Genomic DNA, 348780 nt, shown 5'->3' on the forward strand with positions numbered 1-348780 from the left:
GACAACCTGAGCTATACCCTGACGTTAAAACCCAACCTGAAATGGCAGGATGGCCAGCCGCTGACGGCGGACGACGTGGTCTTCACCTTCAACAAGCTGCTGGATGCCAAACAGCACAGCTTCTTCCGCAGCATGTTCACCTACGGCGACAAGCCGGTACAGGTGAGCAAGGTGGATGAGCGCACCGTTAAGTTCACATTGCCGCAGGTCAGCGCGGCCTTTACCGGAACGCTGGTACAGATCTACCCGATTCCGCAGCACGTGTTCGCCGGTGAAGGCGACCTGGAAAAGAGCACCAAAAACGATGCGCCGGTCGGTTCCGGGCCGTTCAAATTTAAAGAGTACCGCGCCGGGCAGTATTACGCCCTGACCCGTTTTGACGATTACTGGAACGGCAAAGCGAAGCTTGATTCGGTCACCTACCGTTTCGCTAAAGACAGCAACGCCGCTAACCTTGCGCTGCAAAACGGTGAAATCAACCTTAAAATGGTTGACCCGCAGGATGTGAACCGCCTGAAAAATACCGGTAAGTTTGACTTCGTGGTCTATCCGGAAGGCCGTCTGGCCTATATGACGTTCAACCAAAACGTGCCGGTGATGAAGAGCAAAGCGCTGCGCCAGGCCATCGCGTATGCCATCAACAAAGACGAGCTCACCCAGACCGCGTTTACCTCGCTGGACTACGCTAAACCGGCAACGTCGTTCCTGACGCCAGATACGCTTTACAAGACGGATGACGTTGAACAGTACAAATTCGATCTGCAAAAAGCCAAAGACCTGCTGAAGACGTCCGGCGCGCCGGACAACCTCAAGCTGCGCCTGGCGTATGTGAACACCAACAAAACCCAGGAGAGCATGGCGCTCTACATTCAGCAGGCGCTGAAGGGCATTGGGGTGAACGTGGAGCTGATGCCGCTGGACTCCAACGCCATGTCTCAGCGCAGCCTCGATATGAACAATACCGCGTGGGAGCTGAACCTGGGCGGCTACATCATGGGCTCCGAGCCGGACGGTTACAAATCGCTGTTCATGAGCAACGAAGCCTATAACTACGCGCACTACAAAAATCCGCAGTTTGATGCCCTGTGGGATAAAGGCGCAGTGGAAACCGACGCCGCGAAACGTGCCGATATCTACAAGCAAATTCAGCAGACCGTGGCGAACGATATGACCTACTACCCGATCGCCTACACAAATGCGACCGTCGCGGTGGACAAGCGCTTCGGCGGCACCCAGGAAGCGGAGCCGAAACCGGTCTATCTGTTCCAGGATCTGTCAAAAATCTATCAGAAATAAGTAATTGCCCCGGCCGTCAGGTCGGGGCCTTGGTAAGGGCACGTCGTGAACACACTCCTCACGCGTCGGCTGCTGCAGCTGCTGCCGATGCTGTTCTTTATTTCACTGGTGGCGTTTCTGCTGGTCAAGCTCGCGCCTGGGGATCCGGTGGCGGCGTACATTACGCCGCGCATGGCCCCGGAAGACATCGAGCGTATTCGCCAGAGCCTGGGGCTGGATAAGCCGCTGGTCACACAGTACGTCCTGTGGCTGAAAAACGTCCTGCGGGGCGATCTCGGCTATTCGCTGATCTACCACCGTCCGGTGCTGGAGATGATCGGCGAACGCATTCCGGCCACGCTGGGGCTGATGGGCGCGTCGCTGCTGATGGCGATCGTGCTGGCGATCCCGCTGGGGCTGCTGGCGGGCGCATTTAAGCACCGCTGGCTGGATCATCTGCTCAATTTATTCGCCTATATCGGCATTTCTGTTCCGATTTTCTGGTTCGGCATCCTGCTCATCACCGTTTTTGCCGTGCAGCTTAACTGGTTCCCCAGCATGGGAATGCGCACCATCGGCATGGAGGACAACGGGCTGGATCTGCTGCGTCACGGCGTGCTGCCGTGTATTGCCCTCACGTTCTACAACCTCTCCAGCTACGTGCGCTACATCCGCTCCAACACCATCTCGCAGCTCTCGGCCGACTACGTGCAGACCCAGCTTGCCTACGGCGCCACGCGTTCCAGTATTCTGTTCCGCCACGTGCTGAAAAACGTCTTGCTGCCGGTGATTACCCTGTTCGGCCTGTCGTTCGGAGAGCTGATTGTGGGGGCCTATGTGACGGAAAGCGTCTTCTCCTGGCCGGGGATGGGGCTGCTCGGGATCCAGTCGATCGCCTCGCTGGACTACCCGCTGATTATGGCGATCATCATGCTCTCGTCGATGATGCTGATCGTCGGTAACCTGATCGCCGACGTGCTTTATCGCTTCGCCGATCCCCGCATTCGTACGCTGAGGTAACCCGGATGAGCAGACGCTGGCAGCAGGTTCGTCACCAGCTGCGCCGCAACCGTCCGGCGCAGTTCTCTCTGTTTGTGCTTTTTATTTTCGTTGTCGCCGCGCTCTGTGCGGGCTTAAGCCCGTACGATCCGGATCGGATGGCGCTCGGCGCGCGCACGTTGCCGCCGGATGCCGCGCACTGGTTTGGCACCGACGAATACGGCCGCGACTACTTCACCCGCGCGCTGTATGGCGGCCAGATCTCCCTGATGGTCGGTTTTCTCGCCATGCTTTTTTCCACGCTTATCGGCACGGTGGTGGGAACGGTGAGCGGCTATTTTGGCGGCTGGCTGGATAACCTGATGATGCGCGCCGTGGATATCCTGATGGCCATTCCGGCCTTCTTCCTGCTGCTGGTAGTGAATGCTTACCTCAAGCCGGGCATGGATAACATCATTCTGATTATCAGCCTGCTGACGTGGATGAACATGTCGCGTCTGGTGCGTGCTGAAACCCTGTCGGTGAAAGAGCGCGAGTACGTGCTTTATGCCCGCGCGTCGGGAGAGCATCCGCTGCGCATTATCGCGCGCCACATCATTCCCGGCGTGCTGCCGACCATTATCGTGGCGGCCACGCTCAATATCGCCTCGGCCATTCTGATGGAGTCAACCCTGAGCTTTTTAGGGCTGGGCGTGCAGGCGCCCGCGGCGTCGTGGGGAAGCATGCTTAACAACGCCCAGTCTTATATTGGCGAAGCGTCGTGGCTGGCGATGTTCCCCGGCATTCTGATCCTGCTGACGGTGTTCAGCTTTAACGTGCTGGGCGATGTGTTCCGTACCGCCTTTGAGCCAGGAGCGAATCGCGATGAGTAATTTATTAGCCCTTGAGAACCTGCAAACCACGTTCCGCACCCGCGAGGGCGAGGTTCACGCGGTGCGCGGCGTGAGCTTTCAGGTTCAGCCGGGGGAACTTGTCGGCATCGTCGGCGAGTCGGGCTGCGGGAAAAGCGTCACCTGCAAGTCGATTATCCAGCTTCTGGGGAGCAACGGACGGATAACCGGCGGCAGCATTCGCTTCCAGAATGAGGATCTGGCGCAGAAAACGCCCGCACAGATGCGCGCCATTCGCGGCAACGAGATCGCGATGATTTTTCAGGATCCGATGACCGCCCTGAACCCGGTGCTGACCATCGGCAAGCAGATGGCTGAGATCCTGATGCGCAACAAAGGACTCAGCAAAAAAGCGGCCAAAGCGGCGGCCATCGCCATGCTGGAACAGGTGGGCATTGCCGAGGCGGAACGCCGATACGACCAGTATCCCCACGAGTTCAGCGGCGGGATGCGCCAGCGGGTGATGATCGCGATTGCGCTCTCCTGCAACCCGAAGCTGCTGATTGCCGATGAGCCGACCACCGCGCTGGACGTGACCATTCAGGCGCAGATCCTGCGCCTGCTGAAAAGTCTGCAACAGCAAACCCGGACCGCGATTTTGCTGATCACTCACGATCTCGGCGTGGTGGCGCAGGTCTGCAGCCGCGTGGTGGTGATGTATGGCGGGCTGGTGATGGAGGAGGGGAGCGTGGAGGACATTTTTTATCGCCCTGCGCATCCTTACACCCAGGGGCTGCTCGCCTCGCTGCCGCGTCCGGATGAGGTGAATCAGCGTTTATCGCCCATTGAAGGTTCGCCGCCCGGCCTGCTTAACCCGCCGCCGGGCTGTCCGTTCGCGGAACGCTGCCCGAAGCGCATGCCCCAGTGTGAACGGCAGCCCGCATTTTACGCCGCCGGAGAGGGCCATCGCGCCGCCTGCTGGCTATGGGCCGACAAGGAGATTCAGGCATGAGTGAACAACAGGCGCCATTAGTGAGCGTGCGCGATCTGCGCAAGCACTATCCGCTCAACGGCGGTTTGCTGCGTAAAGGCGTGGCCGTGAAGGCGGTTGACGGCGTGAGCTTTGATATCCAGCCCGGCGAAACGTTTGGCCTGGTGGGGGAGTCCGGCTGCGGAAAATCCACCCTCGGGCGCGCCATCCTGCGCCTTTTCGATATTACCTCTGGCGAGATCCACTTTGCCGGGCAGGCGATCGCCCACGCCCGTGAAAAAGAGCTCAAGCCGCTGCGTAAGCGGATGCAGGCGATTTTTCAGGATCCTTACTCCTCGCTCAACCCCGGAATGACGGTGCGACAGCTGGTGGCCGAGCCGATGCAGATCCACGGCTACAGCCGCGAAGAACAGCGGGAACGTACGGAAACGCTGCTCTACAAAGTAGGGCTCAAGCACGAACACCTTGAACGGTTCCCGCATGAGTTCAGCGGCGGGCAGCGTCAGCGCATCAGTATTGCCCGTGCGTTGTCCGTGCATCCTGAATTTGTGCTGTGCGATGAGCCGCTCTCGGCGCTGGACGTCTCGGTGCAGGCGCAGGTGGTGAATATTCTGCAGGATCTGCAGCAGGAGCTGGGGCTAACCTATCTGTTCATCGCCCACGATCTCTCCATGGTGCGGCATATCTCCAGCCGCATTGGGGTGATGTATCTCGGTAAACTGGTGGAGGTAGCCCCGGCGAATGAACTGTATCAGCGTCCGGCGCATCCTTACACCCGCGCGCTGCTGGCGGCGGTTCCCCATCCCGATCCGCGCATCCGCAATCTCGAAGACGCCACCCTGCGCGGCGACATTCCTGGCCCCACGTCCGCGCTGCCGGGCTGTAAGTTTTGCAGCCGCTGCCCGCACGCGATGCCGGTTTGCCAGACGCAGGAGCCAGCCATGCAGGAGATTGCGCCAGGGCATTTCGCGGCGTGCTGGTTGTTTAACATGTAGTTAATGCGCTGCGCAGGTGTATGATAAATGTCCCTCTGTCAGGTTAATTACAACGTGCAGACGACGACAACCCTTAAAAAAATTGCCGCCTGCCTGTTTTAGGTTGGATACATGCGTAAAGGAAAGTTAAGCAGTGATGCGCCATTCGGGACATTGTTAGGCTATGCGCCCGGTGGCGTGGCGATTTACTCTTCAAATTACGGCAGTCTGGACCCGCGCAGCTACCCGGAAGACGCGGATTTCCGCAGCTATATCGGCAACGAATACATGGGCCACAAGTGGCAGTGCGTTGAGTTTGCCCGCCGTTTCCTGTTTCTCAACTATGGCTTTGTGTTTACCGACGTCGGCATGGCGTGGGAAATCTTCTCCCTGCGCTTTTTGCGTCAGGTGGTGAACGATAACATTCTGCCCCTTCAGGCCTTTGCCAACGGTTCAAAACGCGCGCCGCGCGCCGGAGCGCTGCTGATCTGGCAAAAGGGCGGCGAGTTTCACGAGACCGGCCACGTGGCGGTGATCACCCAGCTTCTGGACGATAAGGTGCGTATTGCGGAGCAGAACGTGATTCACTCCCCGCTGCCGCTCGGGCAGCAGTGGACGCGCGAGCTGCGTCTGAGCGTGGAGAACGGGTGTTATACGATCCATGACACCTTCAACGACACGGAGATCCTCGGCTGGATGATCCAGACCGACGACGCGGAACACAGCATTCCCCAGCCGGAAATCGACGGCGAACTGCTGAAAATCAGCGGCGCGCGGCTGAAAAACAAGCGTCAGTTCGACGGAAAATGGCTTAACGAAAATGACGCGCTGCAGCAGGCGTATATCCGCGCCAACGGCCATGTGATCAACAAAGATCCCTGCCAGTACTTCACCATTACCGAAAGCGCCGAGCAGGAGCTGATCAAGGCCACCAACGAACTGCATCTGATGTACCTGCACGCGACGGACAAGGTGCTGAAAGACGACAGCCTGCTGGCGCTTTTCGACATCCCGAAAATCCTCTGGCCGCGCCTGCGCCTCTCCTGGCAGTGGCGTCGCCACCATATGATCACCGGTCGTATGGATTTCTGCATGGATGAGCGCGGCATTAAGGTCTACGAGTACAACGCCGACTCCGCGTCCTGTCATACCGAGGGCGGGCTGATTCTCGAAGAGTGGGTGAAAAACGGCTATCGTGGCAACGGGCATAACCCGGCGGAAGGGCTGCTGGAAGAGCTGACCGGCGCCTGGAAGCACAGCCACGCGCGGCCGTTCGTCCACATCATGCAGGACAACGATGTCGAAGAGGACTATCATGCGCTCTTTATTCAGCGTTCGCTGATGCAGGCCGGGTTCGAGACCAAAATCCTGCACGGGCTGGAGGCGCTCAGCTGGGATGCCGCCGGGCAGCTGATTGACGACGAAGGTCGCCACGTCAACTGCGTGTGGAAAACCTGGGCGTGGGAAACGGCGATAGAGCAGATCCGCGAGGTCAGCGAAACCGAATACGCCGCCGTGCCGATCCGCACCGGACATCCCGAGGGCGAGGTGCGACTGATTGACGTCCTGCTGCGCCCGGAGGTGCTGGTCTTCGAACCGCTGTGGACCGTGATTCCCGGCAACAAGGCGATTCTTCCGGTCCTGTGGCAGCTGTTCCCGAACCACCGCTACCTGCTCGACACCGATTTTGAGGTTAACGAACTGCTGAAGCAGACCGGCTATGCCGTCAAGCCGATTGCCGGACGCTGCGGCAGCAATATCGATCTCATCAGCGCCCAGGACGAACTGCTGGATAAATCCAGCGGCAAGTTTGTCGACCGTAAGAATATCTACCAGCAGCTGTGGTGCCTGCCGAAGGTCGACGGCAAGTACATACAGGTCTGCACCTTCACCGTGGGCGGAAACTACGGCGGAACCTGTCTGCGCGGCGATGACTCGCTGGTGGTGAAAAAAGAGAGCGATATCGAGCCGCTGATTGTGGTTAAAGATAAGTAGTTCACACCCGCCATAAAAAAGCCCCCGCAGGGTATTCTGCGGGGGCTTTTCGTTACTGATCTTCCTCTTCCTGCTGCTCGTTGATCTTCAGATCGATGATGCGGCCAATCTGATCGTGGTACACCGTCAGCAGGTTGTACTGGCTCATCTCGGAGATGATCTGCGGTGAAACATTAAAGCTGCGGGCCAGCTCCTCCTGGTGAAAATAGCCCGGCTGGCGCCGCCTCACGTGGGCGCGGCGGCGGTTGTACTGATACCATAAAATCAGCAGCCAGCCGTTGAGCGCGGCAAACAGCAAGTAGATCAACACCGTATTAAAGGACGCGATAATCACGCTCCAGCTGTGGTCGCTCTCATCGGTTAGCTGCATCCACAGCCGGGCGTACAGGAAAAACAGAAATCCTCCCCACGCCGCCAGCGTTAACGCGGCATCGAAAAGACGCGGCAAGAGCCGATGCTCGGTCAAAATTAAGGTATTTTCGTTCATTAAATGCTCCCTTTTCCTCGATCCGGACTGATCCAGCGCGCGCGGGCGCGCTGACGTTTAAGCATGACTTTTGGAAATGCGACGAGGGTGGTGAACAGGCCAATCATCCAGTACACCATCGGGAACCAGATCACCCAGAAAAGCGAGCTGGCCACTTTTCGTTCATAGCGCCGCTCGATGTACAAGCTGACCAGGAACTGCAGCAGGCACATCACGCCCAGCAGCAGCCCGGTAAACTCCGGTGGAAAAAGGCTCTCCACGGTCAGCCTGGCGGGAACAGGCGCGACATGGCTGAGGAGGAACAGCAGCACCGTCATCGCGTACGCGAAGGCCCACAGCGTTGACAGCGCGTACTCCAGAAACAGCGGCCACATGCGGTGATGCTCCCAGCGCACAATCCTGCGGAGGTTGACCAGAAACACCTCCGCGCCCCCCTGTGCCCAGCGCAGACGCTGTTTCCACAGGCCCCTTAGCGTCTCTGGCATCAGGATCCAGCACAGCGCCCGCGGCTCAAAAAAGATATCCCAGTGGCGCAGCTGAAGCTTCCAGCTGATGTCGATGTCTTCGGTGATCATGTCCGGGCTCCAGTACCCGACGTCCGCCAGCGCCTGTCGGCGAAACGCGGCGATGACGCCGGAGACGGTAAAGACCCGGCCATAGATCCGCTGCGTCCGCTTGATGAGCCCAATAATGGAAGAGAACTCGCCCACCTGAATGCGGCCAATCAGCGTGGAGCGCGTGCGAATGCGCGGGTTCCCGGTAACCGCCCCGACGTGGGGGTACTGAATCAGCGGGGCCACCAGATAAGCGGCGGTATCGCGATCGAGCAGGGCGTCGCCGTCAATGCAGACCAGCAGATCGCCCCGCGCCGCCGCGGCTCCGGCTTTGAGCGCCAGCGCTTTCCCCTGGTTTTCCGCGAGGTTAATCACCCGCAGGCGCGGCTGTTCCTGCGCCAGCTCCTGCAGCACCTGCGCGGTGTTGTCAGAAGATCCGTCGTTGATGGCAATAACTTCTATATTTTCATACCGCTGATCCAGCGCGGCGCTGATGGTCTCCCGGGCATTCCTTCCCTCGTTGAAGCAGGGGATAAGAATGGATATGAGCGGCTCACCGGCGAGCGTCGGGGCGGGCGTGTCTTTATCCCAAGACCAGTGGCGTTCAAGCTGAAACCAGAAATAGAGGCCGCCGGTTATCCAAAGCACCGACATGAACAGCGGCCAGAAGAACACAAAATCCAGAATCAGTTCGCCGGTAAAGAGGGCGGCCACGCCTAACGGCAACCCGAATACCAGACATAAAATAGAGAAGGCGATAATGCGATCAGTCATTGTCAGGGTACCAGTACGAAGAAAATTCAGGCCTGATGCGTGAGATATCAGGTTGATTGTTGAGAAAGTCGTCGGGGTAGTAACCGTAGTTTTTAATGCCGTTCAGCTGGAGCACGCGCATCCACTGCGCAAGCTGGCTATCGGACACGGCGCGCTGCGGTTTCCGATCCCAGTCCCTGGCCTGCAGCTCGAAAATAGTTTTATCAAGCGCGCCGGGGCGCGCGGCGACCACTTTAACCAGACGCGTGAGCCAGGCATCGCTCTCGTCTGCCGGAACGGACTCCATCAGCGGCATGGCCATCGGCACCGTCCAGTCATACTCCGCCAGAAAATCATCAAGATTCTGCGCAAACCACGCTTCGCTTTCGGGCTGCAGAATGGGTAAGGCGAACATATTGCGCGCGGTTTTTATCTGCGGGCCACGGATATGCTTCACCGCCAGGCTCAGGGCGTGGGTAAACCCGATAAGCGTCTGGCTTTTCTGGCGCGTGGTGTTCTGACCGGCATCGTCCACGTCCGTCAGCGCCGCATCGTCATGGAACAAAATCCCGTTGAAGCTGGCATAGCGGGCCAGGTCTTCATAGATGTCCGTCACCTGCTGGCGCACCTGCGGGTCCCACGGGGAAAGCCGAATATAGGGCTCGGTGGCTTCTTGCAGCTGGCCTGTTTGACGATCCCGGCGCTGCACGCGCGGCAGGGAAGGATCGAGATCGAACGAGAGCACCGGCATCCACGCGAAGACTTTAACCCCCGCGCGGGTTTGCAGCTGCCAGGCGACAAAATTAAAGAGATCGGCCCGGACCGGCAGCCGACGGTTGGGGAAATAGAGCGCCTTGATCCTGCCGTCGCCCTGCGGGTCGGCAAACGCCTGCAGGAAAACATGGCTGATCTTCATGTCGTAGACCCGCTGGATCAGCCTGTTGATGTTTTGGGTCTGCTGGGCAGGATCGGGATCGTAAACGTAGTCGAGATCGACGTGCATGACGCGCACGGGATCGCGCTCCTGAACCTGGCTGACCGTACTGGCAAACGCCTTGAGAGAGGGATTCCCGGCGATCAGCAGGCGGGGGATGTTGCCCAGTTCCTGCACGTTCCCCAGCCCGTCCTCAAGGGTAAAGGCCAGCTGATAACCCTGCTGTCTGGCGATAGCGAGCGACGTACCGCTGGCGGCGCCGTAGGGCCAGACCCAGGCGCGCGGCGCTTTGCCCGTCACCTGCGTGATTTTTTCAGTCACTTTACGGACGTCATCGCCGATCCGCTGGCTGAACAGCTGGTCGGTTTCATAGCGGCCCGTGGCTTTGTCATAAAAGCGGTTGGCGATCGCCGGTTCCCGGCTGCCCTGCGGGTTGGCCGGAATGCCGTAATGCGAGGCCCAGGTATGCGATCCGATCTCAATCAGCGGGGACTGGCTAAGCTCGCGCACCATGTCCCACGTTGCGAAGCGATCCCGTGGCGTCATCAGGCCGCCGAAGTTAACTTTTTGATTCGCCGGCGTATCGACCCAACTGCCCACCGGCGCCCACAGCGCAGGAACGTTCCATGCCTGAAGCAGCGGCCAGACGCGGGTGTAAAAGCTGCTGTAGCCGTCGTCAAAGCTGAGCAGAACGGCTTTTGGCGGCAGCGTTTTTTTCCCGTCATGCGCGTCAAGAATGTCCTGTACGCTGATGGCGTGGTAGCCGTTGTGCAGAAGCCAGCTTATCTGCTCGTTTAACGCGCTGGTGCGAACGGAGAGATAGCGTTGATCGGCGGCATCGTCTTCGACGTCGTGGTAGGCCAGGACCAGAAACTGGTTCTCCGGCCAGGGTTTACTCGCCTCCAGCTGCGGCCGATCTTTGGGCGCAATGAACGAGATCGCCTGCGCGCAGACGCTCGCGCTGAGGCAGAGCCAGCCGAGGAGTATCAGGCTCACGGAAAAACGTGTGTTCAGCATATTCATCCTTAAAAGCGTAAAGTCGCGTCAAACGTGACGGAGAGGTTGCTCTCGCGTTTGCCGTCGTAAGGGCGTTTATCCCAGTTCAGCATCACGCCGGTATCAATAACGTTGTTCCACTGAACGCGCTGTCCGTAACCCAGCAGGGCGATGGCGCCAGCGGACTGATTTTTCTGCCAGTAGCTGCCGCCTCCCGCCACGAACTGCTGGCTCCAGAGGGTGTCGTAATGGCGGTACATCTCATGGTCAACGGCCAGGGCCGCCGTCACGGACAGATCCCGCGCCGGGTTGTAATAGAGCGTGTCCCGCAGGCTGTTTTTACTGGCGGCGATCCCCGGCTCGAGATCCAGCGTCAGGGAGGGGGTCTGCCAGAGACGCTCCTTGCCCGTGAGGGTGTATTCCTGGCGGCGGTTACGATCGGAGAAGCGGCTGAGGGCGGCGCTGAACTGATACTCACGCCGCTCGTTTTGATACCAGCGCATCCCGCCTTCACCCCGATTGGCGCTAATTCCGTTGCGTAACGCCCGAAGGGGCGTGCTGCGCGACAGGCGTTCCAGGCTGCCGCTGACCTGCCAGCTATCGGTCACAAAGTACGTTGTTGCGAGGCGAGCGCCCGGCTTGTTTTCACCGTGATAGCGGTTGCTGGAAAGCTCGGCTTCGAGCTGGAGGTCGCGTGGCCGCCACTCGACGCCGCCCAAAAGGTGGCGGCTGGTGCCTTTGCCCTCATCGAAATTACTCTGCGCGTAGCGGGTGCCTGCAAACAGCCGCCAGCTATCCGCTACGGGTGGGCCATAGAGCGTGGCGTCCCAGCTCAGGTCGTGCGTCCCGCTGACGGGGCTATCGGAGTGCAAGCCCTTGCTTGCGTTGAGGCGCAGCTCGGACATGTGGTGGACCGTTCTGAGCCTGTCGAGACGCCTGGCGCTGCGATCGGCAGGCGCGCGAGCCAGCACGTCGTCGGCCAGTAAATCCATCTGTCGCCACTCCTGCAGATCCATCGCGACGTAGGCCTGCTGTTGCTCTAGCTCTGTGTTGGACGGCTCCAGCGCCTCCGCCTTTTTCAGCTTTTGCTCGGCCGCGCGCGGCAGGCCCCGCGCCTGAAGCAGGGTGGCGTAGTCAATCTGTAATCCCTGATTGCCCGGCGCCGTCGTCGCCAGACGGTGCGCCAGCGTTTCGGCTTCCGGCAGGGCATTCGTCGCCAGCAAATAGTTAAAGCGGAGCGACTGTCCGGTAAGCCATCGATCGTTCGGCTGAGGGGTAGGGGAGCCGAAATCGTAGCGGGTCCACGGGACGTTGCGGGTCTGGCGCTCAACGTACTGGCGGGCGGATTGATAATCTCCCGTATCCAGCCAGGCGTAGAAAAGCGCGTGCTCCTCGTCCTGCGGGTCGGAAGCGTATTGCGGATAGCGCTGCAGAAGCGAGAAGGCGGCGGCAGCGTTTTGCTCCTGCAGATACGCGGAGATGACCCAGCCGATTGCCCAGCCCGGCACCGGATGCTGGGCTGCCGTAAGATCCTGATATTCGCTAATCACCCGTGGGTAATCAGCACGGGCGTACAGCGCGCCAAGCCTGTCGATACGCGCAAGGACGACGTCTTCCGCCGCCTGCGGCTCGTTTTGCCAGCGAGCAAGCAGGACGTCGTAACGATTCAGCGCGGATTGCGCAAGCTGCAGGCGCTCCTTTTCTGTTCTGCCAGGCACATCGGCAAGGCGAACCCGTTCGGCGGCGGCATTGCGCTCAAGACGACGACGCTCCGCGGGAGACAGCGTCACGCTTTGTGAAAGCTGGAGCGCGGGGGTATTCACCCGGTTATCCGTAAGCGCGTCGATCAGCTCGCTGAGGAGCGCTTTATTATCGGGTGCGATATTCAGCGCGCGGGTGTCTGCCAGCAGCCGATCCCAGCTTTTTCCCTGGCGTAACCAGACATACGAGAGCGTCTGAAGATGCGCCTGAGAGGGATTTTCCGCCACCAGCCGTCGGGCTTCCTGTAGGGCAAGCGTGTCCATGCGGGCATCAGCCAGGGTTTTGATGTAGCCGATACGATAATCGTCGTTATCCGGCGCAAGGCTACGCGCCTCTTTCCAGCGCGCCAGGGCCGGCTGCCACGCTTTTTTATTCCGCCAGGACTGCGCGACGGCAGCAACGCCGCGGGCAGGCAGCGGCATATAAATACCGTAACGCTGCCAGACCTGAATAACCTCGTCATCATGACCCGCCCAGGCTGCAACCTGTAACCAGTCCGCAACGTTTTCTGGCGTCAGGGCATGCTGCTGCTGATAACGCTGAAGATAATCGAGAAACGGTGTGTAATTACCGTTACGCGCCTGTTGAATCTGTTGCTCATAAACGGATTCAGTCGCCTGAGCCAGAACAGGAAAGAGGAATAACAGAAACAATAATGTTGGGGTGCGATAAAAGAATAACGTATTGAAGCGAAGTGAACTTTCCATATCTATTTGCCATTTGTTTATCATGAATCCATTGCATAACACGGCCGCCTTTAAACTCAGGGGTTAAAGGCCATAAATGAGAACATTAAATCTGAATGCAGTGATGTTACGGGGTACTTACCTAAAGGTAATTATGGATCCTTATCTCAGTGGACTGGGTGAAAGCTAATGTACACCTGATATGTTGCCGGATAAATATGTTGAAAAGCCGGTGTGTCGTTTTGAGATAATTCTGGATAGAGCGCTTTGTGACGTTTTTATTGAATTAGGTGTTTATTTTTAACTTATTGAAATTTATAGGTTTTATTTTTGTTGTGACAGCTTTGTATATATTTTAAATGGGGTTTGTCTGCTTCAATTAAAGTACTTTCTGGTGCATGTTTGGGAAGTTTCATGACAAAAACTCTTAATGTTTAGAGAAGTGACTTTTCTGCGATTGTTTTTTATTTATAATTAATGGCAGCCATTGAATGATAGTCTACAGGAAGTCTTGCTCATCAATGTCTGTATTGAGGGATATCCAAAGCCGGAATACATTTATCGTTAATATAACAGCGCTATAAAACGAAGGCGGCCTTCTTTGCGAGGGATCGTGCTTGCTTTAATCTAAAAGGGATGGTTAGTGGCAACTTCAATTGTTTTAGTGACTCAGGATCGCTACCTTGTCAGGGGAATGCGGATATTTTTTCCGGATATTATCCTGCTCGACTCGATTGACAGAAACATATTTGATAACGGTGCAGATGAATATTCTGTATTGATTGATAGCCGTTCTCCGCTCCGTTTATATGATTACCTGATACGCCATCCGGCCAGAACGAAAAAAACAATCTGCTGCGTTATGCTTGATATGCGACACCGCGAGGAGAATCTGCTCAGTATGAAGTTATTTATGAACACGTCGCTCACCGCGCCGGATATGGCCTCGCTGTTTAATCTGGTGCTCAATATGAAGGGCAGGCGCCTGACCACGAAGTGGCTGCTTAATTTACGGCTTAGCACGCACGAAGCGATCATGCTGCGGTTGCTGCGGGCAGGGATGCCGATGGAAGCCATCGCCGATGAGCTGAATACGTCGGTGAAAAGCCTCTATCGCAAACGAACGGCACTCTCGGAACGCCTGGGGGCGGAGAACTTCAACGAGGCGTGTTTGTTTATCTTTAAAAACAAACTGCTGGACGCAGGTGGGAACGATCCCTAGGTTGGGGAGAAACCAAAAGCATAGAACTGACTTGCGGGCGGTATTCTGAGTTTTAAGAAAACTGGACGGTGACGACATCCTTGTTTTACCTATGGATTTACTCTGGCTCAAAACGAGAGAAAGGACGATGTAATGGACATGGTTGAAGAGACTGGTTGGAAATTTTTCTGATGCTACATGATGAGCAAGAATCGTTAGATTACCTCACTGAGAATTACAGTGACCGTAAATCTCCGGCAAAGAAAGAATGGACCTTCCAGGAGCATTTTAATCTCATACCTGAAGATCTTGAGGACATGCTGCTTGACCTTTTCATCCGGTACGGAATTGAGTACAGCAACTTTGTGATGGACCATTATTTTGAACCGGAGCTGTTTTGGTTTCAGTTTCGGCTCAGAAAAAAATTCCGCGATCGGCAGTACAAACCGCTATCTACCGGCGGATATAAGGTGGCAGAAAATGAGCGGGTGGCGGTTGGATTTTGGGGGAGAGGAAACGCGTATTATAATGAAAAACGAATAGTATCTTCTGCTCTTCAACCCCGTTTATGAACTGCCAGAGGCTAAGCCATGTGTTTTATCCTGAGCGGGTGATACCAGAAGGAGGCTCCTGGAAGTGATTGAAAAATTTAAAAGGACGTTAGCAATGAATAAATATCTGTCTGGTCTGTGTGTTGTTTCTTTTTTTTATTTTTCTTCAATAGGTTACGCGCACTCTGCGGGGCAAAATAAAGTTCAGGTTAGTATCAAACCCAGCAGCGGTAATAGAGGATATATCCCGGTAATTTCTGATGCAGATGAAATCGAGCCTTCTGATTTCAGGGAGTCGGATCTACAGGAGATGCAGAATAGCCTGAGTAAGATGAAGTCCGACAACCGCAAAGTCGATGAGCTAACTCAGAAGGTTTTACAGCTTGAGAGAAAGAATTCTGAGCAGGAGAGTAAGATCGAGCGATTGCAAAGAAGCCTTGATGACATGAAGCGGAGCAACGACAACCTTTCAAATCAGGTCAGCAATTTATCCGGCAAAATTAAGTGATAAAAAAGAGCCACCGCTTGTATTAACTTACCGGGCTATTAGCGTAAGCGTGCCTGCATTAAAGCCACGCTTATCAGCGCCCAGAAATCGGCCGTAGCCATATAGCAAAAACCCAGCCATAGGCTGGGTTTTCTAAATAGTGGTGCCCGGACTCGGAATCGAACCAAGGACACGGGGATTTTCAATCCCCTGCTCTACCGACTGAGCTATCCGGGCAACGGGGCGCATTAAACCCGATCTGCCCCCTGCCGTCAACGAAAAATGTTGTTTTCGTTACAGACTGCGCAATCTCTCACCATTTTGCCGCATCCTTAAGCGAAAAAGTGCGTCCAGAGCGCGGAGAGCGGCATGGCGAGCAGCAGTGCGGGCAGCATGTTCACCACGGCAAACATCTTAATCCCACAGATGCGCAGCCCGGTAGCCAGCAGCAGCAGGCCGCCGACGGCGGTAAAGTCTGCCATCATCGCCGGCGTGGTGAGCGGGAGAATCAACGTGGCGCAGGTGGCGAGTGCCAGCTGAATTAGCAGCATCGGCACGCAAATCGCGGCAACGGCAATGCCGAGCGTGGTGGCAAAAATAGTGGCCGTAAAGAAATCAAGAAACGCCTTCGCAATCAAAATGCTTGGGTCGCCCGTCATTCCCTCCTGCATTGAACCGAAAATCCCGGTGCCGCTGGCGCAAAACAGAATGATGATGGCGACGTAGTTCTGAATAAACGACTCGTGCGTGCCGTGTTTCGCCTTGCCGCCCGGTCGGGCAATCAGGTTTTTGGCTTTACTCACCGCGCTGTTAATGCCTTTTTCCAGATAGCAGAACTCGCCAATCAGCGCGCCGAGCAGGGTGGCCAGCACCATCACCGGCAGGTTGGCGCATTTGATGACTAAAAGAATACCGATCCCTAACGATGCCAGGCCGAATATCGAGGGCATGGAGGTGCGAATACGCTCCGGCAACCGCTGGCTCAGCACGGCGCCGAGTACGCCGCCCAGCAATACGGCGCCTGCGTTAATAAATGGCCCGATAACCAAAGTTAACTCCTGTTATTTAATCATTGATATTGCATTATTATGGCACGCCAGGGCTGCGCGGGCCTTAGCTTTGGTTGATTTCGTGCATACTGATTCCTTCTTGCACCTCAAAATAAAAGGTGACATTATTGCGCGAATTTTCTCCTCCCTGTCTCACCGCCCGGTGAGGGTAACTGCGCCTATGAAAACCATGAAAATTGCCGTCAGCCGCGAGCTGCTTTCCACCGTGTCTACGCACCGCGAAAAGGTGACGCTGGACAGCACTGATTTTACCGATGTGGCGGCCGTGGTCATCACAACAGCTGAAAGTCGCAGCGGCATTCTTGCACTGCTGAAACGCACGGGCTTTCAGCTACCGGTGTTTATTTTCTCGCAGGAGCCAACGGACGTACCTGACGGCGCCAGCGCGGTTATATCGGGTAAAGATCAGGAGTTTCTGGAACTGGAGAGCGCTGCCAGCCGCTACGAAGAGAACCTGCTGCCGCCCTTTTTCGACACCCTGAGCCAGTATGTGGAGATGGGCAACAGCACTTTCGCCTGTCCGGGCCACCAGCACGGGGCCTTTTTCAAAAAACACCCGGCAGGGCGACAGTTCTATGATTTCTTCGGTGAAAACGTGTTTCGCGCCGATATGTGCAATGCCGACGTGAAGCTGGGCGATCTGCTGATCCACGAAGGGTCAGCCAAACACGCGCAAAAGTTCGCGGCAAAAGTGTTCAATGCGGACAAAACCTACTTCGTGCTGAACGGCACGTCGGCGGCCAACAAGGTGGTGACCAACGCGCTGCTGACCCGCGGCGACCTGGTGCTGTTCGACCGCAATAACCACAAATCTAACCACCACGGGGCGCTGATCCAGGCGGGCGCCACGCCGGTTTATCTTGAGGCCGCGCGTAATCCGTTTGGCTTTATTGGCGGAATTGACGACCACTGCTTTGACGATGGATATCTGCGGGAGCTGATCCGCGAGGCGGCGCCGGAAAAGGCCGACGAGGCGCGTCCGTTCCGCCTGGCGATCATTCAGCTTGGCACTTACGACGGGACGATCTACAACGCCCGCCAGGTGATCGACAAGATCGGTCATCTGTGCGACTACATCCTCTTTGACTCCGCATGGGTGGGCTACGAGCAGTTTATCCCGATGATGGCGGAAACGTCCCCGCTCTTGCTGGAATTGAACGAGAACGATCCGGGGATTTTCGTAACCCAGTCGGTGCACAAACAGCAGGCCGGGTTCTCGCAAACGTCGCAGATCCATAAAAAGGATAACCACATTCGCGGTCAGGCGCGTTTCTGCCCGCACAAGCGGCTGAACAACGCGTTTATGCTGCATGCCTCCACCAGCCCGTTTTATCCGCTGTTCGCAGCGCTGGATGTGAATGCCAAGATCCACGAAGGTGAAAGCGGACGCAGGCTGTGGGCGGAGTGCGTCGAGCTGGGGATTGAGGCGCGCAAGGCAATCATTGCCAATTGTCATATGATCAAACCGTTTATCCCGCCGGTGGTGGCGGGGCGGCCGTGGCAGGATCATCCGACTCACGCCATCGCCAGCGAGCTGCGCTTCTTCAGCTTTGAGCCCGGGGCTAAATGGCACGGGTTTGAGGGCTATGCCCGCGAGCAGTACTTTGTCGACCCGTGCAAGCTCCTGCTGACCACGCCGGGTATCGATGCTGAAACCGGGGAGTACACGGATTTCGGGATCCCGGCGACGATTCTGGCGCACTACCTGCGCGAAAACGGCATCGTGCCGGAGAAATGTGACCTCAACTCGATCCTGTTCCTGCTGACGCCTGCCGAAAGCAGCGAGAAGCTGGCGCAGCTGGTGGCGATGCTGGGCCAGTTCGAACAGCATATTGAAGACGACACGCCGCTGGCGGACGTATTGCCGACGATCTTCCAGAAATACCCGGTGCGCTACCGGGATTATACCCTCCGCCAGCTGTGTCAGGAGATGCACGATCTCTACGTCAGCTTTGACGTAAAGGATCTGCAGAAGGCGATGTTCCGCAAGGAGAGCCTGCCTGAGGTGGTGATGAACCCGCAGGATGCAAACCGGGCCTATATTCGCGGTGACGTGGAGCTGGTTCGCATTCGGGATGCCGCAGGGCGCATTGCTGCTGAAGGGGCGCTGCCCTATCCGCCAGGCGTGCTGTGCGTGGTGCCGGGTGAGGTCTGGGGCGGGGCGGTACAGCGTTACTTCCTGGCGCTGGAGGAGGGCGTCAACCTGCTGCCGGGCTTCTCGCCGGAGCTGCAGGGGGTTTACAGCGAGAAGGATGCCGACGGGATTAAGCGGCTGTATGGGTATGTATTAAGATAGTGCGGGCTGTTGCCCTCACCCTAACCCTCTCCCACAGGGAGAGGGAACGTTTCATCAAACCGCACTACGCTTGTACATCCTCCTCGGATGCCCAATCTTGCCGTACAGCATCTCCACCGTCAGAAAACCCGCCTCTACGCAGTGTTCCAGATAGCGCCGGGTGGTGGTTTTGCTTAACCCCGTTTCGCTCACCACCTCATCCACGGTAAAGCAGTGCGTTGCCTTGTCGTTGAACAGCGTCTGCACCCGCGCCAGCGTATTTTCCTCAATGCCTTTACTGCCGTTGTCCAGGCGGTAGTTTTTCGCCTGGAGCTGATACAGCGAATCCACGTTCTGCTGGTCGACAATCTTCCAGACGCGCTGCTGTTCCGCAAATTGCACGAACCGCTCCAGCGACTGGCTGAGCCGCTTCCAGGAGACGGGTTTGAGGATGTAGTCGAACGCGCCGTTGCGAATCGCCTGGCTGCAGGTGTCCATATCGCTGGCGGCAGTAATAAAAATCACCGAGCAGTTGGCGCGGGCCAGCATGGGGTTATTGATAAGCGAGATACCTTTGCCGTCCGGCAGGTAGTTATCCAGCAGCATCAGCTGCGGCTGTTTGCTTTCAAGCTCTGCCTGGGCCGCAGCCAGCGACGAGGCAATGCCTACCAGCCTCAGACGCGGATGTTTGCCTATCAGCTCCGCGTGCAGTTGCGCCAGTTCGTTCTCGTCTTCAACAATCAGTACGTCGATAAGTTCATGTTGCATAGTCGGTGTCTTCCAGTTGCCGGGCGGTTCCCGTGGCCGGGATAAACAAGGAGAAAATGGCGCCGCGCGGGGTATTATCGGCAACTTCTATCGCGCCGCCAGCCTGTGTGACGTAGCTTTCGATCAGATACAGGCCAATCCCATGATCGCCGCGCGTTTTGGTGGTGATGCCGCGTTCAAAGATCCGGTCACGGATCGCCGGTGTAATGCCAACGCCCTGGTCGGCGACTTCAATAATCAGCTCCTGTTCGCTGAGTTTTATCAGCACTTCTACCGGCGCGTGGGGAAGCGGCGACCGCTGCGTCGCTTCGATGGCGTTATCCAGCAGGTTGCCAATAATTGAAATCAGCTCTTGCTCCCCAAGGGGCAGGAAGGGCCTGTCCAGCCGACAGCCCGGGTCGAAACACAGCTCGACGCCTTTCTCCCGCGCGCGGGCGGCTTTCCCCAGCAGCAGGCCGCACAGGGTCGGGGAACTGAAGCGCGAAGAGATAAAGTCCAGCAGCTCCTGGGCATGCTCCGACTGCGCCTGAATGTAGCCAATGGCTTCCTCGTAGCGGCCCATGTGCAGCAGGCCGGAGAGGGTGGTCATCCTGTTTAACTGCTCGTGGCGCATGATGCGAAGGTTATCGACATAGCGTTTTACCTGGCTGAGCTGGGCGCTCAGCGAGTCGATCTCGTTGCGATCGCGGAAGGTGATCACCCAGCCCTGCAGCGACCCCTCAAGCATGATGTGCACCCGGCTGGCAATCACCGTGAGATCGTTAAAACGGCAAATCTCGTCATGGGTATCTTTCGCCAGCATCGTCTGCGTGTCGAAGAACGGGACCGGATCGATCACCTGGCTTATCAGCTGTCCGCGCAGCTCGCGGGCCGGCTGGCTCAGACCCAGCAGCTTGCGCGCCGCCTGGTTGATGACTTCAATCCGCCGCCGATCGTCAATGGCAATCACCCCTTCATAAATAGACTCCATCATCGCCTTCTGCTGGCGCACCAGCAGGCCGATCTCGCGCGGCTCAAGGGAGAAGATCTGCTTCTTGATGCTGCGGGTAAAGAACCAGGAGAAGATAAAGAGAGCGATCAGCAGCAGCACGGCGGCAATCAGGATATTGACCACCTTACTGACGGTAATGGTATCAAGGTAGCTGGTGAGATAGCCTACCGAAACGATGCCGACCACCTGTCCGGCAGCGTTAAAGATGGGGGCTTTACTGCGTAGCGAAATGCCCAGCCCGCCTTTGCGGATGGTGGTGGTGCTTTTCCCCTGCAATACGGCTTCATTGTCTCCGCCAACCAGGGTTGTGCCCACTCTGTCGGCAAAGACGGAGTGAAAAAGATGCTGCCCCTTATTATCACCAATCACAATAAAGCTGGCGTCACTGTGCGCAGAAATCTTCTGCATAAAATCATGGATGGCGTTGATATTCTTTTGTTCAACTTCATTACGCAATGTCGGAATAAGCGCAATCTCTTCAGCCTGTATTTTGGCACGCGTGCTCATTTCCTGATAAAGCTGTTTCCCGACGTCGGCATAATAATATCCGCCCAGCAGCGCGAAAAGCACTGAGAAAAAGGCAACCAGCGAAATAAACAGCTTAATCTGGAAAGAGACTTTCATAACTATCACGCGAGGTAGCAGCAAAGATCGCCAATATATCATCTTTTTTCGCGCTGACGCCCGCTTTGCCGAAAACTTGTGATCCCTTGCACAGCGGGCGCTGTAAAAGAGTTATCCTGAAGGCTACCGTACTTCGGGCTGCACGAACAAATGTTATTTGTTTGTTCAATTCGGAAAAGAAACCATAAAAACCACGACAATAAATAAGGTATAAATCACATTAAATAAAAGAAACCATTAAAACCATAGCTGCCATTAAAACTTCGCTTTTAATATGCCATTCCTCACATAAAGTAAGCCTTTGTGACTCTAAGCTGAATGCACAAAATAACCAAGGGGCTTATTATGAGCACAACTGACGATTCTTTCTCTGTTACCCACGACCCGATTGAAATTCAGCGGCCTTCGCTCAAAGAGCGCTGGTGGCATATTATGGATACCTGGAAAGTTGGGATTATTCCTCTGCCGCTGTTCGTTCTGGCGGGCGCGCTGATTGCTATTGATTGCCTGGGCGGAAAACTGCCGAGCGATATCGTGGTCATGGTGGCAACGCTGGCCTTCTTCGGCTTTGCCTGCGGCGAGTTTGGCAAACGCCTGCCGATTGTCGGCAAGCTCGGCGCGGCGGCGATTTGCGCCACCTTTATCCCTTCCGCGCTGGTCTATTATGGCCTGCTGCCGGACGTGGTGGTTGAGTCCACCACCAAGTTCTACAAATCCACCAACATTCTCTATCTCTACATCTGCTGCATTATCGTCGGCAGCATCATGAGCATGAACCGCACGGTGCTGATTCAGGGCTTCCTGCGCATCTTCTTCCCGATGCTGTGCGGCGAAATCGTCGGCATGCTGGTGGGGATGGGCGTTGGCCTGGCGCTGGGTCTTGAGCCGTTCCAGATCTTCTTCTTTATCATTCTGCCGATTATGGCGGGCGGCGTCGGGGAAGGGGCGATCCCACTTTCCATCGGCTATGCCACCCTGCTGCACATGGACCAGGGCGTGGCGCTCGGCCGCGTGCTGCCGATGGTAATGCTCGGCGGTCTGACGGCAATCATCATCTCCGGCTGCCTGAACCAGCTCGGTAAACGCTTCCCGCACCTGACCGGTGAAGGTCAGCTGATGCCTAACCGCGCGAATGCCGATGCTACGGTCTCTCAGCCTGCGTTTTCCGGCAAAGCGGACGTCACCACTATCGCCTCCGGCGCGCTGCTGGCGGTGCTGCTCTACATGCTGGGCATGCTTGGCCACAAGCTGATTGGCCTGCCCGCACCGGTCGGCATGCTGTTTATGGCGGTACTGGTGAAGCTCTGCAACGGCGCCTCTCCGCGCCTGCTGGAAGGCTCTCAGGTGGTGTACAAATTCTTCCAGACCTCCGTGACCTACCCAATCCTCTTCGCCGTCGGCGTGGCTATCACCCCGTGGCATGAACTGGTGGCGGCGTTCACCGTCAGCAACCTGCTGGTGATTGTCAGCACCGTTTCCGCACTGGTGGCAACCGGCTTCTTCGTCGGCAAAAAGATTGGTATGCACCCGATTGATGTCGCCATCGTCTCCTGCTGCCAGAGCGGCCAGGGCGGTACCGGCGACGTGGCGATCCTGACCGCAGGCAACCGCATGAGCCTGATGCCGTTCGCCCAGATTGCTACCCGTATCGGCGGGGCGATTAACGTCTCTGTCTCACTGCTGATTCTGGGCAACTTCCTCGTTTAAGTTTTCAGGAAAGAACAATGAAACTCGCAAGCTTTTTATACCAGGGAAAACGCAGCTACGGCATCGTCCAGGCCGACGGCGTGATTGATTTAGGCCGCCGTCTCGGCGACCGCTACAGCGACCTTAAGGCGCTGCTGCAGGGCAACGGGCTGGCGCAGGCCACCCGCTACCTGAACGACGCCGTGGACGTGCCGATGAGCGCCATCACCTTCTTACCGGTGATCGAGCAGCCGGAAAAGATCCTCTGCGTGGGCATGAACTACGCCGACAAGCGCAAGGAGTTTGACCAGCATAACCCGGCGCCGACGCTGTTTGTCCGCTTCCCCGATTCACAGACCGGCCACAACGAGCCGGTGCTGAAGCCGCGCCACTCCAGCGAATTCGACTACGAAGGCGAGCTGGCGGTGATTATCGGTAAAGGCGGGGAGAACATCAGCCGCGATGACGCCCTGCGCCACGTGGCGGGCTACAGCTGCTATATGGACGGCTCCGCCCGCGACTGGCAGCACACCTGGTTTACCGCCGGTAAAAACTGGCGCAAAACCGGCGCGTTTGGGCCGTGGATGGCGACGGCGGATGAGATCCCGGATCCGCACCAGCTTGCGATCCGCACCTGGCTGAACGGCCGCATGGTGCAGGAAGACAACACCAGCAGCATGATCCACAAGGTTGCGGAGCTGATCGAGTACATCAGCACTTTCACCCGCCTCAGCCCGGGCGACGTGATCATCACCGGATCTCCGGGCGGGGTGGGTAAAAAGCGCAATCCGCCGCTGTTTATGAAGGAAGGGGATCGCATTGAGGTGGAGATCGAGCATATCGGTCATCTGAGCAACGTGATCGTGGAAGCGCCAGCCGTCGGGCTTGCGGCAGCACATTAAGTAAGGCGGCAGCATGCACTCGCAACCCATCGATTTTCGCCACACCGTCGTGGCGAAACACCCGGAACGCTTAAGCCAGATCCGCTACCTGCTGGCAGACAGCGGCCTTGGCCTGGACAACGACATCACGCTGTTTGTCGAAGCCTGGTCCGGCTCGCAGCTGGTAGGTTGCGCAGGGCTTGCTGCCAACGTCATCAAATGCGTGGCGGTTAACGAGCAGCTTCGCGGCGAGAACCTCAGCGCGCGGCTGCTTGCAGAGGTGGAAAATGCGGCGCTGGAGTGCGGCCATTTTCATCTCTTCCTCTGCACCCGTCCGTGCAACCGGGAGCGCTTTGCCCGCAGCGGCTTCTGGCCGATTGCCCAGAGCGGGAACAACGCGGTGCTGATGGAGAACACCCCGCAGGGGATCGAACGCTACTGCCGTTCCCTGCGCGCGAAGCGCAAGTGCGGGGAGAACATTGGCGCGATAGTGATGAACGCCAATCCGTTCACCCTCGGCCACCGCCATCTGGTTGAGCAGGCGGCGCAGCGGTGCGACGCCCTGCACCTGTTCGTGGTGCGTGAAGACGCCTCGTTCTTCCCGTTCAGCGCGCGCCTCGAGATGGTGCGCGCGGGCGTGGCGCATCTGCCGAACGTGGTAGTGCATGAAGGCTCGCAGTACATCATCTCCCGCGCCACCTTCCCGGCCTACTTTCTGAAGGAGACCGGCAAAGTGCAGCAGGCGTGGAGCGAGATCGATGTGCTGATCTTCCGGGACTTCATCGCCCCGGCGCTCGGCATCACGCACCGCTTCATCGGCTCGGAGCCGTTCTGCGATATCACCCGCCAGTACAACCAGACGCTGCACGACCTGCTGGCCTCGCATATCGAGGTGGTGGAAATGCCGCGCATCAAGGCCACCGGCAACGCTATTTCAGCGTCCGAAGTGCGCCGCTTACTGAAGACACAGCAGTTTTCCCGGATCCGGGAGATTGTCCCGGACTCCACCTTCGCGCATCTCGAAACGCATTACCGTGCGAGTGCGGAAGTCGCTTAACTACCAGGAATTTATCATGAAAATTGTAAGGGAGGCGCTGGCCGGAACGCAGGAGTCCAGCGACCTGATGGTGAAAATCGCTCCCGCTCACGGCGAGCTGGAGATAGTCATCCACAGTGAAGTGATTAAGCAGTTTGGCGAGCAGATTCGCCAGGTGGTCAACGACACGTTGCGCGCCATGAACGTGCACCAGGGATTAATCATTATTGAAGACAAAGGGGCGCTGGACTGTGTGATCCGCGCCCGCCTGCAAAGCGCGCTGATGCGTGCCTCCGATGAACAGGCCATCAACTGGGGGGCGCTGAAATGAGCAAACTCCGCCGCAGCATGCTGTTCCTGCCGGGCGCCAACGCCGCCATGCTCTCCACCGCCTTTATCTACCGTCCCGACTCCATCATGTTTGATCTTGAGGACGCCGTCGCCCTGCGCGAGAAGGATACCGCGCGCATGCTGGTGTTCCACGCCCTGCAGCACCCGATGTATCAGGATATCGAAACCGTGGTGCGCATTAACCCGCTCAGCACGCCGTTTGGCCTGCTGGATCTGGAAGCCGCTGTGCGGGCCGGCGTGGACGTGATCCGCCTGCCGAAAACCGACACGCCGGACGATATCTACGAGCTGGAAGGCCACCTTGAGCGTATCGAGCGCGAGTGCGGCCGCGAGGTCGGCTCCACCCGCGTAATGGCGGCGATTGAGTCGGCCATTGGCGTCATCAACGCCGTGGCGATTGCCCGCAGCTCTCCGCGCCTCATCGGGATTGCGCTGGCCGCCTTTGACTACGTGATGGACATGCAGACCGAGCGCGGTGACGGCACCGAGCTGTTCTACGCCCGCTGCGCCGTGCTGCACGCCGCCCGCGCGGCGGGCATCGACGCCTTCGACGTGGTGTGGTCAGACGTTAACGACGAGGCCGGGTTCCTGCGCGAGGTCGATCTGATCCGCAAGATGGGCTTTAACGGCAAATCGCTGATTAACCCGCGCCAGATTGACCTGCTGCACAACGCCTACGCCCCGACGCAGGATGAGGTGGATCACGCTAAAAGGGTGATTGAGGCGGCAGAAGAGGGCGAGCGTAACGGCCTGGGCGTGGTGTCGCTCAACGGCAAAATGGTGGATGCACCGATTATTAACCACGCGCAGGTGGTGCTGGAGCGCGCGGCGGCCTCCGGCGTGCGTCGGTAAGGATAAAATAATGAATCAGACAGAACTTCTTCACGTGAATTTTCCCCATCTGCGGGACTTAAAACCCTTTGATACCGCCCACAGCGCCACGCCGTGGCTGGCGGACAGCGACGCGAAGCACAGCCGCAAGCTCTGCGCCTCTGTTGAAGAGGCGGTTAAGCGTTGCGGCCTGCAGGACGGGATGACCATCTCCTTCCACCACGCGTTTCGCGAAGGCGACCGGGTGATCAACACCGTCGTGGCGCTGCTGGCGCGAATGGGCTTCAAAAACCTGACGCTGGCCTCCAGCTCGCTGATGACCTGCAACGACGCGCTGATCGAGCATATCGAAAGCGGCGTCATCACCCGGATATACACCTCGGGCATGCGCGGCAGGCTGGCGGATGCCATCTCCCACGGGCTGATGGACGAGCCGGTGCAAATCCACTCCCACGGCGGGCGCGTGAAGCTGCTCCAGGACGGCGAGCTGAACATCGACGTGGCGTTTCTCGGCGTGCCGTGCAGCGATGAGTTTGGCAACGCCAACGGCACGCACGGTAAATCATGCTGCGGCTCGCTCGGCTACGCCATGGTGGACGCGCACTTTGCCCGCAAGGTGGTGCTGCTGACCGAGGAACTGGTGCCGTTTCCGAATATGCCCGCCAGCCTGGTGCAAGACCAGGTGGACTACATCGTGCAGGTTGAAAGCGTGGGCGACCCGGCGAAAATCAGCGTCGGCGCGGCGCGCGTCACCAGCAACCCGCGCGAGCTGATGATCGCCCGCTATGCGGCGGACGTCATTGAACACTCCGGCTACTTCAAACCTGGCTTCTCGATGCAGACCGGCTCCGGCGCGGCGGCGACCGCCTGCACGCGCTTTATGGAAGAGAAGATGGAGCGCAGCGGCGTGAAGGCGCGCTTTGCGCTTGGCGGCATCACCGGCAGCCTGGTGGATCTGCACGAGAAGGGGCTCATCGAAAAGCTGCTCGATACCCAGTGCTTTGACGGCCAGGCGGCGGCCTCGCTGGCGCGCAACCCGAACCACGTGGAGATCTCCACCAACGTCTACGCCAACCCCGGCAGCAAGGCGGCAAGCTGCGACCAGCTCGACGTGGTGATCCTCAGCGCCCTCGAAATTGACGTTGATTTCAACGTCAACGTGATCACCGGCTCCGACGGCGTGATGCGCGGGGCGTCCGGCGGACACTGCGACGTGGCCGCCGCGGCAAACCTGACCATCGTCGTCGCGCCGCTGCTGCGCAGCCGCATTCCAACGGTAGTGAAGCGCGTCACCACGCGCCTCACGCCGGGCGAAAGCATCGACGTGCTGGTCACCGACCACGGCATTGCGGTCAACCCGGCGCGCCCGGAGATCCGCGAGCGGCTGCTGGAAGCCGGGCTCAAAGTTGTGGATATCAGCGCGCTTTACGAGCGGGCGATTTCCCTGACGGGCGTACCTAAACCGATTGAATTTACCGACAAAATCGTCGGGGTGATCCGCTACCGCGACGGCAGCGTGATCGACACCGTACGACAGGTGAAGGAGGAAGTGTGACTTTAGCGACACCCGTACGGGCGGGTGTCAGCCTGGATGAACTGCTGGCGGCGAAAGAGCGCCGCGCAGCGCGCCAGGCTGACATGCTTGCGCACTATCAACAGCCGGTGATTTCCCTCACACTGGTCACGCCAGGGGAAATCAAAGACAGCCTGCGCTATCGCAATACCATGGGCGTGGCGCTGCAAATGTGCGACCAGCTGCTGTGGGAAAACCGCTGGCCGGTGCTGGACCGCCAGGTGCTGTGGCTCCCGACCGGGCCAGAAGCCCTGTGGTGCGTGGCCCATCCGGCGGCGGAAATCAAAGCGCACTGTGCGGATCTGGAGCAGACGCACCCGCTCGGCAGGCTGTGGGATCTGGATGTGATCTGCCCTCAGCACGGCCACGTCGGGCGTCAGTCGCTGGGGGCAAACCTCAGACGCTGCCTGATCTGCGACGAGCCCGCTCACGCCTGCTCCCGTTCGCGAAAGCATCCTGTTGAGGCGGTAGTTTCCCGCGTGGAGAAGACGATCGATGACTGGTTTGCTCGCGACTAAACCGCGCCCGGCTGACGTGCCCGCGCTTGCCGAAGCGGCGCTGTGGCAGGAGCTGGAGCTGACGCCCAAGCCGGGGCTGGTGGACAAGCTCAATAACGGTTCCCATCGCGATATGGACCACGCGCTGTTCGTCCGCAGCATTGCGGCGATTACGCCGTGGTTTTCGCGTTTTGCCGAGCTGGGTAGTGAGCATGCGGATAAACCCGCTGACGCACAGCTGCGGATTATCCGCCCGATGGGGATGGCCTGCGAGCAGGCGATGTACGCCGCGACGAACGGAGTGAACACCCACAAGGGCGGGATTTTTGCCCTGGGTTTACTGTGCTTCGCTGCCGGACGTGTGAAAAATATCTCCGCTGACAGCCTCTGCTGTGAGGTGAGTAACATCTGCAGCGGGCTGGTATCGCGGGAGCTGGCCGCGCGCAGCGGACAGGCGACGGCGGGCGAGCGGCAGTTTCAGCAGTACGGCTTAACCGGCGCGCGCGGAGAGGCGGAAAGCGGCTTTGCGACGGCGCGTAGGGCGCTGGCGCAGTGGAGCGGACAGTCGCTTCACGGCCTGCTGCTGCGCCTGATGGCGGTCAATCAGGACAGCAATCTTGTGTCGCGCGGCGGCATTGAAGGGCTGCGCTACGTTCAGGGCTACGCGCGGGAATTACTGGCTAACGGCTGGGATCGCGAGGCGCTGCTTAAGATGGATAAGGCATTGATTGAACGGAACCTGAGCCCGGGCGGCAGCGCGGATTTGCTGTCGGTGGGGTGGGTGCTCTCTGCAATAAAATAGCCGGGTGGCGCTAACGCTTACCCGGCCTGTGAACGGTGTTTTTGTAGGCCCGGTAAGGCGAAGCCGCCACCGGGCACAATACCGCAAAGATTAATGCGCGATCGGCTGCGCACCGTGCGGTTCACGCACGTGCTTGTACTTGAACAGTGCGATGAACGCGAAGAACAGCACCAGCGAGTATGCCGCGAAGATCAGCCACACAGGCTGCCAGTTGGTGATGCCGTTGGTGGTGTACATCTCAACGACTTTACCGCTTACCACGCCGCCCAGAATACAGCCGAAGCCGTTGGTCATCATCAGGAACATACCCTGTGCGCTGGCGCGGATTTCAGGCTTCACCTCTTTTTCCACAAACACCGAACCGGAGATGTTGAAGAAGTCGAAGGCGCAGCCGTAAACGATCATCGACAGCACCAGCAGCACGGTGCCGAACGCGCTCGGGTCACCGTAGGCGAACAGGCCGAAGCGCAACATCCATGCCGCGATACTGATCAGCATGACGTTTTTGATGCCGTAGCGGCTCAGGAAGAACGGGATGGTCAGAATGAACAGCGTCTCAGAGATCTGAGAGATGGACATCATCACCGACGCATGTTCAACGATAAAGCTGCCGGAGAACAGCGGGTTGTTATCGAAGCTGTGCAGGAAGGTGTTGCCGAACATGTTGGTGATCTGCAGCTCTGCGCCCAGCAGCATGGAGAAGATAAAGAAGATCGCCATGCGTTTGTTTTTAAACAGCGCGAACGCGTCCAGGCCGAGCATGGTGCTCCAGCTCTGGTTTTTCTGCTGGTTAGAAACCGGAATGGTTGGCAGCGTCAGGGTGAAGATCGCCAGCACCACGGAGAGCGCCGCACCGATATAGAGCTGCATATGGCTCAGTTCGAAGCCAGCGAAGCTCACGCCCCACATTGCCATGATAAAGCCGATGGTGCCCCAGATACGGATTGGCGGGAAATCGGTCACGATATCCAAATCCGCGGACTTCAGGCGGTAGTAGGAGATGGTGTTGATCAGGCCAAGCGTTGGCATATAGGCCAGCGAGTTAAGCAGGATCACCATGAACATCGCCCCCGGCGTGGTCACCTGGGCTGCCATAAACAGCGTCCCCGCACCCACCAGATGGCAAAGCATGTACAGCCACTTCGCACTTAACCATTTATCCGCCACGATACCGAGCAGCGTTGGCATGAAGACAGCTGCAATACCGAGCGAGCTGTATACGGCACCGATTGACGCACCGTCGAACTTGAGCGTCACAAACATATAGGAGCCGAGTGTAGTCAGCCAGCTACCCCACAGGCAGAACTGCAGAAACGACAAAATTTTAAGCTGCAGCTTAAGGTTCATGTTACTTTCCTCACAAGTGAGCGGGAGATATGTTGTTTTGGGAACATTCAGGGTTGTTATTTGATGCAATTCTATCAGTTGGCAACGATATGTTTTGTTACCTCCCGCAAAAAAATGCAATCCACATTAATTTGCAGTTTGGATTGTGATGCAAATAACATTTTCGTATGGGTGTTCAAGTTCCCTCTCCCTTTTGGGGAGAGGGTTAGGGTAAGGGGTAGTTTTCTAGCGACGACGGTAGTTCTTCTGCGCCGTATTCACCTTATACAGATAGCGACGGGATTCCGCAGACGGGTGGCGGGTGGTGAGGGTGGAGTAGACATCCCCCGGCGCCATGCTGTTGATGATGTTCGCGGCCTGCACCTTGTCGTTTGAGAAGACGCGCAGCACGCTGCCCGCACCGCCGTTATAGGCGGTGATCACCGCATAGCGGCGCGACGTTGGGTTATCAATGCCGCCCAGGTACACATTGTTCAGCATCGCCAGGTAGGCCGTGCCGGTATCAATGTTGCTCTGCGGATCGAACAGATAGCTGCGGCTCGGCGTGCCGGATTTCCCCTGCGCGCGGAAGACGTCTTTCCCGGCGCTGTGCTGCACTACCTGCATCAGTCCCAGGGCGTCGGAACGGCTTACCGCGTACGGGTTGAACGAGGATTCGGTCTGCATAATCGCCAGGATCAACGACTCATCCACGCCGTACTTGCGCGAGGCCTGACGCACCATCCCAATGTACTTATGCGCACGCTTGTCGAGGTGGTTCGGGACGAGGTTGATGGTGACGCTGTAGATAATCTTCAGGCCGTTAGAGCGGCTTTTCAGGCGCGTCTGCAGCAGGTAGTCGGCAAATTTCGTGGCGCGACCTTCCCAGCGGATCGGCTGGCCGGTCTGATCGACAACCTGGCCGTACAGGAACGGCTCTTTCGAGATCGTGATATCGTCGGCATCGGAGTAGAGATCGATAGAGCCCGGATCGTCACCCATCAGCAGGGTTTTGATAATCGCCTGACGGAGTCGTGCCGCAGGGTCGGTTCCTGCGATGGTCTCAACCGTGATCGTACCCTCATCAAAGTTAATGTGGCTACGGGTCTGATAGGCATCGGTGTACTTAACGTAGTCCTTAGGTCCGGCAATAAGAACTTCGTTAAATCCCCATATATTCTCGATGTTGTGGGCAAACTGCCCCATCAAAATGTCAAAACCGTTGGTGTCCTTGATCCAGGCTTCGTTGTAATCTTCGCCTTTTTTTGACGAACACGAGACAAGCAACGGCGCAACAAGGGCTAGCGCTAAAAGTTTTTTCATCATTCCGGGAGTGCGTGTTGTGTTTGCTTTAACGGCGGGGTTTCCCCCGCACGCTGTTATTTTTCCGGTGGCGTATAGCCTTCGATGTGCACGTCTTTACCTTCGAACAGGAAGCTCACCATCTCCTGCTCCAGCAGCTTGCGGTGCTCCGGGTTCATCATGCTGAGTTTTTTCTCGTTGATCAGCATGGTCTGCTTTTTCTGCCACTGTCCCCAGGCTTCTTTGGAGATTTCATTGTAGATGCGTTTACCCAGGTCGCCCGGATAAAGCTGGAAATCCTGGCCTTCAGCGTCACGCTGCAGGAAAGTACAAAAAATCGTTCTGGCCATACTCATTCCTCTTTTTCTTGTCGATGCTAAACCATTGCACCGGCACGTAATTGCTGTAACAGGCGCTCCACGGGAGCCGCCAGTCCGACTGATGGCGGTTGCGCTAAGTTATACCAGAGAGCGGTGCCTTCATCCATGCACGAGACAAATGACGACACGGGAAGCCACATGGGGACAATATCCAGGTGGAAATGGCTGAAGGTATGGCGAAACGCGGTCAGCTGCGTCAGGTTATCGGCAGCAATTCCGCGCTGTTTAAGCCATTCACGCAGCAGGTCTTCATTTTCAAACTGTGGGAAGCAGTATAGACCACCCCACAGGCCGCTCGGTGGACGCTGGGCGAGGAATACCTCGTCGCCGTGCTGCATCAGCAGCATATAGCCGGTGCGCTCCGGCAGCGTCTGTTTGGGTTTCTTACCCGGATATTGCGCCCACGAATGGTTGGCATACGCCACGCAGAGATTATTCACCGGGCAGAGTTCGCATTTTGGTTTTGAGCGCGTGCAGACCATCGCGCCGAGATCCATCATCGCCTGGTTGAAACGCTCGACGCCGTTGGCCGGGGTGACCGCTTCACTTATTTCCCACAGACGTTTTTCAACGTCCTTCTTCCCCGGCCAGCCGTCGACGGCGTAGCAGCGTGCCAGCACGCGCTTCACGTTGCCGTCGAGGATCGGGAAATGCTTGCCTAAAGACAGGGAGAGAATGGCGCCTGCGGTTGAACGTCCTACGCCGGGAAGATCGGCCACCTCATCGAAGGTTTCCGGGAATTTCCCGTTGTGGCGCGTCGCGACCTGCTGTGCGGCCTTGTGAAGGTTACGCGCGCGGGCGTAATAGCCAAGACCGGTCCACAGATGAAGGACCTCGTCCAGCGGGGCGTTGGCCAGATCGGTCACCGTCGGGAAGCGCGCCATAAAACGCTCGAAGTAAGGAATGACCGTGGCGACCTGCGTTTGTTGCAACATCACCTCGGAGAGCCATACTTTGTAAGGCGTTTTTTCAATTTGCCAGGGCAGGGTTTTACGCCCGTATTTGTCGTACCAGTCCAGCACCTGGGCTGAAAATTGAGAGGCTTGCATGGTCATCGAATCGCATAATCAGGGACGCAGATTGCAGCACAGCGTCAATCTGCTGTAAACCGGATCTTTCCCATGCTTGCATAGAAGCCTTAACTTTGGATAATGCCCGTTTCCCGAACATTCTCACAAGCAGACAACTCTTTTATGAAAAACGACGTCATTTCACCGGAATTTGATGAAAACGGTCGCCCGCTGCGCCGTATTCGCAGCTTTGTCCGCCGTCAGGGCCGCCTGACAAAAGGGCAGCAACATGCGCTGGACAACTACTGGCCGGTGATGGGCGTTGAGTTCAGCGAGCAGCCTCTGGACTTTACCGAGCTGTTTGGCCGCGAAGCACCCGTCACGCTGGAGATCGGTTTTGGTATGGGCACCTCGCTGGTGACCATGGCGAAAGCGCGCCCGGAGCAGAACTTCCTCGGTATCGAAGTTCACTCTCCGGGCGTGGGGGCATGCCTGGCAACGGCCCATGAAGAGGGCGTTGAGAACCTGCGCGTGATGTGTCACGACGCGGTGGAAGTGCTGCATAAAATGATTCCTGACAATTCTTTAACCATGGTTCAGCTCTTTTTCCCTGACCCGTGGCACAAAGCACGTCATAATAAACGCCGTATCGTTCAGGCACCGTTTGCCGAGCTGGTGAAAAGTAAGCTGAAGCTGGGCGGTGTCTTCCATATGGCGACCGACTGGGAACCGTATGCGGAACATATGCTGGAAGTGATGTCGTCGCTGGACGGGTATAAAAACCTGTCTGAGAGCAACGACTATGTACCGCGTCCGGAATCGCGTCCGGTAACGAAATTTGAACAGCGTGGCCATCGTCTTGGTCACGGTGTATGGGACTTAATGTTCGAGAGGGTGAAATAATGGCAAAGAATCGTAGCCGTCGTCTGCGTAAAAAGATGCACATCGAAGAATTCCAGGAAGTGGGCTTCTCCGTTGCGTGGCGTTTCCCGGAAGGCACCAGTGTAGAACAGATCGATCGGGACGTGGATGCGTTCATCAATGACGTGATTGAGCCAAACAAGCTGGCCTTCGACGGTAGCGGTTACCTGGCCTGGGAAGGTCTGATCTGCACCCAGGAAGTGGGTAAATGCACCGAAGAACATCAGGCGCTGGTACGTAAATGGCTTGAAGACCACAAGCTCGAAGATGTCCGCGTCAGCGAACTTTTCGACGTTTGGTGGGACTAATAAAGCAGTAAGGGGCCAGCATTAGCTGGCCCATTTTGTCTGAGGGAGTGTTTAAGATGCGCAAAACGTTACTGGCTGTTGCTTTGATGGCAACCGGATTCACCGCCCATGCGGATTATCAATGTAGCGTCACCCCGCGTGATGACGTGGTGTTAAGCCCGCAAACCGTGCAGGTCAAAGGCGAGAACGGCAATCTGGTGATTACGCCGGATGGTAACGTGACGTTTAACGGCAAGCCGCAAAACCTGACTGCCGCGCAGCGCGAGCAGGCGAAGGATTACCAGGCTGAGCTGCGTACCGCACTGCCGTGGATTAACGACGGCGCGCTGACCCGCGTTGAGAAAAGCCGCGTCGCGCTGGATAAGATCATTACTAAAGAAGTGGGTGAGAGCAGCAACATGCGCACCCGCCTGACGAAGCTCGATAAGCAGCTTAAAGAGCAGATGAACCGCATTATCGAGACGCGCACCGACGGCCTGACGTTCCACTACAAGGCGATCGATCAGGTCCGCGCTGACGGGCAGCAGCTGGTGAATCAGGCGATGGGCGGCATCCTGCAGGACAGCATCAACGAAATGGGGGCGAAAGCCGTGCTGAAAGGCGGCGGTAACCCACTGCAGGGCGTGCTGGGCAGTCTGGGCGGCTTGCAGACCTCCATTCAGAACGAGTGGAAGAACCAGGAAGATGATTTCCAGCAGTTCGGCAAAGACGTGTGTAAACGCGTGGTGTCGCTGGAAGATAGTCGGAAGGCGCTGGTGGGGACGCTTAAGTAAGATCTCTGCGCGCTGGGCCCCTCACCCCGGCCCTCTCCCCATGGGAGAGGGTGTAATCGTTCCCTCTCCCTGTGGGAGAGGGTTAGGGTGAGGGCATCAGGCATTGCAGTCGCTGCAGAATAGCCATCAATACCACCTCCTCATTAGCCCTGAATTCATTATTCCAGAACCTTACGACTTCCCATCCGTTCGTATTCAAAAACGCGGTACGACGTGAATCATAGTCCTCTTCACCCTGATGTTGTCCCCCATCCAGCTCAACGATCAGTTTCGCCTTAAAGCAGGCAAAATCGACGATATAGGCCCCAATCGGCATCTGACGGCGAAACTTATACCCAAAGAAACGACGACCTCTGAGCAAATACCAGAGGCGTAATTCTTCGGGCGTCATTTCTTTGCGGAGTTGTTTTGATTTTTCCATCCCCACACTCTGCCAGCCTTTTCCTCAGCCGGCAGAACGGGATGCAAAATCCTGAATAAGCCTTCAGGATTCTTCGGCGAGGAACAGCTCAAGAAGGGAATTTAAGAACAGCTTGCCGTGCTCGGTGATTTGCCAGTATTCCTCACTCTCGGTGAGATACCCCTGCGCCAGCGCCTCGTCGATCTGCGAGCGAATCACCGACTCCGACAGTCCGGTATAACGCGCAAATTCCGCGCGCGGCGCGGCTTCCAGCAGACGGAAGCGGTTCATAAAGAACTCAAACGGCTTATCCGCCGCCTCAACGTCGTGCTGACGCTCCAGGTAGCGGCCTTCCATGTATCCACGCGGGTGGCGGGTTTTGGCGGTGCGCAGAATGCGCCCGTCCGGGAAGGTCACCTTGCCGTGCGCGCCGCAGCCAATCCCCAGATAGTCGCCGAAGCGCCAGTAGTTCAGGTTGTGCTGGCACTGATAGCCCGGCTTCGCGTACGCGGACGTTTCATACTGCTGATAGCCCGCAGCGGTTAGAAGCCTGTGACCCTGCTCGAAGATATCCCACAGCGCGTCGTCGTCCGGCAGCACCGGCGGGCGGGAACCGAACAGCGTGTTTGGCTCGATGGTGAGCTGATACCACGACAGGTGCGGCGGGTTCAGTTCGATCGCCTGGCGCAGGTCGTCCAGCGCCTCTTCCAGCGACTGATCCGGCAGGCCGTGCATCAAATCCAGGTTAAAGCTGCGAAGGCCCAGCCCGGTCGCCAGGTTTGCCGCGCGCTTCGCCTCTTCCGGGCCGTGAATGCGTCCCAGACGTTTTAGCTTCGGTTCGCTAAAGCTCTGCACGCCGATGGAGATGCGGTTCACGCCCGCGCGCTGATACTCGACGAAACGGTCGGCCTCAACGGTGCCGGGGTTGGCTTCCATCGTAATTTCCGCATCCGCCGCCAGGTTCAGGCGCGCGCGCACGCCGTCCAGCAGCGTCTGCATCGCCGGGCCGGACAGCAGGCTCGGCGTACCGCCACCAATGAAAATGGTCTTAACTTCACGTCCCTGTGCGTAAGCGACATCGGCGTCCAGGTCGGCCAGCAGATGCGCAACGTAGTCATCGTGCGGCACTTCGCCCTTCAGCGCGTGCGAGTTGAAATCGCAGTACGGGCATTTCTGCACGCACCACGGGATGTGAATATAAAGACTCAGAGGCGGCAAATTAGCCATTACGCAGTGCTTCCAGTAACAGTTTCAGTGCGCGTCCACGATGGGAAATCGCGCTTTTCTCTTCGCGGGTCAGTTCCGCAGCGGTTTTGCCCTCGGTCGGGACAAAGAAAATCGGGTCGTAGCCAAAGCCGCCATTGCCAGCCGCTTCACGGGTAATCACGCCAGGCCAGCTGCCGTGGCAGACGATCGGCGTCGGGTCTTCCGCGTGGCGCATATAGACCAGCACGCAGTGGAACTGCGCGGTGCGCTGCTCGTCCGGGACGTCTTTCAGGGCGACAAGCAGCTTTTCCAGATTCTGCTGGTCGGTGGCGTCCACGCCGGAATAGCGCGCAGAGTAAATCCCCGGCGCGCCGCCGAGAAAATCCACGGCGAGGCCGGAGTCGTCGGCAATCGCTGGCAGGCCGGTTACCTGGGCGGCGTGGCGTGCTTTCAGGATCGCGTTTTCGATAAACGTCAGCCCCGTCTCTTCGGCGGACTCCACGCCAAGATCGGTCTGGGCGACCACGTCCAGCCCAAAATCATTTAATAGCGAGGCCAGCTCGCGCACTTTACCGGCGTTGCCGGTCGCGAGAACAACTTTCTGCATGGTTTAGTCCTGTTCTTTCAGAGCCGCGACTTCCGTCGGGATAGATTGCGGATTAAGGATTTTTACCTGTTTATGTCGCCCAAGTTCACCTTTTTCAATGATGACCTGGCTTTTGGCGACGCGAAACTGTTTTGCCAGATATTTGGTCAGATGCGCGTTCGCCTGGCCGTCAACCGGCGGGGCGGTGATGGCGACTTTTAACTCGTCGCCATGCAGCCCAACAATACTGTCACGGCTGGCTTTTGGCTGAATATACAGCCGCAAAACCAGCCCGTCAGCGCAGGTGCTTACGGCACTCATAGCGCCATCCACAGCCCCGGCAGCAGCATATTGCCCGTGGACTGTAACAGCTCAGCGATCCCCATGTTGACCACATAGAGCAGCAGAACCAGGATCATCGGGGAAAAATCAATACCGCCCATCGAAGGCAGCAGGTTGCGAATCGGGCGCAGCAGCGGCTCGGCCAGTTGGATCAGCGCATATTCTACCGGACTACGGCCCTGGCTTACCCAGCTCATGATGGCCATGACCAGCAGCACCCAGAAAATCAGCAGGCCGACGGTTTTGACCAGAATCAGGACCGCGGCAATCCAGATAATCGGCTGGAAGGTGATGACCATAAACAGCACGATCGCTTTGATAACGCTCAGAATAAACGCCACCAGCAGCGACGAACTGTCGATGGGACCCATCGCCGGGATAATGCGGCGCAGCGGTCCAACAACAGGTTGCGTGATTTTCACGACAAACTGCGAGAAAGGATTGTAAAAATCACAGCGGGCCCACTGCATCCAGACGCGCAGCAAAAGCGCCATCGTATACAGCTCAAGCACTGTTGAGAGCAGGAAAGTCAACGTCTTCATGGCGTTCCTCAGGTTTCCTTATTATTTTGAGTAGTCGCGCGCACCGAAAATTGCCGTACCGATGCGCACCATAGTGCTGCCTGCCGCGATGGCGGCTTCCATATCATCCGACATGCCCAAAGAAAGCGTGTCTACCGTGTTATAGCGCGCTTTAAGCGCCTCAAATGCTACAGCCATTTGCTGTGCCACGGCAAATTGCCTTTCATAACTTGACTCAGGCGCCGGAATTGCCATCAGCCCGCGCAGGGTTAAGCGCGGCAGTTCGGCCACCTCTGCGGCCAGCGCGTCCAGTTCGCTCAGTGCAATGCCGGACTTGCTGTTTTCGTCGCTGATGTTGACCTGAATAAGCACGTTGAGTGCCGGCATGTCTGCCGGACGCTGGTCATTCAGACGGGTAGCAATACGCAGACGGTCAACGGTATGGCACCAATCGAAGTGCTCTGCCACCAGACGGCTTTTGTTCGACTGCAGCGGGCCAATAAAGTGCCATTGCAGGCTCGTCTTCCCCTGTTCCTGGAAGTAGCGAATTTTATCCACGCCTTCCTGCACGTAGTTTTCACCAAACGCCCGCTGGCCTGCATCAATAGCTTCTGCGATGGCGCTCGCAGGCTTGGTTTTGCTGACTGCAAGCAGCGTAATTTCTTCTGAAGCACGGCCGCAGCGCGCTGCGGCGGCTGAGATTTTGTCCCGGACCTGTGCCAGGTTATGCGCAATGTCGTTCATTTTCCGAGGAGTAGTCTATGGATGTGGAAGAAATTGTGGCCCTTAGTGTAAAGCATAACGTCTCCGATCTACACCTGTGCAGTGATTCGCCACCGCGCTGGCGCAGATTAGGCCGGCTTGAACCCGCTCCCTTTCCGCCTCCCGACGTTGGGGAGTTATTAAAAGCATGGCTTAACGATGAGCAGCAGGGAACATGGTGGGCAAAGGGGCAGGTGGATTTTGCCGCGACGGTGACGGGAGACCAGCGGCTGCGCGGCAGTGCCTTTAAGCAGATGAGAGGTGTCTCTTTGACGCTGCGGCTGTTGCCGCGTACCTGTCCGCAACTCTCTTCGCTGGGCGCGCCGCGGGCGATCCCGGAACTGTTGTCCAATGACGCCGGGCTGATTCTGGTCACGGGGGCGACCGGCAGCGGCAAATCCACTACGCTGGCGGCGATGGTCGATTTTCTCAACCACCATGCTGACGGTCATATCCTCACGCTTGAAGATCCGGTGGAGTTTATCTACCAGAGCGAACGTTGCCTGATCCAGCAGCGGGAGATAGGCCAGCACAGCCCGTCATTTGCTGAAGCGCTGCGCGGCGCCTTACGCCAGGATCCGGACGTTATTCTGCTGGGGGAGCTGCGCGACAGCGAAACGATCCGTCTGGCGCTGACGGCGGCGGAAACCGGACATCTGGTGCTGGCGACGCTGCATACGCGCGGGGCATCACAGGCGATTGAAAGGCTGGTCGATACGTTCCCGGCGCAGGAGAAAGATCCGGTGCGTAACCAGCTGGCCGGCAGCCTGCGGGCGGTGCTGGCGCAGAGGCTGCTTCCCGATCTACAGGGCGGGCGCGTCGCGTTGTATGAACTGCTGGTGAACACTGCGGCGGCGGCGAATTTGATTCGCGAAGGGAAAACGTGGCAACTGCCCGGGATCATTCAAACCGGTCAGCAGGCAGGAATGCAGAACTTTGACCAGAGCCTGGCGGAGAGACGGGCGCAGGGGCGGCTGTAGGCCCCTGTGGTTAAAAGCCCTGGTCGAAATAGCTTTCGAGGATAATCACGGCAGAAGCGGAGTCCACGCTGCCTTTGTTGAGCGCACGGAAGCCGCCGTGCTCAAACAGGCCCGCACGCGCTTCGACGGTGCTAAGACGCTCGTCGTGAAGCTTCACGGAGACGCCAAAGCGGCCATGGATTTTATTGGCGAACTTACGCGCCCGGGCGGTAAGCGGCTGTTCTGTACCATCCATGTTCAGCGGCAGCCCAACAATCACGTCATCCGGCTGCCACTCTTTGAGCAGACGTTCGATAAGATTCCAGTCGGGCGTGCCGTCATTAGCCTTCAGGGCCGTGAGCGGACGCGCGGTACCGGTGATGCGCTGACCCACGGCAACGCCAATGCTTTTGGTACCAAAATCGAAGGCCAGAAGCGTTCCGCTCATCAGGCGTGCCCCGCAACGCCTGGCATGGTCAGGATATCAATGCCAATCAGTTTCGCCGCGTCACGCCAGCGATCGGCGATAGGGGTTTTAAACAGGATATTCATGTCCGCAGGCGCCGTAAGCCAGGCGTTATCGAGGATCTCTTGCTCAAGCTGGCCTTTCTCCCACGACGAATAGCCCAGTGCCACCAGCACTTCAGAAGGCTGCTCTGCGGTGCCCAGCGTTTCAAGCACGTCGCGCGAGGTTGTAATGACGGTGTTATCCGAAATTCGAATGCTGGAAGAGAATACCGGCGGCGTATGCAGGATAAAGCCGCGATCTTCTGCAAGAGGTCCACCCAGCATCACCGGTTTATCAAGCCGGATTTCCGGCAGTCGCGCTTCAGCCGGTATTTTCAGCTTGTCCAGAATTCCTTCAACCTGAAGATTTTCCAGTGGTTTATTGATGATAATACCCATCGCGCCGTCTTCATTGTATTCACAAATATAAACCACGGCACGGCGAAAAATCGGGTCCTGGAGAGCAGGCATGGCAATAAGAAAGTGATGCTGTAAATTCATTGTCAGAGGTACTGTTTCCTGGTTTAAAAAGCGACAGCGCCCAGTATGGGGACAAACACAGGCGCTGTCACTAATAGTATTGTTAGGTTATTTCTGTAAACGTTTTTCGATAGCGTCCATCAGCATTCCGGTGATCGAAATCGGGAATTCCGCTTCAATTTCACGAATGCAGGTCGGGCTGGTGACGTTCACTTCGGTCAGGCGATCGCCGATGATATCCAGGCCAACGAAGATCAGGCCTTTGGCTTTCAGCGTTGGGCCAACGCGGCGGGCAATTTCCCAGTCGCTTTCGGTCAGCGGGCGCGGCTCACCGCGGCCACCGGCCGCCAGGTTCCCGCGGGTTTCGCCACCCTGCGGGATACGCGCCAGGCAGTAAGGAACCGGTTCGCCATCTACCACCAGAACGCGTTTGTCGCCGTCTTTGATCGCCGGAATATAGTTCTGCGCCATGCAGTAACGCGTGCCGAGTTCGGTCAGCGTTTCGGCAATCACGCCAATGTTCGGATCGCTCTCTTTCACGCGGAAAATCGACGCGCCGCCCATGCCGTCCAGCGGCTTCATGATGATATCGCCGTGCTTCTGCCAGAATTCCTTCAGCTGCGCTTTGCTGCGGGTCACCAGGGTTTCCGGCGTCAGGTCAGAGAACCAGGCGGTGTAGAGCTTCTCGTTGCAGTCGCGCAGGCTCTGCGGCTTGTTGACGATCAGCGTGCCTTTCTCTTCTGCACGCTCAAGGATGTAGGTGCTGTAGATGTATTCGGTGTCGAACGGCGGATCTTTACGCATCAGGATGACGTTGAGATCGGCCAGGGCAATGTCCTGCTCGGTGCCGAACTCGTACCATTTGTCGTAGTTCTGCTCGACGTTAACGATGCGGGTGCGCGCGCGGGCTTCACCGTTGATCAGGTAAAGATCGTTCATCTCCATATAGTGGAGTTCATAGCCGCGACGCTGCGCTTCCAGCAGCATGGCGAAGCTGGAATCTTTCTTGATGTTAATGTTTGCGATGGGGTCCATCACGATGCCGAGCTTGATCATGTTCTTCTCCGTTAATGCTTCAACCCAGATCGCCAAACCGTACCTGTAGCGCGGTAATGGCCGTGAGTGCCGTTGTCTCAGTGCGCAGAACGCGAGGTCCCAACAGAATATCAGTAAACTGGTAACGTGCCGTCATCGCAATTTCGTCCGCCGACAGGCCGCCTTCGGGGCCAATCAGCAGGCGTACGCGCTCGACGGGCAGGGGCAGCGTATTGATGCTGGCGCTGGCGCGCGGATGAAGATTGAGCTTCAGCCCGCTCTCCTCTTCTGCACACCAGTCCTCCAGATCCATCGCCGGGCGGATCTCCGGAATACGGTTGCGGCCGCTCTGTTCGCAAGCCGCAATGGCAATTTTCTGCCACTGCTGGATCTTTTTGTTCAGACGTTCCGCATCCAGTTTAACGCCACAGCGCTCAGAAAAAAGTGGCGTAATGAGGCTTACACCCAGTTCAATGGATTTCTGAATGGTGAACTCCATTTTCTCACCGCGCGACATCACCTGGCCCAGATGGATATGCAGCGGTGATTCCCGGTCATCCACTTCGCCACGCAGCACGTTAACGTGTACGCTTTTTTTATCCGACCGCGTGATTTCCGCGTCGAAAACCTGGTTCGAGCCGTCGAACAGCTGTATTCCCTGACCTGCGCCCATGCGCAGCACGCGGCCAACGTGGTTGGCGGCGTCATCAGACAGGGCGATTTCACGGCCTGCGGTAATCAGTTCAGGATGGTAAATGCGGGGAATGCGCATAGTCAGAAATTCCATGTGTCATGCGATATAAGCGAATGGCCGTAGTGTAGGTTAGCTCTTTTGCGCCTGGCAAGCCCGCTGGACGTAAGGGTTGTGATTCCCCTGGACTCTGGCGATGCGCTCGTCGCGCTGGCATTCCCACTCCGTCACCGGGTACTGCTTGTCCCAGGCGTTGAACAGCTGCGTCTGCTGGCGTGAAAGGTTGAGGTCATAACGGTCACGCATATAGAAGTAGGTACGGGCAATGCTGCCGCGCGCGCGGGCAGGGGGCTCGGCGACTTTCTCTTTAAAATCAACCTTCATACCGCACTGGCCGTACTGGCCTTCGCCACCGTTCCACTGGCTGTACATGAAATTACCCCGGTCGCCGTTCACTTCTCCTACGGCAGGCTGCAGGTTATGCATATCGCTTTCCATCTGGCGATAAACCGGATCTTTGGCGCAGTTTTTACGTCCGCCATCCTGCCAGCACTGGCGCTGGTGGCCAAACTGCCAGGCCGGAACGACATGCTCCCATTCAATACGGCTGGCGCGGTTTTCGTTTTTACGCACCTTATAGCCGCAGGACTCAAGGTCAACGACCCCTTTTTTACCCTGCCAGTTAATTTTACAGCCGCAGTAGAAATCGCCCGGCACATCGGCGTTCACCTTCACGCCTGCTGCCTTAGCCTGGGAAAAACTGTTGATACCGTCGGCCAGAGCATGGCCTGAGAGCGCCGTCGTCAGAAAGGCGACCGCGAGAGAAAAATTACGGGACATCTTACACTCCGTGTCAAAACGAGCCCGCAACGTAACGAATGTTGTTCCCGTATGCAATCAGTCAGATCAGGAAAGTTCCTGAAAGTTCAGATGATTATTCCGCAACCAGCGGCTCGCCGCATTTGACGCAGCGGTAGGTCGCCTCGCCGCGCACCACGCGATTATGGCGGCGGACGGTAAGCTGGTGCTGCTGACACTGGCAGCGGTAGGGGAAGGTATTGCGGCGCACCGATTCCAGCTCGAACAGATGGGTGCGGCGTGCCGGAACGCCGAGCACTGCTTCCATCATCCACTTCCACTCTTTCCCGTGCGGCGCGACGCGTCCGAAGTGTTTCCACACCAGCAAATGCGCCAGCTCGTGCGGTACCACTTCCTCGATAAACGCCTGCTGGTTTTCCATCATCAGCACCGGGTTAAGGCGGATCTCATAGGGCTCGAGCCAGGCAGTACCCGCCGCGGTGCCGCGCTGCTGATAAACGATCTTAGGTTCAGGGTAATTGCGGCCGAGCTTCAGGTTCGCCTGGGCGAGTTTTTCCCGCAGGCTGCGCATAACGGCTTGCTGAAGGGCGATGGGAAGACGGGGTGCTTTCATAGGGGCAGAGCATAAAGCGCGAAGCGGGGAGGCGCAAGAGGCGCCTCTCGCATGAGGATCAGTCGTGGGCGCCGATTTCGCGCAGAGGACGACCTTTCATCAGGTTACGTTCAATATGTTCCAGAGAAACGTGTTTGGTTTCTGGAACCAGCCAGATTGTCAGCACAATAAAGAAGATGTTCAGACCGGCGTAGACCCAGAAGGTGTTCGCGTTGCCAAGGGTATTGAGCATGGTCAGGAACGTTGCGCCGACGATCATGTTGGCAATCCAGTTGGTTGCGGTAGAGCAGGTGATACCAAAATCACGCCCTTTCAGCGGCTGGATCTCAGAGCACAGCACCCAAATCAGCGGGCCGGCGCTCATCGCAAACCCGACGATAAACATCAGCAGCATACCTACCGCAAAGTACTGGGCGGTTGGTGAGTGAATGCCCACATGCATCATGGTACCGAGGACGCCCATACCGGCCGCCATCACCAGGAAGCCCAGCGTCAGCGTTGGCTTACGTCCCCAGCGGTCCACCAGACCGATGGCGATAAAGGTCGCCAGCACGTTGGTCAGACCCACGATGACGGTCCCCCACATCTGCTCGGTGGTGTTGGTATAGCCCGCCAGCTCAAAGATTTTTGGCGCGTAATACATGATGACGTTCATCCCGGTGAACTGCTGCATCACCTGAAGCAGCACGCCGAGGAACACCGCGCGGCGGAAGTTGCTGTTCTCTTTAAACAGCGCCCAGCCGGACTGTTTGACCTTCAGGCTTTCGCGGATCTCTTCCAGCTCGTTTTTCGCTTCGGCGCTGGTGTCGCGCAGGCGCATCAGTACGCGTTCGGCATCGTGGAATCGACGTTTCGCGGCGAACCAGCGCGGGCTATCCGGCAGGAAGAAGACGCCAATCAGCAGCAGAATGGCCGGAATGATGATCACGCCGAGCATCCAGCGCCATGCGCCGCTGTAGCTAAACGCGGTATCGGAAAGATACGCGCCCAAAATACCGATGGTGATCATGAGCTGATACATCGAAATCATACTGCCGCGGATTTTCTCCGGCGCGATTTCAGACAGGTAAAGCGGGGCGGTATAGGACGCCACGCCCACGGCCAGACCGAGCAGCACGCGGGAAACCAGCAGGACCTCAACGTTAGGCGCAGCGGCAGAGAAGAGTGAACCGGCAACGAACAGGATCGCGCCGATCATCAGGCTCTTTTTACGCCCAAGCTTGAAGGAGAGCCAGCCGCTGCCGACGGCACCCACTGCGGCGCCGAACATCATGGAGCTGACCACCCACTCCTGGGTGTGAGCGCTGATCTGGAACTCGTCAGTGATGAAAGGTAATGCACCGGCAATGACGCCGATATCCAGGCCAAAAAGTAATCCTGCCAGGGCGGCGAGGAAACAGACGAAGAATGTCATCGCCTTGTTGGACGTACGCCCCTGTTTTTTATTGTCAGGCATTATGCCCTCCAGTTGGGTTATCAGTTTTATTGATGTAAAGGGTAGGTGAGTGACCCGTAAAAATATGTGAGATTAATCACATAGGTGTAATCGGTTACACTAACGTACAACCGTAAAAATAATTAAAGCTTTGAAAATATAGAGGTAAACGAGGTGATATGCATCGCGAAAGAACACATTTCAGACTTAACTGAAAGGAGATGTAACAGCAGAAGAAAGGCGATCATGCAAAGAGAATATTCTGAAAGCGAGACGCATCCGGTGCGGTGTAATCGGTACCATATGTGCACCTTTGCGGCGCCACCAACAAAAAAAGGCCAGCCCGAAGGCTGGCCTTTTATCACGCAGATGTCAGTCGATTACTTCAGACCGGCAGCTTCACGCAGCATGGCGGCTTTGTCGGTTTTTTCCCATGGGAAATGTTCACGACCAAAGTGACCGTATGCAGCGGTTTCTTTGTAGATTGGGTGCAGCAGATCCAGCATCTGAATCAGGCCGTATGGACGCAGATCGAAGAACTCGCGCACCAGCAGCGTCAGCTGTTCTGAAGGCACTTTTTCAGTACCGAAGGTTTCAACCATGATGGAGGTTGGCTCAGCTACGCCGATCGCGTAGGAAACCTGGATCTCACAGCGGTCAGCCAGGCCGGCTGCAACGATGTTTTTCGCCACATAACGCGCCGCGTACGCCGCAGAACGGTCAACTTTAGACGGATCTTTACCGGAGAACGCACCGCCACCGTGGCGCGCCATGCCGCCGTAGGTATCAACGATGATTTTACGACCGGTCAGACCGCAGTCACCCATTGGGCCGCCGATAACGAAGCGTCCGGTTGGGTTGATGAAGAATTTGGTCGCAGAGCTCAGCCATTCGGTCGGCAGAACCGGCTTGATGATCTCTTCCATCACTGCTTCCTGCAGGGATTTCTGATCGATATCTTCGGAGTGCTGGGTAGACAGCACTACCGCGTCAATCCCAACGATTTTGCCGTCGTCATACTGGAAGGTGACCTGGCTTTTCGCATCCGGGCGCAGCCATGGCAGGGTGCCATTTTTACGAACTTCAGCCTGACGCTGCACCAGACGGTGTGCGTAGGTGACCGGTGCTGGCATCAGCACGTCGGTTTCGTTGGTTGCATAGCCGAACATCAGGCCCTGGTCGCCCGCGCCCTGTTCCAGCGGATCGGCACGGTCAACGCCCTGGTTGATGTCTGGAGACTGTTTGCCAATCGCGCTCAGAACCGCGCAGGAGTTGGCATCAAAGCCCATATCAGAATGCACATAGCCGATCTCACGCACCGTGTTACGGGTGATCTCTTCGATATCAACCCATGCGCTGGTGGTGATCTCACCGCCGACCAGAACCATGCCGGTTTTGACATAGGTTTCGCACGCTACGCGCGCTTTAGGATCCTGCGCCAGGATCGCATCCAGCACTGCATCGGAGATTTGGTCAGCAATTTTATCAGGATGTCCTTCTGATACGGACTCGGACGTAAACAGGTGTTTTGCCATGTTTTATTTCACCTAAGAGGAATTTGGTTAGCTCAAGCTGCTGTGTGGAATAGCCAAAGGAGATAATTCTACCAAGGCCTGCAGGTTTTTGACACTGGCAGTATGAGTGTTAATCAGTATAGATGGATTAACATCTGGATGGCTATTTTAGGTCACTTCTTCGCCCGATTTCCAGTTTTTTTTGACTAACCTCTCACTCGGTTGAAATTGCTGCTGGCAATAATTCCTGACGGCCCCGGCAACACGCACATTTATCTTTTGCTTTTTACCCCTGTTCTCGGTATAAAACGCGGCGCGCGGCTCATATAAAATAAGCGCTCGATGAACTCATCGTGTCGCCACTTCCAGCCGGGTTAAGCAGTGAACTTTTAGCTTTGGCTTGTGGTCCGTTTCAATAGAGGCGGCCGTGGAGGTGATACGAGATAATGAACCATCGTTTTCCGCACATTCAGCGCAGCCGTTCTGGCGCGTATTTGATTCCCGCAACCCGCATTTCTAGTCTGCAAACCTGCCGATGTTATACCCATCTCGGCGCTTCTCAGGATTCCAGGGCCGGTCACGCTTTGTGAAAACTGAACAAGGGCGCTCTTGTTAATACAAGAGTTTTCTCGTGGTTTCGCCGAACCTTGTCATACAGAGTTCGGATACGTGTTTTACAATGATATGAATAAGAAACCGGTCGCACGGTCTGGTTTTCAGCATACTCTGCTGGGAAACGGAGCCGTTTATGGGTTGTTATCGCCGTATAACGCTGCGATAGTAGTCAACTGTTTTACACTTATTACAAAGAGTTGAGGTTCGCTATGTCTGACGACATGTCTTCTTTTTCGCCTTCGTCAGCGGGCGAACAGGGTGTACTACGTTCTATGCAGGAGGTTGCGATGAGCTCCGAGGAAGCCAGCAAGATGCTGCGCACTTACAATATTGCCTGGTGGGGCAATAACTACTACGACGTTAACGAACTGGGCCACATCAGCGTCTGCCCGGATCCGGACGTCCCTGAAGCGCGCGTGGATCTCGCGAAACTGGTGAAAGCCCGTGAGGCTCAGGGCCAGCGTTTGCCTGCACTGTTCTGCTTCCCGCAGATCCTGCAACATCGCCTGCGTTCTATTAACGCCGCGTTCAAACGCGCGCGTGAATCCTACGGCTATAAAGGCGACTACTTCCTGGTTTACCCGATCAAGGTGAACCAGCACCGCCGCGTGATTGAATCCCTGATCCACTCCGGCGAGCCGCTGGGCCTGGAAGCAGGTTCCAAAGCGGAGCTGATGGCGGTTCTGGCGCATGCGGGCATGACCCGTTCAGTGATCGTCTGTAACGGCTATAAAGACCGTGAATACATTCGTCTGGCGCTGATTGGCGAGAAGATGGGCCACAAGGTCTATCTGGTTATCGAAAAGATGACCGAAATCGCCATCGTGCTGGAAGAAGCCGAACGTCTGAACGTGGTGCCGCGCCTTGGCGTGCGTGCGCGTCTGGCGTCACAAGGTTCCGGGAAATGGCAGTCCTCCGGCGGTGAAAAATCCAAGTTTGGCCTGGCGGCAAACCAGGTGCTGCAGCTGGTGGAAATCCTGCGCGAGCGCGGTCGTCTGGACAGCATTCAACTGCTGCACTTCCACCTCGGCTCGCAGATGGCCAATATTCGCGACATCGCCACCGGCGTGCGTGAATCCGCGCGGTTCTACGTGGAGCTGCACAAGCTTGGCGTGAATATTCAGTGCTTCGACGTGGGCGGTGGCCTCGGCGTGGACTACGAAGGGACCCGCTCGCAGTCTGACTGCTCGGTGAACTACGGCCTGAACGAATACGCGAACAATATCATCTGGGCGATCGGCGATGCCTGTGAAGAGAACGGCCTGCCGCACCCGACGGTGATCACCGAATCCGGTCGCGCGGTGACCGCGCACCATACGGTGCTGGTCTCTAACATCATCGGCGTTGAGCGTAGCGAAATCTCAGAAGCGACGCCTCCGGCAGACGATGCCCCGCGTTCCCTGCAAAGCATGTGGGAAACCTGGCAGGAGATGCACGAGCCGGGCACGCGTCGTTCCCTGCGCGAATGGCTGCACGACAGCCAGATGGACCTGCACGACATTCACGTGGGTTATTCTTCAGGCACCTTCAGCCTGCAGGAGCGCGCGTGGGCGGAGCAGCTCTACCTGAACATGTGCCATGAAGTGCAGAAACAGCTCGACCCGAGCAACCGCGCGCACCGTCCGATTATCGACGAGCTGCAGGAGCGTATGGCGGATAAGATTTACGTCAACTTCTCGCTGTTCCAGTCGATGCCGGATGCCTGGGGTATCGACCAGCTGTTCCCGGTTCTGCCGCTGGAAGGGCTGAACCACGCGCCGGAACGCCGTGCGGTGCTGCTGGACATCACCTGTGACTCCGACGGTGCCATCGACCACTACGTCGACGGCGACGGTATCGCAACGACGATGCCAATGCCGGAATACGACCCGGAGAACCCGCCGATGCTGGGCTTCTTTATGGTCGGCGCGTATCAGGAGATCCTCGGTAACATGCACAACCTGTTCGGTGATACCGAAGCGGTGGACGTGTTCGTGTTCCCTGACGGCAACGTGGAAATCGAGCTGTCCGATGAAGGGGACACCGTGGCGGACATGCTGGAATACGTTCAGCTGGATCCGAAAAAACTGCTCACCCAGTTCCGCGACCAGGTGAAAAACACCGGGCTGGACGATGCGCTCCAGCAGCAGTTCCTGGAAGAGTTTGAAGCGGGTCTGTACGGGTACACTTACCTGGAAGACGAGTAGCCGCTGATGCCCGGTGGCGCTGCGCTTACCGGGCCTACGAATGTAGGCCAGGTAAGGCGAAGCCGTCATCCGGCAGAATGCTATACTCACTTGAACCCGTATGCATTACCGGCGATAATTCGCCCCAATAAGCGATTTACGAATCAATCCCTTCCTCGTCGGGTTTAACGACGCGGAGGGGATTTTTTTTCAGCTGTTTTTAATGTATCGACTTTAAAAGAGGTCAGGACATGAGCACTTTAGGTCATCAGTACGATAACTCTCTGGTATCTAACGCGTTTGGTTTTTTACGCCTTCCGATGAACTTCCAGCCGTACGACAGCGACGCTGACTGGGTGATCACCGGTGTGCCGTTCGACATGGCAACATCTGGCCGCGCGGGTGGTCGTCACGGCCCGGCTGCGATTCGTCAGGTTTCCACGAACCTGGCCTGGGAGCATAACCGCTTCCCGTGGAACTTCGACATGCGCGAGCGCCTGAACGTGGTGGACTGCGGTGACCTAGTGTACGCCTTCGGCGACGCGCGTGAGATGAGCGAGAAGCTGCAGGCGCACGCCGAGAAGCTGCTGGCTGCCGGTAAGCGCATGCTCTCCTTCGGCGGTGACCACTTCGTGACCCTGCCGCTGCTGCGCGCCCATGCAAAGCACTTCGGTAAAATGGCGCTGGTGCACTTCGATGCACATACCGACACCTACGCGAACGGCTGTGAGTTTGACCACGGCACCATGTTCTTCACCGCGCCGAACGAAGGTCTGATCGACCCGAACCACTCCGTGCAGATCGGCATCCGCACCGAGTTCGACAAAGACAACGGCTTCACAGTGCTGGACGCGGGCCAGGTTAACGATCGCGGCGTCGACGACATCATCGCTCAGGTGAAGCAGATCGTGGGTGATATGCCTGTGTATCTGACCTTCGACATCGACTGTCTGGATCCGGCATTTGCACCGGGCACCGGTACGCCGGTCATCGGCGGTTTGACCTCAGATCGTGCCATTAAGCTGGTGCGCGGCCTGAAGGATCTGAACATTGTCGGGATGGACGTGGTGGAAGTGGCACCTGCGTACGACCAGTCCGAGATCACCGCGCTGGCCGCAGCGACTCTGGCGCTGGAAATGCTCTACATTCAGGCAGCCAAAAAAGGCGAATAAGCCTCGCCTTGCGTGAAAAAAACCTCTCTCTCGAGAGGTTTTTTATTGCCTTTAGAACACGTTAAACGGGTATTCCACGTAAGCGCGGATCTCATCCCCGCCCACGTTGTACTCGCTGGCGTTGCTGGAGACGCGCAGTACGGAGTAACGCAATTTCAGCTTCAGATCCTTCGCCGGACCATCCTGCACCTGGTACTGGATCTGGTTAAACCACTCGTGCTCTTTGCCGTTGCTGGTTTCAGAGGTTTTGATGTTATCGCCGCGCACGTATGCGGTGGTCCAGCTCAGGCCCGGTAAGCCAAGGCCGGCGAAGTCCAGACCGTAGGATGCCTGCCAGGAACGTTCATCTTCGCCGTTAAAATCAGACCAGTAGGAGTTCGCCAGCCAGATGGTGTTACCGCCGTCACCCACGCCGCCCTTGTCGCGATAGCCGCCGTAGTTGTAGCCGGTGCTGCCGCTGCTCTGCTGGTACGCCACTTTGAACGTGTGAATGTTCCAGATGTAGCTCGCCGCCAGGCTCCAGATGGTGTTGCTGCGGCCCGTATCGAGGCTGTCCGCGTAGCCCTGGTCCAGACGGGAGTTATAACCGTTGAAGTCGAGTACCAGCTGCTGCCCGGTGCTGAACGGCTGTTTGAAGTTCATGCCCAGGTACTGCTTGTTCATTACCTCTTCATTATGAGAGGCGTACAGCGCGCCGCTGAACTGATCGTTAAACTGATAGCTCGCACCGCCGAAGGAGAGGCTCTTCAGCCCGCTGTCGTGGCGGTCATCGCTTTTACGCTGCTCGTCGGTGAAGTAACCAGCGTTGACTTCCAGACCGTCGATCTCTTTCGAGGTCAGCATGGTGCCGGTGTAGCTTTCAAACAGCAGGCGGGAGCTGTCGGCATTGATGATAGGCAGCTCAGGACGCTGATTTCCGTAGCTCAGCACGGTGTTTGATATGCGCATTTTGGCGGTGGCGCCAAACTTTGCCAGATCGGATTTTGCCCGGCCATCATCTTCCTGTTTAAAGAAGTCGATGCCGCCTGCGCCGCTTTTGCCACGACCGCCGTCCAGGCGCACACCGTATTGAGCAATACCGTCCACACCAAAGCCCACCAGCCCTTCGGTATAGCCGGATGCAAACGTGGCGATGATCCCCTGACCCCATTCGGCTTTGTCCTGCTGGCCCTGATGGTAGTCGCGGCTGATATACGCATTGCGTAAAAACAGATCCAGATGGCTGTCGTCAATAAAACCCTGACTGTCGGATTGCTGGCTAGCAGCGGCAGGTAATGCAGCAAATAAACTTAAAGCAATTAATGATAATTCTTTTTTCACGGAGGGAACGTCTCTGTCTGGATATATTAATTTGAATAACTGCGAGGTGATAATTACCGGAAAAAGTGACCTTTGCAATAATTATGTGACCAGACATTTCAATGCGATAGGGCAGATTTGGCAGGGCTTTCAGAGGTGTTATCGATACGTGCTGTTAAGTTAACAATTCATGCGAAATAAAAAGGAGGCAAAACTGCCTCCTTCTAAAATTATTTAATTCCGTCTGCGGCCATACGGTCGCGAATATGCTGTGCACGTTCTTCCGAAGCCGGATGATCGTCAAACATGGAGCTTTGGCGTCCCGCTTCCAGCTTGGCCAGTTTTTCAAAGCTGGTGGCTAAACCTGATGGATTAATGCCGCGTTTGCGCAACAGATCGTAGGAGTAGTCATCCGCCTCGGACTCCTGACGCTGTGAGAACTGAGAGTTAACCAGTTTTTCTCCCACATCGCCAAGCTGTGACTGCGACAGGCTGCCAACGATACCGCCCGCTGAGGCCGCTGCTGCGCGGATGGCATTGGTGCCTAACGCAACCTGCATCCCTTTCTTCACGTGTCCCAGGGCAACGTGGCCCATTTCGTGGCCGATCACCGCTTCCACTTCGTTGTCGGTCATCATGTCCATCAGCCCGCTATAGACGCGGATACAGCCGTTCGCCATCGCGAAGGCGTTCACGTCTTTCGCCATGTACACCTTGTAGTTCACCGGCTGGCCGTTGATGTTGTCGCCCAGCGCGGACGCAATCTTATTCAGACGCTGCGTGTAGGTACTGTTAGCCGGCGCAAGCGTGGCTTTTCCGTCCATATCTTTACAGGCCTGGTCGCTCAGCGCTTTCACCTGCGCATCGCTCAGGGAATAGGCCTGAAAGGCCTCTGCGCCTGACGTCATCAGACCGTTAGAATCCATATTCTGACAGCCGCTCAGCAGGAGCGTTGTACCCAGGGCCAGCACTATTGCACGCATTTTCATGAGGTTGCTTCCGTACTCGTTAATCTGAATAAAATCCGAAAAGTGCACCGTCAGCGAAGCCGGTGTCGGGCTAAGTATAAGGAATATCGACAGAGCCGGGCGAGTAGATTGCGCAACATGCGAGCATGATCCAGAGATTTCTTAACAAGCAAAAGAATGCTCCATGTACATGACTTGCGGCTTGGGTTACATTGTTGGCACTTTTTTCCGGCGTAGCCCAAAACGCGCTGTCGTCAAGGGCATGGCCTTTAACAGTCCGATCTGGAGTTAAAATGTCCTCACGTAAAGAGCTTGCTAATGCTATTCGTGCGCTGAGCATGGACGCAGTACAGAAAGCCAAATCCGGCCACCCAGGGGCTCCTATGGGTATGGCTGATATCGCCGAAGTCCTGTGGCGTGATTTCCTGAACCACAACCCGCAGAACCCGTCATGGGCTGACCGCGACCGCTTCGTGCTGTCCAACGGCCACGGCTCAATGCTGATCTATAGCCTGCTGCACCTCACCGGCTACGATCTGCCAATTGAAGAGCTGAAAAACTTCCGTCAGCTGCACTCTAAAACTCCAGGTCACCCGGAAGTGGGTTACACCGCTGGCGTAGAAACCACCACCGGCCCGCTGGGTCAGGGTATTGCTAACGCTGTGGGTATGGCGATTGCTGAGAAGACGCTGGCGGCGCAGTTCAACCGTCCTGGTCACGACATCGTAGATCACTTCACCTACGCGTTCATGGGCGACGGCTGCATGATGGAAGGCATTTCTCACGAAGTGTGCTCCCTGGCAGGTACCCTGAAGCTGGGCAAACTGGTTGCGTTCTATGACGACAACGGTATCTCCATCGACGGTCACGTTGAAGGCTGGTTCACCGACGACACCGCAGCACGTTTCGAAGCCTACGGCTGGCACGTTGTGCGTGGCGTTGATGGGCACGATGCTGACTCGATTAAACGTGCAGTGGAAGAAGCGCGCGCGGTGACGGACAAACCGTCCCTGCTGATGTGCAAAACCATCATCGGCTTCGGCTCCCCGAACAAAGCGGGTACTCACGACTCCCACGGCGCACCGCTGGGCGACGCGGAAATCGCACTGACCCGTGAAGCACTGGGCTGGAAACACCCTGCATTCGAAATCCCATCTAAGATCTACGCTCAGTGGGATGCAAAAGAAGTAGGCCAGGCGAAAGAAGCGGCCTGGAACGAGAAGTTCGCTGCCTATGCGAAAGCGTTCCCGCAGGAAGCGGCTGAATTCACCCGTCGTATGAAAGGCGACATGCCGTCCGACTTCGACGCGAAAGCGAACGAGTTCATCGCTAAGCTGCAGGCGAACCCGTCTAAAATCGCGAGCCGTAAAGCGTCTCAGAATGCGATTGAAGCGTTCGGTCCTCTGCTGCCTGAATTCCTCGGTGGCTCCGCTGACCTGGCGCCATCTAACCTGACCCTGTGGTCTGGTTCTAAGCCAATCAACGAAGATACTGCCGGTAACTACATCCATTACGGTGTACGTGAATTCGGTATGACCGCGATTGCCAACGGTATCTCCCTGCACGGCGGTTTCCTGCCGTACACCTCTACCTTCCTGATGTTTGTCGAATATGCACGTAACGCCGTGCGTATGGCCGCGCTGATGAAACAGCGTCAGGTGATGGTCTACACCCACGACTCCATCGGTCTGGGCGAAGATGGCCCAACTCACCAGCCGGTAGAGCAGGTAGCTTCCCTGCGCGTGACCCCGAACATGAGCACATGGCGTCCATGTGACCAGGTGGAATCCGCGGTGGCGTGGAAATACGGCGTTGAGCGTCAGGACGGTCCAACCGCGCTGATCCTCTCCCGTCAGAACCTGGCACAGCAGGAGCGTACGCCTGAGCAGCTGGCGAACATCGCTCGCGGTGGTTACGTGCTGAAAGATTGCGCGGGCCAGCCAGAGCTGATCTTCATCGCCACCGGTTCTGAAGTTGAACTGGCGGTTGCAGCGTGGGAAAAACTGACTGCCGAAGGCGTGAAAGCGCGCGTGGTCTCCATGCCGTCTACCGACGCGTTCGACAAGCAGGATGCCGCTTACCGCGAATCCGTTCTGCCTAAAGCGGTTTCCGCGCGTGTGGCAGTGGAAGCGGGTATCGCTGACTACTGGTTCAAATACGTGGGCCTGAACGGTGCCATCGTCGGTATGACCACCTTCGGTGAGTCTGCTCCGGCAGAGCTGCTGTTCGAAGAGTTCGGCTTCACCGTTGAGAACGTTGTCGCGAAAGCGAAAGAACTGCTGTAATCGTTTGTACGGTGGGGGCTGATGCCCTCACCCCAACCCTCTCCCACGGGGGGAGGGTGCATACACTAAAAAACGGTAACCTCTCGGTTACCGTTTTGCTTTTACCTTGCCGCCATTATTCCACCTAAAATGTGACGCAAGTCATATAGCTCGCTTATTCATCTGGACAGACATTCCTTTTATTCCCCGATTCGCTTATTCTTGCTGAAGCGTTTCAGTCGATTAAATGTTCGACAATTGACCAATCAATCGCAGTTTGTGACAGCAAGGATTCCCCTTCGGGCGTAGCTGGATTACTCTTTCAGCCACCTCAAACTCAGGGATTGCTTTGCAGGAGATCTATGACCGTACGCGTAGCGATTAATGGCTTCGGTCGCATCGGACGTAATGTGGTTCGTGCTTTATATGAATCCGGACGTCGGGCGGAAATAACCGTGGTGGCAATCAATGAACTGGCGGATGCTACGGGCATGGCGCATTTGTTGAAATATGACACCAGCCACGGACGCTTTGCCTGGGATGTTCGCCAGGAAAGAGATCAGCTGTTTGTTGGCGACGATGCCATCCGCGTACTGCATGAGAGCAGCATCGCCGGGCTACCCTGGCGTGAGCTGGGTGTGGATGTGGTGCTTGACTGTACCGGTGTCTACGGCAACCGCGAACATGGCGAAGCACATCTGGCTGCCGGCGCGAAAAAAGTCCTGTTTTCTCATCCCGGCAGTAACGACCTCGACGCGACCGTCGTGTTTGGCGTCAACCAGCATGAGCTGCAGGCCGAACACCGCATTGTTTCCAACGCCTCCTGTACCACCAACTGCATTATTCCGGTCATCAAACTGTTAGACGATGCGTATGGTATTGAATCCGGCACCGTGACCACGATTCACTCCGCCATGCACGATCAGCAGGTTATCGACGCCTACCATCCGGATTTACGACGCACTCGCGCGGCGAGCCAGTCAATCATTCCGGTGGACACGAAACTGGCGGCAGGGATCACCCGAATTTTTCCGCAGTTTAATGACCGATTTGAAGCGATTGCCGTGCGTGTCCCGACGATTAACGTCACCGCAATCGATCTTAGCGTGACGGTGAAAAAACCGGTAAAAGCCTGTGAAGTCAACCTGTTGCTGCAAAAAGCGGCACAGGGGGCATTTCATGGTATAGTTGACTATACGGAATTACCGTTGGTCTCAGTAGATTTTAACCACGACCCGCACAGCGCCATCGTCGATGGCACGCAAACGAGAGTCAGTGGCGCACACCTTATCAAGACGCTGGTCTGGTGTGATAACGAATGGGGCTTTGCTAACCGAATGCTCGACACCACGTTAGCAATGGCCACTCAAGGTTTCAGGTAAGACGCATTGTGCGTCTGCAAAACTTTAAGAATCAACGAGAGGATTCACCATGTCTGTAATTAAGATGACCGATCTGGATCTGGCTGGTAAACGCGTTTTCATCCGTGCCGATCTGAACGTACCGGTTAAAGATGGCAAAGTGACCAGCGACGCGCGTATCCGTGCATCTCTGCCAACCATCGAACTGGCTCTGAAGCAGGGCGCGAAAGTGATGGTCACCTCCCACCTGGGTCGTCCAACTGAAGGCGAGTACAACGAAGAGTTCTCTCTGCTGCCAGTGGTTAATTACCTGAAAGACAAGCTGTCCAACCCGGTTCGCCTGGTGAAAGATTACCTGGACGGCGTTGAAGTTGCAGCCGGTGAACTGGTTGTTCTGGAAAACGTTCGCTTCAACAAAGGCGAAAAGAAAGACGACGAAACCCTGTCCAAAAAATACGCTGCACTGTGCGACGTATTCGTGATGGATGCATTCGGTACGGCTCACCGTGCGCAGGCGTCAACCCACGGTATCGGTAAATTCGCAGACGTAGCGTGTGCCGGTCCTCTGCTGGCTGACGAACTGGAAGCGCTGGGTAAAGCATTGAAAGAACCTGCTCGTCCAATGGTGGCTATCGTTGGTGGTTCTAAAGTTTCTACCAAACTGACCGTTCTGGATTCCCTGTCTAAAATCGCTGACCAGCTGATCGTTGGCGGTGGTATCGCGAACACCTTCGTTGCCGCTCAGGGCCACAACGTGGGTAAATCCCTGTACGAAGCAGACCTGGTTGACGAAGCCAAACGCCTGCTGAGCACCTGCGATATCCCGGTTCCAACTGACGTCCGCGTTGCGACCGAGTTCTCCGAAACCGCAACCGCGACCCTGAAATCTGTTAACGACATCAAAGATGAAGAGCAGATTCTGGACCTGGGCGACGTTTCTGCACAGAAACTGGCTGAAATCCTCAAAAACGCAAAAACTATCCTGTGGAACGGTCCTGTTGGCGTGTTCGAATTCCCGAACTTCCGCAAAGGTACTGAAATCGTTGCTAACGCTATCGCAGACAGCGAAGCGTTCTCTATCGCAGGCGGTGGTGACACCCTGGCAGCAATCGACCTGTTCGGTATCGCTGACAAGATCTCCTACATCTCCACTGGTGGCGGCGCATTCCTCGAATTCGTGGAAGGCAAAGTACTGCCAGCAGTAGCAATGCTCGAAGAGCGCGCTAAGAAGTAAGCCATTCAAGGGCAGGGAAACCTGCCCAATTTTCAGCGCGCTTTTAAGAGCTCGCACCTTTTCTAACGGCCGAAGATACAGGACTAAGCAACATGTCTAAAATTTTTGATTTCGTAAAACCTGGCGTTATCACTGGTGATGACGTACAGAAAGTGTTCCAGGTAGCTAAAGAAAACAACTTCGCTCTGCCAGCAGTTAACTGCGTGGGTACCGACTCCATCAACGCCGTACTGGAAACTGCTGCTAAAGTTAAAGCTCCAGTTATTGTTCAGTTCTCTAACGGCGGTGCTGCGTTCATCGCAGGTAAAGGCGTGAAGACTGACATTCCTCAGGGTGCTGCAATCCTGGGCGCTATCTCTGGTGCGCACCACGTACACCAGATGGCTGAACACTACGGTGTTCCAGTTATCCTGCACACTGACCACTGCGCGAAGAAACTGCTGCCGTGGATCGACGGTCTGCTGGACGCGGGTGAAAAACACTTCGCAGCTACCGGTAAGCCACTGTTCTCTTCTCACATGATCGACCTGTCTGAAGAGTCACTGCACGAAAACATCGAAATCTGCTCCAAATACCTGGCGCGCATGGCCAAAATGGGCATGACTCTGGAAATCGAACTGGGTTGCACCGGTGGTGAAGAAGACGGCGTGGACAACAGCCACATGGACGCTTCTGCACTGTACACCCAGCCAGAAGACGTTGATTACGCTTACACCGAGCTGAGCAAAATCAGCCCACGCTTCACCATCGCAGCGTCCTTCGGTAACGTACACGGCGTTTACAAACCAGGTAACGTGGTTCTGACCCCGACTATCCTGCGTGATTCTCAGGAATACGTTTCTAAGAAACACAACCTGCCGCACAACAGCCTGAACTTCGTCTTCCACGGCGGTTCCGGTTCTTCTGCTCAGGAAATCAAAGACTCCGTAAGCTACGGCGTAGTGAAAATGAACATCGATACCGACACCCAGTGGGCAACATGGGACGGTATCCTGCAGTACTACAAAACCAACGAAGCTTACCTGCAGGGTCAGCTGGGCAACCCGAAAGGCGAAGACCAGCCGAACAAGAAATACTACGATCCACGCGTATGGCTGCGCGCTGCCCAGACTTCTATGATTACTCGTCTGGAGCAGGCATTCAAAGAGCTGAACGCGGTAGACGTTCTGTAATTTGAGCTGCTAACAGCATCAGAAGGCCCGCAAATGCGGGCCTTTTTTTATGCTTTTTCAATACCCTGCCAGGCCGGTTTTTGTGATCTGTTTGGCAATACTTGCGCTTTTTGTTTACCCTTTACGAACCTGCCTGTCTCCATGGGGGATGGATTTTGTGTTTTGATTTAACAAAAGGAAGAATAAATGGAACAACTCGATGTTGTAGACAGCATCAATAACGCCGGTAACTGGCTGGTGCGCAACCAGGCGCTGCTGCTGAGCTATGCCGTGAACATCGTCGCGGCGATTGCCATCATCATCGTCGGGATGATCGTGGCGCGTATCGTATCGAACGCGGTTAACCGCGTAATGCTGGCCCGTCACATTGACGCCACGGTGGCTGACTTCCTCTCCGCACTGGTGCGCTACGGCATTATCGCCTTTACGCTGATTGCGGCGCTGGGCCGTGTGGGCGTACAGACCGCCTCCGTCATTGCCGTTCTCGGTGCCGCCGGTCTGGCCATTGGTCTGGCGCTGCAGGGCTCGCTTTCAAACCTGGCGGCAGGCGTTCTGCTGGTCACCTTCCGTCCGTTCCGCTCCGGCGAATACGTTGACCTTGGCGGCATTGCCGGGACCGTGCTGCAGGTGCAGATTTTCTCAACGACCATGCGTACCGTCGATGGCCGCATCGTGGTTGTGCCGAACGGGAAAATCATCGCGGGCAACATCATTAACTTCTCCCGTGAACCGGTGCGTCGTAACGAACTGATTATCAGCGTGGCGTACGACTCTGACATCGATCAGGTGAAGTCGCTGATTAGCAACATCATTGCTTCAGACGATCGCATTCTGAAAGACAAAGAGCAGACGGTTCGCCTGAACGAACTGGGCGCTTCCTCCATTAACTTCGTGGTTCGTATCTGGAGCAAAAGCAGCGATCTGCAAAACGTATACTGGGACGTGCTGGAGCGCATTAAGCGCGACTTCGATGCCAACGGCATCAGCTTCCCGTACCCGCAGATGGACGTAAACGTCAAAAAAGTTAAAGAAGCAGAATAACTTCACTCACAGGCCCGGTAAGCGCTAGCGACACCGGGCTTTATTTTTATAAGCACTGCTAATCCCCAATTAATATTATCCATTTCCTCTAATGTGATTCGCGCAGTATAGTCTCCTTCCAGAACAACACTGTGAGAATTTCGTCATGTTATCTTATTACTTTCAAGGGCTTGCCTTAGGTGCGGCCATGATCCTCCCCCTTGGCCCACAAAATGCGTTCGTGATGAACCAGGGCATCCGCCGCCAGTATCATCTGATGATTGCCCTGCTGTGCGCGGTTAGCGATTTACTGCTGATCTGTGCCGGGATTTTTGGCGGCAGCGCATTGCTGATGCAGTCTCCCTGGCTGCTGGCGCTGGTCACCTGGGGCGGCGTGGCGTTTCTGCTCTGGTACGGTTTTGGTGCCCTGAAAACCGCGATGAGCACCAACCTCGAACTGGCGAGCGCGGAAGTCATGAAGCAGGGCCGCTGGAAGATTATCGTCACCATGCTGGCGGTCACCTGGCTTAATCCGCATGTTTATCTGGACACCTTCGTGGTGCTGGGCAGCCTGGGCGGGCAGCTGGACGTTGAGCCGAAGCGCTGGTTTGCGCTTGGCACGGTTAGCGCCTCTTTCCTCTGGTTCTTCGGCCTCGCCATTCTGGCTGCATGGCTGGCACCTCGTCTGCGTACGGCCAAAGCCCAGCGCATCATTAATACGCTGGTGGGGCTGGTGATGTGGTTTATTGCCTTTCAGCTGGCAAAAGAGGGGATCCACCACGTTCAGGAATTGTTCAACTAATCCTTGTCTTATGGACAACTGAACAAGACCCGCTAAGCTTGCTGGCATGCGCCCTGTTAATGGGCACTCTTCGCAACATGGAGGAATAACAGTGAAGTTTAAGGTGATGGCCCTGGCGGCATTAGTAAGTTTTGGTGCGGTGTCGGTGCAGGCAAGTGAACTGCCGGATGGCCCGCACATCGTCACTTCAGGCACCGCAAGCGTGGACGCGGTACCCGATGTTGCAACACTGGCAATTGAAGTCAATGTCGCTGCGAAAGATGCGGCAACTGCCAAGAAGCAGGCTGACGATCGTGTTGCGCAATATCTCTCTTTCCTCGAGCAGAACGGTGTCGGTAAAAAAGATATCAACTCCGCGAACCTGCGTACTCAACCCGATTACGACTACCAGAATGGTAAAAGCATCCTGAAAGGCTACCGCGCCGTGCGTACCGTCGAAGTGACCGTACGTCAGCTGGATAAGCTTAACTCGCTGCTGGATGGCGCGCTGAAGGCGGGTCTGAACGAAATTCGTTCCGTGTCGCTGGGCGTTGCGCAACCGGAAAAATACAAAGACGAAGCGCGTAAAGCGGCGATTGATGATGCCATTCACCAGGCGGAACAGCTGGCTTCTGGCTTTAAGAGCAAGCTCGGCCCGGTTTACAGCGTGCGTTACCACGTCTCTAACTACCAGCCAAGCCCGATGGTACGGATGATGAAGGCTGATGCAGCCCCGGTGTCCGCTCAGGAAACCTATGAGCAGCCAACCATTCAGTTCGACGATCAGGTGGATGTGGTCTTCCAGCTGGAGCCAACTCAAACTCAACAAACTGAGGCGGCTAAGGCGCAGTAATTTGCCCTCACCCTAACCCTCTCCCGCAGGGAGAGGGAATTCAATCGATTAATCCTGTCTCAACACCTTGTGCCCGTACGCCAGCAGCGCGTCGGTGACGTTGCGCATCATGCGGCTTTCCGGCGCAAAACGGTGCCAGTAGAGCATCCGGCGCTGATACAGCCCCGGCGTCAGGTCAATCAGCTCACCGCTTTTCAACTCTTTCTCAATCTGCAGATGCGGGATCATGCAGCAGGTGGTGCCCTGACGTGCAAGCTGCACAAAGGCTTCAGACGAGTTAACGATATGGCACGGCACGCTGCCCGGCGGCAGATCGAAGTTTTGCTGCAGGAATGCCTGGTGCATATCGTCCAGATGGTCGAACGCGACGGCGGGGGCTTTCAGCAGCGCGGCGCGGGTGACGCCGTTCGGGAAGTAGCGCTCGGCAAAGGCTTTTGAACCCACAAACAGGTAGTCCAGCGCGCCCAGCTGATCGACAAGACAGCTTGGCAGCGCCTGAGGCTGGATACTGACCGCCCCAACCACTTCACCGCGACGCAGGCGTTCCTGGGTACGGGTTTCATCCTCAACCTGTAAATTCAGGCGGATAGGGGAGTCCGCTAATACCGGCGCAAGGGCCGGCAACAGCCAGGTTGCGAGACTGTCGGCGTTGACCGCCAGAGAGAGCAGCAGCGGCGTAGAACCCGTTTGTTCATCACCCAGCCACTCGTCTTCCAGCAGTTCCACCTGGCGCAGCAGGGCGAGAAGCTTTTGCCCTTGCTCGGTTGGACGTGGCGGCACGGTGCGCACCAGCAGCGGCTGGCCGAACATGTTTTCAAGCTGTTTGATACGCTGTGATACGGCGGACTGGGTGATGCAAAGCTTTTGCGCCGCGCGCTCAAAACCTCGTTCACGAATAACTGCATCAAGTGCCTGTAGTGTTCTGTAGTCCGGACGTTTCATTGCTCTGGCTGGCTCCTTAATTTTGCTTATTCTGCACTATGACACAATTTTCCCTTCGTGGCAGACGAATTCCATTCGACGTGTTCTATAATGCGCCCTGAGTTTTCACACCACAGGCAAAACGATCATGACGCAGGATGAACTGAAAAAAGCAGTAGGATGGGCCGCTCTCCAGTACGTGCAGCCGGGTACCATTGTCGGTGTCGGTACGGGATCAACCGCGGCACACTTTATCGATGCGCTGGGCACGATGAAGGGGCAAATCGAGGGCGCGGTTTCCAGCTCTGATGCTTCCACGGAAAAGCTGAAAAGCCTCGGCATTACCGTTTTCGATCTCAACGAAGTGGATCGTCTGGGGATTTACGTTGATGGTGCGGATGAAATCAACGGCCACATGCAGATGATCAAAGGCGGCGGCGCGGCGCTGACGCGCGAGAAGATCATCGCCTCTGTTGCGGACAAGTTTATCTGCATCGCGGACGCCTCCAAGCAGGTCGACATTCTGGGTAATTTCCCGCTGCCGGTCGAAGTGATCCCAATGGCCCGTAGCGCGGTTGCCCGTCAGCTGGTGAAGCTGGGCGGTCGTCCGGAATATCGTCAGGGCGTAGTCACCGATAACGGTAACGTGATCCTCGACGTTCACGGTCTGGAAATTCTCGACGCGATTGCGCTGGAAAATGCCATCAACGCTATCCCAGGCGTAGTGACCGTAGGGCTATTCGCCAACCGTGGCGCGGATGTGGCGCTGATCGGCACCGCTGACGGCGTGAAAACCATCGTAAAATGATCTGACGGGGGGAGTCCTCCCCCCGCTAAAAAATTTTTTAAAAGCTAAATTCGGTGACTTGTGTCACGTTTTCCAACCTCTTTTGCCGATCCTGCCGCGTTTGTAAATTTCCATAGCATTTTCCTCTGACATTTTGCCCTGGATGACTTTTCTTCAGAGTGCCGACGCAAACGTTCATATTGCTGCAATAGTTTTTTTTGATATGTTGGCTACAGCGGATTCATATCCAGCACAACATCAGTTCAGACAATAACAGGGTCGGGTAAATGGCAAAGGTATCACTGGAGAAAGACAAGATTAAATTCCTGCTGGTCGAGGGCGTGCATCAAAAAGCAATCGATAGCCTTCGTGCGGCAGGTTACACCAACATCGAATTTCACAAAGGCGCGCTCGATACCGAAGAGCTGAAAGCGTCCATCCGTGATGCCCACTTCATTGGCCTGCGATCCCGTACTCATCTGACTGAAGAGGTTATTGCCGCGGCGGAAAAGCTGGTGGCTATCGGCTGCTTCTGCATCGGTACCAACCAGGTTGACCTGAATGCTGCCGCCAAACGCGGTATTCCCGTCTTCAACGCCCCGTTCTCCAACACCCGTTCCGTGGCGGAGCTGGTGATCGGCGAACTGCTGCTGCTGCTGCGCGGCATTCCAGAAGCGAACGCCAAGGCGCACCGCGGCGTGTGGAACAAGCTGGCGTCCGGCTCTTTCGAAGCGCGTGGTAAAAAGCTGGGGATTATCGGTTACGGCCACATCGGTACGCAGCTCGGTATTCTGGCGGAATCCCTGGGCATGCACGTGTTTTTCTACGATATCGAAAGCAAGCTGCCGCTGGGCAATGCGACCCAGGTTCAACACCTTTCTGACCTGCTGAACATGAGCGACGTGGTGAGCCTGCACGTTCCGGAAAATGCCTCCACCAAAAACATGATGGGCGCGGAAGAGCTGGCGCTGATGAAGCCTGGCTCGCTGCTGATTAACGCCGCGCGCGGCACGGTTGTCGATATCCCGGCACTGGCGGATGCGCTGAAGAGTAAGCATCTGGCGGGCGCGGCCATCGACGTCTTCCCGACGGAGCCAGCCACCAACAGCGATCCGTTTACCTCTCCGCTGTGCGAATTCGACAACGTGATCCTGACGCCACACATCGGCGGCTCTACCCAGGAAGCACAGGAGAATATCGGCCTTGAAGTAGCGGGTAAGCTGAGCAAATACTCCGACAACGGCTCTACGCTTTCTGCCGTGAACTTCCCGGAAGTGTCTCTGCCGCTGCACGGTGGTCGTCGTCTGCTGCACATCCACGAAAACCGTCCAGGCGTGCTGACCGCGATCAACCAGATCTTTGCTGAACAGGGCGTCAACATTGCCGCGCAGTATCTGCAAACGAACTCGCAGATGGGCTACGTGGTTATTGATATCGAAGCGGATGACGATGTTGCCGAAAAAGCGCTGCAGAGCATGAAGGCGATTCAGGGGACAATTCGCGCACGTCTGCTGTACTGATAGTGGCGAGGTAAATGCAAAACGGTAACTGTTGTTACCGTTTTTTTATATTGTCTCCCTCTCCCTGTGGGAGAGGGTTGGGGTGAGGGCATCAGGCCGCACGTTTAATTCACCATTCCCACAACTTCGACGGCGTCACCACCGCCGGCAACGGCACGTCCCACTTCTCCACCGGCAACGCCTCCACGCCCTGACAATCATGCGCATAGCCCACCGGCTGCAATCCGTACTGCTGCCAGTTTTGCAGCGTCCGGTCGTAAAAGCCGCCGCCCATCCCCAAACGCTGGCCCTGTTCATCAAACGCCACCAGCGGTGTAATCAGCACATCCAGCTGTGACAGCGGGAGCACGTCGCGCACGTCGAGTTTCGGTTCGGTGATTTTCAGGCGATTAACCACCAGCTCGCTGTGCGGGTGGTAGTGCAGAAACAGCAAATTTCCCTCGCTGAACGGGTGCAGCACCGGCAGATAGACCTTCTTCCCCGCGCGCCAGAGCTGCTCTATCAGCGGCTGGGTATCCAGCTCTCCATCAAACGACAGAAACAGCGCAACGGTATGCGCCATCACGACAGGGGGATACGCCATCATACGGGCGGCGGCCCGCTGGGCAAAATGCGCTTGCTCATCGGCGGTTAACGCACGGCGGCGCTGACGAATTAACTGACGGATGTCCTGGCGTGAAGCAGAAACTTCAGGGAATTGGGTCATGGTAGTCGGTAGAAGAAAAGAGAGGGAATCTCCGAGATGCCGCCGCAGGCTGTAACCCTTGAACCCTTGGTTCAAGGTGAATGTGTCGTCATAGTTTTAAGGCTTCTCGGACGGACCGAGCATGCTCACCAACCATGGAGCGCCACATTCTTGTGGTATGAAATATCGGCTCAGGGGACTGGCCCGCTTGCGAACATCTCAGAGAAATTTTGTCTTCACAGTTACTCTACCATAGTCAACTGAGAAGTGTTATTCAAACTTTGGTCCCGGTCTTTCGGGATTGCGACCTTGATCAAGCAATGCCTGTTCTATGGTCTGCTGGAGCATTTTAATGCGCTGCTCCATGCTTGCCGCGTAGTCGCGGGTCTTCGCTTTTTCCTGAGTCAGTTCATAGCTGATGTTCAACGCGGCGATGAAAACCAGCTGCTCAGTATTTGTGACTCTAGTGCGTTCTTTTAGATCTTGCAACCGCTGATTCAAATCGTCCGCTGCCTGATTCAAAGCATCCCTTTGTTCAGGCGGACAATTCACTCGCAGTGAACGGCCAAAAATCTGGAGATCGACGGGTTGTGCAGACATGCCACCTTCCTGCTGATTGACTGCGCTGCCTTCGCTTACTGCCCCGGGGGCTGCGAAGGGGCGACACTATAGCTACCCTGATGTGAAGATACAAGCCCTTTTCTGGTATCACCAGGGTCCAAAGTGGTAGCATATCATGAAACTTCCCCCCTTTGATGACGAATGCTCATGTCTATACAGAACGAAATGCCTGGTTACAAGGATTTAAACCAGTTACTGAACCAGCAGGGAGTCGGTTTAACCCCTGCCGAAATGCACGGTCTGATCAGTGGCATGCTGTGCGGCGGAAACAGCGACAGCTCATGGCAGCCGCTGATCCACGACCTCACGAATGAAGGGCTGGCGTTTGGTCACGAGCTGGCGGAAGCGCTGCGTAAAATGCACGCCGCAACCAGCGATTCGCTGGAAGACGATGGCTTCCTTTTTCAGCTTTATCTGCCTGAAGGCGACGACGTCAGCGTGTTCGATCGCGCCGATGCGCTGGCCGGCTGGGTAAACCACTATCTGCTGGGGCTCGGCGTGACGCAGCCTAAACTGGATAAAGTGACCGGCGAAGCGGGTGAGGCGATCGACGACCTGCGTAACATTGCCCAGCTCGGCTACGATGAAGACGAAGACCAGGAAGAGCTGGAAATGTCTCTTGAAGAGATTATTGAGTACGTGCGCGTGGCGGCACTGCTGTGCCACGACAACTTCACGCGCTCACAGCCGACCGCGCCGGAAGTCCGCAAGCCAACCTTACATTAAGAAAAATAACGCACAGGAGGGTGTCATGGTTATCTCGAGTCAAGAGTATTCGCGCCGCCGTCAGGCGCTGCTGGCAACAATGCAGCCGGGCAGCGCCGCGCTGATTTTTGCTGCGCCCGAAGTCACGCGCAGCGCCGACAGCGAATATCCCTATCGCCAGAGCAGCGATTTCTGGTACTTCACCGGCTTTAACGAGCCGGAAGCGGTGCTGGTGCTGATTAAGAGCAATGACACCCACAATCACAGCGTAATTTTCAACCGCGTGCGCGACCTGACGGCCGAAATCTGGTTTGGCCGCCGCCTGGGTCAGGAGGCCGCACCGGCGAAGCTGGGCGTTGACCGCGCGCTGGCGTTTAGCGAAATCAACCAGCAGCTCTATCAGCTGCTTAACGGCCTCGACGTGCTCTATCACGCGCAGGGCGAATATGCGTACGCCGATGAGATTGTTTTCACCGCGCTGGATAAGCTGCGCAAAGGCTCGCGTCAGAATCTGTCCGCGCCCGCCACGCTGACGGACTGGCGTCCGGTGGTGCATGAGATGCGCCTGTTCAAGTCTGAAGAAGAGCTGAATTTGATGCGTCGTGCGGGCGAAATCAGCGCCCTGGCGCACACCCGCGCCATGGAAAAGTGCCGTCCCGGGATGTTCGAATACCAGCTGGAAGGCGAAATTCACCACGAATTTAACCGCCACGGCGCGCGTTATCCCTCCTACAACACCATCGTTGGCGGCGGAGAAAACGGCTGCATTCTGCACTACACCGAAAACGAAAGCGCGCTGCGCGACGGCGATCTGGTGCTGATTGACGCCGGTTGCGAATACCAGGGCTACGCGGGGGACATCACCCGTACTTTCCCGGTGAACGGTAAATTCTCACCGGCGCAGCGCGCGATTTACGACATCGTTCTTGAGTCGCTTGAGACGGCGCTCAGGCTGTATCGTCCCGGTACCTCCATGCAGGAAGTGACCGGCGAAGTGGTGCGCATCATGATTACCGGCCTGGTCAGGCTCGGGATCCTGAAAGGAGAGGTCGACACCCTGATCGCTGAAAATGCGCATCGACCGTATTTCATGCACGGCCTGAGCCACTGGCTGGGGCTGGATGTACATGACGTTGGCGCGTACGGCACGGACCGTTCGCGAGTGCTGGAGCCGGGCATGGTGTTAACCGTGGAGCCGGGGCTGTATATCGCGCCGGATGCCGACGTGCCTGAAGAGTACCGCGGCATTGGCATTCGTATTGAAGACGACATCGTTATTACCGAAACCGGTAACGAAAACCTGACCGCGAGCGTCGTGAAAAACGCTGACGATATCGAGGCGCTGATGGCAGCGGCACGCGCATGAGCGTGATTATCGTTGGCGGCGGCATGACCGGGGCCACGCTGGCGCTGGCCATTTCGCATTTGACGAAAGGCCAGCTTCCGGTGCACCTGGTGGAAGCCGTCGCGCCGCAGACAAAGAATCATCCCGGTTTTGATTCCCGCGCCATTGCCCTGGCACAGGGTACCTGCCAGCAGCTGTCCCGCATTGGCATCTGGCAGGCCATCGCCGATTGCGCGACGGCAATTAAAACCGTTCACGTAAGCGATCGTGGCCATGCTGGCTTTGTGACGCTGGATGCCCATGATTACCGTATCGACGCGCTGGGTCAGGTTGTTGAACTCCACGACGTTGGCCTGCGTCTGTTCCGTCTGTTACAGGATGCGCCGGGCGTCACGCTTCACTGTCCGGCGCGCGTGGCCAGTTTTAGCCGCAGCGAAGATGCGGTCAGCGTAGCCCTCGATAATGGCACCGTTCTCGACGGTCAGCTTCTGGTGGCGGCGGACGGCTCGCGTTCGGCGCTCGGCACGCAGTGCGGCGTCGAGTGGCGTCAGCAGCCTTACGGGCAGGTTGCGGTCATTGCGAACGTCTCTACCGCAGCAGACCACCACGGCAGGGCGTTTGAACGCTTTACGCAACATGGCCCGCTGGCGATGCTGCCGATGTCAGACGGGCGCTGTTCGCTTGTCTGGTGTCATCCGCAGGATAAGGCTGAAGAGGTTAAAGCCTGGTCAGACGAACGTTTTTGTACCGAGCTGCAGAAAGCTTTTGGCTGGCGGCTGGGACGTATTACCCATGCGGGGAAACGTGCGGTCTATCCGCTGTCGTTAACCACCGCATCGCAGTCTGTTTCTCACCGCGTGGCGCTGGTCGGCAACGCCGCGCAGACATTACATCCTATTGCCGGACAAGGATTTAACCTTGGGCTGCGTGATGTCATGAGCCTGGCGGAATCGCTGGCGCTGGCATGGGGTGAGCAAAAAGATTGCGGCGCTTATTCGGTGCTAAGCCATTACCAGAAGCGACGTCAGGCCGATAAAGAGGCGACAATCGGCGTTACCGACGGCTTAGTCCATCTCTTTGCCAATCGCTGGGCGCCGCTGGTTGCAGGCCGCAACCTCGGGCTGATGGCGATGGAATTATTCATTCCGGCACGTGACGTGCTGGCGCAGCGGACTCTTGGTTGGGTCGCGCGTTAAGGAGTTATCACCGTGCAAAATGTTGATGTTGCCATCGTTGGCGGCGGTATGGTCGGGCTGGCGCTTGCCTGTGGTTTACAGGGCAGCGGCCTGCGCGTGGCGGTGCTGGAGCAAAAGCAGCCTCAGCCCGTTGCGCCAGATGCCCCGCCGGAACTCCGCGTCTCGGCGATCAATGCCGCCAGCGAGAAACTGCTGACGCACCTTGGCGTCTGGGCAGATATTGTGGCGCAGCGCGCCAGCTGCTATCACGGCATGGAGGTGTGGGATAAAGACAGCTTTGGTCATATTGCTTTTGATGATGAAAGTATGGGCTATAGCCATCTGGGTCATATCATCGAAAACGCGGTGATCCACCACGCGCTGTGGCAGAAAGCGCAGCAGTGCAGCGATGTGACCCTGATTGCGCCTGCGCAGATCCAGCAGGTGGCATGGGGTGAAAACGAGGCGTTTATCACCCTGCAAAGCGGCGACATGCTGACCGCGCGTCTGGTGGTCGGTGCTGACGGTGCCAACTCCTGGCTGCGGAATAAAGCCGATATCCCGCTGACCTTCTGGGATTACCGCCATCATGCGATGGTGGCAACGATCCGAACAGAGGAGCCGCACGGCGGCGTGGCGCGGCAGATTTTCCACAACGACGGCATTCTGGCGTTCCTGCCGCTTGCCGATCCGCACCTGTGCTCGATTGTCTGGTCCCTGGTGCCGGAGAAAGCCCAGCAGATGCAGGAGGCGGCGCCGGACGCCTTTAACCAGGCGCTGTGCGTGGCGTTTGATAACCGCCTTGGCCTGTGTACGCTTGAAAGCGAGCGTCAGGTCTTCCCGTTAACCGGCCGCTACGCGCGTCAGTTTGCCGCGCACCGTCTGGCGCTGGTCGGTGATGCGGCGCATACCATTCATCCGCTGGCCGGGCAGGGCGTCAACCTTGGCTTTATGGACGCGGCGGAGCTGGTTGAGGAGCTGCGTCGCCTGCATCGCGAAGGCAAAGATATCGGCCAGCATCTCTACCTGCGTCGCTACGAGCGCAGCCGCAAGCACAGTGCGGCGATGATGCTGGCGGGCATGCAGGGCTTCCGCGAGCTGTTTGCCGGCGCGAATCCGGCAAAAAAACTGCTGCGCGACATTGGCCTCAAGCTTGCTGACACCCTTCCGGGTGTTAAACCTCAACTCCTCCGTCAGGCGATGGGTCTTAACGACCTGCCGGACTGGCTACGTTAATTTAGACCCCCGTCACACTTTATTTTCCCGGCCTCTGCGCCGGGGAAATTCCCTCGTTTGAAATATTCTAATTTCACGTCATTTTTCGCATTAGAAAATCTAATCTACGAGATTTTATGTTACGGAAATTCGGCCCATTTTTCCGCACGAAATATCACCATGTGCTAAATCCTGTTAGATCATTGTTAATTTTGTGCGGGGTTAATCGCATTTTTCCAGTGAATAACTCTGTAGGCTTTTTAGCGTTTTTTGGTCATAAGCTAATGTGATGACCCGTTTTACCTTATGGTTAACCGCCGGTTTCGGTGGTAAGTTCGGGTAAAAGAGAACGTTTGCGTCGGCGCCAGGTAACGGGGCCGATACCGGGTTTCACGGTGAATTTTTCAACGAGGACAAGATGGCTCAACAGACTCCTTTGTACGAACAACACGTGTTATGCGGCGCCCGCATGGTGGACTTCCACGGCTGGATGATGCCGCTGCACTACGGCTCGCAGATTGATGAGCACCACGCGGTGCGCACCGATGCCGGTATGTTCGACGTGTCCCACATGACGATTGTCGATCTGCACGGTAGCCGCACCCGGGAGTTTTTGCGTTATCTGCTGGCAAATGACGTCGCCAAACTGAAGACGCCGGGTAAGGCGCTCTATACCGGCATGCTGAATGCCTCGGGCGGCGTGATTGATGACCTTATCGTCTATTACTTCACTGAAGATTTCTTCCGCCTCGTTGTCAACTCCGCCACCCGCGAAAAAGACCTCTCCTGGATCACCCAACACGCCGAACCTTATGCCATCGACATCACCGTCCGTGACGATCTGTCGCTGATCGCCGTGCAGGGGCCGAACGCGCAGGCGAAAGCCGCGTCTCTGTTTAACGACGAGCAGCGTAAAGCAACCGAAGGCATGAAGCCGTTCTTCGGCGTGCAGGCGGGCGATCTGTTTATCGCCACCACCGGCTACACCGGTGAAGCGGGCTATGAAATTGCGATGCCGAACGAGAAGGCTGCTGATTTCTGGCGTGCGCTGGTGGAAGCGGGCGTGAAGCCTGCGGGTCTGGGCGCGCGCGATACGCTGCGTCTGGAAGCGGGGATGAACCTCTACGGTCAGGAGATGGATGAAGGCGTCTCTCCGCTGGCCGCCAACATGGGCTGGACCATCGCATGGGAACCGGCCGATCGTGACTTTATTGGCCGTGAAGCGCTGGAGATGCAGCGCGAGAAGGGCACTGAACAGCTTGTGGGTCTGGTGATGACCGAGAAGGGCGTGCTGCGCGGTGAACTGCCGGTGCGCTTTACCGATGCTGACGGCAATCCTCGCGAAGGCGTGATCACCAGCGGTACCTTCTCCCCGACGCTGGGCTACAGTATTGCACTGGCACGCGTGCCGGCGGGCATTGGCGAAACGGCGGTGGTGCAAATCCGCAACCGCGAAATGCCGGTCAACGTGACCAAACCGATTTTTGTTCGCGCCGGTAAGCCGGTCGCCTAATCATTTTTATCAGGAGAACTTCAATGAGCAATGTGCCAGCAGAACTGAAATACAGCAAAGAACACGAGTGGCTGCGCAAAGAGGCGGACGGCACTTACACCGTAGGGATCACCGAGCACGCGCAAGAGCTGCTGGGCGACATGGTGTTTGTTGACCTGCCTGACGTGGGCACGACCGTTAGCGCGGGCGACGACTGCGCCGTGGCGGAGTCCGTAAAAGCGGCATCCGACATCTATGCTCCTGTGAGCGGCGAAATCGTTGCCGTCAACGACGCGCTGAGCGATTCGCCAGAGTTGGTGAACAGCGAGCCTTATGAAGGCGGCTGGATCTTCAAGATCAAAGCCAGCGACGAATCTCAGGTTGCCGCGCTGCTGGATGCGACCGCGTACGAAGCACTGTTAGAAGACGAGTAATTGTTTATCCCCCTCTCCCTCTGGGAGAGGGCAGGGGTGAGGGTGCCAGTCTTCCCCTCACCCTAACCCTCTCCCAGAGGGAGAGGGAACTTAAATTCACTGCACGTTTCAGGAACCATCGCTCATGACACAGACTTTAAGCCAGCTTGAAAACCGTGGCGCCTTCATTGAACGTCACATTGGGCCGGATGCTCAGCAACAGCAGGAGATGCTGAAGACAGTTGGCGCGGATTCATTAAACGCACTGATCGGCCAGATTGTGCCAAAAGACATCCAGCTTGCCACGCCGCCTCAGGTGGGGGAAGCCACTACGGAATTCGCCGCGCTGGCGGAGCTGAAGGCTATCGCAGGCCTGAACAAGCGCTATAAGTCTTACATTGGCATGGGCTACACCAACGTGCAGTTGCCGCCGGTTATCCTGCGCAACATGCTGGAAAACCCGGGCTGGTACACCGCATACACTCCGTATCAGCCAGAAGTCTCCCAGGGCCGTCTGGAAGCGCTGCTGAACTTCCAGCAGGTGACGCTGGATCTGACCGGTATGGATATCGCTTCCGCCTCGCTGCTGGATGAAGCGACCGCTGCCGCCGAAGCAATGGCGATGGCCAAACGCGTGAGCAAGCTGAAAAATGCCAACCGCTTCTTCGTGGCGGCGGACGTGCATCCGCAGACGCTGGACGTGGTGCGCACCCGTGCGGAAACCTTCGGCTTTGACGTGATCGTCGACGACGCTGACAAAGTGTTGGATCACCAGGACGTCTTCGGCGTACTGCTTCAGCAGGTAGGCACCACCGGTGAAGTTCACGACTACGGCACGCTGATTGCCGAGCTGAAATCCCGCAAAGTGGTTGTCAGCGTTGCCGCCGATTTTATGGCGCTGGTGCTGCTGACGGCGCCGGGTAAACAGGGCGCGGATATCGTTTTCGGTTCTGCGCAACGCTTCGGCGTGCCGATGGGCTACGGCGGCCCGCACGCGGCGTTCTTCGGTGCGAAAGATGAATTCAAACGCTCTATGCCAGGCCGTATTATCGGCGTCTCAAAAGACGCTGCCGGTAACACCGCGCTGCGCATGGCGATGCAGACCCGCGAGCAGCACATCCGCCGCGAGAAAGCGAACTCCAATATCTGTACCTCTCAGGTGCTGCTGGCAAACATCGCCAGCCTGTACGCCGTATTCCACGGCCCGGCAGGCCTGAAGCGTATTGCCAGCCGCATTCACCGCCTGGCCGATATTCTGGCCTGCGGTCTGCAGCAAAAAGGCCTTAAGCTGCGCCACGCTCACTACTTCGACACCCTGTGTGTGGACGTGGCGGACAAAGCGGCCGTGCTGGTGCGCGCGAATGCGGCAGAGATCAACCTGCGCAGCGACATCCACAACGCCGTCGGCATTACGCTGGATGAAAGCACCACCCGCGACGATATCCTGAACCTGTTCAGCGTGTTGCTGGGTGACGCGCACGGTCTGGACGTTGACGCGCTCGACAAAGAGGTCGCGCTCGACAGCCGCTCCATTCAGGAAAGCATGCTGCGTAACGATGCGATCCTGACGCATCCGGTCTTTAATCGCTATCACAGCGAAACCGAGATGATGCGCTATATGCACTCTCTGGAGCGCAAGGATCTGGCGCTGAACCAGGCGATGATCCCGCTGGGCTCGTGCACCATGAAGCTGAACGCCGCGGCAGAGATGATCCCGATCACCTGGCCTGAATTCTCCGAGCTGCACCCGTTCTGCCCGCCAGAGCAGGCGGAAGGTTATCACATGATGATCAACCAGCTTTCCGACTGGCTGGTGAAATTGACCGGTTATGACGCGCTCTGCATGCAGCCGAACTCTGGCGCGCAGGGCGAGTACGCGGGCCTGCTGGCGATCCGCCACTATCACGAAAGCCGCAACGAAGGTCACCGCGATATCTGCCTGATCCCAAGCTCTGCCCACGGTACCAACCCGGCCTCTGCCCAGATGGCGGGCATGGAAGTGGTGGTGGTTGCTTGCGATAAAAACGGCAACATCGATCTGGCCGACCTGCGTGCGAAAGCCGAGCAGGCGGGCGACAAGCTCTCCTGCATCATGGTGACCTACCCGTCTACCCACGGCGTGTACGAAGAGACTATCCGTGAAGTGTGCGAAGTGGTGCATCAGTTCGGCGGTCAGGTTTACCTCGACGGCGCGAACATGAACGCCCAGGTGGGCATTACCTCTCCGGGCTTTATCGGCGCGGACGTGTCGCACCTGAACCTGCACAAAACCTTCTGCATCCCTCACGGCGGTGGCGGCCCGGGCATGGGCCCAATCGGCGTTAAAGCGCACCTGGCACCGTTTGTGCCTGGCCACAGCGTGGTGCAGATTGAAGGCATGCTGACCCGTCAGGGCGCGGTCTCTGCGGCACCGTTCGGTAGCGCTTCTATCCTGCCAATCAGCTGGATGTACATCCGCATGATGGGCGCGGAAGGGCTGAAGCAGGCGAGCCAGGTGGCGATCCTGAATGCCAACTATATTGCGACTCGCCTGAAGTCTGCCTTCCCGGTGCTCTATACCGGCCGCGACGGTCGCGTGGCGCACGAGTGCATCCTCGATATTCGTCCGCTAAAAGAGCAGACCGGCATTAGCGAGCTGGATATCGCCAAGCGTCTGATCGACTACGGCTTCCACGCGCCAACCATGTCGTTCCCGGTTGCGGGTACGCTGATGGTGGAGCCAACGGAATCTGAAAGCAAAGCCGAGCTGGACCGCTTTATCGACGCGATGCTGGCCATCCGCATGGAGATCGACCGCGTGCAGGACGGCGAGTGGACGCTGGAAGATAACCCGCTGGTCAACGCCCCGCACACCCAGCACGAGATGGTGGCAGAGTGGAACCACGGCTATTCCCGCGAGCTGGCGGTCTTCCCGGCAGGCGTGGCAAACAAATACTGGCCGACCGTGAAGCGTCTTGATGACGTCTACGGCGACCGTAACCTGTTCTGCTCCTGCGTGCCGATGAGCGAATACCAGTAATATTATTGGTGTAGTCATAAAGGCCGGGTAAGGCGAAGCCGCCACCCGGCTTTTTTATTGGGAGAAGCGAATGGCAATTGCACTGGTCACCGGCGCCAGCCGGGGAATTGGGAAAGCCACCGCTCTGCAGCTGGCGCGCGAAGGCTACACCGTGGCGGTGAACTATCACCACAACATTAAAGCCGCGACGGACGTCATCAAGCAGATTGTGGATGCGGGAGGTAAATCGTTTGCCGTCCGCGCGGATATCAGTGATGAAGCCCAGGTGCTGGCGATGTTTGACAGCCTCGATCGTGAAGGCGAGCCGCTTCGTGCGCTGGTCAATAATGCGGGCATTCTGTTTGAGCAATCCACTATCGAGAATTTGTCCGCAGAGCGCATTAACCGCGTTCTGGCGACCAACGTCACGGGCTACTTTCTCTGCTGCCGGGAAGCGGTAAAACGCATGTCCTTCAGGCATGGCGGCAAGGGTGGTGCGATAGTGAACGTCTCTTCCGCCGCGTCGCGCCTGGGCGCGCCGGGTGAATATGTGGATTATGCCGCGTCGAAGGGGGCGGTGGATTCGCTGACCACCGGGCTATCGCTGGAGGTGGCGGCGCAGGGCATTCGCGTCAACTGCGTACGTCCGGGTCTGATTTATACCGATATTCATGCGTCCGGCGGAGAGCCGGGGCGGGTAGATCGCGTGAAATCGTTGCTGCCGATGCAGCGCGGCGGCCAGCCGGAAGAGGTGGCGCAGGCGATTGTCTGGCTGCTGAGCGAGAAGGCGTCGTACGTAACGGGCAGTTTTATTGAGTTGGCTGGCGGGAAATAAGCCCCTCACCCTAACCCTCTCCCAAAGGGAGAGGGGATCAATCGTAGGCCGGTGCAAGCGTAGCGCCGCCCGGCGTTAAAGTTTCTCGCCGTTGCTGGCAATCACTTCCTTATACCAGTTAAAGCTCTTCTTGCGGGAACGCGACATGTCGCCCGTGCCGTCGTCGTGCTTGTTCACGTAGATAAAGCCGTAGCGCTTGCTGTACTGGCCGGTGGTGAACGACACGCAGTCGATGCAGCCCCACGGCGTGTAGCCCATCAGATCCACGCCGTCGTGCGTCACGGCTTTGATCATCTCTTCCACGTGGGCACGCAGGTAGTCGATGCGATAGTCGTCGTTGATGCTGCCGTCTTCTTCCACCTTATCGTAGGCGCCAAACCCGTTTTCCACGATAAACAGCGGTTTTTGATAGCGTTCGTACAGTTCGCACAGGGCATAGCGCAGGCCCACCGGATCAATCTGCCAGCCCCAGTCGGACGCCTTCACGTGCGGGTTCGGCACGCTGCCTTCGAAGCCGGAAATCGCATCGCCGGTACCGCCTTCCGCTTTCACCGCGTTGGTCATGTAGTAGCTGAAACCTAAGTAGTCGCAGGTACCTTCACGCAGGATCTGCTCATCGCCTGCCTCCATTTTGATGGAGAAGCCGCGGCGCTCCCACTCGTTCAGCACGTAGGACGGGTAGTAACCACGCAGCTGGACGTCGGTAAAGACATAGCGCTCGCGCATGGATTCCTGGGCGAACATCACGTCTTCCGGTTTGCAGGAGAACGGATAGAGCGCCACCATCGCCAGCATGCAGCCGACCTTCATCTCCGGGTTGATGCGGCGCGCGGCTTTCACCGCCAGGGCGCTGGCCACAAACTGGTGGTGCAGGACCTGGTACATGGTCTCTTCCGGATTGTCATGTTCGGTATAGACCACGCCCGAGCAGCAGTAACCGAACAGCGGCGCGCGCCAGTTACGCTGGTTATTGATTTCGTTGAAGGTCATCCAGTATTTGACCTTGTTTTTGTAGCGCTCAAAAACCACTTCCGCGAAGCGCACGAAGAAATCGACCACTTTACGGTTGGTCCAGCTACCGTACTCCTGCACCAGGTGCAGCGGCATTTCGAAGTGGGAGAGGGTGATCACCGGTTCGATGTTGTATTTCAGCAGCTCGTCGAACATGTCGTCGTAGAACTTCAGCCCCTCTTCGTTTGGCTGCGTTTCGTCACCTTTCGGGAAGATGCGCGTCCAGGCGATAGAGGTGCGGAAGCACTTGAAACCCATCTCGGCAAACAGCTTGATGTCTTCTTTATAGTGGCCGTGGAAGTCGATGGCCTCGTGGTTTGGGTAGTATTTACCCGGTACTACTTCCTGCGTGATTTCGCGCGGGACGCCGTGCGCGCCGCCGGTCAATACGTCACAAATGCTTGGCCCTTTGCCGCCTTTGTTCCAGCCGCCTTCAACCTGGTGAGCGGCAACCGCGCCGCCCCATAAAAAATCTTTTGGTAAGGTTAATTTTTTCATCGCTGCTCTTCTCAATAAATGGCTTATTGGCATCGAGTCTAGCAAAGCGAAATTGAATGTCACGATATAACAATTCACAGTAAATGTGATTTGTTACATCAAAAAAACAGGGTGTTTTATTCTGTGAGTTTCTTCGCCAGTTTACGTCCGAGAGACTCCAGAATATAAATGACGGGAATTTGCGTGGTGATGTCGTAGACGCCTGCAATACGCGTCTGAGGAACGTGCCAGGAGAGATTAAAGTCCGCCAGCTTTGCCAGACGCGAGTGCTCGTGGCTGGTAATGGAGAGCACCTTGCAGTGATGCAGGCTGAACTGGCTGGCGAAGCGTAGGATCTCTTCGGTCTCGCCCGAGACGGAAAGCACAATCGCCAGCGCATTTTTCGCCATATCGTTGGTGACCGGGAAATAAGGGTCATCAATATGGTTACTGAATTTTCCGATATTAGAAAAGAAGCGTGCGCCATATTTTGCCAGCGAACCCGATGTTCCGGCACCGACAAATATAATTCGCTCGGACGATAGAATAATATCTACCGCATTATCTAATAGCGCGTCGAACTCTTCATTATTCACGCTTTTAAAAAAGCTGATAATTTCGCTGGCACCGAAATTCGCCTGCTGGGGCTCGTTCTGTTCAAGATAAAGCTTAAAGCGCACCCGAAATTCAGAATACCCTTCGCAGTTAAGCTTGCGGCAAAAGCGCAGGATAGTGGTGGTTGAGACGTCTGCCGCATCCGCCAGCTCGCGGATGGTCATGTACATCACTTTGTCACGATTTTTTATGACATAGTTGTAGACCATCATCTCCAGGTTATTGAGACTGGCAATGGCGGAATGGGAGAACATGCTCACAATGACTACACTCACTCATCAGACTTTTCTTCAGGGAATAATAACATGCAGCCAAACGACATCACTTTTTTTCAGCGCTTTCAGGACGACATTCTGGCCGGGCGTAAAACCATCACTATCCGGGATAAAAGTGAATCCCATTTCAAAACCGGCGATATCCTGCGGGTGGGGCGTTATGAGGATGATGGTTATTTTTGCACCATCGAAGTAACGGGAACGTCAACCGTTACGTTCGCAACATTGACGCAAAAACATGCTGAACAGGAAAACATGACCCTGGATGCATTGAAAAGCGTGATCGCAGAGATCTACCCCAGGCAGAACCAGTTTTATGTGATTGATTTTAAATGTTTATAATTAAAATCGAAACGCACGTTCGCTGAAATTAAAGTGTAACTGTCTGATTGTAATTTAGAAACGTTATGTTTAACTTTATTTTAGCTAACAGGTGTTCACTGGAATCATTCTCAGTTAGCATAGTTATGCGATGAATAATCATCTTTTGTTTTCCCGGAGTTTTGTATGGTGAGTAGACCATTAATCGCACAGGGATATTCGCTGGCTGAGGAAGTAGCCAACAGCATCAGCCACGGCATTGGCCTGGTGTTTGGGATTGTCGGTTTAGTGTTATTGCTGGTGCAGGCGGTGGACGCCAATGCCAGCGCGATGGCCATTACCAGCTACAGCCTGTATGGCGGGAGTATGATCCTGCTGTTCCTGGCCTCGACGCTGTATCACGCGATCCCGCATCAGCGCGCCAAGATGTGGCTCAAGAAATTTGACCACTGTGCTATCTATCTTCTGATTGCAGGCACTTACACACCGTTTTTGCTGGTGGGGCTTAACTCACCGCTGTCGCGTGGCCTGATGATTGTTATCTGGAGCCTGGCACTGCTGGGGATCCTGTTTAAGCTGACCATCGCGCACCGGTTTAAGGTGCTGTCACTGGTCACCTATCTGACAATGGGCTGGCTGTCGCTGATTGTGGTGTATCAACTGGCGGTCAAACTGTCGGTAGGAGGCGTAACGCTTCTGGCCTTAGGCGGTGTGGTGTACTCGCTCGGCGTGATTTTCTACGTCTGCAAACGCATCCCGTACAACCATGCCATCTGGCACGGCTTTGTGCTCGGCGGCAGCGTATGCCACTTTTTGGCGATCTATTTGTACGTGGGGCAGGTGTAGTTTTTTCCACCGTGCGGGCGGTTGCCCTCACCCCGGCCCTCTCCCACAGGGAGAGGGAGGACACCTGGATACGATTACTCTTCTAACGAATATGGCAACGGCTCGATGCTCAACGTATTCGCATCGTCACGCACGCGGAACACGCTGTCGGCTTCCATGTCGTTGTTCATGACGGCCTGTACCAAAAGGCGTCCATCATCCAGCTGTACGGCGGCTAACACGGTGCCGGTGCGGCGCCAGTTATCACCCATCTTCAGCTCTAAGTCTTCACCCGCTTCAGGTACACGGCTGGCATGGCCCGCCAGCGTCCACAGCGCTCGTTTGTTTGCGCCGCGGAATTTTGCACGCGCCACCATCTCCTGGCCGGTGTAACAGCCCTTTTTAAAGCTGATACCCCCCAGCGCCTGCAGGTTCGTTGCCTGAGGAATAAACTGCGCGCTGTTTGCTGCGTCAATCACCGGCAGACCCGCTTCGATGTTCAGTGCCAGCCACTGCTGACTGTTGTTGAGCTGCGCTTCGCCGCGCAGCGCTTCGGTCACGCGTTCGGCCGTTGCCGCATCCGTGACTAACAGGAAACGCTCCGCCGGGTGTTCAAACCACAGGATGGAGGTCGCGCCTTCGCTGACCACCTGCTTTTCTGCATCCGGCAGTTCGCTGAAGAGATTTTTCAGGGCCGCACGGGCCTGGAAACCGGCCACACCCAGCAGGACATGTTCGTCGTCCGGGGCGATAGTGACTTTGGAGAAGACTGCGTACTTCTTCAGCTCTTTGAGCTGGGCCTCTTGCAGGCTGCGGCGCTCAATAAAAGCAAAGCCGTCCTGACGGCGGAAGAGGCGCAGGTTGCTCCACATTTTGCCTTTTGGGTCGCAATGCGCGGCCAGCAGGTGCTGGTGTTCGGTCATCTGGCTGACGTCGGCGGTCACCTGGCCCTGCAAATATTTTTCGGCGTCGGCACCGGTGAGCGTTGCCAGTGCCCAGTCATCAAGAGAAATAAGCGTCAGCGGCAGACGCGCAGAGGCGGCGGGCTGGCGAGGAGAAAATGGTGTAAATGCCATAACGATATCCTGAATTGCTTAACGCTTTGATAATGCCTAATGGTAAAAGAGCCTGCAGGCAATGCAAGCGCTTTCAACAGACCATTTGTGCCCTAAACCGGTTATGCGTAGCGCTACGCAAAATAATGTAATCCGCTGTCTTTGTAGGGATTATTCTGGAAGCCTGCTCGGCGATCGCAATATTCCAGTAATGAAACGGTCAAAAACACGTTACACTAGCTGGTGTCCCCGTAGAGAAATAAAGAACACTGAACGGGGTACCGACTGTGCCAAACGTAATGCAGGAAACTGAACATGGATATTAACAACAAGGCCCGTATTCACTGGGCGTGCCGTCGCGGCATGCGTGAACTTGATATTTCCATCATGCCTTTCTTCGAATATGAGTATGACAGCTTAAGCGATGACGATAAGCGTCTGTTTGTTCGCCTGCTTGAGTCTGACGATCCGGATTTATTCAACTGGCTGATGAACCACGGCAAACCCGCCGACACCGAGTTGCAACGGATGGTGCAATTAATTCAAACACGGAATCGGGAACGTGGTCCTGTGGCAATCTGATCTTCGCGTCTCGTGGCGCTCGCAGTGGATGTCTTTATTGCTCCACGGCCTGGTTGCGGCCTTTGTGTTACTGATGCCGTGGCCGCTGAGCTATACGCCTCTGTGGCTGCTGTTACTGTCGTTTGTCGTTTTTGACAGCGTACGCAGCCAGCGTCGCATTAATGCCCGTCAGGGAGAGATTAAATTACTGATGGATTCCCGCCTGCGCTGGCAGGGTAAAGAGTGGGATATTCTCGGTATGCCCTGGATGCTCAACTGCGGCATGATGTTACGGTTACGCAAGGTGGACGGCGGGCGTTGCCAGCATCTGTGGCTGGCGGCAGACAGTATGGATGCTGCCGAGTGGCGAGACCTGCGCCGGATGCTGTTGCAACAGACGACGCAGGGATAATGCGCGTTAGCTAAACTTTTCAGCCATTTCGCCCAGGATCTGCTCGCACCAGCTTTGCAGGCGCTCATCGCTGAGATCGTACTGGTTGGTTTCATCCAGCGCGAGTCCAACAAACAGCTCGCCGTCGGCAATAATCGGTTTTTTACTGGTGAACTCGTAACCTTCGGTTGGCCAGTAGCCGATAAACGACACCCCTTTCGGCGCCAGCTTGTCATGCAGCATGCCGAGCGCGTCCAGGAACCATTCCCCGTAACCCAGCTGATCCCCCATGCCGTACATGGCAATGATTTTGCCGTCGAGATTGACTGAACCGAGTTGATCCCAGATAGCTTCCCAGTCTTCCTGTATCTCGCCGAAATCCCATGTCGGGATACCGAGGATCAGCACGTCATACTGCTCCATCAGCGCGACCGCATCATCTTTCAGGTTATGCAACGTCACCAGTTCCGGGCCAATGATGTCGCGAATTTTCTCTGCCGCCATTTCGGTGTAGCAGGTGCTGGAACCATAGAACAGACCAATATTCATCGCGTAACTATCTCAATTCTTGCTTTGACTATGCGCGTAGTGTACCAGAAACCGGTCGCAATCAGGCATAATGGCCTGACTGCAGAATCAAAGGGGCTGATGTGGAAAAGGATCTCGCACTGATCGAACAGTTTCTCGACGCGCTGTGGCTGGAGAAAAATCTGGCCGAGAATACCCTCAGCGCCTACCGTCGCGATCTCACCATGCTGGTGGAGTGGCTTGCGCACCGGGGATTATCCCTTGCGAGCGCACAGCGTGACGACCTGCAGGCGCTGCTGGGGGAACGTATCGCGGGGGGCTACAAAGCCACCAGCTCCGCACGTTTGCTTAGCGCCATGCGCCGGATGTTCCAGCATCTCTACCGTGAGAAGATTCGCGAAGACGATCCCAGCGCGCTGCTGGCATCCCCTAAGCTCCCGCAGCGGCTGCCGAAAGATCTCAGCGAAGCACAAGTTGAGAGATTATTACAGTCACCGGCTGTTGACCTGCCGCTGGAGTTACGCGATAAAGCCATGCTTGAGCTATTGTATGCTACCGGCTTGCGCGTTTCGGAACTGGTTGGTCTGACGATGAGCGACATCAGCCTGCGTCAGGGCGTGGTGCGCGTCATTGGTAAAGGCAACAAGGAAAGGCTGGTTCCGCTGGGGGAAGAGGCGGTTTACTGGCTGGAAACGTACCTGGAGCACGGTCGTCCGTGGCTGCTCAATGGTACGTCTATCGACGTCCTGTTTCCGAGCCAGCGCGCTCAGCAGATGACGCGGCAAACGTTCTGGCATCGCATCAAGCATTACGCCACACTGGCGGGTATCGACAGTGAAAAGCTTTCGCCGCACGTATTGCGTCACGCCTTCGCGACGCATCTGTTAAACCACGGCGCTGATTTACGCGTGGTGCAGATGCTGCTGGGGCACAGCGATCTTTCCACGACGCAAATTTACACCCATGTCGCGACGGAACGCCTGCGGCAGCTACACCAACAGCACCACCCTCGTGCGTGAGTGCCGACGAATTGTAACAGGATCACATATGAAAAAGTCTTTCGCGCTGTTCACCCTGCTGGCAGCCTCATTTACCGGTTTCGCCCATGCGGACGACGCCGCCATCAAACAGTCGCTGGCTAAGCTTGGCGTCACCGGTAGCGATATTCAGCCTGCACCGGTTGCCGGCATGAAAACGGTACTGACCAACAGCGGCGTGCTGTACGTCACCGAAGACGGCAAGCACATTATTCAGGGGCCAATGTACGACGTGAGCGGCGCGCAGCCGGTAAACGTCACCAACCAGCTGCTGATGAAAAACCTGAACGCGCTCGAAAAAGAGATGATCGTCTATAAAGCGGCGCAGGAAAAACACGTCATTACTGTCTTCACCGACATCACCTGCGGCTACTGCCACAAGCTGCATGAAGAGATGAAAGACTACAACGCGCTGGGCATTACCGTGCGTTACCTGGCCTTCCCGCGCGCGGGCGTGCAGAGCCAGCCAGAGCAGGACATGAAGGCTATCTGGTGTGCGAAAGACCGCAACAAAGCGTTTGACGACGCGATGAATGGCAAAGGCGTTAAGCCGGCCTCCTGCGACATTGATATTGCTAACCACTACGCGCTCGGCGTGCAGTTTGGCGTGAGCGGTACGCCAGCGATTGTCCTGAGCAACGGCTATGTCGTTCCGGGCTATCAGGGACCGAAAGAGATGAAAGAGTTCCTCGACGCGCACCAGAAACAGTTTGGTGGTAAATAATCCGCGTGAAAGCCCCGATAAAATTGCGCCGCCGCGAGGCGGTTGAACCGGTTGATTTGCCAGACGATCTCCCGGCGCTGCTTAAGCGCCTCTACGCCAGCCGCGGCGTGCGTCGCGCTGAGGATCTTGAACGCAGCGTGAAAGGGATGCTGCCGTGGCAGCAGCTGAGTGGTATCGAAAAAGCCACCGAAATGCTCTACAACGCGCTTCGTGAGGGAACGCGGATTGTGGTGGTGGGCGATTTCGACGCCGACGGCGCAACCAGCACCGCGCTGAGCGTGCTCAGCCTGCGCGCGCTGGGCTGCGATAACGTCACCTATCTGGTGCCGAACCGTTTTGAAGACGGCTATGGCCTCAGTCCGGAAGTGGTCGATCAGGCCCACGCCCGTGGTGCACAGATGATCATGACCGTCGATAACGGGATCTCTTCCCATGCGGGCGTCGATCATGCTCACGCGTTGGGGATCCCGGTGCTGGTCACCGATCACCACCTGCCGGGCGAAACGCTGCCGGATGCGGAAGCGATTATTAACCCCAACCTGCGCGACTGCGGTTTCCCATCGAAATCCCTCGCGGGCGTGGGCGTGGCGTTTTATCTGATGCTGGCGTTACGGACCCTGCTGCGCGATAAGGGCTGGTTCGACTCTCGCGGTATTGCCGTACCTAACCTGGCAGAATATCTCGATCTGGTGGCGCTGGGCACCGTCGCGGACGTGGTACCGCTCGATACTAATAACCGTATTTTGACATGGCAGGGCCTAAGCCGCATTCGCGCGGGCAAGTGCCGTCCGGGGATCAAGGCGCTTCTGGAGATTGCCAACCGCGATCCGCTCAAGCTGGCGGCAAGCGACCTGGGCTTTGCTCTCGGGCCGCGTCTTAACGCAGCCGGAAGGCTGGACGATATGTCCGTCGGCGTGGCGCTGCTGCTGTGCGATAACATCGGTGAAGCGCGCGTGCTGGCCAACGAGCTGGACGCGCTGAACCAGACACGCAAAGAGATTGAGCAGGGGATGCAGGCCGAAGCGCTGACCCTGTGCGAAAAGCTTGAGCGCAGCGGCAATACGCTGCCGGGCGGCCTGGCGATGTACCATCCTGAGTGGCATCAGGGCGTGGTCGGTATTCTGGCGTCGCGCATTAAAGAGCGTTTCCACCGTCCGGTGATCGCGTTCGCCCCCGCGGGCGACGGCACGCTGAAAGGCTCTGGCCGTTCGATTCAGGGTCTGCACATGCGCGATGCGCTGGAGCGTCTCGATACGCTGTATCCGGGTCTGATGATCAAGTTTGGCGGCCATGCGATGGCGGCGGGTCTGTCTCTGGAAGAGGCGAAGTTCGACGAGTTTCAGCGTCTGTTTGGTGAACTGGTCACCGACTGGATCGACCCGGCCCTGCTGCAGGGGGAAGTGGTATCCGATGGCGAGCTTTCACCGCTTGAGATGACGATGGACGTGGCGCAAATGCTCCGCGATGCCGGTCCGTGGGGGCAGATGTTCCCGGAACCGCTGTTTGACGGTCGTTTCCGTCTGCTGCAGCAGCGTATCGTTGGCGAACGTCATCTGAAAGTGATGGTCGAGCCCGTGGGCGGAGGTCCGCTGCTGGACGGCATCGCCTTCAACGTTGACACGGCGGTATGGCCGGACAACGGCGTGCGCGAGGTTGAGCTGGCGTACAAACTGGACATCAACGAGTTTCGCGGTAACCGCACCCTTCAGATCATCATCGACAATATCTGGCCAATTTAGCGGCAGTAATCTCTATAAAAAAGGGCGTGGATTCGGTACAATCCCGCTCTTATCACCGCATTTTGACAAGTCCATAAAAGAAAACAGACCATGTTTGAAATTAATCCGGTAAAAAACCGTATTCAGGACCTCACGGAGCGCTCTGACGTTCTTAGGGGGTATCTTTGACTACGATGCCAAGAAAGAGCGTCTTGAAGAAGTAAACGCCGAGCTGGAACAGCCGGACGTCTGGAACGAACCTGAACGCGCACAGGCGCTGGGTAAAGAGCGTTCCTCTCTCGAAGCTATCGTAGATACGCTGGATCAAATGACCCAGGGGCTGGAAGATGTTTCCGGTTTGCTGGAGCTGGCCGTCGAAGCCGACGACGAAGAAACCTTTAACGAAGCCGTAGCAGAACTCGACGTGCTGGAAGAGAAGCTGGCGCAGCTGGAATTCCGCCGTATGTTCTCCGGCGAATACGACAGCGCTGACTGCTATCTCGATATTCAGGCTGGTTCTGGCGGCACCGAAGCGCAGGACTGGGCCAGCATGCTGACGCGTATGTACCTGCGTTGGGCAGAAGCGCGCGGCTTCAAAACCGAAATTATCGAAGAGTCTGAAGGTGAAGTTGCGGGTCTGAAATCCGTCACCATCAAGATCATTGGCGATTACGCCTACGGCTGGCTGCGTACCGAAACCGGCGTTCACCGCCTGGTGCGTAAGAGCCCGTTCGACTCCGGTGGTCGTCGTCATACCTCCTTCAGCTCCGCGTTTGTTTATCCGGAAGTTGATGAAGATATTGATATCGAAATTAACCCGGCGGACCTGCGTATCGACGTTTACCGCGCATCCGGCGCGGGTGGTCAGCACGTTAACCGTACGGAATCGGCGGTGCGTATTACCCACATTCCAACCGGGCTGGTAACACAGTGCCAGAACGACCGTTCCCAGCATAAGAACAAAGACCAGGCCATGAAGCAGATGAAAGCGAAGCTTTATGAGCTGGAGATGCAGAAGAAAAATGCTGAGAAACAGGCGATGGAAGACAACAAGTCCGACATCGGTTGGGGCAGCCAGATCCGTTCTTACGTCCTTGATGACTCCCGCATCAAAGACCTGCGTACCGGGGTTGAAACCCGCAACACGCAGGCGGTGCTGGACGGCAGCCTGGACCAATTTATCGAAGCAAGTTTGAAAGCAGGGTTATGAGGAACCAACATGTCTGAACAACAAGCACAGGGCGCTGACGCGGTAGTCGATCTTAACAACGAACTGAAAACCCGCCGCGAGAAGCTGGCAGCGCTGCGCGAGCAGGGCGTGCCGTTCCCGAACGATTTTCGTCGTGACCATACCTCAGACCAACTGCACGCTGACTTCGACGCTAAAGAGAACGAAGAGCTGGAAGCGCTGAACGTTGAAGTGGCCGTTGCAGGCCGCATGATGACCCGTCGTATCATGGGTAAAGCTTCCTTCGTGACTTTGCAGGACGTTGGCGGCCGTATTCAGCTGTACGTTTCCCGTGACGACCTGCCGGAAGGCATCTACAACGAGCAGTTCAAAAAGTGGGACCTGGGCGATATCCTGGGCGCGAAAGGTAAACTGTTCAAAACCAAAACCGGTGAACTGTCTATCCACTGCACCGAGCTGCGTCTGCTGACCAAAGCCCTGCGCCCGCTGCCGGACAAGTTCCACGGCCTGCAGGATCAGGAAGCGCGCTATCGTCAGCGCTACCTGGATCTCATCTCTAACGATGACTCCCGTAAGACCTTCAAAATTCGCTCCCAGATCATGGCCGGTATCCGCCAGTTCATGGTCAACCGCGACTTTATGGAAGTGGAAACCCCAATGATGCAGGTGATCCCTGGCGGCGCGTCTGCGCGTCCGTTCATCACCCATCACAACGCCCTAGACCTGGACATGTACCTGCGTATCGCGCCGGAACTGTACCTGAAGCGTCTCGTGGTCGGCGGCTTCGACCGCGTGTTCGAAATCAACCGTAACTTCCGTAACGAAGGTATCTCCGTTCGTCATAACCCAGAGTTCACCATGATGGAACTCTATATGGCGTACGCGGATTACAAAGATCTGATCGAGCTGACCGAATCCCTGTTCCGCACCCTGGCGCAGGACATTCTGGGCACCACGCAGGTTCCTTATGGTGAAGAAGTCTTCGACTTCGGCAAGCCGTTCGAAAAACTGACCATGCGCGAAGCGATCAAGAAATACCGTCCGGAAACCAACATGGCGGATCTGGATAACTTCGATTCTGCGAAAGCCATCGCCGAAAGCATCGGTATCAAGGTTGAGAAGAGCTGGGGTCTGGGCCGTATCGTGACCGAGATCTTCGAAGAAGTGGCCGAAGCGCATCTGATTCAGCCGACCTTCATCACCGAATACCCGGCTGAAGTCTCTCCGCTGGCGCGTCGTAATGACGAGAACCCGGAAATCACCGATCGCTTCGAATTCTTCATCGGCGGCCGTGAAATCGGCAACGGCTTTAGCGAGCTGAACGATGCGGAAGACCAGGCTCAGCGTTTCCAGGACCAAGTAGACGCGAAAGCCGCAGGCGACGACGAAGCGATGTTCTTCGACGAAGACTACGTGACCGCGCTGGAGCACGGTCTGCCGCCAACGGCGGGCCTGGGGATTGGTATCGACCGTATGGTGATGCTGTTCACCAACAGCCACACCATCCGCGACGTGATCCTGTTCCCGGCGATGCGCCCGGTGAAATAAGGCGTTAAGATGTAAAAAAAGCCCCGAAAGGGGCTTTTTTATTGCGCCGCGAAGGCTTTGAGTTTTTCGCGGGCGGTTGTCGCTTCCATGACCATCCACGGGCTAAAGGCCCAGGGCGTCGCGTCCAGCGCGCGGAATAACGCGTCCAGCTCAACCCACTGATAGTCCATCACTTCATCTTCGTTTATCGTCACATCATTGGTGATGCGGGCAGCGAATACCGGGCAAATTTCGTTTTCCACAATCCCGGACGGGTCGGTTTCCCGATAGCGAAATTCAGGGGCGACGGCGGTGATATCGGACAGCTCAGCGCCCACTTCAAAGCGGCAGCGGCGGATAATCGCCTGTATCGTCTCTTCGCCGGACTGCGGGTGGCCGCAGACGGAGTTGGTCCAGACGCCGGGCCAGGCTTTTTTGGTTAAGGCGCGCCGGGTGATCAGACATTCGCCGTTTGCGTTAAAAAGCCAGGAGGAGAAAGCCAGATGCAGCGGGGTATGTAAGGTGTGCGCGGCATATTTTTCCTGAGTGCCAATCACCATTCCCTGGTCGTTTACCAAAATAACGTGTTCTTGAATACTCATTGATGCTCCAGTGCCAAAATGCCGAGTGGTTCAGCACCATCAGCCGGATCATTATACTGCATTCTTATACGAACGGTTTGGCGCGTAGAGCGGAAAAGGGCATGACCCATATTCGTTTTGGCTGTTATCATAGTGCGCCATTCACGCTGACCGAGGATCTGTTTTGTTTGCAGGAAGCCTGACGAGAAACCCCATCACCGCCATTTTTTGCCTGACGCTGACGCTATTGCTGGCGGGCTGTTCAGGGAGCAAATCTTCGGATATGGGCAGCTATTCCGGTTCGGTCTATACCGTTAAGCGCGGGGATACGCTGTACCGGATTTCGCGCGCAACGGGAACCAGCGTGAAGGATCTGGCGCGGCTGAATAACCTCTCTCCGCCCTACACTATCGAGGTGGGGCAGCAGCTGAAGGTTAGCGGCGGATCGTCCTCGGGCAAAAAATCCTCTTCGAAGGGCAAAACTGCCAAAGTGACGCCGTCCTATCAGGTGCCGCAATCGTCATGGCCGCCGGTTGGACAGCGCTGCTGGATTTGGCCTGCCAGCGGTAAAGTGGTCGCCCCTTACTCACTCTCTGAAGGCGGCAACAAGGGTATTGATATCGCCGCTGCGCGCGGTACGCCGGTTTATGCCTCCGGGGCAGGGAAGGTGGTTTACGTGGGTAACCAGCTGCGCGGCTACGGTAACCTGATCATGATTAAGCATGGCGAAGACTACATCACGGCCTATGCTCATAACGACACGATGCTGGTCAACAACGGGCAGAACGTCAAAGCCGGGCAGAAGATTGCCACCATGGGCAGCACCGGTACGGACGCGGTGAAGCTGCATTTCCAGATTCGCTATAAGGCGACGGCCATCGATCCGCAGCGTTATCTTCCTGCGGCAGGCAGCAAACCGAAGTGCTAAGTGATTATTTTATCGCCGGTTAGTTGTGAAGAGGCTTGTATGAAGGTGTGTAAGGACTATAATGCCTTACGCACCTCAAAGCGGGCGTAGTTCAATGGTAGAACGAGAGCTTCCCAAGCTCTATACGAGGGTTCGATTCCCTTCGCCCGCTCCAGAATTCCCCTAACGTATTCATTCCTCAGCCTTTTCCTGATTCATATGTGACGGCACTCGTGATCCTCCTACAAAGGGGTCATACAGCCGATGGCGCAGCGTGATAATCTCTATCGACGTCCAAGCGGTATCTATGTTCTGCGGATCACCGTTCCGGTTCGTTATCGTGCCCTGATAGGGCAGCGTGAAATTCATGCATCTACCCGCACAACCAACCTTGCAAATGCCAGAGCTATTGCCGCGCGTTTGCTGGAGAAGTGGTATGCGTCTCTGGAAGAGTTCAGGCAAGTGGATAAAGAGAAGATCAGGGGCAATGCCTCATTGTTGACTGGCGCTGGCAAAATCAGCCTGGCATTGTTTTGCGATTCATTTGGGGTTGGGGTTGAGACTGTCGTCCAGCATATTCTGGCAGACAATGTGCCGCTGTATGCCCTTGTGTCGAACCAGCGTGGCTTTCTGATTGATGATTCCAGCAGTCTTGAGCGTGATCCTGATACGCATGGGTTCGTTTTGAATAACATTGCGTATGACGGTGCTGAGGCTGCGGTGAACGGCTATATGCAGCTTTACCAGCCTCAGTTTGCCCTTGTTGAATTGCTGAACGGACGAGAGGTTGAGGTTACGGCATTCAGGGCTAACAACGGCAATCCTCTTTCCCTCTGGTTGTTGGATTTACCCGGGGTGGCGCTGAATGCAAGTTCTTTGTTCATCAACAACGTGCAGGCTGAAAAACTGCGTAGCGCTTGGGATAAGGCGCTTACGAAATCGGAGCCAACATTAAGTGCTCTGCCATGCGCTCCGGTAGGTGTAACACCAGCGATTTCTGCTGCCGCTACTATCAACCCGTATTGTAATCCGATGCATGCAAGCATGACGGTTTCAGCAGTGCTGGAAGAGTTTCTGGCCTATAAAAATACAGGTGATATCAAGTTAGCCAGTGAGGGGAAAATTCGTTCCAAAATCGAGCACTTTACGGAGATTATGGGTGACATGTCCTTAGGTGAGCTGGATCGTGAGGTCGTGAAGGATTACGTCAGTAGAATGCAGAAAATGCCCGGCAATCTGTATTTGATGCGGCGGAAATACAAGATTTCCGACACGCGAATGTTGATCGAAAAGGCTCTGGCTGATGGTCAGCCGGTAATGAGCCGAGATGCGATTGGCAGACATATTGAGTCACTGGGTTCGATGTTCAAATGGGCCAAGAAGGTGCGTTACCTGCTTGATAATCCAGCCGAGAATGTGCTCGCTCAGCGCCGCGTGATGGTGCGCGAGCAGGATCGCCGAGACCTCTTCACGGAGGATGAACTATTGCGTATTTTCTCTGCTGACTGGTTCAAAACTGGTGCAGGAAAACCTAACCAATACGGACGTTACACGAGCTTTCGCCCGTTTCACTACTGGTTGCCCCTACTGGCATTATATGTGGGCGGGCGCATCAATGAGCTTTGCCAGCTTTATCTGGCGGACATTCGTGTGGACAAAAACGGTGTTGCCTATATTGATTTTAATCTTGATGCACCGGATAAGATGATGGATGAAGAGGCGCTGGCTGGTGGCGATAAATCCTTGAAAACGGTGAATGCTATCCGTCAGGTTCCCCTACATCCACGACTGCTCGAACTAGGGCTACTTGAGTATGTGGATGCGTTGAAAGCTGCCGGGTATGATCGTCTTTTCCCTGAGTTGAAGCATAACAAAATCAAAGGGTATCGTGCCGCTGCCTCAAAATGGTTTAACGAAAACTACTTTGGCAAAGTCCTCGGTTTTACCCGTGACGGTAAGAAAACGTTCCATTCGCTGCGGCATACTTTCATCAACGCCGTCGACAAGTATGAGACCAACGAACGCACGATTGCGCAGCTTGTTGGACATGTCCGGGGCAGCACTACTGCGATGACAACCTATCGTAAGGATGCTTATGTGGGAGAGCAATTGGGCGTGATTTCGCAGCTTCGCTACAACTTGCCTGATATTGCACAATTCGACTCGCAAGCAGGTATCAAAGCGGTCAGTGACGCACGGCGCAGACATAAGTCGTGAGATGTGCCAAACGCGCCAGGAAGCTCTGTGACGCGTTTTTTATCAAGGGTAGTAGAAATCACGGTGCGGAATTCGCGGCGCTTTCGTAGCTCGACTGGCGCAACTAGATGAATCAGATGTAACCTTCAACAAGCAGCTTCTTTCGCAATATTTAAACAACTAGCGGAGTATGGATGTTAATGGCGACCTACAGGCAAATTGCCGATGATGTTAAATCCCGAACGGGGAGAACAGTCAAAACATGTTGGATAGCGCATGTTAAGTCATTGCATGGGCTAACCCGCCGCGTATCTCCAAACCGCATTAGCACCGAAAGCCGTGTTTATCCTTGCCCTGATAAATGGGTTGCGGAGATCGAGCAATCAATGAGAAATCTGGGCGAGCTTTAGCTTTACTGCGCAGCTTAACTTTTGAGTCAGTTTGGCTCTATAAGGACTGTCTCGCCGCCACGGAAATTTTCGGACGCAATGCCTGAAAGTGGGGCTGGCAAACCTAGGACACTTATCCGGCTGCTTTTCACCGCGAACACGCTAAAAGCTAATAACGTTCGGTTCAGGTTTGTGTTTTGCGAAGGTGAGAGAAACGGCAGGATTACTGAAAGGAAGAGTTTGATACAACGAGCAAGAGAAAAGCATAATTGTTAAAAATGTTAAAACATAAAGTGTTCTTTAAGATGTAAACCCTTCCTCGGGGGGGAAGCCGGACATATCAACCCTAAGGCCATCTGAGAAGATAGCCTGTAGGTTTGCTCGGTTCCCCTTGCCAGATGAAGATTAAGTCTTCCTCGTGGTGTGACGACCTTTCTTGAAAGATGCATTATGCGCAAAAGAAGCTACTCAAGAATCCGCCGATAGCTACTCTCACCCTCTGCTTGGCTGCATCAAACGCTTGCGCGCCCTACCTACCACGATCAACGTTACGCAGAGTTCCCATCCTGACGTTTTCCGCAAAAGAGCGGTAATGCTCCACCTATCCGGACCGGTTTACCGCATGAGATAGATGTCACGACCAAAATAGCATAGGCTTAACTTCAATAAAAGTGTTATATATCAGTGAAGTGCGTTCATATTTTGAAAGCACTTCAATGATGTAGAACAACACATAGCATCAGTATCGGTATAATTGATTGTCGACACCGTAGTCGGTTTGGCTTGCCATTATAATTAATTAACATTAATACAACAGGTTAACAGGTGGCTCAATGTTATTAGCTCATATGTCGGCAGTGGAAGAACAACTTCTTGCCACTTCTAAAATCCCTGCAAACTCTGGTCACTCTTTGCACAAAGGAACGCCGAGAGAAGCTTTCATCAGAGAATTTTTAGAGGCCCACTTACCTTCAACACTTGCCATTGGCACAGGTGAAATAATCGACAGTGAGTCCTCGCCAAATTCGGCACGACGGCAGTTTGATATTGTGATTTATAAACGTAACCTTCCTAAGCTTGATTTTGGTGGTGGTGTGAGTGGCTTTCTTGTGGAGTCAGTGATCGCAACGATAGAAGTTAAGTCCACCCTTGATAAAGCGGGAATGGAGCAAGCTATTACTGCTGCCTACCAGGCGAAGAAGCTTAAAAAAAATGAACAGTGGTCTTTCAGTAGTGGTTATATCCCTCCAGCCATTCTCAACTTTGTTGTAGCTTATGATGGGCCTCAGCAGATGGATACGGTTCTTGGTTGGATTATCGAAATAGAGAATAAATTAGGTTTTGCTGGAAACGATTTACCTCTAGGAGAGCAGAGAATACGCGTCCCAAGTGAATCGATTGATGGAGTATTTTTACTAGATAGAGGCTTCGTTACATTCGATAATTTTCCAATCGGATTTTTGAATGATGAAGCTCGAGGAAAGATGCCGAAAGCTAAGTGGGTCGCTGCAACTGTGCAGAGAGGAAGCTTGCTATGGCTTTTCCAAATGTTGACTCAAGCTTCTATGAACATCAGCGGAACTTTTTTGAATTTAGTTCCGTATATGGAAAAGCTGAAAGTTGATATCCGCATTGGTGGGTAAGTTAGTGCCAACAAACGACCGTTTTCTGGCACCTTTCAATCATGCGCTTTAACACTGTTGGAAAATTAGCCTTGGCTTTTTTGGCAGGCCATCCTATTTTCATCACCGTTTTCCGGCAGGGGCCGGATGAGGAGATGACTATGGCGATTTTTGGCTACGGGCGTGTTTCGACATCGCAGCAGGATACTGAGAACCAGCGTCTGGAACTTGAGCAAGCTGGATGGACTTTCGACTTTTGGTTTACTGATGTTGTTAGCGGGAAGGTTCCTGCGGTGCAACGCAAAGCGTTTTCTGAAATGCTCAGCAAAATCCGCGATGGTGAAACATTGGTAGTTGCAAAACTAGACCGTCTGGGACGTGATGCGATTGATGTTCTGCAAACGGTCAGAAAGTTGGCAGATCGAAACATCAAGGTTATTGTCCACCAGCTTGGCACGACTGATCTCACCTCCGCTGCGGGTAAGCTTCTGCTGTCAATGCTGGCAGCGGTTGCAGAGATGGAACGTGACCTGCTGATTGAGCGGACCCAGGCTGGTTTGTTGCGGGCAAAAGCCGAAGGTAAGAAACTGGGAAGACCGCCGAGAATCGCCCCAGAAGACCGTAGAGCGATTACCGAGAAAAAGAATAATGGAACCAGTGTCAGTGCTTTAGCGCGCGAATACGGCGTTTCCAGAGCAACTATTACCGCAATCTTTGATTAATCTTGAATTTTTCACATACCTGATTGGCAGGTTTGATAAACCAATGCTTCAACTTCTTGCGGTTTTTTTGCGGCCATGTCTTTGTAAACCATGCCAGCAAGGGCATGGGCAAAAACAATATTACTCTCAGTGATGCCGGGTTTGCCTCTGAGATCTTCAATTTGTTGTTGGTAGACAGAAATTGGGTTGTGCTCGTCTCGCCCGATGGCAATATTTTTTGCCATCGTTGACCATGCAGTGCATACAGTATCGTTAGCATCTCTCTTCAACGAGCTTTCCAGCGCCTTATCACCTGTAATGGCATGCTGCGCCCACGCTGAATTGTTGGCGATAAACTTTTTGGATCCGGTCGCAATACCATATTCGATGCGAATGCCATTATCGTGATAGCTACCGTCAGCATCTTTAGTCGCTAGCTTTAGAGATATGCGGCAACCGGGGAGCGTTTTGTGTTCTTGCACCGAGACAATAACGGTGTCCGTATCGCAATCAGCAAAGCTGTATTCGGGGTTAACGTAAGTGTTAGTTTTGATGAGCAGCCCGGTAAGTCCGTTTTTATAGCCTTTTGCCGGCAGCGTTTTGAAGGCGCTGCGATCACCCTTTTTGATCGCTTCCCGGAAGTGATCCATACCGATGCGCGTCGCCAGTTGATCGATGCTTTCTGCTGCATAAGATGCAGATGACGCAGCGATTAACATAATGGTCAGCACAGACTTGGCTGAAAAACCGGGCTTATTAAGCCGTGTTTTTGACATATTGTTATCCCTCAGAATCCACCCCAGCGGTGTCAGTTATCGCATCATAGACGATTGATTCGAAATGTCACTATTGGAGCGTGGCTCTTTAGTGGACATCTGCGCAAATTCAGGTCATGAAAATGACCCTGAGAAAACTGTTTGGACAACGAGTAAAAGAGTTGCGCATTGCCACCGGAATGAGCCAGGAAGCCTTTGCTGATCGGTGTGGGTTTGCACGTAGCTATATGAGCAGAATTGAACGTGGTGGCTCTAATGCGTCTCTGGACGCGATTGAGGTGCTGGCTAACGCTTTGAGCGTTGAGCCGTGGCAGTTATTAGCGTCTGGCTCATCTGAAGATAACGACCCGGAACTGTTGGTTCCATACGCGGCCGATGGTTCCTGTTTTCACCCCGGTTTGGCGAGCACCCGTGATGGTTCGTTTGGCGTAGGTGATAAAGCGGCTCAGAAGCGTTTTGGCACGTTTTCTGAAGCTCTTGAGTATCTCCGTAGCATGGAGACAGCAAAATGGCGTAGGCCCAATGCCAGTGGCAACTGGGGTATTGTTTCGGCAGTGCGGTGGGGCAAACTGAGAAAGTGAAGTAAGTGTAAGTTTATAAATTCTGGATGCTGTATTAATGAACAGTCTTCTTTGGCAAAAGATGAGACACCTATGAATCAGTCTTACTCTTCTATAAGAGTCGACAAAACATCAAAATCCAGGTGCGTTACGTAGGCGTTACAGTGGCATTTCACTTCGGCAATGGAGAGTGTTTTTGAAAAATAATCATTTAACATCATATGATTGGCTAAATGCGCTGAATAATCTTGAATTGCTTTCACTTCATTCCGAAATTTTAACGCAGTTGCGTTCTAGAGGTGTCATTCGCACCAAGAATAATCCTGTTGGTGACTATGCTGAATGGCTGGTTTCTAATGCACTGGGTATGACTCTTCTCAGTAATTCGTCGGCGGGTGCTGATGCCATTGATGCTGATGGCCTGAAAGTGCAGATCAAAGCTAGGAGAGTTACGCCGGATAATCCTTCCCGGCAGCTTAGTGCCTTGCGTAACTATGAGGCAGCCGATTTTGATTATTTAATCGCGGTTATTTTCGATGAGACTTACAACATTCTTGATGCTTACAAAATCCCACATGAAGTAATACGAGATTATGCACGGCATAGTGACCACGTTAACGCACATATCGTTAACCTCAAGGGCGCGATTCTTACTGATCCCCGAGTTAGTTCCATCAAAGAAGACTTGATTGTCAGGAGTTCGGCTTCAGTCAATGAAGCGGCTATGCAAACCCTTCCACCCGAACCTTTGGAAGAGGTTTTGAATCAACCAGAGAAGATAACGAGTAGTGTTACCCTGGTCAGCCTCCTTAAGGCTATTGGGATGGAGTGCTTCGTAAACTACTACCATCATTTTGCCGATTCAAATTTACCAAGCGCTTATATCATTGAGCAAATGCACTCACGTGAGGGTTATACAGAGAAAAGTTGCCGGGGCCGTCTCAGTAAAGCGCGAAAAGTGATCAGGGATGGTTTAAGTATTGAGGCTTTGGCGTTGATCGCTGACTCTGAGCGAATGCAAGATTCTGTCAGAAATGACGCGCTAAAACTTATCAGCGTTCTGGAGTGAAGCGGTTTGCAAAACGTTGTAGTTCCTCCTACAAAACCCTCCTACAATGCATCACGTTTTTGTTAATAAATCCATGGGATTACGAGAACTTTGGAGCGGGGGTGATTTCCCTTCGCCCGCTCCAGTATCCTGATAAATCAATAAGTTATGATTTATGAGTTAGTTACGTTGCCCCGCTTTAGCAAGTACAACTTAAACTTCCGATTGTTCTTTGCCCGCACCTGTCGCGTTATTGATCTGTGGTTCAAGGGAGCACATCATCACGCTTGCGGTGGTTCCAGGTTCTTACCGCGACAGCACAACAACGAACAAAAAGTCGCATACCAGGCGTAACTCCCAACACTTTTAACCGTTCCACACTTAGCGCGGTGTCCCGTTACAGCCTGTCGTGATGACACGCCACGGATAAACGAGCAAATGTTGGGAAGCCTAACCAATCCGTGAAAGGGGCTGGCTCTGCCGTGGTCTTCACCGAGCCATAAATGATCGGTACTCGATAAGAGAGCTGTTAATTGACAAAATGAGGATACGCCTTCGGCGCTGAATGTTGGTATGCCCAACACGGCGCTAAATGGCTATCATTGCGTGAAAGATGATGTTATCAGACAAAAGCGACTATGGAATGAGTGTATGAAAATTAAGCGAAAGCCCTTTGAGCAATTCTTAATGCACGACATAGAAGCGTTAAATGGAGATTTGGAGGAGGCATATCTAAAAGCCGCTTTCCCTTTGATTGGCCAGATTGTGATGTATTTCAATACATTGGAAAAGGACTTGGATAGTATAATCTACGAAAGTTTCAGTGACCGCTCTGATCAATTAGGTATTATTGTTATAGGCAGTATGAACTACTCAGCGAAGATAGACCTTTTCAAAAGGTACTCTGACCTCTTGCACCTCGCTTTACAAGAATCTTACAGTGAGTATGACTCGCTGATAAAGGATCTTAAGGAATGTGGTCGGTTACGGAATCTCACTGTACATGCAGATTGGAATAATACGGACCTTGAAGGATATACTTATCTGGGGGTTAAAATTACCAAGGAAGGAATTAACCAAGAATATATTCAGTTTAGCATTGATTCCCTGAACGATATCCTTACTTTGATACATCACACACGCTTCAAATTAAGTGATTATTGGGAGGCTAGAAACATAATGCACTCCAAAAAATCACAGAAATAAACCAATAATGATGTTAACAAGAGTTTGAGGGAACAGTAATGTCTGGAATGTTAGCTAGCACAGCCGCCGCTGTTGGGATCATTGATAAAGCTGTAGGAATTGCAAAGAAACTAGCTGATGATGGCGGGGAGCTTGATAGGGCAACTCTCAAACTTGAGCTTGCAAACCTAATGAGTGAGCTTGCAAGTGTCAAGATGGAAGTCATCACTACTCAAGCGCTGTTGTTTGAATCGGAACAGAAGTACAAGCAACTTGAAGACCAGTTAAAGGACAATAAGAACTTCCACTTCCGTGATGGCGTTTACTGGAAAGAAGGTGACGAGATAGCATTTTGCCCGAAATGTTATGAGGGAGCAGGCAAAAAACTACACATGAGGTCTCAATATACTGAAGCAGAACCTGATTGGGGGATTCGAGCACGCAGTTATTGGTGCTGCTATCATTGTCATTTCGAACAAAATAAGAGCGGCTAGATAGGGACATTGGTATCGAATATTTTTATGCTGGCACAGGGTTTACTGTTCGTTTTATAAACAAAATCATAGATTGAGTTGGAATAGCGGCACAGGGTCCCGTCGGCGGTTTCGGTCTGTTCCGTCAATTGCATGGTTATACGTCCAGCCTGTGCAGTTAGCGGCATAAGAGCCAGTACACCACAAAGTAGAACCGCCTTCATTTTCACATCAGCCCCGTGGGTGTCATGACTCTTTCTTGAGCCATTTTACGTCCTCCTGCCTAAATATCCTCGGCTCTATTATAGATCCGCTGAGTGGAACGATTAGCCGCCTAATAATTTCACTGAATCTGCATCAAATATCCTAGTGTTGCCACTGCGTCACACAGCTTTGCATGTGTTGCAATTTGCCTCGCTTTATTACAACAGGAGAAACGCTGTCTTTCTGTAGTAAAAAGCCTTGGTATATTGCTTAATAAGTCCCTCTGCTTGTTATGGAAATAATTATAAAGGTTATTTAACAATCAATAACAACATGCGCAACAAGTATTAGACCTAAGTGAAACTGCGTTTCGTAACAGAAAGTTATGCGGTAAAGTGGTGAGCGTTAATCTTCAATAAATCTCAGGCAGGGAATGTTATGGCTGGTGTATTGGCAAACACAGCAGCAGTGGTAGGGATTTTTGATAAGGCGGTTAGGATCACTCTGAAGCTGGCGAATAACAGTGATAAACTGGGGCACGCTTAACTTGAGTTAGATAACCTGTTTTTTGAACTTGCTAATGCCAGGATCGAAGCCGTAACAATGCAAACTCTTGGGGCTGACTCCGCCTCAGATCTTCGTTTTTTCTCGCCAAACGAATTCTCCTGATTAAAAAAATGACTTATTCCGCCAGCCTCGGCTTCTCTGCATTCCTCTATTCCGTAGACCCGGTAAGCGAATCGCCACCGGGCCATGACAGATTAATTATTGACTCATCACCCTTTCGGGAACACCCAAACATGCTTCTCAGGCAGCGAAAGATGGCAGTGCTGCGGATCCCGAACCTCATGCCCATACGCACGAATGACAAAATCATCCCCCACCGTGCGGAACAGGTACTCCCAGCGGTCGCCGAGATACATGCTGGTGAGCAGCGGCAGCTCAAGCTGATTTTCCCCTGGTCCCTCGACCACCGCCACGCGCTCGACGCGGATCACCGCCGTGCCTTCATCACCGCTCTGTACCCCTTCACCGGCCTGACCCCACAGTACCCAGCCTTTCCCCTCGATGCGCGCTTTGCCGTCGCGCACTTCGGTGACCTTGCCGTGCAGACGGTTGTTGCTGCCCATAAACTCGGCGGTAAACAGCGTTTTCGGCGAGCCGTACATCTCCTGCGGCGTGCCCTGTTGCTCAATTTTGCCGTTGTTAAGCAGCAGGATGCGGTCGGAAATCGACATCGCTTCGTTCTGGTCGTGCGTCACCATCAGCGCCGATAGCCCGAGCTTGATAATCAGCTCGCGCAGGAACACGCGGGCCTCTTCACGCAGCTTGGCGTCGAGATTAGAGAGCGGTTCGTCCAGCAAAATCACCGGCGGGTTGTACACCAGCGCACGGCCAATCGCCACGCGCTGCTGCTGCCCACCGGAGAGCTGGTGCGGGTGACGTTTGCCAAGATGGCCCAGACCCAGCTGGTCCAGCACGTCCTGCACGCGCTGCTGAATCTCTTTGGCCGGGACTTTACGCAGCTTGAGCGGATAGGCCACGTTCTCAAACACGGTCTTGTGCGGCCACAGGGCATAGGACTGGAATACCAGCCCCAGGTTACGCTCTTCCGCCGGGACCTCGCTGCGCGGCGTGCCGTCGTAAACTTTATTGTTGCCAATGACAATCGACCCCTGCGTCGGTTTTTCCAGACCCGCAACGGCGCGCAGCAGGGTGGTTTTACCGCTGCCGGAGGGGCCTAACAGGGAGACCACTTCGCCGCGCTTCAGGTTCATGGAGACACCTTTTAAAACAGGATTGTCGCCGTAGGTTAAGTGCAGATCGTCAACCGCTAATTCAATCATGTATTTTCACTCCGAAACGAAGGGCAATGCCCAGACCTACCACGACCAGCAGGATGTTAATGAAAGAGAGCGCCGCCACGATATCGATGGCACCCGCGGCCCAGAGGGAAACCAACATCGAGCCGATGGTCTCCGTGCCGGGTGAAAGCAGGTACACACCGGTTGAATATTCGCGCTCAAAGATCAGGAACATCAGCAGCCACGAACCGATAAGACCGTAGCGGGAGAGCGGAATGGTGACGTGGCGGGTGATCTGCCCGCGCGTCGCACCGGTGCTGCGCGCCGCCTCTTCAAGCTCCGGCCCCACCTGCAGCAGCGTGGAAGAGATAAGCCTCAGCCCGTAAGCCATCCACACCACGGTATAGGCCAGCCAGACGCTGAAAATGGTGCTGCGCAGCGAACGCAGCCAGACGATGACGTTTTCACGCATCCAGTCGGTCCAGGCGAATCCGGAAAGCCAGCCGGATTTCAGCGAGTTATCCAGCCACATCGGCAGGAACAGGAACACCCACAGGAACGCCAGACCCGCCAGCAGGCCAGGCACGGCGCGCGGCACCAGCACGCTGTAGTCCAGGAAACGCGTGGTGTTATCCGGCTTGCGGTGCATGGCAATGCCGACAAACAGGTAGCACACCACGGCCAGCGCGCCGCCAATCACGCCAATCGCCATGGAGTTGACGATGGCGCGCAGCAGATTGGGCTGCGCCCAGATGGTGCGGAAGGTGTTCAGTGAAAGCTCGTCCCACAGCGAAACGCCCACGCCCCAGTTGGAGATAAACGCGCGCAATACCACGCCGAGCAGCGGAACGCCGATGGTGACGGTGAGCCAGAAGGCAATCACTCCGCCAGCCACCCAGCGCCATTTACCCAGCGGCAGCGCGCGGGCCTGCGAGGCCTTGCCCTTCATGGTGACGAAGCGGTTGGCGGTACGCATCAGGCGACGCTGGAGCATCACCAGCGGGATGGTGATGCAGATCAGCACCACGGCAACCGCTGCCATCAGGTTATAGGATGGGGTGCCCATCTTGTTCGTCAGCTTATAGAGATAGGTCGCCAGCACCATGTTGCCTTCCGGATCGCCGAGCACCAGCATCAGGCCGAACACTTCCAGCCCGAGGAAGAACAGCAGCACGGTGGCGTACAGAATGGATGGGCGCACCATCGGCAGGCTGACGGAGGTCATCACCTGCCAGGGCGACGCCCCCGCGGTGCGCGCGGCTTCTTCCACATCGGAGCCCACGCTGCGCAGCGCAGACGAGATATACAGATAGGCGTGCGGGACGTGCGTCAGGCCGGCAATGACCACAATGCTCGACATGTCGTAGATATTCCACGGCACAAAGCCAATCAGCGCCTGAGCCCACTGGGAGAGAAAGCCCACCGGACCGGCGGCCACCACGTAGCCGAAGCCCAGCACCATCGGTGAAACGAAAATCGGGACCAGGATCAGCGGCTCAATCAACCGGCGGCCGGGCAGGTCGGTACGCACCATCAGAAACGCCAGCACGCCGCCCAGCGGAATGGAGATAAAGACCAGCCCGAAAGCAAGGATAAAGCCGCTTTTCAGGGCCTTATAAAAATCAGGGTCGGTGAAAATAAATTCAAATGATTCAAAGCTCCACTCTTTTGACGGCGAAAAGAACGGGGCGGACAGGAAGCTCTGTATCACGATAAACGACAGCGGGGTGTAGATAACCAGGGCGGTTATCAGCACGACGATGCCTCGCGGCAGGCTTTGCCACTTTCTGCGTAATGTATTCATGGGGTATCCCTGGTGTTGCAGCCCAGAAAAACGAACTCAGTCGATAAGGGAGCGCGGCGTCCTGCGCCGCGCTCAGACGCTTATTTACCGGCGGCGGTACGCCACTCTTTGATGTACTCCAGGCGTTTTTTCGGCTGCAGGTATTCCAGCAGCGTTTCATCAACCGGAATTGGCTTCAGCGCGTTGCCGAGGATTTTGGTCAGGCCGTCGATATCGTTTTTCCCTTCGATATCGTTACGAATGGAGGGAATATCCGCCTGATTGGCCAGAATGTTTTGCCCTTGTTCAGACAGCACATAGTCCAGCCACAGCTTCGCGGCGTTGCTGTTTTGCGATTGCTGGCTGATGAACGACACGCGCGACAGCACCAGGGTGTAATCTTTCGGATAGGAAATGCCGAGCGACGGATCGTTCTTCGCACGCGCTTCCGCGTAGGAACCGAGGATGTTGAAGCCGATCAGGTTTTCACCGGAGGAGACGCGCTCCATCATGGTGCCGGTAGACGACTGCACCGATAAGCCACCTTTGGCGACGTCGGCCAGGGTTTTAAAGTAATTAGGATCGGCGTTGTGATCCTGAACCGAGAGCATAAAGCCCAGACCCGATTTTTCGATGTCGTAGGTGGTGACTTTGCCCTTGAATTTGTCCGTCTGGCTGGCAATCAGCTTCGCCAGCGCGGCATGAGAGTCCGGCACGTCGCCGGCCGGGATCAGGCGCTTGTTGTAGATAAAGACCACCGGCTCATAGGTGGTGCCGTAAGCCTTATCTTTCCAGACCGCCCATTTCGGCAGCTGGCTTTGCTCCGGCGATTTATACTCCATGGCGTAGTCGGTGGCGAGCTTCAGCCCGGTGTCCATAGAGGAGCTCCAGACCACGTCGCCGCTCACGCCACCGGAGGCCTGTTCGCTGATGAAGCGGTTGTACAGCTCGGTGCTGTTCATGTCGTTGTATTCGACTTTAATGCCCGGGTAGGTTTTTTCGAAGCCCTGGATCAGCGGTCCGGCGGCCTTGATGTCGGTGGTGGAGTAAATAACAACCTTGCCCTCTTTCGTTGCGGCATCAACCACTTTTTGATACTCAGCAGGATACCCCTGCGGCAGGGCAGAAAGTGCAGAAGCAGAGAACAGTACAGTAGCGGTAAGCAGAGAAATTCGGAACGTGTTCGACATTATAGTTAACCTTTTAGTTACATTTGAGGAACTAATTGTCAACATAGCGTATCGGGCTTCACCCACAAGAGGGAGAAGCGGGCAATGATTCCGAAGTGTGATTGTCGCCGTCGTTTCAGCAATTAACACCATAAAATCCGCGAACGTTAGCCTGTAAACGGTTCTGGATTACGGTTTATCGGGCGCTTTGCGGTATAACCTTCGCGGATGACCAATATTGCCATACAGCATTTCGACGCTGATTAACCCGCTCTCCACGCAGTATTCAAGGTAGCGACGCCCCGTGGTTTTGCTGATCCCCACGTTTTCCACCACCTCTTCAACCGACATCGCATCGTCGGGATGCTCGGCGAACAGGCGTTTAATCCGTTCCAGCGTCTGGGGTTCAATGCCCTTCGTCGACGGCGTAATGGAGGCTTCCGCGGCGGGAAGATTAAACAGGCGATCCAGCGCATGCTGATCGACCACCTTCACCTGCTGCACGGTGTGGATAAAACGCATAAACCGCTCCAGAGAGGCGTGCAGGCGCTGGAAAAAGACGGGCTTAATCAGGTAGTCAAACGCGCCGCTGCGCATGGCGTGGCTGCAGGTCTGCATATCGCTGGCGGCGGTGATGAAGATCACCGAACACTCATAGCTTTTCAGCAGCGGATTATCGATGAGCTCAACGCCTTTACCGTCCGGGAGATAGTTGTCCAGTAGGATCAGCCGCGGCTTATGCTGACGAATCAGGCTGCACGCCTGCTCAATCGACGCGGCGATGCCTACCACGCGCAAATGGAAATTCTGCTCGATATACTCGCGATGCAGCTCCGCCAGGTGCGGCTCATCTTCAACTATCACAACGTCAAGTGGTCGGGTCATGCTGTTGCCCATTCGGAATAAACACAGAAAAAATCGTGCCCTGCGGCGTGTTGTCGGCAATCTCAATACTGCCGCCGGCCTTGTCGATATATCCTGCCACCAGAAACAGGCCAATACCGTGCTCGGTACCCACAATGTCGTTTTCGCTGTCCGGCTTGCTGCTGAACCCCTGGCGGAAAATGTGCGGCTTCAACGCATCGTCCACCCCGCAGCCCCGGTCGGCCACCTCGATCAGCAGCTCCTGGTTACGGTCAGAAATGTAGAGTTCTACCGGCGCGTGAACCGGGGCGTTGAGGGTCGCCTCCACGGCGTTGTCCAGCAGGTTACCAATAATGGACATCAGCTCCGTTTCACTCAGCACGGCAGGCATGCGGGTGAGCTGGCAGGCGGGATCAAACAGCAGCTCGATGCCTTTTTCGCGCGCGCTGACGTATTTTCCGAGCAGAAGCCCGCACAGCGCCGGGGAGGCAAAATGGGCTGAGACAAAGTCCAGCACGCGCTGCGCGCCTTCTGACTGCACCTGAATGTAACGGATCGCCTCGTCATAGTGTTTCATCTGCAGTAACCCGACCAGCGTGGCGGTCCAGTTCAGCTGTTCGTGGCGCATAATGCGCAGGTTATCCGCATAGCGTTTGATCTGACTGAGCTGGCTGCTGAGCGTGTTGATGTCATTTTTGTCGCGAAAGCTGTACACCCAGCCGCTTTCAACGCCCGGTTCGACCTCAATCGCAACCCGGTTGACGATCACCTCGCGCTGGTTCAGCACCGCAATCTGGTCGTGGCTCCCGCTGCTCACCGAGGTGTAGCGCTGGGATAAAAATCCCGGCGACGTCTGCAAAATGTCTTCCAGCGGTTTACCGATGAGTTCTTTCTCACTTTGCCTTATATCCAGCATTTCTCGTGCCGCGCGGTTAATTAAAATCAGCTGCTTCTCACCGTTGACGGCAAATACCCCTTCGTACATGGCTTCCAATAGCGCGCGCTGCTGTAAAACCAGCTGAGCGATATCTTTTGGCTCCAGTCTGAACATCTGTTTTTTGAGGTTGCGGGTAAACAGCCAGGAGAAAATAAACAGCAGCAGCAGAAGCGCAGCGCCGTACAGCCCGGACTGCCAGAGAATGCGGGCGTTAATATTGGCAATATACGAGGTCAGATAGCCGACCGAGACAATGCCAATCACCTGATGCTGCGCGTTGAAGATGGGGGCTTTGCTGCGAAGCGACACGCCAATCCCGCCCTGACGCACGGAAATAATGGTTTTACCCTTTAACACCTCCGCATTATCCCCGCCGATCATCGGTAAATTAATACGCTCCGGGGATTCCGAATGATAAAGGTGCTGTTCCTCGGTATCGCCAATCACAATGTAGCTGGCATCGCTTTCGGCGCGCAGGGGCTGAATTAAACGGGCGATGCCGGGGATATCTCTGGCCGCAACCATTGCCGCCAGACCCGGCATCAGCGCGATCTGGCTGGCCTGAACCCGGGCGCGCTGGCCGAGATCGTGATGGAGCTGTCGGTCAATAAAATGAAACAGGATTGTTCCCAGCAGAACTAACAGCAGGCAGGAGAAGCACACCAGCGCTAAAAACAGCTTTACCTGAAAAGAGAGTCTGCGTTTCATTCAACCTGCGGAAGTTATGCAAAAGTGACATTTGCCGAGCCTGACATGTGCCAATAGCGGACGCAATCTGGCGAGAAAAGAGTTGTGACCTGGCTTTTCGTTTTCGGCGTTATAGCCATCAGGATCCCGTAAGGCTATGCTTCATTCAGCACCATAATAATTACAGAGGCAATGTCATGGATAAAGAACTACTGGATGCGGGTTACCGGGCCTATACCGGCGAGAAAATTGACGTTTACTTCAATACCGGGATCTGCAAACACTCAGGTAATTGCGTGCGTGGGAGCGCAAAGCTGTTTAATCTGAAACGTAAGCCGTGGATCATTCCCGATGAAGTGGACGTAGAAACGGTTGTACGCGTGATTGATACCTGCCCGAGTGGTGCGCTGAAGTATCGCCAAAAATAAGCGAGGAACCATGGATATTCTGGAAGGCCATAACAAGTTTTACGTGAATGATGCGAACGGCAATCAGGTCGCGGAGATTGTATTCGTACCGACCGGCGAGCACCTGAGCATTATCGAGCACACCGACGTGGATGAGAGCCTGAAAGGGCAGGGCGTCGGTAAACAGCTGGTGGCGAAAGTGGTGGAGAAGATGCGCGGTGAGAACCGTAAAATTATCCCGCTGTGCCCGTTCGCGAAACATGAGTTTGATAAAACGCGGGAATATGACGATATTCGGGCGTAAATAACACCGGCGATGGCCGGTGTTTTTTCATCTCGCCTGCTCAAATAGCAATATCAACGCGATCAGCACCATTATCCCTCCCGATGCCATGCTTATCAGACGCGCCGCCTGTGGCCGGGTCGCCAGTACCGCTTTCGAACCATACCCCACCAGCAGATAGACCAGCGTACAGGTGATAAGGTGCATCACGCCAAGCGCGGACATTTGCACCGCTATCGACCAGCTTCCGGTCGGGTCTGTAAACTGCGGAAGCAGCGCCAGGAAAAGTAAAAAAACTTTCGGGTTAAGGCCGCTAATGCAGAGCCCTTTCACCGCCCACTGCCTCCAGTTTCCCGCATGGTGGGTGGCCTTTTCCGGTGCGGCAGGGTGACGCAACAGCCCGATTCCAAGCCACAGGAGATACACCGCCCCCGCGACGGTCAGCCCGGTTAACGCCAGCGGATGTTGAGCAATCACTACGCCCACGCCAGCCACCACAACCAGCGTGGCTAACAGATGCCCGGACATTAACCCCATCACTGCCGGCACCACGCGTCGCCCGTTAATCCCGGCGCTAATGGCGTAGGCCCAGTCGGCGCCCGGCGTCATGATAAGCAGAAAAGAAACCACCCAAAAGCCAGCCACAATACTCATTTCCATCGTCCTGAAGACTCCCGCAGTGCGTCAAAGGTTGAGAAAAAGAATATCGCTAACCCTGCGAAATAGGCTTTCAATGTTATGCTCATAACACCGTGTAATTGAGAAAATATTCCACATGGATAGCATCGATCGAAAAATTCTTGCTGAGCTACAGTCTGATGGCCGTTTATCCCTTACCGAGCTGGCGGAAAGAGTGAATCTGAGCCTCTCGCCGTGCCATCGTCGCGTGCGGGCGCTGGAGCAAAGCGGGGCGATAACGGGATACCGTGCCAGCCTCGACCCCGCCAAAATGGGGTTCAACTTCCTGGCGATAGTGTTTGCGACGCTGAAGGAGGGTGACCGCAAGGCGGTTAGCGCGTTTGAAGCGGCGGTGGAGGACATTCCGCAGATCGTGCTGGCACAGCGCCTGTTTGGCGATCCCGATTATCTGATGCACGTCGTGACCCGTGACCTGTCGGCTTTCCAGAAACTCTACGACGAGAAGCTCTCCGCCATGCCCGGCGTGCAGCACCTTCGATCTACGCTTGTCATGAAAACGGTGGTGCAGGACAGACCTTTTCCGCTGGAATCAGCTGGGCGAGACTGAGAGGCATGCCCGGCAGAACGCCGGGCATGCAGGGCGTTTAGCCGACAAACATCACCGACACGCACAGCACGCCGACGATCAGCGTCAGCAGGTTGCCAATGGAGCGGTACTGTTTTAGTGAGGGGATCAGATACGTCGACAGCGTCGGCATGATGAACAGGATCATGGCGATAAGCGGGCCGCTGATGGCGTAAATCATCGAAATGGCGTTCGGGTTAATGCAGCAGACGGCAAAGGTGATTAACGACACCCCCATAATGGAAATCGCGCGGTTAAAGGCGCGGCTCTTTTTCACGCCCACCTGATTGAGCGACGACTTCACGATCTCCGTCGCCCCTTCAATCACCCCAAAATAGGTGCCGAGGAACGATTTCGACATCGCAATAATCGCCACGATAATCCCGGAAATGCCCAGCCACGCCGGTGAAGAAGGCATCATCGACAGCGCGGACAGGATCGTTACCCCTTGCTCTTTGGCGGCCACAATGTACGACGGCGGAATTGAGAGCAGGCAGCTGAAGACAAAGAACAGCACGCTCAGGCAGATGATCAGGTACGCCACCTTCATGATTTTCTTGCATTTATCCATAGCACCGTCGGCAAACTTCTCGCGGCGATCAACGGCAAACGTTGAGATAATCGGGGTATGGCTGAAAGCAAATACCATCACCGGAATCGAAATCCACACCTGATGCAGGGTATGGCGATCGACAGCCATCTGGCTGGTCAGCAGCGAGGGTTGCCAGCTTCCGGTCAGATAGAGCGAGACAAACAGAAAATAGGCAATCAGCGGAAACACCAGGAAGCCCATCACTTTTATCGTGATATGGCGTCCCATCAGGAAGATCAGATTCAGAACCAGCACCACCCCCAGGCTGACCAGCACGCGAACGGCGGTATCCACCGTCAGGTGTTTTGCCAGCTGCTCCGTGAGCGAGTTGGTGATGGCCACCGCATAAATCTGCACCACCACAAAGAAGGCGATGAAATAGAGCGTGGTGATCAGATTGCCAATCTTCCTGCCGTAGTAGTGCGAGACGGCGCCGGTGATCCCTTCATTGCCTTTTGTTTTTGACGACAGGATAAATTGCGCCAGCGCTCTGTGCGGCCAGTAGGTTAAGGGATAGGCCACGAGGGCGGTAATAAACAGGACGATAGCGCCTGCGGAGCCCAGCTGAATGGGCAAGAACAGCGTTCCTGCGCCCACGGCCGTGCCATAGAGAGCGAAACTCCAGAGAGTCTCATCTTTTGACCAAATTTTCGACATTAGAGCAACGTATCAACTATCAAACCATCGGAATGGCGTGCAATTTACCATAGTTATGCCTGAAGAGCGCAGTTGCTTCGACGGAGTTTGGCCGGAACGGGCGTCCGGCCAAAGGCGGTTTAGCCTGCCAGGGCGCGCCGTTGCTGGCGACGCTTAAGAAATTTCTCGCGCAGGCAATCGTATGCCCAGTTATAGAACATGGTGTACGGCAGGAAGAACAGGAAGAAACCTATTTCCAGCGTTAATGCCTGAAGCAGGGTGACGCCCAGCACCGCGGCGACAATCGACACGCCAATCACGATAAACCCGCATTCGAACCCCAGCGCATGCAGCGCGCGCACTTTTGCCGTACGTTTGACGCGCTGAACCGGCCAGAAACGGTCGAAGCCGAAGTTATAAATAATGTTCCACAGCATGGCGGTGGTGGCCAGAATAATGGTCAACCCACCCATCTCCACCACGGAACGCTGCATGAGCCACGCCGCCGTAGGGGCGAGGATCGCCGTCGCAATCCCTTCAAAACAGACAGCATGAAAGATCCGCTCCGGCAGTTTACGTTGGAGTGCATCCTGATGTTGCATAGTCATAGACCTCATTAATTCGCCGGTATGGGCGTTGATGCAGCCTATTTTTATCGCTAAAGCTGATATATTAAAGATAGTATCCATCGCTAAAGTAGATAGGTTATGCGCTATTCACCTGAAGCCCTTAAGGCGTTTGTCGAGACCGTTGCGGCGGGCTCTTTCTCTGCTGCCGCACGCCGGCTGCGTAAAAGCCAGTCGACGATCAGCACGTCGATTGCCAATCTTGAAGCCGATCTCGGTTTCGAGCTGTTTGACCGGTCGGCGCGTCAGCCGGTGTTAACGCTCCAGGGAGAACAGGTGCTGGGCTACGTGCAGGCTATCCTGGCCGCCAGCACGCGGCTGGACGAGCTGGCGGTGTCGCTAACGGCGCAAACGGAGGCGCGTCTGACGTTTGTCCTTTCCGATACCCTCAACCCGGACGTGCTGGAAGAGATGATGAAACAGTTTGACGCGCGTTTTCCCCATACGGAATTCGAATGTCTGATTGGCGAGGAAGAGGACGTGATCGATCTGCTGCAAAAGGAGCGAGCGCAGATTGGCCTGACGGAAGCGCGCGACAGTTACCCTACGGATATTGGCGTCACCCGGTTGCCGATGCAGACCCGCATGGCGATCTACGTCGCGATCGCGCATCCGCTGGCCGGACAACATGACGTTCAGCATGACGAGCTGCACGGCTGGCGGGAGCTGCGGCTCAGCACCTATCTTGAGCGTGAGGCTGAGATCGCGCGCGGGCCCGTCTGGTCAGCCCCGAATTACCTGTTACTCTTGAGTATGGCGGTACAGGGATTTGGCTGGTGCGTGCTGCCGTGTGCGCTGGTGGATGAATTTGCCGCCGCGAAATCCCTGGTACAGCTCAATGTTCCCGGCTGGCCACGGGCGATCGGCATCGATCTGCTGTGGAATAAACGATCCCCTCCCGGCGTTGCCGGAAGCTGGCTGCGGCAGTATCTGCAGGATGCGCGCTGATCCTTGTGATTAAACTCACTATTTTTAAACAATTAAGATAATTGCCAGTAACAATCCTCTACTATCGTCATGTCATTTAACACAGAGGTCGTGATGAAAGATGTCGTAATAGTGGGTGCGTTGCGTACAGCTATCGGCTGTTTTCAGGGAGCGCTCGCGCGTCACTCGGCGGTTGACCTGGGCAGCGTGGTGGTAAAAGCGCTGGTGGAACGCAGCGGGATCGCAGCACATGAAGTTGATGAAGTGATCCTGGGACAGGTCCTCACGGCCGGTGCCGGGCAAAACCCTGCGCGTCAGGCGGCGCTGAAGGGTGGGCTGCCCAATACCGTTTCCGCCATCACCATCAACGACGTCTGTGGTTCAGGATTAAAAGCGCTGCATCTCGCTACGCAGGCCATTCAGTGTGGCGAAGCGGACGTGATCATCGCGGGCGGGCAGGAAAATATGAGCCGCGCGCCGCACGTGTTAACCGACAGCCGGACCGGCGCACAGCTGGGCAACAGTCAGCTGCTCGACAGCCTGGTGCATGACGGGCTGTGGGATGCGTTCAATGACTATCATATGGGCGTGACGGCGGAAAACCTGGCGCGCGAGTACGGCATCAGCCGTGAGGTGCAGGATGCCTACGCGCTAAGCTCGCAGCAAAAAGCGCGTGCTGCGATTGATTCCGGTCGTTTTCGCGACGAGATTGTCCCGGTCAGCACGCAGCGTCAGAGCGGCGAGCGTATCCTCGTGGATACCGATGAACAGCCGCGCACCGACGCCAGCGCTGAAGGCCTGGCGAGGCTGAACCCCGCGTTTGAAATGCAGGGCTCGGTGACGGCGGGAAATGCCTCTTCCATTAACGACGGCGCTGCCGCCGTCATGATGATGAGCGAAAGCAAAGCCCTTGAACTCGATCTTCCCGTCCTAGCCCGCATTAAAGCATTCGCCAGCGTGGGGGTTGATCCTGCGTTAATGGGGATCGCACCGGTCTACGCTACCCGCCGCTGCCTGGAGCGCGCGGGGTGGCAGCTTTCGGATGTGGATCTGATCGAAGTGAACGAAGCCTATGCCGCGCAGGCGATCTCCGTCGGAAAAATGCTGGAGTGGGATCCCCTGCGGGTCAACGTTAACGGCGGCGCGATCGCGCTGGGGCATCCTATCGGTGCGTCCGGCTGCCGCATCCTGGTTTCGCTGGTCCACGAAATGAAAAAGCGCAATGCCCGCAAAGGGATTGCCACACTCTGTATAGGCGGCGGGCAAGGGGTGGCGCTGGCCATCGAGCGCTAACCTCTTCTCAATCAAAATGACCTCCTCCGGGAGGTTTTTTTTCGCGTCCTTATTCTCCCGGCGGATGAATTGTGATCCGAACATCATTTCCGCTATAAACAAAAATAAAAATGAAACGTTGTTTTAAATATAATTGAAAAGCCCACTTTATGCCGATAGTATGTGCTCATCATGAAAAACGGAACGCTGTTTCGTTTATTTCCGCCTTCGGGCATGACCACATCTGGAGGTTACCGTGGACGTCAGAGAAAGCATCCACAATGCGCACGCCAAAACGCTGGATACTCAGGGGCTGCGCAATGCATTTTTAGTCGAGAAGGTATTCGAGGCCGACAGGTACACCATGGTTTACAGCCATATCGACCGCATTATTGTGGGTGGGATTATGCCCGTCACGAAAAGCGTCTCCGTGGGCGGTGAGGTCGGTAAACAGCTGGGCGTGAGCTACTTCCTCGAGCGTCGCGAGCTGGGGGTGATTAACATCGGTGGGCCGGGCACCATCACCGTAGACGGACAGTGCTATGAGATTGGCCACCGCGAGGCGCTGTACGTGGGTAAAGGGGCGAAAGACGTGGTCTTTGCCAGCATCGACGGAAGCAGGCCTGCGAAGTTTTACTACAACTGCGCGCCGGCTCACTCCACCTACCCAACCAAAAAAGTGACCCCGGCAGACGTCGCACCCGTGACGCTGGGCGACAACCTCACCAGCAACCGCCGCACCATCAATAAATACTTCGTGCCGGACGTGCTGGAGACCTGCCAGCTCAGTATGGGATTGACCGAGCTCGCGCCAGGCAACCTGTGGAACACCATGCCGTGCCATACCCACGAGCGCCGCATGGAAGTCTACTTCTACTTCAATATGGATGAGGACGCCTGCGTGTTCCACATGATGGGGCAACCGCAGGAAACGCGCCATATCGTGATGCACAACGAACAGGCGGTGATTTCACCGAGCTGGTCCATTCACTCCGGCGTAGGGACGAAAGCCTACACCTTTATCTGGGGAATGGTGGGTGAAAACCAGGTCTTTGATGATATGGACCACGTTGCTGTCAGCGATCTGCGCTAGTCGCGGACGGTGAAGCATAAACCTGCCTGTGAGTGACAGGCTCTGAAAGAGTAAGGAATAAACATGATTCTGGATGCATTCTCTCTGCAGGGGAAAGTGGCTGTGGTTTCCGGGTGCGACACCGGGCTGGGTCAGGGGATGGCGTTAGGCCTGGCGGAAGCGGGCTGCGATATCGTCGGAATTAATATCGTTGAACCGACTGAAACCATCGAACGCGTGACGGCCCTGGGCCGCCGTTTCCTGAGCCTGACCGCTGACCTGCGTAAAATCGATGCCATTCCTGAACTGCTGGACCGCGCGGTGGCTGAATTCGGTCATATCGACATTCTGGTGAACAACGCCGGGCTGATCCGCCGCGAAGACGCTATCAGCTTCAGCGAACGCGACTGGGACGACGTGATGAATTTGAACATTAAGAGCGTATTTTTCATGTCCCAGGCGGCGGCGAAGTATTTTATTGCGCAGGGGAAAGGCGGCAAAATCATCAATATTGCCTCTATGCTCTCGTTCCAGGGCGGCATCCGCGTGCCGTCTTACACCGCGTCCAAAAGCGCCGTCATGGGCGTGACCCGCCTGCTGGCAAACGAATGGGCGAAGCATAACATCAACGTGAATGCGATTGCGCCGGGCTACATGGCGACGAACAACACGCAGCAGCTGCGCGCAGACGAAGAGCGCAGCGCGGCGATCCTGGATCGTATCCCTGCGGGACGCTGGGGTCTGCCGGGCGATCTGATGGGGCCGGTTGTCTTTCTGGCCTCCTCCGCATCGGATTACATCAACGGCTACACCGTGGCTGTAGACGGCGGCTGGCTGGCGCGTTAATTCCACCCGTATTAAGAACCTCTGCCCGTGGGCGGAGGTTTTTTTTGCGCAATAATTGGCTTAGTCCATATCGATAAAGATGAAAAATCCATACTGAAAAATCACAAATGACGGCAATCACACTTTTATTGCTTAAATATTAACTGATTAGTAAAAATACGTGATTATTCGCCACGAGTTGAAATTGTAATGTCCATCACAGAACCGTATGCCGTAGCGGAATAATCCATAACTTCGCGATTTCCTGCCTGACACTTTTCCTCGCTTTCTCGTAATTTCAGTTAACGAATTTTGCTGTTGAGGCAGGAAAAATATGACATCTATAAATGACTCTACCCTAATGCCCGCTGCGCTGCGCGATACTCGCCGCATGAACCAGTTTGTCTCCATTGCCGCCGCCGTGGCGGGCCTGTTGTTTGGACTGGATATCGGCGTCATTGCCGGCGCGCTGCCGTTTATTACCGATCACTTTACCCTCAGCAACCGTCTGCAGGAGTGGGTGGTGAGCAGCATGATGCTCGGCGCGGCCATTGGCGCGCTGTTCAACGGCTGGCTGTCGTTCCGTCTGGGGCGCAAATATAGCCTGATGGTCGGGGCAATTCTGTTCGTTGCCGGCTCCATTGGCTCGGCGTTTGCCGCTAACGTTGAAATCCTCCTGCTCTCCCGCGTGCTGCTGGGCGTGGCGGTGGGGATTGCGTCCTACACCGCGCCGCTTTATCTCTCCGAAATGGCGAGTGAAAACGTGCGCGGCAAGATGATCAGCATGTATCAGCTGATGGTCACGCTGGGTATTGTGCTGGCGTTCCTGTCCGACACCTACTTCAGCTACAGCGGCAACTGGCGCGCGATGCTGGGCGTGCTGGCCTTACCGGCGCTGGTGCTGATCGTCCTGGTGATTTTCCTGCCAAACAGTCCGCGCTGGCTGGCGCAAAAAGGGCGTCACGTGGAGGCGGAAGAGGTCCTGCGCATGCTGCGCGATACCTCGGAAAAAGCGCGCGAAGAGCTGAACGAAATCCGCGAAAGCCTGAAGTTAAAGCAGGGCGGCTGGGCGCTGTTTAAGATCAACCGCAACGTGCGCCGCGCCGTCTTCCTCGGCATGTTGCTGCAGGCGATGCAGCAGTTCACCGGCATGAATATCATCATGTACTACGCGCCGCGCATTTTCAAAATGGCCGGATTCACCACTACGGAACAGCAGATGATCGCAACCCTGGTGGTCGGGCTGACCTTCATGTTCGCCACCTTTATTGCGGTATTCACCGTGGACAAAGCCGGCCGTAAACCGGCGCTGAAAATCGGTTTTAGCGTAATGGCGATCGGCACGCTGATCCTCGGCTACTGCCTGATGCAGTTTGATAACGGTACGGCCTCAAGCGGGCTTTCCTGGCTTTCTGTCGGTATGACCATGATGTGTATCGCAGGTTACGCGATGAGCGCCGCGCCCGTGGTGTGGATCCTGTGCTCCGAAATTCAGCCGCTGAAATGCCGTGACTTTGGCATCACCTGTTCCACGACCACCAACTGGGTGTCGAACATGATCATCGGCGCGACGTTCCTGACGCTGCTGGACGCGATTGGCGCAGCGGGAACGTTCTGGCTCTATACGGTGCTGAACGTAGCGTTTATTGGCGTCACGTTCTGGCTGATCCCGGAAACCAAAGGCGTGACGCTGGAACATATCGAGCGCAAGCTGATGGCTGGAGAAAAACTGCGGAATATCGGCGTGCGATCGTAATGCCTGTTTAAGCGTTCAATACAAGTCAGAGTTGGTAAAATGGTTAGTAATTACAATAATAACGTAATGAAATTCACTACCAACTCTGGCAGGGTAGGATGAATAGAGGGATTTGAACTTAGGATAATTCTTAGGATAATGTATCATCGGAACACCGCTGTTATTTGCGCAACATGAAACGCATCCTAAAAAGAAGAATGTCTATGTCTGAGATGGATATCAAAAAAAGCACCGATCTTGATTTTCCCCGTTATACCTCCCCGGCAATACACGCTAAAGAAATTGATCTTTTCGGTTTATTAGCGGTCCTTTTGGCGGCCAAAAAACGCATTGTCACCATTACCCTTGCTTTTGCACTGGCGGGGCTGGCCATTTCATTTTTACTGCCGCAGAAGTGGACCAGTAAAGCAGTGATTACTCAGGCAGAATCGTCGCAGTGGAACCCGCTGCGCCAGATGATGGTAGCGTTGCAGGTACTTGACGTGGACGCGAAAATTTCCCGTCCGGAAGTCTTTGACATGTTTATTAAAAAGTTTCAGTCGCAGTCATTGCTCGAAGAGTACCTGAAATCCTCTCCTTACGTGATGTCACAACTTAAAGATGCCGAGGTGGATCCGCTTGAGCTGCATCGGGCGATAGTTAACATTTCAGACAGAATGAAAGCGGTGAATGACGCTCAGGGAAAAGACGCGGATAAAGCGCCTTTTGTCTCCTGGACATTGAGCTTCACTGCGCCGACAGCTGACGATGCGCAAGCCGTCCTGGATGGATACATTGACTATATCGCGGCTATTGTTGAAAAAGAGACGGTGCAGAATATCCGCAACCAGATCGCCCTGAAAAAGAACGTCGTTGAGCAGCAGCTGGAACTGGATCGTGTCCGTCTGACTAATATTCACAATACCAACCTGCAGCGACTGAATTATTCGCTGGAAGTGGCAAATGCCGCAGGCATTAAGAAACCGGTTTACAGCAACGGGCAGGCCGTAAAAGATGACCCGGATTACTCCGTTGCGCTCGGCGCTGACGGTATCGCGCAAAAGCTGCAGATCGAAAAAAATCTGAAGGACGTGACCGAGCTGAATGCAGAGTTCCAGAACCGGGAATACTACCTCGCACAGCTGAAAAAGCTCTCCTTTGCCGATGTTAAACTTGAGCCATTCAGGTACCAGCTTTCTCCCTCCATGCCGGTGAAAAAGGATGGCCCGGGCAAGGCTCTGATTGTCGTTCTGGCGGCGCTCCTGGGGGGCCTGTTTGCCTGCGGTAGCGTTTTACTGCGCGAGGCGATGCTCGCCCGTACTTCACCGCCGGAGCCGGTAGCGGAATAAGCTCTGCAGTTTAAAAAGGCGCTGAATACAGCGCCTTTTTTTATGTGCATCGGTTGTGTTAAAAAAGAAACACAGATAAGGAGGGATGATGAAAACGATCGGCCTGTTAGGTGGAATGAGCTGGGAATCGACAATCCCTTATTACCGCCTGATTAATGAAGGGGTAAAACAGCGTCTGGGCGGTCTGCACTCCGCCAGCCTGCTGTTGCACAGCGTTGATTTCCATGAAATCGAAGCCTGCCAGTCGAGCGGTGAGTGGGATAAAGCCGGGGAGATCCTGGCCCAGGCGGCGCTGGGGCTGGAGCGCGCCGGCGCCGAGGGAATCGTGCTTTGTACCAATACCATGCACAAAGTGGCGTCGCATATTGAGAACCGCTGCGCGCTGCCGTTTCTGCATATCGCGGACGCAACCGGGCGTGCGGTTGCGGCATCCGGAATGCGCCGCGTAGCGCTTTTGGGTACACGCTACACCATGGAACAGGATTTTTATCGTGGACGTTTGCACAGTGAATTTGGGATCGAAAGCCTGATCCCTGATGAAGCAGATCGGGCGCGCATCAATCAGATTATCTTTGACGAGCTCTGCCTCGGTACTTTCACCGAATCTTCCCGCGCGTATTACGTCAGCGTCATCGATAAACTCGCGCAGCAGGGGGCTGAAGGGGTGATCTTCGGCTGCACCGAGATCGGCCTGCTGGTGCCAGCCGAGCGAAGCCCCGTCCCGGTATTCGATACCACCGCCATCCATGCCGAGGATGCCGTGGCGTTTATGCTGTCATAACGGGTTTTGCAGGTCAGGTAAGCGAAGCGCCACCTGACGCGCGTGCTCCTTTAAGTGTTCGGTGAAAGCGTCCACCAGCGCGGAAGCCGGACGGTGCAGCGGGCGGATCAGGCTCACGGTGAACGGGACGGAGACGCTAAAGCGGCGGATGACGATCCCGCTTCCGGCATAGTCCAGCGCCGTGAGCGGATTCACCACCGCGATGCCGACGCCTGCACGTACCATCGCGCAAATCGAAGCCGCGCTGTGCGTTTCCACTACCATTCGCCGTTTGACCTGATGCTCGGCAAATAGCGTATCCAGCAGCTGTCTGTAGCTATCGGTCTGCGACAGGCTAATGTAGTTTTCCCCGTGGAAATCCTCCGGTGTGAGCACCGCCTTACCGGCAAGCCGATGCCCGGCGGGCAGAACGCACACTTCATCTAACGAGATCAACTCCGTGCGCGCCGTTCCCGCTGGCGTGGAGAGGGTTTCGGTCAGGCCTAAATCATGGCGCTGGGCCGAAAGCCACTCTTCAAGCAGGGGTGATTCCTGAGGCACGATGGTGAGGCTGACCTCCGGGTATCGGGCCAGAAAGGGCTGCAGCAGCATCGGCAAAAAAGATTGCGAAAAGACGGGCAGGCAGACGATCGACAGCTCCCCCTGGCGAAACTCGCGCAGGCTTTCCGCAGCACTCACTATTCTGTCCAGTCCGTACCAGGAGCGCTGAACTTCCTCGAACAGGCGTAACCCCTGCACCGTAGGGTGAAGCCTGCCCCGGGTACGTTCGAACAGCTTCAGCCCCAGCACTTTCTCGAAGCGGGCCAGCTCGCGGCTGACCGTCGGCTGCGAGGTATGCAGCATCTGTGCGGCTTCGGTGAGATTGCCGGTGGTCATCACGGCGTGAAAAATCTCGATGTGGCGTAAATTGACGGCGGGCATAGGGCACCTGAAAGCAGATTACTGTCCATATCATTTTTGCATAGACTCGCGATAAAACGATATTTTTTATTCTCTTCGCGCTGTGGCGTAATCTTCAAAACGCATTTACCCGGAGAAGACCATGCCACGCCCGCTGAACCAGACTGATACCGATTTGAACGCCGACAACCTGCTGCGCCTGCCCGCCGAGTTTGGCTGCCCGGTGTGGGTCTACGACGCGCAGATCGTTCGCGAGAAGATCGCCGCCCTGCATCAGTTTGACGTGGTGCGCTTTGCCCAGAAGGCGTGCTCCAATATTCATATTCTGCGCCTGATGCGTGAGCAGGGCGTGAAGGTGGACTCCGTCTCGCTTGGCGAAATCGAGCGCGCGCTGGTGGCCGGATTCGATCCGAAAGCCGACGGCGACGCGATCGTCTTTACCGCAGACGTGATCGACGATGCGACGCTTGCGCGCGTCCACGAACTGCAGATCCCGGTGAATGCCGGTTCTGTAGATATGCTGGAGCAGCTGGGTCAGGTTTCTCCCGGCCATCGAGTCTGGCTGCGCGTGAATCCGGGCTTTGGTCATGGGCATAGTCAAAAAACCAATACCGGCGGCGAAAACAGCAAGCACGGGATCTGGTATGCCGATATGCCTGCCGCGCTGGAGGTATTACAGCGCTACGGCCTGAAGCTGGTGGGTATTCATATGCACATTGGCTCTGGCGTCGATTACGGCCACCTGGAGCAGGTGTGCGGCGCGATGGTGCGCCAGGTTATCGACTTCGGTCAGGATCTGGAGGCGATCTCTGCCGGTGGCGGTCTCTCCATTCCCTATCGCGAAGGCGAAGAGGCGATCGATACCGATCACTATTACGGTCTGTGGAGCGCCGCGCGTGACCAAATCGCCGCGCATCTTGGCCACGCGGTGAAGCTGGAAATTGAGCCGGGTCGTTTCCTGGTGGCGGAAGCCGGCGTGCTGGTTTCGCAGGTGCGCAGCGTCAAAGAGATGGGGTCTCGCCACTTCGTATTGATTGACGCAGGTTTTAACGATCTGATGCGTCCGTCCATGTACGGCAGCTATCACCACATTACAGTTCTGGCTGCCGACGGCCGCGATTTAACGCAGGCGCCGCGGGTTGAGACGGTCGTTGCGGGACCGCTGTGCGAATCGGGTGACGTGTTCACCCAGCAGGAAGGCGGCAAAGTGGAGACCCGCGCGCTGCCAGAGGTCAAACCGGGTGATTATCTTGTGCTGCATGATACCGGTGCCTACGGGGCGTCGATGTCATCTAACTACAACAGCCGCCCGCTGCTGCCGGAAGTGCTGTTTGATAACGGCAAGGCACGCCTGATCCGTCGTCGTCAGACCATTCAGGAACTGCTGGCTTTAGAACTCATCTGATGAAAGTACGGCCCCGTTGTAACCGAATCGCGTAACACCAGCGTGCCGGTAAACGGCGGGATGGCATCGACCGGCTGGTTTTTTGCCAGCCGGATCGCCTGATCGATGGCCGTGACAATCATATTGTCGATGGGCAGATAAACCGATGAGAGCGCAGGCTCCAGCCATTTCGCGCTTGGGGCATCGTCAAAGCCGAACAGTGAAATATCCTGCGGAATTTTAAGCCCCGCCTGATGTAACGCTTTGGACGCCCCCAGGGCCATATCGTCGTTACAGGCAAACAGGGCGCTAAAGGGCACACCGTCGGCAATCAACTCCTTGCACAGCTCGTATCCCCGCGTCATTCCCGCATCGCCGTACTTTATCCGACGCTCGTCCAGGCGGATGCCGTGCTTTTCCAGCGCCTTACGGTAGCCCATCAGCCGCGCTTTACCCGTGGGGGTGTGGATCGGAACGGTGATACAGGCGATCTCACGATGGCCCTGGGCGATCAGGTAATCCACGGCCTTAAACGCGGCATCCTGCTGTTCGAAAAACACGCAGCGATCCGGCACCTGGCTCACTTCACGGTTAATGACCACCAGCGGCGTTTTCACGGTGTTCATCAGTTTGACGATCGCTTTTTCGCTCATGTAGCGCGTGTAAAGCACGATGGCATCGCACTGGCGATCGGCCAGCATCTGCACCGCCTGTTCTTCCTGTTCCGGCGCGTCGTGACCGTCGGTGACGATCAGCTGTTTTCCGTGAGTTTCCGTCTGCCGCGACGCCTGCTGGAGAAGACGACCAAAGTAAAAGCCGTCGAAGGTCGAGACGACCAGGCCAATGCTGTTGCTGGTCTGGTTAGCCAGCGAACGCGCGAGAAAGTTCGGGCGATATCCCAGCTCTTCCATCGCAGCAAAGACCTGCTGACGCGTACTCTCTTTAACCTGACCCGTGCCGTTCAGCACGCGCGAGACGGTAGCCTTCGACACGCCCGCACGCAGTGAGACATCCAGCATTGTTGCCATTCTACATTCCTGCTTCCACGTAATGGTTTGCAGTTTAACACAGACCTCACGGCGTATAGGCGATGCGGGAAGCGTAAACTTCTGCCACGATCACGCTTTTTGGTCACGATTCGTCATGCATGCCTGAAGTAAAACTAAATAGTCTGACTCTGGTAAAATAATCGCCGAACCGAGCTGGGGCGACAGGCCAGCAAATACATGATAAAACGCAGGTGAAACGTGAAAAAGATAGCCATCCTCCCGCTTTACCAGGCACCGAAGTATGCGGAGCAGGTGACCGACTGGCTCTGGCAGGCCTTTGGCGAAGGGCTTTCTCGGGAATTTTTCCACAGCATTATTGAGCACAGCCAGACGCCGGGAGCATTACCGCTGACCTTTATCGCCGTTGAAGACGAGCAGCTTGTTGGTACGGTAGGGCTCTGGCGCTGCGATTTGATCACCCGTCAGGATCTCTTTCCGTGGCTGGCGGCGCTCTACGTTGACGACGCGGCGCGTGGCAAGGGGCTGGCAGGAAAGCTACAGCAGCACGTTATTACCTGGGCCGCACAGGCGGGATATGAAGAATTGCACCTCTGGTCTGCCTGCCGCGACTTCTACGAACGTTACGGCTGGCAGTATATCGGTGATGGGCTGGAATACCCCAACACCCTGGTCCACCTCTACCGTTATTCGCTCTGCGCTTCCGCAGGTGATGCAACGGAGTGACGGCGAACCAGCGTCGGGCTAAACAGATGCGTAATATCCGGCGGCTGGCGCTGTTCAGCCAGAGCTAGCGCGAGCTCGGCGGCCTGCGTTGCCATGGTGATAATCGGGTAGCGCACGGTGGTCAGACGCGGGCGCACGTAGCGAGAGACCAGCACGTCATCGAAGCCAATCAGCGAAATTTCTGCCGGTACCTCAATCCCGTTGTCATTCAGCACCCCCATTGCCCCTGCGGCCATCGAGTCGTTATAGCTGGCAACCGCCGTGAAATTCCGCCCGCGACCGAGCAGCTCGGTCATGGCCTGTTCACCGCCGCTCTCATCCGGTTCACCGTAGGCCACCAGACGATCATTACACGGCAGGCCATTTTCGCGCAGGGCATCGTAGTAGCCCTGCAGGCGGTCTTCCGCATCAGAAATCGGATGATTGGAACAGAGATAGCCAATCCGGGTATGGCCCTGTTGAATCAGATGACGGGTCGCAAGCCAGGCGCCGTAGCGGTCATCGAGGGCCACACAGCGTTTTTCAAACCCGGGAATAATGCGGTTGATGATCACCATTCCGGGCATCTGCTTCATCAGGTGAATCAACTCGGCATCCGGGATCATTTTGGCGTGAACCACCAGCGCGGCGCAGCGGTGGCGGATCAGCTGCTCGATGGCCTGGCGTTCTTTTTGCTCATTATGATAGCCATTGCCGATCAGCAAAAAATTGCCCGTCTGATAAGAGACCTGTTCAACCGCTTTCACCATGGCGCCGAAAAAGGGGTCAGAAACATCACCCACCACCAGCCCAATGGTTTCGGTGGACTGCTGGGCGAGCGCGCGGGCATTGGCATTGGGATGATAATTCAGGGATTCCATGGCGGTTTGTACCGCCTGGCGCGATGCGTCACTGGCTTTTGGGGAGTCGTTAATCACTCGAGAGACGGTTGCCACCGACACACCTGCCAGACGAGCCACATCCTTTATTGTCGCCATTCATTACCTTCTTATTGGGGGTAAGCGTTTACACACCAAATAGTGTTGCGGAAAAGCGCCGCGCATTCAAGGGGAGCGGATTTCCGCTCTCCACAAACGTGACGCAGGACAACACTGGTAGTGTAATCGTTACACGCGCAGTCATGTCTGAAGAATGTCAATCTGAACCTTTGGTTACACTTTGCGTCAGGCTGTTGCGATTGTCCGATGGCAAGGATATTAGAGAGGTTGATACAGTCGAAATCCCAGAGGTATTGATAGGTGGAGTCAACTCCGGTTGATTAACACGCTTACACCAGCCTGCGTTTTTACGCAGGTTTTTTTTTGCCTGAAAGTTCAACCTGTAACAGCAATAGAAAATATTCACACCTGGTTGCACTTCGGCTCATTCCCTTGCGTTTTCCTGCTGGCGAAGCGCAGGTCGAACGACCACAATCAAGATCCCAGAGGTATTGATTGGTGAGAATTCTTAGTACGGTTTCGTACTCATCTCTTGCACCAACCTGCGCGGATGCGCAGGTTTTTTTTCGCCTCCACTTTTGCTGTCGCTCCCGTATCACTTCTCGTGTAATCTGCCACCATTTACTATCAACCCTCCACACTGGCTGGCAAAGGGAGTTGAGATGCTATTTGGGTTCTTCCGTACACTGTTCCGTATTCTTTTTCGCATCCGCGTCACTGGCGATGCCCAGGCGCTTCGCGGCGAACGCGTTCTCATCACGCCAAATCATGTTTCCTTTATAGACGGCATTCTGCTGGCGCTATTTTTACCCGTGCGCCCGGTGTTTGCGGTCTATACCTCTATCAGCCAGCAGTGGTACATGCGCTGGCTCACGCCGCTAATTGATTTTGTACCGCTTGACCCGACAAAGCCGATGATGATTAAGCATCTGGTACGTCTGGTTGAGCAGGGGCGTCCGGTGGTTATTTTCCCGGAAGGGCGTATTTCAGTGACCGGTTCGCTGATGAAAATCTACGACGGCGCGGGGTTTGTTGCAGCGAAATCAAAAGCGACCGTGGTGCCGCTGCGCATTGAAGGTGCCGAGCTAACGCATTTCAGTCGCCTGAAAGGGCTGGTGAAGCAGCGTCTGTTCCCAAAAATCACGCTGCATATTCTGCCGCCCACGTCGTTACCAATGCCGGACGCGCCGCGTGCCCGCGATCGCCGTAAAATCGCCGGGGAAATGCTGCATCAGATTATGATGGAAGCGCGCATGGCCGTGCGCCCGCGCGAAACGCTGTACGAATCCCTGCTTTCCGCGCAGCACCGCTATGGCGCGAAGAAAAACTGCATCGAAGACATCAACTTTACCCCGGATACCTATCGCAAGCTGCTGACTAAGACCCTGTTTGTGGGCCGCATTCTTGAGAAGTACAGCAAAAAGGGCGAAAAAATTGGCCTGATGCTGCCTAACGCGGGCATCAGCGCGGCGGTGATTTTTGGTGCGGTTTCCCGGGGGCGCATCCCGGCAATGATGAACTACACGGCGGGCGTGAAAGGGCTGACCAGCGCCATCACCGCGGCCCAGATTAATACCGTCTTTACCTCTCGTCAGTTCCTGGACAAAGGCAAGCTCTGGCATCTTCCCGAGCAGCTCACTCAGGTGCGCTGGGTCTTCCTGGAGGATCTGAAAGCGGACGTAACCACCGGCGACAAGCTGTGGATTTTTGCTCACCTGCTGATGCCGCGTCTGGCGCAGGTCAAACAGCAGCCGGAAGATGACGCGATTATCCTCTTCACGTCGGGATCGGAGGGCAACCCGAAAGGCGTCGTCCACAGCCACAAGAGCATTCTGGCGAACGTTGAGCAGATCAAAAGCATTGCCGACTTTACCGCGGATGACCGTTTTATGTCGGCGCTGCCGCTGTTCCACTCCTTTGGCCTGACGGTGGGGCTGTTTACGCCGCTGCTGACCGGCGCAGAAGTATTCCTCTATCCAAGCCCGCTGCATTACCGCATTGTGCCGGAGCTGGTGTATGACCGTAACTGTACCGTGCTTTTCGGCACCTCAACGTTCCTCGGCAACTACGCGCGTTTTGCTAATCCCTACGATTTCTATCGCGTGCGGTATGTGGTGGCCGGTGCGGAAAAACTGCAGGAGAGCACGCGTCAGATCTGGCAGGACAAGTTTGGCCTGCGTATTCTCGAAGGTTATGGCGTTACCGAGTGTGCTCCCGTGGTCTCGATTAACGTACCGATGGCGGCAAAACCGGGTACGGTGGGCCGAATTCTGCCGGGGATGGACGCGCGTCTGCTGGCCGTGCCGGGCATTGAGGACGGTGGCCGTCTGCAGCTGAAAGGGCCAAACGTGATGAACGGTTATCTGCGCGTGGAAAACCCAGGCGTGCTGGAGGTGCCAACGGCGGAAAACATCAACGGCGAGATTGAAACCGGCTGGTACGACACCGGTGATATTGTCCGTTTTGATGAACAAGGCTTTGTACAGATTCAGGGACGCGCGAAGCGCTTCGCCAAAATCGCCGGTGAAATGGTCTCTCTGGAAATGGTTGAGCAGCTGGCGACGGCCGTGTCCGCGGATAAGATGCATGCGACGGTAGTGAAGAGTGATGCCAGCAAAGGCGAGGCGCTGGTGCTGTTTACGACCGACGCTGAGCTTAAACGCGACAGGTTACTGAGCTATGCGCGTGAACACGGTATCCCTGAACTGGCGGTGCCGCGCGATATTCGCCTCCTGAAGCAGCTCCCGGTGCTGGGTAGCGGGAAACCCGATTTCGTGACCCTCAAAGGCATGGTTGAAGAGGCGGAACAGCAAAATGCGTGAGTCAGTACACACTAACACATCGCTCAGATCGAAAGGCATGATGGCCGTTATCGCCGCGCAGTTTCTCTCTGCGTTTGGTGATAACGCGCTGCTGTTTGCCACGCTGGCGCTGCTGAAGGCCGAGTTTTACCCCGACTGGAGCCAGCCGATCCTACAGATGGTGTTTGTGGGCGCTTACATTATCTTTGCTCCGTTTGTAGGGCAGGTGGCAGACAGTTTCCCAAAAGGCCGGGTGATGATGTTTGCCAACGGCCTCAAGCTGCTGGGTGCCGCCAGCATTTGCTTTGGCTTCAACCCGTTTATTGGCTACACGCTGGTGGGCATTGGCGCCGCCGCCTACTCCCCGGCGAAGTATGGCATTCTCGGGGAGCTGACCACGGGCGATAAGCTGGTGAAAGCCAACGGCCTGATGGAGTCGTCAACCATCGCCGCAATCCTGCTCGGATCCGTCGCGGGCGGCGTCCTGGCCGACTGGCATGTCCTGGCTGCACTGGGCATCTGCGCGGTGGTGTATGGCGGGGCGGTTGTGGCGAACCTGTTTATTCCTAAGTTACCAGTGGCTCGCCCGGGGCAATCCTGGCGCTTTAAACCGATGACCGGCAGTTTCTTTACCGCCTGTCGCGTGCTGTGGCGTAACGGAGAAACGCGTTTCTCCCTGATGGGAACCAGTATGTTCTGGGGCGCGGGCGTCACGCTGCGTTTCCTGCTGGTGCTGTGGGTGCCGGTGGCGCTGGGAATTACCGACAACGCGACGCCGACCTATCTGAATGCGATGGTGGCCATCGGCATTGTGGTGGGAGCAGGCGCGGCGGCGAAGCTGGTGACGCTCGAGACGGTAGCACGCTGCATGCCCGCAGGGATCCTGATTGGCGTCGTGGTGCTGATTTTCTCGCTGCAACATGCATTATTGCCTGCGTATGCCCTCCTCATCCTGATTGGTATTCTGGGCGGTTTCTTCGTGGTACCGCTGAACGCGTTGCTGCAGGAACGTGGTAAGCAGACCGTCGGGGCGGGGAACGCTATCGCGGTACAAAACCTGGGTGAAAACCTGGCGATGCTGCTAATGCTGGGGCTCTACTCGCTGGCGGTAAAAGTCGGTGTGCCAGTGGTGGGGATTGGCGTCGGGTTTGGCGGGCTGTTTGCGCTGGCGATTGCGGGATTGTGGGTCTGGCAGCGTCGGCGCTGATAAGTGCGGCCTGATGCCCTCACCCCGGCTCTCTCCCACAGGGAGAGGGAGCAAACCCTAAAAACGGCAACGTGCGTTGCCGTTTTGCTTTTATTACGGCGCAGGATACGTATAAACCTGATGCACCGCTTCAATCTCCGCTAACACCTCTTCACTCAGGTTCAGATGGAAACTCTCAATATTGGTTTTCAACTGTTCCATCGTGGTCGCACCCAGCAGGGTACTGGCAACAAACGGCTGACGACGCACGAAGGCCAGCGCCATCTGGGCAGGGTCCAGACCGTGACGCTTTGCGATATCCACATAGGCGGCAACGGCTTTCTGCGTCTGCTCGCCGCTGTAGCGGGTAAAGCGGCTAAAGAGGGTATTTCGCGCCCCGGCCGGTTTCGCGCCGTTCAGGTATTTCCCCGTCAGCGTACCAAAGCCGAGACAGGAATAGGCGAGCAGTTCCACTTCTTCATATTGCGTCACTTCGGCCAGACCAACCTCATAGCTACGGTTAAGCAGGCTGTACGGGTTCTGAATGGTGACGATACGCGGCAGATCGTGTTTATCCGCCAGGTGCAGATAGCGCATTACGCCAAAGGCCGTTTCGTTAGAGACGCCAATGTAGCGGATTTTTCCCGCGCGCTGGCACTCGGTCAGCGCTTCCAGCGTTTCCAGCAGCGTTACGGCGGGGGCACTCTCATTCCAGCTGTAGCCGAGCTTACCAAAGCAGTTGGTTGGGCGCTGCGGCCAGTGCACCTGATACAGGTCGAGGTAGTCGGTTTGCAGGCGCTTCAGGCTGGCGTCCAGTGCGGCGCGGATATTCTTGCGATCGAGGATCTGATTCGGGCGGATCCCGATATCGTTGTTGCGCGCGGGACCACTGACTTTTGAGGCAATCACCAGCTTTTCACGGTTGCCATGTTTTGCCAGCCAGTTACCGACGTAGGTTTCGGTAAGTCCCTGCGTTTCCGGACGTGGAGGAACAGGGTACATCTCCGCGACATCAATCAGGTTAATCCCCTGGCTGACGGCGTAATCGAGTTGTGCATGGGCATCGGCTTCGCTGTTTTGTTCACCAAATGTCATCGTGCCCAACCCCAGTTGGCTTATTTCAAGAGCGCTGTGGGGGATACGGTGATAATGCATAGCCGGCTTCCTCAGTAGACTTATAGACCGCGTCAGGGCGTGCCCGACAAAGGAATATAAACATGGCAGAGGGGAAGCAAAAGGGGAAGAAAAAAATCAAAAAGGCCAGCAAGCGACTGACCTCTCTCTGTTTATCGCTCGATAATTTGCGATACTTCGTCGCGATTGATCTGCATTTTATTGCCTTCCTGGTCGCGGTAGCTGACCAGACCGGTATCATCGTCGACTTCGGGTTTGCCGTCGGTCAGGATCATTCGACCGTCTTTTGTCGCCATAACGTAATCGCTGCTACAGCCCGATACGGCAAACGCTAAACCGACTGCTGAAACTAACACTGCCCATTTTTTCATCGTTATCGTCCTCATCTGGCGCGTATCAAATCATAGTTTAGTTTTAACCCGATATTGCAACAGGAGGAAGCGGTAAAATCTTAAAAAGCAGTCGATTATGTTTGGGAGCTCGCAAAAAAAGTAAAAAACTATGTTTTTAGCAGGAAATGACGGGCAAGGAGCGCGCCGGTGAAATTCTTTTTGAGATAAAAACCGCGCGGCAACGTCAGTATCGGCTCACCCTTCGCGCCGATTGCCTCGGTAAGCGCTTTGCTGTTGGCCGCTTTCGGGCGCAGCTGTAATACTTCTCCGTGTCGGGCGGTGATGCGCTCTACCTGCCCAAGCACAATCATGTCCATCAGCTCCTCCCAGTCCAGACGCAGCTGTTGCTCCTCATCGTCGTTCGGGCTCCAGAGCAGCGGCGCGCCAACGCGACGCTCAGCCAGGGGGATCTGACGCTCACCTTCAACCGGTACCCACAACACGCGCTTAAGCTTATGGCGAACGTGGCTGGTTTCCCACGTCACGCCGGTGTTGCCGGTTAATGGCGCTACGCAGACGAAGGTGGTCTCAAGGGGCTTGCCCTGGCTGTCTATGGGGATGGTTTTTAACTCCACGCCAAGCGCTGCAAAATCCTGCTCGGGTTTGCTCCCTGCGCTGGCACCCAGCCACAGCTCAAGCAGCATGCCGATCCAGCCTTTATCCCGTTTCAGATCCTTCGGGATCTGAAGCCCTGCCATTGCCGCCAGCTCGCCAAGCGAAAAGCCTGCCAGACGCTGTGCCTGCTGTAGCAACTGGCCCTCGCTGGACGGCGGTGAGAGCAAGGGTGTAAGCGGATGCATGAAGGTAACCTTTTGATTAAAAAATAAACTAAGAAATTGTCCCCTGTGGATAGAGTTTAACTATTTCTGTACCAATATTCCATGTCTATGATTTATAGGTTTTTTTATTCTTTTGAAATCGTTTCACCAGACTCAGAAAACCGGTTGTTCAAATCTGGTCACTGACAATGAACAGGATCTTACACCATGTTATCCACAGAAAAATGGGATAACTGGGCATAACCCTGACTACTGTTTCAATTTACAGCCTTGACGTGCGATGAAAATCGAATTTTCAAACAAATTGTGACTAACTTATTGGCACAATCTGTGGATAAAACCGACGCTGTTCGATCTTTCATCAGCACGACGATCCCTGATGTGACGATCGTCACGCCATTCTGTTTTTTGTGCATAAAAATACATTTAACTTTATGAAAAATATTGGATTATTTAAATGATACGAAAGCGTTGGTAAGGCAGGGTTTGAGGTTGTTCATCGGTAATCAGACACTTCTTCACAACTATATCCACAGAAAAGGTGAATAAAATTCCCTTCGCCGCCTCTCATCTGTTTATAACTCAGCACTTATTTGTGAGTTATTCAAATGTTATTAGGTTGCAGCCCTGTAAGAGAGTGGTTTACCGCCTCCCTGTAGTGTGAAACAATCATTCATATATAAGGTTTAGTTTGGGGTAGTCCGGTGATTGATGACGATGGCTACCGCCCGAACGTAGGAATAGTAATTTGTAATCGTCAGGGCCAGGTAATGTGGGCCCGGCGATATGGTCAGCACTCCTGGCAGTTCCCGCAAGGCGGGATCAATCCGGGAGAGTCCCCAGAACAAGCGATGTACCGGGAGCTTTTTGAAGAGGTCGGTTTAAGCCGAAAAGATGTTCGCATCCTGGCTTCGACCCGCAACTGGTTGCGTTACAAGTTACCGAAACGTTTGGTGCGTTGGGACACAAAGCCGGTTTGTATCGGCCAGAAACAGAAGTGGTTTCTGTTGCAGTTGGTGGGCAACGATTCAGACATCAATATGCAAACCAGCAGTACGCCGGAGTTCGATGGCTGGCGCTGGGTGAGCTATTGGTATCCTGTTCGTCAGGTCGTGTCATTTAAACGCGATGTTTACCGTAGGGTGATGAAAGAGTTTGCAAGTGTGGTAATGCAGCTTCAGGAGATCCCGCCTAAGCCGCAGAGCGCACCTGCATGGCGACGTAAAAGAGGTTAAGCTACGCAAATCATGCTCACCCGCTTGCGAGAAATAGTCGAGAAGGTGGCTAGTGCTCCGCGTCTGAACGAGGCGCTGAATATTCTGGTCACTGACATCTGTCTTGCGATGGAGACCGAGGTCTGTTCGGTGTATCTGGCCGACCACGATCGGCGCTGCTATTACCTGATGGCGACCCGTGGTTTAAAAAAACCACGTGGACGCACCGTCACGCTCGCATTTGATGAAGGTATCGTGGGTCTGGTTGGGCGGCTGGCTGAACCCATCAACCTTGCTGATGCGCAAAAACACCCCAGCTTTAAATACATCCCTTCCGTAAAAGAAGAGCGCTTCCGCGCTTTCCTTGGCGTGCCGATTATCCAGCGTCGCCAGCTGCTCGGCGTGCTGGTTGTCCAGCAGCGCGAGCTTCGTCAGTACGATGAAAGCGAAGAGTCTTTCCTCGTCACGCTGGCCACGCAGATGGCGGCGATCCTCTCCCAGTCCCAGCTTGCCGCGCTCTTTGGTCAATATCGCCATACGCGCATTCGTGCCCTTCCTGCATCGCCAGGCGTAGCGATCGCGGAAGGCTGGATGGACGCCACGCTGCCGCTTATGGAGCAGGTTTACGAAGCCTCAACGCTTGATGAAGCGCTTGAGCGCGAGCGTCTTACCGCCGCGCTGGAAGAGGCGGCGAACGAATTTCGTCGTTACAGCAAGCGCTTTGCCGCAGGCGCACAGAAAGAGACGGCGGCCATCTTCGACCTCTATTCGCACCTGCTCTCCGACGCGCGTCTGCGTCGTGAGCTGTTTGCGGAAGTGGATAAAGGCTCGGTCGCAGAGTGGGCGGTTAAGAAGGTCATCGAAAAATTTGCCGACCAATTTGCGGCACTGACTGACGGTTACCTGAAGGAGCGGGCTGGCGATCTCCGCGCCCTGGGACAGCGTCTGCTGTTTCATCTCGATGACACCATTCAGGGGCCGAATGCCTGGCCAAAACGGTTTGTTCTGGTCGCCGATGAGCTCTCGGCAACGACGCTGGCTGAACTGCCTCAGGACAGGCTGGCCGGTGTGGTGGTGCGCGATGGTGCCGCCAACTCACACGCCGCCATTATGGTGCGCGCGCTGGGTATCCCAACTGTTATGGGAGCGGATATCCAGCCGTCGGTACTGCACCGCCGTACGCTAGTAGTTGACGGCTATCGCGGTGAGCTGCTGGTCGATCCTGAGCCGGTTCTGCTCCAGGAATACCAGCGCCTTATCAGCGAAGAGAATGAATTAAGCAAGCTGGCGGAGGATGACGTTAACCTGCCCGCACAGCTTAAGAGCGGAGAGCGGATCAAAGTCATGCTCAACGCCGGTTTAAGCCCTGAGCATGAAGAAAAGCTTGGCAGCCGCATCGACGGTATTGGCCTGTACCGTACTGAAATCCCGTTCATGCTGCAGAGCGGTTTCCCCTCCGAAGAGGAGCAGGTGGCGCAGTATCAGGGGATGCTGCAGATGTTTAACGACAAACCTGTCACCCTGAGAACCCTCGATGTCGGCGCGGATAAACAGCTGCCCTATATGCCGATCAGCGAAGAAAACCCGTGCCTGGGCTGGCGTGGGATCCGCATTACGCTCGATCAGCCGGAGATCTTCCTGATCCAGGTGCGTGCAATGCTGCGCGCCAACGCGGCGACGGGCAATCTCAGCATCTTACTCCCGATGGTCACCAGCATCGATGAGATCGACGAGTCCCGGCGACTGATCGAACGTGCAGGCCGTGAAGTGGAAGAGATGATCGGCTATGCGATCCCGAAACCGCGGATCGGGGTGATGCTTGAAGTGCCGTCTATGGTCTTTATGCTGCCGCAGCTGGCAAACCGTGTTGATTTTATCTCTGTCGGCACAAACGACCTGACGCAATATATTCTGGCCGTCGACCGTAACAATACGCGTGTCGCCAGTATCTACGACAGCCTGCATCCGGCGATCATTCGCGCGTTAGCGATGATTGCCCGTGAAGCGGAACAGTACGGCATTGATTTACGCCTGTGCGGTGAAATGGCCGGGGATTCAATGTGCGTTGCGATCCTGATTGGTCTGGGATACCGCCATCTGTCGATGAACGGTCGCGCTGTTGCTCGCGTGAAGTACCTGCTGCGACATATCGACATCAATGATGCCCGCGAGCTGGCTGAACGCAGCCTTGACGCGCAGCTGGCAGCAGAGGTTCGTCATCAGGTCGCAGCGTTTATGGAACGACGCGGTATGGGCGGCCTGATCCGCGGCGGCCGCTAATCATCTTTCGCCCTCTCCCTGTGGGGGAGGGCTCCAGCGCGCATAAAACCCTATACACATCTTTTACATCTCTGGCGCATCCTCCGCGCCCGCCTTGTGCTATGATTCGCAACTTTGGAGCCTCTGCTTACGGCAGAATCGCATTTCTACCGCTGTCCACTTTCAGCGGAATAACAACATCTTGTGGTGACAGATGAACAGTGGTTATCTGCATTTTCCGGAATTTGATCCGGTCATTTTCTCAGTAGGACCTGTTTCGCTTCACTGGTACGGTCTGATGTACCTGGTGGGCTTCATTTTTGCCATGTGGCTCGCTGGCCGTCGCGCCAGTCGTCCGGGCAGCGGCTGGACGAAAAACGAAGTTGAAAACCTGCTCTATGCGGGCTTCCTCGGCGTGTTCCTCGGTGGCCGTATTGGGTACGTGCTGTTCTATAACTTCCCGGTATTCCTGAATGACCCTCTCTATCTGTTCCGCGTGTGGGACGGCGGCATGTCCTTCCACGGCGGCCTGATTGGGGTGATCCTGGTGATGGTGATTTTTGCCAAACGCACCAAACGCAACTTCTTCCAGGTTTCAGATTTTATCGCACCGCTGATCCCGTTTGGTCTCGGCGCTGGCCGTCTGGGTAACTTTATCAACGGTGAGCTGTGGGGCCGCGTCGACCCGAGCGTGCCGTACACGATGCTCTTCCCGGGCTCCCGCGCAGAAGATATCGCGCTGCTGCCATCACACCCGGAGTGGCAGTCCATTTTCGATACCTACGGCGTTCTGCCGCGCCATATGTCTCAGCTGTACGAGCTGGCGCTGGAAGGCGTGGTGCTGTTTATCATCCTCAACCTGTTTATCCGCAAACCGCGTCCGATGGGCGCTGTCTCCGGCCTGTTCCTGATTGGCTACGGCGCATTCCGTATTATCGTCGAGTTCTTCCGTCAGCCAGACGCACAGTTTACCGGCGAATGGGTACAGTACATCAGCATGGGGCAGATCCTCTCCATTCCGATGATTGTCGCGGGTGCCATTATGATGATTTGGGCGTATCGTCGTCGTCCACAGCAACAAATTTCCTGAGGAACCATGAAACAGTATCTTGAATTGATGAAAAAAGTGCTCGACGAGGGCACGCCGAAAAACGACCGCACCGGCACCGGTACGCTCTCCATTTTTGGCCACCAGATGCGCTTCAATCTGCAAGAAGGCTTCCCACTGGTGACGACAAAGCGCTGCCACCTGCGCTCGATCATTCATGAACTGCTCTGGTTCCTGCAAGGCGATACCAACGTTGCGTATCTGCACGAAAATAACGTCTCAATCTGGGACGAATGGGCAGATGAAAATGGCAACCTGGGCCCGGTTTACGGCAAGCAGTGGCGCGCCTGGCCAACGCCTGATGGTCGCCATATTGACCAGATCACCACCGTGATGAACCAGCTGAAAAACGATCCGGACTCGCGCCGAATCATCGTTTCCGCCTGGAACGTCGGCGAGCTGGATAAAATGGCGCTGGCACCGTGCCATGCGTTCTTCCAGTTCTATGTAGCGGATGGAAAGCTTTCCTGTCAGCTCTACCAGCGCTCCTGTGACGTGTTCCTCGGCCTGCCGTTTAACATTGCCAGCTATGCGCTGTTGGTCCACATGATGGCGCAGCAGTGCGATCTGGAAGTGGGTGATTTTGTCTGGACCGGTGGGGACACCCATCTTTACAGCAACCATATGGAACAGACGCATCTCCAGCTGACTCGCGAACCGCGTGCGCTGCCGAAGCTGATTATCAAGCGCAAACCGGCATCAATCTTCGACTACCGCTTTGATGATTTCGAGATAGAGGGCTATGACCCGCATCCGGGCATCAAAGCGCCCGTCGCTATCTGATGCGATAAAGCGTGACACAACCGGTGCTCTTTAGCGCCGGTTTTTTTTCGCCTTTATCCCATTTCCCGAAGCGCTATCCAGAAAGCGTGCAACGCGCTGCAACACTCTCAATTCTCCGGATAACGCCTCGTAAAACGAAGAACCGTCGCTCGTCATGTTCACGGCGCTTCGCCACACTCCCGGTATGAAAAAAGAGAACGGTTTTACGCTTATCGAAACGCTGATCGCGATTTCGCTTGTCGTTATCCTCAGCGCCTCAGGGCTGTACGGTTGGGACAGCTGGCAGCGGCAGCAGCGGCTGTGGCAAACCGCCAGTCAGGTGCGAGATTACCTGCTGTTTCTGCGCAATCATGCCAACCGCTACAACCGCGACCATCAAATTACCCGTCTGCGGGTGGGAGGCATGGATTGTCTGGTGAGCTCTGCCGCGCAAGGCTGTGAGAAGGGCAGTCCCTTTGTGCTGATACCACTCTGGCCTGAGGTCGCGATCGGCGAGGTAACGCCGTCGCTCGCGTTCTATGGATTAAAGGATACGGCATGGGCAGGGCGAATACGCGTTCAAAGCCGCGCAGGAGAATGGGTGATTATTGTCTCAAATGGAGGACGAATCAGGATGTGTAAGGTCTCTGCGGGAGGTTCATGTCGATGAAGCAGCGAGGTTTCTCACTGACTGAAGTTCTGATTGCAACAGTGATTAGCAGCCTTTTGCTGATAAGCGCATCGCGTTTTTTACCCGGCTTGCAGCGGGCGGTCTTAGTGCAATCTGGCCAGAGACAACTGGAGGAAGAGGTCTGGCACCACCTGTTTGCCATGGGCAAACAGCTTCAGCGTGCGGGGTACTGCGCGGGAAACTGTCAGGGACAGGCGCTGATGACAGCCAGGCAAGGAAGTTGCGTCATTGTGCGGTGGGATGCCAACAGTAACGGCAGCTGGGATAACAGCGCATCAGAAAATGACAGTACCGGTTTTCGACTGGAGTCTGGTGCGCTTGAAACCCAGCGTGGAGCGACCTCATGTGAAGGAAAAGGATGGGAAAAGCTCACGGACCCGGACATGCTTACGATCGCGCATTTTGTGGTGAGAAAAGTGGAGCATGCCGGTTTTGCGCCAGAGGTGAATATCGAACTGGCGGCGATTTATAAAGGCGAGCAGGGGGAGCCCTGGCAGGCGTTGTATACGGTCACGGGGTACAACCTGTGAATCGTCAACGCGGAATGTCTTCGCTGGCGCTGGTTCTGCTTTTACTGGTGCTCGGTACCCTGATCCTCACGGGTCTCAATCAGCAGCTCACAACCTTTAGCGCGCTCGTCGGCGGTGAGAGCCGTTCGCTTCAGCAGCAGGCGACGGTGCAGTCCGCGCTTGAGTGGGGACGAGTTCAGAACTGGTCGTCAGAGATACAGGTTCAGTGCAAAAAGACACCGGCGTGGCGAGTGTGTTTGCGCCAGCTGAGTGGGGCGCGTGTGCTGCTGATTGCCGGAGACAGCGACCTGCTGCTCTGGCGCGCAGGAGAAATTGTCGACGGGAAAGTTCGCTTTTCGCCTCACGGCTGGAGTGATTTTTGTCCCCTTAAGGAGAGCGCGTTATGCCAGCTGCCGTGAACAGAGAAAAAGGGTTTAGCATGGTTGAGGTACTGCTGGCGATGATTCTGCTGGTTATCGTCGTGACGGCTCTGTCGGGTTATCACCGGGCTCTGGCGGCGCGGTTTACCCTATTTAATCAGTATCGCCAGCTCTGGCACCATGTCTGGAATCAGTCTCAGCTCTCAACAAATGTTCTCCCGGCAGGCTGGCAGGCCAGTCGGGGGCAGACAACGCACGCAGGATGTGTCAGCATCACGGTCACACTTATTTCTCCTCTGGGGCGGCGCGGTGAGATAACGCGCCTGCATTGCCCGGTTAGCCAGTAGTCGGGAGCGTCTATGTTAAGGGTCTACCACTCAAATCGTCTGGATGTGCTGGAAGCGCTGATGGAATTTATCGTTGAGCGCGAGCGGCTTGACGATCCTTTTGAGCCTGAAATGGTGCTTGTGCAGAGCACCGGTATGGCACAGTGGCTGCAAATGTCGCTTTCCCGTAAATTTGGCATAGCCGCAAATATTGATTTCCCGCTCCCCGCGAGCTTTATCTGGGAGATGTTTGTGCGCGTGTTGCCGGACATCCCGGAGCAGAGCGCCTTCAATAAACAAGGCATGAGCTGGAAGCTCATGGCTCTGCTGCCGGAAATGCTGCAGCACGATGAATTCGCCATGCTGCGCCACTACCTCAATGACGATACCGATAAGCGCAAGCTGTTCCAGCTGGCGTCGCGCACCGCCGATCTCTACGACCAATACCTTGTTTACCGTTCTGACTGGTTAATTCGTTGGGAAGCGGGCGAGCTGGTTGAAGGGCTACCGGAGGCGCAAATATGGCAGGCACCGCTGTGGAAAGCACTGGTAGAGCATACGGAGAAACTTGGGCAGCCTAAGTGGCACCGTGCCAACCTGTACGAGCGGTTTATCTCCATACTCGAGAATGCTCCGGAGCGCCCGGCCCGACTGCCGTCACGCGTTTTTATCTGCGGGATATCCGCATTACCGCCTGTTTATCTGAAGGCGTTGAACGCGCTGGGTAAACATATTGATATCCATATTTTGTTCACCAACCCTTGCCGACAGTATTGGGGAGATATCCTCGACGAACGTTGGTTTGCGCGGCTGGTAACTCGCCAACGAAAGCGCCTTTTTGAAGAACGTTCCGTCCCGCTGTTTAAAGACGGCTCGACTGCCGGGCAGCTTTTTGATGAAGACGGTATCCAGAACCTGCCCAATCCACTGCTTGCCTCATGGGGGAAGCTGGGGCGTGACTACATTCACATGCTTTCAGATATCACTTCATCAGGCGAAGGTGACGTGGATGCCTTTGTCGACATTCCCCCGGATAGCCTGCTGCATCATATTCAGCTGGATATCCTCGATCTGGAAAACCGTGCCGTGATGGGCGTGACGGCGAACGAATTCGAACGCAGCGACAGCAAGCGCAAGCTGGATGCTGACGATCGCAGCATCACGATCCATGTTTGCCATAGCCCTCAGCGTGAGGTCGAAGTGCTTCACGACCAGCTGCTGGCGATGCTGCAGGACGATCCCGAACTGACGCCACGCGATATTGTGGTGATGGTGGCGGATATCGACAGCTACAGTCCCTTCATTCAGGCTGTCTTTGGTAGTGCGACGGGCGAGCGATATCTGCCTTACGCTATCTCTGACCGTCGTGCTCGCCAGTCGCATCCGGCATTGCAGGCCTTTATCACTCTGCTTTCACTGCCGGATAGCCGCTTTATCTCCGAAGATGTCCTGGCGTTACTGGATGTTCCCGTGCTGGCTGCACGCTTCAGCATCACTGAAGAGGGGCTGCGCTACCTTCGTCAGTGGGTGAACGAATCTGGCGTTCGTTGGGGGATCGATGACGATAACGTTCAGGAGTTCGAACTTCCTCCTACCGGGCAGCATACGTGGCGTTTTGGCCTGACGCGTATGCTGCTGGGCTACGCCATGGAGAGCAGCCAGGGCGAGTGGAATGAGGTGCTGCCTTACGATGAGTCCAGCGGGTTAATAGCTGAACTGGTGGGGCATTTAGCGTCACTCCTGATGCAGCTTAACCGCTGGCGACACGAGCTGATGCAGCCGCGTCCGCTTGAAGCGTGGCTCCCGGTTTGCAGGGCATTGCTTAATGATTTCTTCCTGCCAGACAGTGACACCGAAGCGGCAATGGCACTGATTGAAACGCAGTGGCAGGCGATCATCGATGAAGGCGTGAATTCCCACTATCAGGAGGCCATCCCGCTGTCGCTGTTGAGGGATGAGCTGACGCAGCGGCTCGATCAGGAGCGAATCAGCCAGCGTTTCCTGGCTGGCCCCATCAATATCTGCACCCTGATGCCAATGCGTTCTATCCCGTTTAAAGTGGTCTGTCTGCTTGGCATGAACGACGGCGTTTATCCGCGAGCGCTGGCACCGCTGGGGTTCGATTTGATGAGTGCAGATCCAAAACGGGGTGACCGTAGCCGCCGCGATGATGACCGCTACCTCTTCCTTGAGGCGCTCATTTCCGCCCAGAGTAAGCTCTATATCAGCTATATCGGCCGTTCTATTCAGGACAACAGCGAGCGTTTTCCCTCCGTTCTGGTGCAGGAGCTGGTGGACTATATCGGCCAGAGCCACTATCTGCCGGGGGATGAAGAGCGCAACTGCGATGAAAGCGAGCAGAGGGTGAAAGCTCATATCACCTGTTTCCACAGCCGCATGCCGTTTGATCCGGTGAACTACACGGCCAGCGAGCGCCAGAGCTATGCGCAGGAGTGGTTACCGGCAGCGAAAAAGGAGGGGAGTGCGCATACCGACTTCATACAGGAGCTTGACCCGCGCCCTGTCGATACCCTTACCTTCGAACAGCTTCAGCGGTTTTGGGCGCATCCGGTGCGCGCCTTCTTCCAGCAGCGATTGCAGGTCAATTTCCGTTCTGAAGAGAGTGAAATTCCTGATGCAGAGCCCTTTACTCTGGAAGGGCTGGAGCGCTACCAGTTAAACCTGCAGCTGTTGAATGCGCTGGTTGAAGAGGAAGATGCGGACAAACTTTACCGCCGCTACCGTGCTGCAGGACAGCTGCCCTATGGGGCGTTCGGAGAAATTGTGTGGGAGGCGCAGTGTCAGGAGATGGCCGCCCTGGCAGAGCGCGTAAGAGAGTGCCGACAGCCAGGAAAAAGCATTGAAATCGATCTCAACTGCAATGGTGTACAGCTCACGGGCTGGTTAACCCAGGTTCAGCCGGACGGGCTGCTGCGCTGGCGACCCTCTATGCTTAGCGTTTCACAGGGTTTGCAACTCTGGCTGGAACATCTTGTCTACAGTGCGGATGGTCATAAAGGTGAAAGTCGGATTTTCGTGCGCAAAGAGGGCGAATGGCGCTTCCCGCCGATGGAGTCTGAGCAGGCGTTACGGTATCTGTCTTTGTACATTGAGGGCTACCGTCAGGGAATGAACAAACCGCTCCTGCTACTGCCGGAAAGTGGCGGGGACTGGATAAAAGCCTGTTATGACGCACAGAATGATGCGATGTTAACGGATGAGGCGTCACTGCAGAAAGCGCGCAGTAAATTTATGCAGGCCTACGAAGGTAACATGATGGTGCGGGGCGAAGGTGAAGATGTCTGGTATCAGCGTTTATGGCGAACGCTTGAACCAGAGTACTTTGAGGCCATCACGGAAGAGGCGCAGCGCTACCTGCTGCCGTTGTTTAAATTTAATCAGTCCTGAGCGCTGTATAAAAATTGCGCAGTATGGGGTGTTCATTTATGATGCACTTCTTATCACGGACTGATGTACCCAATAAAGAGATGTTGGCGTGTCCAGCACGCAATGTGTTAATGATGTAGCCGTGATAAAGAGGTAGCACCTTGTTTAAAGCGTTTGTTTTGTTTTTCGCCCTCTGGGTACCTGTCACTCAGGCAGACTCCGGTTGGCAACCCGTTCAGGAAACTATTCGTAAAAGCGAAAAAGATACCCGTCAATATCAGGCTATTCGTCTTGATAACGGCATGACTGTGCTGCTGGTTTCCGATCCGCAGGCGGTGAAGTCCCTCTCGGCATTAGTGGTGCCGGTTGGATCGCTGGAAGATCCTGACGCGCATCCTGGGCTTGCACACTATCTGGAACATATGACGCTGATGGGGTCAAAAAAATACCCGCAGCCTGATAGCCTGTCCGAATTTTTGAAAATGCATGGCGGCAGCCACAATGCCAGCACGGCGCCGTACCGCACGGCCTTTTATCTTGAAGTCGAAAATGATGCGCTGGAAGGCGCGGTCGATCGCCTTGCTGATTCCATCGCCGCCCCCCTGCTGGATAAAAAATATGCCGACCGTGAACGCAATGCCGTCAATGCTGAGTTGACCCTTGCCCGCACGCGAGACGGTATGCGCATGGCCCAGGTCAGCGCCGAAACCATCAACCCTGCGCACCCGGGTTCGCGCTTCTCCGGCGGTAACCTGGAGACGTTAAGCGACAAACCGAACAGCCCGGTGCTTGATGCCCTGCACGCGTTTCGCGATAAATACTACTCCGCCAACCTGATGAAAGCGGTCATCTACAGCAATAAACCGTTGCCGGAACTGGCAGGCATGGCGGCTAAAACGTTTGGCCGGGTGCCGAATAAAAATATCGACCTGCCGCAGATAGACGTACCGGTTGTCACGGATGCGCAAAAAGGGATCGTTATCCACTACGTGCCGGCGCTGCCGCGCAAAGTGCTGCGCGTGGAATTCCGTATCGATAACAACACCGCACAGTTTCGCAGTAAAACCGATGAGCTGGTGACCTACCTGATCGGTAACCGTAGTCCGGGCACGCTTTCTGACTGGCTGCAAAAACAGGGGCTCGTGGAAGGTATTCGCGCCGACTCCGATCCGGTTGTGAACGGCAATAGCGGCGTGCTGGCGATCTCCGCCACCCTGACCGACAAGGGCCTGGCAAACCGTGATGAAGTGGTGGCGGCGATCTTCAGCTACCTCTCTTTACTGCGTGAGAAAGGCGTCGATAAGCACTACTTTGATGAGCTCGCGCACGTGCTGGATCTCGATTTCCGTTACCCGTCCATTACCCGCGATATGGATTACGTTGAGTGGCTGGCGGATACCATGATCCGCGTGCCGGTGGAACACACCCTCGATGCGGTGAATATTGCCGACCGCTATGACGCCGAGGCGGTAAAAGCCCGCCTGGCGATGATGACGCCGGAGAATGCCCGCATCTGGTACATCAGCCCGAACGAACCGCATAACAAGACGGCGTATTTTGTCGATGCTCCTTATCAGGTGGACAAAATCAGCGCGCAGACCTTCGCCGACTGGCAGAAGAAGGCCGGGGAGATTGCGTTGAAGCTGCCGGAGCTGAACCCCTATATTCCGGATGACTTCTCGCTGATCAAAACGACTAAAGATTACCCGCACCCGGCGCTGATCGTTGATGAGCCGACGCTGCGCGTGGTGTACACCCCCAGCCGCTACTTCGCAAGCGAGCCAAAGGCCGATGTCAGCGTGGTGCTGCGTAACCCGAAAGCGATGAACAGCGCTAAAAATCAGGTGATGTTCGCGCTCAATGACTATCTCGCCGGGATTGCGCTCGATCAGCTCAGCAACCAGGCGGCCGTGGGCGGGATCAGCTTCTCCACCAACGCCAACAACGGTTTGATGCTCAATGCAAACGGCTATACCCAGCGTTTGCCTCAGCTGTTCCAGGCGCTGCTGGAAGGGTATTTCAGCTACACGCCGACGGAAGAGCAGCTTGAGCAGGCCAAATCATGGTATGCGCAGATGATGGATTCTGCGGAGAAGGGCAAAGCTTACGATCTGGCGCTTATGCCGGCGCAAATGCTGTCACAAGTTCCTTATTTCCAGCGAGAGGACCGCCGCGCGCTGTTGCCTTCGATCACCTTAAAAGATGTGCTGGCTTACCGTGACGCGCTGAAAACCAACACGCGTCCGGAGTTCCTGATCGTCGGCAACATGAGTGAGGATCAGGCCAAAACCCTGGCGGAGAATGTGCGCACTCAGCTCGGTTCGAAAGGCGACGAGTGGTGCCGCAACCAGGACGTGCTGGTTGAGAAAAAACAGAATGTGATTTTTGAAAAGTCGGGTAACAGCACGGATTCCGCGCTGGCCGCGATATTTGTGCCAACGGGCTATGATGAATTCGCCAGCTCGGCGCAGAGTGCCGTGCTGGGGCAAATTATTCAGCCGTGGTTCTATAACCAGTTACGCACAGAGGAGCAGCTTGGCTACGCGGTGTTTGCCTTCTCCATGAACGTAGGTCGACAGTGGGGGCTGGGTTTCCTGCTGCAAAGCAGCGATAAACAGCCGGCGTATCTCTGGAAGCGTTACCAGGCCTTCTTCCCGCAGGTGGAAGCAAAACTCCGCGCCATGAAGCCGGAAGAGTTTGCGCAGATCCAGCAGGCCGTCATCGCACAGGTGATGCAGCCGCCGCAGACGCTGGGTGAAGAAGCCTCGCAGCTGAGCAAAGATTTCGATCGCGGTAATCTGAAATTTGATTCGCGTGATAAAGTAGTGGCCGAGATAAAACAGCTGACGCCGCAGAAGGTTGCCGACTTCTTCCATCAGGCGGTCATTAAGCCGCAGGGAATCACCATCCTGTCTCAGGTTTCCGGTAGCCAGAACGGGAAAACGGAGTACGTGAACCCGAAAGGCTGGAAAGTCTGGAAGAGCGTCAGCGCGCTGCAGCAATCTATGCCCTGGAGTAAGAAAGAATGACCGATACCGCTGAGTCCCTTGATCCCTTACGTTTACCTCTGCAGGGTGAACGATTGATTGAAGCCTCAGCGGGAACGGGAAAAACCTTCACCATTGCCGCCCTGTACCTGCGTCTGCTGCTGGGGCTTGGCGGCAACGCCGCTTTTCCACGCCCTTTGAGCGTGGAGGAGCTGCTGGTGGTGACCTTCACCGAGGCTGCCACCGCTGAGCTGCGGGGCCGTATTCGCAGCAATATCCACGAGCTGCGCATCGCCTGTCTGCGTCAGAGCACGGATAACCCCCTCTACGCGAGCCTTCTGGAAGAGATTGCCGATAAGCAACAGGCAGCCCAGTGGCTGCTCCTCGCTGAACGGCAGATGGATGAAGCGTCCGTCTTCACCATTCACGGTTTTTGCCAGCGTATGCTGAGCCTGAATGCATTTGAATCCGGAATGCTGTTTGAACAGCAGCTCATTGAAGATGAATCCGTGCTTCGCTATCAGGCCTGCGCGGATTTCTGGCGTCGCCACTGCTACCCGTTACAGCGCGATATCGCCGAAGCGGTACATGCGCTGTGGAAGGGGCCGGAGGCGCTGCTGCGCGCTATCGATCGTTATCTGCAGGGTGAAGCGCCGGTCATAAAATCCCCGCCGCCAGCGGATGAAACCCTGGCCTCACGGCATGAAAAAATCATCGCGAGAATTGCCGACATCAAGCAAAAATGGATTGAGTCCGTTGGCGAGATTGACGCAATCATCGAAAATTCCGGGATTGACCGACGCAAGTTTAACCGTGGCAATCAGGGTAAATGGATCGACAAGATCAGCACCTGGGCGCAGGAAGAGACGCGAGGCTACCAGCTCCCGGACGCGCTGGAGAAATTCTCCCGGCGTTTCCTGGTTGAGCGGACCAAAGCCGACGGCATTGGGCCTGAGCATCCTCTGTTTGTGGCGATTGAAACCCTGCTGGCTGAGCCTTTAACGCTCAACGATCTGATGATTACCCGCGCCATGACGGAAATTCGCGACGCCGTCGCGCGTGAGAAACGCCGCCGGGGTGAACTGGGGTTTGACGATATGTTGAGCCGACTCGATGCGGCGCTGTGCAGTGAAAATGGCGAAGCGCTTGCCGCCGCGATTCGCACCCGCTTCCCGGTGGCGATGATTGACGAATTTCAGGATACCGACCCTCAACAATACCGCATTTTCCGTCGTATCTGGCGCCAGCAGCCCGGTACCGCGCTGTTGTTAATCGGCGATCCGAAACAGGCCATTTATGCCTTCCGCGGTGCGGATATTTTCACCTACATGAAAGCCCGCAGCGAGGTTGACGCGCACTATACGCTCGACACCAACTGGCGCTCCTCTCCCGGCATGGTGGAAAGCGTCAACGCGCTCTTCAGCCGCATGGATACGGCGTTTATGTTCCGGGAGATCCCGTTTCAGCCGGTAAAATTTGCCGAGAAAAATGCCTCGTTGCGCTTCGAGTTCAACGGCGAGACGCAGCCTGCCATGAACTTCTGGCTGCTGGATGGGGAAGGCTATGGCGTTGCCGACTATCAAAATGCGATGGCCCAGCACTGTGCCGCGCAAATCCGCGACTGGCTCAGTGCGGGCGCGCACGGAAAAGCGCTGCTGTGGAAGGGGGATAAACCTGCGCCGGTAAAGGCATCCGATATCACGGTGCTGGTTCGCAGCCGTCAGGAAGCCGCGCTCATCCGCGATGCCCTGACGTTACTGAATATCCCCTCCGTCTATCTCTCAAACCGAGACAGCGTCTTTGAAACGCTGGAAGCGCAGGAGATGCTATGGCTGCTGCAGGCCGTGCTGGCTCCGGAGCGGGAAAGCACGCTGCGTAGCGCATTAGCGAGCGCGATGCTCGGGCTGAACGCGCGGGATATTGATGCGCTCAACAATGACGAAGCCGCGTGGGATGCCGTGGTAGAAGAGTTTGTTCGCTACCGCGAAAAATGGCAGAAGCGCGGCGTGATGGCGATGGTGCGTGAGCTCATGGCGCAGCGCCACATTGCGGAGAACATGCTGGCGACAGCAGGCGGCGAGCGCCGTTTGACCGATATTTTACATATCAGCGAACTGCTGCAGGAAGCCGGTACACAGCTGGAGAGCGAACACGCTCTGGTACGCTGGCTGGCGCAGCAGATTGCCGATCCGAACAGCAATTCGTCCAGCCAGCAGATGCGCCTTGAGAGCGATAAACATCTGGTGCAGATCGTCACCATTCACAAGTCGAAAGGCCTGGAATATCCGCTGGTCTGGCTGCCGTTTATTGCCAATTATCGCGTGCAGGATCAGGCCTTTTACCACGATCGCGAGTCTTTTGAGGCGGTGCTCGATCTCAGCAACGCGGAGTCCAGCGTTGAGCTGGCCGAAGCCGAGCGTCTGGCGGAAGACCTGCGCCTGCTTTACGTGGCGCTGACCCGTTCGGTCTGGCACTGCAGCCTGGGCGTTGCGCCTCTGTTCCGTCGCCGTGGCGAAAAGACCGGGGAGAGCGATTTTCATCTGAGCGCGCTGGGGCGGCTTATTCAGCACGGTGAACCCAAAGACGCGGCAGGCCTGCGCCAGTGCATCGAATCACTTTGCACAGAGCATGTTGCCCTGCATATTCCGTCGCAGCCCGACAACAGCCGCTGGCAGATGCCGGAGCTGCGTGAGTCAGCGCTCCATGCCCGCCAGGTTGTACGTACCATTGCCGACGACTGGCGCGTCACCAGCTACTCCGGTTTACAGCAGCACGGGCAGAGTATTGCGCAAGATCTGATGCCAAAACTGGACGTGGATGCCGCAGGAGCCGGTAGCGTACCCGCTGAGCCGGTGCTCACGCCGCACCAGTTTCCGCGCGGCGCCTCGCCGGGCACGTTTTTGCACAGCCTGTTTGAAGAGCTGGATTTTACCCAGCCGGTATCCGAAGAGTGGGTACTGAAGATGTTACAGAGCGGCGGCTACGACGCACAGTGGCAGCCGGTTCTCACCGACTGGATCCGCGCTATACTGCACGCGCCGCTCACGACACAGGGGATCTCCCTGAACCAGTTGACTGCCAAAGATAAGCAGGTGGAGATGGAGTTTTATCTTCCCATCGCCAGCCCGCTCAGGGCCGAGGCGCTTGATGCGCTGATCCGCGAGTACGATCCGTTATCCGCCGGGTGCCCGCCGCTGAACTTCCGCCAGGTGCAGGGGATGCTCAAAGGCTTTATCGACCTGGTTTTCCGCCACGAAGGGCGCTACTACCTGCTGGACTACAAATCGAACTGGCTGGGTGAAAGCAGCGAGGCCTACACCCAGGACGCGATGGCCTCGGCAATGCAAATGCATCGCTACGATCTGCAGTACCAGCTTTACACCCTGGCGCTGCACCGTTACCTGCGCCATCGCATGGCCGATTATCGCTACGAAACGCATTTTGGCGGCGTCATTTACCTTTTCCTGCGCGGAGTGGATGCAAATGACCCGCGTTCCGGCGTCTTTAGCACGCGTCCGGCAGCGGAACTGATTGAAAAAATGGATAACCTGTTTGCTGCAAGCACGGAGGAGGTGGCATGACGATGCAGGCGCTTCTGCTGGACGCGGTTGAACAACGATTACTGCGCCACCTGGATGTGCAGTTCGCCATGATGGTGGCTGGCGAGGAGCCTGCCGTCATGCTTGCCGCCGCCATTCTGAGCAAAGACGCGGGGGAAGGGCACGTATGTCTGCCGCTGTCGCGTCTGGCGGTGGATGAGAAAATGCCTCCGGCTTTACAGGCGTGTTTCGCGCTGCTGGGTGATACGGTGGACTGGAAGGGGATATTACTCGGCTCGCCTGCCGTTAGCGGAGCCGATACCGGGACGCCAATGATTCTGGTCGGCGAGCGTTTGTATCTTAACCGGCTGTGGCGTAACGAACTGACGGTAGCGCGCTTCTTCAGCGAGACCAACGCCCCGCTTCCCTGCGATGAAGCGCAGCTCCGGCAAACGCTGGATACGCTGTTTACCTCTGACGACGCGACAGACTGGCAGAAAGTGGCGGCAGCCGTGGCCTTAACGCGACGGATCTCGGTGATTTCTGGCGGCCCGGGCACCGGGAAAACGACCACAGTGGCAAAACTGCTTGCTGCCCTGATTCAGCTATCGGGTGAGCAAAAGTGCCGTATTCGCCTGGCGGCCCCCACCGGTAAAGCGGCGGCACGTCTGACGGAATCGTTAGGCGGCGCGCTGCAAAAACTGCCGCTAACCGGGGATCAGCTTGCGCTTTTCCCCAATGAAGCCAGCACGCTGCACCGTTTGCTAGGCGCACAGCCGGGCAGCCAGCGTCTGCGCTATCATGCCGGTAACCCATTGCACCTTGACGTGCTGGTCGTGGATGAAGCATCGATGATTGACCTGACGATGATGTCGCGTTTGATCGATGCGCTACCGCCGCACGCGCGCGTCATTTTCCTCGGCGATCGCGACCAGCTTGCCTCCGTGGAGGCGGGGGCCGTGCTGGGGGATATCTGCACCTATGCCAGCCTGGGATATACCGCGGAACGCGCTCAGGAGTTAGCCCGTCTCACCGGATGTTCGCTCACCTCTGAAAACCATTCGCTTGCAGGGGCGCTGCGCGACAGCCTGTGTCTGCTGCAAAAAAGCTACCGTTTCGGCAGCGACTCCGGCATCGGCCAGCTTGCGGCGGCAGTGAACCGGGGCGACCGGCGCACAACCACTGCGGTATTCGACGGTACCTTTACGGATATTGAGAAAAAATCGCTGCAAAGTGGGGAAGAGTATCAGGCAATGCTGGACGACGCCCTGCAGGGGTACCAGCACTTTCTGACGGGCGTACAACAGCAAAGTACGCCGGAGCAGGTCATTGCCGCGTTTGGCGAGTATCAGTTGCTCTGTGCGCTGAGGGAAGGCCCCTTTGGCGTCCGGGGTCTGAACGACAGGCTGGAACAGCTGCTGGCGCAAAAACGCAAAATTAACCGTACCCCGCACTCGCGCTGGTATGAAGGGCGACCGGTGATGATCTCCCGTAACGACAGCACGCTGGGGTTGTTTAATGGGGATATCGGGATTGCGCTCGACTGCGGTCAGGGCCTGCGCGTCTGGTTCCAGATGCCGGACGGGAGCGTGAAGTCCTTCCAGCCCAACCGTTTACCCGAGCATGAAACCGCCTGGGCGATGACGGTGCATAAATCCCAGGGCTCCGAGTTTAACCATGCGGCGCTGATCCTGCCCACGCAGCTTTCACCCATCATTACCCGCGAGCTGATCTATACCGCCATTACGCGCGCGCGTCAGCGCCTGTCTCTTTATGCCGATGAACGGGTGCTGGTGCAGGCGATCGCCACCCGAACGGAACGCCGAAGCGGGCTGGGCGCGATATTTGAGTCCCTCTGAATGAAAGCCCCCGCCGGACGGTGAGGGCGTCATATCATCCCAGGTCAGCCATCAGCACTTTTGAACGGCGCTGATAGTTGTACATCTCTTTCTTCGTTTCGGGCAGAGAATCGATATCCACCGGCGTGAATCCGCGCTCCTGGAACCAGTGAATGCTGCGCGTCGTCAGGACGAACAGCTTGCTCAGTCCCATCTGGCGCGCCTGTGACGCCACGCGTTCAAGCAGCATTTCGCCGCGTGAAGAGCTACGGTAATCAGGATGCACCGCCACGCAGGCCATTTCACCGATCTTCTCTTCCGGGAACGGATAGAGCGCGGCGCAGGCAATGGTCAGGTTATCGCGCTGAATAATGGTGAATTTGTCGATCTCCATTTCCAGCTGTTCGCGTGAGCGGCGCACCAGAATACCCTGCTGTTCCAGCGGGCGGATCAGCTCCAGAATGCCGCCGATGTCATTGATGGTGGCGCGGCGGATCTGCTCCGCACTCTCCATCACAATCTGTGTACCAATACCGTCGCGGGAGAACAGCTCCTGGAGCAGGGCCCCGTCTTCCTGATAGCTGATCAGGTGGCTGCGGCGCACGCCGCTGCGGCAGGCCTTCACGGCGCCACGCAGGAAGCGGACGGTGCCGGAGTGGTAATCGCCTTCGGCTTCCAGCGCTTCCACGCGTGCCTGGGCTTCGTTCGGGAAGAGTTCCGGTACGATTGTTCCTTCAGCGTCCACGACGCCCTGCGAGGAGCAGAACCCAATCATTTTTTCCGCCTTCAGCTTGATCGCCAGCTGCGTGGCGATCTCTTCGGACGTCAGGTTAAAGCTTTCGCCGGTCACGGAAACGGCGACCGGGCCCATCAGCACGATGGCACCGCTGTCCAGCTGGCGATGAATAGCTTCTTCATCAATACGACGAATGCGGCCGCTGTGGCAGTAATCCACGCCATCGTCCACGCCGAGCGGCTGGGCAATGATAAAGTTGCCGCTCACGACGTTGATATGCGCGCCCTGCAGCGGCGTATTGTTCAGGCTCATGGAGAGACGCGCGGTAATATCCAGCTGCAGCAGACCCGCCGCCTGTTTCACCAGCTCCAGGGTTTTGGCATCGGTGACGCGGGTGTGTTTGTGGTAAATCGGCTCGTGGTGGTGAGCGGCCAGGTTGGCGTCGATCTGCGGACGCGCGCCATACACCACCACCAGGCGGATCCCGAGGCTGTGCAGCAGGCCAATGTCATTGACGATGCTGGAAAAATTTTCATGCTCAATGGCTTCGCCACCAAGCATGATGACAAACGTTTTTCCCCGATGGGCGTTGATATAGGGAACAGAATGGCGGAATCCCTGGACCAGTTCGGTTCTACGTTCCTTCACCATGGCACAACCCTTAATGAATGTTTATTCGTAATTTCTGTATTTTTATTCGATTGTGGTCGCGTGTGCAAGTGCAAATTTTCCGCGACCCACAGAAATTGGTAAGTAATCCGTGCGTTAGCGTATGATTGTTTACCCTTTTATAGATGACAGTTTATGCGTCATTCGTTAAAGTTTTCGGTCAATTTGGACATTTTGTATATCAGTCAGTGTTCTTGCTCGGGAGAAGCATGTCGGGATCCAATTCAGCAATAAGCCGCCGCCGTTTGTTAAAAGGGGCCGGGGCAATGTGGTTGCTTAGCGTCAGTCAGGTCGGTCTTGCCGCCACCAGTCAGGTGGTGGCGGTGCGCGTCTGGCCGTCGTCGACCTATACGCGCGTGACGGTCGAATCCAATCGCGTGCTGAAATATAAGCAATTTGCCCTCAGCAACCCGGAACGCGTGGTGGTGGATCTCGAAGGCGTTAACCTCAACTCCGTGCTGAAAGGGATGGCGGCGCAGATCCGCGGCGACGATCCGTTTATTAAATCGGCGCGCGTCGGGCAGTTTGATCCACAAACCGTGCGCATGGTGTTTGAGCTTAAACAGAACGTTAAGCCGCAGCTGTTCGCCCTGGCGCCCGTCGCGACGTTTAAAGAGCGCCTGGTGATGGATCTCTACCCGTCCAACGCAACGGATATCCAGGATCCGCTTCTTGCTCTGCTGGAGGACTACAATAAGGGCGATCTTCAGCGTCAGGTGCCGCCTGCGCAAAGTGGCCCGCAGCCCGGAAAAGCAGGGCGGGATCGTCCGATTGTGATCATGCTCGATCCAGGCCACGGCGGCGAAGACTCCGGTGCGGTGGGGAAATACCGCACGCGTGAAAAAGACGTGGTGCTGCAAATTGCCCGTCGTCTGAAGGCGTTGATTGATAAAGAAGGCAATATGCGCGCCTATATGACGCGCAATGAAGATATCTTTATTCCGCTGAAGGTCCGGGTGGCGAAAGCGCAGAAGCAGCGCGCCGATTTGTTCGTGTCGATCCATGCGGATGCCTTCACCAGCCGCCAGCCAAGCGGCTCGTCGGTATTCGCGCTCTCAACTAAAGGCGCGACCAGTACCGCAGCAAGATTCCTGGCAGACAGCCAGAACGCCTCTGACCTGATTGGTGGCGTGAGCAAAAGCGGCGACCGCTACGTCGACCACACTATGTTCGATATGGTGCAGTCGCTGACCATTAACGACAGCCTGAAGTTTGGTAAAGCGGTGCTGGGCAAGCTGGGCAATATCAATAAGCTGCATAAAAACAGCGTTGAACAGGCCGGGTTTGCGGTACTCAAGGCACCGGATATCCCGTCGATTCTGGTCGAAACCGCGTTTATCAGTAACGTCGAAGAGGAGCGCAAGCTCAAGACGGCAAAATTCCAGCAGGAAGTGGCGGAGTCGATTCTGGCGGGGATACGGGCGTATTTCTCTGACGGGGCGACGCTGGCGCGGCGCGGGTAAATCTTTCAGCCGGGTAAATGCCCGGCAAATTCACAAACGACAGATACAAAAAAACACCCTTGAGGGTGTTTATTGTTTTCAGAAGTGTTGGTTGCGGGGGCCGGATTTGAACCGACGACCTTCGGGTTATGAGCCCGACGAGCTACCAGGCTGCTCCACCCCGCGTCCGTCTTTCTACTCGTGTAGAAACTTACTTCTTCAAATTTGATTGGTTGCGGGGGCCGGATTTGAACCGACGACCTTCGGGTTATGAGCCCGACGAGCTACCAGGCTGCTCCACCCCGCGTCCGTCTTTCTACAGTCGTAGAAGATACTTCATCAAATTTTAATTGGTTGCGGGGGCCGGATTTGAACCGACGACCTTCGGGTTATGAGCCCGACGAGCTACCAGGCTGCTCCACCCCGCGTCCGTGGATGCGCACTATACTCGGATAGGTTTGTGATGCAACCCCTTTTTCACATAAATCATGATTTTGTATGCAAATTGAACGACATGGCTCTGTTTGGACTATTTTTTGCGCAAAATTTGCCAAAGGGCATGCGATCGCATTTCATTAGCCCTGGCGGTTTGTTATCTTCATCACGCGGAAATGGGCAACTTAAAGACGAGATATAATGAAAGGACGTTGGGCGAAGTATCTGATGGCGGGCGCAATGGTAGCGATTCTTGCGGCCTGTTCTTCCAAACCGACCGATCGCGGTCAACAGTATAAAGACGGGAAGTTATCCCAGCCTTTCTCTTTAGTTAATCAGCCTGATGCCGTCGGCGCACCGATTAATGCCGGTGATTTCTCCGAGCAGGTCTACCAGATCCGCAACGCGTCGCCGCGTCTGTATGGCACCCAGAGTAGCGTGTATAACGCGGTCCAGGATTGGCTGAAAGCAGGCGGCGATACGCGCAATATGCGCCAGTTTGGTATCGACGCCTGGCAAATGGAAGGGGCCGATAATTACGGCAACGTCCAGTTTACCGGCTACTACACCCCGGTTATCCAGGCACGACACTCCCGTCAGGGCGAGTTCCAGTATCCTATCTACCGTATGCCGCCAAAACGCGGTCGTCTGCCGTCTCGCGCTGAGATCTACGCCGGTGCGCTGAGCGAAAACTACGTTCTGGCCTACAGCAACTCCCTGATGGATAATTTCATCATGGACGTTCAGGGCAGCGGCTACATTGATTTTGGCGACGGGTCGCCGCTTAACTTCTTCAGCTATTCCGGTAAAAACGGCCACGCCTATCGCAGTATCGGCAAGGTGCTGATCGACCGCGGCGAAGTGAAGAAAGAAGATATGTCGATGCAGGCGATCCGCGAGTGGGGCGAGAAACACAGCGAAGCCGAGGTGCGCGAGCTGCTGGAGCAGAACCCGTCGTTCGTCTTCTTCAAACCGCAAAACTTCGCGCCGGTGAAAGGGGCCAGCGCGGTTCCGCTGATTGGCCGCGCGTCGGTAGCATCGGATCGTTCGATTATTCCTGCAGGCACCACGCTGCTTGCTGAGGTCCCTCTACTGGACAATAACGGCAAGTTCAACGGTCAGTATGAGCTGCGTCTGATGGTGGCGCTGGACGTCGGCGGGGCAATTAAAGGCCAGCACTTCGACATCTATCAGGGTATTGGCCCTGACGCAGGCCATCGCGCGGGCTGGTATAACCACTACGGACGCGTGTGGGTACTGAAGGCGGCGCCGGGTGCTGGAAACGTATTCAGCGGCTGATTGTGGTATTCTGAGCAAAATACGGATTACTGTTCAGGGTGAGGAAAACCTCACCCTTTTTACATCTGAGGTTTTATGTCTGTGGTAATCAGCGACGCCTGGCGCCAGCGTTTTGGCGGAACGGCACGTTTATATGGTGAAAAAGCCCTGCAGCTGTTTGCGGATGCGCACGTCTGCGTCGTGGGCATTGGTGGTGTGGGGTCGTGGGCGGCAGAAGCGCTGGCGAGAACCGGTATTGGCGCAATTACCCTGATTGACATGGATGACGTTTGCGTCACCAACACTAACCGTCAAATCCACGCCCTGCGCGATAGCGTCGGCCTGGCAAAATCCGAGGTGATGGCGGAGCGTATTCGTCTCATCAACCCGGAGTGCCGCGTGACGGTGATCGACGACTTTGTGACGGCAGATAACGTCGCGGAGTACATGAGCAAAGGCTACAGCTATGTGATTGACGCCATCGACAGCGTGCGGCCAAAAGCGGCGTTGATCGCATACTGCCGTCGCTACAAGGTGCCGCTGGTCACGACGGGCGGCGCGGGCGGGCAAATCGATCCGACGCAGATCCAGGTGGCCGATCTGGCGAAAACGATCCAGGATCCGCTGGCGGCCAAGCTGCGTGAGCGCCTGAAGAGCGATTTTAACGTGGTGAAGAACAGCAAAGGCAAGCTGGGCGTCGACTGCGTGTTCTCGACCGAAGCGCTGGTCTACCCGCAGGCGGATGGCTCAGTCTGCGCAATGAAGAGCACGGCGGAAGGGCCAAAACGAATGGATTGCGCCTCAGGTTTTGGTGCGGCCACCATGGTGACCGCCTCCTTCGGCTTTGTGGCGGTGTCTCACGCCCTCAAGAAAATGATGGCGAAGGCGGAACGTCAGGCCTGAGCCTGACGTGCGGCATCCAGTACCGCGTCGCTGAGCGCGATCAACCCCTGACCGCGCGAGGCGCTGAGCTGCGCGCGCAGCCCAAGCTCATCAAATAACGCCAGCGGCGAATGCGTCAGCAATTCCGCCGCGCTTTTCCCTTCCACAGCGGTCAGCAATACGGCCAGCAGGCCCCTGACGATGCGGCCTTCGCTGTCGCCGAAGAAGTGCAGCTTCTCGCCGGAGACGCTCACGCCCAGCCAGACGCGGTTTTCACAGCCAGCTATTTCTTTCGCCTGCGCTTTAAGATCGTCTGAAAGGGCAGGGAGCTGTTTACCCAGCAGGATCAGCTGTCGATATTTATCTTCCCACTGCTGGAGCGGGGCGAAGGTCTGTTTTAAGGTCTCTTCTGTGATGACCGTGCCAAACGGATGTCCGGCTAAAGCAGCGCTAGTCATTAATCCACCAGTATTTCAAGGGCGCGGTCAACGGCGGCAACCAGCGCGTCGACATCGCTTTGGGTATTATACGGCGCAAACGAGGCGCGCAGCGTACCGTTAACGCCGAGCGCCGCCAGCAGCGGCTGGGCGCAGTGCTGTCCGGCACGCAGGGCAATGCCGTACCCAGCGAGCAGCGTCACCATGTCGCTATGGTGAACGCCCGCAAAATCAAAGGCGAGCAGGCTTGAGTCCTGAACGCGGAACGAGCGGAAGCCCGGGCGCTTTTTGAGCTCTTCCTCTGCCAGCGTCGCCAGCCCCCGGCTCCAGCTTTCAGCCTGGACAATGTCGGTTTCTGCCAGCCACTCCAGCGCCGCGCTTAAGCCAATCACCCCCGCCACGTTCGGCGTACCGGCCTCCAGACGATAGGGAACATCCTGAGTTTTGAAGCCATCGAACGACACTTCGGTAATCATTTTGCCGCCACCGAGCCACGGCGTCATTTTTGCCAGCAGTTCTGGCTTGCCGTACAGCGCCCCAATACCGGTTGGCCCGTAGAGCTTATGTCCCGAGAAGGCATAGAAGTCGATATCAAGCGCCTGCACATCAGCGGGGAAGTGCACCACGCCCTGAGCGCCGTCGACCATCACCACCATCCCGCTGGCATGGGCAATGCGAATAGCCTGAGCCAGGTCCGGGCAACCTCCCGTGACGTTCGACATCTGTCCGAGCGCCATAATGCGGCTGCGAGGGGTAATCAGTTCGGGGAGACGGGCCACGTTGGGAAGAAGGTCTGCACCCAGTGGAAGCTTCACCACGCGTGCGCCCGTTTGCTCCGCCACCATCAGCCATGGCACCAGGTTGGCGTGATGTTCCGCCTCGCTGACGACGATCTCATCGCCCGGCTGAAGCAGCGGGCGCGCGTAGCACTGGGCCACCATATTGATGGCCTCGGTCGTGCCGCGCGTCCAGACGATGTTTTTCCCGCTTTCGGCATTGATCAGACGCGCGACCTGATCGCGTGCGGCTTCGTAGCGCGCGGTTAATCGCTGCGCTTCGGCAAACTGGCTGCGATGCACGTTCCCGGCGCTCAGGCTGTAGAACTGCTGCGTGGCCTCAATCACCGCCTGTGGCTTAAGGGCGGTGGCGGCGCTATCCAGGTAAATACCGGCATCGGCCAGGGCCGGAAACTGTGCGCGGAACTGCGCAGGACTGAAAGCGTTCATGGGATTCCTCATTTCAATATAGCGATCGTCGCGCAATTTCAGCGGCAGGGCAAGGAGGTTGATATCTATCAGAATTGTCTGCTTATCCTTACGACCTCAAAAAAGCAGGTTATGCTAAATAGTGTTAGGCGGATGTTTTAGCCTGTTATAAATCGAGGTTTGAATAGCATTAATTGCTAAAGGAGAATAATCATGAATAAGACAGCTGCAATCATTTCTGCCTGTGCGTTTACTTTTGCCCTGAGCGCCTGTTCTGGTAATAACTACGTGATGCACACCAACGATGGTCGTTCTATCGTTTCGGAAGGGAAACCGACTACCGATAATGATACCGGGATGATTTCGTACAAAGATGCTAACGGGAACAAGCAGCAGATCAACCGCACGGACGTTAAAGAGATGAAAGAGATCGAGCATTAACAGATCGCAGGCGAAAAAAAAGCACCGCAAATTGGCGGTGCTACATTAATCACTATGGACAGACAGGGTAAATGTACAGGAAGTGAAAAATTGGTAGCGTTGCTACCGTGGTCTGAATCGCAGACCAATTGCAAACACAACAACACAACATCACAACCGTAAGCCAAAAGCCCTTCAGAACACGCATTCCGAAAAAAGCTCTTCGTTCCGGCTCAGGAAGTGCCGCCACTATAGGTATTTGCTGGTAGTTCCTCAACGGACAAATTATAATGGCTCAGATAAAAAAAACTAATAGGTTAAACGTTGTTTCCTGTTTGTTAAAATCCGTTAACATCTAAGCCAGATAACCATGTCAAAGCGATTGCCACCCCTTAATGCATTACGTGTTTTTGATGCAGCAGCACGTCACCTGAGCTTTACCCGCGCAGCAGATGAGCTTTTTGTGACACAGGCCGCAGTAAGTCACCAAATCAAGTCTCTGGAGGATTTTCTGGGCCTTAAGCTGTTTCGTCGACGCAACCGTTCGTTGCTGTTGACCGAAGAGGGGCAGAGCTATTTTCAGGATATTAAAGAGATTTTTTCCCAGCTTACGGAAGCCACGCGTAAGCTGCAGGCTCGCAGTGCAAAAGGTGCTCTGACCGTCAGTTTATTGCCCAGTTTTGCCATTCATTGGCTGGTGCCAAGACTCTCAAGCTTTAACTCAGCTTATCCGGGGATCGACGTTCGAATCCAGGCGGTAGATCGTCAGGAGGACAAGCTGGCCGATGACGTGGATGTCGCCATTTTTTATGGTCGCGGTAACTGGCCGGGCTTGCGCGTTGAAAAATTATACGCAGAATATCTCCTGCCGGTCTGTTCTCCTCTGCTGTTAACAGGCGAGAAGGCGCTGAAGTCACCCGCTGATCTGGCTCAGCATACGCTTTTGCATGATGCCTCTCGCCGCGACTGGCAAACTTATACCCGTCAATTAGGTCTTACACATATTAACGTGCAGCAGGGACCCATTTTTAGCCACAGTGCGATGGTGTTACAGGCTGCCATTCACGGGCAGGGCGTGGCGTTGGCGAACAACGTCATGGCGCAGTCCGAAATTGAGGCAGGCCGCCTGGTTTGCCCTTTTAATGATGTACTGGTCAGCAAGAATGCGTTTTATCTGGTTTGTCATGACAGTCAGGCAGAACTGGGTAAAATAGCCGCCTTCCGGCAGTGGATACTGGCGAAAGCGGCAACCGAGCAAGAAAAATTCCGCTTCAGGTATGAGCAATAACGTTTGTGTGCCGGGCACGCATCAATTCAGGACTTAAACATGACCAGCCGATTCATGCTGATTTTTGCCGCGGTGAGTGGCTTTATTTTTGTTGCACTGGGCGCCTTTGGCGCACATGTATTAAGCAAGTCTTTGGGCGCAGTAGAGATGGGCTGGATCCAGACCGGCCTTGAATATCAGGCATTCCACACGTTGGCGATTTTTGGGCTGGCGGTGGCGATGCAGCGTCGTATCAGTATCTGGTTTTACTGGAGCAGCGTGTTTATGGCGCTGGGTACCGTGTTGTTCAGCGGTAGCCTGTACTGCCTTGCGCTCTCACATCTGCGCCTGTGGGCGTTTGTTACACCTGTCGGCGGCTTCAGCTTCCTGGCGGGTTGGGTATTAATGTTTATCGGAGCTATCCGTCTGAAACGCAAGGGCGTTGTTCATGAATAAGGTTGTTTTATATTGTCGCCCGGGGTTTGAGAAAGAGTGCGCCGCGGAAATTACCGATAAAGCGGCGAAGCGCGAAGTCTTCGGCTTTGCCCGCGTAAAAGAAAACGCGGGCTATGTGGTATTCGAGTGCTATCAGCCTGAAGACGCAGACAAGCTGGCGCGCGAGCTGCCGTTCAGCTCGCTGATCTTTGCTCGCCAGATGTTTGTCGCGGGTGAGCTGCTGAAGGATCTTCCGCCGGAAGACCGCATCACGCCTATTGTCGGCATGCTGCAGGGCGTGGTGGAGAAGGGCGGCGATCTGCGCGTTGAAGTGGCGGATACCAACGAAAGTAAAGAGCTGATGAAGTTCTGCCGTAAGTTCACCGTGCCGCTGCGTGCGGCGCTGCGTGATGCGGGCGTGCTGACGAACTACGAAACGCCGAAGCGTCCGGTGGTGCATATCTTCTTTATCGCACCGGGCTGCTGCTACACAGGCTATTCGTACACCACCAACAACTCTCCCTTCTTTATGGGTATTCCGCGTTTGCGTTTCCCGTCCGATGCGCCAAGCCGTTCCACGCTCAAGCTGGAAGAGGCGTTCCACGTCTTTATCCCGGCAGATGAGTGGGATGAGCGTCTGGCAAACGGCATGTACGCCGTCGACCTTGGCGCGTGCCCGGGCGGCTGGACCTATCAGCTGGTGAAACGCAATATGTGGGTATCGTCCGTTGATAACGGTCCAATGGCGCAAAGCCTGATGGACACCGGGCAGGTCACCTGGCTGCGTGAAGACGGTTTCCGCTATCGCCCGAACCGTAACAACATCTCGTGGATGGTGTGCGATATGGTTGAGAAGCCGGCAAAAGTCGCCGCGCTGATGGCTTCCTGGCTGGTCAACGGCTGGTGTCGTGAGACCATTTTCAACCTCAAGCTGCCGATGAAAAAGCGCTATGAGGAAGTGTCGCAGAACCTGGCCTACATTCAGGAGCAGATGGATGAACACGGTATTAACGTGGAGATCCAGGCGCGTCAGCTGTATCACGACCGTGAAGAGGTGACGGTGCATATTCGTCGCTGGTGGGCTGCGGTTGGCGGACGTCGCGACGAGCGATAGTCCGCTGATTGCCCCTCACCCCGGCCCTCTCCCCAAAGGGGCGAGGGGGGAAAAGACCGCACCGGGCAGTTCCCTCTCCCCCATGGGGAGAGGGTTAGGGTGAGGGGATATTAACGTTCTAATCGCAACTGCTGTAAATTCCCGTCCAGCTGTAAATCCGTCTGTAGCGTTGCGATTTCCCGGCAGATAAACGCCATCTCTTTATGCGCCTCCAGCTTCTTGCGCCACTTTTCCGGTACCTCATCCAGACGGGCGTAAATCCCTTCCAGACTTTGAAAATCGGTCAGCAGCTGCGCGGCGCTCTTCGGCCCAATACCGGCGACACCCGGAACTTTAGAACTGCTGATGCCTGCCAGCCCCCAGTAATCCGGCAGTTGCTCGGGCGATACGCCGAACTCGCTGGCAATAAACGGCGCGTCCAGCCAGCGTTTTTGAAAATAGTCACGAATGCGAATAGTCGGAGAGAGCAGCTGGCAATAGCCTTTGTCAGTTGAAACGATAGTGGCCTGATATCCGGCACTTGCCACCTTTACGGCCAGGGTGGCTGCGAGATCGTCGGCTTCGTTTCCCTGTGCGCCCCAGCAGGGAACGCCCCGCTGTTCAAATGCAGCGCGCAGCATGGGCAACTCGGCGTGAAGATCGTCCGGCATCGGGGCGCGTCCGGCTTTGTAGTCGGGCAGACGCTGGTGTCGCCAGCCCGTGTTGCGGGCTTCGTCATCAAATACCGCGACCGCATGGGTGGGCTCACTGTGGCGGATAAGCTGTTCCAGCGCGTGCAGGCAGGTGTCTTTACAAGGCGTCCCCTGTACCGCATGGATACGGCGAATCAGGTTAAGAGCATCGACGATAAGTAAATGAACGGCCACAGATAATCTCCCTTCTATCTCATGCGTGAAGGGTAACACTGTCAGCAGCGTGAAACTATGAATGGTGGGGAAAACAGGAAGAAGCCTCGCAAAACGAGGCTTCCTGAGGGGCTTAATCGCAGGTTACGATCTTCATCGCCAGGCCGCCGCGAGAGGTTTCGCGGTATTTGGCGTTCATATCTTTACCGGTTTCGTACATGGTTTCGATAACCTTATCGAGACAGACGCGCGGTTCGCTGGTACGGCGCAGCGCCATACGTGCCGCGTTCACCGCCTTCACGGAGGCAATCGCGTTACGTTCGATGCACGGTACCTGTACCTGTCCGGCAACCGGGTCACAGGTCAGTCCCAGGTTATGCTCCATGCCGATTTCCGCAGCAATGCACACCTGTGTCGGGCTTGCACCCAGCAGTTCGGCCAGACCCGCCGCCGCCATGGAGCACGCCACGCCGACTTCACCCTGACAGCCCACTTCCGCACCGGAGATAGACGCGTTCATCTTATACAGCGAACCAATCGCACTGGCGACCAGCAGGTAGCGCGCCAGCGAGTTCGCGTTTACTTCACGGATAAACTTGTCGTAGTACGCCAGCACCGCCGGAACGATACCGCAGGCGCCGTTAGTCGGCGCGGTGACCACTCGGCCCCCTGCGGCGTTCTCTTCGTTTACCGCCAGGGCGAACATGTTGATCCAGTCTACAACGGCCATCGGGTCCGTCGTCGTTTTGTCGGTGCTCACCAGCATACGGCGCAGTGCAGCAGCGCGACGCGGCACGCGAAGCTTGCCCGGCAGAACGCCTTCGGTAGTGATCCCGCGCTCTATACCGCCGCGCATCACTTCCCAGACGTTAGTGAAGTGCTGTTCGAGCTCCTCTTTGCTGTGAAGTGCCAGCTCGTTTTTCATCATCAGGCCGGAAAGGGACAGGCCCGTCTCCTGACAGTGACGCTGGAGATCCGCCGCCGTTTTGTACGGATACGGCACCTCGACAGAAGCGTTATCGATTTGACCAAAGTGGTCTTCGTCGACGATAAAACCGCCGCCGATAGAGTAATACGTCTGGCTGTATACCGCTTTGTCGCCGGCCAGTGCGGTAATGCGCATGCCGTTTTCGTGCAGCGACAGGTTGTCCGCATGGAAATTCATGCAGTGGTCAACCGGGAATTCAACCTCATGCTCACCGTTCGCCAGCAGCAGGCGACCGTGGGTGTTCACATCCTGGATGAAGCCAGGGATCGCATCAATATCAACGGTATCCGGCAGGTTTCCCGCCAGGCCCATGATAATGGCGATATCGGTATGGTGGCCTTTCCCGGTCAGGGAAAGCGAGCCGTATACATCGACAACCACGCGGGTAATGTCATGCAAGATGCCGCGTGCAATCAAGTCATCCGTGAACTGCTTACCGGCTTTCATTGGTCCGACGGTGTGAGAGCTGGAAGGACCAATACCGATTTTGAAGATATCGAATACGCTAATCATGATGCGTCCATTGCTTTCAGTCAGAGAGGGAGGAGTGCGCCGTCCGAAGACGGCGCGGGTGATAATCAGAACATGGTGTACAGGGAGTAGAAGATCGCAGAGATTGCGATAAGACCCATGATAACTACAAACACGTTGCTCACATGACCGCTGTACTTGCGCATAGCAGGGACTTTCTGAATCGCGTACATCGGCATCAGGAACAGAATCATCGCGATGACCGGGCCGCCCAGGGTTTCAATCATGCCCAGGATGCTTGGGTTCAGGGTCGCTACCGCCCAGGTGGTGAGCAGCATGAACAGCGCAGTGATTTTGTTCAGCTTGTTGATTTCAATGCTCTTGCCTTTACCGCGCAGAGATTTAATCACCATACCGTTGAAGCCTTCACGCGCGCCGAGGTAGTGGCCCAGGAAGGATTTGGTGATGGCGATAATCGCGATGATAGGTGCCATCCACGCAATGACCGGTGCGTTAAAGTGGTTCGCCAGGTAAGACAGAATAGAGATGTTCTGCTCTTTCGCTGCCGCCAGATCCACCGGGGAGAGGCTCAGTACGCAGCTGAAGACGAAGAACATCACGGTCAGTACCATCATGATGTGAGCGCGCGCCAGGATGCTGGAGCACTTCTTCTCTGCGCCATTACCGTACTCTTCACGTTTCGCCACAGCGAAAGAAGAGATGATTGGGGAGTGGTTGAAAGAGAACACCATCACCGGAATCGCCAGCCAGAGGGTCATCAGCAGGCCGTTACCGGTTGCCGATGCGCTGCTCAGGGACAGGGTTTCCAGCGCTGCACCGTTCCACTGTGGGATCAGGTAGCAAGCCAGCACCATCAGAGCAATAACGAACGGGAAGACCAGTACGCTCATTGCTTTCACAATCATCTGCTCACCGAAGCGAACGATAGTCATCATGCCCACGATCAGGATCAGAGACAGAATCGCACGCGGCGGCGGCGTCATGTGCAGCTGGTGCATCATGAAGCTTTCAACGGTGTTGGTGATCGCCACGCTGTAGACCAGCAGAATAGGGTAAATCGCGAAGAAGTAGAGCAGGGTAATCAGTTTACCTGCGCCAACGCCGAAATGCTCTTCAACAACTTCAGTGATGTCTTCGCCCGGGTTTTTACCGGACAGCACGAAGCGGGTCAGACCGCGGTGTGCAAAGAAGGTCATCGGGAAAGCAATGATAGCCATAATGATCAGCGGGATCAGACCGCCGACGCCTGCGTTGATAGGAAGGAACAGTACACCAGCGCCGATTGCCGTGCCGTAAAGGCCAAGCATCCACATGGTATCCGTTTTGCGCCAACCACTTCGGGATTCAATCGAAGCAACGGTGCTGGTTTGAGTGGTTTCCATCTGTATCTCCTGGAGGAAGCGAATTGTCAGGTTTTTTAGTCAAATCCGATGAAAAAGTGCCTGACGGTAATATGAAATTCGTTCAGTGACGGTTTTTTAATAATTTTCGCCCGTAACTATTGGCGGGCGGAAAGATACATTCTAGTTATGAATCTATCAGTGATCCTGATCCCAAATGCAATAATCCACTTATGATGTGGGCATCTTTAGACCATTTATCTGTTAAAAAAACATCAAAGAGAATTTACGGGCGCGAAGGCTACCACCAACGACATGTGAGCTGAAAGACTGACCCGTGATATAGGTGTCTTTAGCTGTAAAGAAATGGGTTTTTAGTATTTTCTGGCAGGTAATTTGGATTAAGGCTGATAATTTACGGTTGGAAAAACAAGGTAATCGTTTGCGTTTGCGCATAGTTTGTAAAAGACATAAGTGATGCGTATGAATTACCTCGGTAATAAAAAAGCCGGGACGCACAACAGGGCGACCCGGCTTTGATCAGATGCTGCTGAGCGTTAGGTGCAGATTTCGTAGCAAGGAATGTAGGCGGATCCTGGCAGCTTCATGCGGTGCTGAGCGACAAAGCCCTGCAGCATGTCGTCCATGCGGCGCATCATCTCCGGGTCGCCGTGGATCTTGTACGGACCGTACTGTTCAATGGCGCGGATGCCCATCTCTTTGACGTTGCCCGCCACAATCCCGGAGAAGGCACGACGCAGATCGGCCGCCAGGACTTCCACCGGCTGGTCCGGGTAGAGTTTCAGGTTCGCCATATTTTCATGCGTTGGCTCGAACGGGATCTGCAGGTCCGGCGCGATGCGGATTGACCAGTTAAAGCTGTACGCATCGCCGGTATCGCGACGGTTTTCTTTTACCAACGGCATCGCTTTTTTCATCTGGCGCGCCACTTCCGCGGCATCGTCAATGATGATGCGATAGTGACGACGCGCGGCTTCACCCAGCGTGTGCACGATAAACTCGTCCAGCACGCGGAAGTAGTCGGCGCTCTCTTTTGGCCCGGTCAGGATCAGCGGCAGAACCTGATCTTTGTTGGCCGGGTTCATCAGAATACCCAGCAGGTAGAGCAGCTCTTCCGCTGTCCCCACTCCGCCCGGGAAGATGATAATGCCGTGGGCGATACGGACAAACGCTTCAAGACGTTTCTCGATATCCGGCATGATAATCAGCTCGTTAACCAGCGGGTTAGGCGGCTCAGCGGCTATGATTGACGGCTCGGTCATGCCGATAAACCGCCCCTCTTTATAACGCTGCTGCGCGTGTCCCACTGCGGCACCTTTCATTGGTGCTTCCATCGCACCCGGACCGCAGCCGGTACAGATGTTCAGCTCGCGCAGGCCGAGCTGCGTTCCTACCCGACGGGCATAAAGGTATTCGGTTTCGTTAATGGAGTGGCCGCCCCAGCAGACGACCATGTTCGGCGCTTCGCCAACGTGCAGGGCACGGGCGTTACGCAAAATGGAGAACACCAGGTTGGTGATATGGACTGAGCTTTCCAGGTCGAGATGCTGGAAACGGCCTGCGTTGTGGATCTGCCCGTTAACAAACAGGATGTCACGCAGCACGGCAAACAGGTTAGCCTGAAGTGAACGAATGATGCGCCCGTCGACAAAGGCCTCTTCCGGCGGGTTGATGACTTCAAGCTTCACGCCACGCTCGCGGCGCAGCACGTTGATATCAAAGCTTTCGAAGCGGGACAGCAGTTCTTTACTGTTATCTGTCAGGCTTCCGGAGTTCAGTACGGCAAGTGAACAGTTACGAAACAGTTGATAAAGATCGCTGCTGGCCGTGCGCTTAAGCATGTCCACTTCCAGCTGCGACAACATATCCATTGAGCCAAGCGGGCTAATATGTGTAATCAAGTGAGCTCCTTACGGGACGATTATCGTCTTTCCCTGTTGATTACAATAGCCCTGGCGCGTGACGTTTCACAACCTAAAGCGCGGAAGATACCGCGCATATTGTGAAAATATTTATATTATTGACGCACCAGCCGTCCCGTTGCCGGCACAAAATCGGTGTTGGTGCGCCACGGGTTGATGTCCAGACCGCCACGGCGGGTGTAGCGCGCGTAAACGCTCAGTTTTTCTGGCTGGCAGAAACGCTGAATATCGCTAAAAATACGCTCCACGCACTGCTCGTGGAATTCGTTGTGATGGCGGAACGACACCAGGTAGCGCAGCAATTTTTCCCGGTCGATTTTCGGGCCGCGGTACTGGATCTGCACCGAGCCCCAGTCCGGCTGGTGGGTGATCAGGCAGTTGGATTTCAGCAGGTGGCTGACCAGCGTCTCTTCGACCACTTTTCCGCTCGCGGCATTTTCGAGGTAATCGGCGCTGAATTCATAATTCTCCACCTCAATATCCTGATCGTCGATGCAGGTCCCGTTGAAGTGGGCGACTGGCTGCCCTTCCAGCTCGTGCAGGCGATACAGTGAAACGCTCACCTTTCCCTGCGCGCAGGCGCTTAAATCACGTTCCAGGGTGTGCTGAACGTCGTCCCAGCTGTTGAATTTTGTCTGGTTAAAACTGTTGAGATAGAGCTTAAAGCTTTTGGACTCGACGAGATTAACGCTGGCGTAATCCAGCTCAACGTGGCCCACCGCCACCTGCGGCAGACCGCGCGCGTTAAGCCAGGAGAGTTCGTACAGCGTCCAGATGTCACCGCCGACAAACGGCAATGCGTCTGCATGCAGGCCCAGAGGATCGCGGTTCAGGCTGCGCGGCACGCCCTGAAGCAGGCTTGCATCGTAGGTATCGCGGTAATCGGTCGATTTACCCAGCGTTAAGCCGGTTAACGCCTGATGATTTTCGTAAGACATGTTTCATAGCCACTTTACAGGTACACTTATGGCCTGAGTTTATCCTGTCTGACAAGAAGAGAGAAATCGGTGGACATCGAAACTGCAAATGCCCTCACTACCTTCACGGCCCGCTATTGCGACGCATGGCATGAAAAGGACCAGACTTGGCCGCAAAGTGCTGATTTGTATGGTGTACCTTCGCCGTGCATTATCTCTTCAGTCGACGATTACGTTATCTGGCAGCCAAAACCTTTCGACGGCGAGCAAAATGTAAATGCGGTTGAACGGGCAATGGACATTGTGGTACAACCAGCGGTTCATGCGTTTTATACCACGCAGTTCGCAGGGGATATGCCCGCGCGCTTTGCTGATGTTACGCTGACGCTGTTGCAGACCTGGAACGAAGACGATCTGCAGCGTGTTCAGGAAAACCTGATTGGTCATTTGGTCACGCAAAAACGCCTTAAGCTTTCTCCGACGCTCTTTATTGCCACGCTGGACAGTGAACTGGATGTGTTATCCGTCTGTAACCTGTCAGGTGAAGTGGTTAAAGAGACTATCGGCACCCGCAATCGCGAGACTCTCGCCCCCTCTCTTGCGGATTTCCTTACCCGACTTGAGCCACTTCTGTAATCCATGATGCTATAGCGCGTGTGAGAGATCTCTTACAACGTTTGTGAGAGATCGCTGAAGATTCAGTATTACCTCATTTAATTCAGATTAATATCACTCTGTTTTTCAATGGATTACCTGTTCATCGTATTGTTTTTAGGGATTTATTACGGCTTACAACCCAGAAAGGGTGGGTTGTAAGACGAAGCGGAATAGCGGATTCTATCTCCGTCGACAGGACGCCGACACGAGAAACGAACATCAGGATGACGGCGTTTCTCACACAGGACTCGTCAGGATGGCGCTGCAGGAAGGCTTCATGATGAAGCGAAGTGGATAACGCAGGATGCGTAAGGGACACCTCCAGGAAGGAGAACGAGAGCCGGTCAGGATGGTCGGCGGGTCAGGAAGGCCAGGACGTTTCGGGATGAAACAAACACGTCAGGAAGATGTGTGCAGGATGCATTGGCTTACGGATGACCAGGCCTTCGGGCTTCAGGAAAAGTTGTCACGGATGAGCAGGGAGCACGAATTGTAGCTGGAATGCTGCGAAACGAACCGGGAGCACTGTTTTTACAGTGCTCCCTTTTTTTATTTCTGCCTTCCGCAATGCTATGCTGCGCGCCGTTCACTTTTTCAGTTGAGGTTACTATGACGCAACACGATAGCGTTCGTGCTCAGTTGCACGCCATCGAAGCCCTTTTGCGCCAACATCAGCTGTGGCAGGAGACCGCGCCGCAGCCAGAAGCGTTCGCGAGCACCCAGCCCTTCTGCCTGGATACGCTGGCCCCGTTTGAGTGGCTGCAGTGGGTGTTAATTCCCCGCATGCACGCCCTGCTTGAGGGTAGCCACCCGCTGCCGCAGGCGTTTGCTGTCTCTCCCTACTATGAAATGGCGCTAGAGGCGACGCACCCTGCGCGCGACGTGATGCTGGTCGAACTGGAAAAACTGGATGCCCTGTTTGCCGGTGAAGATGCATGACGCTTGAGATCCTCTATCAGGACGAGTGGCTGGTGGCGGTGAATAAACCGTCAGGCTGGCTGGTACACCGCAGCTGGCTCGATCGCGATGAGAAAGTGGTGGTGATGCAGACCGTTCGCGACCAGATTGGTCAGCATGTTTTTACCGCCCATCGTCTCGACAGGCCGACCTCCGGCGTGCTGCTGATGGGGCTTTCCAGCGAGGCGGGACGCCTGCTGTCACAGCAGTTTGAACAGCATCAGATGCAAAAGCGCTACCACGCGATCGTGCGCGGCTGGCTGACGGAAGCCGCCACGCTGGACTATCCGCTGGTAGAGGAGCTGGACAAAATCGCCGATAAATTTGCCCGCGATGACAAAGGTCCGCAGCCCGCAGTAACGGATTATCGCGGCATGGCGACGACCGAAATGCCGGTTGCAACCAGCAAATTTCCGACCACACGCTACAGCCTGGTTGAGCTTCTGCCTAAAACCGGGCGTAAGCACCAGCTGCGACGCCATCTTGCGCACCTGCGCCATCCGATTATTGGTGACAGCAAACACGGTGATTTGCGCCAGAACCGCAGTGCGGCCGAACACTTTGGCTGCCATCGTCTGATGCTGCACGCCAGCGAGCTGAGCCTGACGCACCCGTTTACCGGCGAGCCGCTGACTATTCGTGCGGGGCTGGACGACGTCTGGATGCAGGCGCTGTCACAGTTTGGCTGGCTGGGACAACTCCCCGAAAATGAAAGGGTTGAGTTTGTATCGGGCAACGTTCAGGATGAACGATAAACGCATTCATTATGGGAAAATATCATGGCTGAAGTAGGCATTTTTGTCGGCACAATGTACGGCAACTCGCTGCTGGTAGCGGAAGAGGCTGAGGCAATACTCGCCAGCCAGGGCCATAAAGCCACGGTCTATGAAGATCCGGAACTGGCAGACTGGGAAAAGTATAAAGATAAATACATTCTGGTGGTGACCTCCACCACCGGGCAGGGCGATCTGCCGGACAGCATCGTGCCGCTTTTCCAGGGCATTAAAGACCAGCTTGGCTATCAGCCGGACGTGCACTACGGCATCATTGCTCTGGGCGACAGTTCTTACGCCAACTTCTGCGGCGGCGGCAAGCAGTTCGATGCGCTCCTGCAGGAACAGAGCGCTCAGCGCGTTGGCGAGATGCTGCTGATTGATGCTGGAGAGCATCCGGAGCCAGAAAGCGAATCAAACCCATGGGTCGAGCACTGGGCAACTCTCCTTAAATAGTTGTGTAGGCCGGGTAAGGCGTAGCCGCCACCCGGCGATACACCCCGCACCAAACGCCAATTCCGTGAACCACCTTCCACTCCCCTGGGCTTATGCCATAAACAACCTCTCATACACCCTTTAATACTGTGTTTCTGCACGGTGAGGTGATGAGGCACTCCTTCATATACTTTTCCGGTCACTATAAAACGGCGTCAGGCCGTACCAAAACGACAAAACACCAATCTCATTCTGATTACCCTACCGGTGCTGTACAGAATGAACCAGGCGAAAGCTATGTTTCAGGAGTGCAACAATGAGTACATTAAGCCACGCAGCGAGCAGCGCTGAAAAGCGCACCAATGCCCGCTACTGGATAGTGGTGATGCTGTTTATCGTCACATCCTTTAACTATGGTGACCGCGCCACGCTGTCGATTGCCGGTTCGGAAATGGCAAAAGATATCGGCCTTGATCCGGTGGGCATGGGTTACGTTTTCTCCGCATTCTCATGGGCCTACGTCATCGGTCAAATTCCTGGCGGCTGGCTGCTGGACCGTTTTGGATCTAAACGCGTCTATTTCTGGTCCATCTTTATCTGGTCGATGTTTACCCTGTTGCAGGGTTTCGTCGATATCTTCAGCGGCTTCGGCATTATCGTGGCGCTCTTCACGCTGCGCTTCCTGGTAGGCTTAGCGGAAGCACCTTCCTTCCCGGGGAACAGCCGCATTGTCGCTGCCTGGTTCCCGGCGCAGGAGAGGGGAACGGCGGTGGCGATTTTCAACTCCGCACAGTACTTCGCAACGGTGATCTTCGCGCCAATAATGGGCTGGCTGACGCATGAGGTGGGCTGGTCGCACGTCTTCTTCTTCATGGGCGGGCTTGGGATCGTCATCAGCTTCGTCTGGCTGAAAGTGATCCACGAACCTAATCAGCATCCAGGCGTGAACAAAAAAGAGCTGGAGTACATCGCGGAAGGCGGCGCGCTGATCAATATGGATCAGAAATCCGCAAAAGCAAAAGTCCCGTTCAGCCAGAAATGGGCGCAGATCAAGCAGCTCGTCGGCTCACGCATGATGATCGGTATCTATCTGGGCCAGTACTGTATTAACGCCCTAACCTACTTCTTCATCACCTGGTTCCCGGTATACCTGGTGCAGGCACGCGGCATGTCGATTCTGAAAGCGGGATTTGTCGCGTCGGTCCCGGCAATCTGCGGCTTCGTCGGCGGCGTGCTCGGCGGAGTGATTTCCGACTGGCTGATGCGCCGCACCGGCTCGCTGAACATCGCGCGTAAAACCCCGATTGTGCTCGGCATGCTGCTCTCCATGACCATGGTGTTCTGTAACTACGTCAACGCCGAATGGATGATTATCGGCTTTATGGCGATGGCCTTCTTCGGCAAAGGCATTGGCGCGCTGGGCTGGGCGGTGATGGCGGATACGGCGCCGAAGGAGATCAGCGGCCTGAGCGGCGGCCTGTTCAACATGTTCGGCAACATCTCCGGGATTGTTACGCCTATAGCTATCGGCTACATCGTCGGCACCACCGGCTCTTTCAACGGTGCGCTAATCTACGTGGGTGTGCATGCGCTGGTGGCGGTACTGAGTTACCTGGTGCTGGTGGGGGATATCAAACGCGTCGAACTTAAACCTGTAGCGGAGCGTGGATGATGACAACGCAATCGAGTCCAACCGTTACGGAGATGAAGGTCATCCCGGTGGCCGGACAGGACAGCATGCTGCTCAATATTGGCGGTGCGCATAACGCCTGGTTTACCCGTAATATCGTTGTGCTGAAAGACAGCGCAGGGAATACCGGCGTGGGCGAGGCCCCGGGCGGAGAGGTGATTTACCAGACGCTGGTTGATGCCATTCCGCAGGTGGTGGGGCAGGAGGTCGCCCGTCTGAACAAGGTGGTTCAGCGGGTGCATAAGGGCAATCAGTCGGCAGACTTTGATACGTTCGGTAAAGGTGCCTGGACGTTCGAACTGCGCGTCAACGCGGTTGCCGCGCTGGAGGCCGCCCTGCTCGACTTGCTGGGTAAGGCGCTCAATGTTCCGGTTTGCGAGCTGCTGGGGCCAGGCAAACAGCGCGATGCGGTAACGGTGCTGGGCTATCTGTTCTACGTTGGCGATCGCAATAAGACCGATCTCCCGTATCTGGCCCGATCCACGGGCGATCACGACTGGTATCGCCTGCGCCACCAGGAAGCGCTCTCCAGCGACGCGGTAGTGCGTCTGGCCGAGGCGGCGCAGGATCGCTACGGCTTTAAGGATTTCAAGCTGAAGGGCGGCGTGCTGCCCGGCGAGCAGGAGATTGAAACGGCCCGGGCGCTGAAAAAACGCTTTGCGGATGCACGGATCACCGTCGATCCCAACGGCGCATGGCTGCTGGACGAAGCGATTAGCCTGTGCAAAGGGCTGGGGGATGTCCTGACCTATGCGGAAGACCCCTGTGGCGCGGAGCAGGGCTTCTCGGGCCGTGAAGTCATGGCCGAGTTTCGCCGCGCCACCGGGCTGCCTGTCGCGACCAATATGATCGCCACCAACTGGCGTGAAATGGGTCATGCGGTGATGCTGAACGCCGTCGACATTCCGCTGGCGGACCCTCACTTCTGGACGCTTTCAGGTGCAGTGCGCGTGGCGCAGCTGTGCGATGACTGGGGGCTGACCTGGGGCTGTCACTCGAACAACCACTTTGATATTTCGCTGGCGATGTTTACCCACGTTGGCGCGGCGGCGCCGGGTAACCCGACCGCCATCGACACCCACTGGATTTGGCAGGAAGGGGAAGCCCGCCTGACGAAAAATCCGCTGGAAATCATCAATGGCAAGATTGCCGTACCGGATGCGCCGGGGCTGGGCGTGGAGATTGACTGGGATCAGATCCATAAAGCCCATGAGGCGTATAAAAAGCTACCGGGTGGCTCGCGTAACGACGCGGGCCCGATGCAATACCTGATACCCGGCTGGACATTTGACCGTAAGCGCCCTGTTTTTGGACGTCACTGATAAAAGGATTACACGATGAGTACTTTTACGACCCCTGTCGTCACTTCCATGCAAATCATTCCGGTTGCGGGCCATGACAGCATGCTGATGAACCTGAGCGGCGCGCATGCGCCATTCTTCACCCGCAATATTGTCATTATCAAAGACAATTCCGGCCATACGGGCGTGGGCGAAATTCCGGGCGGGGAGAAGATCCGCCGGACGCTGGAAGATGCCATTCCGCTGGTCGTGGGCAAAACGCTGGGTGAGTACAAAAATATCCTCAACACCGTGCGCAACACCTTTGCCGATCGCGATGCCGGAGGGCGTGGCCTGCAGACCTTCGATCTGCGCACCACCATTCACGTGGTGACCGGGATTGAATCCGCGATGCTGGATCTGCTGGGTCAGCATCTGGGCGTTAACGTTGCGTCGCTGTTGGGCGAGGGGCAGCAGCGCAGCGAAGTGGAAATGCTGGGCTATCTGTTCTTTGTCGGCGACCGCAGGCTGACGCCATTGCCTTATCAGAGCCAGGCGGATGAACAATGCGACTGGTATCGACTCCGCCACGACGAGGCGATGACCCCGGATGCGGTGGTGCGCCTGGCGGAAGCCGCGTACGAAAAATATGGCTTTAATGATTTCAAACTGAAGGGCGGCGTTCTGGCCGGTGAGGAAGAGGCGGAAGCCGTCACCGCGCTGGCAAAACGCTTCCCGCAGGCGCGCGTGACGCTGGATCCGAACGGCGCGTGGTCGCTTGATGAAGCGATCAAAATTGGTAAGCAGCTGAAAGGCGTGCTGGCGTATGCGGAAGATCCGTGTGGGGCCGAGCAAGGCTTCTCGGGCCGTGAAGTCATGGCGGAATTCCGTCGCGCCACGGGGCTGCCGACCGCGACCAATATGATTGCCACCGACTGGCGTCAGATGGGACACACCCTGTCATTGCAGTCCGTCGATATTCCGCTGGCTGACCCGCACTTCTGGACGATGCAGGGGTCGGTGCGCGTGGCGCAAATGTGCCACGAGTTTGGCCTGACCTGGGGCTCGCACTCTAATAACCACTTCGACGTGTCGCTGGCGATGTTCACGCACGTTGCCGCCGCCGCTCCGGGCACGATTACCGCTATCGACACGCACTGGATCTGGCAGGAAGGTAATCAGCGTCTGACTAAACAGCCGTTTGAGATCAAAGGTGGCATGGTGCAGGTGCCTTCCACGCCGGGGCTGGGAGTTGAGCTGGATATGGACCAGGTCATGAAGGCTCATGAGCTGTATCAGAAACACGGTCTGGGCGCGCGCGACGACGCGATGGCGATGCAGTATCTGATCCCGGACTGGACATTCGACAATAAACGCCCGTGCATGGTACGATAAACGCATTGGGACCGCTCCCATGAGCGGTCTTTTACGTGGTGTATGCTTAACGTAACGACTATGCGTAAGGATGGCTTATGAAAATTGTTATCGCACCGGACTCGTATAAGGAAAGTTTGAGTGCGCTTGAGGTTGCGACAGCGATAGAACGTGGTTTTCGCGAGATCTTCCCCGAGGCGGTTTACGTCAAACTGCCGGTCGCGGACGGTGGCGAAGGGACGGTTGAGGCGATGATCGCGGCAACGCAGGGACGCATTGTGCATGTTCCGGTGACCGGTCCGCTGGGTGAGCGCGTGGAAGGGTTTTATGGCTTATCCGGTGACGAGCAGAGTGCCTTTATTGAAATGGCGGCGGCAAGCGGCCTGGAGCTGGTCGTCCCTTCGCAGCGTAATCCCCTGAAAACCACCTCCTGGGGCACGGGCGAACTTATTCGTCACGCGCTGGATGCGGGCGTTAAGCATATCATCATCGGTATTGGCGGCAGCGCTACCAATGACGGCGGAGCAGGGATGGTGCAGGCGTTGGGGGCAAAGCTGCTGGACGCCAGCGGCCAGCCCCTTGGTCAGGGCGGGGGCGAGCTGGGAAAACTCGCGCGTATCGACCTGAGCGGGCTGGACAGACGTCTGGCGGAGTGCCGGATAGAGGTCGCCTGTGATGTGACGAATCCGCTCACCGGTAAGGATGGCGCGTCAGCCGTATTTGGCCCGCAAAAGGGGGCCACACCCGAGATGATCGTCACCCTGGACAACGCGCTGGCGCAGTATGCGAGAGTCATTGCCCGGGATCTGGATATCGACGTGCTAAACCTTGCTGGCGGCGGCGCGGCGGGTGGCATGGGGGCCGCGCTGTACGCCTTTTGCGGCGCGGAGCTGCGCCAGGGCATTGAGATCGTGACCGATGCGCTACACCTGCCCGACCAGGTGGCCGATGCGGATCTGGTGATCACGGGAGAAGGCCGCATCGACAGCCAGACGATCCACGGCAAAGTCCCGGTGGGCGTGGCGAAAGTGGCGAAACGCTTTAACAAACCCGTCATCGGCATTGCAGGCAGCCTGACGGCGGACGTTGGCGTGGTACACGATCACGGCATTGATGCGGTGTTTAGCGTGATCTACACCATCTGCTCGCTGGAGGATGCGCTGGAAAATGCCAGCGAGAACGTCAGGATGGCCGCCAGGAATATCGCGGCGGTGCTGAAAGTGGGGCAGGGAATGTAGTTCTCCCTCTCCCTGCGGGAGAGGGGCGGGGTGCGGGCATCAGGCCGCACCCGCAATTGTAGGCCCGGTAAGCTTAGCGCCACCGGGCTTTTACCTCAGCTCCCCAGCAACTTCGTCGCTTCCCGCGTTACGTTATCCATTTCATCCAGCAGCTCCAGGAACTCCGGTTCAAGCTCCGATTCCGGCGTGCCGGCACGCAGCTGCTGCTCCAGCAGCTGGCAGAGGTTTTTCAGCCGCGGCACGCCGCTGTACCCGCAGCTGCCGTGCAGCTTGTGGATTGCTTCCAGCAGATCTTCCGGGTCTTCACCCACCAGCTGCTCTTCCACCTTATTACGAATTTCCGGCAGAAACGCGACCAGCATTTGCAGCATTTCGCGGGCCAGGTCGGGTTTACCTGCCGCCTGGCGCAGCGCAAGCTGCCAGTCAAAGGTGGCGTTCTGGTTAACGCTGATTTCAACCGGCTCGCTGGAAACCGTGTACGTCCCGCCAATATGACCCGGCTTATAGCGTAACAGCAGGTTGTGAAGTTTCTCTTCATCGATGGGCTTCGCCAGATAATCATTCATTCCGGCGCTCAGCAGCTTCTCTTTCTGACCGGCCATCGCGTGCGCGGTGACCGCAATGACCGGCGTTTGCTGCTGATGCGGCAGCTGGTGGATCAGCTCGCAGGCCCGAATGCCATCCATGCCCGGCATCTGAATATCCATCAGTATTAAATCAAACTGCATCTGCTTCGCCTGTTCAACCGCCTGCGCGCCGCTGGTGCACAGCTCCACATGCTGAACCTGGTCTTCAAGCAACGCGCCAATAAGCTTCAGGTTGGCCGGATTATCATCCACCGCCATCACGCTCATCGGCAATTTTTGCTCGTCGTCAATCAGCGGGAGAGCATGCTGGCTAAGACGACAATACTCCGTAAGCGCGGGCAGGAGGCGGGTCGAGGTGAGCGGTTTCAGCAGACACGCGGCGGCTCCGTCGTTTTTCAACTCCTCTGCATTAATCTGGGCGTGGCAGGGTAGCGCCAGCAGCAGATAGTCGGTCATTGACGCGGCTTTCGCCAGCCGCTCCTGCTGCATGGTCAGTTCGCCGGTGAAGGTGACCGGGATCCCCATCAGCAGAATGTCGTAGTGCTCAACGGAAAGGGCCGAGAAGGTTGGGCTGTAGACCACCTCCAGCGGCGTGGTGCTTAAAATATCGAGCGCGCACTGCGCTGCCGCCGCGTTAGGTTCGACGTAGGCCAGACGCTTGCCTTTCAGGCAGTCCGTCACCGGGCCATCGGTTAGCACGTTCGGATTGAGGTCCAGATTAATGTGGAACCAGAAGGTTGAACCGCGATTCGGCTGGCTGTGGAAAGAGATATCGCCGCCCATCTCGTTCACCAGGCGCTGCGTGATCACCAGCCCCAGGCCGGTACCGCCATGACGGCGGGAGATACTGGCGTCCGCCTGGCGGAACGCCTGGAACAGACGCGACTGATCCCGCTCAGGAATACCGATGCCGGTATCGCGGATCTGGACTTCAATCTGCACCTTATTGCTGCTGATGGAGCGTTTTTCTACCAGAATGTCGATGTTACCGCTTTCGGTGAATTTAATCGCATTCCCGACAAGGTTGGTAATGACCTGCTGCAGGCGCAGCGGATCGCCAATGACGTTATCCGGCACGTCGTTTTTAATGTTGAGCGTCAGCTCAAGACCTTTGTCGTGCGACGAGTGCGCGAGCAGCGTCACCACCTCATCGAGCGTACTGCGCAGCGGGAACGGAATACTCTCCAGGATCAGCTTGCCCGCTTCCAGCTTGGAGAAATCGAGCACGTCGTTGATGATCGCCAGCAGGTTGTTGGCCGAGCGTTCAATGGTGTGCAGGTGATCGCGCTGAGTCGGGTTGAGTTCGCTTTTCAGCGTCAGGCGGGTAAAGCCGATCACGCCATTGAGCGGCGTACGCAGCTCGTGCGACATATTGGCAAGGAATTCCGACTTGATACGTGCCGCTTCCTGGGCGCGCTTTTTCGCCAGATCCAACTCAACGTTCTGGATCTCCATCTGCTCCAGCGTTTCGCGCAGGTCGGACGTGGCCTGGTCAACGTTGTGCTGCATCTCTTCGTGATACGCCGCCAGCGACATGGCCATCGAGTTGATGCCGTTCTTCAGCATGTCCAGCTCGCCCAGCATAAACCCTTCCACCCGGCTGTCGAGCTGTCCCCGGCGGATGCGGTCAACCGTATTAACCATGTTGCGGATGGGACCCGTCACGTCGCGCATCAGGCGCCAGCCGAAGATCAGCGCAATGCCAATGCAGAACAGCATCATCACGCCAGAGATGAAAATTTCTTTGTACTGCTGTAGCCGGACCGACTTGAGATCCAGCTCCAGCGCCACGTATCCCAGCATATTGTTGCTGGATTTGGCGTCTGATTGCGCAGACTCATCGGGTGAATAACTTTCCGACACGATCGGCGTGCGCAGGATCATGATATCACCGCGCCGCAGTACGGTGAGGTGGCGCGGGAACGGCGTACCGTCCGGGATCTTCAGGGCCGCCGGATCGAGATGAAAATTCGAGGTGACAAACAGGCGGTTATGTTCGTCGTAAACGGAAATGGCGCGTACGATGTCCGAGTGACGGCGGTGGAGCACGCTGATTAACTGACCAATGGATTCGCGGTTTTGCAGGTTCATGCCGTACTCGCTGGAAACGGCAAGCGGTTCGATAATGCTGGCGCCTGCATCCTCCAGCTGCCGCTGCAAATCGTTATAGCGGTGCACCACAAAGAAGATACTCAGCAGCAAACCGATGAGAACGGTGGGGGCGAGGATCAAAATCATCATGCGCGCGCGCAGGCTGTAGTTGGTCATGGCGTTCCGTTATGGGACAATTAAGATAATTATGTTTATGTGAGAAAAATCTCGGCGATGGCGCAATTCTACTCTGCAAAGCGACGCGTGACGACGCGTCAAATCATCACTGTTGAAGCCACGGACCTCGATCCGTTTGGTCAGGGAGTGGCACGTCACAATGGTAAGGCTCTGTTTATAACAGGTTTACTGCCAACAGAACGAGCAGAAATTACGCTGACGGAAGATAAACGCCAGTTCGCGCGCGGACAGGTTAAGCGTCGCCTCAACGATAGCCCGGAGCGCGTGAAGCCCCGCTGCCCACATTTTGGCGTTTGCGGGGGCTGCCAGCAACAGCATGCGAGCACAGAATTACAGCAAAAAAGCAAAAGCCGCGCGCTGGCGCGTCAGCTTAAACACGACGTTAACGAAATTCTCGCCGATGTGCCCTGGGGCTATCGTCGACGCGCGCGCCTGAGCCTCAGCTATCAGCCAAAAACGGCTCGTCTGGAGATGGGGTTTCGCAAGGCCGGTTCCAGTGACATTGTCGATGTGCAGCAGTGCCCCATTTTGGTGCCCCATCTTGAGGCATTGCTTCCGGAAGTGCGCACCTGTCTTTCCGGGCTGGACGGCGTTCGCCACCTCGGGCATGTCGAACTGGTCATGGCAAACAATGGACCGCTGATGGTCCTGCGCCATACCGCGCCGTTGTCGAAAAAAGATCGCGAAAAACTGGAACGCTTTTCGCATTCCCACGACCTGGCGCTTTTCCTTGCACCACAAAGCGAGATACTTGAGCAGGTTACCGGTGAGGCGCCCTGGTATGCGTCAAACGGGCTACGCTTAACGTTCAGCCCGCGGGATTTCATTCAGGTGAATGATGGCGTTAACCAACTGATGGTTGAGAAAGCGTTGACGTGGCTGGACGTTCAGAAAAGCGATCGGGTGCTCGACCTGTTCTGCGGAATGGGCAACTTCACGCTGCCGCTGGCGCGAGAAGCGGCCAGCGTCGTCGGCGTGGAAGGCGTTGAGGCGCTGGTGGCTAAAGGGCAGGAGAACGCGCAGCAGAACGGCTTGCAAAATGTGACATTCTTTCATCAAAATCTTGAGGAAGATGTCACCCAACAGCCATGGGCAAAACAGGGCTTTGATAAAATTTTGCTCGACCCGGCGCGTGCCGGTGCCCCGGGTGTGATGGCACATATTATTAAACTCGCGCCGAAGCGTGTGGTCTATGTTTCCTGTAACCCGGCAACGCTTGCCCGGGACAGCGAGGCATTAATCAGCGCGGGTTACCAGATTCAGCGTCTGGCAATGCTGGACATGTTCCCGCACACTGGACATCTGGAATCGATGGTGTTGTTCGAGCACATCTAATTTGTTTGGCTTGTCGACTTCGACAGGCCCAGGTCCCTAAAGGAGAGGACAATGGTTGCGGTAAGAAGTGCACATCTTAATAAAGCTGGGGAATTTGACCCACAAAAATGGATCGCAAGTCTGGGAATTTCCAGCCAGCAGTCGTGTGAACGCTTAACCGAAACCTGGGCCTATTGTCTGCGCACTACGCAGGGGCATCCGGATGCCGATCTTCTCCTGTGGCGCGGCGTGGAGATGGTGGAAATCTTATCCATGCTGAACATGGATATTGAAACGCTGCAGGCCGCGCTTCTCTTCCCCCTCGCGGATGCGGACGTGGTCAGCGAAGACGTGCTGCGCGACAGCGTCGGGAAATCCGTCGTCGAGCTGATCCACGGCGTGCGGGATATGGCGGCCATCCGCCAGCTCAAAGCCGCGCACACCGATTCCGTCTCTTCAGAACAGGTCGATAACGTTCGCCGGATGCTGCTGGCCATGGTGGATGACTTCCGCTGCGTGGTCATCAAGCTTGCCGAGCGGATTGCCCACCTGCGTGAGGTGAAGGATGCGCCGGAAGACGAGCGCGTGCTGGCGGCCAAAGAGTGTACAAATATCTACGCGCCGCTGGCGAACCGCTTAGGGATTGGTCAGCTGAAGTGGGAGCTGGAAGATTACTGCTTCCGCTATCTGCACCCGGCGGAATATAAACGTATTGCCAAACTCCTGCATGAGCGCCGTATCGACCGCGAGCACTATATCGAGGAATTTGTCGGCGGGCTGCGCCAGGCGATGAAAGAAGAGAACGTGCGCGCCGAAGTCTACGGCCGGCCCAAGCATATCTACAGCATCTGGCGCAAAATGCAGAAGAAACACCTCGCCTTTGACGAGCTGTTTGACGTGCGCGCCGTGCGTATCGTGGCGGAGCGTCTGCAGGACTGCTACGCCGCGCTGGGGATAGTACACACTCACTTCCGTCATCTTCCCGATGAGTTCGATGATTATGTCGCCAACCCCAAACCGAACGGCTATCAGTCTATCCATACCGTTGTGCTTGGCCCAGGCGGCAAAACGGTCGAGATTCAGATCCGCACCAAACAGATGCACGAAGACGCCGAGCTGGGCGTAGCCGCGCACTGGAAATACAAAGAAGGCACGTCCGGCGGAGCGCGTTCTGGCCACGAAGACCGCATTGCCTGGCTGCGCAAGCTGATTGCGTGGCAGGAAGAGATGGCCGACTCCGGCGAGATGCTCGACGAAGTGCGCAGCCAGGTCTTTGACGATCGCGTCTACGTCTTTACCCCAAAAGGGGACGTTGTCGACCTGCCGGCGGGCTCTACGCCGCTCGATTTTGCCTACCACATCCACAGCGATGTGGGACACCGCTGCATCGGCGCGAAAATCGGTGGACGAATCGTACCGTTCACCTATCAACTGCAGATGGGTGACCAGATTGAAATCATTACCCAGAAGCAGCCCAACCCGAGCCGTGACTGGCTTAACCCGAACCTGGGCTACGTCACCACCAGCCGCGGGCGCTCGAAAATTCACGCCTGGTTCCGTAAACAGGATCGTGACAAGAACATCCTTGCCGGTCGCCAGATCCTCGACGACGAGCTGGAGCATATCGGGATAAGCCTGAAAGAGGCGGAGAAATTCCTGCTGCCGCGCTACAACTTCAACGAGCTTGACGAGCTGCTAGCGGCCATTGGCGGCGGCGATATCCGTCTGAATCAGATGGTGAACTTCCTGCAGGCGCAGTTCAATAAGCCAAGCGCGGCAGAGCAGGACGCGGCGGCGCTGAAGCAGCTGCAGCAGAAAACCTACGCGCCGCAGCAGCGCAGCAAAGACAACGGCCGCGTGGTGGTCGAGGGCGTAGGTAACCTGATGCACCACATTGCCCGCTGTTGCCAGCCGATCCCGGGCGACGATATCGTCGGCTTTATCACCCAGGGACGCGGGATTTCGATTCACCGTTCCGACTGTGACCAGCTTGCCGAGCTGCAGTCGCATGCGCCGGAGCGTATCGTAGAAGCGGTCTGGGGTGAGAGCTATTCCGCCGGCTACTCGCTGGTGGTGCGCGTCACTGCCAATGACCGCAGCGGCCTGCTGCGCGACATCACGACCATTCTCGCCAACGAGAAGGTTAACGTGCTGGGCGTCGCCAGCCGCAGCGATACCCGCGAGCAGCTTGCCACCATCGATATGACTATCGAAATCTACAACCTGCAGGTGCTGGGCCGCGTGCTCGGCAAACTGAACCAGGTGCCGGATGTGATTGACGCGCGTCGTCTGCACGGCGGCTAAACACACTCTTCTGAAGGCCGGGTAAGGCTTTGCCGCCACCCGGCTTGTTTTTTTAATGGAAAACACTATGACTCAAATCGACCGCCTGCTCGGCATCATGAAACGCCTGCGCGACCCGGAAAACGGCTGCCCGTGGGACAAAGAGCAGACTTTCGCCACCATCGCCCCGTATACCCTTGAAGAGACCTACGAGGTGCTGGACGCCATTTCCCGCGAAGATTTTGACGACCTGCGCGGCGAGCTGGGCGATCTGCTGTTCCAGGTGGTGTTCTATGCGCAAATGGCGCAGGAAGAAGGGCGCTTTAACTTTGACGATATCTGCGCTGCTATAAGCGACAAGCTGGAGCGCCGTCATCCCCATATCTTTGGCGATGCCACCGCAGGGAACAGCGAGGAGGTGCTGGCCCGCTGGGAGCAGATCAAAAGCGCCGAGCGAGCGGAAAAATCCCAGCACTCGGCGCTGGATGATATTCCGCTGAGCCTGCCCGCGCTGATGCGCGCGCATAAAATCCAGAAGCGCTGTTCCGCCGTCGGTTTTGACTGGACCTCCCTCGGCCCGGTGCTGGATAAAGTGCACGAAGAGATTGACGAATTCATGCACGAAGCGCAGCAGGCGGTAGTGGATGAAGCAAAGCTTGAGGAAGAGATGGGCGACCTGCTGTTTGCGACCGTCAACCTTTCTCGCCACCTGGGTGTAAAAGCGGAAACCGCCCTGCAAAAAGCCAACCTCAAATTCGAACGACGCTTTCGCGAAGTTGAGCGGATTGTCGCCTCGCGAGGCCTGGAAATGAGCGGAATTGACCTCGAGGCAATGGAAGAAGTCTGGCAGGAAGTAAAGCGCCAGGAATCTGATCTCTAACGAGATTTTGCGATCAAGCGCAATTTGTGTGATTTTTTAAATGACAAGCGCTTGATTTGCGTCAAAAACATTTACCCAAAAGGGGCTATTTTCTCACTCCTTATGTTTGTCATGGCCTGGAATGGAGACGGAGAATGAAAGTTTGTGGCGCTCGCCGTGTTCGGGTATACTACTTTCCCGTCCTGGTTATTCCATCGTTTCACCCTAACTTCTCAGGTTCAGCATGACAACGAACTATATTTTTGTGACCGGCGGGGTCGTATCCTCTCTGGGTAAAGGCATTGCCGCAGCCTCCCTCGCAGCCATTCTTGAAGCCCGTGGCCTCAATGTGACCATGATGAAACTGGATCCGTACATCAACGTCGATCCGGGCACCATGAGCCCAATCCAACACGGGGAAGTGTTCGTTACTGAAGACGGCGCTGAAACCGATCTGGATCTTGGCCACTACGAGCGTTTCATCCGCACCAAAATGACCCGTCGTAACAACTTCACGACTGGCCGCATCTACTCCGACGTTCTGCGTAAAGAGCGCCGTGGTGACTACCTGGGTGCAACCGTTCAGGTTATCCCGCACATCACTAACGCAATCAAAGAACGCATTGTTGCGGGTGGCGAAGGCCACGACGTGGTGCTGGTTGAAATCGGCGGTACCGTGGGTGATATCGAATCCCTGCCATTCCTGGAAGCGATTCGTCAGCTGGCGGTAGATATTGGCCGTGAGCACGCGCTGTTCATGCACCTGACTCTGGTGCCGTACATGGCCGCCGCAGGTGAAGTGAAAACCAAGCCGACTCAGCACTCTGTGAAAGAACTGCTCTCCATTGGTATTCAGCCAGATATCCTGGTTTGCCGCTCCGATCGCGCGGTTCCGGCGAACGAACGTGCGAAAATTGCATTGTTCTGTAACGTGCCTGAAAAAGCCGTTATTTCAATGAAAGATGTCGATTCCATTTATAAAATCCCGGGCCTGTTGAAATCTCAGGGCCTGGACGATTATATTTGTAAACGATTCAGCTTGAACTGTCCGGAAGCGAACCTGTCTGAATGGGAACAGGTTATTTATGAAGAAGCCAACCCGGCAGGCGAAGTGACTATCGGTATGGTCGGCAAATACATTGAACTGCCGGATGCCTATAAGTCAGTGATCGAAGCGCTGAAACACGGTGGTCTGAAGAACCGTGTTTCCGTGAACATCAAGCTGATTGATTCGCAGGATGTTGAAACGCGTGGCGTTGAAATCCTGAAAGATCTGGATGCTATCCTCATCCCTGGCGGCTTCGGCTACCGTGGTGTTGAAGGCAAGATCGCCACCGCGCGCTATGCGCGTGAAAACAATATTCCATACCTCGGCATCTGCCTGGGTATGCAGGTTGCGCTGATCGAATTTGCGCGCAACGTAGCGGGAATGGAAAACGCGAACTCTACGGAATTTGTGCCAGACTGTAAGTACCCTGTTGTGGCGCTTATCACTGAATGGCGTGACGAAGAAGGTAACGTCGAAGTCCGTACCGAGAAGAGCGATCTGGGTGGCACCATGCGTCTTGGCGCACAGGCCTGCCAGTTGTCTGACGATAGCGTGGTTCGCAAGCTGTATGGCGAGCCGGTCATCACCGAGCGCCATCGTCACCGCTATGAAGTCAACAACATGTTGTTGAAACCTATTGAAGCCGCGGGCCTGCGTGTTGCGGGCCGCTCCGGGGATGATCAGTTAGTCGAGATCATTGAAGTGCCAAACCATCCGTGGTTTGTCGCCTGCCAGTTCCACCCGGAATTTACTTCAACGCCACGTGACGGGCATCCGCTGTTTGCAGGCTTCGTGAAGGCCGCCAGCGACTACCAGAAGCGTCAGGCGAAGTAAATAAAGTTAGAACGGCAACGCGTACCTTTGGTACGCGTTGTTTGTCTGGAGTTTTAGTTTAACTTGTACTGAGGAAAATCTAATGTCCAAAATCGTTAAAGTCATCGGTCGTGAAATCATCGACTCCCGTGGTAACCCGACCGTTGAAGCCGAAGTTCACCTGGAAGGTGGTTTCGTTGGTATGGCTGCTGCTCCATCAGGCGCTTCTACTGGTTCTCGCGAAGCGCTGGAACTGCGCGATGGCGACAAATCCCGCTTCCTGGGCAAAGGCGTACTGAAAGCGGTTGGCGCTGTAAACGGTCCTATTGCTCAGGCAATCCTTGGCAAAGACGCCAAAGACCAGGCTGGCATCGACAAGATCATGATCGATCTGGACGGTACTGAAAACAAATCTAACTTCGGTGCGAACGCAATCCTGGCAGTTTCCCTGGCGAACGCCAAAGCGGCTGCTGCTGCGAAAGGTATGCCACTGTTCGAGCACATCGCTGAACTGAACGGCACCCCAGGCAAATACTCCATGCCTGTACCAATGATGAACATCATCAACGGTGGTGAGCACGCAGACAACAACGTTGATATTCAGGAATTCATGATTCAGCCAGTTGGCGCGAAATCCCTGAAAGAAGCGGTACGTATGGGTTCTGAAGTGTTCCACAACCTGGCTAAAGTTCTGAAAGCTAAAGGTATGAACACTGCTGTTGGTGACGAAGGTGGCTATGCGCCAAACCTGGGTTCTAACGCAGAAGCACTGGCTGTTATCGCAGAAGCAGTAAAAGCTGCTGGCTACGAGCTGGGCAAAGACATCACCCTGGCGATGGACTGTGCAGCATCTGAATTCTACAAAGACGGTAAATACGTTCTGGCTGGCGAAGGCAACAAAGCGTTCACCTCCGAAGAGTTCACTCACTTCCTGGAAGACCTGACCAAACAGTACCCAATCGTGTCTATCGAAGACGGTCTGGACGAGTCTGACTGGGCTGGCTTCGCATACCAGACTAAAGTACTGGGCGACAAAATCCAGCTGGTTGGTGACGACCTGTTCGTAACCAACACCAAGATCCTGAAAGAAGGCATCGAGAAAGGCATCGTTAACTCCATCCTGATCAAATTCAACCAGATCGGTTCTCTGACCGAAACTCTGGCTGCGATCAAAATGGCGAAAGACGCTGGCTACACCGCTGTTATCTCTCACCGTTCTGGCGAAACTGAAGACGCAACCATTGCCGACCTGGCTGTGGGTACCGCTGCAGGCCAGATCAAAACCGGTTCTATGAGCCGTTCTGACCGTGTTGCTAAATACAACCAGCTGATTCGTATCGAAGAAGCGCTGGGCGAAAAAGCACCATACAACGGTCTGAAAGAGATCAAAGGCCAGGCATAATTGCTTAAGCCTTAAAATGAAAATGCCAGTCGAATGACTGGCATTTTTTTTGGCTATTTAAAATCGACCGCCATTTGCTCCGGAATGGTCAGCCCCTGGGTGGTCTGCACGCAACGGGCGATGTAGTCCGTAAACCGGGGTGGCTTCGGCATCCCCATGCTCAGCAGCTTATCGTTGCTGAAGCGCACGTTAAGCGTGGCAAACGCACCGTATAAACGCATGGCTTTCAGCATCAGACGTTCGTTGCACGGGCCAAAAATATGTTTCAGCTCGCGGCGCATTCTTACCAGCGTTTCGTAGCTGACCTGCGCATATTTATCCCCGACGGGGGCTTTCTCCAGCGCCTGTGCCATTGCCTGATCGATATCCGCAAAGCGAACGCTGTTCTCTTCTCCCGCAGAAATGTGTACCACTTCTCCCGGACGAGCGTTGCTGTTGAGCAGCATTAACATCGCGTCGGCGCAATAATCCACCGGAACAACGTCGATCCGGTCTTCCATTGAGCACATAAACTTCTGCAGCATCAGGCCCATGCTAAAGACCCAGAAAATGCTGCTCGACGGCGTGCAGCCATGACGGGTATGGCCGACGACGATGGAGGGACGGGCGATGAGCAGCGGCAGGTTCGGACACTCCTGGCGCATCAGCTGTTCGATGGTTGACTTCGAAAACGTGTATTCCACCAGGTGTTCTGCATTCTCTCTGAATTCAGCGCTTTCGGCGACCAGTGAATCCTGCTCCGGCGTGCATGACATCGCGGTGCCAACGTGGAGGAAACGCTGCAGTCCTGCGACCTGCTCCATACGGCGCGCCAGCGCGAGCGTACCTTCAACGTTGACCTTCCAGATCAGCGGGTTATTCCCAAATGAGGCGACGGCCGCACAGTTAACCACGTGCGTGACCCGATCCAGACGGGGATCGTTGAGAAAGGCTTCAGGCTGGCTAAGGTCGCCAATCAGGATATTATCCACCTTCAGGGAGGCCAGTTTGTCCTCGGGAACGTTGAACTTGCGCATGTTCTCGAGCACGCGCTCCAGCCCGCTCTGCGGATCGCTGGCACGCGCAAGCAAAAGGAGTTTTGCGGGTTGATCGCTGGTCAGGATTTTTTCAAGAACTGCACCGCCCAGAAATCCGGTCACGCCTGTAATCAATAACATCTTCATTAATACCGTCTCATTATGATTGATGAGGCGGATTGTAGGCGTGCAAAAGTAAACGGCATTTAAATAATAAAACGCCTAAATCAATGGCGTCTTAAGCTTATTTTAAGGAAAGGAAATTCGGTGGAGATATTGGACATTATCGCAAGGGTAAAAATTCACTCTATTAAAATTTAAATTTTAACTATCTGAATTTAAATATTTTTATGAGGTCTGCGCCGAATGGTGAACGTAATTCAAAATGTAATAAATATAATAATTTGTTACACCAAACATTTATCGAATAAATGTTTTAAATACCACTTAACTCAAATCAGACAACATAAGTCGCAGGCCGATTTATTTAGCCTGCGAATTATTTTCAGAGCAAAAGGGGAAGCGTGGCGCTGGCGGTTTGTTGACTAACGTCGCCGTAATGACCATCCAGCGCAATCATGGACGTGGTCAACAGCTCGACCAGCAGCATGACTCCAACCTTAGCATTGAGCGCGCCTGCACTTAGAGGGCCTTCTGGTTTGGCGGCAACCAGCTGCATGTCGCTCAGAGAGGCCAGCGGGCTGCGGGGCGTATTGCTGAGCGCAAGAACCTTAACGCCGCGCTTGCGGGCAAGCTTCACCACGTGGAGTAAATCCCGCGTTGAACCTGAACTGGAGATGGCCACAACCAGCGTCTCTTTCGAAAGCGTTGTCGCATTCATGGCCGCGCGGTGCATATCGCTAAACAGCTGTGCGGGTTTGCCAAGCCGCAGCAACTTGTAATGCAGATATTCGCCGAGGATCGCGCTGGCCGCGACGCCATAAATCTGCACGGATTGCGCCTGATGCAGCGCCAGCGCCGCTTTTTCAAGCAGCGTGCGGTCGAGGAGTCTGGCGGTATCCTGCAAAGCCTGAACCGACTCATCCACGACGTTATCAATCTCATCCCCCGCCTGACGCGCGGGCTGGCCCTGCTGAATATCCAGAGCAAGCGCCATTTTAAATTCGTTATAGCCCTTGCAGCCCAGCGTCCGGCAAAGGCGCGTGACGCTTGCCTCGCTGGTGTGGCTCTCGCGCGCCAGTTCAGTGATCGTCAGGTATAGCACCCGGGCAGGATCGCTGAGGACAAACTCGCCGAGTTTTTGTTGTGTTGGGCTGTACCCGGAAGCCTCCTGGCGGAGCTTCAGCAGCAGATTTTCATGGTCCGACATGCCACGTCCTTAATGTGTTTCGCTGCGACTAGTGTGGCGGAAAGGAGGGGAAAGATGCCAGTCATTTTGAAAAAGTATGATCGGCTTCCTGGTTTTTGATGATGATTTTCACTGTGTGTAATTTATGTGGTAAAAATTTTCATCGTTTAATGGGGAGATGAAAAAATGATGCAAATGTTCAGTGGCGCTTCTTCGGGGGGATGGTTTGAAAAAGCGCAGCGCTTTGGTAAATCCTTTATGTTGCCTATCGCCGTGCTGCCCGCGGCGGGTCTGCTGCTGGGGATAGGCGGCGCGTTATCGAATCCCAATACGCTGGCGGCTTATCCGTTTTTAGACGTGGGCTGGCTTCAGGCCATTTTCACCATCATGAGCAGCGCAGGTTCAATCGTGTTTGCAAACCTCTCGGTGCTGTTTGCGGTTGGGGTCGCCGTCGGGCTGGCAAAAAGCGATAAGGGCACGGCTGGGCTGGCGGCGCTGCTCGCGTTTCTGGTGATGAATGCCACCATCAACGCGCTGCTGATCCTCACCGGCAAACTGGCGCATGAGAATCCGGGTGCAGTTGGGCAGGGCATGACGCTGGGGATCCAGACGCTGGAAACCGGCGTGTTTGGCGGCGTGGTGATTGGGCTGGTGACCTGCGCGCTCCATCACCGGTTTAATAAAATTGCGCTTCCGCAGTTCCTCGGATTCTTTGGCGGCTCGCGCTTTGTTCCCATCATCAGCTCGCTGGCGGCGATACTCGTCGGCGCGCTCATGACCGTGGTCTGGCCGCATTTCCAGAAACTGATTTTTGGTCTCGGCGGGCTGGTGGATGCCACCGGCTATCTGGGCACACTGCTGTACGGCTTTATTTTACGCATGCTGGGCCCGTTTGGTTTGCACCACATCTTCTATCTGCCGTTCTGGACTACCGCGCTCGGCGGCAGTGAGATTGTTAACGGTCACCTGGTTGAGGGCACACAGCGGATCTTCTTCGCCCAGCTGGCCGACCCGAACACGCAGCATTTCTATGAGGGAACGTCGCGCTTCATGTCCGGGCGCTTTATTACGATGATGTTTGGCCTGCTCGGCGCGTGTCTGGCGATGTACCACACGGCAAAACCGGAGAACAAAAAGCGCGTTGCCGGACTGCTGCTCTCTGCGGCGCTAACCTCGTTCCTGACTGGGATTACCGAGCCTATCGAGTTTTCCTTCCTGTTTATTGCACCGGTGCTTTACGTGATTCATGCGCTGTTTGACGGGCTGGCGTTCATGCTCGCGCACATGCTGCATATCACCATCGGGCAAACCTTCTCCGGCGGTTTTATCGACTTCGTGCTGTTCGGAATTTTGCAGGGAGAGGCCAAAACCAACTGGATGTTCGTTCCGCTGGTGGGCGTGCCGTGGTTCTTCCTTTACTACTTCACCTTCCGCTACCTGATTAACCGCTTTGATTTTGCCACGCCGGGTCGGGAAAAGGAGGCGATGGCCAGCGAAGTGACCTTCTCGCAGAGCGAGCGCGCCGTTGCGGTGATCGCGGGATTAGGCGGAAAAGAGAATCTGGAAGAGGTGGACTGCTGCGCCACGCGGCTTCGCGTCACGGTGAAAGATGGCAGCAAAGTGAATGACGCGGCGCTGAAAGCCACCGGCGCGCGCGGCGTTATCGTGCGCGGTAACGGTGTTCAGGTCATTTATGGCCCGCACGTCACGATTATCAAAAACGAAGTGGAAGAGATCTTATCGTAATGAAAACTGTACTGGATAACCTGAAGGGAAAACTGGTCGTCTCCTGTCAGGCGCTGGAAAATGAACCACTGCACAGCCCGTTTATTATGTCGCGGATGGCGCTGGCGGCGGCACAGGGCGGGGCCGCCGCCATTCGTGCCAACAGCGTGGTGGATATTGAGGCCATTAAGCAGCAGGTCTCTTTGCCTGTTATCGGCATCATCAAACGGGATTACCCGGAAAGCGAGGTGTTTATCACCGCCACGATGAAAGAGGTGGATGAGCTGATGGCCGCCTCTCCGGAAATCATTGCGCTTGATGCGACGGCGCGGGAGCGTCCCGGTGGTGAATCCCTGGAAACGCTGGTCACGCGCATTCGCTCGCGCTATCCCTCGGTACTGCTGATGGCGGATATTTCCACCGTGGGCGAAGCCGTGACGGCGCAGGCGCTTGGCTTTGACTGCGTCGGCACCACGCTTTACGGCTATACGGCGGAAACGGCGGGCCATTCGCTTCCGGAAAATGACTGCGCGTTCCTGAAGGCCGTGCTGGCCGCCGTGACGGTTCCCGTGATTGCCGAAGGCAACGTGGATACGCCTGAACGCGCGGCCAGATGCCTGGCGCTGGGCGCGCATACGGTCGTCGTCGGCGGCGCGATCACCCGTCCACAGCAAATTACCGAGCGTTTTATGGCGGCGATTGGCGCGCAAAGCACCGATGGAGCATGACCATCCGGCGGGGATCTGCGATACTTATCGTTTATCCCCTTTACTGAGATGACTATGCAGTACCCGATTAACGAGATGTTCCAGACCCTGCAAGGCGAGGGTTACTTTACCGGCGTTCCCGCTATTTTCATTCGTTTACAGGGATGCCCGGTTGGCTGTGCCTGGTGTGATACCAAACATACGTGGGATAAGCTCGCAGATCGGGAAGTGTCGCTGTTTAGCATTCTGGCGAAAACCAAAGAGAGCGATAAGTGGGGCGCGGGCAGTTCTGAAGATCTGCTGGCCATTATTGGTCGTCAGGGCTGGACGGCGCGCCACGTGGTGATCACCGGCGGTGAACCCTGCATCCACGATTTGACGCCGCTGACCGAGCTGCTCGAAAAGAACGGCTACAGCTGCCAGATTGAGACCAGCGGCACCCATGAAGTGCGCTGTTCACACACGACCTGGGTAACGGTATCGCCAAAAGTGAATATGCGCGGCGGGTATGACGTGCTGTCTCAGGCGCTGGAACGCGCGGATGAGATTAAGCACCCGGTAGGGCGCGTGCGTGATATCGAAGCGCTGGATGAACTGCTGGCCACGCTGACGGATGAAAAGCAGCGCGTCATTGCGCTACAGCCGATCAGCCAGAAAGACGACGCGACGCGCCTGTGCATTGAAACCTGTATTGCGCGTAACTGGCGCCTGTCGATGCAGACGCACAAATACCTGAATATTGCATAAAAAAGCCCGGTGGCGCTAGCGCTTACCGGGCCTACGGTTCGAGGCTCTTGTAGGCCGGGTAAGCGTCAGCGCCACCCGGCAAGCATCACTCCCCGCGATAGATACAGCCGGCGGTACAGGTCTCTTTGATCATCACTGCGCTCAGCAGCGGCACCAGCGGCTTCATCTGATCCCAAATCCATTTCGCCAGCACTTCGCTGGTCGGGTTTTCAAGGCCCGGGATATCATTCAGGTAGTAATGATCCAGACGATCGTAGGTCGGCTTAAACGCCGCCTTCAGCTCGGCAAAATCCATGATCCAACCGGTATGCGGATCAACTTCACCGGTGATCTCAAGACGCACCATGAACGAATGCCCGTGCAGACGGCCGCATTTATGCCCTTCAGGGACATGCGGAAGGTGGTGGGCGGCTTCGAAGGTGAAATCTTTAAACAGTGTGGTGGACATGATCGCTCTCAGTAATGCGGAAAAAACCGCCGCATAGTACCGGAAAGCACAATTTTTAGCATTAACTAAAACGGCTCTGAAGCCAGGCGTCTCGTTAACGGGCATTTTTTGTGGGTTTTATCGATAATTTTCAGTGGGTTAATTAATCGGTTTTATCGTTAAGTATGACAACTAAAACAGGTTAGTCCATTTGGTTATTTATTATTTCCATCCCTTCTTTAATTGTTATTATCCTCGCCGTTAACCTTATCTTCAGTTTGGATTTATTCGCTTAAAGTCCGCTTGGCTACTGGAACATAACGACGCATGACAACACAGGCCCCACCTTCAAATTTGCTTCCCCTGAACCCGGAGCAACTGGCGCGCCTTCAGGCTGCCACCTCTGATTTTTCTCCCACTCAGCTTGCCTGGGTCTCCGGTTATTTCTGGGGAATGCTCAATCAGCAGCCTGGCGCTGTGGCGGGTGCACCGGCAACGGCCGTTGAAATTCCGGCCATTACCCTGATTTCCGCCTCGCAGACGGGTAATGCGCGCCGCGTGGCCGAAGCGCTGCGTGACGACCTGCTGGCCGCCAAACTGAACGTGAACCTGGTCAACGCCGGGGATTATAAATTTAAGCAAATCGCGTCAGAAAAACTGCTGGTGGTGGTCGCCTCTACCCAGGGCGAAGGTGAACCCGCTGAAGAAGCGGTGGCGCTGCATAAGTTCCTGTTCTCGAAAAAAGCGCCGAAGCTGGATGGCACGGCGTTTGCCGTATTTGGCCTTGGCGATACCTCGTATGAATTCTTCTGCCAGTCCGGTAAAGACTTCGACAGCAGGCTGGCGGAGCTGGGCGCGGAGCGCCTGCTGGACCGAGTTGACGCGGATGTCGAATACCAGACCGCCGCCGCCGAATGGCGTGCGCGCATCGTTGAGGTGTTGAAAGCGCGCGTGCCGAAAGAGACGTCGGCGCAGGCCGCGCTCACCGCGACGGGTGTCGTCAACGACATTCACACCAGCCCGTACACCAAAGAGGCGCCGCTGACGGCGAGCCTGTCGGTGAACCAGAAAATTACCGGACGCGACTCGGAAAAAGACGTGCGCCATATCGAAATCGATCTCGGCGACTCTGGCCTGCGCTATCAGCCGGGCGACGCGCTGGGTATCTGGTACCAGAACGATCCGGCGCTGGTGAAAGAGCTGGTTGAGCTGCTGTGGCTGAAGGGTGACGAGCCCGTCACCGTTGACGGCAAAACCCAGCCGATTTCAGAGGCGCTGCAGTGGCATTTCGAACTGACGGTGAACACCCCGAATATCGTCGAAAATTATGCCACCTTAACGCGCAGCGAATCCCTGCTGCCGCTGGTGGGTGACAAAGCGAAGCTGCAGCATTACGCCGCGACGACGCCAATTGTTGATATGGTGCGTTTCTCTCCGGCTCAGCTGGATGCCGATGCGCTGATCGGCTTACTGCGTCCGCTGACCCCGCGTCTGTACTCCATCGCCTCTTCGCAGGCCGAAGTGGAGAGTGAAGTGCATATTACCGTCGGCGTGGTGCGCTACGACATCGAAGGCCGCGCCCGCGCGGGTGGGGCATCTAGTTTCCTGGCGGATCGCGTGGAAGAAGAGGGCGAAGTGCGCGTCTTTATCGAGCACAACGACAACTTCCGCCTGCCGGCGAACCCGGAAACGCCGGTCATCATGATTGGCCCAGGCACCGGCATTGCGCCGTTCCGCGCCTTCATGCAGCAGCGCGCGGCAGATGAAGCGCCGGGTAAAAACTGGCTGTTCTTCGGCAACCCGCACTTTACAGAAGATTTCCTCTACCAGGTTGAGTGGCAGCGCTATGTTAAAGAAGGCGTACTGACCCGCATCGATCTGGCCTGGTCCCGCGACCAGAAAGAAAAAGTATACGTACAAGACAAACTGCGCGAACAGGGCGCAGAGCTGTGGCGCTGGATCAATGACGGCGCCCACATTTATGTCTGCGGCGACGCCAATCGCATGGCGAAAGACGTTGAGCAGGCACTGCTGGAAGTGATTGCCGAATTCGGCGGTATGGATGCCGAAACGGCGGATGAATTTTTAAGTGAGCTGCGCGTTGAGCGCCGTTATCAGCGAGATGTCTACTAATGAGCGAAAAACATCCAGGGCCACTGGTGGTCGAAGGTAAACTGACAGACGCCGAGCGCATGAAGCTGGAAAGCAACTATCTGCGCGGCACCATTGCTGAAGATCTGAATGACGGTCTCACCGGCGGCTTCAAAGGCGACAACTTCCTGCTGATCCGCTTCCACGGTATGTACCAGCAGGACGATCGCGACATCCGCGCCGAGCGTGCCGAACAGAAGCTGGAGCCGCGCCATGCGATGCTGCTGCGCTGCCGCCTGCCGGGCGGGGTGATCACCACCAGGCAGTGGCAGGCGATCGACAAGTTTGCCGGTGAAAACACGATTTATGGCAGCATCCGCCTGACCAACCGTCAGACCTTCCAGTTCCACGGCATTCTGAAGAAGAACGTGAAGCCGGTGCATCAGATGCTGCACTCGGTCGGGCTGGACGCGCTGGCGACCGCCAACGACATGAACCGTAACGTGCTTTGCACCTCGAACCCGTATGAGTCCGAGCTGCACGCCGAAGCCTATGAGTGGGCGAAGAAGATCTCTGAGCATCTGCTGCCGCGCACCCGCGCCTATGCGGAGATTTGGCTCGATCAGGAAAAAGTCGCCACCACGGACGAAGAACCGATCCTTGGCCAGACCTATCTGCCGCGTAAGTTTAAAACCACGGTCGTGATCCCACCGCAGAACGATATCGATCTGCACGCCAACGACATGAACTTCGTGGCGATTGCCGAAAACGGCAAGCTGATTGGCTTTAACCTGCTGGTGGGCGGCGGCCTGTCCATTGAGCACGGTAATAAGAAAACCTACGCCCGTACCGCGAGCGAGTTCGGCTTCCTGCCGCTGGAGCACACGCTGGCCGTGGCGGAAGCGGTAGTAACCACCCAACGCGACTGGGGCAACCGTACCGACCGTAAAAACGCGAAAACCAAATACACCCTGGAGCGCGTGGGCGTTGAGACGTTCAAAGAGGAAGTGGAGCGTCGCGCAGGCATCAAGTTTGAGCCGATCCGCCCTTACGAATTCACCGGTCGCGGCGATCGTATTGGCTGGGTGAAGGGTATCGATAATAAATGGCACCTGACGCTGTTTATTGAAAACGGCCGTATTCTGGATTATCCGGGCCGTCCGCTGAAAACCGGTCTGCTGGAAATTGCTAAGATCCATAAAGGCGAATTCCGCATTACCGCTAACCAGAATCTCATTATTGCCGGCGTGCCGGAGAGCCAGAAGGCGAAGATCGAGAAGCTGGCGCGCGACCACGGGTTAATGGATGCGGTTAAGCCGCAGCGTGAAAACTCGATGGCCTGCGTGTCGTTCCCGACCTGCCCGCTGGCGATGGCCGAAGCGGAACGTTTCCTGCCGTCATTCACTGACAAGGTAGAAGCGATTCTGGAAAAACACGGTATTCCGGACGAGCATATTGTTATGCGCGTCACCGGCTGCCCGAACGGCTGCGGTCGCGCGATGCTGGCCGAGCTGGGTCTGGTGGGGAAAGCGCCGGGGCGCTATAACCTGCACCTGGGCGGTAACCGTATCGGCACGCGCATTCCGCGTATGTTCCGCGAGAACATTACCGAGCCGGAAATCCTTGATTCCATCGACGAGCTTGTCGGGCGCTGGGCGAAAGAGCGCGAAGTGGGTGAAGGCTTCGGCGACTTTACGGTGCGTGCGGGCATCATTCGCCCGGTGCTCGATCCCGCAAGGGATTTCTGGGAGTAACCCATCCTTTGCCCGGTGGCGCTTCGCTTACCGGGCCTACGGGTTTTGTAGGCCGGGCAAACGCAGTGCCGCCCGGCAAAACAGGTAAACGAGGTTCTTATGTCCGTACTCGATCTAAACGCCATTAACGATCTGCCCAAAGTCGAACGCATTCTGGCGCTGGCAGAAACCAATGCCCACCTTGAAAAGCTGGACGCCGAAGGGCGCGTGGCGTGGGCGCTGGAAAACCTGCCGGGAGACTATGTGCTCTCGTCGAGCTTTGGTATTCAGGCGGCGGTCAGCCTGCATCTGGTGAATCAGATCCGTCCGGACATTCCGGTGATCCTCACCGATACCGGCTACCTGTTCCCGGAAACCTACCAGTTTATTGACGAGCTGACGGACAAGCTCAAGCTGAACCTCAAAGTGTACCGCGCGACGGAAAGCGCGGCCTGGCAGGAGGCGCGCTACGGTAAGCTGTGGGAGCAGGGCGTTGAGGGCATTGAAAAATACAATGAGATCAACAAAGTCGAGCCGATGAACCGGGCGCTGAAAGAGCTTAATGCGCAGACGTGGTTTGCGGGCCTGCGTCGCGAGCAGTCCGGCAGCCGTGCAACCTTGCCGGTGCTGGCGGTCCAGCGCGGGGTGTTTAAAGTGCTGCCGATTATCGACTGGGATAACCGGACGGTGTATCAGTATCTGCAAAAACACGGGCTGAAGTACCATCCGCTGTGGGACCAGGGCTATCTGTCTGTGGGCGACACCCACACCACGCGCAAATGGGAACCGGGAATGGCGGAAGAAGAGACGCGATTCTTTGGGCTGAAGCGCGAGTGCGGGCTGCATGAAGGGTGATAACCTTTTTGCCCGGTGGCGCTGCGCTTACCGGGCCTACAAAGGCTTATCCTCCCTCTCCCTGTGGGAGAGGGTTGGGGTGAGGGCATCAGGCCTTAAAAACCTCAGGCTTTACCCGCCTTCGCCAGCTCCTTAACCAGCGGCAGCATAACCTTCACCACATCACGACTGCGGTGCTCAATGCGCTGAGGCAGCGCGCTGTCAATGTGCTGCTGATTATCCAGCATCACATTGTGCCAGCTTGTCCCGTCCGGGAAGGCTTTCGATTTAGCCCGCTGCTGATAGCCATCTTTCTTGCCCAATGCCCAGTTTGTCGCTTCCACGTACAGCACCGGGATGCCCGCCTTATCGAACACTTCCCCGTCGTTGCAGCAGCCCGTTCCTCGCGGATAATCCGGGTTACCGCCAGGGTTGCTGGTGGCATAAACGCCATGGCTGCGGGCAATCGCCAGCGCCCGGTCGCGCGTCAGTTTCCGCACGGGTCCCGGCGTACTCTGCCCGCTGTTGAAATAAAGTTTATCGCCGACGATCAGGTTATCGAGGTTGATCACCAGCAGCGTATTTTTCTTCTCCTCAGCGCTCATGCGCTTAAGGAGATTCTCAGCCCCGAGTTTGCCCTCTTCTTCACCGCTGGTAGCCACGAAACGAATGCCATACTGGGTTGGAATATCTTTCATCCGCTCGGCCAGTTCGAGCATCACGCCCAGGCCCGCCGCGTTGTCGTCCATGCCCTGCAGCGTCAGCCCGCCGAGGTTGTTATCCGTATCGGCATCGCTCATCGGGGCGTAGGTATCGAGGTGCGCCATAATAATAATCTGTTCAGCCGCGCTACCTTCATGCGCCGCGATAACCGTACTGCCGGTCACGTTATGCCAGTTTTTCGTTTTATTTCGTGAGGTATAGACGTAGCGGCTGTTAAACGACCGGATATCGCTCTGATAGCCCATCCCGGCAAACTGCTGGCGAAGATAGTCCGCGGAGAGCATCTCCGCAGGCGAACCGGTCATGCGGCCTGGAAAGACGGTGGCAATATGCCGCGCCTGCATAGTGGCGATTTCACCATAAGGTTGGTTTTTTGCCTGGGCAGGAAGAATAAAGCAAACGCCGAGCGCCAGGGCAGCAATACGGTGGCGCGTTGCGGAAAACATAGTGAGTCCTTAAAAACAGAGCAAAATATTAACCCGCCTAGTATGAAACTGTGATCGCCCATACACAATTTGAATTGCTCTTAAATGCCCGAAATTTCGCGTGTTAAGCACTTTTTGGTATTAGCTTTTTCACGGCGTTATTCCATTGAGTAACTACTCATTCCAATTCGTAATTTCATTCGGTCTAAGCCGCCCCCTATAGTCCCTTTATTCCTCGTTGTTAGTGAGTTGTTGCTTGTGGACTATCTGCCCTTATTTGCCGCGATAAAAGAGAAGCCGGTGCTGGTTGTAGGCACGGGTGAAATTGCCGATCGCAAAATCGCGTTTTTGCAGCGCGCAGGGGCGCAGGTGCGGGTAGTGGCAGAAGCGGATTTTGACGAATCACAAATCGATACCGTAGTGCTGGTGATTGCGGCGACCGAAGATCGCGACCTGAACCGGCGGATTTCCGACGCCGCTCAGGCCCGTTACCGCCTGGTGAACGTGGTGGACGACCAGCCGTTATGCTCGTTTATCTTCCCGTCGATCGTTGACCGTTCTCCGCTGCTGGTGGCGATCTCCTCCGGCGGTACCGCACCGGTGCTGGCGCGCGTGCTGCGTGAAAAAATCGAGGCGCTGCTGCCGACCAGCCTCGGGCGCATGGCGGAAAAAGCCAGCTTCTGGCGCAACCACCTTAAAACGCGCCTGACCAGCGTAACGGAACGCCGTCGCTTCTGGGAGCGCGTGTTTCGCGGCCGCTTTGCCAGCCTGATGCATGCCGGTAATGAGACGGCGGCGCAGAAAATCCTCGAGGACGAACTGGATAACCCCGGCAGCACGGGCGGGGAGATCATTCTGGTGGGGGCAGGGCCGGGCGATGCCGGGCTCCTGACGCTGCGCGGCCTGCAGGTGCTGCAGGACGCGGACGTGGTGTTCTACGACCATCTGGTCACCGACGGCGTGCGCGAGCTGATCCGTCGCGACGCGGAGCAAATCTGCGTCGGCAAACGGGCTGGCGAGCACTCGGTGCCGCAGCACGACACCAACCAGATGCTGGTTGACGCCGCCAAAGCGGGTAAAACCGTGGTGCGCCTGAAAGGGGGCGATCCGTTTATCTTCGGCCGCGGCGGCGAAGAGCTGCAGGCGGCAGCCGAAGCGGGCATACCGTTCCAGGTGGTGCCCGGCATCACGGCGGCTTCTGCGGTGACGGCCTACGCCGGTATCCCGCTGACCCACCGCGATTACGCCCAGAGCGTGACCTTCGTGACCGGCCACTACAAGGCCGACAGCACGCCGTTTGACTGGTCGCATCTCGCTCAGAGCCGCCAGACGCTGGCGATATACATGGGCACGATGAAGGCGGCGGATATCAGCGAACAGCTTATTCAGCACGGTCGCGAGGCGACGACGCCCGTTGCTGTCATTTCTCGCGGCACGCGCGTCGATCAGCACGTTGCGACGGGCACGCTGGAACATCTTGCAACCCTGGCGAAAGACGCCCCGATGCCTGCCCTGATCGTGGTGGGAGAAGTGGTGCAGCTGCACAGCACGCTCGCCTGGTTCCAACACACAACCGATACAGAAGGCTTTGGTTCTTCTGTCGTAAATTTGGCTTAAGGAACGGTTATGGACCAAAAACGTCTTACACACCTGCGGCAGCTCGAAGCGGAGAGTATCCATATCATCCGCGAAGTGGCCGCCGAATTTTCTAACCCGGTGATGATGTACTCCATCGGTAAAGATTCCAGCGTCATGCTGCATCTGGCGCGTAAAGCGTTTTATCCGGGCACGCTGCCGTTCCCGCTGCTGCACGTGGATACCGGCTGGAAATTCCGCGAAATGTACGAGTTCCGCGACCGTACCGCGAAAGCCTACGGCTGCGAGCTGCTGGTGCATAAAAACCCGGAAGGGGTGGCGATGGGCATTAACCCATTCGTGCACGGTAGCGCCAAGCACACCGATATCATGAAAACCGAAGGGCTGAAGCAGGCGCTGAATAAATACGGTTTTGACGCGGCCTTCGGCGGCGCGCGCCGCGACGAAGAGAAATCCCGCGCCAAAGAGCGTATCTACTCCTTCCGCGACCGCTTCCACCGCTGGGACCCCAAAAACCAGCGTCCGGAGCTGTGGCACAACTACAACGGTCAGATAAATAAAGGCGAAAGCATTCGCGTCTTCCCGCTCTCCAACTGGACCGAGCTGGATATCTGGCAGTACATCTATCTGGAAAACATCGAAATCGTTCCGCTGTATCTGGCCGCCGAGCGCCCGGTGCTGGAGCGTGACGGCATGCTGATGATGATCGACGATGATCGCATCGACCTGCAGCCGGGCGAAGTGATCAAAAAACAGATGGTCCGTTTCCGCACCCTCGGCTGCTGGCCGCTGACCGGCGCGGTGGAGTCCAGCGCGCAGACGCTGCCGGAGATCATCGAAGAGATGCTGGTGTCGACCACCAGCGAGCGACAGGGGCGCGTGATTGACCGCGACCAGGCAGGCTCCATGGAGCTGAAGAAACGTCAGGGTTATTTCTAAGGAGCCGCCATGAACACCACTATTGCTCAACAAATTGCCAACGAAGGCGGCGTGGAAGCGTATCTGCACGCGCAACAACACAAAAGCCTGCTGCGTTTTCTGACCTGCGGCAGCGTGGATGACGGGAAAAGTACCCTGATTGGCCGCCTGCTGCACGATACGCGCCAGATTTACGAAGATCAGCTCTCTTCCCTGCACAACGACAGCAAGCGTCACGGCACCCAGGGTGAAAAACTCGACCTGGCCCTGCTGGTGGATGGCCTGCAGGCGGAGCGCGAGCAGGGCATCACCATCGACGTGGCCTACCGCTACTTCTCTACCGAGAAGCGCAAATTTATTATTGCCGACACGCCAGGGCACGAGCAGTACACCCGTAACATGGCGACCGGCGCCTCCACCTGCGACCTGGCGATCCTGCTGATGGACGCGCGTAAAGGCGTGCTGGATCAGACTCGTCGTCACAGCTTTATCTCGACGCTGCTGGGGATCAAACACCTGGTGGTGGCGGTCAACAAGATGGACCTGGTGGGCTTTAGCGAAGAGAAGTTCGAGGCGATCCGCCAGAGCTATTTAACCTTTGCCGAACAGCTGCCGGGTAACCTGGATATCCGCTTTGTACCGCTCTCGGCGCTGGAAGGGGATAACGTCGCCTCCCAGAGCGCGAACATGCCGTGGTACAGCGGTCCTACGCTGCTGGAGGTGCTGGAAACCGTTGAAATCCAGCGCGTGGTCGACACCCAGCCGATGCGCTTCCCGGTGCAGTACGTGAACCGTCCAAACCTCGATTTCCGCGGCTTCTCAGGCACCCTCGCGTCAGGCTCCGTGAAGGTAGGTCAGCGCGTCAAGGTGCTGCCATCCGGCGTTGAATCGACCATCGCCCGCATCGTCACCTTCGACGGTGACCTGCAGGAAGCGGGCGCCGGTGAAGCCGTAACGCTGGTGCTGAAAGACGAAATTGATATCAGCCGGGGCGACCTGCTGGTCGACGCGCAGGAAACGCTGGTGGCAGTGCAGGGGGCTTCCGTGGACGTGGTCTGGATGGCAGAACAGCCGCTGACCGCTGGCCAGAGCTATGACATCAAAATTGCCGGCAAGAAAACCCGCGCCCGCGTGGACGGTATTCAGTTCCAGGTGGATATCAACAACCTGACCCAGCGTGACGTCACCGAGCTGCCGCTGAACGGCATCGGTCTGGTCGATCTGACCTTCGACGAACCGCTGGTGCTGGATCCGTATCAGCAGAACCCGGTCACGGGAGGGCTGATCTTTATCGACAGGCTGACCAACGTTACCGTCGGGGCCGGTATGGTTCGCGAACCGATTAAACAGGCTGCCGCGACGTCTGAATTCAGCGCCTTCGAGCTGGAACTGAACGCGCTGGTGCGTAAACACTTCCCGCACTGGGGCGCACGCGATCTGCTGGGAGGCAAGTAATGGCCGCCCATGATGAGAACGTCGTCTGGCATCCTCATCCGGTCACCGTCGCCCAGCGCGAACAGCTCCACGGTCACCGTGGGGTTGTGCTGTGGTTTACCGGGCTGTCCGGCTCGGGTAAATCGACGGTGGCAGGCGCGCTGGAAGAGGCGTTGCATCAGCAGGGCGTAAGCACGTACCTGCTGGACGGCGATAACGTGCGTCACGGCCTGTGCAGCGATTTAGGGTTTAGCGACGATGACCGCAAAGAGAACATCCGCCGGGTGGGCGAAGTCGCCAGCCTGATGGCTGACGCCGGGCTGGTGGTGCTGACCGCGTTTATCTCTCCGCACCGCGCCGAGCGCCAGATGGTGCGCGAACGCGTGGGCCAGGATCGCTTTATCGAGGTGTTTGTCGATACGCCGCTGGAGATTTGCGAAGCGCGCGACCCGAAAGGGCTGTACAAGAAAGCGCGTGCCGGAGAGCTGCGCAACTTCACCGGAATTGACGCGGTATACGAAGCGCCTGAATCGCCTGAAATTCACCTGGAAGGTCAACAATTGGTAACAAATTTAGTAAGCCAATTATTAGACCTGCTCAGACGGGACGATATTATCAGATCCTGAGGCGGTATCGTTCGGGAGCTGTCTTCCCGAACGATGAGTCACGGTCACAGGATTAGCTATGCGCAACAGTGAACATTACATCACCACCACCGGGTCGGAGCCGCTAGCGACCGACGACGAAACGACCTGGTCATTTCCTGGGGCCATCATTGGCTTCGTCTCATGGCTGCTGGCGCTTGGCATTCCGTTTCTTATCTACGGCGGCAACACGCTGTTCTTCTTTCTCTACACCTGGCCTTTCTTTCTGGCGTTGATGCCCGTGGCGGTTGTTGTCGGCATTGCGCTGCACTCTCTGCTCAACGGCAAGCTCCTCTACAGCACCGTGGTCACGATTGTGACGGTGGTTCTGATGTTTGGTCTGTTATTTTTGTGGCTCATGGGCTAACTTCAGCCATAATTCAAACCGTAACCAACTGTGTAACGATATTGTGCAGGACGATTCTGCGGAAAAAATGTGGTACATTTGCCCGCGATGTTGCGGCATCTCTGTTACCCCGGCGTAGTGCTCTGGGGAAGTCTTGGGATGATGATGCCGTTTTTCAGGGGGCAGGATGGGTAAACTAACGCTGCTGTTGCTGGCTTTGCTAATCTGGCTGCAATATTCGCTGTGGTTCGGTAAGAACGGACTGCACGACTATAGCCGGGTGAGCGATGACGTCGCGGCTCAGCAGGCAACAAACGCCAAACTTAAGGCGCGAAACGATCAACTCTTTGCTGAAATTGATGACCTCAATGGCGGGCAAGAGGCGATTGAGGAACGCGCACGCAATGAACTCAGTATGACTAAGCCGGGCGAAACCTTTTATCGTCTGGTTCCGGATGCGTCTAAACGCAATCAGGGCTCAGCACAAAACAATCGATAATCAGGCCCAGGATTACGACATGGCAGTAACTTTTTCGGACGTATGCGCCGTGGTGCCGGCCGCAGGTTTTGGCCGGCGCATGCAGACAGAATGTCCCAAGCAGTACCTCTCTATTGGCGATAAAACGATCCTCGAGCACGCCGTGGCGGCGCTGCTGGCGCACCCGCGTGTGACGCGTGTGATCATCGCTATCAGCCCTGGTGATGCGCGCTTCGCGCAGCTGCCGCTGGCAAATCATCCACACATTACCGTCGTTGACGGTGGCGTCGAGCGCGCCGATTCCGTGCTGGCGGGCATTCAGGCCGCCGGAAACGCGTCGTGGGTGCTGGTGCATGACGCGGCGCGTCCTTGCCTGCATCAGGACGACCTTGCGCGCCTGCTGGCCCTGAGCGAAACAAGCAAGGTTGGTGGGATTCTGGCCGCACCGGTGCGCGACACCATGAAGCGCGCCGAGCCGGGCAAACAGGCTATCGCCCACACCGTCGATCGCGTCGATTTATGGCACGCGCTGACGCCACAATTTTTCCCCCGCGAATTACTCCACGACTGCCTAACGCGTGCGCTTAAAGAAGGCGCGACCATCACGGACGAAGCCTCCGCGCTGGAGTATTGCGGTTTCCACCCTGAGCTTGTTGAAGGACGCGCTGATAATATAAAAGTGACGCGTCCGGAAGATTTACAGCTCGCGGAATTTTATCTTACCCGTTCGACCCATCAGGAGAAGGCATAATGCGAATTGGACACGGTTTTGATGTACACGCCTTTGGCGGAGAAGGCCCAATTATCATTGGCGGCGTGCGCATTCCCTATGAAAAAGGACTGCTGGCGCATTCTGATGGCGACGTGGCACTGCATGCGCTGACCGACGCGCTGTTGGGCGCTGCCGCGCTGGGTGACATCGGCAAGCTGTTCCCGGACACCGACCCGGCATTCAAAGGAGCGGACAGCCGCGAGCTGCTGCGCGAAGCGTGGCGCCGCATTCAGGCGAAAGGTTACACCCTCGGCAACGTCGACGTGACGATTATTGCCCAGGCCCCGAAAATGCTGCCGCACATTCCGCAGATGCGCGTGTTTATTGCAGAAGATCTGGGCTGTCATATGGACGACGTGAACGTCAAAGCGACGACGACCGAGAAGCTGGGCTTTACCGGGCGTGGTGAAGGGATTGCCTGTGAGGCCGTGGCGCTGCTGGTGAAGGCGAGCAAATGACGGACTTCGACAACCTGACGTACCTGCACGGTAAACCGCAGGGGACCGGGGTGCTGAAAGCCAGCCCGGAAGATTTTCTCGTGGTGGAGGATCTGGGCTTTGAGCCGGATGGCGAAGGCGAACATATCCTGGTGCGTATTCTGAAAAATGGCTGCAATACCCGCTTTGTGGCCGACGCGCTGGCAAAATTCCTCAAAATTCATGCCCGCGAAGTGAGCTTTGCCGGACAGAAAGATAAACACGCCGTCACGGAACAGTGGCTCTGCGCGCGCGTTCCCGGCAATACGATGCCTGATTTAAGCAAATTTGAGCTTGAAGGCTGTAAGGTACTGGAGTTCGCCCGCCACAAGCGCAAACTGCGTCTGGGGGCGTTGAAGGGGAACGACTTTACGCTGGTGCTGCGTGAAGTGTCCCACCGCGAAGATGTTGAAAAACGTCTGAACGCTATCAGTGAACGCGGCGTACCGAACTACTTTGGCGCGCAGCGCTTTGGCATTGGCGGCAGCAACCTGCAGGGCGCGCTGCGCTGGGCGCAAAGCGATGCCCCGGTGCGCGACAGGAATAAACGCAGTTTTTGGTTGTCGGCGGCCCGCAGCGCGTTGTTTAATCAGATTGTGAGCGAAAGGCTGAAAAAACCGGACGCGAATCAAGTTGTTGTTGGCGATGCGCTACAATTAGCGGGACGCGGAAGCTGGTTTGTGGCAACGGCCGAAGAAATGGCCGATGTGCAGTCGCGCGTGGACGCAAAAGCGCTGATGATTACCGCCGCGTTGCCGGGTACGGGCGACTGGGGAACACAGGGCGACGCGCTGGCCGCCGAGCAGTCAGCCGTAGCGGATGCGCCAGAATTGCAGTCCTTGCTGGTGCGGGAAAAAGTCGAAGCGGCACGCCGCGCGATGCTGCTCTATCCGCAGCAGTTAAGCTGGAACTGGTGGGATGACGTAACCGTCGAGTTACGCTTCTGGCTACCGGCAGGTAGCTTTGCCACCAGTGTTGTCAGGGAACTTATCAACACCTCGGGTGATTATGCGAATATTGCTGAGTAACGATGACGGGATCCACGCGCCAGGCATTCAGACCCTGGCGAAACACCTCCGCGAATTTGCGGACGTGCAGGTCGTGGCGCCCGATCGTAACCGCAGTGGAGCGTCTAACTCTCTGACGCTGGAGTCGTCGCTTCGCACCTTTACCTTTGAAAATGGCGATATTGCCGTGCAGATGGGTACGCCAACCGACTGCGTTTTTCTGGGCGTGAACACGCTGATGCGGCCGCGTCCGGATATTGTTGTTTCCGGCATTAACGCCGGTCCTAACCTTGGCGATGACGTGATTTACTCTGGCACCGTGGCGGCCGCAATGGAAGGGCGCCATCTGGGGTTCCCGGCGCTGGCGGTCTCGTTAAACGGCCACACGCACTACGACACCGCCGCCGCGGTGACCTGTTCGATCCTGCGGGCGCTCGGCCGCGAGCCGTTGCGTACCGGACGCATCCTCAACATCAACGTGCCGGATCTTCCCCTCGACGAAATTAAAGGCATTCGCGTCACCCGTTGCGGGAGTCGACACCCTGCCGATCAGGTGATCCCGCAGCAGGATCCTCGCGGCAACACGCTTTACTGGATTGGCCCTCCCGGCGATAAGTGCGATGCGGGTCCGGATACCGACTTTGCCGCCGTAGATGAAGGCTATGTTTCGGTTACCCCGTTGCACGTAGATTTAACCGCGTATAGCGCGCATGATGTGGTGTCGGGCTGGCTGGATCGCGCAGGAGTGAACGCGCAATGGTAAACAAACGTGTACAAACTCTTCTGGAACAACTCCGCGCGCAGGGGATCCGCGACGAGCACGTGCTTGAAGCGCTTGCTCAGGTTCCGCGTGAGAAATTTGTAGACGAGGCGTTTGAACACAAAGCGTGGGAAAACGTAGCGCTGCCCATCGGACAGGGCCAGACGATTTCGCAGCCTTACATGGTGGCGCGCATGACGGAGCTGCTGGAGCTGACGCCCGACTCCCGCGTGCTGGAGATTGGCACCGGGTCGGGGTATCAAACCGCGATCCTGGCGCATCTGGTTCATCATGTATGCTCCGTTGAGCGGATTAAAGGTTTACAGTGGCAGGCGCGTCGTCGCCTGAAACAACTTGATTTACATAATGTTTCGACACGACACGGTGATGGATGGCAGGGTTGGAAGGCGCGCGCGCCGTTTGACGCGATCATCGTGACGGCGGCCCCGCCTGAAATTCCTGCGGCCCTGTTGTCGCAGCTGGATGAGGGGGGCATTCTTGTTCTGCCCGTCGGGGACGAGCAGCAGCTTTTGAAGCGCGTTCGTCGGCGCGGCGGCGAGTTTATTATCGACACCGTGGAAGCCGTGCGCTTTGTGCCTCTGGTAAAGGGGGAGTTGGCCTGAGACTCGGAATTATCCAGGGTTATTAAGGCAAATTCAGCGTATGGTGTGGCGCGAAAGATTCGTGTCATCACGGTAAATTTTAAGTCACTGGTAGTTAACACATTCCTGGGGGATAAATGAGCGCGGGAAGCCCTAAATTCACCATCAGCCGTGTTGCGGCATTATCACTGGTTTCGCTCTGGCTGGCAGGCTGTACAAGTTCTAACAACGCGCCTGCACCCGTCAGTTCTGTCGGCGGAAACAGCGGCTCGGGTAACACGTCCAGCGGAATGTTGATCACTCCTCCGCCTAAAATGGGTACCTCTACGGCGCAACAAAATCCGCCAATCCAGCCGGTTCAGCGTCCAATGACGCAGCCGACACAGATTCAGCCAGTGGAACAGCCTGTTCAGACCCAAAATGGCCGCATAGTCTATAACCGTCAGTATGGGAACATTCCGAAAGGCAGCTATACCGGTGGCAGCACCTATACCGTGAAACGCGGCGATACGCTGTTCTATATTGCGTGGATCACCGGGAACGATTTCCGTGACCTCGCGCAGCGCAATAACGTCCAGGCCCCGTACGGTCTGGAAGTCGGGCAAACGCTCCAGGTGGGCAACGCAACGGGCACGCCGCTTACGCCTGGCAACACCGTTTCAGCGGCCGATGTGACGGCTCAAAATAACAGCGTTAAGCCTGCACAAAAATCCACCACGGTGGTTGCTTCACAACCTGTAATTACGTATTCTGAGGATTCAGGTGATCAGACTGCTAACAAAATGTTGCCGAATAATAAAGGGACTGCGACTGTTGTCACAGCACCGGTTACGGCACCTGTGGTTAGCTCTACTGAACCGACTGCCAGCAGTATGACCTCCAGTTCGCCAATCTCTGCATGGCGCTGGCCAACTGACGGCAAGGTTATCGAGAACTTCTCTTCCTCCGAGGGGGGAAATAAAGGGATCGATATCGCAGGGAGTAAAGGACAGGCTATCATCGCGACCGCAGACGGGCGCGTTGTGTATGCCGGTAACGCTCTGCGCGGTTACGGTAATCTTATTATCATCAAACATAACGATGATTACCTGAGTGCCTACGCCCATAACGACACAATGCTGGTCCGGGAACAACAAGAAGTTAAGGCGGGGCAAAAAATCGCTACCATGGGTAGCACCGGAACCAGTTCTACACGCTTGCATTTTGAAATTCGTTACAAGGGGAAATCCGTAAACCCGCTGCAGTATTTGCCGCAGCGATAATTTGACGGGGCATGCCAGCCAGGGTGTCTCGTTCAGGGATCACGGGTAGGAGCCACCTTATGAGTCAGAATACGCTGAAAGTTCATGATTTAAATGAAGACGCGGAATTTGATGAGAACGGAGTAGAGGCTTTTGACGAAAAAGCCTTAGTAGAAGAGGAACCCAGTGATAACGATTTGGCTGAAGAAGAGCTGTTATCGCAGGGCGCCACACAGCGTGTACTGGACGCGACTCAGCTTTACCTTGGGGAGATTGGTTACTCCCCACTGCTAACGGCCGAAGAAGAAGTCTATTTCGCACGTCGTGCTTTGCGTGGTGATGTAGCCTCGCGTCGTCGCATGATTGAAAGTAACCTGCGACTGGTCGTGAAAATTGCCCGCCGTTACGGCAATCGTGGTCTGGCTCTGCTGGATCTGATTGAAGAGGGCAACTTAGGTCTCATCCGCGCAGTTGAGAAGTTTGACCCGGAACGCGGGTTCCGTTTCTCAACCTACGCGACCTGGTGGATTCGTCAGACCATCGAACGGGCTATTATGAACCAGACCCGTACGATCCGCCTGCCGATTCACATCGTCAAAGAGTTGAACGTTTATCTGCGCACCGCGCGCGAGTTGTCCCATAAACTGGACCACGAGCCAAGCGCAGAAGAGATTGCCGAGCAACTCGATAAACCGGTTGATGACGTTAGCCGTATGCTGCGTCTCAACGAGCGCATTACCTCCGTTGACACCCCGCTGGGTGGCGACTCCGAAAAAGCGCTGCTGGACATCCTGGCCGATGAAAAAGACAACGGTCCGGAAGACACCACGCAGGACGATGACATGAAACAGAGCATCGTCAAATGGCTGTTCGAGCTGAACGCCAAACAGCGTGAAGTGCTGGCACGTCGTTTCGGTTTACTGGGGTATGAAGCTGCGACACTGGAAGACGTCGGCCGCGAAATTGGCCTGACCCGTGAACGTGTTCGTCAGATTCAGGTTGAAGGTCTGCGCCGCCTGCGTGAAATCCTGCAGGGGCAAGGTCTGAATATCGAAGCGCTGTTCCGCGAATAAGCAACCTTTCGTCAAAAAAGGCCCGTCGTGAGACGGGCCTTTTTCTTTTGCGCTACGGCTTAGCCGTTTCGTGCAGCAGACGCCACACTATCCGATCGCCTTCCTGATTGAGCACCGCGGTTGACCAGCGCACGTTGACGGGCAGGTCCGGCCGGTTTTGCGTCTCCCGGTAGTGGAGCACCGCGCCACGATCCCATTGCTGGATCGTGGATAATTCGTCAATGACGATCTTTAGTCCGGGACGGCTTCCGCGCTGTTTTTCCAGAAAACTGACCAGACCGGCATAGTCGATATGAGCGCCACCCGGCGGGATCATCAGAAAATCCGGGCTGAAGCGGGCGAGGAGGGCGTCGGAATCACCTTCACCTTTGCCTAACCAGTCTTCGAGCGCAATGTGGAGGTCGATTATGTCGTGTTCGAAAGGCGTCATGAATTCTCCTGTCGCAGCTGGGTGAGCACCTGCGTATTGTTAAGACGAAAAACGTACAGTACAGGCAGCAAGGTCATGCCTGCGGCAAAAATAAACATCCCGTGCCAGGCGGCGAGCGGTGTCAGCCAGGCCTGCGCCAGGTTCAGCGCCTGCGCCAGCAGCAGGGCTCCGGCAAAAAAGCTCAGCTGACGATTAAGATTCCACAGCGCGCTGGCATCCGGCATCTCTTCCCGGCGCGTCGTCAGAAAAGCGCTGCTCTGAGCCGTACTGCTGCACAGGCTTCCCCCCGCGCCCATCAGGGTAAACGCAGCGGCAGGCAGCAGCGTAGCCGAACTGACGTTAATCAAAAGCAGGATACCCGTCGCCTGCAGCAGGCAGCCGATGACGATCAGCGGTCGGGGGCCGATGCGGTTAAAATAGCGTCCCGTTGCCGTGATGGCGATAAACGATGCCATGGACCACGGCAGCATGAGCATCCCCGTTGCGGCGGGGCTCATGTTCGCCACATGCTGAAGATAAAACATGCCCGTGACGTTCACCCCAATAAATACGCCGGGAACGCATAAATAAACAAGCATCGAAAAACGCAAAAGCGGGTCCGCGAGCAACGACAGGTTTAGCGGTCTGGCCGCTTTCATCGCGGGCATCTCGTGTTTAAGCCACAGGCAGGCCAAAACAAAGGTCACGATAGCGACCGGTAGCGTGGCGAAAAATATCCATCGCCAGCTTAGCGTCTGCACTAGCAGGCCTCCGATAGCAGGGGAGCAGGCCGGGGCAAGCAACGCCACCAGCATCACCGCCGAGGAGAGTCGGGCACGCTCGTGAGGCTTAAACTGTTGCCAGGTCAGCGCCTGTCCGACGGGGATCAGTAAACCTCCACCCACGCCCTGGATCGCTCGCCAGGCGATCAGGCTTTCAAGCGTTGCAGACAGGCCCGCCGCAGCGGAGGCTGCGCTGAACAGAAAAAGCGAGAGCAGGATGACGCCCTTAGGCCCGATTCGTCGCGTAAGCACGCTGCTGAACGGGATCACCAGCGTCAGGCCGGCTATGTAGCCGTTGCTGACCCAGGCGAGGGCTGAAGGCGTGGTGTTAAACGCGTGGGCCATTGCCGGGAAGGCGACGCTGGCAATAAACATATTTATTAAATCAAGAAAAAAGCCCAGCAGATAAACAACGGCGACTTTGCTGCGATACGTCATGGTGGATCCTCCGGTGAGGTGGCGTATCGTATCGATCCGGGAAGCACGGATAAACCTGACAAAGCGCGATATACTGTCAAAAATATTTTGACAGTAAAAGGCGTGATGATGATTAACCTGCAGCGGGCTCAGATGTTTGTCGCGGTGGCCGACACCGGCAGTTTCACTGCCGCAGCCGAGGCAATGGGGCTGACAAAAGCCGTGGTCAGCTTCAATATTCGCCAGCTAGAAGATGAGCTGGGCGTTACGCTGCTGCTGCGCTCCACCCGCCGTCTGACGTTAACCGAGGCGGGCGCGCTATTTCATCAGCGCAGCGTGGCGCTTCTGAAGGATGCGGAACGGCTGCAGGATGATGTCCGCGCGAATCATGCGGGGCTTACTGGCGAACTGCGGATCACGACTACGCCCGAGTATGGCTCACAGGTGGTGGTGCCGCTGCTGGCCAGGTTTAGCCAGCAGCACCCTGATCTTCGCGTGCGGCACGTTTCGTCGTCCCTGCACGCCGATCTTATCTCGGAGCGCTTTGACGTAGCCATCCGGCTGGGAACGCTTGCCGATTCGCGCAACCACGCCGCGCTGATTGCGCACTTCTCCATTCTCCCCGTCGCGACGCCCGGGTGGCTGGTTAACCATCCGATCGAAACGCTTGCACAGCTGGCCCACGCGGACTGGATTATTCACGAGCGTCTGGCCTCGCCGCTGCGCTGGCAGGTGAAGGATGCCAGCGGTGCGCCTGAAACGCTGGAGATAAAAAAAGCGCCGCGCCTGTTTGCCGACAGCGCTCAGGCCCTTATGGCCTTTGCACTTGCTGGCGGAGGCGTGGCGTTACTGCCGGAATGGCTGGCGCGCGATGCGCTTGATGCGGGAAAACTGGTCCCGGTTTTACCGGGATATAACTTTGCGCGGCAGGGCATCTATGCGGTTTATCCTGATGCCCGGCATGTGTCAGCGAAAGTGCGCACCTTTATTGATTTTATGCGCGCCAGCGTGAATTAATCGTGCATCATCTTTTTGATGAGCGCGGAGAACTGCTCCCGCTCGGCCTTGTTAAGACGTCCTAAAAACGCCTCATCCACCTCGTTGCCAACCGGTTTACAGCCAGCAAGCAGGGCTTCACCTTCTGGCGTCAGGAAGACAAACCGGCGGCGCTTATCGGCCGGATCGTGCTCGCGTTTGACCAGACCGCGCGCCTCCATGCGGCTGAGCATCTCCGCCAGGGTCGCTTTCGTGCTGACCGCCACTTCGGTCAACGCCACCTGTTCAATACCCGGATGCTCGGCAATAGAGCGCATCACCGCATACTGTGGCTTGGTCAGTTCCGGTAAGGCATGTTGCCACTGCGCGGTATGCTGTTGAAAAAGCTGACGTAACAGGTGGAACGCCTCTTGTCTTAGTTCCATGAACACTCCGACGGAAAAAATCTCTCCCCTATGATAGCCGCTATTGCTCTCAATTTTAACGCGGCATCTTTTAGCCATTCGTGTGATCGTATGCGAACGATCTTGCCAGGAAAACGATCCTGGAGTAGCTTATTTATAATGTTCGTGTACGAACAAATAATTGAGGTGATGAATGAGATTGATAGTAGGAATGACGGGGGCAACGGGCGCACCGCTGGGCGTGGCGCTGCTGCAGGCGCTTCGGGAAATGCCGGAGGTGGAGACGCATCTGGTGATGTCTAAGTGGGCAAAAACCACCATTGAGCTGGAAACGCCTTACACCGCGCAGGACGTTGCTGCTTTGGCTGACGTTGTCCACAGTCCGGCTGACCAGGCCGCCACCATCTCCTCCGGCTCGTTTCGCACCGACGGCATGATCGTCATTCCCTGCAGCATGAAAACGCTGGCGGGTATCCGCGCGGGCTACGCCGAAGGGCTGGTGGGACGCGCGGCGGACGTGGTGCTGAAAGAGGGGCGCAAGCTGGTATTGGTTCCCCGTGAAACGCCGCTCAGCACCATTCATCTTGAGAACATGCTTGCCCTTTCCCGCATGGGCGTGGCGATGGTGCCGCCCATGCCAGCCTATTACAACCACCCGCAAACCGCCGATGACATTACCCAGCACATCGTGACCCGCGTGCTCGACCAGTTCGGTCTGGAGCATAAAAAGGCGCGCCGCTGGAACGGGCTGCGGGAGGCGAAACATTTTGCACAGGAGAATAAAGATGGCATTTGATGATTTGAGAAGCTTCCTGCAGGCGCTCGATGAGCAAGGGCAACTGCTGAAAATTGAGGAAGAGGTTAACGCCGAGCCCGATCTGGCGGCGGCAGCCAACGCGACCGGCCGCATTGGCGACGGCGCGCCCGCGCTGTGGTTCGACAACATTCGTGGCTTTACCGATGCCCGCGTGGTGATGAACACCATCGGCTCCTGGCAGAACCACGCCATTTCGATGGGGCTGCCTGCGAACACCCCGGTTAAAAAACAGATCGACGAGTTTATCCGCCGCTGGGATAAATTCCCCGTCACGCCGGAGCGCCGCGCTAACCCGGCCTGGGCGCAGAATACGGTCGACGGGGAGGACATTAACCTGTTCGATATCCTGCCGCTGTTTCGCCTGAACGACGGTGACGGCGGTTTTTATCTCGATAAAGCGTGCGTTGTCTCGCGCGACCCGCTCGACCCGGACCACTTCGGCAAGCAGAACGTCGGGATCTACCGTATGGAAGTGAAGGGCAAGCGCAAGCTCGGCCTCCAGCCGGTTCCGATGCACGATATCGCCCTGCATCTGCACAAAGCGGAAGAGCGTGGTGAAGACCTGCCGATTGCGATTACGCTGGGCAACGACCCGATCATCACCCTGATGGGCGCCACGCCGCTGAAATACGATCAGTCCGAGTATGAAATGGCCGGCGCGCTGCGTGAAAGCCCGTACCCGATTGCCACCGCGCCGCTGACCGGCTTCGATGTGCCGTGGGGTTCTGAAGTGATTCTGGAAGGGGTGATTGAAGGCCGCAAGCGGGAAATCGAGGGGCCGTTTGGCGAGTTTACCGGACACTATTCCGGTGGCCGTAACATGACGGTTGTCCGTATCGACAAAGTTTCTTACCGCACCAAACCGATTTTTGAGTCGCTCTACCTCGGCATGCCGTGGACCGAGATTGACTATCTGATGGGACCGGCTACCTGCGTGCCGCTCTACCAGCAGCTTAAAGCGGAGTTTCCGGAAGTGCAGGCGGTGAATGCGATGTACACCCACGGTCTGCTGGCGATTATCTCCACCAAAAAACGCTACGGCGGTTTTGCCCGCGCGGTCGGTTTACGCGCCATGACCACGCCGCACGGTCTGGGCTACGTGAAGATGGTAATCATGGTGGATGAGGATGTCGATCCGTTCAACCTCCCGCAGGTAATGTGGGCGCTGTCGTCAAAAGTGAACCCGGCAGGGGATCTGGTGCAGCTGCCGAACATGTCGGTCCTTGAACTCGATCCCGGTTCCAGCCCGGCAGGCATTACCGACAAGCTGATTATCGATGCCACCACGCCTGTCGCGCCGGACACCCGGGGCCACTACAGTCAGCCGGTACAGGATCTGCCTGAAACCAAAGCCTGGGCTGAAAAACTGACCGCGATGCTGGCAGCACGTCAATAAGGAGGAAAAGATGATTTGTCCACGTTGTGCCGATGAGCATATTGAAGTGATGGCGACGTCGCCGGTAAAAGGGGTCTGGACCGTTTATCAGTGCCAGCATTGTTTGTATACCTGGCGCGATACCGAACCGCTGCGCCGCACCAGCCGCGAGCACTATCCGGAAGCGTTCCGTATGACGCAGAAGGATATTGATGAGGCACCGCAGGTGCCGACGATCCCGCCGCTGCTATAAAAAAAGCCCGATGGCGCTACGCTTACCGGGCTATAAAATTGTGCGCTTTGTTTTGCCGGGTGGCGGCTTCGCCTTACCCGGCCTACAAACGCGGTAGGCCCGGTAAGCGCAGCGCCACCGGGCAAAAGACCGCAGAAAACTAAACCAGACTCTTCAACCGATAAATCCACTCCAGCGCCTGACGCGGCGTCAGTGAATCCGGGTCGAGATTCTCCAGCGCTTCCACCGCAGGCGACGTCTCTTCCGCAGGAATCAGCAGCGACATCTGCGTACCATCAATCTGCGTCGCCGCCGCATTCGGTGAAAGGCTTTCCAGTTCACGCAGTTTCTGACGCGCGCGCTTGATCACCTCTTTCGGTACGCCTGCCAGCGCCGCGACGGCCAGGCCATAGCTCTTGCTCGCCGCGCCATCCTGCACCGTGTGCATGAAGGCAATGGTATCGCCGTGCTCCAGCGCATCCAGATGAACGTTCGCAACCCCTTCCATTTTCTCCGGCAGCTGCGTCAGTTCGAAATAATGGGTGGCAAACAGCGTCATGGCCTTGATTTTATTCGCAAGGCTTTCCGCACAGGCCCATGCCAGGGACAGACCATCATAGGTTGACGTTCCGCGTCCGACTTCGTCCATCAGCACCAGGCTGTGCTCCGTCGCGTTATGCAGAATGTTTGCCGTTTCGGTCATCTCGACCATGAAGGTTGAGCGTCCGCTCGCCAGATCGTCCGCTGCCCCAACGCGGGTAAAGATGCGGTCGATGGGGCCAATCTCCACGTTTTGCGCCGGAACGTAGCTGCCGATATACGCGAGCAGGGCAATCAGCGCCGTCTGACGCATATAGGTACTCTTACCGCCCATGTTCGGACCGGTAATGATCAGCATTCTTCTCTGCGGTGACAGGCTCAGAGGGTTGGCGATGAACGGTTCGTTGAGCACCTGCTCTACCACCGGGTGACGGCCTTCAGTGATGCGAATGCCAGGCTTATCGGTAAAGGTCGGGCAGGTATAGTTCAGCGTTTCAGCGCGTTCTGCCAGATTGACCAGCACGTCCAGCTCCGCCAGCGCGCTGGCGCTCTGCTGCAGGTCGCCCAGGTGCGGCATCAGCATGTCAAACAGCTCGTCATACAGCTGTTTTTCCAGGGCCAGCGCCTTTCCTTTCGAGGTGAGGACTTTGTCTTCGTACTCTTTCAGTTCAGGAATGATGTAGCGTTCGGCGTTTTTCAACGTCTGGCGACGCACGTAGTGAATCGGCGCCAGGTGGCTCTGCCCGCGGCTGATCTGAATGTAGTAACCGTGTACCGCGTTATATCCCACTTTCAGGGTGTCGAGTCCAAGACGCTCGCGCTCGCGGATTTCCAGCTTATCGAGGTAGTCCGTCGCACCGTCGGCCAGCGCGCGCCATTCGTCCAGCTCTTCGTTGTAGCCTGGGGCAATCACGCCGCCATCACGCACCAGAACCGGAGGCGCATCGATAATGGCGCGCTCCAGCAGTTCGCGAAGCTCGGTAAATTCGCCCATGGTTTCGCGGAGTTTCTGTACCGGCGCGCTGTCAACGTCACTCAACTGCGCGCGCAGTTCCGGCAGCTGCTGGAATGCATGACGCATCCGCGCGAGGTCGCGTGGTCGTGCTGTTCGCAGTGCCAGACGAGCAAGGATACGCTCAAGATCGCCCACCTGGCGCAGAACCGGCTGCAGTTCGGTATAGCGATCCTGCAGCGCGGCAATCGTCTGCTGACGGCAAACCAGCGTCTCGGTATTGCGGATCGGCATATGCAGCCAGCGTTTCAGCATGCGGCTGCCCATTGGCGTAACCGTACTGTCGAGGACCGACGCGAGCGTATTTTCTACGCCACCCGCCAGGTTCTGCGTGATCTCCAGGTTACGGCGCGTGGCAGCATCCATGATGATGCTGTCCTGCTGGCGCTCCATGGTGATAGAGCGGATATGCGGCAGGGCGGTGCGCTGGGTATCTTTCACGTACTGCAGGAGACAACCGGCCGCACATAGCCCGCGCGGTGCGTTTTCAACGCCAAAGCCAATCAGATCGCGGGTGCCAAACTGCAGATTCAGCTGCTGGCGCGCGGTATCAATTTCGAATTCCCACAGCGGACGACGGCGTAACCCGCGACGACCTTCAATCAGCGCCATTTCGGCGAAATCTTCGGCATAGAGCAATTCTGCCGGGTTGGTGCGCTGCAGTTCGGCAGCCATCGTTTCACGGTCAGCCGGTTCACTCAGACGAAAACGTCCGGAGCTAATATCCAGCGTCGCGTAGCCAAACCCTTTACCGTCCTGCCACAGCGCTGCCAGCAGGTTATCCTGGCGCTCCTGTAACAGGGCTTCATCACTGATGGTGCCAGGCGTGACGATGCGCACGACTTTGCGTTCCACCGGGCCTTTTGAGGTCGCCGGATCGCCGATCTGTTCGCAGATGGCAACGGATTCGCCCTGATTCACCAGCTTCGCCAGGTAGTTTTCTACCGCGTGGTGCGGGATACCTGCCATAGGAATGGGTTCGCCTGCCGATGCGCCACGTTTGGTCAGCGAGATGTCGAGCAGCTGCGATGCACGCTTAGCATCGTCATAAAATAGCTCGTAAAAATCGCCCATACGGTAAAACAGCAGGATTTCCGGATGCTGTGCTTTCAGCTTCAGATACTGCTGCATCATCGGCGTATGTGCGTCGAAATTGTCGATTGTGCTCATGGAGTTATGATGTCCATTCCTTTGAAAATAAACCGTTTTGATGGGCTCAATGGCCGTTTGTTCCTTCTATTGTCGCATGAAAAAAAGGTCCGGCGCAGAAAAATGTCGTGGCTTTACGAGGCATCTTCCGACATTAATTCGATGACAATTTTTCCATGCTCGACGCCCACCCTGACTCGAGAATGGGTCGTAAATCCCGCTTTTTCAAGCCAGTCACCTTTTAAGCTCAGCGCCGCATGCACGCTGTAGCGCTTCGGTATCTTGGTATTGCGGTCTTCATGGCGCTTTCTAAAATATCCCACTTTTAAATGGCGATAGGGTTTGCCGATCGCGAGCTCTTGCATAGGGTCTCCAGATAACACGGACAAAGGTCATTTCTGATGCCTGTATAAAATACCAGTGATTGTTGGCCGGAGCAGGGCTAAAACTGGAATCAGGCTTCAGGAAACGAAATGCAACCGCTGAAATTCAGCGTTGAAAGGTGTATTATTAATACACTTTATTATTCGGTAATCCGCTATGTCCGGTAAACGCATCTCACGAGAAAAAGAGACCATCGCGAAAATGATCGCGATGTATGAAAAGCAGTGTCCGCAGGCATCTCAGGAGGAAGGGCACTATCAGGCGCTCAACGCTTATGCCGATAAGCGCCTGGATAAATGCGTTTTCGGTGAGGAAAAGCCTGCCTGCAAGCAGTGCCCAGTACACTGCTACCAGCCTGCCAGACGTGAAGAGATGAAGCAGGTTATGCGCTGGGCAGGCCCGCGTATGTTATGGCGTCATCCCATTCTGACCGTTCGCCATCTGATGGATGACCGTCGTCCCGTACCGGAACTGCCGGAGAAGTACCGTCCGAAAAAGTGATCGGTTCAGCGTCTCAGCGGGCGGCAAATCACGTTCAGGGCCAGCGCGCTGCAGAGCGGGAAAAGGGCCAGCAGCAGCCAGGGATACATTGCCTGCGTCGAGGGCACCAGCGCGCGATCCAGCAGGCTGCCAAATAACAGGTTTCCAGCGAGTACCGCAATGCCTCCGGCGGTGGCGAGTGCCCCGTAGTGCGCGCCAAGCGTGGATTCCTCCGCAAACCGGGGGATCAGATCTTTAGCCGATGGCACCAGCAGCATTTGCCCCAGCGTCAACAGCGTCACAAAACAGACAGAAGGCAGTAAGCGCAGCCAGCCTTCCGGCGGCGTCATCGGGGCGAACGTCGCCACGCTCGCAAAGGCGGCTGACAGCAGCAAAAATCCCACCGGCAGAATTCTCACCGCGCCCACGCGACGGGCGAAGCGCGCCAGCGGCAGCTGTAAGATGATGATCAGAACGGAGGCCAGCATAAAAAGCGGGCCGAGATCTTTCTCGTTACCGCCAGAACGCTGGATCTCCACCGGCAGCGCCAGATAAAGCTGGTTATAGCTTAACAGCCATGAACTGTAGGCAATGATAAAGGCGACAAAGCGCGGCTGACGGAACGTTGTCCACCAGGGCTGTATTTTCAGCGTTTGTGAACGGTGACCAGCAGTGGGCAGGCAAAAGTAGAGCACCACTAGCGCAATGACAAAGACGCCTGCCCCCGCCAGCGCCACCTGACGAAAACCCAGCCCGGTGAGCAGGGCGCCAGCAACCGGGCCCAGTACCGCGCCGAGTTCTCCACAGACGGCAAAGAGCGCAAACCACTCCGCCCGGCTTCGTTTGCCTTTTGCCTCGCTATGAGTGCCCGCTTTTGCCAGCAGTGCCTCAATCGAGGGAGAGAACAATGCGCCGCCAACGCCCGTCAGACACGCGCCCAAAATAATCGGCCACAGTGATTCCCCGAAGGCCAGCAGCAGATAGCCTGAAACACGAACAATACAGCCGCTCAGGATAATCACTTTCGCGCCAAACCGGTCCGAGAGCGCACCACCGACGATAAACATACCCTGCTGAGAGAACGTGCGCAGGCCCAGGATCAGCCCGATCAGCCCGCCGGAGAGCAGCATGTCGTCGCGCAGGAATATCGCCAGGAAGGGTACGACGGCGTAAAAGCCAATGTTGAAAACAAACTGGCTACCCAGTAAGACGGGCGGCCAGAGCGTAGTGGCAGGGCGAAGGGGCATCGTTGTTCACTCGCCCCTAAACGATAAAGTGGATATGCTTTTTGCCATGGAACGGCGAGATCTCAATTTTGGTTTTGACCCGGAAGACATCCCACAACAGCGACTCGGATAAGATGTCCTGCGGTGTCCCCGTCGCCACAATTTGCCCTTTCTGCATCACAATCAGCGAGTCGCAGAACATCGAGGCGTGGTTGAGATCGTGGATAGCGACAATGCTGGTGACCGGTAATTCGCTGATCAACTGCATCAGCTGCATCTGATGATGAATGTCGAGGTGGTTGGTCGGTTCGTCCAGCAGGATTTCCGTTGGGGTCTGAGCCAGCGCGCGGGCAATATGTACGCGCTGGCGCTCGCCGCCGGAGAGGCTCAGCCAGCCCTGGTCGCTTTTATCCAGCATATCCACGCGCTGCAGGGCGGCGGTGACGGTTTCGTCATCGTGGTTGCTCCAGTTGGAAAAAGCGGAGTGGTGCGGAATACGCCCAAGTTTCACCACGTCGCGCACGCGCATGTTGGCGTCCGTCATCCCGTGCTGTTCCACAAAGGCGACCCGGCGGGCAAGCTGCTTTTTGGCGATGCGAGAGATGTCCTGCCCGTCCACGGTAACGCAGCCAGCATCCGGGCGACGAAGCCCCGCGAGGATCCGTAAAAGAGACGATTTACCGCAGCCGTTAGGGCCAAGCAGTCCTACCGTTTCCCCCCGGGAAACCTTCAGCGAGACGTCATTAACGATGACTTTTTTGCCTACCTTCCAGGTAATATTTTCAGCGCAGATACTCATCACTTATTCCTTGAACGGTAGATAATCACTGCAAAGAAGGGGACGCCAACCAGCGCGGTGACTACGCCGACGGGCAGGCTTTGCGGCGCAATCAGCATGCGCGAGGCAATGTCTGCCAGCACCATCAGGATCGCCCCTGCCAGCGCGCTGGCAATCAGCAGCGTGCGGTGCAGCGGCCCGAACAGGAAACGCATCACGTGCGGCACCACCAGCCCGACAAAGCCGATTGAGCCCGCCATGCTGACAATCGTCGCGGTAATCAGCGCGGTAGTGGTAAAGAGCGTCAGGCGAACCCACGGGACGGCAATGCCTAAAGAGGCGGCGGCATCATCACCGAACGTGAAGGCATCCAGCGCCCGGGAATAGTAAAGACAGACGGCAAGGCCCGCCAGCACGACCACCAGCGCCAGCTGGAATTCCGGCCAGCGAACGCCGCTGAAGCTGCCCAGCAGCCAGAACATCACGTCGCGCGCCTGCTGGGCGCTGGCGGAGGTGCTGATGGTGTAGGCAGTAATGGCGTTGAACAGCTGAGAGGCGGCGACCCCTGCCAGAATGGTACGTTCATTCCCCCCGCGCGCGCCGTTCGTCAGAAACGCGACAAACGCAAAGGCGGCAAACGCCCCGGCAAACGCGCCCGCAGAGAGCGACACCGCACCGGTGCCAATCCCCAATACGACGACCGACACCGCCCCGGTTGAGGCACCAGCCGACACGCCGAGCACGTAAGGTTCCGCCAGCGCGTTCTTCAGCAGGCTCTGCAATACGGCACCGCAGATCGCCAGCCCCGCGCCGCAGCAGGCCGCCACCAGCGCGCGGCTCAGGCGAAAGTCCCAGATCACGCTCTCATAGATGCGGGTGAGCGGAACCTCGGTCAGCCCCAGCTTATTGCCAATAGCGTAAAAGACGTTGGACAGCGGAATCGACAGCTCGCCGACGCTGACGCCGAGGGCGATCACTAGCAACAGCAGGACGACGGCAAGCAGAGCAGAGGTGGTCAGAACCAGGCTCTGCCGGACCTGAAGAACGGCGGTTGTCATCAGTTCAGCCCCAGCTTTCTGAGCTGTTCGCCAACCTGCTCAGCTCCGTAAATCGTGCGAATCGTCGGGTTCATCGCCTGGCCGTCCATCACCACGATATGGCCTTTCTTCACCGCGTCCAGCTGGCTGACTGCGGGATCGCTTTTCAGGAATTTGATTTTTTCTTCCGCGTTATCCAGCGCCCAGCGGTTGCGGTCCAGGCTGGACACCACAATGACATCCGGATTGGCGGCAATAATGCTTTCCCAACCCACGGTTGGCCATTCGGTCTCGGACGTAATGGCGTTATGACCGCCCATCAGGCTGGCGATAAACCCGGAGGGGCTATTTTTACCGCCGACGTAGGCGTCCGCAGAAGGGGATGAACTGGAGAACCAGAAGACAAACGAAAGGTCTTTTTTATTCTTGCCGAATTCCTTACGCAGGTCGGCCTCGCGTTTTTTGAAATCGGCAATAACGGCCTGACCGCGGTCTTCAACGTTAAAGATTTTGGCGAAATCCTCAATCTCTTTATAGAGATAGGTCATATCCCACAGTTTCTGGCGGCTGCCGTACATATCGCCGGTGGCTTTTTTGGTCGCGCACATGCCCGGGGACACGTAGCTGTTCACGCCCAGGGTCTTCAAATCGTCACGTTTTGCGACCTTACTTTCCGGCCCCAGCAGCAGGGGGGACTGTGCGGGGACAAAGTCAGGATTTTGCGCAAGAACGGATTCAAGGGTCGGGATTTCGACCGTCAGGGTTTTGATTTTTGCGTTCTGTTCCGCCAGCTGCGGCAGCACTTTGGTCGGCCAGAAGGCGCTGGCCTTCACCTTATCTTCCAGGCCCAGCAGGAGCAAAATTTCGACGGTATTCTGGCCCAGGGCCACGACGCGTTCTGGCGCTTTGGTGAACGTCTCTTTGTAGCCACAGTTTTCAATCGTCAGGGGATAGGTGGTTGCCAGAGCAGAACCGACCGACGCAATCGCCAGGCCTAACGCGCAGATGACCTTTTTCATGAAACGCTACCCTTCATTAAAATTATTATTGATGCAAATGAAACTCATTATTAAGGCGGAATTTTATACAGAGGAAACGATTTTGTGTCAATGAGGGACAATTACGCAGGGGAACAAAAGGCGGTGTCAGAAAAACACCGCCGGAATAAGGCCTTAAATGAGGCTTTCTTTATCAATCCCGAGACGCTTCATGCGTGACAGCAGCGTGGTGCGTTTTACCCCCAGTCTCTGGGCGGCACCTTTTGGCCCGGCGACCACGCCGTTGGTCTCTTTCAGCACGCGCATAATGAGCTGATATTCATCTTCTCCCTCTTTTGCTGTTTCCGCGGCGGGCGCGGTCACGTCAGGAAGCGTAACCTCAGGCAGGGAGAGTTGCAGCACGTTACCGCGCGTCAGCAGCACCGCGCGTTCGATGACGTTTTCCAGCTCGCGCACGTTGCCGGGCCATTCCATCGATGAAAGGGTGCGCAACGTCTCGGCAGGAATACTGTCGATGTTTCGCCCCATCCGACGCGCGATCTTCGCGGTAAAGGCTTTGACCAGCAGGGGGATATCCTCCGGGCGTTCGCGCAGCGGCGGCAGGCAGATTGGGAAGACGTTCAGGCGATAGTAAAGGTCGCTGCGAAACTCGCGGTCGGCGACCATTTTTTTCAGGTCGCGGTTGGTGGCGGCAATCAGCCGCACGTCGGTCTGGATAAGCTTGTTGCTGCCAAGGCGCTCAAACTCCTGCTCCTGCAGGACGCGCAGCAGTTTCGGCTGTAGCTCCAGGGGCATATCGCCCACTTCGTCGAGGAACAGCGAGCTTTTGTCCGCCAGCTCAAAGCGGCCCAGCCGCTGGCTGCTGGCCCCGGTGAATGCGCCGCGCTCGTGGCCGAACAGATCGCTTTCCAGCAGACCCGCGGGCATCGCCGCGCAGTTCATCTTCACCATCCGTCGGCTGTTGCGGTTGCTCAGGTTGTGGATAGCGCGGGCAATCAGCTCTTTACCCGTACCGGTTTCGCCGAGGATCAGCACCGTGCTGTCGCTCTGCGCCACCATCTCAACTTGCTTGAGCACGCTGTACATGGCGTCGCTGCGCCCGATGATTTCACCAAACTCGCTGTCCACGTTGTTGAGCTGTTCGGTCAGGGCCAGGTTCTCATCCACCAGCCGCTCTTTCAGGCGATGGATCTCCTGGTAGGCGAGGGCGTTATCCAGGGCAATAGAGATACGCTCGGCGATCTGGCGCAGCAGCTTCAGGTTGGCGGTGGTGAACACGCCTTCCTCACACTGCGCCAGCTTCAGCACGCCCAGCATGGTGTTGCCGGACATCAGCGGCAGCAGGCACAAGGTCTGGATTTTGTTGCCCCAGGTGTTGAACAGCATTCGCTCGTAAGGGGCCACAGGATCCTGTTCGTTCAGGTTAAGCAGCAGGATCTCTTTGCTTTTGAAGACCCGTTCAGAAAGGGTGCCCGCTTCGTCTACCTCGCTCTGCTCGTGCGCCGGATTGGCTTCATCGAGATAATGCGTGGAGTAGATGTTCAGCTTGCCCTTGCGATGGCCGCGAAGCGCAATGCTGATGGCGTCGATTTTGAAATAGTGGTGGATCTCTTTCGAAACTTCGCTGACCAGCTCATCCATGTCGAGCCGTGACAGCACGGCGTTGGTGATGGCGACCAGAATGCGGAAGTTGTCGCGCTCGCGGCTCAACAGGTCGTAATCGACGTTATTGGTGACGCGGCTTTGGATCTGCTCCGCGACGACGGCCACAATCTGGGTAAAGGTATGCAGGCGCTCGTATTCCGCCTCGCTCCAGGGCTGGTCGGTCGTGCGGATAAACTCGCATCCGCCAAAAATCTGGCCCTCTGCCGCCAGCGGCAACATGCAGTAATGCCCGAAAGGCTGATAGAGGTTGCTCTGTGCCAGCCTCGGCCACGCCTGGCGGAATTCCGCAAAGCTGCAGTGCAGCACTTCAGGACGGGAGAGGATGCGGCGCACCGGGCCATGCGCCAGATACGTTTCGTCTTCGTATTCAAACGTTTTGCCATTATCACGCGTTGAGTAGTAGCTCGCGCGGTGCGTTCCGCTATGCCAGAGCACAATCGCGGCGCTGTCCGCCAGCGCCGATTGCCTGACCAGCCGGGTCAGGGCATCGCTCAGCGCGCCGAGGTCGGGCTGCTGTAAAAGTGTGCGCGTGATGTCAAACAGGCCCTGCTGTCCAAGATCGCTCATCGGTGTATACGGCATATTGCTTTCCAATAGAAACTGGCAAAAAAAGAGACATTCAGTGCTGACCGCTTTTGGCGCGGTTCTAGCAAATACGGGGTAAGGGTTCCGCGTGCGGCAGATCAAGCGTCCGCTTCACGCCATAAAGCCCGGTCAGGCGCACCCCTTTGCGCTCAACCACTTCACCAATCATCGCAGCCTCTTTCCCTGACGGATGAGCCCGCAGCTGTTCAAGAACGGCTTCCGCGGCCGCGCGTTCAACGCCAATCACCAGTTTGCCTTCGTTGGCGAAGTTGAGCGGGTCAAGGCCCAGCAGTTCGCACAGTCCGCGAACTGCAGGCTTAACGGGCAGGCTGCGCTCGGTGAGTTCAATCCCGTACCCGCAGCTTGCCGCAAACTCATGAACTACGGCATTCACGCCGCCTCGCGTGGCGTCCCGCAGGGCTTTCACGCCGGGCGCGGCACGCAGGGTCTGAATCAGCGGGGTGAGCACCGCGCAGTCGCTGCGCAGTTCCCCGTCCAGCCCCAGGCCTTCGCGCAGGTTAAGGATGGTCGCCCCGTGGCAGCCCAGCGTTCCGGTCACGATCAGCACGTCGCCCACGCTAAGCCGATGCGCGCCCCAGTGAATATCGGCGGGGATCGCCCCCATGCCAGCGGTGTTGATAAACAGCTTGTCGGCCGCGCCGCGCTGTACCACTTTGGTATCGCCGGTGACGATCGCTATCCCCGCCTCGCGCGCGGTCTGCGCCATGCTGTTGACCACTGCCGTGAGCGTCTCCATCGGTAACCCCTCTTCGAGGATAAACCCGCAGGAGAGGTAGCGCGGAACGGCACCGCTGACCGCCACGTCGTTGGCCGTGCCGCAGACGGCGAGCTTGCCGATATCACCACCGGGGAAGAACAGCGGATCGATCACGTAGCTGTCGGTGGAGAAGGCCAGCCTGTCGCCCTGGGCGGTGAGGGTAGCGAGGTCAATGCGCGCCTGGTCTTCCTGTTCGGCGAGCCAGGGGTTGTTAAAGGCCGCCATAAACAGCCGGTTAATCAGCTGCTGCATCGCCAGCCCGCCGCTGCCGTGCGCCATTTCAACCGTATTCATGCTTCACTCTCCTGGTTGCGATACTGATACCACGCGGCACACGCCCCTTCGGAGGAGACCATCAGCGCGCCAAACGCCGTTTGCGGGTTACAGGTATTGCCAAATAACGGGCATTGATGAGGTTTGCATTTACCGGTGAGCACGTCGCCGCAGCGGGCCCGGGGATCGTCGCAAACCTGCTGCGGCTGCGGGCGGAAATGCGCTTCGGCGTCGAACGCGCGATAGGCTGACGTCAGGTGCACGCCGGATTCGGCAATCAGCCCCAGACCACGCCATTCGCTGTCGCCCTCAACGCTGAACACGTCGGCTATCGCCTGCTGCGCCCGTTCATTTCCCGCATCCGGCACCACGCGGCGGTACTGGTTTTCCACTGCACTCAGGGCCGCTATTTTCTGCTCAACCAGCATGGTCACACCTTGCAGTAGATCAAGTGGTTCGAAACCAGCGACCACTAACGGACGATTGTACTGTTCAGCGATAAAACCGTAGGCGTCTGTGCCAATCACCATGCTGACGTGCCCCGGCGCCAGAAAGGCGTCTATCCCGTTTTCCGGCTCTTCCAGCAGGCTGCGCAGCGTGGGAATGAGCGTAATGTGCTGGCAGAAGAAGAAAAAATTCTCGACGCCGCGCGCTTTCGCCTGCTGCAGCGTGATGGCGGTAGCGGGCATGGTGGTTTCAAATCCCAGGCCAAAAAACACCACCTTGCGCGTGGGGTTATTCTCTGCCAGCGTCAGGGCATCCATCGGCGAATAGACGATCCGGATGTCGGCTCCGCGCGCTTTTGCCTGCAGCAGCGAGCCGTTTTTCCCCGGCACGCGCATCGCGTCGCCAAAGGTGCAGAAAATGACGTCGGGCTGGCTGGCAATTTCAATGCAGCTGTCGATGCGCCCCATCGGCAGCACGCACACCGGGCAGCCGGGGCCGTGGATAAACTCGATGTTCTCCGGCAGCAGCTGGTCGAGGCCAAATTTGAAGATGGCGTGCGTGTGTCCGCCGCACACCTCCATGATCCGCAGCGGTCTCTCTTTCGTGTAGTCCAGCAGCGACGCGCGCGTTTTCAGGTGCCCGATAAGCTGCAGCACCTGCTCCGGCGCGCGGTATTCATCAACGTAACGCATGATTAACGCTCCTCGCCGTACAGCAGCGCGCCCACGTCAGGCTCCACGTCGAACATGTTTTGCAGGGCATCCAGCGTGTCGCGGGCTTCCGCTTCGTTAATTACGCTCATGGCAAACCCCACGTGGACCAGCACCCACTGGCCGAGACGCGATGCGCCCGTTTCATCACTGCTGCCCACCAGCGTCAGGTCCACGTCGCGCAGGATGCCGCAGACCTCCACTTTGGCCTGGTTCCCGTCAATGGAATGGATTTGTCCCGGTACGCCTATGCACATCGTTCACTCTCCAGCCAGTTCAGCCAGGCGTCCATGCCGTCGCCGCGCGTGGCGGAGACCAGCAGGATTTCAATCTCCGGATTCACTTCACGGGCATACGCCAGGCACTTATCCACGTCGAAGTTCAGGTACGGCAGCAGGTCGACTTTGTTCAGCAGCATGAGGGAGGCGGCGGCAAACATATGCGGGTACTTCAGCGGCTTGTCTTCGCCTTCGGTCACCGAAAGCACCGCCACCTTGTGTCGTTCGCCAAGATCGAAGCTCGCCGGGCAGACCAGATTGCCGACGTTTTCAATAAACAGAATGCCGTTATCCGCCAGGGGCAGGCGCGGGGCGGCGTCGGCAATCATCTGCGCATCCAGGTGGCAGCCTTTGCCGGTATTGACCTGAATCGCCGGCGTGCCGGTTTCGCGAATGCGCGCCGCGTCGTTAACGGTTTGCTGGTCGCCCTCGATCACCGCGCAGGAGACGCGCCCGTTCAGGCGTTTGAGCGTTTCCGTTAACAGCGTGGTTTTGCCGGAGCCGGGGCTGGAGACCAGGTTCAGCACCAGCTGTTTGCGGGCGGCAAAGCGCGCGCGGTTGCGGGCGGCGATCTGGTTATTCTTGTCCAGCACGTTGATTTCCACCTCCAGCATCTGGCGCTGGCTGATGCCCGGCGCGTGGGTACCCGCTTCGCCGTGGCCGTAGTGCAGATCGCCCGCAGCGGAGCGCTGCGGAGCGAAAGTGATACCGGTCAGTGCCGCAGAAGGGCGTGGGGCAGGCGAAAAGGGCGCGGAGCGAAACGCGGAATGGGGACGGTGTTCATCCCCTTCTATATACAGGTTGCCTTCGGCGCAACCGCAGGTGCTACACATACTTTACTCCTTCTCGATTTCGAGGCGTTGGATCTGCATGCCGTCGTCCGCCACGATGCGAAGACCGGTGCTCTGGCACTGTGGACAGCGCTGAACCTTCGATGACAGCAGGGTGACGTACTGCTGGCACTGCTCGCACCAGCACTCCGCCTGCTGCTCTTCAATATGGAGTTCGCAGCCTTCCGCCAGCGTGCCGCGACACACCAGCTCAAAGCAGAAATTCAGGGCGCTGGTCTCGACGCAGGAAAATGCCCCGACCTTCAGCCAGACGCCGGTGACGCGCTTCGCGTGGTTTTGCACTGCCTGCTGTTCGATAAGCTCCAGGGCCCGCTGGCAGAGGGTGATTTCGTGCATGACGCCTCCTCAATGAATTGCGCCATTGAATGCAATAACGGTGCCAGCTTGATTTTTGTTAAGGCGTGACGATGTCAACGCTGTCGAAATGACACGTCGACACCGCGGCGCTGACAGCGGTTTTGCAATTAAACCCATTTAAAATCATGAGGATAAAAACTGGCATGGAATCTGCTTAACAGCCGCTATCTCCACTAAACGGATACCTTCTATGACTATTTGGGAAATCAGCGAAAAAGCGGATTATATCGCGCAGCGTCATCAGCAGCTGCAGGACCAGTGGCACCTCTACTGCAACTCTCTGGTTCAGGGCATAACCCTCTCGAAAGCGCGCCTTCACCACGCGATGAGCTGCGCGGCGCAGGGCGACATGCGCTTCGTCCTGTTCGGCCATTTCACCATCAACGTTACCCTGGCGGATAACTTCAACAGCCACACCATTGAGTACCACCTCGAGACAAAAGACGGCGAAAAACAGTGTATTGCGAAGGCGCAGCTGATGGCCGACGGCATGGTGGACGGCCACGTCAGCAACCGCGATCGCCAGCAGGTGCTGGAGCACTATCTGGAAAAAATCGCGCCGGTCTATAACGGCCTGTACGCCGCCGTTGAGCACGATCTCCCGGTCAACCTGAAGCAGCTGATGGATGGAAATGCCTCAGCGAACGTGGTCTGACTCCTGCGTGTCGAGAAGTGTCGACAAGACAGTTTTTCGTCAAAAATGACTATCACCCGAGGATAACCCGGTGAACCGTTTTGTAATTGCCGACTCGACGGTCTGTATTGGCTGTCGAACCTGTGAGGCGGCGTGTTCGGAAACGCATCGCCTGCATGGGCTGCAGTCCATGCCGCGCCTGCACGTCATGCGTAATGAAAAAGAGTCTGCCCCGCAGCTCTGCCATCATTGTGAAGACGCCCCCTGCGCGGGCGTCTGCCCTGTGAATGCCATCACCCGAATTGATGGCGCTGTCCAGCTGAACGAAAGCCTGTGCGTAAGCTGCAAGCTGTGCGGCATTGCCTGCCCGTTCGGCGCGATTGAATTTTCCGGCAGCCGTCCGCTGCATATTCCGGCGAACGCCAACTCGCCAAAAGCCCCGCCCGCGCCACCGGCGCCTGCACGCGTAAGCACGCTGCTGGACTGGGTGCCCGGCATCCGTGCCGTTGCGGTGAAATGCGACCTGTGCAGCTTCGATGAACAGGGCCCGGCCTGCGTGCGCACCTGCCCGACTAAGGCGTTGATTCTGGTTAACATTCGCGACATCGCCCGTACCAGCAAGCGTAAACGCGAGCTGACCATCAACAGTGATTTTGGCGACCTTTCTCTGCTACAGGCGCTTAACGAGGGGGCGAAATGAACGCGGCGATGATGATTACCAGCGCGGTAGCCTGTTTTGCTGGCGCCGCTGTTCTGGCGCTGATCTTCTCATTCCATAAAACCCTGAGCGGCGCGATCGCCGGGCTCTGCGGGGCGGTCGCTAGCCTGATGACGCTGGCAGCAGGCGGCGTTGTCCTGCTCGGTGGCCAGTCCGCAGAAACCGTAATGCCGCTGATTCGCCACACGGTTGAGATCACGCCGCTGAACGCCATCTGGCTGGTGACGTTTGGCCTGTGCGGGCTGTTTATCAGCCTGTTCAATATCGACTGGCACCGCCATCCGCACGCTAAAGCCAACGGCCTGCTGGTTAACCTGCTGATGGCGACGGCGGTCTGCACCGTTATCGCCAGCAACCTCGGCGCGCTGGTGGTGATGGCGGAAATCATGGCGCTGTGCGGCGTGTTCCTGACGGGGTGCAGCGCCTCCGGCAAGCTGTGGTTTGCGCTGGGACGCCTCGGAACGCTGCTGCTGGCGCTGGCCTGCTGGCTGGTGTGGCAACGCTTTGGCACGCTGGACTTCGCTGCGCTCAACGGCCATCCGCTGGGGAACGACGTCTGGCTGCTGGGCGCGATCGGCTTTGGCCTGCTCGCTGGCATCATCCCGCTGCACGGCTGGGTGCCGCAGGCGCATGCGAATGCCTCCGCGCCCGCCGCTGCGCTGTTTTCTGTGGTGGTGATGAAAGTGGGGCTGTTCGGGATTCTGGCGATTACGCTGACCGGCGGACAGCCGCCGCTGTGGTGGGGCGTCGTGCTGCTGATTGCGGGCATGATCACCGCGTTCGTCGGCGGCCTGTACGCGCTGATGGAGCACAACATCCAGCGCCTGCTGGCGTACCATACGCTGGAAAACATCGGCATCATCCTGCTCGGCATTGGCGCGGGCGTGACCGGGCTGGCGCTCAATCATCCGGCGCTGATTGCCGCCGGTTTTATCGGCGGTCTGTATCACCTCGTCAACCACAGCCTGTTTAAAAGCACCCTGTTCCTCGGCGCGGGCAGCGTCTGGTTCCGCACCGGTCATCGGGATATCGAAAAGCTGGGCGGGATTGGCAAAAAGATGCCGGTAATTTCACTGGCGATGCTGGTCGGGCTGATGGCTATGGCCGCGCTGCCGCCGCTGAACGGCTTTGCCGGGGAGTGGGTGATCTATCAGTCCTTCTTCGCGCTCGGTCAGAGCGATCTCTTTATCGCGCGACTGCTCGGCCCGCTGCTGGCGGTCGGGCTGGCGATTACCGGGGCGCTGGCGGTGATGTGCATGGCGAAAGTCTATGGCGTCACCTTCCTCGGCGCGCCGCGCACCCGCGAAGCGGAAAATGCCTGCTGCGCGCCGTTGTTGATGGGGGTGAGCGTGGTCGCGCTGGCGCTGTGCTGCATCGCGGGCGGCGTCGCCGCGCCGTGGCTGCTGCCGCTGCTGGGCAACGCCATTCCGCTGCCGCTGACCGTGGCGAATACCACCGTCTCTCAGCCGATGATCGCGCTGCTGCTGATTGGCGCACCGCTGCTGCCGCTCGTCCTGATGCTGTTCTTCAAACGCGACCGGCTCGCCTCCCGCGCGCGCGGTGCGGCGTGGGCCTGCGGCTACGAACACGAACAGTCGATGGTCATCACCGCCCACGGTTTCGCCATGCCGGTGAAGGAGAACTTCGCCGCCGTGCTGAAGCTGCGCCACTGGCTGAACCCGGTGGGCTGGGTACCCGGCTGGCAGAGTGCCGCCGCGCCCGTGCTGTTCCGCCGTCTGGCGGTCATCGAGCTGGCGGTGCTGGTGGTCATTGTGATTTCACGAGGAGCCTGACATGAGTCTGTTACTGGCAATTCTTCAGGCGCTGGTGCTGTTCGCCGCTGCGCCGCTGCTGTCGGGCATTACGCGCGTGGCGCGCGCCCGGATGCATAACCGTCGCGGGCCCGGGGTGCTCCAGGAGTACCGCGATCTCTTTAAACTGCTCTCCCGTCAGAGCGTCGCGCCGGATGCCGCAGGCTGGGTTTTCCGCCTGACGCCGTTTGTGATGGTGGGCGTCATGCTGACCATCGCCACCGCGCTGCCGGTGGTGACGGTGGCGTCGCCGCTACCCGTGCTTGGCGATCTGATCACGCTTATCTACCTCTTCGCCATCGCCCGCTTCTTCTTTGCGATTGCGGGCCTGGACACCGGGAGCCCGTTTACCGGCATCGGCGCCAGCCGCGAGGCGATGCTCGGCGTGCTGGTCGAGCCGATCCTGCTGCTGGGGCTGTGGGTCGCCGCGCAGGTGGCGGGTTCAACCCACATCAGCTTTATCACCCACACCGTTTACCACTGGCCGGTGGCGCGCTCGATCCCGCTGGTACTGGCGCTCTGCGCCTGCGCGTTCGCCACGTTTATTGAGATGGGCAAACTGCCGTTCGATCTGGCGGAAGCCGAGCAGGAGCTGCAGGAAGGGCCGCTTACCGAATACAGCGGCTACGGCTTCGCGGTGCTGAAGTGGGGCATCAGCCTCAAACAGCTGGTGGTGCTGCAGATGTTTGTCGGCGTCTTCTTCCCGTGGGGGCAGATGACGCACTTCTCCGCGGCCGGTCTGGTGCTGGCGGTTGTTGTTGCCGCCCTCAAGCTGCTGGTCGGCGTGCTGGTGATTGCCCTGTTTGAAAACAGCATGGCGCGCCTGCGTTTTGTGGAAACGTCGCGCATCACCTGGGCCGGTTTTGGTTTTGCATTTTTAGCGTTCGTCTCCTTGCTGGTGGCGTGATTAAAGAGAGTATTTATGTCTGAAGAAAAGAAAGGTCAGCAGTATCTCGCCGCGTTACATCAGGCTTTCCCCGGCGTGGTGCTGGAGGAGTCCTGGCAAACCAAAGACCAGATAACCGTCACCATTAAGGTGAACTATCTGCCGGAAGTGGTGGAGTTTCTCTATTACCAGCAGGGCGGCTGGCTGTCGGTGCTGTTCGGCAACGACGAGCGCCAGCTGTGCGGCAACTATGCGGTGTACTACGTAATGTCGATGGAGCAGGGCGAAAAGTGCTGGCTCACCGTGCGCGTCGAAGTCGACCCGAATAAGCCGGAATACCCGTCCGTCACGCCGCGCGTGCCTGCCGCGGTCTGGGGCGAGCGCGAAGTGCGCGACATGTACGGCCTGGTGCCGGTCGGCCTGCCGGACGAGCGCCGCCTGGTGCTGCCGGACGACTGGCCGGACGAACTCTTTCCGCTGCGTAAAGACAGCATGGACTACCGCCAGCGTCCGGCGCCGACCACCGATAGCGAAACCTACGAATTCATCAACGAGCTGGGCAGCAAAAAGAACAACGTGGTGCCGATCGGCCCGCTGCACGTCACCTCTGACGAACCGGGCCACTTCCGCCTGTTCGTCGACGGCGAGAACATCATCGACGCCGACTACCGCCTGTTCTACGTCCACCGCGGCATGGAAAAGCTGGCGGAAACCCGCATGGGCTACAACGAGGTGACGTTCCTCTCTGACCGCGTGTGCGGCATCTGCGGCTTCGCCCACAGCACCGCCTACACCACCTCGGTGGAGAACGGCATGGGGATCGTGGTGCCGGAGCGCGCGCAGATGATCCGCGCCATTCTGCTGGAGGTGGAGCGCCTGCACTCGCACCTGCTGAACCTCGGCCTGGCCTGCCACTTCGTCGGCTTTGACTCCGGGTTTATGCAGTTCTTCCGCGTGCGCGAGGCGTCAATGAAGATGGCGGAGATCCTCACCGGGGCGCGTAAAACCTACGGCCTGAACCTGATCGGCGGGATCCGCCGCGACCTGCTGAAGGACGACATGATCCAGACCCGCCAGCTGGCGCAGCAGATGCGCCGCGACGTGCAGGAGCTGGTGGACATGCTGCTCAGCACGCCAAACATCGAGCAGCGCACCGTCGGCATCGGCCGCCTTGACCCGGAGATCGCCCGCGACTTCAGCAACGTCGGCCCGATGGTGCGCGCCAGCGGCCACGCCCGCGACACCCGCGCCGATCACCCGTTCGTCGGCTACGGCCTGCTGCCGATGACCGTGCACAGCGAGCAGGGCTGCGACGTCATCTCGCGCCTCAAGGTGCGCATCAACGAGGTGTTCACCGCCCTGAACATGATCGACTACGGCCTCGATAACCTGCCGGGCGGCCCGCTGATGGTGGAGGGCTTCACCTACATTCCGAACCGCTTTGCCCTCGGCTTTGCCGAAGCGCCGCGCGGGGACGACATCCACTGGAGCATGACCGGCGATAACCAGAAGCTCTACCGCTGGCGCTGCCGTGCGGCCACCTACGCCAACTGGCCAACCCTGCGCTATATGCTGCGCGGCAACACGGTTTCCGATGCGCCGCTGATCATCGGCAGCCTCGACCCGTGCTACTCCTGCACCGACCGCATGACCGTGGTGGACGTGCGCAAGAAGAAAAGCCAGGTGGTGCCGTACAAAGAGCTTGAGCGCTACAGCATCGAGCGTAAAAACTCGCCGCTGAAATAAGGACTCGCCATGTTTACCTTTATCAAAAAAGCGATCAAAACCGGCACGCAGACCAGCCGTTATCCGCAGGAGCCGATGCCGGTGGATAAAAACTTTCGCGGCAAGCCGGAGCACAACCCGCAGCAGTGCATCGGCTGCGCGGCCTGCGTCAACGCCTGTCCGTCGAACGCCTTAACGGTCGAAACGGATCTCAAAACCGGCGAGCTGGCCTGGCAGTTTAACCTCGGGCGCTGCATCTTTTGCGGCCGCTGCGAGGAGGTCTGCCCGACGGTCGCCATTCGCCTGTCGCAGGAGTACGAGCTGGCGGTGTGGAAGAAAGAGGATTTTCTGCAGCAGTCGCGCTTTGACCTCTGCAACTGCCGCGTCTGCAGGCGCCCGTTCGCCGTGCAAAAAGAGATCGACTACGCCATCGCGCTGCTGCAGCACAACGGTGACGCCCGCGCGGAGCATCACCGCGAAAGCTTTGAAACCTGCCCGGAGTGCAAGCGTCAGAAGTGCCTGCTGCCGTCCGACCGCATTGATATCACCCGCCATATGAGAGAGGCCAGCTGATGGAAAATTTACTCGGCCCGCGCGACGCTAACGGCATTCCGGTGCCGATGACGGTGGAGGAGTCCATCGCCAGCATGAAGGCGTCGCTGCTGAAAAAAATCAAACGCTCGGCCTACGTCTACCGCGTGGACTGCGGCGGCTGCAACGGCTGCGAGATTGAGATCTTCGCTACGCTGTCACCGCTGTTTGACGCCGAGCGCTTCGGCATCAAAGTGGTGCCGTCCCCGCGTCATGCGGACATTCTGCTGTTTACCGGAGCCGTCACCCGCGCCATGCGCTCGCCCGCGCTGCGCGCCTGGCAGTCCGCGCCGGACCCGAAAATCTGCATCTCGTACGGGGCCTGCGGCAACAGCGGCGGCATCTTCCACGATCTTTACTGCGTCTGGGGCGGTACCGACAAAATCGTGCCGGTGGACGTCTACATTCCGGGCTGCCCGCCAACGCCTGCCGCGACGCTGTACGGCTTCGCGATGGCGCTTGGCCTGCTGGAGCAGAAAATCCACGCGCGCGAGCCGGGCGAACAGGACAACCGGCCTGCGGCCATCCTGCACCCGGACATGGTGCAGCCGCTGCGGGTGAAGATCGACCGCACGGCGCGCAGGCTGGCGGGCTATCGCTACGGGCGTCAGATTGCCGATGATTATCTGCGCCTGCTGAGCCAGGGCGACCATCAGGTGGCGCGCTGGCTGGAGGCGGAAAACGATCCGCGTCTCAATGAGATCGTGGCGAACCTGAACAGTATCGTGGATGAGGCGCGTATCCGATGAGTGAAACGGTGGTGTTCAGCCAGCTGAGCCGTAAGTTTATTGATGAGAACGATGCCACGCCCGACGCGGCGCAGCAGGTGGTCTATTACAGCCTGGCGATTGGGCATCACCTCGGGGTGATTGACTGCCTGGAGGCGGCGCTGAGCTGCCCGTGGCCCGAGTACCTGGCGTGGATCGCCACGCTGGAGGAGGGCAGTACGGCGCGGCGCAAGATGGAGGGCGTGCCGAAGTACGGCGAGATCGTCATCGACGCCAACCACATTGCGATGCTCGCCAACGCCTTTGACGCGGCGCTCGGCAGGCAAACCCCCGGGCAGCAGGCGTGGAGCAAAACGCTGCTTAGCATGCTGCACGATATTCATCAGGAGAGCGCCATCTACCTGATGGTGAGGAGATTACGTGACTGACGTTTTACTGTGTGTCGGCAACAGCATGATGGGCGACGACGGCGCGGGCCCGCTGCTGGCTGAGATGTGCGCCGCGAACCCGCAGGGCAGCTGGGTGGTGATTGACGGCGGCAGCGCGCCGGAAAACGACGTGGTCGCCATACGCGAGCTGCGCCCGGACAGGCTGTTAATCGTCGATGCCACCGATATGGGGCTCAACCCCGGTGAGATCCGACTGATTGACCCGGACGACATCGCCGAGATGTTTATGATGACCACCCACAATATGCCGCTGAACTACCTGGTCGATCAGATTAAAGACGACGTGGGCGAGGTGCTGTTTTTGGGAATTCAGCCGGACATCGTTGGGTTTTATTACCCGATGACGCCGCCGGTGAAAGAGGCAGTGGAAGTAGTCTATTCACGGCTTGCAGAGTGGGTTGGGGATGGAGGTTTTTCTCAGCTCTGAGCAGTGCCCGGTGGCGCTAAGCTTACCGGGCCTACCAAACCCCTCTCCCTCTCCCTGTGGGAGAGGGCCGGGGTGAGGGCAACAGGCTACTCGAGATCCGCCCCGTTACTCGCGATCACCTTCTTATACCACCAGAACGATTTCTTGCGTTTTCTGTCCATCGTGCCGTTTCCGGCGTCGTCGCGGTCAACGTACACAAACCCGTAGCGCTTGCTCATCTCGCCGGTTGAGGCGGCCACCAGGTCGATACAGCCCCAGGTGGTGTAGCCCATCAGCGGCACGCCGTCCTCAATCGCGTCGCCCATCGCGCGGACGTGCTCGCGCAGGTAGCTGATGCGGTAGTCGTCGTTGATCTCGCCGTTTTCATCAATGACGTCCTTCGCCCCGAGGCCGTTTTCCACCAGGAACAGCGGCTTCTGGTAGCGGTCGTACATCATGTTCATGGTGATGCGCAGGCCGAGCGGGTCGATGCCCCAGCCCCATTCGCTCACCTGAATATGCGGATTACGCAGGGACTTCACGATGTTCGCCGCGCTGGTGTTGCCCGCGTTCATGTCCGCCGACGCGCAGCGCGAGGCGTAATAGCTGAACGAGACAAAGTCGACGGTGTTTTTCAGCAGCTCGTCGTCGCCGGGATCTTTCACAATCACCACGCCTTTCTCGCGGAACACGCGGGCGGAGTAGGCCGGATAGCGGCCGCGCGCCTGCACGTCGATAAAGAACAGGTTCTCGCGGTCTTTCTCCAGCGCCATCCAAACGTCTTCCGGCTTGCAGGAGTAGGGGTAGAAATTGCCGCCCGCCAGCATGCAGCCCACCTGGTTTTCCGGGTTCACCTCGTGGGCGATTTTGGTCGCCAGCGCGCTTGCCACCAGTTCGTGGTGCGCGGCCTGGTATTTCACCTGGTCTTCGTTTTCACCTTCTTCAAACACCAGCCCCGCGCCGGAGAACGGGCTGTGCAGCATGATGTTGATTTCGTTGAAGGTCAGCCAGTATTTTACCAGCCCGTTAAATTCTTCAAAGCAGGTGCGGGCGTAGCGGGCAAAGAAATCGACCATCTTACGGTTGCGCCACGAGCCGTATTCCGTCACCAGGTGCATAGGCACGTCGAAGTGGCAAAGGGTGACCAGCGGCTCGATGTTGTACTTTTTGCACTCCTCGAACACCGCGCGGTAGAAGGCAATGCCCTCTTTGTTCGGCAGCGGTTCGTCGCCGTTCGGGTAGAGGCGGCTCCAGGCAATTGAGGTGCGGAACACCGTAAAGCCCATCTCCGCCATCAGGGCGATGTCTTCTTTATAGCGATGGTAAAAATCAATCGCTTCGTGGCTCGGGTAGAACTCGTCGTCACGCAGCGAAAAACGCTTTTCCTTACCGATCTTCACCGCCAGGCGATTCGCCCCGTGGGGGATCATATCGACAGTCGTCAGTCCTTTGCCGCCTTCACGGTAAGCACCTTCACTCTGGTTGGCGGCAAGCGCGCCGCCCCATAAAAATCCTTGTGGAAAAACAGACATTCTTACCTCGCTTTCAATTTATGCTTTTGCTGCTTTGCTCTGTACCGGTGCGGTCTGCAGGGCGCGCGCTTTTTCGGCCTCGTCTTCAACCGGGATATCTTCAAACCCTAAAAGCAGGGTCAGAACAAACGACAGCACCACTGCCAGCCCCATCACGCCGAACACCCAGACGATGGTCATCGGGTTGGCCGGGTCGAAGAACTGCACGCTGGTGAACAGCCCGGGTGCCGCCATCGAATGGCTGGCAAGACCGGCCATGCCGGCGACCGCCCCGCAGATAAAGCCGCTGATCAGGCTCGCAATCAGCGGACGTTTCAGACGCACCGCCACGCCGTACAGGGCCGGTTCAGAGATCCCCGCCATAATGGCGGAGGCTGCCGCCGCCAGCGCCGTCTGGCGCAGCTCCGGGTTTTTGGTTTTCCACGCCACTGCCAGCGACGAGCCGCCGAGCGACAGGTTGGCACCGATTTCCGACGGCATCACCATCCCTTCTTTGCCCGTTTCGGCAATGGTCTGAATGATGGTCGGCGTAAACACGCGATGCATCCCGGTCATCACCAGCAGCGGCCAGAGCGCGCCCATGATGGCGACGGAGAGCCAGCCAAGGTAGCCGTGAATGGTGTAGACCAGCGCGGAGATGGCACTACCGATCCAGATCCCCAGCGGGCCAATCAGCACAATGGCGAGCGGGGCGGCAATCAGCACGATCAGCATCGGCTTGAGGAAGTTTTTCGTCACCGCCGGGGTAATGCGATCCACCCAGCGTTCGATGTATGACAGGCACCAGGTCATTACCAGCGCCGGGATCACCGTGTAGGTGTATTTCACCGCCGTAACCGGAATAAAGGCGAACTCAACGTGCTCTCCCTGCGCGGCTTTCGCCATCAGCTCGATAAAGCTCGGGTGCACCAGCACGCCCGCGATGGCGATGGCCAGCGACATGTTGGTTTTGAATTTCACCGCCGCCGAGGCCGCCACCATCAGCGGCAGGAAGAAGAACGCGCCGTCGCCGATGACGGTCAAGATGGTGAGCGTCGGTGCGCCTTTTGGCAGTACGCCGGTCATCTCGAGGATCATCGCCAGCAGCTTGACCATCGAGCCACCGATGATCGCCGGGATCAGCGGGGACATGGTGCCGATCAGCGCGTCGAGGATCCCGGCGCCAATTCGGCGTAAGGTCATCTTCTGCGGACCTTCCGGTACTGCGGGCTGCAGGTCCGTGGGCAGCAGGCTCACCACTTCGCGGTACGCCTGTGAAACCGTATTGCCAATAATGACCTGGCACTGGTTGTCGTTGCGCACTACGCCGAGGACGCCGCTGATGCTTTTCAGGCGCGCTGCGTCGGTCAGGCTTTCGTCTTTCAGTACGAAACGCAGACGCGTCATGCAGTGGGTGACGGCGACGATGTTCTCTTTGCCGCCCAGCGCGCTGATAACGTCGTTCGCCAGCGCAGCGTAATTTTTGGCCATCGGATGTGATCCTGTTATTGTTGTGAGACATGTAGGAAACCGGTTCCACATAATCATCATGAGTTTCTGTGAATGAAACAAGATCGCTTTTTGACCATTTTTTCGTTTCGTGATGCAGATCGCAATGGAGTATCGAAAGCGTGATTTCACCGCTGCGACAATTTTTTTGCAGTGCAGTACACTGCGCTCCATCAGATTCAGACGGAATAATAATATGACCACGATGCTTGAAGTGGCGAAGCGGGCAGGCGTTTCGAAAGCCACGGTGTCCCGGGTGCTGTCGGGAAATGGCTACGTCAGCCAGGAGACCAAAGACCGGGTGTTTCAGGCCATTGAAGAGAGCGGCTATCGCCCGAATTTGCTGGCGCGAAACCTGGCAACCAAACGTACCCAGACGCTGGGACTGGTGGTGACTAACACCCTCTATCACGGCGTCTACTTTAGCGAACTGCTATTTCACGCCGCGCGCATGACGGAAGAAAAGGGGCGGCAGCTGATCCTCGCGGACGGCAAGCACAGCGCGGATGAAGAGCGCGAGGCGATCCAGTACCTGCTCGATATGCGCTGCGACGCGGTGATCATCTATCCGCGATTCCTGAGCGTCGAGGAGATGGACGAGATCGTTGAAAAGTGCGAGCAGCCCATAATGGTGCTCAACCGCCGCCTGCGGAAAAACAGCAGCCACTGCGTGTGGTCAGATCATAAAGCCTCCAGCCAGGAGGCGGTGTCGCAGCTGATTGCGAAAGGGCACCGGGAGATAGCGTTTATCACCGGCTCGCTGGATTCTCCCACCGGGGTTGAGCGTCTCTCCGGCTACAAGGACGCGCTGGCGCAGCACGGTATTCCGCTGCGCGAGGGCCTTATTGCGCAGGGGAAGTGGAACCCCGCCAGCGGCGCGGCGGCGGTTTCCGAACTGCTTGCACGCGGCGAGCGCTTTACGGCGCTGGTGGCGAGTAATGACGATATGGCAATCGGCGCCATGAAGCAGCTGCACGACAGCGGCGTGGCCGCGCCGGACGCTGTGTCGGTGATCGGTTTTGACGACGTGGCCATCGCGCCCTACATCGTGCCGTCGCTTTCCAGCGTGCGTATTCCGGTGACGGAGATGATCAAAGAGACCATCAGCCGCCTGATCTTCATGCTCGACGGCGGTGAGTTTAAGTATCAGCTAACCTTCTCCGGCGAACTTATCCTGCGCGACTCCGTTATTGACGGCCCGCACCGCTGATGTCGACAGCTGTCATCGTCATAAGTGACGATGACAGCGCCGCCGCAATTTTTAAATTCATATAAAATCAATAAGTTAATCATTGGCACGGTTTATGAATATCTCCGCGCATAACTGTAATGCTGGAGAAGCAGATGAACCGTTTTATTATGGCCGATGCCAGTAAGTGTATTGGTTGCCGTACCTGTGAAGTGGCGTGCGTGGTTTCCCATCAGGCGGAGCAGGACTGCGCGTCGCTCACCCCTGACACGTTCCTGCCGCGCATCCACGTCATCAAAGGCGTGAATATTTCTACCGCCGCCATCTGTCGCCAGTGCGAAGATGCACCGTGCGCGAACGTCTGCCCGAACGGGGCGATTAAACGTGAGAAAGGCTTTGTGCACGTAATGCAGGAGCGCTGCATTGGCTGCAAAACCTGCGTGGTTGCCTGCCCGTACGGCGCGATGGAGGTGGTTGTTCGTCCGGTAGTACGCAACAGCGGCATGGGGCTGAGCGTACGTGCAGACAAAGCCGAAGCCAACAAATGTGACCTGTGCTACCACCGCGATGCTGGCCCGGCCTGCATGGAAGCCTGCCCGACGCACGCGCTGGTCTGCGTGGATCGCGACAAGCTTGAGCAGATGAGTGCCGAAAAGCGCCGTCGCGCGGCATTCGACACGTCGTCATCGCTGCTGTTCTGATCCGCCATGAGCAGTAACGGTGTCCAGCTGCGCGTGCGCGGTAAGGTGCAGGGCGTGGGGTTTCGCCCCTTCGTCTGGCAGCTGGCGCAGGCGCTTCAGTTGACCGGTGACGTCTGCAATGATGGAGAGGGCGTGCTGGTGCGCCTCGCGGGTAATGGGGGGGCCTTTACCGCGAGGCTGCATCAGGACTGCCCACCGCTGGCACGCATTGACCACGTTGAAACGCAGCCGTTTACGTGGGCGCAGGTGCCGGAGGACTTTACCATCCGCCACAGCGCGGGCGGGACGATGGACACCCAGATTGTCCCCGATGCCGCGACCTGTCCGGCGTGCCTGGCTGAAATGCGCGACCCTGCCGAGCGCCGCCATCGCTATCCGTTCATCAACTGCACGCACTGCGGGCCGCGGTTTACCATTATCCGCGCGATGCCCTATGACCGTCCGGCCACGTCAATGGCCGCATTTCCCCTCTGCGTGACGTGCGAAGCGGAGTACCGTAACCCTGCTGACCGCCGCTTTCACGCCCAGCCCGTAGCCTGCCCGGACTGCGGGCCAGCGCTGGAATGGCGCGCGGGCGACGCTCTTGCCACCCGTGAAGCGGCACTGCGTGCGGCGGTGGCGATGCTGAAAAGCGGCGGCATAGTCGCGGTCAAAGGGCTGGGCGGTTTTCATCTCGTCTGCGACGCCCGTAATCCGCAGTCGGTCGCGGCGCTTCGGGCACGCAAGCAGCGTCCGGCGAAGCCGCTGGCGGTGATGATCCCAAATGCGGACGGCGTGCCGGAGGCGATCCAGACGCTGTTGCGCTCCTGCGCAGCGCCAATTGTGCTGGCCCCAAAAGCCTCGCTTCCCGCGTTTCCCGAAGGGATTGCACCCGGGCTCGATTGTATTGGCATCATGCTTCCCGCCAATCCGCTGCAACACCTGCTGATGATGGACTGCCAGCGCCCGCTGGTGATGACTTCCGGCAACCTCAGCGGCAGACCGCCTGCCATGACCAACCAGCAGGCTCTGGATGAACTCGGCGACATCGCGGACGGCTTCCTGCTGCACAACCGCGATATCCTGCAACGAATGGATGATTCAGTGATGGATCGGGACGGCGCGATGCTGCGCCGGGCGCGCGGTTTTGTGCCGGATGCCGTCGCGTTGCCTGCGGGTTTTGAGAATATCCCCGCCATGCTATGCACCGGCGCGGAGATGAAAAACACCTTCTGCCTGGTGCGTGGCAGCCAGGCGGTGCTGAGTCAGCATTTTGGCGATCTCGGCGACGAGGGTGTCGAAGCGCAGTGGCGCGCCGCGCTCTCGACGATGCAGGACATCTACGCCTTCCAGCCTGAGCGCGTGGTGTGCGATGCCCATCCGGGGTACCACACACAACAATGGGCGCAGGCGCAGGGGCTGCCGGTCGAAACCGTGCTCCATCATCACGCCCACGCGGCGGCGTGCCTGGCGGAGAACGGCTGGCCGCGTGAGGGCGGCGACGTTATCGCCCTGACGCTGGACGGGATCGGCATGGGCGAGAACGGCGCGCTGTGGGGCGGGGAGTGCCTGCGGGTGAGCTATCTCGCGTGCGAGCGTCTGGGCGGGCTGCCTGCCGTTGCGCTGCCGGGGGGCGATCTGGCGGCGCGGCAGCCGTGGCGCAACCTGCTTGCCCACTGCCTGGCGTTTGTCCCTGACTGGCAGCAGTACCCGGAAACGCGCGCGATTCAGCGTCAAAACTGGCCGCTGCTGGCAACGGCGATCCGGCGCGGCATCAACGCGCCGCAGGCCTCGTCCTGTGGTCGCCTGTTTGATGCGGTCGCCTGCGCGCTGGGTATTGAAACCCAATCCTGGGAAGGTGAAGCGGCCTGCCGGCTGGAAGCGCTGGCCTCGCAGTGCGCGGGCCTCGACCATCCGGTGACGTTGTCTGTCGATAACCTTGCGCTTTTCTGGCAGCAGTGGCTGGCCTGGCAGGCGGATCCCTGCGAGCGCGCGTGGGCGTTTCACGACGCGCTGGCAAAAGGGCTGGCGGAACTCGCCGCGCTCCATGCCCGACGCCTGTCGCTGTCGACAATCTGTCTCAGCGGCGGCGTGCTGCACAACCGTCTGCTGCGCGCGCGCCTGCGTCATTATCTTTCTGACTTTACGCTTCTTTTTCCATCGCGCCTGCCCGCAGGTGACGGAGCGATCTCCTTCGGGCAGGCGGCGATCGCCGCCGCCCGGTCATGTTCACAAAGGACTTAAAATGTTACGACTCTTACGCAATGAACCTCGCGCCGCGCTTCTGCTGCTGGCTCTGGTAATGGCAAACCTGCTGGCCTGGGGATGGGCATGGCACGCCTTTAGCGGCAGCACGGCGCTGATGGCCGCCAGCCTGCTGGCGTGGTGCTACGGGCTGCGTCACGCGGTGGACGCTGACCACATCGCGGCCATTGATACCGTGACGCGTAAGATGATGCAGCAGGGCAAACGTCCGTCCGGCGTGGGGGCGTGGTTCTCGCTGGGGCACTCCACCATCGTGGTGTTGGCCTCCATTGCTATCGCCGCGACCGCGACGGCGTTTCAGAAAAACATGGAATGGTTCCACGAAACCGGCAGCCTGATCGGCACCGCGGTTTCCGCCACCTTCCTGCTGGCGATGGCGCTGGTGAACATGGTGATCCTGCGCGGCGTCTGGCGCAGTTTTCAGGCGCTGAAACAGGGGAGGCCCGTGCAGGGCGACATCATGCTCCCTGCCCAGGGCGGCGTCATGAACTGGCTGTTTGGCAAAACCTTCCGCCTGGTGAATAAAAGCTGGCAGATGTACCTGGTCGGTTTCCTGTTTGGCCTCGGCTTTGACACGGCCACCGAGATTGGCGTGCTGGGGATCTCTGCCGCCAGCGCGTCAAGCGGGATGTCGGTGTGGTCAATCATGGTCTTCCCGGCGCTCTTCGCAAGCGGCATGGCGCTGGTGGATACCCTCGATAACCTGCTGATGGTCGGTGCCTACGGCTGGGCGTTCAACAAGCCGCAGCGCAAGCTCTACTACAACATGACCATCACCTGCACCTCCGTGGTGGTGGCGCTGTTTATCGGCGGGCTGGAAGCGCTGGGTCTGCTGATGGACAAATTTGCCCTCAGCGGCGGCGTGTGGGATCTGATTGGCGCGGTAAACGACAACCTGGGCAACGCCGGGTTTGTGGTGGTCGGGCTGTTTGTCGCCTGCTGGCTGATCTCCATGGTCAACTACCGCTGGCGCGGCTACGACGCGCTGGTGGTACGTTCCTGAACCGGCTACTGCACGGCGCAACCTCCGCGACTTCCTCAATGGCTGGCGCATAGCGGCATACCGATAAAAAAGATGCTGAAAATGTAGGACTTTTGCGGAATAAATATATTCCGCATTCTTCTCTTGTGTGAAATAACGAGAAAGATAATTGAGTTATTTATAAAAATTCGCCATGATTTGCCTCCTGCTGATGATGTCTTTTCAGACTGAGTCGGCTGCCAATAATAAAACAGGATGATGTTTTTAAGCTGTTTCATATTAAAGCATTTACGAAAATAATAAATAAGGGATTGATGGCGATGATATATCTGCTTTGCATTTATTTGATGAATAGAATGCGTAAGAAAAAGCCCCTGAATATCGGGGCGGTGAATAATAAAATTCAAAGGTTAAGTCGGCGTAGACTCATTGTTGGCCGGGTAAACGAAGCGCCGCCCGGCAACGCGAGGGTTAAGCAGGTAACAGTTTCAGCAGAGCGAAAGCCTCCTTCATCCGGTCTTCACTAACCACAAAAGCGCGAATCTGACCCTCGTTATCCGCGCCGCGCGCGACCATTCCCTGCGGTTCGAGGGTAATTTGCCAGTTCAGATCCTGACGCTGCGTTTCACCGGCAAGATGCAGCGGTAATTCCGGCGTTTTGACTTTAATCAGCATGGCGGGTAATTTCAGCGGCGCGCTGCCGCCGAGCAGGTTTTTCGCCAGATACATCGCGCTTAATTGAATTGGCTGTAAAAATGGCAGTACCTGACCGTTAATTTCAGCGCAGTCACCTAACGCGTAAATATCAGGTTGCGTGGTTTGCAGGTAGCTATTTACCTTCACGCCACGCTGTATTTCGGCACCTGCGCGATGCGCCAGCGCGGTTTCCGGGCGCAGGCCCGTTGCCGCGATTACCACATCTACCTCAACGCAGCGGCTGCGGTCGAGCGTGGCACGAATGCCGCCTTCGGTTTTGCTCAGGCTTTGCAGCTGCGATTTCAACAGCAGATGCACCCCCATGTCGGTCAGGCGATGCTGTAAGCGACTGCTTACTTCTGCTGGCATCAGCGACGACAGAATGCTCGCCGCATGGTCGACCAGAGTCACGGATTTACCCGCCCGACAGAAATCCATCGCCAGCTCGGTGCCTATCAGCCCGCCGCCGACAATCATCACGCGCTGTGCGTCGCGAAGCGCCGTTTCGCTGGCCTGATACTCCTGCTGGCTGTTGAGGGTGATCGTCAGCTCGCGGCCTTCAACCGGCGGCACAAACGTAGAGGCACCCGTGGCCAGCACCAGTCTGTCGTACTGCCAGGTTTTCTCTTTTGCTTTCACCACGTGGGCGGCAGCGTCGATGTCGGTGACCCAGGTGTACGGGAACAGGCGCAGGTTAAACTGTTCCGCGAACTCCCCCGCCGTCTGGCGGGTGAGGTCTTCGGCGCGCTGATTCTGGCTAATGACGTGGCTTAGATCGGGCTTGTTGTACTCGTCCATGCTGTCGGCGGCTATCACCGTCAGCGGCACGCTGGCGTCCTGCTTGCGGATGTTTTTCACCAGCTGGCGGGCGGCAAAGCCCGAGCCGATGATGACGATACCGTTGTTCATTTTGCCTCCGTACCCAGTTCGTCAAAGACGTCTTTACCGAGTGAACACTCTGGGCAGAGGAAGTTGTCCGGCACGTCGCGCCACGGCGTGCCCGGCGCAACGTCCTGCAGCGGCTCGCCCAGCGCCGGGTCGTAAATCCACTGGCAGACGCTGCACTGCATGCGCGGGCCGAGATCGGCGCCTGCCGCGGCGACACAGGCGCAGGCTTCCTGCTGTTCGGTGGGTTTGGCTGCCGCTTCCGGCAGCGGAGCGAGCGCCCACTGACGTGCAATGTCGCGGCCGTGCTGGCGGCAGATTTCGAGCGCGTCGATATCCGGCCGCCATTTCGCCTTCAGGCTGAGGGACATCTCAAAACCGGCATCCTGCAGGCGAGTAGACAGACGGTCTACCGCGCCGCCGCTCCAGCCGTGGGAGCCAAAGGCGCTGGCGCGCTTGTTGCGAAAACGCAGGCCGGTCATCTCTTCTACCAGACCGGCAATTTTCGGCATCATCACGTTGTTCATGGTGGAGGTGCCCACCAGCACGCCCTTAGAGCGGAACACGTTGGTCAAAACCTCATTCTTATCGCTGCGCGCCACGTTGAAGATTTTCACCGCCACGTTTGGGTCCACTTCGTTGATGCCCTGGGCAATGGCGTCCGCCATCATGCGGGTATTGTTGGACATGGTGTCGTAGAAAATAGTGATGCGGTCTTCCTGATAGTCCGCCGCCCACTTCAGGTACAGCTCCACAATCTGGGTTGGGTTCTCACGCCACACTACGCCGTGGGAGGTGGCAATCATGTCCACCGGCAGGTTAAAGCCGAGGATCTCGGTGATTTTTGGCGTCACCAGACGGCTGAACGGGGTCAGGATGTTGGCGTAGTAGCGCTGGCACTGCTCGAAGAGTTCGGTCTGGTCCACTTCGTCGTTGAACAGGCGCTCGTCGCAGTAGTGCTGGCCGAAGGCGTCGTTGCTGAACAGCACCGCGTCGCCGGTCATGTAGGTCATCATGCTGTCCGGCCAGTGCAGCATCGGCGTTTCCACGAAGATCAGCTGCTTGTCGTTGCCGATATCCAGCGCGTCGCCGGTTTTCACGGTGTGGAAGTTCCACTCCGGATGGTGGTGATGGCCGTTGATCGAGTCGATGGCGTTGGTGGTGCAGTAGATAGGCGTGTTCGGAATGTAAGACATCAGCTCGGTTAGCGCACCGGCGTGATCTTCTTCCGCGTGGTTGATGATGATGTAGTCGATGGCGTCCAGGTCGATTTCACTGCGCAGGTTCTGCACGAACTCGCGGCTGAACTTGTGATCGACGGTATCGATCAGCACGTTTTTACCTTCGCGGATGAGATAGCTGTTGTAGCTGCTGCCGCGCAGCGTTTTGTATTCCGTCCCGTGGAAATCGCGCACTTCCCAGTCACGTTGACCCACCCAATGAATGTTATTTTTAACCAGAATAGACATAGCAACCTCTACGTAATACAGCATTTTCAAATAAGATGGTTTGCCTATATCAAGTTGCGTGCCAGTTTTTAATTTATTGATTTTACTTAGTTAATATTTTTACGAGCCGTAATGGGTAGTCATTATGACTATCAAAATTAGTGTCAATATGACAATATACATTGTCAAAATGACAGCGAGGTCACTATGAGCTTTTCCGTAGATGTGCTGGCGAAGATCGCCATTGAGCTGCAGACCGGTATCGGCCATCAGGACCGCTTTCAGCGGCTGATCTCCACGCTGCGCCACGTGCTTGAGTGCGATGCGTCCGCGCTGCTGCGCTACGAGGGGCGGCAGTTTATTCCGCTGGCTATCGACGGGCTGGCGAAGGACGTGCTCGGACGGCGTTTTACCCTTGAGGGCCATCCGCGTCTGGAAACCATCGCCCGCGCGGGTGACGTGGTGCGCTTCCCGGCGGACAGCGACTTGCCCGACCCGTACGACGGGTTGATTCCCGGACAGGAGAGCCTGAAGGTGCACGCCTGTATCGGCCTGCCGCTGTTTGCCGGACAAAACCTGATTGGCGCACTGACCCTCGACGGCCTGTCGCCGGACCAGTTCGACACCTTTAGCGACGAAGAGCTGCGCCTGATTGCCGCCCTGGCCGCCGGGGCGCTAAACAATGCCCTGCTGATTGAACAGCTGGAGAGCCAGAACATTCTTCCCGGCAGCCCGGCGGCGTTTGAGCAGGTGACGCACACGGAGATGATCGGCCTTTCTCCGGGCATGGCGCAGCTCAAAAAAGAGATTGAGATTGTCGCCGCCTCAGATTTAAACGTGCTGATCTTCGGGGAAACCGGCACCGGTAAGGAGCTGGTCGCGAAGTCCATTCACGAAGCGTCGCCGCGCGCGGTGAACCCACTGGTGTACCTCAACTGCGCCGCGCTGCCGGAAAGCGTGGCGGAAAGCGAGCTATTTGGTCACGTTAAAGGGGCGTTTACCGGGGCCATCAGCAATCGCAGCGGCAAGTTCGAAATGGCCGATAACGGCACGCTGTTTCTGGATGAAATCGGCGAGCTCTCTCTGTCGCTGCAGGCCAAGCTGCTGCGCGTGCTGCAGTACGGCGACATCCAGCGCGTGGGGGATGACCGCAGTCACAGAGTGGACGTTCGCGTGCTGGCGGCCACTAACCGCGACCTGCGTGAAGCGGTGCTGGCAGGGCAGTTTCGCGCCGACCTGTTTCATCGCCTGAGCGTGTTCCCGCTTACCGTGCCGCCGCTGCGCGATCGCGGGGACGACGTGCTGCTGCTGGCGGGCTTTTTCTGCGAGCAGTGCCGTCTCAGGATGGGGCTTTCCCGCGTGGTGCTGAGCCCGGGTGCGAGGTCGCATCTGTTGAGCTACGGCTGGCCGGGCAACGTGCGCGAGCTGGAGCACGCGATCCACCGCGCGGTAGTGCTGGCGCGGGCGACGCGTTCGGGTGACGAGGTGGTGATCCACGCGCGGCATTTTGCGCTCCAGGATGAAACCGCACCGGCTGTTGCGCAGGCTGCGCCAGAGATAGCGAATGAAAATCTGCGTGAAGCTACGGAGGCGTTTCAGCGTCAGATGATTACCCGCGCGCTGGAGCAGAATAACCGCAGCTGGGCGGCGTGCGCGCGGGCGCTGGAGATGGACGTCGCCAACCTGCACAGGCTGGCGAAACGTCTGGGACTGAAGGGTTAGATAATCCCGGCCTGATAGAAGTCCTGCAGATTGATGGCACCGCACAGCCTGCCGGCATCATCCACCACCGGCGCGGCGGTGATTTTGCGCTTCATCAGTACCTCTTTGGCCTCAATGGCGCGGCTCTCGGCGTTCAGCGTCAGCCCGCCTTTGGTCATGGCGTCCGACACGTTAGTTTCCAGCCTGCCGCCGCCCACCAGCCAGCGGCGCAGGTCGCCGTCGGTGAACACGCCCTTGACGCTCCCGTTGTCATCGCACACCGCAACCAGCCCCAGACCGGTGCGGCTCAGCTCCAGCATCGCGTCCATGACGCTGGTATCGAGTTTGACCTGCGGAATGGCATCGTCGGTGCGCATCAGGTGGTGAACCTTGTTGAGCAGGCGTGCGCCGAGCGCGCCCGCCGGATGCGAACGGGCGAAATCTTCTTCGTTAAAGCCTCGCGCCTGCATCACCGCCATTGCCAGCGCGTCGCCCATCATCAGGGTGTTAACGGTGCTGGAGGTTGGGGCGAGGTGCATCGGACAGGCTTCGCGCTCAACGGAAATATCCAGCGTCGCTTTGGCGGCCAGCGCCAGCGGCGAGCGTGATTTCCCGGTCATCGCCAGCAGGGCGACCGATTTTTCCTGCAGGCGCGGAATAATCAGGTCCAGCTCTTTGGCCGAACCGGAGTAGGAGATAAACAGCATCACGTCGCGGCTTTCAATCATCCCCAGATCGCCGTGCAGCGCCTCTGCCGGATGCACGAAGAACGCCGGGGTGCCGGTGCTGGCGAGCGTCGCGGCAATCTTTTTGCCGATATGGCCGGATTTACCAATGCCCGCCACGATCACTTTGCCTTCGCAGTGGATAATGGTGTTGGCGGCGCGGACAAAATCCTCGCCCAGACGTTCCGGCAGGCGGCTGGCTTCCTGCAGTTCCAGCATCAGCGTCTGGCGGCCCGTTTCTAACAGAAAATCACTCATCTCTTTCTCCGGTTACGATCACGTCGATTCCTTTCTCTTCCAGCGCTTTCCTGAACGCCGGGTCGATACCCGCGTCGGTAATCAGCTTATCAACGCTTTCAAGGCTACAGACAATGTTGGGGCTTTTGCGGCCAAACTTCGACGAGTCTGCCATCAAAATCACTTCCCGCGCGGCGTTACACATCGCTTTACTGACGCTGAACACCTCGTTGAACGTCGTCACGCCCGCGTTCAGGTCGATGCCGTCGGTGCCCATAAACAGTTTATCAAAGCTGAAGTGCTCGAAGGCATTCTCCGCCAGCTGGCCGTGAAACGACGCCGATTTTTTGCGGAAGGTGCCGCCGGGCATCAGGATGGTCTGCTCGCTGTCGAACTCCGACAGGGCGTTGACGATGTGCAGGCTGTTGGTCATCACCGTGATGTTGTTAAAGCGGCTGAGCAACGGGATCATCTGCAGGACGGTGCTGCCTGCATCCAGAATGATGGAATCGCCATCGTGGATAAATTTGACGGCGGCTTCGGCAATCAGCGCTTTCTGGTGGGTATTGATCAGCGTTTTGTGATCGATAGGCGGGTCCGCTTCGTCCTTGTTGAGCACCACGCCGCCGTAGGTTCGAATGACGGCACCAGAGTTTTCGAGCAATACCAGGTCCTTGCGTATTGTCGTGCCGGTGGTGTCAAAGTAGTGGGCCAGATCCTCTACCGAGCATTTTCCCTGCTTTTGCAGATGCTCGAGAATGGCCGCCTGCCGCTGACGAGGTTTCATAGGCGCTTCGTTCCTTAGGTTGCGAAATGATAATTTCGCAAGTCTATAGCTTTCACAACGAAATTATCCATGTTTCAGATTAAGCGCTAATGATAGTGCATTCTGACAGAGTGGATCATGGGGAAAGATCACATCAGGCCGTAATTCCTGCAGCGAAATGCCGTCGATTGCCTGGATTTTCGCCGGGCGGGCGAAGACGGTTATACCGCGCATGACGAGCGAATCGCAGACGCGGTTATTTTCATCCAGCGCAATCGCCACCACTACGCGCGGCTTAAATCGGCCGCCGGACCGCCCGACGCCCACGCGGCCTTTCTGGCACAGGGCATCAAACGCCCGGTTAAACTGGTGGATCTGCCAGCCGCCAAACGCCATCTGGCAAATCCAGGCGAGGGCGGCGACGGTGATGAGTGCGGTGACCATATCGGCTCCTTGTTTTGTTCCCTCTCCCGGTGGGAGAGGGCTGGGGTGAGGGCATCAGGCCGCTCGATCAGAACATCACCTGCCCGCCGGTCACGTTAATCGACTGCCCGGTGCAGTACGAGGCTTTCGGGCTGGCGTAAAACAGCAGCATGTTCAGCACGTCCTGATAATCGCACCCGCGCTTCAGCGGCACTTTATCGATGTAGTACTGCTCCACTTCCTCGGCCTTGATGCCGAGCTTGGTGGCGTACTGCGGCAGCAGGGACTGGAACATCGGTGATTTCAGCAGGTTGCCCAGCATCAGCGAATGCACGGTAATGCCGTACTCGGCCAGATCCAGCGCCAGAGACTGCGTCAGCCCCACGCCGCCAAACTTCGCCGCGCTGTAGCCGGAGTTATGCTTGCTGCCCACTTTCCCTGATTTGGAGTTGATCTGAATGATGCGCCCCTGAACGCCGTCGCGGATCATCAGACGGGAAAACTCGCGGGCGCAGAGGAAATAGCCCACCAGATTCACCTGCAGCGAGCGGTCAAAATCCCCCAGTTCGAAATCGCTGATAAAGGCCGCTTTCGCAATCCCCGCGCTGTAGACCAGCAGGTCGGTACGCCCAAAAATCTCGTCCACGCCGCGGGCCAGCGCCATCACGCTCTGCTCGCTGGTGGCGTCGGCACCAAACCCGTACGCCATCCCTTCGCCAAACTCGGTGTTAATGGTGTCCGCCACGCGGGCGGCTTTTTCACTCTGAATGTCCACTACCGCCACGCGGTAACCCTCTGCGGCAAGCCCACGGCAGAGGAACTCGCCTAAGGTTTGTCCTCCACCAATGACAACGGCAACCTGACTCATGTGTTTCTCCTTAATTACGCAACAAATTTTAACGTGCAGCCTGGGGTGACAGCCTGCGGAACCGGGCCCGCTACGTGAACCGTGCCGGGATATTCGGCCTGCGGCTGGCCGTCGAAACGCAGGGTGATGTGCCCCAGCTCGCGCAGGTTTTGCTCGGCCACGTCGCCCACGGCGGTGACGGCATAGCGCGCCTCGCCCAGCTCAAGCTGGCTTCCTGCCTTCAGCTCGCCCTTCAGCTCGCCGTGGCAGTGGATAAAACAAAACTCTTCGATATCCGCCGGGGCGCCTTCGCGGAAGGTGATCAGCATCTGGTCGCTCAGCGCGTCGGCAGCGCTCTGGCCGATACGGGTAATGGTGGTCTGGTAAATGACGGTCATCGCAGGAACCTCTTATTGATAAATAAAGCCGGAGACAAACCAGGCAATCAGCACCGTCGGCGCACCCGTCAGGAAGCGGCTGACCAGCACTGACGGCACGCCCACGCGCACGGTGTCCTGGCGCGCTTCCGCCAGCGACAGCCCAACGGGGATGAAGTCGCACGCCGCCTGGGCGTTAATGGCAAACAGGGCGGGCAGGGCGAGGTGCGGAGGGATGTTCCCCAGACCAATCTGCACGCCAATCAGCACGCCGATGACCTGGGCAATCACCGCGCCCGGGCCGAGGAACGGCGACAGCAGCGGGAAGGAGCAGATCAGCGCCAGCGTCACCAGCCCGAGCGGATGGCTGGCGAGCGGGGCGAGGCCGTGGGCAATCCAGTCGCCCAGGCCGGACGCCATGATGATGCCGATCAGCGCCGAGACGAACGCCATAAACGGCAGGATGGTTTTCAGCACCGTGTCGATGGTGTCGCGCCCGGACTGGAACAGCACCGCCACGGCGGAACCCATGCCCATCCCGACCTTCGCCAGCAGGCCGTCGCTCTGCTCGGTGATTTTCTTGCTGGTGTCGTACTCGCGCAGGACCGCTTTTTGCGGCGCGGGAGTCCCATTCACCAGCGTGATGTTGTCCTCCTTCACGCCTGAGACGTAAATATCCTCAAGGATGTACTGCGCCAGCGGGCCGGATTTTCCTGTGGAGTGAATATTCACCGTCGGAATGCGGCGCTTCGGATAGATACCGCAGCGTAGCGTGCCGCCGCAGTCGATCACCGCCACGCCGATTTCCGCTTCCGGCGGCTCGCCTTCCTTGAAGCCGTCGACCGCTTCCCAGCCGGTCAGCTCGCGCAGCCTGTCGACGATTGCCGGGCGCGTGCCTGCGGTGATGTAGACGATCTTTTTGCCTTCGGTGGCGTCGAACTCCAGCGGGCCGCCCCAGCCGCCCGTGCCTTTCTCAATGCGGATCCGGTTCATGCTGTGGCTCCTGAAAGATGGACTTTCTGCTCAAGCTGGATGCCCATTTTTTTCTCAAAAATGGCGGTGGTGAGGTCGGTCACCCAGCCGCGGAAGAAGTTGGTAACCAGGCCAACCAGCAGGTAGCTCACCGCCAGCGGGCCGAGCGGCAGGCCAAGTGTGGTGAGACCGCTGGCGATCCCGAGATAGACGAACAGCTCGCCGGGGTTAATGTGCGGGAACAGGCCGTTCATGGAATGGCAGCTGTAGGAGGCGGCGGCGTAGTAGCTCGGCTTGTACTTTTCCGGCATGAAGCGACCGAGGCTTAAGGTCATCGGGTTACAGAACACGAAGGTACCGATGAACGGCAGTACCAGGTAGCGGGACAGCGGATTCCCGGCACAGCGCTGGGCGAAGCGTTCGATGCGCTGCTGGCCGATAAAGTTGATCAGCGCGTTCATGATCACCAGCAGGCTGATCAGCAGGGGCAGGATCCCGGTCACCATGCCGGTGAACACTTCTCCGCCTTTCTGAAACAGCCCGATGAACCACTCGGCGCCGTGGGTGATGGTTTCTATCATTCTTCTCTCCTGTGGGGCTTTTTTGTTTTTGTCTGACTGGGCTAATAATAATCACTTTGAAAGGTTTTAAAGTGTTAATTAGATCTCACAATGAAAGAAAAATAGATTATTTTGAAAGTTTATTGATGGAGTGAATGATTTTAGGTGGAAAAAAGCGCGGATTTGCGTGAGGGAGGTGCGTACCGCTTCCTTGAGGTGTTGCGGATGCTTTACCATACTGGGTTCTTATCGAACCCGTTAAATGGATGTCTCATGTTCAAGCGTCGTTATGCAGCGCTGTTGCCTGCGCTTATTCTGCTGTCTGCCTGTAGTAGCAAACCTAAGACCGAAGCCGTTCAGCAAACGGCGGGCGCGCCTTCCGGAGGATTCCTGCTGGAGCCGCAGCACAATATGATGCAGATGGGCGGCGACTTCGCGAATAACCCGGCGGCCGAGCAGTTCATCGATAAAATGGTGAGCAAACACGGCTTTGACAGACAGCAGCTGCACGAAATTTTGTCTCAGGCCAAGCGTCTGGACTACGTGCTGCGCCTGATGGACAGGCAGGCACCAACCGCCCAGGTGCCGAGCGGGCCGAACGGCGCGTGGTTGCGCTACCGCAAACAGTTTATTACCCCGGACAACGTGCAAAACGGCGTGGTGTTCTGGAATCAGTATGAAGATGCGCTCAACCGCGCGTGGCAGGTGTACGGCGTACCGCCAGAAATCATCGTCGGGATCATCGGCGTGGAAACCCGCTGGGGCCGCGTGATGGGTAAAACCCGCATCCTGGATGCGCTGGCTACGCTCTCCTTTAACTACCCGCGCCGCGCGGAGTATTTCTCTTCCGAGCTGGAAACCTTCCTGCTGATGGCGCGCAGCGAGCAGGACGATCCGCTCGATCTGAAAGGGTCGTTTGCCGGCGCGATGGGCTACGGCCAGTTTATGCCGTCCTCCTATAAGCAATATGCCGTCGACTTTAACGGGGATGGTCATATCAACCTGTGGGATCCGGTGGATGCCATCGGCAGCGTGGCGAACTACTTCAAAGCGCACGGCTGGGTGCCGGGCGGCCAGGTTGCCGTTCAGGCAAACGGCGAGGCGTTTGGTCTGGAAAACGGCTTCAAAACCAAATACAGCGTCGCACAGCTGACGGCGGCAGGCTTAACGCCGACGCAGCCGCTGGGCAATGTCGATCAGGTGAGTCTGCTGCGTCTGGATGTCGGGACGGGCTACCAGTACTGGTACGGTTTGCCGAACTTCTACGCCATCACCCGCTATAACCACAGCACCCACTATGCGATGGCGGTGTGGCAGCTGGGGCTGGCGGTATCGCAGGCGCGCGTGCCGGCGGCGTCACCGTTTAGTCAGTAAGTCATCTTATTCCCCCTCTCCCCGTGGGAGAGGGCTGGGGTGAGGGCACCCGCGCGCACCTATTTCCTGCAGAAACATTTCGCCACACTCCCTTTTCAAAACCGCCATTTACATCTTAACCGCCTTTCATTATTGTTATGTTATAACATTTAATTCGGTGTCGACATGTCAACGTCCCTTTTTTCTCTGTCTGCTCTGGTTCGGCTTTTGCTGGCGCTGGTGCTGGTTGTCTTTATCGGGCTGGCCGTGCGCTGGGCGGTGGCACTGCCATGATTGTGATGAATGAACTGGTCGCGGGTTATGAACGCCAGCCGATTACGCGGCCCCTCTCGGGCACCATTGAACGCGGAAGCATGACCGCCATTATCGGCGCTAACGGCTGCGGGAAATCCACGCTGCTAAAAACGCTGGCGGGGTTTATTCCTCCCGTCAGCGGCGGCTTCCGCTGGCAGGGTAAGCGACCGGTCATCGGCTGGCTGGCACAGCGTCACGCGCTGGAGGCGCAGTTTCCGCTGACCGTACAGGACGTAGTAAGCATGGGCTGCTGGCCGGGCATTTCGCTTTTTTCCGGGTTTGGTCGCGAAACGCGGCTGCGCATTGCCGGCGCGCTTGAGCGCGTCGGGCTTGAGTCCATGGCGTTATCCACCATTGATGAACTCTCCGGCGGTCAGTTTCAGCGCATGCTGTTTGCCCGCGTCCTGGTGCAGCAGGCGCCGCTGGTGATGCTGGATGAACCCTTTACCGGGGTCGATGAAGCCACCAGCAGCGTGCTGATGGATTTGATGCTGGAGATGTATATGCAGGGGCAAACGCTGCTCGCGGTACTGCACGACAGCGAGCGCGTGTCGCGCCATTTCCCGCAGACGCTTCGGCTGGATGCTGACGTTCCCCAGTGGAAAACCGAGCGGGTGAGGGTGGCATGATCTGGCATCTCTTTTTTCAGCCGTTCATTGAGTACGGCTTTATGCGTCGCGCGCTGGTGGTTTGCCTGGCGCTCTCCGTCAGCACCACCGCGCTCGGCGTGTTTCTTCAGCTGCGTCGGATGAGCCTGATGGGCGACGCCCTTTCTCACGCCATTTTGCCGGGTGTCGCCGTGGGGTATTTGCTCAGCGGTATGTCGCTGCTGGCGATGAGTATTGGCGGTTTTATCGCGGGAATTACCGTGGCGCTGCTGGCCGGTCTGGTCAGTCGACGCACGCCGCTGAAAGAAGATGCGAGCTTTGCCGGGTTTTATCTTGGCTCGCTGGCGCTGGGGGTCACGCTGGTGTCGCTGCGCGGGTCGAATGTCGATCTGCTGCATCTGCTGTTTGGCTCCATCCTCGCCGTGGACAACGACGCCGCGCTGTTTGTTACGGGCGTTTGTATGTTCACCCTTATCACGCTGGCGCTGTTTTATCGCGGGCTGGTCACAGAAGCGTTTGATACCGCCTGGCTACAGGTGAACGCCCGCTGGCTGCCTGGCCTGCTGCACGGACTTTTTCTGGCGCTGCTGGTGCTTAACCTGGTGGCCGGTTTTCAGGTGCTCGGCACGCTGATGGCCGTCGGGCTGATGATGCTTCCGGCCGTGGCGGCACGCTGCTGGGTGCGCACGTTACCTGCCTTACTCCTGATGGCGGGTATCAGCGGTATCTTCTGCGCATGGTTGGGGTTGAGCCTCTCCTGGGCGATGAGCCTACCGGCCGGGCCATCCATCGTGCTCACCGCCAGCGCGCTGTTCTTTATTTCCATTTTACTGGGCACGCGAAGCAGGCTCGCTGGCAGCCTGCGCGCGCTTTTTTAACGCAAGGGGAAACGATGAAACGTACAGGATTTGTAGTGGCGCTCGCGCTGGGGATGATGTCGCACGGCGTGATGGCGAAAACGCTGAATGTGGTCACCAGCTTTTCGATACTGGGGGATATCACGCAGGAGGTAGGCGGCGACCATGTGAACGTGACGACGCTGGTCGGGCCGGACGGCGATCCGCATACCTTCGAACCGTCGCCGAAAGACAGCGCGGCCCTGAGCAAGGCTGATGTGGTGGTGGTGAACGGCCTGGGGCTGGAGGGCTGGCTTGATCGTCTGGTAAAAGCCTCCGGGTTCAAAGGGCAACTGGTTGTCGCCTCAACAGGAGTGAAAACCCACACGCTTGAGGAAGATGGAAAGACTGTGACCGATCCCCATGCGTGGAACAGCGCGGCGAACGGGGCGCTCTATGCGCAAAACATTCTGAACGGGCTGGTGAAAGCCGATCCTGAGGACAAAGCCGCGCTGGAAGCCTCTGGCAAAACGTATATCGCGCAGCTCAGCCAGCTGGATAACTGGGCCAAAACGTGCTTTAGCCAGATCCCGCCGGCGAAGCGTAAAGTGCTGACCAGCCATGACGCGTTCGGCTATTTCAGCCGCGCCTACGGCGTGACGTTTATGGCACCGCAGGGGCTGTCGTCTGAGAGCGAAGCCAGCGCGGCGCAGGTCGCCGAGATTATCAATCAGATCAAAGCCGACGGCGTGAAAACCTGGTTCATGGAGAATCAGCTCGATCCGCGTCTGGTGAAACAGATTGCGTCGGCGACGGGCGCGCAGCCCGGGGGGGAGCTTTACCCCGAAGCGCTGTCGGCAAAAGGTGGGGTGGCGGACACCTACGTTAAGGCGTTTCGCCACAATGTGCAAACCCTCGCTGACAGCATGAAATAACTTTTCCACCGCCGGTGCGTCCGTACCGGCTTTTTTCTGAAGCCCCCTCGTAAAACCTGAAGTGCATCCCCACATCTGACGAGAAAGTGCTATCTTGTGCAGCACGTTTTTCTGATGCCAGGAGCGAGAATGACTGACCATGAATTGATGCAGCTTAGCGAGATCGTTGGCCTAGCGCTGAAGCAGCGTGGCGCGACAATCACCACTGCGGAATCCTGCACCGGCGGCTGGGTGGCGAAAGCGATTACTGATATTGCCGGCAGTTCCGCCTGGTTTGAACGCGGTTTTGTGACCTACAGTAACGAAGCTAAAGCACAGATGATTGGCGTGCGTGAATCAACGCTTGAACAGCATGGCGCGGTCAGCGAACCGGTGGTGATCGAGATGGCCATTGGTGCGCTCAAAGAGGCGCGCGCAGATTACGCGATTTCCATTAGCGGCATTGCGGGCCCGGACGGCGGCAGCGACGTGAAGCCTGTCGGCACCGTCTGGTTTGGGTTCGCCACCTCCAAAGGGGAAGGGATCACCCGCCGGGAGTGCTTCAGCGGCGATCGCGAAAGCGTGCGTCGTCAGGCAACCGTTTATGCGTTAAAAACGCTCTGGCAACAATTTCTACAAAACACTTGATACTGTATGACCATACAGTATAATTGCACCAACAGAACAGAAATCCACGGTGAAGCACAGTCGCTTCTCCCGGCATGACAGGAGTAATAATGGCTATCGACGAAAACAAACAGAAAGCGTTGGCGGCAGCACTGGGCCAGATCGAAAAGCAATTCGGTAAAGGCTCCATCATGCGCCTGGGTGAAGACCGTTCCATGGATGTGGAAACCATCTCCACCGGTTCGCTTTCTCTGGATATCGCGCTGGGCGCTGGCGGTCTGCCTATGGGCCGTATCGTAGAAATCTACGGGCCAGAGTCCTCCGGTAAAACCACCCTGACGCTGCAGGTGATTGCCGCGGCACAGCGCGAAGGTAAAACCTGTGCGTTTATCGATGCCGAGCACGCGCTGGACCCTGTTTATGCTCGCAAGCTGGGCGTGGATATCGACAACCTGCTGTGTTCTCAGCCGGACACCGGTGAGCAGGCGCTGGAAATTTGTGACGCGCTGGCGCGTTCTGGTGCCGTTGACGTTATCGTGGTCGACTCCGTTGCCGCACTGACGCCAAAAGCCGAAATCGAAGGTGAAATCGGTGACTCTCACATGGGCCTCGCGGCACGTATGATGAGCCAGGCGATGCGTAAGCTGGCCGGTAACCTGAAGCAGTCCAACACGCTGCTGATCTTCATCAACCAGATCCGTATGAAAATTGGTGTGATGTTCGGTAACCCGGAAACCACTACCGGTGGTAACGCACTGAAATTCTACGCCTCTGTCCGTCTGGATATCCGCCGTATCGGCGCGGTGAAAGAGGGCGAGAACGTGGTGGGTAGCGAAACCCGCGTGAAGGTTGTGAAGAACAAAATCGCCGCACCGTTCAAACAGGCTGAGTTCCAGATCCTCTACGGCGAAGGGATCAACTTCCTCGGCGAGCTGGTTGACCTGGGCGTGAAAGAGAAGCTGATTGAAAAAGCGGGCGCCTGGTACAGCTACAACGGTGACAAGATTGGTCAGGGTAAAGCGAACGCGATCTCCTGGCTGAAAGATAACCCGGCTGCAGCGAAAGAGATTGAGAAGAAGGTGCGTGAGCTTCTGCTGAACAACCAGGACTCCAAACCTGATTTCGTGGTCGATGCCGCGGATGCTGAAGAAACTAACGAAGACTTTTAATTCTTTCGTTTAAAAATGAAGGGCTGCTGATGCGGCCCTTTTTGCATTTCTGAATCAGCAGGTTTTTTATGAGTGAACCGACAACACGTCGACCCGCGTATGCACGCTTACTGGACCGCGCGGTGCGTATCCTGGCCGTTCGTGACCACAGTGAACAGGAGCTGCGGCGAAAACTGTCGGCTCCGGTGATGAGTAAAAACGGGCCGGAAGAGATTGATGCCACGGCGGAAGATTATGACCGCGTGATTGCCTGGTGCTATGAGCATCATTATCTCGATGACGAGCGTTTTGCCTCGCGGTTTCTCGCCAGCCGCGGCCGCAAAGGATATGGGCCCGCACGCATCCGGCAGGAGCTGAACCAGAAAGGGGTGGCCCGGGAGTCCATCGAAAAAGCGATGCGTGAATGCGATACTGACTGGTGCGAGCTGGCCAGAGAACAGGCGATACGTAAATACGGCGAACCGCTGCCGCGTGAATTTTCAGAAAAAGTCAAAATCCAGCGCTTTTTGCTCTACCGTGGCTTTCTCATGGAAGATATTCAGGATATCTGGCGTAATTTTGCCGATTGAACGCATGCGGGATTTTACTTCCCACTAAAGAAAACTTATCTTATTCCCACTTTTTCCAGTAGCTGGTCTGTCCAACGGTTTACCGATACAGGCTGGCTACGACATTTCGTTAGCTTGATTTCAGGATAATTATGAGCAAGAGCACCGCTGAGATCCGTCAGGCGTTTCTCGATTTTTTCCATAGTAAGGGACACCAGGTTGTTGCCAGCAGCTCCCTGGTACCGAACAACGATCCGACTCTGCTGTTTACCAACGCCGGGATGAACCAGTTCAAGGATGTGTTCCTTGGTCTCGACAAGCGTAATTATTCCCGCGCCACAACCTCACAGCGTTGCGTGCGTGCGGGCGGTAAACACAACGACCTGGAAAACGTCGGTTACACCGCGCGTCACCATACGTTCTTCGAAATGCTGGGTAACTTCAGCTTCGGCGACTACTTCAAACACGATGCTATTCAATATGCGTGGGAACTGCTGACCGGTGAAAACTGGTTTAACCTGCCGAAAGAGCGTCTGTGGGTTACCGTCTATGAAACCGATGACGAAGCCTACGAAATCTGGGAAAAAGAAGTCGGGATCCCGCGCGAGCGTATTATTCGCATCGGTGATAACAAAGGCGCGCCATACGCGTCTGACAACTTCTGGCAGATGGGTGATACCGGTCCTTGCGGCCCGTGCACCGAGATCTTCTACGATCACGGCGACCACATCTGGGGCGGCCCTCCAGGCAGCCCGGAAGAAGACGGCGATCGCTACATTGAGATCTGGAACATCGTCTTCATGCAGTTCAACCGTCAGGCTGACGGTACGATGGAGCCGCTGCCGAAGCCTTCCGTTGATACCGGTATGGGCCTGGAGCGTATTGCCGCGGTTCTGCAGCACGTTAACTCCAACTACGAAATTGATCTGTTCAGCACCCTGATCAAAGCCGTTGCGAACGTTACCGGCGCGACCGACCTGAACAACAAATCGCTGCGCGTTATCGCGGACCACATTCGTTCCTGTGCGTTCCTGATTGCCGACGGCGTTATCCCGTCGAATGAAAACCGTGGCTACGTGCTGCGTCGTATCATTCGTCGTGCCATCCGTCACGGCAACATGCTGGGCGCGAAGGACACCTTCTTCTATAAACTCGTTGGGCCACTGATTGGCGTGATGGGGGCTGCCGGTGATGAGCTGAAACGCCAGCAGGCGCAGGTAGAGCAGGTTCTGAAAACCGAAGAAGAGCAGTTTGCGCGTACGCTGGAGCGCGGTCTGGCGCTGCTGGACGAAGAGCTGGCGAAACTTAAGGGCGACACGCTGGATGGCGAAACCGCTTTCCGCCTGTACGACACCTACGGCTTCCCGGTTGACCTGACGGCGGACGTTTGCCGCGAGCGCAACATCAAAGTTGACGAAGCGGGCTTCGAAGCCGCGATGGAAGAGCAGCGTCGTCGTGCGCGTGAATCCAGCGGTTTCGGTGCAGACTACAACGCGATGATCCGCGTTGATAGCGCGTCAGAATTCAAAGGTTATGACGCGCTGGAACTGACCGGCAAAGTGACCGCTCTGTTTGTTGACGGTAAAGCCGTGGACAGCATCAGCGCGGGTCAGGATGCGGTTGTCATTCTGGACAAAACGCCGTTCTACGCGGAATCCGGCGGTCAGGTTGGCGATAAGGGCGAACTGAAAGGCAACGGTTTCAGCTTTAGCGTCAGCGACACCCAGAAATACGGTCAGGCGATTGGTCACCAGGGCAAACTGGTTTCCGGTTCTCTGAAAGTGGGCGAGGGCGTACAGGCTAACGTGGATGAAGCTCGCCGCGCGCGCATTCGTCTGAACCACTCTGCAACCCACCTGATGCACGCTGCCCTGCGCGACGTATTGGGTACCCACGTTGCACAGAAAGGTTCTCTGGTTAACGACAAAGTGCTGCGTTTCGACTTCTCGCATTTTGAAGCGATGAAACCGTCTGAAATCCGCGCGGTGGAAGATCTGGTGAACGCGCAGATCCGTCGTAACTTGCCAATCGAGACCCACATCATGGAGCTCGAGGACGCGAAGAAAAAAGGTGCGATGGCGCTGTTTGGTGAGAAATATGACGACCGCGTTCGCGTGCTGAGCATGGGCGACTTCTCTACCGAGCTGTGCGGCGGTACGCACGCATCGCGCACCGGTGACATCGGCCTGTTCCGCATTGTTTCCGAGTCAGGAACGGCGGCAGGTGTGCGTCGTATTGAAGCGGTGACCGGTGAAGGTGCGATTGCCAGCCTGCATGCGCAGAGCGATCAGCTGCACGACATCGCGCAGCTGCTGAAAGGCGATAGCCAGAACCTGGGCGAGAAAGTGCGCGTTGCGCTGGATCGCACGCGTCAGCTGGAAAAAGAGCTGCAGCAGCTGAAAGAGCAGGCTGCGGCGCAGGAGAGTGCAAACCTCTCCAGCAAGGCTGTAGACATTAAGGGCGTCAAACTGCTGGTCAGCGATCTGGCGGGCGTTGAGCCTAAGATGCTGCGTACTATGGTCGACGATCTCAAGAACCAGCTTGGTTCTACCGTTATCGTGCTGGCGACAGTGGCAGAAGGTAAGGTTTCTCTGATTGCGGGCGTCTCTAAGGATGTGACTGACCGCGTAAAAGCAGGGGAACTGATTGGTATGGTCGCTCAGCAGGTGGGCGGCAAGGGGGGCGGTCGTCCGGACATGGCGCAAGCCGGTGGTACGGATGCGGCGGCACTTCCGCAAGCTTTGGCCAGCGTTGAAAGCTGGGTAAGCGCGAAACTGTAATAACTACAAAGCACAAGCAGACGCCATAGCGGTAACGTTATGGCGTCTTGTTCACTGTGCTATCGATAACGATAAAGTCAGGTTGAGTTTGTGTATATCGGCTAAACTTACGTTTAACAGAATGTGATGCCGTGACTGCTTACACTTTACGTGTTTGTCATCGCTTACTTTTTGGCGTTATATGATGGATAATGCCGGGATACAAGAGACCCGACTCTTTTAATCTTTCAAGGAGCAAAGAATGCTGATTCTGACTCGTCGAGTTGGTGAGACCCTCATGATTGGGGATGAGGTCACCGTGACAGTTTTAGGGGTAAAGGGTAACCAGGTACGTATTGGTGTTAACGCTCCTAAAGAAGTATCTGTCCACCGTGAAGAGATCTACCAGCGTATCCAGGCTGAAAAATCCCAGCAGTCCAGTTACTGATATTGTCGCGTCTCGCTGTCGGGCGAGACGCAACCCTCCTGTCATTTTTCCTGCTCAACGTTACCGTTTAATTTCAAACGCTCTCTTTTTAACCACTTCGTTCCCCTTAACTCGCCCTTACGCCGCCATTTCTGCCGAGGTTTTCTGTGAAGATGCCTGCAAAATCCGCTTATAAAACACCCTCTTTGCGGCTTTTACATGCGAATTGCGTGTGATTTGTGCAAACGATAAAAGCTTTTGGAAAATTGTTTGACTTATAAGTCCCAGAAAGTAATATATGCGCCACGCAGCGACGAGAAGCTCTTAACGAGTAACTCGAAGCACTCGAAAGAGGCGTTGTGTGGTGAGGTGGCCGAGAGGCTGAAGGCGCTCCCCTGCTAAGGGAGTATGCGGTCAAAAGCTGCATCCGGGGTTCGAATCCCCGCCTCACCGCCATTTTGCATCCGTAGCTCAGCTGGATAGAGTACTCGGCTACGAACCGAGCGGTCGGAGGTTCGAATCCTCCCGGATGCACCATCTATTACTTCATATTGCTTTAGAAGTGATATGAATATCGAGCAGTACAGTAGTAAATCCCGATGCATCCGTAGCTCAGCTGGATAGAGTACTCGGCTACGAACCGAGCGGTCGGAGGTTCGAATCCTCCCGGATGCACCATTTACTATTTCTGAAAGCAGTACCCTGATGCATCCGTAGCTCAGCTGGATAGAGTACTCGGCTACGAACCGAGCGGTCGGAGGTTCGAATCCTCCCGGATGCACCATTTACTGTTTCTAAAAGCATTATTCCGATGCATCCGTAGCTCAGCTGGATAGAGTACTCGGCTACGAACCGAGCGGTCGGAGGTTCGAATCCTCCCGGATGCACCATATTCTCCTGGATAACAGCGATGCTGTTGTTTTAAGGTCTGCGAGTTAATCGCAAGCACCAGGGAGGATAACGTTGCTTTAGCAACGGCCCGCAGGGCGAGGCGTAAGCCGAGTAATCCTCCCGGATGCACCATCTTCTCCTTCTTTGTTTATTCCTTCGACGTTCCGTCAGCAATCACACTCTCAATCAGCGACAAAAATCACCATTTACGATAAAGTAATGCTTTGTTAATCGTTTAGCGAGAGCACGATGTACGCACAGTATGACGGTTTGATCTTCGATATGGACGGCACTCTCCTGGATACCGAACCCACGCATCGTCAAGCCTGGACTGACGTCCTGGGCCGCTACGGAATGCGTTTCGATCTTCAGGCGATGATTGCCCTCAACGGATCCCCCACCTGGCGTATTGCACAGGCCGTCATTGAACTGAATCAGGCCGATCTCGACCCGCATCTGCTCGCGCGCGAAAAAACCGATGCGGTAAAAGCCATGCTTTTAGATACCGTACGCCCTCTGCCGCTGATTGATGTGGTAAAAGAGTGGCACGGGCGCCGCCCGATGTCGGTCGGAACGGGCAGTGAAAGCTCGATTGCAGAAGCTTTGCTCAATCATCTTGGCCTGCGCCACTATTTTTCTGCCGTGGTCGCTGCCGATCATGTTAAACATCACAAGCCCGCACCGGACACCTTCCTGCTTTGCGCAGAATTAATGGGCGTCCCGGCGGCAAAATGTGTCGTATTTGAAGACGCCGATTTCGGCATTCAGGCCGCGCGTGATGCCGGAATGGATGCGGTGGATGTGCGCTTACTGTGAGTGACGCGCTGTCACTTGCTTCATTATTCGCCAGCAGTTTTTTAAGCGCCACGTTGTTACCGGGAAATTCGGAAGTGGTGCTGGTGGCGATGCTGTTGTCCGGCGTGAGTCAGCCCTGGCTGCTTGTATTAATAGCAACAATGGGTAATAGCCTTGGAGGGCTGACTAACGTTATTCTTGGGCGTTTCTTTCCGCTACGCGAAAAATCGCGCTGGCAGGAAAAGGCAGTCGGCTGGCTAAAACGCTATGGCGCTGCCACGCTGTTATTAAGCTGGATGCCTGTAATAGGCGATTTACTGTGTCTACTGGCGGGATGGATGCGCATCTCCTGGGGACCGGTGCTCTTTTTTTTGTGCCTTGGCAAGGCGTTGCGCTATGTTCTCGTGGCGTGGGCAACACTACAGGGTATGACGTGGTGGCACTAATTGGTGGAATGAATACGCGACCTTCAATCGTCAACCATTACAATTATGCTGAGTAACATTACTTTGACAGGCGGGAGGTCAATTTGATCCCGGACGTATCTCAGGCGCTGGCCTGGCTGGAAAACCACCCTCAGGCATTGAAGGGTATTCAGCGTGGTCTTGAGCGTGAAACGCTGCGCGTTAACGCGGACGGTAGCTTAGCGACGACGGGTCACCCGAAGGCGTTAGGCTCGGCGCTGACACATAAATGGATCACAACCGATTTCGCTGAGGCACTGCTGGAGTTCATCACGCCAGTAGAGGGTGATATTGATCATATGCTGACGATCATGCGCGATATCCATCGCTATACCGCGCGCAACATGGGCGACGAACGTATGTGGCCCCTCAGCATGCCGTGCTATATCGAGCAGGGCCAGGAGATTGAGCTGGCGCAGTACGGCACGTCAAATATCGGTCGGCTGAAAACGCTCTATCGCGAAGGGTTGAAAAACCGCTACGGCGCGTTGATGCAGACGATCTCGGGCGTGCATTACAACTTCTCGCTGCCAATGGCGTTCTGGCAGGCGAAATGCGGTGAAACGGATAAAGACGCGATCTCTGAAGGCTACTTCCGCCTGATCCGCAACTATTACCGTTTCGGCTGGGTGATCCCGTATCTGTTTGGTGCCTCCCCGGCGATCTGTTCTTCGTTCCTGCAGGGGAAACCGACCACGCTGCCGTTCGAGAAGACCGAGTGCGGAATGTACTATCTCCCGTACGCCACCTCTCTGCGCCTGAGCGATCTCGGTTATACCAATAAATCGCAAAGCAATCTCGGTATTACGTTTAACGAATTGCACGAATATGTGGCAGGATTGAAGCGGGCGATCAAAACCCCGTCGGAAGAGTACGAGAAAATCGGCCTCGAAAAAGACGGCAAGCGCCTGCAAATCAACAGCAATGTGCTGCAGATTGAAAACGAGCTGTATGCGCCTATTCGCCCTAAACGCGTGACGCGCAGCGGTGAAACCCCGTCGGATGCGCTGCAGCGCGGCGGGATCGAATACATTGAAGTACGCTCGCTGGATATCAACCCGTTCTCACCGATTGGTGTTGATGAACAGCAGATTCGCTTCCTGGATCTGTTTATGGTCTGGTGCGTGCTGGCGGATGCGCCGGAAATGAGTTCAGACGAACTGCTCTGTACCCGTACAAACTGGAATCGCGTGATTCTGGAAGGACGTAAACCGGGTCTGACGCTGGGTATCGGCTGTGAAACGGCACAGTTCCCGCTGACCAAAGTCGGCAAAGATCTGTTCCGCGATCTGAAGCGTGTTGCCCGCACAATGGACAGCATTGACGGCGGCGACGCGTATCAACAGATCTGCGACCAGCTGGTGGAATGTTTTGATAATCCGGAACTGACGTTCTCAGCGCGTATTCTGCGTTATATGATCGATCAGGGCATTGGCGGCACGGGGCGTTCACTCTCAGCGGAGTACCGTGAGATGCTGATGCAGGAGCCGTTAGAAGTGCTGAGCGAAGCGGATTTTGCCGCGGAACGCGATGCGTCCGTGGTGCGTCAGAAAGAGGTTGAAGCGGCGGATACCGAGTCGTTTGAGGCGTTTCTGGCGAAGCAGGGTTAAGCAGAAAAGAAAAAGGCCACATCGCTGTGGCCAAAATATACATCTCTGAATTCAGGGATGATGATAACAAATGCGCGTCTTTCATATACTCAGACGTGCATTCTGTAGAAGAGTTCAGTTTATTTTAAAAAAAATCACTATCGGAGGTGACGTATGCCGTTATTAGATAGCTTTACTGTCGACCATACCCGTATGGAAGCACCTGCAGTACGCGTGGCGAAGACCATGCACACCCCGCACGGCGACACGATCACCGTCTTCGATCTGCGTTTCTGCGTGCCAAATAAAGAAGTGATGCCAGAGAAAGGCATTCATACCCTGGAGCACCTGTTTGCCGGTTTCATGCGTGACCATCTGAACGGCAACGGCGTTGAGATCATCGATATCTCTCCGATGGGCTGCCGTACCGGTTTCTACATGAGTCTGATTGGTGTGCCTGACGAGAAACGCGTCGCAGATGCGTGGAAAGCGGCGATGGAAGACGTGCTGAAGGTGAAAGAGCAGAACCAGATCCCTGAGCTGAACGTTTACCAGTGCGGTACTTACCAGATGCACTCTCTGGAAGAAGCGCAGGAAATCGCGCGTCACATCATCGAGCGTGATGTTCGCGTGAACAGCAACGAAGAGCTGGCCCTGCCAAAAGAAAAACTGCAGGAACTGCACATCTAGTGCACCTTTTCCCTCTCCCTCAGGGAGAGGGTAGGGTGAGGGTGGTTCAACCCCATGACCACAACCGCAACCTTCTCCTTTATCCATCGTCCCCTCGTTCCGTTTGCCCATGATTACGTTCATGGCGACAGCGAGCCGTGGCATGAGCACGACTGTGCACAGCTGTTGCACACCCTGAGCGGCGTGGTACGGGTCGATACGGCATCGGGCTGTTGGGTTGTTCCTCCCGGTCGCGGCGTCTGGCTACCGGCGGGGACCCGCCACTCGCTTCGCATCACCGGCAACGTGGCGGCGCGAACGCTGTTTATCGATCCGCTGGCGCGGGCCGATCTCCCGGCCAACTGCCAGATCGTGCAGATCGCGCCGCTGCTGCGCGAGCTGATCCTCGTCTCTCTTGATTTACCTGAATCGTACTCGCCCGGCAGCCGGGATGAACGCGTCTATGAGCTCATTCTCGATGAAATCCGCACCATGCCCGTGCTGCCGTTTCACCTGCCGGAGCCAGAAACTGAGGCGTTACGCCACCTGTGTCTGCAAATCCGGCAAAACGCGGGGGAAAGCTGGAGCAGCGCGCAGGCCGCGAGCATGATGAACATGAGCGAACGTACTCTGAACCGCCATTTTCAGCAGCAGACGGGATTAAGCTTCGGCGAGTGGTTGAGAAGGGCGCGCCTGCTGGAAGCCTTAGTGCGGCTGGCGCAGGGCCAGCCGGTATTGCGCGTGGCGCTGGATCTGGGTTACGGCAGCCACAGCGCCTTTACGGCGATGTTTCGCCGGGTGATGGGCGTTTCCCCCAGCGATTACTTTAAGAACGACTGACGGCGTTTAAGAGTGCCTGAAGCGACGCGCGCGCCACGTCGCTGTCGATGCCCACGCCCCAGCGGCTGCTCCCGTCCTGGAACAGGCAGCGGATGTAGGCCACCGAGCGGCTGTCGCTGCGTTCGCCTAACGTATGCTCGTGATAATCCTTAATCACGAACGGGGCGTTGACCCAGCGGCTTAAGCCTTGAGCGGCGGCGGAGAGCAGACCGTTACCCTGACCTTCCAGCTGACGCGTTCCCCCGTGCGTAGCGATGCTTGCCGTCAAACGCAGCTGGCCGTCCTGCTGGCTGTCGCTGCGGTAGGATTGCAGCGCAAACTGCGGCGTGGCTACCAGGCCGTAGCGGGTGCGGAACAGCTGCCACAGCGCATTTTGCGTCATCTCTTTTCCGTGGCGATCGGTTTCCTGCTGCACGTGCTGGCTGAAATCCTGCTGCAGGGCGCGGGGTAATTTCAGACCATGATTCTGTTCGATGAGCCACGCGCTGCCGCTTTTCCCTGACTGGCTGTTTACGCGGATCACCGCTTCGTAGGTGCAGCCGATATCCTGCGGATCGACGGGCAGATACGGCATCTCCCAGCGCTCGCCAGGCCTGCGGGCATCAAAACCTTTTTTGATCGCGTCCTGGTGCGAGCCGGAGAAGGCGGTATAGGCCAGCCGACCCGCCCACGGATGGCGCGGATGCACCGGCAGCTGGTTGCAGGCTTCCACCACTTCCACCACCCGGTTCATATCGCTAAAGTCCAGATTCGGGCTGACGCCCTGGCTGTAGAGATTCATCGCCAGCGTCACCAGGCAGACGTTGCCCGTGCGCTCCCCGTTGCCAAACAGGCAGCCCTCCACGCGGTCTGCGCCCGCCATCACGGCCAGCTCGGCGCTGGCGACGCCGGTACCGCGGTCGTTATGCGGGTGGACGCTAATGCAGACATCCCGGCGGCGGCTGAAGTGGCGGCAGAAATACTCGATCTGATCGGCATAGACGTTCGGCGTGCTCACTTCGACGGTGGCCGGTAAGTTGATCACCATCGGCCGTTCGTCGCACGGCTGCCAGATCTCCGCCACGGCTTCACAAATCTCCAGCGCAAATTCCGGTTCGGTAAAGCAGAAGGTTTCCGGGGAGTACTCATACTGCCAGCGGGTGTCCGGGTTCTCTTCACACAACTGACGAATAAGCCGCGTGGATCGCGTCGCCAGCTCGACGATTTGCGCTTTCTCCATGCCGAATACCAGGCGGCGGAACAGCGGGGCGGTGGCGTTATACAGATGGACGGTGGCCTGTTTCGCACCGCGCAGGGATTCGAAAGTACGATGGATGAGATCTTCCCGCGCCTGGGTTAATACCTGAATCGTGACGTCATCCGGGATGCGGTTCTCTTCAATCAGCTGGCGAACAAAGTTGAAATCCGTCTGCGAGGCGGATGGGAAAGCCACCTCAATTTCTTTGAATCCGCAGCCCAGCAGCAGATCCCAGAACTGCAGCTTGCGGGTGCTGTCCATCGGCTCGGCAAGAGCCTGGTTGCCGTCGCGCAGGTCGGTTGAGAGCCAGCGCGGCGCGCGGGTGATGCGTTGCTCCGGCCAGCGGCGGTCGGGCAGGGAAAGGGTCGGATAGGGTTGGTACTTGTCGGCGGGTGTGTTCAGCATGATGCGCTCCTGTTGTCTTTTCACTATCGTGAATTGATTTCAGGCGCGCTGCTTTATCGAAACTGACAATGGCTGTCGCGTTCTGGACACGGTGCGGTTTTTTGCCGGATGGCGGCTACGCCTTATCCGGCCTACGTTCGTAGGCCCGTTAAGCGCAGCGCCACCGGGCAACTGTCACAGGACTAGTGCGCCCCACCGCCGCCGCTACCGGCGCCAAACGGTGGTTTAGCAAACCACACCAGCCCCAGCAGGACGATAAAGATCCCCGCCGATATCCAGAAAATCTCGTTGGCGGAGATAATCAGACCCTGGTTGGTGATCTGCTGGGCAATCCACCCTGACGCCTGCTGTTCCGTCATACCCATTCCCTGAAGCTGGTTGTACATCTCCCGGGAGTTCGGGTTGAACGGGTTCACCGCTTCGGTCAGCTGGGCATGGTGCATCGATTCACGGTTAGTCCACAGGGTGGTGGTGATCGACGTACCAATCGAGCCCGCCAGCGTTCGCGTAAAGTTCGACAGGCTCGATGCCGCCGCCATGCGCTCAGGCGGTAAACCGGAAAGCGTGATGGTGGTCAATGGCATAAAGAAGCACGCCACGGCAAAGCCCTGAATAAACTGCGGCCACGCGGACGCGCCAAAGTCCATTCCCGGTTCGAACGTATACGCGCGCCAGTAGAAACACACGGCATACATGATAAAGCTGAACGTCACCAGCCGGCGCATGTCGAGCTTGTGGGCGAAGCGGCCAATAATCGGCGACAGCAGAACCGGAATCAATCCAACCGGCGCCGAGGCTAAACCTGCCCAGGTTGCGGTGTAGCCGTATACCTCCTGCAGCAGCTGCGGCAGCAGTACAATCGCGCCGAAGTAGAGCATGTAGGCGAGGCTGATACACAGACAGCCTATGGTGAAGTTTCGCGACTTAAACAGCGACAGGTCGACTATCGGGTTATCGTCCGTCAGCTCCCAGACAATCAGGAAGCTCAGCGACACCACCGCGACAATCGTCAGGATGATGATCTCCCGGGAGTTGAACCAGTCCAGCTCTTTGCCCTGGTCGAGCATGACCTGCAGGCTACCGATGCCGACAACCAGCAGTGCCAGGCCAATGGCGTCGATACGCCGCTGTTCCGTCCGGGTTTCTCTTCCGCGCAGCGACTGGAGCGTCAGCATTACCACGATGGCGCCAATCGGTACGTTGATGAAGAAGATCCAGCCCCAGTGATAGTTGTCGCTGATATAGCCGCCTAAGATAGGCCCGCAAATCGGCGCGACAATCACGGTCATTGACCACAGCGCCAGCGCAATCGAACGTTTGGCGGGCGGGTAGTTGTTCAGCAGTAAACTCTGCGACAGCGGAATCAGCGGCCCGGCGACAATCCCCTGAATGACGCGGAAGAAGATCAGCATCGTCAGGCTGCTGGACATGCCGCACGCCCAGGAGGCAAGAACGAACAATACCGTCGACCAGAGGAACAGCTTCACTTCACCGACGCGCTTTGCTAGCCAGCCGGTAATCGGAATGGAGATGGCGTTTGCCACCCCAAACGAGGTAATGACCCAGGTCCCCTGGCTCAGCGACGAGCCAAGGTTACCGGCGATGGTCGGGATCGCCACGTTTGCGATGGTGGAGTCCAGCACCTGCATGAAAGTCGCCAGCGACAGCGCGATGGTCATAATGACCAGCTGCGCGCCTTCCAGCGGTTTTTGCGGCTTTTGCTGTTGCATAACGCTCACCTTCGGATTAACCGGCGTTTGCCTTCACGATGTCATCGATCAGCTTGTTGACCGGATCGAGGCTAATTTCACGGGCGTTACTTTCATAAGCCGGGCTGCTGCGAACCTGGCTTGCCAGGATCTGACCGTCGCGGTTGGCGGTGTCGACCGTCACCAGCGTAGAGAGGCCGATCCGCAGCGGGTGATCCGCCAGCTGTTTGGCATCCAGCTCAATACGCACGGGCAGACGCTGAACCACTTTGATCCAGTTACCGGTGGCGTTTTGCGCAGGCAGCAGGGAGAAGGCGCTGCCGGTCCCCATATCCAGGCCGACCACTTTACCGGTGTACTTCACGTCGTCGCCGTAGATGTCGCTGACAACCGTCGCGGTCTGGCCGATACGCATATGGGCAAGCTGCGTCTCTTTAAAGTTGGCGTCTACCCACAGATTGTCTGCCGGCACGACCGCCATCAGCGGCGTGGTTGGGCTAATCTGCGCCCCTGGCTGGACGGAACGACGGGAGACGTAGCCGGTCATCGGGCTGACGATTTTGGTACGCTGCAGGGCAAGCCACGCGTTGCGCACTTCGGTCGCCGACTGCTGTACGGCGGGCTGGTTTTCCAGGCTGGTGCCCAGCACCATCGCCTGGTTAGCGTTGTACTGTTGAATGGCCACATCCAGCTGTGCCTGAGCGCTTGCAACGGCGTCGCGCGCGTGCTGCAGCTCTTCACGGCCAATCAGGTTAGCCGTGCCGAGCGGTACGCGGCGGTTCAGGTCGCTCTGCGCCTGCGCCAGCGCCGTTTTCTGCACGTCGATGTTGGCCTGCAGCTGCTTGCTGTTGATCATCAGCTGGCGGGTCTGACGGACGCTGGAGGCTAGCGCGGTCTGTGCTTTTTCAAACGCCTGCTGGGCGTCGGTTGGATCGAGGGTCACCAACACATCGCCTTTTTGCACAAAGTCGGTATTGTCAGCCCAGACTTTCGTCACGCTGCCCGACACCTGCGCCATAATTTGTACCTGGTTCCCTGCCACGTACGCGTCGTCAGTCTCTTCAGCATGACGCAGTACTAAAAACCAATAGATCCCATATGCCACGGCAATAATGATAAAGAGCAAGGTCAACAGAAGAAGGGCGCTCTTACGTTTGCCTTTCTTGTTGCCCGGCTGCTGCGGGGTAGTGCTCTCCGCATTTGCGCTCATTGTAGTTCTCCACGATCTTCTTATTTTCACATCGGCTGAGCCGACCTGTTGTCAGAAAGGCCAGCAGTGTGACGTGCTGGCCTGTCGGTTTTCTTATGAATCTGGAATGGTGAGCGTGTCGTCGCGTTAGCGCAGCGCCTCAAGAACGGCGCCGTCTTCATCCATCTGGTCCAGACGGGTGAGCAGCTTGCGAGTGATGTGCTCAAGCTGGTCGCGCTCGGCGGTGCTGAGGGCAGACCAGAGTTTGTGCAGGCAATTGTGCTGAGGTGGCAGCACCTCGCGCAGGAACTGGTGACCTTTATCGGTCAGTTGCAGATGCAGGCAGCGGCGATCGTTGTCGCTTTCACGGCGCTCAATCCAGCCGCGCTTTTCGAGTTCATCGGCAATACGGGTCGCATTGGTACGGGAGGAGCCCAGCGCGCAGCTCAGTTCGGAAGGCTGAATGCTGTGATTTTCCTGAGACTCCAGCGTAATCAACGCCATAAACAACGTCTCGTTAATCCCTTGAGCTTTCAGCATTTTATTACGGTTTTCCAGTAGCTTACCCTGCATGTGCATGCACAGGCGAGTCAGCAGGATTTCCTGATACGGGAAGTCCTCATGGCGACTGGCGCGGAATTTAAGCATTTGTTCAATGGGCGTAAACGAACTATCCATTTGGGCATAACCTCATTAATTACAGCCGATATAGTAACGATAGTGACAAATAATGTAAATGAATTATTTGTGCGGTTATATCCGCCAAACTTATGTCACCATCAGAAAGCGCCGGGTAAGTCCGTGACCCGGTGAGCACAGAAAGCGTAGGGTGTGAACCCGCTGAAGAGAGGATGTGAGGACGGGGGTCTGAACTATTCATGCCGATTGTAAATATGTCACCCACATTAAAATTTCTGGGATAAATGATTACGTTTACATTAACAGAGTGAAGGGCCTCTTAACACCCTAAGAGGCCAACTCAATGTAAATGTTAGTTAATTGCATCCTGACGGTGATAACCGCGCCACCATACTAGCAGGTTGAGGGTGGCGACGATGGCCCCGATCGCGCATACCCCCGACCAGCCCGCATGCTGCCACGCCGACGCTGAAATGAGTGAACCCGCCGCGCCGCCGATGAAGTAGCTGGTCATGTATCCGGCCGTCAGGCGGTTACGCGCCTCTGGCTTCACGCGATAGATGACGGTCTGGTTGGTGATGTGAACGCCCTGAACGGTGAGATCGAGCACCAGGATACCGACAATCAGCGCCAGCACCGAGATGTGTCCGTACCAGATCGCCGCCCAGGAGAGCAGAAGTAAAACCAGCCCTGCGGAGGTGGTCAGGTGGGATTTGCCCTTGTCGGCCAGCCCGCCTGCGGGACGCGCGCCCAGTGCGCCTGCGGCACCGGCCAGGCCGAACAGGCCAATCACCCCTTCGGAATAGTTGAACGGCGGCGCGGCCAGCAGAAACGCCATCGACGTCCAGAGAATGCTGAAGTTAGCGAAGGTGAAACAGCCCAGCAGGGCGCGGGTGCGCAGAAGCTTGTCCTGCGTAAACAGGCTGAAAACGGAGGCCAGCAGCTGAGGATAGTTCAGGTGATTTTCCTGCTTCACCTTTGGCAGCCCGCGCCACAGCGCCAGCGCCATGATGACCATCAGCACGCTCGCAACCCAGTATACGGTGCGCCAGCCGCCGAGGCTTGCCAGCAGCCCTGCAACGGTACGCGCCAGCAAAATTCCCAGCAGCAGGCCGCTCATGATGGTGCCCACCACCTTGCCGCGTTTTTCCGGAGAGGCGAGGGTCGCGGCGAGCGGGACCAGGATTTGCGCCACCACGGAGAACAGCCCCGTTAGCGCGGTTCCGACGATCATCATCGTCAGCGACTGGCTGCTGGCGGTGATCAGCATCCCACCGGCGGCCAGCAGGGTCATAGAAACGATCAGCATTCGGCGTTCAAACATATCGCCGAGCGGCACCAGAAACAGCAGCCCGGCGGCATAGCCCAGCTGTGCTGCGGTGACGATAAAGCCTGCGGAGCTGGCGGAGAGATTGAACGCGCGGGCGATGGTGTCGAGAAGAGGCTGCGCGTAATAGTTGCTGGCGACCGCCAGACCCGTTGCCACGGACATTAAAAGGATGAGTGCGGGGCTAAGCCCTTGAGTTGTTTTTGTCATTAGTTTCAGGAATCGTTAGTTGAGTGATTATTTTTCCGGAAACCATAATAGCTAATGATTGTGAAAGTTGGGGGATTGTTGGGTGATGTATTGTGCGGTTTAGGTGAATGGTGCGGTCTGGTGCCCTCACCCTAACCCTCTCCCACAGGGAGAGGGAACGCTAACAGAGGGCCGGGGTGAGGGAAAATGTTTTACTTCTGCGCTTCAAGCGCCTCTTTCACCCAGCCGTCAAACTGCTGCTGGTGGGCTTTGATCCAGCCGTCGACGTGGCCTTTCACATCCGCTTCAGACGATTTGCCCGCATGCATCATCGCGTTCTGGGCATTGATGTCCGCCAGCGGCAGCTTCATTACCGAGAATAGCTTCGCCGCCGCCGGGTTTTTCTCCGCCCAGGCTTTGTTGGCCACGATATGCATGGTGTTCACCGGGAAGCCGTAGTTCATGCCGTTCGGCAGTTTGGTGTCGATATCCTTCTGCTCGCCCGGCAGGGAGGTGAACGGCACCTGCAGCCACACCACGTCTTTGCCCGGCTTCAGCACGTCGCTCACCCAGTACGGCGTCCAGGTGTAGTAGATCACCGGTTTACCCTCTTTGAAGCGGGCAATGGTGTCGGCCATCATCGCTGAGTAGTTGCCGTGGCTCACGTCGACCGTTTTCGCCAGATCGAACGCTTTGTTCTGGTGGTTAATCACCGCTTCACAGCCCCAGCCGGGCGAGCAGCCCATCATGTCGGCCTTGCCGTCACCGTTGGTGTCGAACAGTTTGGCGATCTTCGGATCTTTCAGCTGTTCAATGTTGGTGATGTGGTACTTATCGGCGGTTTTTTTGTCGATCAGATACCCCTGCGCTGCGCCCGTCACGAAGGTGCCTTCGCGATAGAACTTCTTGTCGCCACCGGCGGCGGCATACATGTCGTCGTGCAGCGGCTGCCAGTTCACCGCGGTAAAGGTGGCGTCACCGGAGGCAATCGACGTGTAGCCTACGTTGTAGTCCACTTCGCTCGGCGTGTTAACCGTGTAGCCCAGCTTCTCCAGCGCGCGGCTGACGATCAGGGTCTGGAAGCTCTCTTCCGAAATGGTGCTCTGCACCGGCTGTACGGTAATGCCTTTGCCAGGCAGGTCAGCCGCAAACGCGCTGGTGGAGACAAGGGTGGCAAACGCTGTGGCAAAAAGTACGTTATGTCGCATCGTTGTTCCTTATTTTGATTTCGTGAAAGGGCGGGTGAGTAACCCGACAGGGCCGGTGGTATACCAGCGACGGTTGCCGCGACTGCGTGAATCACGACCGACGGCCTGGGTCAGGCGGTCAAGGATAATGGCGAGGATCACAATGCCGACGCCGCCGACGGTGGCCAGCCCCATGTCGAGACGGCCAATGCCGCGCAACACCATCTGGCCCAGTCCGCCAACGGCGATCATCGAGGCGATCACCACCATCGACAGGGCCAGCATCAGCGTCTGGTTAACGCCCGCCATGATGGTCGGCATCGCCAGAGGAAGCTGAACCTTAAACAGCATCTGGCGCGGGCTGGCGCCGAACGAGCGTGACGCTTCGATCAGGTCCGCAGGCACCTGGTTAATCCCCAGAATGGTCAGACGAATAATCGGCGGCAGGGCGAAGATAATGGTCACCACCACGCCCGGCACGTTGCCGATACCGAACAGCATCACGATAGGCACCAGATAGACGAACGCCGGGGTGGTCTGCATCGCATCCAGCAGCGGGCGAATAATCTTCGCCGCTCGCGGGCTGCGCGCCAGCCAGATCCCCATCGGCAAGCCGATGACAATGCAGAAGAGCAGGGCGGTCAGCACCAGCGCCAGGGTGATCATCGCCTGCGACCACGCGCCAATTGCGCCAATCGCAATCAGCGAGATCAGCGTGGCGATCCCCATCCCCGCGCTACCGAACTGCCAGGCGATCAGGGAGAACAGGATAATCGCCACCGGTGCCGGCATGCCCAGCATCAGCTGCTGGAAGCCGTTCAGGATGTAATCCACCGGGACGCGGATCCCCTGGAAGACCGGACGGAAGTGCGTGACCACCCAGTCGATCCCCTCCGTGACCCAGCTGTCCAGCGGGATCAGCGTTTTGTGGAACGGATCCATGATGTTGAAGTGTTCTGGCGCAGGCGCGGGTGCGCTGTTCAGCCAGTCTGCCGCGCCGCCGCCATCGGTCGGCGCTGGCGTGGAACCCCACGCGTCGGCGGATTGCGCAGCGCTGTCCGCTGCTTCAGTGGTGCCCCACGGGTTAGATTGATCGGTCATTGTTTGCCCCCTCGCGATCTAAAGCCTGCAGCAGCATCCGTTTTGAGATGATGCCGACGTACTGTTGTTCCTCACCGACGACCGGCACGGCGCACGGCGCCTGGCCCACGTGAGAGAGCAACTCGCTGAGCGGCGTTTCGGCGTCCACGGCAAGCGGAGCGTCAATTAACGCCGCATCGATTCCCTGGTTCTCAGTGAGAGCCGTTTTCAGGGAGTCGATGGAGACAATGCCAACAAATTTATTTCCGCGTTCAACCAGATAACCGTATTCACGGTCTTCGTCCTGCAGCAGCTTAAGCGCCGAGCGCGGGCCGAAGCCTGGCGTTTTACGGATAATGCCGTTTGGCGTTCGACGGGCAATATCTTTGGCGCTAAAGACCTGGCTAATATCCACGCCGCGGAAGAAGGTGCGGACATAATCGTTGGCCGGATTATTGAGAATTTCATCCGGCGTGCCGACCTGCACCACTTCACCGTTTTGCATAATGGCAATACGGTCGCCAATACGCATGGCTTCATCCAGATCGTGGGAAATAAAGACAATGGTTCGCTGATGTTTAGCCTGTAATTTTACCAGCTCATCCTGCATCTCGGTGCGAATTAACGGATCGAGGGCGGAGAAGGCTTCATCCATTAATAATATGTCTGGATTAATGGCTAATGCACGGGCTAATCCCACGCGCTGACGCATACCGCCGGAAAGTTCATCCGGATACGCATGCGCATAATTTTCCAGCCCGACCTGACGCAGCGCATCAAGGGCTTTTTCCTGACGTTCCTGAGCCGGCGTGCCGGCTAATTCCATGCCGAAAGCGGTATTATCCAGCACCGTCATGTGCGGCATTAGCGCGAATGACTGGAACACCATTGCGATCTTCTTTCTGCGCACCTCGCGAAGCTCTGCGTCTGATATTCTGGCGATGTCCACGCCGTCAATCAGCACCTGCCCGCGGGTGGGTTCAATCAGGCGATTGAGAAGGCGAACCATAGTGGATTTACCCGAACCGGATAATCCCATGATGACAAAAATCTCGCCTTCTTCAATGGCCAGACTGGCGTCTTTAACGCCAAGCGATAGCCCGGTTTTTTCCAGAATTTGCTCTTTCGTAAGGCCTTTCTCAATATATTTGAATGCGCGCTGCGGGTGCTCGCCAAATACTTTATAAAGATTTTTCACTTCTAATTTAATTGCCATGCAATAGAGAGTGTCCTGTTATTTGTTTATGCCGATATGATTACCATGGTAAATTGTTAACGGGCATAACCCTAACATACTGAGAATCTGAGACAACCCTGAGTCGAGCTAAGGGCGGAATTTTGATGCAAGCGAAACGGCTGAATTTCCCATGAATAAAGGGCTGAGGGTGGTTTGAATTTTTCTCAATTTTTTGCTGCTGCATCGGGAAATTTCACCTGAACCGGAATGATTCAGGCGAATATGACGTGGAGATTACAGTGTAGTTGTTTTGTAAATATTAGAGAGGGAATTGTTGGGTTTATATTAAATTAACGAACGTTAGCGTTCATTAAAAATCCCAGTCTTCATCCTCGGTTTCCACCGCTTTGCCCATCACATACGATGAGCCCGATCCGGAGAAGAAATCGTGGTTTTCGTCAGCATTGGGCGACAGCGCGGCCAGAATCGCCGGGTTCACCTCCGCCATCTCCGGCGGGAACAGCGCGTCGTAACCCAGGTTCATCAGCGCCTTGTTGGCGTTGTAGCAGAGGAAGGCCTTCACGTCGTCCTCCCAGCCGGTGCCGGCGTAGAGTTCCTCGGTATAGCTCAGCTCGTTGTCGTACAGATCCATCAGCAAATCGAGCGCAAAGCCTTTAAGCTCCTCGCGCTTCGCCTCGCTGACTTTCTCCAGCCCTTTCTGATACTTATAGCCAATGTAATACCCATGTACCGCTTCATCGCGAATGATGAGCCGAATCAAATCGGCGGTGTTGGTGAGTTTGCCCCGGCTCGACCAGTACATGGGCAGCCAGAAGCCGGAATAGAAGAGGAAAGATTCCAGGAACACGCTGGCGATCTTTTTCTTCAGCGGCTCGTCGGCGCGGTAATATTCCAGAACCAGCTCCGCCTTTCTCTGTAATGACTCGCTCTCTTCGCTCCAGGCGTAGGCCGCGTCCACGTCTTTGGTCTGGCACAGGGTCGAGAAAATCGAGCTGTAGGAGCGGGCATGCACCGCCTCCATAAAGCTGATATTCGACATTACCGCCTCTTCGTGCGGCGTTAGCGCGTCGCTCATCAGAGCCGGTGCACCGACGGTATTTTGAATGGTGTCCAGCAGCGTCAGGCCGGTAAAGACGCGGATCGTCAGCTGCTGCTCGGCGTGGCCGAGCGTTTGCCAGGCCGGAATATCGTTGGAGAGCGGAACCTTTTCCGGCAGCCAGAAGTTGCTGGTCAGGCGGTTCCATACCTCCAGGTCTTTATCGTCCTGGATTTTGTTCCAGTTAATGGCACTCACGCGTGACAGTTTCATCCTTTCTCCTTACAGCGCGCAGGACACGCAGCCTTCGATTTCGGTGCCTTCCAGCGCAAGCTGGCGCAGGCGAATGTAGTAGAGCGTTTTGATGCCCTTCTTCCAGGCGTAGATCTGCGCTCTGTTGATATCCCGCGTGGTGGCGGTGTCCGGGAAGAACAGCGTCAGCGACAGCCCCTGATCCACATGTTTTGTCGCCTCCGCGTAGGTATCGATGATTTTTTCCGGGCCGATCTCATACGCATCCTGATAGAGCGCCAGGTTCTCATTGGTCATAAACGGGGCTGGGTAGTAAACACGGCCGGTTTTGCCTTCCTTGCGGATTTCAATTTTCGACACGATCGGGTGAATGCTCGACGTGGCGTGGTTGATGTAGGAAATCGATCCGGTCGGCGGGACGGCCTGCAGGTTCTGGTTATAAATGCCGTAGCGGATCACGTCGTCACGCAGCTGCTGCCACATCTCGCGCGTCGGCAGGGTAATCCCCGCGCGGGCAAACAGTTCGCGCACTTTTTCGGTTTTCGGCTGCCAGTCGCCTTCCAGATACTGGCTGAAATATTCCCCGCTGGCGTAGCGGGACTGCTCAAAGCCCGCGAACCGCTGGTTACGCTCGCGCGCCAGCATCATCGAGGTGTGCAGCGCGTGCCAGGTAATGGTGTAGAAATAGAGGTTGGTGAAATCCAGCCCTTCCGGACTGCCGTAGGCGATGCCTTCGCGCGCCAGATAGCCGTGCAGGTTCATCTGCCCCAGCCCGATGGCGTGCGACGCGGCGTTGCCCGCTTCAATAGACGGCACGCTGCGGATGTGGCTCATGTCCGATACCGCCGTCAGCCCGCGAATGGCGGTCTCCACCGTGCGGCCAAAGTCGGGGGAATCCATGATGTGGGCTATATTCAGCGACCCGAGGTTGCAGGAGATATCCTTGCCGATGTCCGCGTAGTCCAGGTTCTCGTCGTAGGCTGACGCGCTGTTGACCTGCAAAATCTCCGAGCACAGGTTGCTCATGTTGATGCGCCCGGCAATCGGGTTCGCGCGGTTCACCGTATCCTCAAACATGATGTACGGATAGCCGGACTCAAACTGGATCTCCGCAAGCCGCTGGAAGAAATCGCGGGCGTTGATGGTTTTTTTGCGAATGCGATCGTCGGCCACCAGTTCGTCATAAAGTTCGCTGATGGCCACGTCGCCAAACGCTTTGCCGTAAATACGCTCGATGTCGTACGGCGAGAAGAGCGCCATCTCGGCATTATCCTTAGCCAGCTTAAAGGTGATGTCCGGGATCACCACGCCGAGCGACAGGGTTTTGATGCGAATTTTTTCGTCAGCGTTTTCGCGTTTGGTATCAAGAAAACGCAGAATGTCCGGATGATGCGCATGCAGGTAAACCGCGCCAGCGCCCTGACGCGCGCCAAGCTGGTTGGCATAGGAGAAGGCATCTTCCAGCATCTTCATCACCGGGATCACGCCGGAGGACTGGTTTTCGATGCGCTTGATCGGCGCGCCCGCTTCACGCAGGTTCGAGAGCAGAAACGCCACGCCGCCGCCGCGTTTGGAAAGCTGCAGCGCCGAGTTCACCGCGCGGCCAATCGACTCCATATTGTCTTCGATACGCAGCAGGAAGCAGGAAACCAGCTCGCCGCGCTGGGCTTTGCCGCAGTTGAGAAAGGTCGGCGTGGCGGGCTGGAAGCGTCCGGAGAGGATCTCGTCGGTGAGCTGCTCCGCCAGCGCTTCATCACCCTGCGCCAGCGTCAGGGCCACCATCACGGTGCGATCTTCAAAGCTCTCTAAGTAGCGTTTACCGTCAAAGGTCTTGAGGGTATAGCTGGTGTAATACTTCCACGCGCCGAGAAACGTCTGGAAGCGAAAGCCGCTGGCGTGGGCGCGTTCAAACAGCGTCACCACAAAGGCGCGATCGTAGCGGGTGAGCGTGCGTGCGTCGTAGTAGCCCTCGTTAACCAGATAGTCGAGACGTTCATTCTGGCTCGCAAACGTCACGCTGTTGGGCCGCACGTGGGCAGCAAAAAAGGCGTCCACCGCCTCACGATCTTTCTCGAACTGAATGCGCCCCTCCCGATCGTAGAGGTTAAGCATGGCGTTTAATGCGTGGTAATCCGGTGTCGCCTGAATCACCCGTTCTGCGGTTGTCGTTGCCAAAATTCGTTCACTCCTTTACGCACGTTTTCGACGTCCTGCTGTGTCCCCATCAGCTCAAAACGATAGAGATACGGCACGCCGCATTTTTGAGAAATGACATCCCCGGCGCGGCCGAAGGCATCGCCGAAATTGCGATTCCCCGCCGCGATCACGCCGCGAATCAGCCCGCGGTTATGAGGATCGTTCAGAAAGCGGATCACCTGGCGAGGCACGGCTCCCGCCGTGCCGCCTCCGCCATAGCTGGGCACCACCAGAATGTACGGTTCCTCTACCCGGATCCGCTCCCGCTCGTTCAGCGGAATGCGCACCGCAGGCAGCCCGACGCGCTCAATAAAGCGGAGCGTGTTTTCCGAGCTGCTGGAGAAGTAGACCAGCCCGCTCATGCACGTGTGGCCTGAGCGCTCAGGCGGTTAATCATGTCCGGGCGGAAGCCGGACCAGCTTGTCTCCCCGGCGATCACCACCGGAAGCTGACGAAAACCCTGCTTGCGCAGGGTATCTGCGGCCTCAGGAACCTGGTCAACATTCACCATTTCAAACGCCACGCCACGGCTTTCCATTGCCCGTTTGGTCGCGTGGCACTGAACACAATCGTTACGAGTGTAAATAATAATGCTCATGATTCGTATTTCCATTTAAAATGAGAGTGCGGCGCGAATCATCGCGTCGGGTTGTGTGTATCTTGCTAAAAGGAATACTAGATGTAGTTATCCTAAGTTTCAACCATACAAGATATGGGAAATTTAGATTAATATCGCCCCTGTGATGAGCACAGCGGGGCAGGGCAGGCTGTACGGGTTTTTCAGGCTAACGGGCATAAAAAAGCCCCGGCGCCTGAGGCTACCGGGGCTGAGAACGCGGGCTTATTTACGCAGGCTGAGCAGGGCACCGACGAAGATGCCGACCGCTGCGACGGTTCCCAGAGTACATAGCGGTTTTTCACGCACAAAGGTCGTAGCACAGCTTGCCATATCGCAGGCAGCCTGCGTGGCGCGTGAACGTCCATTCATACGGGCGCGGGTTTCACGGAGCAGAGACTGAGCCTTACGCTTTGCGGCATCCGCTTCGTCCTTCGCGTCACTTCCCCAGGACTTCAGCACCTCTTCCAGCGTGTCCGCTAATTGGCTGACATCATTACGAATATCCTGAGCGTCGTCATTAATATCGTTTCGGTTCGGTCTGTTAAACATACGATCCTCCGTAATTTTGTGTTCCCGTTCAGTTTAGTTCAGAAATTTAATATCTGAAGCGCATCACGCGTTATCCGGCAGTTTATGGACTATTCTGAAAGCCCTGCTATTGCTGAATACTGTAAGGTTGCCGGGCAGGAAAAGATAACGAGGAAAAGATATGTATTTACGACCTGACGAGGTGGCACGCGTTCTTGAAAAAGAGGGATTCACCATGGATGAGGTGACGTCAAAAGCGTATGGATATCGCCGCGGCGAGAATTATGTTTATGTTAATCGCGAAGCAAGAATGGGACGTACCGCTCTCATTATTCACCCGACGCTGAAAGACAGAAGTCTGTCATTTGCTGAGCCTGCCTCGGATATTAAAACCTGCGATCATTATCAGCAATTTCCGCTCTATTTAGGCGGTGAACGGCATGAGCATTATGGTATTCCGCACGGTTTCAGTTCGCGTATGGCGCTGGAGCGATTTTTGAAGGGACTGTTTGGCGACGTACAGTAAATCCGCGACTGGCGTGCGCCAGTCGCTTCACATCACGCTTTTGCCTGGCTGTACTGGCTGACCTTGAACAGGCGGCGGCAGTAGTCGAGGAAATAGCCGTAAACGGCTCCCATCAACATCGAAATCACAATATTCGAACTGACCGCCGCAGCGATCTGGTGCCAGTCTGCACCGACTGTCAGGAGAATGGCCACGTAAACCGGCGACTGGAACGTCACATACGCCAGAACGTCCGCCAGGTTTTTCACCCAGCCTGCTGGGCTGATACGACGCGCGAAGCGCATTACGGCATCGCGGTATAAACCGTAAGGCCATGCAATAATAATATTGACCGGGATCGCCACCAGACGAGAAGAAAGCGACTGCTCGAAGGACATTCCGGAGAGGAATATTTCGATCAGCATGTTCACGACGGAACAGTAAACAACCATCGCGAAAGTATCCGCCACCGCGTGGCGCAGGCGAGATTGCGGCGAGAACATGTCTGAACTCCTTGAGAAGAACACAAAAGAAACGATTTTCCTTCAGCGGTTAGTGCTTTAGGTTGGTTTGTTTGACGTGTATAGCGTATATCTCTGCGTTTGAACTAACAACTAGTGATTAATTTTTATTTAATCGCCTTTTGTCCACAAAATTCTCTAAAGTTGTTCGTTTTTTGTTCCGATCGTTATAATCTGTCTCGCCTGACAGTTTTTACATTAAAATCAATAACTTGTTTTTGTGGTGGCGAGAAGGAGGAATCCCTATCTGATAGCGGTGGAGTATGCTGTGGTTTGGATTAAAGTTGGCTATTTATATTAATGTGGTGATTGGATTCACCGGTCTCCTGTCAGCGCCTTGCGCTATTATTAACAGCGAGTTCTAAATATATTTACACTGATGCCCGTACGGACCCTTGGGTAGATATTTCAACTCAAATGAATTATTCTGTCGGGGATTTATCTATTTACCCCCCAAAGAAAAGGTTTTCAAATAATATGTCTTTGACGTTACAGAATCTTAATAATATCCGAACCCTGCGCGCCATGGCGCGTGAATTATCCCTGGACGTTCTTGAGGAAATGCTGGAAAAGGTCAGGGTCGTTACTGAAGAGAAACGCAGCGAGCTGACGGAATTAGAGCAGCAGCGTGCTGAGCAGCAGGAAAAAATTAATGCCCTGCTGGAGCTGATGAAAGCTGATGGTATTTCACCGACTGACCTGCTGGGTTCTGAACTGGCGCAGTCGGGTAAGCCAGCGAAAAAGCGTAAGCCGCGTGAAGCAAAATATCGCTTTATTGACCAGAACGGCGAAGAGAAAACGTGGACCGGCCAGGGCCGCACGCCGAAGCCTATCGCCAGCGCGCTGGCAGACGGTAAATCACTGGATGATTTTCTGATCTAACGAATGAGCCGGGCGGAACACGCCGCCCGGCTAGCTGTTCAGCAGACGCCGAAATCGCCTTCTTCGGTATAAGGCGCTACATCGGCGGCTTTCAGCGTATATTTCTCGCCTTGCTCATTGCTGGCCTGGACCGCCACAATGCTGTCACCGTTTACTTCGAGCACTTTCAGTTTCGGGCCGCCTTTACGCGGTTGCACATAATCACCGACAGAAAACATATTACCTCCTCATCGTTTTAGCGATCTTCACCTTAGCCCACGCATGACGCCGGGTACAGCGTATTTCAACGATTACTGCTTATGAGGTACGCCGGTTCCAGGGCATCACCTTGAGCAGTCGCGCCATGCCGCAAAAGCCCGTCACACCGGCGAACAGCAGCCCGGCACCGACAAAACCGCTGAGCAGGAAAAAGCCGCTGGAGACGCTATAGCCCAGCACTACGCCACAGAGTATCAGCAGCCCGGCGGCAATTTGCACCTGACGCATCAGCGGTAGCGGCTGGGATTTGTCTTCGATGGTCGGCAGTCCGGCCTGCTTCCAGCCCTGAATGCCCCCCTCGACCACAAATGCCTCTGCGGGCGCGGCGGCCTGAGCAAGGCGGTCGGCATTCCCCGACGTCCGTGCGCCGGACTGGCAGTGAAAAATCACCGTATCGCCCGCCTGCGCGTTAAGTGCGTCGGGTAAGGTATCCAGCGGCACGGACCGCGCGGCGGGAATATGCTCGCGGGCGTACTCATCGGCATCACGAATATCAATCAGTTTTGCGCCTTCAGCGACGCGGGCATTCGCCTGGCGCGGTGAAAGAAGAGGAAGTGACATGGCGACTCCTTACGGGCAATAAAGGGTTTTCAGGGTGCTGATAAGCTGATGTACCGCATCGTTTTTAATGGAATAGAGAATGCGCTGCGCGTCGCGAGTGCTGTCGATAAGCCCTTCCTCACGCATGCGCGCCAGATGCTGCGACGTGGCGGAAGGACTTAGCCCCGTGGCTCGCGCAAGCTCCCCCGCGCTGGTGCCGGGCGCTCCGCACAGGGTGCAGAGGATCAGCAGCCGACGCGGGTTGCTCATCGCTTTTAAGAGTGTGGCGGCCTGCCCGGCGCTGGCCTGAAGCTGTTCGAGTTCTGTCATAATAATTTAGTATTTTCTTAATTAAGTAAATGCTAAACTAGTTCGAGGCATTAAACCAGCGTTAAAAGCGTAAAAGAGGGTAAACACGAGACCCGGAACTGGTACAGATGAATAAACTGGCTATGCTTACAGCGTTCTCTTTATTATTTTCAATGGATTAGATTGAACGGAGTGTTTATATGGGATTTTGGCGTATTGTTTTTACGATCCTCATACCGCCGCTGGGCGTGCTGTTGGGTAAAGGGTTTGGCTGGGCGTTTATTATCAACATTCTTCTGACGCTGCTGGGCTACTTTCCCGGCCTCATTCACGCGTTTTGGGTACAGAGCAAAAGCTAGGCGCGCCAGAGTAAATCGCTATAGATATCGGTCAGTACCCCCGCTGGACCAAACTGCTGCTTGATCCACCGCGTGACCTGGCCGGTTGCGGCATGCTGCGTGGCGAGCAGCATGCGCGAATCCTGACGCGGGTTATTAATCCGTCGGGTGACCAGCAGCCCCGCTTCGACCGCCTCGCGGGCCATGTATTCCGGCAAAAAGCCAATCCCTTCGCCCAGGATCTGACACTGACATTTGGTGTTAAAGTCCGGCACCAGAATTGCCTCCTGTCCGTGCAGCAGCCAGCCGACCTTTTTGTTAATGGTATGCGCGGTATCTTCCACCATGATGTTGGGATACAGGCGCAGCTGGCTTTCCGCTATTGGCTCCGGGGTGAACGCCAGCGGGTGTTCCGGCGCGATGGCAAAGACCCAGCGGATGGCGCCGATCTCGGTGTAATCAATCCCGCCGCCGTCGAGCAGCGTGTCCGGCGCGCCAATCGCGATGTTGGCCTGGTTGTTGATGATGGAGTCCCAGACGCCGTTGTAGACCTCGGTGGTCACGGTGATCTGACAGGTGGGAAACTGCTTTTTTAGCACCTGCAGCAGCCGCGCCGTATGGCGTGGGGTATACAAAAGCTGGTTGATACAGATGCGCACCCGCGCCTCAATGCCCTGAGAGATGGTATCAATCCCGCGCTTGATGGCGTGAAAGTCGTTCAGCAGGTCGGTGGCCTTACGGTAAAAGTAAAATCCGGACTCGGTCAGCTCGATGCTGCGCGTGCTGCGGACGAACAGCACCACGTCCAGCCCGGTCTCCATGCGCTTAATGGTGTAACTGATGGCAGAGGTCGTCACGCCCAGCTCGGCGGCGGCTTTGCTGAAGCTGCCGAAGCGAGCGGCGGTAGTAAAGGCCAGCAGGTTCTCTTCGGTAAAGATGGAATTCATATCTCACTCCCGTCAGCCATCAGTTTTGAACATATTTTAACAGCGTTGTTACAACGCATTTGAAGCCGATCACAGTTCTGACTCTTTGTCGAAAGCCGCATGCAGTAAGGCTTCGTCAGACATAAGCATAATGCAGCCAGAAGCGATAAAAAGCGGGAAAACATAAGAAAAAGGTTGCACAGACGCACGTTTTGACCGGTTTATTGAATTTACCTCAACAATGAATTGACTGTCGATGAATCATTTTTAAGCGGATTCTTTTATGACCAGGCTGTTGCTATTCTCAGGTCAACAGAAATAAAAACATCGGGAGTCTGAATATGTCTGCGAACGAACTCGTTACTGAATTTCTGCTGGCGGCAGAAGAGGGCAATAGCGATGCGCTAAAAGCCTGTCTGGAGAAAGGCGTGGATATTAACGCCACCAACCGCCAGAAAAGAACCGCCGTTATTATTGCCAGCCTGAAAAAGCATTATGACTGCGTGGCGTTATTAATTGCCGCCGGGGCGGATATTGATAAACAGGATCAGACCTGCTTTAACCCCTTCCTGATTAGCTGCCTGACCAACGATATCACCCTGCTGCGCCTTGTCCTTCCGGCAAATCCGGATCTTGACCGCCTGACGCGCTTTGGCGGCGTGGGTATTACCCCTGCCAGCGAAAAAGGGCACGTGGAGATCGTGCGCGAGCTGCTGGAAAAAACCGATATCAACGTCAACCACACCAACTTTGTTGGCTGGACGCCGCTGCTGGAAGCGATCGTGCTTAACGACGGCGGCGCGAAGCAGCAGGAGATCGTCAAGCTGCTGTTGGATCACGGCGCGAATCCGCACATGACCGACAAGTACGGCAAAACCCCGCTCGAACTGGCGCGGGAAAAAGGCTTCGATGCAATAGCTGACCTGCTGCTGGCGGCGGGCGCATAACGTATTCGGCCAGCCTTTTCCGGCTGGCCGCTAATTAAAACGCATTTTTACCGACGTGCATTTTGCACGACGGCGGCCCCCTTTTATCCGCGTTCAGGAGAAAATAATGCCCACGAAAATCGTCATAAAAAAGAACACATATTTTGACTCCGTCTCATTAATGTCCGTTTCCACCAAAGCCAATAAATTACCGGGCGTCGAGCAGGCGTTTGTCGCGATGGCGACGGAAATGAACAAAGGCGTATTAAAAAACCTCGGGCTATTAACGCCGGAATTAGCGGAAGCCAAAAACGGCGACCTGATGATCGTAATTAAAGGTGACGCGGCGAATGATGAAACGCTGGCGGCCATCGAAGCGCTGTTCACGCGTAAAGAGAGTGGCGGTACCCATGAAGCGCGCTACGCTACGATTGCCAGCGCCAAAACCCATCGCCCGGAGAGCAACCTCGCGGTGATTTCCGTCAACGGCACCTTCGCCGCACGCGAAGCGCGCCAGGCGCTGGAAAACGATCTTAACGTGATGCTCTTCTCCGATAACGTGTCGCTCGACGACGAGCTGGCGCTGAAGCAGCTGGCGCATAAGAAAGGGCTGCTGATGATGGGGCCGGACTGCGGCACCGCCATTATCAACAGCGCGGGACTATGCTTTGCCAACGCGGTGCGTCGCGGACCGATTGGCATCGTCGGCGCATCCGGCACCGGCAGCCAGGAGCTGAGCGTGCGCATTCACGAGTTCGGCGGCGGCGTATCGCAGCTGATTGGCACCGGCGGGCGCGATCTCAGCGAGAAGATCGGCGGCCTGATGATGCTCGACGCCATCGACATGCTCGAAGCCGACGAGGGCACAGAGGTGATTGCGCTGATCTCCAAGCCGCCGGCACCCGCCGTGGCAGAAAAGGTGCTGGCCCGTGCCAGAGCCTGCCATAAGCCGGTGGTCATCTGCTTCCTCGGCCGCAGCGAACCGCCCGCCGATGAGGACGGCCTGCAGTTTGCGCGCGGCACCAAAGAGGCGGCCCTGAAGGCGGTCCTGCTCACCGGCATCAAAAAAGAGTCCCTCGATCTGCATCCGCTCAACTGGCCGTTGATTGAAGAAGTGCGCGCCCGCCTGACCCCGCAGCAGAAGTACATTCGCGGCCTGTTCTGCGGCGGCACCCTGTGCGACGAGGCGATGTTCGCATCGCTTGCGAAATTCGACGACGTTTACAGCAACATCCAGCCGGATCCGGCTAAGCGCCTGAGCGACATCAGCGTCAGTAAAGCCCACACCTTCCTCGACTTTGGCGACGATGATTTCACCAACGGCAAGCCGCACCCGATGATCGACCCGACCAACCGCATCAGCCGCCTGCTGCAGGAAGCGCGCGATCCAGAGGTGGGCGTCATCGTGATGGACTTCGTGCTGGGCTTCGGCGCGCACGAGGATCCGGTCGGCGTGATGATCGATGCTATCAAAGAGGCGCAGGCGATCGCGAAGGCCGATAACCGTCCGCTGGAGATCCTCGGCTACGTGCTCGGCACCGACCAGGATCCGCAGTCGCTGGCGCAGCAGTGCCAGCTGCTGACCGACGCAGGCGTCATCTGGGCCAGCAGCAGCACCAACACCGGATTACTGGCACGCGAATTTGTCTGCAAAGGGGAGAAAGCATAATGACGACCTTATTCAACCAGCCGCTGAACGTGATTAACGTCGGCATTGCGATGTTCAGCGACGACCTCAAAAAACAGCACGTTCCCGTGACCCAGCTCGACTGGACGCCGCCGGGGCAGGGCAATATGCAGGTCGTTGAAGCGCTCGACCAGCTGGCGGAAAAACCGCTGGCGGAGAAAATCGCCGCCGCCAACCGCATCGCCCTTGAGCGCATTATTCAGTCCCATCCGGTGCTGGTGGGCTATGACCAGGCCATTAACGTTGTGCCGGGCATGACCCGCACCACCATTCTGCACGCCGGTCCGCCTGTTGCCTGGGAAAATATGTGCGGGGCGATGAAGGGCGCGGTCACCGGGGCGCTGGTGTTTGAAGGGCTGGCGAAAGATCTGGACGACGCGGCAAGGCTCGCTGCCTCCGGAGAAATTACCTTCTCGCCGTGCCACGAGCACGACTGCGTGGGCTCGATGGCGGGCGTCACCTCCGCGTCGATGTTTATGCACATCGTTGAAAACAAAACCTACGGCAACCGCGCGTTCACCAACCTCAGCGAGCAGATGGCGAAGATCCTGCGCATGGGCGCTAACGACCAGAGCGTGATCGACCGTCTGAACTGGATGCGCGACGTGCTCGGCCCGATGCTGCGCGACGCGATGAAGATCGTCGGCGAAATCGACCTGCGCCTGATGCTGGCTCAGGCGCTGCACATGGGCGACGAGTGCCACAACCGCAACAACGCGGGCACCACGCTGCTGATCCAGGCGCTGACGCCGGGGCTGATTCAGGCGGGCTATCCGGTGGAGCAGCAGCGCGAGGTGTTCGAGTTTGTCGCCAGCAGCGACTACTTCTCCGGCCCGACGTGGATGGCGATGTGTAAGGCCGCGCTGGACGCTGCGCACGGCATTGAATACAGCACCGTCGTCACCACCATGGCGCGTAACGGCTACGAGTTTGGCCTGCGCGTTTCCGGCCTGCCGGGGCAGTGGTTCACCGGCCCGGCGCAGCAGGTGATCGGCCCGATGTTCGCGGGCTATAAGCCGGAAGACTCCGGGCTGGACATCGGCGACAGCGCCATCACCGAAACCTACGGCATCGGCGGCTTTGCGATGGCGACGGCCCCGGCGATTGTTGCGCTGGTGGGCGGGACGGTGGATGAAGCTATCGACTTCTCCCGTCAGATGCGCGAAATCACCCTCGGCGAAAACCCGAACGTCACCATTCCGCTGCTCTCGTTTATGGGCATCCCAACCGCCATCGACATCACCAAAGTCGCGGGCAGCGGCATTCTGCCGGTGATTAACACCGCCATTGCCCACAAAGACGCGGGCATCGGCATGATTGGGGCGGGCATCGTTCACCCGCCGTTTAGCTGTTTTGAAAAGGCGCTGTTGACCTTCCGCAATCGCTACTTTTTATAAGGCATGCATCCATGAAAAACATGAAACTGGAGTGGAAAAGAGGTGACTGGGCGGCGTATTTCGGGTTGATGACCAACAACCTGACCAATTTGCTGACCATGATGGGGCTGCTCATTTTTGTCGTCGGCATCCCGAAGGAGATTGTTTATGGACGCATCGCGCCGGCCTTCGGGCTGGCAGTGCTGGTCGCGAGTATTTGCTACGCCTGGTTCGGCATGCAGATGGCGCGCGCCACCGGGCGTACGGACGTGACCGCGCTGCCGTCCGGCCCGAGCGCGCCGTCGATTTTTACCGTGACCTTCCTGGTCCTGATGCCGGTTTATCAACAAACCGGCGATGCGGACTTCGCGATCCAGATTGGCCTGGTGTGGTGCTTCGTGGAGGCGATGATCCTCGCGGGCGGTTCGTTCCTGGGGGAAACCATCCGCAAGATGATCCCGCGTACCGTGCTGCTGTCGTGCCTCTCCGGTTTGGGCCTGCTGCTGCTGGCGATGAACCCGATGCTGCAGGCGTTCGAAGCGCCGACGGTGTCGTTCATCGTGCTGCTGCTGATCTTCATCAACTGGTTTGGCAAAAAGCCGATTTTCGCCCGTATCCCGACCGGCCTGCTGCTGCTGATAGCCGGTACCGCACTGGCGTGGATCTCCGGCCTGCAAAGCCCGGAAGCGATTAAAGCGTCCATGTCATCCTTCGGCTTTAACCCGCCGCAGGTGCACGTGGAAGGCTTCCTGCAGGGCCTGCCGCACGCGCTGCCGTATCTTGCCTCTGCCGTGCCGCTGGGGCTGGCGAACTACATCTTTGACCTGGAGAACATCGAAAGCGCCCACGCGGCGGGGGATGCGTACCCGACGCGTAAGGTGATGCTGGCGAACGGCCTGGCCTCCATGCTCGGCTGCCTGATGGGGAACCCGTTCCCGGTGACGGTCTACGTCGGCCATCCCGGCTGGAAAGCGATGGGTGCGAGCATCGGCTATACGCTGGCCTCCGGCGTGACCATGTTCATCGTGCCGCTGTTCGGGCTGGGGGCGTTTATGCTCGCCATCATTCCGATGACCGCCATCGTGCCGATTCTGGTGTTTATCGGCGTCGTCACCGCCAACCAGGTGGTGAGGGAAACGCCCAAAGTGGAGGTGCCGGTGATCTTCATCTGCCTGTTCCCGTGGATCGCCAACTGGGCGCTGACGATGATGAATAGCGTGATGGGGGCGGCGGGCACCAGCGCGGCGAAGATCGGCACCGACGTGCTGCACAGCAAAGGAATTTACTACGAAGGCCTGGTGCATCTCGGCAACGGCGCGCCGCTCGCCAGCATGCTGTGGGGCTGTATCGCCATCTTCGCCATCATCAACAAGCCGCTGCGCGGAGCCGTTGCGGCCGCCGTCGGGGCGCTGCTGGCGCTGTTTGGGGTGATCCATGCCCCGGTAGTGGGCTTTGCCGAAGGCAGTTCGCTGATGTTCGTCACCGCGTATCTGATGATGGGCGGCATGTTTGTGGTGAAGCATGTGCTGGATACCTCTGTTAATCCCCCTCTCCCTGTGGGAGAGGGCCGGGGTGAGGGCACCAGAACGCACCTTCTAAAGGAAACAAAATGAAAGAGCTTATGGTCGTCGCCATCGGCGGCAACAGCATTATCAAAGACAACGCCAGCCAGTCGATTGAACACCAGGCGCAGGCGGTGAAAGCGGTGGCAGAGTCGGTGCTGGAAATGCTGGCCTCCGACTATGACATCGTGCTCACGCACGGCAACGGCCCTCAGGTGGGGCTGGATCTTCGCCGCGCCGAAATCGCCCACGAGCGGGAAGGGCTGCCGCTGACGCCGCTGGCAAACTGCGTGGCGGACACCCAGGGCGGGATTGGCTACCTGATCCAGCAGGCGCTCAACAATCGCCTGGCCGCGCGCGGGGAGCAAAAAGCGGTCACGGTCGTCACGCAGGTGGAGGTGGATAAAAACGATCCGGGCTTTGCTCACCCGACGAAACCTGTCGGTGCGTTCTTCACCGAGACGCAGCGCGATGAGCTGCAGCGCGCACACCCGGACTGGCATTTTGTCGAGGATTCAGGCCGTGGCTACCGTCGCGTGGTGGCCTCACCGCAGCCGCTGCGGATTGTCGAGGCGGATGCGATCAAGGCCCTGACGCAAAAAGGCTTTGTGGTGATCGGCGCGGGCGGCGGCGGAATACCCGTGATTCGCAGCGAGCAGGGCGACTACCAGAGCGTCGATGCGGTGATTGATAAAGATCTCTCCACCGCGCTGCTGGCGCGCGCGATCGGCGCCGACGTGCTGGTGATCACCACCGGCGTGGAGAAGGTGTGCATCAACTTCGGCAAGCCAGACCAGCAGGCGCTGGACACTGTAAACGTGGCGCAGATGACCCGCTACAGGGAGGAGGGCCACTTCCCGGCGGGCAGCATGCTGCCCAAAATCGTCGCCTCGCTGGAATTTTTACACCACGGCGGCAGGCGCGTGATTATCACCTCGCCGGACTGCCTGCCCGCGGCGCTGCGCGGGGAAACCGGCACCCATATTGTTAATGAAGGAAGATAAGATGAGTGAAAATAAAAGCCGCCGCGAGTTTATTAGCCAGAGCGGCAAAATGGTCACCGCCTGCGCGCTGTTTGGCGCGACCGGATCCGTCGCGTATGCTGCTGACTCCGCAAAGCTAACCTGCGAGACGGGTAAACCGATGAACATCACCGCGAAACATTACTATCTGGACAACGTGCTGCTGGAGGCCGGGTTCAACGTCGACGGCGGCGTGGCAACGAGCACCCGCACCGAACTGAAAACGCTGGAGATTAACGACGGGAAGATCGTCGCTCTGCGCGATAACAAGAGCCACGCCGACGCCACGCTGCCGCACTATGACGCAGGCGGCAAGCTGATGCTTCCGGCGATGCGCGACATGCACATTCACCTGGATAAAACCTTTTACGGCGGTCCGTGGCGCTCCCTGAACCGCCCGGCGGGCACTACGATTCAGGACATGATCCGCCTCGAGCAGAAGCTGCTGCCGGAGCTGCAGCCCTACACCCAGGAGCGCGCGGAAAAGCTGATCGACCTGATCCAGTCGAAAGGCTCCACCATCGCCCGCAGCCACTGCAATATCGAGCCGACCTCCGGCCTGAAGAATCTGGAAAACCTGCAGGCGGTTTTATCGCGCCGTAAGCCCGGCTTTGACTGCGAAATCGTCGCTTTTCCGCAGCACGGGCTGCTGCTGTCAAACTCCGAAAAGCTGATGCGCGAGGCGATGCAGGCCGGAGCGCACTACGTGGGCGGGCTGGACCCAACCAACGTCGACGGCGCGATGGAGAAATCCCTCGACACCATGTTCCAGATTGCGCTGGACTACGACAAAGGGGTGGATATCCACCTGCACGAAACCAGCCCGGCGGGCGTGGCGGCGGTGAATTATATGGTCGAAACCGTGGAGAAAACCCCTGAGCTGAAGGGCAAGCTGACCATCAGCCACGCCTTTGCGCTGGCGACGCTCAACGAGTCGCAGGTGGATGAGATCGCCACCCGCATGGCGGCGCAGCAGGTGACCATCGCTTCCACGGTGCCGATTGGCACTCTGCATATGCCGCTGAAGCAGCTGCGCGAGAAGGGCGTGTTCGTGATGACGGGGACCGACAGCGTCATCGACCACTGGTCGCCGTACGGTCTGGGGGACATGCTGGAGAAAGCGAATCTTTACGCTCAGCTCTACATCCGCCCGAACGAGCAGACGCTCTCCCGCGCGCTCGGTATTGCCACCGGCGACGTGCTGCCGCTGAATGACAAAGGCGATCGCGTGTGGCCAAAAGCGCAGGACGACGCCAGCTTTGTGCTGGTAGATGCCTCCTGCTCCGCCGAAGCCGTGGCGCGCATTTCTCCGCGCACCGCGACGTTCCATAAGGGCAACCTTGTCTGGGGCTCGGTGGCTTGACGTGCATTTCTCCCTCTCCCTGTGGGAGAGGGTTGGGGTGAGGGCATCAGGCCGCAGGCAATGCTTTATACTGGGAGTCACATTCTTAAAGAGGGATCTGCCATGGCACAAAACATCTACGACAACCCGGCGTTTTTCGAGGGCTACGCCCAGCTTCCGCGCTCGGTGCAGGGTCTGGACGGCGCGCCGGAGTGGCCCGCGCTTAAGGCCATGCTGCCGGATTTAACCGGCAAATCGGTTGTCGATCTCGGCTGCGGCTACGGCTGGTTCTGCCGCGCCGCGCGCGAGCTGGGCGCTGCTGACGTCACGGGGGTCGATATCTCAGAAAAGATGCTCGCCCGCGCAGCGGAGCTTACCGCTGACCCACAGATTCACTATCAGCGTAGCGATCTGGAATCTCTCACGCTTAACGAGAACAGCCTCGATCTGGTCTACAGCTCGCTGGCGCTGCACTACCTGCCGGAGCTGGGTACCCTTTTTACGAAGGTTCAGCGCGCGCTCAAGTCCGGCGGCAGCCTGGTCTTTTCGATGGAGCACCCGATATACACCTGCGCCACCCGTCAGGGCTGGCTGACCGACGACAGCGGAGAGCGGTTCTGGGGCGTGAACCATTATCAGGACGAGGGCAGGCGCGTCAGCAACTGGCTGGCGGACGGGGTGGTGAAATACCACCGCACGCTCGGCACCACGCTCAACGCGCTGATCGGGGCCGGATTAACGATAAGCAACGTCAACGAGTGGGGGCCAGCGCAGGCGCAGATTGACGCCTGGCCCGCGCTGGCCGAAGAGGCGGAGCGCCCGATGCTGGTGCTGATCGCCGCCCGTAAGGCTCAGTAACCCACTGTATACACCCGCCCGCTCTGCACGCCTTCCACGCTGCGGCGGTAGGCCTGCGCCACGGTCGCGGCGGGAACGCTCTCAAAGCCCGGGAAGAAACCGTCGTACGTTTCGATGGATTCGGTGAGTACCGTCGGGCTAATCAGGTTGATGCGGATCCCGCGCGGCAGCTCGCAGGCGGCGGCGCGAACAAATCCTTCCAGCGCCGCATTTACCGTGGTGGCATTTACGCCCTGGGCAATTGGCTCGTGCGCCACGATGCCGCTTATCAGCGTAATCGAGCCGCCTTCGTTCAAATAATGCTGGCCGGTCAGCGCCAGGCGCACCTGCCCGAGCAGCTTGTCCTGGAGGCCCTGGTTGAAGTCGCTGTCCTTCATGGTCGCGAGCGGGCCAAAATAAAGACCACCGCTGGCGGAAACAATCGCATCCACCGGGCCGATTTTCTCAAACAGCGCCTGGACGCTCGCCTGCGAGGTGATATCCACCTGCTCGTCGCCCTGCGTGCGGCCGACGCGGATGACCTCGTGGCGACGACTCAGCTCTTCCGTTACCGCACGACCGACCGTACCGCTGGCACCAATAATGACGATTTTCATAGCCGACTCCTTATGTTGTGAGCCTCCATTCTTTACTAAATAAAAATGCAGATAAACTGGGCTAAAGTTAGAAGATTGCTAACCAGGAGTTTGTAATATGGATAAGTTTCGCAGCATGGAGACCTTTATTGCCGTGGTTGAAAGCGGCAGTTTTACCGGTGCGGCGGCTCGGCTGGAGATGTCGGCGGTGATGGTGGGGAAATACGTTGCGCTGCTGGAATCGCAGCTCGGCACCCGCCTGCTGGAGCGTAACACGCGGCGCCAGAGCCTGACTGACGCCGGGCGGGTCTATTTCGACGAGGCGAAGCGGGTGCTGGAGCAGGTCGCGATCGCCGAAAGCGCCGTGGAACGCCTGCGCGCCGCGCCGTCCGGCACCCTGCGCGTGACCGCACCCACCTCGTTTGGCGGCAGCGCGATCGCGCCGCTTACGGCCTCTTTTTTACAACGCTACCCGGAAGTGCGCATCGAGCTGGATCTCACCAACCGGATGGTGGATCTGGTGGAGGAAGGTATCGATCTGGCCATTCGTATTGGCGACATTCACAACGACGATCTGGTGGCGAAATACCTCTGCCCTTACCGGATGGTGATCTGCGCCGCGCCGGACTATCTTGCGCGCTACGGTACGCCGCAAACTCCTGCCGATCTGGTGGATCATCTCTGCTTATCCCACAGCGTGTGGACTGCACGTAACGAGTGGCGGCTGCCGGGCGTCGAAGGCGAGGTGCGCTGGAAGCGGGATGCGGTCTTGAGATGCAACGACGGCTACGGGCTGCGGATGGCCGCGCGAGCCGGGGCGGGACTGCTGCTGCAGCCGGAAGTGCTGGTGGCGGAAGATCTGGAAAGCGGCAGGCTGGTGCGGGTGCTGGAGGCGTATATTCCGGCGCCGAGACCCGTGCATTTGCTGTGGCGTCAGGATTTACGACCTCTCCCTAAGCTAACGGAATTTATCGCCCATATTCTGCTAAGATTGGGCACACTATAAAAAAAGAAGGTATGCAAAGAATGTCTGTGAATAAACTCGCCAGCAGCGCGCAGGGCCTGCAATCATCTGCCATCCGTGAATTATTAAAACATAGCAAAATGGCCGGCGTCATTTCGCTGGGTGGGGGTATTCCTAACCCGGCCTTGTTCGATCACGAAGGGCTGAAAATTGCCGCTGATGCCGTATTATCACAGCATTTTGGTGAGGCCTTTCAGTACGGTCTGACCGAAGGCGTACCGGGACTGCGCGAAGAAATTCAGCGCATCTGCGAGGGGCGTGGTATCGCCTGTAAGGCCGATGATGTTGTTATTACTTCCGGCTCACAGCAGTCCCTCGACGTGCTGGCGCGTGCGTTAATCAACCCGGGTGACACCGTTGTGGTTGAGCGTCCAACCTATCTTGCTGCGCTGCAGGTATTTGGCCTGGCGCAGGCGAATTTTGAATCCGTTGGCACCGACGGCGACGGCATGAAGGTCGACGAGCTTGAAGCGCTGGCGGCAAATAAAACCATCAAAGCGGTCTATATTGTTCCGACGTTTGGTAACCCTGGTGGGGTAACCCTTTCCGAGGCGCGTCGTAAACAGCTGGTGGAATTATCGAAGCGCTATGACTTCGTCATTATTGAAGACGATCCGTACAGCGAAATTAATTATACCGATGAAGTTTTCCGCCCGTTAATTGCCCATGCCAAAGATATCGGCAACGAAGAGAACGTGGTGTATACCTCAACCTTCTCCAAAATTCTTGCTCCAGGAACCCGCGTGGGCTGGGTGCTGGTGCCGGAATGGCTGAAGCGCGCAGTAGTAAACCTTAAGCAAACCACCGATCTGCACACCAGCACGCTGTCGCAGCTGATGACGTATGAATACCTGAAAACCGGTCGTCTGCCCGATCAGATTAAAACGATCCGCGAAGCCTATCGCCAGAAATACCAGACGTTCGCAACCGAGCTGGAGGCCGAGCTGGGCGATGTGATGTCTTTCCACAAGCCGAAGGGCGGCATGTTCCTGTGGGCGAACATGAAAAATGGTAGTAATACCACCCGCTGGCTGGAAAAAACGTTAAGTAACGGCGTAGTATTTGTGCCGGGCGAATTTTTCTACTGCAATGAGCCAGACCATTCAACGCTGCGTATGTCGTTTGTGACGCCAACGGATGAAGAGCTGAAGGAAGCGGTTCAACGCCTGAAAAAATCGCTGTAAAAGACCTGCGCATAATGGCTTTCCTGCCGTTATGCGCAATACGCGTTCAGGGCGGCACGGGCCGCGATCGTCCATGGAGATCTCCATGTTTGAATTTCTGTTCGGTGTCGTTACGCACACGCCCGCCTGGGTGTGGGTGCTGTTTATCTTCCTTATCTCTCGCGGCATTAAAGCCCGCAGGCCTGCCACCGTTACGCTGGAGAGGCTTGCCATCATTCCGGCAATATTTCTTATCTGGGATATCTACGATCTGGTTGTCTACCGCACGCTGACGCCCGGAACTGTCGCATTGTGGACGGCGGGGATCCTCGCCGGGGCCGCGCTGGGGTATTTCCTGATTAAGCAGGCTGTTATTACCCGTGCAGATGCGCCGCGCAGCCTTTACCGTCAGGCAGACTACACCGCGCTGCCGTTTATGATGCTGGCGTTCGGCGTCAAGTATGTGCTGGGCGTGATGAGCGCGGTCTCTCCCCAGACGATGCAGCAGCCCGCCATGAGCGCGCTGGCGATCGTCTCCGGCGGCGTGTTTGCCGGTGTGTTTCTCGGGAAATTTGCGCGCTATGTTGGGGTGTATAACAGCGCCGCACCGCGCCCGGCGGAGTGACGTTATTCTGTCGCGTGTGCCAGCGTGCGGTCTGCAGCATCGCCGCTGAGTGCTCGCGTGACTTCATGGATCCGCCAGATTTTCCCTTCACGCAGCGCGGCAAACAGATAAACCTCGATCTCTGCCTGACGACCATCGGGATACGTGACCGTCACGATATGCCGGTCAGCCAGAAGTTCGCCATGACAGGCTATCTCCACCACGGTAAAGGCGATCGCGCGGATCTGTGAGCTGACGTGGCTCAGATGCTGGACAAAACCCCGGTAGTCAAGCGCGTGACCGTCCGTAAACTGCTGGTAATCGGGCGTAAATACCTCTGCCGGATCGATATCGCCGTTGAATAAGCGGGTTAACAGGCACGCCATCTTTTCGCGCTGCGCGGCGTTGTCGGTGTCGGCAATCAGGGACGTGATAATGCTCATGCGGGCTCCTTATGTGGTTGAATCACCATTATCCTTGACAGCCGAAGGCGTGGTTTCTGTAATGCGTCGATGAATAACGATTTTCGGTCAAAATGATATGGTCAGTGTTGAAACGCTCCTTCATCCCGGCGGGTACCGAACGCCCTGGCACAGTCATCGCACCGGCCAGCTGTGGCGCATTGCAACGGGGCTGCTGGTCATTGAGACGCAGCAGGCGCGCTCGGTCGTACCGGCAAAACACATCGGCTGGATCCCTCCGGATCGGCAGCACGCCGCTTTTTCCGAAAGTGCGGTAGAAGGCTGCGCTATCTATCTGGACCCCGCCTGGTGTGAAATGCTTCCCGATTCGCCCGCGCTGTTCGAGACCGACGATCTGACCCATGCACTGTTTAGCCGTTTATGCGATGCTGAGAGCGAGTACGATCCGCGAAAGCTGACTTTGCTACTGGATGAGCTTGCCCTGACGCCCCAGGCTCGCTTTTCTCTGCCCGTGCCGACGGATCCGCGTCTGAAGAACGTGGTCAGCCATTTGCTGCAGTTTGTCGATGATAACCAGACGGTCGAGAGCCATGCTGTTCATGCTGGGATGAGCGTACGTACGTTCAACCGTCGGTTTAGCGCCCAGACCGGAATGAACTTTGTTAACTGGCGGCAGCTGGCACGCGTCATGCGGGCAATGGAGTGGCTGGCGGCGGGGAAGCAGGTAGGGTGGATTGCGCTGTCCTGCGGCTACAGCAGCGTCAGCGCATTTATTGAGGTTTTCAGAGCATGGACCGGTAAAACGCCGGGGCAGTGGGTGATTAAAGAAGGCCCTTTTGGGCGAAGGTAATGCGCGTGGCTGCGTTGAGATCCAGCTCTTTTAACGATTCCGGATTAACCCAGGCGATCTCCTGAAACTCTTCATTAAACGTGACTTCCCGGTTGGCGCTGATGCAGTCGAAGATCAGATAGATCATGTAAATCTCCTCTGAGGTGCCATCGGCGTAGGTTTTCACCCTGATGTCATCGCGAAAAGCCCATGGCGTAACCGAGACAATCTCCAGCGCTTCGCCCAGCTCTTCGCGGATCTCACGGCGCAACGCCTGTTCCATGGTTTCGCCCGGCTCCATTCCACCGCCGGAGAGAGCCCACTGGCCGGGGAACACGCCGCGATCGTTGGCCATTTTGCACAGCAGATAAGCACCGTCGTTCTGGATGATGGGGCAGACAATGGTTCGTTGGCGCATGATTTCTTCCTGAAAAATGAGTTTGGGCTACTTTAGCAGATTGGGGGGATGATTATGTTAGAGGTGCTCGATTCTCGCTCCTTGGTTTTCTGCGTTTTGCTGCAGATTCAGCCAGAATTCAATACTGGTATCGAATGCGCCCGCCAGTCTTGTGGCCAAATCAACGGTGAGTTTGATTTTATTGTTTACCAGCGCGCTGGCAGTGGTGTGATCGGTGTTTATTCTCTCTGCCAGTTCTGAGATGCCGAGACTGAGTGGCTTAAGATAATCGTGTAGCAACACTTCGCCTGGTGTGGTTGAGATGCGTAGTTTTCCCTGGTTATTCACAATTAACGTCCTGTTTATAAATATAAAATGAGTGCGGTTTGATGCCCTCACCCCGCCCCTCTCCCACAGGGAGAGGGAGAAAACTATGTCAACCCAGCAACGCGACGCCAGCCTCGGTTCTCAGCCAGCGCGGGGTTTTTCGCTGGTCAGCAAAATATCCCGTCAGTTCAAAGAGTAAATCTCCCATCACACGAGCGGATTCAGGGGCGAGCGCGCCCCCCCATCAACAGTTGCGTAATTTCCTCGCATAGCGACAGAGCTGATCGGATTCAGCGTTGAATGCAGGTTCCGGGAAACACATTGACGGTAAGACGTTCCTGTAAGTGCTCAGGGAGCGGCTCCAGCAGCATCGGGCGAAGCAGGGCGAGGGTCGATGCAAGACGACCGCAGAGCGCTATTTTTCTTGCAGGATCGGTCTCTTCCACCAATGCTTCGCAATAGCGTTGGCAGTTGTCGGCAAGTTCAGTGAAGTCGGTATTGTGGCCGAAGGGGGTAGTGAAAAGTGCGTTACTGGTGGTCATAATTTTTCTCCAATCAGGTAATTAACCCGACCGCGGAAATGCCAATTTCCGGGTGGCAGGTCTGAACGGAGTTGGCATTACCGGCTTGGAGTGTACCGGCGCGTCTCGCGACGCCCCCGTCCAGCCCACCATTGGAATGTAGCCAGACGCACGGCGTAACAAGGACTTACGCCGTCTCCAATCATAACCGGGATGCCAATCCCGACGCCAGATTTTGCTGGCGTGGAAGGAACATACGCCCGATTAACCCTAATAAAAAGCAGGCTACCCAGAAGAAGTTAAATCCTGCGAGGCGGCTTCAGAAAATGATGTAAGGCGTTTCATCACCGCTCCCTCAGCGCCTCTTTCGCCCGGTTAAACGGCTTGATCAGATAATCCAGTACCGTTTTCTCTCCGGTCTTAATGTCCACCGTCGCAATCATCCCCGGCACAATCGAGAAGTGCCTGCCGGCCTTATTCACCAGGTAATCCTGGCTGGTGCGGATAAACACCCGGTAATAGAACACTTCCGGCTTGGCCTCGTCCTGGATGGTGTCCGGAGAGATCGTTTCGACGACCCCGTGCAGGCCGCCGTAAATGGCGTAATCGTAGGCGGTGATTTTAACCAGCGCCTCCTGGTTCGGGTGGATAAAGGCGATATCGCGCGGCGACAGGCGGGTTTCGATCAGCAGGTGATCGTCCACCGGCACAATCTCCATCAGCTCGCCGTTGGGCGGGATCACGCCGCCGATGGTGGTGACCTTGATGTTTTTCACGATCCCGCGTACCGGGGATTTTACCGTCAGACGGGTCACGGAATCCTGGCGGCCTTTGAGGATCGCTGAAACCATATCCACCTCCGCGTTGGCTTTGGATAACGCCTCCCGGGCCTGAACGTAATACTGCGAGCGTACGTCGGTGAGCTTCAGCTCCAGATCGCTTTTCTGCCGCTGCAGGCGCAGCACCTCCACGTGGCTGGCGGCGCCGGTTTTGACCAGCCGCTGGGTGATGGCCAGCTCCTTATTGGCGAGATCTAACGCGGCGCGCAGCTCCCGCTGGGTATCCTCCAGCTGCGCGCGGCGGGAGTTGTAGAGCCGCGTTTCGTCAGCCATCAGATCCGGCCATTTTGCCAGCGAAGGGGGGAACTTCAGCGGGAGATCGTTCACCTCGGCGTACAGGCGGGCGCTGGAGGCCAGTGAAGCCCGGTAGCGCGCCGCGCTTTCGCCGACGTTCGATTCGGAGCGCGTCGGATCGAGCCGCGCCAGCACCTGTCCGGCCTGCACCTGATCGCCCTCGTGGACGTTCAGCTCGGTGAGGATCCCGCCGTCGAGAGACTGTAGAACCTGCTCGCGCGAGCTGGGGATCACTTTACCCGAGCCGGTTGATACCTCATCCAGCACGCCAAACCACGCCCAGACGCCCAGCACCACAAACATCAGCAGCGAAAAGATCACGATCCGACGCGCGCCGGTGTAGCCGCTTTCGGAGTCGAGGGCGTTATCCAGATCGTCCATTGCCGCCACGTCACGCTGACTGATTTTCATTTTTCCACTCCCGTCCGGTTGCTGCCTGCTGCTGTTGCTGCTGCATACGGCTGTTGTTCAGCGCCTGGGCTTTTGGCGCGTCCATAACCAGCATCCCCTCTTTCAACACCACGACGCGCTCCACCAGTTCCAGCACCGGTACGCGATGCGTGGCGACAATCAGGGTGCGATGCCCGAGCCAGTCGCCCAGGCGCTGGATGAATTCCCGCTCGGTGTGCTCGTCCAGCGACGCGGTGGGTTCATCCATCAGCACAATATTCGGATCGCGCAGCAGCATTCGCGCCAGCAGAATCGACTGGCGTTGCCCGCCGGATAACCCCACGCCGTTTTCCATGATCGGGTAGTCCAGCCCCTTGGGCAGCCTCTGCACGAAGCCTGCCGCGCCGGTCATCTCCAGCACCTCAAAGATCTCTTCGTCGGTGGCGCGCGGCATGCCGAGGGTGATGTTTTCGCGCAGGGTGCCGTAAAACAGCCGCGCGTTCTGGGTCATAAAGCCGACGTTGCGCCGGACGTCGGCGACGTCGAGGTGCGGCAGGCTGAAGTTATCAAGACGCAGCTCGCCGGCCGCCAGATCCATCCCGCCCGCCATGGCCTGCAGCAGGGTCGATTTGCCCGCGCCGTTGCGCCCGAGGATCGCCACTTTTTCTCCCGGCCGGATCTCCAGCCGGTTAATGCGCAGCGCCATGCGCGGATCGTCCGGCTGATAGCGGAACTGCGCCTGCTCGAAAAGATAGTGTCCGCGCAGCACGTCCTGGCGGATCGGCGTTTCCTCGCGCTGATTTTCGGTGGGAAGCTGCATGATGCTGTCCAGCCCCTCTTTTGCCGCTTTGACCTGCTGCCAGCGCGCCAGCACGCCGCACAGCGTCGCCATCGGGGCGATCATGCGGGAGGCCAGCATCGACGCGGCGACCACCGAACCGGTGGTCAGGGTGCCGTCGATCACCATCGGGGCGCCGACCACGATCACCCCGGCGTAGACCAGGCTCTGAATGGTCATCCCCCAGCTGATCAGGTTCTGCGTTAGCTCGCGGGTGCGCAGGCCGGATTCCGCGGTGATCTGGATATAGCTGTTCCACTGCTGCAAAAAGCGGTTTTCCGCCTGCATCAGCTTGATGTCCTCCAGCCCCTGAACGCTCTCCACCAGCACTGCGTTGCGCAGGGTCGATTCATGGGCCGACTGTTTCGCCAGCTCCGCCAGCTTCTTCTGCAGCAGCAGGCCGGGCAGGACCATGATCACCGCCGCGACCGGGGCGATCCACGCCAGCTGCGGGGCGATGATCGCCAGCACCACCACGAACAGGAGAAAGAAGGGCAGGTCGACAATCGTCGAGATGGTGGACGAGGTCACCATCTCGCGGATCTGCTCCAGCTCGCGCAGCTGAGAGATAAAGCTGCCGGTGGAGCGGGGGATCGCGCTGTTGCGCAGCCGCAGCGCGTGGCCGAAGACGCGATCCGAAACGCGCATATCCGAGCGCTTGCCCAGCAGATCCATAATGTGCCCGCGCGCCACGCGCAGCACAAAGCCGAACAGGGTGGCAATCAGCACCCCGATGGTCAGGACGTAAAGCGTCGGATAGGACTGGGCGGGGATCACCCGGTCATAGACCTGCATGGAAAAGACGATCCCGGAGAGCGACAGCACGTTGATAAAGAGGGCGGCCAGCATGACCCAGCTGTAGGGGCGCAGGTCGCGCATCACCAGCCGGTAGAGCCAGTCCGGACGGTACTTTGAGATATAGGCGTCCACGCGGCTGTCCTTCAGCGCGGCGAGTGGACGCAGGGCAATAACGTGGCGGATAGCGGGCAGCATCGCCGTCATTGACAGCCGGTTGGTGTAGGTCTCATTGTCGAAAAAGCTGACCTCCAGCGTATCGTCCCCGTCGAAATGCTCGATCACGCCGATCCTGCCGTCATTCATCGCCACCACCACCGGCAGACGCCAGCTGTTGATCGCCTGCCGATCGTCGGTAAGGAGCTGAAACGACAGCCCCGCTTCGCGGGCCAGCTGGGTGAGGGCGGGCACCATCGGTTTGCCTTTTAGCCACGGTGCGCCTGCGATCAGCGCGCCGGGAGAGCAGGCGACGCGGTAGCGCGTGGCGACAAAACCAAAGGCCTGCGCCCACTGCGCCAGCGCCTCATCCGTCATGTTTTCACCTTGTGGGATATCACGCTGCTTCATGGCTGGATCTCCACGGTCTGGATGGTGCGGTTATCAAGATCGAACGCGTGACGCAGCTGCCCGGTGTTATACAGGCAGTTGAGCTGCAGCTGGTGCAGCTGACCGAGGGTCTGCTGCTGGGTGAAGCGCGCCTGATAGACCTCCTGCTCGGCGTTGAGTACGTCGAGCAGCGGGCGCGAACCGAGATCGAGATACTGCTGCTGGTACAGTTCGCGGGTGCGGGCGCTGAGGGCTTCCTGGCGGCCCTGGATTTGCAGCGTGCTTTGCAGGCTCATCACCTGGCTGCGGGCTTCCATCAGCTTCTGGCGGACGTCAAGGCGCGTACGCTGAATGGTGGACTGCGCCGCCTCCACCGCGTGTCCGGCAGCGTTACGCCGGGCGGTGAGGCCGCCGCCCTGGTAGAGCGGCATCTGCACTTTCACCCAGGCGGAATACTGGGTGCGATCCCGCGTGTCGCTGCCCGCATAGCTATCGTTCATGTAGTGACGCACCTCCGGCTCCAGCGAGACGGTGGGCGTCATCTGCGCGTCGGCGTAATCGAGGTTCGCCTGGGCGACGTTAGCCTGCGCCCAGGCGGCAAGCACCGCGGGCACCAGGCGGTCGTCCGGCTCGGCGATATCGCAGCTCCGGCCCAGCTTTTGCGGAAAGTCATTGCTGATTGCGTTCAGGCTGTTCCAGCCGAGAAAGCTCATCAGCGTGGCGCGGGCGCTGTCCAGGCTGGCCTGGTACTGCATCAGCTGGGCGCGCGCGCCTTCAATGCGCGCATCGGTCTGCACCACGTCAGAAAGCGACGTGGCCCCTTCGTCGTTACGCTGGCGGGTCAGCGTGCCAATCGAGGAGAGGGCGTCGAGCTGCTCTTTAGCGGTGTCGACCATCTGCTGCAAGGTTTGCACCTGCACCATGGCGATGGCGGTATCGTGGGCGATAGTGTCGATACTCACCAGCACGTTGGCCTGCTGCTGGGCCACGCCGGCGCTCTCGGCGCGCACCTGGCTGGCCACTTTGCCAAAGTCGTAGAGCATCTGTGAGAGAGAGAGCACCAGCGACGGGGTAAAGCCGTTCTGGTCGCCGTCATGGGAATAGCCGCTGTCCACGCCGGCATTAATCTGCGGATAGTATTTTGATTTAGCGACGTCCACCTCTTCGCTCTGTTCATAGAGTTTTCCCACGGCTTCGCTGATGGCCGGGTGCCAGGTGACGGCGCGGTTAACGGCATCGCCAAGCTGCAATGAACCGGGTGCGGCTTTGCCGGCCGCAGGTGCGACGCGGCCATTGAGCGAGGGGAGTTCCTGCGTTTCGCGAAGCTGCCCGGTATTGATGATTGCAGCCGGGTTTGCGCAGAGAGCGGGCACAGATATCAGGCAGCACGAGAGCCACCAGTAAGGCATCTTCATTCCCATGTCATGTCCCTATTAAAAAGAGTATGTCTTTATTATTTATGCCCGGGCGCTGTGCGCCCGGGTCATCTCTTGCAGGTGCTATCAGGTAATGATGTGCTGCTGATTAACAAGCTCGTCGTAGGTGGTCTGAACGCCATCAAGCGTAACGAGCGTGGTATTAGTGTAGGTGCCCCCTGTACCGTCACGGTCGATGGAGATCACGGTATTGCCATTACTATTAGTAACATGGAGATAATTCCCCAGCGTCGAGGCGCTACCGTTCCAGCCCACCAGCAGATCGCCGATGTCGATCTTGTCCCCCTGCGCCAGCGAGAAGCCGGTCCAGTGATCGCCCGCGGTGCTGCTGACGTTACCCGCCGTAGCATTCCCCACCGTACTGTTCAGCACCTGGTAAATCAGCGTATCGCCGTAGGCCGTACCGGTGATGGCGTCGTTGTGTTCCGAACTGATGAACTGCGGCGCCATATTGATGGTCAGCGTGGCGGTATCCGTGTTGCCGTTGGCATCGGTCAGGGTGTAGTTGAAGGTCTCCTTCGAGGTCATGGATGAGAGCGATACCCCGCTGTTGAGGGTATAGGTGTAATGACCGTCAGCGCCGATCGCCAGGATGCCGTAATGGCCGGTGATATTCACCGTTGCGCTGCCGGTATACGGATCCAGCGTGGTGGTAACGCCGTTGTAACCGGTCACGCTCAGACGGGTATCCACCGAGTGGAGCTGATCCAGCACGCCGCCAGAGTCGGTGCCGTCAAAGATATTGCCGTTGACGGTGTGGCTGCCGGTGACGTCGAAATCACTCAGCGAGTAGGTGGTGCCGTTCACGCTTGGCGTGATGGTGATGGTCCCGACGCTCAGCCCCGGTACGCTACCGGTAAAGTTCAGCGTATAGGTCCCGGCGTTGAGATCCAGCCCGGTCAGCGGGACGTCGATACTGCCGCCCAGCAGCGAGCCGCCGCTGAAGGAGCCGCTGCGGATCACGCCCGAGCCGTCGCTGATGGACCAGTTCACCGTCAGTCCGCCCAGCGACAGCAGCGAGGCCACGTTAAAGTGCAGCGACGCGTTGTGCAGCGCGGTGTTCGCGTCGACCACGAAGGTTCCGCTACCGGAGCCCTGGGTTGACGAAAACAGCGCCGTCGTCCAGTTGGCGACGCCCACGGTGGTATCCGAGTAGACCGACGTGTGGTGCACCGAGGTGAGGTCCATCGTGGCGCTGACATCGTTCACCGCATCCATCGCCTGGGCGGTTGGGGTGATGTTGAGCGATGCCGTATCCTTCGAGCCGTCAGGCGCGGTAACGGTGTAGACGAAGGTGTCCGGCGTGCTGATATGGTCTGCCCCCACGCCGCTTCTCAGGGTGTAGGTGTACTGACCGGACGAATTGATGGTCAGCGTGCCGTATTCCCCCTGAATGTCGGTTGTTCCACTGCTGTTGACCGCCACGCCGTTCACTTCGGTGACCACCGTGCCCGCCGGAACAGGGTCATTCGCCAGCACGTCGCCCGTGGTGGTTTCGCTGATGCTCGCCACGCTGTAGACATGATCCTGCAGAACGCTCAGCGTGTAACCCGTCAGGACGGCGATCCCCGATGCGGTATTGAGTAAGAACAGGTACTCCCCGGCAGGCAGATTCAGCGTCAGCTGGGATGACGTTCCCCCCAGCAACGGGGCGCGCAGCCAGCCCGACTCGACGCGAACCTGCTCGAAGGTCTGGGTGGCGTTGTTGAACTTATAGACGTACAGATCGAATACCGACGCCAGCGCCACGCCGCCCACTGAGGCCTGGATGGTCATGGTGCGGGTCGTGCCTTCCTCCACGTTGTAGATAATCGGGTTGGTCATGTCGTCCAGCAGGTTAAGCCCCAGCGTATTGCCGAGATTAATGCCCACCACTGTAAAGCCACCCTGAGACGAGGCGCCGTTATTAATCTCGCTCACGGTGGTGTCAAAGGTCAGCGAGGCCGTGTCGTCCACCGCCACAATGCCGTTGATTACCGTACCGGCACCCAGAGACAGCACCAGCTGCGCCGACGCGCTGACGCCGTTATGGGTAATGGTGTAGGTGAAGCTCTCCGTCCGGCCAATGACCGCGGCGCTGGTGTCGGTCAGGTTGTAGGTGTAGCTGCCGTCGCGGTTAATGGTCAGCGTACCGTACTGCCCCTGGATCACCGTGCCGTCGGCGTTCACGCTGGTGGTGACGCCCTGTCCGTTAGTGACTGCGGAGATGGTGGTTCCGGCCGGCGCGTTGTCGCTGCCGGCGGTCGGGTCCGTATCGAGGATCACGTTGCCGTTGAGGCTGGTTTCGCCCGTGACCGTACCCGGACCGGTCTCTTTCACCGCCACGTCGAGGCTGGTGTAGGAGCCGGTTGCCAGCAGGTTGGTGTTGTAGCTGAGCACGCGATAGTTGCCGTCAGCCAGCCCGGTCAGGTTCAGCGAGACGCCGGTTGCGCCGAGGGTCAGGAGATCGGCAAACTGCGGTTGGCCGGTGTCCACCACGGTGGTCCAGGCGCCGTTGACGTAATGCTGAACCACCAGCTCAAGGGTGTTGAGCAGAGAGAGCACCGCTCCCGTGGCGTTGGCGTTCACCACGATATCCGCGCTGCCGCCGCTGCCCACCGTGAAGTTGACCTGGGCCGTATCATTGCCCAGCAGCGTAAGGACGTTGCCGACGGCGCCGACCAGCAGGAAGCCGTAATCGCTGTACTGGCTGTTGGTCACGGTTGCCGTGGTGCTGAGATTCAGCTCTTCGACGTTATTGCTGGCGGAGAGCGGCACCACCGGCGCAAGGGCGGAGCCCGGCAGCGAGGTGTTGCCCGCGGCATCGGTGGCGGTGATCTGCAGCGTCTGGCCTTCGGTCTGTTTGTTAATGAAGGTGTAAGTGTAGGTGCCGTTGCTGCCCGCAATGGCGGTCACCGTCGAGCCGTCCGCAAGGCGGATCGCGACGGTGCTGCCTGCTTCCGCAGTTCCGGTCAGGACGCTACCGTCGGCGTTGAAGGTTCCGGTTGGCGCCGTTGGGGCGGTTGTATCGACGATAATCGTCGTCACGGCTGACGCCACGCTGGTGTTGCCCGCTGCATCGGTGGCCGTGGCGGTGAGGTTATGCGTTCCTTGCGTCAGCGTGGTGGTTTGCGGCAGGGTCCAGTTTCCGCTGCCGTCGGCGGTCACCGTGCCCACCAGCGTAATGCCATCGTAGATCCGCACCGTGGCATTTGCTTCGGCGGTTCCGCTCAGCGTTGGGCGCGTGTCGTTGGTCGGATTCGTACCGGTCACCGGCCCGGTGACGCTGCCGACATCATCAATGACCGAACTGATGACCGGTGCGCCCGGCGCGAGGGTATCGACGTTAATCACATACCCGGCGGTAGGCGCGCTCGCGTTGCCCACCGCATCGGTGGCGGTAAAGGTTAAATTGTGCGGACCGTTGCTCAGCGCCGGGGATGGTGTAAAGCTCCACGCCCCTCCGGTCGCCGTCACGCTGCCAATTTGTACGCCGTTATCAAAGATTTTCACCGTTGACCCGGCTTCCGCCGTACCGCTGAGGGTTGGCTGCGCGTCGTTGGTGAACCCGCCGTTCGCCACCGGCGTCGCCGCATTGCCCACGTCATCCAGAATGCTGGTCAGCACCGGCAGCGCAGGCGGCGTGGTGTCGACGGTGAGGCTGAAGCTGGTGGAGGACACGCTGGTGTTGCCTGCCGCATCCGTCGCCTGCGCGGTGAAGCTGTGCGCGCCTGCTGTCAGCGTGGTGTTGAGCAAGATACTCCAGCTTCCGTTGCCATCCGCGGTGCCTGTTCCGACAAGGGTTGCTCCCTCATAGATGTTCACGGTGGCAAATGGTTCGCTGGTCCCGACAAGGCGCGGAACGGTATCGTCGGTTGTTTGCCCGGACGTGAGCGGGCCGGTGATGCTGCCCACGTCGTCTATCGCCTGGCTGATAACCGGCGCGTTCGGTGCCGCGGTATCAACAATCAGGGTAAAGCCCGGCGAGGTCGGGCTGACGTTGCCCGCTGCATCGGTGACCGTGGCGGTCCAGGTATGGCTGCCGCTGGCCAGCGGCGTTGACGGCGTAAAGCTCCATGCGCCGGTACCGTCCGCCTGAACGGTGCCGACCGGCTGGCCGTTCTCATACACGGTGACAGTGGCGTTTGCGGTCGCGGTGCCGTTCAGCGTCGGCGTGGTGTCGTCGGTGCTCTGCCCGGAAGAGAGCGGGGTTTGAATGCTGCCCACATTGTCACCCGCGGTCGAAATGACCGGCGCCGACGGCACGCCCGTATCTACCGTCAGGTTAAACGGCGTCGTCGTGCTGCCGGTATTGCCAGCCGCGTCGGTGGCGTTGAAGGTGATGGCGTGCGGCCCGTCGGGCAGATCGGTACCCGGCGTGAAGGTCCAGCTGCCCTGGGCATTCACCACCGCAGTGCCAATTTCGTTGCCGTCAACGATCACGTGCACGGTAGAACCCACGTCGCCCGTGCCGTTGAAGGTTGGACGCGCGTCGTTGGTGCTGTTGCCTGTCGTGAGCGTCCCGGTGACCGGACCGACATCGTCAATCACGCCGGTCACCACCGGTACGCCAGGGGCCGCGGTATCAATGGTGAAGGCGAAGACCGACGAGTTCGCCGAGGCGTTGCCTGCCGCATCCGTTGCATACGCGCGCAGGGAGTAGCTGCCGTCGCCCAGCGACGCGGTCGGCGTAAAGGACCAGTTCCCGCTGCCGTCAACGATCGCAGTACCAATCTGCGTGCCGTTGTTCATGATGTGAATCGTGCTGCCCGCCTGCCCGGTGCCGCTGATGGTTGGGGTACTATCGTTGGTCACCTGGCCGCTGGTGAGATTGCCCAGAACGCCGCCAGGGACGTCGTCGTTTACATTATCCAGCGTCGGAACCGTTGGTGCCGTCAGGTCAACCACCACGCTCCATGGGGCTGAGATTGCGCTGACGTTGCCCAGCGGGTCGGTCGCCCGGACGGTGAAGCTGTGCGAGCCTTCGCCGAGCGCGGTGTCAGGGGTAAATGTCCATGCGCCGGTGCCGTCAGCCGTCACCACGGCAATCTGGGTGCCGCCGTCGAAAATGGTCACCACGCTGTTTGCATCCGCTGTCCCCGAAAGGGTTGGCGTGGCGTCGTTCGTTTCGCTGCCGCTGACCACCGTGGTGGCAGCGTTACCGACGTTATCCGTGACGTTGGTGATAACCGGCGTGGCGGAAACGGAGTCCACCACGACGGTGAAGCCCGCCGAAGGACCGCTCTGGTTCCCCGCCGGATCGGTCTCGCGGATGGTCAGGACGTTATTACCCTCAGCCAGGGCAGGCGTCGTATAGCTCCAGGTGCCGGTGTTGCCGACCTCCGCGGTCCCCAGCAGCACGCCGTTGTTGTAGATGGAGATGGTATCGCCCGCCGCGCCGGTGCCGGTGAGGGTCGGCTGGTTGTCGTTGGTGATCTGGCCGCTGGTCAGCGGGCCGGTGCCCGGACCGACGTCGTCAATCACCGCGCCGATAGCTGGCGTGCCCGGTGCGGTGAGGTCGACGGTGACGCTGGCTGCCGGAGAGCGGCCGCTGGTCTGGCCGTTGAGGGTCGCGGTCACCTCAAAGGTGTGCAGCCCCTCGCCAAGAGCGGCTGGCGTATAGCTCCAGTTGCCGCTGCCGTCAGCGGTCACCGTTGTCAATGGCGTCGCGCTACCGTCCTGATAGATGGTTATCAGGCTGCCCGCTTCGGCCGTACCGGTAAGCGTTGGCGTGGTGTCGTTGGTAGTTTTGCCTTTCACATCGCCGGTGACCGGATCCGCGTCATCGACAATCGCCGTGATGACGGGCACGTCAGGAAGATTCGGAAGCGTACCGGTGACGTTGTAAGTCGCATCAGGGCTGGTACGTCCGGACGCATCGGTTGCGGTCACGGTCAGGGTCGCACCATCCTGCGGGGCCGGGCTGACCGCGATGGAGAAGTTGCCCCCGGTCGCAACCCCGGTACCAATGACGTTTCCGCCGCTATCCTTAACGGTAATGAGTGCTCCAGCCTCGGCGGTTCCGGTCAGCGGTGTACCTTCTGGAGCAAGGCTAAGATTGCCCGGGGCGGTTGGATCCTGGGTATCTACCGTCACGCTCAGCGGGGCTGAAGTTCCTGAAGCGTTACCCGCAGCATCGGTAGCGGAGACGGTGAAGGTATGCGGGCCGTCTGAGAGCGTTGTGCCTGCGGTCCAGCTCCAGCTGCCGTCCGGCTGTATCGTGACCGGCACACCTGACGGGATACCGTCGACGGAGACGATAACGGTGGTGCCGGGTTCGCTTGTCCCGGTAAGGGTCGGCGCGCCGTCGCGGGTGTAGAGCACGTTGTTGGTGAGCTGGCTGTCTGAGACGGCATTAATCTGCGGTATCCCAGGCGCAACGGTATCGAGGGTGACGGTAAAGACCGAACTCGGCGCGCTAAGGTTGCCAGCCGCATCCACACCCGCAACGGTGATATTCAGCGGACCGTCCGTTTGCGTTGGAAGCGCCAGGTTCCATTCCCCGTTAACCACCACGACACGGCCCACTTCGACACCGTTGTTGTAGACGATCACCGTCTCACCGTTGACGCCGGTTCCGCCCACTGTCGGTGTGGTATCCGTGATGTAGCCACCGTTCGGCTCACCGCCCACTGCACTAATCACCGGCGTATCCGGTGCCAGGGTATCCACGATGATCGTAATCGCTGGAGACGGGTCAGAGACGTTGCCCGCTTCATCGGTGGCGGTGGCGGTATAGGCGTGGCTGCCCTCGGCAATGTCGCTGCCAGGGCGCCAGCTCCAGTTACCGCTGCTGTCTACCGTGACGGTGCCCACGACGGTCGATATGCCGTTGACGGTGTCAGTGATGTTGATGACGTCGTTCGGCGTGCCGGTGCCGCTCAGGACCGGGCGCGGATCGTTGGTGGTTCCGCCATCGGGTACGGGGCCGGTGATCTGTGTAACGCTGTCGGTGACGGTCGGTGCCGCAGGCGTAGCCGGCGCTTCGGTATCAATGGTGATAGTTACCGGCTGCGACGGGGCGCTTTCGTTGCCCGTGCCGTCCACGTTGGTGACGGTCAGGGTGATGTCATAGGTACCGCCGGGCAGTGGGGTTGATGGCGTCCACGACCAGTTGCCGGTGTTGTCCACGACGGCGTCGCCGATTTTGACGCCGTTGTTGTAGATCGTCACGGTATCGCCCGCCGTGCCGGTACCGCTCAGGGTCGGCGTGGTGTCGCGGGTGGTTTCGCCAGGGTTCAGCGTTGTGTCTGCTCCGTCAGGATTGACGGTGATTGCCGGGATGTCCGGCGTGGCGGGCGCGACGGTATCTACCGTCAACACAAACGGGCTGGAGACAGTGGTATTGCCGGCGGCATCCGTGGCGTGAACCGTCAGGGAATGCGGGCCGTCGGTGAGCGGGGTAACGGGCGTAAAGCTCCAGCCTCCGCTGCCGTCAAGGGTGGCGGTGCCGAGCAGTGTGGCACCGTCATAGACGGTGATTACCGCATCAGCCGGGGCGGTGCCCTGCAGCAGCGGCGTGGTGTCATCCGTGGTATCGCCGCTGTTAAGCGTGCCCTGAACGCCGCCGACGTCATCGGTCACGGTGGCGATGGTTGCCGCCGCTGGCGGCGTGGTATCGACGGTCAGGGTGAAGCCGCCTGACGGCTGGCTGGTATTACCCGCGCCATCGGTGGTGACGGCGGTAAAGGTATAGGTGCCGTTAACAAGCTGCGTGGTCGGGGTATAGGTCCACGTGCCGCTGCTGTCGATCACAATCGTTGTGACATCGACGCCGTCCTGGCGAATGGTGACGGTTGAGCCCGGCTCAGCGGTGCCGTTGAGCGTTGGCGTGGTGTCGTTGGTACTGTCGCCAGAATTGAGCGCACCGAGGCGCTCCGGCACATCGTCCAGCACCTGGGTAATGACCGGGGCGGCAGGCGCGACGCTGTCAATCGTCAGAGTCCAGGTGTTGGAGACGCCGCTGGGGTTGCCTGCCGCATCGGTCGCGACGGCGGTCAGGGCATGGGACCCTTCACCGATTGGGGAGGAAGGGGTAAAGCTCCATACGCCGAGGCCATTGGCAAGGGTTGTACCAATTTCAACACCGTCCACGCGCAGGCTGATCGTCGCGTTTGCTTCGGCGGTACCGCTGAGCGTCGGGGTGGAGTCGTTGGTGGTCCCATTCAGGTCGATCGTGCCGGTCTGCCCTGGGATATCGTTTACAACCTGTGAAATCACCGGGGCGCCGGGTGCCGTGCCGTCGACGTTAATTGTCCACGAGTCTGATAACCCGCTCGGGTTCCCGGCGGGATCCGTCGCCGTTGCCGTCAGCACGTACGTGCCATCGGTCAGCGGTGAGGGCGGCGTAAAGCTCCACTGGCCGGAGGAGGATACAACCACCGTACCGAGGACATCGCTGCCGTTATAAATCGTGATGGTCGAGCCCGCTTCGCCCGTTCCGTTCACGGTCGGGGCCCGGTCGTTGGTGAGGCCGTTCTGGCCCACGGGACCGGTGGTGGCCTGCACGTCATCAATCACCGACACGATAACTGGCGTCTGCGGTGGGGTAATATCCGGTGCCGCCGCGGAGGTGGTTGGACTGGTGTTGCCGGCCGTGTCGGTAGCGTCAGCGGTCAGGATTTCACTATTAACCTTTGGTGGGGTCAGCGTCAGGCTGAAGTTACCCTGACTGTCGGCAACAGCTGTGCCAAGGATGACGTCTCCTTCACGAATGGTCACCGTGCTGCCAGCTTCTGCGATGCCGCTGATGGTGCCGCCATCATTCGACACCACGAGATTACCCGGGGCAAGCGGTGGCGTGGTGTCCACTACCAGTGCGAACGGGCTGGAGATACTGGTATTGCCTGCGGCATCCGTGGCGTGAACCGTCAGCGAATGCAGGCCGTCGGTGAGTGGAGTCGTTGGCGTAAAGTTCCAGCCGCCGCTGCCGTCAAGGGTGGCGGTGCCGAGCAGGGTTGCGCCGTCATAGACGGTGATTACCGCATCAGCCGGGGCGGTGCCCTGCAGCAGCGGTTTGGTGTCATCCGTGGTATCGCCGCTGCTGAGCGGACCCTGAACGCCGCCGACATCATCGGTCACGGTAGCGATAGTCGCTGCCGGTGGCGGAGTAATATCGACGGTCAAGGTGAAGCCCTCCGACGGAAGGCTGGTGTTACCCGCCGTATCGGTAGCAACGGCGGTAAAAGTGTGAGCGCCCTCGACAAGCGGCGTGGTGGGGGTATAAGACCACTGACCGTTGCTGTCGGTTAGCACTGTGCCAATATCAGTACCGTCCAGACGGATAGTAACGGTTGAACCCGGTTCAGCTGTGCCGGTGAGCGTCGGCGTCGTGTCGTTAGTGAGGCCATTCTGGCCCACGGGGCCGGTGGTGGCCTGCACGTCATCAATCACCGATACGATAACTGGCATCTGCGGTGAGGTAATATCCGGTGAAGCCGCGGAGGTGGTTGGACTGGTGTTGCCGGCCGTGTCGGTCGCGTCAGCGGTCAGGATTTCGCCGTTAACTTTTGGTGGGGTCAGCGTCAGGCTGAAGTTACCCTGGCTGTCGGCAACCACCGTACCAAGGGTGATATCGCCTTCACGGATGGTCACCGTGCTGCCAGCTTCCGCGATGCCGCTGATGGTGCCGCCATCATTCGACACCACGAGATTACCCGGGGCAGACGGCGGCGTGGTGTCCACGGTGAAGATGACAGGCTCTGAGGCCGCACTCAGGTTTCCGGCGGCATCGGTTTCAGTGACGGTTATGGAGTGTGTCCCGTCCGGGAGCGGGCCGTTCGGCGTGACGCTCCAGGTGCCGTTGGGCTGAACCGTTGTGGTGCCAACCACCACGCCGTTATCGTAAATGGTGATGGTTCCGCCGGGCTCGCCGGTTCCCGCCAGGATCGGCAGTGAAGCATCGGTAAGCGCGCCCGACGTGATGGTTCCCCTGATAACGCCCGTATCGTCGGTCAGCACAATCGCGGTCGGCGCGTCCGGCGGAGTAAGATCCACCGTCAGGGTAAACACCGGTGAGGCAGGCCCAGTGTTGCCCGCGGCGTCGGTTGCCCGCACGGTAATCTGATGAGTGCTTTCACTCAGGTCAACCGACGGGGTAAAGGTCCAGGTGCCGTTGCTGGCGACGACCGCCGTACCAATAGCGACTCCGCCGTCATAAATCGTCACGGTCGAGCCCGCCTCGCCGGTACCGGTAAGCTGCGGGCGCTGATCGTTGGTGCTGCCGCCGTTGCTGACGGCCCCCGTCTGCGGAGCAATATCGTCCGTTACGCTGGTGATTGCTGGCGCATCGGGCGCGGTGGTGTCCGGTGCGTTGAGCGTTGTGCCCGGGCTGGTATTCCCGGCGTTATCCGTCGCGGTGGCAGTCACCTGCTCGCCGTTGGTCAACGGTGTGCCGAGAGAGACGGTAAAGCTTCCGTCGCTGCCCGTTTTTCCTGAGCCAATAACATTTCCGTTCGCGTCTTTCAGCGTGATGGTACTGCCGGGTTCGGCGGTACCGGTGACGGTTTTACCGTCTGAAGAGAACTTAAGGCCGGAAGGCGCGTTCGGCGGCGTTGTATCCGGATCGGCAGGATCGACGGGTGTGTTGGGGTTGGGGCTATTATTATTGCCGTCATCTCCACCGCCGCCGCCACCACCTGTGCTTGCCGCCGCCGCGATGCCGCCTGCTGCGACAATGCCGCCCAGAGCCCATGGCCAGATGGCGGCCCCCCCGGTGTCGCTCCCGGAGGCCGCAAGCAGCACGTCCGTGGACGCGATAGATTCGTACGTGGCGGCTCCGGTCGGATCTTCAATCCACCATAATGCGCCCTGGCTGTCCTGCAGCACCAGCTGGCTCACGCCCTGCGCGTCCGTGACGTAGAAGTTTTTAAGGGTGATCACCTCGCCGGAGTGCAGCGTAACCAGCAGATCGTTACCATTTCGCGCGAAGTGGGAGACGCTCGCTCGCTCGACATGAAGCTCAACGATAGAGGAATGGCTCAGCGTAACCTGTGTGCCTTCCGTGGTCGTTTCCACGCCAGTAAGTTTCGATATAACAGAGATTTGGCTCATTTAGGCATTACTCCAGCAAATGTATCATGAACGGCGAGCAAGACGAGCCATCTCTGCAGAAGGTAAAGGGCGCCCCCGGCGCAGTCGCTGTTATCACGCAGCACTGACCGTTGTTTTTAGCGCGCACGATGCCCGCCAGAATTCAGAGTGGCAACATCAGAGCGAATCTAATGACTTATAAAGAGAACAGTTTTATGGGTGTTTTGTGTCTTATAAAACCCTGTGATTAATAGAGGAATTATTTTCAAGAATATAAAAATGATATAGACAGAAAACGATGGTTGTGCAAATTAAGCTTTCGTAAATAAGTGCCAAAACAATGAAGAGGGCATTAATACATTGGGCTTGTTAATAATTTAACTATTTTAACCCTTTGTTTTTAATGATTTTGATTTTGTCTTGCGATGTTGATTTTAAATATGATTTACGCAGTGTGATAATTGGTAGGAGACATTTTTAATATACTGTAAAACGTTATTGTTTAAGCGCGCTTAATATGCATTTAAGTTAGGGTAACGTTTTTGATATAAGATATATTATATCACTTGCACAATAAAATATATTCTTATGCGGGGTTAAAATTCTGCTATCACGCGAAAATAATAGCGTTAAGAAAAGGGTAAAATAACCTGATTAATTTCCATTGGGGCTACGACATCAGCATGATTTTGCGACAACAAAAAAATTACGGGGAGAATGAATAAAAAGCGTCAGTCGGGCGTTTACTGACGTCACTCCCTTCTTACCCTGGAGCTTTATATGAACACGACCTCGTTTCGTTTGATCCCGGTGCTGATTTTTTCCCTGCTGTCCCCCCTGGCGCTGGCAATGGGCAATAATAGTACCGAGAGCAAAACGCCCGATTGTCCTTCCGGACAGGTGTATGACAGCGCCACCCAGAAATGCGTGCCGGATAAGAGCAGCAGCCTCAGCGACCAGGACAAAACCAACTATGCGTACCATCTTGCGAAGAAAGGCGAGTACCAGGCGGCGCTCAACCTGCTTGATTCGCTGAAAAATGGCAATACGGCTGAAGCGTGGAACTATCGCGGGTTCGCCACGCGCAAGCTTGGCCGCACGGACGAAGGGATTGGTTATTACCAGCGCGCGTTGGCTATCGCACCGGATTATGCCAAAGCCCGGGAATATCTCGGTGAAGCGTGGATGGTAAAAGGACGTCCTGATCTCGCGAAAGAACAGCTGAAGGTGATTGCCGGTATTTGTGGCCAGTCCTGCGAGGAGTACCGTGACCTGCAGGCCGCCATCAACGGACATCCGGAATTCTGATTTTCTCGTGGAGGGAAAACACATCGCTACCAGTGAGGTTCGTCAACAGTTAGCCGCACACCTGGCGCGTCTCTGGCGCTATGGGCTGGTGCTGTCGCGAAACAGGGATATCGCCGAAGAGCTGGTTCAGTCCACCTGCGTGCGTGCGCTTGAACGGAGCAGCCAGTATACGCCGGGCACGCGCATCGACAGGTGGCTGTTCGCGATACTGCACTCTATCTGGATCTCTGAGCTTCGGGCCCGACACGTGCGTCAGGGGCAGGGATTTGTGGCCAGCGACGAGCTTCTGGCGCCGGACACCCGCGAACAGGATGAGACGCGCCTGCATTATATGAAGGTGATGCAGCGCGTCAACGCGCTGCCTGAAGCCCAGCGCAACGCGGTATTTTTGGTTTATGTCGAAGGCTTTACCTACCAGGAGGCGGCGGAGACCCTGGCGGTGCCTATCGGCACCGTGATGAGCCGGCTGGCGACGGCGCGGGCTCGGCTTGCCAGGTCCGCTGACGCACTGCCTCCGGTAAAGGAGAAACGCTCTTGAACTCATACCGTTTTGCACCGCCCTATAACGACGACGCTATCGTGGCATGGATAGATGGCGAGATGTGCCGCGCCGACGCGCAGCAATTTGAAGAACAGTTGAAAAGTGACGAACGCCTCTCCGGGCGAACCGCCGAACTGATGAAAAGCAGCCAGGATTTCGCCGGGGCGTTTGCCTCTCTGCTGGATGAGGCACCTCTGGAGACAATGCAGGCGCGTCTGGCAGCGATTCCCGATCCACAGTCCTCAGCGCCGGCTGGCGTCAGCAGGCGGGCGCTGATTGCCGCATCGGTCAGCTTTTTGATGGTCGGTTCAGGGCTGGGCTACCTGCTGCGGCCCGCTTCCGCGCCAGCGGATGAGAACGCCCATATTCGCGACCTCGAAGCGCAATATATGTCCCTGTACAGCGTCGAGACGCTGCTGGATATGGACAGCGCAACGCCGGTCCTGCAGCGCGGGCTGGAACGAGCCGCGCAGGACATCGGCATGAAGCTGCACATGTCGCAGCTCGTCCTGCAGGGGGCAGAGCTGAAAATGGTGCGAATGCTGCGCTATGAAACCACCTCGATCGCGCAGATTGCCTGGATCAACGCCGACTACGGCCCGATGGCGCTCTGTATCTCTCCTGTAGATGAGAAGACGACGGCCTCTCTGCGCCAGGAGCAGCGGCACGGCATGAACCTGGCGTGGTGGCAGGAGGCGGGCTACCAGTTTGTCCTGATTGGCCGCAACCCGCCGTCTCACCTGCGGGGAAACGCGGAGCAGCTACAGCGGCTCATCTCAGGATGACGGCACGTCGTTCGTCTTAATCGCAATGGCGATGGCAATACGATCGTCCACGACCAGCGCAAACTTATCCATCCCGTAGGACGCGCGCGAGATCGCCGTCGTGGCATCCAGGGTGAGGGCCTGCGCGTGCGGGTCTTTCACGATGGCTTCCAGGATCACCGGGCGCGCAATGTTTCGTACGGTCAGCGTGCCGAACACCCTGAACCGCCCGTCGCCCTGGGCAACCACGCGTGAGCTGATGAACTCGATAGTCGGGTAGCGCTCGGATTCAAAAAACATGTCGCTTTTCAGCTGCCAGGTGAGCAGCTTGTTTGAGGCTACGAGAGTCGCTACGGGAATGGTGACGTGAATATGGTCGTCGACGTCGTTTTCCGGATTGAGCGTCACGGCGCCCGTCACGCCGCTGAACGTCGCCCAGGAGAGGATACCGCCAAAGGCATGCCACGATAGCCGAATGGCGGTGTTATCGGTGTCGATTATGTAGCTCTTCGGGGCAGCCATCGCCCACGGACAAACCAAAACAAGCACTATTACCAGGCGTCGCAGCATCTCAGGATCTCTTTTAGGGGGGCAGGGAGTAAACGCGTCACCCCCGGGATCTATTCGGCTTTTATGCGTCAGGCTGTTTTAACGATATCCACCGAGATTTCGACGGCGGTCACCGGGCCCCGGTTTTCCAGCCAGTGGACCGTATTATGGTCTTCCGGCCAGCCGACGTCGGGGCCGTAATCGGTGGCGATACCGTTACGATGATCGGTGATGGTCCCCTCAAGGATAAAAACGGTACCGGGGCGATCGATATGATCGTGCACCGGACCAAAGACCGCGCCGGGGGCGAGCGTTACCCTGCGCATGCGAAGCTGTCGACCGTCCATGCCTGCGATCTCCGGGCCCAGATCGACGATGGAGAGTAGTTCAACGGTAACGCCCTGGGTTTCTGGTGCGGTTTCTTTGTGGCTCATGACGGTGCCCTCCTGAGACAAGTTTAGCCTTCAGGGAGCAGGGCGGGAGGGAATAAAAAAGGCCGCGTCTGCGGCCTTTCGAAGGGATTACTCAGTGACTTTCTTTTCCAGCTCGCTGGCACCTTCTTTGGTTTTGTTCCAGCCTTTCTCAGCGCCTTCTTTGGTGGCATCCCACCCTTTCTCGGTGCCTTGTTTGGTTTTATGCCAGGCTTTCTGGGAATCTTCGCTGACCTTGCTGCCCAGGCTCTCGCTTTTACCTTCCGCAGCATGCTTCTGTTTCAGCTTCAGCTCTTCACCTTTGTTCTGCTCTTCGTGCAGTTTTTGCTTCGCCTCGTTGGCGTTTGCGTTCGCCGCAGCGACGGTATCGTCAGTTGCATGTGTGGTCGCAGCAAATACTGGGGAAGCCAGCAGAACGGCAGATAATGCGATAATTGTTTTTTTCATAATATCCTCATTTAACGTTATCGGTTATGAGCGTGATTCAGCATGGCACAGGCGAAACGGGATGGCTTTAGGAAAAAACTGTAATGAGATCAATATGCCCTGATGAGGGATATTTCGCCTGAGGATTATCCAAAGGATAAAAAGCCTATTTCTGCGAGGGCGGCGAGGGTCAGAAGAATGAAGATAATAACGGTTATGGGTCTGTACATGGTGGGGTTCCTTCCGGGTTGAGCGGCTATTCCGTAGCGCTGGGTGGTGTGGGTAATTTTGCACAGGAGATGCGGGAAGGGGGTTGATGTTTGTCAAAGGGATGGACGGAACTGTGGGAATGGGGCACAAAAAAGCCCGCAGGGCTTGCGCCGTGCGGGCTCTTAGGACTTCATCGGATGACTCTGGTAATCACCGATGGAGAATTTTGGTGGAGCTGGCGGGAGTTGAACCCGCGTCCGAAATTTCTACATCCTCGGTACTACATGCTTAGTTTGTCTTTACATTCGCACGCCAGCTGCGGACAGACACGCCACTAACGAACTAGCCTGATTAGTTTTAACGCTTCAACCCCAGGCAGGGCTTCCACGCGATCTCTTTTGGGTTTGACCTCTCTTTGATCCCCGTCTTAAGAGCGGAAGCTAGGGAGAGAGGGCTCAGAGCAGGTTATTAAGCTGCTAAAGCGTAGTTTTCGTCGTTTGCGACTATTTTTTTGCGGCTTTTAACGAGGCAAACCGCCCCTCGGCATGCACCTTGGGTTTCGCAAATCCCGTCGAATCCAGAATCAGCCCCAATAGTGTTGAACTGAGTATACCAGATTTCACTTCCTGGATACCAGCCCGGAACGCTAACTTATTGAATAGTACAATAAGTGTGCAGAATCAACGTCCTGCGTTTTTCATAATGCGCGCTTTGTCCAGCTGCCACTCGCGCTCTTTCAGGTCAGTACGTTTGTCGTGCTGTTTTTTACCTTTCGCGACGCCAACTTTCACTTTGCACCAGGCGTTTTTCCAGTACAGCGACAGGGCGACCACGGTGAAACCTTCACGGTTGATTCGTCCGTAGAGGGACTCCAGTTCACGCTTGTTCAGCAGCAGTTTGCGGGTGCGCGTTGGGTCACACACGTAGTGTGAGGAGGCGACGGTCAGCGGTGTAAAGTTCGCGCCGAACAGGAAGGCTTCGCCATCTTTCAGGATCACGTAGCTATCGCCGATGTTGGCTTTCCCGGCGCGCAGCGATTTTACTTCCCAGCCCTGCAACGCAAGGCCAGCTTCGAATTCTTCTTCAATGAAATACTCGTGGCGAGCACGCTTGTTGAGCGCAATGGTCGCCGAGCCTGGTTTATGTGCTTTTTTCTTCGTCATAAGTGTCGTAAAGCCGTCGGTAATCTGATTTCAAAAAGTCACCTCATTGCGTCCTGTGAGGTCTAACGCGCTATCTTAGCACGAGATGAGGCTTAGCGTTTTTTTAACAGGTGATAAATGTTATTATTTGTCCGTTGTGTGACCATGGGAAATGCTATGCCTCAGATTAGCCGTACTGCGCTTGTGCCTTACAGCGCGGAACAAATGTATCAGTTAGTGAACGATGTTCAGTCTTATCCAGAATTTATTCCGGGATGCACCGGGAGCCGCGTTCTGGAGTCCGGCCCGACGCAGATGACCGCGGCGGTGGATGTCTCCAAAGCGGGGATCAGCAAGACGTTCACCACCCGCAATACGCTGACCAGCAATCAGAGTATTTTGATGCATCTGGTGGATGGTCCGTTTAAAACCCTGATGGGGGGCTGGAAGTTTACGCCGCTGAGCGCTGACGCCTGTCGCATCGAGTTCCAGCTGGACTTTGAATTTACCAATAAGCTGATTGAGCTGGCGTTTGGCCGCATCTTTAAAGAACTGGCTTCGAATATGGTTCAGGCGTTCACCACCCGCGCCAAAGAGGTTTACAGTGTCGCATAAGATTGCTGTAGAAGTGGTCTACGCGCTGCCGGAGAAGCAGTATCTGCAGCGCGTGACGCTGGAAGAGGGGGCAACCGTTGAGGCAGCTATCCGCGCTTCCGGCATCCTCGAACTTCGCCGCGATATCGACCTGGCGAAAAATAAGGTCGGGATTTATAGCCGTCCGGTGAAGCTTGGTGATGTGGTGAAAGAGGGCGACCGGGTGGAGATTTATCGTCCGCTGATTGCCGACCCGAAAGAGCTGCGACGTCAGCGTGCGGAGAAAGCGGGTAAGTAGCGTGTTTTCCCCTCACCCTGACCCTCTCCCCAAAGGGGCGAGGGGATAAAAGAAAAACAAAAAAGGTGCTCAATGAGCACCTTTTTGCATTTCTGACTTCTGATTATTTGGTCAGGGCAGGCTTGTTGTCGATGTTGGTCAACACACCGGCGCTGCTGAAGGTCAGCGTCAGGGTCTGCTGGGTCGCATCTTCGTGGCCCGGCTTCTGACGGAATACATAGAACCAGGTGTTAGTGCCGAACGGATCGGACATCATCGGGGTTCCCAGTGTATAAGCGACCTGCTGTTGTGTCATCCCCACACGGATTTTGGACACATCGTTAGGGGTAAGGTAGTTCCCCTGGTTGATGTCAGGACGGTAAACCACTTTCTCCAGAGTGGAACAGCCTGCGGTCAACATCAGAAGAACCGCTGCGGCAGCGGTCAGCATTTTACAACGCATAGTGATTTGATTCCTTTTCGGGCCCGAGCAGAACGCGGCTCATATGTAATATGCCGATGATAATAGACCTTGCCCCACTTTGAAACCGGTCTGGCGGCGTTTTTGTTGTTCTGTATGACCCTGAGATCCCGAAAAAGTTTATGCCGCCAGCAGTTCTTTCGCGTTTGCGAGCGTGTTACGCGTGACTTCGCTGCCGCCGAGCAGGCGTGCCAGCTCCTGCAGACGCGCACGTTTATCCAGCGGCTTCATGTGCGTTTCGGTCATTTCGCCGTCGGTTTCTTTGCTGACGATAAAGTGGTGGTGGCCACAGCCCGCGACCTGCGGTAGGTGGGTGACACACATCACCTGCGTTGATTCGCCTAGCTGGCGCAGCAGTTTGCCCACCACCGCCGCCGTTGGGCCGCTGATGCCGACATCCACTTCATCGAAAATCAGCGCCGGGGTTTCCATTTTACGCGCGGTAATCACCTGAATCGCCAGTGCAATACGCGACAGTTCACCTCCGGATGCCACTTTGGAGATAGCCTGCAGCGGCTGCCCCGGGTTGGTGGTGACGCGGAACTCGATGCGGTCTGCACCTTCCGCCGTCAGGTGGTTCTCTTCAAAGCGAACATCAATGGTGAAGACGCCGTGCGGCATCGCCAGCGTGTGCATGCTGTCGGTGATGTGCTGGCTTAGCTCCTGGGCGTAATGCTGACGGATTTCATGCAGCTTTTGTGCTGTCGCCAGCGCCTGTTCATGATGCAGGTTCACCGCCAGAGAGAGGGTTTCCTGCGAGTCAGCCTGATCGTCAAGCTGCTGCTGTTCTTCCAGCAGAGACTGATAGTAGCCCGGCAGCTCTTCCGGCGTGACGTGGTGCTTGCGCGCCAGTGAAATCTGACGGGAGATGCGCTGCTCCAGCTCAAACAGACGGTTCGGGTCGAGATCCAGACGTTCACAGTAGTGGCGCAGTTCGTCACTGGCTTCGGAGATCTGAATCGCCGCTTCTTCCAGCATATCCAGGACGCCAGAAAGCTTGCTGTCCATGCCGACCAGTTCGGTAATGAGCTGGCGGACGTTATACAGCTGGCTCTGCAGGTTCACGTCTTCGCCATCCGCCAGCATGTTGAGCGCATTCTGGCTGGTTGAGAGCAGGTGACCGCTGTTCGCCAGACGCTTGTATTCTTCGTCGATTTGCTCAAACTCACCCGGCTGCGGATTGAATTCGTTCAGCTCTTTAAGCTGGTACGCCAGCAGCTCCGCACGTGCGGCGCGCTCCTGGCTTTGCTGCTGGTGCTGGGCAAGTTCACGGCAGCTCTGATGCCACTGGCGATAGTGTTCCGCCATAAGCTGCGTAAGCGCGTACTCACCCGCATAGCCATCGAGCAGCGCTTTCTGCTGTTCAGGTTTGACGAGTTGCTGGTGCGCGTGCTGACCGTGGATCTGGATAAGCAGCTGGCCGAGTTCGCGAAGCTGGGAGAGCGGGACCGCCGTGCCGTTGATAAAGCCACGTGAACGACCGTCGCTGCTGATCACTCGGCGAAGTAAACACTCACGTCCATCTTCAAGCTGGTTTTGCTCCAGCCAGCGCTGGGCTGCAGGGGTGTCTTTCAGGGAGAAGCGGGCGCACAGGTCGGCACGGTTTGCGCCCATGCGCACCATATCGCCCTCTGCGCGGCCGCCAAGGCACAAGCCGAGGGCATCAATGGCAATGGATTTACCTGCACCGGTTTCCCCGGTGATCGCCGTCATGCCGCTGTGGAAATCGATCTCAAGCTCACGAACAATGGCAAAGTTGCTGATGGTCAGTTGTGCCAGCATAATTGTTTTCCTGTATGAAAAACCATAACTGTGTTTCCATACAGTATAAACTGGTTTTATATACAGTAAAGTACTGGATGCAAAATCAGAACAATTTTTTTGACCAGCCAAGCTTCGAACTTAATGTGTTGAAATAGCTGTAATCTTTCGGGTGAATCAGATTCAGATGGTAATCACACCGACGAATCAGAACATCTTCACCTTCCTGGATCGGCAGCGCTATCTGGCTGTCGCAGCTGATCTCCAGGTCGTTACGGCGATGCGAGAAGCGCAGACGTATCGTGCTGTCGCCGTTGATGACCAGCGGGCGGGCGGAGAGCGTGTGCGGAAACATCGGCACAAGGGTGATGGCATCCAGCGAAGGCGTCAGGATCGGGCCGCCGGCAGAAAGCGAGTAGGCGGTTGAGCCGGTCGGAGTGGAGATAATCAGCCCGTCGGAACGCTGGGAGAAGGCAAAGATTTCGTCGATGTAAACTTCGAACTCGATCATGTGCGCCACTTTTCCGGGGTGAAGAACCACCTCGTTAATCGCGGTGCTGATGCGCTTCTGGCAGTCCTGCTGGCACACCTGCGCTTCCAGTAAAAAGCGTTTTTCACTGATATAGTGGCCTTCCAGCACGTCGGCCAGCTGCTGCTGCGCATTGTCCGGGTCGAGATCGGTTAAAAAGCCGAGATTGCCACGGTTGATGCCGATGACCTTAATGTCATAGCGCGCCAGCGTGCGGGCCGCGCCGAGCATGTTGCCGTCGCCGCCCACCACCACGGCGAGATCGGCCTGTTGGCCAATTTCCGCCAGCGTGCCGGTTTTGACGCTCTTCAGCTGCAGCTCCTGCGCAATCTGCTGCTCGACCATCACTTCATAGCCTTTGCTACACAACCAGCGATACAACATTTCATGTGTCGTTAGTGCGGTAGGATGACGCGGATGCCCGACGATCCCAATACACCTGAAATGATTATTCATTTTCTGGAGGTCCTTGTGCCTGATGAATGATGACAATCTGTCTTGTTCCCTTGAATCCCGGAAACTGATCCCCATAATAAGCGAAGTTAGCGAGATGAATGCAGAAAAACGCGGAGAAATTCATGAGTAGTAAAGAACAGAAAACGCCTGAGGGGCAAGCCCCTGAAGAAATTATCACGGAACAGCACGATGAAGTTGAGGCTGTAGAGCCAGACGCATCTGCTGAGCAGGTGGACCCGCGCGATGAAAAAATTGCGAATCTGGAAGCCCAGCTGGTAGAAGCACAGAATCGCGAACGCGATGGTGTTCTGCGCATCAAGGCGGAAATGGAAAACCTGCGTCGTCGTACCGAGCAGGACGTTGAGAAGGCGCATAAATTTGCGCTGGAAAAATTCGTCAACGAACTGCTGCCGGTAATTGATAGCCTCGATCGCGCGCTGGAAGTGGCTGACAAAGCGAATCCGGACAACGCGGCAATGATCGAAGGTATCGAACTGACGCTGAAATCCATGCTCGACGTGGTGCGTAAGTTTGGCGTGGAAGTGATTGCCGATACCGACGTACCGCTGGATCCAAACGTTCACCAGGCGATTGCTATGGTGGAGTCAGAAGAGGTGGAAGCCGGTAAAGTGCTGGGCGTGATGCAGAAAGGTTACACCCTGAACGGCCGTACCATTCGCGCTGCGATGGTGACCGTGGCGAAAGCGAAAGCGTAATTTGCCATTCGTAGTGCCGGGTGGCGATTTCGCCTTACCCGGCCTACAGCCTTACTCAGCAATACTTTCGCGCAGGGGTTTTACGGGCAGGACTTTCACCTGCTTAATCATGTTGTCCTGCACGTCCAGGATATCAATATCGTACTGCTCAATGCGCACCCGCGTGCCCGTCGCCGGGATCTCTTCCAGCGCTTCCAGAATCATCCCGTTAATGGTTCGAGCCTCATCTTCCGGCAAATGCCAGTTAAAGGCTTTGTTGAGTTCACGAATGTTTGCACTACCGTCAATCAGCACCGAGCCGTCGTTTTGCGGGGTGACCTCTTCCGCGAGGGAAGGCGACATTGACGTGGTAAAGTCCCCGACAATTTCTTCCAGAATATCTTCGACCGTCACCAGCCCCTGAATATCGCCGTACTCATTGACCACAAGGCCGACCTTCTTCTTGTTGCGCTGGAATTTCACCAGCTGCGTGCTGAGCGGGGTTCCTTCCGGCACGTAGTAAATCTCGTCGGCGGCGCGCAGCATCACCTCTTTGGTGAACTCTTTTTTCTCGGTCATCAGACGGTAGGCTTCGCGCACGCGCAGCATGCTGATGGCGTCATCCAGCGAGTCGCGATACAGCACAATGCGCCCGTGCGGAGAGTGCGTCAGCTGGCGAACGATGGCTTTCCAGTCGTCATTGATGTCGATACCGACGATTTCGTTACGCGGCACCATGATGTCGTTTACGCTCACCTTTTCCAGATCCAGCACCGACAGGAGCATGTCCTGATTTCGTCGGGAGATCTGCGAGCGGGATTCATGCACGATGGTGCGAAGCTCCTCTTTGCTGAGCGCGCTGCTGATGGTGACATCGGCTTTGATCCCCACCATCCGCATCAGGACGCGCGTCACCATGTTCAGAAGCCAGACCAGCGGCATCATCAGGATCAGCAGCGGTGCCAGCAGGAAGCTGCTCGGATAGGCGACTTTCTCAGGGTAAAGCGCGGCGATGGTTTTCGGCAGCACTTCGGCAAATACCAGCACCACGAACGTCAGCACGCCGGTGGCAATCGCCACCCCGGCGTTGCCGTACAGGCGCATCCCGACAATTGTGCCGAGGGCTGAGGCAAGAATGTTGACAAGGTTGTTGCCGATGAGCACCAGGCTTATCAGGCGATCCGGCTTGCGGAGCAGTTTTTCAACGCGACGGGCGGCACGGTTACCCTGTTTAGCACGATGACGTAACCGGTAGCGGTTTAAGGTCATCATGCCGGTTTCCGAGCCGGAGAAATAGGCGGAGATGACCACCATGACGATCAGGATAACGATCAGCGTGGTGGTAGAGATGTGTTCCAGGGGGAACTCCTTTTGTTACTTAGCCAGCAAATTGCTGTATGAAGCGGCTGCCAAAATAGGCAAGGGTGAGAATGCCCGCACCCGCGACGTTGAACCAGACCACGCGACGACCGCGCCAGCCTTCATGATAATGGCCCCATAACAGGACAATATAGACAAACCACGCGATGATGGAGAGCACCGCTTTATCGATATTCTCCACGCTGAACAGGTTCTTCATGTAAAACAGGCCCGTGCAGAGCGTCAGCGTCAGCAGCACCACGCCCACCTGGGTGATGTGGAACATCTTACGCTCAATGACCATCAGCGGCGGCATTTCATGGTTAAACGCCAGCTTTTTGTTTTTCAGCTGGTAGTCAATCCAGGCGAGCTGCATGGCGTAAAGCGCGGCGATGATCAGCGTCGCGTAGGCAAAGAGCGACAGGCCGATATGCACCAGCATCCCCGGAGTGGCCTCCAGATGCGTAATGAATTCATTAGGCATAAAGGTGGCGAGGGCCAGATTGATCAGCGCGAAGGTATAGACAATCGGCAGCAGCAGCCAGCCGCGATTTTTAGACGCGACGATGGTCATTACCGTACAGATCATCAGGCTGACCAGCGAGCCGACGTTGAGGACGCTCAGGTTTTGCACGCTGCCGTCGCCGGGAATGATGCGTGATTCCAGCGCAAACGCGTGGCTAATCAGTGCGATTACCGCGGAAAGAATAGCCATGCGCCGCCAGCCGCTGTTTTTTTGCAGCAGGCCGGGAACGATCAGCGCGAGGCTGACAGAGTAGGCAACAAGGGCGATCAGTGCGAAAACAGGCATATAGGCATCGACAGTTGTCTTAATAAGAAAGAGAAGCAGTATAACGTTACGTGACGCCTGCTCCAACCGTTGCATAACAACAAAGGCGCCTTCATGTTATACTCCGGCAAAATTCTGTGTATGTGTCGCCCATGGCGGCCCAACGTTTCTACTCAGGCGAGAGACAATGTTTGATAATTTAACCGATCGTTTGTCGCGCACGCTGCGCAACATCAGCGGCCGCGGACGCCTTACTGAAGAGAACATCAAGGAAACGCTGCGCGAAGTGCGCATGGCGCTGCTGGAAGCAGACGTCGCGTTGCCGGTTGTTCGTGATTTTATCAACCGCGTAAAAGAGAAGGCGGTTGGTCATGAAGTTAACAAGAGCCTGACCCCGGGTCAGGAGTTCGTCAAAATCGTTCGTAATGAACTGGTTTCGGCGATGGGCGAAGAGAACCAGGTGCTTAACCTGGCGGCTCAGCCGCCGGCCGTGGTGCTGATGGCGGGCCTGCAGGGTGCAGGTAAAACGACCAGCGTCGGTAAGCTGGGTAAGTTCCTGCGTGAAAAGCACAAGAAGAAAGTGCTGGTGGTCTCTGCGGACGTCTATCGCCCGGCGGCGATCAAACAGCTGGAAACCCTGGCCGAGCAGGTCGGCGTAGATTTCTTCCCGTCCGACGTGGCGCAGAAGCCTGTCGACATCGTTAACGCGGCGCTGAAAGAAGCGAAGCTGAAATTCTACGACGTGCTGCTGGTGGATACCGCCGGTCGTCTGCACGTTGACGAAGCGATGATGGACGAAATCAAGCAGGTACATGCCTCTATCAACCCTGTAGAGACCCTGTTCGTTGTCGACGCCATGACCGGTCAGGATGCGGCGAATACCGCGAAAGCGTTTAACGAAGCGCTGCCGTTAACCGGCGTAGTGCTGACCAAAGTGGACGGTGACGCCCGCGGCGGTGCGGCGCTCTCGATTCGTCACATCACCGGTAAGCCGATTAAATTCCTCGGCGTGGGCGAGAAAACTGAAGCGCTGGAGCCGTTCCACCCGGATCGTATTGCCTCCCGTATCCTCGGCATGGGCGACGTGCTGTCGCTGATCGAAGATATCGAGAGCAAGGTTGACCGCGCGCAGGCCGAGAAGCTGGCCAGTAAGCTGAAAAAAGGCGACGGTTTCGATCTCACCGACTTCCTTGAGCAGCTGCGTCAGATGAAAAACATGGGCGGCATGGCCAGCCTGATGGGCAAACTGCCGGGCATGGGCCAGATCCCTGACAACGTGAAAGCGCAGATGGATGACAAGGTGCTGGTGCGTATGGAGGCGATCATCAACTCGATGACCCTCAAAGAGCGCGCTAACCCGGATATCATCAAAGGTTCCCGTAAACGCCGTATCGCAGCCGGTTGCGGCATGCAGGTGCAGGACGTTAACCGCCTTCTGAAACAGTTCGACGACATGCAGCGCATGATGAAGAAAATGAAGAAAGGCGGCATGGCGAAGATGATGCGCGGCATGAAAGGCATGATGCCACCCGGTTTTCCAGGGCGTTAATCGCTTTTGAGATTGCTTTTTGCCCGAAAATGAGTAAAATTTTCGGGCTTTTAATATGACACCCGGGCTCCGTTCCTCGATGGGGCCCGGTTGTTTTATTCACACAAGAGGATGTTATGGTAACTATTCGTTTAGCTCGTCACGGCGCTAAAAAGCGTCCGTTCTACCAGGTTGTTGTGACTGACAGCCGTAATGCACGCAACGGTCGCTTCATCGAGCGCGTTGGTTTCTTCAACCCACTGGCCGCTGGCGCAGAAGAAGAAACTCGTCTGGATCTGGATCGTATCGCTCACTGGGTTGGCCAGGGCGCTACTGTTTCCGATCGCGTTGCTACGCTGATCAAAGCAGCAAACAAAGCAGCTTAATCTGTCACGGTGGTCATGATGAGCAATAAAGCACCTGTTGAACCGATCGTATTGGGAAAAATGGGTTCTTGCTACGGTATCCGTGGTTGGCTCAGAGTGTTTTCCTCCACTGAAGACGCTGATAGCATTTTTGATTACCAGCCCTGGTTTATCCAGAAAGGCGGTAAGTGGGAAGAGGTCGAGCTGGAAAGCTGGCGTCACCACAATCAGGACATCATCATCAAGCTGAAAGGCGTTGACGATCGTGATGCCGCGAATGCGCTGACTAATTGTGAAATTGTCGTGGATTCGTCGCAGTTGCCACAGCTGGAAGAGGGCGACTACTACTGGAAAGACCTTATGGGTTGCCAGGTAGTCACTACCGAAGGCTACAGCCTGGGTAAAGTCATCGATATGATGGAAACCGGGTCAAATGACGTTCTCGTCATTAAGGCAAACCTGAAAGATGCATTTGGCATCAAGGAGCGGTTGGTTCCGTTCCTCGATGGACAGGTTATCAAGAAAGTCGATCTCACTACTCAAACCATTGAAGTAGATTGGGATCCTGGTTTTTAAATTCTCCGGATAAACGGTAAAAGACGGCGCTATGTGGATTGGCATAATTAGCCTGTTTCCTGAAATGTTCCGCGCGATTACCGATTACGGGGTAACTGGCCGGGCAGTAAAGAATGGCCTGCTGAGCATCCAGAGCTGGAGTCCTCGTGACTTTACTCATGACCGGCACCGTACCGTGGACGATCGTCCTTACGGCGGCGGACCGGGGATGCTAATGATGGTGCAACCCTTACGGGACGCCATTCACACAGCAAAAGCCGCGGCAGGTGAAGGCGCAAAGGTGATTTATCTGTCACCTCAGGGACGCAAGCTTGATCAAGCGGGCGTGAGCGAACTGGCGACGAATCAAAAGCTGATTCTGGTCTGTGGACGCTACGAAGGGATAGATGAGCGCGTAATTCAAACCGAGATTGACGAAGAATGGTCTATCGGCGATTACGTTCTCAGCGGTGGTGAGTTACCCGCAATGACGCTGATTGACTCCGTCGCCCGGTTCATTCCGGGGGTTCTGGGCCATGAAGCTTCGGCAACGGAAGATTCCTTTGCCGATGGGTTGCTGGACTGTCCACACTATACTCGTCCTGAAGTGTTAGAAGGGATGGAAGTACCGGCAGTGTTACTGTCTGGAAACCATGCCGAGATACGTCGCTGGCGTTTGAAGCAGTCGCTGGGCCGAACCTGGCTTAGAAGACCTGAACTTCTGGAAAACCTGGCTCTGACTGAAGAGCAAGCAAAGTTGCTGGCCGAGTTCAAAACAGAACACGCGCACCAGCAGCATGAACATGATGGGAATGCGTAATACGCTCCCGAATATCAGTTTACCCAGGATAAGAGATTAAATTATGAGCAACATTATTAAGCAACTTGAACAAGAGCAGATGAAGCAGGACGTACCTTCCTTCCGTCCAGGTGACACCGTGGAAGTGAAAGTATGGGTTGTTGAAGGTTCCAAAAAACGTCTGCAGGCATTCGAGGGCGTGGTTATCGCTATTCGTAACCGCGGTCTGCACTCTGCATTCACTGTTCGTAAAATTTCCAACGGCGAAGGCGTTGAGCGTGTCTTCCAGACTCACTCTCCGGTAGTTGACAGCATTGCTGTTAAACGTCGTGGTGCTGTACGTAAAGCTAAACTGTACTACCTGCGTGAGCGTACTGGTAAGTCTGCTCGTATTAAAGAGCGTCTGAACTAAGATTCGCTTAAGCGACATCCTGTTAGAAAGGGCTGGCCGAAAGGCTGGCCCTTTTTTTATCCCTGCGCATTTCTCACGTTAACCCTTTTGTCATAAATCATTTACAATGCTTGCCTCTTGAATGGAGGGGACGTGGATAACGTACTGCATCAGCCTAACCGGAAACGCGCAGCGGCCTTGACCGCGCTGTTTGCGATCCTGCTGATCGTGGTAGCGCCGCTTATCTCCGTCTCCTTGCAGAAAGATCCCATGAGCGCCATGCCGGGCATGCATCATGACATGAGCATGATGTCGATGGACGAGCATCACGGCGATATGCCGCATACGATGCCTGTCGACCATGCGGAAGCGTGCGGCTACTGCGTGCTGTTAGCGCATGTCCCGGGCGTGATGCTGGCGCTGATCGTCCTGCTCAGCGTGGTGCTGCAAAGGCTTCGCGTTAAGCCGCCGCGCCAGGCGGTCAGCCACTGGCACTTTTTCCCCTGGCTTTACCCTGATACCCGCGCGCCGCCGCGGCAGTCTGCTTTTTCCCTTTAAAAAATAAATCGATAACTTACTGCCTTAAAAAGGAAAAGTATGACTACCTGCACTCCGCGCGCGGCATGGGGAAACCTGCTGCGTCGCCTCCATTTCTACGTCGGGCTTTTTGTTGGTCCGTTTATCTTCTTTGCCGCGCTGACCGGTACGCTGTATGTGGCGACCCCGCAGCTTGAGAATGCGCTCTACCGGCACGCGCTCCACACGAATTCCGTAGGCGAGTTGCAGCCGCTGGCGGAGCAAATCGCCGTGGCGGAAAAAACCGTTGGATCGGATGTGCGTTTGCACGCCGTGCGTCCGGGGCTGGCTGAAGGCGAAACTACCCGCGTGATGTTTGCTGACCCGACGCTTGGGCCATCGGAGAATCGGGCTATTTTTATTGATCCGGTAAGCCTGGCGGTGCTGGGAGATATGACGGTATACGGCACCAGCGGGATTTTACCGCTGCGTCAGACCATTGATTATCTGCATACCTCTCTGATGCTGGGCGATGTGGGGCGACTCTACAGCGAGCTTGCGGCCTCCTGGATGTGGGTTGCCGCGCTGGGCGGTGTTGGCCTGTGGTTTTATACTCGACCCAAACGGCGGATCAATAATCGCTTCCAGAATCGTCGTCGCCTGCATGTGACCCTGGGCTGGAGTCTGCTGGGTGGAATGCTGCTGTTCTCTGCAACCGGCCTGACCTGGTCCCAGTGGGCAGGCGGGAACGTCGATAAGCTGCGGGCAGAGTTGAACTGGCTCACCCCGCAGGTGAACACGACGCTTTCCGGCCAACAGGAGATTGTGGATGAGCATGCCGAACACCGGGGCCATCACGGCGGAATGATGATGCCGGAAATGGCGATGGATCTGACGCAGTTTGACGGAGTATTAAGCGCGGCCCGTAACGCAGGAATTGATGCCAACAGGCTGGAGATCCGCCCGGCAAAAACGGCGGATAGCGCCTGGACCGTGACGGAAATCGATCGCAGTTGGCCGACTCAGGTGGACGCCGTTGCGGTTGATCCTTCGACGATGCAGGTCCTGGACAGAACCCGATTCGAGGATTTCCCGCTGATGGCAAAACTGACCCGCTGGGGGGTAGATTTCCATATGGGGATCTTATTCGGGCTGGTGAATCAGCTGCTGCTGGTGGCGTTCGGTCTCGCCCTGTGCGTGCTCATCATCTGGGGTTACCGGATGTGGTGGATGCGTCGTCCGGCACAGTCGGCAGTGAGTCCGGTACAAACGCTTTGTCAAAGCTGGCTGGCGCTGTCAGGGTGGGGAAGAGGGGTTACGCTGATAATCAGCGTACTGCTGGGGCTGGCCTTGCCGGTCATGGGCGTGAGTCTGGCGCTGTTTGTTCTGGTGGACTGGCTGCGCTGGCGAGCGGCAACCAGGGTGACGCTCGCCGAAACATCCGCTAAATAACCCTATGGCGTGCTGATCACCACTGCGACGCGGCGGTTTTCAGCGCGCCCTTGCGGGGTACTGTTGCTCGCAACCGGGTATTTTTGACCTAACCCCCGCGTGGTGAGATTGCTGCGCGGGATATTTGCGCCCTTCGCCCAGGCATCGGCCACGGCATTGGCGCGTTTTAACGACAGCGCTTCGTTGTAGCTTTCTTCACCATAATTATCCGTGTGACCGTCCATTCGCGCGTGGTTCAGGCCGGTTTCCGCCAGGCGAGAGGCCATGGACTGGATCTGCGTTTCACTTTCCGGACGCAGTCTGGCGTCATTTTTGTCAAACAGGATGGTGTCCGACATGCCAAGTGACCAGTCACCGTTCAGTTCGTTAAAACCGTAAGACTTCATCGCCGAAATTTGCTCAGGAGTAAATTTACCTTCCGGCGGCGACTGACAGCCTGCCAGAACCAGTGAGGCCAGAACTATCGGCGCGAAGTAACGTTTTAACATAGTGTATCCCTTCTAACTTGTTGTTTTCGTACGCTGGTTTTTCACCTGGTACATGTTGCGGTCAGCCCTCTCCAGTAATGCCTCCACGGAAGCATTTTCCCACGCCAGAGCAAAGCCAATGCTGAGTGACATCGATGCTTTTTGTCCGTTATGAAGATCAAACGGACGGATAAACTGCTGCGATAGCGCAGCACAAATATGTTGAACCTCAAGTTCAGAGTGCACGCCGTACAGCACCATGGCAAATTCATCCCCGCCAAGGCGGTATGCCTGGTGACGTTTGTCGCCAAACTCCATCATCCTGCTGGCGACTTCAATCAGCACGCAGTCTCCTGCCGCATGTCCCCAGGTGTCGTTAATAAACTTAAAATTATCACCGTCGAGGAAGAGCAGGGCCGAGTTCGTTTTGGCAGAAGGGTCGTTCATTAAGGCCGCAATGCTGTTACGAAAAGCCGCGCGGTTGGCAAGACCGGTGAGCGGGTCGTGCATGGCGGTACGCAGCAGCTGGGCGTTTTTCGCCTGGAGCTTGAGTTGCCACTCCTCCATCTCATCCAGAAGGCTGTTAAAGTCCTCACCAAACTGGTGAAACTCTTCGATACGGCCGTCTTTCACCCGGCGGGAGAAGTTACGGTTAGTACGAACGTCATGCACCACGTCGGTGATGTTTTGCAGGGCCGTGACCATCCCGTGATGCAAAGACTGGGTAATAGTGAGTGCGACGACGGTTGCAAAGAGAATACAGCCGGTCAGAACGGCAAACGACATCCAGATGAAATGGCCGATCAGGCTGTCACGCGCGGTAAGGCGAATTTCGCCAATCGTTGCGCCGTTATGCATGATGGGCTGCGCAACCGGTACGGGGAAAAGCCAGCGGCTGACCAGTGCGCCCAGCGTATCGTTGTTGTCTTCCGGGTTCCAGGACCAGTAGGCAAACCGCTTTTTATGCGCGTTAATAACCTCGGCCACGGCAAACTGGCCCTGTTTGCCCAGGGCGGCCAGCGTTTCGTTGGCCGCCAGCGAGTCGTTGAACACCAGCGACGCTTCCAGGCTGTGGCTCATTGTTGCGCCGGTTAATTCGAGATTTTTTTGCGCGTATTGTTTTAACGTCACGACGGAAGCAAAACAGAGCAGCAGCCATATTAACGTCATCGTGATGATGACGCTTATCATGCTGTTTCGCCTCAACGTTCTTTTAAACGTCGGACGTGGCGTTGAAGTGAAATCTTTATCCATGCTGCTTATTCCGTGCAAGCATTAATACATCCGGATTGACTCTTACGCCACTGCGCGTCAATGCATCCAGGTTGACGGCGAACCGTACCTGTCCGCGATCGATTATCAGGCAAAAGGCACTGCCAATTACACATTCCGGATTTTGCTCTGAGATTAATAGCAACGCTCTGCCCTGATATTGACTTATTAATTCAAGTTGTTTTGCCGGTGATTCAGACCCGAAATAGATCGCATCGCACGTCGCGGCCAGGGCTTCCCGATCGTTACGTACAATAACGGGAGTATAAGGTAACTCGCTATGCCCCTCATCGCCGCTGAGGGCGTGCGTATAGTGAGAAGTGGCGTAGACGCAGAGTTTAGGCTGCCCGGAAAGTGACGGCCATCGCGTATAGCTCACAATGCCTGAGACAATCGAGCGTACCGATTTATCCGTTTCCGTAAGTGTGCCTGCCGCCGCAGGGCCCACTATAAGGAACAGCGTTAGCACCAGAGTGAGTCGGAAAAAAGAGATCAAGAATAAATTTCTCACCAGAATCCGCCACATCGCTCTGGAAATAGATGTCCTTAAGAGTTGCGGGCAGAATACCATTGTTTATCAGGGCCGTCATTATGTCAGAAATAGCATGAGGCCGACCTAAGCTAAATCCTACTGTTGTTTATTTTCCGGTGGATGAAATTAGATTAATTCAGTCTGCTGGAACGCATACTTTCATCCATCCCTTGCTGCCATGACGCACGCAGTTTTGCCGCGTTTTCGGCTGTATCGCAACTGGCAGGGAAAGATTTGCCGGCTAATCCCCAGGCGTGAATAAACCCTTCTTCGCAGACTTTCTTCTGACCGTCAGCATAGCCGCGAAGATATTCGCTACGATCAACGTGTGTGTCGTTAAAACTATCGGCCAGGGCCTGGTTATCTTTAACCGGCAGGCCATTCATGGCGTCTTCTTTACCTGCATCAAACCAGGATGGGCTGGTCCAGTCGGGCTGGAAGGTGTAAGGATTGATCTGACAGCCCGTTAAAAACAGCGACAACAGCGCGAGAGCAATTGGACGCATAGCCATTCTCCTTTTTTCTTCAGCATAGCCTGGCTAAAGAAAACCTGTCTGTAATTTAAAGTTTACGTTTTTATCGGCTGATTTTTGCAATAAATTGGCGCATGTAAAGTAATGTGTACGTATTTTGGATTGAAATGTTTACTTTTTATGGTATCGTGGTTTCACCTCATTGAGGAAAACAACTATCGCAAACGAGCTTTACAGGATCGCCATCATGCAAAAAGACGCGCTGAACAACGTACATATCACTGACGAACAGGTGTTAATCACTCCGGATCAACTGAAAGCGGAATTTCCGCTGAGCGTCGCGCAGGAGGCTCAGATCGAGCACTCTCGCCAGACCATTTCTGACATTATCGCCGGCCGCGATCCGCGCCTGCTGGTGGTATGCGGTCCTTGTTCCATTCACGATCCTGAAACCGCCATTGAATATGCTCGTCGATTTAAAGCGTTAGCGGAGGAGGTCAGCGATAGCCTCTATCTGGTGATGCGCGTCTATTTTGAGAAGCCACGTACGACCGTCGGCTGGAAAGGGTTGATTAACGATCCGCACATGGATGGCTCGTTTGATGTGGAAGCAGGCCTGAAGATTGCGCGTCGGCTGCTGGTGGAGCTGGTCAGCATGGGGCTGCCGCTGGCAACCGAAGCGCTGGACCCGAACAGCCCGCAGTACCTGGGCGATCTGTTCAGCTGGTCGGCTATTGGTGCGCGTACCACGGAATCGCAAACCCACCGCGAGATGGCGTCGGGCCTGTCGATGCCTGTTGGCTTTAAAAACGGTACCGATGGCAGCCTGGCGACGGCGATCAACGCCATGCGCGCTGCCGCCATGCCGCACCGTTTCGTCGGTATCAACCAGGCGGGCCAGGTATGTCTCCTGCAAACGCAGGGCAACCCGGACGGCCATGTGATCCTGCGCGGCGGGAAAGCACCTAACTACAGCCCGGCGGACGTGGCGCAGTGTGAAAAAGAGATGGAGCAGGCGGGACTGCGCCCGGCACTGATGGTAGATTGCAGTCATGGTAATTCAAATAAAGATTACCGTCGCCAGCCTGCGGTTGCTGAATCCGTGATCGCACAGATCAAAGATGGCAACCGTTCGATTATTGGTCTGATGATTGAGAGCAACATTCATGAAGGCAATCAGTCGTCGGAACAACCGCGTAGCGCAATGAAGCACGGCGTCTCCGTGACGGATGCCTGCATCAGCTGGGAAACCACCGATGCGCTGCTGCGTGAGATCCACAAAGATTTGAACGGCCAGCTGGCGACGCGTCTGGCTTAAGAGGTTAGTTATGGTTGCTGAATTGACCGCATTGCGCGATCAAATTGATGAAGTGGATAAGGCGCTACTGGATCTGCTGGCGCGCCGCATGGCGCTGGTTGCCGAAGTCGGTGAGGTGAAAAGCAAATACGGCCTGCCGATTTACGTCCCGGAGCGCGAAGCCTCAATGCTGGCCTCTCGTCGCAAAGAGGCCCAGGCGCTGGGCGTTTCGCCGGATTTAATTGAAGATGTTCTGCGTCGCGTGATGCGGGAATCCTATTCCAGCGAAAACGACAAGGGCTTTAAAACCCTCTGCCCGTCCCTGCGGCCGGTAGTGATTGTCGGCGGTGCAGGACAGATGGGGCGTCTGTTTGAAAAAATGCTGACGCTTTCTGGCTATCAGGTGCGCATTCTGGAAAAAGAGGACTGGGGGCATGCCCCGGAACTCATCAAAGATGCCGGGATGGTTATCGTCAGCGTGCCGATCCACGTGACGGAGCAGATCATCGAAAAGCTGCCTCCTTTACCGAAAGACTGCATCCTGGTGGATCTGGCCTCCGTCAAAAATGGTCCGCTGCAGGCGATGCTGGCTGCGCATACGGGTCCGGTGCTGGGTCTGCACCCGATGTTTGGCCCGGACAGCGGCAGCCTGGCAAAGCAGGTGGTGGTTTACTGCGACGGTCGTCAGCCGGAAGCCTACCAGTGGTTCCTGGAACAGATTCAGGTATGGGGCGCGCGGCTGCACCGCATCAGCGCGGTCGAGCACGATCAGAACATGGCGTTCATTCAGGCGCTGCGCCACTTTGCGACGTTTGCCTACGGTCTGCATCTGGCGGAAGAGAACGTGCAGCTTGAACAGCTGCTGGCACTCTCTTCACCTATCTATCGTCTGGAGCTGGCGATGGTCGGGCGCCTGTTTGCTCAGGATCCGCAGCTTTACGCGGACATTATTATGTCCTCCGAGAACAATCTGGCGCTCATCAAGCGCTACTATCAGCGCTTTGGTGAAGCCATTACGCTGCTGGAGCACGGAGACAAGCAGGCGTTTATCGACAGCTTCCGCAAGGTCGAGCACTGGTTTGGCGATTACGCTCAGCGCTTCCAGAGTGAGAGCCGGACGCTGTTGCGCCAGGCAAATGACAGTCGCCAGTAATGCGATGATGTATATACTGAAAGCCAGCAATGCTGGCTTTTTTTATTTTGGGGAACTGTCATGGCCGAACCGCAGCTGCTGTTGAATTACACCGGGCATCTGCCTGAATGCCCAACGTGGAGCGCAGAAGAGCACGCGCTCTACTGGGCCGATATTCTGGAAGGGGAGATTCACCGCTATCATCTGCCGACGGCAGAACATACCGTGCTCTCATTCCATGAGGAGGTGGGCTGCTTCGCGCTGCGCGAGCGCGGCGGGTTTATCGTCGCCATGCGTAATGGCATCTGGCTTGCCGATAAGCATGGCCTCCTGCAGCGCAAGGTGTGCGATAACCCCTCTAACCCGCAGCTCGCACGCTTTAACGACGGCGGCACCGATTCTCTTGGGCAATTCTACGCGGGCACGTTTTGGGGGCCGGGAGATTACAACGGTGCCCTGCTGATGCGCATCGACAACGACCTGACGCCGAAAGTGATCCAGTGCGATATTCACGGCCACAACGGCTTAGCGTTTAGCCCGGATAATCAATGGATGTTTACCTCAGACACGCCAAACGGCGTTATTTATCGAACGCCGCTTGATGAGAAGGGCGAACCCGGCAGGCGTGAGGTGTTTCGTCAGTTTAAAGAGGGCGAAGGGATACCGGACGGCGCTGCCATGGATGTGGAAGGCTGCTACTGGAGCGCGCTGTTTGACGGCTGGCGTATTGCACGTTTTTCTCCGCAAGGGGAGCAGCTGGAAGAATACCGCATGCCGGTGCGTTGTCCGACGATGGTCTGCTTTGGCGGCGATGACATGAAAACGCTGTTTATTACCACCACGCGGGAAAATATGGATGCGGACGAGGTGGCGAAGTATCCGCTCTCCGGAGCCATCTTCACCCTGCCGGTTGACGTGGCAGGGATGAGGAAAAGCCGGTTTATCGAACGTTAAGCCGGGTCAACCGGGACCACGTTCTCGCTCGGATAGCAGCCCAGCACCTTCATGGAGCGCGTGATCTCGCCCAGTTCGCGCAGGGCTTTCTGCATGGATGCAGATTCCAGGTTGGCCTGGATATCAAGGTAGAACATCTCTTCCCACGGATTACCATGGATCGGACGTGATTCCAGCTTCGTCATGATCAGGTTGTGATTACGCAGCACCAGCAGGGCTTCAACCAGCGCACCGGCCTGTTGGCCGGTCGCCATCAGCAGCGTGGTTTTGGCCGGCACCTGGTCAGACACATTGATTGCCTTGCGTGCCAGCACCACGAAACGGGTGATATTTTGCGTCTGGTTCGCCAGGTTGCGTTCCAGTACCTGTAAACCATACAGCGCGCCGCCCGCTTCGCTGCCGAGCGCAGCGACGGTTGGGGAGTTAGCCTGCGCCACTTTTTCCATCGCCGCTGAGGTGCTTTCGGTGTACTCAATTTTCCAGTTCGGATAGCGGTTCAGGAACTGGCTGCACTGCTGGAACGGCTGTGGATGACTGTAAACCGTTTCGATCTTGCTCAGGTCGGTTGAGCCAGAGACCAGCACGCAGTGATCGATAGGGATCGTCAGCTCACCTACCAGCGACAGGCTGGTGTGCTGCAGCAAATCGTAGACGTCGTTGATGGCGCCGGAGCTGGTGTTCTCAATCGGCACGACGGCGTAATCCGCCTGGCCGGTCTCAACCTGATTAAAAATGTCGGCAAACTTGGCACAGCCGCTCTCAATAAATTCTTCGAAATGGCGTGCGGCATACTGTCGAGCGGCCAGGTGAGAATAAGAGCCTTTCGGCCCGAGAAAGGCGATACGCGCAGAGTGCGGATTGGTTTTATTCAGATGCTGCTGGAGCAGCGCTTGCTGGGTGAGAACGGAGTCTTCGATGATGAGCTGGAACAACCGGGTGATGTAGTGGGCATCGAGGTGATGCGCTTTGCCGAGCTGAATGAGACGTTCCAGCAGATCGCGCTCGCGGTCGATATCACGTACCGGGCGATGGGAGTCCAGCTTGGCTTTGCCCACTTCAACGGCAAGGGCGCGGCGTTCGGCCAGCAGCGCCAGCAGTTTCTCATCCAGCGCGCTGATTTTTACTCGCAGATCCAGTAACGGGTTTTCCGGTGTCATAGTGTTGCCTGTCTCATTTTATCGTTATCAATAAAAAAGGCCTCCCGCTGTGGGAGGCCTTGTTGTTCGTCTTCGCATTCTTTATCACGCAACGAAACGCCTCCCAGTCAGGGGAAGGTAAAAAAGAATGCGAAGAAGAACGGCGTAAGTTTCATAAAGTCATCCTGTGATTGATACCGTTAAAGTACCCGTACTGTTTTCACCCTGTCAATAAAAAACAAAAAACGCGCCCGAAGGCGCGTTGGCGGTACACTCAATTTAAAGGATTACTCTTCTTCAACTTCTTCCGCGAAGCTGGCGTCTTTCACCGATGTTGCGGCGCGACGGGCTTCACCTTTGTGTTGCACTTTATTGAGCTGCCGTTCCAGCTTGTTGATCAAATCGTTAATAGCGGTGTACATATCCTCGTGTTTTGCGCTGGCGACCAGATGGCCGTTTGGAGTATTGATAGTTGCGTCAGCGATGAAACCCTGCGGCTCCTTGGACAGGATGATATGTGGATTAATCAAATGAGTTTGCCATTTATCCAGTTTGGCGAGACGGTCTGCGACGTGCTGGCGGATTGCCGGAGTAATTTCCATTTGTTTACTGGTAATGTTCATTGTCATAAATTTTACCTCTTGTCTTTCCGTCTTGGTGATTCCAGCATACCCGACCTAATGTCAAAATGTGTGATTTAGATCACGTTATTTTGTCGGTTTTTGTCAGGGAACCTTTTTTGTGAGGCAGGGCAGGAAGAGGTGAGATTTACCTTGTCGAAGGCAAAAATTGGGGCCATAGTTGACTGGATGTATTGAGGCTATACGCTTCAGCGACGCGCTAAAATGAATAAAAAAACGGCAGCCTTCGGGCTGCCGTTTTGCATTGGGGCAAAATCAGGTGTTGCTGCTGTTCGCGGCGATGATTTTCGCCACTTTTTCAGCCTGAGCGGTCATCTGCATCTGACGGTAAGCATTTTCCATCAGCTTCAGGCCGTCGCGCGTTGCCTGAGTATCCGGATAATCACGCAGCATACCTTCTACGCGGTTAACCACGGCAACCCATGCGCCACGACGGGTATAGTATTCCGCTACGGAGTATTCATATTTCGCCAGACGATCTTTCAGGAACACCAGACGTTTGGTGGCGTCGGTCACGTACTGACTGTTCGGATAGCCGCGCACCAGCTTGGAGAAGTCATTAAAGGCATCACGCGCATGCTGCGGGTCACGGTCGGAACGATCCACGCCGAAAAAGCCCTGCAGCGCACTGTCGTCCAGCGCCATGTTGGTGAGGCCGCGCATGTACATCACGTAGTCGATGTTAGGATGAGTCGGGTTCAGACGCATGAAACGATCGATAGTTGCCTGAGCCAGCGGCAGGTCGGCATTTTTATAGTATGCGTAGATGAGATCTAACTGTACCTGCTGCGAATATGGACCAAATGGATAGCGATTATCCAACGCTTCCAGTTGCGTTATCGCCTGTTTCCAGTTACCGTCCTGCAACTTTTGTTGTGCAGTCGCATAGATTTCATTCGGCGGATTGTCAGGGACCTTTTCATTTGAACCGGAGCAGCCCACCAAAGCCAGGCTCAACGTGGCCGCTGCCACCAGATATTTCATGCGCGTCATGACGTTTTGACTTTCCTCAAATGTTTGTCCGGGAGAAACTCTGTTCCTGCTCCCGATTAAGACCAGCTACAATAGCACACTATATTAAACGGCAAAGCCGTAAAACCCAACGTTAAACGAAGAAGCAGTTTATGGCACAACGAGTAGAACTCACCGCAACAGTCTCCGAAAATCAGCTCGGTCAACGCTTAGATCAGGCTTTGGCCGAATTGTTCCCTGATTATTCGCGTTCACGCATAAAAGAATGGATCCTTGACCAGCGCGTGCTGGTAAACGGCAAGATCTGGGACAAACCAAAAGAGAAAGTGTTAGGTGGGGAAGCTGTCGCCATCAATGCTGAAATCGAAGAGGAAATCCGCTTCGAGCCGCAGGATATCCCACTGGACATCGTCTATGAAGATGATGACATTCTGGTGATCAACAAGCCGCGCGACCTGGTTGTTCATCCGGGCGCGGGGAACCCTGACGGTACGGTACTTAACGCACTTCTCCATTATTATCCGCCGATCGCGGATGTCCCGCGCGCGGGCATCGTGCACCGTCTGGATAAAGACACCACTGGTTTGATGGTGGTGGCGAAGACCGTTCCTGCTCAGACCCGTCTGGTGGAGTCGCTGCAGCTGCGCGAAATCACCCGCGAGTATGAAGCGGTAGCCATTGGGCATATGACCTCTGGCGGAACGGTGGAAGAGCCAATCAGTCGTCACCCAACCAAACGTACCCATATGTCGGTGCATCCGATGGGTAAACCGGCTGTGACGCACTATCGCATTATGGAGCACTTCCGTATTCATACGCGCCTGCGTCTGCGTCTGGAAACCGGACGTACTCACCAGATCCGCGTGCATATGGCCCACATTACCCATCCGCTGGTAGGGGATCAGGTATACGGTGGCCGCCCGCGTCCACCTAAAGGCGCATCGGATGAGTTCATCAGCGTATTGCGTAAATTCGATCGTCAGGCGCTGCACGCGACCATGCTGCGTCTTTACCACCCTATCACCGGTATTCAGATGGAGTGGCATGCGCCTATCCCGCAGGATATGGTGGATCTTATCGACGCCATGCGTGCTGATTTCGAAGAACATAAGGATCAAGTGGACTGGTTATGACCAAACTGATTGTCCCGGAGTGGCCATTGCCTGCTGGCGTGGCTGCCTGTAGTTCAACCCGTATTGGCGGTGTTAGCCAGGGCGCTTGGGAGTCTATGAACCTCGGTGCGCACTGTGGCGACAACCTGGAACACGTTGAAGAGAACCGCAGGCGTCTGTTTGCTGCGGGGAACTTGCCGTCGAAACCGGTCTGGCTGGAACAGGTTCATGGTAACGAGGTGCTGAAGTTGACGGGGGAACCCTATGCTTCTAAACGCGCTGATGCCTCTTACAGTAATACTCCGGGAACCGTTTGTGCCGTGATGACCGCCGATTGTCTGCCGGTTCTGTTCAGTAACCGTGCAGGTACCGAGGTGGCAGCAGCACACGCGGGCTGGCGTGGTCTGTGTGAAGGCGTGCTCGAAGAAACAGTCGCTTGCTTTAACGATGAGCCTGCCAATATTATGGCCTGGCTTGGCCCGGCCATTGGTCCTCGCGCTTTTGAAGTGGGGCCAGAGGTTCGCGAAGCCTTTATGGAAAAAGATCCGCAATCGGTTGAAGCCTTCCTGCCTTCGGGGGATAAATATCTGGCCGATATTTACCAGCTCGCCCGCCAGCGCCTGAACAACGTTGGCGTGTCGCAGATCTTCGGCGGCGATCGCTGCACATTCACCGAAAAGGGTGATTTTTTCTCCTATCGCCGCGACAAGACCACGGGGCGTATGGCAAGTTTCATTTGGCTGATATAACCTAAAGAATCAAGACGATCCGGTACGTGCCGTTTTCTTTTCACATAATTCAGGTCATTAACCTTGAATAATTGAGGGATGACCTCATTTAATCTCCAGTAGCAAATTTGACCTGTTATGGGAGGAGTTATGCGTCTGGATCGTCTTACTAATAAATTCCAGCTTGCTCTCGCCGATGCCCAGTCCCTCGCACTGGGGCACGACAACCAATTTATCGAACCTCTTCATTTAATGAGCGCCTTGCTGAATCAGGAAGGGGGATCGGTACGTCCTTTATTAACGTCCGCTGGCATTAATGCTGGCCAGTTACGCACCGCTATCGATCAGGCGCTGAGCCGTCTGCCGCAGGTAGAAGGTACCGGCGGCGACGTTCAGCCGTCGCAGGATCTGGTACGCGCGCTGAACCTTTGCGACAAGCTGGCGCAAAAACGTGGGGACAACTTTATTTCGTCAGAGCTGTTTGTTCTGGCGGCGCTTGAATCACGCGGCACCTTGACCGACCTGCTGAAATCTGCCGGCGCGACCACCGCCAATGTGACTCAGGCGATTGAGAAAATGCGCGGAGGTGAAAGCGTGAACGATCAGGGAGCCGAAGACCAACGTCAGGCTTTGAAGAAATTTACGGTCGATCTGACCGAGCGTGCTGAGCAGGGCAAACTTGACCCGGTTATCGGCCGTGATGAAGAAATCCGCCGTACGATTCAGGTACTGCAACGTCGTACCAAGAACAACCCGGTGCTGATTGGTGAACCTGGTGTCGGTAAAACTGCCATTGTTGAAGGGCTGGCGCAGCGTATCGTCAACGGTGAAGTGCCGGAAGGCCTGAAAGGCCGCCGCGTACTGGCACTGGATATGGGCGCGCTGGTGGCCGGTGCGAAATACCGCGGCGAGTTCGAAGAGCGTCTCAAAGGCGTGCTTAACGACCTGGCGAAGCAGGAAGGCAACGTTATCCTGTTTATCGACGAACTGCACACCATGGTCGGTGCGGGTAAAGCGGACGGCGCGATGGATGCCGGGAACATGCTGAAACCTGCGCTGGCGCGTGGTGAACTTCACTGCGTCGGTGCCACCACGCTTGACGAGTATCGTCAGTACATTGAGAAAGATGCTGCGCTGGAACGTCGTTTCCAGAAAGTGTTTGTTGCTGAGCCAAGCGTTGAAGATACCATCGCGATCCTGCGTGGTCTGAAAGAGCGCTATGAACTGCACCACCATGTGCAGATCACTGACCCGGCTATCGTTGCGGCGGCGACGCTTTCACATCGTTATATCGCCGATCGCCAGCTGCCGGATAAAGCGATCGACCTGATTGATGAAGCAGCTTCGAGCATTCGTATGCAGATTGACTCGAAACCGGAAGAGCTGGATAGACTCGACCGACGCATCATTCAGCTCAAGCTGGAACAGCAGGCGCTGAAGAAAGAGTCTGATGAAGCCAGTAAGAAACGCCTGGATATGCTCAATGAAGAACTGGACGATAAAGAGCGCCAGTACTCTGAGCTGGAAGAAGAGTGGAAAGCCGAGAAAGCGTCCCTTTCCGGCACTCAGACCATTAAAGCTGAACTCGAACAGGCCAAAATTGCCATAGAGCAGGCTCGCCGTGTCGGCGATCTGGCGCGGATGTCTGAACTGCAGTACGGCAAAATTCCTGAGCTGGAAAAACAGCTTGAGATAGCGACGCAGTCAGAAGGGAAAACGATGCGTCTGTTACGTAATAAGGTGACGGATGCAGAAATCGCGGAAGTGCTTGCTCGCTGGACCGGTATTCCGGTGGCGCGCATGCTGGAAGGCGAGCGTGAAAAACTGCTGCGCATGGAGCAAGATCTCCATAATCGGGTGATTGGCCAGAACGAAGCGGTTGAAGCGGTATCGAACGCTATTCGTCGTAGCCGTGCAGGGCTGTCCGATCCAAACCGTCCGATTGGTTCGTTCCTGTTCCTGGGGCCGACAGGGGTCGGTAAAACCGAGCTGTGTAAAGCGCTGGCTAACTTTATGTTCGACAGCGACGATGCGATGGTACGTATCGACATGTCCGAGTTTATGGAAAAACACTCCGTCTCACGTCTGGTCGGCGCGCCTCCGGGATACGTAGGTTATGAAGAAGGGGGGTACCTGACGGAAGCGGTTCGCCGTCGCCCTTATTCCGTCATCTTGCTGGATGAGGTGGAAAAAGCGCACCCTGATGTGTTCAACATCCTGCTTCAGGTGCTGGATGATGGCCGTCTGACCGACGGGCAGGGGAGAACGGTCGACTTCCGTAATACGGTTGTCATCATGACCTCGAACCTGGGTTCCGATTTGATTCAGGAACGTTTCGGCGAACTGGATTACGGTCATATGAAGGATCTGGTACTCGGTGTGGTCAGCCATAACTTCCGTCCTGAGTTCATCAACCGTATTGATGAAGTGGTGGTATTCCATCCTCTGGGTGAGAAACATATTGCGTCGATTGCGCAGATCCAGCTGCAGCGTCTGTACAAACGTCTGGAAGAGCGTGGGTATGAAATTCACATTTCCGACGAGGCGCTGAAGCTGCTGAGCGAGAATGGTTACGATCCGGTGTACGGTGCGCGTCCATTAAAACGTGCTATCCAGCAGCAGATCGAAAACCCGCTGGCGCAGCAGATCCTCTCCGGAGAGTTGATTCCGGGCAAAGTTATCCGTCTGGAAGCCAACGACGATCGCATTGTGGCAGTGCAGTAAGTCACAAAACGCAAAAACGAGCCGCTTGCGGCTCGTTTTTGTTTAAAAACCAGGCGAAAATTGAGGTCTGGAGTTGGTTTTGCCTGGAAAGTGAGCAGTCAGTAAATAAATTTCACTTTATCCTTGCAGGTTCGGAATTACTCCCTATAATGCGCCTCCACTGACACGGAACAACGGCACACACGCCGCCGGGTCAGCAGAGAATAGCGAAAATAAACGCTTGACTCTGAAGCGGGAAAGCGTAATATGCACACCCCGCGCCGCAGCGAAAAGCGAAGCGGCACTGCTCTTTAACAATTTATCAGACAATCTGTGTGGGCACTCAAAGTGACATGGATTCTTAATGTCTTCGGACAATAAATGAATACCAAGTCTCTGAGTGAACATACGTAATTCATTACGAAGTTTAATTCACGAGCATCAAACTTAAATTGAAGAGTTTGATCATGGCTCAGATTGAACGCTGGCGGCAGGCCTAACACATGCAAGTCGAGCGGTAGCACAGAGAGCTTGCTCTCGGGTGACGAGCGGCGGACGGGTGAGTAATGTCTGGGAAACTGCCTGATGGAGGGGGATAACTACTGGAAACGGTAGCTAATACCGCATAACGTCG

General features: G+C 56.7%; 322 protein-coding genes, 10 tRNA genes, 1 rRNA gene, 2 other RNA genes, 1 pseudogene and 1 other annotated feature (1 of these 337 cut by a window edge). Of the genes and pseudogenes, 197 read left to right on the forward strand and 139 right to left on the reverse strand.

Annotation, left to right across the window (positions count from 1 at the left end):
* The 6 genes from BJ885_RS14585 to gss all read left to right on the forward strand — a co-directional run.
* Positions 1–1296, forward strand: partial view of an ABC transporter substrate-binding protein gene (locus BJ885_RS14585; RefSeq protein WP_121932192.1) — the 3' portion only. Its footprint begins 294 nt before the window's first position; 1296 of the gene's 1590 nt are visible here — the last part of the coding sequence; its start codon lies off the left edge, out of view; its stop codon occupies positions 1294–1296.
* Between the two features lie 45 nt (positions 1297–1341).
* Positions 1342–2295 carry an ABC transporter permease gene (locus tag BJ885_RS14590; RefSeq protein WP_047646342.1) on the forward strand — a complete coding sequence of 318 codons (954 nt, stop codon included), beginning with the start codon at positions 1342–1344 and terminating at the stop codon, positions 2293–2295.
* Between the two features lie 5 nt (positions 2296–2300).
* Entirely contained in the window at positions 2301–3146 is an 846-nt protein-coding gene (locus BJ885_RS14595) for an ABC transporter permease (RefSeq protein WP_121932193.1), read from the forward strand.
* A complete protein-coding gene (locus tag BJ885_RS14600) occupies positions 3139–4116 on the forward strand; it encodes an ABC transporter ATP-binding protein (RefSeq protein WP_121932194.1) in 978 nt (325 codons plus the stop codon). The genes BJ885_RS14595 and BJ885_RS14600 overlap by 8 nt, the downstream gene beginning before the upstream one ends.
* Positions 4113–5090, forward strand: a complete 978-nt coding sequence (locus BJ885_RS14605; RefSeq protein WP_121932195.1) for an ABC transporter ATP-binding protein — start codon at positions 4113–4115, stop codon at positions 5088–5090. Before BJ885_RS14600 ends, BJ885_RS14605 begins: the two co-directional genes overlap by 4 nt.
* A 111-nt stretch (positions 5091–5201) precedes the next feature.
* Positions 5202–7064 carry a bifunctional glutathionylspermidine amidase/synthase gene (gss, locus tag BJ885_RS14610; RefSeq protein WP_059347678.1) on the forward strand — a complete coding sequence of 621 codons (1863 nt, stop codon included), beginning with the start codon at positions 5202–5204 and terminating at the stop codon, positions 7062–7064.
* Between the two features lie 52 nt (positions 7065–7116).
* Here the strand turns inward: gss and pgaD are convergent, their stop codons facing one another.
* From pgaD to pgaA, 4 genes are read right to left on the reverse strand one after another with little or no spacing between them, the layout of a single operon-like run.
* A complete protein-coding gene (gene pgaD, locus BJ885_RS14615) occupies positions 7117–7551 on the reverse strand; it encodes a poly-beta-1,6-N-acetyl-D-glucosamine biosynthesis protein PgaD (protein WP_121932196.1) in 435 nt (144 codons plus the stop codon).
* Complete coding sequence (gene pgaC / locus BJ885_RS14620) at positions 7551–8879, reverse strand: poly-beta-1,6-N-acetyl-D-glucosamine synthase (RefSeq protein ID WP_121932197.1); 1329 nt, start codon at positions 8877–8879, stop codon at positions 7551–7553. The genes pgaD and pgaC overlap by 1 nt, the downstream gene beginning before the upstream one ends.
* The gene (gene pgaB, locus BJ885_RS14625) at positions 8872–10809 is read right to left on the reverse strand and encodes a poly-beta-1,6-N-acetyl-D-glucosamine N-deacetylase PgaB (RefSeq protein ID WP_121932198.1); all 1938 of its coding nucleotides are present in this window, start codon (positions 10807–10809) and stop codon (positions 8872–8874) included. The genes pgaC and pgaB overlap by 8 nt, the downstream gene beginning before the upstream one ends.
* An 8-nt stretch (positions 10810–10817) precedes the next feature.
* Entirely contained in the window at positions 10818–13256 is a 2439-nt protein-coding gene (gene pgaA / locus BJ885_RS14630; RefSeq protein ID WP_121932199.1) for a poly-beta-1,6 N-acetyl-D-glucosamine export porin PgaA, read from the reverse strand.
* A 673-nt stretch (positions 13257–13929) separates the two neighbouring features.
* Here pgaA and BJ885_RS14635 point away from each other — a divergent pair.
* The 3 genes from BJ885_RS14635 to BJ885_RS14645 all read left to right on the forward strand — a co-directional run bounded on the left by BJ885_RS14635 (position 13930) and on the right by BJ885_RS14645 (position 15495).
* Positions 13930–14457, forward strand: a complete 528-nt coding sequence (locus tag BJ885_RS14635) for a helix-turn-helix domain-containing protein (RefSeq protein ID WP_045403948.1) — start codon at positions 13930–13932, stop codon at positions 14455–14457.
* 155 nt (positions 14458–14612) lie between these two features.
* The gene (locus BJ885_RS14640) at positions 14613–15008 is read left to right on the forward strand and encodes a DUF1493 family protein (protein WP_259467222.1); all 396 of its coding nucleotides are present in this window, start codon (positions 14613–14615) and stop codon (positions 15006–15008) included.
* Positions 15009–15072: 64 nt separating this feature from the next.
* Complete coding sequence (locus BJ885_RS14645; RefSeq protein WP_259467223.1) at positions 15073–15495, forward strand: hypothetical protein; 423 nt, start codon at positions 15073–15075, stop codon at positions 15493–15495.
* Positions 15496–15635: 140 nt separating this feature from the next.
* Here BJ885_RS14645 and BJ885_RS14650 read toward each other — a convergent pair.
* Both BJ885_RS14650 and BJ885_RS14655 read right to left on the reverse strand, forming a co-directional pair.
* A tRNA-Phe gene (locus BJ885_RS14650) sits at positions 15636–15711 on the reverse strand.
* Positions 15712–15806: 95 nt separating this feature from the next.
* Positions 15807–16523: a DUF554 domain-containing protein gene (locus tag BJ885_RS14655; RefSeq protein WP_029740735.1), complete on the reverse strand. Its 717-nt coding sequence runs from the start codon at positions 16521–16523 to the stop codon at positions 15807–15809.
* A gap of 181 nt (positions 16524–16704) precedes the next feature.
* On the opposite strand from BJ885_RS14655, the gene BJ885_RS14660 reads away from it, so the two are divergent.
* Positions 16705–18840 (forward strand): ornithine decarboxylase, encoded by a 2136-nt coding sequence (locus BJ885_RS14660; protein ID WP_121932200.1) that lies wholly within the window; start codon positions 16705–16707, stop codon positions 18838–18840.
* A 54-nt stretch (positions 18841–18894) separates the two neighbouring features.
* Here BJ885_RS14660 and BJ885_RS14665 read toward each other — a convergent pair whose 3' ends face one another.
* Both BJ885_RS14665 and BJ885_RS14670 read right to left on the reverse strand, forming a co-directional pair.
* Positions 18895–19587 (reverse strand): response regulator, encoded by a 693-nt coding sequence (locus BJ885_RS14665; protein WP_023309148.1) that lies wholly within the window; start codon positions 19585–19587, stop codon positions 18895–18897.
* Positions 19577–21202 (reverse strand): sensor histidine kinase, encoded by a 1626-nt coding sequence (locus BJ885_RS14670; protein ID WP_047646331.1) that lies wholly within the window; start codon positions 21200–21202, stop codon positions 19577–19579. Before BJ885_RS14670 ends, BJ885_RS14665 begins: the two co-directional genes overlap by 11 nt.
* 345 nt (positions 21203–21547) lie before the next feature.
* On the opposite strand from BJ885_RS14670, the gene BJ885_RS14675 reads away from it, so the two are divergent.
* From BJ885_RS14675 to citG, 8 genes are read left to right on the forward strand one after another with little or no spacing between them, the layout of a single operon-like run.
* On the forward strand, positions 21548–22909 hold the full coding sequence (locus BJ885_RS14675) for a 2-hydroxycarboxylate transporter family protein (protein ID WP_029740738.1): 1362 nt from the start codon (positions 21548–21550) through the stop codon (positions 22907–22909).
* A 17-nt stretch (positions 22910–22926) separates the two neighbouring features.
* A complete protein-coding gene (locus BJ885_RS14680) occupies positions 22927–23790 on the forward strand; it encodes a fumarylacetoacetate hydrolase family protein (RefSeq protein ID WP_021242089.1) in 864 nt (287 codons plus the stop codon).
* A gap of 13 nt (positions 23791–23803) precedes the next feature.
* Positions 23804–24826 carry a [citrate (pro-3S)-lyase] ligase gene (gene citC, locus BJ885_RS14685; RefSeq protein WP_059347684.1) on the forward strand — a complete coding sequence of 341 codons (1023 nt, stop codon included), beginning with the start codon at positions 23804–23806 and terminating at the stop codon, positions 24824–24826.
* 16 nt (positions 24827–24842) lie between these two features.
* Positions 24843–25136: a citrate lyase acyl carrier protein gene (gene citD, locus BJ885_RS14690; protein WP_121932201.1), complete on the forward strand. Its 294-nt coding sequence runs from the start codon at positions 24843–24845 to the stop codon at positions 25134–25136.
* Positions 25133–26008: a citrate (pro-3S)-lyase subunit beta gene (gene citE, locus BJ885_RS14695; protein ID WP_121932202.1), complete on the forward strand. Its 876-nt coding sequence runs from the start codon at positions 25133–25135 to the stop codon at positions 26006–26008. Before citD ends, citE begins: the two co-directional genes overlap by 4 nt.
* Positions 26009–26018: 10 nt before the next feature.
* Positions 26019–27542 (forward strand): citrate lyase subunit alpha, encoded by a 1524-nt coding sequence (gene citF / locus BJ885_RS14700; protein WP_047173577.1) that lies wholly within the window; start codon positions 26019–26021, stop codon positions 27540–27542.
* Entirely contained in the window at positions 27539–28078 is a 540-nt protein-coding gene (gene citX / locus BJ885_RS14705) for a citrate lyase holo-[acyl-carrier protein] synthase (RefSeq protein ID WP_121932203.1), read from the forward strand. The genes citF and citX overlap by 4 nt, the downstream gene beginning before the upstream one ends.
* Complete coding sequence (gene citG / locus BJ885_RS14710; protein ID WP_121932204.1) at positions 28056–28859, forward strand: triphosphoribosyl-dephospho-CoA synthase CitG; 804 nt, start codon at positions 28056–28058, stop codon at positions 28857–28859. Before citX ends, citG begins: the two co-directional genes overlap by 23 nt.
* Before the next feature lie 90 nt (positions 28860–28949).
* Here citG and BJ885_RS14715 read toward each other — a convergent pair whose 3' ends face one another.
* From BJ885_RS14715 to mutY, 4 genes are all read right to left on the reverse strand, one after another.
* A complete protein-coding gene (locus BJ885_RS14715) occupies positions 28950–30206 on the reverse strand; it encodes a nucleoside permease (RefSeq protein ID WP_029740744.1) in 1257 nt (418 codons plus the stop codon).
* Positions 30207–30431: 225 nt separating this feature from the next.
* Positions 30432–31508 (reverse strand): membrane-bound lytic murein transglycosylase MltC, encoded by a 1077-nt coding sequence (gene mltC, locus BJ885_RS14720; protein WP_047646327.1) that lies wholly within the window; start codon positions 31506–31508, stop codon positions 30432–30434.
* A gap of 56 nt (positions 31509–31564) precedes the next feature.
* Positions 31565–31837: an oxidative damage protection protein gene (locus tag BJ885_RS14725; RefSeq protein ID WP_023309138.1), complete on the reverse strand. Its 273-nt coding sequence runs from the start codon at positions 31835–31837 to the stop codon at positions 31565–31567.
* 26 nt (positions 31838–31863) lie between these two features.
* Positions 31864–32916, reverse strand: coding sequence for an A/G-specific adenine glycosylase (mutY, locus tag BJ885_RS14730; protein ID WP_183128635.1), 1053 nt, complete (start codon positions 32914–32916; stop codon positions 31864–31866).
* A 144-nt stretch (positions 32917–33060) separates the two neighbouring features.
* Between mutY and trmB the strand changes: the two genes are divergently transcribed.
* The 3 genes from trmB to BJ885_RS14745 are packed head-to-tail and all read left to right on the forward strand — an operon-like array spanning position 33061 to position 34879.
* Positions 33061–33780 (forward strand): tRNA (guanosine(46)-N7)-methyltransferase TrmB, encoded by a 720-nt coding sequence (gene trmB / locus BJ885_RS14735; RefSeq protein ID WP_047646325.1) that lies wholly within the window; start codon positions 33061–33063, stop codon positions 33778–33780.
* On the forward strand, positions 33780–34106 hold the full coding sequence (locus BJ885_RS14740) for a YggL family protein (RefSeq protein ID WP_023333354.1): 327 nt from the start codon (positions 33780–33782) through the stop codon (positions 34104–34106). Before trmB ends, BJ885_RS14740 begins: the two co-directional genes overlap by 1 nt.
* A 56-nt stretch (positions 34107–34162) precedes the next feature.
* Complete coding sequence (locus tag BJ885_RS14745) at positions 34163–34879, forward strand: DUF2884 domain-containing protein (protein ID WP_023309135.1); 717 nt, start codon at positions 34163–34165, stop codon at positions 34877–34879.
* An 82-nt stretch (positions 34880–34961) separates the two neighbouring features.
* Here the strand turns inward: BJ885_RS14745 and BJ885_RS14750 are convergent, their stop codons facing one another.
* The 6 genes from BJ885_RS14750 to BJ885_RS14775 all read right to left on the reverse strand — a co-directional run bounded on the left by BJ885_RS14750 (position 34962) and on the right by BJ885_RS14775 (position 38678).
* Complete coding sequence (locus tag BJ885_RS14750; RefSeq protein WP_059347694.1) at positions 34962–35300, reverse strand: endonuclease domain-containing protein; 339 nt, start codon at positions 35298–35300, stop codon at positions 34962–34964.
* A 63-nt stretch (positions 35301–35363) separates the two neighbouring features.
* Positions 35364–36506: a radical SAM family heme chaperone HemW gene (gene hemW, locus BJ885_RS14755; protein WP_121932205.1), complete on the reverse strand. Its 1143-nt coding sequence runs from the start codon at positions 36504–36506 to the stop codon at positions 35364–35366.
* Complete coding sequence (locus tag BJ885_RS14760) at positions 36499–37092, reverse strand: XTP/dITP diphosphatase (RefSeq protein WP_121932206.1); 594 nt, start codon at positions 37090–37092, stop codon at positions 36499–36501. The genes hemW and BJ885_RS14760 overlap by 8 nt, the downstream gene beginning before the upstream one ends.
* 3 nt (positions 37093–37095) lie before the next feature.
* Positions 37096–37392 (reverse strand): DUF167 family protein YggU, encoded by a 297-nt coding sequence (gene yggU / locus BJ885_RS14765; protein WP_023333349.1) that lies wholly within the window; start codon positions 37390–37392, stop codon positions 37096–37098.
* On the reverse strand, positions 37389–37955 hold the full coding sequence (locus BJ885_RS14770; protein ID WP_010435467.1) for a YggT family protein: 567 nt from the start codon (positions 37953–37955) through the stop codon (positions 37389–37391). Before BJ885_RS14770 ends, yggU begins: the two co-directional genes overlap by 4 nt.
* 21 nt (positions 37956–37976) lie before the next feature.
* Positions 37977–38678, reverse strand: coding sequence for a YggS family pyridoxal phosphate-dependent enzyme (locus BJ885_RS14775; RefSeq protein WP_121932207.1), 702 nt, complete (start codon positions 38676–38678; stop codon positions 37977–37979).
* A 17-nt stretch (positions 38679–38695) separates the two neighbouring features.
* Between BJ885_RS14775 and BJ885_RS14780 the strand changes: the two genes are divergently transcribed.
* On the forward strand, positions 38696–39676 hold the full coding sequence (locus BJ885_RS14780) for a type IV pilus twitching motility protein PilT (RefSeq protein ID WP_121932208.1): 981 nt from the start codon (positions 38696–38698) through the stop codon (positions 39674–39676).
* Between the two features lie 10 nt (positions 39677–39686).
* On the opposite strand, the gene ruvX is transcribed toward BJ885_RS14780, so the two are convergent.
* From ruvX to metK, 8 genes are all read right to left on the reverse strand, one after another.
* Positions 39687–40103, reverse strand: a complete 417-nt coding sequence (gene ruvX / locus BJ885_RS14785; protein ID WP_029739223.1) for a Holliday junction resolvase RuvX — start codon at positions 40101–40103, stop codon at positions 39687–39689.
* Complete coding sequence (locus tag BJ885_RS14790; protein ID WP_008499752.1) at positions 40103–40663, reverse strand: YqgE/AlgH family protein; 561 nt, start codon at positions 40661–40663, stop codon at positions 40103–40105. Before BJ885_RS14790 ends, ruvX begins: the two co-directional genes overlap by 1 nt.
* Before the next feature lie 87 nt (positions 40664–40750).
* Positions 40751–41698, reverse strand: a complete 948-nt coding sequence (gshB, locus tag BJ885_RS14795) for a glutathione synthase (RefSeq protein ID WP_029739222.1) — start codon at positions 41696–41698, stop codon at positions 40751–40753.
* A 19-nt stretch (positions 41699–41717) separates the two neighbouring features.
* A complete protein-coding gene (gene rsmE / locus BJ885_RS14800) occupies positions 41718–42449 on the reverse strand; it encodes a 16S rRNA (uracil(1498)-N(3))-methyltransferase (RefSeq protein WP_121932209.1) in 732 nt (243 codons plus the stop codon).
* A gap of 51 nt (positions 42450–42500) precedes the next feature.
* Entirely contained in the window at positions 42501–43208 is a 708-nt protein-coding gene (gene endA, locus BJ885_RS14805; protein ID WP_023333343.1) for a deoxyribonuclease I, read from the reverse strand.
* 94 nt (positions 43209–43302) lie between these two features.
* A complete protein-coding gene (locus tag BJ885_RS14810; protein ID WP_121932210.1) occupies positions 43303–43800 on the reverse strand; it encodes a SprT family zinc-dependent metalloprotease in 498 nt (165 codons plus the stop codon).
* Between the two features lie 58 nt (positions 43801–43858).
* Positions 43859–45256, reverse strand: coding sequence for a galactose/proton symporter (gene galP / locus BJ885_RS14815; RefSeq protein WP_023309123.1), 1398 nt, complete (start codon positions 45254–45256; stop codon positions 43859–43861).
* Positions 45257–45615: 359 nt separating this feature from the next.
* Complete coding sequence (gene metK, locus BJ885_RS14820) at positions 45616–46770, reverse strand: methionine adenosyltransferase (RefSeq protein ID WP_121932211.1); 1155 nt, start codon at positions 46768–46770, stop codon at positions 45616–45618.
* A 663-nt stretch (positions 46771–47433) separates the two neighbouring features.
* Between metK and yqgB the strand changes: the two genes are divergently transcribed.
* From yqgB to speB, 3 genes are all read left to right on the forward strand, one after another.
* Positions 47434–47565, forward strand: a complete 132-nt coding sequence (gene yqgB, locus BJ885_RS14830; protein WP_127341063.1) for an acid stress response protein YqgB — start codon at positions 47434–47436, stop codon at positions 47563–47565.
* Between the two features lie 8 nt (positions 47566–47573).
* Positions 47574–49550, forward strand: coding sequence for a biosynthetic arginine decarboxylase (gene speA / locus BJ885_RS14835; protein WP_023309121.1), 1977 nt, complete (start codon positions 47574–47576; stop codon positions 49548–49550).
* Positions 49551–49780: 230 nt separating this feature from the next.
* The gene (speB, locus tag BJ885_RS14840; protein WP_014071686.1) at positions 49781–50701 is read left to right on the forward strand and encodes an agmatinase; all 921 of its coding nucleotides are present in this window, start codon (positions 49781–49783) and stop codon (positions 50699–50701) included.
* 51 nt (positions 50702–50752) lie between these two features.
* Here speB and BJ885_RS14845 read toward each other — a convergent pair whose 3' ends face one another.
* Positions 50753–52021 (reverse strand): OprD family outer membrane porin, encoded by a 1269-nt coding sequence (locus tag BJ885_RS14845; RefSeq protein ID WP_121932212.1) that lies wholly within the window; start codon positions 52019–52021, stop codon positions 50753–50755.
* A 209-nt stretch (positions 52022–52230) separates the two neighbouring features.
* Entirely contained in the window at positions 52231–52989 is a 759-nt protein-coding gene (locus BJ885_RS14850; RefSeq protein ID WP_021242066.1) for a M48 family metallopeptidase, read from the reverse strand.
* 272 nt (positions 52990–53261) lie between these two features.
* On the opposite strand from BJ885_RS14850, the gene tkt reads away from it, so the two are divergent.
* The 7 genes from tkt (at position 53262) to BJ885_RS14885 (ending at position 61653) form a co-directional block, all read left to right on the forward strand.
* On the forward strand, positions 53262–55253 hold the full coding sequence (tkt, locus tag BJ885_RS14855; protein WP_121932213.1) for a transketolase: 1992 nt from the start codon (positions 53262–53264) through the stop codon (positions 55251–55253).
* 341 nt (positions 55254–55594) lie between these two features.
* Positions 55595–56614, forward strand: coding sequence for an erythrose-4-phosphate dehydrogenase (gene epd, locus BJ885_RS14860; RefSeq protein ID WP_121932214.1), 1020 nt, complete (start codon positions 55595–55597; stop codon positions 56612–56614).
* 49 nt (positions 56615–56663) lie between these two features.
* Complete coding sequence (gene pgk, locus BJ885_RS14865; RefSeq protein WP_023333323.1) at positions 56664–57827, forward strand: phosphoglycerate kinase; 1164 nt, start codon at positions 56664–56666, stop codon at positions 57825–57827.
* Between the two features lie 92 nt (positions 57828–57919).
* The gene (fbaA, locus tag BJ885_RS14870; protein WP_029739216.1) at positions 57920–58999 is read left to right on the forward strand and encodes a class II fructose-bisphosphate aldolase; all 1080 of its coding nucleotides are present in this window, start codon (positions 57920–57922) and stop codon (positions 58997–58999) included.
* Between the two features lie 186 nt (positions 59000–59185).
* Entirely contained in the window at positions 59186–60040 is an 855-nt protein-coding gene (mscS, locus tag BJ885_RS14875) for a small-conductance mechanosensitive channel MscS (protein ID WP_024906566.1), read from the forward strand.
* 145 nt (positions 60041–60185) lie between these two features.
* Positions 60186–60821 carry an arginine exporter ArgO gene (gene argO / locus BJ885_RS14880; protein WP_029739215.1) on the forward strand — a complete coding sequence of 212 codons (636 nt, stop codon included), beginning with the start codon at positions 60186–60188 and terminating at the stop codon, positions 60819–60821.
* A gap of 91 nt (positions 60822–60912) precedes the next feature.
* The gene (locus tag BJ885_RS14885) at positions 60913–61653 is read left to right on the forward strand and encodes an oxidative stress defense protein (protein WP_029739214.1); all 741 of its coding nucleotides are present in this window, start codon (positions 60913–60915) and stop codon (positions 61651–61653) included.
* Between the two features lie 48 nt (positions 61654–61701).
* On the opposite strand, the gene argP is transcribed toward BJ885_RS14885, so the two are convergent.
* Complete coding sequence (gene argP, locus BJ885_RS14890; RefSeq protein ID WP_008499727.1) at positions 61702–62595, reverse strand: DNA-binding transcriptional regulator ArgP; 894 nt, start codon at positions 62593–62595, stop codon at positions 61702–61704.
* Positions 62596–62722: 127 nt separating this feature from the next.
* On the opposite strand from argP, the gene rpiA reads away from it, so the two are divergent.
* Both rpiA and serA read left to right on the forward strand, forming a co-directional pair.
* Positions 62723–63382, forward strand: a complete 660-nt coding sequence (gene rpiA, locus BJ885_RS14895) for a ribose-5-phosphate isomerase RpiA (RefSeq protein ID WP_014885151.1) — start codon at positions 62723–62725, stop codon at positions 63380–63382.
* A gap of 266 nt (positions 63383–63648) precedes the next feature.
* Entirely contained in the window at positions 63649–64881 is a 1233-nt protein-coding gene (gene serA, locus BJ885_RS14900) for a phosphoglycerate dehydrogenase (protein ID WP_121932215.1), read from the forward strand.
* 109 nt (positions 64882–64990) lie between these two features.
* Here the strand turns inward: serA and BJ885_RS14905 are convergent, their stop codons facing one another.
* From BJ885_RS14905 to zapA, 3 genes are all read right to left on the reverse strand, one after another.
* Positions 64991–65587 (reverse strand): 5-formyltetrahydrofolate cyclo-ligase, encoded by a 597-nt coding sequence (locus BJ885_RS14905; protein WP_029739213.1) that lies wholly within the window; start codon positions 65585–65587, stop codon positions 64991–64993.
* Positions 65588–65611: 24 nt separating this feature from the next.
* A non-coding RNA gene (gene ssrS / locus BJ885_RS14910) (6S RNA) lies at positions 65612–65795 on the reverse strand.
* 41 nt (positions 65796–65836) lie between these two features.
* Positions 65837–66166: a cell division protein ZapA gene (gene zapA / locus BJ885_RS14915; protein ID WP_006811891.1), complete on the reverse strand. Its 330-nt coding sequence runs from the start codon at positions 66164–66166 to the stop codon at positions 65837–65839.
* 168 nt (positions 66167–66334) lie between these two features.
* Here zapA and BJ885_RS14920 point away from each other — a divergent pair, with 168 nt between their 5' ends.
* The 8 genes from BJ885_RS14920 to BJ885_RS14960 all read left to right on the forward strand — a co-directional run bounded on the left by BJ885_RS14920 (position 66335) and on the right by BJ885_RS14960 (position 76365).
* Positions 66335–66913, forward strand: coding sequence for a YecA family protein (locus BJ885_RS14920; protein ID WP_029739212.1), 579 nt, complete (start codon positions 66335–66337; stop codon positions 66911–66913).
* A gap of 31 nt (positions 66914–66944) precedes the next feature.
* Positions 66945–68258 (forward strand): Xaa-Pro aminopeptidase, encoded by a 1314-nt coding sequence (gene pepP / locus BJ885_RS14925; protein WP_029739211.1) that lies wholly within the window; start codon positions 66945–66947, stop codon positions 68256–68258.
* Positions 68255–69433, forward strand: a complete 1179-nt coding sequence (gene ubiH / locus BJ885_RS14930) for a 2-octaprenyl-6-methoxyphenyl hydroxylase (RefSeq protein ID WP_121932216.1) — start codon at positions 68255–68257, stop codon at positions 69431–69433. The genes pepP and ubiH overlap by 4 nt, the downstream gene beginning before the upstream one ends.
* A 12-nt stretch (positions 69434–69445) precedes the next feature.
* Positions 69446–70648, forward strand: a complete 1203-nt coding sequence (gene ubiI, locus BJ885_RS14935) for an FAD-dependent 2-octaprenylphenol hydroxylase (protein WP_121932217.1) — start codon at positions 69446–69448, stop codon at positions 70646–70648.
* 397 nt (positions 70649–71045) lie between these two features.
* Positions 71046–72140 (forward strand): glycine cleavage system aminomethyltransferase GcvT, encoded by a 1095-nt coding sequence (gene gcvT, locus BJ885_RS14945; RefSeq protein ID WP_121932218.1) that lies wholly within the window; start codon positions 71046–71048, stop codon positions 72138–72140.
* 23 nt (positions 72141–72163) lie between these two features.
* Entirely contained in the window at positions 72164–72553 is a 390-nt protein-coding gene (gene gcvH / locus BJ885_RS14950; RefSeq protein ID WP_008499718.1) for a glycine cleavage system protein GcvH, read from the forward strand.
* A gap of 124 nt (positions 72554–72677) precedes the next feature.
* Positions 72678–75551 (forward strand): aminomethyl-transferring glycine dehydrogenase, encoded by a 2874-nt coding sequence (gene gcvP, locus BJ885_RS14955; RefSeq protein ID WP_121932219.1) that lies wholly within the window; start codon positions 72678–72680, stop codon positions 75549–75551.
* A 70-nt stretch (positions 75552–75621) separates the two neighbouring features.
* Positions 75622–76365: an SDR family oxidoreductase gene (locus tag BJ885_RS14960; RefSeq protein WP_121932220.1), complete on the forward strand. Its 744-nt coding sequence runs from the start codon at positions 75622–75624 to the stop codon at positions 76363–76365.
* Between the two features lie 75 nt (positions 76366–76440).
* On the opposite strand, the gene bglA is transcribed toward BJ885_RS14960, so the two are convergent.
* Both bglA and BJ885_RS14970 read right to left on the reverse strand, forming a co-directional pair.
* Entirely contained in the window at positions 76441–77874 is a 1434-nt protein-coding gene (gene bglA / locus BJ885_RS14965) for a 6-phospho-beta-glucosidase BglA (protein ID WP_121932221.1), read from the reverse strand.
* Between the two features lie 116 nt (positions 77875–77990).
* Positions 77991–78722: a MurR/RpiR family transcriptional regulator gene (locus BJ885_RS14970; protein ID WP_029739204.1), complete on the reverse strand. Its 732-nt coding sequence runs from the start codon at positions 78720–78722 to the stop codon at positions 77991–77993.
* A gap of 51 nt (positions 78723–78773) precedes the next feature.
* Here BJ885_RS14970 and yqfB point away from each other — a divergent pair, with 51 nt between their 5' ends.
* Positions 78774–79085, forward strand: coding sequence for a N(4)-acetylcytidine aminohydrolase (yqfB, locus tag BJ885_RS14975; protein ID WP_032660103.1), 312 nt, complete (start codon positions 78774–78776; stop codon positions 79083–79085).
* Positions 79086–79250: 165 nt separating this feature from the next.
* Positions 79251–79910, forward strand: coding sequence for a hemolysin III family protein (locus BJ885_RS14980; RefSeq protein ID WP_023309101.1), 660 nt, complete (start codon positions 79251–79253; stop codon positions 79908–79910).
* Positions 79911–79984: 74 nt separating this feature from the next.
* On the opposite strand, the gene ygfZ is transcribed toward BJ885_RS14980, so the two are convergent.
* A complete protein-coding gene (gene ygfZ / locus BJ885_RS14985; RefSeq protein ID WP_029739202.1) occupies positions 79985–80965 on the reverse strand; it encodes a tRNA-modifying protein YgfZ in 981 nt (326 codons plus the stop codon).
* Between the two features lie 294 nt (positions 80966–81259).
* On the opposite strand from ygfZ, the gene sdhE reads away from it, so the two are divergent.
* Both sdhE and BJ885_RS14995 read left to right on the forward strand, forming a co-directional pair.
* Positions 81260–81526 (forward strand): FAD assembly factor SdhE, encoded by a 267-nt coding sequence (gene sdhE, locus BJ885_RS14990; RefSeq protein WP_010435322.1) that lies wholly within the window; start codon positions 81260–81262, stop codon positions 81524–81526.
* Positions 81507–81917, forward strand: coding sequence for a protein YgfX (locus BJ885_RS14995; protein ID WP_021242050.1), 411 nt, complete (start codon positions 81507–81509; stop codon positions 81915–81917). The genes sdhE and BJ885_RS14995 overlap by 20 nt, the downstream gene beginning before the upstream one ends.
* A gap of 6 nt (positions 81918–81923) precedes the next feature.
* On the opposite strand, the gene fldB is transcribed toward BJ885_RS14995, so the two are convergent.
* Positions 81924–82445, reverse strand: a complete 522-nt coding sequence (fldB, locus tag BJ885_RS15000) for a flavodoxin FldB (RefSeq protein ID WP_121932222.1) — start codon at positions 82443–82445, stop codon at positions 81924–81926.
* Between the two features lie 101 nt (positions 82446–82546).
* Here fldB and xerD point away from each other — a divergent pair, with 101 nt between their 5' ends.
* The 5 genes from xerD (at position 82547) to lysS (ending at position 88640) form a co-directional block, all read left to right on the forward strand.
* Positions 82547–83443 carry a site-specific tyrosine recombinase XerD gene (gene xerD / locus BJ885_RS15005; protein ID WP_121932223.1) on the forward strand — a complete coding sequence of 299 codons (897 nt, stop codon included), beginning with the start codon at positions 82547–82549 and terminating at the stop codon, positions 83441–83443.
* A gap of 28 nt (positions 83444–83471) precedes the next feature.
* Positions 83472–84185 carry a bifunctional protein-disulfide isomerase/oxidoreductase DsbC gene (gene dsbC / locus BJ885_RS15010; RefSeq protein WP_029740340.1) on the forward strand — a complete coding sequence of 238 codons (714 nt, stop codon included), beginning with the start codon at positions 83472–83474 and terminating at the stop codon, positions 84183–84185.
* Positions 84186–84190: 5 nt separating this feature from the next.
* Entirely contained in the window at positions 84191–85924 is a 1734-nt protein-coding gene (gene recJ / locus BJ885_RS15015) for a single-stranded-DNA-specific exonuclease RecJ (RefSeq protein ID WP_029740339.1), read from the forward strand.
* A 90-nt stretch (positions 85925–86014) separates the two neighbouring features.
* Positions 86015–87113, forward strand: a protein-coding gene (gene prfB / locus BJ885_RS15020; protein ID WP_121932224.1) for a peptide chain release factor 2 whose coding sequence is annotated in 2 segments (ribosomal slippage) — positions 86015–86089 and positions 86091–87113 — 1098 coding nt in all. Because the reading frame shifts where the segments join, the coding sequence is not laid out codon by codon here.
* A gap of 9 nt (positions 87114–87122) precedes the next feature.
* Positions 87123–88640, forward strand: a complete 1518-nt coding sequence (lysS, locus tag BJ885_RS15025) for a lysine--tRNA ligase (RefSeq protein ID WP_029740338.1) — start codon at positions 87123–87125, stop codon at positions 88638–88640.
* Between the two features lie 38 nt (positions 88641–88678).
* Here lysS and idi read toward each other — a convergent pair whose 3' ends face one another.
* On the reverse strand, positions 88679–89221 hold the full coding sequence (idi, locus tag BJ885_RS15030; RefSeq protein ID WP_121932225.1) for an isopentenyl-diphosphate Delta-isomerase: 543 nt from the start codon (positions 89219–89221) through the stop codon (positions 88679–88681).
* 163 nt (positions 89222–89384) lie between these two features.
* On the opposite strand from idi, the gene actS reads away from it, so the two are divergent.
* From actS to BJ885_RS15065, 5 genes are all read left to right on the forward strand, one after another.
* Positions 89385–90128, forward strand: a complete 744-nt coding sequence (gene actS, locus BJ885_RS15035; protein WP_121932226.1) for an amidase activator ActS — start codon at positions 89385–89387, stop codon at positions 90126–90128.
* Positions 90129–90208: 80 nt separating this feature from the next.
* Positions 90209–90282 (forward strand) — tRNA-Gly (locus BJ885_RS15040).
* A gap of 89 nt (positions 90283–90371) precedes the next feature.
* Entirely contained in the window at positions 90372–92324 is a 1953-nt protein-coding gene (locus BJ885_RS15045; RefSeq protein WP_121932227.1) for a site-specific integrase, read from the forward strand.
* A gap of 1201 nt (positions 92325–93525) precedes the next feature.
* Positions 93526–94335 (forward strand): DUF6602 domain-containing protein, encoded by an 810-nt coding sequence (locus tag BJ885_RS15060; RefSeq protein WP_097641560.1) that lies wholly within the window; start codon positions 93526–93528, stop codon positions 94333–94335.
* Between the two features lie 140 nt (positions 94336–94475).
* Positions 94476–95036, forward strand: coding sequence for a recombinase family protein (locus BJ885_RS15065; RefSeq protein ID WP_123007250.1), 561 nt, complete (start codon positions 94476–94478; stop codon positions 95034–95036).
* A gap of 266 nt (positions 95037–95302) precedes the next feature.
* Here the strand turns inward: BJ885_RS15065 and BJ885_RS15070 are convergent.
* Positions 95303–95791 (reverse strand): annotated as a pseudogene (locus tag BJ885_RS15070) (hypothetical protein); the annotation flags it as partial.
* Between the two features lie 122 nt (positions 95792–95913).
* On the opposite strand from BJ885_RS15070, the gene BJ885_RS15075 reads away from it, so the two are divergent.
* The 4 genes from BJ885_RS15075 (at position 95914) to BJ885_RS15090 (ending at position 99078) form a co-directional block, all read left to right on the forward strand.
* The gene (locus BJ885_RS15075) at positions 95914–96372 is read left to right on the forward strand and encodes a helix-turn-helix domain-containing protein (RefSeq protein ID WP_142377141.1); all 459 of its coding nucleotides are present in this window, start codon (positions 95914–95916) and stop codon (positions 96370–96372) included.
* A 169-nt stretch (positions 96373–96541) separates the two neighbouring features.
* Positions 96542–97420: a DUF6998 domain-containing protein gene (locus tag BJ885_RS15080; RefSeq protein WP_259467224.1), complete on the forward strand. Its 879-nt coding sequence runs from the start codon at positions 96542–96544 to the stop codon at positions 97418–97420.
* Positions 97421–98050: 630 nt separating this feature from the next.
* Complete coding sequence (locus tag BJ885_RS15085; RefSeq protein WP_121932228.1) at positions 98051–98605, forward strand: hypothetical protein; 555 nt, start codon at positions 98051–98053, stop codon at positions 98603–98605.
* 38 nt (positions 98606–98643) lie between these two features.
* On the forward strand, positions 98644–99078 hold the full coding sequence (locus BJ885_RS15090) for a hypothetical protein (protein ID WP_233468638.1): 435 nt from the start codon (positions 98644–98646) through the stop codon (positions 99076–99078).
* Positions 99079–100037: 959 nt separating this feature from the next.
* On the opposite strand, the gene BJ885_RS15100 is transcribed toward BJ885_RS15090, so the two are convergent.
* From BJ885_RS15100 to BJ885_RS15120, 5 genes are all read right to left on the reverse strand, one after another.
* Positions 100038–101108 carry an ABC transporter ATP-binding protein gene (locus BJ885_RS15100; protein ID WP_121932230.1) on the reverse strand — a complete coding sequence of 357 codons (1071 nt, stop codon included), beginning with the start codon at positions 101106–101108 and terminating at the stop codon, positions 100038–100040.
* Positions 101101–102870, reverse strand: coding sequence for an iron ABC transporter permease (locus tag BJ885_RS15105; RefSeq protein ID WP_023309073.1), 1770 nt, complete (start codon positions 102868–102870; stop codon positions 101101–101103). Before BJ885_RS15105 ends, BJ885_RS15100 begins: the two co-directional genes overlap by 8 nt.
* Positions 102871–102950: 80 nt before the next feature.
* A complete protein-coding gene (locus BJ885_RS15110) occupies positions 102951–104039 on the reverse strand; it encodes an ABC transporter substrate-binding protein (RefSeq protein ID WP_023309072.1) in 1089 nt (362 codons plus the stop codon).
* Between the two features lie 168 nt (positions 104040–104207).
* Positions 104208–104903: a response regulator gene (locus BJ885_RS15115; protein WP_121932333.1), complete on the reverse strand. Its 696-nt coding sequence runs from the start codon at positions 104901–104903 to the stop codon at positions 104208–104210.
* A complete protein-coding gene (locus tag BJ885_RS15120) occupies positions 104887–106527 on the reverse strand; it encodes a sensor histidine kinase (RefSeq protein WP_121932231.1) in 1641 nt (546 codons plus the stop codon). The genes BJ885_RS15115 and BJ885_RS15120 overlap by 17 nt, the downstream gene beginning before the upstream one ends.
* Before the next feature lie 176 nt (positions 106528–106703).
* On the opposite strand from BJ885_RS15120, the gene yjdI reads away from it, so the two are divergent.
* A complete protein-coding gene (gene yjdI, locus BJ885_RS15125; protein ID WP_008499689.1) occupies positions 106704–106934 on the forward strand; it encodes a 4Fe-4S mono-cluster protein YjdI in 231 nt (76 codons plus the stop codon).
* A gap of 10 nt (positions 106935–106944) precedes the next feature.
* Positions 106945–107217 carry a GNAT family N-acetyltransferase gene (locus BJ885_RS15130; protein ID WP_008499687.1) on the forward strand — a complete coding sequence of 91 codons (273 nt, stop codon included), beginning with the start codon at positions 106945–106947 and terminating at the stop codon, positions 107215–107217.
* A gap of 27 nt (positions 107218–107244) precedes the next feature.
* On the opposite strand, the gene BJ885_RS15135 is transcribed toward BJ885_RS15130, so the two are convergent.
* Positions 107245–107856, reverse strand: a complete 612-nt coding sequence (locus BJ885_RS15135) for a LysE family translocator (protein ID WP_047646294.1) — start codon at positions 107854–107856, stop codon at positions 107245–107247.
* Between the two features lie 115 nt (positions 107857–107971).
* On the opposite strand from BJ885_RS15135, the gene BJ885_RS15140 reads away from it, so the two are divergent.
* Positions 107972–108442 carry an Lrp/AsnC family transcriptional regulator gene (locus tag BJ885_RS15140; protein ID WP_047646293.1) on the forward strand — a complete coding sequence of 157 codons (471 nt, stop codon included), beginning with the start codon at positions 107972–107974 and terminating at the stop codon, positions 108440–108442.
* A gap of 37 nt (positions 108443–108479) precedes the next feature.
* Here the strand turns inward: BJ885_RS15140 and BJ885_RS15145 are convergent, their stop codons facing one another.
* Complete coding sequence (locus BJ885_RS15145; RefSeq protein ID WP_033146458.1) at positions 108480–109709, reverse strand: amino acid permease; 1230 nt, start codon at positions 109707–109709, stop codon at positions 108480–108482.
* A 119-nt stretch (positions 109710–109828) separates the two neighbouring features.
* Positions 109829–110290, reverse strand: a complete 462-nt coding sequence (locus BJ885_RS15150) for a multidrug/biocide efflux PACE transporter (RefSeq protein WP_121932232.1) — start codon at positions 110288–110290, stop codon at positions 109829–109831.
* Positions 110291–110395: 105 nt separating this feature from the next.
* Here BJ885_RS15150 and BJ885_RS15155 point away from each other — a divergent pair, with 105 nt between their 5' ends.
* From BJ885_RS15155 to BJ885_RS15185, 7 genes are all read left to right on the forward strand, one after another.
* Positions 110396–111262: a LysR family transcriptional regulator gene (locus BJ885_RS15155; protein ID WP_121932233.1), complete on the forward strand. Its 867-nt coding sequence runs from the start codon at positions 110396–110398 to the stop codon at positions 111260–111262.
* Between the two features lie 93 nt (positions 111263–111355).
* Positions 111356–112534 (forward strand): acetyl-CoA C-acetyltransferase, encoded by a 1179-nt coding sequence (locus BJ885_RS15160; protein WP_038417283.1) that lies wholly within the window; start codon positions 111356–111358, stop codon positions 112532–112534.
* Between the two features lie 235 nt (positions 112535–112769).
* On the forward strand, positions 112770–113606 hold the full coding sequence (gene kduI / locus BJ885_RS15165) for a 5-dehydro-4-deoxy-D-glucuronate isomerase (RefSeq protein WP_121932234.1): 837 nt from the start codon (positions 112770–112772) through the stop codon (positions 113604–113606).
* 63 nt (positions 113607–113669) lie between these two features.
* Complete coding sequence (gene kduD / locus BJ885_RS15170; RefSeq protein WP_121932235.1) at positions 113670–114431, forward strand: 2-dehydro-3-deoxy-D-gluconate 5-dehydrogenase KduD; 762 nt, start codon at positions 113670–113672, stop codon at positions 114429–114431.
* A 313-nt stretch (positions 114432–114744) separates the two neighbouring features.
* A complete protein-coding gene (locus tag BJ885_RS15175) occupies positions 114745–116166 on the forward strand; it encodes a sugar porter family MFS transporter (protein WP_029741163.1) in 1422 nt (473 codons plus the stop codon).
* Positions 116167–116369: 203 nt separating this feature from the next.
* Positions 116370–117494 carry an LPS O-antigen length regulator Wzz(fepE) gene (wzz(fepE), locus tag BJ885_RS15180; protein ID WP_047646289.1) on the forward strand — a complete coding sequence of 375 codons (1125 nt, stop codon included), beginning with the start codon at positions 116370–116372 and terminating at the stop codon, positions 117492–117494.
* Between the two features lie 88 nt (positions 117495–117582).
* A complete protein-coding gene (locus BJ885_RS15185; RefSeq protein WP_121932236.1) occupies positions 117583–118275 on the forward strand; it encodes an aspartate/glutamate racemase in 693 nt (230 codons plus the stop codon).
* Here BJ885_RS15185 and BJ885_RS15190 read toward each other — a convergent pair.
* Entirely contained in the window at positions 118270–119196 is a 927-nt protein-coding gene (locus BJ885_RS15190) for a LysR family transcriptional regulator (protein ID WP_121932237.1), read from the reverse strand. The genes BJ885_RS15185 and BJ885_RS15190 overlap by 6 nt on opposite strands.
* Positions 119197–119317: 121 nt before the next feature.
* Here BJ885_RS15190 and lysA point away from each other — a divergent pair, with 121 nt between their 5' ends.
* The gene (lysA, locus tag BJ885_RS15195) at positions 119318–120580 is read left to right on the forward strand and encodes a diaminopimelate decarboxylase (protein ID WP_121932238.1); all 1263 of its coding nucleotides are present in this window, start codon (positions 119318–119320) and stop codon (positions 120578–120580) included.
* Here the strand turns inward: lysA and BJ885_RS15200 are convergent.
* Positions 120550–121587, reverse strand: a complete 1038-nt coding sequence (locus tag BJ885_RS15200) for a LacI family DNA-binding transcriptional regulator (protein WP_029741168.1) — start codon at positions 121585–121587, stop codon at positions 120550–120552. The genes lysA and BJ885_RS15200 overlap by 31 nt on opposite strands.
* A 228-nt stretch (positions 121588–121815) precedes the next feature.
* On the opposite strand from BJ885_RS15200, the gene BJ885_RS15205 reads away from it, so the two are divergent.
* Positions 121816–122292 (forward strand): GNAT family N-acetyltransferase, encoded by a 477-nt coding sequence (locus BJ885_RS15205; protein ID WP_121932334.1) that lies wholly within the window; start codon positions 121816–121818, stop codon positions 122290–122292.
* On the opposite strand, the gene galR is transcribed toward BJ885_RS15205, so the two are convergent.
* Positions 122253–123269, reverse strand: coding sequence for an HTH-type transcriptional regulator GalR (galR, locus tag BJ885_RS15210; protein ID WP_023309052.1), 1017 nt, complete (start codon positions 123267–123269; stop codon positions 122253–122255). The two genes, BJ885_RS15205 and galR, sit on opposite strands and share 40 nt — an antisense overlap.
* A 623-nt stretch (positions 123270–123892) precedes the next feature.
* On the opposite strand from galR, the gene aas reads away from it, so the two are divergent.
* Both aas and lplT read left to right on the forward strand, forming a co-directional pair.
* Entirely contained in the window at positions 123893–126052 is a 2160-nt protein-coding gene (aas, locus tag BJ885_RS15220; protein WP_121932239.1) for a bifunctional acyl-ACP--phospholipid O-acyltransferase/long-chain-fatty-acid--ACP ligase, read from the forward strand.
* Complete coding sequence (gene lplT / locus BJ885_RS15225; protein WP_121932240.1) at positions 126045–127238, forward strand: lysophospholipid transporter LplT; 1194 nt, start codon at positions 126045–126047, stop codon at positions 127236–127238. The genes aas and lplT overlap by 8 nt, the downstream gene beginning before the upstream one ends.
* 93 nt (positions 127239–127331) lie before the next feature.
* Here lplT and BJ885_RS15230 read toward each other — a convergent pair whose 3' ends face one another.
* The 3 genes from BJ885_RS15230 to mutH form a co-directional block, all read right to left on the reverse strand.
* Positions 127332–128372, reverse strand: coding sequence for an NADP(H)-dependent aldo-keto reductase (locus BJ885_RS15230; RefSeq protein WP_121932241.1), 1041 nt, complete (start codon positions 128370–128372; stop codon positions 127332–127334).
* A gap of 131 nt (positions 128373–128503) precedes the next feature.
* Entirely contained in the window at positions 128504–128722 is a 219-nt protein-coding gene (locus BJ885_RS15235) for a YgdI/YgdR family lipoprotein (RefSeq protein ID WP_008499668.1), read from the reverse strand.
* Positions 128723–128850: 128 nt separating this feature from the next.
* Entirely contained in the window at positions 128851–129543 is a 693-nt protein-coding gene (gene mutH, locus BJ885_RS15240) for a DNA mismatch repair endonuclease MutH (RefSeq protein ID WP_038417291.1), read from the reverse strand.
* Between the two features lie 683 nt (positions 129544–130226).
* On the opposite strand from mutH, the gene rppH reads away from it, so the two are divergent.
* The 12 genes from rppH to recD all read left to right on the forward strand — a co-directional run bounded on the left by rppH (position 130227) and on the right by recD (position 148543).
* Positions 130227–130757, forward strand: coding sequence for an RNA pyrophosphohydrolase (rppH, locus tag BJ885_RS15245; RefSeq protein ID WP_013098553.1), 531 nt, complete (start codon positions 130227–130229; stop codon positions 130755–130757).
* 12 nt (positions 130758–130769) lie between these two features.
* Positions 130770–133016 (forward strand): phosphoenolpyruvate--protein phosphotransferase, encoded by a 2247-nt coding sequence (ptsP, locus tag BJ885_RS15250; protein WP_023309047.1) that lies wholly within the window; start codon positions 130770–130772, stop codon positions 133014–133016.
* 193 nt (positions 133017–133209) lie between these two features.
* Positions 133210–134085 carry a prolipoprotein diacylglyceryl transferase gene (gene lgt / locus BJ885_RS15255; protein ID WP_023309046.1) on the forward strand — a complete coding sequence of 292 codons (876 nt, stop codon included), beginning with the start codon at positions 133210–133212 and terminating at the stop codon, positions 134083–134085.
* Positions 134086–134091: 6 nt separating this feature from the next.
* On the forward strand, positions 134092–134886 hold the full coding sequence (gene thyA, locus BJ885_RS15260; protein ID WP_014885081.1) for a thymidylate synthase: 795 nt from the start codon (positions 134092–134094) through the stop codon (positions 134884–134886).
* 184 nt (positions 134887–135070) lie between these two features.
* Positions 135071–135535, forward strand: coding sequence for a prepilin peptidase-dependent protein (locus BJ885_RS15265; RefSeq protein WP_121932335.1), 465 nt, complete (start codon positions 135071–135073; stop codon positions 135533–135535).
* Positions 135526–136086: a prepilin peptidase-dependent protein gene (locus tag BJ885_RS15270; protein WP_121932242.1), complete on the forward strand. Its 561-nt coding sequence runs from the start codon at positions 135526–135528 to the stop codon at positions 136084–136086. Before BJ885_RS15265 ends, BJ885_RS15270 begins: the two co-directional genes overlap by 10 nt.
* Positions 136083–136484: a DUF2509 family protein gene (locus BJ885_RS15275; protein ID WP_121932243.1), complete on the forward strand. Its 402-nt coding sequence runs from the start codon at positions 136083–136085 to the stop codon at positions 136482–136484. The genes BJ885_RS15270 and BJ885_RS15275 overlap by 4 nt, the downstream gene beginning before the upstream one ends.
* The gene (locus BJ885_RS15280) at positions 136469–136792 is read left to right on the forward strand and encodes a prepilin-type N-terminal cleavage/methylation domain-containing protein (RefSeq protein WP_029740491.1); all 324 of its coding nucleotides are present in this window, start codon (positions 136469–136471) and stop codon (positions 136790–136792) included. The genes BJ885_RS15275 and BJ885_RS15280 overlap by 16 nt, the downstream gene beginning before the upstream one ends.
* A 12-nt stretch (positions 136793–136804) precedes the next feature.
* Positions 136805–140179: an exodeoxyribonuclease V subunit gamma gene (gene recC, locus BJ885_RS15285; protein WP_121932244.1), complete on the forward strand. Its 3375-nt coding sequence runs from the start codon at positions 136805–136807 to the stop codon at positions 140177–140179.
* Positions 140180–140319: 140 nt separating this feature from the next.
* A complete protein-coding gene (gene ptrA / locus BJ885_RS15290) occupies positions 140320–143187 on the forward strand; it encodes a pitrilysin (protein ID WP_121932245.1) in 2868 nt (955 codons plus the stop codon).
* Positions 143184–146726, forward strand: coding sequence for an exodeoxyribonuclease V subunit beta (recB, locus tag BJ885_RS15295; RefSeq protein WP_121932246.1), 3543 nt, complete (start codon positions 143184–143186; stop codon positions 146724–146726). Before ptrA ends, recB begins: the two co-directional genes overlap by 4 nt.
* The gene (gene recD, locus BJ885_RS15300; RefSeq protein ID WP_121932247.1) at positions 146723–148543 is read left to right on the forward strand and encodes an exodeoxyribonuclease V subunit alpha; all 1821 of its coding nucleotides are present in this window, start codon (positions 146723–146725) and stop codon (positions 148541–148543) included. The genes recB and recD overlap by 4 nt, the downstream gene beginning before the upstream one ends.
* A 34-nt stretch (positions 148544–148577) precedes the next feature.
* Here recD and argA read toward each other — a convergent pair whose 3' ends face one another.
* Positions 148578–149909 carry an amino-acid N-acetyltransferase gene (argA, locus tag BJ885_RS15305; RefSeq protein ID WP_121932248.1) on the reverse strand — a complete coding sequence of 444 codons (1332 nt, stop codon included), beginning with the start codon at positions 149907–149909 and terminating at the stop codon, positions 148578–148580.
* Positions 149910–150136: 227 nt separating this feature from the next.
* Between argA and amiC the strand changes: the two genes are divergently transcribed.
* Positions 150137–151390, forward strand: coding sequence for an N-acetylmuramoyl-L-alanine amidase AmiC (gene amiC / locus BJ885_RS15310; protein WP_121932249.1), 1254 nt, complete (start codon positions 150137–150139; stop codon positions 151388–151390).
* Between the two features lie 88 nt (positions 151391–151478).
* Here amiC and BJ885_RS15315 read toward each other — a convergent pair.
* From BJ885_RS15315 to BJ885_RS15325, 3 genes are all read right to left on the reverse strand, one after another.
* A tRNA-Met gene (locus BJ885_RS15315) sits at positions 151479–151555 on the reverse strand.
* 44 nt (positions 151556–151599) lie between these two features.
* Positions 151600–151676: transfer RNA gene (locus tag BJ885_RS15320), tRNA-Met, on the reverse strand.
* A 44-nt stretch (positions 151677–151720) separates the two neighbouring features.
* A tRNA-Met gene (locus BJ885_RS15325) sits at positions 151721–151797 on the reverse strand.
* A gap of 208 nt (positions 151798–152005) precedes the next feature.
* Between BJ885_RS15325 and mltA the strand changes: the two genes are divergently transcribed.
* Both mltA and tcdA read left to right on the forward strand, forming a co-directional pair.
* Positions 152006–153103: a murein transglycosylase A gene (mltA, locus tag BJ885_RS15335; RefSeq protein ID WP_023309035.1), complete on the forward strand. Its 1098-nt coding sequence runs from the start codon at positions 152006–152008 to the stop codon at positions 153101–153103.
* 75 nt (positions 153104–153178) lie between these two features.
* The gene (tcdA, locus tag BJ885_RS15340) at positions 153179–153985 is read left to right on the forward strand and encodes a tRNA cyclic N6-threonylcarbamoyladenosine(37) synthase TcdA (RefSeq protein ID WP_008499651.1); all 807 of its coding nucleotides are present in this window, start codon (positions 153179–153181) and stop codon (positions 153983–153985) included.
* Here the strand turns inward: tcdA and csdE are convergent.
* Together csdE and csdA are read right to left on the reverse strand one after the other, a co-directional pair.
* Positions 153976–154422, reverse strand: coding sequence for a cysteine desulfurase sulfur acceptor subunit CsdE (gene csdE / locus BJ885_RS15345; protein ID WP_029741563.1), 447 nt, complete (start codon positions 154420–154422; stop codon positions 153976–153978). The two genes, tcdA and csdE, sit on opposite strands and share 10 nt — an antisense overlap.
* Complete coding sequence (csdA, locus tag BJ885_RS15350; RefSeq protein WP_121932250.1) at positions 154422–155627, reverse strand: cysteine desulfurase CsdA; 1206 nt, start codon at positions 155625–155627, stop codon at positions 154422–154424. Before csdA ends, csdE begins: the two co-directional genes overlap by 1 nt.
* 192 nt (positions 155628–155819) lie before the next feature.
* On the opposite strand from csdA, the gene BJ885_RS15355 reads away from it, so the two are divergent.
* From BJ885_RS15355 to rlmM, 4 genes are all read left to right on the forward strand, one after another.
* Positions 155820–156047: a YgdI/YgdR family lipoprotein gene (locus BJ885_RS15355; RefSeq protein ID WP_008499648.1), complete on the forward strand. Its 228-nt coding sequence runs from the start codon at positions 155820–155822 to the stop codon at positions 156045–156047.
* A 349-nt stretch (positions 156048–156396) separates the two neighbouring features.
* Positions 156397–157314, forward strand: a complete 918-nt coding sequence (gene gcvA, locus BJ885_RS15360; protein ID WP_023309032.1) for a glycine cleavage system transcriptional regulator GcvA — start codon at positions 156397–156399, stop codon at positions 157312–157314.
* 39 nt (positions 157315–157353) lie between these two features.
* Positions 157354–157749 (forward strand): DUF423 domain-containing protein, encoded by a 396-nt coding sequence (locus BJ885_RS15365; protein ID WP_023309031.1) that lies wholly within the window; start codon positions 157354–157356, stop codon positions 157747–157749.
* Complete coding sequence (rlmM, locus tag BJ885_RS15370; RefSeq protein WP_023309030.1) at positions 157742–158842, forward strand: 23S rRNA (cytidine(2498)-2'-O)-methyltransferase RlmM; 1101 nt, start codon at positions 157742–157744, stop codon at positions 158840–158842. Before BJ885_RS15365 ends, rlmM begins: the two co-directional genes overlap by 8 nt.
* A gap of 110 nt (positions 158843–158952) precedes the next feature.
* Here rlmM and xni read toward each other — a convergent pair whose 3' ends face one another.
* From xni to queF, 5 genes are all read right to left on the reverse strand, one after another.
* Positions 158953–159708 (reverse strand): flap endonuclease Xni, encoded by a 756-nt coding sequence (gene xni, locus BJ885_RS15375; RefSeq protein ID WP_121932251.1) that lies wholly within the window; start codon positions 159706–159708, stop codon positions 158953–158955.
* Between the two features lie 112 nt (positions 159709–159820).
* Positions 159821–161188 carry an L-serine ammonia-lyase II gene (sdaB, locus tag BJ885_RS15380; protein ID WP_121932252.1) on the reverse strand — a complete coding sequence of 456 codons (1368 nt, stop codon included), beginning with the start codon at positions 161186–161188 and terminating at the stop codon, positions 159821–159823.
* A gap of 65 nt (positions 161189–161253) precedes the next feature.
* Positions 161254–162549: an HAAAP family serine/threonine permease gene (locus BJ885_RS15385; RefSeq protein ID WP_029741560.1), complete on the reverse strand. Its 1296-nt coding sequence runs from the start codon at positions 162547–162549 to the stop codon at positions 161254–161256.
* 515 nt (positions 162550–163064) lie between these two features.
* Positions 163065–164429, reverse strand: coding sequence for a nucleotide 5'-monophosphate nucleosidase PpnN (ppnN, locus tag BJ885_RS15390; RefSeq protein WP_023309027.1), 1365 nt, complete (start codon positions 164427–164429; stop codon positions 163065–163067).
* A 116-nt stretch (positions 164430–164545) separates the two neighbouring features.
* Complete coding sequence (queF, locus tag BJ885_RS15395) at positions 164546–165388, reverse strand: NADPH-dependent 7-cyano-7-deazaguanine reductase QueF (RefSeq protein WP_021241894.1); 843 nt, start codon at positions 165386–165388, stop codon at positions 164546–164548.
* A gap of 69 nt (positions 165389–165457) precedes the next feature.
* Between queF and syd the strand changes: the two genes are divergently transcribed.
* The 8 genes from syd (at position 165458) to BJ885_RS15440 (ending at position 173771) form a co-directional block, all read left to right on the forward strand.
* Entirely contained in the window at positions 165458–166003 is a 546-nt protein-coding gene (syd, locus tag BJ885_RS15400) for a SecY-interacting protein (protein ID WP_121932253.1), read from the forward strand.
* Positions 166004–166633: 630 nt separating this feature from the next.
* Positions 166634–166963: a YqcC family protein gene (locus BJ885_RS15405; RefSeq protein WP_048976036.1), complete on the forward strand. Its 330-nt coding sequence runs from the start codon at positions 166634–166636 to the stop codon at positions 166961–166963.
* Positions 166960–167736, forward strand: a complete 777-nt coding sequence (gene truC / locus BJ885_RS15410; RefSeq protein WP_023309023.1) for a tRNA pseudouridine(65) synthase TruC — start codon at positions 166960–166962, stop codon at positions 167734–167736. Before BJ885_RS15405 ends, truC begins: the two co-directional genes overlap by 4 nt.
* Before the next feature lie 24 nt (positions 167737–167760).
* The gene (locus tag BJ885_RS15415; protein WP_029741558.1) at positions 167761–168210 is read left to right on the forward strand and encodes a flavodoxin; all 450 of its coding nucleotides are present in this window, start codon (positions 167761–167763) and stop codon (positions 168208–168210) included.
* Between the two features lie 295 nt (positions 168211–168505).
* Positions 168506–169861: a galactarate/glucarate/glycerate transporter GudP gene (gudP, locus tag BJ885_RS15425; RefSeq protein ID WP_023309021.1), complete on the forward strand. Its 1356-nt coding sequence runs from the start codon at positions 168506–168508 to the stop codon at positions 169859–169861.
* On the forward strand, positions 169861–171201 hold the full coding sequence (locus BJ885_RS15430) for an enolase C-terminal domain-like protein (protein ID WP_121932336.1): 1341 nt from the start codon (positions 169861–169863) through the stop codon (positions 171199–171201). The genes gudP and BJ885_RS15430 overlap by 1 nt, the downstream gene beginning before the upstream one ends.
* A 15-nt stretch (positions 171202–171216) precedes the next feature.
* Positions 171217–172554, forward strand: a complete 1338-nt coding sequence (gudD, locus tag BJ885_RS15435) for a glucarate dehydratase (protein WP_121932254.1) — start codon at positions 171217–171219, stop codon at positions 172552–172554.
* 77 nt (positions 172555–172631) lie between these two features.
* A complete protein-coding gene (locus tag BJ885_RS15440; protein WP_121932255.1) occupies positions 172632–173771 on the forward strand; it encodes a glycerate kinase in 1140 nt (379 codons plus the stop codon).
* Between the two features lie 95 nt (positions 173772–173866).
* Here BJ885_RS15440 and barA read toward each other — a convergent pair whose 3' ends face one another.
* Positions 173867–176626, reverse strand: a complete 2760-nt coding sequence (barA, locus tag BJ885_RS15445) for a two-component sensor histidine kinase BarA (RefSeq protein WP_121932256.1) — start codon at positions 176624–176626, stop codon at positions 173867–173869.
* 57 nt (positions 176627–176683) lie between these two features.
* On the opposite strand from barA, the gene rlmD reads away from it, so the two are divergent.
* From rlmD to eno, 5 genes are all read left to right on the forward strand, one after another.
* Positions 176684–177982, forward strand: coding sequence for a 23S rRNA (uracil(1939)-C(5))-methyltransferase RlmD (gene rlmD / locus BJ885_RS15450; RefSeq protein ID WP_045355765.1), 1299 nt, complete (start codon positions 176684–176686; stop codon positions 177980–177982).
* A gap of 51 nt (positions 177983–178033) precedes the next feature.
* On the forward strand, positions 178034–180265 hold the full coding sequence (gene relA, locus BJ885_RS15455; RefSeq protein ID WP_029741552.1) for a GTP diphosphokinase: 2232 nt from the start codon (positions 178034–178036) through the stop codon (positions 180263–180265).
* 67 nt (positions 180266–180332) lie between these two features.
* Positions 180333–181124, forward strand: a complete 792-nt coding sequence (gene mazG, locus BJ885_RS15460; protein ID WP_121932257.1) for a nucleoside triphosphate pyrophosphohydrolase — start codon at positions 180333–180335, stop codon at positions 181122–181124.
* A gap of 223 nt (positions 181125–181347) precedes the next feature.
* Positions 181348–182985, forward strand: a complete 1638-nt coding sequence (pyrG, locus tag BJ885_RS15465; RefSeq protein ID WP_023309013.1) for a glutamine hydrolyzing CTP synthase — start codon at positions 181348–181350, stop codon at positions 182983–182985.
* A gap of 82 nt (positions 182986–183067) precedes the next feature.
* Positions 183068–184366, forward strand: a complete 1299-nt coding sequence (eno, locus tag BJ885_RS15470) for a phosphopyruvate hydratase (RefSeq protein WP_023309012.1) — start codon at positions 183068–183070, stop codon at positions 184364–184366.
* Positions 184367–184419: 53 nt separating this feature from the next.
* Here the strand turns inward: eno and BJ885_RS15475 are convergent, their stop codons facing one another.
* Both BJ885_RS15475 and BJ885_RS15480 read right to left on the reverse strand, forming a co-directional pair.
* A complete protein-coding gene (locus BJ885_RS15475) occupies positions 184420–185529 on the reverse strand; it encodes an SDR family oxidoreductase (RefSeq protein ID WP_121932258.1) in 1110 nt (369 codons plus the stop codon).
* A 358-nt stretch (positions 185530–185887) separates the two neighbouring features.
* Complete coding sequence (locus tag BJ885_RS15480) at positions 185888–186712, reverse strand: MurR/RpiR family transcriptional regulator (protein WP_010434594.1); 825 nt, start codon at positions 186710–186712, stop codon at positions 185888–185890.
* 165 nt (positions 186713–186877) lie between these two features.
* On the opposite strand from BJ885_RS15480, the gene BJ885_RS15485 reads away from it, so the two are divergent.
* Genes BJ885_RS15485 through queE form a run of 3 tightly spaced genes read left to right on the forward strand, consistent with a single transcriptional unit; the run spans position 186878 to position 189870 of the window.
* Positions 186878–188437, forward strand: coding sequence for a PTS transporter subunit EIIC (locus BJ885_RS15485; RefSeq protein WP_121932259.1), 1560 nt, complete (start codon positions 186878–186880; stop codon positions 188435–188437).
* Positions 188437–189144, forward strand: coding sequence for an N-acetylmannosamine-6-phosphate 2-epimerase (locus BJ885_RS15490; protein ID WP_029741548.1), 708 nt, complete (start codon positions 188437–188439; stop codon positions 189142–189144). The genes BJ885_RS15485 and BJ885_RS15490 overlap by 1 nt, the downstream gene beginning before the upstream one ends.
* A gap of 54 nt (positions 189145–189198) precedes the next feature.
* Entirely contained in the window at positions 189199–189870 is a 672-nt protein-coding gene (gene queE / locus BJ885_RS15495) for a 7-carboxy-7-deazaguanine synthase QueE (protein WP_023333236.1), read from the forward strand.
* Between the two features lie 85 nt (positions 189871–189955).
* Here queE and queD read toward each other — a convergent pair whose 3' ends face one another.
* Complete coding sequence (queD, locus tag BJ885_RS15500; RefSeq protein ID WP_023309002.1) at positions 189956–190318, reverse strand: 6-carboxytetrahydropterin synthase QueD; 363 nt, start codon at positions 190316–190318, stop codon at positions 189956–189958.
* A gap of 306 nt (positions 190319–190624) precedes the next feature.
* On the opposite strand from queD, the gene cysJ reads away from it, so the two are divergent.
* The 3 genes from cysJ (at position 190625) to cysH (ending at position 194976) form a co-directional block, all read left to right on the forward strand.
* A complete protein-coding gene (cysJ, locus tag BJ885_RS15505; protein ID WP_121932260.1) occupies positions 190625–192430 on the forward strand; it encodes an NADPH-dependent assimilatory sulfite reductase flavoprotein subunit in 1806 nt (601 codons plus the stop codon).
* Entirely contained in the window at positions 192430–194142 is a 1713-nt protein-coding gene (gene cysI, locus BJ885_RS15510) for an assimilatory sulfite reductase (NADPH) hemoprotein subunit (RefSeq protein ID WP_121932261.1), read from the forward strand. The genes cysJ and cysI overlap by 1 nt, the downstream gene beginning before the upstream one ends.
* A gap of 99 nt (positions 194143–194241) precedes the next feature.
* A complete protein-coding gene (cysH, locus tag BJ885_RS15515; RefSeq protein WP_047646261.1) occupies positions 194242–194976 on the forward strand; it encodes a phosphoadenosine phosphosulfate reductase in 735 nt (244 codons plus the stop codon).
* 104 nt (positions 194977–195080) lie between these two features.
* Here cysH and BJ885_RS15520 read toward each other — a convergent pair whose 3' ends face one another.
* On the reverse strand, positions 195081–196124 hold the full coding sequence (locus tag BJ885_RS15520) for an aminopeptidase (RefSeq protein WP_121932262.1): 1044 nt from the start codon (positions 196122–196124) through the stop codon (positions 195081–195083).
* Between the two features lie 237 nt (positions 196125–196361).
* Here BJ885_RS15520 and cysG point away from each other — a divergent pair, with 237 nt between their 5' ends.
* The 13 genes from cysG to rpoS all read left to right on the forward strand — a co-directional run bounded on the left by cysG (position 196362) and on the right by rpoS (position 207450).
* Complete coding sequence (gene cysG / locus BJ885_RS15525; protein WP_023308997.1) at positions 196362–197720, forward strand: siroheme synthase CysG; 1359 nt, start codon at positions 196362–196364, stop codon at positions 197718–197720.
* A 9-nt stretch (positions 197721–197729) separates the two neighbouring features.
* Complete coding sequence (cysD, locus tag BJ885_RS15530) at positions 197730–198638, forward strand: sulfate adenylyltransferase subunit CysD (RefSeq protein ID WP_006811770.1); 909 nt, start codon at positions 197730–197732, stop codon at positions 198636–198638.
* A 9-nt stretch (positions 198639–198647) separates the two neighbouring features.
* The gene (cysN, locus tag BJ885_RS15535; RefSeq protein WP_121932263.1) at positions 198648–200072 is read left to right on the forward strand and encodes a sulfate adenylyltransferase subunit CysN; all 1425 of its coding nucleotides are present in this window, start codon (positions 198648–198650) and stop codon (positions 200070–200072) included.
* Positions 200072–200677, forward strand: coding sequence for an adenylyl-sulfate kinase (gene cysC / locus BJ885_RS15540; RefSeq protein WP_010434543.1), 606 nt, complete (start codon positions 200072–200074; stop codon positions 200675–200677). The genes cysN and cysC overlap by 1 nt, the downstream gene beginning before the upstream one ends.
* 58 nt (positions 200678–200735) lie before the next feature.
* Complete coding sequence (locus BJ885_RS15545) at positions 200736–201062, forward strand: DUF3561 family protein (protein WP_008499610.1); 327 nt, start codon at positions 200736–200738, stop codon at positions 201060–201062.
* Between the two features lie 166 nt (positions 201063–201228).
* The gene (gene ftsB, locus BJ885_RS15550) at positions 201229–201540 is read left to right on the forward strand and encodes a cell division protein FtsB (protein WP_008499609.1); all 312 of its coding nucleotides are present in this window, start codon (positions 201229–201231) and stop codon (positions 201538–201540) included.
* A 19-nt stretch (positions 201541–201559) separates the two neighbouring features.
* Positions 201560–202270: a 2-C-methyl-D-erythritol 4-phosphate cytidylyltransferase gene (gene ispD / locus BJ885_RS15555; RefSeq protein ID WP_121932264.1), complete on the forward strand. Its 711-nt coding sequence runs from the start codon at positions 201560–201562 to the stop codon at positions 202268–202270.
* Entirely contained in the window at positions 202270–202749 is a 480-nt protein-coding gene (gene ispF, locus BJ885_RS15560; RefSeq protein WP_008499607.1) for a 2-C-methyl-D-erythritol 2,4-cyclodiphosphate synthase, read from the forward strand. The genes ispD and ispF overlap by 1 nt, the downstream gene beginning before the upstream one ends.
* Positions 202746–203795 (forward strand): tRNA pseudouridine(13) synthase TruD, encoded by a 1050-nt coding sequence (truD, locus tag BJ885_RS15565; RefSeq protein WP_047059981.1) that lies wholly within the window; start codon positions 202746–202748, stop codon positions 203793–203795. The genes ispF and truD overlap by 4 nt, the downstream gene beginning before the upstream one ends.
* Positions 203776–204537: a 5'/3'-nucleotidase SurE gene (surE, locus tag BJ885_RS15570; RefSeq protein WP_121932265.1), complete on the forward strand. Its 762-nt coding sequence runs from the start codon at positions 203776–203778 to the stop codon at positions 204535–204537. Before truD ends, surE begins: the two co-directional genes overlap by 20 nt.
* Positions 204531–205157 (forward strand): protein-L-isoaspartate(D-aspartate) O-methyltransferase, encoded by a 627-nt coding sequence (locus BJ885_RS15575; RefSeq protein WP_023333224.1) that lies wholly within the window; start codon positions 204531–204533, stop codon positions 205155–205157. The genes surE and BJ885_RS15575 overlap by 7 nt, the downstream gene beginning before the upstream one ends.
* A 116-nt stretch (positions 205158–205273) precedes the next feature.
* Complete coding sequence (nlpD, locus tag BJ885_RS15580; RefSeq protein ID WP_029741538.1) at positions 205274–206398, forward strand: murein hydrolase activator NlpD; 1125 nt, start codon at positions 205274–205276, stop codon at positions 206396–206398.
* Positions 206399–206457: 59 nt separating this feature from the next.
* Complete coding sequence (gene rpoS, locus BJ885_RS15585) at positions 206458–207450, forward strand: RNA polymerase sigma factor RpoS (RefSeq protein ID WP_008499600.1); 993 nt, start codon at positions 206458–206460, stop codon at positions 207448–207450.
* Between the two features lie 52 nt (positions 207451–207502).
* Here rpoS and BJ885_RS15590 read toward each other — a convergent pair whose 3' ends face one another.
* The gene (locus BJ885_RS15590; RefSeq protein WP_121932266.1) at positions 207503–207880 is read right to left on the reverse strand and encodes a DUF4440 domain-containing protein; all 378 of its coding nucleotides are present in this window, start codon (positions 207878–207880) and stop codon (positions 207503–207505) included.
* The gene (locus BJ885_RS15595; protein ID WP_121932267.1) at positions 207877–209079 is read right to left on the reverse strand and encodes an MFS transporter; all 1203 of its coding nucleotides are present in this window, start codon (positions 209077–209079) and stop codon (positions 207877–207879) included. The genes BJ885_RS15590 and BJ885_RS15595 overlap by 4 nt, the downstream gene beginning before the upstream one ends.
* 108 nt (positions 209080–209187) lie before the next feature.
* On the opposite strand from BJ885_RS15595, the gene BJ885_RS15600 reads away from it, so the two are divergent.
* Positions 209188–210075, forward strand: a complete 888-nt coding sequence (locus tag BJ885_RS15600) for a LysR family transcriptional regulator (protein ID WP_121932268.1) — start codon at positions 209188–209190, stop codon at positions 210073–210075.
* On the opposite strand, the gene BJ885_RS15605 is transcribed toward BJ885_RS15600, so the two are convergent.
* Positions 210072–210479, reverse strand: a complete 408-nt coding sequence (locus tag BJ885_RS15605) for a MarR family winged helix-turn-helix transcriptional regulator (RefSeq protein WP_023308984.1) — start codon at positions 210477–210479, stop codon at positions 210072–210074. The genes BJ885_RS15600 and BJ885_RS15605 overlap by 4 nt on opposite strands.
* Before the next feature lie 172 nt (positions 210480–210651).
* Here BJ885_RS15605 and BJ885_RS15610 point away from each other — a divergent pair, with 172 nt between their 5' ends.
* Genes BJ885_RS15610 through BJ885_RS15620 form a run of 3 tightly spaced genes read left to right on the forward strand, consistent with a single transcriptional unit; the run spans position 210652 to position 212903 of the window.
* Positions 210652–211254: a non-oxidative hydroxyarylic acid decarboxylases subunit B gene (locus BJ885_RS15610; RefSeq protein ID WP_023308983.1), complete on the forward strand. Its 603-nt coding sequence runs from the start codon at positions 210652–210654 to the stop codon at positions 211252–211254.
* Entirely contained in the window at positions 211244–212671 is a 1428-nt protein-coding gene (locus BJ885_RS15615) for a non-oxidative hydroxyarylic acid decarboxylases subunit C (RefSeq protein ID WP_023308982.1), read from the forward strand. Before BJ885_RS15610 ends, BJ885_RS15615 begins: the two co-directional genes overlap by 11 nt.
* 10 nt (positions 212672–212681) lie before the next feature.
* Positions 212682–212903, forward strand: a complete 222-nt coding sequence (locus BJ885_RS15620) for a non-oxidative hydroxyarylic acid decarboxylases subunit D (protein ID WP_003862116.1) — start codon at positions 212682–212684, stop codon at positions 212901–212903.
* Positions 212904–213042: 139 nt separating this feature from the next.
* Here BJ885_RS15620 and mutS read toward each other — a convergent pair whose 3' ends face one another.
* Together mutS and BJ885_RS15635 are read right to left on the reverse strand one after the other, a co-directional pair.
* Positions 213043–215604, reverse strand: a complete 2562-nt coding sequence (mutS, locus tag BJ885_RS15630; RefSeq protein ID WP_121932269.1) for a DNA mismatch repair protein MutS — start codon at positions 215602–215604, stop codon at positions 213043–213045.
* 113 nt (positions 215605–215717) lie between these two features.
* Positions 215718–215948: a SymE family type I addiction module toxin gene (locus BJ885_RS15635; protein WP_023308980.1), complete on the reverse strand. Its 231-nt coding sequence runs from the start codon at positions 215946–215948 to the stop codon at positions 215718–215720.
* A 175-nt stretch (positions 215949–216123) separates the two neighbouring features.
* On the opposite strand from BJ885_RS15635, the gene BJ885_RS15640 reads away from it, so the two are divergent.
* Positions 216124–216468, forward strand: a complete 345-nt coding sequence (locus BJ885_RS15640; protein ID WP_054830206.1) for a nitrous oxide-stimulated promoter family protein — start codon at positions 216124–216126, stop codon at positions 216466–216468.
* Between the two features lie 5 nt (positions 216469–216473).
* On the opposite strand, the gene BJ885_RS15645 is transcribed toward BJ885_RS15640, so the two are convergent.
* From BJ885_RS15645 to hypA, 10 genes are all read right to left on the reverse strand, one after another.
* Positions 216474–217694: an MFS transporter gene (locus BJ885_RS15645; RefSeq protein WP_121932270.1), complete on the reverse strand. Its 1221-nt coding sequence runs from the start codon at positions 217692–217694 to the stop codon at positions 216474–216476.
* A 16-nt stretch (positions 217695–217710) separates the two neighbouring features.
* Complete coding sequence (locus tag BJ885_RS15650) at positions 217711–218472, reverse strand: ABC transporter ATP-binding protein (RefSeq protein ID WP_121932271.1); 762 nt, start codon at positions 218470–218472, stop codon at positions 217711–217713.
* Positions 218472–219509 (reverse strand): iron ABC transporter permease, encoded by a 1038-nt coding sequence (locus BJ885_RS15655; RefSeq protein ID WP_121932272.1) that lies wholly within the window; start codon positions 219507–219509, stop codon positions 218472–218474. Before BJ885_RS15655 ends, BJ885_RS15650 begins: the two co-directional genes overlap by 1 nt.
* Positions 219509–220507: an ABC transporter substrate-binding protein gene (locus BJ885_RS15660; protein WP_059347755.1), complete on the reverse strand. Its 999-nt coding sequence runs from the start codon at positions 220505–220507 to the stop codon at positions 219509–219511. The genes BJ885_RS15655 and BJ885_RS15660 overlap by 1 nt, the downstream gene beginning before the upstream one ends.
* Before the next feature lie 153 nt (positions 220508–220660).
* On the reverse strand, positions 220661–222733 hold the full coding sequence (flhA, locus tag BJ885_RS15665) for a formate hydrogenlyase transcriptional activator FlhA (protein WP_121932273.1): 2073 nt from the start codon (positions 222731–222733) through the stop codon (positions 220661–220663).
* A 64-nt stretch (positions 222734–222797) separates the two neighbouring features.
* Positions 222798–223808, reverse strand: a complete 1011-nt coding sequence (gene hypE, locus BJ885_RS15670; protein ID WP_121932274.1) for a hydrogenase expression/formation protein HypE — start codon at positions 223806–223808, stop codon at positions 222798–222800.
* Positions 223805–224926: a hydrogenase formation protein HypD gene (hypD, locus tag BJ885_RS15675; protein ID WP_121932275.1), complete on the reverse strand. Its 1122-nt coding sequence runs from the start codon at positions 224924–224926 to the stop codon at positions 223805–223807. The genes hypE and hypD overlap by 4 nt, the downstream gene beginning before the upstream one ends.
* A gap of 2 nt (positions 224927–224928) precedes the next feature.
* Positions 224929–225201: a HypC/HybG/HupF family hydrogenase formation chaperone gene (locus BJ885_RS15680; RefSeq protein ID WP_023308975.1), complete on the reverse strand. Its 273-nt coding sequence runs from the start codon at positions 225199–225201 to the stop codon at positions 224929–224931.
* Complete coding sequence (hypB, locus tag BJ885_RS15685) at positions 225192–226055, reverse strand: hydrogenase nickel incorporation protein HypB (protein WP_121932276.1); 864 nt, start codon at positions 226053–226055, stop codon at positions 225192–225194. The genes BJ885_RS15680 and hypB overlap by 10 nt, the downstream gene beginning before the upstream one ends.
* 3 nt (positions 226056–226058) lie before the next feature.
* Positions 226059–226409, reverse strand: a complete 351-nt coding sequence (gene hypA, locus BJ885_RS15690) for a hydrogenase maturation nickel metallochaperone HypA (protein WP_029739533.1) — start codon at positions 226407–226409, stop codon at positions 226059–226061.
* Positions 226410–226620: 211 nt separating this feature from the next.
* Between hypA and hycA the strand changes: the two genes are divergently transcribed.
* From hycA to hycI, 9 genes are all read left to right on the forward strand, one after another.
* Positions 226621–227085 (forward strand): formate hydrogenlyase regulator HycA, encoded by a 465-nt coding sequence (hycA, locus tag BJ885_RS15695; protein WP_121932277.1) that lies wholly within the window; start codon positions 226621–226623, stop codon positions 227083–227085.
* Positions 227086–227155: 70 nt separating this feature from the next.
* Entirely contained in the window at positions 227156–227764 is a 609-nt protein-coding gene (locus BJ885_RS15700) for a 4Fe-4S dicluster domain-containing protein (RefSeq protein ID WP_029739531.1), read from the forward strand.
* Positions 227761–229575 carry a formate hydrogenlyase subunit 3 gene (hycC, locus tag BJ885_RS15705; protein WP_121932278.1) on the forward strand — a complete coding sequence of 605 codons (1815 nt, stop codon included), beginning with the start codon at positions 227761–227763 and terminating at the stop codon, positions 229573–229575. Before BJ885_RS15700 ends, hycC begins: the two co-directional genes overlap by 4 nt.
* A 1-nt stretch (position 229576) precedes the next feature.
* A complete protein-coding gene (locus BJ885_RS15710; protein ID WP_121932279.1) occupies positions 229577–230500 on the forward strand; it encodes a respiratory chain complex I subunit 1 family protein in 924 nt (307 codons plus the stop codon).
* A gap of 15 nt (positions 230501–230515) precedes the next feature.
* Positions 230516–232225 carry a formate hydrogenlyase subunit HycE gene (hycE, locus tag BJ885_RS15715; RefSeq protein WP_121932280.1) on the forward strand — a complete coding sequence of 570 codons (1710 nt, stop codon included), beginning with the start codon at positions 230516–230518 and terminating at the stop codon, positions 232223–232225.
* Positions 232226–232234: 9 nt separating this feature from the next.
* Positions 232235–232777, forward strand: coding sequence for a formate hydrogenlyase complex iron-sulfur subunit (locus BJ885_RS15720; RefSeq protein WP_121932281.1), 543 nt, complete (start codon positions 232235–232237; stop codon positions 232775–232777).
* The gene (locus tag BJ885_RS15725; protein WP_047646240.1) at positions 232777–233544 is read left to right on the forward strand and encodes an NADH-quinone oxidoreductase subunit B family protein; all 768 of its coding nucleotides are present in this window, start codon (positions 232777–232779) and stop codon (positions 233542–233544) included. Before BJ885_RS15720 ends, BJ885_RS15725 begins: the two co-directional genes overlap by 1 nt.
* Entirely contained in the window at positions 233541–233951 is a 411-nt protein-coding gene (locus BJ885_RS15730; protein ID WP_029739525.1) for a formate hydrogenlyase maturation HycH family protein, read from the forward strand. The genes BJ885_RS15725 and BJ885_RS15730 overlap by 4 nt, the downstream gene beginning before the upstream one ends.
* Positions 233944–234399, forward strand: a complete 456-nt coding sequence (gene hycI / locus BJ885_RS15735) for a hydrogenase maturation peptidase HycI (protein WP_121932282.1) — start codon at positions 233944–233946, stop codon at positions 234397–234399. Before BJ885_RS15730 ends, hycI begins: the two co-directional genes overlap by 8 nt.
* An 86-nt stretch (positions 234400–234485) precedes the next feature.
* On the opposite strand, the gene BJ885_RS15740 is transcribed toward hycI, so the two are convergent.
* Together BJ885_RS15740 and ascF are read right to left on the reverse strand one after the other, a co-directional pair.
* Positions 234486–235910, reverse strand: coding sequence for a 6-phospho-beta-glucosidase (locus tag BJ885_RS15740; RefSeq protein WP_121932283.1), 1425 nt, complete (start codon positions 235908–235910; stop codon positions 234486–234488).
* Positions 235911–235928: 18 nt separating this feature from the next.
* Positions 235929–237380: a PTS cellobiose/arbutin/salicin transporter subunit IIBC gene (ascF, locus tag BJ885_RS15745; RefSeq protein ID WP_121932284.1), complete on the reverse strand. Its 1452-nt coding sequence runs from the start codon at positions 237378–237380 to the stop codon at positions 235929–235931.
* A 214-nt stretch (positions 237381–237594) separates the two neighbouring features.
* On the opposite strand from ascF, the gene BJ885_RS15750 reads away from it, so the two are divergent.
* The 4 genes from BJ885_RS15750 (at position 237595) to BJ885_RS15765 (ending at position 242535) form a co-directional block, all read left to right on the forward strand.
* Complete coding sequence (locus BJ885_RS15750; protein WP_121932285.1) at positions 237595–238608, forward strand: LacI family DNA-binding transcriptional regulator; 1014 nt, start codon at positions 237595–237597, stop codon at positions 238606–238608.
* A 134-nt stretch (positions 238609–238742) separates the two neighbouring features.
* Positions 238743–239288, forward strand: a complete 546-nt coding sequence (gene hydN, locus BJ885_RS15755) for an electron transport protein HydN (RefSeq protein WP_029739520.1) — start codon at positions 238743–238745, stop codon at positions 239286–239288.
* Positions 239289–239294: 6 nt separating this feature from the next.
* The gene (hypF, locus tag BJ885_RS15760) at positions 239295–241511 is read left to right on the forward strand and encodes a carbamoyltransferase HypF (protein WP_121932286.1); all 2217 of its coding nucleotides are present in this window, start codon (positions 239295–239297) and stop codon (positions 241509–241511) included.
* A gap of 1 nt (position 241512) precedes the next feature.
* The gene (locus tag BJ885_RS15765; RefSeq protein WP_121932287.1) at positions 241513–242535 is read left to right on the forward strand and encodes a HoxN/HupN/NixA family nickel/cobalt transporter; all 1023 of its coding nucleotides are present in this window, start codon (positions 241513–241515) and stop codon (positions 242533–242535) included.
* A 450-nt stretch (positions 242536–242985) separates the two neighbouring features.
* Here the strand turns inward: BJ885_RS15765 and norW are convergent, their stop codons facing one another.
* Together norW and norV are read right to left on the reverse strand one after the other, a co-directional pair.
* On the reverse strand, positions 242986–244119 hold the full coding sequence (gene norW / locus BJ885_RS15770; RefSeq protein ID WP_121932288.1) for an NADH:flavorubredoxin reductase NorW: 1134 nt from the start codon (positions 244117–244119) through the stop codon (positions 242986–242988).
* On the reverse strand, positions 244116–245564 hold the full coding sequence (gene norV / locus BJ885_RS15775; protein ID WP_121932289.1) for an anaerobic nitric oxide reductase flavorubredoxin: 1449 nt from the start codon (positions 245562–245564) through the stop codon (positions 244116–244118). The genes norW and norV overlap by 4 nt, the downstream gene beginning before the upstream one ends.
* A 186-nt stretch (positions 245565–245750) precedes the next feature.
* Here norV and norR point away from each other — a divergent pair, with 186 nt between their 5' ends.
* Entirely contained in the window at positions 245751–247265 is a 1515-nt protein-coding gene (gene norR, locus BJ885_RS15780; protein ID WP_121932290.1) for a nitric oxide reductase transcriptional regulator NorR, read from the forward strand.
* Here the strand turns inward: norR and gutQ are convergent.
* The 7 genes from gutQ to srlA all read right to left on the reverse strand — a co-directional run bounded on the left by gutQ (position 247262) and on the right by srlA (position 252172).
* Positions 247262–248227 carry an arabinose-5-phosphate isomerase GutQ gene (gutQ, locus tag BJ885_RS15785; protein WP_029742068.1) on the reverse strand — a complete coding sequence of 322 codons (966 nt, stop codon included), beginning with the start codon at positions 248225–248227 and terminating at the stop codon, positions 247262–247264. The genes norR and gutQ overlap by 4 nt on opposite strands.
* Positions 248220–248993: a DNA-binding transcriptional repressor gene (locus BJ885_RS15790; protein WP_029742069.1), complete on the reverse strand. Its 774-nt coding sequence runs from the start codon at positions 248991–248993 to the stop codon at positions 248220–248222. Before BJ885_RS15790 ends, gutQ begins: the two co-directional genes overlap by 8 nt.
* 63 nt (positions 248994–249056) lie before the next feature.
* Complete coding sequence (gene gutM / locus BJ885_RS15795) at positions 249057–249416, reverse strand: transcriptional regulator GutM (RefSeq protein WP_047646228.1); 360 nt, start codon at positions 249414–249416, stop codon at positions 249057–249059.
* Between the two features lie 67 nt (positions 249417–249483).
* Entirely contained in the window at positions 249484–250263 is a 780-nt protein-coding gene (gene srlD, locus BJ885_RS15800; RefSeq protein ID WP_033146371.1) for a sorbitol-6-phosphate dehydrogenase, read from the reverse strand.
* A 14-nt stretch (positions 250264–250277) separates the two neighbouring features.
* Entirely contained in the window at positions 250278–250640 is a 363-nt protein-coding gene (gene srlB, locus BJ885_RS15805) for a PTS glucitol/sorbitol transporter subunit IIA (RefSeq protein WP_023308951.1), read from the reverse strand.
* Between the two features lie 12 nt (positions 250641–250652).
* Positions 250653–251612, reverse strand: a complete 960-nt coding sequence (locus tag BJ885_RS15810; RefSeq protein WP_121932291.1) for a PTS glucitol/sorbitol transporter subunit IIB — start codon at positions 251610–251612, stop codon at positions 250653–250655.
* Positions 251609–252172 (reverse strand): PTS glucitol/sorbitol transporter subunit IIC, encoded by a 564-nt coding sequence (gene srlA, locus BJ885_RS15815; protein ID WP_023333189.1) that lies wholly within the window; start codon positions 252170–252172, stop codon positions 251609–251611. The genes BJ885_RS15810 and srlA overlap by 4 nt, the downstream gene beginning before the upstream one ends.
* A gap of 252 nt (positions 252173–252424) precedes the next feature.
* Between srlA and mltB the strand changes: the two genes are divergently transcribed.
* The 19 genes from mltB to BJ885_RS15910 all read left to right on the forward strand — a co-directional run bounded on the left by mltB (position 252425) and on the right by BJ885_RS15910 (position 266955).
* Positions 252425–253525 carry a lytic murein transglycosylase B gene (gene mltB, locus BJ885_RS15820; protein WP_183128636.1) on the forward strand — a complete coding sequence of 367 codons (1101 nt, stop codon included), beginning with the start codon at positions 252425–252427 and terminating at the stop codon, positions 253523–253525.
* 269 nt (positions 253526–253794) lie between these two features.
* Positions 253795–254448, forward strand: a complete 654-nt coding sequence (locus tag BJ885_RS15825; RefSeq protein ID WP_029742074.1) for a metal ABC transporter ATP-binding protein — start codon at positions 253795–253797, stop codon at positions 254446–254448.
* Positions 254445–255305: a metal ABC transporter permease gene (locus BJ885_RS15830; RefSeq protein ID WP_032660373.1), complete on the forward strand. Its 861-nt coding sequence runs from the start codon at positions 254445–254447 to the stop codon at positions 255303–255305. The genes BJ885_RS15825 and BJ885_RS15830 overlap by 4 nt, the downstream gene beginning before the upstream one ends.
* A 14-nt stretch (positions 255306–255319) precedes the next feature.
* The gene (locus BJ885_RS15835; RefSeq protein ID WP_121932293.1) at positions 255320–256198 is read left to right on the forward strand and encodes a metal ABC transporter substrate-binding protein; all 879 of its coding nucleotides are present in this window, start codon (positions 255320–255322) and stop codon (positions 256196–256198) included.
* 129 nt (positions 256199–256327) lie between these two features.
* A complete protein-coding gene (gene pncC / locus BJ885_RS15840; RefSeq protein WP_023308944.1) occupies positions 256328–256825 on the forward strand; it encodes a nicotinamide-nucleotide amidase in 498 nt (165 codons plus the stop codon).
* An 89-nt stretch (positions 256826–256914) separates the two neighbouring features.
* Entirely contained in the window at positions 256915–257973 is a 1059-nt protein-coding gene (gene recA / locus BJ885_RS15845) for a recombinase RecA (RefSeq protein ID WP_047646223.1), read from the forward strand.
* A gap of 68 nt (positions 257974–258041) precedes the next feature.
* Positions 258042–258542, forward strand: a complete 501-nt coding sequence (gene recX, locus BJ885_RS15850; protein WP_045404219.1) for a recombination regulator RecX — start codon at positions 258042–258044, stop codon at positions 258540–258542.
* A 131-nt stretch (positions 258543–258673) separates the two neighbouring features.
* Positions 258674–261301: an alanine--tRNA ligase gene (gene alaS, locus BJ885_RS15855; protein WP_045888112.1), complete on the forward strand. Its 2628-nt coding sequence runs from the start codon at positions 258674–258676 to the stop codon at positions 261299–261301.
* 241 nt (positions 261302–261542) lie between these two features.
* Positions 261543–261728: a carbon storage regulator CsrA gene (csrA, locus tag BJ885_RS15860; protein WP_000906486.1), complete on the forward strand. Its 186-nt coding sequence runs from the start codon at positions 261543–261545 to the stop codon at positions 261726–261728.
* Positions 261729–262070: 342 nt separating this feature from the next.
* Positions 262071–262163 (forward strand) — tRNA-Ser (locus BJ885_RS15865).
* A gap of 4 nt (positions 262164–262167) precedes the next feature.
* Positions 262168–262244: transfer RNA gene (locus BJ885_RS15870), tRNA-Arg, on the forward strand.
* A 64-nt stretch (positions 262245–262308) separates the two neighbouring features.
* Positions 262309–262385, forward strand: a tRNA-Arg gene (locus BJ885_RS15875).
* A gap of 29 nt (positions 262386–262414) precedes the next feature.
* Positions 262415–262491, forward strand: a tRNA-Arg gene (locus BJ885_RS15880).
* 29 nt (positions 262492–262520) lie between these two features.
* Positions 262521–262597 (forward strand) — tRNA-Arg (locus tag BJ885_RS15885).
* 250 nt (positions 262598–262847) lie between these two features.
* Positions 262848–263414 (forward strand): fructose-1-phosphate/6-phosphogluconate phosphatase, encoded by a 567-nt coding sequence (gene yqaB, locus BJ885_RS15890; protein WP_023308940.1) that lies wholly within the window; start codon positions 262848–262850, stop codon positions 263412–263414.
* Positions 263411–263839, forward strand: coding sequence for a YqaA family protein (locus tag BJ885_RS15895; RefSeq protein ID WP_008499541.1), 429 nt, complete (start codon positions 263411–263413; stop codon positions 263837–263839). The genes yqaB and BJ885_RS15895 overlap by 4 nt, the downstream gene beginning before the upstream one ends.
* Before the next feature lie 83 nt (positions 263840–263922).
* A complete protein-coding gene (gene gshA, locus BJ885_RS15900) occupies positions 263923–265467 on the forward strand; it encodes a glutamate--cysteine ligase (RefSeq protein WP_121932294.1) in 1545 nt (514 codons plus the stop codon).
* 153 nt (positions 265468–265620) lie between these two features.
* Positions 265621–266136, forward strand: coding sequence for an S-ribosylhomocysteine lyase (gene luxS, locus BJ885_RS15905; RefSeq protein ID WP_047646219.1), 516 nt, complete (start codon positions 265621–265623; stop codon positions 266134–266136).
* Positions 266137–266190: 54 nt separating this feature from the next.
* Positions 266191–266955: a helix-turn-helix domain-containing protein gene (locus BJ885_RS15910; RefSeq protein WP_121932295.1), complete on the forward strand. Its 765-nt coding sequence runs from the start codon at positions 266191–266193 to the stop codon at positions 266953–266955.
* On the opposite strand, the gene leuA is transcribed toward BJ885_RS15910, so the two are convergent.
* The 13 genes from leuA to BJ885_RS15975 form a co-directional block, all read right to left on the reverse strand.
* Complete coding sequence (leuA, locus tag BJ885_RS15915; RefSeq protein ID WP_059347767.1) at positions 266942–268597, reverse strand: 2-isopropylmalate synthase; 1656 nt, start codon at positions 268595–268597, stop codon at positions 266942–266944. The genes BJ885_RS15910 and leuA overlap by 14 nt on opposite strands.
* Before the next feature lie 182 nt (positions 268598–268779).
* Positions 268780–270327 carry a multidrug efflux MFS transporter permease subunit EmrB gene (gene emrB / locus BJ885_RS15920; protein WP_045357562.1) on the reverse strand — a complete coding sequence of 516 codons (1548 nt, stop codon included), beginning with the start codon at positions 270325–270327 and terminating at the stop codon, positions 268780–268782.
* A 16-nt stretch (positions 270328–270343) separates the two neighbouring features.
* Positions 270344–271516: a multidrug efflux MFS transporter periplasmic adaptor subunit EmrA gene (gene emrA / locus BJ885_RS15925; protein ID WP_063144178.1), complete on the reverse strand. Its 1173-nt coding sequence runs from the start codon at positions 271514–271516 to the stop codon at positions 270344–270346.
* A gap of 126 nt (positions 271517–271642) precedes the next feature.
* Positions 271643–272173, reverse strand: a complete 531-nt coding sequence (gene mprA / locus BJ885_RS15930) for a transcriptional repressor MprA (protein ID WP_023308933.1) — start codon at positions 272171–272173, stop codon at positions 271643–271645.
* 313 nt (positions 272174–272486) lie between these two features.
* Complete coding sequence (locus tag BJ885_RS15935) at positions 272487–273671, reverse strand: MFS transporter (protein WP_029742048.1); 1185 nt, start codon at positions 273669–273671, stop codon at positions 272487–272489.
* 191 nt (positions 273672–273862) lie between these two features.
* The gene (gene proX, locus BJ885_RS15940; protein ID WP_121932296.1) at positions 273863–274858 is read right to left on the reverse strand and encodes a glycine betaine/L-proline ABC transporter substrate-binding protein ProX; all 996 of its coding nucleotides are present in this window, start codon (positions 274856–274858) and stop codon (positions 273863–273865) included.
* A gap of 9 nt (positions 274859–274867) precedes the next feature.
* Positions 274868–275938: a glycine betaine/L-proline ABC transporter permease ProW gene (gene proW / locus BJ885_RS15945; RefSeq protein ID WP_047646214.1), complete on the reverse strand. Its 1071-nt coding sequence runs from the start codon at positions 275936–275938 to the stop codon at positions 274868–274870.
* On the reverse strand, positions 275922–277133 hold the full coding sequence (gene proV, locus BJ885_RS15950; protein ID WP_032660399.1) for a glycine betaine/L-proline ABC transporter ATP-binding protein ProV: 1212 nt from the start codon (positions 277131–277133) through the stop codon (positions 275922–275924). The genes proW and proV overlap by 17 nt, the downstream gene beginning before the upstream one ends.
* 331 nt (positions 277134–277464) lie before the next feature.
* A complete protein-coding gene (nrdF, locus tag BJ885_RS15955; protein ID WP_121932297.1) occupies positions 277465–278424 on the reverse strand; it encodes a class 1b ribonucleoside-diphosphate reductase subunit beta in 960 nt (319 codons plus the stop codon).
* 9 nt (positions 278425–278433) lie between these two features.
* Positions 278434–280578 carry a class 1b ribonucleoside-diphosphate reductase subunit alpha gene (gene nrdE / locus BJ885_RS15960; RefSeq protein ID WP_121932298.1) on the reverse strand — a complete coding sequence of 715 codons (2145 nt, stop codon included), beginning with the start codon at positions 280576–280578 and terminating at the stop codon, positions 278434–278436.
* A complete protein-coding gene (gene nrdI / locus BJ885_RS15965; RefSeq protein ID WP_029742052.1) occupies positions 280551–280961 on the reverse strand; it encodes a class Ib ribonucleoside-diphosphate reductase assembly flavoprotein NrdI in 411 nt (136 codons plus the stop codon). The genes nrdE and nrdI overlap by 28 nt, the downstream gene beginning before the upstream one ends.
* The gene (gene nrdH, locus BJ885_RS15970; protein WP_121932299.1) at positions 280958–281197 is read right to left on the reverse strand and encodes a glutaredoxin-like protein NrdH; all 240 of its coding nucleotides are present in this window, start codon (positions 281195–281197) and stop codon (positions 280958–280960) included. Before nrdH ends, nrdI begins: the two co-directional genes overlap by 4 nt.
* Positions 281198–281440: 243 nt before the next feature.
* Positions 281441–281767 carry a DUF883 domain-containing protein gene (locus BJ885_RS15975; protein ID WP_023308924.1) on the reverse strand — a complete coding sequence of 109 codons (327 nt, stop codon included), beginning with the start codon at positions 281765–281767 and terminating at the stop codon, positions 281441–281443.
* Between the two features lie 160 nt (positions 281768–281927).
* Between BJ885_RS15975 and BJ885_RS15980 the strand changes: the two genes are divergently transcribed.
* Positions 281928–282272: a DUF2002 family protein gene (locus BJ885_RS15980; protein ID WP_023333165.1), complete on the forward strand. Its 345-nt coding sequence runs from the start codon at positions 281928–281930 to the stop codon at positions 282270–282272.
* 32 nt (positions 282273–282304) lie between these two features.
* On the opposite strand, the gene alaE is transcribed toward BJ885_RS15980, so the two are convergent.
* A complete protein-coding gene (gene alaE / locus BJ885_RS15985) occupies positions 282305–282754 on the reverse strand; it encodes an L-alanine exporter AlaE (protein ID WP_008502567.1) in 450 nt (149 codons plus the stop codon).
* A gap of 495 nt (positions 282755–283249) precedes the next feature.
* Between alaE and stpA the strand changes: the two genes are divergently transcribed.
* A complete protein-coding gene (gene stpA, locus BJ885_RS15990) occupies positions 283250–283654 on the forward strand; it encodes a DNA-binding protein StpA (RefSeq protein WP_121932300.1) in 405 nt (134 codons plus the stop codon).
* 38 nt (positions 283655–283692) lie between these two features.
* Here the strand turns inward: stpA and BJ885_RS15995 are convergent, their stop codons facing one another.
* The 3 genes from BJ885_RS15995 to BJ885_RS16005 form a co-directional block, all read right to left on the reverse strand.
* Positions 283693–283872: a hypothetical protein gene (locus BJ885_RS15995; RefSeq protein ID WP_023308920.1), complete on the reverse strand. Its 180-nt coding sequence runs from the start codon at positions 283870–283872 to the stop codon at positions 283693–283695.
* A gap of 79 nt (positions 283873–283951) precedes the next feature.
* The gene (locus BJ885_RS16000; RefSeq protein WP_121932301.1) at positions 283952–284473 is read right to left on the reverse strand and encodes a rhodanese family protein; all 522 of its coding nucleotides are present in this window, start codon (positions 284471–284473) and stop codon (positions 283952–283954) included.
* Between the two features lie 9 nt (positions 284474–284482).
* Positions 284483–284782 carry a helix-turn-helix transcriptional regulator gene (locus tag BJ885_RS16005; protein ID WP_029742056.1) on the reverse strand — a complete coding sequence of 100 codons (300 nt, stop codon included), beginning with the start codon at positions 284780–284782 and terminating at the stop codon, positions 284483–284485.
* Positions 284783–284961: 179 nt separating this feature from the next.
* On the opposite strand from BJ885_RS16005, the gene BJ885_RS16010 reads away from it, so the two are divergent.
* Positions 284962–285120 (forward strand): YqaE/Pmp3 family membrane protein, encoded by a 159-nt coding sequence (locus tag BJ885_RS16010; RefSeq protein ID WP_023308917.1) that lies wholly within the window; start codon positions 284962–284964, stop codon positions 285118–285120.
* Here BJ885_RS16010 and BJ885_RS16015 read toward each other — a convergent pair.
* Positions 285117–286046: a LysR substrate-binding domain-containing protein gene (locus BJ885_RS16015; protein WP_029742057.1), complete on the reverse strand. Its 930-nt coding sequence runs from the start codon at positions 286044–286046 to the stop codon at positions 285117–285119. The two genes, BJ885_RS16010 and BJ885_RS16015, sit on opposite strands and share 4 nt — an antisense overlap.
* 320 nt (positions 286047–286366) lie before the next feature.
* On the opposite strand from BJ885_RS16015, the gene BJ885_RS16020 reads away from it, so the two are divergent.
* The 7 genes from BJ885_RS16020 to BJ885_RS16050 all read left to right on the forward strand — a co-directional run bounded on the left by BJ885_RS16020 (position 286367) and on the right by BJ885_RS16050 (position 294798).
* Positions 286367–286972 carry an ankyrin repeat domain-containing protein gene (locus BJ885_RS16020; protein ID WP_039263421.1) on the forward strand — a complete coding sequence of 202 codons (606 nt, stop codon included), beginning with the start codon at positions 286367–286369 and terminating at the stop codon, positions 286970–286972.
* A 106-nt stretch (positions 286973–287078) separates the two neighbouring features.
* The gene (fdrA, locus tag BJ885_RS16025; protein WP_121932337.1) at positions 287079–288620 is read left to right on the forward strand and encodes an acyl-CoA synthetase FdrA; all 1542 of its coding nucleotides are present in this window, start codon (positions 287079–287081) and stop codon (positions 288618–288620) included.
* Entirely contained in the window at positions 288620–290035 is a 1416-nt protein-coding gene (locus tag BJ885_RS16030) for a DUF1116 domain-containing protein (protein ID WP_183128637.1), read from the forward strand. Before fdrA ends, BJ885_RS16030 begins: the two co-directional genes overlap by 1 nt.
* 11 nt (positions 290036–290046) lie before the next feature.
* Positions 290047–291627 (forward strand): xanthine permease, encoded by a 1581-nt coding sequence (locus BJ885_RS16035; protein WP_121932302.1) that lies wholly within the window; start codon positions 290047–290049, stop codon positions 291625–291627.
* Positions 291624–292580: a carbamate kinase family protein gene (locus tag BJ885_RS16040; protein ID WP_121932303.1), complete on the forward strand. Its 957-nt coding sequence runs from the start codon at positions 291624–291626 to the stop codon at positions 292578–292580. The genes BJ885_RS16035 and BJ885_RS16040 overlap by 4 nt, the downstream gene beginning before the upstream one ends.
* 1 nt (position 292581) lies before the next feature.
* The gene (locus tag BJ885_RS16045) at positions 292582–293961 is read left to right on the forward strand and encodes an amidohydrolase family protein (RefSeq protein ID WP_121932304.1); all 1380 of its coding nucleotides are present in this window, start codon (positions 292582–292584) and stop codon (positions 293959–293961) included.
* A 102-nt stretch (positions 293962–294063) separates the two neighbouring features.
* Positions 294064–294798: a bifunctional 2-polyprenyl-6-hydroxyphenol methylase/3-demethylubiquinol 3-O-methyltransferase UbiG gene (locus BJ885_RS16050; RefSeq protein WP_121932305.1), complete on the forward strand. Its 735-nt coding sequence runs from the start codon at positions 294064–294066 to the stop codon at positions 294796–294798.
* Here the strand turns inward: BJ885_RS16050 and BJ885_RS16055 are convergent.
* Positions 294792–295394: a short chain dehydrogenase gene (locus tag BJ885_RS16055; RefSeq protein ID WP_121932306.1), complete on the reverse strand. Its 603-nt coding sequence runs from the start codon at positions 295392–295394 to the stop codon at positions 294792–294794. The genes BJ885_RS16050 and BJ885_RS16055 overlap by 7 nt on opposite strands.
* A gap of 97 nt (positions 295395–295491) precedes the next feature.
* Between BJ885_RS16055 and BJ885_RS16060 the strand changes: the two genes are divergently transcribed.
* The 3 genes from BJ885_RS16060 (at position 295492) to BJ885_RS16070 (ending at position 298185) form a co-directional block, all read left to right on the forward strand.
* Complete coding sequence (locus BJ885_RS16060) at positions 295492–296379, forward strand: LysR family transcriptional regulator (RefSeq protein WP_047646203.1); 888 nt, start codon at positions 295492–295494, stop codon at positions 296377–296379.
* Between the two features lie 20 nt (positions 296380–296399).
* Complete coding sequence (locus tag BJ885_RS16065) at positions 296400–297581, forward strand: PLP-dependent aminotransferase family protein (RefSeq protein ID WP_121932307.1); 1182 nt, start codon at positions 296400–296402, stop codon at positions 297579–297581.
* Between the two features lie 85 nt (positions 297582–297666).
* Positions 297667–298185 (forward strand): DUF6622 family protein, encoded by a 519-nt coding sequence (locus tag BJ885_RS16070; protein WP_121932308.1) that lies wholly within the window; start codon positions 297667–297669, stop codon positions 298183–298185.
* Between the two features lie 2 nt (positions 298186–298187).
* On the opposite strand, the gene BJ885_RS16075 is transcribed toward BJ885_RS16070, so the two are convergent.
* Positions 298188–298607 (reverse strand): nuclear transport factor 2 family protein, encoded by a 420-nt coding sequence (locus tag BJ885_RS16075; RefSeq protein ID WP_121932309.1) that lies wholly within the window; start codon positions 298605–298607, stop codon positions 298188–298190.
* Between the two features lie 97 nt (positions 298608–298704).
* Between BJ885_RS16075 and BJ885_RS16080 the strand changes: the two genes are divergently transcribed.
* Positions 298705–299436 carry a helix-turn-helix domain-containing protein gene (locus BJ885_RS16080; protein ID WP_121932310.1) on the forward strand — a complete coding sequence of 244 codons (732 nt, stop codon included), beginning with the start codon at positions 298705–298707 and terminating at the stop codon, positions 299434–299436.
* On the opposite strand, the gene nudI is transcribed toward BJ885_RS16080, so the two are convergent.
* The 7 genes from nudI to BJ885_RS16115 all read right to left on the reverse strand — a co-directional run bounded on the left by nudI (position 299408) and on the right by BJ885_RS16115 (position 316829).
* Positions 299408–299833, reverse strand: coding sequence for a nucleoside triphosphatase NudI (nudI, locus tag BJ885_RS16085; protein WP_121932311.1), 426 nt, complete (start codon positions 299831–299833; stop codon positions 299408–299410). The two genes, BJ885_RS16080 and nudI, sit on opposite strands and share 29 nt — an antisense overlap.
* A 57-nt stretch (positions 299834–299890) precedes the next feature.
* Positions 299891–300160 carry a HigA family addiction module antitoxin gene (locus BJ885_RS16090; protein WP_121932312.1) on the reverse strand — a complete coding sequence of 90 codons (270 nt, stop codon included), beginning with the start codon at positions 300158–300160 and terminating at the stop codon, positions 299891–299893.
* A 269-nt stretch (positions 300161–300429) separates the two neighbouring features.
* Complete coding sequence (locus BJ885_RS23585; RefSeq protein WP_375714055.1) at positions 300430–300681, reverse strand: hypothetical protein; 252 nt, start codon at positions 300679–300681, stop codon at positions 300430–300432.
* A 323-nt stretch (positions 300682–301004) separates the two neighbouring features.
* Positions 301005–302174: an HlyD family efflux transporter periplasmic adaptor subunit gene (locus tag BJ885_RS16100; RefSeq protein ID WP_121932339.1), complete on the reverse strand. Its 1170-nt coding sequence runs from the start codon at positions 302172–302174 to the stop codon at positions 301005–301007.
* Between the two features lie 10 nt (positions 302175–302184).
* The gene (locus tag BJ885_RS16105) at positions 302185–304383 is read right to left on the reverse strand and encodes a type I secretion system permease/ATPase (protein ID WP_029740040.1); all 2199 of its coding nucleotides are present in this window, start codon (positions 304381–304383) and stop codon (positions 302185–302187) included.
* Positions 304380–305783, reverse strand: a complete 1404-nt coding sequence (locus tag BJ885_RS16110; protein ID WP_121932313.1) for a TolC family outer membrane protein — start codon at positions 305781–305783, stop codon at positions 304380–304382. The genes BJ885_RS16105 and BJ885_RS16110 overlap by 4 nt, the downstream gene beginning before the upstream one ends.
* An 81-nt stretch (positions 305784–305864) precedes the next feature.
* On the reverse strand, positions 305865–316829 hold the full coding sequence (locus BJ885_RS16115; protein ID WP_121932314.1) for a BapA/Bap/LapF family large adhesin: 10965 nt from the start codon (positions 316827–316829) through the stop codon (positions 305865–305867).
* Between the two features lie 759 nt (positions 316830–317588).
* Here BJ885_RS16115 and BJ885_RS16120 point away from each other — a divergent pair.
* From BJ885_RS16120 to BJ885_RS16130, 3 genes are read left to right on the forward strand one after another with little or no spacing between them, the layout of a single operon-like run.
* Complete coding sequence (locus BJ885_RS16120) at positions 317589–318116, forward strand: tetratricopeptide repeat protein (protein WP_121932315.1); 528 nt, start codon at positions 317589–317591, stop codon at positions 318114–318116.
* A gap of 7 nt (positions 318117–318123) precedes the next feature.
* The gene (locus BJ885_RS16125; RefSeq protein ID WP_121932316.1) at positions 318124–318654 is read left to right on the forward strand and encodes an RNA polymerase sigma factor; all 531 of its coding nucleotides are present in this window, start codon (positions 318124–318126) and stop codon (positions 318652–318654) included.
* Complete coding sequence (locus BJ885_RS16130) at positions 318651–319442, forward strand: anti-sigma factor (protein ID WP_121932317.1); 792 nt, start codon at positions 318651–318653, stop codon at positions 319440–319442. Before BJ885_RS16125 ends, BJ885_RS16130 begins: the two co-directional genes overlap by 4 nt.
* On the opposite strand, the gene BJ885_RS16135 is transcribed toward BJ885_RS16130, so the two are convergent.
* The 5 genes from BJ885_RS16135 to smpB form a co-directional block, all read right to left on the reverse strand.
* Positions 319434–319991: a YceI family protein gene (locus tag BJ885_RS16135; protein ID WP_121932318.1), complete on the reverse strand. Its 558-nt coding sequence runs from the start codon at positions 319989–319991 to the stop codon at positions 319434–319436. The genes BJ885_RS16130 and BJ885_RS16135 overlap by 9 nt on opposite strands.
* Positions 319992–320059: 68 nt before the next feature.
* Positions 320060–320404 (reverse strand): cupin, encoded by a 345-nt coding sequence (locus tag BJ885_RS16140; protein WP_121932319.1) that lies wholly within the window; start codon positions 320402–320404, stop codon positions 320060–320062.
* Between the two features lie 87 nt (positions 320405–320491).
* Positions 320492–320848, reverse strand: coding sequence for a hypothetical protein (locus BJ885_RS16145; protein WP_029740047.1), 357 nt, complete (start codon positions 320846–320848; stop codon positions 320492–320494).
* A gap of 416 nt (positions 320849–321264) precedes the next feature.
* Positions 321265–321628, reverse strand: a transfer-messenger RNA (tmRNA) gene (gene ssrA, locus BJ885_RS16150).
* 89 nt (positions 321629–321717) lie between these two features.
* Entirely contained in the window at positions 321718–322200 is a 483-nt protein-coding gene (smpB, locus tag BJ885_RS16155; RefSeq protein WP_008502505.1) for an SsrA-binding protein SmpB, read from the reverse strand.
* Between the two features lie 156 nt (positions 322201–322356).
* On the opposite strand from smpB, the gene BJ885_RS16160 reads away from it, so the two are divergent.
* Together BJ885_RS16160 and BJ885_RS16165 are read left to right on the forward strand one after the other, a co-directional pair.
* The gene (locus tag BJ885_RS16160; protein ID WP_024908332.1) at positions 322357–322794 is read left to right on the forward strand and encodes a type II toxin-antitoxin system RatA family toxin; all 438 of its coding nucleotides are present in this window, start codon (positions 322357–322359) and stop codon (positions 322792–322794) included.
* Positions 322784–323071: an RnfH family protein gene (locus BJ885_RS16165; protein WP_121932320.1), complete on the forward strand. Its 288-nt coding sequence runs from the start codon at positions 322784–322786 to the stop codon at positions 323069–323071. The genes BJ885_RS16160 and BJ885_RS16165 overlap by 11 nt, the downstream gene beginning before the upstream one ends.
* Before the next feature lie 103 nt (positions 323072–323174).
* Here BJ885_RS16165 and bamE read toward each other — a convergent pair whose 3' ends face one another.
* From bamE to nadK, 3 genes are all read right to left on the reverse strand, one after another.
* Positions 323175–323513: an outer membrane protein assembly factor BamE gene (bamE, locus tag BJ885_RS16170; protein WP_023308883.1), complete on the reverse strand. Its 339-nt coding sequence runs from the start codon at positions 323511–323513 to the stop codon at positions 323175–323177.
* Positions 323514–323651: 138 nt separating this feature from the next.
* Positions 323652–325313, reverse strand: coding sequence for a DNA repair protein RecN (gene recN, locus BJ885_RS16180; protein ID WP_029741017.1), 1662 nt, complete (start codon positions 325311–325313; stop codon positions 323652–323654).
* An 85-nt stretch (positions 325314–325398) separates the two neighbouring features.
* Positions 325399–326277, reverse strand: a complete 879-nt coding sequence (gene nadK / locus BJ885_RS16185) for an NAD(+) kinase (RefSeq protein ID WP_008502500.1) — start codon at positions 326275–326277, stop codon at positions 325399–325401.
* A 122-nt stretch (positions 326278–326399) separates the two neighbouring features.
* Here nadK and grpE point away from each other — a divergent pair, with 122 nt between their 5' ends.
* Complete coding sequence (grpE, locus tag BJ885_RS16190) at positions 326400–326993, forward strand: nucleotide exchange factor GrpE (protein WP_023308880.1); 594 nt, start codon at positions 326400–326402, stop codon at positions 326991–326993.
* Between the two features lie 51 nt (positions 326994–327044).
* Here grpE and BJ885_RS16195 read toward each other — a convergent pair whose 3' ends face one another.
* On the reverse strand, positions 327045–328331 hold the full coding sequence (locus BJ885_RS16195) for an HlyC/CorC family transporter (protein WP_121932322.1): 1287 nt from the start codon (positions 328329–328331) through the stop codon (positions 327045–327047).
* Between the two features lie 19 nt (positions 328332–328350).
* Complete coding sequence (locus tag BJ885_RS16200; protein WP_014884879.1) at positions 328351–329142, reverse strand: inner membrane protein YpjD; 792 nt, start codon at positions 329140–329142, stop codon at positions 328351–328353.
* Positions 329143–329308: 166 nt separating this feature from the next.
* On the opposite strand from BJ885_RS16200, the gene ffh reads away from it, so the two are divergent.
* From ffh to BJ885_RS16235, 7 genes are all read left to right on the forward strand, one after another.
* Entirely contained in the window at positions 329309–330670 is a 1362-nt protein-coding gene (ffh, locus tag BJ885_RS16205) for a signal recognition particle protein (protein ID WP_014884878.1), read from the forward strand.
* A gap of 116 nt (positions 330671–330786) precedes the next feature.
* A complete protein-coding gene (rpsP, locus tag BJ885_RS16210; protein WP_003863133.1) occupies positions 330787–331035 on the forward strand; it encodes a 30S ribosomal protein S16 in 249 nt (82 codons plus the stop codon).
* A gap of 15 nt (positions 331036–331050) precedes the next feature.
* A complete protein-coding gene (gene rimM / locus BJ885_RS16215; protein WP_029741020.1) occupies positions 331051–331590 on the forward strand; it encodes a ribosome maturation factor RimM in 540 nt (179 codons plus the stop codon).
* Between the two features lie 31 nt (positions 331591–331621).
* Positions 331622–332389 (forward strand): tRNA (guanosine(37)-N1)-methyltransferase TrmD, encoded by a 768-nt coding sequence (trmD, locus tag BJ885_RS16220; RefSeq protein WP_014832949.1) that lies wholly within the window; start codon positions 331622–331624, stop codon positions 332387–332389.
* Between the two features lie 43 nt (positions 332390–332432).
* Positions 332433–332780: a 50S ribosomal protein L19 gene (gene rplS / locus BJ885_RS16225; protein ID WP_002914145.1), complete on the forward strand. Its 348-nt coding sequence runs from the start codon at positions 332433–332435 to the stop codon at positions 332778–332780.
* A gap of 132 nt (positions 332781–332912) precedes the next feature.
* The gene (locus BJ885_RS16230) at positions 332913–333317 is read left to right on the forward strand and encodes a DUF2946 domain-containing protein (protein WP_047646190.1); all 405 of its coding nucleotides are present in this window, start codon (positions 332913–332915) and stop codon (positions 333315–333317) included.
* A gap of 39 nt (positions 333318–333356) precedes the next feature.
* On the forward strand, positions 333357–334727 hold the full coding sequence (locus BJ885_RS16235; RefSeq protein WP_121932323.1) for a PepSY domain-containing protein: 1371 nt from the start codon (positions 333357–333359) through the stop codon (positions 334725–334727).
* A 2-nt stretch (positions 334728–334729) separates the two neighbouring features.
* On the opposite strand, the gene BJ885_RS16240 is transcribed toward BJ885_RS16235, so the two are convergent.
* The 4 genes from BJ885_RS16240 to BJ885_RS16255 form a co-directional block, all read right to left on the reverse strand.
* Complete coding sequence (locus BJ885_RS16240; RefSeq protein ID WP_029741023.1) at positions 334730–335215, reverse strand: OmpA family protein; 486 nt, start codon at positions 335213–335215, stop codon at positions 334730–334732.
* 12 nt (positions 335216–335227) lie between these two features.
* The gene (gene dgcN / locus BJ885_RS16245; protein ID WP_029741024.1) at positions 335228–336448 is read right to left on the reverse strand and encodes a diguanylate cyclase DgcN; all 1221 of its coding nucleotides are present in this window, start codon (positions 336446–336448) and stop codon (positions 335228–335230) included.
* Positions 336441–336977: a YfiR family protein gene (locus BJ885_RS16250; RefSeq protein ID WP_032665127.1), complete on the reverse strand. Its 537-nt coding sequence runs from the start codon at positions 336975–336977 to the stop codon at positions 336441–336443. Before BJ885_RS16250 ends, dgcN begins: the two co-directional genes overlap by 8 nt.
* A 152-nt stretch (positions 336978–337129) precedes the next feature.
* The gene (locus tag BJ885_RS16255) at positions 337130–337504 is read right to left on the reverse strand and encodes a DUF2799 domain-containing protein (protein ID WP_047646188.1); all 375 of its coding nucleotides are present in this window, start codon (positions 337502–337504) and stop codon (positions 337130–337132) included.
* A 214-nt stretch (positions 337505–337718) separates the two neighbouring features.
* Between BJ885_RS16255 and aroF the strand changes: the two genes are divergently transcribed.
* The 3 genes from aroF to BJ885_RS16270 are packed head-to-tail and all read left to right on the forward strand — an operon-like array spanning position 337719 to position 340854.
* Positions 337719–338789: a 3-deoxy-7-phosphoheptulonate synthase AroF gene (aroF, locus tag BJ885_RS16260; RefSeq protein ID WP_023308871.1), complete on the forward strand. Its 1071-nt coding sequence runs from the start codon at positions 337719–337721 to the stop codon at positions 338787–338789.
* A gap of 10 nt (positions 338790–338799) precedes the next feature.
* A complete protein-coding gene (gene tyrA, locus BJ885_RS16265; protein WP_121932324.1) occupies positions 338800–339921 on the forward strand; it encodes a bifunctional chorismate mutase/prephenate dehydrogenase in 1122 nt (373 codons plus the stop codon).
* Positions 339922–339981: 60 nt separating this feature from the next.
* On the forward strand, positions 339982–340854 hold the full coding sequence (locus BJ885_RS16270) for an SMP-30/gluconolactonase/LRE family protein (RefSeq protein WP_121932325.1): 873 nt from the start codon (positions 339982–339984) through the stop codon (positions 340852–340854).
* Here BJ885_RS16270 and pheA read toward each other — a convergent pair.
* The 4 genes from pheA to bamD form a co-directional block, all read right to left on the reverse strand.
* Positions 340851–342011 (reverse strand): bifunctional chorismate mutase/prephenate dehydratase, encoded by a 1161-nt coding sequence (pheA, locus tag BJ885_RS16275; protein WP_029741028.1) that lies wholly within the window; start codon positions 342009–342011, stop codon positions 340851–340853. The genes BJ885_RS16270 and pheA overlap by 4 nt on opposite strands.
* A 30-nt stretch (positions 342012–342041) precedes the next feature.
* Positions 342042–342167 (reverse strand) — a sequence feature (Phe leader region).
* Positions 342119–342166 (reverse strand): pheA operon leader peptide PheL, encoded by a 48-nt coding sequence (pheL, locus tag BJ885_RS16280; protein WP_100249759.1) that lies wholly within the window; start codon positions 342164–342166, stop codon positions 342119–342121. Its footprint overlaps the feature before it by 48 nt.
* A 110-nt stretch (positions 342168–342277) precedes the next feature.
* On the reverse strand, positions 342278–342619 hold the full coding sequence (gene raiA / locus BJ885_RS16285) for a ribosome-associated translation inhibitor RaiA (RefSeq protein WP_003863162.1): 342 nt from the start codon (positions 342617–342619) through the stop codon (positions 342278–342280).
* Between the two features lie 267 nt (positions 342620–342886).
* Positions 342887–343624 carry an outer membrane protein assembly factor BamD gene (bamD, locus tag BJ885_RS16290; protein WP_121932326.1) on the reverse strand — a complete coding sequence of 246 codons (738 nt, stop codon included), beginning with the start codon at positions 343622–343624 and terminating at the stop codon, positions 342887–342889.
* A 131-nt stretch (positions 343625–343755) separates the two neighbouring features.
* Between bamD and rluD the strand changes: the two genes are divergently transcribed.
* The 4 genes from rluD to BJ885_RS16310 all read left to right on the forward strand — a co-directional run.
* Entirely contained in the window at positions 343756–344736 is a 981-nt protein-coding gene (rluD, locus tag BJ885_RS16295) for a 23S rRNA pseudouridine(1911/1915/1917) synthase RluD (protein ID WP_023308866.1), read from the forward strand.
* Positions 344733–345464, forward strand: coding sequence for a purine nucleoside phosphorylase YfiH (gene yfiH / locus BJ885_RS16300; protein WP_121932327.1), 732 nt, complete (start codon positions 344733–344735; stop codon positions 345462–345464). Before rluD ends, yfiH begins: the two co-directional genes overlap by 4 nt.
* A gap of 129 nt (positions 345465–345593) precedes the next feature.
* Positions 345594–348167 (forward strand): ATP-dependent chaperone ClpB, encoded by a 2574-nt coding sequence (gene clpB / locus BJ885_RS16305; protein ID WP_029741030.1) that lies wholly within the window; start codon positions 345594–345596, stop codon positions 348165–348167.
* Between the two features lie 428 nt (positions 348168–348595).
* Positions 348596–348780 (forward strand): 16S ribosomal RNA (locus tag BJ885_RS16310); the annotation flags it as partial.

Source organism: Enterobacter sp. WP_7_1 (assembly GCF_003688535.1).
In the GTDB taxonomy this organism is placed as follows: Bacteria; Pseudomonadota; Gammaproteobacteria; order Enterobacterales; family Enterobacteriaceae; genus Enterobacter; species Enterobacter asburiae.

Bases quoted from the DNA above. Each gene is read 5' to 3' on its own strand.
- recB (WP_121932246.1), top strand. From the start codon at position 143,184: ATGACCGATACCGCTGAGTCCCTTGATCCCTTACGTTTACCTCTGCAG.
- BJ885_RS15140 (WP_047646293.1), top strand. From the start codon at position 107,972: ATGGATAGCATCGATCGAAAAATTCTTGCTGAGCTACAGTCTGATGGC.
- BJ885_RS14665 (WP_023309148.1), bottom strand. From the start codon at position 19,587: ATGCAACATGAACTTATCGACGTACTGATTGTTGAAGACGAGAACGAA.
- BJ885_RS15175 (WP_029741163.1), top strand. From the start codon at position 114,745: ATGACATCTATAAATGACTCTACCCTAATGCCCGCTGCGCTGCGCGAT.
- BJ885_RS15200 (WP_029741168.1), bottom strand. From the start codon at position 121,587: ATGGCAACAATGCTGGATGTCTCACTGCGTGCGGGCGTGTCGAAGGCT.
- BJ885_RS15120 (WP_121932231.1), bottom strand. From the start codon at position 106,527: ATGAAACGCAGACTCTCTTTTCAGGTAAAGCTGTTTTTAGCGCTGGTG.
- BJ885_RS15650 (WP_121932271.1), bottom strand. From the start codon at position 218,472: ATGAGTATCTGCGCTGAAAATATTACCTGGAAGGTAGGCAAAAAAGTC.
- rlmD (WP_045355765.1), top strand. From the start codon at position 176,684: ATGGCGCAATTCTACTCTGCAAAGCGACGCGTGACGACGCGTCAAATC.
- hycE (WP_121932280.1), top strand. From the start codon at position 230,516: ATGTCTGAAGAAAAGAAAGGTCAGCAGTATCTCGCCGCGTTACATCAG.
- argA (WP_121932248.1), bottom strand. From the start codon at position 149,909: ATGGTGAAGGAACGTAGAACCGAACTGGTCCAGGGATTCCGCCATTCT.
- citG (WP_121932204.1), top strand. From the start codon at position 28,056: ATGACTGGTTTGCTCGCGACTAAACCGCGCCCGGCTGACGTGCCCGCG.
- BJ885_RS15490 (WP_029741548.1), top strand. From the start codon at position 188,437: ATGAAAACTGTACTGGATAACCTGAAGGGAAAACTGGTCGTCTCCTGT.
- csrA (WP_000906486.1), top strand. From the start codon at position 261,543: ATGCTGATTCTGACTCGTCGAGTTGGTGAGACCCTCATGATTGGGGAT.
- mutY (WP_183128635.1), bottom strand. From the start codon at position 32,916: ATGCAAGCCTCTCAATTTTCAGCCCAGGTGCTGGACTGGTACGACAAA.
- gcvA (WP_023309032.1), top strand. From the start codon at position 156,397: ATGTCAAAGCGATTGCCACCCCTTAATGCATTACGTGTTTTTGATGCA.
- BJ885_RS15825 (WP_029742074.1), top strand. From the start codon at position 253,795: ATGATTGTGATGAATGAACTGGTCGCGGGTTATGAACGCCAGCCGATT.
- BJ885_RS15150 (WP_121932232.1), bottom strand. From the start codon at position 110,290: ATGCAACATCAGGATGCACTCCAACGTAAACTGCCGGAGCGGATCTTT.
- serA (WP_121932215.1), top strand. From the start codon at position 63,649: ATGGCAAAGGTATCACTGGAGAAAGACAAGATTAAATTCCTGCTGGTC.
- proX (WP_121932296.1), bottom strand. From the start codon at position 274,858: ATGCGACATAACGTACTTTTTGCCACAGCGTTTGCCACCCTTGTCTCC.
- ptsP (WP_023309047.1), top strand. From the start codon at position 130,770: ATGCTCACCCGCTTGCGAGAAATAGTCGAGAAGGTGGCTAGTGCTCCG.
- BJ885_RS15595 (WP_121932267.1), bottom strand. From the start codon at position 209,079: ATGACGTATCGCAGCAAAGTCGCCGTTGTTTATCTGCTGGGCTTTTTT.
- stpA (WP_121932300.1), top strand. From the start codon at position 283,250: ATGTCTTTGACGTTACAGAATCTTAATAATATCCGAACCCTGCGCGCC.
- rpiA (WP_014885151.1), top strand. From the start codon at position 62,723: ATGACGCAGGATGAACTGAAAAAAGCAGTAGGATGGGCCGCTCTCCAG.
- yqaB (WP_023308940.1), top strand. From the start codon at position 262,848: ATGTACGCACAGTATGACGGTTTGATCTTCGATATGGACGGCACTCTC.
- trmB (WP_047646325.1), top strand. From the start codon at position 33,061: ATGAAAAACGACGTCATTTCACCGGAATTTGATGAAAACGGTCGCCCG.
- BJ885_RS15660 (WP_059347755.1), bottom strand. From the start codon at position 220,507: ATGAAAAAGGTCATCTGCGCGTTAGGCCTGGCGATTGCGTCGGTCGGT.
- cysN (WP_121932263.1), top strand. From the start codon at position 198,648: ATGAACACCACTATTGCTCAACAAATTGCCAACGAAGGCGGCGTGGAA.
- mltC (WP_047646327.1), bottom strand. From the start codon at position 31,508: ATGAAAAAACTTTTAGCGCTAGCCCTTGTTGCGCCGTTGCTTGTCTCG.
- hypA (WP_029739533.1), bottom strand. From the start codon at position 226,409: ATGCACGAAATCACCCTCTGCCAGCGGGCCCTGGAGCTTATCGAACAG.
- BJ885_RS16030 (WP_183128637.1), top strand. From the start codon at position 288,620: ATGACGACCTTATTCAACCAGCCGCTGAACGTGATTAACGTCGGCATT.
- BJ885_RS14605 (WP_121932195.1), top strand. From the start codon at position 4,113: ATGAGTGAACAACAGGCGCCATTAGTGAGCGTGCGCGATCTGCGCAAG.
- csdA (WP_121932250.1), bottom strand. From the start codon at position 155,627: ATGAACGCTTTCAGTCCTGCGCAGTTCCGCGCACAGTTTCCGGCCCTG.
- BJ885_RS15365 (WP_023309031.1), top strand. From the start codon at position 157,354: ATGACCAGCCGATTCATGCTGATTTTTGCCGCGGTGAGTGGCTTTATT.
- BJ885_RS15145 (WP_033146458.1), bottom strand. From the start codon at position 109,709: ATGTCGAAAATTTGGTCAAAAGATGAGACTCTCTGGAGTTTCGCTCTC.
- surE (WP_121932265.1), top strand. From the start codon at position 203,776: ATGCGAATATTGCTGAGTAACGATGACGGGATCCACGCGCCAGGCATT.
- queF (WP_021241894.1), bottom strand. From the start codon at position 165,388: ATGTCTTACGAAAATCATCAGGCGTTAACCGGCTTAACGCTGGGTAAA.
- BJ885_RS15720 (WP_121932281.1), top strand. From the start codon at position 232,235: ATGTTTACCTTTATCAAAAAAGCGATCAAAACCGGCACGCAGACCAGC.
- recA (WP_047646223.1), top strand. From the start codon at position 256,915: ATGGCTATCGACGAAAACAAACAGAAAGCGTTGGCGGCAGCACTGGGC.
- BJ885_RS15765 (WP_121932287.1), top strand. From the start codon at position 241,513: ATGTTACGACTCTTACGCAATGAACCTCGCGCCGCGCTTCTGCTGCTG.
- BJ885_RS15075 (WP_142377141.1), top strand. From the start codon at position 95,914: ATGACCCTGAGAAAACTGTTTGGACAACGAGTAAAAGAGTTGCGCATT.
- BJ885_RS15640 (WP_054830206.1), top strand. From the start codon at position 216,124: ATGTCCGGTAAACGCATCTCACGAGAAAAAGAGACCATCGCGAAAATG.
- recX (WP_045404219.1), top strand. From the start codon at position 258,042: ATGAGTGAACCGACAACACGTCGACCCGCGTATGCACGCTTACTGGAC.
- pgk (WP_023333323.1), top strand. From the start codon at position 56,664: ATGTCTGTAATTAAGATGACCGATCTGGATCTGGCTGGTAAACGCGTT.
- BJ885_RS15995 (WP_023308920.1), bottom strand. From the start codon at position 283,872: ATGTTTTCTGTCGGTGATTATGTGCAACCGCGTAAAGGCGGCCCGAAA.
- BJ885_RS16005 (WP_029742056.1), bottom strand. From the start codon at position 284,782: ATGACAGAACTCGAACAGCTTCAGGCCAGCGCCGGGCAGGCCGCCACA.
- nrdH (WP_121932299.1), bottom strand. From the start codon at position 281,197: ATGAGCATTATTATTTACACTCGTAACGATTGTGTTCAGTGCCACGCG.
- fdrA (WP_121932337.1), top strand. From the start codon at position 287,079: ATGCCCACGAAAATCGTCATAAAAAAGAACACATATTTTGACTCCGTC.
- BJ885_RS15280 (WP_029740491.1), top strand. From the start codon at position 136,469: ATGCCAGCTGCCGTGAACAGAGAAAAAGGGTTTAGCATGGTTGAGGTA.
- bamD (WP_121932326.1), bottom strand. From the start codon at position 343,624: ATGACGCGCATGAAATATCTGGTGGCAGCGGCCACGTTGAGCCTGGCT.
- ftsB (WP_008499609.1), top strand. From the start codon at position 201,229: ATGGGTAAACTAACGCTGCTGTTGCTGGCTTTGCTAATCTGGCTGCAA.
- hycC (WP_121932278.1), top strand. From the start codon at position 227,761: ATGAACGCGGCGATGATGATTACCAGCGCGGTAGCCTGTTTTGCTGGC.
- BJ885_RS14850 (WP_021242066.1), bottom strand. From the start codon at position 52,989: ATGAAAATGCGTGCAATAGTGCTGGCCCTGGGTACAACGCTCCTGCTG.
- BJ885_RS16160 (WP_024908332.1), top strand. From the start codon at position 322,357: ATGCCTCAGATTAGCCGTACTGCGCTTGTGCCTTACAGCGCGGAACAA.
- BJ885_RS16105 (WP_029740040.1), bottom strand. From the start codon at position 304,383: ATGAAGCAGCGTGATATCCCACAAGGTGAAAACATGACGGATGAGGCG.
- pgaB (WP_121932198.1), bottom strand. From the start codon at position 10,809: ATGCTGAACACACGTTTTTCCGTGAGCCTGATACTCCTCGGCTGGCTC.
- BJ885_RS15615 (WP_023308982.1), top strand. From the start codon at position 211,244: ATGGCATTTGATGATTTGAGAAGCTTCCTGCAGGCGCTCGATGAGCAA.
- BJ885_RS15730 (WP_029739525.1), top strand. From the start codon at position 233,541: ATGAGTGAAACGGTGGTGTTCAGCCAGCTGAGCCGTAAGTTTATTGAT.
- BJ885_RS15975 (WP_023308924.1), bottom strand. From the start codon at position 281,767: ATGTTTAACAGACCGAACCGAAACGATATTAATGACGACGCTCAGGAT.
- citC (WP_059347684.1), top strand. From the start codon at position 23,804: ATGCACTCGCAACCCATCGATTTTCGCCACACCGTCGTGGCGAAACAC.
- BJ885_RS16020 (WP_039263421.1), top strand. From the start codon at position 286,367: ATGTCTGCGAACGAACTCGTTACTGAATTTCTGCTGGCGGCAGAAGAG.
- BJ885_RS15830 (WP_032660373.1), top strand. From the start codon at position 254,445: ATGATCTGGCATCTCTTTTTTCAGCCGTTCATTGAGTACGGCTTTATG.
- BJ885_RS14970 (WP_029739204.1), bottom strand. From the start codon at position 78,722: ATGTTCTCCCATTCCGCCATTGCCAGTCTCAATAACCTGGAGATGATG.
- tyrA (WP_121932324.1), top strand. From the start codon at position 338,800: ATGGTTGCTGAATTGACCGCATTGCGCGATCAAATTGATGAAGTGGAT.
- BJ885_RS16235 (WP_121932323.1), top strand. From the start codon at position 333,357: ATGACTACCTGCACTCCGCGCGCGGCATGGGGAAACCTGCTGCGTCGC.
- argP (WP_008499727.1), bottom strand. From the start codon at position 62,595: ATGAAACGTCCGGACTACAGAACACTACAGGCACTTGATGCAGTTATT.
- BJ885_RS16040 (WP_121932303.1), top strand. From the start codon at position 291,624: ATGAAAGAGCTTATGGTCGTCGCCATCGGCGGCAACAGCATTATCAAA.
- hypB (WP_121932276.1), bottom strand. From the start codon at position 226,055: ATGTGTAGCACCTGCGGTTGCGCCGAAGGCAACCTGTATATAGAAGGG.
- BJ885_RS15100 (WP_121932230.1), bottom strand. From the start codon at position 101,108: ATGATTGAATTAGCGGTTGACGATCTGCACTTAACCTACGGCGACAAT.
- epd (WP_121932214.1), top strand. From the start codon at position 55,595: ATGACCGTACGCGTAGCGATTAATGGCTTCGGTCGCATCGGACGTAAT.
- yfiH (WP_121932327.1), top strand. From the start codon at position 344,733: ATGACCAAACTGATTGTCCCGGAGTGGCCATTGCCTGCTGGCGTGGCT.
- dgcN (WP_029741024.1), bottom strand. From the start codon at position 336,448: ATGGATAAAGATTTCACTTCAACGCCACGTCCGACGTTTAAAAGAACG.
- rsmE (WP_121932209.1), bottom strand. From the start codon at position 42,449: ATGCGCATTCCCCGCATTTACCATCCTGAACTGATTACCGCAGGCCGT.
- smpB (WP_008502505.1), bottom strand. From the start codon at position 322,200: ATGACGAAGAAAAAAGCACATAAACCAGGCTCGGCGACCATTGCGCTC.
- nrdF (WP_121932297.1), bottom strand. From the start codon at position 278,424: ATGAAACTGTCACGCGTGAGTGCCATTAACTGGAACAAAATCCAGGAC.
- flhA (WP_121932273.1), bottom strand. From the start codon at position 222,733: ATGCCGTATACACCGATGAGCGATCTTGGACAGCAGGGCCTGTTTGAC.
- amiC (WP_121932249.1), top strand. From the start codon at position 150,137: ATGTCGGGATCCAATTCAGCAATAAGCCGCCGCCGTTTGTTAAAAGGG.
- BJ885_RS15110 (WP_023309072.1), bottom strand. From the start codon at position 104,039: ATGTCGAACACGTTCCGAATTTCTCTGCTTACCGCTACTGTACTGTTC.
- bglA (WP_121932221.1), bottom strand. From the start codon at position 77,874: ATGAAAAAATTAACCTTACCAAAAGATTTTTTATGGGGCGGCGCGGTT.
- aroF (WP_023308871.1), top strand. From the start codon at position 337,719: ATGCAAAAAGACGCGCTGAACAACGTACATATCACTGACGAACAGGTG.
- BJ885_RS16060 (WP_047646203.1), top strand. From the start codon at position 295,492: ATGGATAAGTTTCGCAGCATGGAGACCTTTATTGCCGTGGTTGAAAGC.
- BJ885_RS16070 (WP_121932308.1), top strand. From the start codon at position 297,667: ATGTTTGAATTTCTGTTCGGTGTCGTTACGCACACGCCCGCCTGGGTG.
- grpE (WP_023308880.1), top strand. From the start codon at position 326,400: ATGAGTAGTAAAGAACAGAAAACGCCTGAGGGGCAAGCCCCTGAAGAA.
- pheA (WP_029741028.1), bottom strand. From the start codon at position 342,011: ATGACACCGGAAAACCCGTTACTGGATCTGCGAGTAAAAATCAGCGCG.
- BJ885_RS15160 (WP_038417283.1), top strand. From the start codon at position 111,356: ATGAAAGATGTCGTAATAGTGGGTGCGTTGCGTACAGCTATCGGCTGT.
- gudP (WP_023309021.1), top strand. From the start codon at position 168,506: ATGAGTACATTAAGCCACGCAGCGAGCAGCGCTGAAAAGCGCACCAAT.
- clpB (WP_029741030.1), top strand. From the start codon at position 345,594: ATGCGTCTGGATCGTCTTACTAATAAATTCCAGCTTGCTCTCGCCGAT.
- yjdI (WP_008499689.1), top strand. From the start codon at position 106,704: ATGGATAAAGAACTACTGGATGCGGGTTACCGGGCCTATACCGGCGAG.
- BJ885_RS16045 (WP_121932304.1), top strand. From the start codon at position 292,582: ATGAGTGAAAATAAAAGCCGCCGCGAGTTTATTAGCCAGAGCGGCAAA.
- lysS (WP_029740338.1), top strand. From the start codon at position 87,123: ATGTCTGAACAACAAGCACAGGGCGCTGACGCGGTAGTCGATCTTAAC.
- tkt (WP_121932213.1), top strand. From the start codon at position 53,262: ATGTCCTCACGTAAAGAGCTTGCTAATGCTATTCGTGCGCTGAGCATG.
- BJ885_RS15270 (WP_121932242.1), top strand. From the start codon at position 135,526: ATGTCGATGAAGCAGCGAGGTTTCTCACTGACTGAAGTTCTGATTGCA.
- BJ885_RS15600 (WP_121932268.1), top strand. From the start codon at position 209,188: ATGATTAACCTGCAGCGGGCTCAGATGTTTGTCGCGGTGGCCGACACC.
- eno (WP_023309012.1), top strand. From the start codon at position 183,068: ATGTCCAAAATCGTTAAAGTCATCGGTCGTGAAATCATCGACTCCCGT.
- BJ885_RS15385 (WP_029741560.1), bottom strand. From the start codon at position 162,549: ATGGAAACCACTCAAACCAGCACCGTTGCTTCGATTGAATCCCGAAGT.
- truC (WP_023309023.1), top strand. From the start codon at position 166,960: ATGACGCTTGAGATCCTCTATCAGGACGAGTGGCTGGTGGCGGTGAAT.
- ygfZ (WP_029739202.1), bottom strand. From the start codon at position 80,965: ATGGCATTTACACCATTTTCTCCTCGCCAGCCCGCCGCCTCTGCGCGT.
- cysH (WP_047646261.1), top strand. From the start codon at position 194,242: ATGTCCGTACTCGATCTAAACGCCATTAACGATCTGCCCAAAGTCGAA.
- cysI (WP_121932261.1), top strand. From the start codon at position 192,430: ATGAGCGAAAAACATCCAGGGCCACTGGTGGTCGAAGGTAAACTGACA.
- gshB (WP_029739222.1), bottom strand. From the start codon at position 41,698: ATGATCAAGCTCGGCATCGTGATGGACCCCATCGCAAACATTAACATC.
- srlB (WP_023308951.1), bottom strand. From the start codon at position 250,640: ATGACCGTCATTTACCAGACCACCATTACCCGTATCGGCCAGAGCGCT.
- BJ885_RS14770 (WP_010435467.1), bottom strand. From the start codon at position 37,955: ATGAAGACGTTGACTTTCCTGCTCTCAACAGTGCTTGAGCTGTATACG.
- BJ885_RS16140 (WP_121932319.1), bottom strand. From the start codon at position 320,404: ATGAGCCACAAAGAAACCGCACCAGAAACCCAGGGCGTTACCGTTGAA.
- BJ885_RS15545 (WP_008499610.1), top strand. From the start codon at position 200,736: ATGCGCAACAGTGAACATTACATCACCACCACCGGGTCGGAGCCGCTA.
- BJ885_RS14725 (WP_023309138.1), bottom strand. From the start codon at position 31,837: ATGGCCAGAACGATTTTTTGTACTTTCCTGCAGCGTGACGCTGAAGGC.
- BJ885_RS15155 (WP_121932233.1), top strand. From the start codon at position 110,396: ATGCGCTATTCACCTGAAGCCCTTAAGGCGTTTGTCGAGACCGTTGCG.
- srlD (WP_033146371.1), bottom strand. From the start codon at position 250,263: ATGAGTCAGGTTGCCGTTGTCATTGGTGGAGGACAAACCTTAGGCGAG.
- BJ885_RS15980 (WP_023333165.1), top strand. From the start codon at position 281,928: ATGTATTTACGACCTGACGAGGTGGCACGCGTTCTTGAAAAAGAGGGA.
- BJ885_RS23585 (WP_375714055.1), bottom strand. From the start codon at position 300,681: ATGACCACCAGTAACGCACTTTTCACTACCCCCTTCGGCCACAATACC.
- BJ885_RS15060 (WP_097641560.1), top strand. From the start codon at position 93,526: ATGTTATTAGCTCATATGTCGGCAGTGGAAGAACAACTTCTTGCCACT.
- BJ885_RS14790 (WP_008499752.1), bottom strand. From the start codon at position 40,663: ATGAATTTACAGCATCACTTTCTTATTGCCATGCCTGCTCTCCAGGAC.
- metK (WP_121932211.1), bottom strand. From the start codon at position 46,770: ATGGCAAAACACCTGTTTACGTCCGAGTCCGTATCAGAAGGACATCCT.
- hemW (WP_121932205.1), bottom strand. From the start codon at position 36,506: ATGGCTAATTTGCCGCCTCTGAGTCTTTATATTCACATCCCGTGGTGC.
- hycA (WP_121932277.1), top strand. From the start codon at position 226,621: ATGACTATTTGGGAAATCAGCGAAAAAGCGGATTATATCGCGCAGCGT.
- BJ885_RS15115 (WP_121932333.1), bottom strand. From the start codon at position 104,903: ATGACCCGACCACTTGACGTTGTGATAGTTGAAGATGAGCCGCACCTG.
- BJ885_RS15235 (WP_008499668.1), bottom strand. From the start codon at position 128,722: ATGAAAAAATGGGCAGTGTTAGTTTCAGCAGTCGGTTTAGCGTTTGCC.
- galP (WP_023309123.1), bottom strand. From the start codon at position 45,256: ATGCCTGACAATAAAAAACAGGGGCGTACGTCCAACAAGGCGATGACA.
- gcvH (WP_008499718.1), top strand. From the start codon at position 72,164: ATGAGCAATGTGCCAGCAGAACTGAAATACAGCAAAGAACACGAGTGG.
- barA (WP_121932256.1), bottom strand. From the start codon at position 176,626: ATGACCAACTACAGCCTGCGCGCGCGCATGATGATTTTGATCCTCGCC.
- citD (WP_121932201.1), top strand. From the start codon at position 24,843: ATGAAAATTGTAAGGGAGGCGCTGGCCGGAACGCAGGAGTCCAGCGAC.
- proV (WP_032660399.1), bottom strand. From the start codon at position 277,133: ATGGCAATTAAATTAGAAGTGAAAAATCTTTATAAAGTATTTGGCGAG.
- BJ885_RS16050 (WP_121932305.1), top strand. From the start codon at position 294,064: ATGGCACAAAACATCTACGACAACCCGGCGTTTTTCGAGGGCTACGCC.
- BJ885_RS16080 (WP_121932310.1), top strand. From the start codon at position 298,705: ATGGTCAGTGTTGAAACGCTCCTTCATCCCGGCGGGTACCGAACGCCC.
- BJ885_RS15935 (WP_029742048.1), bottom strand. From the start codon at position 273,671: ATGACAAAAACAACTCAAGGGCTTAGCCCCGCACTCATCCTTTTAATG.
- ispF (WP_008499607.1), top strand. From the start codon at position 202,270: ATGCGAATTGGACACGGTTTTGATGTACACGCCTTTGGCGGAGAAGGC.
- BJ885_RS14600 (WP_121932194.1), top strand. From the start codon at position 3,139: ATGAGTAATTTATTAGCCCTTGAGAACCTGCAAACCACGTTCCGCACC.
- mprA (WP_023308933.1), bottom strand. From the start codon at position 272,173: ATGGATAGTTCGTTTACGCCCATTGAACAAATGCTTAAATTCCGCGCC.
- BJ885_RS15355 (WP_008499648.1), top strand. From the start codon at position 155,820: ATGAATAAGACAGCTGCAATCATTTCTGCCTGTGCGTTTACTTTTGCC.
- mltB (WP_183128636.1), top strand. From the start codon at position 252,425: ATGTTCAAGCGTCGTTATGCAGCGCTGTTGCCTGCGCTTATTCTGCTG.
- BJ885_RS15130 (WP_008499687.1), top strand. From the start codon at position 106,945: ATGGATATTCTGGAAGGCCATAACAAGTTTTACGTGAATGATGCGAAC.
- BJ885_RS15610 (WP_023308983.1), top strand. From the start codon at position 210,652: ATGAGATTGATAGTAGGAATGACGGGGGCAACGGGCGCACCGCTGGGC.
- BJ885_RS14980 (WP_023309101.1), top strand. From the start codon at position 79,251: ATGGTGAGTAGACCATTAATCGCACAGGGATATTCGCTGGCTGAGGAA.
- BJ885_RS15835 (WP_121932293.1), top strand. From the start codon at position 255,320: ATGAAACGTACAGGATTTGTAGTGGCGCTCGCGCTGGGGATGATGTCG.
- BJ885_RS15645 (WP_121932270.1), bottom strand. From the start codon at position 217,694: ATGCCCCTTCGCCCTGCCACTACGCTCTGGCCGCCCGTCTTACTGGGT.
- ruvX (WP_029739223.1), bottom strand. From the start codon at position 40,103: ATGAGCGGAACGCTTCTGGCCTTCGATTTTGGTACCAAAAGCATTGGC.
- BJ885_RS15265 (WP_121932335.1), top strand. From the start codon at position 135,071: ATGAAAAAAGAGAACGGTTTTACGCTTATCGAAACGCTGATCGCGATT.
- BJ885_RS15105 (WP_023309073.1), bottom strand. From the start codon at position 102,870: ATGAATACATTACGCAGAAAGTGGCAAAGCCTGCCGCGAGGCATCGTC.
- BJ885_RS15740 (WP_121932283.1), bottom strand. From the start codon at position 235,910: ATGTCTGTTTTTCCACAAGGATTTTTATGGGGCGGCGCGCTTGCCGCC.
- hypF (WP_121932286.1), top strand. From the start codon at position 239,295: ATGAGCAGTAACGGTGTCCAGCTGCGCGTGCGCGGTAAGGTGCAGGGC.
- recC (WP_121932244.1), top strand. From the start codon at position 136,805: ATGTTAAGGGTCTACCACTCAAATCGTCTGGATGTGCTGGAAGCGCTG.
- srlA (WP_023333189.1), bottom strand. From the start codon at position 252,172: ATGATAGAAACCATCACCCACGGCGCCGAGTGGTTCATCGGGCTGTTT.
- ubiH (WP_121932216.1), top strand. From the start codon at position 68,255: ATGAGCGTGATTATCGTTGGCGGCGGCATGACCGGGGCCACGCTGGCG.
- BJ885_RS14675 (WP_029740738.1), top strand. From the start codon at position 21,548: ATGAGCACAACTGACGATTCTTTCTCTGTTACCCACGACCCGATTGAA.
- hypE (WP_121932274.1), bottom strand. From the start codon at position 223,808: ATGAATACGGTTGAAATGGCGCACGGCAGCGGCGGGCTGGCGATGCAG.
- BJ885_RS16015 (WP_029742057.1), bottom strand. From the start codon at position 286,046: ATGAATTCCATCTTTACCGAAGAGAACCTGCTGGCCTTTACTACCGCC.
- speB (WP_014071686.1), top strand. From the start codon at position 49,781: ATGAGCACTTTAGGTCATCAGTACGATAACTCTCTGGTATCTAACGCG.
- BJ885_RS15605 (WP_023308984.1), bottom strand. From the start codon at position 210,479: ATGGAACTAAGACAAGAGGCGTTCCACCTGTTACGTCAGCTTTTTCAA.
- idi (WP_121932225.1), bottom strand. From the start codon at position 89,221: ATGAGTATTCAAGAACACGTTATTTTGGTAAACGACCAGGGAATGGTG.
- recN (WP_029741017.1), bottom strand. From the start codon at position 325,313: ATGCTGGCACAACTGACCATCAGCAACTTTGCCATTGTTCGTGAGCTT.
- BJ885_RS15480 (WP_010434594.1), bottom strand. From the start codon at position 186,712: ATGTCGGACCATGAAAATCTGCTGCTGAAGCTCCGCCAGGAGGCTTCC.
- BJ885_RS14775 (WP_121932207.1), bottom strand. From the start codon at position 38,678: ATGAACGACATTGCGCATAACCTGGCACAGGTCCGGGACAAAATCTCA.
- speA (WP_023309121.1), top strand. From the start codon at position 47,574: ATGTCTGACGACATGTCTTCTTTTTCGCCTTCGTCAGCGGGCGAACAG.
- rpsP (WP_003863133.1), top strand. From the start codon at position 330,787: ATGGTAACTATTCGTTTAGCTCGTCACGGCGCTAAAAAGCGTCCGTTC.
- BJ885_RS16035 (WP_121932302.1), top strand. From the start codon at position 290,047: ATGAAAAACATGAAACTGGAGTGGAAAAGAGGTGACTGGGCGGCGTAT.
- BJ885_RS14670 (WP_047646331.1), bottom strand. From the start codon at position 21,202: ATGAAAGTCTCTTTCCAGATTAAGCTGTTTATTTCGCTGGTTGCCTTT.
- BJ885_RS15790 (WP_029742069.1), bottom strand. From the start codon at position 248,993: ATGAAACCTCGTCAGCGGCAGGCGGCCATTCTCGAGCATCTGCAAAAG.
- rimM (WP_029741020.1), top strand. From the start codon at position 331,051: ATGATGAGCAATAAAGCACCTGTTGAACCGATCGTATTGGGAAAAATG.
- BJ885_RS14715 (WP_029740744.1), bottom strand. From the start codon at position 30,206: ATGAACCTTAAGCTGCAGCTTAAAATTTTGTCGTTTCTGCAGTTCTGC.
- BJ885_RS15440 (WP_121932255.1), top strand. From the start codon at position 172,632: ATGAAAATTGTTATCGCACCGGACTCGTATAAGGAAAGTTTGAGTGCG.
- rpoS (WP_008499600.1), top strand. From the start codon at position 206,458: ATGAGTCAGAATACGCTGAAAGTTCATGATTTAAATGAAGACGCGGAA.
- gss (WP_059347678.1), top strand. From the start codon at position 5,202: ATGCGTAAAGGAAAGTTAAGCAGTGATGCGCCATTCGGGACATTGTTA.
- BJ885_RS14635 (WP_045403948.1), top strand. From the start codon at position 13,930: ATGCGGATATTTTTTCCGGATATTATCCTGCTCGACTCGATTGACAGA.
- BJ885_RS16120 (WP_121932315.1), top strand. From the start codon at position 317,589: ATGAACACGACCTCGTTTCGTTTGATCCCGGTGCTGATTTTTTCCCTG.
- hydN (WP_029739520.1), top strand. From the start codon at position 238,743: ATGAACCGTTTTATTATGGCCGATGCCAGTAAGTGTATTGGTTGCCGT.
- BJ885_RS15085 (WP_121932228.1), top strand. From the start codon at position 98,051: ATGAAAATTAAGCGAAAGCCCTTTGAGCAATTCTTAATGCACGACATA.
- BJ885_RS16055 (WP_121932306.1), bottom strand. From the start codon at position 295,394: ATGAAAATCGTCATTATTGGTGCCAGCGGTACGGTCGGTCGTGCGGTA.
- BJ885_RS15045 (WP_121932227.1), top strand. From the start codon at position 90,372: ATGGCGCAGCGTGATAATCTCTATCGACGTCCAAGCGGTATCTATGTT.
- ispD (WP_121932264.1), top strand. From the start codon at position 201,560: ATGGCAGTAACTTTTTCGGACGTATGCGCCGTGGTGCCGGCCGCAGGT.
- mutS (WP_121932269.1), bottom strand. From the start codon at position 215,604: ATGAGCACAATCGACAATTTCGACGCACATACGCCGATGATGCAGCAG.
- emrB (WP_045357562.1), bottom strand. From the start codon at position 270,327: ATGCAACAGCAAAAGCCGCAAAAACCGCTGGAAGGCGCGCAGCTGGTC.
- zapA (WP_006811891.1), bottom strand. From the start codon at position 66,166: ATGTCTGCACAACCCGTCGATCTCCAGATTTTTGGCCGTTCACTGCGA.
- BJ885_RS14810 (WP_121932210.1), bottom strand. From the start codon at position 43,800: ATGAAAGCACCCCGTCTTCCCATCGCCCTTCAGCAAGCCGTTATGCGC.
- kduD (WP_121932235.1), top strand. From the start codon at position 113,670: ATGATTCTGGATGCATTCTCTCTGCAGGGGAAAGTGGCTGTGGTTTCC.
- citF (WP_047173577.1), top strand. From the start codon at position 26,019: ATGAATCAGACAGAACTTCTTCACGTGAATTTTCCCCATCTGCGGGAC.
- truD (WP_047059981.1), top strand. From the start codon at position 202,746: ATGACGGACTTCGACAACCTGACGTACCTGCACGGTAAACCGCAGGGG.
- BJ885_RS16115 (WP_121932314.1), bottom strand. From the start codon at position 316,829: ATGAGCCAAATCTCTGTTATATCGAAACTTACTGGCGTGGAAACGACC.
- yqfB (WP_032660103.1), top strand. From the start codon at position 78,774: ATGCAGCCAAACGACATCACTTTTTTTCAGCGCTTTCAGGACGACATT.
- queD (WP_023309002.1), bottom strand. From the start codon at position 190,318: ATGTCCACCACACTGTTTAAAGATTTCACCTTCGAAGCCGCCCACCAC.
- BJ885_RS15620 (WP_003862116.1), top strand. From the start codon at position 212,682: ATGATTTGTCCACGTTGTGCCGATGAGCATATTGAAGTGATGGCGACG.
- hypD (WP_121932275.1), bottom strand. From the start codon at position 224,926: ATGCGTTACGTTGATGAATACCGCGCGCCGGAGCAGGTGCTGCAGCTT.
- lgt (WP_023309046.1), top strand. From the start codon at position 133,210: ATGAACAGTGGTTATCTGCATTTTCCGGAATTTGATCCGGTCATTTTC.
- BJ885_RS14905 (WP_029739213.1), bottom strand. From the start codon at position 65,587: ATGACCCAATTCCCTGAAGTTTCTGCTTCACGCCAGGACATCCGTCAG.
- BJ885_RS16135 (WP_121932318.1), bottom strand. From the start codon at position 319,991: ATGCTGCGACGCCTGGTAATAGTGCTTGTTTTGGTTTGTCCGTGGGCG.
- endA (WP_023333343.1), bottom strand. From the start codon at position 43,208: ATGTCCCGTAATTTTTCTCTCGCGGTCGCCTTTCTGACGACGGCGCTC.
- BJ885_RS15710 (WP_121932279.1), top strand. From the start codon at position 229,577: ATGAGTCTGTTACTGGCAATTCTTCAGGCGCTGGTGCTGTTCGCCGCT.
- lplT (WP_121932240.1), top strand. From the start codon at position 126,045: ATGCGTGAGTCAGTACACACTAACACATCGCTCAGATCGAAAGGCATG.
- ascF (WP_121932284.1), bottom strand. From the start codon at position 237,380: ATGGCCAAAAATTACGCTGCGCTGGCGAACGACGTTATCAGCGCGCTG.
- luxS (WP_047646219.1), top strand. From the start codon at position 265,621: ATGCCGTTATTAGATAGCTTTACTGTCGACCATACCCGTATGGAAGCA.
- mutH (WP_038417291.1), bottom strand. From the start codon at position 129,543: ATGCATCCGCTTACACCCTTGCTCTCACCGCCGTCCAGCGAGGGCCAG.
- cysC (WP_010434543.1), top strand. From the start codon at position 200,072: ATGGCCGCCCATGATGAGAACGTCGTCTGGCATCCTCATCCGGTCACC.
- pgaA (WP_121932199.1), bottom strand. From the start codon at position 13,256: ATGGAAAGTTCACTTCGCTTCAATACGTTATTCTTTTATCGCACCCCA.
- yggU (WP_023333349.1), bottom strand. From the start codon at position 37,392: ATGAGTGCCGTAAGCACCTGCGCTGACGGGCTGGTTTTGCGGCTGTAT.
- BJ885_RS16145 (WP_029740047.1), bottom strand. From the start codon at position 320,848: ATGAAAAAAACAATTATCGCATTATCTGCCGTTCTGCTGGCTTCCCCA.
- nadK (WP_008502500.1), bottom strand. From the start codon at position 326,277: ATGAATAATCATTTCAGGTGTATTGGGATCGTCGGGCATCCGCGTCAT.
- ffh (WP_014884878.1), top strand. From the start codon at position 329,309: ATGTTTGATAATTTAACCGATCGTTTGTCGCGCACGCTGCGCAACATC.
- gcvP (WP_121932219.1), top strand. From the start codon at position 72,678: ATGACACAGACTTTAAGCCAGCTTGAAAACCGTGGCGCCTTCATTGAA.
- norW (WP_121932288.1), bottom strand. From the start codon at position 244,119: ATGAACAACGGTATCGTCATCATCGGCTCGGGCTTTGCCGCCCGCCAG.
- BJ885_RS14680 (WP_021242089.1), top strand. From the start codon at position 22,927: ATGAAACTCGCAAGCTTTTTATACCAGGGAAAACGCAGCTACGGCATC.
- citE (WP_121932202.1), top strand. From the start codon at position 25,133: ATGAGCAAACTCCGCCGCAGCATGCTGTTCCTGCCGGGCGCCAACGCC.
- fldB (WP_121932222.1), bottom strand. From the start codon at position 82,445: ATGAATATTGGTCTGTTCTATGGTTCCAGCACCTGCTACACCGAAATG.
- bamE (WP_023308883.1), bottom strand. From the start codon at position 323,513: ATGCGTTGTAAAATGCTGACCGCTGCCGCAGCGGTTCTTCTGATGTTG.
- BJ885_RS15520 (WP_121932262.1), bottom strand. From the start codon at position 196,124: ATGTTTTCCGCAACGCGCCACCGTATTGCTGCCCTGGCGCTCGGCGTT.
- mscS (WP_024906566.1), top strand. From the start codon at position 59,186: ATGGAACAACTCGATGTTGTAGACAGCATCAATAACGCCGGTAACTGG.
- BJ885_RS15230 (WP_121932241.1), bottom strand. From the start codon at position 128,372: ATGCATTATCACCGTATCCCCCACAGCGCTCTTGAAATAAGCCAACTG.
- BJ885_RS15090 (WP_233468638.1), top strand. From the start codon at position 98,644: ATGTCTGGAATGTTAGCTAGCACAGCCGCCGCTGTTGGGATCATTGAT.
- argO (WP_029739215.1), top strand. From the start codon at position 60,186: ATGTTATCTTATTACTTTCAAGGGCTTGCCTTAGGTGCGGCCATGATC.
- BJ885_RS15430 (WP_121932336.1), top strand. From the start codon at position 169,861: ATGACAACGCAATCGAGTCCAACCGTTACGGAGATGAAGGTCATCCCG.
- norV (WP_121932289.1), bottom strand. From the start codon at position 245,564: ATGTCTATTCTGGTTAAAAATAACATTCATTGGGTGGGTCAACGTGAC.
- BJ885_RS14745 (WP_023309135.1), top strand. From the start codon at position 34,163: ATGCGCAAAACGTTACTGGCTGTTGCTTTGATGGCAACCGGATTCACC.
- BJ885_RS16200 (WP_014884879.1), bottom strand. From the start codon at position 329,142: ATGCCTGTTTTCGCACTGATCGCCCTTGTTGCCTACTCTGTCAGCCTC.
- alaS (WP_045888112.1), top strand. From the start codon at position 258,674: ATGAGCAAGAGCACCGCTGAGATCCGTCAGGCGTTTCTCGATTTTTTC.
- BJ885_RS15405 (WP_048976036.1), top strand. From the start codon at position 166,634: ATGACGCAACACGATAGCGTTCGTGCTCAGTTGCACGCCATCGAAGCC.
- BJ885_RS16000 (WP_121932301.1), bottom strand. From the start codon at position 284,473: ATGTCACTTCCTCTTCTTTCACCGCGCCAGGCGAATGCCCGCGTCGCT.
- mazG (WP_121932257.1), top strand. From the start codon at position 180,333: ATGACTCAAATCGACCGCCTGCTCGGCATCATGAAACGCCTGCGCGAC.
- rlmM (WP_023309030.1), top strand. From the start codon at position 157,742: ATGAATAAGGTTGTTTTATATTGTCGCCCGGGGTTTGAGAAAGAGTGC.
- BJ885_RS16255 (WP_047646188.1), bottom strand. From the start codon at position 337,504: ATGCGTCCAATTGCTCTCGCGCTGTTGTCGCTGTTTTTAACGGGCTGT.
- BJ885_RS15810 (WP_121932291.1), bottom strand. From the start codon at position 251,612: ATGAACCGGATCCGCATTGAGAAAGGCACGGGCGGCTGGGGCGGCCCG.
- gutQ (WP_029742068.1), bottom strand. From the start codon at position 248,227: ATGAGTGATTTTCTGTTAGAAACGGGCCGCCAGACGCTGATGCTGGAA.
- trmD (WP_014832949.1), top strand. From the start codon at position 331,622: ATGTGGATTGGCATAATTAGCCTGTTTCCTGAAATGTTCCGCGCGATT.
- BJ885_RS15910 (WP_121932295.1), top strand. From the start codon at position 266,191: ATGACCACAACCGCAACCTTCTCCTTTATCCATCGTCCCCTCGTTCCG.
- gcvT (WP_121932218.1), top strand. From the start codon at position 71,046: ATGGCTCAACAGACTCCTTTGTACGAACAACACGTGTTATGCGGCGCC.
- BJ885_RS15475 (WP_121932258.1), bottom strand. From the start codon at position 185,529: ATGAAGATGTTATTGATTACAGGCGTGACCGGATTTCTGGGCGGTGCA.
- BJ885_RS14750 (WP_059347694.1), bottom strand. From the start codon at position 35,300: ATGGAAAAATCAAAACAACTCCGCAAAGAAATGACGCCCGAAGAATTA.
- tcdA (WP_008499651.1), top strand. From the start codon at position 153,179: ATGTCTGTGGTAATCAGCGACGCCTGGCGCCAGCGTTTTGGCGGAACG.
- leuA (WP_059347767.1), bottom strand. From the start codon at position 268,597: ATGCTGAACACACCCGCCGACAAGTACCAACCCTATCCGACCCTTTCC.
- BJ885_RS14595 (WP_121932193.1), top strand. From the start codon at position 2,301: ATGAGCAGACGCTGGCAGCAGGTTCGTCACCAGCTGCGCCGCAACCGT.
- nudI (WP_121932311.1), bottom strand. From the start codon at position 299,833: ATGCGCCAACGAACCATTGTCTGCCCCATCATCCAGAACGACGGTGCT.
- gutM (WP_047646228.1), bottom strand. From the start codon at position 249,416: ATGGTCACCGCACTCATCACCGTCGCCGCCCTCGCCTGGATTTGCCAG.
- thyA (WP_014885081.1), top strand. From the start codon at position 134,092: ATGAAACAGTATCTTGAATTGATGAAAAAAGTGCTCGACGAGGGCACG.
- BJ885_RS15190 (WP_121932237.1), bottom strand. From the start codon at position 119,196: ATGCCCGCCGTCAATTTACGCCACATCGAGATTTTTCACGCCGTGATG.
- sdaB (WP_121932252.1), bottom strand. From the start codon at position 161,188: ATGATTAGCGTATTCGATATCTTCAAAATCGGTATTGGTCCTTCCAGC.
- BJ885_RS15635 (WP_023308980.1), bottom strand. From the start codon at position 215,948: ATGCAAGAGCTCGCGATCGGCAAACCCTATCGCCATTTAAAAGTGGGA.
- fbaA (WP_029739216.1), top strand. From the start codon at position 57,920: ATGTCTAAAATTTTTGATTTCGTAAAACCTGGCGTTATCACTGGTGAT.
- lysA (WP_121932238.1), top strand. From the start codon at position 119,318: ATGCCACGCCCGCTGAACCAGACTGATACCGATTTGAACGCCGACAAC.
- BJ885_RS15065 (WP_123007250.1), top strand. From the start codon at position 94,476: ATGGCGATTTTTGGCTACGGGCGTGTTTCGACATCGCAGCAGGATACT.
- alaE (WP_008502567.1), bottom strand. From the start codon at position 282,754: ATGTTCTCGCCGCAATCTCGCCTGCGCCACGCGGTGGCGGATACTTTC.
- sdhE (WP_010435322.1), top strand. From the start codon at position 81,260: ATGGATATTAACAACAAGGCCCGTATTCACTGGGCGTGCCGTCGCGGC.
- BJ885_RS14740 (WP_023333354.1), top strand. From the start codon at position 33,780: ATGGCAAAGAATCGTAGCCGTCGTCTGCGTAAAAAGATGCACATCGAA.
- gudD (WP_121932254.1), top strand. From the start codon at position 171,217: ATGAGTACTTTTACGACCCCTGTCGTCACTTCCATGCAAATCATTCCG.
- raiA (WP_003863162.1), bottom strand. From the start codon at position 342,619: ATGACAATGAACATTACCAGTAAACAAATGGAAATTACTCCGGCAATC.
- galR (WP_023309052.1), bottom strand. From the start codon at position 123,269: ATGGCGACAATAAAGGATGTGGCTCGTCTGGCAGGTGTGTCGGTGGCA.
- csdE (WP_029741563.1), bottom strand. From the start codon at position 154,422: ATGACTAGCGCTGCTTTAGCCGGACATCCGTTTGGCACGGTCATCACA.
- cysJ (WP_121932260.1), top strand. From the start codon at position 190,625: ATGACAACACAGGCCCCACCTTCAAATTTGCTTCCCCTGAACCCGGAG.
- relA (WP_029741552.1), top strand. From the start codon at position 178,034: ATGGTTGCGGTAAGAAGTGCACATCTTAATAAAGCTGGGGAATTTGAC.
- proW (WP_047646214.1), bottom strand. From the start codon at position 275,938: ATGACCGATCAATCTAACCCGTGGGGCACCACTGAAGCAGCGGACAGC.
- BJ885_RS14780 (WP_121932208.1), top strand. From the start codon at position 38,696: ATGGATGTGGAAGAAATTGTGGCCCTTAGTGTAAAGCATAACGTCTCC.
- emrA (WP_063144178.1), bottom strand. From the start codon at position 271,516: ATGAGCGCAAATGCGGAGAGCACTACCCCGCAGCAGCCGGGCAACAAG.
- BJ885_RS15575 (WP_023333224.1), top strand. From the start codon at position 204,531: ATGGTAAACAAACGTGTACAAACTCTTCTGGAACAACTCCGCGCGCAG.
- BJ885_RS15185 (WP_121932236.1), top strand. From the start codon at position 117,583: ATGAAAACGATCGGCCTGTTAGGTGGAATGAGCTGGGAATCGACAATC.
- BJ885_RS15725 (WP_047646240.1), top strand. From the start codon at position 232,777: ATGGAAAATTTACTCGGCCCGCGCGACGCTAACGGCATTCCGGTGCCG.
- pncC (WP_023308944.1), top strand. From the start codon at position 256,328: ATGACTGACCATGAATTGATGCAGCTTAGCGAGATCGTTGGCCTAGCG.
- recD (WP_121932247.1), top strand. From the start codon at position 146,723: ATGACGATGCAGGCGCTTCTGCTGGACGCGGTTGAACAACGATTACTG.
- BJ885_RS14920 (WP_029739212.1), top strand. From the start codon at position 66,335: ATGTCTATACAGAACGAAATGCCTGGTTACAAGGATTTAAACCAGTTA.
- BJ885_RS16100 (WP_121932339.1), bottom strand. From the start codon at position 302,174: ATGGACGATCTGGATAACGCCCTCGACTCCGAAAGCGGCTACACCGGC.
- BJ885_RS15590 (WP_121932266.1), bottom strand. From the start codon at position 207,880: ATGACGCCTTTCGAACACGACATAATCGACCTCCACATTGCGCTCGAA.
- nrdI (WP_029742052.1), bottom strand. From the start codon at position 280,961: ATGAGCGGGCTGGTCTACTTCTCCAGCAGCTCGGAAAACACGCTCCGC.
- rplS (WP_002914145.1), top strand. From the start codon at position 332,433: ATGAGCAACATTATTAAGCAACTTGAACAAGAGCAGATGAAGCAGGAC.
- cysD (WP_006811770.1), top strand. From the start codon at position 197,730: ATGGACCAAAAACGTCTTACACACCTGCGGCAGCTCGAAGCGGAGAGT.
- BJ885_RS16010 (WP_023308917.1), top strand. From the start codon at position 284,962: ATGGGATTTTGGCGTATTGTTTTTACGATCCTCATACCGCCGCTGGGC.
- queE (WP_023333236.1), top strand. From the start codon at position 189,199: ATGCAGTACCCGATTAACGAGATGTTCCAGACCCTGCAAGGCGAGGGT.
- nlpD (WP_029741538.1), top strand. From the start codon at position 205,274: ATGAGCGCGGGAAGCCCTAAATTCACCATCAGCCGTGTTGCGGCATTA.
- BJ885_RS15485 (WP_121932259.1), top strand. From the start codon at position 186,878: ATGATGCAAATGTTCAGTGGCGCTTCTTCGGGGGGATGGTTTGAAAAA.
- BJ885_RS16270 (WP_121932325.1), top strand. From the start codon at position 339,982: ATGGCCGAACCGCAGCTGCTGTTGAATTACACCGGGCATCTGCCTGAA.
- norR (WP_121932290.1), top strand. From the start codon at position 245,751: ATGAGCTTTTCCGTAGATGTGCTGGCGAAGATCGCCATTGAGCTGCAG.
- BJ885_RS14960 (WP_121932220.1), top strand. From the start codon at position 75,622: ATGGCAATTGCACTGGTCACCGGCGCCAGCCGGGGAATTGGGAAAGCC.
- BJ885_RS14760 (WP_121932206.1), bottom strand. From the start codon at position 37,092: ATGCAGAAAGTTGTTCTCGCGACCGGCAACGCCGGTAAAGTGCGCGAG.
- pyrG (WP_023309013.1), top strand. From the start codon at position 181,348: ATGACAACGAACTATATTTTTGTGACCGGCGGGGTCGTATCCTCTCTG.
- pgaC (WP_121932197.1), bottom strand. From the start codon at position 8,879: ATGACTGATCGCATTATCGCCTTCTCTATTTTATGTCTGGTATTCGGG.
- BJ885_RS15135 (WP_047646294.1), bottom strand. From the start codon at position 107,856: ATGGAAATGAGTATTGTGGCTGGCTTTTGGGTGGTTTCTTTTCTGCTT.
- BJ885_RS15655 (WP_121932272.1), bottom strand. From the start codon at position 219,509: ATGACAACCGCCGTTCTTCAGGTCCGGCAGAGCCTGGTTCTGACCACC.
- BJ885_RS15680 (WP_023308975.1), bottom strand. From the start codon at position 225,201: ATGTGCATAGGCGTACCGGGACAAATCCATTCCATTGACGGGAACCAG.
- BJ885_RS16110 (WP_121932313.1), bottom strand. From the start codon at position 305,783: ATGGGAATGAAGATGCCTTACTGGTGGCTCTCGTGCTGCCTGATATCT.
- BJ885_RS14660 (WP_121932200.1), top strand. From the start codon at position 16,705: ATGAAAACCATGAAAATTGCCGTCAGCCGCGAGCTGCTTTCCACCGTG.
- BJ885_RS16075 (WP_121932309.1), bottom strand. From the start codon at position 298,607: ATGAGCATTATCACGTCCCTGATTGCCGACACCGACAACGCCGCGCAG.
- BJ885_RS15415 (WP_029741558.1), top strand. From the start codon at position 167,761: ATGGCTGAAGTAGGCATTTTTGTCGGCACAATGTACGGCAACTCGCTG.
- pgaD (WP_121932196.1), bottom strand. From the start codon at position 7,551: ATGAACGAAAATACCTTAATTTTGACCGAGCATCGGCTCTTGCCGCGT.
- mltA (WP_023309035.1), top strand. From the start codon at position 152,006: ATGAAAGGACGTTGGGCGAAGTATCTGATGGCGGGCGCAATGGTAGCG.
- dsbC (WP_029740340.1), top strand. From the start codon at position 83,472: ATGAAAAAGTCTTTCGCGCTGTTCACCCTGCTGGCAGCCTCATTTACC.
- aas (WP_121932239.1), top strand. From the start codon at position 123,893: ATGCTATTTGGGTTCTTCCGTACACTGTTCCGTATTCTTTTTCGCATC.
- BJ885_RS16065 (WP_121932307.1), top strand. From the start codon at position 296,400: ATGTCTGTGAATAAACTCGCCAGCAGCGCGCAGGGCCTGCAATCATCT.
- BJ885_RS16240 (WP_029741023.1), bottom strand. From the start codon at position 335,215: ATGTTAAAACGTTACTTCGCGCCGATAGTTCTGGCCTCACTGGTTCTG.
- BJ885_RS15750 (WP_121932285.1), top strand. From the start codon at position 237,595: ATGACCACGATGCTTGAAGTGGCGAAGCGGGCAGGCGTTTCGAAAGCC.
- rluD (WP_023308866.1), top strand. From the start codon at position 343,756: ATGGCACAACGAGTAGAACTCACCGCAACAGTCTCCGAAAATCAGCTC.
- yqgB (WP_127341063.1), top strand. From the start codon at position 47,434: ATGAATAAGAAACCGGTCGCACGGTCTGGTTTTCAGCATACTCTGCTG.